The sequence below is a fragment of the Pseudomonas sivasensis genome (assembly GCF_052938085.1).
Window position 1 is genome coordinate 390,140 of the sequence record NZ_CP176442.1, and the last position, 460,078, is coordinate 850,217.

Sequence of the window (460,078 nt, forward strand, 5' to 3'; positions counted from 1 at the left end):
GCAACTTAATATCACCCCCGAGCAAGCCGTTGGTGGCACCGGCGCGATGTTGGGCCTGGCCAAGAACAAACTGAGCGGCAACGATTATTCGCAACTGGGCAACAGTGTGCCGGGCCTGGATCAGCTGTCGGGCAACAATGCATTGGGCAGCCTCGGGGCCTTGAGCGGGATGCTCGGCCAGACCGGTGGCAGCAAAACCAGCGGCCTGGACGGCTTGCTGGGTAACGTGAAGAACACCAACGACCTCAACACCGCGTTCAGCGCGTTGGGCATGGACAGCGGCATGATCGGCCAATTCGCTCCGGTGATCCTGCAATACCTCGGCGGCCAGGGCGCCAGCAGTTCGGTGCTGGGTAAACTGGCCCAGGCCTGGGGCACCGGCAGCTAAATACTCTGCGCGCGCAGTTGTTCGATGCGCGCGTCTTTCTCCTTCCAGAGCTGGTTGACCCAGTTCTGGACGGTCTGGCGAAATGCCGGATCGTTCTCGTAATCTCCCTGCCACAACGCCGGGTCCAGCTCACGGGTCTGGATGTCGATGATTACCTTCGGCACCGCGCCGCTGATCAAGTCCCAGAACCCCGGAATCTTCTGCTGCGGATAGACCACTGTGACGTCGAGGATTGCGTCCAGCTGTTCCCCCATCGCTGCCAGCACAAACGCCACACCGCCTGCCTTGGGTTTGAGCAACTGAGTGAGGGGTGAGTCCTGCTGTGTGCGTTTGGCCTCGCTGAACCGCGTGCCTTCCAGGTAATTGACCACCGTCACCGGCTGGCGCTTGAACAGCTCACAGGCTTGTTTGGTGATCTTCAAATCCTGGCCCGCCAGCTCGGGGTGCTTGGCCAGGAACGCCTTGGTGTAGCGTTTCATGAACGGGTAATCCAGCGCCCACCAGGCCAGGCCCAGGAAGGGCACCCAGATCAGTTCTTTTTTCAGGAAGAATTTAAAGAACGGCGTACGCCGGTTGAGCGCCTGGATCAGCGCCGGAATATCCACCCAGGACTGGTGGTTGCTGATGACCAGATAGGAGGTGTCCCTGCGCAAGTCGTCGCCGCCGCGAATGTCCCATTGCGTCGGGATGCAGCGGGCGAAGATCAGTTTGTCGATCTCGGCCCAGGTCTCGGCGATCCACATCACCGCCCATGACGCATAGTCACGGTAGCGCCCCGGTGCCACCAGCTTGAGCAGGGCGAACACCAGCAAGGGGCCGATCAGGATCAGCGTATTGAGTAACAGCAGCAGGGTGACCAAACAGCCGGTGAGCAGGCGGCGCATAAGCAACTCTTGGGATCTTGTGGGCGGATCATGATAAGCAAGCTGAGTCTAGAGGCCAAATCGCAAAGCGTCGGACGAATGTTTCACAATGTTCCGGGTATGTTGGGCTGACTAACTAACGGTCGCTTTTGCGGTCTAGAATCCGCCTACTTAATTCAAGGAAACCACCTACGTGAAATCTATCCTTGCCTTGCTTGCCCTCGTTGCGCTGCCTGTCATGGCAGCCGAACCGACCCTTTACGGTCGCTACGAATACATTCAACTGCCGGAGATCGGCGAAACCTTCAAGGCCAAGATGGACACCGGCGCGCTGACCGCCTCGCTGTCGGCCCGCGACATCGACACCTTCACCCGTGATGGCGATGATTGGGTGCGCTTCCGTCTCGGCGGCAAGGACGCCTCCGATAAGGTCTACGAACACAAAGTCTCGCGCATCAGCAAGATCAAGAGCCGCGCCGACGAAGACGACGACAAGGACGAAGCCAGCGTCGCCAAGCGCCCGGTGATTGACCTGGAAATGTGCCTGGGCAACGTCAAGCGGACCGTCGAGGTCAACCTGACCGACCGCAGCAGCTTCAATTATCCGTTGCTGATCGGCGCCAAGGCCTTGCGTGAATTTGGCGCAGCGGTAAACCCGGCTCGTCGGTACACTGCCGACAAACCGGACTGCTGATTTGAACCCATGCCCCACATCCTGATTGTCGAAGACGAAGCGGCGATAGCCGACACGCTGATATTCGCCCTGCAAGGCGAGGGCTTTACCACCACCTGGCTGAGCCTCGGCCAGGAGGCATTGGCCCATCAGCGGCAGACGCCCGCCGACTTGATCATCCTCGACATCGGGCTGCCCGACATCAGCGGTTTTGAAACCTGCAAGCAATTGCGCCGTTTCACCGAAGTGCCGGTGATGTTCCTCAGCGCGCGCGATGCTGAGATCGACCGGGTAGTGGGGCTGGAAATCGGCGCCGACGATTATGTGGTCAAGCCGTTCAGCCCACGGGAAGTGGCGGCGCGGGTCAGGGCGATTCTCAAGCGGGTCGGCCCCGGCGTTGCACCGGCGGTGTTCCAGGTGGACCTGGAACGCATGCAGATCACCTATCGGGGCCAGCCCCTGAGCCTCACGCGCCATGAATTCCGCCTGCTGCAGAGCCTGCTTGAACAACCCGAGCGGGTGTTCAGCCGCGAGCAATTGCTGGATGCCGTAGGCGTACCGGCGGATGCCGGCTACGAGCGCAATATCGACAGCCATATCAAAAGCCTGCGCAGCAAACTGCGTAGCGTGGCGGCGGACGCCGAACCGATCCAGACCCATCGCGGCCTGGGCTACAGCTACAGCCCGAGCAACAGCTGATGCGCCTGGGGCTGCGGATTTTCCTGGTGTACGCGCTGTTTATCGGCTTCACCGGTTACTTCGTGCTCAGCACGGTGATGAAGGAAATCCGCCCCGGCGTGCGCCAGTCTACCGAGGAAACCCTGGTGGACACCGCCAACCTGTTGGCCGAGATCTTGCGCGATGACGTCAAAAACCGCACCCTCGGCCAAAGCCACTGGCAGGAATTGCTCAAGGCCTACGGGAACCGTCAGCCGGGCGCGACCATCTGGGGCCTGCCGAAAAACCAGGTCAACCACCGCATCTATGTCACCGACGCCAAAGGCATCGTGTTGCTCGACTCCACAGGCGAAGCGGTGGGCCAGGACTACTCCAAATGGAACGATGTTTACCTGACGCTGCGCGGCGAATACGGCGCCCGCTCCACCCGCAGCCAACCGGATGACGCCACTTCATCAATGATGCACGTAGGTGCACCGATCCGCGACAACGGCCAGATCATCGGCGTGGTCACCGTGGCCAAGCCCAACAGTTCATTGCAGCCTTATGTGGATCGCACTGAGCGGCGCCTGCTGTGGTACGGCGCCGGATTAGTCATCCTGGGCCTGCTGTTGGGCGCGCTGTTGTCGTGGTGGTTGAGCGTCGCGCTACGACGGCTGACGGCCTATGCCGAGGCGGTCAGCGAAGGCCGGCGCGCCGAGTTGCCTCACTACCGTGGCGGCGAGTTGAAGCAGTTATCCACTGCCGTTGAGCACATGCGCACGCAACTGGAGGGCAAGGCCTACGTCGAGCATTACGTGCACACCCTGACCCATGAATTGAAAAGCCCATTGGCGGCGATTCGTGGCGCGGCAGAGCTGTTGCAGGGTGATATGACCCGCGAGCAGCAGCAGCGTTTTGTCGGCAATATCGACAGTGAAAGCGCACGCCTGCAGCAGTTGATCGAGCGCTTGCTGAACCTGGCGCAAGTGGAACAACGCCAAGGCCTGGAAGAGCAGGTGAGTATCCCGCTGGCAGCCTTGGTCGACGACGTGCTCAAGGCCCAATGTGCGCGGATCGAAGGCGCCGGCTTGCAAGTGGAGCAGACGATTGCGGCGGATGTGAAGGTGTTCGGCGAGCCCTTCCTCCTTCGCCAGGCACTGGGCAATCTGCTGGAGAACGCCTTGGATTTCACCCCCCCTGGCGGCCTGTTGGCATTCGCTGCACAGACGCACCACAACGATGTGCAGGTGAGCCTGTTCAACCAGGCCGCACCGATTCCCGACTACGCGTTGCCGCGCCTGAGCGAACGTTTTTATTCCCTGCCACGCCCTGCCAGCGGACGCAAAAGCACGGGGCTGGGCCTCAACTTTGTCGAGGAAGTGATGAAGCTTCACGGCGGCGCATTGCAGATCGGTAACGTCCCCGGCGGCGTGCGCGTAGAACTGCATCTCCACACAGTCTCCACATTGCCCACATAAATCCCCCACATGCGCGGCCCACTCTCTCTCCATCAAAACAGGGAGAGACCCATGAACCGCAGCCTGCTTTTCAAACTTGGCGCGATTGCGCTGCTGATCCTGCTGTTGCTGATTCCGTTGCTGATGATCAACGGCATCATCAGCGACCGCCAGCAACTGCGCGACGGCGTACTGATGGACATCGCACGCAGCTCCAGCTACGCCCAACGCCTCACCGGCCCGGTGATGGTGGTGCCGTATCGCAAGACCGTGCGTGAGTGGAAGCTCAATGAAAAGCTCAACAAGCGCTACGAAGAAACCCGTGAAGTGCGTGGTCGTTTGTATTTCCTTCCGGAGCGTTTTGAACTCGACGGCAAGGTGCAGACAGAACTGCGCGCACGGGGCATTTACCAAGCTCGGCTGTTCCACGCCGACAATCGCATCAGCGGGCGTTTTGTGCTGCCGGAGCAATGGGGCATCACCGAGAATTATGCCGATTACCGCTTTGAGCCGGCGTTTTTGGCGGTGGGCATCAGCGATATTCGCGGTATCGAAAACGCGCTGAAACTGGAGCTGGGCAGCCAGCGCCTGGAGTTCTCGCCGGGCAGTCAGGTCGGTTGGTTGGGTGAAGGTGTACACGTCGAACTGCCGGCGCAGGACAACAAGAAACCGGCCGCCATGGACTTCGCCTTTGACCTGCGCCTGCAGGGCACCGAGCAACTGCAAGTGGTGCCGGTGGGCAAGACCAGCCAGGTCTCACTCGCGTCCAACTGGCCACACCCGAGCTTTATCGGCAACTTCCTGCCGGCTCAGCGTGAGGTCACCGACCAGGGCTTCACCGCCAACTGGCAGACTTCGTTCTTCTCCACCAACCTCGAAGAAGCCCTGCGTGGCTGCTTGTCCGAAAACAGCTGTGAGGACTTCAACAGCCGCAGCTTCGGGGTGAACTTCATCGATCCGGTGGACCAGTACCTCAAGAGCGACCGTGCGATCAAATACGCGCTGCTGTTCATCGCCCTGACCTTTGCCGGCTTCTTCCTCTTCGAAGTGCTCAAGAGCCTGGCAGTGCACCCGATTCAATACGCCTTGGTGGGTGTGGCGCTGGCGTTCTTCTACCTGCTGCTGTTGTCGTTGTCCGAGCACTTGGGTTTTGCCCTGGCGTACCTGATCTCGGCGAGTGCCTGTGTGATGTTGATCGGCTTTTATGTGTGCCATGTGCTGCGCAGCATCGCCCACGGCCTGGGGTTTTCGGCGGGGTTGGCGGCGTTGTACGGCTTGTTGTACGGGCTGTTGAGCGCCGAGGATTACGCGCTGCTGATGGGCTCGCTGCTGTTGTTCGGCCTGCTGGGAACGGTGATGGTGCTGACGCGCAAACTGGATTGGTACGGCGTGGGCAAGCGCAAGGTGGTCGAGCCGTTGGCGTTTGATCTGGAGGCGGTGCAATGAGTGGGTTACGAGAGGATCGGCAAGAGCGGTCGCAGTTGGTGGAGAAAATTAACGCGCTGTTTTCCGCTGTTGTGGTGAGTGAGGTTTGCGTGGTGAGCGGGCGGGCTGTGGAGAGTGAGCGGTCTGTGGTGAGTGGACGGTCTGTGGAAAGTGGGCGGTCTGTGGTGAGTGGATTTTTGGGATGAAGGGGCTGTCTGTGGAGAGTGGATTTTTGGGATGAAGGGGCTGTCTGTGGTGAGTGGGTTTTTTGGGGTGAACGGGTTGTCTGTGGTGAGCGGGCTTGCCCCGCGCTGGGCTGCGAAGCAGCCCTAATCCAGACACCGCGTTTTTTCAGCAATACCCGATTGGCAGGTTTTGGGGCCGCTTCGCAGCCCAGCGCGGGGCAAGCCCGCTCACCACGGACAGCCCACTACCACAGACAGCCCGCTCACCACGGACAGCCCACTACCACAGACAGCCCGCTCACCACGGACAGCCCACTACCACAGACAGCCCGCTCACCACGGACAGCCCACTACCACAGACCGTCCACTCACCACAGGAAAGCTGAGCGGTTTGCTAGACCGGCGGCTGGGTCTCCAGCATCGAAGGTCGCTGGCTGACTTCGGCGTACCAGCCTGCAAGCTTAGGGTTGTCGACTCGCCACTGCATGTCCGGATGACGGAAGTCGAGGTAGCCCAGGGCGCAGGCCACGCTGATCGAAGCAATGTCGAAGTGGCTGGTCAGCTCGGCGATGGCATCCTGTTCCAGCTCGGCGAGGGCGCGGCGGATCTTGTTGCGCTGCTCGTCGAGCCAAGGCGCCCAATGTTTCTCCACCGGACGCAGGGTCGATTCATAACGCACCAGCACGGCGGCATCCATGATGCCGTCGGCCATCGAGGCCAGGGTCAGACGGCGCCAGCGGGCCGCGCCGTCGCGGGGGATAAGCGGGTTGCCAACATGCTGGTGGTCGAGGTAATCAAGGATCACCCGGCTGTCGTGCAACGCGCTGCCGTCCGCCAGGCGCAGGGCCGGGATCTTACCCACGGGGTTGCCTTGCACCACCTGCGCGTCCGGGCTGACCGGGGTCGGCATGCACTCTTGCAGGGCCACGCGATCCTGCTGGCCGGTTTCGATCAGCAGCACGCGGACCTTACGAACGAACGGTGACGCGGGGTTATGGAACAAGGTCATGCTGGGAGTGGACATGGGCAAACCTCAAAATTGACTGTGGCTAGCCTAGAGGGTTGCGCGGTGGCTGGCGAGGGGGCGTGCGGGTGTTTTTGAGGGCCTCATCGGGGCAAGTCGAATCGTCGCACCGCCCCTCCCACGGTTGACCGAGTTGTCATGACGACCACGGAACACCTGTGGGAGGGGCTTGCCCCCGATAGCGCCCTCAGCCACGCCGCTTGAACAACGCCCACATGCCAATGGCGGCCGGTATCCCCAACCCCACCCAACTCAACGAATCCCACAGCCCATCACCCAGCAACGCCGCAAACAACCCGGCGGCGCCGAGCAGGCCAATCCCCAGCGGGATGCCAAATACCTTCCAGAAACTCGACTGTCTTGGCTTCATGCCTTGCCCGCCTTGCGCCGGACGATCCACAGATAAATCCCGCTGATCAGCACAACGATGGTCAACACATCCAGCACCGCCCACAGGATTTTCATCGGCATGCCGCCGTAGTCACCGAAGTGCAGCGGCTGAGACATGCCCATGGCGTCCATGTACCACGGTCGTTCGGCAACGGCGGTGACGGCCAGGGTGCTCGCGTCGATCAGCACCGGCGTGAGCAGGTGCGAGGTCAGGTGGGTGCTGCCTTTCATGAACACCGCGTAATGATGCTCGCTGGAAAAGCGTGTACCAGGAAAGGCGATAAAATCCGGCTGCATACCAGGGGCGGCCTTGGCGGCGATGGTCAGCAGTTCCGTTGCTGGGGCACGCTGGGTCAGCGGCGGGGCATTCTTGTACGGTTCGATCATCGCGCTGAGGCTGTCCTGACGCCACGCGGCGATGATCAGGTCGGCGCAGGCGCTGATCACGCCGGTCACGCCCACCACCAGCGCCCAGGTCAGGGTGACCACGCCGATCAGGTTGTGCAGATCCAGCCAGCGCAGGCGGGTGGATTTGTCCTGGCGCACAGTGGCGAACTTCAATCGGCGCATAAACGGCAGGTACAACACTGTGCCGGAGATGATCGCCAGCACAAACAACACGCCCATGAACGCCAGCAGCAACTTGCCCGGCAGCCCGGCGAACATGTCCACATGCAGACGCAGCAGGAACAGCGTGAAACCGCCATTGGCCGAAGGCATCTCCACCGACTCGCCGGTGCGCGCGTCGAGCATAAAGGTGTGGGACGAATTGGGCTCAGTGCCCGCAGTAGCGGCCATGATCGCGATCACACCGTTCTTGTCGTCCTCGTCCCACGCCAGGTATTGCATGGCTTCACCGGGGCGATGGGCCTGCGCCTTGGCGACCAGTTGCTCAAGGTTGAGCTGCGGCGTATCGGCAGGCATCTGCGCCAGTGTGGGCTCGTTGCCCAGCAGATGGTCGATCTCATGGTGAAACACCAGGGGCAGGCCGGTGAGGGCGAGCAGCAGGAGGAATACGGTGCAGATCAGGCTGGTCCAAGTGTGGATGAAGGACCAGCGGCGGATGGTTTTGCTTTTCATTTTCTAACCTTCAGACACACCAAAGCCGCCCCAAGGAGGCGGCTTGGTTGTTAACTCAGCCGATTACCACTGGTAAGTGGCGCTGGCGACTACGCTGCGTTGGTCGCCGAAGTAGCAGTAGGAACCGTCACAGGTGGAAATGTAGTCCTTGTTGAACAGGTTGGTAGCGTTGAGTTTTACCGACGCGCCTTTGAGGCTGTTATCGATTCGGCCCAGGTCGTAGTGCACCGCGCCGTCGAATACGGTGTAGGCATTGGCTTTGCCGGTCCAGGTGTTGCCCTGGTCGCCATAGGTGTTGCCGGTGTAGCGCGCGCCGAAGCCGATACCGAAACCATCCAGTGGGCCGGTGTGCCAGGTGTAGTCGGTCCACAGCGAGGCTTGCTGATTGGGGATCAGTTGCAGGCGGTTGCCTTTATAGGTGCCGGTTTGCACCTCGGACTTGGACAGGGTGTAGGCGGCAATCACCTTGAGGTTCTCGGTCACGTCAGAGACGGCTTCCAGTTCCAGACCCTTGACCTTCACTTCGCCGGCCTGGTCGGTGATCGACTCGTTGCCCGCGCCGGTGCGGGTTACCAGTACGTTTTTCTGAGTCAGGTCGTAGACCGCCGCGCTCAGCAAGGTATTAGAGCCGGGCGGTTGGTACTTGATCCCCAGTTCCCACTGCTTGCCTTCGGTGGGTTTGTACGATTTGACCGGGTCGGTGCTGGCGTTGCTCGCTGGCTGGAAGGATTCGGCATAGGACAGGTACGGTACAAAGCCAGAATCGAATACATAGCTGATCGCCGCGTTGCCACTGAAGTTCTTGCTGCGGTCGGTATTGGTCGCGTCTAGTTTGTTGAAGTACGTGGTGCCCTGGTGTACCCAATCTTCACGGCCACCCAGCGTCAGGCGCCACTTGTCGAGGGCCATCTGGTCTTGCACATAGAGGCCGGTCTGCACGGTTTTCTGGTTGTAGTCGTAGTAAGGCGTCACGCCGACCGGACGCACGGTCGGCGCGGTGTTGACCGGATCAAAGATGTTGATGTTCGATGCGGTGCCGTAGATGGTCCGGAACGAGGTATCGGTGCGCTGATGATCCAGGCCCAGCAGCACGGTGTGGATAATATCGCCAGTGGCTAAGTCAGCCTGGAAGTTGTTGTCCACTGCGAACTGACCGATGTTCTCGTCAACGTTCGTCGAAGAACGGGCGATATTGCCCGCCGCGTCAGCTGGTTGGTAGATATAAGAACCGACGGTCAATTGCTGGAACGACAGCTCAGACTTGGTATAGCGCAGGTTTTGTTTGAACTGCCACGTATCGTTGAAGCGATGTTCAAACGCGTAGCCCAGCGCGTAGTAGGTACGGTCGTAGAACTCGTAGTCAGGATCGCCCAGATTCTTGTGGTGGGATACTTCGCCCAAAGACGATTTTATTTTGGTGCCCTGGATCGGCAGGAACTGGCTGGTGGTGCCGGTATCGTCGCGGGTGAACTGCGAGAGCAAGGTAAATTTGGTATCGGGGTCGATGTTCCAGGTCAGGCTCGGCGCAATGTTGTAGCGCTTGTTATCGATATGGTCGACCTGGGTGCCTGCATCACGCACCACACCGCTGACGCCGTAAAGGAACTGGCCTTCATCGTCGATCTTGCCGGTGCTGGCGAAGTTGATCTGGCGGTAGTTGTCGCTGCCGTATTGCACCTGGATCGCATTGCTCTGTTCAGCGCTGGGGCGGCGGCTGACCATATCCAGCAGGCCGCCGGGCGGTGTCTGGCCATACACCGAGGAGGCGGGACCGCGCAGCAGGGCGAGACGGTCGAGGTTCCAAGTTTCGGCTTTCGGGTTGGCGTAAACGCCGCGTGGCAGTGGCAGGCCGTCGAGGAATTGGGTCGGTTCGAAGCCGCGCACGCGCATCCAGTCGTAACGGGTATCGCTGCCATAGCTGGCGGAGACGATGCCGGGCATGTACTTCACCGCGTCATCCAGGTTCTGGACGTTGCGGTCCTGCATCTGCTCGCGGGTGGCGACGGAAATCGAACGCGGTGCCTCGACCAGTGCCGTGTCAGTCTTGGTACCGGCGGCAGTGCGGTTGGCCAGGTAGCCCTCGACCGGACCCCAGGCACTTTCGGTATCGCCCTGACCAATGATGCTGGTCTCTGGCAACGCCACAACCCCCTCAGGAATCGCCACCAAGGTAAACGTCCCCACACCACCCTGTTCCAATTGCAACCCAGTCCCACGCAACGCCTCGCGCAGTGCACCTTGTGCATCGAACTGGCCCTGGACCGGCGCCGAGGTCTTGCCGGCGGCCAGCGACGGGTTGAGGGTCAGCGCGAGGCCGGCCTGGCTGGCGATTTGGTTCAGGGTGGTGGCCAGCGGTGCAGCCGGCAGGTTGTAGGCGCGCACGCTGGACGCTTGTTCGGCGGCAAACAGTGAAGGGCTGGCCAGCGGGGCGCTGAGGGCTATGGCCACGGCTAACAGGCTGGGGCGCAACAAGGTGTCTAGCGTGCGGGACATGGGGCGGCTCCTGAATGGAAGTAATTCGCAATTGCCTATGTGCCGAACGAGAATCGAGAAGTGATAGGGCAGGATCAAAATATTTTTGCGGTGGGTGTGAGGGCCTCATCGGGGGCAAGTCGAATCGTCGATAGCGATAGCCCAGCCACCCCAGAACCTAAGGCTTACCCGTGACCGTTACCCACCACGGCGTGTGCTGCTCGATCCGCACCGGCAGGGTCGGCAGCAGAGCGTTGAGCGCAAGGGTGGTGTCGTGCAGCGGGAAGCTGCCAGTGATGCGCAGGTCAGCCACGTTTTTATCCACACCCAAGTAGCCGGTGCGGTAGCGGCTGAGCTCATCCACCACATCGCCCAGGCGGGCGTTGTCGACCACCAGCATGCCGCGGGTCCAGGCGTCGGTGGCAGGGGTGACGGCCAGCGCTGGGCCGAGGCCGTCGCCACGCATCAGCACTTGCTGGCCTTCCTTGAAAATCTGTTCTTGATGCAATGCTTGCGGCTGCGCCGCGACTGCCGATTGCAAGACGCTCAACCGCGTGGCGTCGTCTTCGCGCCTGACGATAAACCGCGTGCCCAGCGCCCGCAGGCTGCCGTCGCGGGTTTGCACGTAGAACGGGCGCGCGTCGTTGTGGCCGGTCTCGACGAGGATTTCGCCTTCCTGCAACACGATCAGCCGGCGTTTTTCATCAAAGCGTACGTCGATGGCGCTGTGGGTATTGAGGTTGATCTGCGTGCCGTCCGCCAGTTTCAGCGTGCGCTGTTCGCCGGTGGCGGTGCGTTGGTCGGCCAGCCAATAGTGGATCGGCACATAACGCTCGCCGGCAAACAACGCCAAACCGCACACCAGCGCGATACTCGCCAGGCCAGTACCGAGCTTGCGCACCCGTTGGCGAATACCTTCACGCGATTGCAACAACGCCGCCCGCGCCGGGCCCGAGGCCACGCCAAAGCGCTGGTCGAGCATCCCCAACTGGCGCCAGGCGCGAGCGTGTTCTTCATTGCTGGCCAACCATTTGCTGAACTCTTCACGTTCCACCGCGCTGCCGTCGCCGGAATCCAGGGACAGCTGCCAGGCAATCGCCGCATCCAGCACACGGGCCGAGACCGGTTTTGAGCTGATCGCACTCACAACGGTTCGCCATACAACGCGATGTAGCACTGGCGAATGCCCTGGGCCAGGTACTGGCGCACACGGGGTACTGACACGCCGAGGCGCTGGGCGATTTCCGCGTGGCCCAGGCCGTCGAGGCGGTTATAGAGGAACGCGGCGCGGGCCTTGCTCGACAGCTTGCCGAGCAGGCGGTCGATGGCCTTGAGGTCTTCCAGGATAAGTTGCTGTTCTTCCGCAGAAGGGTGTTCGCTTTCCGGGACTAGCATTAATTCGGCGAGATAGGCCTGTTCCAAGGCGGCGCGACGGAAGTAGTCGAACAGCAAGCCTTTGGCGATCGCCACCAGAAATGCCCGTGGCTCGCGGGGTGCGCGCAGCTCGTCACGGCCCAGCAGGCGCATGAAGGTGTCCTGACTCAGGTCTTCGGCGCGACTCGGGCAGGCCACGTTGCGCCGCAGCCAGGCCAACAGCCAGCCACGATGGTCGCGATACAACGCGCCAACAAGCTCACTGTGTGGGTTCTGGACCGACGACAAGGCATCACCGAATAAACAAGGATTTAAACTAACGAGAATTATTCGCGATTGTGTCAGAGGCGTGGGATGGGCGCAATTGGCGTCCGTCGGGTTGAAGGCTTAATGACATCTCATTGGTAGATGAGCGTTGCCTGGTGAGACGGGCTCTTTGTGGTGTGGGCTTTCTGTGGTGAGCAGGTTTTCTGTTGTGAGGGGGCTTTCTGTGGTGACTAGATTTTCTGTGGTGAGCGGGCTTGCCCCGCGCTGGGCTGCGAAGCGGCCCCAACACCTGCCAATGGGTTATGACTGAAGAAACGCGGTGCCTGGATTGGGGCTGCTCCGCAGCCCAGCGCGGGGCAAGCCCGCTCACCACAATGAAAGCTCATTCACCTAAAGGTCATTTATTTAAGTGGTTAGAAAGAGTGGGCTTGTTTGCGCCGCTTCCATTGGCTCAAGCATGGTGAAGGGGCTTTCTTTGGTGAGCAGGCTTTCTATGGTGACTGGGCTTTCTGTGGTGAGCAGGCTTTCTGTGGTGACTAGATTTTCCGTGGTGAGCGGGCTTGCCCCGCGCTGGGCTGCGAAGCGGCCCCAACACCTGCCAATGGGTTATGACTGAAGAAACGCGGTGCCTGGATTGGGGCTGCTCCGCAGCCCAGCGCGGGGCAAGCCCGCTCACCACAATGAAAGCTCATTCACCTAAAGGTCATTTATTTAAGTGGTTAGAAAGAGGCGCTTGCTTGCGCCGTTTCCATTGGCTCAAGCGTGGTGAGGGGGCTTTCTATGGTGACTGGGCTTTCTTTGGTGAGCAGGCTTTCTGTGGTGACTAGATTTTCCGTGGTGAGCGGGCTTGCCCCGCGCTGGGCTGCGAAGCGGCCCCAACACCTGCCAATGGGTTATGACTGAAGAAACGCGGTGCCTGATTGGGGCTGCTCCGCAGCCCAGCGCGGGGCAAGCCCGCTCACCACAACGAAAGCCCTTTGACCTAAAGGTCATTTATTAAGTGGTTAGAAAGAGGGCGCTTGCTTGCGCCGTTTCCATTGGCTCAAGCGCTCCTGAAGCGCCTTCGGGGAGTCGATCTGCTGTTGTCGCGCACGACTGAATAAGATAAGCATCAGCTCCGCCGTGGCCAGGGCGTCGGCGCTGGCGTGATGGCGTTCGCCCACGTGCAGTTTGAAATGGTTTATCCAGTCGTCCAGTCCGGCTTCGCGGATAGGCGCCTCGGGGCACAGCAGTGGGGCGATGTCGGCCACATCCAGAAACGGATGCGCCAGGCGATAACCCAGGCTGTCCTTGAGTGCGCGACCGAGCATGTGCTGGTCGAACGGTGCATGGAAGGCCAGCATTGGGCTGTCGCCGACAAATGCCATGAAGTCCAGCAGCGCTTCCACCGGATCACTGCCAGCGGCGATGGCGCTGGGCCCTAGACCATGGATCAACACGCTGGGACTGAGCTTTGTTTCGGCGCGCTGCAGGGTGCGTTCGAACAGCTGTGAAAAGTCCACCGCGCCGTCTTCGATCACCACCGCGCCGATGGACAGCACTTGGTCACGGTTGAGATTCAGGCCGCTGGTTTCCAGATCCACCACCACCCAGCGTTGGGTACGCAATGGGTTATCGCCCAATGCCGCGGGCTTGGACAGTTGCACCAGGCGCCGTTGTTGCGCGGCATCAAGGCCAGGTTTTTTCGCACGTAACCAGTCGAATAAACTCACAGTTGATACCGCAACGTCAGGCTGCTTTGCAGGCGTTGGGCCTGGCGCAGGGATTCGCGCAGAATGCGGCGGTCCAGGTGGTTGAGGCTATCGGGGTCGACGCGGTTGGAATACGGCTGGTTCTCGCGGGTCTGTAACTGGTGCTGCTGCATGCGGGTTTGCTGGATAAAGTGGTACGCCTCTTCATACGCGGCGCCGTCCAGCGGCTCGATGACTTCCTTGGCCACCAACTGGCGCAGACGCTCCAGGGTGTTGTTGGCGTGGATGCCATTGGCCAGCGCCAGCAGGCGCGCGCCGTCGACAAACGGTGTGAGGCCCTGCACCTTGAGGTCGAGCGTGGCTTTTTCACCGCTTTTACGTGTCAGCACGAATTCGCGGAAACGTCCTACAGGTGGCCGTTGGCGCAAGGCGTTCTCGGCAAGCATGCGTTGAAACAGCCGGTTATCTGCGACCTGATCCAGGACGTTTTGGCGCAAAAAATCGCCCCCCTGTTCATCGCCCCACACCACCCGCAGATCAAAATAGATGCTCGAACCCAATAGGTTCTCCGGCGTTGCTTCACGAATAAACGCCGCAAACCGCCGCGCCCATTCCGCCCGCGACAGGCACAGCTCGGGGTTGCCAGCCATGATATTGCCCTTGCACAGGCTGAACCCGCACAGCGCCAGGCTCTGGTTGATCTGCTGCGCCAGGGGCAGCAACCGACCGCGAATCTCGGCGGCCTCCACCGCGTCCTTGGCCTCGAACAGAATGCCGTTGTCCTGGTCGGTGTACAGCGTCTGCTCGCGGCGCCCTTCGCTGCCGAAACACAACCAACTGAACGGCACGCCGGGGTCGCCTTTTTCGGCGAGGGTCAACTCGATTACTCGACACACCGTGTGATCGTTGAGCAGGGTAATGATGTGAGTGATCTGGGTGGATGACGCGCCATGGGCGAGCATCCGCTCGACCAACTGGCCAATCTCGCCGCGAATCGCCACCAGGTTCTCCACCCGGGGCGCATTGCGGATGGTGCGGGCCAGGTGCACCAGATCGACCCGTTGCAGGGAAAACAGATCGCGTTCGGATACCACGCCACACAGGCGCTGGTCCTTGACCAGGCACACATGGGCGATATGCCGTTCGGTCATGGCGATGGCGGCGTCGAATGCGCTGTGGTCCGGGGTCAGGAAAAACGGCGCCTGGGTCATGTGACTGTCGATCGCCTGGCTGAAATCGCTGGTGCCGTCGGCGACCACTTGGCGCAGGTCGCGCAGGGTAAAAATCCCCAGGGGCGACTGATGGACGTCGACGATCACAATGCTGCCCACCTGTTGCTCGTGCATCAGCGTCACCGCTTCGCGCAGCGGCGTGTCCGGGCTGCACATTACCGGGTGGCGCATGGCCAATTCGCCCAGACGGGTATTGAGCGAATACTGCGTGCCTAGGGTTTCCACGGCTTTTTGCTGCACTTGCTGGTTGACCTGATCCAGCAGGCTGCTGACGCCGCGCAGGGCAAAGTCGCGAAACGGGCTGGAGAGGGCAAACAGTTTGATAAAGGCGGGCTTGTTCAGTTGCAGGCAGAAGGTGTCTTCGGCGGCTTTATGCTCGGTGCGCGTGGCTCTTTCACCTAAAAGCGCAGCAAGGGGGAAGCACTCGCCAGTGGTGATTTCGAAGGTGGTTTCTGCCGAGTCCGGTCGTTCGCCCACGACGCGGCCTTGTTTGACGATGTAAAAGTGCTCCACCGGCCCGCCCGACGGCTTGAGAATGCTCTCGCCAGGGCCGAAGAAACGTAATTGACACTGTTCAACCAGAAATGCCAGGTGCGCATTTTCCATTTGATTGAATGGCGGGAAACGTTGCAGGAATTGCAAAGTGCCGTGGATGTTCTGCAACACGGCGGTTTTACCCGCCTGCGTGAAAGCATCAGCTTTACTCATAACAGTGACCGCAGTTTTTTTGTCGTTATCGTCCTGCATGGTCGACTCCTACGCGATAGGTGCCCATTGGACGTAAGTCTAGGTCGATGAAAACAGCGTAGAGCTAGGGAAAAACCTTACATGAATATCGTCCAAACCCCGTGGAACACCCACTAGTCAAACTTTCCGACGAAGTGCACATTGATCGCCCTTCCGCAGATGTCTGACGAGTGTGCTGGGAGATTGATGAAAATTGTTGAGAACCGTATGTCCGACCACGATATTTTGAGTGATGCCGAGCGCGAGGCCCTGAGCGCCGTGATGCTGGAGCCTGATTTACCGCCGCAACGCGTGCTGATTGTCGATGACGACAAGGATGCGCGAGAACTGCTGGCGGAGATCCTCGCTCTGGACGGTATTCGCTGCATGACTGCCGAGAGTGGTGAGGCAGCGTGGAATTTGTTGAAATCCAGCAGCTCCATCGGTTTGCTGATCACCGACTTGCGCATGGCACCGAGCAATGGCCTGGAGTTGATCCGCCAAGTGCGCGAATCCACCCGCGCGGCGCTGCCGATCATCATCATGTCGGGGGACGCCGAAGCGCCGGATGTGATCGATGCGATGCATTTGAGTGTGGTGGACTTTTTGCTCAAGCCGATCGACAGCGTGAAGTTAGCGAAACTGGTCAAGCGCGAGTTGGGGATGGCTTCCTGATTTTTGCGGTATCTGCACGGGCTTCATCGGGAGCAAGCCCCGTCCCACAGTTGACCGCGTACATCCACAACACAGCCCCAAAGAAAAAGCCCTGATCTCTCGATCAGGGCTTTTTCATTTACAGGCCGTTTTTAGCCTTGAACTCCCGACGCCGACGGTGCAACACCGGCTCGGTGTAACCGTTGGGTTGCTTGGTCCCTTCAATCACCAACTCCACCGCTGCCTGGAACGCGATGTTGCTGTCGAAGTCCGGGGCCAGTGGGCGATACAGCGCGTCCCCTGCGTTCTGACGGTCCACCACTGGCGCCATGCGCTTGAGGCTTTCCATCACCTGGGCTTCGTTGACGATGCCGTGGCGCAACCAGTTGGCGATGTGCTGGCTGGAAATACGCAGGGTGGCGCGGTCTTCCATCAGGCCCACATCGTTGATGTCCGGCACTTTGGAGCAGCCGACGCCCTGGTCGATCCAGCGGACCACGTAGCCGAGGATGCCCTGGGCGTTGTTGTCCAGCTCGTTGCGGATTTCTTCCTCGGACCAATCGGTGTTGCTGGCAAGGGGGATGGTCAGGATGTCGTCCACCGAGGCGCGCTCGCGCGTGGCCAGTTCGGCTTGGCGGGCGAATACGTCAACCTTGTGATAGTGCAGGGCGTGCAGCGCAGCCGCCGTAGGCGACGGTACCCAGGCGGTGTTGGCACCGGCCAATGGGTGAGCGATTTTCTGTTCGAGCATCGCGGCCATCAGGTCGGGCATCGCCCACATGCCTTTACCGATCTGTGCGCGGCCTTGCAGGCCTGTGCTCAAGCCGATATCGACGTTCCAGTTCTCGTAGGCGCCGATCCATTTTTCGGCCTTCATGGCGGCCTTGCGCACCATCGCGCCCGCTTCCATGGAGGTGTGGATTTCGTCGCCGGTACGGTCCAGGAAGCCGGTGTTAATAAACACCACGCGCTCGCTGGCCGCCTTGATGCAGGCCTTGAGGTTGACCGTGGTGCGGCGCTCCTCGTCCATGATCCCGACCTTGAGGGTGTTGCGCGGCAGGTTCAGCACGTCTTCGATGCGACCGAACAGCTCGTTGGTAAACGCGGCTTCTTCCGGACCGTGCATTTTCGGCTTCACGATGTACACCGAGCCGGTGCGGCTGTTCTTGCGGGTGTTGTTGCCGTTGAGGCTGTGGACCGCCGCCAGGCTGGTGACCAGGCCGTCGAGGATGCCTTCCGGCACTTCATCGCCGTTTTTGTCGAGGATCGCGTCGATGGTCATCAAGTGACCAACGTTGCGCACGAACAACAGCGAACGGCCATGCAACGTCACGTCCTGACCGTCGATGCCGGTGTAGACACGGTCAGGGTTCATGGTACGGGTGAAGGTCTTGCCGGCCTTGGCCACTTCTTCGGCCAAGTCGCCCTTCATCAGGCCGAGCCAGTTGCGGTAGATCACCACTTTGTCGTCGGCGTCCACGGCGGCGACGGAGTCTTCGCAGTCCATAATGGTGGTGAGCGCAGCTTCCATCAGTACGTCTTTCACGCCGGCGGCGTCGGTCTGGCCGACCGGGGTGCTGGCGTCGATCTGGATTTCGAAGTGCAGGCCGTTGTGTTTGAGCAGGATCGCAATCGGCTCGGCCGCCGGGCCCTGGAAGCCGATCAGTTGCGCATCGTCACGCAGGCCGCTGTTGCTGCCGCCTTTGAGGCTGACGATCAACGTGCCGTCGACGATCTTGTAACCGGTGGAATCGACGTGGCTGCCGGCGCTGAGCGGCGCGGCTTCGTCGAGGAAGGCACGGGCGAAGGCAATCACTTTGTCGCCACGCACTTTGTTGTAGCCCTTGCCCTTCTCGGCGCCGTCGGCTTCGCTGATGGCGTCGGTGCCATACAGCGCGTCGTACAGCGAACCCCAGCGCGCATTAGAGGCGTTGAGGGCGAAACGGGCATTCATCACCGGCACCACCAGCTGTGGGCCGGCCATACGGGCGATTTCGTCATCGACGTTTTGGGTCGAAGCCTGGAAGTCTGCGGCTTCTGGCAGCAGGTATCCGATGTCTTGCAGGAAGGCTTTGTAGGCCACCGGGTCGTGAGCCTGGCCGGCATGGGTCTGGTGCCAGGTATCGATGCGCGCCTGGAAATCGTCGCGTTTGGCGAGTAGGGCTTTGTTCTTCGGTGCCAGGTCATGGATGACCTTGTCGGCGCCGGCCCAGAACTGGTCGGCAGTGATGCCGGTACCGGGAATGGCTTCGTTGTTCACGAAGTCGAACAGGACTTTGGCGACCTGCAGGCCACCGACTTGAACGTGTTCAGTCATTGCTTGCCTCACTCTGCGGAGCTTATGCGCTTTTTCAGATTTTCATTATGTAGTGCACGGTTGGGCATACTACATGATGACTTGCGGTTGTGAAAATTAGACTAAATACGTCGTTTAGCGACCCACTTTGGTCGTACGGTCACAGCGGAGAACAGGATGTTCTCAAAAAACTATTAGATTGTTCCAGATAAATATAAAAATGGTACACGATTTGTTTTCATGGGCCCCTGGGTCCACCTTGTAGATTGAATTCAGAGGGCTTCGCCATGGACCATCTTGTACTCACAATTATCGCCGCCGACAAACCCGGCCTGGTCGAGCGCATCGCGCAGAACATTGCCGCCCACGGTGGCAACTGGCTGGAAAGCCGCATGGCCCATATGGCCGGGCAGTTTGCTGGGATCCTGCGGGTCAGCGTACCTACGGAAAGCCGTCAGGCGTTATTGGGGGCGCTGGAGGACTTATCCACACACGGCATTCGCGTGCTGGTGGGTGAGGGCAGCACTGGGCAGGCCTCGGCGTCCAAACCAATTGTGATGACGTTGGTGGGCAATGACCGTTCGGGCATCGTGCGTGAGATCACGGCGTTATTGAGTCAGCAGGGCGTGAACCTGGAGCGCTTGAGCACGGATGTGCGCCCGGCCCCTATGAGTGGCGACCCGCTGTTCACGGCTGAAGCGTTGTTGCAGGTGCCACCATCGTTGTCCTTGGAGAGCTTGCAGCAATCCCTGGAAACCTTGGCCGATGACTTGATGGTGGAGCTGCGTAACGAGGAATAATTTGTCCACAAGGTTATGCATGGAAATCTTGCATGGGCCTGTGGATAACCTTGGGGTGAATGCCTGCAAGCCATGCCGGCTGTGGCTTGCAGGATGCTGTACGTTATTTGATCAGCGTTTGCGCACGGTCAGCCAGGCGTCCACGCTGTAGACCACCAACCCAGCCCAGATAAAGGCGAAGGCAATCAGCGTGCTTGGCGCCAGGTGTTCGCCGAACAGCAGTACGGCTTCGAGCAACACCAGGGTCGGCGCGACGTACTGCAAGAAACCCAGCGCGGTGTACGGCAAATGCCGTGCGGCGGCGTTGAAGCACACCAGCGGGATGAGCGTTACCGGACCCGCGGCCACCAGCCACCAGGCTTCGGACGTACTCCAGAACGCCAGTTGCGCACTGTGGGCGGAGGGGTTGAACAGCAGCCACGCGACGGCAATTGGCACCAGCATCCAGGTTTCCACCACCAGCCCTGGTAGCGCCTTGACCGGTGCCTGTTTGCGGATCAGGCCGTAGAAGCCAAAGGTCAGCGCCAGCACCAACGACACCCACGGCAAACTGCCTACTTGCCACACCTGTTGCGCCACGCCCACTGCGGCCAGGCCCACGGCAGCCCATTGCAGGCGACGCAAGCGTTCGCCGAGAAGCAACATGCCCAGCAGTACATTCACCAACGGGTTGATGTAGTAACCCAGGCTGGCTTCCAGCATGCGGCCACTGTTCACCGACCACACATACGTCAGCCAGTTACCGGCAATCAACGAACCGCTGAGGGCAAGGATCGCCAGGCGCTGGGGGTTGTCGCGCAGCTCGCGGAACCAACCGGGATGCTTCCACACCATCAACAGCAAGCCGCCGAACAACGCCGACCACAGCACACGGTGAACGATGATCTCGGCGGCGGGTACGCTGGCGATGGCTTTGAAGTAGAGCGGGAACAAGCCCCAGATGACATAGGCGCTCAGGCCCAGGATGTACCCCTTGCGGGGGTTGGCGGCGTGCATTGCAGAATCCTTGCTTAGGCAGCTAACAAAGCGCGATTGTAAGGATATTTGTCAGGCAATGGGACTGGCTTGGTAATGCGGTCTGCTTTGTGTAGGAGGGTGCAAGCCCCCTCCCACGTTCACAAGCAATCAGAAGAGTTTGAGCGGCTCTTCATTGAGCGCCGAAAGCTGCTCGCGCAGTGCCAGCACCTGATCACCCCAATACCGCTCGCTGCCGAACCACGGGAAGCTGTGGGGGAAGGCGGGATCGTCCCAACGCCGCGCGAGCCAAGCGCTGTAGTGCATCAGGCGCAGGGCGCGCAGCGGTTCGATGAGTGCCAATTCCCGCGGGTCGAAATCGTGAAACTCCTGATAGCCGTCCATCAACTCGGACAGTTGGCCCAGGCATTCCTGACGGTCGCCAGCGAGCATCATCCACAGGTCCTGCACCGCCGGCCCCATACGGCAGTCATCCAGGTCGACGATATGGAACATCTCGTCGCGGCACATCATGTTGCCGGGGTGGCAATCGCCGTGCATGCGGATGTTCTTGTGCGGTGTGGCCTTGTAGACCTCTTCCACACGCTTGAGCAGGTCGCGGGCAACGGACTCGTAGGCCGGCAGCAGGCTTTTGGGAATGAAATTGCCTTCGAGCAGCGTGTTGAGTGAATCGTGACCGAAGTTCTTCACGCCCAGGGCTTCACGGTGTTCGAACGCGCGGGTCGAACCCACCGCGTGCAAACGGCCGAGCAGTTGCCCGAGTCGATACAGTTGATCAAGGTTGCCGGGCTCTGGCGCACGGCCGCCACGGCGAGGGAACAAGGTGAAGCGGAAACCGGCGTGTTCGAACAGGCTCTCTCCGTTGTGGATCAATGGCGCGACTACTGGCACTTCGCAGTCGGCCAGCTCGAAGGTGAAGCGGTGTTCTTCAAGGATCGCGTCGTTGGTCCAGCGTTGAGGGCGATAGAACTTGGCGATCAGCGGTTCACCGTCTTCGATACCCACCTGATACACGCGGTTTTCGTAGCTGTTGAGCGCCAGAACACGAGCATCGCTGAGAAAACCGATGCTTTCGACGGCGTCGAGCACGAGGTCAGGGGTGAGGGTTTCAAACGGATGGGCCATGGGAACTCCTGCGGGCAGCAGGGCGCCGCTTCCGGCCGGGTATGGTAACGCACCAAGCCTGAGATAGGGGGCGCCTGTGCCATTGTCATCGGGGGCAAGTGCCCTCCCACAGGTGACCGCGTTTATCCTGTAGGAATGCGGTCTGATGTGGGAGGACGCTTGCCCTCGATAGCGGCCTATCAGGCGCCGACAATCCCCCCATCATCTCGCCGAATCGCTATCACCGACGAACGCGGCTTGCCATTCGGCAGATGCTCCGGCCAAGTCGAGCCGCCGGTTTCCCCCGGATGCTGAATCCCCACAAACAACGTTTTCTGATCTGGTGAGAAGCTGATACCCGTCACTTCACACGCCACCGGCCCGACCATGAAGCGGCGGATTTCTCCGGTGACCGGGTCGGCGCAGAGCATCTGGTTGTTGCCCATCCCGGCAAAGTCGCCCGCGTTGCTGTAATCGCCATCGGTGAGGATCCACAGGCGTCCGGCCTTGTCGAAGCCCAGGCCGTCGGGGCTGTTGAACATGTTCTGCGGGTTGATGTTGGACGATCCGCCCTTGGGCTTGCCCGCGTGTACGCCGGGGTTGCCGGCGACCACAAACAAATCCCAGCTGAAATCGGCCGCACCGTGGTCATCGGCATTGGCTTTCCAGCGCAGGATCTGGCCGTAGACGTTCTTTTCCCGTGGGTTGGGGCCGCCTACCGGTTGGCCGTCTTCGCCGCGCTTGGCGTTGTTGGTCAGGGTGCAGTAAACCTGGCCATCGGTGGGGCTGACCACGATCCATTCCGGGCGGTCCATGCGCGTGGCTTTGACCACACTGGCGGCCAGGCGCGCGTGGATCAGCACTTCTGCCTGGTTGGCGAAACCGCTGCTGGCGTCGATGCCGTTTTTTCCATGGGTCAACTCGACCCACTGGCCTTTGCCCTTGGGATGATCGGCATCGCCGTTGCCCGCGTCGAAGATCGCCACGTACAAGGTGCCGTGGTCGAGCAAGTCCTTGTTGGCCTTGGGGTTCTTGTGGTTGATCTTGTCGCGGCTGACGAACTTGTAGATGAACTCACCGCGCTCGTCGTCGCCCATGTACACCACCGCGCGGCCGTCGCGGGTTTCAGCGAGGGCGGCGTTTTCGTGTTTGAAGCGGCCCAGCGCCGTGCGTTTGGCCGGGGTGGATTGCGGGTCGAATGGGTCGATTTCCACCACCCAGCCATGACGATTGAGTTCGTTGGGGTTCTTGGCCAAGTCGAAGCGTGGGTCGTGCTGGTGCCAGTTGATGTCTTTACTGGCGGCCACCACGCCGTAGCGTTTCTGTCCGGCGTCGAAAGTTTGTTGTGGGTTGCTGCTGCCGAAGCAGTCGGTGAAGTTCTCTTCACACGTCAGATAGGTGCCCCACGGTGTCTTGCCGTTAGCGCAGTTCTGGAAGGTACCGAGGGCTTTCTTGCCGGATTTGTCGGCGCTGGTTTTCAGCCAGTCGTGGCCAGCAGCGGGGCCGCTCAGGCGGATTGGCGAGTTGCCGTGGATACGGCGGTTGTAACGCGAGTCCTGGACGAACTGCCAGGTGTCACCCTTGCGCCGGACTTCAATTACCGACACGCCTTCGCTGGCCTGGGCCTTGTGCACATCTTCCGCCGATTGCGGCGCGCCGCCGTGGGCGTAGAGATAGCGGTAATTGGTGTATTCGTTGTTGATCGCCATCAGCGCGCGGTTGTCGTCGCCGGGGAAGGCGAACAGGCTCATGCCATCGTTGTTGTCGCCGAATTGTTGTTCCTGGGCCTTGGCCGTGCCGTTGCCGGAAGGGTCGAAGGCCGGCGCGCTTTTGTGCAGCGGCTGCCCCCAACTGATCAGCACCGAGGCGCTGTAGCCCGGCGGCAAGGTGATGGTGTCGCTGGTGGCGGCAGCGATGCTGGCAAACCCCAGCAGCGGGCTGGCGGACGCGGCGTTCACGGCCAGTGCGCTGCGGCTCAGCAGGTTGCCGCCCAGGAACATTGCGGCACCGCACAGGGCGCCGGCGCCGATGAAGCGGCGGCGGGTGAGGCCAACCATCTGTTCAAGGTCGGTGGCTTGGTTTTCTTCTAATAGGCTCATCTCAGGCTCCCTGCGGTTTTTGCAGACACCATAAGGAGCGGGTGTGACGAAGTTGTTGCAGTTTGAAGAACTCTGCGGCTCAGACTGGTGTGCCGAGCAGCACATGACTGGGGGCAAATTGCACTTGGATCGCCTGGCCTTCGGCGGCGTCCAGAGCGATGAGTACGTCGGGCTGCGCCAGGGCGCATAAAACCTGGCCATTGGGCAGGGCGATACGCACTTCGCTGGGACCGTCCTCGGCGTGGAGAATGGCGTCTAGCGTCCCGCTCATACAATTGTGTCCGAGTGTTACGGCGCCATCCGGTGCCAGCAATTCCAGCCAGCCAGCCTTGATCAGCGCGACGACTTCCACGCCGATCTCCAGCTCCAGCCGTTGTGTGCTGTCGTGGGTGATTTGCGCCGCGAGGGTCAATCCACCCGCGAGTTGCAAATGAATCAGGTCGTTGCGGCCATGGCTTTCAATTCTGATGACCAGGCCATGCAACTGATTGCGCGCGCTGGTTCGCAGCATCAAACGGCCCAGCAGATTGAAGTCACTGGCGGCTTGGTCCGAGCCCAACACCTCTGCCTGCAAGGCTTGCAGGCGTTGATAGAGGCGCAATACCCGTTCCCCTTCAGCCGTGAGCCTGGCGCCGCCGCCGCCTTTGCCGCCGACGCTGCGTTCTACCAGCGGTTTTTGCGCGAGGTTGTTCAGTTCATCAATGGCATCCCAAGCGGCCTTGTAACTCAAGCCAGCACTCTTGGCGGCGCGGGTGATGGAGCCCTGTTCGGCGATATGCCCAAGCAGGGCGATGCGTTGGGGGCGGCGGACGATGTGTTGGCTCAGTAAAGTCGGAAGAGACATGGGCATATGCTGTGTTGGGATGAGCGGACGTTGCGGCTGTGAGGCATGAGAGTCAAGTGCCGGGCTTGGGTGTGCGGGCCAGGCAGTACACGTCCACCTGTCGCGCGCCGGCGTTGATCAACAGCCGCGCCAGGCTGTGGGCGGTGGCGCCGGTGGTGAGCACGTCGTCCACCAGTGCCAGGTGGCGGCCTTTTACAAGGGCATCAGGGGGCAGGGCGAAGGCGTTGAGCAGGTTGCGTTTGCGCGCCTTGGCGTCGAGGGTCTGTTGCGCCATGGTTTCATGGGGGCGTAATAACAGGTGTTCATCGTAGGGGATATTCAGGTCGGTACTGAGCCAGCGCGCCAGCATCAGCGCCTGGTTATAACCACGCTCGCGCAGGCGCTGGCGGGCCATGGGTACCGGCAGCAGAACGTCTGGGCGGGTGAGTTCGTTGTTGTCGAAGCGATCCCGCAGGTGTTGCCCCAGCAAATGCCCCAGCAGATGCCCGAGGGGCCAGCGCGCCTGGTGCTTGAAGCGACTGATCAAGGTGTCCACGGGAAAGCTGTAGGTCCAGGGGGCGATTACTTGTTTAAAGGCGGGGGGGTGTTTCACGCATTGGCCGCAGATCAAACCGTCCATCGCCAAGGGTAACGCGCAGGTCTGGCAGTGATCCATCAGCCAGGGCAGCTCGGTTTCGCAGACGTTGCACACACAATCGTCTGTTTCTGTGGCCTCATCGCAGATTAAACAGGTTCGTATGTTTTTTGACCAGATGTAAACTTCGTGTTTGTATCTTGGTTGACAGTGCATGAATCTTCCTTAAATATGCCGAGCATCCGTGTCGCGCCTGTGGGTATTGCCCTTCCCGCAGCGTTTGCCAAAGCATAATCAAGGAATCGCCCATGAGCGCCAGCATCACCGCCACCTTGCGTCACGATTGGTCCCTGGCTGAAGTCAAAGCACTGTTTGTGCAGCCGTTCAATGACCTGTTGTTCCAGGCGCAGACCGTACACCGTGCGCATTTCGACGCGAACCGTGTGCAGGTGTCGACGCTGCTGTCGATCAAAACCGGCGCCTGTCCGGAAGATTGCAAATATTGTCCGCAGTCGGGCCACTACAACACTGGCCTGGAAAAAGAAAAGCTGATGGAAGTGCAGAAGGTCCTCGAAGAGGCCGCCCGCGCCAAGGCCATCGGTTCGACGCGCTTCTGCATGGGCGCCGCCTGGAAACACCCGTCGGCCAAAGACATGCCGTACGTGCTGCAGATGGTCAAAGGCGTCAAGGCCATGGGCCTGGAAACCTGCATGACCCTCGGCCGTCTTGACCAGGACCAGACCGAAGCCCTGGCCCAGGCCGGCCTCGACTACTACAACCACAACCTGGACACCTCGCCGGAGTTCTACGGCAGCATCATCACCACCCGCACCTACAGCGAGCGCCTGCAAACCCTGGCTTATGTACGTGATTCGGGGATGAAGATCTGTTCCGGCGGCATCCTCGGCATGGGCGAGTCCCTCGACGACCGTGCCAACCTGCTGATCCAGTTGGCCAACCTGCCGGAGCATCCGGAGTCGGTGCCGATCAACATGCTGGTGAAAGTGGCCGGTACGCCGCTGGAAAACGCCGAAGACATCGACCCGTTCGACTTCATCCGGATGCTCGCCGTGGCGCGCATCCTGATGCCTCAGTCCCATGTGCGGCTGTCCGCCGGCCGTGAAGCCATGAACGAGCAGATGCAGGCCCTGGCGTTTTTCGCCGGCGCCAACTCGATTTTCTACGGCGACAAACTGCTGACCACCGCCAACCCGCAGGCCGACAAGGACATGCAACTGTTCTCGCGCCTGGGCATCCTGCCGGAAGCCCGTGAAGAGCACGCCGATGAAGTGCATCAAGCGGCGATTGAGCAGGCGTTGGTCGAGCAGAAGAGCAGCGAGCAGTTCTACAACGCTGTCGTCTGATTGAAATGAAAGGCCCATGTGGGAGGGGGCTTGCCCCCGATGAGGGAGTGTCAGTCGATAAATAGAGTGACTGGCCCACTGCTATCGGGGGCAAGCCACCTCCCACAATTTGATCGAGTTAATCCTGCTAGTCCGAGGCCTGCATGTCTTTTGATCTATCCGCGCGCCTCGCTGCCCGCCGTGCCGAACACCTTTACCGTCAGCGGCCACTGCTGCAGAGCCCCCAAGGTCCTGACGTGGTGGTCGACGGCCAACCGTTGCTCGCCTTCTGCAATAACGACTACCTGGGCCTGGCCAATCATCCTCAAGTGATCGAAGCCTGGCGTGCCGGTGCGTCCCGTTGGGGCGTGGGCGGTGGCGCATCGCATTTGGTGGTCGGGCACGCCACGCCGCACCATGAACTGGAAGAGGCCCTGGCTGACCTGACCGGTCGCCCCCGTGCGCTGCTGTTTACCACGGGCTACATGGCCAATATGGGCGCAGTCACGGCGCTGGTGGGGCAGGGCGATACGGTGCTGCAAGACCGTCTCAATCACGCGTCCTTGCTGGATGCGGGCTTGCTGTCCGGTGCGCGGTTCAATCGCTACCTGCATAACGACGCCGCCAGCTTGGCCAAGCGCCTGGAGAAAGCCACCGGTAATACGTTGGTGGTCACCGATGGCGTGTTCAGCATGGACGGCGATTTGGCCGACTTGCCCGCGCTGGCCCGTGAAGCCAAGGCCAAAGGCGCCTGGCTGATGGTGGACGACGCCCATGGTTTCGGCCCGTTGGGGGCCAACGGCGCAGGGATCGTCGAGCATTTCGGCTTGAGTCAGGAAGACGTGCCGGTACTGGTCGGCACCCTGGGCAAAGCCTTCGGCACCGCCGGCGCGTTTGTGGCGGGCAGTGAAGAATTGATCGAAAGCCTGATCCAGTTCGCCCGGCCGTATATCTACACCACCAGCCAACCACCCGCGTTGGCCTGCGCCACGTTGAAAAGCCTGGAGCTGCTGCGCACCGAACATTGGCGGCGTGAACACCTTAATGGCCTGATCCGCCAGTTCCGGCAGGGCGCCGAGCAGCTCGGCCTGGACTTGATGGACAGCTTTACGCCGATCCAACCGATCCTGATTGGCGACAGCGCCAGAGCCGTGCGTTTGTCCCAGATGCTGCGCGAGCGCGGCTTGATGGTCACTGCGATCCGACCACCGACGGTGCCCGTCGGCAGCGCCCGTTTGCGCGTGACATTGACGGCGGCCCACAGCGAGGCGCAGGTGCAGCTATTGTTAAACGCATTGGAAGAGTGTTTCCGCTTGCTAGGCGCCCTGGAGCCCGACCATGCGTGATCGACTGATATTGCTGCCCGGCTGGGGCCTCGGCGTATCGCCGCTGGAACCTTTGGCCGCCGCATTGCAAGGGCTGGACGAACACCTGCACGTACAGATCGAGCCGTTGCCGGTGCTGGACTCCAGCGATCTCGGCGAATGGCTGGATGAACTCGACGCCACATTGCCGGATAACGCCTGGCTCGGCGGCTGGTCCCTGGGCGGCATGCTGGCTTCGGAATTGGCGGCGCGACGTGGCGAACGCTGCTGCGGGTTGCTGACCCTGGCGAGCAATCCATGTTTTGTCGCCCACGAGGGTTGGCCGAGTGCGATGCCTGCGCAGACGTTCGATTCCTTCCTCGCCGGCTGCCACGCCGATTCCCAGGTCACCCTCAAGCGCTTCGGACTGTTGTGCGCCAAAGGTGCTGAAGACCCTCGCGGGCTGGCGCGTTTGTTGGTCAGCGGCGCGCCGCAGACGCCGTCCGGCGCGTTGATGACCGGTCTTGAACTGCTTGCGAAATTGGACACCCGCGAAGCCTTGCTGGCCTATCGCGGCCCGCAGTTGCATCTGTTTGCCGGTATGGACGGGTTGGTGCCTGCCGAAGCCGCCAGCGACCTGCTGACGCTGCTCCCCGATGTTGAAATCGGTCTGATTGAACAGGCCGGTCACGCTTTTCTTCTGGAGGATCCCCACGGAGTAGCGGGGGCCATCCAGGCTTTTTTGCATGAGTGCGTTGATGACTGATTTATCCCACCCCCCTCTGCCGGGTGCCTTGCCGGACAAGCGCCAAGTAGCGGCGTCGTTTTCCCGTGCGGCGGCCAGTTACGACAGCGTCGCCGAGCTGCAGCGAGCGGTGGGGCATGAACTGCTGTCGCGCCTGCCGTCAGCGTGCGCGCCACGACGTTGGCTGGATATGGGATGCGGCACTGGGTATTTCAGTCGCGTGCTGGGTGAGTTATTGCCGGCCAGCGAGGGCGTGGCGCTGGATATCGCTGAGGGCATGCTCAACCATGCGCGGCCTTTAGGCGGCGCGGCGCATTTCATCGCGGGAGATGCCGAGCGTTTGCCCGTGCACGATGCAAGCTGCGGGCTGATCTTCTCCAGCCTTGCGGTGCAATGGTGTGCCAACTTCGATGCAGTGCTCAGCGAGGCACATCGCGTGCTGCAACCGGGCGGGGTATTGGCCTTTGCCAGTTTGTGTGTGGGTACATTGGATGAGCTGCGCGAAAGCTGGCGCGCCGCCGATGGCCTGGTGCACGTCAATCGCTTCCGCACCTTTGAGGCTTACCAGCAACTGTGTGCGGCCAGCGGCCTGCGTGTGGTCAGCCTGGAGCGCCAGCCCCATGTGCTGCATTACCCGGATGTGCGCAGTCTGACCCATGAATTGAAGGCTCTTGGTGCACACAATCTCAACCCCGGACGCCCCGGAGGGCTGACGGGCCGTGCGCGGATTGTTGCACTGGTCGAGGCTTATGAGCGATTCCGCCAGTCCCAAGGCCTGCCGGCGACTTATCAAGTGGTGTACGCCGTACTGGAGAAACCTCTATGAACGCCGCTTATTTCATTACGGGCACCGACACCGACGTCGGTAAGACCACCATCGCCGCCGGCCTCCTGCATGCAGCCGGCCAAGCCGGCAAAAGCACCGCCGCTGGTAAACCTGTCGCCTCCGGTTGCGCAGTAACCCCCGAGGGCCTGCGCAATGCCGATGCATTGGCGCTGCTGGCCGAATGTTCATTGCCGTTGAGTTATGCCGAGGTCAATCCGGTGGCTTTCGAGCCCGCCATCGCCCCGCACTTGGCAGCAAGGGAGGCAGGGGTTTCGCTGACGGTGCAATCGCTGCTCAAGCCCATGCAGCAGATTCTGGCGCGGCAAGCGGATTTCACCTTGATCGAGGGCGCAGGTGGCTGGCGCGTGCCGTTGGCTGACCAGGCCAATCTGTCGGACCTGGCCATCGGGCTCAAACTGCCGGTGATCTTGGTGGTAGGCGTGCGCCTGGGCTGTATCAGCCATGCTTTGCTCACCGCCGAAGCCATCGCAAGGGATGGTCTGTCGCTGGCGGGCTGGGTGGCGAACATCATCGATCCCAAGACCTCCCGTCTGGAAGAAAACCTCGCCACCCTGGCCGAACGGCTACCTGCTCCGTGCCTGGGTCGAGTGCCGAAACTCAAGCACGCCAGCGCCGAAGCCGTGGCGCAATACTTACAGTTGGACTTGCTTGACTGATTTTGGCTATCGCTAAGGCATTATGCCATTAGTGTTTTTGACGGGCGTTTTGCCAGGTTCTCTGCTTCAATCAGCATTCACGATTCTCTCAAGGCAGGCTTAAGCCATGGAAATCTCTGGAAGCAGCGCGTTTTATTCGGGCCTGAACACTATTCAGTCCGGGCAGAGCCGTGTCGACCAGGCCGCTGGCAAGATCGCCAGCGCAGCCACCAGCCAACCTTCCGATGCCCAGAATGATCGCTTGCAGGCGATCAACCGTGGCCAGCCGACCGATTCCGCCAGCAATATGGTGGAACTGGCAGAAGGCAAGTTTCAGGTGGAGCTGGGCGTCAAAGTCGCCAAGGCTTCCGACGAAATGCTCGGCACCTTGATCGACACCTACGCCTGATCTGCTGGCGCTCGAAATGTGAGAGGGGCTCGTCCCCCTCCCACATTTGTCCTGTTTTATTCTGATCCCTCTCTACACTCTCCCCGATGTGGCATCTCGCCTCAGGCCTTGTTGCGCCTGGGTTGACGTGCGTCATGACAGACGGCATCTGCCCGACGCTTGACATCCCCAGGTCGTAAACGTATGTTTCAAACACCTGTTTGACCGCCACAACAAATCCACGCGGTTGTTCATTCCAGCTACATCAGCAGAGGTTTATCGCTATGCCTGACTACAAGGCCCCCTTGCGTGATATTCGCTTCGTTCGTGACGAACTGCTCGGTTATGAAGCGCACTATCAGAGTCTGCCGGCTTGCCAGGACGCTACTCCGGACATGGTTGACGCCATCCTTGAAGAAGGCGCCAAGTTCTGTGAACAAGTGCTGGCACCGTTGAACCGCGTGGGCGACATCGAAGGGTGCACCTGGAGTGAGTCAGGCGTTAAGACGCCGACGGGTTTCAAAGAAGCCTACAAACAATTCGTCGAAGGCGGCTGGCCTAGCCTGGCCCACGACGTGGAGCACGGCGGCCAAGGCCTGCCGGAATCCCTGGGTCTGGCCGTGAGCGAAATGGTCGGCGAAGCCAACTGGTCGTGGGGCATGTACCCAGGCCTGTCCCATGGTGCGATGAACACCATCTCCGAGCACGGCACCCCCGAGCAGCAAGAGGCCTACCTGACCAAGCTGGTATCGGGCGAATGGACCGGCACCATGTGCCTGACCGAGCCACACTGCGGCACCGACCTGGGCATGCTGCGCACCAAGGCCGAGCCTCAGGCCGACGGCTCCTACAAAGTCTCCGGTACCAAGATCTTCATCTCGGCCGGTGAACACGACATGGCCGACAACATCGTCCACATTGTATTGGCCCGCCTGCCGGACGCACCGGCCGGCACTAAAGGCATCTCGCTGTTTATCGTGCCCAAGTTCATGCCTAACGCCGACGGTTCGGTGGGTGAGCGCAACGCGGTGACCTGTGGTTCCCTGGAACACAAGATGGGTATCCACGGCAACGCCACCTGCGTGATGAACTTCGACGCGGCCACCGGTTTCCTGATCGGCCCGGCGAACAAAGGCCTGAACTGCATGTTCACCTTTATGAACACCGCTCGCCTGGGCACTGCGCTGCAAGGCCTGGCTCATGCCGAGATCGGCTTCCAGGGCGGCCTGAAATACGCCCGCGATCGCCTGCAAATGCGCTCCCTCACCGGCCCGAAAGCACCGGACAAGGCCGCTGACCCGATCATCGTGCACCCAGACGTGCGCCGCATGTTGCTGACCATGAAAGCCTTCGCCGAAGGCAATCGCGCAATGGTGTACTTCACGGCCAAGCAAGTGGATATCGTCAAGTACGGCACCGATGACGAAGCCAAGAAACAGGCCGATGGCCTGCTGGCTTTCATGACGCCAATCGCCAAGGCATTCATGACCGAAGTTGGTTTTGAATCGGCCAACCATGGCGTGCAGATCTACGGCGGTCACGGCTTCATCGCCGAGTGGGGCATGGAGCAGAACGTGCGCGACAGCCGCATTTCGATGCTGTACGAAGGCACCACCGGTATCCAGGCGCTGGACCTGCTCGGCCGTAAAGTGCTGATGACCCAAGGCGAGGCGCTCAAGGGCTTCACCAAGATCGTGCACAAGTTCTGCCAGGCCAATGAAGGTAACGCGGCCGTTCAGGAGTTCGTTATACCGCTGGCTGCACTGAACAAAGAGTGGGGCGAGTTGACCATGAAGGTCGGCATGGCCGCGATGAAAGACCGTGAGGAAGTCGGTGCCGCTTCGGTGGATTACCTGATGTATTCCGGTTACGCCTGCCTGGCTTACTTCTGGGCCGACATGGCACGCCTGGCGGCCGAAAAACTGGCTGCCGGCACGACCGAAGAGTCGTTCTACACCGCCAAGTTGCAGACTGCGCGCTTCTACTTCCAACGCATTCTGCCGCGTACTTTGGCGCACAAAGCCACCATGCTGTCGGGCGCCAACAACCTGATGGACATGAAAGAGGAAGACTTCGGCCTGGCTTACTAAGCCTCACCGGGTTTCCCTGAACCGCCGCTTCCCTTGGAAGCGGCGGTTTTTTATGGGCGATAAAAAACACAGCGCAGCGCTCAGGGATTGTCGCCGCCTGCCGTTACAGTGATGGCAATGTGATACGTGACAGGCAGGGTGTGCTTAACTGTCCGCGCTAAGGCACATAGCCATCATTTTTGCGGGTCGGAGTTCTACCCTTGTCACGCGTGTCCGCTGTTCGTTTCAGTCATTTCCTCCCTTCGTTGCTGCTCTTGCTGGCCGGGCTCTCTGCTGCGTACGTCAAGGACCTCAACGTCTTCTTCACGTCACTGTTCAATGTGTTGCCAACCTTGGTGCTGTTGCTCGGCGGTTCGTACTGCGCTGTGTATCGGCGCCAGCGTGAGCTGTTTTTGATGATCACGGTGTACATCGCCTACTTCCTGCTCGATACCCAGACTGATTTCTATCGCGACAACGGCCGCGTGCGCGAAGACGCTGCCGTGGTGTTTCATCTGTGTTGCCTGTTGTTGCCGCTGCTGTTCAGCATCTACGCGCTGTGGCAGGAGAAAACCCACCTGTTCCGCGACTTCGTGGCCCGTTGCGCTGTGGTACTGGCGATAGGCAGCGTGGCGCTGGCCCTGGAGCAAAGTTATCCCCAAGCGGTGCTGAACTGGCTGGCGGAGATCCGCTGGCCGGCGCTGCACGGGACCTGGATGAGCCTGATCCAGTTGTCGTATCCGATGTTCCTGGTCGGTTTTCTCACCCTCGCCGCCCAATACTGGTACCAGCCGCGCCCGCTGCATGCGGCGCAATTGGTGGGGTTGCTGGGGCTGTTCTGGATGCTGCCGAAAACCTTCATCCTGCCGTTCACCCTGAACATCATGTGCAGCCAGGTGATGTTGATGATCGCGGCCGGCGTGGCCCATGAGGCCTATCAAATGGCGTTCCGCGATGAGCTGACCGGCCTGCCGGGACGCCGCGCCCTCAACGAGCGCATGCAGCGGCTGGGGCGCAACTATGTGTTGGCGATGACCGACGTCGACCACTTCAAACGTTTCAATGACACCCATGGTCACGATGTGGGTGACCAAGTGCTGCGCCTGGTGGCGAGCAAGTTGTCCAAGGTCAATGGCGGTGGACGCGCCTACCGCTACGGCGGTGAAGAGTTCGCCGTGGTGTTTGCCGGCAAAACCCTGGATGAGTGCATGCCGCACCTAGAGGAAATCCGCGAAATTATCGCCAACTATGACATTAAGCTGCGCAACGCGGACCGTCCCCAGGATGATCAACAAGGCCGTCAGCGCCGGGCGGGCAGCGGCGCGACGAGTGTGTCGGTGACGGTCAGTATCGGCGTGGCCGAACGCCAGGCCGAGCAGCGCAGCTCCGAAGAAGTCCTCAAGTCCGCCGACCAGGCGCTGTATGCGGCCAAGGGCGCCGGGCGTAACTGCGTGATCGCCGCCGGGCAGACGCGCCGTGGCGCGGTGCGTATGGACAGCGCTGCCGGTTAAGTAATGGCGGTGTATTCAGCGGTTCTACAGTGATTGTTTGCGACGCTGGCCAGCAGTAGGTTGAGACCATCTGCTGCCGGAGACATGACCATGCCTGAGTACAAAGCTCCCCTGCGCGACATGCGCTTTCTGATCGACAACGTATTTGATTTCCACGGTCACTACGCCACGCTGGGCGCAACCGACGCCAGCCCGGACATGGTCAGCGCTATCCTCGAAGAGGGCGCCAAATTCTGCGAGAACGTGCTCTCGCCACTCAACCGCAGCGGTGATGAAGAGGGCTGCCATTTCGACAATGGCGTCGTGACCACGCCCAAGGGCTTCAAGGAAGCCTTCGCCCAATACGTCGAAGGCGGTTGGCACGGTGTGGCGTCGGATCCGGCCTACGGCGGCCAGGGCTTGCCGCAATCGTTGGGCCTGGTGCTCAGCGAGATGATCGGCTCCAGCAACACCTCATGGGGCATGTATCCGGGCCTGACTCACGGCGCGATGTCGGCGATCCACGCCCACGGGACGGAAGAGCAGAAGGCCACGTTCCTGGGCAAACTCACCGCAGGCGAATGGACCGGCACCATGTGCCTCACCGAAGCCCATTGCGGCACCGACCTGGGCCTGATCAAGACCCGCGCCGTGCCCCAGGCCGATGGCAGCTATGCGATCACCGGCAGCAAGATCTTCATCTCGGCCGGTGAGCACGACATGAGCGCCAACATCATCCACCTGGTGTTGGCCAAACTGCCGGATGCACCCGCGGGCACCAAAGGTATCTCGCTGTTTATCGTGCCCAAGTTCCACGCTGACTCCGGCGAACGCAACGCGGTGCACTGCGGCTCCATCGAGCACAAGATGGGCATCAAGGCCTCGGCCACCTGCGTGCTGAACTTCGACGGCGCCAAGGGCTTTTTGATTGGAGAGGCCAATAAAGGCCTCAATTGCATGTTCACCATGATGAACCACGCGCGGCTGGGTACCGGCATGCAGGGCCTGTGCAACGGCGAGGCGAGCTTTCAGGGCGCGATCAAATACGCCAACGACCGCCTGCAAATGCGCTCCCTGACTGGCGCCAAGGCGCCGAACAAAGCCGCCGACCCGATCATCGTGCACCCCGATGTGCGTCGTATGCTGCTGACCATGAAAGCCTTCAACGAAGGCAATCGCGCGCTGACCTACTTCACCGCGCAATTACTCGACACTGCACACCTGAGCAGCGACGCCGCTCAACGCCAGGAAGCCGAAGACCTGCTGGCGTTCCTCACGCCGATCTGCAAAGCCTTTATGACCGACACCGGGCTGGAAGTGACCAACCACGGCATGCAGGTATTTGGCGGCCATGGCTATATCCGCGAATGGGGCATGGAGCAGTTGGCTCGCGATGCGCGAATTGCGCCGATCTATGAAGGCACCAACGGCATTCAGGCACTCGACCTGCTGGGGCGCAAGGTGCTGGGCAGCCAGGGCAAGTTGCTGCGCGGGTTTACCAAGATTGTGCATAAGTTCTGCGTCGCGAATGCCGAACATCCGCAGTTCAAGGTCTATGTGACGCAGCTCAATCAGTTGAACCAGGAGTGGGGCGAGTTGACCACCCAGGTCGGCATGGCCGCGATGAAAAGTCCCGACGAAGTGGGCGCCGCTGCCGTGGATTACTTGATGTACAGCGGTTACATCGTCCTTGCCTACCTGTGGCTGCGCATGGCGATCGCGGCGCAGGCCCATGACGATGTCGAGTTTGCCAAGGCCAAGCTGGCCACGTGCGAGTTCTACTTCAAGCGTCTGCTGCCGCGTACCACAACCCACCGCGCCGCTGTGCAAGCGGGCAGCGAATGCCTGATGAGTCTGCCAGCGGAGGCATTTGCACTGTAGTGACTTAAAAATACCAATCAGTCACAAGTGGACCCTATGTGTCTGAAAAGTTGTTCGGGTACACTCGGAGCCTGTAAAACCGATCCTATCGAATCACTTTTCCCGTTCTCACGAGGTTTGCCATGGCTGATTACAAAGCGCCGCTGCGTGATATGCGCTTCGTCCTCAACGAAGTTTTTGAGGTCGCCAATACATGGGCCCAATTGCCGGCATTGGCAGACAGCGTTGACGCCGAAACTGTCGAGGCGATCCTCGAGGAAGCCGGCAAAGTCACCGCCAAATCCATCGCCCCGCTGAGTCGCGGTGGCGATGAGCAAGGCTGCCGCTGGGATAACACCGCGGTGTTTACCCCAGACGGTTATCCACAGGCCTACAAAACCTACGCTGAAGGCGGCTGGGTCGGTGTCGGCGGCGATCCGGTGTTTGGCGGTATGGGCATGCCCAAGGCGGTGTCGGCCCAGGTTGAAGAGATGATCAACTCGTCGAGCCTGGCGTTTGGCCTGTATCCGATGTTGACGTCTGGCGCGTGCGTATCGATCAACACCCACGCCAGCGAAGAGCTCAAGGCTGCCTACCTGCCGAAGATGTATTCCGGTGAATGGGCCGGTTCCATGTGCCTGACCGAGGCCCATGCCGGCACAGACTTGGGGATTATCCGGACCAAGGCCGAGCCTCAGACGGACGGCTCCTACAAAATCAGCGGGACCAAGATCTTTATCACCGGTGGCGAGCACGACCTCACCGAAAACATTATCCATCTGGTCTTGGCCAAGCTACCGGATGCGCCGGCCGGGCCTAAGGGGATCTCGCTGTTCCTGGTGCCCAAGTTCATGGTCAATGCCGACGGCAGCCTCGGCGCGCGCAACCTGGTGAGCTGTGGTTCCATTGAACACAAGATGGGTATCCAGGCGTCCGCTACTTGCGTGATGAACTTCGACGAAGCCGTGGGTTACCTGGTGGGCGAGCCTAACCGTGGGCTGGCGGCGATGTTCACCATGATGAACTACGAGCGTCTGGGTGTGGGTATTCAGGGCCTGGCGTCCGGCGAGCGTTCCTATCAAAACGCAATTGAATATGCGCGTGATCGTCTGCAAAGCCGCTCACCGACAGGCGCTCAGGCGAAAGACAAAGCCGCTGACCCGATCATCGTCCATCCGGACGTGCGCCGCATGCTGCTGACCATGAAAGCTGCGAACGAAGGCGGCCGCGCGTTCTCCACCTACGTGGCAACGCAGCTGGATATCGCAAAGTTCAGCGAAGACGCCGCAGCCCGTGAGCGTGCGGATAACCTGGTGGCATTGCTGACGCCGGTGGCCAAAGCGTTCCTCAGCGACCTGGGCCTGGAAACCACGGTGCTCGGCCAGCAGGTATTTGGTGGCCACGGGTACATCCGCGAGTGGGGCCAAGAGCAATTAGTGCGTGATGTGCGCATCACCCAGATCTACGAAGGCACCAACGGCATTCAGGCCCTGGACTTGATGGGGCGCAAGATCGTGGGCAGCGGCGGGGCGTTCTACACCTTGTTTGCCGACGAGATCCGCCAGTTCATTGCTCACTCGAACGCCGACCTGGCTGAGTTCACCAAACCGCTGAGTGCGGCGGTGGACAACCTCGATGAGTTGACGGCCTGGGTGCTGGATCGCGCCAAGACCAACCCGAACGAAATCGGTGCGGCCTCAGTGGAGTATTTGCATGCGTTTGGATACATGGCCTACGCCTACATGTGGGCGCGTATGGCCAAGGCCGCGTTGGGCAATGAGGCTGAAGAAGACTTCTACGCCAGCAAGCTGGGGACCGCGCGCTTCTACTTTGCGCGCCTGCTGCCGCGTATTCACTCGCTGAGTGCGTCGGTAAAGGCCGGTAGCGAATCACTGTTTTTGATGGATGAGGCACTGTTTTAAGGGGGGCGAGGGCGTGTAAGCATTCTCTTACATGACGTGCTGCTATTCGTCCTCTATCGCCAAATTGGATCCACGGATAATCTACTTCACATGGACGTCGCGCAGGAAGCGCAAAGAAACAACACGGACACGTAGGATTCTGCCAGGACGGCGGAGTGAAATGGATGTCAGGGAAACAGTCTGCAAAGCCCCGCTTCGGCGGGGTTTTCTTTTGCCCGCGAAAAAGTCAGGCCGGCGCCTGCGGGGCATTCATCACGTCTTCAAGCAAGGTGCGCAGCAGTGCCACTGTTGCTTGCTGGCGCTGCACGTCACGGCACACCAAGCCTACTTTCAGCGGCACCCTCGGTTCACTCAAGGGTTTCCACAGCAGCATCTGGCTGTTGTGTTCGTCCTGGGAGCGCCCCGGCAGCACCGTTGCCAGTTTGGTATGGGGCAGGCTGTCGAGAATCCCCACCATGGTGTTGAGCTCAGCCTGGACTTGTGGCCGTCGCCCAAGGTTGGCGAGTTGGCCCTGCCAGATCTGCCTGATTTGAAACTCTTCCCCCAGCAACAACATCGGCAACTCGGCCGCCTGTTTCAGCGAGACTTTCTTGAATTCGCGCAGGGGATGATCGTCCGGAATGACCACTTTCAACTCATCTTCATACAGCAGCACGCCATGTAATCCCGGCTGACGGGGTGGCAGGTAACTGATGCCGATGTCCAGCGAACCATTGAGCAGCCGCCGTTCAATCTCAAGCCCGGTCAATTCGTAAATCTGCACCACCAGATGCGGCTGGGCCTTGCGTACGCGCTCAAGCATCTGCGGCACCAGGCTGGTGTGCACGGTTTGCAGCACGCCGATAGCCAAGGTGCGCAGGGCCTGACCCTTGAAGTTGCGCAGCGCTTCGACGGCTTGCTGCATGCCATCTATCAACGGCAACGCGTGGTTGTACAGCGTGTGAGCGGCCAGGGTTGGCAGTAGACGTTTGCTGCTGCGCTCGAACAGGCTCACATCCAGGTTCTGCTCCAGTTGGCGAATCTGTTGCGACAAAGCTGGTTGGGAAATCGACAGACGTTCGGCGGCACGGCCTACATGGCCCTCTTCATACACCGCGACGAAATAACGCAGTTGCTTGAAATCCATAAGTCTTTCTTATCGAAAAAGCTGAAAAATCGAAATGGCTGTTAACCCTTTAGGCGCCTAGTCTAGCGCCTATTCGCAGGGCTTACAGGGCCAGATCAGGCAATGAACAGTGTTTGTGTTGATAGCGTTTACATAGGCAACTCAAAAAATTCACAGGCAGTCTTCGCGGCTTGCTCGGTTGCTATCGGGGGGGATCTGTGAATTTGTTCTCTATTCGCCGCCCCGCGCCTAGCCTGGACGATTTGGTCTTGGATACGCAGCACGATGATCCGTCCAGCGAATCCTTGATGCCCACGGTGGCGAGGCCGCCGCAAGTCTTCGTGCGTGGCCAAGGTTCCTGGTTGTGGGACAGCGACGACCGCGCTTACCTGGACTTCAGCCAAGGCAATGGCGCCAATAGCCTCGGCCATAGCCCCCAGGTGTTGATCAAAGCGCTGAGTGACCAGACCCAAGCGTTGATCAACCCCGGCGTGGGTCTGCATAACCGTGCCCAACTCAACCTCGTCGACCGTTTGTGTCACCGTACCGGCAGCGACCAGGCTTATCTGCTCAACAGTGGCGCGGAAGCCTGTGAAGCGGCGATCAAGCTGGCGCGTAAATGGGGTCAGCTGCATCGTGGTGGCGCGTACCGCATCATCAGTGCCAGCAACGGTTGCCATGGCCGCAGTTTCGCGGCGCTGGCTGCATCGGCCGGTACTTTGGAAAACCGTTTCGAACCGCAATTGCCTGGTTTCAGCCATGTGCCTTTCAACGACCTGCCGGCGCTGCACGCTGCTGTCGATGCTCAAACCGTAGCCATCATGCTCGAACCGATCCAGGGTGCCGGCGTAACCCCTGCGACGGAGCGCTACCTTAAGGGCGTTGAGCGCTTGTGCCGTGAACTGGGGATCCTGCTGATCCTGGACGAAGTGCAGACAGGCCTCGGTCGTTACGGAACGTTGCTGGCCGAACAACAGTACGGTGTACGCGCCGACATCATCACCCTTGGCAAAGGTCTGGGCGGCGGCGTGCCCCTGGCGGCGCTGCTGGCACGTGGCAAGGCGTGTTGTTTCGAAGTAGGCGAATTGGAAGGCACGCATCACGGCAATGCGTTGATGGCGTCAGCCGGCGCGGCGGTACTCGATACCGTGCTGGAGCATGGCTTTCTTGAGCATGTGCGCGAGTCCGGCCTTTATCTTGGCGAAGGCCTCACTCGTCTGGCCTATCGCTACGACCACGGCCAACTGCGTGGCCAGGGCCTGATGTGGGGGCTGACGTTGTCGGATGATTCTGCCGATGCTGTAGTAAGCGCCGCACTGCAAGAAGGCCTGATCCTCAACGCCCCGCAACCTGACTGCCTACGCTTCACGCCAGCGCTGACGGTGAGCAAAAGCAACATTGACGAAATGCTCCTGCGCCTTGCTCGCGCGTTCTCCCGCGTGCGTACCGCACAGCTGCAATGCCGCAAGGGCATCGCTGTTTAACCCCATTTTTCTGAACCGTCTCGCGGTATACGCGGCGCCTCCAGCCTGATTCTTTTGGCTGGGGGCGTTTTTTTGCCTGCTCGTTACAGGATGGCTCAATGCCAGAATTCACTGAACCCTCACGAATGGCAAAGGTCGATTAGCTACACGGCTCGCACGAGCCGATTTTTTGGAGCTGACCCATGGACATCATTCGTATCATCATCGCCATTCTGCTGCCGCCACTGGGTGTGTTTCTGCAAGTAGGCTTCGGCGGCGCGTTCTGGCTGAATATTCTGCTGACGTTGTGCGGTTACTTCCCTGGGATCATCCACGCGGTGTACATCATCGCCAAGCGCTGAGGCTGTTAGCCTTTTGCGATGAGCCGTGAGTTGCGCTCATTGCGAAAGGCCAGTTGCTCGATGGTCTGGGTGGCGTGTTCGGCCTCTTCCCGCGCTTGCAGGATGATGCCGTGCTGCTCGGACTTGCTGCACACTGGGTCGGCATTGCTCGCATCCCCCGTGAGCATGAAGGCCTGGCAACGGCAGCCGCCGAAGTCCTTTTCCTTCTCGTCGCATGAGCGGCATGGCTCTGGCATCCAGTCGTAGCCGCGAAAGCGGTTGAAGCCAAACGAGTCGTACCAGATGTGTTGCATGCTGTGGTCGCGCACATTCGGAAACTGCACCGGCATCTGTCGGGCGCCGTGGCAGGGCAGGGCGGTGCCGTCTGGCGTGACTGTAAGGAAGATACTGCCCCAACCGTTCATACAGGCTTTTGGGCGTTCCTCGTAGTAATCCGGCGTTACGAAGATCAGCTTGCACGGATGGCCTTCGGCTTCGAGTTTGGCGCGGTATTCGTTGGTGATGCGCTCGGCGCGCACCAACTGCTCCTTGGTTGGCAACAGCCCAACACGATTGAGCTGCGCCCAGCCGTAGAACTGGCACGTCGCGAGCTCAACAAAGTCCGCTTCCAGCGCGATGCACAGCTCGATGATGCGGTCGATCTTGTCGATATTGTGCCGATGGGTGACGAAGTTCAGCACCATCGGATAGCCGTGGGCTTTCACCGCACGAGCCATTTCCAATTTTTGCGCGAAGGCTTTTTTCGAGCCGGCCAGCAGGTTATTTACCTGTTCGTCGCTGGCCTGGAAGCTGATCTGGATATGGTCCAGGCCGGCCTTCTTGAAGTCGCTGATCTTCTGCTCGGTGAGGCCGATGCCGGAAGTGATCAGGTTGGTGTAGAACCCCAGTTTGCGAGCCTCGGCGATCAACTCGGCCAAGTCCTGACGCACCAGCGGTTCACCGCCGGAAAACCCCAGCTGCGCGGCGCCCATTTCCCGGGCTTCGCGAAATACCTTGATCCACTGCTCGGTGCTCAGTTCCTTGCCCTGCTCGGCAAAGTCCAGCGGGTTGGAGCAATACGGGCACTGCAGCGGGCAGCGGTAAGTCAGCTCGGCCAGCAGCCACAGCGGCAGGCCAATGGCCGGCTTTTCAGGCAAGGGTGATCCAGTGCTCAGCACGGGCGACCTCCATGAATTGCTCGATGTCATCACCGAGCTCAGGCACACCTGGGAATTGTTTATCCAACTCGGCGATGATTGCGGCCACGTCGCGCTCGCCGTCGATCAAACCACCGATCAACGCGGCGCTGTCATTGAGCTTGATCATGCCCTCAGGGTAGAGCAGCACATGGCCCTTTTGCGCAGGCTCGTACTGGTAGCGATAACCCTGGCGCCAGGTCGGTGTTCTGCTGCGATCAAAGCTCATAGGGTGATCCCTTTATGCCAGACCCGCTGCTCGGTCACGCTGTGATACGGCGGGCGTTTGAGTTCGTAGGCCATGCTCATGGCGTCCAGCATGCTCCACAGGATGTCCAGTTTGAACTGGAGAATTTCCAGCATGCGCTCCTGGCCTTCGCGGGTGGTGTAGTGCTGCAGCGTGATCGCCAGGCCGTGCTCCACATCGCGACGGGCCTGACCCAAGCGAGTGCGGAAATATTCGTAGCCGGTTGGGTCGATCCACGGGTAATGCTGCGGCCAACTGTCGAGGCGCGACTGGTGGATCTGCGGCGCGAACAGTTCGGTCAACGAGCTGCTGGCGGCCTCCTGCCAACTGGCGCGACGGGCGAAGTTGACGTAGGCGTCCACCGCAAACCGTACGCCGGGCAGCACCAATTCCTGGGAGCGCAGTTGGTCCGGGTCGAGGCCGACTGCCTCGCCCAGGCGAAGCCAGGCTTCGATACCGCCGTCCTCACCGGGAGCGCCATCGTGGTCGAGCAAGCGCTGGATCCACTCGCGACGGATCTCGCGGTCCGGGCAGTTGGCCAGAATCGCGGCGTCCTTCAGGGGAATGTTCACTTGATAGTAGAAGCGGTTGGCGACCCAGCCCTGGATTTGTTCGCGGCTGGCACGGCCTTCGTACATCGCCACATGGTAAGGGTGATGGATATGGTAGAAGGCGCCCTTGGCGCGCAAGGCGGCTTCGAATTCGGCGGTAGTCAACGGTGTGTCAGTCATGTCGTCTGCTCCTACAATTCAATGCTCATGCCGTCGTAAGCCACTTCGACATTGCGCCGCACCAGCTCCGCCCGCTCGGGAGAATCTTCATCGAGGATCGGGTTGGTGTTGTTGATGTGGATAAGCACCTTGCGCTGCTCCGGCAGTTGCTCCAGCACTTCCAGCATGCCGCCGGGGCCGTTTTGCGCCAGGTGGCCCATCTCGCGACCAGTGCGGGTACCGACGCCACGGCGCTGCATTTCATCGTCGTCCCACATCGTGCCGTCTACCAGCAGGCAGTCGCTGCCGGCCATGATCTCCAACAGTGGCGCGTCGACTTTGCCCAGGCCCGGGGCGTAGAACAGTTTGCCGCCGGTGCGCAGGTCTTCAACGATCAGGCCAATGTTATCGCCGGGATGCGGGTCGAAACGGTGCGGCGAGTAAGGCGGCGCAGCGCTGCGCAGTGGCAATGGAGTGAAGCGCAGATTCGGGCAGGCCGGGATGGTGAAGCTGGCGTCCAGTTCGATGCGGTTCCAGGCCAGACCGCCGTTCCAGTGGGTGAGCATGGTGAACAGCGGGAAGCCGGTGCTTAGGTCTTCATGGACCATGTCAGTGCACCACACCTGGTGCGGGCAGCCTTCGCGCAGGCTCAAGAGGCCCGTGGTGTGGTCGATTTGGCTGTCCATCAGGATGATCGCACTGATGCCGGTGTCGCGCAGGGCACGGCCCGGTTGCATCGGAGCAAAGCCTTGCAGCTGTGCGCGAATATCCGGGGAGGCATTGCACAGCACCCAATTCACACCATCGTCGGAGATCGCGATGGACGACTGGGTACGTGCCTGGGCCCGCAGGCTGCCATCACGAAAACCTGCGCAGTTCACGCAGTTGCAGTTCCACTGCGGGAAACCACCGCCGGCGGCGGAACCTAGAATCTGGACGAACATGGTTACTCCATCACGCAAAGCTCAAAACAAAAACGCCCCGGGCGAACCGAGGCGTTGTATTACCCAGCGGATTAACGGCTGGCGAAGTACATGGTGACTTCGAAACCGATGCGCAGATCAGTGTAAGCAGGTTTGGACCAAGTCATATTCTTACTCCTACGAAGTGATGGGACGTTTACTACCAAGTAATACATATAGTCCACCTCCAGTCGGAGATGTTCAGATGTGTGCGTAGGAATGTTACTCAATTCTTGTCAGGTTAGCGCTGTCTTGGTGGAAAAAGCCTGTTGCAGGGTTGGCAATGATCAGCCTGCTGGCTTTCAGGCGCTCAACGTCTCCGGGCCATTGGCTACATAGCGCCAGCCACCTCGGGCGTCATTCAATTGCTGGGCGGCCCGCAGCAGGTCTTCACGGCTAACGCTGTGGATCAGTTGCTGAATGTGCGTGAGATAACCCGACGGATGGCCGGCCAAGTGTGCGTGCCACAGCAGCTCGGCAGCTTGGCCGACCGGCAACGCCTGAGGTGAAAATTGTTGAGCCAGGGCAAGGTTGCCCAGATCTTCGAAACTGCCGACCAACGCCGGCAGTTGGGCCAGGAAGGTTTCCAGGTGCTCAACGATGCCTTCCAGGGACACGCTGGGAGACTGCACGCCAAACAACAGGCCGGTTTGCCCGTTTATCTGTCGGACTGCGCTGAATACTGCGTAGCCCAACTGCAACTCAACCCGCAGGCGTTGGTAGAAAGGAGCTTGGAGCAGGTGTCCAAGCAGTCGCCACGACGCTTCATCGGCCAGGGATTGGCTCGGGGTCGGGCAAAACAGCAGCAAGGCGGCTTCGGTGGAGCTGGTTTTTATCTCATGCCACACGCGTTGACCACTGAGGTTTTGCAGTGTTTGTTCGATGTGGGCAGGTTGCCCAGGCAGACGGGCGGCGGCCGCTTTGATCAACGCTTGAGTTGCGATGGGTAAACCCAGGCCCAGGCCATGCCAGCGTGCGGTCGCCCAGGATGCAGGCTGCTCGTGGGGGTCGACATTACCAGCGGCGCAGCAGGAGGGCAGCGCCTTGAGCAACGCTCGGATTGGGATCATGGGAGGTGGCGCGATGACAGCTTCTTGCGGCTGATTCAGGCTTTGCGCCAAGACCTCCAGCACGGCCGGCATGGGTTCGTGCAGACCGGTCATCTTCACCAGCCAGTCACTACCGGTGGCTTCAAAGGACACTTCAACACCCGCCTGACGTGCACTTTCAAGCAAGGGCTGCAAGCTGCTTTCCACCCCGGCGGCAACTGGCGAGCCAAACCGCCATTGCAGGTACAGCGCGCCTTCGTCGCTGTCATCCGCCAAGGCCTGGCTGAATGTTAGCGCCGCTACCTCCCGGCGACCCCGCGAGCGATCCTGGGCAAAGGTTCGCAGCCCTCGGTGGGCGCTGGTTTGGCCGCGGATCAGGCCTGCGCGCTCTTGCTTGACCGGTGGGCGCAGGAACGGATTGTTCGATGGGAGTTGCCAGCGATGTTCGGCGGGCGGTAGTTGCAGTGATTCAAGCAGGGCCTTGAGCGCGGCGATGCCTTGTTCACCCAGATCGTCGCTGTCGTTTCGGGCCAATGCCAGGGCGCCCTGGATCTGTTGTTGTCGCACGTTCAGCAGCGCGAACTCTTCGCGCAGCGGAGTCCAGTCGCTGTGTGAGAAAAAGCTCAGCCAGTCGAGCAACAGTGCCTCAATGTGTGTCGCCGGTTTGTCTGCGGTACCGAGCGTAAAGTCGATATCCAGCACTGCTTGTCCGGCGGCGTGGTACAGCACTGACGCCCGCAGTGCGCTGACCAATTGCCGTGCTTTCAACTCAGCGAGCAGCCCGCCCGGTGCAGAGGCGTTTAGCCAAGTGCAGAGGAAATCCAGTGCTTCGCGGGGTACGTCACAGGTGATGACGTGGTGCAGGTGTCCGCCTTCGGTGTGCTGATACCGCCGAGCCTGGCCTTGCATCAGGGCCGGTGGCGACGCCTGCGGATGTTGCGGGCCAGAGACCAGTTGCACACTGAACTGCTGCGCCAGGGCTTCCAGCTCTTGCAGCGACTGCGGACCGGCAAGGCTCAAAGTCATCTGCCCGCTCTGATAGAAATGTGTGTGGAATTCCCGCAAGGCTTGTTGAAACGCCTCGCGCTCCACCGGCAGGCTGTCGCGGTTGCCGGCATGAAAACCACGCAACGGATGATCCGCCGCCAAGCCTTCGAACAGCGCCACCTGTTGCTGAGCCTTGGCATCTTGAGACCAGGCGACAAACTCTGCGTGCAGCACTTCGCGCTCGCGCAGTTGATCCTCCAGCGTCAGGCGCGGATGGGTCAGCATGTCGGCCAGCCGTTCAAGTCCCTCTGCAAAGGTCGGAACGGGCAGTTCAAAGAAGAAGTCTGTGGTGCGTTCGCGGGTGCTGGCATTCACTTGGCCACCGTGACGTTGTACGTAGGCCATCAACCCTTCACCGCTGGGAAACCGCTCGGTGCCGAGAAACAACAAATGCTCAAGAAAATGCGCCAGACCCGGCCAAGCCAACGGTACGTCATGGCTGCCGGCAGCCACCCTTAACGCTGCGGCGCAACGCTTCAAACGTGGCGCATGGCGCAGGCAAACCCGCAGGCCGTTGGCCAGGGTCAAATGAACGGGATAAGGGTGGGCCGGGACAGGCATGGGCACTTCCAGAACGGGGCAAGTGCCTATGCTAACAAACCCATCGGATCAGGGCTTGTGCAGCGGGCCGTAAAGCTCGGGGCGACGGTCTTGCAGGTAGTGATTGGCGGCGCGGGCGTCGAGGATCGATTGGTGATCCAACGTGCCGACAATCAAGGCTTCATCCAGACCGGCCTGGGCGATGCGCTGGCCATCCGGTGCGGCGATGCTGCTTTGGCCACAGTACTGAATCTCGCCTTCGTGCCCGCAATAGTTGGCATAGGCCACGTAGCACTGGTTTTCAAAGGCCCGCGCCCGCACGGTGACGTCGGCAACGAAATCGAACGGCACCATGTTGGCGGTGGGCACCAGTATTAATTCGGCCCCGGCCAAGGCCAGGCGTCGGGTGTTTTCCGGGAACTCCAGGTCGTAGCAAATCAGGAATCCCAGCTTCCAACCGTTGAGCTCCACCAGTGGGAAGTCATCGTCGCCGGCACTGAACATCGAATGGTCCAGATCCCCGAACAGATGGGTCTTGCGATAGTTGCAGAGGCGCTGGCCGTTGGCGTCTATCAGCTGCACGGCGTTGTAGATCTGCCCATCGTCGGCCCGCTCAGGATAACCATACAAAATGGCCAGTCCGGCGCTTTGCGCGATGTCGGCAATGCTCTGGGCAGACTCGCCATCCCGCGCTTCGGCCAATGCCCCGACGGCTTCTGCGCCGATGTTGTAACCGGTCAGGAACATCTCCGGCAGCACTAGCACATCGGCGCCGGTCGCTTCGTGTGCGAGCTGGCGCAGGCGCTTGAGGTTGCCCGCCACTTCCAGTGGCAGCGGCGGGCATTGGTACAGGGCGACACGCATGGCGTAACTCCTTATTCGGCCAGGGCGATTGGTCCGATGTCATCGAACACGTCGCCCGGCCCTGGGTTCTCGGCGTGAGTACTGCCACCGAAGTGGGTCATGATGCCCCACACCGCGTTCAGCGAGGTTTGTACTGCGCCTTCCACCCAGGCAGGTGTCCAGGAAACGTCGTCGCCGGCGATAAAAATCCCACGCTGTTCGGCCGGCATGTCCTTCTGCATAAAGTGCGCATACATACGCTGGTTGTAACGATAGTGGCCAGGCAGCGCGCCTTTGAAGGCCCCGAGGAAATGCGGGTCGGCCTCCCAGGACACGGTGATCGGATCACCAATGATGCGCGCCTTGATATCGACTTTCGGGTAGATCTTGTTCAAGGCATCCAGGGCCAGCTTTACCCGCTTTTCGATAGGCTGCGGAAGCATTTTCAGCGCGTCGCTCATCCACGAGTACGACAAGCAGACCACCCCTGGTTTGTCGTCGCCGTTGTCGAACAGGTAAGTGCCGCGGGTGAGGCGGTCGGTGAGGGTCATGCTCATGAGGTCGCGGCCGGTTTCCGGATCTTTGTCTTTCCAGAAGGGGCGGTCGACCATCACGAAGGTTTTCGAGGATTGCATGTAGCGGGTGCGGTCCAGGGCCATCCACATCTTTTGCGAGAACAGGGTTTCATCGCATTCGATTTGGGTGGTCAGCAGCCAGCTTTGGCAGGTGGTGAGGACGGCGGCATATTCGCGGGTGTCGCCGTAGTTGTCGGTCACCGCGAAGCGGCCATCGGCTGCATGTGCAATGCGCTTGACCCCGGCTCTCGGCGCGCCGCTGTGCAACGAGCTGAGGCTGGTGCCGGCCGGCCAGTGGGCGCAGCGTTCCGGTACATGGCGCCAGATACCCATTGGCACTTGGGCCACGCCACCGACCACCAGGTGTTGGTGGTCGTCGCAGTTGGTCATCACTACGCGGAAGATTTCCAGCATCGAGTTGGGAAAGTCCGAGTCCCAGCCGCCGGTGCCGAAACCGACTTGCCCAAACACTTCACGGTGATGAAACGACAACTTGGCGAACGCCTTGGACGTGGCGACGAAATCGTAGAAGGTGCGGTCGTCCCACAGGGGCACCAGCTTATTCCACAGCGCTTTGAGGCGCGGTACGTCGCGGTCGCGAATGGCTTGCTGGATATCACCGAACTGCGAGCCGGCTTCCAGGGCGTCGGCCCAAGCGTCAGCCACTTCCTGGAACAGTGCAGGCAAGTCGGACAGCTTTTGTGCGTAGTGGGTTTGGCCTTCGAGGTCGATCACGGTGCTGCCGGAGGCCGGCGTCAGTGGGTTGGGGAACGGTTTGGTTTCCAGTCCCAGCTTGTCCACATAGTGATAGAAGGCGGTGGACGACACCGGGAAGCGCATGCCGCCCAGCTCGGCGATGATGCCTTCGGCACCTTCGAAAGCCTGGGAGCGCAAACGGCCACCCATTTTCGAGGCTTCGTACACCACGGGTTTGAGGCCCAGCTTCATCAGCTCATAGGCGGCAACCAGCCCGGCGATACCTGCGCCGATGATGGCTACTTCTGCACCATGGTTGGCGGCGGGGATGCTGCCCAAGCCTGCGGGGTGCTCGATCCAGTCATCAAAGGCAAATGGAAAATCCGGGCCGAAGATGGTGATGGGCTTTTTACCGTCTGCAGGGTGGCGACTGTTTTTGTTCGACGTATTCATGGCTGACCTGGCTGGATACCCGGCGGGGCACGACCCGCTGAGTATAGGAAAAGATGGCAGCCAGTTTAGGGAGCGTTGCGCTCGTTAATAAGACGCAATGTGTCGTCGGAATGAATTGTTTTCAGTCGAAGTGACGAGATTGCTGGTCAGATTGGTTGCCCGCGATCCAATTTGTTACTGAGGATGATCGAGGTGGTGGTTTTCTCTACACCATCGACACTGCCGATCTGGTCCAGTAACTGATCCAGTTGCTCCGGCGAATCCGTCCGTAGCCAAGCCACGTAATCAAATTCGCCGCTCACCGCGCACAACTGTTGCACCTGAGCCATGGCACTCAGCCTGCGCAACACTTCTTTGCCTGAGCGAGGTTGCACAGTGATGCCCACGTAGGCCTGCAAACCACCGTCCGCTACCCGTTGGCCCAAGCGCACGCCATAACCGGTGATCACTTGGGTTTTCTCCAGGCGCGCCAGGCGGGAGGTCACCGTGGTGCGCGCGATGCCCAACTGCCGGGCAAGCATGGCTACGCTTTCGCGGGCGTTGATCTGCAAGGCGGCGATCAGTTGGCGATCGATTTCATCGAGGACAGGCAAGGGAGGCTCCGTGACGGGCTGCAATGGGGACGCATGTTACAGGCTTGAATCGTCCAGCAGGCAGCGGGCAAACAGTTGTGGCACTGGTAAGTGCCGTTGGCTATAGCGACTCAGTAGGATGACCTCTCGGTAAAACGTCAGGTTGCCCAACGGGATTATTCTTACTTGGGGCGAGCGCTCCAGCCACAGTCAGAGTTTCTTCGGCCACCCATTGGTCGTCCCCGAACATCCGAAAACCGCCTTCCAGGACGCGGCCGACACCAATGCCGTCGACGTCCACGATGTCCCCGTGCCGTATTTCGGCGTGGTATTGGGCTGTGAAGATTGGCACGTACTGGCGTAACGCTTGCAGGCGCGAGGTACGACGTTTGCGCTGGAGTCGCATATTCGGTTCAAGGGCCAAGTAGGAGGGCAGGCGACATTGTTCCTGTTTGACCCGTGCGTTAATGCGCTTGAGTTCAAAGCAACCAGGGATATTGGGCCGTTGTTTGCGAAGTGGGGCGGCGGACGTTGTGTGGACAGTCCGGACACTGAGAGTGGGTCTTCAGACACACAAAAGCCGCGCAATGCGCGGCTTTGGAGTTGGTGGGCCCACACGGACTTGAACCGTGGACCAAAGGATTATGAGTTGCTGGGCGAGCTGATATGCCTAGAGAAATCGTTCGTAGGTGAACGTAGGTTGGAATAGCTGGAGGCCCCGTAGTACGTGGTGTTAAGCGTAATTTTGAAAAGGTTGCTCAAGCTGAGTACTGTACCGTGGTTGTACTGATTTTGCGCCCTTTGAGTTTCGCAATTTGCCCCGCAGTGAATTCTTCGCCCACGATCTTCTGTAGTGCCCCCGGGCTAATTCTCTCGCATCTCAAAACCACGTTCCATTCACAGATCGAGAAGCAAAGCGCGACTTGGCCTAAGGCATGCGTATAGTCTGACTTTAAAGGATGGCGATTGCGGTGACCTTTCATGTGCGCTAGATCCGTGCTTTCTAGGATCAGAATTAGGCCGCGCCCGCAGAGTTGGCGAGGCTGGTCAATGTGGCATTACACATTTCCGACTGCACCTGGTCTGCGTTACAGCCGCCACCCATCATTTAGCAGTGATTTTGGCGGCATCTAACCTACGTTAGGAGTTACCAGTATGTTCAAAGTAACCCCCCAATCCGCCTGCAAGGTCCAACGCTAAGATTATCGATCAACGCGCTGTTGATCGACTGTTGTCCCATATGATTTTGGGTCAGAGACGGCACCGAGAAATCGTGCCAGGGCTTCAGTCCCCCTCCGTGAACCGCCGCCGCGTCAGGAAAAGCACCACGCCCAGCGGCACGGCCAGCAGTGCTAGCAGCTCCAGGTCAAAGCCCAGCACCTGCTGCTCACCAACCTTGAAGATGCTGACCAAGCCCGTTGCCAGCAGCGCCAAACCCAGCCACTTGCGCAGCGGGTATGGTTTCAGAAACTGAACGAGTATCGCGCCCATCACCAGAAGGACGACAGTTTGCATGATGTAGGGCATGTGCAGTTCCTCAGACCTTGATGACCAGCGTCACGACAGAGCGCTGTGGGCCAATCCCGCCATGTACCTCTCCCTCGATGCTGACCAGCACGTCACCTGCATGAAGGTTCGGTAGGGCCCCTTTGAGGTACCAGTTGACACCTGTCGTCACAACTGCACCTGAAGCCCAACCAATGAGCGGCCCGCCCAACGCACCTACCTTCCCGGCAACGCCACCTGAGGCCGCAGCAATTCCCTTGGCGACGTTGCCGCGCATAGTAGTGATAGCGTCGGCCTGCTGCCGGGTCAGGGGATTGGAAATGCAGACTGTCAGCAGGCATGGCAGGTTTCGAGCCTGCATTCGGTCGTACATATCGACGACGATGCTGTTGACTTGGTAATGGGCGCGTTTCGCTTCGCCAAAGTGCAGCTCGCGCAGGCGACCTCGGTCGCTTTCCATGAGGGTGATTTGAGACAGATTGAAGACGATCCCTTCCTCGGACCTGTACTGCGTGGTCTTCTCGAACTTCATGCGCGTATCCATTCGTGCAAAAAGACGATGATTTTCTACAAGCGGTGACTAAGATGCAAACGGTCTGTGATGTGAGGCCCCGGGGAATTTGACGTCTGCACGGGTCTCATCGCCAGCAAGCCAACTCCCCGGTAACAACACATCGAGCGCGTCGGTTTTGGAGACGTTAGGCCGAGGCGCCTCCGCACGAGGCACTGGCCGGGGTATGTTGTGACCGTGTAAAGCTCCGTCGACAACTTCTGCATTGCGCTGAGGGTTAAGGGCGTGCAATCAAACTGCAATCGCGGAATCCCGCCGCACCTCTCTCACGAGCCTGAAGGCGGCGGGTGATAATCGGGATGCCCCTCGGTGCGCTCACCACGTGCAGAAGCCCAGAAGTATTTCGCGTGATGCTTGTAGACGTCGGTGACTTCCGATAGGTCTAAGCCCAGACCTTGAACCAAACTCTGCTGTCGCTGATGCCCAATTGACCCGGCTACCGAAATTTGGCTGACCCAAGCCTTGGCGTTGTAAGTATTAGCAGGTCTGACTTTGAGCTGATCACTGATGGAGTAGCTTTAAGTCGGCATCTGGGATAATTCTGCATCAGCGATAACAAATGGTGGGTTTCTTGGTGGGGGTTATGCCGCTCAGATAGCGCTTGAGTGCAGCCTCTAGCGTCATTTTCTCCGAGCCGCTACGTCGGATGTACACGCCACGCACCATTTCTTCTTCGGTACGCCTCGACCAGTCCTCCGCATCACGCTTTGTGCGGAAGGTTTTGGCGACTGTGGGCCAGCCATTTTTACGAATGAGCGCCTTCAGGTGCCGGAAGGAGTTTTGACGAGAGTAGCCATGAAAGGGTGCTCCTAGGCGGCTGGCGAACCAGCACTGTACCTAAATTGTACCCTTGGACCATAGGACTGTATCTGTGGTGGACCAGCCAGAAACGCGAAAGCCGCGCAATGCGCGGCTTTGGAGTTGGTGGGCCCACACGGACTTGAACCGTGGACCAAAGGATTATGAGTCCTCTGCTCTGACCAACTGAGCTATAGGCCCTTAACAGGTCGCGGATTATAGCGATGGTTTCTTCTGTGTGCTATCCGAAAAATCCTCAATGCTCATACGAAGGAAGGTAGCGACAAAAAGCTCCGGCGGCAGTGGCAAGCTGACGATGTAGCCTTGCATCTGTTCGCAGCCCTCAGCTGCCAGGAAGGCTTGCTGCGCGGGGTTCTCCACGCCTTCGGCGATGATGGTGAATTGCATACTGTGGCCCAGGGCGATGATAGCGCGCACGATGGCGGCGTCGTGGGGGTCGTCCGGCAGGCCGCGGACGAAGGATTGGTCGATCTTCAGGAAATCCAGCGGTAGCCGTTTGAGGTAGCTGAGGGACGAGTAGCCAGTGCCGAAGTCATCAATTGCCAGCTGTACGCCCAGTTGTTTGAGTTGGTGTAGCACCTCAAGTGCTTCTTCGGCCTGGCTCATGATGAAGTTTTCAGTGATCTCCAGTTGCAGGTGACCTGGGTCGAGGTGGTAGTCGCGCAACAGTTGTTCTATTCGACTCAGCAAGCCGGGATGGCGTAGCTGCGCACCGGCGAGGTTGACCGACAGCGGGCCGAAATCTTCGTAGGTGCCCTGCCACGCGTGCAGTTGTCGGCAGGCCTGTTCCAAGACCCAATCGCCAATTTGCAGGATCGTGCCGTTCTCTTCGGCCAGGGCAATAAAGTGTTCTGGCGGTACGTCGCCAAAGGTGGGGTGATGCCAGCGGATCAGGGCTTCGGCACCGATCAGTTCTTGTGTTACCAGGCTCAGTTTCGGCTGGTAATACAGGCTCAGCTCTTTACGTTCGATGGCTCGCCGCAGTTCATGCTCCAGTGCCACACGCTCGTTGGCCTGAGCCGTCAGGTCGCGGGTGTAGCTTTCGACCCGGTTACGTCCCTTGGCTTTGGATCGATACATCGCAGCGTCGGCATTCTTGACCAAGGTGGCGACATCCGTACCGTCCTGCGGGTAAAGGCTGGTGCCGATGCTGGCGCTGATGAAGAACTCGTGCTCGCCAGCCTGGAATGGCGGGGTGAAGCAGGTCAGTAACTTATTGGCCAATTGCTCGGCGTCATTGGCGTGTTGCAGGCCGGGTAGCAGGATGATGAATTCATCGCCGCCCAGGCGCGCTACGGTATCGATGTCTCGCAGTTGGTCCTTGAGGCGCACGGCAATGTCTTTGAGCAGCAGATCGCCGATCGGGTGGCCGAGGCTGTCGTTGATGTGTTTGAAGCGGTCCAGATCGAGGAACAACACCGCGCCCTGTTTGCCAGTCTCTTGATGGCCGTTTAGGGCTGCCTGCAACCGGTTTTCAAATAGAGTGCGGTTGGGCAGCCCGGTCAGTGGATCGTGGTGCGCCTGATAATCGAGGCGCGCCTGGGCCAGTTTGAGGCTGGAGATGTCTGCAAACACCGCCACAAAGTGAGTGATCAATTGATCCCGGTTGCGCACGGCGCTGATGGTCAGCCAACTGGGGTACAGTTCGCCGTTCTTTCGACGGTTGGAAATCTCGCCCTGCCAATGACCTTGGGCCGTCAATTGGTGCCACATCGCGGCGTAAAACGCGCTGTCATGCAGGCCAGAGGCGAGGAGGCGGGGTGTTTGGCCGAGGGCTTCGGCTTCGCTGTAGCCAGTGATTTCGCTGAAGGCGCGGTTGACGGCGCTGATGTTCTGCCGGGTGTCGGTGATCAACACGCCTTCGGCGGTACTCTCGAATACCGTCGCGGCCTGTTGCAGTTTTTCCTGCATCAATTGACGTTCGGTGATGTCGCGGGCGATGGTCAGCATGCAGTCTTCCCCGGCGATCGGCAGCGGGCGACTGGACACTTCACACATCCGAATTTCACCGTCGCTACGTCGTATGTGGCAGATGAAATCACGCACAAAGCCATCTCGCTGCATCAGTTCCAGCATGTGTTTGCGTTCGTTGAGATCGACCCAGATGCCCAGTTCCAGGGTTGATTGGTCGAGAGAGGTGGCGCTGGTGTAACCGGTCAGGCGGCTGAAACCTTCGTTGACTTCAATCAGCAGGCCGTCGCGTTGGCGGCTCAGCAGCAAGCCGTCGGGCGAAGCATGGAAGGCTTTGGCGAACTTCTCTTCGGAGGTTTGCAGCAGTTGCTGGGTTTCCTTGAGTTGGGTGATATCGCGCACCACCACCACGATGGCTTCAATCGCGTCGAGCTGGAAGGGCTCCGCGGAGATAAGCCCGGTGAAGGCTTGGCCGTTGCTGCGCAAAAACGGCATTTCAAGGTTGCGAATACTGGTTGTCTGGACGCGTTGCAACAACTCCGGACCGATGCCCGGGATGCCCCATATCTCCAGTTCCGTGCCGGTTCTGCCGATCACTTCCTCGGCGGTCAGGCCGATTTGATCTTCGAACGCTTTATTGACCTCCAGCAGACAGCCATCGGAAAGCCGCGCGATCACCAGGATGTCCGGGCATTGCTGGAAGACCGAGGCAAACTTCTGCTCGGACAGCTGCAGCGCCTCCTCGGTGCGCTTGGCCTCGCTGATATCAATCATCAAGCCGCGCAGCACCGGCTCATGGCCGTGTTCGATCAGGCTGACGATATCGCGTACCCACAAACAGCGGCCGTCGGCGGTGATCACTCGGTAATCAATGCTGTGGTCGCGGTTGGCGCGGGTTTCGCGATAGCAATAGGCTTCGGTGCGGATCAGGTCGGCGGGGTGAATGATGTTGCGCCAGAAGCCCGGAATCAGCCAATGGGCTCTTGGGTAACCGAGCAGGTCCTCGGCGTGGGGCGACACGTAACTGTAGGTGAAATCGGTGATGCTGGCTTCCCAGGCAATAGCGGACAAGCTTTCTACCAGGCCGCGATAGTGGTACTCGCTGCTGCGCAATTCTTGTTCAAGCGCGACGCGACGGGAAATTTCCGAACTCAGCCGGCGATTGATCCGAATCACGACGGCCAATACGGCGATTAGCAGCAGCACGGCGGGCAGGCCGTACATCAGCAGGTCGCGCCAGAACGTGCGGTTATCCGTAAAGTTGCCTACCCAGTGCTGTTGGATGGCATTGGTTTCATCGGGGCTGAGGTCGGCCAGGACTTTATCCAGGATGCCCACCAGTATTTTGTCGTCCCGTGGCACTCCCATCGCCAATTGATAGCGGTAAGGGGTATCGCCGCTGACGTATAGACCATCGAGTTTTAGTTCGCGCAGGCTCCAGACGCTGGACGCCAGGTCGCTGACCACGGTATCGACTTCGCCGGTCGCCAAGGCCTGCAGCGTGGAACTGACGTTGGGCATCGCGACCAGGTTGAGGTCAGGATGGTGGGTGCGCAGCAACTCGTGAGGGGCGTAGTTTTCCACCACGGCAACCTTCAATCCGTAAAGGTCCTTGAGATTACGCGGCCGTGCCCCGCCTTCGTGGGCAAGAATCACCATCGGAAAATCGATGTAAGGCCGGGTGAAGGCCAGATAATTCTGGCGCTCCGGTGTCGACATGATGCTGGGGATAAGGTCGAGCTGATTGCTTCGAGCCATCTCCAATACGGCACCCCAGCTCGGCGGCTCGATTATCTTGACCCTGACGCCCAGGCGATCCTGGATCAGGTGCACGTAATCCGCCGCTAAGCCTTGGTATCGACCATTTTCATCACGGTATTCGAAGGGTGGCCACGAGGGGTCCACTCCCAGTCTCAGCTCCTGATGGTCCGCCAGCCAGCCACGCTCATCATCAGTAAGAGTCAACGCGCCAGCCGTTGCGGTCCAGTTCAGCAGCGACAGCAGTATCACGGTCGGCAATCTGGGCATAACGGTCTCGTTATGGCACGGGGGAATGTGTCGAGTGTAGACGGGCATTGCGGGGGGAGTGGGGCAGTACGGGATTTTATCTATGCAAAACAAAACCCCCGGCATGGGCCGGGGGTTCTGGTATCACTCGTCGAGGAAGGAGCGCAGATGCTCGCTTCGCGTCGGGTGGCGCAACTTGCGCAGCGCCTTGGCTTCGATCTGACGGATCCGTTCACGGGTCACGTCAAACTGCTTACCGACTTCCTCAAGGGTGTGGTCGGTATTCATGTCGATGCCGAAACGCATGCGCAGTACCTTGGCTTCACGGGCAGTGAGGCCGGACAGTACGTCGCGAGTCGCTTCTTTCAAGCTCTCAACAGTGGCGACATCGATTGGCGACTGCATAGTCGAGTCTTCGATGAAGTCACCCAGGTGGGAGTCTTCGTCATCACCGATCGGGGTTTCCATGGAGATCGGCTCTTTAGCGATCTTCAATACCTTGCGGATTTTATCCTCAGGCATTTCCATGCGTTCGCCCAGCTCTTCCGGGGTCGGTTCGCGACCCATTTCCTGCAACATCTGCCGGGAAATACGGTTGAGCTTGTTGATCGTCTCGATCATGTGCACCGGAATACGAATGGTGCGGGCCTGGTCGGCGATCGAGCGAGTGATCGCTTGACGGATCCACCAGGTGGCATAAGTCGAGAACTTGTAGCCGCGACGGTATTCGAACTTGTCCACAGCCTTCATCAAGCCGATGTTGCCTTCCTGGATCAGATCGAGGAATTGCAGGCCACGGTTGGTGTACTTCTTGGCGATGGAGATCACCAGACGCAAGTTCGCTTCTACCATCTCTTTCTTCGCGCGGCGGGCTTTAGCCTCACCGATCGACATGCGACGGTTGATGTCCTTGATCTCGGCAATCGTCAGACCGGTTTCGGTCTCAAGTGCAGTCAGCTTCTGCTGGCAGCGGATGATATCCGGCTGCAGGCGACCAATGGCTTCAGCATACTTCGCCTTGCCTTTGGCCAGAGCGTCGCTCCAGCTTTCGTCAACTTCGTTGCCCGGGAACTGGCGCAGGAAGTCAGTACGCGGCATGCGAGCATCACGAACACAGAGCTGCATAATCGCACGCTCTTGTGCGCGCAGACGCTCAAGGGCGCTGCGAACGCGTTCAACCAGGCCTTCGAATTGCTTCGGAACCAGCTTGATTGGCATGAACAGCTCAGCCAGCGCCAGCAGCTCGGCAATTGCCAGCTTGTTGGAGCGACCGTGCTTTTTCAGGGCCTTGCGGGTGACTTCCATTTGATCGGAAACCGCACCGAAACGCTGGGCAGCGATGATCGGGTCTGGACCGCTTTCGACTTCTTCTTCGTCGTCGGTGCTGGCTTCAGCCTCGTCGTCATCGGAGTCGTCGTCCGCTTTTGCGGCTTTCGCATCGACAGGCGGCGGTACTTCGGCAGCAGGCGGCGCAATACCGTCGTCCGGGTCGATATAACCGCTCAGGACGTCGGACAGGCGGCCACCTTCGGTGGTGACGCGAGTGTACTCGGAGAGAATGTGGTCAACCGTGCCAGGGAAGTGCGCGATTGCGCCCATCACTTCACGGATGCCCTCTTCGATACGCTTGGCGATTTCGATCTCGCCTTCGCGTGTCAGCAACTCGACGGTACCCATTTCACGCATATACATGCGCACAGGGTCAGTCGTGCGACCGATGTCGGTCTCCACCGCGGCCAACGCAGCAGCGGCTTCTTCAGCGGCTGCCTCGTCGGTATCGGCGTCGGCCAACATAAGGGCGTCCGCATCCGGAGCACTCTCGTGTACGGGGATCCCCATGTCATTAATCATGCGGATGATGTCTTCCACCTGCTCAGGATCTGAAATATCCTCAGGCAGGTGGTCGTTGACCTCTGCGTAAGTCAGATACTTCTGCTCACGACCAAGGGTGATCAACTCTTTGATACGAGACTGCTGTTGCGCTTTTCCGGACATAACACCCTATCCACTGAAGGTCTTGGCGGGCAAAAAACAAGCCGAGGATTATACCCGAGCTATGACCTCACACGCCAGCTGAGGTCGGGTTTGATGCGGAAACATTCTGTTTTAAGAGGTCGCGCATCTGTTTTGCTATCTGAATTTGCTCTTCAGCCGATAATCCTGGCTGTCTTGCTCTCTTGATGAGTTCATCGAGGGTTTGCGTATGCTGACCCGCAGATAACCTAGTAATGGTGTCTAAAAACTGTTGTTCAAGGTTATCGCCGTCAATTAGCCACTCCTTTTCCGCAAGTGCTTTCAACAAGCGCCCTTGTTCTGTGCCGTGCCAGCGTGCCATCAGCTGAATTGAGTTTAGCTTAGGATTTTTCTGCACGGCTTCGATCAGCGCGATCAGCACCTGAGCGTAGGTATTGCTCGCATTGGCAAAATGGTCGGCACTTTCGACCTTGCCCGCCAGTTGCGGGTGGTGAATGAGCGTGCGCAGGGCGATCAGCGTGGGCGCTTCTACGGCAACTGGCGTGCGTGGGGCGTAGGCCTCATCGCGATCGCCACGCTTGCCGTTCTTGCTCCACGGTTTCTTGTCCCATTTCTTGCCGCCGGCACCGGGCTTCTTCGGCGTCCATTCCTGCTGGGGCGCGTAGGCCTCCTGCGGCTGGAAGTCGGCATAGTCCGGCATGGCGTCGTAATCCATGCCCGGGTCGTAGGCGGGCGGAGCATCCTGCGGTGCGCTGTGCACCAGCTGACTGACGGCTTCGCCGCTTAGCCCGGTAATTTCCAGCAGGCGTTGGCGCATCAGGGTGCGCAGGTTGGCGCCAGGCACCTTGTCGATCAGCGGCGCTGCGAGGGTGGCCATATGGGCCTTGCCTTCAAGGGAGCGCGGATCGGCTTCCTCAGTCAGTTGCTGGAAGAAATAATCGGCCAGCGGCTGCGCATGTTGGTTGATGCGTGCACGGAATGCGTCAGTGCCTTCGGAGCGCACCAGGGTGTCCGGGTCCTCTCCCTCGGGCAAGAACAGGAAGCGCGCGCGGCGCCCATCCTGCAGGCTCGACAGCGTGGCTTCGAGTGCGCGCCAAGCGGCGTTGCGGCCAGCCTGGTCGCCGTCGAAGCAGAACAGCACGCTGGGCACGACGCGAAACAGGCGCTTCAGATGTTCTTCGCTGGTGGCGGTGCCAAGGGTGGCCACGGCGTTGCGCAAGCCTTGCTGAGCGAGGGCGATCACGTCCATATAGCCTTCAACCACGATGATTTCATCGAGGTTGCGATTGTTCTTGCGCGCTTCGAACAGGCCGTAGAGTTCCTGGCCTTTGTGGAACACCGGGGTTTCCGGGGAGTTCAGGTACTTGGGCTTGTCGTCGCCCAGTACGCGGCCACCGAAGGCGATGATACGGCCGCGACTGTCACGGATAGGGAACATCACGCGGTCGCGGAAGCGGTCGTAGCGCTTGCCGGTCTCGGCGTTTTCCACCAGGAGCCCTGCGTCGATCATGGCTTTTTGCTGCAGAGTGTCGCTGCTCAAATGTTTGTACAGGTTGTCCCAGCCGGGTGGCGCGAAGCCGAGACCGAAGTCGCGAGCGATTTCACCGGTAAGGCCGCGGCCCTTGAGGTAATCGACTGCCGCCTTGCGCTGAGGATGGCTCTTCAGTGCCTGCCGGTAAAAGTCGGCGGCGGCAGTGAGCAGCGGGTACAGCGGCGAATCGGTGGGTTGCCGTGGTTTGTGCGGGCGGCCACTTTCTTCGCGGGGGACTTCCATGCCGGCGGCTTTCGCTAGGTCCTCGATCGCCTGGGGGAAGTCCAGGTTGTCGTGGTCCATCAAGAAGCCGAGGGCGTTACCGCCTGCGCCGCAGCCAAAGCAGTAATAGAACTGCTTGTCTGGGCTGACGCTGAACGACGGGGTTTTTTCTTTGTGGAACGGGCAGCAGGCGGTGTAATTCTTGCCGGCTTTCTTCAATTGCACGCGCGAGCTGACAACATCGACGATGTCGGTGCGGTTCAGAAGGTCGTCAATAAAGCTCTGGGGAATTAGCCCGGCCATGGCGTTCTCGTCATCACTGCGTGTAAATGAGGGCCCGTGAAGTGCTCAAGCGCTTGGGTCGAGTGGCTCGACCATCAATCGTCTGCTTGGGCTGTATGGAAGTGTATCTGCCGAGCATTCACTGACGTTAATTTCTATCAGTCTTCGGCGAAGAAATGTTGCCCCTGGCTCCGGTCTTGGCCGCTGGCGGCCTCGGAAGCTCATCGATGGGCACAGCCGACCGTTGATCGCCTGTTTACAGAATAAGTGTGCTCGTCAGTAGCCTTGTTAGGCTCGTCAGAAGAGACGTGCACCGCTGGCAAAAGAGCCAGTCCTGACGTGTGAAGCAGTTGTCTCAGTCGCATGTGCGGCTTCGACGATGAAGCATCAAGCGATATCTGCAAATGCCAATAGCCCGGCTGAAGGGCCGGGCTTGGCAGAAGCTTGCTACGAACGTCTGTGTATTAGTACAGACGAACGGCGCGGCGCTGCTCGCGCTGAACTTTCTTGGCGTGACGCTTAACAGCGGCTGCTGCTTTACGCTTACGCTCAGAAGTTGGCTTCTCGTAAAATTCGCGGCTACGAACTTCGGCCAGTACACCGGCTTTTTCGCAGGAGCGCTTGAAACGACGCAGAGCTACGTCGAAGGGTTCGTTCTCTTTAACTTTGACGGCTGGCATCCAGAGCTACCTTCTTTCATTACCGGGATCAACGTTCTCGTCGCAAAAAATTCGCGGCTGAGGTCGTCGGTTTTTAAGGGTTGCGGATGTTAACCCCTCATTGACCGGAATGCAAAGCCTCTGATCGAAAACCGCTAGTCGGGAGGGGGAGTGGCGACTATTATGCGCGCCTTCGAATTTAGCCTCTACAAGGCGCAAACCCATGCTAGTACTGGGACTTGAAACCTCCTGCGACGAAACCGGTGTCGCACTTTACGACAGTGAACGCGGGCTTTTGGCCGATGCACTGTTCAGTCAGATCGACCTGCACCGCGCTTATGGCGGCGTGGTGCCGGAGCTGGCCAGCCGTGATCACGTCAAGCGCATGCTGCCCTTGATTCGCCAGGTGCTGGACGAGGCCGGTTGTGTGCCGACCGAGATCGACGCGATTGCCTACACGGCGGGCCCTGGATTGGTCGGAGCCCTTCTGGTTGGGGCCTCTTGCGCACAGGCGCTGGCTTTCGCCTGGGGTATTCCAGCCCTGGGTGTGCACCATATGGAAGGCCATTTACTGGCGCCGATGCTGGAAGAAAACCCGCCGCAGTTCCCGTTCGTCGCTTTGTTGGTTTCGGGGGGGCATACGCAGCTGGTTCAGGTCGACGGAATCGGTCAATACACGCTTTTGGGCGAGTCGCTGGACGACGCCGCCGGCGAAGCTTTCGACAAGACTGCGAAGATGATGGGCCTCAATTACCCCGGCGGGCCGGAAATCGCCCGTCTCGCCGAAAAGGGCGTTGCTGGTCGCTACACATTCCCGCGTCCGATGTGCGATCGCCCCGGTTTGATGTTCAGCTTCAGCGGGTTGAAAACCTCCGCACTGAATACCTGGCAGCACAGCGTCAGCGCCGGGGACGACAGTGATCAAGCCCGTTGCGACATCGCTCTGGCGTTCCAGCAGGCCGTGGTGGAGACTTTGACCATCAAGTGCAAGCGTGCCCTGAAACAGGCTGGCATGAAGCGTCTGGTGATTGCTGGCGGCGTCAGCGCAAACAAGGCGCTGCGCAGTTCATTGGAAAAAATGCTCGGTGATATGAAGGGGGATGTGTTCTACGCCCGCCCTGAGTTTTGCACCGACAATGGCGCCATGATCGCCTATGCCGGTTGCCAGCGTCTGCTGGCGGGGCAGCACGAAAGCCTGGCGATCAGCGTGCAGGCACGTTGGCCGATGGAGCAGCTGCCGCCGTTGTAGGCCGTTATTTGGGCGCGACGTGAGCCAGGCTCATCTGGGGGGATTTAAAAATGCCGTTCGCGCCCGGCAAACAGGTCGCGTAAATTGCCCCGATGGCGCCAGACGATCAGCAATGTCAGCACGCTCATCGGCAGCAGCGCCGCCGGTTCCTGCCAGGCCAGCAATGGCAGGGTGAGCGGCGTGGCGATCAGTGCCGCCAGTGAGCTGGTTCGGGTCAGGTAGAACGTCAGCAGCCAGGCAAGCACGGCCAGTAGTGCCGCCGGTGGGTAGATCCCCAGCAGCATACCGGCCGCCGTGGCGACACCTTTGCCGCCGCGAAATCGGAAGTACAGTGGAAACAGATGGCCCAGGACGGCGCACACGCCCACCCAGGCCTGCTGTTGCAGGGTAAGGCCGGCGGTGCTGGCGATCAGCACGGGCAACAAGCCCTTGCACAGATCGCCCAGCAGCGTCAGCACGGCGAGCTTCTTGCCGGCCAGGCGCAACATGTTGGTGGCGCCAGCATTGCCGGAACCACTCATTCGCGGGTCGGGGTTTCCCGTCAGGCGGCTGAGCAAAATGGCGAAGGACAGCGAGCCGAGCAGGTAGGCGAGAATCGCCAGTGACCAAAACATGCTAACTATTCCGGGCGAGGACGCCCTGATTCTAACGGGGCATCGCGCCCTTGTCGTGCTGCGGAGAAGAGCTTGGACAGAGTGTTTATCGAAGGCCTGGAAGTCGACACCGTGATCGGGGCCTACGACTGGGAGCGCGGGATCCGCCAATGCCTGCGTCTGGACCTGAGCTTCGCGTGGGATAACCGCCCGGCCGCCGCAGGTGACGACCTGACCTTGGCGCTGGATTACGCCAGCGTTTCGGCGCGTATCCAGGCGTTTGCCGAACAGTCCCAGTACCAACTGGTGGAAACCTTTGCTGAGCGCTTGGCCCAAGTGTTGATGAGTGAGTTCCAGATTCCCTGGCTGCACCTCAAACTAACCAAGCCCGGCGCAGTACCGGCCGCCAAAGGTGTGGGCGTGGAGATTGAGCGCGGATGTCGCTAACTCAGGTTTACCTTGGCCTCGGTAGCAATATCGAGCGCGAGCTCCATCTGTGCGCCGGGCTCGACGCGTTAGCGAGCTTTCTGACGGATATGCGCTGCTCGGCGGTGTTCGAAAGCCAGCCGGTGGGCATCAAAAGCGGGCCGTTCTTCAATCTGGTGGTGTCGGCCTATACCGACCTGTCGTTGACAGAATTGGACCGCCGTCTTAAGACCATCGAAGCTGAAAACGGCCGCTACGCGCCGGACCGCAAAGGCCTGCCATTGGACATCGATGTGCTGCTGTACGGCGAGTTGGTGGGGGATTTCGACGGTTTGATTCTGCCCCGTGCAGAAATCCTGAAAAACGCCTTTGTTTTGTGGCCGCTGTCGTTGATGGCGCCGGACCGCGTGCATCCTGAGGTGGGTAAAACGATGGCTGATCTGTGGCGGGATGCGCAGATCGATCAGTTGCTGGCGCCTGTCGCCTTTGAGTGGCAGGGCCAGCACCTGACGCCGAATGCGCTTCTAATTCGATAGGGCGCGTTGTTCCTTGTAGGCCTGCAACGCCTTGAGCCGTTCGCGCTTCAAGGCTTCGCCCAGCTCAGGGCCTTTGAAACCCTTCTCCACCAATGGCGCCACCGCCACCTCGCGTGCTGTCTGCGCCGCACCGCGCAAATAATCTGCCTGTGGATAACTGCGTTGCTCGAAGCCCTTGCGGCCCCGGGCATCCATTTCACAGGCGACCACAAACTCCTCAAAGCGCTGCGGTCGGCGATATACGTCAAAACTTTGCAGTAACTCCAGCAGCGTCGAGGCTTTTAGCTCCAGCGCTCGATGGCCATGGGTGTGATATTGACCCACCAGCAGCGCCAACTCCTGGCAATCCCTTGGCACTTTGAAACGTTCATTGACTGCCTTGATCAACTTCAAGCCCCGATGCTCATGGGCGATATGCTGCGGCAACTTATCCACAGGTGTTAGACCTTTGCCCAGGTCATGCAGCAGGCAGGCCCAGCGCACGGTCAGTGGCTGTTTGTGCAAGGCGGCCTGATCCAGCACGCTCAAGGTATGCACGCCAGTGTCTATCTCGGGGTGGTGGGCCTCGGGTTGGGGGACGCCGAAGAGTGCATTCACTTCCGGCATCAAGGTTTTCAGTGCGTCGCAGTCGCGCAGGACCTGAATAAACACCTGAGGCTGATCTTCCATCAGCGCTCGGGAGATTTCCTTCCAGCTGCGCTCCGGCGTCAGGGCTTCCAATTCGCCTGACTCGCTGAGTTGACGCATCAGTTCCAGAGTCTGCGGTGCCACTGTAAAACCAAGATGTGCATAGCGAGCGGCAAAACGTGCGACGCGCAGAACTCGCAGGGGATCTTCGGCGAAAGCGGGGGAAACATGGCGTAGAACGCGGGCTTCTAGGTCACGCTGGCCGTTGTAGGGGTCGGTCAGGTTGCCGTCATCGTCTTCAGCCATTGCGTTGATGGTCAGGTCGCGACGGATCAGGTCTTCTTCCAGTGTGACCTCGGGGCTGGCGTGAAAGACAAAACCGCCATAGCCCCGGCCGCTCTTGCGCTCAGTGCGGGCCAAAGCATATTCGTCGCCGTTCTTCGGGTCCAGGAACACCGGGAAGTCAGCGCCTACCGGCTTGAAGCCCTTCGCAAGCATCTCCTCGGTGGTCGCACCGACAACGACGCGGTCGATATCAGTGACCTTGATGCCCAGCAGGCGGTCACGCACGGCGCCGCCGACTTTGTAGATTTTCATGAAAAAGCCTCCATTAGCGGCACAGGATACCGCCTGTGCCTGACCAATGGAGGCTTTGCTGTTTCAGAGGTGAACGACGGCCATGTCCAGGCGACCATAGTCGTTATCGTTGTGATCACTGCGCGGTGGAACATGGTGAGTTTTCATCACCTGATCGCCTTGCAGTGTTTCCAGATGGATGTCGAAGCCCCACAACCGGTGTAAGTGCTTGAGTACTTCCTCGGTGGATTCGCCCAGGGGTTTGCGGTCATGTTGCTGGTGACGCAAGGTCAGCGAGCGGTCGCCGCGGACGTCGATGCTGTAGATCTGTACGTTGGGCTCCCGGTTGCCCAGGTTGTACTGCGCGGCTAAGGTTTCACGGATGATGCGGTAGCCGGGCTCATCGTGGATGGCAGGCACCACCAAATCGTCCTTGAGGTCGTCATCGAGGATGCTGAACAGTTTGAGATCGCGGATCACCTGGGGTGACAGGTACTGCAGGATAAAGCTCTCGTCCTTGAAGCTGCTCATGGCGAACTTGATGGTGGACAGCCAGTCGCTGCCGGCGATTTCCGGAAACCAGCGGCGGTCCTCTTCGGTCGGGTGTTCGCACATGCGCCGGATGTCGCGGTACATGGCAAAACCCAGAGCGTAAGGGTTGATGCCGCTGTAATACGGGCTGTCAAAGCCAGGCTGAAATACCACACTGGTGTGGGAGGTGAGGAACTCCATCATAAAGCCGTCGGTGACCAAGCCCTCGTCGTACAGGTCGTTCATGAGCGTGTAGTGCCAGAACGTCGCCCAGCCTTCGTTCATCACTTGGGTTTGGCGCTGTGGATAAAAGTACTGGGCGATCTTGCGCACGATGCGCACGATTTCCCGTTGCCATGGTTCCAGCAGTGGGGCGTGTTTTTCCAGGAAATATAGGATGTTTTCCTGAGGTTCGGCGGGAAAGCGCGCATTGTCCTTGTCGCTGTTTTTGTCGGCGCGTTTAGGAATAGTGCGCCACAGGTCGTTGATTTGCTTCTGCAGGTGCTCTTCACGCTCCTTCTGACGCAGGCGTTCTTCCTCGGCGGAAATCGGGTACGGGCGCTTGTAGCGGTCGACCCCGTAGTTCATCAGGGCATGACAAGAGTCGAGCAAGTCCTCCACTGCGTCGATCCCGTGGCGCTCCTCACACTGCATGATGTACTGCTTGGCGAACACCAGGTAATCGATGATCGAACTCGCATCGGTCCAGGTGCGGAACAGGTAGTTGCCTTTGAAAAAGCTGTTATGCCCATAGCAAGCGTGGGCCACCACCAATGCCTGCATGCAGATGGTGTTTTCTTCCATCAAGTAGGCGATGCATGGGTCGGAGTTAATCACGATCTCGTAGGCCAGCCCCATCTGGCCGCGGGTGTAGGACTTCTCGGTGCTGAGGAAGTGTTTACCGTAGGACCAATGGTGATAACCCAGCGGCATACCAACAGACGCGTAGGCATCCATCATCTGCTCAGCGGTGATCACTTCGATCTGGTTGGGGTATGTGTCCAGGGCATAACCCGCCGCGATCCGACTGATTTCCTTGTCATAGGCCTGGATCAGCTCAAAGGTCCACTCGGAACCGGTGGAAATGGGTTGGCGCTTAGTCTCTTTTTTGGCGGTCATGTCACTAACCTGCGCTGGAAGAGTTCACGGAAGACCGGATAGATATCGCCGGCCGAGACCAGTTGCTGCTGGGCGAACGTGTCGGCAAAAGCTTCGCCGATGCGCTCATATTCGAACCACAGGGCCTGGTGCTCACGGGGGGTAATTTCAACGTAAGTGTAGTACTGCACGAACGGCATGATCTGGTTGATCAGAATGTCGCGGCAGATGGGCGAATCATCATTCCAGTTGTCGCCGTCAGAGGCTTGAGCGGCGTAGATATTCCATTCGTTGGCCGGGTAGCGCTCGGCCATGATCTCCTGCATCAGCTTCAGGGCGCTGGACACGATGGTGCCGCCGGTTTCCCGCGAGTAGAAGAACTCTTCTTCGTCTACTTCCCGGGCGCTGGTGTGATGGCGGATGAACACTACGTCTATCTTGTCGTAGTTTCGCTTCAGGAACAGGTAGAGCAGGATGAAGAACCGTTTGGCGATGTCCTTGGTGGCCTGGGTCATGGAGCCGGAAACGTCCATCAGGCAAAACATCACCGCCTTGGAACTGGGGTTCGGTTGTTTGACGAGCAGGTTGTATTTCAAGTCGAAGGTGTCGAGGAACGGCACACGATGGATGCGCGCACTGAGTTTCTCGATTTCCGCCTCGATTTCCTGGATATCGCCGAAGTTATCCGGTTCTTCGCGCTTCAAGCGCGCCAACTCTTCCTTGGCCTCTTTCAATTTGGCGCGGCTGCTGCCCGACAGGGCGATACGCCGTGCATGGGCCGAGCGCAGGGTACGGATGATATTGATCCGTGACGGGTTGCCCTCGTTACTGATACCTGCCCGCACGGTCTTGAAGGTGTCGGTACCGGTCAGGTTTCGTTTGACGAGGTTGGGCAATTCCAAGTCCTCGAACATGAACTCGAGGAATTCCTCCTGGGTAATCTGGAACACAAACTCGTCCATGCCTTCGCCAGAATTGCCGGCTTTGCCTGGACCTTTGCCGCCACCACCGCCTTGAGGTCGCTGGATATGTTCGCCGGTGGTGAACTCCTTGTTACCAGGGTGCACGACGGTCTGTTTGCCGCCGCGGCCATGGTGCAGGACCGGTTCGTCGATATCCCGTCCGGGAATGCTGATTTGCTCACCATGCTCCATGTCGGTGATGGAGCGGCGGCTGACGGCCTCTTCAACGGCCTTTTTGATGTGGTCACGGTAACGCCGCAGGAAACGCTGGCGGTTTACCGTGCTCTTGTTCTTGCCATTGAGGCGTCGGTCGATCACATAGCTCATGAGGAGCCCTCCGGGCAGCTTCACGTTACAAGCTTCAAGCGGCGAGCTGGAAGCTTAGAGACAAGCGGTCAACTGCCAGGCCCATGACCTGGCAGTGCACGCCTATCGCTGCCTTACTGCGATTTGCGAACCCGCAGATACCACTCGGAGAGCAGTCGTACCTGTTTGTCGGTGTAGCCACGCTCGACCATTCGTGTGACGAAGTCGTTGTGTTTTTGCTGGTCCTCCTTGCTGGCCTTGGCATTGAAGCTGATGACCGGTAGCAGATCCTCGGTGTTGGAGAACATTTTCTTCTCGATGACCACCCGCAGCTTCTCGTAGCTGAGCCAGGTAGGGTTCTTGCCGTTGTTGTTGGCACGGGCACGCAGTACGAAGTTGACGATCTCGTTGCGGAAATCCTTCGGATTGCTGATGCCAGCGGGTTTCTCGATCTTTTCCAACTCCTCGTTGAGGGCTACGCGGTTGAGGATCTCGCCGGTTTCCGGGTCGCGGTATTCCTGGTCCTGGATCCAGAAGTCCGCATACAGCACATAGCGGTCGAAAATGTTCTGGCCGTACTCGCTGTAGGACTCCAGGTAAGCGGTCTGGATTTCCTTGCCAATAAACTCGATGTAGCGTGGCGCGAGGTACTCCTTGAGGAAGCGCAGGTAGCGTTCACGGGTTTCCGCCTGGAACTGTTCCTGTTCGATCTGCTGCTCCAGCACATAGAGCAGGTGCACCGGGTTGGCGGCGATCTCGTGCGGGTCGAAGTTGAAGACTTTGGACAGGATCTTGAACGCAAAGCGCGTCGATAGGCCGTTCATGCCTTCATCCACGCCTGCCGTGTCGCGGTATTCCTGGATTGACTTGGCTTTAGGGTCGGTGTCCTTGAGGTTTTCACCGTCGTACACGCGCATCTTCGAGTAGATGTTCGAGTTCTCCGGCTCCTTGAGGCGCGACAGCACGGTGAACTGGGCGAGCATCTTCAGGGTGTCGGGTGCGCAATGGGCCTTCGCCAGGGAGCTGTTGAACAGTAGCTTGTCGTAGATCTTGATCTCATCGCTGACTCGCAGGCAGTAAGGCACCTTGACGATGTAGATCCGGTCGATGAAGGCTTCGTTGTTCTTGTTGTTACGGAAGGTGTGCCATTCCGATTCGTTGGAGTGGGCCAGCAGGATCCCGGTGAACGGAATCGCGCCCAAGCCTTCGGTGCTGTTGTAGTTACCTTCCTGGGTCGCGGTAAGCAGTGGGTGCAGCACTTTGATCGGTGCCTTGAACATTTCCACGAATTCCATCAGGCCTTGGTTGGCCCGGCACAGTGCGCCCGAGTAGCTGTAGGCGTCGGCATCGTTTTGCGGGAATTCTTCGAGTTTGCGGATATCGACCTTGCCCACCAGCGCCGAAATATCCTGGTTGTTCTCATCGCCCGGCTCGGTCTTGGCAACGCCGATCTGGTTGAGGATCGAGGGGTAGAGTTTCACCACGCGGAACTGGCTGATGTCACCGCCAAACTCGGCCAGGCGCTTGGTGGCCCAGGGCGACATGATGGTGTTGAGGTAGCGGCGTGGGATGCCGAAGTCTTCTTCGAGGATCGCGCCATCTTCCGTGGCGTTGAACAGGCCCAGTGGCGACTCGAAGACCGGCGAGCCCTTGATCGCGTAGAAGGGCACTTTCTCGATCAGCTGTTTGAGCTTTTCGGCCAGGGACGATTTACCGCCGCCGACAGGGCCGAGCAGGTAGAGGATCTGTTTCTTCTCTTCCAGGCCTTGGGCGGCATGGCGGAAGTAGGAGACGATCTGATCAATGCATTCTTCCATTCCGTGGAAGTCTTCAAAGGCCGGGTAGCGGCGGATCACCTTGTTGGAGAATATTCGCGACAGGCGCGAATTATTGGCGGTTTCCACCAGCTCCGGCTCACCAATCGCCAATAGCAGGCGCTCGGCGGCAGATGCGTAGGTGCTGCGGTCCTGCTTGCACAGCTCAAGATACTCTTGCAGCGTGAGTTCTTCCTGCTGTGTGGACGCGAAGCGTTGTTGGAAGTGGCTAAAGATACTCATGACGTCGTCACCTCGCTCGATACGTGGAGCCGACGCCGGATCTATCAGTCGATGCTGGCAGTCATTGACGATCGCCAATGGCCGTTTTCCCCCCAGAACACCCTAAACGCTACCGATGACCCGCACGCCGGTGTACCGGCTCTCCCCTGATTCGGATGGCCTGCGCTTAAGGATAGTTCGGAATCTGGGAGGTCAAGGCGTGATACGCAATTAGTTTGCCTGCGCCGTTCGTCAGAAACGGCGCGAGCCCAAGCGTCACGCGGGGTAGCGGGGTTTGAAAATATTTATTGCGAATCGCCCGAAGAAATTTCTGCAGGATAGGTCGTACGCCACAGCTCAAAACCACCGTCCAGGCTGTAGACGTCGGAGAAGCCTTGGCTGATCAGGTAGGCGGCGGCGCTTTGGCTGGAGTTGCCGTGGTAGCAGGCCACGATCAGTGGCGCGTCGAGGTCGGCGGCGCGGATGAAGTCGGCGATGTTAACGTTATCCAGATGCTGGGCGCCGGTGATATGGGCTGCCGAGTAAGTAGGCTGGTCGCGGATATCAACCACCACCGCGCCTTGCTCGCGCAGGGCTTGGGCTTGTTCGGGAGGGATACGTTTGAATTCGCTCATGGCGGGCTCCTTGTCTTGGCGGCGCTTAGCGTCTAGCGCTTGGCGGCAGCCGGCAGTGTAATGGGAAGGGGAGATTCACACTGGCAGCTGTGGCGCTCGCCAGTGTCGATGTTCATCAGGGTCATGGCGCCGCCCCACACGCAACCGGTGTCGAGGGCGAATACGCCGGGTTCGTTGCACTTGCCTTCCAGGGCGGCCCAGTGGCCGAAGATGATCTTCGTATCACGGGTCTTGCGTTCCTTATGGGCAAACCACGGCTTGTAGCCGGGCAGGGCGGTGTCGGCACCTTCTTTGCTCTTGAGGTCCAGCTTGCCCTCGGCGGTACAGAAGCGCATGCGTGTGAAGTAGTTGGTGATCACCCGCAGGCGGGCGACGCCCGTCAGGTCGTTATCCCACTTCACCGGTTCGTTGCCGTACATGCCGTCCAAGTAGGTGGTGTACAGGCTGTCATCGGCCAAGGCACTTTCGACTTCGGCTGCGCACTTAAGGGCTTTCTTCAGCGTCCATTGCGGCGGGATACCCGCATGCACGAGGGCCATGTTGCGGCCTTCGTCGTAATGCACGATCTTTTGCCGGCGCAGCCAGTCGAGCAGCTCGGCTCGGTCGGGCGCTTCGAGAATTTCCCGCAGGGTGTCGCCCTTTTTCAGGCGCTCGATATTATTGCCGGCCGCCAACAGGTGCAGGTCATGGTTGCCCAACACACACACCAGGGAATCACGCAGGCTATATAAGTAGCGCAGGGTTTCCAGGGACTCGGGGCCGCGATTGACCAGATCACCGACCAACCAAAGCCGATCATTGGCCGGGTCGAAGGCAACGCGCTTAAGCAGGCACTTGAGCGGCTCCAGGCAGCCTTGCAGGTCGCCGACTGCGTAGGTCGCCATCAGTGCAGGGCTCCCGGTACGGCAAGGCGAAATGGCTTGATGATGGCGTCGAACAGTTGGCCATCGGTGGCTTTCATCTGATACGAGCCTTGCATGGTGCCGACCTTGGAGGTCATCACCGTGCCGCTGCTGTAGGTGTGGCTGGCGCCAATGTCGATCAGCGGTTGCTGGCCAACCACGCCTGCGCCGCGCACTTCTTCCACTTGGCCGTCACCGTCGGTGATTACCCAATGGCGTGATAGCAACTTGGCCGGCACCTGCCCGTTGTTCTTCACCGTGATGGTGTAGGCAAAGGCAAAGCGGTTCTGTTCAGGTTGCGATTGGTCCGCCAGGAAGCGGGTCACGACGCTGACGTCGATCTGGTAGCGAGGATCGGACATGCAAGAGGCCTTAAAAGCAAAAGCGGAGGACAGCAGATGCGGATCAGTCTAGGCCAAGAGGTGGGCACTAGGCCAGACATGTGTCTGGCCATGGCTGGGTGCTTCAGTCGACTGCTGGAGCAGGCTGGATGGCAAGCTGGTCTGCCAGGCGCACGAACGCGGCCAGGTCCAGTTGCTCGGGACGCAGGCTACCGTCGACGCCGGCGGCTTCGATTTCAGCTTGGCTCAATAGGGCCTTGAGCGTGTTGCGAAGGGTCTTGCGGCGTTGGTTGAACGCTTCGCGCACGACACGTTCCAGCAACTTGTGGTCCTTGGCCGGGTGGGGCAGAACAGCATGCGGTACCAGGCGAACAATGGCCGAGTCGACCTTTGGCGGCGGGTTGAATGCACCCGGACCCACGTTGAACAGGTGTTCAACGCGGCAGTGGTACTGAACCATGATCGACAGACGGCCCCAATCACCACCACCTGGGCCTGCGGCCAGGCGTTCCACCACTTCTTTCTGCAGCATGAAGTGCATGTCGCGGATGATCCCGGCGTTGTTCAGCAGGTGGAAAATCAGCGGTGTGGAGATGTTGTACGGCAGGTTACCGACCACGCGCAGGCTGTTAGGCGCGGCGTTGAGGGAGTTGAAGTCGAACTTCAGTGCATCGCCCTGATGCAGGTTGAAGTTGGATTTTCCGGCGAACTGCTGGTTGAGGATAGGGATCAGATCCTTGTCCAGTTCAACCACGTCCAGCTGGCCACCGCTGGTCAGCAGGCCTTGGGTCAATGCGCCCTGGCCTGGGCCGATTTCCAGCAGGCGGTCTTCGGGCTTGGCATGGATGGAGCGCAGGATGCGGTCGATCACGCCAGCGTCGTGCAGGAAGTTTTGCCCGAAGCGCTTGCGCGCCCGGTGTTGGTAATGCTCAGTCATATACGGGTCTCGGCCATCTGATAGGCGGTTTCCAGGGCCACGTGCAGGCTGCCGGTATCGATCTTGCCGCTGCCCGCCAAGTCCAGGGCAGTGCCATGGTCGACGGAGGTGCGGATGATCGGCAGGCCCAGTGTCACGTTGACGGCGGCGCCGAAGCCTTTGTATTTCAGCACCGGCAGCCCCTGGTCATGGTACATCGCCAACACTGCGTCGCAGTGCTCCAGATATTTGGGGGTAAACAGAGTGTCCGCTGGCAGTGGGCCACGCAGGTCCATGCCTTCTTGGCGCAGACGCTCCAGGGTTGGTTCGATGATGTCGATTTCTTCATGGCCCAAGTGCCCGCCTTCACCTGCATGGGGGTTGAGCCCACAGACCAGGATACGCGGTTGAGCGATGCCGAATTTTTGCTGCAGGTCGGCGTGCAGGATGCGCGTGACGCGCTCCACGCGTTCGGCGGTGATGGCGTCTGCGACGTCACGCAGCGGCAGGTGCGTAGTCACCAGGGCGACACGCAGGCCGCGTGTGGCCAACATCATCACGACTTGTTCAGTGTGTGTCAGTTCGGCGAGGAATTCGGTGTGGCCGGAAAAGGCGATGCCGGATTCGTTGATCACACCCTTGTGGACCGGTGCGGTGATCATGCCGGCGAAGTCACCGTCGATGCAGCCTTGCCCCGCACGAGTCAGCGTTTCGAGCACAAACGCCGCATTGGCCTTGTCCAGTCGCCCTGCAACCACCTTGGCCTGCAGCGGGGTGTCCCACACATAGAGGCTGCCCGCGGGCGCCGGCAGGTCAGGCCAGTTGCCCGGCGCCACGTCCAGCAGGTTGATAGCCACACTCAGTTGCGCGGCCCGCTCAAGGAGCAGGTCGCGGCTGGTAATGGCAATCAGGGGGTATGGCTGAGGCTGCGAGGCGAGCAGCAGGCAAAGGTCTGGACCAATGCCGGCCGGCTCGCCGGGTGTTACCGCGAAACGCTGTGGTTTCACTGGGCTGCCTGGTCGGTGCCTGTTTGCTCGGCGCCTGGCAGCTTGTTTTCCACGTAGGCTTCGTCACGGATCTGACGCAGCCAGGTTTGCAGCTCTTCGTCGTACTTGCGGTTACGCAGTACGTTCAGCGCTTGTTGCTCGCGGGCCTGGCTGGTGTTGTCAGTGGCGCGGCGGCCAAGGACTTCCAGTACATGCCAGCCATATTGGGTCTTGAACGGCTTGGACAGTACGCCTTGCGGAGTATCGGCCATTACCTGTTGGAACTCGGGCACCAGCGCTTTCGGGTCGATCCAATTCAGGTCGCCGCCGTTGAGGGCTGAACCTGGGTCTTCCGAGAAGCTCTTGGCCAAGGTGGCGAAGTCTTCACCGCTTTCGATGCGGTCATAGATCTTCTGGGCCAGCTCCTTGGTTTGCGCCTCAGTACGGATTTCGCTTGGTTTGACCAGGATATGACGAACATGAACTTCGTCTTTCAGCGAGGTCTCGCCACCGCGACGTTCCAGCAACTTCAGGATAATGAAGCCACCTGGGGTGCGGGCTGGCTGGGTGATACCGCCCACTTCCATGGCACTCAGTTCACGGTCGAACGGAGGTGGCAGTTGAGCGGCTTTACGCCAGCCCATATCGCCGCCTTCAAGGGCGTTGTCGCTGCCGGACTGGGCAATGGCCATCTGAGCAAAGTCAGCACCGCCTTTCAGGCGATCATAGATAGCTTGGGTTTTCGCCGCCGCCGCATTCAGTTGCTCGGAGTTGGCACTGTCCGGGGTCGGGATCAGGATATTGGCCAGGTGCAGTTCTTCGGAAAGCTGCATCTTGCCCAGGTCGGAGGCCAGGAAGTTCTTCACTTCCTGCTCGGACACCTGCACTCGCTCGGCAACGCGACGCTGACGCACACGGCTGATGATCATCTCGCGGCGGATCTGGTCGCGGGCGTCTTCGTACGAAAGACCGTCGCGGGCCAGGGCTGAGCGGAACTGGTCGATGCTCATGTTATTGCGTTGAGCGATGGTGCCGACGGCCTGGTTCAGCTCTTCGTCCGAAATACGAATACCGGAACGATCACCGATCTGCAGTTGCAGGTTTTCGACGATCAAGCGTTCAAGTACCTGTTGGTCCAGGACGCTGGTAGGCGGTACACCACCGCCACGCTTGGCGATGGTTTGCTGAACTTCCTTGACCCGTTGGTCCAGTTGGCTCTGCATGATCACGTCGTTATCGACGATGGCCACTACCTTATCCAGCTGTTGAACCGCAGCGTGTGCCGATGCGGTCCCCAGGAACAGTGCGCCCAGCACTAGCGGGCGCAGACAATCAGAAAGCTTGGTCTTCACGTTCACGATAACCTTCAATGCCTTTGTCGAGGAAGCTCTCTACCTTGGCGCCGGTCAGGCCGCCGAGTCCTTTGAGGACGATCTGCAGGAAGAGCCCGTGGTCACCCTTTTCGTTCAGCGGGGCGATCTGGCTGTATTCGTCGTTGGAAACCCAGTAACGGTTGATGACGCGCAGTTTCCAGCAGCAGTTGTCGTACTCGAAACCACCAAAGGCTTCCAGGGTACGGTTGCGTGCGTAGTCATACTGCCAGCGGGTGATCAGGTTCCACTGGGGAATGATCGGCCACATCATCGAGAAGTCGTGTTGTTGGATTTTGTAGTAATCCTTCACGTAGTTCTGGTCGCCTGGCTGACCGTAGTCGCCACCGAACTGCCACTTACCGGTCAACTGGTTGTAGACAACCTGGTCGTTACGATAGCGGTAACCAACGTTGATGATCTTGTTCGGGTTGTCTTCCGGCTGGTAGTGAAGCATCGCGCTGCCGGAGCGAGGGCTGTGCTCTTCGGTGTCCCAGTTGTAGTCGGCCGTGGCGCGCCAGTCGCGGTTGAAGCGGAACTCGTAGTCCAGGGCAACCGGGGACACGTCGGACTGTGCATCGGCACGGTCGGCGGCCAGGATGCCTGGCAGTTGAACTTCACGATCCTTGAAGTACACCGCCTGGCCCACGGACACGCGTTGACGCTCGAAGCCGTTTTCTTCGATCCAGCGGCTGGTCAAGCCAAGGGACAGCTTGTTTTCGTCGCCGATACGGTCGGAGCCGCTGAAGCGGTTGTCGCGGAACAATGACGCGTAGCTGAACGAGTACTCGCTGGTGTCGAACACCGGAATATCGGCCTGGTCCTTGTTCGGCACGTACAGGTAGAACGCGCGCGGTTCAAGGGTCTGGCGATAGTCTTTGCCGAACCAGTTGGTATTGCGATCGAAGTACAGGCCGCTGTCGACGCTGGCTACAGGAATTGCGCGATCCTGAGAGCTTTTGAACGTGCCGCCGGCATATTGGGTGCCAGCTGTCGCGGCTGCAGCTTGTGCAGCGATGATGTCGTTCTTGCCTTTGTTGTCCAGGTCAAGATCGTACTTGGTGTAGACGTACTTGAGCTTCGGCGTCACAAAGCCGTAGGTCCAGTTCATCGGGTATGAAACGGCTGGCGCTACGTTCAGGCGAGTACCGTTTGCACGGGTCAGGCCGTTGACGTAAGTGTCCAGGCGACGCTCGGAATCACCGTTTTCATTGATAAAGTTGCCGCTTTCCAGGCTGCGTTCAAACCGAACTGCTTCGGTTTCGTAGCTGAAGTTCAAACCACCTGGGTGGTATGGCAACTGACCATTGAAGGTGATCTGTGGCAGTCGGTCATACGGTGTGATCTGGGAGATCGTAGCCAGCTGGTAAGCCTGGACATTCAAGCGCGCCTGGTAGGAGTCGCCGCGATAACTCACGGAGCCCTGCTGGTTGACGTAGTCCCGGCTCTCGACACCTTCCTGATAGGACTTGAGGTCCTGGAAGTAATAAGGGTCGCTGATTTTGGTGTAGTCGACCTGGGTCAGTACACGCGAATCCAACCCGCCTTTATGCTGCCAATTGAGCATGTAGCGGGTTTTTTCGTAATCGGTCTGCAGTTTGCGTTCGTCGTTGTCGTCGTTGAGGTACGCGCCGCCGAACTGGCCTTCGCTGGACTTGGTGAGGTAGCGGAATTCGCCTTCCATCATCATGCCGCGCTTGGTCATGTATTGCGGGTACAACGTGGCGTCGTAGTTCGGCGCCAGGTTGAAGTAGTACGGCGTAACCAGGGTGAAGCCGGTTTCGCTGCCGGTGCTGAAGCTCGGCGGCAGGAAGCCGGACTGACGGCGGTCGTCGATCGGGAAATAGATGTAAGGGGTGTACAGGATCGGGATGTTCTTGATCCGCAACGTCGCGTTGGTGGCCGTACCGAAACCGGTGGCTGGGTTCAACGTGATGTTGTTGCCTCGAAGCTGCCAGGCGTTGCTGTCCGGCTCGCAGGTGGTGTACGTACCGTCCTTGAGGCGGATGATCGCGTTTTCGGCGCGCTTGGCGTACAGCGCGTTACCGCGGATACGCGACTTGTGCAGCACGTATTCGGCGTTGTCGATCTGGGCCGCGCCGGTGTCCAACTGAACCTGGGCGTGGTCGCCGACGATCAGTGCACCGTTGTCACGCAGTCGTACGTTGCCGTTCAGCTCGCCGCGGCTTTCGGCCTGGTACAGGCTGGCTTCTTCGGCTTCAAGCTGCATGCTGCCCTGGCGCATGACGACGTCACCTGCCAGGGTCGCGACTTGTTGTTCCTGCTCGTAACGAGAGGCCTTGGCACCGATGAAGGTGGGCGCATCGCTCTTGTTCGTCTTGTCGTTCATGCCAGGACGAGTCGGCTCGATGTACGCACCGCCGCAATAAGGACCGGTTTCGGCCAACTGGGCTGCGGTCAACTTTTCGCGAGGTACCCAGTCCAAGTGGCTGTAGTCGGCGCTGCGTGAGCGCAGGCCACGGCCCTTGGATTCTGTGACCAGTGCGGTCTTGGGTTCGGCCGCGGCAGTGCCACCAGCTTCGGCCTGCGCCGTGCTGTTGGCCGAGCTGACGGCAGCGCCGTCATGCACCGGGCGCGGTGGCAATGGGGCTGCGGCGGTTTTCGGCGCGCAATCCCAGGCACCCGAAGCAGAGACTGAGCAGTCATACTGTTCCGCGGCGACCACGAATGAGGTGGCGAAGGGTTGCATGGCCAGCAGACTGCCGGTTACCAGCAACGGAAATTTTCTACGAAACGCGGGGGATTTCAATGCCATCTTATTAGTCCGGGCTTCCTGCGTGCCATCTGCCCGCGGTTTGGGCCGCACGCCTCTCGATGGTCTGAAAAAGATGCGTGATAATAAAGCATGACCCGCTTGACGGCTAGCGCCGTCGGAGACCCTTGTAATGCCTGAGCAAGATCTACGTTTACAACAGCTGGAAGTCTGGCTGGATGAGCAGTTGCCGATCCTTTTCAACGCTCAAGACTGGGGCTCCGTACCCCCGGCCACACTGACTGCGGCCAGCAGCGACGCGAGTTTCAGGCGTTACTTCCGTTGGGAGGGTGGCGGCCGGACTTTCGTGGTGATGGACGCTCCACCCCCCCAGGAAAACTGCAAGCCCTTCGTCGATATCGCCCATTTACTGGCGAAGTCGGGCATAAATGTTCCAAAAATTTATGCAGAAGATCTGTCGCGCGGCTTTCTTTTGCTCAATGACCTGGGCAGAAAAACCTACTTGGACGTGATTGACGAACAAAACGCCGATCAGCTGTTTGCCGACGCCATCGACGCCTTGCTGGCATTCCAGCAGTTGCCGATGGACGCACCACTGCCCAGTTATGACGTCGCCTTGTTGCGCCGCGAGCTGGAACTCTTTCCCGAGTGGTACGTACGGCGCCATTTGGGTGTCGAGTTGGATGCAGAACAACAAGCCCTCTGGCAGCGTGTCAGCGACCGGCTGATCGACAGCGCCTTGGCGCAGCCGAAAGTGCTGGTGCATCGCGACTATATGCCGCGCAACTTGATGATCAGCGAACCGAACCCCGGCGTGCTGGATTTCCAGGACGCGGTCTACGGCCCGGTCACTTATGACATTACCTGCCTGTTCAAGGACGCTTTCCTCAGTTGGCCCCAGGCGCGCGTACGCGATTGGCAGCGCGGTTATTGGGAGCGTGCGGGCCAAGCGGGCATCCCGGTGCAACCGGATTTTGATGACTTCCTGCGTGCCAGCGACCTGATGGGTGTGCAGCGCCACCTCAAGGTCATTGGCATCTTCGCGCGTATTTGCCATCGCGACGGCAAGCCGCGCTACTTGGCCGACGTGCCGCGCTTCTTTGCTTATATAGAAGCAGTGCTCGCCGATCGCCCGGAATTGAGCGAGTTGACTGAGCTGCTGACCAGCCTGCGCCAACCCGCTGAGGCCAGCGTATGAAGGCCATGATCCTGGCCGCCGGCAAAGGTGAGCGGATGCGTCCGCTTACCTTGCACACGCCCAAGCCGCTGGTGCAGGCCGGCGGCAAGCGTCTGATCGAATACCACCTGGAGGCGCTGGCCAAGGCCGGCTTCACCGATATCGTGATCAACCACGCCTGGCTCGGCCAGCAGATCGAGAGCTATTTGGGCGATGGTGCGCAGTTTGGCGTACGCATCCGTTACTCCCCGGAGGGCGAACCGCTGGAAACCGGCGGTGGGATTTTCCAGGCGTTGCCGTTGCTGGGGGACGAGCCTTTTCTGGTGGTCAATGGCGATATCTGGACTGACTACGACTTTACCCAACTCAAGCAACCGCTCAGCGGCCTGGCTCACCTAGTGATGGTCGACAACCCAGCGCATCATCCCTCGGGCGGTGATTTCTTCCTTGATGAGGGTCTGCTTCATGATGCGGCGCCCGGTGCCGATAACCTGACCTTCAGTGGCATTTCAGTGCTCGACCCCCAGTTGTTCGCGGGTTGCAGTGCCGGTGCCTTCAAGCTGGCGCCGCTGCTGCGTGCGGCGATGGCCAAGGGTCAGGTAACGGGGGAACACATGGCGGGACGCTGGATTGATGTCGGCACGCTGGAGCGCTTGGCGCAAGTCGAAACCCTGCTGACAGCGGGGCAGTAGCATGTTGTGGCCAGGGACGCTGATCGGCGCCGGGGCTGGCTTTGCCATTGCCAGTATTCCGGGGGCCTTGTTGGGTGCATTGTTGGGGCAGGCGTTGGACCGCCGAATGCAACTGCGCAGTTGGGCTCAGTTGCGCGAGCGCATGGGCGGCCGCCCGGTGCTGCGCAATGATGAGTTGTTGTTTGTATTGCTCGGGCGCCTGGCCAAAAGCAACGGGCGCGTGGTGGACGGTCATATCCAGCAGGCGCGTCAGGAGATGCGCTCGCTGGACATGACCGAGTCCGCCCAGCGCCGCGCGATTGCGGCGTTCAATCGCGGTAAATCGGGCTCCGACCGTATGCGCAGTTATCTGCGCGTGCTCAAGGCCCAGCCTCATGCGGCGGAGGGTGTGTTGCGCGCCTGTTGGCGGATGGTCTGGGCGGACGGCAAGGCGGATGATGCCGAGCGCGACTTGATCAACCTGTGGGGCAAGTGGTTGGGCTGGACGCCGCAGCAGCTTCAGGCCTTGGCGGCGGACTACACGCCTGAGCGCAAGCCGCTGGTCAATCGAGGCACGACCTATCAGGAAGCGTTGCGACTGCTCGGCGTCACCGCTACCACCGAGCCGTCGGTCATCAAACGTGCCTATCGCCGCCTGCTGAGCCGTCACCATCCGGACAAGGTGGCCGGTAGTGGCGCCAGTCTCGCGCAAGTGCGTGAGGCGACCGAGCGAACCCGTGAATTACACAATGCTTACTCGTTGATTCGCGAGCGCCGGGATTTTCGCTAGATGCCGCTCTTTCACGGATAACCACATTCCGATGTGGGAGAGGGGCAAGCCCCTCCCACATTGTTTTTGTGCTGTTCTTCAGTCGGCGCTGGCCTGCGGGCTCAACCACCCGCGAATCCTGCGATACAACTGCTCCTGCTCGGCTGCGCTATTGCCGGGCACGGTTTTCAATGACACCTGCTTATAGCCATCATTCTTCAATCGCTTGGCAGCCTGGGCACGGGCCTGAGCGTTTTTGCGTGCCTGCGCGTTGTCTTGATAGAAGACATCGGCAGTCGGCAGTTTCAGGCCGGGCGCCAGTTGCTGCACGTCCGGATGGCGTCCGTTAGGCGTCTGCGCCGCGACCATCACAAATTTCTGCACCTGGGACGGTTGTTTCTCGGTGAGATAACGCGCGGCCCACCAGGCGCCTGTGCCATGGCCCAGCAGCACCACACTGCGTGCGTTCTGGGTCTGGGCGAAGGCCACGGCAGCGTCGATGCGGTCGAAGATGCGCGAGGCGTCGGTCTTGTCCTGCTCGTCGGCGCCCGGCACCACTGACGGATCGGTGCCCTCGGCTTCGGCGCTGGCGGCTTGTTCGATCGGTTTGTCGGCGGTGCTCGCTTCTTTGCTGCTGGTGTCGACAGTGGCTTTGGGTGCTTCCATAACGCGCGGCGGCAGGGTATCTACGCTCACATCCGGCAATGACAGGCTGAGGCTGCCCCAATTGGCGTCGGGAAATTTGCGCCGCAACGGGCCGATTGCTTGCGGCCAGTCAGCACTTTCACCGCTGCCCGGTACGATAATCACCACACCTTCGGGTTCGGCGCTGTTGGCCGGTTTCCACAGGGCGAGGAATGAGTCGCTGCCAGCCTGCAATTGTTGCTGTTCCTGCTGAGGGATGGTGCGCTCCAGCGCGGTGGCGTCTTCCTGGCTGCGCTCAAGCAGAGGCTGGCGCTCGACGGGTTTTTCGTCGGCCGGCGCGGGGGCGTCGGCGGCCTGTACAGAAAAGGCACTGGTAAACAGCAGCGACAGGCACAATGCTGGCAGTGCCGAACGGTTTCGATAGGGCATCGTAGATTTCCGGCCAGAAGAGATTCCAGCAGCCTAATAGGTTGGTCAGTTTTTGTCAGTGATGTGAGACGTGGATCATGGGTTTTCGCTGTCTGCTGGTTATCGGCTGTTTGTGCGTCGCCTTGATGGCGAACGCCTCCCCTACGCCTGCCGCCCCGCAGGCGCAGCTCAATGCGCAGCAGCGCGAATGGCTGGCCCAGCACCCGGAATTGCGGGTGGGCGTAGTGCTGCAGTTGCCTTACGCGCAGTACGACCGTCGCTTGCAGCGCTTGTCCGGGGCCAATGTGGAGTTGATGCAGTGGCTGGCCAAGGCGCTGAATATCGAGCTGACCTGGCGCAATTTCCCCAACCAGGAGCAACTGGAAGCCGCCGTCCGCGACGACGAAGTGGACATTGCCCCCGGCCTGCAACAAACCCCAGCCGGCTTGCGCCTGTGGTTATTCAGCGACCCGTACATGCGTGTGCCCCAGCATATCGTCGGCATCCGCGAGGGCGGCGGCGCGGTTGAGCTGGAAAAACTGGACGATCAATCCCGCGTCGCCGTGCGCATGCCCAGTGCCGTGGCCGATTACCTGCGCAGCACTTATCCCAACCTCAACCTGCAAGGTGTGCCCATTGAGCGCCAGGCCTTGCAGTTGTTGGTCAGCCAGCAAGCGCGTTATGCCGTGGTAGATGAAGCGCAATTAAGCCGATTATCCGGCGAGGCCGAGTTCGCCGGTTTGGCGGTGGTGGGGGACATCGGTCTGCCGCAATTGTTGCGGGTGGCCACACGGCGCGATTGGCCCGAACTGGCGGGCATCATGGAAAGTGCCTTGGGCGCTATCCCCGCCCGAGACCTTGACCAACTGCATAGCCGCTGGCTGCAACCCAAATACCCACGGTTATCGGAGTCGCCTGGGTTGTGGCAGAACCTCAGCCTGTTACTGAGCCTGCTGCTGCTCGCCAGTTTGGCGACCGTGTTCTGGCAGCGCCGCCAGCAACGTGTGTTGGAGCATGGCCTGCTGGCCGCCCGTGAAGAAAGCGCCGCCCGCGCTGCCGGTGCCGAAGCGCTGCGGTTGACACAGTTTTCCATCGACCAAAGCACCGTCGGCATCCTGTGGGTCAACTGGGACAGCCATGTGCGCTACGCCAACCACGCCGCCGAAAGCATGCTCGGTTATGCTCCTGGCGCACTGATCGAGCGGCCGCTGGTTGACCTCGACCCGACCCTGGACATGGACCGCTGGCTCAATTTGTGGAAGCGCGCACGGGCCAGCGAAGAGGGACCACAGAACTTCGCCACCGATTGTTTGCGCGCCGACGGCAGCATCCTGCCGGCCAACGTGTCGTTGAGCTTTTTGCGGTTTGCCGAGGCTGAGTACTTGGTGGTTTACCTGAACGACGTCACCGAGTTGCGCCGCACGCTGGCCGCGTTGATGCAAAGCGAAGCGCAACTACGCGAACTGTCGGCCCACCTGGAAACCGTGCGCGAGGAAGAAAAAGCCCGCATCGCCCGGGAAGTGCATGACGAACTCGGTCAGATGCTCACCGTGCTCAAGTTGGAAACGTCCATGTGCGAGCTGGCTTATGCACAACTGGACCCTGGCCTGCACGAGCGCTTGAACAGCATGAAGCGCCTGATTGCTCAACTGTTCCAACTGGTGCGGGACGTCGCGACGGCGCTGCGCCCACCGATTCTCGATGCTGGCATTGCCTCCGCAGTTGAATGGCAAGCCCGTCGTTTTGAAGCGCGCACGCAGATTCCCTGTCTGGTTCAGGTGCCGGATAACCTGCCGACCCTGAGCGACGCCAAGGCCATCGGCCTGTTTCGTATCCTGCAGGAGGCGCTGACCAACGTGATGCGCCATGCCCAGGCGCATACTGTGGAGCTGACGCTGGCCATAGAAGGCTCGGATTTGCGGTTGACCATCAGCGACGACGGCGTGGGTTTCGTCCAGCCTGAAGGGCGTGCGGTATCGTTTGGCCTGGTCGGTATGCGCGAGCGGGTGCTGATCATGGGCGGGCAATTGAGCCTGCACAGCGAGTTGGGGGAGGGCACCACCCTGAGTGTGACGGTGCCGCTGGATGCATAACGCCAAGAGGAAGTCCCTGTGATCCGTGTACTGGTAGCCGAAGACCACACCATCGTTCGTGAAGGCATCAAACAACTGATCGGCCTGGCCAAAGACCTGCTGGTGGTGGGGGAGGCTAGCAATGGCGAGCAGTTGCTGGAGACGTTGCGCCACGTGCCGTGCGAGGTGGTGTTGCTGGACATCTCGATGCCCGGCGTCAACGGCCTGGAAGCGATTGCGCGCATCCGTGCGTTGAGCAACCCGCCGGCGATCCTGGTGCTGTCGATGCACGACGAAGCGCAAATGGCAGCCCGTGCCCTGAAGGTCGGTGCCGCCGGTTACGCCACCAAGGACAGCGACCCGGCGTTGTTGCTGACGGCGATCCGCAAAGTCGCGGCCGGCGGGCGTTATATAGACCCGGACCTGGCCGACCGTATGGTGTTTGAAGTCGGTCTGACCGACGCCCGGCCATTGCATTCGTTGCTGTCGGAACGGGAGTTCTCGGTGTTCGAACGCTTGGCGCAGGGCGCCAACGTCAATGACATCGCCCAGCAACTGGCGCTGAGCAGCAAGACCATCAGCACTCACAAGGCGCGATTGATGCAAAAGCTCAATATCACCTCCCTGGCTGAGCTGGTGAAGTACGCCATGGAACACAAGCTGTTGTGATGACATGCCTGTTTGCGACCTGCTTCAAACCCCGCTGACGCCATTCCCGGCGCTTCGCACTGCAGCACTGTTCCATCCCCGCCATCCGTGTAGGGCAATCCCTACCCCCAAGCTTCCATCCTGCTGATGCAATTCTCTCCTGGCCCCCGATTTCCGGGGCCTCGCGCCTGGACTACGCTTGTGCCACAGCAGTCCAAAACACAAAGGTGCGGGTATGAGCGAGGTGGATTCAAATGATGTGCTGGTCAGCTTTCGTGGCGTGCAGAAGAGCTACGACGGCGAGAACCTGATCGTCAAAGACCTCAACCTGGAAATTCGCAAGGGCGAGTTCCTCACCTTGCTCGGGCCTTCCGGTTCGGGCAAGACCACCAGCCTGATGATGCTCGCCGGGTTTGAGACGCCGACTGCCGGTGAAATCCAGCTGGCCGGGCGCTCCATCAACAACGTGCCGCCGCACAAGCGCGACATTGGCATGGTGTTCCAGAACTACGCGCTGTTCCCGCACATGACCGTGGCCGAGAACCTGGCGTTTCCCTTGTCCGTGCGCGGTTTGAGCAAGACAGATGTCAGTGAGCGGGTCAAGCGCGTGCTGAGCATGGTCCAGCTCGACGCGTTCGCCCAGCGCTACCCGGCGCAACTGTCCGGCGGCCAGCAACAGCGTGTGGCCCTGGCCCGCGCGTTGGTGTTCGAACCGCAACTGGTACTGATGGACGAACCGCTCGGCGCTCTCGACAAGCAATTGCGCGAACACATGCAGATGGAGATCAAGCACCTGCACCAACGTCTCGGCGTGACAGTGGTGTACGTGACCCATGACCAGGGTGAAGCCCTGACCATGTCCGACCGCGTGGCGGTGTTCCATCAGGGCGAGATCCAGCAGATCGCCCCGCCGCGCACGCTGTATGAAGAACCGAAGAACACCTTCGTCGCTAACTTTATTGGCGAGAACAACCGCCTCAACGGCCGCTTGCACAGCCACACCGGCGACCGCTGCGTGGTCGAGCTGGCGCGGGGCGAGAAGGTTGAAGCACTGGCGATCAATGTCGGCCAGATCGGTGGCCCTGTAACGCTATCGGTGCGTCCGGAACGGGTCAGCCTCAATGGCTCCAGCGAAAGCTGCATCAACCGCTTCTCCGGGCGGGTGGCCGAATTTATCTACCTGGGCGACCACGTGCGTGTGCGCCTGGAAGTCTGCGGCAAGACCGATTTTTTTGTGAAACAACCGATTGCCGAGCTGGACCCAGCACTGGCGGTCGGCGACGTGGTACCGATTGGCTGGCAAGTCGAGCACGTTCGCGCACTCGACCCACTTCTAGAGGCGAATTGATCGCCCCATGGCTTCACCAACCCTGCACGTGGAGAGAACAACAATGTTGAGATCCCTGAAGTATTCCGTCCTGGCCTTGAGCTTGATGGGCGCGACACAGGCCATGGCCGGCCCGGACCTGACCGTCGTGTCCTTTGGTGGCGCGAACAAGGCTGCACAGGTCAAGGCCTTCTATGCACCGTGGGAAAGCGCGGGCAACGGCAAGATCGTCGCCGGTGAGTACAACGGTGAGATGGCCAAGGTCAAAGCCATGGTCGACACCAAAAGCGTGTCCTGGGACCTGGTAGAAGTGGAATCGCCGGAACTGTCCCGCGGTTGTGACGAAGACATGTTCGAACCGCTGGACCCGAAACTGTTCGGCGACAGCGCCAACTACGTGAAGGGTGCGATCCAGCCATGCGGCGTGGGTTTCTTCGTATGGTCGACTGTGTTGGCGTACAACGCCGACAAACTGGCTTCCGCGCCAACCAGCTGGGCGGATTTCTGGGACACCAAGAAATTCCCGGGCAAGCGCGGCCTGCGCAAAGGTGCCAAGTACACCCTGGAATTCGCCTTGATGGCCGACGGCGTAGCGCCGAAGGACGTGTACAAAGTGCTGGCCGGCAAAGATGGCCAAGACCGCGCGTTCAAGAAACTCGACGAACTCAAGCCGTCGATTCAATGGTGGGAAGCTGGCGCACAACCGCCGCAGTACCTCGCATCGGGTGACGTGGTGATGAGCTCGGCTTACAACGGCCGAATCGCTGCCGTGCAGAAAGAAAGCAACCTGAAGGTGGTGTGGAACGGCGGCATCTACGACTTCGATGCATGGGCGATTCCAAAAGGCCTGGCCAAGGATCGCGCAGAAGCGGCGAAGAAATTCATCGCCTTCTCGGTCGCACCGCAGCAGCAGAAGACCTACTCGGAAAACATCGCCTACGGCCCGGCCAACACCCAAGCCGTACCGTTGCTGGCCAAGGACATCCTCAAGGACATGCCGACTACGCCAGAGAACATCGCCAACCAGGTGCAGATCGACGTGAGCTTCTGGGCGGACAACGGCGAGCAGCTTGAGCAGCGCTTCAATTCTTGGGCTGCCAAGTAACCCGCCTGCTGTGTTCAATGGGCTTTTGTGGTGAGCGGGCCTGCCCCGCGCTGGGCTGCGAAGCAGTCCCAAACCAGGCGCCGTGTTCTGTCTGAAAGAACGCGGTGACTGTCAGAGGGGCCGCTTCGCCGCCCAGCGCGTGGCATGCCCGCTCAACACAGCGTCTGAGCCCAGGCACAGGTTTGTCGTCACTTTCAGATTTTCGGAGTTAGCCATGGCCATCGCCGTTCCCTCGAACGAGGTCAACAGCCCCACCCTCAAGCAGCGCCTGGCGCGTGCCGAGCGGGTCAATCGCTGGAAGGCCCAGGCCTTGATTGCACCGCTGGTGCTGTTTTTGCTGCTGGTGTTTCTGGTGCCGATCGTCGCGCTTTTGTTCAAGAGCGTCGGTAATCCGGAAGTGGTGGGCGGCCTGCCGCGTACCGTGGTGGCGGTGACTGCCTGGGACGGCCGTGGTCTGCCGGGTGAACCGGTGTATCAGGCTCTCAGTGAAGACCTGGGTGAGGCGCGCAAAAACCAGACCCTGGGCGATCTGTCCAAACGCTTGAACATGGAGCTGGCCGGCTATCGCAGCCTGCTGACCAAAACCGCGCGGGCGCTGCCGTTCACCGAAGCGCCTGCCTCCTATAAAGAAGCGCTGGAAACCCTCGACGAACGCTGGGGCGACCCGGCGTACTGGCAAGCGATCCGGCGTAATACCAGCAGCCTGACACCGTTCTACCTGCTGGCGGCCGTCGATCACCGCATCGACGACCTCGGCGAAGTGGCCCCGGCCACCCCGGATCAGGCGATCTATCTGGATATCTTTGCCCGTACCTTCTGGATGGGCCTGGTGATCACCGTGATCTGCCTGTTGTTGGCCTATCCCCTGGCGTATCTGCTGGCCAATCTGCCGGCGCGTAAAAGCAACCTGCTGATGATTCTCGTGCTGCTGCCGTTCTGGACCTCGATCCTGGTGCGAGTGGCAGCGTGGATCGTGCTGTTGCAATCCGGCGGTCTGATCAACAGTGCGCTGATGGGCATGGGGCTGATCGATAAGCCCCTGGAGTTGGTGTTCAACCGCACCGGTGTCTACATCTCCATGGTGCACATCCTGCTGCCGTTCATGATTCTGCCGATCTACAGCGTGATGAAAGGCATCTCGCCGACCTATATGCGTGCGGCGATTTCCCTGGGCTGCCACCCGTTCGCCAGTTTTTGGCGCGTGTACTTCCCGCAGACCTACGCCGGCGTTGGCGCTGGTTGCCTGTTGGTGTTCATCCTGGCGATTGGTTACTACATCACCCCGGCACTGTTGGGCAGCCCGAACGACCAGATGGTCAGCTACTTCGTGGCCTTCTACACCAACACCAGCATCAACTGGGGCATGGCGACGGCGTTGGGCGGCTTACTGCTGCTGGCGACCGTGGTGCTGTACCTGATCTACAACCGTTTGGTCGGCGCCAGCCGCCTGCGCCTGAGCTGAGGAGACCTTGCGATGCTGAGCCCTTATATGTCGCCCGTTGAGCGGGTTTGGTTCTACAGCTTGCGGATCCTCTGCGGCTTGATTCTGCTGTTCCTGATCTTGCCCGTGCTGGTGATCATCCCGCTGTCGTTCAACAGCGGCAGTTTTCTGGTGTACCCGTTGCAGGGCTTCTCGCTGCACTGGTACCAGGACTTCTTCGCTTCGGCCGAATGGATGCGAGCGCTGAAGAACAGCATCATCGTCGCCCCGGCGGCCACCGTGCTGGCCATGGTGTTTGGTACGCTGGCGGCGATTGGCCTGACCCGTGGCAATTTCCCCGGCAAAGCACTGGTCATGGCGCTGGTGATTTCGCCGATGGTGGTACCGGTGGTGATCATCGGCGTGGCCAGCTACCTGTTTTTCGCGCCGCTGGGTTTGGGTAACAGCTTTTTCTCGCTGATCGTGGTGCACGCGGTGTTGGGTGTACCTTTTGTGATCATCACGGTGTCGGCGACGTTGCAGGGTTTTAACCACAATCTGGTGCGTGCAGCGGCCAGCCTGGGGGCTTCGCCACTGACTGCGTTTCGTCGGGTGACTTTGCCGTTGATTGCGCCGGGGGTGATCTCCGGGGCGCTGTTTGCGTTCGCGACCTCGTTCGACGAGGTGGTGGTGACGCTGTTTCTCGCCGGCCCCGAGCAAGCGACCCTGCCACGGCAGATGTTCAGCGGTATCCGCGAAAACCTCAGCCCCACTATTGCGGCGGCGGCGACGTTGCTGATTGCCTTCTCGGTGTTGCTGTTGCTGACCCTGGAATGGCTGCGCGGCCGTAGCGAGAAACTGCGTACTGCCCAAGTCTAAAGCCCAGCACAGAACCCGTGTGGGAGGGGGCAAGCCTCCTCCCACACGGGTTCTGTGACCATTCAGCTGCTGAATGAAAGACAACCTGTTTCGGTCAGCTACTCTTGTGCCAGCCCATCGACTAATAAGAGGCCGCGCACATGAGTACTTCCTCATTCAAGATCGCCCACAAATTGCTGACCGGCGCTGGCGCCATCGAACAACTGGCCTTTGAACTCACGCGCCTGGATGTGGATAACCCGCTGATCGTGACCGACGCCGTGCTGGTCAAATCCGGCACCGTGGCGCTGGCGCTTGAACACCTGGGTGAACGCCCCTACGAAATTTTTGATCGCGTGCTGCCCGACCCGGAAATCGCCATCGTCGAAGACTGCATGCAGGCTTATCGCGACGGCGGGCACGACGGCCTGATTGGGCTGGGCGGCGGCAGTGCCATCGACATCGCTAAAAGTGTGGCCGCCTACGCCGGTTACCATGGCGCCCTGGCCGACTTGTTTGGTGTCGACCAGGTACCGCGCAAGGGCCCGCCGCTGATCGCCATCCCGACTACGGCCGGCACCGGCTCGGAGGTGACCAATGTGGCGATCCTCTCCGACAAGGCCGCACAGCTGAAAAAAGGCATCGTCAGCGACTACCTTTTGCCGGATGTGGCGCTGATCAGCCCGCAAATGACCCTGACCTGCCCACGCAGTGTCACCGCCGCCAGTGGTGTCGATGCACTGGTGCATGCCATTGAGTCCTACCTGTCGCTGAATGCCTCTCCGATCACGGACGCCTTGGCCATCGGCGCAATCAAGCTGATCGCCAAGGCGCTGCCCAAAGCCTACGCCAACCCCGCCAACCTCCAGGCCCGCGACGACATGGCCACCGCCAGCCTGATGGCCGGCATGGCGTTCGGGAATGCCGGGGTGGGTGCGGTGCACGCGTTGGCTTATCCACTGGGCGGGCGTTTCAATATCGCCCATGGCGTGAGTAACGCGCTGTTACTGCCCTATGTGATGCACTGGAACAAGCTGGCGTGTGTCGAGCGGATGCAGGACATTGCCCAGGCCATGGGCGTGAATATCACGGGGTTAAGTGCCAATGACGCGGCCGACCAGGCGGTCGAGGCGATGACGCGACTCTGCGCCGCAGTGGAGATCCCGGAAGGGCTTCACAGTTTCGGGATTCCCGAAGGCGCAATTCCCACCATGGCCGCCGAAGCGGCAGGTATCGAACGGTTGATGCGTAACAACCCGCGCAAGCTCAGCGTGGCGGATATCGAGAAAATCTACCGGGCCGCTTACTAGCCATTGAGCCAGGTCACGGTGCGCGCAGCAAAGCATGAGGTATACAATGCGCGCCATCGTGATTTAGCTCAAAAAAGGTGCGTCATGCAGCCCTTCGTCATTGCTCCATCGATTCTCTCCGCCGATTTTGCCCGCCTGGGTGAGGAAGTGGACAACGTGTTGGCCGCCGGTGCCGACTTCGTGCACTTCGATGTCATGGACAACCACTACGTGCCCAACCTGACCATCGGTCCGTTGGTCTGCGCAGCGTTGCGCAAATACGGCGTTACCGCGCCGATCGATGCACACCTGATGGTGAGCCCGGTAGACCGCATCATCGGCGACTTCATCGAAGCCGGTGCAACCTACATCACCTTCCACCCGGAAGCCTCGCTGCACGTCGACCGTACCTTGCAACTGATCCGCGAAGGCGGCTGCAAGGCTGGCCTGGTGTTCAACCCGGCTACCCCGCTGGACGTGCTCAAGTACGTGATGGACAAGGTCGACATGGTGTTGCTGATGAGCGTCAACCCAGGTTTCGGCGGGCAGAAGTTCATCCCCGGCACCCTCGACAAGCTGCGCGAAGCCCGCGCGCTGATCGATGCGTCCGGTCGTGATATCCGCCTGGAAATCGACGGTGGGGTCAACGTCAACAATATCCGTGAAATCGCAGCGGCCGGCGCCGATACGTTCGTGGCCGGTTCGGCGATCTTCAACGCGCCGAACTACCAGGAAGTCATCGACAAGATGCGTGCCGAACTGGCGCTGGCACGTCCATGAGCGGCTTTGAGCAGCTGTTTCCCGGCAAACTGCCACGGTTGGTGATGTTCGATCTGGACGGTACGCTGATCGACTCGGTGCCAGACCTGGCGGCGGCGGTGGACCAAATGCTGCTCAAGCTGGGACGCAAGCCGGCGGGGATCGAGTCTGTACGCGAATGGGTTGGCAATGGCGTGCAGATGCTGGTGCGCCGGGCCCTGGCTAACCATATCGACGCTGAAGGCGTCGATGACGTGGAAGCCGAGCACGCGCTGGAGTTATTCAATGCTGCTTATGAGGACGGCCACGAACTGACCGTGGTTTACCCCGGCGTGCGCGACACCCTCAAATGGCTGCACAAACAGGGCGTGGAAATGGCCCTGATCACCAACAAGCCGGAGCGCTTCGTAGCGCCGCTGTTGGACCAGATGAAAATCGGCCGGTATTTCCGCTGGATCATCGGTGGCGATACCTTGCCACAGAAGAAACCCGACCCGGCGGCGCTGTTTTTCGTGATGAAAATGGCCAATATCCCGGCGTCCCAGTCGCTGTTTGTCGGCGACTCGCGCAGTGATGTGCAGGCGGCAAAAGCCGCGGGTGTTCAGTGTGTAGCCCTAAGCTACGGTTATAACCATGGCCGGCCGATTGCCGAAGAGTCGCCGGCGCTGGTCATTGATGACCTGCGACTGCTAATCCCCGGTTGCTTGGGAGCGGGCGCTGAGATAACGTTGCCCGACATCGATAAGTCCCCTTCTGGAAATTCCATCGTGGTGGTCACTCGCAAACTCTGGATGAAAGTCATCAAGGCCCTGGCCCGCTGGCGTTGGCGCGCCTGACTGATCCTGGCCGCGCCCTGCGGCACGTTTGCATACCTGACTGTTAGACCCTCACGCCACGAGGCACATCATGATCCGCGAAGAATTCCTGCGTTTGGCCGCTGCCGGCTATAACCGTATCCCCCTGGCCTGCGAAACCCTGGCCGACTTCGACACGCCACTGTCGATCTACCTGAAACTGGCCGACGAGCCCAACTCCTATCTGCTGGAGTCGGTACAGGGCGGCGAGAAGTGGGGCCGTTACTCGATCATCGGTCTGCCATGCCGCACGGTGCTGCGGGTACACGACCATCATGTGAGCATTACCCATGATGGCGTCGAGATCGAAAGCCATGACGTTGAAGACCCGCTTGCCTTCGTCGAAGCCTTCAAGGCGCGCTACAACGTGCCGACCATTGCGGGTCTGCCGCGTTTTAACGGCGGGCTGGTGGGTTACTTCGGATACGACTGCGTGCGTTACGTGGAAAAACGCCTGGGCAAATGCCCGAACCCGGACCCGCTGGGCGTGCCGGATATTCTGCTGATGGTGTCTGACGCGGTGGTGGTTTTCGACAACCTCGCCGGCAAGATGCACGCGATTGTGCTCGCTGACCCATCCCAAGCTGACGCCTTCGAGCAGGGCCTGGCCAGCCTGGAAGCCCTTCTGGAAAAACTGCGCCAGCCGATCACCCCGCGTCGCGGCCTGGACCTCAGCCGTCCGCCGGCGGCTGATCCGGTGTTCCGCTCCAGCTTTACCCAGGATGACTACGAGCGCGCCGTCGATACCATCAAGGAATACATCCTCGCCGGTGACTGCATGCAGGTGGTGCCGTCGCAACGTATGTCCATCGACTTCAAGGCCGCGCCTATCGACCTGTACCGGGCGCTGCGCTGCTTCAACCCGACGCCGTACATGTACTTCTTCAACTTTGGTGACTTCCACGTAGTGGGTAGCTCGCCGGAAGTGCTGGTGCGTGTCGAGGATAACCTGATCACCGTGCGCCCGATCGCCGGCACTCGTCCGCGTGGCGCGACTGAAGAAGCGGATCTGGCGCTGGAAGAAGACCTGCTCAGCGACGATAAGGAAATCGCCGAGCACTTGATGCTGATCGACCTGGGCCGTAACGACACCGGGCGCGTTTCGGAAATTGGCTCGGTGAAGCTGACCGAGAAGATGGTCATCGAGCGTTATTCCAACGTGATGCACATCGTGTCCAACGTCACCGGTGAACTGAAAGCCGGGTTGACGGCGATGGACGCACTGCGGGCGATTCTGCCGGCGGGCACGTTGTCGGGCGCGCCGAAGATTCGCGCGATGGAAATCATCGACGAGTTGGAGCCGGTCAAGCGTGGTGTCTACGGCGGCGCCGTGGGGTATTTCGCCTGGAACGGCAACATGGACACCGCTATTGCGATCCGCACGGCAGTGATCAAGGACGGGGAGCTGCATGTGCAGGCCGGTGGCGGGATCGTCGCCGACTCGGTACCGGCCCTCGAATGGGAAGAAACCCTGAACAAGCGCCGCGCGATGTTCCGCGCTGTTGCGCTGGCTGAACAGACCCCCAATTCCTGAGGTTTCCCCATGTTGCTGATGATTGATAACTACGATTCCTTTACCTACAACGTTGTGCAGTACCTGGGCGAACTCGGTGCCGAGGTCAAGGTGGTGCGCAACGACGAGCTGACCGTGGCCGAGATCGCCGCGCTGAGTCCCGAGCGCATCGTGGTTTCGCCGGGCCCGTGCACGCCTACCGAGGCGGGTATTTCTCTCGAAGCCATCAAGTACTTCGCCGGCAAGCTGCCAATCCTGGGTGTATGCCTGGGCCACCAATCCATTGGCCAGGCCTTTGGTGGTGACGTGGTGCGTGCGCGCCAAGTGATGCACGGCAAGACCAGTCCGGTGTTCCATAAGGACCTGGGCGTATTCCAGGCACTCAACAACCCGGTGACTGTGACTCGCTACCACTCGCTGGTGGTCAAGCGCGAAACCCTGCCGGAATGTCTGGAGCTGACTGCCTGGACACAGCTGGAAGACGGCTCGGTCGACGAGATCATGGGCCTGCGTCACAAGACACTGAACATCGAAGGGGTGCAATTTCACCCCGAGTCGATCCTGACCGAGCAGGGCTACGAGCTGTTCGCCAACTTTCTCAAGCAGAGCGGCGGCACGCGCTAAGGACTTTCCATGGATATCAAGACTGCCCTGAGCCGTATCGTCGGCCATCTGGACCTGAGCACCGCTGAAATGAGCGATGTGATGCGCGAGATCATGACCGGCCAATGCACTGACGCGCAGATCGGCGCGTTTATGATGGCAATGCGCATGAAGAGCGAGAGCATCGACGAGATCGTCGGCGCGGTTTCGGTGATGCGTGAGTTGGCCGACAAGGTCGAGCTTAAAACCCTCGACGGTGTGGTCGATGTGGTTGGCACCGGCGGCGACGGTGCGAATATTTTCAACGTGTCGACGGCTTCATCCTTTGTGGTCGCGGCGGCGGGCTGCACCGTGGCCAAGCACGGTAACCGTGCGGTGTCCGGTAAGAGCGGCAGTGCCGACCTGCTGGAAGCGGCCGGTATCTACTTGAACCTGACACCGGTACAAGTGGCGCGCTGCATCGACAACGTCGGCATCGGCTTTATGTTTGCCCAGTCCCATCATGGTGCAATGAAGCACGCCGCCGGTCCGCGCAAAGACCTTGGCCTGCGTACGCTGTTCAACATGCTCGGCCCGCTTACGAATCCGGCCGGTGTAAAGCACCAGGTGGTGGGCGTATTCAGTCAGGCGTTGTGCAAACCGTTGGCTGAAGTGCTGCAACGCCTGGGCAGCAAGCATGTGCTGGTGGTGCATTCCAAAGATGGCCTGGATGAATTCAGCCTGGCCGCGCCGACCTTTGTGGCGGAGCTGAAGAATGACCAGATCACCGAGTACTGGGTCGAGCCAGAAGACCTGGGCATGAAGAGCCAGAGCCTGCATGGCTTGGCGGTAGAAAGCCCGGCGGCGTCCCTGGAGTTGATTCGCGATGCCCTGGGGCGGCGTAAGACTGAGAACGGTCAAAAAGCTGCGGAAATGATTGTTCTGAATGCTGGCGCGGCACTTTACGCTGCCGACCATGCCTATAGTCTTAAGGAAGGTGTCGAATTGGCCCACGATGCGCTGCACACCGGTCTGGCTCGTGAAAAGCTCGAAGAGCTGGGAGCATTCACCGCTGTATTCAAGATGGAGAATGAAGGATGAGTGTTCCGACCGTTCTGGAAAAGATCCTGGCCCGCAAGGCTGAAGAAGTCGCCGAACGCCGTGCCCGTGTGAGCCTGGCCGAGCTGGAAGCCCAAGCGAAAGCCGCTGACGCACCGCGTGGATTTGCCAATGCACTGATCGCCCAGGCCAAGCTCAAGCATCCGGCGGTGATCGCGGAGATCAAGAAGGCTTCGCCGAGCAAGGGTGTTATCCGCGAGCACTTTGTGCCAGCGGAAATCGCGGTCAGCTACGAAAAGGGCGGGGCGACATGCCTGTCCGTATTGACTGATATCGATTATTTTCAGGGTTCCGACCTGTTCCTGCAGCAGGCCCGTGCGGCGTGCAAGTTACCGGTGATCCGCAAGGATTTCATGGTCGACCCGTACCAGATCGTCGAAGCCCGTGCCTTGGGCGCCGACTGCGTTCTGCTGATCGTCTCCGCTCTGGATGACGTGAAGATGGCCGAGTTGGCGGCCGTGGCCAAAAGCGTCGGCCTGGACGTGCTGGTGGAAGTGCACGACGGCGATGAGCTGGAGCGCGCACTCAAAACCCTCGACACACCGCTGGTGGGGGTCAACAACCGTAACCTGCACACCTTTGAAGTCAGCTTGGAAAACACTCTCGACCTGCTGCCGCGTATTCCACGCGACCGCCTGGTGATCACTGAGAGCGGCATTGTTAACCGCGCCGACGTGGAGCTGATGGAAATCAGCAATGTGTACTCGTTCCTGGTGGGCGAGACCTTCATGCGCGCCGAGAACCCGGGGGCGGAACTGCAGCGTCTGTTCTTCCCGGAGCGTGGCGTGGCGGTCAGCGGTTCAACTCTCGATTGATTTGACCCACGGTCAATATTTGAAATGCAGTCAAATGTGGGAGGGGGCTTGCTCCCGATAGCGGAGTGTCAGTTGACTTGTTCATCAACTGACAGAATGCCATCGGGAGCAAGCCCCCTCCCACATTGGGTCCTGTGGTTATGCCGATAGGTAGGTGTTAGATGACTCAGCCAGTAAAGATGACCGTCGAAGCAGGCCTTGCCGCCGAGCAAGCCTTGTTGGCTGCCGTTTGTGCTGGTGACCAGGAGTTCGGCCTGCTGTACTGGCAACCCAGTGATCAAGCCTTGGTGATGCCGCGTCGTCTGAGTCGGTTGCCGGCATTCGAAGCCGCCAGCCAAGTCTCGGCCGATTACGGTTGGCCGGTGTTGCTGCGTGAGACCGGTGGCGAACCGGTGCCGCAGTCCAGCGCTACGGTCAATATCGCCCTGGTCTACGCTCCGCCGCGCAGTGAAGGCGATCAAGGCCGCATCGAAACCGGTTACCAGCGCCTATGCCAGCCGATCTGCGATTTACTCATCGAGTTGGGCGGCGATGCCTCCGTCGGGGAAATCGAAGGTGCATTCTGCGACGGTCGTTACAACGTCAACCTGAACGGGCGCAAAATGGTCGGCACAGCTCAGCGCTGGCGGCAAAGCGGTGGCCGCCCGGTAGGGTTGGTGCACGGTGCGTTGTTGCTGGATAACGATCGCGAAGAACTGATCGCGGCGGTCAATCGCTTCAACGAAGCCTGCGGTCTGGAGCAACGGGTTCGTGCCGACAGCCATATCGCCTTGCACGAAGCTTTCCCCGCGCCGGATGCCATCAGCCGATTGGATACCTTGTACCGTCAGATGCTGGCCAGCTTCCTGCCGGGTTAGCGAGTACCGAACACTACCATTGTCTTGCCTTTGACGTGGACCAGGTTGCGCTCTTCCAGGTCCTTGAGCACGCGGCCGACCATCTCTCGTGAACAGCCGACAATTCGCCCGATTTCCTGACGGGTGATCTTGATTTGCATGCCGTCGGGATGAGTCATTGCATCGGGCTGTTTGCACAGCTCCAGCAGGCAACGGGCCACGCGACCGGTAACGTCGAAGAATGCCAAGTCGCCGACCTTTCGCGTGGTGTCACGCAGGCGCTGGGCGATCTGACCGCTGAGTGCGTAGAGAATGTCGGGATCGTGTTGAGCCAGCTCGCGAAATTTGGTGTAACTGATCTCGGCCACTTCGCACTCGACCTTGGCCCGCACCCAGGCGCTACGCTCCTGTTCCTTGCCGGCTTGCTCAAACAGCCCCAGTTCCCCGAAGAAATCCCCCGTGTTCAGGTAGGCGATGATCATCTCGCGGCCGTCTTCATCCTCGATCAGAATGGTGACTGAGCCCTTGATAATGAAGAACAACGTTTCGGAGCGCTCGCCGGCGCAGATGATGTTGTGCTTGGCCGGGTAACGTCGGCGCTGGCAATGCATCAGCAGCTTGTCGAGATTCTTAATCTTGGGTATGGGCGTCAGAGCAACCATGGTTGTATCCCGAAAGGCAGCGCGAGGTGGTTGGAATTGTTGTACTCGGCGGTATCGGCATTGATACACGCTTTATAAAGGGTGGCAATGCGCCACTCATTTGGCGTCAGCTTAACAGACACATTCTGACTCGATTAGCCAATTTACCGAGCAAGCCCCGTTATTGATCACATAGATGGGAAACGCTGTCGCGCTTAGGCCCTGTGCTAAGCTGGCGACCCTTTTTTAGCAGTGGAGTCTGGGCGATGAAGGCACGCATCCAATGGGCGGGCGAAGCCATGTTCCTCGGTGAGTCGGGCAGTGGCCATGTAGTGGTCATGGATGGCCCGCCTGAAGCCGGTGGCCGCAACCTGGGCGTACGTCCGATGGAAATGCTCCTGCTGGGCGTGGGCGGTTGCAGCAATTTCGACGTGGTCAGCATCCTGAAAAAATCCCGACAGGCCGTGGAAAGCTGTGAAGCCTTCCTGGAAGCCGAGCGCGCCACTGAAGATCCCAAGGTGTTCACCAAGATCCATATGCACTTCGTGGTGAAGGGTCGAGGGCTGAAGGAGGCTCAGGTCAAGCGCGCCATCGAGCTGTCGGCAGAGAAGTACTGCTCGGCGTCGATCATGCTCGGTGCGGCCGGCGTGGCCATTACCCATGACTACGAGATTATCGAGTTGGGTTAATCGCCGATTGGCAAAAGAAAAGGGCGCTTTGAAAGCGCCCTTTTTTTCGGCTGCAGGTTTGCTCAGACGCGGTAGGTGCTTTTGGTCATGACCTTGGCAAGTAGGCTCATGCCGAAACGCACTGGCGCCGGGAAGCGGAAACCGCCTGCATCCAGTGCGCTTTCAGCGTGGTGTTCTTCATCGATACGCATCTGCTCAAGAATGGCCCGGGATTTTTCGTCTTCGGCCGGCAATTGTTCCAGGTGTTCATCCAAGTGCTTGCACACTTGATGTTCAGTTGCGGCGACAAAACCGAGGCTGACCTTGTCACTGATCAAGCCGGCAGCAGCGCCGATGCCGAACGACAAACCGTAAAACAGTGGATTCAGCACGCTGGGATGGCTACCCAGTTGACGGATGCGTTGCTCGCACCAGGCCAGGTGGTCGATTTCTTCCTCGGCCGCGTGCTCCATGGCCGCGCGTACCTGCGGCAGCTTGGCAGTCAGTGCCTGGCCTTGGTAAAGCGCCTGGGCACAGACTTCGCCGGTATGGTTGATGCGCATCAGGCCGGCGACATGACGAGTGTCGGTCTCGCTCATCTGCGCGTCAGGTTGCACGATGGCGGGCGACGGACGGTACGGTTGGCCACTGAAGGGCAGGAGTGTGCGCATGGCCGTGTCGGCTTGCAGCAATAGGCGATCAATCGGCGAGTAGTGACGTTGGGTAGTCATGCTGACCTCCGGGAAGAATCTCGGCGGCCAGTTTACCGCAAGAGATGGGCAAGCGTTTGCCCTGAGTCAATTTGCCTTTGTGGCGAGGGAGCTTGCTACCGTCCGGCTGCGTCGCAGTCGCAAACTCCCCAATAATCCTCAGCCCGGTGGCCAGTTCATCTGGCGCTGACCCAGCACGTGCATATGGATGTGATAGACAGTCTGTCCGCCATCCTCATTGCAGTTCATTACTACGCGAAACCCTTTCTCGCAGCCTTGTTCCACGGCGAGGCGCTGGGCGGTAAACAGAATGTGCCCGGCCAGGGATTTGTCATCTTCCGTGAGGTCATTGAGGGTGCGGATAGGCTTCTTCGGGATCACCAGAAAATGCACTGGTGCCTGCGGGGCAATATCGTGAAAAGCGAGGACTTGATCATCTTCGTAGATGATCTTCGCGGGTATTTCTCTGTTGATGATCTTGGTGAACAGAGTATCCACAGCTGTTTCTCCATTATGAGCGTGCAGGGGTGAGTGTACCCACGCGGTCAGCGTGGGCAATAGGCCTTGTTGATGGCACCGGCTATTTTGCGCGTCAGCCAGCGCGGGCTTAGACGTGGGCTGAAGGCCAGCCAGCGATTACGGCGGCCGGGGATGATGATGGCTTTGTTCTTTTCCAATGCGCGTACGGTGTAGAGCGCGACCTCTTCCGGGCTCATCAGTTGTTCGCTGCGATCAAGCTTGGCGGTGTCCATTTGCGCGGTACCGAAGAACGCAGTGCGTGTCGGGCCAGGGCAAAGGACCGATACCTTGATGCCGCAGGTCTTCAGTTCTTCGCGCAAACCCTCGGAGAAATGCAACACATAGGCCTTGCTGGCGTAGTAACTGCTCATCCACGGACCGGGTTGAAACGCGGCAATCGACGCAACGTTAAGAATTTGTCCGCCGCCCTGCAGCGCCATGGTATTGCCCAGGGCGTGACACATGCGGGTGAGGGCGAGGATGTTGACTTCAATAAGGTCTTGCTCGGTCATCCAGTCCTGGGCCAGGAATGGTCCGCTTGTGCCGATGCCGGCGCAGTTGACCAGCAAATCAATCTGCCGCTCGCCTTCTTCAAGCTCCAACAGGAATCCGGACAAGCGCAGCGGCTCGCCCAGGTCGCAGGCACGAAACAGCACCTCGACGCCGAAGCGCTGAGTCAATTCGATTGCAATGCTTTCCAACTGATCACGCTGGCGGGCCACCAGAATCAAGCTGCGGCCGCGACGGGCCAGGGCTTCTGCCAAGGCGAGGCCAATGCCGCTGGAGGCACCGGTGATCAGAGCGTAACGGGTCATGCCTTTCTCCATCGCAACGCCCCCATCAATGATGGAGGCATCACGGATGGGGGCGTTTCTTTACTGTTCTTCTGCAGAGTCTACAGGTTCGGCCGCTTCGTCAGCACTTTGGGCGTCTTCTTCATCAACGATGACGCTTTGATCGGCGTCTTCATCGGAGGTGATGGAGCTGCTTTCGTAGCTGCTGTCGACGTTGGATTCGAGTTGGTCCAGGTAGCCGTTCATGCCCAGCGACACGACGAGGATGAGCATCAGAGGAATGAATGCCAGCCACAGAGAGGCCAGAACCTTTACCGCAGTGGAGTTACGCGGTGGCGGTGCGCCGTATTGGTTGGCACCCGAGTTACCTGGCACTACCAGCAGCAACAGCGGGAAAATGCTGTTTACCAGCGGCACGAGGTTCAGCAGGTACAGCCAGCCAGACCAGCCCAGGTCGTGCAAGCGCTGGACCCCGATTTGCACACTCACGACTACAACCGCAACGAACAGCGCTAAACCGAGCAGCGAGCCAACAATGATGGCTATCGTCGGTGACGCGGTCGCGATGGCGAAGCCTACAGTACTAAGGATGCCTGCTGCGACGAGCATTGCGACGGTCAGTACCAGCGTCCATGCCAAATACCGCAGACGGCCAATACGGCCATTGATCGTGAAGATCTTGAGATCGGCGTATTCAGGGTGGCTGTCACCCACGGCAGCACGCGGAGGCGCGTACGGTGAAGCGGCTGGGCGAGAGAAGTCTGTTGCACCAGAGCTCGTCTCGTGTGTTTCGGCAAGGCTGAAGGCTACGGGCTGTTCGGCCTCGATGCGCGCGTCGACGCCAGCGTTCTTCAGAGCGGTGAGGTAGGTTTCGGCGTCGGGGCGTGACAGGTCGCGTTTTAGTGCAACCGGGCGACCGGTGAAGAGTTTCTCGATGTCCTCGACGGTGCTTTTGAACAGCTCAGCCAGGTTCAGCTTGGCCGTGGTGCTTTCGACACCCGGGAGCAAGGCTCCATCAAAAACAATCTTGAAGCGGTTGTCGCTCATGCGGGCTTCCTTGTCACTTATTCAGGTGGGGGTGCGGGCCTGCTCAATTGGCAGGCCTGTCGGTTGGGTCAGCGTGGCCAGCGCAATTGTGCGGCCTGCTCGCGCGCCTTGCGGTATTCGGCATCGAGGCGGGCAACGAGTTCATCGACGCTGGGCAAATCATTAATCTCACCGACGCCTTGGCCGGCGGACCATACGGTCTTCCATGCTTTGGCTTCGTCGCTCAGCGGTTTGAGCTTGGAACCGAAGTTGACTTCGCCTTTGCCTTGCAGGGCAGCGAGGTCGAACCCGGCATTTTCCAGGCTTTGGCGCATAAAGCTAGCGGGAACGCCGGAGACTGCGGGAGTGTGCACGATGTCGGCGGCGCGCGATGTGAGCAGCATCTCTTTATAGGCATCTGGGGCGTGGCTTTCGGTGGTACCGATGAAGCGCGTGCCGAAATATGCCAGGTCTGCGCCCAGTAACTGGGCGGCGAGGATTTCGTGTCCATGATTGAGGCACCCGGCCAGCAGCAGGGTTTTGTCGAAGAACTGTCGAATCTCGGCAATCAGCGAGAACGGGCTCCAGGTGCCGGCATGGCCACCGGCACCGGCAGCCACAGCAATCAGGCCATCTACACCGGCTTCAGCGGCTTTTTCGGCATGGCGCCGGGTGGTGACATCGTGGAACACCAGCCCGCCGTAGCTGTGCACGGCATCTACCAACTCTTTCACCGCGCCCAAACTGGTGATCACGATCGGCACCTTGTGCTCAACGCAGATCGCCAGATCCGCCTCCAGGCGAGGGTTACTGTTGTGCACGATAAGGTTGACGGCGTACGGCGCTGGATTGTCCAACTGCGCATGGCCCGCTTCGATTTCCTCCAGCCAGGCTTTGAAGCCACTGCTCTCGCGCTGGTTGAGCGCAGGAAAGCTCCCGACCACGCCATTGCGGCAGCAGGCCAGGACCAGTTGTGGATTGGAAATCAGGAACATCGGCGCAGCCACCACGGGCAGGCGCAGACGTTGTTCAAGCAGAGCGGGCAGCGACATTGGAGGTACCCCGAGTAATTGAAGTTAGAACGGTTTGACTACGACCAAAATTACGATAGCCAGCAATATCAGAACCGGGACTTCATTGAACCAGCGATAAAAGACATGGCTGCGGGTGTTTTCGCCACGGGCGAAACGTTTTACCTGTGCGCCACACATGTGGTGATAGCCGATCAACAGTACAACGAGGGTCAGCTTGGCGTGGATCCAGCCGCCGGACTGAAAGATGCCGGGGTTGAGGGCAATCAGCCAGATGCCGAATGCCAGGGAGGCAATCATCGCCGGGCCCATGATGCCGCGGTACAACTTGCGCTCCATGATGCTGAAGCGCTCCTTGCTGACGGTGTCCTCGCTTTGGGCGTGGTAGACGAACAGGCGCGGCAGGTAGAACAGCCCGGCAAACCAGCAGACGATGCTGATGATGTGGAAGGCTTTGACCCATAGATAAAGCATTTTTAGTTATTCCCAGGTTCACGGTAGCGAAGATAGTAGTGGCTCATGCGCCCATACGTCACGTTGACGGTTGTCGCAGGGCGATACGGCCCCTATTATCGACGGCTTTCCAGTGGTTCGTTGAGGGCAGGTTTATGGTCAAGGTCGGTATCGTCGGCGGCACGGGTTACACCGGTGTCGAATTGCTGCGTCTGTTGGCTCAGCATCCGCAAGCTGAGGTGGTGGTCATCACCTCTCGATCCGAGGCAGGCCTGGCCGTGGCCGATATGTATCCGAACCTGCGAGGCCACTACGACGGCTTGGCGTTCAGTGTTCCGGACATCAAGACCCTTGGCGCCTGCGACGTGGTCTTCTTCGCCACGCCACATGGTGTTGCCCATGCGCTGGCCGGTGAGTTGCTGGCAGCTGGCACCAAGGTCATTGACCTGTCGGCGGACTTCCGTCTGCAGGACGCCGATGAATGGGCCAAGTGGTACGGTCAGCCACACGGCGCGCCGGAGTTGTTGGAAGAGGCGGTGTATGGCCTGCCTGAAGTCAATCGTGAGCAAATCAAGCAGGCGCGCCTGATCGCGGTGCCGGGTTGCTACCCAACCGCTACGCAGTTGGGCTTTCTGCCGTTGCTTGAAGCTGGGCTGGCGGATGCTTCGCGCCTGATTGCAGACTGCAAGTCGGGCGTCAGCGGTGCAGGCCGTGGTGCTGCGGTAGGGTCGCTGTACTCCGAGACTTCGGAAAGCATGAAGGCCTATGCGGTAAAAGGGCATCGCCACCTGCCGGAAATCCGCCAGGGCCTGCGCCGTGCTGCCGGTAAGGAGGTGGGCTTGACCTTTGTGCCGCACCTGACGCCAATGATCCGTGGTATCCACTCAACGCTATACGCAACCGTGGTCGATCGTTCGGTAGACCTGCAGGCGTTGTTTGAAAAGCGCTACGCGAATGAGCCGTTCGTCGACGTAATGCCGGCGGGCAGCCACCCGGAAACCCGTAGCGTGCGTGGCGCCAACGTGTGCCGGATTGCTGTGCACCGTCCGCAGGACGGCGACCTGGTGGTCGTGCTGTCGGTGATCGATAACCTGGTAAAGGGCGCGTCGGGCCAGGCTGTGCAGAACATGAACATCCTATTCGGCTTGGATGAGAAGTTGGGCTTGTCCCATGCCGGCATGCTGCCTTAAGGCGGTTTGTTGATTGCGCAAAAGGCCCGTTGATCGGGCCTTTTGTGTTTCTAATGGCGGCGATGCAGATTGATATACCGTAACAATAGTTGACCGATTTTCTAGGAGAAGCGGATAATGCCCGCCATTACGCATATGGCGGCTCTACGCCGGGAGATTATCAGCATGAGCGTTGAATCCTTCACCCCCACGGCTTTGCAATTCACTCACGGTGCTGCGCACAAGGTGAAGAGCCTGGTCGATGAAGAGGGTAATGATCGCTTGAAGCTGCGCGTATTCGTTACGGGCGGCGGTTGTTCAGGGTTTCAGTACGGCTTTACCTTCGATGAAGATGTGGCTGACGATGACACTATCGTTGAGCGCGAGGGCGTGAGCCTGGTTGTAGACCCGATGAGTTTCCAGTACTTGGCGGGCGCCGAGGTGGATTATCAGGAAGGTCTGGAGGGGTCGCGTTTCGTGATCAAGAACCCTAATGCCACCACTACATGTGGTTGCGGGTCTTCGTTCTCGATCTGATCGAGAGTGGATACAAAAACGCCGCTTGGCTTTCATGGGCCAAGCGGCGTTTTGCTGTCTGCGGATTAGTCAGGCGGGGTAGATTGCGCCCAGTAACCGCAGTCCGCGCGCGCCAGTGACGTTGGGACGGTTGGCGGCAATGCCTTCCAGGCAGCAATGGGCCAGCCAGGCGAAGGCCATGGCTTCGACCCAGTCGGGGTCTACGCCGTGAGTGGCTGTGCTGCTGACCTGGGTGGATGGCAGCAGGGCGGCCAGTCGCTTCATCATTGCGGTGTTATGGGCGCCGCCGCCACAGATCAAGAGCGTTTCTGTCTGCGATTGTGCGGTTTGCAGGGACTCAACGATGGTCAGGGCGGTCAGTTCCAGCAAGCTGGCCTGCACGTTCTGGGGTTCGAAGGCTGGCAGGCGGCTAAGGTGCTGTTGCAACCATCCCAGGTTGAACACTTCTCGGCCGGTGCTTTTTGGGCCTTTTGTCAGGAAAAACGGGTCGCCGAGCAGAGCGTTGAGCAACTGAGGTTCTACTTTGCCGCTGGCTGCCCACTGGCCGTCGCGATCAAAGTGTTCGCCGCGTTGTAGATGAATCCAGGCATCCAACAGGACATTGCCCGGGCCGCAGTCGAAGCCGGCTACAGGTTTGCCGGTCTCAATCAGGCTGAGGTTGCTGAAACCGCCTATATTCAACACCGCACGGTTGCCGGTGCTTTCGCCAAACAATGCTTCATGAAACGCAGGGACGAGCGGTGCACCCTGGCCGCCGGCGGCTACATCGCGGCTGCGAAAGTCGCTGACCACGGTGATGCCCGTCAGCTCAGTGAGCAAGGCCGGGTTTCCGATCTGCACCGTAAAACCTCGGGCGGGTTCGTGGCGGATAGTCTGACCATGGCTGCCGATCGCGCGGATGTCTTGAGGCTTGAGGTTTTGCTGGTCGAGCAGTGTGTGAATGCCTTGAGCGGCGAGGGTAACCCAATGCTGCTGGGCGATCGCTGAACGGGCAATCTCATCCGGGCCGCTAGCGCACAGGCTTAGCAGCTCTGCGCGCAGGGTGTCCGGCATCGGAGTGTAGTGGGTGGCGATCAGATTGACCGCTGCACCTTGTTCGATCAGGGCGATATCCAGGCCGTCGAGGCTGGTTCCGGACATCACACCTATATAGAGCGGCATGACTTAACGCTTCGCCGAAGCCAGAAGGGTGGAACGCTCCTGGTCCATACGTGCCATCAGGGGCTGGCTTTGTTGCATGAAGCGCGCGCGCTCTGCTTTGGCGATTGGGTCGGCCATCGGCAGTTTCTGGCCCAGTGGATCAACGTGTACGCCATTGACCTGGAACTCGTAGTGCAAATGCGGTCCGGTGGAGAGGCCGGTAGTGCCGATATAGCCGATCACCTGACCCTGCTTCACATTACCGCCCGTCTTCACGCCCTTTGCGAAGCCTTGCATGTGGCCATACAAGGTTCGGTAGGTGTTGCCGTGCTGAATGATCACCGTGTTGCCGTAACCGCCGCGACGGCCGGCCAGCAGGACCTTGCCGTCTCCCGCTGCCTTGATAGGCGTACCACGAGGAGCTGCGTAGTCGACGCCCTTGTGTGCGCGGATTTTGTTCAGGATTGGATGCTTGCGCCCCATGGAGAAACGCGAGCTGATGCGAGCGAAGTCCACTGGGGTACGGATGAAGGCTTTGCGCATGCTATTGCCATCAGCCGTGTAGTAGCTGCTATTGCCTTGCTTGTTGGTGTAGCGCACAGCGGTGTAGGTCTTGCCGCGGTTGGTAAAGCGTGCAGAGAGAATATTGCCAGTGCCGACCACTTTGCCGTTGGCGACTTTCTGCTCGTAGATCACGTCGAATTCGTCACCTTGGCGGATGTCTTGGGCGAAGTCGATGTCGTAGCCAAATACGCTGGCCATGTCCATGGTCATGCTATGCGACAACCCCGCGCGCGCAGCGGATTGCGACAGCGAGCTGTTGATCACACCGTGAACGTAGGCGGAGCGCATCACTGGTTTGGTGGTGATGCGATTGAACGCGAAACCTTTAGCGCCCTTAGTCAGGGAGATGCTTTCGAGGTCGCTGACGTTGCTGTGCAGGTTGTTCAATTGGCCGTCAGGCGTCAATTCGAACTCAAGCTTCTGGCCGTGTTTCAGTTGGGTGAACTGCTTGGCTTGTTTGTCGCTGGCCAGCACGTCGTTAACGGTGGCGGCAGGAAGGCCAACCTTCTCGAAAAGGGTCGAAAGCGTATCGCCTTTTGCGACGATCACTTCGCGGTGCTGAGGATTCTTAGCTGCGTCTGCGACTGGCTTTTGCAGTTCCTTTGCCGCTTGCTGGGTATCTTCGGGCGTGTTTTCTATCTGGGCAAACGGCGATTCAGATGAGGCATTTGTGGCTTGTTGAGCGTCGGAAGCGTCTTGATCTTGTGTCAGTTGTTCAACTGGACTCTCCAAGTCGAGGCTCAGGGATGTTCGTTTGGCTTCTACGTCACTGGAAGGGAATACCAGGAGTGCCAGGCTAAGAAGGGCGGCGATACCACTTGCGGCGAGCAGGTGGGTCTTCGGGTAAAGCGGCGGCGCTTTAGACGGTTCAGTGGTCATAGGTAATTTGACTTTGAAGATGAAATGGAAAAGATGAATGACATGATGAAGATGAAATAACTGTATAAAATATAACCAAATCATCTGTGGCGCAAGCTCGCGAATGCTGGGCTTGCTGAACGGTGTCCGTGCGCAGGGCAAAACTTGTAATTAGTCCCTGATCTTGTATGGTTGGTTCCCTTTTGAATCTGAGCCTTGCGGGTCTGTTATGAAGTCGGTTGAAGAGCAGCTAGCGCTGATAAAACGTGGTGCGGAAGAACTGTTGGTTGAGGCCGAGCTGATCGAAAAGCTCAAGCGTGGCCAACCCCTGCGTATTAAGGCTGGTTTCGATCCGACAGCGCCGGACCTGCACCTGGGTCACACCGTGCTTATTAATAAGCTACGCCAGTTCCAGGAGCTGGGGCATCAGGTCATCTTCCTTATAGGTGACTTCACTGGGATGATCGGCGACCCGAGTGGCAAAAGCGCTACGCGCCCGCCGCTAACCCGCGAGCAGGTTCTCGACAACGCCGAGACCTACAAGACCCAAGTATTCAAGATTCTTGATCCGGCTAAGACCGAGGTGGCGTTCAACTCCACCTGGATGGATCAGATGGGGCCGGCCGACTTTATTCGTCTGACATCTCAGTACACCGTTGCGCGAATGCTTGAGCGCGACGACTTCGATAAGCGCTACTCCACCAATCAGCCGATCGCTATTCATGAGTTCCTGTATCCGCTAGTCCAGGGTTATGACTCGGTGGCGCTGCGTGCCGATGTGGAGCTGGGTGGTACCGACCAGAAGTTCAACCTGCTGATGGGGCGTGAGCTCCAGCGTGCGTATGGGCAAGAGGCTCAGTGCATTCTGACTATGCCATTGCTGGAAGGGTTGGATGGCGTCAAGAAGATGTCCAAGTCTCTGGGTAACTATGTAGGTATCCAAGAGGCGCCAGGCGTGATGTACGGCAAGCTGGTTTCCATTCCTGATGCGCTGATGTGGCGTTACTTTGAGCTGTTGAGCTTCCGCTCGATGGACGAGATCAATGCGTTGCGCGCTGACGTCGAGGCGGGTGCCAACCCGCGTGATGTGAAAATCAAGCTGGCAGAAGAGATTGTTGCTCGGTTCCATGGGGAAGAGGCTGCGGCCAGTGCTCACCGCGCTGCGGGCAACCGCATGAAGGATGGCGAGTTGCCGGATGATCTTCCTGAGGTTGAGCTGACTGCTGCTGAGGCGATGCCGATTGCGGCCGTTCTTAATAAGGCGGGCTTGGTAAAAAACTCTGCCGTGGCTCGTGACCTTCTGGGTTCGGGTGGTGTGCGTATAGATGGTGAGGTGGTAGATCGCACCTTTATATATGAGCTCGGAGCGACCCACATTTGTCAGGCGGGGAAGAAGGCCTTTGCACGTATTACGCTCAAATCTGAATAAGGCTGAAATTAAGTGTTGACGGCGAATTATATCTGTCTATAATTCGCCCCACTTCCGGTGCAGTCGAAACGGAAAACTCCTTGGTAAACAATGAGTTACGCAGTTTTCGGCAGTAAGTTGCTTCAGTTCATCGAAGCCAAAAGGAAGTTGAAAAAGAGGTGTTGACAGCAGCGTGTAACGCTGTAGAATTCGCCTCCCGCTGATGAGAGATCAGAAGCGCAAGTGGTTGAAGTTGTTGAAGAAATCTTCGAAAGCTTCTGAAAATAATCACTTGACAGCAAATGAGGCTGCTGTAGAATGCGCGCCTCGGTTGAGACGAAAGATCTTAACCAACCGCTCTTTAACAACTGAATCAAGCAATTCGTGTGGGTGCTTGTGGAGTCAGACTGATAGTCAACAAGATTATCAGCATCACAAGTTACTCCGCGAGAAATCAAAGATGTAACCAACGATTGCTGAGCCAAGTTTAGGGTTTCTTAAAAACCCAAAGATGTTTGAACTGAAGAGTTTGATCATGGCTCAGATTGAACGCTGGCGGCAGGCCTAACACATGCAAGTCGAGCGGTAGAGAGAAGCTTGCTTCTCTTGAGAGCGGCGGACGGGTGAGTAATGCCTAGGAATCTGCCTGGTAGTGGGGGATAACGTTCGGAAACGGACGCTAATACCGCATACGTCCTACGGGAGAAAGCAGGGGACCTTCGGGCCTTGCGCTATCAGATGAGCCTAGGTCGGATTAGCTAGTTGGTGAGGTAATGGCTCACCAAGGCGACGATCCGTAACTGGTCTGAGAGGATGATCAGTCACACTGGAACTGAGACACGGTCCAGACTCCTACGGGAGGCAGCAGTGGGGAATATTGGACAATGGGCGAAAGCCTGATCCAGCCATGCCGCGTGTGTGAAGAAGGTCTTCGGATTGTAAAGCACTTTAAGTTGGGAGGAAGGGCAGTTACCTAATACGTGATTGTTTTGACGTTACCGACAGAATAAGCACCGGCTAACTCTGTGCCAGCAGCCGCGGTAATACAGAGGGTGCAAGCGTTAATCGGAATTACTGGGCGTAAAGCGCGCGTAGGTGGTTTGTTAAGTTGGATGTGAAATCCCCGGGCTCAACCTGGGAACTGCATTCAAAACTGACTGACTAGAGTATGGTAGAGGGTGGTGGAATTTCCTGTGTAGCGGTGAAATGCGTAGATATAGGAAGGAACACCAGTGGCGAAGGCGACCACCTGGACTGATACTGACACTGAGGTGCGAAAGCGTGGGGAGCAAACAGGATTAGATACCCTGGTAGTCCACGCCGTAAACGATGTCAACTAGCCGTTGGGAGCCTTGAGCTCTTAGTGGCGCAGCTAACGCATTAAGTTGACCGCCTGGGGAGTACGGCCGCAAGGTTAAAACTCAAATGAATTGACGGGGGCCCGCACAAGCGGTGGAGCATGTGGTTTAATTCGAAGCAACGCGAAGAACCTTACCAGGCCTTGACATCCAATGAACTTTCTAGAGATAGATTGGTGCCTTCGGGAACATTGAGACAGGTGCTGCATGGCTGTCGTCAGCTCGTGTCGTGAGATGTTGGGTTAAGTCCCGTAACGAGCGCAACCCTTGTCCTTAGTTACCAGCACGTAGTGGTGGGCACTCTAAGGAGACTGCCGGTGACAAACCGGAGGAAGGTGGGGATGACGTCAAGTCATCATGGCCCTTACGGCCTGGGCTACACACGTGCTACAATGGTCGGTACAGAGGGTTGCCAAGCCGCGAGGTGGAGCTAATCCCATAAAACCGATCGTAGTCCGGATCGCAGTCTGCAACTCGACTGCGTGAAGTCGGAATCGCTAGTAATCGCGAATCAGAATGTCGCGGTGAATACGTTCCCGGGCCTTGTACACACCGCCCGTCACACCATGGGAGTGGGTTGCACCAGAAGTAGCTAGTCTAACCTTCGGGAGGACGGTTACCACGGTGTGATTCATGACTGGGGTGAAGTCGTAACAAGGTAGCCGTAGGGGAACCTGCGGCTGGATCACCTCCTTAATCGACGACATCAGCTGCTCCATAAGTTCCCACACGAATTGCTTGATTCATTGAAGAAGACGATAAAGAAGCAGCCCGAAATTGGGTCTGTAGCTCAGTTGGTTAGAGCGCACCCCTGATAAGGGTGAGGTCGGCAGTTCGAATCTGCCCAGACCCACCAATTTTGTGTGGGAAACGCCTGTAGAAATACGGGGCCATAGCTCAGCTGGGAGAGCGCCTGCCTTGCACGCAGGAGGTCAACGGTTCGATCCCGTTTGGCTCCACCACTACTGCTTCTGTTTGTTGAAAGCTTAGAAATGAGCATTCCATTGTTATGATGGTGAATGTTGATTTCTAGTCTTTGATTAGATCGTTCTTTAAAAATTTGGGTATGTGATAGAAAGATAGACTGAACGTTACTTTCACTGGTAACGGATCAGGCTAAGGTAAAATTTGTGAGTGGCTCGAAAGAGCCAAATCGAATTTTCGGCGAATGTTGTCTTCACAGTATAACCAGATTGCTTGGGGTTATATGGTCAAGTGAAGAAGCGCATACGGTGGATGCCTTGGCAGTCAGAGGCGATGAAAGACGTGGTAGCCTGCGAAAAGCTTCGGGGAGTCGGCAAACAGACTTTGATCCGGAGATGTCTGAATGGGGGAACCCAGCCATCATAAGATGGTTATCTTACGCTGAATACATAGGCGTAAGAGGCGAACCAGGGGAACTGAAACATCTAAGTACCCTGAGGAAAAGAAATCAACCGAGATTCCCTTAGTAGTGGCGAGCGAACGGGGACTAGCCCTTAAGTGGCTTTGAGATTAGCGGAACGCTCTGGAAAGTGCGGCCATAGTGGGTGATAGCCCTGTACGCGAAAATCTCTTAGTCATGAAATCGAGTAGGACGGAGCACGAGAAACTTTGTCTGAATATGGGGGGACCATCCTCCAAGGCTAAATACTACTGACTGACCGATAGTGAACTAGTACCGTGAGGGAAAGGCGAAAAGAACCCCGGAGAGGGGAGTGAAATAGATCCTGAAACCGTATGCGTACAAGCAGTGGGAGCCCACTTTGTTGGGTGACTGCGTACCTTTTGTATAATGGGTCAGCGACTTATTTTCAGTGGCGAGCTTAACCGAATAGGGGAGGCGTAGCGAAAGCGAGTCTTAATAGGGCGTCTAGTCGCTGGGAATAGACCCGAAACCGGGCGATCTATCCATGGGCAGGTTGAAGGTTGGGTAACACTAACTGGAGGACCGAACCGACTACCGTTGAAAAGTTAGCGGATGACCTGTGGATCGGAGTGAAAGGCTAATCAAGCTCGGAGATAGCTGGTTCTCCTCGAAAGCTATTTAGGTAGCGCCTCATGTATCACTGTAGGGGGTAGAGCACTGTTTCGGCTAGGGGGTCATCCCGACTTACCAAACCGATGCAAACTCCGAATACCTACAAGTGCCGAGCATGGGAGACACACGGCGGGTGCTAACGTCCGTCGTGAAAAGGGAAACAACCCAGACCGTCAGCTAAGGTCCCAAAGTTATGGTTAAGTGGGAAACGATGTGGGAAGGCTTAGACAGCTAGGAGGTTGGCTTAGAAGCAGCCACCCTTTAAAGAAAGCGTAATAGCTCACTAGTCGAGTCGGCCTGCGCGGAAGATGTAACGGGGCTCAAACCATACACCGAAGCTACGGGTATCACGTAAGTGATGCGGTAGAGGAGCGTTCTGTAAGCCTGTGAAGGTGAGTTGAGAAGCTTGCTGGAGGTATCAGAAGTGCGAATGCTGACATGAGTAACGACAATGGGTGTGAAAAACACCCACGCCGAAAGACCAAGGTTTCCTGCGCAACGTTAATCGACGCAGGGTTAGTCGGTCCCTAAGGCGAGGCTGAAAAGCGTAGTCGATGGAAAACAGGTTAATATTCCTGTACTTCTGGTTATTGCGATGGAGGGACGGAGAAGGCTAGGCCAGCTTGGCGTTGGTTGTCCAAGTTTAAGGTGGTAGGCTGAGATCTTAGGTAAATCCGGGATCTTAAGGCCGAGAGCTGATGACGAGTTAACTTTTAGTTAACGAAGTGGTTGATGCCATGCTTCCAAGAAAAGCTTCTAAGCTTCAGGTAACCAGGAACCGTACCCCAAACCGACACAGGTGGTTGGGTAGAGAATACCAAGGCGCTTGAGAGAACTCGGGTGAAGGAACTAGGCAAAATGGCACCGTAACTTCGGGAGAAGGTGCGCCGGTGAGGGTGAAGGACTTGCTCCGTAAGCTCATGCCGGTCGAAGATACCAGGCCGCTGCGACTGTTTATTAAAAACACAGCACTCTGCAAACACGAAAGTGGACGTATAGGGTGTGACGCCTGCCCGGTGCCGGAAGGTTAATTGATGGGGTTAGCTAACGCGAAGCTCTTGATCGAAGCCCCGGTAAACGGCGGCCGTAACTATAACGGTCCTAAGGTAGCGAAATTCCTTGTCGGGTAAGTTCCGACCTGCACGAATGGCGTAACGATGGCGGCGCTGTCTCCACCCGAGACTCAGTGAAATTGAAATCGCTGTGAAGATGCAGTGTATCCGCGGCTAGACGGAAAGACCCCGTGAACCTTTACTATAGCTTTGCACTGGACTTTGAATTTGCTTGTGTAGGATAGGTGGGAGGCTTTGAAGCGTGGACGCCAGTCTGCGTGGAGCCAACCTTGAAATACCACCCTGGCAACTTTGAGGTTCTAACTCAGGTCCGTTATCCGGATCGAGGACAGTGTATGGTGGGTAGTTTGACTGGGGCGGTCTCCTCCTAAAGAGTAACGGAGGAGTACGAAGGTGCGCTCAGACCGGTCGGAAATCGGTCGTAGAGTATAAAGGCAAAAGCGCGCTTGACTGCGAGACAGACACGTCGAGCAGGTACGAAAGTAGGTCTTAGTGATCCGGTGGTTCTGTATGGAAGGGCCATCGCTCAACGGATAAAAGGTACTCCGGGGATAACAGGCTGATACCGCCCAAGAGTTCATATCGACGGCGGTGTTTGGCACCTCGATGTCGGCTCATCACATCCTGGGGCTGAAGCCGGTCCCAAGGGTATGGCTGTTCGCCATTTAAAGTGGTACGCGAGCTGGGTTTAGAACGTCGTGAGACAGTTCGGTCCCTATCTGCCGTGGACGTTTGAGATTTGAGAGGGGCTGCTCCTAGTACGAGAGGACCGGAGTGGACGAACCTCTGGTGTTCCGGTTGTCACGCCAGTGGCATTGCCGGGTAGCTATGTTCGGAATAGATAACCGCTGAAAGCATCTAAGCGGGAAACTAGCCTCAAGATGAGATCTCACTGGAACCTTGAGTTCCCTAAAGGGCCGTCGAAGACTACGACGTTGATAGGTTGGGTGTGTAAGCGCTGTGAGGCGTTGAGCTAACCAATACTAATTGCCCGTGAGGCTTGACCATATAACACCCAAGCAATTTGCTTGCTTCGAGCTGAAAAGCGAAAGAGCACCAGATTGCGGTGTGTGAAGACGAAATGAACCGAAAGTTCGACTCTTGCAAGCACCGAAAGCTATCACATACCCAATTTGCTGAAGCGAGGCCAGCTGGTCACGACTCAGTACCCGAATTTCTTGACGACCATAGAGCATTGGAACCACCTGATCCCATCCCGAACTCAGTAGTGAAACGATGCATCGCCGATGGTAGTGTGGGGTTTCCCCATGTGAGAGTAGGTCATCGTCAAGATTAAATTCCGAAACCCCATTTGCGAAAGCAGATGGGGTTTTGTTTTGGACGGGCGGAAAGTGCCGGCAGGTTTTCTCATGGCCGCCTTCAGGGCTAAACGCCTGCCTTTCTATGCAATGGTCTTTCGCATGGCTATCATGCGTTCCTCATTGTGAGGCGATACTTGCATGCTGACGTTGTTAGAACTTCTGAAAGATGGCCGATTTCATTCCGGAGAAGCACTTGGCGCCGCCCTGGGCGTCAGTCGCAGTGCTGTCTGGAAGCAACTCCAGCACCTTGAGGCCGAATTGAATCTGCCTGTTCATAAGGTTCGTGGAAAGGGGTATCAATTAGCATCCCCATTGGTTTTCTTGAGTGCTGCGGAAATTGAGCAGCATGCGCCTGATTTAGCATGGCCTATCCATATCTACGATTCCATTGACTCAACAAATGCCGAAGCTTTGCGTCTTGCTGGGGTTGAGTGCGCGACGCCCTTTCTGGTGCTTGCGGAGCAGCAAACGGCGGGAAGAGGCAGGCGTGGTCGAAAGTGGGTCAGTCCATTTGCCCAGAATGTCTATTACAGCCTTGTATTGCGTATTGAGGATGGTCTTCGGCAGTTGGAAGGCTTAAGTCTTGTGGTTGGATTGGCGGTCATGCAAGCCCTGCGTGAGTCTGGAGTTCAGACTGCGACTTTAAAATGGCCAAACGACGTTCTCGTAGGGCAAAAGAAAATTGCCGGGATTTTGCTGGAGCTCGTAGGGGATCCTGCTGATATCTGTCACGTTGTCCTTGGAATAGGCATCAACGTCAATATGCAGAAGGCTGACGAGGTTGATCAGCAATGGACATCAGTGCAGTTAGAGACGGGTTTTCCTGTTGATCGAAACGCCCTGATTGCCCGGCTGGGTTTGCAGTTGCAAGGCTACTTGGGTCGACACCGGGTGCTAGGTTTTGCCGAGCTTCAGAATGAGTGGGAGAAAAATCACGCTTGGCAGGGGAGGGCTGTGTCGCTTATAGCCGGTGTCAACCAGGTCGATGGAGTGGTGCTGGGTGTTGATCGTCAAGGTGCTTTGCGTTTGAGTGTTGATGGTGTTGAGAAAATATACAGTGGTGGTGAGCTAAGCCTGAGGTTGCGTGATGATTCTTGAGCTCGACTGTGGGAATAGCTTTATCAAATGGCGTGTGCTTGATTCGAGCGGGGTGAACGCCTCGGCTGAAGGTGTTGCAGGTTCGGATGCTGCCTTGATTGATAGCCTGCTGGCGCTGCCTGAGTTGTTGCTGACGCGTTGCAGGTTGGTGAGCGTCCGTGCGCAGGAAGAGACGGAAAAACTGGTTGAAGCGCTTGTGGAGACATTTGGTGTTGCTGTTACCAGTGCTGCTTCAGCTCGTGAAGTGGCTGGGGTACGTAACGGCTACGAAGATTTTGAGCGCCTTGGTCTGGATCGCTGGTTGGCAATGCTCGGTGGATTTAAATTGGCCTCGGGTGCCTGCTTGGTGCTCGATTTTGGCACTGCGGCGACTGCAGATTTTATAGCTGAGGATGGCGAGCACCTGGGAGGCTTTATTTGTCCGGGCATGTCTCTCATGAGGAATCAGCTGCGTACACATACACGAAAGATAAGGTATGGCGATGCCGCTGCTGAAAGGGCTTTGGAGTGCCTCTCACCAGGTCGTACAACAGTCGAGGCAGTAGAGCGAGGCTGTGCGTTGATGCTTCGAGGATTTGTTCTGACCCAGGTAGAGCTCGCGCGCAGCTACTGGGGCGATGACTTCAGTATATTCCTGACTGGCGGAGATGCTGATTTGGTATTGGGCTCTGTGCCGCAGGCTCGACTCGTTCCTGATTTGGTTTTCGTTGGTCTGGCGATGGCGTGCCCGTTATCTTGAGGTGTTTATGCGTTGGCTGTTTTTGCTTTTACTGATCCTCAACGCCTTTTACTACATATGGCACCAGCAAGAGGCCCCGCTGCGCGCTAAAGACGTTACTCCTCTGAGTCTCTATCGAGGTGCTCAGCAGGATATTCGTCTGCTGAGTGAATCTTCGGATGCAGTGATCCGCAGGGAGCGGGCAAAGGTATCTGATTCGCAAAATACCTGTTTGTACATTGGTGGATTTACAGACCAGCGCCAAGCGCAATCTGTCGAGCAGCGTCTCACTAGCTTGGATATAAAGGTCAAGGTTCAACTGCTGAGTACGCCAGATGCTCAAGGTTACTGGCTCCGGGTGGCCCCGGAAAGCCGGCGCCTGGCTGAAGATCTGCCCTTTGAAAACCTTGTTAAGGAATTCAATGAGTTAAAACATAAAATAATGCTGTGCGAAGGCATTGCAACTGTCGAATAGTTTGCATAGAATGGCGCCCGCTTCGCAGTGAAGACCTTTAGGGGGATTTAATGAGATGCGGCGTCAATGCAGCTAACCTCATAATTTAAATGAGAAAATGCTTGACAGAAGGTCGGCGTAATGTAAAATGCCGGCTCGCTTAGGAGGGGTTCCCGAGCGGCCAAAGGGATCAGACTGTAAATCTGACGTCTACGACTTCGAAGGTTCGAATCCTTCCCCCTCCACCATTTTTAGCGTGAGCTGCAAGCTCCGCGGGTATAGTTTAGTGGTAGAACCTCAGCCTTCCAAGCTGATGATGCGGGTTCGATTCCCGCTACCCGCTCCAAGTTTGTAGGTTGTGCATGTGTTTTGCTCTTGTAGCTCAGTTGGTAGAGCACACCCTTGGTAAGGGTGAGGTCAGCGGTTCAAATCCGCTCAAGAGCTCCATATAACAAGGCAGATATGAAAATATCTGCCTTTGTTTTAACAGCTGCCTCGGCTTGAGTGTTTTGTATCTGGTGGTTTTGCCAGGTTGTCTCAAGTCTGTTGGGGTTGGTTGTTGTAAAGTCTTTTTCAGGCCTGCATAATGGTCGGCCTGATTTTGTTTTAGGTCAGTAGCTCAATTGGCAGAGCGACGGTCTCCAAAACCGTAGGTTGGGGGTTCGATTCCCTCCTGACCTGCCAGATTCACGTGGTGTGTCTGGCTTTCTTTTCACAGGATCTTCATAGATGACTCCTAAGGCTGAAGCTCAAAGCTCTCGTTTCGATCTCGTCAAGTGGCTAGTTGTTGTAGCGTTGGTGGTCGTAGGCGTAGTTGGCAATCAGTACTATTCTGCTTCGCCGATCCTGTACCGTGTGCTCGCTTTGCTTGTTATTGCTGCTGTGGCTGCCTTTGTGGGCTTGCAGACTGCTAAAGGCAAGTCTTTTGCGGTACTGGTAAAGGAAGCTCGCACCGAAATCCGTAAAGTCGTTTGGCCGACTCGCCAAGAAACCACGCAGACCACGTTGATTGTTGTGGCTGTTGTTCTGGTTATGGCGTTGCTGTTGTGGGGGCTTGATTCCCTGCTCGGTTGGCTTGTTTCCTTGATTGTTGGCTAAGGGTGTCCCGTGGCTAAGCGTTGGTACGTTGTTCATGCTTACTCAGGTTACGAGAAGCATGTTATGCGCTCTTTGCTAGAGCGCGTGAAGCTGGCAGGCATGGAAGATGGCTTCGGCGAAATTCTGGTTCCCACTGAAGAAGTGGTTGAAATGCGGAATGGTCAGAAGCGTAAAAGTGAGCGTAAGTTCTTCCCTGGCTATGTTTTGGTTCAGATGGACATGAATGAAGGTACTTGGCATTTGGTCAAGGATACGCCTCGTGTCATGGGTTTCATTGGCGGTACCGCTGATAAGCCTGCTCCGATCACTGATAAAGAGGCAGAAGCAATTCTGCGTCGCGTTGCTGATGGTAGTGACAAGCCTAAGCCGAAGACTTTGTTCGAGCCGGGTGAGGTTGTTCGTGTTACAGATGGTCCGTTTGCTGATTTTAACGGCACTGTCGAAGAGGTTAACTACGAGAAGAGCCGGATCCAAGTGGCAGTGCTCATTTTCGGTCGCTCTACTCCTGTAGAGTTGGAGTTCAGCCAGGTCGAGAAGGTCTAGCTGGCTAAGCATCCCAACCCCGCAGCCTTAGGCTGTGGGGTTTTGTCGTCACTGGGATAAACGCGCAAGTAACCGGGGAGCCTTTCGAGGCGTTTGAACCCGTAATTGGAGTGCCTCATGGCCAAGAAAATTACCGCTTACATCAAGCTGCAAGTGAAGGCCGCTCAGGCCAACCCAAGCCCACCTGTTGGTCCAGCTCTGGGTCAGCATGGCGTGAACATCATGGAATTCTGCAAGGCCTTCAACGCCCGTACTCAGGGTCTTGAACCAGGTCTGCCGACTCCAGTGATCATCACTGTATACAGCGACCGTAGCTTCACTTTCGAAACTAAGTCGACCCCGGCTTCGGTTCTGCTGAAGAAGGCTGCTGGTCTGACTAGCGGTTCCGCTCGTCCTAACACCGTTAAAGTCGGCACTGTAACTCGTGCTCAGCTGGAAGAAATCGCGAAAACCAAAAACGCGGATCTGACTGCAGCTGATATGGATGCAGCCGTGCGTACCATCGCCGGTTCTGCTCGTAGCATGGGCCTTAACGTGGAGGGTGTGTAATGGCTAAGCTGACCAAGCGCCAAAAGGCTATCGCCGGCAAAATCGAAGCAGGCAAGGCCTACAGCTTTGTAGACGCTGCAGCCCTGTTGACCGAGCTGTCGACTGTCAAATTCAGCGAGTCCGTTGACGTTGCTGTAAACCTGGGTGTGGACCCGCGTAAGTCCGACCAAGTCGTTCGTAGCGCTACTGTGCTGCCACACGGTACTGGCAAGACTGTACGTGTAGCCGTCTTCACCCAAGGCCCGGCAGCTGAAGCTGCTCTGGCCGCTGGCGCTGATCGCGTTGGCATGGACGACCTGGCTGCCGAAATGAAAGGCGGCGACCTGAACTACGACGTAGTTATTGCCTCCCCGGATGCAATGCGTGTTGTAGGTCAGTTGGGTCAGATCCTTGGTCCACGTGGCCTGATGCCTAACCCTAAAGTCGGCACTGTAACGCCAGACGTAGCTACCGCGGTTAAAAACGCCAAGGCTGGTCAGGTTCGTTATCGCACCGACAAAAACGGCATCATTCACACCTCCGTTGGCAAGGTCGGTTTCGACGCCGTCAAGCTGAAGGAAAACGTTGAAGCCCTGATCGCTGATCTTAAGCGTATCAAGCCAGCTTCTTCTAAAGGTATCTACGTCAAGCGCGTTACCCTGAGCACCACTATGGGCCCAGGTCTGGTCATCGACCAAGGCTCGCTGGACGTATAAGACACAGATTGACGCAAGCGATTGCGTCAATTGAAAAAATTGGGGTCCCTGCCTGGCGGGGGCTATCCAAGACCGTAGGCGACGCAAGTCTTAAACCAAAAGCCTACGCAGATGGTGCTCCCGGTTCCTTACCGAATCAGACACCAAAACGACATCCGGCCTAGGCCAGATGAAACGGTAACAAGCAGGAGTTAAACCCGTGGCAATTAATCTCGAAGACAAGAAGGCCATCGTCGCTGAAGTCAACGAGGCTGCCAAAGCTGCCCTGTCCGCTGTCGTGGCTGATGCCCGTGGTGTGACAGTAGGCGCTATGACCGGACTCCGTAAAGAGGCTCGTGAAGCTGGCGTATACGTACGTGTTGTACGTAACACCCTGCTCAAGCGCGCTGTTGCTGACACTGAATACAGTGTTCTCAATGACGTGTTCACCGGCCCGACTCTGATCGCGTTCTCCAAAGATCATCCAGGCGCTGCTGCCCGTTTGTTCAAGGAATTTGCCAAGAGTCAGGATAAGTTCGAGATCAAGGCAGCTGCGTTCGAGGGCAAGTTCCTCGCAGCTAACCAAATCGACGTACTGGCAACATTGCCGACCCGCGACGAAGCCATTTCGCAGCTGATGAGCGTGATTCAAGGCGCTACCAGCAAGCTGGCTCGTACTCTGGCTGCAGTTCGCGAGCAAAAAGAAGCTGCCGCAGCCTAAGGCTGAGCGACTTCTCTCGCGTATTTTTGTTTATTTCGATGGCCGCGTAGGCCGTCCCCCAATTCAGGAAATACAGCAATGTCTATCTCCCAAGACGATATCCTCAACGCCGTAGCTGAAATGTCGGTTCTGCAGGTTGTTGAGCTGATCAAAGCTTTCGAAGAAAAATTCGGCGTTTCCGCTGCCGCTGCTTCCGCTGGCCCAGCAGTTGCTGCTGTTGCTGCTGAAGAGCAAACCGAATTCAACGTCATGCTGCTGGAAGCTGGCGAGAAGAAAGTAAACGTGATCAAGGCAGTACGTGAACTGACCGGTCTGGGCCTGAAAGAAGCCAAGGCTGTAGTTGACGGCGCTCCTGCCCAGGTTCTGGAAGCAGTGTCGAAAGACGCAGCTGACAAAGCCAAAGCTACTCTGGAAGAAGCAGGCGCTAAAGTCGAGCTGAAGTAAGCATCGACTTTGCGTCTCCAGCCCAAGCGTTAAGCTGAAGGCTGATGGCTGGTGGCTCTTGCCACCGGCCTTTTTCCGTTATTGGCTGTCGACTCGGTCGCCGCCATTAACGCGCTGTAGCCACCCGAAGCGGTGGTGCAAACCATGGGGTTTGCAAGATTTTCTGGCTGCTCCCGTCGGAGGGGCCAAACAAGCAGGTGACCAAGCTGGGGAACGCTGATGGCTTACTCATATACTGAGAAAAAACGTATCCGCAAGGACTTTAGCAAGTTGCCGGACGTCATGGATGTCCCGTACCTTCTGGCTATCCAGCTGGATTCGTATCGTGAATTCTTGCAGGCGGGAGCGACCAAAGATCAGTTCCGCGACGTGGGCCTGCATGCGGCCTTCAAATCCGTTTTCCCGATCATCAGCTACTCCGGCAATGCTGCGCTGGAGTACGTCGGTTATCGCCTGGGCGAACCGGCATTTGATGTCAAAGAATGCGTGTTGCGCGGTGTTACGTACGCCGTACCTTTGCGGGTAAAAGTCCGTCTGATCATTTTCGACAAAGAGTCGTCGAATAAAGCGATCAAGGACATCAAAGAGCAAGAAGTCTACATGGGTGAAATCCCACTGATGACTGAAAACGGTACCTTCGTTATCAACGGTACCGAGCGTGTTATCGTTTCTCAGCTGCATCGTTCACCGGGTGTGTTCTTCGACCACGACCGCGGCAAGACGCACAGCTCCGGCAAACTCCTGTACTCCGCGCGGATCATTCCGTACCGCGGTTCGTGGTTGGACTTCGAGTTCGATCCTAAAGACTGCGTGTTCGTGCGTATCGACCGTCGCCGCAAGCTGCCAGCTTCTGTGCTGCTGCGCGCGCTCGGCTATACCACCGAGCAGGTGCTGGACGCTTTCTACACCACCAACGTATTCAGCCTGAAGGATGAAACCCTCAGCCTGGAGCTCATCGCATCGCGTCTGCGTGGTGAAATTGCTGTCCTGGATATCCAGGATGAGAATGGCAAGGTAATCGTTGAGGCTGGCCGTCGTATTACTGCGCGCCACATCAACCAGATCGAAAAGGCCGGTATCAAGTCGCTGGAAGTGCCTCTGGACTACGTCCTGGGCCGCACTACCGCCAAGGTCATCGTTCACCCGGCTACAGGCGAAATCCTGGCTGAGTGCAATACCGAGCTGAACACTGAGATCCTGGCCAAAATCGCCAAGGCTCAGGTTGTTCGCATCGAGACCCTGTACACCAACGATATCGACTGCGGTCCGTTCGTCTCTGACACGTTGAAGATTGACTCCACCAGCAACCAACTGGAAGCGCTGGTCGAGATCTATCGCATGATGCGTCCTGGCGAGCCACCAACCAAAGACGCTGCCGAGACCCTGTTCAACAACCTGTTCTTCAGCCCTGAGCGTTACGACCTGTCTGCGGTCGGTCGGATGAAGTTCAACCGTCGTATCGGTCGTACCGAGATCGAAGGTTCGGGCGTGTTGTGCAAAGAAGACATCGTTGCGGTACTGAAGACTCTAGTCGACATCCGTAACGGTAAAGGCATCGTCGATGACATCGACCACCTGGGTAATCGTCGTGTTCGCTGCGTAGGCGAAATGGCCGAGAACCAGTTCCGCGTTGGTCTGGTGCGTGTTGAGCGTGCGGTCAAAGAGCGTCTGTCGATGGCTGAAAGCGAAGGCCTGATGCCGCAAGACCTGATCAACGCCAAGCCAGTGGCTGCGGCGGTGAAAGAGTTCTTCGGTTCCAGCCAGCTCTCGCAGTTCATGGACCAGAACAACCCTCTCTCCGAGATCACCCACAAGCGCCGTGTTTCCGCACTGGGCCCGGGCGGTCTGACCCGTGAGCGTGCTGGCTTTGAAGTTCGTGACGTACACCCGACGCACTACGGTCGCGTTTGCCCGATCGAAACACCGGAAGGTCCGAACATCGGTCTGATCAACTCCTTGGCGGCCTACGCGCGCACTAACCAATACGGTTTCCTCGAGAGCCCGTACCGTGTGGTGAAAGACGCTCTGGTCACTGACGAGATCGTGTTCCTGTCCGCCATCGAAGAAGCTGATCACGTGATCGCTCAGGCTTCGGCCACGATGAACGACAAGAAAGTCCTGATTGACGAGCTGGTAGCTGTTCGTCACCTGAATGAGTTCACCGTCAAGGCGCCGGAAGACGTCACTTTGATGGACGTTTCGCCGAAGCAGGTAGTTTCGGTTGCAGCGTCGCTGATCCCGTTCCTGGAGCACGATGACGCCAACCGTGCGTTGATGGGTTCCAACATGCAGCGTCAAGCTGTACCGACCCTGCGCGCTGACAAGCCGCTGGTAGGTACCGGCATGGAGCGTAACGTAGCGCGTGACTCCGGCGTTTGCGTCGTGGCTCGTCGTGGCGGCGTGATCGACTCTGTTGATGCCAGCCGTATCGTGGTTCGTGTTGCTGATGATGAAGTTGAAACTGGCGAAGCCGGTGTCGACATCTACAACCTGACCAAATACACCCGCTCGAACCAGAACACCTGCATCAATCAGCGTCCGCTGGTGAGCAAGGGTGATCGCGTCCAGCGTAGCGACATCATGGCCGACGGCCCGTCCACCGACATGGGTGAACTGGCACTGGGTCAGAACATGCGCATCGCGTTCATGGCGTGGAACGGCTTCAACTTCGAAGACTCCATCTGCCTGTCCGAGCGTGTTGTTCAAGAAGACCGCTTCACCACGATCCACATTCAGGAACTGACCTGTGTGGCACGTGACACCAAGCTTGGGCCGGAGGAGATCACTGCGGACATCCCGAACGTGGGTGAAGCTGCACTGAACAAGCTGGACGAAGCCGGTATCGTTTATGTAGGTGCTGAAGTTGGCGCAGGCGACATCCTGGTGGGTAAGGTCACTCCGAAAGGCGAGACCCAACTGACTCCAGAAGAGAAGCTGTTGCGTGCCATCTTCGGTGAAAAAGCCAGCGACGTTAAAGACACCTCCCTGCGTGTACCTACTGGTACCAAGGGCACTGTCATCGACGTACAGGTCTTCACCCGTGATGGCGTTGAGCGTGATGCTCGTGCGCTGTCCATCGAGAAGACTCAGCTCGACGAGATCCGCAAGGACCTGAACGAAGAGTTCCGTATCGTTGAAGGCGCGACCTTCGAACGTCTGCGTTCCGCTTTGGTAGGCCACAAGGCTGAAGGCGGCGCAGGTCTTAAGAAAGGTCAGGACATCACCGACGAAATCCTCGACGGTCTTGAGCGCGGCCAGTGGTTCAAACTGCGCATGGCTGAAGATGCTCTGAACGAGCAGCTCGAGAAGGCCCAGGCGTACATCGTTGATCGCCGCCGTCTGCTGGACGACAAGTTCGAAGATAAGAAGCGCAAACTGCAGCAGGGCGATGACCTGGCTCCAGGCGTGCTGAAAATCGTCAAGGTTTACCTGGCAATCCGTCGTCGCATCCAGCCGGGCGACAAGATGGCCGGTCGTCACGGTAACAAAGGTGTGGTCTCCGTGATCATGCCCGTTGAAGACATGCCGCACGATGCCAATGGCACTCCGGTCGACGTGGTCCTCAACCCGCTGGGCGTACCTTCGCGTATGAACGTTGGTCAGATCCTTGAAACCCACCTGGGCCTCGCGGCCAAAGGTCTGGGCGAGAAGATCAACCGTATGATCGAAGAGCAGCGCAAGGTCGCAGACCTGCGTAAGTTCCTGCACGAGATCTACAACGAGATCGGCGGTCGCAACGAAGAGTTGGACACCTTCTCCGACCAGGAAATCCTGGATCTGGCGAAGAACCTGCGCGGTGGCGTTCCGATGGCTACCCCGGTGTTCGACGGTGCCAAGGAAAGCGAAATCAAGGCCATGCTGAAACTGGCAGACCTGCCAGAAAGCGGCCAGATGCAGCTGTTCGACGGCCGTACCGGCAACAAGTTTGAGCGCCCGGTTACTGTTGGCTACATGTACATGCTGAAGCTGAACCACTTGGTAGACGATAAGATGCACGCTCGTTCTACCGGTTCGTACAGCCTGGTTACCCAGCAGCCGCTGGGTGGTAAGGCTCAGTTCGGTGGTCAGCGTTTCGGGGAGATGGAGGTCTGGGCACTGGAAGCATACGGTGCTGCTTACACTCTGCAAGAAATGCTCACAGTGAAGTCGGACGATGTGAACGGTCGGACCAAGATGTACAAAAACATCGTGGACGGCGATCACCGTATGGAGCCGGGCATGCCCGAGTCTTTCAACGTGTTGATCAAAGAAATTCGTTCCCTCGGCATCGATATCGATCTGGAAACCGAATAACACGTGACGCGAATCGAGAGCGGGGCTGTTTAGCCCGCTCTCTGCTCCGCCAGGAGGAAAGGCCTTGAAAGACCTACTGAATTTGCTGAAAAACCAGGGTCAAGTCGAAGAGTTCGACGCCATCCGTATTGGGTTGGCATCGCCTGAGATGATCCGTTCGTGGTCGTTCGGTGAAGTTAAAAAGCCGGAAACCATCAACTACCGTACGTTCAAACCTGAACGTGACGGCCTGTTCTGCGCCAAGATTTTTGGCCCGGTAAAGGATTACGAGTGCCTGTGCGGTAAGTACAAGCGCTTGAAACACCGTGGTGTGATCTGCGAGAAGTGTGGCGTTGAAGTTGCACTGGCCAAGGTTCGTCGTGAGCGCATGGCGCACATCGAACTGGCTTCGCCGGTTGCTCACATCTGGTTCCTGAAATCGCTGCCGTCCCGTATCGGTTTGCTGATGGACATGACCCTGCGTGATATCGAGCGCGTTCTCTACTTCGAGAGCTATGTCGTTATCGACCCAGGCATGACCACCCTTGAAAAGGGTCAGTTGCTGAACGACGAGCAGTACTTCGAAGCGCTGGAAGAGTTCGGCGACGATTTCGATGCCCGTATGGGTGCCGAAGCGGTCCGCGAACTGTTGCACGCTATCGACCTGGAACACGAGATTGGCCGTCTGCGTGAAGAGATTCCGCAAACCAACTCCGAAACCAAGATCAAGAAGCTGTCCAAGCGTCTGAAGTTGATGGAAGCCTTCCAGGGTTCCGGCAACTTGCCAGAGTGGATGGTGCTGACCGTTCTGCCGGTTCTGCCGCCAGACCTGCGTCCGCTGGTACCGTTGGACGGCGGTCGTTTTGCGACCTCCGACCTCAACGACCTATACCGTCGCGTGATCAACCGTAACAACCGCTTGAAGCGCCTGCTTGATCTGTCCGCTCCGGACATCATCGTGCGCAACGAAAAGCGTATGTTGCAAGAAGCGGTTGATGCCCTGCTCGACAACGGTCGTCGTGGTCGCGCTATCACGGGTTCCAACAAGCGTCCTCTGAAATCCCTGGCCGACATGATCAAGGGTAAGCAAGGTCGTTTCCGTCAGAACTTGCTCGGTAAGCGTGTTGACTACTCCGGTCGTTCGGTAATTACCGTAGGCCCGACCCTGCGCCTGCATCAGTGCGGTCTGCCTAAGAAGATGGCTCTCGAGCTGTTCAAGCCGTTCATCTTCGGCAAGCTGGAAATGCGCGGTCTCGCGACCACCATCAAAGCGGCCAAGAAAATGGTCGAGCGCGAACTGCCAGAGGTTTGGGACGTTCTTGCTGAAGTGATTCGCGAACACCCGGTCCTCCTCAACCGTGCACCGACCCTTCACCGTCTGGGTATCCAGGCGTTTGAACCGGTATTGATCGAAGGTAAGGCTATTCAGCTGCACCCTCTGGTCTGTGCTGCGTACAACGCCGACTTCGACGGCGACCAAATGGCCGTGCACGTACCGCTGACGCTGGAAGCCCAGCTGGAAGCGCGTGCGTTGATGATGTCGACCAACAACATTCTGTCGCCAGCCAACGGTGAGCCAATCATCGTTCCGTCGCAGGACGTTGTATTGGGTCTGTACTACATGACGCGTGAAGCGATCAACGCCAAAGGCGAAGGTCGTGTATTTGCGGACTTGCAGGAAGTTGACCGTGTGTTCCGTGCCGGCGAAGCCGCATTGCACGCCAAGGTCAAGGTGCGGATCCACGAAACCGTCAACGATCGTGATGGCGGAAGCGTGAGCAACGTTCGTATCGTCGACACTACTGTCGGCCGTGCACTGTTGTATCAAGTTGTGCCAAAAGGTCTGTCGTACGATGTCGTCAACCTGCCGATGAAGAAAAAGGCGATCTCCAAGTTGATCAACCAGTGCTACCGCGTGGTTGGTTTGAAAGAGACTGTTATCTTCGCTGACCAGTTGATGTACACCGGTTTTGCTTATTCGACCATTTCCGGCGTTTCCATCGGTGTTAACGACTTTGTTATCCCGGATGAAAAAGCCCGCATCATCAGTGCTGCTACTGACGAAGTGAAAGAGATCGAAAGCCAGTACGCCTCGGGCCTGGTAACACAGGGCGAGAAGTACAACAAAGTGATCGACCTTTGGTCCAAGGCGAACGATGAAGTTTCCAAGGCGATGATGGCCAACCTCTCGAAAGAGAAAGTCATCGACCGTCATGGCGTCGAAGTCGACCAGGAGTCCTTCAACTCGATGTACATGATGGCCGACTCGGGCGCACGGGGTTCTGCTGCGCAGATCCGTCAGCTCGCCGGTATGCGTGGCCTGATGGCCAAGCCGGACGGTTCCATCATCGAAACGCCGATTACTGCGAACTTCCGTGAAGGTTTGAGCGTACTTCAGTACTTCATCTCCACTCACGGCGCTCGTAAAGGTCTGGCGGATACCGCGTTGAAAACCGCTAACTCCGGTTACCTGACACGTCGTCTGGTAGACGTTGCACAAGATCTGGTTGTAACCGAGATCGATTGCGGCACCGAGCACGGCCTGCTCATGACTCCGCACATTGAAGGCGGTGACGTTGTAGAGCCGCTGGGTGAGCGCGTATTGGGTCGTGTTATTGCGCGTGACGTGTTCAAGCCAGGTACTGAGGAAATCATCGTTCCTGCCGGCACTCTGGTTGATGAGAAGTGGGTCGAGTTCATCGAACTCAACAGCATCGACGAAGTGATTGTTCGCTCGCCGATTAGCTGCGAAACCCGCTACGGTATTTGCGCCAAGTGCTATGGCCGTGACTTGGCTCGTGGTCACCAGGTGAATATCGGTGAAGCGGTCGGCGTTATCGCTGCCCAATCCATCGGTGAGCCGGGTACCCAGCTGACCATGCGTACGTTCCACATCGGTGGTGCGGCAAGCCGGACCTCCGCAGCTGATAGCGTTCAGGTGAAGAATGGCGGTACTGTCCGTCTGCACAACCTGAAGCACGTTGAGCGAGTGGATGGTTGTCTGGTTGCGGTATCCCGTTCCGGTGAGCTGGCAATCGCTGACGACTACGGTCGTGAGCGTGAGCGTTACAAGCTGCCGTATGGTGCTGTGATTTCGGTTAAAGAAGGTGACAAGGTCGACGCTGGCGCAATCGTGGCCAAGTGGGATCCGCACACTCACCCAATCGTTACCGAAATGAAAGGTACCGTGACCTACGTGGGCATGGAAGAAGGCATCACGATCAAGCGTCAGACTGACGAATTGACCGGTATGACCAACATTGAAGTACTCGACGCGAAAGATCGTCCCGCTGCCGGTAAAGACATCCGTCCTGCCGTTAAGATGGTCGATGACAACGGCAAGGATTTGTTGCTGCCAGGCACTGACGTAATCGCTCAGTACTTCCTGCCAGCTAACGCCCTGGTCGGTGTAGCGGATGGTGCGAAGATTGCGATCGGTGATGTTATCGCTCGTATCCCGCAAGAAACTTCGAAGACCCGTGACATCACCGGTGGTCTGCCGCGTGTTGCCGACTTGTTCGAAGCTCGTCGTCCGAAAGAAGCATCGATTCTGGCTGAAGTCAGCGGCACCATCGCGTTCGGTAAAGAGACTAAAGGCAAGCGCCGTCTGGTTATTACCCCGAACGACGGTAGCGATCCGTACGAAGAGCTGATTCCGAAGTGGCGTCACCTGAACGTCTTCGAAGGCGAACAGGTAAACCGCGGCGAAGTTATCTCCGACGGCCCGAGCGATCCACACGACATCCTGCGTCTGTTGGGTGTGAGTGCGCTGGCCAAGTACATCGTTAACGAGATCCAGGATGTTTATCGTCTGCAAGGCGTGAAGATCAACGATAAGCACATTGAGACCATCCTGCGTCAGATGCTGCGTAAAGTTGAAATCGCTGAATCCGGCGATTCCAGTTTCATCAAGGGCGACCAGATGGAACTGACTCACGTACTGGTAGAGAACGAGCGTCTGGCTGGCGACGAGAAATTCGTATCCAAGTTCACTCGTGTTCTGCTGGGTATCACCAAGGCGTCGTTGTCTACTGAGTCGTTCATCTCGGCGGCCTCCTTCCAGGAGACCACTCGCGTACTGACCGAAGCAGCGGTAACCGGTAAGCGCGATTACTTGCGCGGCCTGAAAGAAAACGTGGTCGTGGGTCGTCTGATCCCGGCTGGTACCGGTTTGGCTTACCACAGCGAGCGTAAGCGCCGCCGTGATGCTGACAAGCCGCTGCGCGTAAGCGCCAGTGAAGTGGAAGCTGCACTGACCGAAGCGCTGAACTCAAGCGGTAACTGAGTTCTGCAATAAATAAGTCTGGGCCCTGGCAGTCCCATTCGTCGGATCGAGGCAATTTTGCCCCGGTTCGACGAGAGGGGAGGTCGGGGCCTTGCCTTGACTGGGGGCAAGATCCTCTTTAGACTCTTGTACCCCTAAATTTGGCGGGAGCTCGTTCCTGCCATTTTTGCTTTTCTTGCAAGACAATAGCGTCGCAAGACAACAGTGGAGCTAGTAGATGGCAACTATCAACCAGCTGGTACGTCAGCCGCGTAAGCGTATCGTCGAGAAATCCGACGTGCCTGCGCTGCAGAACTGCCCGCAACGTCGTGGCGTATGCACTCGCGTGTATACCACTACGCCGAAAAAACCTAACTCGGCACTGCGTAAAGTGTGCCGTGTGCGTCTGACCAACGGTTTCGAGGTTTCCTCGTACATCGGCGGTGAAGGCCACAACCTGCAAGAGCACAGCGTGGTGCTGATTCGTGGCGGTCGTGTAAAAGACTTGCCAGGTGTTCGTTATCACACCGTACGCGGCTCCTTGGATACTTCCGGCGTTAAAGGTCGTAACCAGGGTCGTTCGAAGTACGGTACCAAGAAGCCTAAGTAGTAGCGGCTTTTTGTAAAACTGAACCATCTTATTTTCTGAGTCGATAAGAGTAAGGTCGGAGGCGTCCCGAAAGGGCACTGATTCCGAGCGAACCTGAAGACCGTTTGAGGGCTTATCCATGCCAAGAAGACGCGTAGCAGCCAAGCGCGAAGTGCTTGACGATCCAAAATACGGAAGCCAAATTCTGGCCAAGTTCATGAACCACGTGATGGAAAGCGGCAAGAAAGCCGTTGCCGAGCGTATCGTTTATGGCGCGCTGGAAAAGGTTAAAGAACGCAAGAACAGCGACCCCCTGGAAATCTTCGAGAAAGCTCTCGACGCCATCGCTCCGCTGGTCGAAGTGAAGTCGCGCCGTGTAGGCGGCGCTACTTATCAGGTTCCGGTTGAAGTTCGTCCGTCCCGTCGTAACGCCTTGGCAATGCGCTGGTTGGTAGACTTCGCCCGTAAGCGTGGCGAGAAGTCTATGGCTCTGCGTTTGGCTGGCGAACTGTTGGACGCTGCTGAAGGTAAAGGTGCTGCTGTTAAGAAGCGTGAAGACGTGCACCGTATGGCTGAAGCTAACAAAGCTTTCTCGCACTACCGCTTCTAATCTTAGCTTCACTAATTTTGCGAGGGCTTTATGGCTCGTACTACTCCGATTAGCCGCTACCGTAACATCGGTATCGTTGCTCACGTGGATGCTGGTAAAACCACCACCACCGAGCGCGTACTGTTTTACACCGGCAAAAGTCACAAAATGGGCGAGGTGCATGATGGCGCCGCGACCACAGACTGGATGGTTCAGGAGCAGGAGCGTGGTATTACCATTACTTCTGCTGCTATTACCGCCTTCTGGAAAGGTTCTGAGAAGCAGTACAAAGACGAGCATCGCTTCAACGTAATCGATACCCCGGGCCACGTAGACTTTACCATTGAAGTTGAACGTTCCCTGCGCGTACTCGATGGCGCTGTCGTTGTGTTCTGTGGTACTTCGGGTGTTGAGCCTCAGTCGGAAACCGTATGGCGTCAAGCCAACAAATACGGCGTTCCACGTCTTGTTTACGTAAACAAGATGGACCGTGCTGGTGCCAACTTCCTGCGCGTGATCGGTCAGATCAAGCAGCGTCTGGGTCACACTCCGGTGCCAATCCAACTGGCTATCGGTTCCGAGGACAACTTCCAGGGTCAGATCGATCTGATCAACATGGAGGCGGTCTACTGGAATGATTCCGACAAAGGTATGGTTCCTGTTCGTAAGCCTATCCCTGCTGAACTGCAGGAACTGGCTGACGAGTGGCGCAACAACATGGTTGAGGCTGCTGCCGAAGCCAGCGAAGAGCTGATGAACAAGTACCTCGAAGGTGAAGAACTCACCAGCGTGGAAATCAAGGCCGCTCTGCGTCAGCGTACTATCGCTGGTGAGATCGTCTTGGCTGTTTGCGGTTCCTCGTTCAAGAACAAGGGTGTTCCCCTGGTTCTCGATGCTGTGATCGACTACCTGCCTGCTCCAACCGACATTCCTGCTATCAAGGGCACCAACCCTGATAACGAGGAAGAGGAAATGGAGCGTCATGCAGACGACAGCGAGCCGTTCTCGGCCCTGGCGTTCAAGATCGCTACCGACCCATTCGTGGGTACCTTGACTTTCGTCCGCGTTTACTCGGGCGTGTTGGCGTCCGGCGACGGTGTGATCAACTCGGTTAAAGGTAAGAAAGAGCGCGTGGGTCGTATGGTGCAAATGCATGCAAACGCCCGTGAAGAGATCAAGGAAGTGCGCGCTGGTGACATCGCGGCCCTGATCGGCATGAAGGATGTCACCACTGGTGAGACTTTGTGCGACGCTGCTAAGCCAATCATCCTGGTTCGCATGGACTTCCCGGAGCCGGTTATTTCGGTTGCCGTAGAGCCTAAGACCAAGGATGACCAGGAAAAAATGGGTATCGCTTTGGGCAAGCTTGCTCAGGAAGATCCATCTTTCCGCGTTAAGACTGATGAAGAGACTGGTCAAACGATCATCTCTGGCATGGGCGAGCTGCACCTGGACATCCTGGTTGACCGGATGCGCCGTGAGTTTAACGTCGAAGCCAACATCGGTAAGCCTCAGGTTTCCTATCGTGAGCGCATCACGAAAAACTGTGAAATCGAAGGCAAGTTCGTTCGTCAGTCCGGCGGTCGTGGTCAGTTCGGTCACTGCTGGATCCGTTTTGCTCCTGCTGACGAAGGTCAGGAAGGTCTGCAATTCGTGAACGAAGTAGTGGGTGGTGTTGTTCCTAAGGAATACATCCCTGCTATCCAGAAGGGTATCGAAGAGCAGATGAAGAACGGTGTTGTTGCCGGCTATCCGCTGATCGGCCTGAAAGCAACCGTTTTTGACGGTTCTTACCACGACGTCGACTCCAACGAGATGGCGTTTAAGGTGGCTGCTTCCATGGCAACCAAGCAACTGGCCCAAAAGGGCGGTGGTGAGTTGCTTGAGCCAATCATGGCGGTAGAAGTTGTTACACCTGAAGACTATATGGGTGATGTCATGGGCGACCTTAACCGTCGTCGCGGCATGATCTTGGGTATGGAAGACACGGTTTCCGGCAAAGTGATTCGCGCCGAGGTTCCGTTGGGTGAGATGTTCGGTTATGCGACCGACGTTCGCTCCATGTCCCAGGGTCGCGCAAGCTACTCTATGGAATTCAAAAAATACAACACAGCTCCGGCGCACATCGCTGAAACTGTATCCAAAAAACAAGGCTGATTCAGTCCTTTAGGCAAGGAGTTAATTGTCGTGGCTAAAGAAAAATTTGATCGTTCCCTACCGCACGTCAACGTTGGCACCATCGGTCACGTTGACCATGGTAAAACCACTCTGACTGCTGCTCTGACTCGCGTTTGCTCCGAAGTGTTCGGTTCCGCAATCGTTGATTTCGATAAAATCGACAGCGCGCCAGAAGAAAAAGCTCGTGGTATCACCATCAACACTGCGCACGTTGAATACAACTCGCTGATCCGTCACTACGCTCACGTTGACTGCCCAGGTCACGCCGACTATGTGAAGAACATGATCACCGGTGCTGCCCAGATGGACGGCGCGATCCTGGTTTGCTCGGCCGCTGATGGTCCGATGCCACAAACCCGTGAGCACATCCTGCTGTCCCGCCAGGTTGGCGTTCCGTACATCGTGGTTTACCTGAACAAGGCTGACCTGGTAGACGACGCTGAGCTGCTGGAACTGGTTGAGATGGAAGTGCGCGATCTGCTGAGCACTTACGACTTCCCAGGTGACGACACTCCGATCATCATCGGTTCTGCTCGTATGGCTCTGGAAGGCAAAGACGACAACGAAATGGGCACCACGTCCGTTCGTAAACTGGTTGAGACTCTGGACAGCTACATCCCAGATCCAGTTCGTGTTATCGACAAGCCGTTCCTGATGCCAATCGAAGACGTATTCTCGATCTCCGGTCGTGGTACTGTTGTGACTGGTCGTATCGAGCGCGGTATCGTTAAGGTTCAAGATCCACTGGAAATCGTTGGTCTGCGTGACACTACCGTCACCACCTGCACCGGTGTTGAAATGTTCCGTAAGCTGCTCGACGAAGGTCGTGCGGGCGAGAACTGCGGCGTTCTGCTGCGTGGTACCAAGCGTGACGACGTTGAGCGTGGCCAGGTTCTGGTTAAGCCGGGTTCGGTTAAGCCGCACACCAAGTTCGAAGCTGAAGTGTACGTGCTGAGCAAAGAAGAAGGCGGTCGTCACACTCCGTTCTTCAAAGGCTACCGTCCACAGTTCTACTTCCGTACTACCGACGTTACTGGTAACTGCGAACTGCCGGAAGGCGTAGAAATGGTAATGCCAGGCGACAACATCAAAATGGTTGTCACCCTGATCAAAACCATCGCTATGGAAGACGGTCTGCGCTTCGCAATCCGTGAAGGCGGCCGTACCGTTGGTGCTGGCGTTGTAGCTAAAATCATCGAGTAATTATCTCTTCTGAGATAGCTCTGATGTTTTGAGGAGGCCCCCGCTTAGCGGGGGCCTTTTTTATTGGGTTGACACCCATCTGGGCCGTCTATAGAATTGCGCCTCCTTTTAACGGGCGTATTGCGCTCGGTGGGAATAGCAGCCGGAGTCTGAAATCCAATGCAAAATCAGCAAATCCGTATCAGGTTGAAGGCTTTTGATCATCGCCTGATCGACCAATCCACCCAGGAAATCGTGGAAACCGCGAAACGTACTGGTGCTCAAGTGCGTGGTCCAATTCCACTGCCTACCCGTAAAGAGCGGTTCACCGTTCTGGTCTCCCCGCACGTCAACAAAGACGCGCGTGACCAGTACGAGATCCGTACTCATAAGCGCGTACTGGACATCGTCCAGCCAACGGATAAAACCGTTGATGCACTTATGAAGCTTGATCTGGCGGCCGGTGTGGAAGTTCAGATCAGCCTCGGCTAAGACTTGGGTCTTAGTCGTGTAACGCTCTGAAATGGGCGGCCATAGCGGGTGAAAGCCCCGTACACTCATGAGGTTTACAACATGACTATTGGTGTAGTCGGTCGTAAATGCGGTATGACCCGTATTTTCACCGAAGAAGGTGTCTCCATTCCGGTTACGGTCATTGAGATCGAACCGAATCGCGTCACCCAGTTCAAAACTGAAGAGACCGATGGCTATCGTGCAGTGCAAGTCACTGTCGGCGAGCGTCGTGCTTCGCGCGTGACTGCTGCTCAAGCAGGTCACTTCGCTAAAGCAAACGTTGCAGCTGGTCGCACTGTTATGGAGTTCCGTCTTGAAGATGGCGACTACCAGGCTGGCGATCTGATCAACGCTGAAATCTTTGCCGCTGGTCAACTGGTTGATGTAACCGGTCAGTCCAAAGGTAAAGGCTTCCAGGGTACGATCAAGCGTTGGAATTTCCGTGGTCAAGATAACACTCACGGTAACTCCGTCTCCCACCGCGTCCCGGGCTCTATTGGCCAGTGCCAGACTCCTGGTCGTGTATTCAAGGGCAAAAAAATGTCCGGTCATATGGGCGCTGAGCGCGTGACCGTGCAGTCCCTCGAAGTAGTGCGCGTCGACGCTGAACGCAATCTGTTGTTGGTCAAGGGTGCTGTTCCTGGCGCTACTGGCGGCAACCTGGTTGTACGTCCAGCGGCCAAGGCTCGCGGTTAAGGGGAAGCTGACATGCAATTAAATGTAAATGACGCTCAAGCGATCGAAGTTTCCGAACTGACATTTGGCGGCGAATTCAACGAGACGCTCGTTCACCAAGCAGTCGTGGCCTATATGGCCGGCGGCCGTCAAGGTAGCAAGCAGCAAAAGACCCGTTCCGACGTTCGTGGTGGCGGTAAGCGCCCATGGCGTCAGAAAGGCACTGGCCGTGCTCGTGCCGGTACTATCCGTAGCCCAATCTGGCGTGGCGGCGGTACCACTTTCGCAGCTCGTCCACAGGATCACACTCAGAAGCTCAACAAGAAGATGTACCGCGCAGCTCTGCGCTCCATCCTTGCTGAACTCGTGCGTACTGATCGTCTGGTCGTGGTTCAGGACTTCGCTGTTGAAAGTCCAAAAACCAAAGATCTGCTGGGCAAACTGAACAACATGAGCCTGACCGATGTTTTGATCGTGTCTGAAGCTGTTGATCAGAACCTGTACCTGGCTGCTCGCAACCTGCCACACGTTGATGTACGTGACGTGCAAGGTTCCGATCCAGTTAGTCTGATCGCATACGACAAGGTGTTGATCACCGTGTCGGCCGTGAAGAAATTCGAGGAGCTGCTGGGATGAACCAGGAACGCGTATTTAAAGTTCTGCTTGGCCCGCACGTTTCCGAAAAGGCTACGGTTCTGGCTGACAAGAAAGGCCAGTTCGTTTTCAAGGTTGCAACTGACGCAACCAAGCTGGAAATCAAGAAGGCCGTCGAAAGCCTGTTCAGCGTGAAAGTAGAGCGTGTTACTACCCTGAATGTTCTGGGTAAGAGCAAGCGCACTGCTCGCGGTCTGGGCAAGCGTAATGACTGGAAGAAGGCAGTTATCTCCCTTCAGCCAGGCCAAGATCTCGATTTCAGCAGCAGTGCTGAGTAAGGAAGGGGTGCATCATGGCAATCGTTAAATGCAAACCGACTTCCCCTGGCCGCCGTTTTGTGGTCAAGGTGGTCAACCAGGAGCTGCATAAAGGCGCTCCTCACGCACCGCTGCTCGAGAAAAAATCGAAGACTGGTGGTCGTAACAACAATGGTCGTATTACCACTCGTCACATCGGTGGTGGCCATAAGCAGCATTATCGTTTGGTCGACTTCCGTCGCAACGACAAAGATGGCATCACTGCCACTGTTGAGCGTATCGAATACGATCCAAACCGTACTGCTCACATCGCTCTGCTGCTGTACGCAGATGGCGAGCGTCGCTACATCATCGCACCTAAAGGTGTGAGTGCTGGCGACCAGCTGATCGCAGGTGCCTTGGCGCCGATCAAGCCGGGCAACGCTCTGCAGCTGCGTAACATTCCAGTTGGTAGCACCGTACACGGCATCGAATTGAAGCCAGGTAAAGGCGCGCAAATCGCTCGTTCCGCTGGTGCTTCGGCTCAGCTGATCGCTCGTGAAGGTGTCTACGTGACCCTGCGTCTGCGTTCTGGTGAGATGCGTAAAGTTCTGGCTGAATGCCGCGCGACCCTAGGTGAAGTCTCGAACTCCGAGCACAGCCTGCGTTCGCTGGGTAAAGCTGGTGCCAAGCGCTGGCGTGGCGTTCGCCCAACCGTTCGTGGTGTTGCCATGAACCCGGTTGACCACCCACACGGTGGTGGTGAAGGTCGTACCTCTGGTGGTCGTCATCCGGTATCGCCATGGGGCTTCCCGACTAAGGGCGCGAAGACTCGTGGTAATAAGCGTACCGACAAAATGATCGTCCGTCGTCGCAAGTAAATAGAGGGATACGACAGTGCCACGTTCTCTGAAAAAAGGTCCTTTTATTGATCTTCACCTACTGAAGAAGATCGAAGTGGCGGCGGAAAAGAACGATCGCAAGCCGGTGAAAACCTGGTCGCGTCGTTCGATGATCCTGCCACAAATGGTCGGTCTGACCATCGCTGTACACAACGGTCGCTTGCACGTCCCAGTTCTCGTGAACGAAGACATGGTCGGCCACAAACTAGGCGAGTTTGCCGGTACCCGCACTTATCGTGGGCACGTGGCAGACAAGAAAGCCAAGCGTTAAGGGGTTAGGAAATGGAAGTAGCCGCTAAGTTGTCGGGCGCTCGAATCTCCGCCCAGAAAGCCCGCTTGGTCGCCGACCAGATCCGCGGGAAGAAGGTGGGCGAAGCGCTCAACCTGTTGGCTTTCAGCAGTAAGAAAGCCGCCGAGATCATGAAGAAAGTGCTGGAGTCGGCCGTAGCCAACGCCGAGCATAACGAAGGCGCAGACGTTGATGACCTGAAGGTCAGCACCGTTTTCGTCAACGAAGGGCGTTCGCTGAAGCGCATCATGCCACGTGCCAAAGGCCGTGCTGATCGCATCGTCAAGCGGTCTTGCCATATCACTGTCAAGGTTGCTGACAAGTAACGGAGTCGAAGAGATGGGTCAGAAAGTACATCCCATTGGCATTCGCCTGGGAATCGTCAAGGAGCACACCTCCGTCTGGTACGCAGACGGTCGGACTTATGCGGACTATTTGTTCGCTGATCTGAAGGTGCGTGAGTATCTCCAAGACAAACTAAAAAGCGCGTCCGTAAGCCGTATCGATATCCATCGTCCGGCACAAACTGCACGTATCACCATCCACACCGCTCGTCCAGGTATCGTTATCGGGAAGAAAGGTGAAGATGTTGAGAAACTGCGTCAGGACCTGACCAAGCAAATGGGTGTGCCTGTGCACATCAATATCGAAGAGATCCGTAAGCCGGAGCTCGACGGTATGCTGGTTGCGCAGAGCGTAGCTCAGCAGCTGGAGCGTCGCGTAATGTTCCGTCGCGCTATGAAGCGCGCCGTACAGAACGCCATGCGCATTGGTGCCAAAGGCATCAAAATCCAAGTGAGCGGTCGTCTCGGCGGTGCTGAAATCGCACGTACTGAATGGTATCGCGAAGGTCGTGTGCCACTGCACACCCTGCGTGCCGACATCGACTATGCCAACTACGAAGCTCACACCACTTATGGTGTGATCGGTGTAAAGGTTTGGATCTTCAAAGGCGAAGTAATTGGTGGTCGCCAAGAAGAACTGAAACCACAAGCACCAGCGCCTCGTAAAAAAGCTGCTAAGTAAGGGGTACGCCAAATGTTGCAACCAAAGCGTACGAAGTTCCGCAAGCAGATGACAGGCCACAACCGTGGTCTGGCTCAGCGCGGTAGCAAAGTCAGCTTCGGCGAGTTCGCGCTGAAGTCTGTAGCTCGTGGTCGTCTCACCGCTCGTCAGATCGAGTCAGCGCGTCGTGCACTGACCCGTCACGTTAAACGTGGCGGCAAGATCTGGATCCGTGTGTTCCCGGACAAGCCGATCTCCAAAAAGCCCCTCGAAGTTCGGATGGGTAAAGGTAAGGGTAACGTGGAATACTGGGTAGCCCAGATTCAGCCAGGCAAAGTCCTGTATGAAATCGAGGGTGTAACTGAAGAGCTGGCGCGTGAGGCTTTTGCCCTGGCTGCTGCAAAGCTGCCGCTCGCCACCGCCTTTGTTAAACGGACGGTGATGTGATGAAAGCGAATGAACTTCGTGAAAAATCCGCACAGCAGCTGAACGAGCAACTGCTCGGCCTGCTGCGCGACCAGTTCAATCTGCGTATGCAGAAAGCAACTGGCCAGTTGGGGCAGTCTCATCTGCTCTCGCAAGTTAAGCGTGACATTGCTCGCGTGAAGACTGTGCTCAACCAGCAGGCAGGTAAGTGATCATGGCTGAAGCCGAAAAGACTGTCCGTACGCTGACTGGCCGTGTTGTCAGCGACAAGATGGACAAAACCATCACCGTTTTGATCGAGCGTCGCGTTAAGCACCCGATCTACGGTAAATATGTTAAGCGTTCGACTAAGCTGCACGCGCACGACGAAACCAATCAGTGCCACATCGGCGACAAGGTCACTATTCGTGAAACTCGTCCGCTGGCCAAGACCAAGTCTTGGGCGCTGGTTGATGTTCTCGAACGCGCTGTGGAAGTCTAAGGACTAGGGGTCGGAGAAATTATATGATTCAGACTCAATCCATGCTCGATGTGGCCGATAACAGCGGCGCTCGCCGTGTTATGTGCATCAAGGTGCTGGGTGGCTCCCATCGTCGTTACGCTGGTATCGGTGACATCATCAAAGTTACCGTGAAGGAAGCAATTCCTCGCGGTAAGGTGAAAAAAGGCCAAGTGATGACTGCTGTTGTAGTCCGCACTCGTCACGGTGTGCGCCGTGCAGACGGCTCTATTATCCGCTTTGATGGCAACGCTGCTGTTCTTTTGAACAACAAGCAAGAGCCGATCGGCACCCGTATCTTTGGGCCAGTGACGCGTGAACTTCGTACTGAGAAGTTCATGAAGATCGTCTCGCTCGCCCCAGAAGTGCTGTAAGGAGATCCGACATGCAAAAGATTCGTCGTGACGACGAGATCATCGTGATCGCCGGCAAAGACAAAGGTAAGCGCGGTAAGGTTCTTAAGGTTCTCGCTAATAACCGTCTGGTTATTGGTGGTCTGAACCTGGTTAAGCGCCATACCAAGCCTAACCCTATGTCGGGCGTGCAGGGCGGTATCGTCGAAAAAGAAGCTCCTCTGGACGCTTCTAACGTCGCCATTTTCAACGGCGAAACCAACAAGGCTGACCGCGTTGGTTTTAAAGTAGAAGATGGCAAGAAAATTCGTGTCTTCAAGTCGACCCAAAAAGCGGTTGATGCTTGAACACTGCTAGGTAGAAGACCATGGCACGACTAAAAGAGATTTACTGGAAAGAAATCGCACCGAAGCTTAAGGAAGAACTTAAGCTCTCGAACGTGATGGAAGTTCCACGCGTTACCAAAATCACCCTGAACATGGGTTTGGGCGAAGCAGTCGGTGACAAAAAAGTCATCGAGCACGCTGTTGCTGACCTGGAAAAGATCACCGGTCAAAAAGTCGTTGTGACTTACGCTCGGAAATCCATCGCTGGCTTTAAAGTCCGTGAAGGTTGGCCGATCGGCGTCAAAGTGACTCTGCGCCGTGAGCGTATGTACGAATTCCTGGATCGTCTGCTGTCGATCTCCCTGCCTCGGGTTCGCGACTTCCGCGGCCTGAATGCCAAGTCCTTCGATGGTCGTGGTAACTACAGCATGGGCGTGAAAGAGCAGATCATCTTCCCGGAAATCGACTACGACAAGATCGATGCTCTCCGCGGTCTGGACATCACCCTGACCACCACTGCCAAGAACGATGATGAAGGTCGCGCTCTGTTGCGTGCTTTCAAATTCCCGTTCCGCAACTGATTGGAGTAGGACCATGGCCAAGATGAGCATGAAAAACCGCGAGCTGAAGCGTCAGCTCACGGTTGCCAAGTACGCCAAGAAGCGTGCAGCACTGAAAGCAATCATCGTTGATCTGAACGCAAGTCCAGAAGCGCGTTGGGAAGCTACAGTTGCTTTGCAGAAGCAGCCACGTGACGCAAGCGCTTCGCGCATGCGTAACCGCTGCCGCCTGACCGGTCGTCCACACGGCGTATACCGCAAGTTCGGCCTCGGCCGTAACAAACTGCGTGAAGCGGCAATGCGTGGTGACGTACCAGGTCTGGTTAAAGCTAGCTGGTAAGTACTTTCAGCGTCTAGGGGGTCTGCATCGCAAGATACTGACCGCCGGTGACCTTGAATCTGGAACAAGCCCCTTTTGGGGCTTGTTTCATTTCCGGAGTGTGTCTAAAATACGCGGCTCGCCTGAGCCCGTGTTTTTTACGCTCGGAGATTCTCGGCGACATATGTAGCCGCAAGGCTAATTTTTTTGTATTAGGAGCGTCTAGCCCATGAGTATGCAGGACCCGTTAGCGGACATGCTAACTCGTATCCGTAATGCCCAGATGGCTGAAAAGTCCGTCGTAAGCATGCCATCTTCCAAGTTGAAGGTAGCTGTTGCCAAAGTCCTGAAAGACGAAGGCTACATTGCGGGTTATCAGATCAGCAGCGAAACCAAGCCACTGCTGTCCATCGAGCTGAAGTACTTCGAAGGCCGTTCGGTCATCGAGGAAGTGAAGCGCGTTAGCCGTCCAGGCCTGCGTCAGTACAAGTCCGCTGAAGATCTGCCGAAAGTTCGTGGCGGTCTTGGCGTGTCTATCGTCTCCACCAACAAAGGTGTGATGACGGATCGTGCTGCGCGCGCTGCCGGTGTCGGCGGCGAAGTTCTTTGCACTGTGTTCTAAGGGGGGATAAGCATGTCTCGCGTCGCTAAGAACCCCGTTAAGCTGCCAGCCGGTGTCGAAGTCAAATTCGCAGGCCAACAGCTTTCGGTGAAGGGTGCCAAGGGCACTCTTGAACTGAACATCCATTCGTCCGTTGAGATCGTTGAAGAAGCTGGTGAGCTGCGTTTCGCTGCTCGCAATGGCGATCAACAAACTCGCGCAATGGCCGGTACCACGCGTGCGTTGGTAAACAACATGGTCCAAGGCGTAAGCCAAGGCTTCGAGCGCAAGCTCCAGCTGGTCGGTGTTGGTTACAAAGCGCAAGCAAAAGGCACGGTTTTGAACCTTGCCCTTGGCTTCTCGCACCCAGTGGATTACGAACTGCCGGAAGGCATCACCGCTGAGACCCCTAGCCAAACCGATATCCTGATCAAGGGTATTGATAAGCAGCTGGTAGGTCAGGTGGCCGCTGAGATCCGCGACTTCCGTCCACCAGAGCCTTACAAAGGCAAAGGTGTGCGCTACGCGGACGAAGTCGTCCGTCGTAAAGAAGCCAAGAAGAAGTAGGGCATAGCAAATGACCGACAAAAAAGTTACTCGACTGCGTCGCGCTCGCAAAGCACGCCTGAAAATGCACGAACTCGAAGTCGTGCGTCTCTGCGTGTACCGCTCGTCGCAGCACATCTACGCCCAGGTCATCTCGGCCGACGGCAACCAAGTCCTGGCAAGCGCCTCGACTTTGGATAAAGAACTGCGTGATGGTGCCACTGGCAACATCGACGCGGCCACTAAGGTTGGCCAGCTGGTCGCTACGCGTGCTAAGGCCGCGGGCGTCTCGCAAGTGGCTTTCGACCGCTCTGGCTTCAAGTACCACGGCCGCGTGAAAGCGCTGGCTGATGCTGCTCGTGAAGCTGGGCTGGAGTTCTAAGTTATGTCAAATAACGACCAAAAGCGCGACGAAGGCTACATTGAGAAGCTGGTTCAAGTTAACCGCGTAGCTAAAACCGTTAAAGGCGGCCGTATCTTCACTTTCACTGCGTTGACCGTGGTAGGTGATGGTAAAGGGCGCGTTGGCTTCGGCCGTGGCAAGTCACGTGAAGTGCCTGCTGCGATCCAGAAGGCAATGGAAGCTGCTCGTCGCAACATGATCCAAGTTGATTTGAACGGTACCACTCTGCAGTACGCAATGAAGTCCGCCCATGGCGCTTCGAAGGTGTACATGCAGCCTGCCTCTGAAGGTACCGGTATCATCGCTGGCGGCGCTATGCGTGCTGTCCTCGAAGTTGCTGGTGTTCAGAACGTTCTGGCCAAGTGCTACGGCTCGACTAACCCTGTAAACGTGGTTCACGCCACTTTTAAAGGTTTGAAAGCCATGCAATCTCCTGAGTCCATCGCTGCTAAGCGTGGTCTGACTGTCAAGGAGATCTTCTGATCATGGCTACCGTTAAAGTAACGCTGATCAAAAGCATGACCGGCCGCATTCCTAACCACAAACTGTGTGTTAAAGGTTTGGGTCTGCGTCGCATCGGTCACACTGTAGAAGTCCAGGATACTCCCGAGAATCGCGGGATGATCAATAAGGCTTACTACATGCTGCGTGTAGAGGGTTAATCGATGAAACTCAATGATCTGAGTCCAGCGCCGGGTTCCCGTCGCGAAAAGCATCGTCCGGGCCGTGGTATCGGTAGCGGTTTGGGTAAGACTGGTGGCCGTGGTCACAAAGGTCAAACCTCCCGCTCCGGTGGCACCATTGCTCCAGGCTTTGAAGGCGGTCAACAGCCGCTGCATCGTCGCCTGCCTAAGTTCGGTTTCGTATCCCTGAAAGCTATGGATCGCGCAGAAGTGCGTCTGTCCGAGCTGGCTAAAGTGGAAGGCGACATCGTTACTGTGCAGACCCTGAAAGATGCCAACGTGATCAACGTCAACGTACAGCGTGTGAAAATCATGCTGTCCGGTGAAGTGACTCGCGCTGTCACTATCGGCAAGGGAATCGGCGCCACCAAAGGTGCGCGTTCGGCTATCGAAGCAGCTGGCGGCAAGTTCGAGGAATAAATGGCTAAGCAAGGTGCTCTCTCAGCGCTCGGCAAAGGCGGTATGTCTGAACTTTGGGCTCGTCTGCGTTTTCTGTTCCTGGCGATTATCGTCTACCGAATAGGCGCACACATCCCGGTTCCAGGTATCAACCCGGACCGACTCGCAGACCTGTTTCGACAGAATGAGGGGACCATTCTTAGCTTGTTCAATATGTTTTCCGGCGGCGCGCTGGAACGGATGAGCATCTTTGCACTGGGGATCATGCCGTATATCTCGGCATCGATCATCATGCAGTTGATGACTGCCGTCAGCCCGCAGCTGGAGCAGTTGAAGAAGGAAGGTGAAGCTGGCCGTCGCAAGATTAGCCAGTACACCCGCTACGGCACTGTTGCCCTCGCTCTGGTTCAGGCTATCGGCATGTCCGTTGGCCTTGCTGGGCAGGGCGTTGCGTTCACTGGTGACTTTGGCTTCCATTTCGTCGCGGTATCCACTTTTGTGGCTGGTGCGATGTTCATGATGTGGCTGGGTGAGCAGATTACTGAGCGCGGTGTTGGTAACGGTATCTCGATGTTGATTTTCGCAGGTATCGTCGCCGGTCTTCCGAGAGCGATTGGGCAGTCTTTCGAGTCTGCACGTCAGGGTGATATCAATATCTTCGCCCTAGTTGCTATCGGTTTGCTGGCAGTAGCGATTATCGGTTTTGTGGTGTTCATTGAGCGTGGCCAGCGTCGTATTGCTGTTCACTACGCCAAGCGTCAGCAGGGCCGTAAGGTCTTTGCTGCGCAGACTAGCCACTTGCCGCTGAAAGTGAATATGGCCGGTGTTATTCCGGCAATTTTCGCGAGCAGCATTTTGCTGTTTCCGGCTTCGTTGGGTACCTGGTTTGGCCAGTCTGAAAATATGGGCTGGCTGCAGGACCTCTCTCAGTCGATCGCTCCTGGTCAGCCGTTGAATATTCTGCTGTTTAGTGCAGGGATTATTTTCTTCTGCTTCTTCTATACGGCGTTGATGTTCAATCCGAAAGACGTAGCGGAAAACCTGAAGAAGTCCGGTGCCTTTATTCCGGGTATCCGTCCAGGTGAGCAGTCTGCGCGCTACATTGATGGCGTTCTGACTCGTTTGACCCTGTTCGGTGCTCTATATATGACGGCCGTCTGCCTGTTGCCCCAGTTCCTTGTGGTTGCAGCAAACGTTCCGTTCTACCTTGGCGGGACCTCGTTGCTGATCGTGGTCGTGGTTGTGATGGACTTCATGTCCCAAGTACAATCGCACCTCGTTTCGCACCAGTACGAATCCCTGATGAAGAAAGCCAACCTGAAGGGTTACGGCAGCGGCATGTTGCGCTGAGTACCCATAAGGTTCGAGGAGTTGGTGATGAAAGTTCGTGCATCGGTGAAAAAGCTGTGCCGTAACTGCAAGATTATTCGCCGCGAAGGTGTTGTTCGAGTAATTTGCAGCGCGGAACCGCGTCACAAACAGCGCCAAGGCTGAGTGTGATCCGCTTGAAGCCCGGCAGCTAGTGCGCTGCCGGGTTGATTATTTGTTATTACAGCGATATTATCTCGCGCCCTATTTCTTGGCTTCCGGGGCGTAGGTAGCTGTCAATTGGAGTCCCACTGAATGGCCCGTATTGCAGGCGTTAACATTCCAGATAACAAGCACACTGTTATCTCGCTGACCTACATCTATGGTGTTGGTCGCACTACTGCGCAGAAAATTTGCGCAGACACTGGGGTAAACCCAGCCGCTAAGATCAAGGATCTGAGCGACGAGCAGATTGAGCTGTTGCGTGGCGAAGTGGCGAAGTTCACCACTGAAGGTGACCTGCGTCGCGAAATCAACATGAAAATCAAGCGTTTGATGGACCTCGGTTGCTACCGTGGTCTGCGTCATCGTCGTGGTCTTCCAGTACGCGGTCAGCGTACCAAGACTAACGCGCGTACCCGTAAAGGTCCGCGTAAGCCGATCCGCAAGTAATCGCCCACGCGAATCGACAGGAAATTAATCATGGCAAAACCTGCTGCTCGTCCTCGTAAAAAAGTTAAAAAGACAGTGGTTGATGGCATCGCCCACATCCATGCATCTTTTAACAACACAATCGTGACCATCACCGACCGTCAAGGTAACGCGCTTTCTTGGGCTACCTCCGGTGGTTCGGGTTTCCGCGGTTCCCGCAAGTCCACCCCGTTTGCTGCTCAAGTAGCTGCTGAACGTGCTGGTCAAGCTGCGCTGGAATATGGCCTGAAAAACCTCGACGTTAACGTCAAAGGTCCAGGTCCAGGTCGTGAGTCTGCTGTCCGTGCTTTGAACGGCTGTGGCTATAAGATCGCCAGCATCACCGACGTGACGCCAATCCCGCACAACGGGTGCCGTCCGCCGAAGAAGCGCCGCGTGTAATCCAGGAGATTGTAAAGAATGGCTCGTTACATTGGTCCAAAATGCAAACTCGCTCGTCGCGAAGGCACCGATCTCTTCCTGAAGAGCGGCGTGCGCGCGATCGAATCGAAGTGCAACATTGAAGCAGCACCTGGTATCCACGGCCAACGCCGCGGTCGCCAGTCCGATTACGGCACCCAACTGCGTGAAAAGCAGAAGGTTCGTCGTATCTACGGCGTTCTCGAGCGTCAGTTCAGCGGCTACTACAAAGAAGCTGCTGGCAAGAAAGGTGCAACTGGTGAAAACCTGCTGCAACTGCTCGAATGCCGTCTGGACAACGTTGTATACCGTATGGGCTTTGGTTCGACTCGTGCCGAATCCCGTCAGCTGGTATCGCACAAGTCGATCAGCGTTAACGGTCAGACCGTAAACGTTCCGTCTTATCAGGTTCGTGCTGGTGACGTGGTCGCAGTTCGCGAGAAAGCAAAAAACCAACTTCGCATTGTCCAAGCTCTCGATCTGTGTGCCCAACGTGGCCGCGTAGAATGGGTAGAAGTAGACACTGAGAAGAAGTCGGGCGTTTTCAAGAACGTTCCTGCTCGCAGTGATCTGTCCGCCGACATCAACGAAAGCCTGATTGTCGAGCTCTACTCCAAGTAAGGGCTAGAAAATAGGTGCATCCATGCAGATTTCGGTAAATGAGTTCCTGACACCCCGCCACATTGATGTGCAGGTTGTCAGTCCAACCCGCGCCAAGATCACACTCGAGCCTCTCGAGCGTGGTTTTGGCCACACCCTGGGCAACGCGCTGCGCCGCATCCTGTTGTCCTCAATGCCCGGCTGTGCAGTAGTCGAGGCCGAGATTGACGGTGTGCTCCACGAGTACAGCGCCATCGAAGGTGTACAGGAAGACGTAATTGAAATCCTGTTGAACCTTAAAGGTCTGGCTATCAAGCTGCACGGCCGTGACGAAGTTACGCTGACCTTGTCGAAGAAGGGTTCGGGGGTGGTTACCGCTGCCGATATTCAGCTGGATCATGATGTCGAGATCGTTAATCCCGATCACGTAATCGCTAACCTGGCGTCTAACGGCGCCCTGAACATGAAGCTCACTGTAGCTCGTGGTCGTGGTTATGAACCGGCCGACTCGCGTCAGAGCGATGAAGACGAAAGCCGCAGCATTGGTCGCTTGCAGCTCGACTCTTCGTTCAGCCCGGTTCGCCGTATCGCATACGTGGTGGAAAACGCCCGTGTCGAACAGCGTACTAACCTGGACAAGCTGGTTATTGATCTGGAAACCAACGGTACTCTGGATCCTGAAGAGGCTATCCGCCGCGCTGCAACCATTCTGCAACAGCAGTTGGCTGCGTTCGTCGACCTCAAAGGTGACAGTGAACCAGTGGTAATCGAGCAGGAAGACGAGATCGATCCGATCCTGCTTCGCCCGGTTGACGATCTGGAACTGACTGTACGTTCGGCTAACTGCCTTAAGGCGGAAAACATTTACTACATCGGCGACCTGATTCAGCGTACCGAAGTAGAACTGTTGAAGACTCCGAACCTGGGCAAGAAATCCTTGACTGAAATCAAGGACGTTCTGGCCTCCCGCGGTCTGTCCCTCGGCATGCGCCTCGACAACTGGCCGCCTGCAAGTCTTAAGAAGGACGACAAGGCGACTGCCTGATCGTCGTAATCACCGAACGTGAGTTTGGTAAGGAATGAACCATGCGTCATCGTAAAAGTGGTCGTCACCTGAGCCGTACCAGCTCGCACCGCAAGGCCATGTTTCAAAACATGGCGGTGTCGCTGTTCGAGCACGAGCTGATCAAAACTACACTGCCGAAAGCTAAAGAACTGCGTCGCGTTGCTGAGCCGCTGATTACTTTGGCTAAGACAGACAGCCTGGCTAACCGCCGTCTGGCTTTCGACCGTACTCGTTCGAAAGCTATCGTTGGTAAGCTCTTCAACGACCTGGGCAAGCGTTACGCTACCCGTGAGGGTGGCTACCTGCGCATCCTCAAGTGCGGTTTCCGCGCTGGTGACAACGCCCCTATGGCGTACGTTGAGTTGGTTGATCGTGCTACTGCCGGCGAAGCTGTAAGCGCCGAGTAAGACGACAAGCTGTAACAAAGAACCGGGCCTAGTGCCCGGTTTTTTGTGCGCGTAACAAAAGCGCGATTTGTACAAGTTTTCGGGGTAGGGGCTTGGCACTATGCGGTTGAGGTTGTTGGTAGTAATTTTCTATTGATGTGTGAAATTTAATGAATTTGTACCTGTCATGTTGCTGATCAATAATCCTCCCAAGCCGATTAGCCGGCAGTTCTAAGTCCGACCTGAGGAAAATTGAGCATGAGCCAGAATAAAATCCTTACTACCGCCAGCGGTGCTCCCGTTGCAGATAACCAGAATTCCCGTTCTGCTGGCCCGCGTGGCCCGCTGTTGCTCGACGATTTCCATCTGATCGAGAAGCTCGCTCACTTCAACCGTGAAAACATTCCTGAGCGCCGCGTACATGCCAAAGGGTCGGGTGCCTACGGAACGTTTACAGTCACCCAAGACATCACTCAGTACACAAGCGCCAAGCTGTTTGAATCTGTGGGTAAGCAGACCCCGACCTTCCTGCGCTTCTCAACTGTGGGCGGTGAGCGTGGTTCTGCTGATACCGAGCGCGACCCACGTGGTTTTGCCTTGAAGTTCTACACTGAGGAAGGCAACTGGGACATCGTGGGGAACAACACTCCGGTGTTCTTCATTCGCGACCCGCTGAAATTCCCTGACTTCATTCACACTCAGAAGCGTCTGCCGCAAAGCAATCTCAAAAGCGCACAGATGATGTGGGACTTTTGGTCGCACTCCCCTGAGGCGCTGCACCAAGTGACCATCTTGTTTTCGGACCGTGGCATTCCAGACGGCTACCGTCACATGCACGGCTTTGGCAGCCACACTTACAGCCTGATCAATGCTAATGGTGAGCGTCACTGGGTGAAATGGCACTACAAAACCAAGCAGGGGATCAAGAATCTGACTCCAGCCGATGCTGCACGCTTGGCCGGTACCGACCCCGATTACGCCCAGCGTGATCTGTTCGGTGCGATCGAGCGCGGTGATTTCCCGAAATGGCGCGTCTGCATCCAGATCATGACTGAAGCCCAAGCTAACGCTCACTACGAGAATCCTTTCGACGTGACCAAAACCTGGTCGCAGAAGGAATTTCCGTTGATCGAAGTTGGTGAGCTTGAGCTCAATCGCAACCCGCAAAACTACTTTGCTGAAGTTGAGCAGGCAGCATTCGGCCCGAGCAATATGGTCCCAGGTGTTGGCCTGTCCCCAGACCGCATGCTGCAAGGTCGGGTTTTTGCCTACGCTGATGCCCACCGCTACCGTGTTGGCACCAATCACCAGCAGTTGCCGGTAAATGCGCCGCGCAACCCGGTAAATAGCTACCAGCGTGACGGGTCGATGGCTTTCGGCAACAACGGTGGTGCCGCCCCTAACTACGAGCCAAACAGCTACGCCGATGCACCTAAGCAAGCTCCGCAGTACGCCGAGCCAGCCTTGGCCCTGAGCGGTGCCGCTGATCGTTACGATCATCGGGAAGACACTGACTACTACAGCCACGCCGGGGCGCTGTTCCGCCTGATGAACGATGATCAGAAAGCCCTGCTCACCAATAACATCGCGGGTGCAATGGCTGGGGTTTCCAATGATGTGGTTCAGCGTCAATTGGCGCACTTCTACAAAGCGGACCCTGCATATGGAGAAGCAATCGCAAAGGCATTGGGTGTATCGCTTAACTGACTCTAAACGATAAGCAGAACCGCCCTCACTTGGGCGGTTTTTGCGTTATTTCCGCTACTTTTCTCCGGAAATCTTCACTTTTATGCCGTTAGTCCCGTGACCTCCGAGTCATCATGGTTCAAACTACAGACTTTCAAGCAGGGAGATGTAGGGCGATGCAAGGTCACCCCGACGTAATCGATTACCTCAACACGTTGCTGACGGGCGAACTGGCAGCTCGTGACCAATATTTCATCCACTCGCGTATGTACGAAGACTGGGGTTTTACCGAACTCTATGAGCGTATCAACCACGAGATGGAAGAAGAGGCACAGCACGCTGACGCGCTGATGCGTCGTATCCTGATGCTCGAAGGCACGCCGCGCATGCGTCCCGATGATCTGGACGTGGGCACCAGCGTACCTGACATGCTCGCAGCCGATCTTCGCCTTGAGTACAAGGTGCGTGCTGCGCTCTGCAAGGGCATCGAGCTCTGCGAGCAGCACAGTGACTTCGTCACGCGGGAAATCCTGCGTGTGCAGTTAAACGACACCGAAGAAGATCACACCTACTGGCTGGAAAAGCAGTTGGGCCTGATCAAGTTGGTAGGGCTGGAGAATTATCTGCAATCGCAGTTCTGATTTCCGGCTACTAAAAAGCCCCTGTCACCGCAAAGTGACAGGGGCTTTTTTATGGGGCATACATCAGGCCCGATCACGCTCCAACAGCGGCTTCAAGTAGTAACCGGTGTGGGACTGCGGCATTTCGGAGACTTGCTCCGGTGTACCTACCGCGATGATCTGGCCACCCTTGGAACCGCCTTCCGGCCCCAGATCCACCAACCAGTCAGCAGTCTTGATCACATCAAGGTTGTGCTCAATCACGACCACAGTGTTGCCGTGGTCGCGCAATCGGTGAAGCACGTCCAGCAGTTGCTGGATATCTGCGAAGTGAAGGCCCGTGGTCGGTTCATCGAGGATATACAGAGTCTTGCCCGTATCGCGCTTGGACAGCTCGCGAGACAGCTTCACCCGCTGCGCCTCACCCCCGGACAGCGTGGTCGCCGACTGTCCCAGCTTGATATACGACAGGCCTACATCCATCAGTGTTTGCAGCTTGCGCGCCAATGCTGGAACCGCGTCGAAGAACACGCGAGCTTCCTCGATGGTCATCTCCAGGGTTTCGTGGATGTTCTTGCCCTTGTACTTGATCTCTAAGGTTTCGCGGTTATAGCGCTTGCTCTTGCATACGTCGCACGGCACATAAATATCCGGCAGGAAGTGCATCTCCACCTTAATCAGACCATCGCCTTGGCACGCCTCACAGCGCCCGCCCTTGACGTTGAACGAGAACCGGCCAGGACCGTAGCCACGCGAGCGTGACTCCGGAACACCGGCGAACAGCTCGCGAATCGGTGTAAACAGCCCAGTGTAGGTCGCTGGGTTAGAACGCGGCGTGCGGCCAATCGGGCTTTGGTCGATGTCGACGACCTTGTCTAAATGCTCCAGGCCTTTGATGCTGTCATGTGCCGCCGCTTCCAGGGTGGTTGCACCGTTCAGGGCGGTTGCGCTCAGTGGGAACAGCGTGTTGTTGATCAGTGTCGACTTGCCCGATCCGGAAACACCAGTCACACAGGTCAGCAAGCCCAGCGGAATCTCCAGGTCGACATTACGCAGGTTGTTCCCGCGTGCACCTTTGAGGTGTAGCGCCATCTTCTTGTTGCGCGGCGTGCGTTTAGCCGGTACTTCAATCTTCACGCGGCCAGACAAGTACTTGCCGGTCAACGAGTCCGGGTGAGCCATGACTTCGGCCGGCGTACCCTCGGCAACAATATGCCCACCATGTACGCCGGCACCTGGGCCAATATCGACCACATAATCCGCCAGGCGAATCGCGTCTTCGTCGTGCTCGACTACGATTACCGTGTTGCCGATATCCCGCAGGTGTTTCAGCGTACCCAGCAGTCGGTCGTTATCTCGTTGGTGCAAACCAATGGACGGCTCATCAAGGATGTACAAAACGCCTACCAGCCCGGCACCAATCTGGCTGGCCAGGCGAATACGCTGCGCTTCACCGCCCGACAGAGTATCGGCACTGCGATCCAGCGAAAGATAATCCAGGCCCACGTTAACCAGGAACTGCAACCGCTCACGGATTTCCTTGAGGATTTTGTCGGCAATCTCCCCACGGCGTCCTGTCAGCTTGAGGACACCGAAGTATTCACAGGCATCGCCAATCGGCAGATTGGTCACTGCCGGCAGCGTCTTCTCACCCACCCATACATGCCGCGCCTCACGACGCAGGCGAGTGCCACGGCAATCCGGGCAAGGTTGAGTGCTGAGGAATTTCGCCAACTCTTCGCGCACGCTCGCCGATTCGGTCTCGCGGTAGCGCCGCTCCAAGTTCGGCACGATGCCTTCGAACGGGTGGGAGCGCTTGACGATGTCGCCACGGTCGTTCAGGTATTTAAAGTCGACGTTCTGCGAGCCACTTCCATTAAGGATGACCTTCTGCTGATCTGCCGGCAGTTGGTTGAATGGCACTTCAAGGCTGAATTTATAGTGAGACGCCAGTGAACCCAGCATCTGGAAGTAGTAGACATTACGCCTGTCCCAGCCGCGTATTGCCCCCTCCGCCAACGTCAGCTCGCCGTTGACCAGGCGTTTGATGTCGAAGAATTGCTTTACCCCAAGACCATCGCAGGTCGGGCAAGCGCCGGCCGGGTTGTTGAAGGAAAAAAGCTTGGGTTCCAGCTCGCTGATGGCATGGCCACAGATCGGGCAGGCAAAGCGGGCGGAGAAGATGATCTCTTCACCCGGCTCGTCATCCATCGGCGCCACCAGGGCAATACCGTCCGCCAGTTTCAGCGCGGTTTCGAATGACTCGGCCAGACGCTGCTGCAGGTCGGCGCGCACTTTGAAACGGTCGACCACTACATCGATCGAATGCTTCTTCTGCTTGTCGAGCTTTGGCGCTTCATCCAGCTCATACAGCTTGCCGTTGATGCGTGCGCGTACAAAACCCTGGGCACGCAGCTCTTCGAAAACAGAAAGGTGCTCGCCCTTACGCTCGCGAATCACCGGGGCCAGCAGCATCAGCTTGGCGCCTTCCGGCTGGGCCAGTACCAAGTCGACCATCTGGCTGACGGTCTGGGCTTCCAGCGGAATGTCGTGGTCCGGGCAGCGGGGAATACCTACCCGCGCGTACAGAAGGCGCAGGTAGTCGTAGATTTCGGTGATGGTGCCCACGGTGGAGCGTGGGTTGTGGGAGGTCGATTTCTGTTCGATGGAAATCGCCGGCGACAGACCTTCGATGGTGTCGACGTCAGGCTTTTCCATCATCGACAGGAACTGCCGGGCATAGGCCGACAGCGATTCCACATAGCGGCGCTGACCTTCGGCATACAGCGTGTCGAACGCCAGGGACGATTTGCCCGAGCCGGACAAGCCGGTGATGACAATCAGTTTGTCCCGGGGCAGGGTCAGGTCGATGTTCTTCAGGTTGTGGGTTCTAGCCCCACGAATCAGGATCTTGTCCAAGATGGCCTCGCACGGCGGGCGTAAATAATGCCGGAGTATACGGCTAAAGACTGGATGAATATACACTGTCAAAGTGCCGGGTGCAGCCTTACATGAAAGCTGCGCGGCAAAGCGCCGCATATACCCTCTCAATCGATGGGACTGGTAGAATCGCCGCCGGTTCACACGAGGTTTTTCCATGCACGATCCCCACAGCGAACGCATGAGTAGCGGCGAGACCCGAGCAGCAAGCGGTCTGGCCCTGGTGTTCGCGTTCCGTATGCTTGGCATGTTCATGGTGTTGCCGGTACTGGCGACCTATGGAATGGATCTGGCAGGCGCGACCCCCGCACTGATCGGCCTGGCGATTGGCGCCTATGGCCTGACCCAGGCGATTTTTCAGATCCCCTTTGGGATCATTTCCGACCGCATTGGCCGTCGTCCGGTGATTTACCTCGGGCTGATCGTCTTCGCCCTCGGCAGTGTGCTCGCGGCGCAGTCCGATTCCATCTGGGGTGTGATCGCCGGGCGTATCCTGCAAGGTGCTGGGGCGATCTCCGCTGCGGTGATGGCGCTCCTCTCTGACCTGACCCGCGAACAACACCGCACCAAGGCCATGGCCATGATCGGCATGACCATTGGCCTGTCGTTTGCGGTGGCCATGGTGGTCGGTCCCTTGCTGACTCGTGCTTTCGGCCTGCACGGCTTATTCCTGGCCACCGGCGGCATGGCGTTGTTCGGGATCGTGATCGTGGCCTTTATGGTGCCGCGCTCCACCGGCACGTTGCAGCACCGGGAGTCGGGTGTCGCACGCAAGACGTTGTTGCCGACGCTCAAGCACCCAGACCTGCTGCGCCTGGATTTAGGTATCTTCGTATTACACGCAATGCTGATGTGCAGCTTCGTCGCCTTGCCCCTGGCCCTGGTGGAAAAAGCCGGGCTGCCCAAGGAGCAGCACTGGTGGGTCTACCTCACTGCTCTGCTGATTTCGTTCTTCGCCATGATTCCGTTCATCATCTACGGCGAGAAGAAACGCAAAATGAAACGAGTTCTCCTGGGTGCCGTCGCGACATTGATGCTCACTGAACTATTCTTCTGGCAGTTCGGCGACAGCCTTCGGGCGCTTGTGATCGGGACGGTGGTGTTTTTTACCGCGTTCAACCTGCTGGAGGCTTCATTGCCTTCGCTGATCAGTAAAGTTTCACCGGCGGGTGGCAAAGGCACGGCCATGGGGGTGTATTCCACCAGCCAGTTCCTTGGCTCGGCGTTGGGCGGCATCATGGGCGGCTGGATGTTCCAGCATGGCGGTTTGTCGGTTGTGTTCCTCGGATGCGCCGGGCTTGCTGCACTTTGGCTGGTCTTTGCTGTTACCATGCGCGAACCTCCCTACGTCACAAGTCTGCGTTTGCCGCTATCGCCTGAGGCGATCCGTGAAAGCGGTCTGGTAGAGCGCCTGAAGGCAGTCGTAGGGGTAACAGATGCAGTCGTGGTCGCTGAAGAGGCGGCCATTTACATCAAATTGGACACCGAATTATTGGATCGCGCGACGCTTGAGCAACTGGTCAATCCAGTGCCGACAGCGCGCCCAGCTTAGGAGAACGTTATGGCCCGTGGGGTTAACAAAGTCATATTGGTCGGTACATGCGGCCAGGATCCCGAAGTTCGCTACTTGCCTAACGGTAACGCCGTGACCAACCTGAGTCTGGCGACCAGCGAACAGTGGACCGACAAGCAAACCGGCCAGAAGGTCGAGAAAACCGAGTGGCACCGTGTGTCGATGTTTGGCAAGGTTGCAGAGATCGCCGGCGAATACCTGCGCAAAGGTTCGCAGGTCTACATCGAAGGCAAACTGCAGACCCGCGAGTGGGAAAAAGACGGCATCAAGCGTTACACCACTGAAATCGTGGTCGACATGCAAGGCACCATGCAACTGCTGGGCGGTCGTCCACAAGGCGATCAACAGGGCCAGGGCGGCATGTCCAACTCGGCACCGCGTCCACAGCAGTCGCGTCCACAGCCAAGCCAGCAGCCACAGCGTGAGTCGCGTCCGGCGCCACAACAGGTCGCTCCGCAACCGGCTCCGGATTTCGATAGCTTTGATGACGATATTCCTTTCTAGGATATCGCTCGGAGCAATCCGTAAAGCTTTCCCGAAAAGCCCCATGAGCCCTGCTCTTGGGGCTTTTTTGTTTGTAGGTTCGCATTGAGAACCGCCGACCCACACAGTCATGGATGAACATCGTGTCGAACACACTGCTGCGCTACGTATTGGCCGTCGTTTTGGCGGCCGGCTGCACCGCGTTACACGCAGAGCCAAAGGCTTCTAAAAACCTGATTGTCGGCCTCTGGGCCATGCAGGCATTGAACGAAGGTCAAACGACCGTGGCTGAGTTCAGGTCCGATGGCCAATTGTTGATGCACGCTTTCGACTGCGTGAAATCAACTCGGGAACCGACGAACGTGGTCGCTTATTCCGTGGCTGACAATGGGGAGGTAATCAACATGATATTACCGACCAAAACCATTGAGCTGAAGGTGCTGACCTTTTCTTCCGAGGCCATGCAGTTCACTTCCCGAACGGATGGCATGGAAATCAGGTACGACCTTGAAAAAGTCGACAGCATCGATTCTGTGTGCGAACGCTACCCTCAGCTCAAGGCCGAGCAGGCCCGGAGTACGCCCTACACTGACAGTGATTTCGTCGCTGCCCCAGCCATTCCCGACCATCCGGGTATGGACCGCTACGTCGGCAAATGGAGCTCCAGTAATTTTGTGATGTATGAAATTACCCGAGATGTGAACGGGGTTTTTTACCTGAGTACGCCCAGTGACAAAAACTGGCATTACCTCTACAACGACGTCCACTGGATAGGCAATGCACTGCATTTCCAACGGTATACCTACTCGGACCATGAACAGGCGTTTCGTCTCCCAAAGCACAAATTACTCACCCCTACCAGTCTTGAACCCATGCTTGACGGCCGGATGCGCGAAGACTTCATCCTCAATGGCGATCCGTACATGAGTTTTCTGAAGCGGATGAAATGACGGCATAGAAGATCTCCGGCCCTGGCATTTGTCCTCATGGGTCACACGATTTAGGCTGTAGCCCCTTCCAAAGAACAAGGAAAGCCGCGATGACCTGGTCTGCCAAGCAGTACACGATGTTCGAGCAACAACGCACCCGTCCGGTCCGTGACTTGGTTGCAGCCATTCCAAATAGTGACGTGAAAACCGCCGTTGACCTGGGTTGCGGCCCTGGCAACTCCACTGAAGTGCTGGCCGAGCGCTTCCCTCAAGCACATGTCATCGGCATGGACAGCTCCGACGATATGTTGATCGACGCCCGCAAACGCCTGCCGGAATTGAGCTTTGAACTGGCCGATATCGGCGCCTGGAGTCCCGCGCAAAAATTCGACGTGATCCTGGCCAACGCTTCGCTGCAATGGGTGCCCAACCACAGCACGCTTTACCCTCATCTGGTCAACCAACTGACGACCGGCGGCACGCTGGCAGTGCAAACCCCGGACAACCTCGATGAGCCTGCACACCGGCTTGCGCGTGAAGTCGCGGCTGAGGGCCCGTGGTCTGCAAAGCTTGGTACGGTCAAACACAATGAGCGGTACGCGGCGAGCTACTACTACGAGTTGCTGAGCAAGCACTGCGCTGCCGTTGACGTATGGCGCACGACCTACCTGCACCCGTTGGCGGATCACGGGGCTGTGGTGGAGTGGTTCAAGGGCACGGGATTGCGTCCATTCCTTGCACCGTTGACCGATGGTGAAAAAGCCGCCTTTCTACAGGAATATCAGGCGCGGATTGCCCAGGCGTATCCAGCCCTGGCCGATGGCACCGTGTTACTGCCGTTCCCGCGTCTCTTTATTATCGCGACCCGCTAAAACACCCAGGCAAGCAGCGTTTACGCCGCCGCTGCTTGCGTCTTCAAATACTCCTCCGCCGACACCACGCCCGCATACCCAAACGCCAACGAGGCCATGTACGCGCCATGCACCTGCGCGGCCGGAATCACCTGCCCGTTGAACTCCTGATCGCGGGTGGCGCAGGCATCATGAATCACCGTGACCTTGTAGCCCAGATCCGCTGCGGCCCGCACCACGGCATCGACGCACATATGGCTCATGCTGCCGACCACCACCAGTTCGGTGATGCTGCGTTGTTCCAGCAAGGCGCGCAGATTGGTTTCACGAAACGAGTTCACGAAATGTTTAAGCACCACAGGCTCATTGCTTTCGTTCAGTACCTTTGGATGCAACTGCGCGCCTTGTGACCCAGGCGTGAAGAACGGTGCATCTTCGGACGTGAATTCATGGCGCACATGAATCACCGCATCACCTGCCTGGCGGAACGCCTTGAGCACCTGCGCAGCCTTGTCCGCCGCAGCTTCCACACCATCAAGCGGCCACTTGCCCTGGGGGAAGTAGTCGTTCTGGATATCGATTAGGATGAGCGCTTGCTTGGCCATGGGTTATTGCCTCGTGATGGGTTGATGGGCCCAGTATCTTAGCTGGCGCCGGCGCCGGGGATTGGCTGCACCGACAATAACAGGGGGAAAACTGACAATGGCTGTTGTTGAGCTGGGCGTGTTGATCTACGAAGGGGCGCAATTGGCCGCCGTGCATGGCCTGACCGACCTGTTCGGCGTGGCCAACCGGATTGCGGCCGAGCATCAGTCTGCACAACTGCCGCTGCTGCGTATCAGTCATTGGCAGGTAAGTGCCGATGGCTCGCCGAAAAGGGTATTCGACAGCCACCCAGGCCCCGACCAGCCGATGATGGCCGTGCTGGTGCCCCCGTCGATCGGTGAGTTCACCGAAGAACAAGCGCCGCCTGCGCTGCTGGAGTGGCTTCGTCAGCAGCACGCGACGGGGACCGTACTCGGTGGCGTCTGTATCGGCTCGATCATGCTGGCGCGCAGTGGCTTGCTGGATGGGCGCAGCGCTACTACCCATTGGTCTTCCGCCAAGTCTTTTGCCGCACGCTACCCCTCCGTGCGCCTGGAGGCGGACAAACCTATTGTCGATGACGGCGACCTGATTACTACGGCCGGGCTGATGGCGTGGTCCGAACTGGGCCTGCGTCTGGTTGACCGTCTCATGGGGCCGAGCATCGCTGCCGACACCGCGCGGTTCTTGGTCATCGAACACAGCGACAGCGCCAGCCAGTGCGGTAGTAACTTTGCGCCGATCCTTGGTCATTGCGACGCGGCCATTCTCAAGGTTCAACATTGGTTGCAAGCCAGCGGGGCGGTAGATGTGTCCGTCGCGACCATGGCGCAAGAGGCGGGGTTGGAAGAACGTACTTTCCTGCGGCGCTTTCGCGGCGCCACTGGCTTGAAACCCACCGAATACTGCCAGCACTTGCGTGTGGGCAAGGCGCGGCAGATGTTGGAGTTCACCAACGGCACCATCGACCATATCGCCTGGACCGTGGGCTATCAGGATCCCAGCGCCTTTCGCGCCATTTTCAAGAAAATCACAGGTCTGGCGCCCAGTGATTATCGCAGCCGTTTTGGCGTGTGAATCGTGCAGAACGCCGCGCACTTGACGCCTCGTCGTGCAGAATAAAACAGGCCAAATGCCATCGGTTTTTCAGTAACTGATTGATTTCAAACCGGTCCCGCCCCTCCGTGTTTTGGCCTGATCCCTGCAGCCTTCTTGATACACACATGGCCGGACGGCCAAGGGGGACGCATGACCCCGACACAACGCAAAAAATGGGTGGTCGCTTACTCCACACGAGAGGGCGCACCTCAGCATGAAGTCCACACAAACCTCGCCCTGGCCCGCTGGCTGGCGCAAATTCTGGGGCTTAAATTCGGCGGCAGCTACGATCCGCAAAAACATGCTGGCCGTGAGCTGTATTTACTGCCCACGCAAACCCTTGTTGGCCCGGCGCAGGCCCGCGCCCTTAACGTCAAAGGCCCCGAAGATCTGTGGGGCGGCTATGTCGATCACGACTTCATCTGCACCAAAGCCATCAGCCATGGTTTGTTAAGCCCTGAGGCCAAGGCGCCAGAGGGATGGTCGCCGTTGTTCTGCGAGCGGGTAAAAAAAGTCGTGTTGGAAGGCCTCAGTGTATTCGCGCTCGAAGACGCACTGCCCGCTGCCACCCGTTTGCTTAACGACGGGCCCATTCGCCTGAAACCAGTGCACGCCTGCGCTGGACGCGGCCAGGAAGTTATCCACAGCCTCGATGCCTTCAAAGCCGTGCTGGCCAGGCCTGAGGCTGTGCAATTGTTCGACGAAGGCGTGGTGTTGGAGCAGGACCTGCATGATGTGGTCACCCATAGCGTGGGCCAGAGTTTTATAGGCGATCACGTGTTCAGTTACTGCGGCGAGCAATACCTGACCGAAGACGGGGAGGGCGAAGGTGTCTATGGCGGATCCGACCTGCTGGTCGTACCCGGTTATTACGAAGACTTGCTTAAGCTCGATCTGCCCGAGGACGTACGCCTGGCCATCGAGCAAGCGCAGGTCTTCGACACGGCAGCTGATGAAGCCTACCCCGGCTTCTATGCCTCACGGCGCAACTACGACATCGCTCAAGGCTTGGATAGCCACGGCCAGCGTCGCAGTGGCGTGCTCGAACAATCCTGGCGCATGGGCGGCGCCAGCAGCGCGGAAGTCGCGGCGCTGCAGAGCTTCATCAACCACCCGGGCCTTAAAGCCATTCATGTGTCCTCGGTAGAAACCTACGTGGACCAAGCGCTGCCGGCGGATGCCATTGAGGTGTACCGCGGCCCCGCGGAAAACAGCGACTTTCTTCTCAAGTACGTGACGGTTAAATCTTATGACGGCTAGAAGTGAAACCATTTCCATCGATATCGACGACGAACAAATGAGCGGTACGTTTCTGAGCCCTAAATCCAAAGTGCCGGGCGTGTTGTTTGTGCACGGCTGGGGCGGTAGCCAAGAGCGGGATCTGGAGCGGGCCAAAGGCATCGCCGGCCTGGGGTGTGTGTGCCTGACCTTCGACCTGCGCGGCCATGCTGGCAACGGTATTCCATTGAACCGCGTCACCCGTGAAGACAACCTGCGGGACCTGCTGGCGGCGTATGACCGGCTGCTCGCCCATCCTGCCATCGACACCTCGGCGGTGGCGGTCGTGGGCACCAGTTATGGTGGCTACCTGGCTGCAATCCTCACCTCGCTGCGCCCGGTACGCTGGCTGGCGCTGCGTGTGCCGGCGTTGTACCGCGATCAGGAATGGCTCAAGCCCAAGCGCGATCTGGATAAGGTCGATTTGATGGATTACCGCAGCACCCTGGTGCATGCCGAGACCAACCGCGCCTTACATGCTTGTGCGGCGTTTACCGGTGATGTGCTGATTGTCGAATCGGAAACCGATGACCATGTGCCCCACGCCACCATCATGAGTTACCGCGCCGCGTGCCAGCAGACCCATTCCCTGACTCACCGCATCATCGATGGCGCTGACCACTCCCTCAGCGATCCGGTGTCCCAACAGGCCTACACCTCGATCCTGGTGGACTGGATCACCGAGATGGTGGTCGGCGAGCGGTTGAGCATCATCCAATCCCAGTAGTGCGTTCAGGCGGGTGTTTTCTTCACCCGCAACGCCTTGGCCTTGGCTTCCACGCCCAAGTACATCACCAGTGCAATCAGCAGCGGGCAGATGAAGTAGATCGCCCGATACGCAATCAACCCCGCCAGCAAACTGCCCCGCGACGCCTCATGCTGTAACAGCCCGATAAACACCGCTTCCAGCACCCCAAGCCCGGCTGGGATATGGGTGACTACGCCGGCAATCGCGCTGATCAACAGCACACCCAGTACCAGCGGATAGTCCAACTTGGCGGGCAGCAGGGTAAAAATCACCGCCGCCATCAGCGACCAGTTCAACGCGCCCAACGCCAGTTGCAAGCAGGCCATGCGCAGCGATGGGAGGTTGATCTCGATGCCTCGGATCGACCACGCGCGTTTTTTCGAAAATTGGCAGGCCGCCAGGTAGCCCAGGCTGGCCAGCACCAGCAATACACCCACCCCTTGCAGCGCGCCGCTGCTCAGCTTCCAGCCCGGCGGCATGGTCACCAGCCCGCTGCTGAAAACCGCGCCGGCCAGCGCCATGTAGCCAAACCAATTGGTGGCCAGGCTCAGGCCCAGAATCTTGGCGATATTGCCGGTGCTCACGCCCAACCTTGAATACAGCCGATAGCGCATGGCGATGCCGCCGACCCACGCGCTGAGGTTGAGGTTGAACGCGTAGCTGATGATGCCCACCGGCAGAATCTGCTTCCAGCGCAATGGCTGGCGGATGTAGGTGCGGCCGATCAGGTCGAAGCAGGCGTAGACGATAAAGCTGCACAGGGTCAACGCGCCTGCTATCAGCAAGGTACGCAGTTTGAAATCACCCAGCGTCTGGACCACCTCGCTCCAGTCGATCCTGCGGGCGAGCAGGGTGAACAGCACGATCAGCAGCAGGAAGAAGGCGATGGTCAGGGGCTTCTTCCAACGCTTGAAACGCTCAGCTTTCATGGCGCTGTTCCTCATGCACGAAGGGTTTCAAGCGCGGTTTGTGCGCAGGCAGCCAACCGGTCAGCGCGGGGAAATGGCGCATCACATGGAACACCAGGAAGCCGACGGTCAATCGCCACAACCACAGGCGTGGCTTGCGGTTTTCCGGCATGGTCTGGCAGTGATTTTTACTGAGCACTTCGAGGCGCTCGTACAGTTGCTGATTAAACGCGCGGTCGCGAATCAACACGTTGGCTTCCAGGTTCAGTGCCAGGCTCAAGGGGTCCAAGTTGCTCGAACCTACAGTGCTCCACTCGTCATCCACCAATGCGACTTTGCCGTGCAGCGGGCGCTGGCAGTATTCGTGAATCACTACACCGTCTTTGAGCAGGTAGTCGTAGAGCATGCGTGCTGCCAGTTTGGCCAGCAGCACGTCGGGTTGGCCCTGCATGATCAACTGCACATGCACACCGCGGCGCGCGGCGTTGCGGATTTCCCGCAGCAGGCGGTAGCCGGGGAAGAAATACGCGTTGGCGATCACCGCTCGGTGTTGGGCCTTGCTCAGGGCATGGATATACGCTTCTTCGATATCGTCGCGGTGTTGCAGGTTGTCACGGTAAATCAACCGTACCAGGCCGTCGCCGTGCTCGCTCGACCACGCTGAAGGCCGCTGCTGGCGCCGTCGCCACCCGCGCCGCGTGCGCACCTGGCGACCACTTTGTGCCAAGGCAAAGTGATGCAAGTCTGCCACCGCCGGGCCAATTACCTGCACCGCGTAATCCTGTTTGGCCTCGGGGCCGAAATCCCCCAAGTGATCAGCAGAGAAGTTGATCCCGCCGATAAACCCCACGGTGGCGTCCACCACCACAATCTTGCGGTGCAGGCGGCGGAACCAGTTTGTGCGAATCCCCAGCGTCTTGGACGCCGGATCGAACATCTGCACCGTCACGCCGGCTTCGGCCAGCTCACCGAGAAACCCCGCGCTCAGCTCGCCGCAGCCAAAGCCATCCAGGCTGACCACGACCTTGACCCCACGCTGCGCCGCCTCGATCAGGATACGTTGCAGCTCATGGCCAACCTTGTCTTCGAAAAGGATAAAGGTCTCCAGCAGGACCTCGCGCCGGGCTTGGCGCAGCGCCTCGAATACCTTGGGAAAGTACGCTTCGCCGTTCTCCAGCAACTCGACCTGATTACCGCTTTGCCAGCCGTAATCCAGGTCGCGTGCCTTGGTTTCGTCCGGCGGCTGGTCGGTAGAGATGTGCTCGACCGCAATGTTCATAGCTCAATCTCCACCGACAGCGGCACATGGTCTGAAAGATGGGACCACGGCCGTGTGGTCAGCACCTGTGGGTTGTGAACCTTCACGTTGCGCACATAAATGCGGTCCAGCGGCAGCAACGGCAGGCGTGCCGGGAAGGTGCGCGCCGGTTTGCCAAGGGTGTGCACGAACACCTCGGTGAGGCCGCTTTGGCTCAAATCGGCCCGCTGGCGCCAGTCGTTGAAATCGCCGGCGACCACCAACGGCGCATCGGCGGGAATCTCGCGGATGCGCTGCTCCAGCAAACGCAATTGCTGCTGGCGATGCACCTCGCGCAAGCCCAGGTGGATACAGATTGCGTGCACTTCCTGCCCGCTGCCCGGCAAGCGCAACACGCAATGCAGCAGGCCACGGTTTTCATGGCCGCTTTGGGAGATGTCGAGGTTGTCGTAGCTCACGATCTGGAATTTCGACAGCAGCGCATTGCCGTGGTCGCCATGGGGATAAACCGCGTTACGCCCGTAAGCGAACTGCGGCCAGATACTGTCGGCCAGAAACTCGTACTGCGGCATGTTCGGCCAGTCGCTGTAGCGCTGCGGATGGCGCTCGTGGGTGCCATGGATTTCCTGCAGGAACACCATGTCTGCGCCCACGCTGCGCACCGCTTCTCGCAGCTCGGGCAGGATGAAGCGTCGGTTCAGGGCGGTGAAGCCCTTGTGGATATTGACCGTCAGCACTGTAAAGCGCGTGATGGCGACGCTGGGGGTAACGGGCACCCAGTCGGGGATCGCAGTCATGTGTATTCCTGTGAAGAGTGGGGCTTGGCTTCATGTAATGGCTGACTGCTGGCGGCTGGAGAAAGTTTCGAACGTCCTACGGACGGTTCTGAAGGACGCATGGAGTTACAAATGCTGTTGAATTGCCATCACTGACGTGATCCAATCCCGCGCTATTTACCCCATTCAACGATTGTGCAGGGCCTGTTCATGGATGATGCAGTTGGCGCGTATTCGGCGTTGGCAGTGGGTCGGCGGCTCTTTTCATGAAGGCCGGAACCCATCAAGTGAATACCTCCTTTACCCGAAAAATCAGCCTGCTTGCTGGCGCCGTGGCGCTCAGCGGCTGTGCGACGCTTAACGACGCCGGCAAAAACTACGGCACGGCCATCGGTTGCGCCGGTGGTGCATTGCTCGGTGCAGGCCTGACGTATGCGATCACGGGCGATGCCAAAAAGGCGATCGTCGGCGGTGGTGTGGGCGCGGCGGCCGGTTGTGTGGCGGGTAACTTGTGGCAGAACCGTTTGCAGGAACTGGAGCGGATCGCCAAGGAAGAGAACCTGAATATCCAGGTGCAAACTCTGCAGAGCCAGGAGGTCGCCAGCGGCAACGCCCGCGCGCCGGCACCGACTGAAGCGGGCATCGTTGCCCAAGTGCAGGATGAAGGCATGTTCGCCACCGGCAGCGCGCAGTTGAGCGCCAATGGTCAGCGCCAGGTCCGCAAGTTGGCCGCCGCGTTCGCGCCCAAGCAGGGCCAGAACAGCCAGGCGGCTATTCTGGTCGTCGGCCATACCGACGCTACCGGCAGCGCCGCCACCAACCAGCGGTTGTCCGAGCAACGTGCCCGCGCCGTGGCGTCGATCCTGGCCGAGCAAGGCATCGCCCCGCAGCGTATGTTTTTCCAGGGGGCGGGGGCTTCGCGGCCAATCGCCGACAACAGCGATGTGCAGCAACGCGGCAAGAACCGTCGGGTTGAGATCGTTGAAGTGACCGACCGCAACATGCTGGTCAAGCGGGTCAACGCCGAACAGAACAACTCCAAATACCTGGCGCACGGTACCTCGACCGAGCCTGCGCGCACCGTCGCCCGCGCGCCGAAAAACAAGCCTGCTGCCACCACCAAACCGGCTGCTGAGAGCAAGCCCGCCGATGCCGGTACCGCCCTGGTCGACTTTGGCGGCCAGCCGGCCAGCGACACGCGTTGGACCCTGGCCCAAGGCATCGCGCCGAAAAAGGCCGGGTTCGCTCTGGTCAGCAGCGCGCAAGCCAACGATCTGCCCAACAGCAGTTGCGAAGCCGACCGCCCGCGAGAAACCGGCAAGGTGTTCAACCTCGCCAGCGGCAAGGCGCTCGACACCCAAGTCACCACCGAGTACCTGCCGGGCTACAACAATCGCGTGTGGGCGAATGTGGTCAATGGCCACCTGGTGACGCTGTCGCCGGTTTCGATCCTGCGTGACGGCGCCAGCGTCGACCGCCAACCCTTCATCGAAGTGGTCCAGGGCTACAAGGACGGCAACCGCAAGTCGATCAAAAGCAAAGCCGTGGCCAACACCTACGAAGGTGAGGACCTGGTGCTCTATCGCGTTTTTATCCAAGACCCCAAGGCACCGGTGTCGTGTATCGACGTGGTGTTCAGCAAGAAAAACTCCGAAGCCACGGACGGTGCGTTGTTCTACCCGCGCAGCCGTGAAGCTTTCACTACCCGTTTCGTGCCGATTCGCGCGTAAGACTCAAGGACATACACCATGGAAGACTTCAGCTTTAATGCGCTGACGGCCCTGCTCTGGGCAAACAAGCTAATCACCGGCCTGGTGATTTCCACGCTGCTGGCGGCGATCCTGATTCAAGCGTATTGGGAAAAAGTGGGTTATTTCGTCATGCGTGTTTGGCACGGCGTGCCCGTGATCGGCAAGGTAGCGCGCCTGTCCAAGCAGAGCCTGATGCTCGACGCTTATGGCTGGCCGAAATCCGAGAGCGAGCTGTGCGACGCGTACTACTCGCGCTATGAAAAAATCGGCGCGGAAGACGTCGACTTCTTTAATAAAAGCGAATCCTACCTGCGCACCATCGGCGAGCGTGGCCGCCGGGAGCGACCGTTCTGGGTGTTTGCCCTGATTTTTATGCTGATCATGTTCGAGGCCGTGGGTTTCGCCTACGTACTGGTGCCATTCATCAACCAGAACCTGTCGGCCAATGACCAAAGCTGGATGGGCTGGTTGTTCGCCTTCCTGCTGGCGGTCGCCTCGGCGATCCTGGCCGAAGTCACCGGCCGTGCTGCGCACAAGAACGCGCTGATCAGCAAGGCTCGCCACTGGTGGGAAAACGACAGCGACAGCGACCGCCCGAATCAGCTCAAGGAGTTGCCGGGCATCGGGATCAAAGACACCGAAAGCGATAAAGACGGCAAGGACTACAACCGCATCCTGGCGCGCATCAACACTAACCACACCGTGACACCAAGCCGTGGCTGGATGATCACCACCGGTATCTGGATCGCGATTATCGCGATTGCGGCGTTCGGTATCCGCACCATGCAGCTCAAAAGCATCGAGACCGAAATGGTCGGCAGCCCGCATGCCTTTGCCCAGCAGAATTACGACTCGGCCAGCCCGTTCGAACTGCCGGCCGATTCGGCGGCGATCAACGATCAGGCAGACAAGCAAACCCTGACCGACAAGATGGACGCGATCCGCAAAGCCTCGCTGATCACCTTCATCGTGCTGTCGGTGATCTACATCGCGATTCAGATCACCAGTATCTGGTTGGCGTCGATCTTCGGTTTCGCCGGGGTTGAGTCCAAGACTGCCTGGGAGCACACCCACAAGTTCTCCAGCGGCGAAGCCCTGGAAAACTGGATGCAGAGCCAACGCGTGGAAATTGCCTCCCATGCCGATCACAAATTGAGCAAATTGCAGCTCAAGCTCGCCGGGCGCACCACCACCAACGCCCAGCAGCAGGCGGCGTTGACCACTGCACACAATCGCAGTTTCGAGACCTTCGTGGCGCGCAAACAGGCGTTGCCAGGGAATCCGCAACCAGCGGCCAAACCCGTCAATGTTCCGGTTGCACCTGCCGCACCTGCCGCACCGGCGGTAGCGGAAGTCGCTGCACCAGCACCAGCACCAGCCCCGGTGCAGGCGCCAGTGGCGGTGGCTGCCTCGGAAGGTCTCGACGCCCTGCGCGGCAAAGACCTGACGGCCTACACCGAAGAGCAATTGGCAACGATCAGCCGTGCCAAAGGCCACGCCCTGGAAGATGTGCTGGCGCTGCGTGCCGAACAGCAGTTGGTTAAAGACTTTGACGCAACAGGTGCCTGAATGATGATCCCGCGCTTTTTCTGTGCCCTGTTGCTGGCGCCATTGATGGCGGTGGCCGGCGAGCGCAACGACATTCCGGATTGCTATCCGTACGCCAAGGTCGCTGAGTTTCGGCCCGTGTCTGCGGGGCGCGAGTTGACGGTGATCATTGATCAAACGATCCCGATGCCTGAGGTCATTCAGAAGGCCACTTGGGCCCAGGTGCAGCGCTTTGTACAGCCGGGCGATAAGGTCCGACTGTACAGCTTCTCGGCGTTTCTGCCGGGGCAGTTCATGCAATTGCGCTTTGCCGGTGAACTCAACCAGGGCATAGACGAGAAAGTCCGTGAGCGCGTGGGCATGCAATCGCTGCGCACCTTTGATACGTGCCTGGCCGAGCAGCGCAGCTTTTTCAACAAGACCTTTGGCAAGGTGTTTGTGACCACGCTGCGTGAAGCGTCCGAAGATATTGCGCGCAGTGAGATCTTCCAGTCGTTGCGTGATATCGGCAAAGACCTGGGCCAGCAACCGGCTCAGGAACGTGTGGTGTTGTTGATTTCCGACATGCTGGAAAACAGCGACTTCGGCAGCTTCTACGCCAACAACCGGATTCGTGATCTGCAACCCGACGCCGAGCTGAAGCGGGTGGCCGACAAAGGCCTGTTCGCCGATCTGCAGGGCGCGCGTGTCTATGTGGCCGGTGCGGCGTTGGTGACCAAGGACGTCAAGCAGGCTTATCGCTCCGGCAAGACCATCCAAGCGTTGGAAGGCTTCTGGAAAGGCTATTTCGCCGGCTCTAACGCGCAGTTGGTAGCGTTTGGCGCGCCAAGCCTGAATGTCGACCTGAAGTGAACCATCCCTGCTGAAACCCGTCAGTTCCTTACAGACCCTTCTGAAGGAACTCGGTGTTTTGCTGAATCTCAAGACTGCATTACTGCTCGGTGCGCTGCTGTTTTGCGGCAGTGGCGCACTGCACGCCGCGGCGGTTGCGCCCGAACCCGAGACGCCGGCCAAGCCAGAGTTGCTGGTGGAAGGCGGACTGCTCGGTGCCATCAGTTCCAGCATCGACGACGTGCAAGACAAGCTCGACCTCAATCAGAGCCTGATCGACGCCTGGCGCCTGCGTGCGGACAGGGCGGCGGATGAGGTAGGGCGGTTGGTCGACCAAACGTCAGAACGTTCGCCGTGGAGTGTGGCCGGGAATTTTCTGCTGCTGTCAGGTGTGTGGGTCGGCGCATTTACCGTGCTGACGTTGTTGGGGCGGTTTATCGTGCAGCGCTTGGGCCGACGGTCATTCGTCGCACAGCGCAAACGCCTGCATGCGGTGCTCGGGTATGTGGTGCCCTACACGATCCCGGCGCTGATCTGCCTGCCGCTGACCCTTTATGTCAGTCACTTCCTGCCCACTTCGGTGGGGCGCGCGTTGGCACTGTGTTTTGCCTATGCCACCAGCAGCGGGATCTTTTCCACCTCGATGCTGTTGTGCGTGATTGTCATGTTCAACTTCGGCCACAAGCGGCCGGCGGTGCAGATTATTCGCGATTACTGCCCCAAGCCGCTGTTCCTGATTGGCTTCCTCGCCGCCCTCAGCGATGCCCTGACCAGCCCGCAAATCGCCCGCCAGCTTGGCGGCAACATCACCAGCAGTATTGCGGTATTTACCGGCCTGTTCGCGGCGGTGATTTTCGGCGTGCTGGTGGTGCGCTTGCGTCGGCCGGTCGCCCATCTGATCCGCAATCGGCCACTGGCCCAGCGCCTTAAACATCCGGCGTTGCAGCAGTCTTTGCGGGTGTTTTCCGGCCTTTGGTACTGGCCGATTCTATTGATGGTGCTGGTCTCGGCAATCAACCTCATCGGCGCCGGTGACGATAACCAGAAAGCCCTGCGTTGCGCGCTGTTCACCACGATTCTGCTGATTGGCACCGTGTTCTTGAGCACCGTGCTGCAACACCTGTTCAAGTCCCGCAGCCAGGTAGCGATCCAGCGCAGCAGCGCCTATAAAGATCGTTTCTTGAGCCTGTTGCACGCGATCCTGCGCATTGTCATGGCGATCGCCTTTATCGAAATCCTTGGGCGGATCTGGGGCGTGTCCCTGTTCGAGTTTGCCCAGCGCAACTCGGTAGGGCGGGCGATCAGCGACTCTTTGAGCAGCATCGGTTTGATTCTACTGATGACATGGTTGTTCTGGGTGGTGCTCGACACGGCGATCCAGGAAGCGCTGAAACCGCCGGTAAACAAACGCTCCAGTCGCCAGCCGAGCACGCGGGTGAAAACCATACTGCCGCTGTTGCGTAATGCGGTGAAGATCATCCTGGTGGTCATCTGCGCGATCACCACCATGGCCAACCTTGGCATCAATGTCGCGCCGCTACTGGCGGGTGCTGGTGTGGTCGGCCTTGCCATTGGTTTTGGTTCTCAGCAACTGGTGCAGGATGTGATCACCGGGCTGTTCATCATCATTGAAGACACGCTGTCCATCGGCGACTGGGTGGTGCTCGACTCCGGCCACGCCGGCACCGTCGAGGGCCTGACTATCCGCACCCTGCGTCTGCGTGACGGCAAGGGCTTTGTGCATTCGGTGCCGTTCGGGCAGATCAAGGCGGTCACCAACCAGTCGCGGCAATTTGCCTATGCGTTCTTCTCGGTGCAGTTCACCTACGACACCGATGTGGACAAGGCCGTGGAGTTGATTCGTGAAGCCGGTCAGTCGATCCGCGACGATGTCTTCCTCAAGTACAACCTGCAAGGGCCGCTGGAAGTGTTTGGTGTCGACAAGATGGACCTCAATGGCGTGGTGCTCACAGCGCAGTTCCGCACGGTATCGGGTGGGCAATATGCTGTCAGTCGCGCGTTTAACCAGCGTCTGAAAAAGCTTGTGGATAACTGCCCCGAGGTGCACTTCGCGCAGACTTATCCACAGCAGGTCATGGTGCCCCAGCGTGCGGCGTTGGAGCATGAGCCCGCAGAGCCAGGCGTCAAGACACTTAATCCGTGACGGTTGCGCTACAAACCCGCAAAATGCAACGATTCTGGCAAATGCCAGCGGCAAGGCCCACGGGCCTGCCGACCATAGCCAACGTTCCAAACAGACCGGGCCTGCTCAATCTATGCGAATGCGCCTTATGTTATTGGGCGGCGGGAATGCCCTCGGGCAGGCGCTGATTCGCCTCGGTGCAGAGGAAGACATCGGTTTCCTCGCACCCAAACCGCCCCAAGACGGCTGGGATGCCGCGAGCCTCACCCAATTGCTCGACGACACCCGTCCCGATGCCTTGATCAATCTCGCCTACTACTTCGACTGGTTCCAGGCCGAAGCCGTCAGCGAAACCCGTTTGGCTTCGCAGGAGTTCGCTATCGAGCGCCTGGCCGAACTGTGCCAACACCACAACATCACCTTGCTGCAACCGTCCAGCTACCGCGTATTCGATGGCTCCCGTGCCACCGCCTACAGCGAAAAGGACGAGCCGGTGCCCCTGGGCCTGCGTGGCCAGGCGTTGTGGCGTATCGAACAGAGTGTGCGCGCCACGTGCCCGCAGCATGTGTTGCTGCGCTTTGGCTGGCTGCTGGATGACAGTGTGGATGGCACCCTCGGGCGCTTCCTGGCTCGGGCCGAGAAACCGGATGAATTGCTGATGGCGGATGACCGCCGTGGCAACCCGACGCCTGTGGATGATGCGGCGCGGGTGATCATTTCGGTGCTCAAGCAACTTGATTGCGCGGCGCCGCTGTGGGGCACTTACCATTACGCCGGCCAGGAGGCGACTACGCCGCTGGCGCTGGGTCAGGCGATCCTCACCGAAGCGCGCACTTTCCATCCGTTGGCCATCGAATCGCCCACCGCCCAAGCCCACGCGGCCCGGCCGGATGCGACGGACGAGCCGCAGCACGCGGTGTTAGCCTGCAAGAAAATCCTGCATACCTTTGGCATCAAGCCGCGGGCCTGGCGGGCGGGGCTTCCGGCGCTATTGGATCGGTTTTACCGCCACAGCTGAACCCAACGCACAACCAAATGTGGGAGGGGGCTTGCTCCCGATAGCGGTGTACCAGTCACTGGTTTGTTGACTGATCCACCGTCATCGGGAGCAAGCCCCCTCCCACAGTTGTTTATGCAGTTTTGCTTAGAACTTGTAGCCGATACCCACCATGTAAACCATTGGGTCCACGTCCACATTGACCTTGGCACGGGTGCCCGGCGCCACGGCGTTGTTTTCCACGGTAGCCTTGGTGCTGATGTCGATGTAACGCGCCTGGGCGTTGATCATCCACTTGTCGTTGATCATGTAGTCCGCGCCGATCTGCGCAGCCCAACCCCATGAGTTCTCGGCTTTGAAGTTGCTGAAGCCTGCGCCCTGGGCACGGCTGCCGACGTGTTCGTCGTAGATCCAGGTGTAGTTGATACCGGCGCCTACGTACGGTTGGAACGGGGACTTGTTGTCCAGCGGGTAGTACACGACGCTCAGGGTTGGCGGCAGGTGTTTCAGCGTACCCAGCTTGCCGTTGGCGCCGCCGAGGGCGGTGCCCTTGATCTTCACGTCATGCTCGAACGGCGTGGCGGCCAGCAGTTCGATACCCACGTGGTTGGTCAGCATGTAGGCGAAGTTGAGGCCCAGTTGGGTGTCGCTGCTCATGGTCGCCTTGCCGCCCAGGTTGGTACCGGCCAGCGGGCCCTGGTCAACCTTGACGGTGCTGCTGTCGGCCTTCGGGTTCACGGTGATAGCACCGGCGCGAACCAGAATGTCGCCCGCTTCGTGAGCATGGGCAATGGGGGCGACGAGGGCGAGCGCGAAGAGGGACGCGCCGAGCAGAGACTTGTTCATGGGAGCTCCAAAGGACGTTTAAAAGTTGTACGTCCAATGGTAAAGATCGTTCCGTTCGGTCTGTTGACTCAGCTCAATGAAAGGACGATCAGCGTTATTCCTGCAGTTCGTACATGTAAATCTTCTCGGCATCCATCTGGTAACCGGCGTCCGCCAGTTCGCTGGTAGACGGCTTGACCTGCATCGCGCCTTCGATCCAATACGGCTGGTAGAGCTCATCGAGCTTCACGCCGACTTCACTTTTCACATGCACGATCTGGTTCGACGGCGGCGGCGGTACGTGGATGCACGCGCCGAAATACGGCACCAGCAGGAACTCGGTGGTACGGCCTTCTTCGCTGACTTCCAGCGGCACGATATAACCCGGCAGGCGGATGTGCTGGCCATTGAGGCTCTGCACCACCGGCGCGTTGGGCAGGTCCTGCTTGGCCGCCGGCGCGGCTTCGACGGACAAGGCATCGGCCATGTTCGACAGGTCGTGCAGCGGTTTCATATTGGGGACTTCTGGCGGCGCGTCCGGTGGGATCATCTCCTGCCAGGACAAATCCTTGGGCTGCTCATCGGCCCAGGCGGGTACCGCCACCAGCAACAACAGTGCAAACAGGGCACGACGCATCGAGTCCTTCCTCATAAACGTATGGACAGGCCATCGGCCAAGGATTGTCGGTAGGCGCGCCAGGCCGGCACGCTGCCCATCAACAGCGCAGCAGCCAGGATACCGGCGAGCAAGGTCCATTCATATTCGCTCGGCCAGGACATCGGCAGGTCCAGCCCGTAATTGGCTTGCAAATACCCACGCGACGCGGCAATGCACACATACAGCAAACCCACGCCTGCGATCACGCCGGACAGGGCCAGGGCGAAGGCTTCGAAGATCAGCAACGTTGCGATATGCCACGGCCGTGCCCCCACCGAACGCAGGATCGCCATTTCGCGGCGGCGTTCGTTGAGGCTGGTAAGGATGGCGGTGAGCATGCCGATCAAGCCGGTCAGCACCACAAACAGCGAGATCACGAACAGCGCTTTTTCGGCGGTGCCCATCATGCTCCACAGCTCTTGCAGCGCCACGCCGGGCAGGATCGCCAGCATCGGCTCGCCGCGGAATTCATTGATCTCGCGCTGCAGGGCGAAGGTGGAAATCTTGTTGTTCAGGCCGAGCATGAAGGCGGTAATGGCCTGCGGGGTCAGGTCCATATTGCGAGCCTGATCGGCGCTGATGCGGCCTTTGCCCTGGGCCGGCACACCGTTGTGCCAGTCGATATGGATAGCTTCCATGCCGCCCAGGCTGATGTGCAACGTGCGATCCACCGGCGTGCCGGTGCGCTTGAGGATACCGACCACGGTGAACGGCTTGTCATCGTGCTTGACCAGGCTGACCACCGCCACGCCGTGGGCCAGTACCAGCTTGTCGCCGAGCTTGTAGTGCAGGGCATCAGCGACCTCGGCACCGAGCACCACTTCGAACGGGTCGGTGGCAAAGGCACGGCCGCTGGCCAGTTCGAGGTTTTGCTTGCGGCCGTACTGGTAATGCTCGAAGTACGACTCGTTGGTACCCATCACCCGGTAGCCGCGATGGGAGTCGCCGAGGGAAATCGGGATCGCCCATTTCACCTGGGGGCTGGCGGCGAAGTGCTCGTAGCTGTCCCAGCGGATGTTGTTGGTGGCGTTGCCGATGCGAAATACCGAATACAGCAGCAGGTTGACCGAACCGGAGCGGGCGCCGACGATCAGGTCGGTGCCGCTGATGGTACTGGCGAAACTGTTGCGCGCCTCAACGCGAACCCGTTCCACTGCGAGCAACAAGCAGACTGAAAGCGCGATGGCAAACGCGGTGAGGATCGCGGTAAAGCGACGGTTAGCCAGGCTGGCCATGGCTAGACGAAACAAATACATCTCAAACCTCTGCGGGCGTGGCGGCGCGATTGAGTTCGGCCAGCGACAGGTTGCGGTCGAACAGCGGCGCCAGGCTCTGATCATGGCTGACAAACAACAGGCTGGCGCCGGCGTCGCGGCATTCAGCGAACAGCAGCTGAAGGAAAGCTTCGCGGGCGTCGTAGTCCAGGGCTGAGGTGGGTTCGTCGGCGATCACCAATTCCGGTTGGCCGATCAGCGCGCGTGCGGCAGCCACCCGTTGTTGCTGGCCGATGGACAGCGAATCGGCGCGGCGCTCCAGCAGGTCTTTATCCTTCAAGCCCAAATGCGCGAGCAATGTAGCGGCGGCCTGGTCGACACTGCCGTGGCGCTGCTTTGCCCGCTGTGCACGCAGTTTGGAAAAGTGGCAAGGCAACTCAACGTTTTCGCGCACCGACAGGAACGGCAGCAGGTTGAACTGCTGGAAGACGTAGCCCGTATGGTCGACGCGGAAACGATCACGGGCGCCGGCCGAGAGTTCGGTCAGCTCCTGGCCGAGCAAGCGAATGCTACCTCGGCTGGGTTTCTGCACGCCGCCCAACAGACCAAGCAGCGTAGTTTTTCCGCTGCCGCTCGGGCCCTTGAGAAACAGGGTTTCACCCGCTTCCAGGCGGAAGGCGGGGATGTCCAGCAACTGTGGGTGACCGGGCCAGTTGAAGCCCAGGTCAGACAGTTCGATCAGTGCTTGGGTCATGTGAACTCAGAACTTCAGGGTGGCTGCTGTGGCGGTGGCATCAACACCTTGCTGGCCGCTCGGGCCGATCAGTTGTACCTGAATTTTCTGAGTGGCGGGGAAGGTCTTGAATACCTGGGTCAGGTCCAGATTGCTCAACGCAGTCGGCGTGGCGCAGGTGAATTGGTAGTGGGCGTGGATTTCGCTGTGGTCGTGATGATGTTCGTGGGCGCCGTCTTTGGCGTCGTGATCGTGGTCATCGTCGTGGTCGGCTTCCGGCTTGTCACCGAACAGCGGGCTGTTGAGCTCCTGGGAGCTGATCACGCAACCGGCGGCCTTGGGCAGGTTGAACAGGGTCGATGGGTTTTCCAGCTGTTTGCGTGCAGCGGCGACTTTGGCCTTATCTGCAGCAGTGGTGGCGACGTGCTCGAACCCCACCAGATTCATTGCCGGGCTGTCCAGCTCAAGCTCCAGGGTCTGGCCGTCGAGTACGGCGTTGAGACGTCCGACGCCGTGCTCGTGCGCGCCGAGGCTGCCGTGTTCGTGGTCGTGATCATGGTCTTCAGCCGCATGGGCGATGGCCAGTGGCAGCAGGGCAAACGGCAAAGCGAGCAGCAGACGGCGCATGAGAGGGCTCCAGAACATGAAAGTTATGTTATGTGATCTTATAACAATAAGGCCGAGAGTTTGACCGTCTGCTTGGCGTTGCGCAAGCCGCATGGGAGCATGCCCGTCAGAAAAACTGCAGGAGTCAGGACGATGTTGCGAATTCGTGGAACCATCGGCGACCTGCCGGTGGACTTAACCCTGGAACTGGACGACGGCGATTGGGCAAAGTTGGGCGCGCAATTGCAGGCGACGCCGGCAGCCAGCGCCGCCGCCGCGCCGGTAGCGCCGGTCAAACACAATGATGACCTGTGGCAGAACGCCCAGGACCTGTTGCGCAACGCCGGACAACTCAGCGGCCTGGAGTTGCTTGATCGATTGGAAGGTTTGGCGGGGGATGCTGCGGCGGGCAAGCGACTATTGGTGCGCCTGCGCCACAGCGCTAAGGTCAAGGTGAGCAGCGGCGGGGATACGCCGCTGTACAGTTGGATCGGTGATTAGTACAGCGCGGCAAACAACTTGCGGCGGTACACGGTGACCAGCGGGTGGTCATTGCCCAGCAGTTCGAACACTTGCAACAGGGTCTTGTGCGGCAGGCCTTCGCTGTAGCCGCGGTTGCGGATAAACAACTTGAGCAAGCCTTCCAGCGCGGCGTCGTACTGCTGGCGCGCCAGTTGCTGGATGCTCAACTGATACGCTGCTTCATCGTCCTGCGGGTTTTGCGCCAGACGGCTTTTCAAGTCGGCGGCGTCCGGCAGGTCGGCGGCTTGGCGCAGGAAAGTGATTTGCGCCTTGGCCCCGGCGAGCGCGGCTTTGTGGTCGTCGCTTTTCACTGCGTCGAGCACGGTTTGGGCTTCACCCAGCTCACCGCGTTCGGCCAGGCAGCGTGCGTACAGAATCAGCGCGGCGGCGTTGGTGTTGTCCTCGCCCAGCAGCGCGACGAGTACGGCTTCGGCGTCGCTGATGCGCCCTTCGGCAAACAACGTTTGTGCCTGTACCAATGGATCCGCCGCCTTCGGCGCGGGCATCTGCACATGCGGCGCCAACAGCGCTCGCACAGCCGACTCCGGCTGGGCTCCGGCGAACCCGTCTACCGGCTGGCCATCCTTGAATAGCACCACCGTCGGCAGGCTTTGAATACCAAAGCGCGCAACGATGTCTTGCTCGGCTTCGCAATCGACCTTCGCCAACAGCAACTCGCCCTGATAACTCTCGGCAATCTGCGCCAGCATCGGCATCAAGGCCTTGCAGGGCGCGCACCACTCGGCCCAGAAATCCACCAATACGGGTTTTTCGAAGGAGTTCTGAATCACGGCCTGGTCGAAGTTGGCGGCGGTGACGTCGAAGATGTACGGCGTGGGCTCACTCATGGGGCGTCTCGAATAAAGCGGGAATGGGGCAACTATAAGGGCTGGCGCCGCGAATGGTACAGGCTCACCTTGCGAAACTCCCAAGGCTCGGCCAAGTCCGGCAACGTCAGCGCATCGAGGATTTCCAGGCGCTGATAAGCCGGGTGTTGGAAGTCGCGCACCCGTGAGTCCGCCACCAGTGCTTCGCGGCCGCGGCTGAGGAAATGATCCAGCAGTGGCAGGTTGGCGCGATCGTAAAGCACATCGGCTACCAGGATCAGGTCGAAGCGATCGGCTTCGGCGAAGAAGTCCGGCGAATAGGTTAATTCCACGTTATTGAGCTCGGCATTGGCGCGGCAAGATGCCAACGCCAGCGGATCCAGGTCGCAGGCAACTACTTCCACCGCACCCGCCTTAACCGCCGCAATCGCGGCCACGCCGGAACCGGCGCCGAAGTCCAGCACGCGCTTGCCCGCGACCCACTCGGGGTTCGCCGCCAAATACCGCGCCAATGCCAGGCCGCTGGCCCAGCAAAAACTCCAGTAGGGCGGCTCATGCAGGATGCGCCGGGTTTCTTCCGGGCTGAAGGCGCGGTCCATGTTGTCCGCATCCAACAGCCACAACGAGAGCTCGGTGCCCGGCAGCGGGCAGGGCACCAGTTGAGCGTCGCCGATCAGCTCGCTCAGGGCGCGCTGCAAGTCCAACGGGGGCGTCATGGTGCCTTGACGAGTTCCAGGGGGCCGGTGGTCTGGGTGATTGCCTGGGTGATGCGTACGGCGGGCAGGTGCAGGATCAACTGACCGGACTGGCTGGCGCGGCCACGCAGCTCAACCCGTGCACCGGCCGGGAAAGCCTCTGGGTTAAAACGCAGGCGGAAGGCCACGGGCTTGCCGTTGCCGGTCAGTACGCTGCTGGCGAGCAGTTGTTGCGGGCGCGAACGGTCGTCGATCACCAGCAGGGCCATCTCGACTTCGGCACCGGCGGGGACGTTGGTCAGGCTGCCGTTGATTTCACGTTGGTAGGCGGGTAGGGGGCCCAGGTCTTCAATGCCAGGGACTTTTTTCTCCTGCGCAGGCACCGGTTGGGGCGCAGACGGCTTGGGGGCTTCGCTGCTGCAGGCGACCAGGACACTGAACAGGGTGAGCAAAACAAGTGGTCGTAACTGCATGTACGGCTCCAGAAAGGACAAAATCCGTGGCTTGAAATGTAAGAAACATAATAGCCCGCCTGTATACCGTAAAGGCTATGGCTTGTCTTGCCACAGGGATGCGCTACCATGGCCCTCCCTTTTTTTGTTGCCTGCCACCATGCACTGTCCCTTCTGCGGTGCCAACGACACCAAGGTCATTGACTCGCGTCTGGTCGCCGAGGGCGATCAAGTACGTCGCCGGCGCGAATGCCTGGCCTCTGGCTGCGGTGAACGTTTCACCACCTTCGAAACCGCCGAACTGGTATTGCCACGTCTGATCAAGTCCGACGGCAGCCGCCAGCCTTTCGACGAAGAAAAACTGCGCGCCGGTATGCAACGCGCGCTGGAAAAACGCCCGGTGAGTGTCGAGCGGCTGGAGGCGGCGCTGGCGCATATCAAGCACAAGCTGCGAGCGACTGGCGAGCGCGAGGTCAAGAGCCTGGTGGTGGGAGAGTTGGTGATGGGCGAGCTGCAAAAGCTCGACGAAGTCGCCTATATCCGTTTCGCTTCGGTGTATCGACGCTTCCAGGACCTCAATGAGTTCCGCGAAGAGATCGACCGCCTGGCCCGTGAGCCGGTCAAACCATGATTCCTCCTTCTGCTGAACAAACTGTCCTCGACGCCCATTACATGGCCCGCGCCCTTGAACTGGCGCGCAACGGCCTGTACACCACCCACCCTAACCCGCGTGTTGGCTGCGTGATTGTGCGCGATGGGCAGGTTGTCGGCGAAGGCTGGCATGTGCGCACGGGCGAGCCCCATGCGGAAGTGCATGCCTTGCGGGCTGCCGGCGATAAGGCCCGAGGCGCCACGGCATACGTCACCCTCGAACCGTGCAGCCACTATGGTCACACCCCGCCGTGCGCCGATGCGCTGGTGAGCGCCGGGCTGGCGCGGGTGGTCGCGGCGATGCAGGACCCTAACCCGGAAGTTGCCGGGCGCGGCATGCAGCGCTTGGCCCAGGCCGGGATCGAGGTGCGCAGTGGCGTACTGGAAGGTGAGGCGCGGGCGCTCAACAAAGGCTTTCTCAAACGGATGGAACACGGGTTGCCGTTCGTGCGGATCAAAATGGCGATGAGTCTGGACGGTCGTACCGCGATGGCCAGCGGCGAAAGCCAATGGATCACCGGCCCCGCCGCCCGCGCCGCCGTGCAGCGCCTGCGCGCCGAGGCCAGCGTGGTGCTGACTGGCGCCGACACGGTGTTGGCTGACGGTGCGCGGCTTACCGTCCGTGCTGCCGAGCTGGGGCTGGATGAAGAAACTACCGCCCTGGCCATGTCGCGCCCGCCGTTGCGTGTGTTGATCGACGGCCGCCTGCGGGTGCCGCTCAACGCACCCTTCTTTAAGGCGGGCCCGGCATTGGTCATCACCTGTGTCACCCCGGAAAACCAGTTCCCCCGAGGCCCCGAGTGTCTGGTGGTGCCAGGCGTAGAAGGCCAGGTCGACCTGCGCTCGGCGCTGGTGGCGCTGGCCGCCCGTGGCGTCAACGAAGTCTTGGTGGAAGCTGGCCCAAGCCTGGCAGGGGCGTTTGCCCAGCAAGGTCTGGTGGACGAATACGTGATTTTCGTCGCCGGCAAGTTCCTCGGCTCCGCTGCCCGGCCTTTGCTGGACTGGCCGCTTGAGAAACTGGCCGACGCCCCCCAACTCAAGATCACTGAAATGCGCGCTGTAGGCGACGACTGGCGAGTCACTGCCATCCCTGTGCCAGCAGCGAGCGTATAATTCTGACCGGGCGCTCAAGTGCCCGCCCCGTTTTCCAGGAGAAGGCCATGTTCACCGGCATTATCGAATCCATCGGCAGCATTCGCGCCATGACCCCCAAGGGCGGCGACGTGCGCCTGCTGGTTGAAACCGGCAAGCTCGACCTCGGCGACGTCAAGCTGGGCGACAGCATCGCCGTCAGCGGCGTGTGCCTGACTGTCATCGAACTGCCGGGCAATGGCTTTGCCGCCGACGTCAGCCGGGAAACCCTGGACTGCACCGCGATGAATGACCTCAAGGCCGGCAGCCCGGTCAACCTCGAAAAAGCCCTGACGCCCACCACCCGTCTCGGTGGTCACCTGGTCAGCGGCCACGTCGACGGTGTCGGCGAAGTCGTTGCCCGCAGCGAAAATGCCCGCGCCGTGGAATTCCGCATCCGCGCGCCCAAAGAGCTGGCCAAATACATTGCCCATAAAGGTTCGATCACTGTCGACGGTACCAGCCTGACCGTGAACGCCGTGAATGGCGCCGAATTTGAACTGACCATCATTCCCCACACCCTGAGCGAAACCATCATGGCGTCGTACCAGCCTGGTCGCCGGGTGAACCTGGAAGTCGACTTGCTTGCCCGTTACCTGGAGCGCCTGCTGATGGGCGATAAGGCCGCAGAGCCTGCAACTGGGAACATCACTGAGAGTTTTTTGGCCGCTAACGGCTACCTGAAATCCTGACCAAGGGGGTGCCGCGTGGCGCTCAATAACATCGAAGAACTGGTTGAAGACATCCGCCAAGGCAAGATGGTCATCCTGATGGATGACGAAGACCGTGAAAACGAAGGCGACATCATCATGGCCGCCGAGGCCTGCAAGCCTGAGCACATCAACTTCATGGCCAAGCACGCTCGCGGGCTGATCTGCATGCCCATGAGCCGCGAGCGCTGCGAGCTGCTCAAGCTGCCGTTGATGGCGCCGCGTAACGGCTCGGGTTTTGGTACCAAGTTCACCGTGTCGATTGAAGCGACCACAGGCGTGACCACCGGCATTTCCGCCGCTGACCGCGCCCGTACCGTTCAAGCCGCTGCCGCCAAAGACGCCAAGGCCGAAGACATCGTCAGCCCAGGCCACATCTTCCCGCTGATGGCCCAACCGGGTGGCACTCTGGCCCGTGCCGGCCACACAGAAGCAGCCTGCGACCTGGCGCGCATGGCCGGTTTCGAGCCGAGCGGTGTGATCTGCGAAGTGATGAACGACGACGGCACCATGGCTCGTCGCGCCGAACTCGAAGCATTTGCCGCCGAGCACAACATCAAGATAGGCACCATTGCCGACTTGATTCACTACCGGATGATCCACGAACGTACCGTTCAGCGGATTGCCGAGCAGCCACTGGACAGCGAATTGGGCCAATTCAATTTGGTGACCTACCGTGATTCAGTGGAGGGCGATGTGCACATGGCCCTGACCCTGGGCACCATCAGCGCAGACGAACCGACCCTGGTGCGTGTGCACAACATGGACCCGCTGCGCGACCTGTTGATGGTCAAGCAACCGGGCCGTTGGAGCCTGCGCGCCGCGATGGCTGCGGTGTCCGAGGCGGGCAGCGGTGTGGTGCTGCTGCTGGGTAACCCGGTGGACGGCGATGTATTGCTTGCCCATATCCGCGAGACCGCCGAGCAGACTCAGGTGAAAACACCGACCACCTACAGCATCGTCGGTGCCGGTTCGCAGATCCTGCGTGACCTCGGTGTGCGCAAAATGCGCCTCATGAGCGCACCGATGAAATTTAATGCGATATCCGGATTCGATCTGGAAGTTGTAGAATACGTGCCCTCCGAATAAAGGCTGGCGTCTATTGCCCCTTGTTCGCGGTTAAATCATCACTGAGGGACGCACTTTTCGCGTCCCGGCTCTTTAAGAGATTTGTCGAATGACCCTGAAGACCATCGAAGGTACCTTCATCGCCCCCAAAGGCCGCTATGCCCTGGTGGTTGGCCGCTTCAACAGCTTCGTGGTTGAAAGCCTGGTAAGCGGTGCCGTGGATGCCCTGGTTCGCCACGGTGTGAGCGAAAGCGATATCACGATTATCCGTGCCCCTGGCGCCTTCGAAATTCCACTGGTTGCGCAAAAAGTTGCTCAGCAGGGTGAATACGCAGCAATCATCGCCCTGGGCGCTGTGATTCGTGGCGGTACCCCGCACTTCGAATACGTGGCCGGCGAATGCACCAAGGGCCTGGCCCAGGTGTCCATGGAGTTCGGCGTGCCAGTCGCTTTCGGCGTACTGACCGTTGATTCCATCGAGCAAGCCATCGAGCGCTCCGGCACCAAGGCCGGCAACAAAGGCGCTGAAGCTGCTCTGTCCGCCCTGGAAATGGTCAGCCTGCTGTCGCAGTTGGAGGCCAAGTGATTTCCGACGAGAGCGATCGTTTCAACCCGCGCGACGAGCGTCCAGCGGACGCCGGCAAACCTTCGAAGAGCGAAAAGCGCCGTGCTGCCCGTCAGCTCGCCACCCAGGCGTTGTACCAGCGCCATATGGCCGGTACTTCGCTGAACGAAATCGAAGCGCAATTTCGCGTCGACAACGACTTCACCTTTGCCGACCAGAGCTACTTCCACGACATCCTGCACGGCGTCCCGGCCAACCTGACCGAGATCGACGCTGCATTGACGCCGTGCCTGGACCTGACCCTTGAAGAGCTGGACCCGGTTGAACTGGCCGTACTGCGCCTGTCCACCTGGGAACTGCTCAAGCGCGTCGACGTGCCGTACCGCGTGGTGATCAACGAAGGTATCGAGCTGGCGAAAGTCTACGGTTCGACCGACGGTCACAAGTTCGTCAACGGCGTGCTCGACAAGCTGGCTCCGCGCCTGCGTGAAGCCGAAGTGAAGGAACACAAGCGCTAAGTTGCGCTTGAGTTCTCGATGGGCGAGTTTGAGCTGATCCACAAGTACTTTGCCGCCGCGCCCTGTGCGCAGGGCGGCGAGGGCATTGTCTTGGGGATCGGCGACGACTGTGCCCTGCTGGCGCTTCCTGCCGGGGAGCAACTGGCAATTTCCACCGATACCTTAGTGGCCGGCGTGCACTTTGCCGACCCTTGCGATCCGTTCCTGCTCGGCCAGCGTTCGCTGGCGGTGGCGGTGAGCGATCTGGCTGCCATGGGCGCCAACCCCCTCGCGTTTACCCTTGCACTCACTACGCCCACCGTCGATGCCGACTGGTTGCAACGCTATGCCCAGGGTTTGAACGCCATGGCGCTAAGCTGCGGCGTGGGCTTGGTGGGCGGCGACACCACGCGGGGGCCGCTCAGTTTGACCCTGACGGTGTTCGGCCGTGTGCCAGCGGGCCAAGCGTTGACGCGCAGCGGTGCGCAGCCGGGGGACCTGCTGTGCGTGGGCGGTGAGTTGGGCAATGCCGCTGGCGCCTTGCCACTCGTGCTGGGCCAGCGCAACGCCGATGCGGCCATCGCTGATCCTCTGCTGGCCCATTACTGGTCACCGCAGCCGCAGTTGGCTTTAGGGCTGGCGCTGCGGGGCAAGGCGACGGCTGCGATGGATATCTCCGACGGGCTGTTGGCCGATTGCGGGCATATCGCCAAGGCGTCGGCCGTCAGCCTGTTGATCGAGCGTCAGAAGCTTCCGCTGTCCAGCGCCTTGCTGGCGTTTGTCGGTGATGACCAGGCGCGGGTGGCTGCATTGAGCGGTGGCGACGACTACGTGCTGGCCTTCACCTTGCCGTCCGTCGAGTTGGCACCGCTGCTGGCCGCGGGTTGGCCGGTGCACGTTATTGGCCGTGTCCAGGCGGGGCAGGGTGTGACGCTCCTCGACGCCAACGGGCAGGACATCACTCCGGCCATCCGGGGTTATCAGCACTTTCGCGAGACGCCCTGAGTCGGCGTGCTGCGCTACCCTCTACTACGTCATTACGCAAGCAAGGCATTGCAGGAGGTCGTACCCATGGATGTGCGCCACTGGCTGCTGACACTGCTGTGTGTCATTCCGGCGTGGGTCCTGGCGCAGGATGAGTCTGTTGTACCAGGCAAGATCATGCTCGCCAGTGAGGCTTGGGACGACTACACCAATGCGGACGGCAGCGGTCTGGCCTGGGATGTGCTGCGGCAGGTCTTCGAGCCGGTCGGGATCACTCTGCACACCCGCATCGAGCCCTATACCCGCTCGGTGGGCCTGGCCCAGCGCGGTGAGGTAGATGGTTGGGTCGGCTCTTACCGTGACGAGGTCACGGGCGTCCTTTACCCGCACTGGAAGTTGGACTCCGACGCTATCTACGCCCTTGGGCTGGCAACCTCCCCGATCCCGAGCGTCGCAACGCTGGGTGAATACCGCCTGGCCTGGGTACGCGGCTATCGGTACGAGGCGTACTTGCCCAATGTGCGACGTTTCAACCAGATCCAGCGGCGCGATGGGATTTTACCGATGCTCCAGCATGGTCGGGCCGATTTCTACATCGATGCCCTCAGCGAAACGCAATACGTCCTCAAACAGGCGCGAGACCCTTCCACGTTCAGGCTTACCCACATCATCGACCTGCCGCTATACGTTGGCTTTGCCGATACCGAGCGCGGCCGTTCGTTACGCACCGTGTACGATCAGCGCATGGCCGTGCTGGTCAAAAGCGGCGTGCTGAAGCCGATCTTCCAGCGCTGGAACCTGCCGTATCCCTTCTAACTGCATAGAACCGAGATGAAGGCCAATCGAACCGATTGATCTTTATCAGCGATCATTCAGCTTAAGCGTGTGCAGGAACCTGCTGTTACAATGCCCGCCTCTGTAAAATCTGAAATCAGGAGCACACGGTGCCCGTCGTTTTCGTCGCCGCTTCCAAGCTGCCTACCCCTTTTGCCACGTTCACCATGAACGGCTTTCTCGAAGAAGCCACCGGGCGTGAGCACGTTGTGCTCAGCCTCGGCGATATCGCGGATGGCGCGCCAGTACTGGGTCGTGTGCATTCCGAGTGCCTGACCGGCGATGCGTTGTTCAGCCAGCGCTGTGACTGCGGCTCGCAACTGGAGGCGGCCATGCGCGCCATCGCCCGTGAAGGCCGTGGCGTGCTGCTGTATCTGCGCCAGGAAGGCCGCGGTATTGGCCTGCTGAACAAAATCCGCGCCTACGAGCTGCAAGACGGCGGCGCTGATACCGTTGAGGCCAACGAGCGCCTGGGTTTCGCTGCAGACCAGCGTGACTACGCGATCTGCCTGCCAATGCTTGAGCACCTGGGCGTGAAATCCCTGCGTCTGATGACCAACAACCCGCGCAAGGTCAAAGCCTTGACCGAGATGGGCATCACCGTGGCCGAGCGTGTGCCGCTGCATACCGGGCAAAACCCCCACAACAAGCTCTATCTGGCGACCAAAGCCAGCAAGCTCGACCATATGATGGGCAACGAGCATCAGGGCGAGGTCGACCGCGCGTGACCCGTGGCCAGGTAAAGCGGCGACTGTCCTTCAACTGGTGGCAGTACCTGGCCCTGGCGCTGCTTCCGTTGTTCGTGCTCAACCTGGTGTTTGGCCAGGTAGCGCTGCTGCCCGTTCTGGCGATGCCGTTCTTCATCGCTGGCGTGGCCTCGATGTTCCTAAGCCTGCGTTACTTCCACGGCTATAAACACGCGCTGATCGCCACCTCAAAAGCTCTCGATACTCCCGAAGAACCGGCTGCCTGGATCACCCTCGCGGCCCGCCGGCGCACGGCTTTGCTGGTGGCGGCGATTCCCGCGTGGGTGGGCGCGCTGGCGGTGTTCGTTGGCCTGGAAGCGGTGCCGCTGTTCCTGCTGGCGCTGTCGACGATGGTGCTGTTTTACCTCTACCGCATTCCCCGTCAACTCGGATGATGCACCGCTGGCTGGCGCTTCTGCTGCTGACACTGAGTGCACAGGCCTTGGCCGCCGAGCGGGTGGTGAGCCTGGCGCCATCCCTATCTGAAATCGTGGTCGAACTGGGTGCTGCCGATCTGCTGGTAGGCGTGCTTGATGGCGGCGAACGGCCGGCCGAGTTGGTGAAGGTGCCATCGGTGGGGCATTACGGCCAGTTAGACATGGAGCGCCTGCTCAGCCTCAATCCCGACCTGATTCTGCTGTGGCCCGGCAGTGTCGGCCCGGCCCCGCGCGAGCCGCTGCAACGCCTGAATATTCCGGTGTACGTCGCCGAACCTCATAGCCTCGAACAGTTGACCACCCAAGTCCAGGCCATAGCCGAGCAATTAGGCCGTGCCGACGCCGGCCGGCAATTGGCCGCGCAACTGCGCGAGCGCCTGGCCGGGTTGCGCCAGCGTTATCAACGTGTCGAACCGTTGCGGGTGTTCTATCAGGTGTGGAACCAGCCGCTGTACACCGTGGGCGGTGGCCAGATCATCAGCGACGCGCTGAGCGTGTGCGGTGCGCGCAACGTGTTTGACGACCTGAAGCTACCCGCACCGCAGGTCAGCATCGAGTCGGTGTTGCAACGTAATCCCGAAATGATTCTGGTGGGCGATCAGGCTCAGAAGGACGCCTGGAAGGACTGGCCAAGCATGGCGGCGCGGGTACAGTTGGTTCCGGACAAAGGCCTGGAACGGCCCAGCGGGCAGATGCTGGAAGCGCTGGCGCGGCTGTGTCAGGTAATTGCCCCGAGCCGATGAAGCCAGTACTAGGCGACAATCAGATTTCAGGTGTCCAGGTCACACCAAACATCCACGCCCGGCCCTCTTCACGGTAATCCTGATTGTTCAGAAATGCCGGATCGTTGTAGCTATAACGTGCCCGCGAATAGGATTTATCCAGCACGTTATCAACCTTCAGCGACAGCGCTACTTCTCGGCTAACCGCCCAACTGCTGCGCAACCCGAGCAATCCGTAGCCGCCCAGGCGCTGCGTGTTGTCTTCATTGTCGTAGCTATTGCTGATGGCCTGCCAACTGGCGCCCACGCCTACCTGATCGAATTGCCGATCCATATCCAGGCTCAATGTGCGGCGTGCACGACGGGCCAAGGTGTGGCCGCTGTCGCGGTCGCGCGGGTCGATGATCGAAACACCCAGGTTGCCCTGCCAGCCGAACAGTTCCTGTTTCAGCGCCGCTTCAAAGCCATCGATGCGCGCCGATGCCACATTCTGCGGTTTGTCGGTACGGTCGAGGATGATCGCATTGCTCAGGTCGGTGCGGTACACCGAGGCTTCCAGGCGCGTGCTGTCACTCAGTTGGCTGCGCCATTGCAGTTCGTAGCTTTTCGAGGTTTCGGGCTGCAGGTTGGGGTTGCTGTATTGCGTTTGCGGGTAATACAGGTCGTTGAAGCTCGGCGCACGGAATCCTTCGCTGTAACTCAGTAACAGGTCATTGTCGGGATTGACCGGCACGGTGAGCGTACCGCTCCAGCTGTTCTGGCCGCCGAACTGCTGGTTCTCGTCGTGGCGCAGACCCAGCTCTGTGGAGAACCGTTCGCCGCGGAAGCGGTGCTGCACAAAGGCGGCGCGGTTCCAGCGGCTGTTTTCGGTGAAAGTGGTGGAACCGTGGAAGCGGTCTTCGTACCAGTCACCGCCCAAGATCAGGCTGTTCTGTTCATCCAGGGTCAGGTCGTTCTGCCAGTTGACGGAGTCGCGGTAGGTGTTGAATGCGCTGAAATAATCACTGAGGGTGTCGCGTTTGGTGTCACGGTTCTCGCTGTGGCCCAGTTCCACGCGCGATTGCCAGCGCTCACTGAACGTGGCGTCGATATAACCGCTGGCGCTGCTCACGGCGTAGTCGGTGTAGGGTTTTTGCCCAACAGTCTGCTTGGTGACGATGTCGTAGCGGCCGAAGCTGTTGTCGTACTCCGACTTGCCACGGTTATCCAGCAGGTTGAAACCCACCTCCAGCGCATCGCTGAACGAATGGCTGAGGTTCAGGCTCACCGATTGGTTGCGATAGGCATCATGGTCGCCGTCGCTGGGGAAGGATTCGTGGGTCGAATTGATCCCGGCAGTTTCATCCAGGCTCGCCCCGAGGTTGAAGCGCGTGTGTTCATCGCCACCCGAGAGACCGAGGCTGCGCTCCCAAGTGTTATGACTACCAAAACCCAGTTTCACGCGCGGTTGCAGGCCTTGCTCGGCGTTGCGCCGGGTAAACACTTGGATCACACCGCCGATGGCATCGCTGCCGTAGATCACCGAGCGCGAGCCGCGCAGGACTTCCACGCGCTCAATCTGGTCGATATTCAGGTATTGCAGGCCGCTGTCGCCGGACGTGGCGTTAGCGATGCGCTGGCCGTCCACCAGCACCAGGCTCTGGGCGGATTTAGTGCCGCGTAGGTAGATCCCCGGCAAACTGCCGCGTCCGCCGGTTCGCGCGACTTGCGCGCCGGGCACTCGGCTGAGCAGGTCAGTGAGGCTGGTGGGTTGCAGGCGGTCGATGTCGTCGCGGGTGAAGACGGAGTTGGCGGCGCTGCTGTCGTTGCGCGCCTGCACCTGACGGTTTGCGCTGATAACCACTTCGGGGAGCTTCAGGGCCTCGTCGCGGGTTTCGGCGAGCAATTCAGGGGAGGGCAGAAGCAGCAGGGCAAGGTACAGGCGATTCATAGACTGTTCACAGCTTTTGAAGGTGACACAAATCAAATGTGGGAGGGCGCTTGACCCCCGATGGCGGCCTGTCAGTCAGCATAGTTGTTGACTGAACTGCCGCTATCGGGGGCAAGCCCCCTCCCACATGTTGATCCGGTTTCTAGAGGTCCAGCAGCACCATTCGTGCGCGCACCGAAGCCTCGATCCCTGCTTCGTCCAAGCCGCACTCCGCCAGCATCTGCGCTGGCTTGGCGTGTTCGACGTACACATCCGGCAAGCCCAGGTGCAGCACCGACTTGAGGATATTCTCCCGTGCCAGGAACTCACTGACTGCCGCGCCGGCGCCGCCCATGATGGCGTTCTCTTCAACGGTCACCAGCAACTCATGGCTACCGGCGATCTCGCGTACCAAGGCTTCATCCAGCGGTTTGACGAAGCGCATATCGACCACGGTCGCGTCGATCTTTTCGGCGACTTTCAGTGCTTCGGCCAATTGCACGCCGAACACCAGGAACGCGACCTGGCTGCCCTGGCGACGCACGATGCCTTTGCCGATCTCGATCGGCTCCAGATCTTTTTCGATCACTGCATTCGGGCCATTACCACGCGGGTAACGCACGGCGGCCGGGCCGTTATACAGGTGGCCAGTGCTGAGCATCTTGCGCAGTTCGTTCTCGTCGCTCGGCGTCATTACCAGCATGCCGGGGATGCAACGCAGGTACGATAGGTCGAAGCTGCCGGCGTGAGTTGGGCCGTCTTCGCCTACAAGACCCGCGCGGTCGATGGCGAACAGCACGTCAAGGTTCTGCACCGCCACATCGTGAATGAGCTGGTCATAACCGCGTTGCAGGAAAGTGGAGTAAATCGCTACTACTGGCTTGGCGCCTTCACAGGCCATACCGGCGGCGAAAGTCACCGCGTGCTGCTCGGCAATCGCCACGTCGAAATAGCGCAGCGGGAAACGCTCGCTGAACGCCACCAGGTCGGAGCCTTCCTTCATCGCCGGGGTAATGCCCACCAGGCGCGAGTCGGCAGCGGCCATGTCGCACAGCCATTCGCCAAACACACCGGAATACTTCGGCCCGCTGGCCTTTTTCGGCGCAGCGGCTGGGGCGTCCACAGGTTCCAGCTTGGTGATCGCGTGGTAACCAATCGGGTCGACTTCCGCCGGGGCGAAGCCTTTACCTTTCTTGGTGACGATATGCAGGAACTGCGGGCCTTTGAGGTCGCGCATGTTACGCAGCGTGGCGATCAGAGTGGGCAGGTCGTGGCCGTCGATAGGGCCGATGTAGTTCCAGCCCAGCTCTTCGAACAGGGTACCGGGGACAAGCATGCCCTTGGCATATTCTTCGGTGCGTCGGGCAATTTCCCACGCGCCGGGCAGACGCGAGAGCACCTTCTTGCTGCCTTCGCGCATGCTGGCGTAGGTACGGCTGGAGAGGATTTTTGCCAGGTAGTTGGACAGGCCACCGACATTGCGAGAGATCGACATGTCGTTGTCATTGAGGATCACCAACATGTTGGCGTTCACTTCAGGCGCATGGTTCAGCGCTTCGAAGGCCATGCCGGCGGTCAACGCGCCATCACCGATCACGGCAATCGCCTTGCGATCACTGTTTTGCAGGCGGGCGGCAATCGCCATGCCCAGCGCTGCACTGATAGAGGTGCTGGAGTGACCGACGCCAAAGGTGTCGTACTCGCTCTCGGCGCGACGCGGGAAGGCGGCAACACCGTCCTTTTGGCGCAGGGTACTCATGCGCTCGCGTCGGCCGGTGAGGATTTTATGCGGATACGCCTGATGGCCCACGTCCCACACCAGCCGGTCGTCCGGGGTATCGAACACGTAATGCAACGCGATGGTCAGCTCGATGACGCCCAGGCCTGCACCAAAATGCCCACCGGTCTGACCGACCGTGTAGAGCAATTCCAGGCGCAGTTCATCGGCCAGGGTTTCCAGCTCGGCTTCACCCAGACGACGCAGGCCGTCCGGCGTGACAGCACGGTCGAGCAGGGGCGTGGACGGGCGCTTGCGGGGAATCTCTTGAAACGTCGTGGGCATCAGGCGAATCGTTATAGGTATAAGAAGAGGCGGCAGTTTACCTCAAGCATCGCAAACTGCCCACGCAGAGCGCCGAACTTGGCCGATATGCGGCTGCAATGGCCGCTGTTATCAGTGGCGGCGTTCGACGATATACCGCGCCAGGTCACGCAGTGGCGCGGCTGCCGCGTCGAAAGGTCGCAGGGCGTCCAGGGCCTGGTCGCGCAGTTCCAGGGCATATGCCTTGGCAGCGTCGAGACCAAGTAGCGCAGGATAAGTCGGTTTGTCCCGTGCGATATCGGCACCTTGGCGCTTGCCCAAGGTGGCCGTGTCACTTTCCACGTCGAGAATGTCGTCCTGCACTTGGAAAGCCAGGCCGATGGCCCGGGAATACGTCTGCAAGGCCGCCAACTGTGCAGCTTCGGCACGGCCACTGGCCAGGGCACCGAGGTGCACGGCAGCCTCTATGAGCGCGCCGGTCTTGTGGCGATGCATATGTTCCAGAGCTTTTTGATCCAGCTTGAGACTGACCGAACCCATGTCGATCGCCTGCCCACCGACCATACCGGCCGGGCCGGCAGCGTGGGCGAGGGCGGTGACCATGCGCAGGCGAGTCTCGGCGTTGACGCTGCTCAAGCCCGGGTCCAGCAATGCGCTGAACGCCAGGCTTTGAAGGCCGTCACCGGCCAGAATCGCATAGGCTTCATCAAAGGCTTTATGAGTGGTTGGCTGGCCGCGACGCAGATCGTCGTCGTCCATTGCCGGCAAATCGTCGTGTACCAGGGAATAAGCGTGGATCAGCTCCACCGCACACGCCGCGCCGTTGGCCTGCTCGGCAGGCGCACCGAGGGCTTCACACGCCGCATACGCCAGCAACGGGCGCACACGCTTGCCGCCATTCATCACGCTATAGCGCATGGCTGCATAGAGACGGTTCATTTCTGGGCTGGGCGCAACAAACAAGGGCTCCAGCGCCGCATTCACCCGGGCTTGGCTACTGGCCTGATACGCGTCGATCATTCCGGCTGTTCCGCATCGAAAGGTTCTTCGGCCAACTCCCCGTCACGCTCCAGCAACACCTGCACCTTCTGCTCCGCCTGCGCCAGCGCGCTCTGGCAGTCGCGAGTCAGGCCGATGCCTTGCTCAAACGCCGTCAGCGAGTCCTCCAGCGACAACTCGCCATTCTCCAGACGCTCGACCAGGGTTTGCAGGTCGGCGAGGGATTGTTCGAAATCGAGTGCAACTTTTTTGCGGGCCATGGCGGCTATTCCGGTAGACGGTAAACCGGCGGGACACTAGCAGACATGGGGGAGTGGGGCAAATGAGTGGTGGGAATTACGAGGTGGTAAATCGCACCGTCGATTGAACACAGGTGGTCCCGCAACACGCGGGATGGGGACGTTGCCGGCAGTTGCAAAACAGTTGCCAAGCCCCGAGCAAGTTGAGCGTGAACGGACGGGTTACGCTCAGGTGAACACCGAAAGCCTGCTTTTCAAGGCAGGCTTATCGGGAATTTCGGCTGACTTATTTCTGATGGGCTGTCAGCGCCGCATAACCATTCATCAAGTTGCGATAGTTGGGAATACGCTGGGACAACAGATTGCCCAGGCCTTCGATATCGTTGCGCCAGTCGCGGTGCAGCTCACACGCCACCGAGAACCAGTTCATCAACTGTGCACCGGCTTGCGTCATCCGGTTCCATGCCGCTTGTTGCACGGTGGTATTGAACGTGCCGGATGCATCGGTCACCACAAACACCTCAAACCCTTCTGCCAACGCCGACAAGGTCGGGAACGCTACGCACACATCCGTTACTACGCCGGCAATGATGATCTGCTTACGGCCGGTAGCCTTGATCGCCTTGACGAAGTCTTCGTTGTCCCACGCATTGATCTGGCCAGGACGAGCGATGTACGGCGCGTCCGGGAACATCTCCTTCAACTCAGGCACCAGAGGGCCGTTGGGGCCTTGCTCAAAGCTGGTGGTGAGGATGGTCGGCAGGTTGAAGAATTTGGCCAGGTCGGCCAGTGCCAGCACGTTGTTCTTGAACTCGTTGGGCGAGAAGTCTTGCACCAAGGAAATCAAGCCGGTCTGGTGGTCGACCAGCAGGACTACGGCGTCGTCTTTGTTCAAGCGGTTGTAGGTCGGAGTGCTCATGGTTGAATCCTTTTTTGTTTAAGTGGGTTTGGCGTTGCGTTCAACATGGGCACAGATTAATGGGTCGTGATTGGAGGATAAATCGGGCCAGGGGAGTCTTACTGTCAACTAAAAAGGGACAAAGGATGGAGGCTGGGCATGGCGTTGGGAGCGAGCGGAGGCCAAGAGGATGGGTGCACGTTGGCTTGATTTGCAGGGGGGAGATTATTAGAGGCATTAAAAAGCCGGCTTGTGGCCGGCTTCTCGGGGACTGCCTCAGCTTGTTTTTGACAAACCTCACCAGCCTTCAAATCGCTCAGCCCACATTGCGTCGGGCTGAATAGTAGGGGCATCCGCGGGAACTCCTCCGCTTCGCCGAGCAGGGTGGTTAGCCTTAAGCCACCCCCTGCCAAATGTGCGGCGCATGATACCCACATTCACCTTAAATGCCCACCTCCGGTTCCGATTTAGAGCCTTCCCAGCCTAATAGGTGCTCATCCAGCGGCACGGGCGGGCGGCGGTTGTTGAGGGTGGACCACCAGAATATCCAGCCGACGATTTTGAAGTTCTGCTCGAAGCGTTCTTCATGGTTGAGGTATTCGTCCGGGTGTTCGCTGGCGTTGTGGCTTCGCATGCGCAACCCTCCCCCTGGACGGTTGTAGAGATATTTGATGCGCAGCATGCCGTCGTGTTCGACGGCGTAGATTTCGCCATCAATGATTTGGGTGCGGCCTCTGTCGATGGCGAGGGTGGCGCCCTGTTGGATGATGTCGATCATGCTGTGGTCGACCATGTAGGCGCCTACCGCGCGGTCAGGGTTGACGGTAAGGGTTTCGAGAGTATGCAGGGAGACGCGGATGCGCTCGGTTGAGGTGAATGTGGGGTGGGGGGGAATCTCCACGTCGAGTGGTTCCGGAGGGCAGGTTGGGCCTGTGAGGTACTTTCCGCCTCCTTCTCGGGTGCTGGGCAGTCCTTTCCGGGCGTCTGGGCCTTCCAGCAGGAAGTTGGCCGGTGGGTGTTTGGGGCCTTCGCCGGTGCGCAGCCAACGGCTGGAGACGCAGAGAAGTTCTGCAAACTCGTTGAGTCGGCCCATGGGTACACCGCGTTTGAACCAGTTGTTCACGTGTTGAGGCGTGACACCACGGTTTTTGGCGAAGTCGGATGCGGAAAGATGAACTTCCTGCAATAGCACTTTTAAACGATCACCTGATGTATTCATAAACGCAGAGTTTACTGGCCAAGAAAACCAATCAAATAAACCATGCGTTGAATTGCGCCTGTAGGTTTTTGCTTAGTTGTGGCTTGATCTTTCAGTTGTATCGCTTAGTTGAACGGCGTGTATTAATTTTTGAACTTGTTGTTTAGTTTTCCTACAAAAAAGCCCCGAATAATCGGGGCTTTTTAATTGCCGGGGCAATGAAGAGCGGGTATCAGCCTTTGTAGGCTGCAACCGACTTCATGATCTCGGCGCGGGCGGCGTCTGCGTTGCCCCAACCGTCGATCTTCACCCACTTGCCTTTTTCGAGGTCTTTGTAGTTCTCGAAGAAGTGCTTGATCTGTTCCAGCAGCAGTGGTGGCAGGTCGGTGTATTCCTTCACGTCCACATACAGCTGGGACAGCTTGTCGTGTGGGACTGCGATAACTTTGGCATCGCCGCCGCCGTCGTCGGTCATGTTCAGGATGCCGACTGGACGTGCGCGGATGACCGAACCAGGGGTGACCGGGTAAGGCGTTACGACCAGCACGTCGAGGGGATCACCGTCGTCAGCCAGGGTGTTCGGGATGAAACCGTAGTTGGCCGGATAGAACATTGGGGTGGCCATGAAACGGTCAACGAACAGGCAGTCGCTGTCTTTGTCGATTTCGTATTTGATCGGCGCGTGGTTGGCCGGAATCTCGATGGCGACGTAGATGTCGTTCGGCAGGTCTTTGCCAGCCGGAATCTTGCTGTAGCTCATTGGGCGTTGCCCCCGTAGTTGGCCATATGACATGGCCGGATTGGCCTAAAAGTGGCGGCGATTATAGGCATATTCTGACGGCGATGCCATGCGCCAGACGTCGTACGGTCATTCGTCTTGTGGCTGATAACGCGGGTCGTGGGCTTGCAGATGGGTCAGGCGGGCCAAGGGGTCTTGGCGATAAAAGCGACTGAGTTGGGCATACACCTGTGGATAAGTGCGGACCAGTAAATCCGGGGCGCTGAAAAAATATTCGCTGGTGACTGCGAAGAATTCCGCCGGGTTTTCTGCGGCGTAGGGGTCGATCTCGGTGTCGGCGTCCGGGTTGGCGTCCAACTGGCGATTGAGATCGTCATAAGCGCTTTGCATCACGCTGGCCCATTCCTGCACGCGCATGTCGTGGTGCAGCGGCGGTAGGCCGTTGGCGTCGCCGTTGAGCATGTCGAGTTTGTGGGCCAGTTCGTGGATCACTAGGTTGTAGCCCTCCCACTGGCCGCTGGCAAGTACGCCCGGCCAGGCGAGGATCACCGGGCCTTGCTGCCAGGCTTCACCGCTGTGTTCGCCGTCCCACTCGTGTTCGATACCGCTGCTGTCTCGATGGCGCTGGGGGCTCAGGAAGTCGTCGGGGTACAACACGATTTCGTGGAAGCCCTGATACCAGTCGAGGTCGCCGAGGTTCATCAGTGGCAATTGCGCCTGAGCGGCGAGCAGCAGGCGTTGTTCCTGGTGCAGCTCGACGCCCGGCAGGGCGGTGAGGTGTTTTTCGGCGAGAAACACCACGCAGGCTTCGCGCAACCACTGGTCCTGCTCGGCGCTGATACCGTCGAGGAAGGTCAGGTGGTGGCGCACCCGTTGCCAGGTTTCATCGGCAATCGGGTGCTTGGCCAGCAGGCGCCGGCGACGCCAGGCGCTGAGGGACCACATCGCAGGTTACTGCGGCTTGGCTTCGGAGGAAGTGCGGCCAAAACGGCTGCGGAACACACCAATGATCATCGGCACCAGGGACAGCAGGATGATGAACACCACCAGCAGCGACAGGTTTTTCTTGATAAAGGGCACGTTGCCGAAGAAGTAGCCCAGGGTCACCAGGCCGCCGACCCAGAGGATAGTGCCCAGCACGCTGAATCCGAAGAACCGTGGGTAGGGCATTCTCGCGATGCCGGCCACGAACGGCGCAAAGGTGCGCAGAATCGGCAGGAAGCGCGCCAGGGTCACGGTTTTGCCGCCGTGCTTGTCGTAGAAATCGTGGGTTTTTTGCAGATAGTCGCGGCGGAAAATCTTCGAGTTCGGGTTACTGAACAGGCGTTCTCCGGCTGTTCGTCCGATTACGTAGTTGGTGCTGTCGCCGAGGATTGCCGCCAACATCAACAGGCCGCCCAGCAATACCGGGTCCATGCCGCCACCTGCGGCGATGGCTCCGGCGATAAATAGCAAGGAGTCGCCTGGCAGGAACGGCATGACCACCAGACCGGTTTCGCAAAAGATGACCAGAAACAGAATGGCGTAGATCCACGGACCGTAATTGGTTACCAGCAGGTCGAGGTAGACGTCGAGATGCAGGATAAGGTCGAGCGGGTTGAAATCCATGGATGGCACCTGTGTGAACGGCCCGGCTCAGCAGGCCTGTGCGGAAGCTCGGGTAATAAGGCTACAAGTGTATGCCGCATTTCTTACAACCCTGAAAGGTCCGCATTATACGGATTGAGAGGTGAAAAGCGTGTTGGTTTTGTAGCGGGGGATGTCGTGGCGTGAGGTCTGAAGATCGCCAGAAATCAATGTGGGAGCGGGCTTGCTCGCGAAAGCGGTGGGTCAGTTATAAATAGTCTGACTGACAAACCGCTATCGGGGGCAAGCCCCCTCCCACAAGGTGTCCACGGTGTCCGGGAGTCAGTCTTCGCTGATCGGCAAGGTGTAGTTCTTGAACTCGGTGTCTTCACGAAACCCGATTGACTCGTACGTCTTCTGCGCCACTTGGTTATCACTGCTGGTCGATACCCGCAGCCGCACCGCGTGAGTCTCCTTGGCCATCTTCTTCGCTGTGCGCATCAAGTTATCCGCCACCAGTTGCCGGCGCGCGTCTTCGGCCACATAGATGTCGTTGAGGATCCACACCCGCTTGAGCGAAAGCGACGAAAAGCTCGGATACAACTGACAAAAACCAAGCAACTTCTTGTCGTCATCATCGGCCAAGGCCAGGTAAATCACCGACTCCTTGCGGCGCAGGCGCTTTTCCAAAAAAGCCCGCGATGAGTCCGGGAACGGCAGGGCCCCATAAAACTCGCGGTATTTGACGAACAGCGGGGTCAACAGGTCCAGGTGTTCCAGGGTCGCTTGAGTAATCCGCATGCCAGGCCTCAACTTCCAGATGGGTATGACCACACGTGCGGCCGTGAATTGATGCTGCCTAAAGACGCCAAAAAGCGCAATCGTGCCGGGATCAGTCCTGCGGTGGGCTGAGCAGGAAATTACCTTTCATCAGGTTCGGATCGTCGGACTCGATGGTCTGCAGCTGTGCCTCATCCTTGAGGTTTACCCCCGAGAGCTGCCGGCGACACGCCTCTTTCATCAAATACAGCAAACGATGGGCCGCCATCCCGTAACTCAAGCCTTCCAAGCGCACGTTGGAGATGCAATTGCGATAGGCATCGGTGAGTCCGATCTTAGGGTTGTATGTGAAATACAGCCCCAGACTGTCCGGCGAACTGAGCCCCGGCCGTTCGCCGATGAGGATCACCACCATTTTGGCGCCGAGCAGTTGCCCGATTTCGTCGGCCACCGCCACGCGCCCCTGTTCCACCAGGATCACCGGCGACAAGGACCACCCTTCGGCGTGGGTTTGTTCTTCCATGCGCGTAAGAAACGGCAACGTATGTTTATGCACTGCCAGCGCCGACAGACCATCAGCCACCACGACCGCCAGGTCCACGCCGCCGGGATGCGCTGCCGCGTAATCCCGCAGGCTCTGTGCCGATTCGTCGCTCAAGCGCCGCCCCAAATCCGGACGTTGCAAGTAGCTATGCCGGTCGGTTGCGGCGCTGTGCAGCAACAGGCTGTCACGCCCACGTTCGGCCAGTTGACTGCTAAGGCCAGCATGGTCGAAAGGCAGATGCACCGCGTCCCGCGCCTGGGCGTGGGCAAATTGGAAATCAAGCTGGGCGTTGGTAGGAATGCTGGTACCGGTACGGCCCAAGGCAATACGCGCCGGGGTCAGGCGCCGCAGTTCCAACCACGGGTTTTCAGGCAGGTCGAGTTGCACAGGCGGCTCCTTCATCCCAATTGCGCCAGGGCGTGGCGAAACGCCGGTGGCAGGCTGTTGCCGAAGCGCACCTTGCCGTCGGCTTGCGTAAAAATGCCCATTTTTGCCAGCCACTGTTCAAACTCCGGTGCCGGCTTTAAACCCAACGTCTGGCGAGCGTACAAGGCGTCGTGGAACGAGGTGGTCTGGTAGTTGAGCATGATGTCGTCGGAGCCGGGGATACCCATGATGAAGTTGATCCCGGCCACGCCCAGCAGGGTCAGCAGGGTGTCCATGTCGTCCTGGTCGGCTTCGGCGTGGTTGGTGTAACAGATGTCGCAACCCATCGGTACACCCAGCAATTTGCCGCAGAAGTGGTCTTCCAGGCCGGCACGGATGATCTGCTTGCCGTTGTACAGATACTCGGGGCCGATAAACCCGACCACCGTGTTTACCAGAAACGGTTTGAAATGCCGTGCCACGGCATAGGCGCGGGTTTCGCAGGTTTGCTGGTCGACGCCAAAATGCGCGTTGGCCGACAAGGCGCTGCCCTGGCCGGTTTCGAAATACATCAGGTTTTGGCCCAGAGTGCCCCGGTTCAAGCTCAAGCCCGCGTCGTAGCCTTCCTGCAGCACATTCAGGTTGATGCCGAAACTGGCATTGGCCGCCTCGGTGCCGGCAATCGACTGGAACACCAGATCCAGCGGCACGCCGCGGTTGATGGCTTCGATGGAGGTGGTGACGTGGGTCAGCACACAGGCCTGGGTGGGGATTTCGTAGCGCTGGATAATGGCGTCGAGCATCTCCAGCATCGCGCAGATCGAGGCGATGCTGTCGGTGGCCGGGTTGATGCCGATCATGGCGTCGCCGTTACCGTACAACAGGCCGTCGAGAATGCTCGCAGCGATGCCCGCCGGCTCGTCGGTCGGGTGGTTAGGTTGCAGGCGGGTCGACAGGCGACCGCGCAGGCCCATGGTGCCGCGAAACTGGGTGACGACGCGGATCTTCTGCGCCACGAGTACCAAGTCCTGCACGCGCATGATCTTGGACACCGCAGCAGCCATTTCCGGTGTCAGACCCGGCGCCAAGGCGCGTAGGGAATGCTCATCGGCAGCGTCGCTGAGCAGCCAGTCGCGCAGGCCACCGACGGTCAGGTGACTGACAACGGCGAAAGCCTGCTTGTCGTGGGTGTCGATGATCAGTCGGGTGACTTCATCGCTTTCATAGGGGATCAGCGCTTCTTCGAGGAAGTGTTTCAACGGGATATTTGCCAGCGCCATTTGCGCCGCCACCCGCTCACCGTCGTTCTGCGCGGCGACGCCGGCGAGAAAGTCTCCGGAGCGCGCGGGACTGGCCTTGGCCATCACGTCCTTGAGGCTGTCGAAGCGGTAGGTTTGTGCACCCACCGCGTGGGAAAAGCTTGCCATACAGTGTCTCCTTGACGACGCGGGCAGCAGCCCGCGTCGAGGTTTACGGCAGTTAGTGCAAGGCGGCCTCTGCGGCCTGGATCGCCGCGAATTCCTCTTCGGGCGTGCCTGCTACCAAGTGATGCCGGCTGTAGAAAGCAAAGTAAGCAATTAATACTCCATAGATGATCGCGGCGCCAATCACCACCCGTGGATCCACCAGAAAGCCCGCAACGACGGCCACGCAGGCGAGTACCAAGGCAACCCCTGAAGTGAAAATGCCACCCGGCGTGCGGTAAGGACGGTCCATTTTGGGGCGACGGATGCGTAGGGTTATGTGCGCGGCCATCATCAGTACGTAGGAAATGGTCGCGCCAAACACCGCCACCAGGATCAGCAAATCCCCCTGGCCTGTCAGCGACAGGCCGAAACCGATAATGCCGGGGATCACCAGCGCCAGTACCGGTGCCTTGCTCTTGTTGGTCTCAGACAGCTTGCGCGGCAGGTAGCCGGCACGGGACAAGGCGAAGATCTGCCGCGAATAGGCATAGATAATCGAGAAAAAGCTGGCGATCAGTCCGGCCAAGCCAACCAGGTTGACGAAGCTGCCCATCCAGGTCGAACGGCCGTAGGACAACGCCAGCGCTTCCACCAGCGGGTTCCCGGATTTGATCAACGCGTAAGTGCCCGCGCCGCCCGGTGCAATCACCAGGATCAACAAGGCAAAGCTGGTCAGCACCACAATGGCGCCGATCAGGCCACGAGGCAGGTCGCGCTTGGGGTTCTTGGTTTCTTCGGCGGCCAGCGGCACGCCTTCTACGGCCAGGAAAAACCAGATCGCGTAGGGAATTGCCGCCCACACGCCGACGTAGCCAAACGGCAGGAAGGTGCTGGCGCCCTTGGCCTCGGTCACCGGAATATCCAGCAAGTTGGCGACGTTGAAGTGCGGCACCATCGACACCAGGAACACGCCCAGTGCAACCGCGGCGATGGCAGTGATGACAAACATCAGCTTCAAGGCTTCGCCAACGCCAAAGATGTGGATACCGATAAAGATGATGTAGAACGCCAAGTAGATCATCCAACCGCCAATGCCGAACAGCGACTCGCAGTAAGCGCCGATAAACACCGCGATGGCGGCGGGGGCTATGGCGTATTCGATCAGAATGGCCGTGCCCGTGAGAAAACCGCCCCAAGGCCCGAAGGCACTGCGGGCAAAGCCGTAGCCACCGCCAGCGGTAGGGATCATCGAAGACAGTTCGGCCAGGGAGAAACACATGCACAGGTACATGGTGGCCATCAGCAATGTGGCGAGGAACATACCGCCCCAGCCACCCTGGGCGAGGCCAAAGTTCCAGCCGGCATAGTCGCCGGAAATAACGTAGGCAACGCCGAGCCCAACTAACAGCACCCAGCCGGCGGCGCCTTTTTTAAGTTCGCGTTGTTGGAAGTATTGGGAGTCAACTTTTTCGAAGTCGACAGAAGATCCAGTCGGTTCGCTAGGCATGAAGAAGTACCTTTCGTTGTTATTGTTTTTAACTCGGCCTCTGTGTGCCGAATGCTATTCGCAAGTACTTGTGACGATCTAAGTGTGGGAGGGGAAAACCCCCTCCCATCAATGACCTTGTTTCAAAAGTGGGAGGGGATGTTAGTTAGAAGAAGCCCAGTGGATTAATGTCGTAACTCACCAGCAAGTTCTTGGTCTGCTGGTAGTGGTCCAACATCATCTTGTGTGTCTCGCGGCCCACACCGGACTTCTTGTAGCCACCGAACGCGGCATGCGCCGGGTACAGGTGGTAGCAGTTGGTCCACACTCGGCCCGCCTTGATCGCCCGGCCCATGCGGTAGGCGCGGTTGATGTCGCGGGTCCACACGCCGGCGCCCAGGCCGAACTCGGTGTCGTTGGCAATGGCCAGGGCTTCGGCTTCGTCCTTAAAGGTGGTGATGCTCACCACTGGGCCGAAGATTTCCTCCTGGAACACACGCATTTCGTTGGTGCCCTTGAGCAGCGTCGGCTGGATGTAATAACCGCCGGCCATGTCGCCGGTGAGCTGCTCCACCTTGCCGCCGGTGAGCAACTGCGCGCCTTCGCCCTTGGCGATTTCCAGGTAGGACAGGATCTTGTCGAACTGCTGCTCGGACGCCTGGGCGCCGACCATGGTGTCGGTGTCCAGCGGGTCACCGCGTTTGATCTGCTCGATTTTCTTCATCACCACTTTCATGAAGTCGTCGTAGATCGACTCTTCCACCAGCGCACGGGATGGGCAGGTGCACACCTCGCCCTGGTTGAAGAACGCCAGCACCAGGCCTTCGGCGGCTTTCTCGATGAAGGACGGTTCGGCTTTCATGATGTCGGCGAAGAAGATGTTCGGCGACTTGCCGCCCAGCTCAACGGTGGACGGAATAATGTTCTCCGCCGCCGCATGCATGATGTGCGAACCCACCGGGGTGGAGCCGGTGAAGGCGATCTTGGCGATGCGTTTGCTGGTGGCCAGAGCTTCGCCGGCTTCTTTGCCGAAACCGTGGACTACGTTCAGCACGCCCGGTGGCAGCAGGTCGCCGATGACTTCCATCAGCACGTTGATGCCCAGCGGGGTTTGTTCGGCGGGCTTGAGCACCACGCAGTTACCGGCCGCCAGGGCCGGGGCGAGTTTCCAGGCGGCCATCAGCAGCGGGAAGTTCCACGGGATGATCTGACCAACCACGCCCAGAGGCTCGTGGAAGTGATAGGACGCGGTGTGTTCGTTGATCTCGGCGCTGGTGCCTTCTTGGGCGCGGATGCAGCCGGCAAAGTAGCGGAAGTGGTCGGCGGCCAGCGGGATATCGGCGTTGAGGGTTTCACGCACGGCTTTGCCGTTGTCCCAGGTTTCGGTAATGGCCAGCAGTTCGAGGTTCTGTTCGATGCGGTCGGCGATTTTCAGCAGCACCAGCGAGCGGTCCTGGGCCGAGGTCTTGCCCCAGGCGTCAGCGGCGGCGTGGGCGGCGTCGAGGGCCTTGTCGATGTCTTTGGCAGTGGAGCGCGGGAATTCGGCGATGGGTTTGCCGTTGACCGGCGAGGTGTTGGTGAAATAGTTGCCGTCGACCGGCGCAACGAATTCGCCACCAATGTAGTTGCCGTACTTGGCCTTGAACGAAACGATCGCGCCTTCAGTACCGGGGTGTGCGTAACGCATGGTGGGTATCTCCTGGCTTTTATGTTTATTGGAGTGCAGCGCTCAAGCGCTTGGTAAAGCGTAGAGCAAAGGTCGGGCCACTGCCTTGAGGGCCAGGTAAATCAAGGGGTTGAGGTTTGTTGAAAGGCATTGCTGTCACACGCCTGGCACAGCCTGGGTGACACTTTGTGCCATAAACGGTACAGCCTGTGACCGGTGGGTCTGCACGGGATTGCATCTCTTGCAGGGCTGGGGGATGCTGGACGCTCTCACGCAGGGAGAATAATAAGAACATGCACAACGATCATTTCAGTCGCCATGCCCAGCAAGTCCTCACCGTGGCACGTGGCCGTGACCCCTCCAGCGATCCGTCCATCGCCCGTTCCTGGCTGCGGTGCCTGGAGGATTACCACCTGGATCCCGCGCAGACCATCGCACCCACCGTGCTTGAACACGGGCGCCTGTTGGAAAGCCGCGAGCGTCTGCAGCAAGTGCTCCACATCGCCGGCAGTGAGATGAATAGCCTGCACCAGCAGCTCTCCGGTGCCGGCCACGCGGTACTGCTGACCGATGCGCGCGGAGTGATCCTCAACTGTGTCACTGCGCCGTCCGAGCGCAAGATTTTCGAGCGCGCCGGTCTGTGGCTCGGTGCCGATTGGAGTGAAGCCTGCGAAGGGACCAATGGCATCGGCACCTGCCTGGTGGAGCGTCAGTCCCTGACCATTCATCGCGATGAACACTTCCGTGGCCGCCACACCGGGCTGACCTGCTCGGCGAGCCCGGTGTTCGACCCCCATGGTGAATTGCTGGCGGTGCTGGACGTGTCGTCAGCCCGGGAAGCGGTATCGCGCCAGAGTCAGTTTCACACCATGGCGCTGGTGAACCTGTCAGCGAAGATGATCGAGAGCTGCTACTTCCTGCGCCATTTCGAGCACCACTGGCTGTTGCGCTTTCATCTGCAGGCCGAGTCCGTGGGCCTGTTCAGCGAAGGGTTGCTGGCGTTCGATGGTGAAGGGCGCATTTGCGCGATGAACCAGAGCGCGCTGAATCTGCTAGGGCAGGTTCGAGGCAACCTGCTGGGTCAGCCGGTGGAGGCGTTCTTCGACTGTTCTCTGGATCAATTACTCGGTCGCGCCAGTGCCAATGCGACCGCCAGTTGGCCACTGCGCACCCGCGATGGGCGGCGCTTGTTTGCCGCACTGCGTGGTCAGCCACGCAGTGTGTCTTTACCCATCGCGAAGGCTGAGCCCGCCCGCCTGGCTGGCATCTGCCTGGGTGATCCGGCGTTGCAAAATGATTTTCGCAAGGCGCTGCGGGTATTCGAGCGAGATGTGCCGCTACTGATTAATGGGGAAACCGGCAGCGGTAAAGAAGCCTTCGCTAAGGCCGTGCACCATGCCAGCCAGCGTGCCGACAAAGCCTTCGTCGCCCTCAACTGTGCCGCCATCCCGGAAAGCCTGATCGAAAGCGAGCTGTTCGGCTATCGCGGTGGCAGTTTCACTGGCGCGCGGAAGGAGGGCATGCAGGGTAAGTTGCAACAGGCTGACGGCGGCACTCTGTTCCTCGATGAAATCGGTGATATGCCTCTGGCTCTGCAAACCCGCTTATTAAGGGTTCTGGAGGACCGCATGGTGGTGCCTATCGGCGGTGAGCCCCAGGCGGTTAACGTCAGAATTATCAGCGCGACGCACCGCAACTTGCTGGGGCGTGTCCAGGACGGCAGTTTCCGTGAGGACTTGTATTACCGGCTCAACGGGCTGGAAGTTGGGTTGCCACCGCTGCGTGAGCGCAGCGATAAATCTCAGTTGCTGGATTTTCTGCTGGCTGAAGAGGCGGGCGGGCAGACTGTACAACTCGACCCGGCGGCGCGTTCGGCGCTGTTGACCTTTGCCTGGCCCGGTAACGTCCGACAACTGCGCACGGTGCTGCGTACGTTGGCGGCGCTGTGTGACGACGGGCGCGTGGGCCTTGAAGATTTGCCCGCGTCGATCCGCCAGGCCCGGCCGCAACCGGTGGTTGAGGCTAAGCCCGCCGAGTCGCCCCTGGAAGACGCCGAGCGACTTGCCTTGCTAACGGCCTTGGAACAACAGCGCTGGCACATGTCCCATACGGCGGAGCAACTGGGTGTCAGCCGCAATACGTTGTATAGAAAGCTGCGCCGGCACGGCATCGCACGTGCGTCTCTGCCCGGGTGATCGTGGTTTGGTCCTACAGCTAAAGAGTGCGATTTTCGCCCCCCTGCGCTAACCTGCCTCGATGTTTACGAGGTCGACTATGCACATTCATATTCTTGGTATCTGCGGCACCTTCATGGGTTCGATGGCGGTTCTGGCTAAAGAACTGGGCCATCACGTGACAGGCTCCGATGCCAATGTTTACCCGCCCATGAGCACGCAACTTGAAGCGCAGGGCATTGAACTGACCCAGGGTTACGATCCGGCGCAATTCGACCCGGTGCCGGATCTGGTGGTGATCGGCAATGCCATGTCCCGTGGCAACCCGGCCGTCGAGTACGTGCTCAACAAAGGTTTACCGTACGTCTCCGGCCCGCAATGGCTGGCCGATCATGTGCTGCAAGGCCGCTGGGTACTGGCCGTTGCCGGTACCCACGGCAAGACCACTACCAGCAGCATGCTGGCCTGGGTGCTGGAGCATGCAGGCATGAGTCCTGGCTTCCTGATCGGCGGCGTGCCACAAAACTTCTCGGTCTCCGCGCGCCTGGGCGACACGCCGTTCTTTGTGATCGAAGCTGACGAATACGACAGCGCCTTCTTCGACAAGCGCTCCAAGTTTGTCCACTACCGTCCACGCACGGCGATCCTCAATAACCTTGAGTTTGATCATGCGGACATCTTCCCCGATCTGCCCGCTATCGAGCGGCAGTTCCACCATTTGGTGCGTACCATCCCAAGCGAAGGCCTGGTCATCTACCCGACTACCGAGCCGGCTTTGCAGCGCGTGATCGAGATGGGCTGTTGGACACCGGTGCAAACCACCGGTGCGGGTGGGCAATGGCAGGTCAAGTTGCTCAGTGAAGACGGTTCCAGGTTTGAAGTGCTGTTTGAGGGTGAGGCCCAAGGCATCGTCGAGTGGGACATGACTGGTCAGCACAACGTTGCCAATGCCTTGGTCACTCTGGCTGCCGCACGGCATGTGGGCGTGGTGCCTTCCATGGGCATTGCTGCGCTGAGCGCATTCAAAAGCGTAAAACGCCGCATGGAAAAAGTCGCCGACGTGAATGGGATTACCATCTACGACGACTTTGCCCACCACCCAACCGCCATTGCCACCACCCTTGACGGACTGCGCAAGCGCGTTGGCGATGCCCCGATCATTGCTATTGTCGAGCCGCGCTCAAACTCCATGAAGCTCGGTGCACACCGCGACGGCCTGCCGGAAAGCGTCAACGATGCCGACCAGGTGGTGTGGTACGCCCCGACCAATCTTGGCTGGGACTTGCCGGCGATTGCGGCCCAGTGCACGGTGCCGTCGAAAGTCTGTGATTCCATCGAGGGCATCATTGAGTTCGTCAAGCAGCAGGCCAAGCCTGGCACCCATGTGGTGGTCATGAGCAACGGCGGCTTCGGCGGCTTGCACGGCAAACTGGCCGAGGCGCTGAAATGAGCGGGCCGGAACGCGTCACCCTGGCGATGACCGGTGCCTCGGGCGCGCCCTACGGCCTGCGTCTGCTTGACTGCCTGGTGCGTGAAGATCGCGAGGTGCACTTCCTGATCTCCAAGGCCGCGCAGTTGGTGATGGCGACCGAGACCGACGTGGCACTGCCTCCCAAGGTGCAGATGATGCAGGCCTTCCTCACCGAGTACACCGGTGCGGCGCCGGGGCAGATCAAGGTTTATGGCAAAGAAGATTGGATGTCGCCAGTGGCCTCGGGCTCCGGTGCACCGGCGGCAATGGTTGTTGTGCCGTGCTCCACCGGCACCTTGTCGGCGATTGCCACCGGGGCCTGCAATAACCTGATCGAGCGCGCGGCAGACGTGACATTGAAGGAGCGCCGCCAGTTGATCCTGGTGCCGCGCGAGGCGCCGTATTCGAGCATTCATCTGGAACACATGCTCAAGTTGTCGAGCATGGGCGTGACCATCTTGCCTGCGTCGCCGGGCTTTTATCATCAGCCGCAGACCATCGATGACCTGGTGGATTTTGTGGTGGCGCGGATTCTCAACCTGCTGAATATTCCACAGGACATGCTGCCGCGTTGGGGCGAACACCATTTGAGCAGCGATGAATAAGGCACTGTTGGTGATACTGGCGTTGCAATTGGGCGGCTGCGCCACCGCGCGTACGCTGGACGCTGCGCAGCCCGGCGCGCCGGTGGTGTATGCCGGCACGCGGTTGGACTTGTACGCAATGAATGGAGGTTGCTGCGCCAAGGACCGGTTTGGTGCTGAGGCGCCGAGCTATCCCGGTGTCGACCTGCCGGCCAGTGCGTTGCTCGACACTTTGCTGTTGCCGCTGTCGGTGTTGACGGTGCTCGGAGTGGGATTTAACGCCACAGGCGGGCTCTAGCGCTGACCCGAAGGCAATACAAAACCAATGTGGGAGGGGGCTTGCTCCCGATAGCGGTGTATCAGTCACCCAATATGTTGACCGACCCTCCGCCATCGGGGGCAAGCCCCCTCCCACATTTTGCTTTGTGTTCGGCTTTATTTACCGAGCTTGCGCAGTTCGTCCGACTCTACGATCCGCACCCCATTCTGCTCTTCCAGCGCCAGGCGCCACATGGCCCGGGCCAGTTCACACACTTCGATGCCTCGGTACTTGCCGGGAATCAGCCGTGACAGCGGCCCTGCCAGTTGTTCGGCCAAACGGGGTTCCAGCCGCTCCCCCAACAACAGCGACGGTCGCACGATGGTCAGTTGCGGCCAGTCTTGGGCCTTGAGTGCCTGCTCCATTTCCCCTTTGACTCGGTTGTAGAAAATCGAAGATTTCGGATCGGCGCCAATCGCGCTGATCACAATCAGGTGCCGTGCGCCCATTTCCCGTGCGCGCTTGGCGAAGGCGACGACCATATCCAGGTCAACCGCACGGAAAGCCTCTTCCGAGCCCGCTTTTTTGATTGTGGTGCCCAGGCAGCAGAAGGCGATATCTACCCGGCCGCTCAGTTGCGGCAGGAACACCGCTGGGTCGCCCACCGGGTTTTCCAGGTGTGGATGTTCGGCCAATGGCTTGCGGCTCGGCGCGAGCACGCGGGTCACGGTGGGTTCGTTGAGCAGGCGGTCGAGCAGGTGTTCGCCAGTGAGGCCGGAGGCCCCTGCGAGCAAGATATGCTGAGGTGTCAGGTACATAGTGTTTCCCCCTTGTTACACGTTGCAGCTTAGTTGCCTTTGGCTTCCTTGCTATTCATTGAGACGCTTTCGAGCGCCTTTCGTGCCTGCTGTTTACGTAAAAGTTGCCAGTGGGCAATCACGCCTTTGGGGGCCCATATCTGCGGTTCGGACGCTTCGAAATTGTCGGCCTGTTCGCGCTCGCTCACATGCAGCTGTGCCAGCTTGAAGGCTTGCTGCAAATCGTCGGTCTGGTTGAAGGCTTGGGCGAAGAGGGCGTCGCCGAAGTAGGTGAAGTCGGCTTCTTCGGAGCAACCGAAGGACACGCGGTCGGCGCGGGACGCGGTCATGATCAGCGTACGGTCGTCTTTGAGTGCCGGGATAAAGCCGCCGGAATAGCAGGCGGAAATTACGATGATCTTGTCGCGATTTTTCAGCGGTGTCAGCACGGCGGCCAGCTCATCGGCGGGTAAATCGGCCAGCTCCATGCGCGGCTGATCCAGCACCAGTTCGTGTTCGTGGGTGCCGTGGCTGGTCATGTAGATAAACACCAGGTCTTCCGGGCCTGTGCGCTCGGCCAGGGTTTGCACGGCACGGCGCAAGCTTTCGCGGGTGGCCAGGGGGCGGTCGGCGATATGGTCGCGGTGGTTGACCAAACGGATCTGCCCACGTGCGCCGAAGCGGGTGGCAAGCATGTTGCTGACGTAATCGGCTTCGCGCAGGAACACGCTTTGTTTGCCGTCGCCGGCCACCGCCAGGGTGTACAACTCCACGGCAGGGGTGGAGGCGGGCACGGCGGCAAAGGCAGCATCGAGCAAATGCCCTTGGGCCAGCACGCCGATCTCCAGTGGGTCAGGCAACAATGTGCCGTCCGCGTCACGCACGCGCATGCCGTTGACCCAGGTACCGGCCTGCACCGTGCCGTCGGTGAGGACCAGCGTGCCGCGGCCCTGATAGTTGTCGCTGTCGAAGCCGCCGATGTAGAAGCTGCCGTCGGTCAGGTTCAGGCGGCCTTCTCCGGTAAAGCGCCAATCGCTGAAATAGCCGACGTAGTGGCTGCCATCCACGCCGATCAGTTCGCCCTTGCCGCTGAGCGCGCCTTCCTTGAACTGGCCGATCCACACGTCGCCGTCAGCGTTTTCATAGCGGCCCTTGCCGTTGAGTTGGTTCTGCTTGAACTGACCGACATAGATGTCGCCGTCGGCGCTGTTGAAGGTGCCGTTGCCCTCCAACTGGCCATCGACGAAGCGACCACTGAACTGATTGCCGCTGTCGTCGTTGCGCTGGCCTTCGCCGTTCGGCTTGCCGTGGGCGAACTGGCCCTGGTATTGGCTGCCGTCGGCCAACTCCAGGCGGCCGAGACCGGAATACTGATCGTCTTTGAATTCGCCGCGATAGGTCATTTGCCCCTCTTTGAGGGTGCCTTCGCCGTTGCGCCGACCGTTGCGGAACCCGCCGACATACTGGCTGGCTGCGGTGGTCAGGCTGCCCTGTCCATCGAACAGACCTTGCTGGAACTGGCCTTTATAGACTTCGCCGTTGCTGCCATGCCACTCGCCCTGGCCGTGCCACTGGCCTTTGTCGAACGCGCCGGCGTACCAACTGCCGTTGGGGTAGTCCACACGGCCCTGGCCTTGCAGCAGGCCGTTGACCACATCGCCCCGATAGCGGCCGCCGTCGGGCAGGCGCGCATCGGGCGGCAACAGCGATTCGCCGTCTCCGCAAGCGGTGAGCAACAGGGCAAGGGCAAGGGGGGCGAGTGGGCGCATAGCGGGATCCGGATATTTGAGCGCCGAGTATGCCGCAGCTGCGAGTTTCATACATAAATTTACATACCCCGTGGTGAGTTTCAGCCTCTCACCACAGGGATGGCCTTACACGAAACAGAGTGAAAGCGACTCGGCAATGTAGGCCGGTTTTTCCTGGCCTTCGATCTCCAGTGTGGCAGTGGCCTTTAACAGCCACTGGCCGGGCTTTTTCTCGGTGACGTCAGTGAGGATCACGTTCAAGCGAACCTTGGAGTTGACCTTGACCGGCTGGATAAAGCGCACGGTGTCCAAGCCATAGTTGACCGCCATCTTCAGGCCTTCGGGCATGATCAGGATGTCTTCCATCAGCTTGGGTATCAGCGACAGCGACAGGAAACCGTGGGCAATGGTGCTGCCGAACGGCGTTTGCGCAGCCTTGACCGGGTCGACGTGGATGAACTGATGGTCGCCAGTGGCTTCTGCGAACAGGTTGATACGTGCCTGGTCGATGGTGAGCCATTCGGAACGTCCCAGTTCCTTGCCGACATAATCTTTGAGCTGCGCTACAGGTACATAGGGCATTGCGTCTCTCCTTGGTTCATCGATGCTGTTTTTATGGATTACAGAGAACCAATGTAGATCATCACGGGCAACCAGCCCGGTCAACCCACCATGCTTTTGGCGAATGCCGATGCATAGGGCCGGCATGCTTATAATGCGGGCGAGTTCAGAGGGGGGGAAAGCGGATGCTGTTACGTGGTCTGACATGGCTGGTGTTGTTTCAGTTGATCGGCACGGCGATCAATCATTTGCTGTTGCCGGTTCTGCCGGGGCCAATCATTGGCCTGCTGCTGATGCTGGGTTTCCTGATCTGGCGTGGCGAGGTGGGCGAGCCGTTGAGCCTGGCCGCTGGCAGCCTGTTGCGGTATCTGCCACTGCTGCTGGTGCCGCCGGCAGTCGGCGTGATGGTGTACGCCAAGGACATCGCGGCTGACTTTTGGGCCATCGTCGGCGCGCTGGTGTTGTCACTGGTGATCGCCATGGCATTCGTTGGCGTACTGATGCAGCAGATGGTCAAGCGCAAGGAGAAGGATCAATGATCTTCGACTGGCATGGCGCGTGGACGTCCGTGATTCATCACCCGCTGTTCGGTATCGGTATTACCCTGGGCGCCTATCAACTGGTGCTGGCGGGGTTCGAGAAAACCCGCTGGATCTTCCTGCAACCGGTGCTGGTCTCCATGCTGCTGGTGATCGGCGTGTTGCTCACCTGCGGCCTGAGCTATGCCGAGTACCGCAAAAGCACCGAGATCATGGGCATTCTGCTGGGGCCTGCCACGGTGGCGCTGGCGGTGCCGCTTTATCTGAATCTGCGGCGCATTCGCCAATTATTTTGGCCAATTTTTACTACGCTGGTGATAGGCGGTGTATTGGCTACCGGCCTGTGTGTGCTGCTCGGCTGGTGGTTCGGCGCTGAACACATGATGCTGATGACCATGGCGCCCAAGTCGGTGACCTCGCCGATCGCCATGCTGGTGGCCGAGCAGATCGGCGGCGTGGCGGCACTGGCCGCGGTGTTTGTGCTGATCACTGGGGTGGTGGGGGCGATGGTGGGGCCGGCGTTACTTTCGCGCCTGGGTGTGCACAGTCCCGAGGCGCGTGGCATGGCGTTGGGCATGACCGCCCACGCGGTCGGCACCTCGGTGGCCCTGCAGGAGAGCGAGGAGTGTGGCGCCTTTGCGGCGCTGGCCATGAGTCTGATGGGCGTGGCCACGGCGGTGTTCCTGCCGTTGGCTGTGTCAGTGATTGTTTAAACCAGGTTTAAGGAAACCTTTATGAGTCTGGCGCTGTTCCCGCTCAATACCGTGCTGTTCCCTGGCTGCACCCTCGATCTGCAACTGTTCGAGGCGCGCTACCTGGACATGATCAGCCGTTGCATGAAAAAGGGCGAAAGCTTCGGCGTGGTGTGCATCCTTGACGGCAAGGAAGTAGGCATGGCTCCTGACGGCTACGCGCTGATCGGCTGTGAAGCGCTGATTCGCGACTTCAAGCAGCAGGACAATGGCCTGCTGGGGATTCGTGTTGAAGGCGGGCGGCGCTTTCGCGTGCTCGATACGGGCGTGCAAAAAGACCAGCTGCTGGTGGCCGAGGTGCAATGGCTGGATGAGCAGCCGGACCAGCCGTTAGACGAAGAGGACGCTGATCTGTTGGCATTGCTCCAGGCCCTGGCCGAGCATCCGATGGTCTCTTCGCTGGACATGGACGCTCACGCCGAGGGCCAGCAAGCCTTGGGCAATCAGCTTGCTTATCTCTTGCCCTTTACCGAGGCCGACAAGATCGACCTGCTGCAACTCGACGACCCGCAGCAGCGCCTAGATGCGATCCAGATGCTGCTTGATGAGCTACAGGAAGAGCTTTTCACTCAGTAGGCGTAGCGCAGCAGTGCGTGGGATGTGCCGGTGAGTGCAATAAAGCTCAAGACTGCCACTATGGCAGGCAGCAGCAGCCACCATGTTTTTTTGCGCAAGGGTGGCAGTGGGCTGCGGTGCTGGATGGCTGTCAGGCTGAACGCACACACCGTCATCGCCAGGAGCGTGCCGGCCAGGATGTCCGAGGGCCAGTGGGCGCCCAGGTAAACCCGGGACAAGGCGATAAAGGCGGCGGGAATGCAGCCCAGCAGTATCCACGTCAGGCGCAGCCGTGTCGGTTGGCCACAACCTGCCAGCACCGCCAGCGCCAGGAAAAACGCGAAGGCGCCGGAGGCATGGCCGCTGGGCATGCTGAAACTGGTCAGGGGGTCGGTAAGGATTTCCGGGCGGCCGCGGGCGAAAAACAATTTGCTCCCGGTGTTGATTACCGCCGATCCGGCCAGTGTGGCGCCCACAAAGATGGCGTGGCGCCACTGTCGAGCCAGTAGCAAAAGCCCGGTGAAGACGGCGCTGGCGACAAACATCTTCTTGAACTCACCCAATTGGGTGACCATCACCATGGCTTCATCCAGCCAGGCGCTGCGATGCTCCTGCACCAGTGCGCTCAGACCCTGATCGAAATCATTCAGGTGTGGATAACCGATAAACAGTGCGATCAACAACGTCAGGCTGGCGCAACCTATCCACAAGGTGGTGCGCCGGTGGTCGCGCAGGCTGCTGTTCAAACCCAGCCCCAGCAGGACCGCCAGGCACGCCGTGACAACGCCGGCCTCAGACCAGAAGCCTTCCGGTAATGGCAGGCGGAACGCGGCGCCGGTGGCCCAGCCCGGCAGCAAGTAGGCCACCGACCAGCCGGCTGCGGCGAGGACGCTCACTGCCGCAAAGCGTGGGAACGGCATATCGCACATGCCGGCCACCATCGGCAGCATCGGGCGCAAGGGGCCGATGAAGCGTCCGACCAGCAGGCTGGCGATGCCGTACTTGTGGAAGTAGGTCTCTGCACCGTTCATCCATTCGGGGTGGTGGCGCAGACCGGGCAGGCGGCGGATGTTCTGGTGGAAATGTCTGCCCAGGAAGTAGGAAACCCCATCGCCCAGCAAACCGCCGAGAAAGCCCAGCAACAGCGTCTCACTCAACGACAGCGCGCCGCTGCCGGCCAATGCGGCAATGGCAAACAGCAATACCGTGCCCGGTACGATTAAACCGGCAATCGCCAGGCATTCCACGCACGCGACGATAAACACCGCCACCGCCAGCCATTGTGGGTTCAGGGTCAGCCAGCCGGTAATGCTATCGAGCCATTGGCCCATAAACGTCACTCCATCACCACAAAATTCAAATCAGAAAATAGTCGCGGCCTTCGACCTGGCCTCGGCGCAGCGGGTTCCGTGTGCAGTACGGTGCATAGCCTGCATCGACAAAACGGTACATCAGGTGTTCATCGCGGCCACTGGGGATGCCCAGGCGGGTCGTCTGGATGATTTGCGTCGGTACCTGGCCGACATCTTCCACATACAGCCTTTCCTGGTCGAAGCGCTTGGCGTCCCACATCGGCACTTTGAGCCCCAGCGCTTTGCACAACAACGTTTGGCCGGCGCACAGCTTCTGCGAGGTGCGCGGGCTGCCATCGGCATTCGGGTTGTTCAACTGCATCTGCGCGAGGCTCGCCTGGCCGGAAAGGTCATCGACCCACGGATAGGCCGATTTGATCAATACGGCATTGCCCGGTCCATGTGCGCTGAAGTTCAGGGAGTCGCCGCCACGGGCGTAGTACATGTAGATATGGCCGCCATCCAGAAACAAAGCCTTACGCTTTTCTGTGTAGCCGAGTGAAGCGTGGCTACCTTTTTCGGCCACGTAATAGGCTTCCGTTTCAATAATTCGAGCCGAAAGCCAGATTTCGCCGACGCGATGGCGTACAACTTTGCCGAGCAGTTCCCGCGCAAGAATTTGCGCGTCACGGTCGAAGAAGCCGTCGGGCAGGGCGCTGGCGGGGCGTTGGGGCGATGAGCTGGGCATGGCGGTCAGGGGAAATGCGGCTAAATGTGACGGAATCATAACAACTCCCACCTTAATTACCGCTGAACCCCAGGTTTTTACAGTTCATTTCGACCATCCGCCCCTGACCGCTGTCAGTCGGGCGGCGTCACAGCTATAATCTGCCGCTTTCCTCTTTGCCAAGACTCCCTGACCATGACTGAGTCCGTTCTTGACTACATGACCCGCCTGGGTCGCGCTGCCCGTCAGGCCTCGCGGTTGATCGCCCGTGCGAGCACCGCGCAGAAGAACCGTGCCTTGCTGGCCGCCGCTGATGCTCTGGATGCTTCGCGCTCCGAACTCGCCGCGGCCAACGAACTGGACCTGGCCAACGGCCGCGCCAATGGCCTGGAACCGGCCCTGCTGGACCGTCTGGCGCTGACCCCGGCACGTATCGACGACATGATCGAAGGCCTGCGTCAGGTGGCCAAGCTGCCTGACCCCATCGGTGAAATCCGCGATATGCGTTACCTGCCGTCCGGTATTCAGGTCGGCAAGATGCGCGTGCCCCTGGGCGTGATCGGCATCATCTATGAGTCGCGACCTAACGTGACCATTGACGCCGCGAGCCTGTGCCTCAAGTCTGGCAATGCCACCATCCTGCGTGGCGGTTCCGAGGCGATCAATTCCAACCGCGCAATTGCCGCCTGCATCCAGCAAGGCCTGGCCGTGGCCGAATTGCCGGCCGAAGTGGTGCAAGTGGTGGAAACCACCGATCGCGCGGCCGTTGGCGCGCTGATCACCATGCCGGAATTCGTCGACGTGATCGTACCGCGCGGTGGCAAGAGCCTGATCGAACGCGTCAGCCGTGATGCCAAGGTGCCGGTCATCAAGCACCTGGACGGCGTATGCCATGTGTTCATCGACATCGCCGCCGATATCGACAAGGCCATCCGCATCGCCGACAACGCCAAGACCCATCGCTACGCCCCGTGCAACACCATGGAGACTCTGCTGGTGCACGTCGGCATTGCCGATCGCGTGCTGCCGCCGCTGGCTGCCATCTATCGCGACAAGGGCGTGGAACTGCGCGGCTGCGAACGCACCCGCGCGCTGCTGGGCGCGGACGTGATCGAAGCGACTGAACAGGACTGGTACACCGAATACACGGCGCCGATCCTGTCAATCCGCATCGTTGATGACCTGGATCAGGCCATCGAACACATCAACACATACGGCTCCAAGCACACCGACGCGATTGTCTCCGAGCACTTCAGCGATGCGCGTCGTTTCCTCAACGAAGTGGATTCCGCTTCGGTGATGGTCAACGCCTCGACGCGCTTTGCCGACGGCTTTGAATACGGGCTGGGCGCCGAGATCGGCATCTCCACCGACAAGCTTCACGCACGCGGCCCGGTTGGCCTGGAAGGTCTGACCAGCGAGAAGTACGTGGTGTTCGGCGACGGTCATGTGCGCACTTGATGGCTAAACGCATCGGGCTGCTCGGCGGTACTTTCGACCCCGTGCACATCGGCCATTTGCGCAGCGCTCTCGAAGTCGCAGATGCCCTTGCACTGGACGAGTTGCGCGTGATGCCCAACGCGCGGCCGCCTCATCGCGATACGCCGCAGGTGTCACCGCAACAACGTCTGGAAATGGTGCGCCTTGCCGTAGAAGGCATACCGCCGCTGGTGGTGGACGACCGCGAACTCAAACGCGATAAACCGTCCTACACTGTCGACACCCTGGAGCTGATACGCGCCGAGTTGGCCGTAGATGACCAGTTGTTTCTGCTTTTGGGCTGGGACGCATTTTGCGGCCTGCCCTCTTGGCATCGCTGGGAGGAACTCCTCCAGCATTGCCACATCCTGGTTTTGCAACGCCCGGATGCCGACAGCGAACCGCCGGATGCCTTGCGCAACCTGCTGGCCGCGCGGTCGGTAAGTGACCCCTTGGCCCTGACCGGGCCGAACGGGAATATTGCATTCGTCTGGCAGACCCCGCTTGCGGTGTCTGCCACCCAGATCCGTCAACTGCTGGCCAGCGGGAAGTCGGTACGTTTCCTGGTGCCTGACGCGGTCCTGGCCTACATCGATGCGCACGGGCTTTACCGTGCGTCGAACTGAAAAGGCGCGCTTGAACGCACGAACAGTCGTGCAGCGAGCGCCCGAACATATGAGCAAAACGAGTTTTTTATGACGAACAAAGACGTAAGCAAAGTAAAACGCAAAGGCACGTTCAAAAGCGCCCCGCTGCCGGTTGAAGCCCACGTTGGTCCGGAACTGGCTGGCGAAGAGCTGGTAAAAGTCGCCGTTGCCGCCCTGGAAGACGTGAAGGCCCAGGACATTCAGGTTCTGGACGTACGCGACAAGCAGAGCATCACCGACTTCATGATCATCGCCACTGGTACTTCCAACCGCCAGATCGGCGCGATGCTGGACAAGGTCCGCGAAGCCGTCAAAGCCCAAGGCGTCAAGCCACTGGGTGAAGAAGGTAAGGGCGACAGCGACTGGGTGCTGCTGGACATGGACGACGTGATCGTTCACATGATGACCTCCAACGCCCGTCAGTTCTACGACCTGGAGCGTCTGTGGAAAGGCGCCGAGCAGAGCCGTGCCGCTGATGGCAAGCACCACAGCCCGGAAGTGGGCCACGCGCACTTCGACAAGCTCAACAAAGACCAGGAATAAGGAACGGCTGTGCGCCTGCGTCTGATCGCTGTCGGTTCACGCATGCCCAAGTGGGTGGAAGAAGGCTGGCACGAGTATGCCAAGCGTCTGCCCGCTGAGCTGTCGCTGGAACTGGTGGAAATACCGCTCAACACCCGGGGCAAGAATGCCGACGTAGCGCGCTTTATCCGTCAGGAAGGCGAAGCCATGTTGGCCAAGGTCGGCCCCAACGAGCGCATCGTCACCCTCGAAGTGCACGGCAAACCATGGAGCACCGAGCAACTGGCGGTGGAACTGGATCGCTGGCGCCTGGACTCGCGCACCGTCAACTTCATGGTCGGTGGCCCGGAAGGGCTGGCGCCTGAAGTCTGCGCGCGAGCCGACCAGCGTTGGTCGCTGTCGGCACTGACGTTGCCGCACCCGTTGGTAAGGATTCTGATCGGTGAACAGCTGTATCGCGCCTGGACAGTTCTGTCCGGGCACCCTTACCACAAATAGTCTGCGCCCCTCCCGATGACCCAGCCGATCCGCATCAAGGACCACGAGAAAGACGCACGTCTTGTACGCGCTCGCGTCGTGTTTGGTGCGATTCTGGTCGTCGGGCTGATGTGTGTGCTGATCGCCCGCCTGTATTTCCTGCAGGTGATCCAGTACGAGTACCACTCCACGCTGTCGGAAAACAACCGGGTGCATGTGCAGCCGATTCCGCCGACCCGTGGGCTTATTTTCGACCGCAACGGTGTGGTGGTCGCGGATAACCGGCCCAGCTTCAGCCTGAGCATGACCCGCGAGCGTTCCGGCGATTGGCAGCAAGTCCTCGATGTTATCGTCGAGGTGCTGCAACTCACGCCGGAAGACCGAGTGATTTTCGAAAAGCGCATGAAGCAGGGGCGTCGGCCCTTTGAGCCGGTGCCGATCCTGTTTGAGTTGACCGAAGAGCAGATCGCCCGCATCGCGGTAAACCAGTTCCGGTTGCCGGGTGTGGAAGTGGTGGCACAGTTGGTACGTCATTACCCGCAGGGCGCGCATTTTGCGCACTCGGTCGGCTACATGGGGCGGATCAACGAAAAAGAGCTCAAGAGCCTCGACCCGGTCAATTACAGCGGTACCCACCATATCGGCAAGACCGGCATCGAGCGTTTCTACGAGCCGGAACTGCACGGCCAGGTGGGTTATGAAGAAGTAGAGACCAATGCCCGTGGCCGCGTATTGCGCGTGCTCAAGCGCACCGACCCGATTCCCGGCAAGGACATTGTGCTGAGCCTGGACATCAAGCTGCAGGAAGCGGCGGAGATGGCCTTGGGTGGGCGGCGTGGCGCGGTGGTGGCACTGGACCCGAAAACGGGCGAAGTCCTGGCCATGGTCAGCCAGCCAAGTTTCGACCCTAACCTGTTTGTTACCGGGATCAGCTTCAAGGCCTACGCCGAGTTGCGCGATTCCATCGACCGACCGCTGTTCAACCGCGTGCTGCGCGGCCTGTATCCGCCCGGTTCGACCATCAAGCCCGCGGTGGCGATTGCTGGCCTGGATGCAGGTGTGGTCACTGCTTCCAGTCGCGTGTACGACCCGGGCTACTACATGCTGCCCAACTACGATCACAAATACCGTAACTGGAACCGCACCGGTGACGGCTACGTCGACTTGGACACCGCGATCATGCGGTCCAACGACACCTATTTCTATGACCTGGCCCATAAGCTGGGGATCGACCGGCTGTCTGCCTACATGGGCAAGTTCGGCCTCGGTCAGAAAGTTTCCCTGGATATGTTCGAAGAATCTCCTGGCCTGATGCCGTCCCGGGAGTGGAAGCGTGCGACCCGTCGTCAGGCGTGGTTCCCGGGTGAAACCCTGATCCTCGGCATCGGCCAGGGCTATATGCAGGCCACCCCGTTGCAGCTGGCCCAGGCTACCGCGCTGGTGGCCAACAAAGGTATCTGGAATCGCCCGCACCTGGCCAAGACCATCGAGGGCGAGAAACCGGTGGATGACAACCCGATCCCGGACATCGTGCTGCGCGACTCGTCCGACTGGACCAAGGTCAACCATGGTATGCAGCAAGTGATGCACGGCGCCCGTGGCACCGCGCGAAAAGCCGCAATCGGTGCGCAGTACCGCATTGCCGGCAAGAGCGGTACGGCCCAGGTGGTCGCGATCAAGCAGGGCGAGAAATACGACCGCACCAAGGTCCAGGAGCGCCACCGCGACCACGCCTTGTTCGTCGGTTTTGCTCCGGCAGACGACCCGAAAATCGTCGTGGCCGTCATGGTGGAGAACGGCGAGTCCGGCTCCGGTGTTGCCGCTCCCGTGGTGCGCCAGGTGATGGATGCCTGGTTGTTGGCCGACGACGGCAGGCTCAAGCCCGAATATGGCGGCCCCCCTTCAAACCCCGAGGTTACGGCCAGTGAAGAGTAATTTTGACCGCATCCTCTCCAGCGAGGATGTGATGCGTCGCCGCGCGACGTTGCTGCAGCGCATGCACATTGATGGCCCGTTACTGATCCTGCTGCTGACCCTGGCCGCCGGGAGCCTGTTTGTGCTGTATTCGGCCAGCGGCAAGAACTGGGACCTGCTGATCAAGCAAGCGTCGTCTTTTGGCCTGGGCCTGCTGTCCATGGTGGTGATTGCCCAGTTGGAGCCGCGTTTCATGGCGCGGTGGGTGCCGCTTGGCTACGTCGCCGGTGTATTGCTGCTGGTGGTGGTGGACGTGATGGGCCACAACGCCATGGGCGCAACCCGCTGGATCAACATTCCGGGGGTGATTCGCTTCCAGCCGTCGGAATTCATGAAGATCCTGATGCCGGCCACCATTGCCTGGTACCTGTCCAAGCGCACCTTGCCGCCGCAGCTTAAACACGTAGGCATCAGCCTGATTCTGATTGGCGTACCGTTCATCCTGATCGTTCGTCAGCCGGACCTCGGCACCTCGCTGCTGATCCTCGCCGGTGGTGCGTTCGTGCTGTTCATGGGTGGCTTGCGCTGGCGCTGGATCCTCAGTGTGCTGGCTGCGGCCGTACCGGTGGCCGTGGCCATGTGGTTCTTCTTTATGCACGACTACCAGAAGCAACGGATCCTCACGTTTCTCGATCCGGAAAGCGACCCGCTCGGCACCGGCTGGAACATCATCCAGTCCAAGGCAGCCATCGGTTCCGGCGGCGTGTTTGGCAAGGGTTGGCTGCTGGGCACCCAGTCGCACCTGGACTTTTTGCCAGAGAGCCACACCGACTTCATTATCGCGGTGATGGGCGAAGAGTTCGGCTTGGTAGGCATCTGCGCACTGTTGCTGATCTATTTGCTGCTGATCGGGCGCGGCCTGGTAATTACCGCACAGGCACAGACGCTGTTCGGCAAATTGCTCGCAGGCAGCCTGACCATGACTTTTTTTGTTTACGTTTTCGTCAACATCGGTATGGTCAGTGGCCTGTTGCCGGTGGTTGGGGTGCCGTTGCCGTTCATTAGCTACGGCGGAACTTCGCTGGTGACATTGCTGTCAGCGTTTGGGGTTTTGATGTCGATTCATACGCATCGCAAGTGGATCGCACAGGTTTGAATAAGGTGAAGATGTCAATGCAAGTAATGCGCGGCTGGGCCACTCGGCATGCGTCCTGGATGGGCCTGATTGGGCTACTGGGCGCAACGCAAGAGGCGCAGGCCGGTGACTACGATGGTTCACCCCAGGTCGCCGAATTTGTCGGTGAGATGACCCGCGACTACGGTTTCGCAGGTGAACAGCTGATGGGCGTGTTCCGCGAAGCCCAGAAAAAGCAGGCGATCCTCGACGCCATCTCCCGCCCCGCCGAACGCGTGAAGCAGTGGAAGGAATATCGCCCGATGTTTCTCACCGACGCCCGCGTGGCGCGCGGTGTGGACTTCTGGCGCCAGCATGAAGCCGTGCTGGCCCGCGCCGAGCAGGAATACGGCGTGCCGGCCCAGGTAATTGTTGCGATCATCGGCATTGAAACCTTTTACGGACGCAATACCGGCAGCTATCGGGTGATCGACGCCTTGTCGACCCTGGGCTTCGATTACCCGCCTCGCGCCGACTTCTTCCGCAAGGAGCTGCGCGAATTCCTGCTGTTGGCCCGCGAAGAGCAGGTCGACCCGCTGACCCTCAAAGGCTCCTACGCCGGGGCGATGGGCTTACCGCAATTCATGCCGAGCAGCTTTCGCGCCTATGCCGTGGATTTTGACGGTGACGGCCACATCAACATCTGGAGTAATCCCGACGACGCCATTGGCAGCGTGGCCAGCTACTTCAAGCGCCATGGCTGGGTGGGCGGCGAGCCCGTAGTGATTCGCGCCGACATCAGCGGGGAACGTGCCGATGAAGGCCTGACCCAGGGCATCGAGCCGGCCAAGACGGTCGGGGAGTTGCGGGCGCTGGGCTGGTCGAGTCAGAATGCGCCACGCGATGATATGCCGGTCACGGCGTTCCGCCTGGAAGGCGAAAATGGCCCTGAATATTGGATGGGCCTGAAGAATTTCTACGCAATCACGCGTTATAACCGCAGTGTGATGTACGCCATGGCCGTGCATCAGCTGTCAGACATGCTGGTCCAAGCACGGGGCAACAAGTAATGCGGGCATCGCCGTTCAATCAACCGCTCAAGCTGGTGGCGTTCGCCGCGTTGTCCCTGCTGGTCGTCAGTTGTTCCACAAGCCGTGGCCCGGCACCACAGAAGTCCGGCGGTACCGCCGTACGTTCCCAGCCAGGCCTGGACATCAACCGCGCGCACAAAGACGGCGCGCCGTGGTGGGATGTCGACGTGTCGAAAATCCCGGATGCCACGCCCACCTTGCACACCGGCCCTTACAAGGCCAACCCCTATACCGTGCTGGGTAAATCCTACTTTCCGTTGCAGGAATCCAAGACCTACGTGCAATCGGGCACGGCGTCCTGGTACGGCACCAAGTTCCATGGTCAGAACACTGCCAACGGCGAGGTCTATGACCTGTATGGCATGAGCGCAGCGCATAAAACCTTGCCGCTGCCCAGCTATGTGCGGGTGACCAACCTGGACAATAACCGCACGGTGATCCTGCGGGTCAACGACCGTGGGCCGTTCTATTCGGACCGGATCATCGATTTGTCCTACGCCGCCGCGAAGAAGCTCGGCTATGCCGAAACCGGTACGGCACGGGTCAAGGTCGAAGGTATCGACCCGGCGCAGTACTGGGCCCAGCGTGGCAAGCCCGCCCCGCTGATGCTCACTGAACCGCAGAGTGCGCAGCCGCAAGTGACGGCATCCACCGGCAAGATCGAACAGTGGACACCGCCACCGCAGCAACACGCACCGGACACGGTGGTCGTACCCCACGCAGCGCCGGGTGCTTCGGTCGCTGGCGGGCAATACCTGCAAGTGGGCGCTTTCGCCAACCCGGATGCGGCAGAACTGTTAAGGTCCAAGCTCAGCGGCATGGTCAACGCGCCGGTCTTTATCAGCTCCATCGTGCGTAACCAGCAAACCCTGCACCGCGTGCGCATGGGCCCGATCGGCTCGCCGAGCGAAGTGGCGCAAGTACAGAACAGCGTGCGCATGGCCAACCTGGGACAACCCAGCGTGGTCACCGCCGAATAACAAAGAATTGATGGTTCAGGCCCGTGCGCGGGTTTGAGCTGTGGTTGTTGGCTCGTTGAACAATAAAAACCCAGGGGCAAGGGGTGAGCGGGCAACCGAACACGTGACAGTCTGGTAGCGGGCTGTCTGAATAAGTTTTGCCCGCGAGGGCAAGTTTCCATAAGCAATTTCGAGAGACGGATGAACATCACCACCTTAGCCAAACGCACGTGCCTGCTTATCTCGCTGATCATCACCCCGGCCGCCTGGGCGGTTGAAATGGTGCCGGCTTCACCGCAACTGGCCGCTAAGGCGTGGGTCCTGATGGACGCCGCCAGCGGCAACGTGCTGGTAGAGAGCAACGGTGACCAACGCCTGCCGCCAGCCAGCCTGACCAAGCTGATGACCGCCTACATCGCGACCCTGGAAATCCGTCGCGGGCAGATCGGCGAGAACGACCCGGTGACCGTCAGCGAAAACGCCTGGCGTACCGGCGGTTCGCGCATGTTCATCAAGGTGGGCTCGCAAGTCACCGTAAGTGACCTGCTGCACGGCATCATCATCCAGTCCGGTAACGACGCCAGCGTCGCGCTGGCCGAGCACATCGCCGGCAGCGAAGATGCATTCGCCGACATGATGAACAAAACCGTGGCCGACCTGGGCATGACCAACAGCCACTTCATGAATCCGACTGGTTTGCCAAACCCTGAGCACTACTCGTCGGCTCACGACATGGCGATCCTGGCCCGCGCGATCATTCGTGTTGACCCGGTGCACTACGCGATTTACTCCCAGAAGGAGTTCTTCTGGAACAACATCAAGCAGCCTAACCGCAACCTGTTGTTGTGGCGCGACAAGACCGTTGATGGTCTGAAAACCGGCCATACCGAAGAGGCTGGCTATTGCATGGTGTCGTCCGCTGTTCGTGACGGCCAGCGCCTGATTGCAGTGGTATTCGGCACAAACAGCGAGCAGGCCCGTGCGGCCGAAACGCAAAAGCTGCTGACCTATGGTTTCCGCTTCTTCGAAACCCAGACCTTCTATCAGAAGGGTGCTGAACTGGCGACCGCGCCGGTATGGAAGGGCGCAACCTCTCAAGTCAAGGCCGGCCTGGCTGAAGACCTGACCCTGACCATGCCTAAAGGCCAGCTGAAAAAGCTCGCTGCCAGCATGACCATGAACCCGCAATTGGTTGCTCCAATCGCCAAGGGTGACGTGATCGGTAAAGTCGAAGTGAAACTGGACGACAAGGTGGTGCACAGCGCTGACCTGATCGCGCTGGACGCTGTCGACGAAGGTGGTATCTTCCGCCGCGTGTGGGATAGCATCCGTCTATTCTTCTACGGCTTGTTCAACTGATAGTGTGCACCTGCAAAGCCCCGCGTTGATCCGACGCGGGGCTTTGCCGTCGCCACGGCTTACCGCTTACGAGGCCGTTACGCCATGACCGATACCGAAGTAAAGGCACCCAAGATCGAATTCCCGGTGGTCGATTACCCGATCAAGGTGATCAGCGACACGGGTGTTGGCCGCAAGGACACGATTCTTGAGATCGTGCGTAAACACGCGACGATCAACGATAACCGAGTGGATGAGCGATCCAGCACCACCGGTAAATACACGACTATCCAGTTGCACATCGTTGCGACCGGCCAGGACCAGCTCTACGACATCAACAGCGAACTGCGGGCCACCGGCTTCGTGCACATGGTGCTGTGATGCCAGAGGTCCTGGGCTTTCGCGAGCTCGGCCAGATGGCCTACGAGCCTGTCTGGCACGCCATGCAACGGTTCACCAACGAGCGTGGCACCTCGGCCCCCGATGAGATCTGGCTGGTGGAACACCCGCCAGTGTTCACCCAGGGCCAGGCTGGCAAGGCTGAGCATTTGCTGCTGCCGGGGGATATTCCGGTGGTGCAGGTCGACCGAGGTGGCCAAGTGACTTACCATGGCCCCGGCCAGTTGGTCGCTTATCTGTTGCTGGACGTGCGCAAGCTGGGATTTGGCGTGCGCGATCTGGTCAGCCGGATAGAGGCTTGCCTGGTCGAGTTGCTGGCCAGTTATGGCGTGACCGCCGCGGCCAAGCCTGATGCTCCCGGTGTGTATGTGGATGGCGCGAAAATCGCCTCCCTGGGGCTTCGGATTCGTCACGGATGTTCCTTTCATGGCCTGGCCCTGAACGTGGACATGGACTTGGCCCCGTTTCGGCGGATCAACCCGTGCGGCTATGCCGGGTTGGCGATGACCCAACTGAGCGAACACGCTACACCGATTAAATTTGCCGAGGTAAGTGCCCGGCTGCGCGCGCAGCTCGTCAAACACCTCGACTATGCTGAGCAGACGACCCTAACGGGCGGAATCGACTGATTATGACTACTGATGCAGTGCAAACCATGATCCCGACGCTGGACGTTACCGAGCGTCCGGCCCCGGCCCCGCGTGCCAAGGTGGAAGCCGGCGTCAAGCTGCGCGGCGCCGAGAAGGTTGCACGCATCCCGGTGAAGATCATTCCGACCACCGAACTTCCGAAGAAACCCGACTGGATTCGCGTACGTATCCCGGTTTCGCCGGAAGTCGACCGTATCAAGGCCCTGCTGCGCAAACACAAGCTGCACAGCGTATGCGAAGAGGCCTCTTGCCCGAACCTGGGCGAATGCTTCTCCGGCGGCACCGCCACGTTCATGATCATGGGTGACATCTGCACCCGTCGTTGCCCGTTCTGCGACGTTGGCCATGGCCGGCCGAAGCCACTGGACGTGAACGAGCCGGAAAGCCTGGCCATCGCCATCGCCGACCTGAAACTCAAATATGTAGTGATCACCTCGGTGGACCGCGACGACTTGCGTGACGGCGGTGCACAGCACTTTGCCGACTGCATCCGCGAAATCCGCAAACTGTCGCCGAACGTGATGCTCGAAACCCTGGTCCCGGACTACCGTGGCCGTATGGACGTGGCGCTGGAAATCACCGCCGCCGAGCCACCGGATGTGTTCAACCACAACCTGGAAACCGTGCCACGCCTGTACAAGGCTGCGCGTCCGGGTTCGGACTACCAGTGGTCGCTGACCCTGCTGCAGAAATTCAAGCAGATGATGCCGCACATTCCGACCAAATCCGGCCTGATGCTGGGCCTGGGCGAAACCGACGAAGAAGTCATCGAAGTCATGAAACGCATGCGCGAACACGACATCGACATGCTGACCCTGGGCCAGTACCTGCAACCGTCGCGCAGTCACTTGCCAGTGCAGCGTTTCGTGCACCCGGACACCTTCGCCTGGTTCGCCGAGGAAGGCTACAAGATGGGCTTCAAGAACGTCGCCTCGGGCCCGTTGGTACGCTCTTCGTACCACGCTGACGAACAAGCCAAGTTGGTCAAGGCAAGCCTGGTTTCCTGATAGGGGTTTAGATCCAGTGTGGGAGGGGGCTTGCCCTCGATTGCGGTATGTCAGTCGCTACATGTGCTGGCTGATCCACCGCAATCGGGGGCACGCCCCCTCCCACATTTCGTTCCGCGCTAGTTAGGGAGAGTTGTGTATGACAGCAGCCGTTCCAGCCCTTCGTTCTGAAGGCACCATCGCCCTGATCGCACCTGCCGGCCCCGCCGTGCTGGACGTTGAAAGGGCTGGCCAATGTATGCGCACGCGCGGCTACGATCTGCGGATTTTCCCCGGTGTCTATGAGCGCGACGGCTACCTCGCCGGCAGCGATGCAGTGCGCCTGCGTGACCTGCACGCCGCCTTCGCCGATCCGGATATCGACGCTATCTTTTGCCTGCGCGGCGGCTATGGAACACCGCGTCTGCTCGATAGCCTGGATTTCGAACTGCTACGCGCCAACCCCAAGCCATTCGTGGGCTACAGCGACATCACCGCCCTGCACTTGGCGATCAGCCGCTACGCCGGCTTCGTGACCTTCCACGGGCCGATGCTCAATGCCGATCTGCTGGGCGACAAGCAGCAGCCTACCGAATCGTCATTGTTCAGCCTTCTGCGCGGCCAGCTGGGCGCCGGCAGTGTGCTGTCGCACCCGGTGGCGTACCCGCTGACCACGATCGAGCCTGGCATTGCCTGTGGGCGCTTGCTGGGAGGTAACCTGTCGATGATTGCGGCGGTCATGGGGACGCCTTACGAAATCGACGCTGAAGGCATCATCCTGTTTATCGAAGACGTCAACGAGCCGATCTACCGCATTGACCGGTTGCTGACGCACTTGCGCCTGGCCGGTAAATTGGCCCAGGTTGCGGGTGTGCTGGTGGGGGATGTGGCGGGGGTGGATAACGCTGCGCTGGAGCGCCTGCTGAAGCAGACGTTCGAGCCTTTGTGCATACCGGTGTTGGCCGGCTGGCGCAGTGGGCATTGCGATCCGAACCTGACGCTGCCAATGGGCGCGTTGGTGCGTTTGGATGCAGGGGAGAAGCGGGTGGTGTTGGAGCAGGATGTGGTGTTCAAACCCTGAATCTGTTGGTGCCTGCCAAACCGCCATCGGGGGCAAGCCCCCTCCCACACTTGAATGTATTCACAAATCAAAATGTGGGAGGGGGCTTGCCCCCGATAGCGATAGTCGCCATAAGCAGATCTAACGGTTTTGCAGCGACTCCAGCAATTTCACCGTCGGATACCCATCCGCCGGCCAGCCCAGCGCCTGCTGCGCCGCACGAATCGCCTTACGGGTGTTGGCGCCGATAATCCCATCCGGGTTGCCCGCGTCATAGCCATTGGCACTCAACGCCGTCTGCAAATCCATGCGCTGGGATCGGCTCAGTGGCAGCTCATCTTTCGGCCACTCGCCACGAATCACGCCACCGCCACCAAACCGCTCCGACAACAGGCCAACCGCCAGCGCGTAGGACGATGAGTTGTTGTACTTGAGGATGGCGCGGAAGTTATCCAGCACCAGGAACGCCGGGCCGCGATAGCCCGCAGGCAGCAGCAGGGCGGCGGAGAGTTGGTCGACATTGCTTGGCATGCTGGCGCCCGGCGGCAGCTGCACGCCCAGTTTCAGCCACTCAGCGACGGTTTTGCGGGTGCCGCCATCGGCCAGGGCGTAATCGAAGTTCGCTGGCAGTTGTTTCACCTCGAACCCCCAAGGCTGGCCTTTCTGCCAGCCGGAGCTTTGCAGGTAGTGCGCAGTGGAGGCGAGGGCGTCGGCCGGGCTATTCCAGATATCGCGGCGACCGTCGCCGTCGAAGTCCACTGCGTGGGTGTTGTAGGTGGTCGGGATAAATTGGGTCTGGCCCATAGCGCCTGCCCAGGAGCCTTTCATCTGGTCGGCCTGGATATCGCCGTGTTGGATGATCTGCAGTGCCGCCAGCAATTGCGCCTGTGCAAAGGCTGGGCGTCGGCCTTCATAGGCCAGGGTCGCCAGGGAGCGGATTACCGAATTGTTGCCCTGGAACTGGCCGAAGTTACTCTCCATGCCCCACACCGACACCAACGCTTGGCGGTCGACGCCATAACGTTGCTCGATGCTTTGCAGGATGTCGGCATATTTGATTAGCAGTGCCTGGCCATTACGCACACGCAACGGCGATAGGGCGCCGTCGAGGTATTCCCACACCGGGCGGGAAAACTCCGGCTGGCTGCGGTCGGCGCGGATCACCGCCATGTCGGGGGTGACATTGGCGAAGGCATTGTCGAACACGGCGGCGGTAATGCCGGCCTGCAGGGCTTGCGCGCGGAAACCCGCCTGCCATTCGGCGAAGGTTTGGGTCGGTTGGATATCGAGATTGTCCACGGCCAGCGGGGCCACGACGGCGGGCGCTACAACGGGTGCGGTTTGGAGCTTTGGCAACGGTTGGGCGTCGGCGGCGGTAGGTTTTTCCGCACAGGCGACAAGCAGAATGAGGCTGGAGGCAGCGATCAGTTGGCGAAGGTGCCAATGACGGGAAAGACGAGAGGGCATGCACAGGTCCAGGGATTACAAATCAGACGCTGACCTTATCATGCCAGAGGGGCGCTTGCCTTCAGGCAGCCAGAAAGTAAGAAGCCTCCCAGCTATTAGACTGGAAGGCTTCGCGGCGGTAGCTGCCCTTGCCCTTGCCGGCGCGTTCCTGACGGTTGCGGAACAGTGGCTGGGCGATGATGGATTTGGCCTTGTTGGGGCCATGCTTGGATGGCTTTTTGCTCATGGTCGATGCTCTCCTCAGATGTGATGCAGCGGTGCAAATCATCTGCCGAAGTTGGACAGCTGTAAAGCCCGGCGGCAGGTAGGAGATTTCATTGCTTATGCGATAGGAGATGTGGGAGGGGGCTTGCCCCCGATGGTGGTGTTTCAGTCAATACATGTGTCGACTTCAGCGCCGCCATCGGGAGCAAGCCCCCTCCCACATTGGTTCTGTGGTGTTTGGAAACTAGGATTATTCGGCTGGAAGTGTCAGGCGCTGACCGGCCATCAACAACGACAAACGGCTGAGGCTCATCCACGGTGAACCCGCCGCCTGGCCCTTGATCTGCGCATCAATGCGCTGCGCCTCCAGCAACAGTTGTGCCCAGCGTTGCGCCGAGTGCCGTTGAAGGGCTTTGCTCATCAGGGGTTTGCGCTTGTCCCACACCGGTGGCCGAGCCTGGCTGAAGCACTTGTCCAGCGGCGTGCCTTGGCTGTACTGCAGGGCAATATTGGCCAATACCCGAAGCTCTCGGGCCAGGGCCCAGAGAATCACTGGTGGCTCGACCCCTTCGCCACGCAGGCCTTCGAGCATGCGCAGGGCGTGGGCGGGTTCGCCGTTGAGGATTGCATCCACCAGCCCGAATACGTCAAAACGTGCACTGTCCGCCACGGCGCCTTGTACCGTTTCGACGGTAATCTGCCCGTCTTCGGCCATCAGCTTGAGCTTTTCGATCTCCTGAGCGGCGGCAAGCAAGTTGCCCTCGACCCGGGCGGCGATCAGTTCAACGGCGTCTTGCGTTGCGGCCAGCCCCGATTGTGACAGGCGCTGGCGAATCCACTGCGGCAGCTGATTGCTGTCCACCGGCCATATCTGGATGAACTGGGTCTGCGCCCCTTCCACCAGGGCCTTGCCCCACTTGGTCTTCTGCGCGCTGCCGTCGAGTTTGGGCAGGCTGATCAGCAACACCGTATCTTCAGCGGGACGTGAGCAGTATTCCATCAGTGCCGCCGCGCCTTTATCTCCAGGCTTGCCCGATGGCAGACGCAGCTCAAGCAGGCGTTTTTCGGCGAATAGCGACATGCTCGCGCCGGCTTGCAGCAGCGTGCCCCAGTCGAAACTGGCGTCGGCGCTGAATACCTGGCGTTCATCGAAGCCCTGCTGGCGTGCGGCGGTACGGATGGCGTCGGCAGCTTCCTGGCACAGCAGCGGGTCATCACCGCTGACGATGTAGACAGGCGCGAGGCCACCTTGCAGGTGTTTGGCGAGTTGGGCGGGGGCGAGTTTCATAGGCAGGTAGAGCGGGGCGCCTGGGGCGCCCCGTCTGGCTTACTCGACAGGTACTTCAACAGGCGATTGTTTCGGCGTGTTGTCTTCGTACTCTTTCGCAGCTTTCAGCGCATCGGCGTCAGCCTTGGCCTTGTTGTCAGCGGCTTGCTGCAAGGTTTCCAGCTTCTCCGGGGTCAGCATCGACAGGCGCAAGACTACGCGTTGCACCAGATCACGACGCATTTCCTTGCGGACCTGGATGATTTCGGCATCCGAGCCCACCAGGTTGTTGCCATCGTGGCTGACGATTTTCTGCACCTGGATGTTGTCACCCATCAATGGCAGGTGGTCGCGGCCCTGGATTTCAAAGCTGAGCACAGTGCTCAGTTCGATATCCGAGGCGCGCCCTGCGCTGGCGTAGCTCAGGTTGCGCTGGGTTTCTTTTTCGTTCGCCAGGAACAGCTTGTAGGTTGCGCCGGTGTAGACGTGTACCCCGTTGTTTTCCAGGACCTGGCGCAACTGGGTCACGGTTTCGCTGTAGGCGTCGCGCGCGCTGACATCCAGTTCCTTGATCGTCAGGTCATTGGTGCCGGTGCCACGCAGCTGGAAGCCGCAAGCGCTCAGTAGCACGGCAAGGCCCATAACCAGCAGATTGCGTTTGATCATTTTGTTGCTCCCCTTGAAACCATGTGGGCCTTATCGAGGCCTTGAAGGCTTTGTTCGGCGCAGGGCTCAAGCCCTGCGCCCGATGCGATTAGCTAGCGACGATATTGACCAATTTGCCAGGCACCACGATCACTTTGCGGATCGTCAGGCCTTCGGTAAAGCGCAGCACGTTCTCGTTGACGCGTGCGGCCGCTTCGACTTCTTCACGGCTGGCACTGGCCGGCATGTCGATCTGGCCACGCAGCTTACCGTTGACCTGGATCACCAGTTGCAGCGTGTCCTGTACCAGGGCGCTGTCATCCTGCACCGGCCAGCGCGCATCGATGACTGCGTCGCTATGGCCCAGACGGCTCCACAGGTCGTGGCTGATGTGCGGCGTAATCGGTGCCAGCAGCAGGGTGACCGTTTCCAGGCCTTCCTGTACCAGTGCGCGGTCCTGTTCGGTCGCTTGCGGGGCTTTTTCCAGCACGTTCATCAATGTCATCACCTGGGCGATGGCGGTGTTGAACTTGTGGTTTTGGCCTACATCCTGGCTGGCTTGCTTGATGGCCAGGTGGGTGCTGCGGCGAATAAGTTTCTGCTCGTCGCTCAGGGACGCCACGTCCAGCTTGGCCGGCAGGCCCTGGCTGACATGGGCGTGAGCCAGGCGCCAGACGCGCTTGAGGAAGCGGTGCGAGCCTTCGACGCCGGAGTCGGACCATTCGGCGCTCATGTCAGGTGGTGAGGCGAACATCATGAACAGACGGCAGGTGTCGGCACCGAACTGGTCGATCATCGACTGTGGGTCGACGCCATTGTTCTTCGACTTGGCCATTTTCTCGGTACCGCCGATCTCCACCGGCAGGCCGTCGGCGATCAGCTTGGCGCTGATGACCTTGGCTTTGCTGTCGCGCTCAAGTTCGACGTCCGCCGGGTTGAACCAGGTGTAGGCGCCATTGGCTTCGCGGCGATAGTAGGTCTCGGCGATCACCATGCCTTGGGTCAGCAGGTTCTTGAACGGCTCGTTGGAACTCACCAGGCCTTCGTCGCGCATCAGCTTATGGAAGAAACGCGCGTACAGCAGGTGAAGAATGGCGTGTTCGATGCCACCAATGTACTGATCCACCGGCAACCAATGGTCAGCCGCGGATTTTTCCACCAGGCCACCCTCGTAGTGAGGCGAGGCGTAGCGGGCGTAGTACCACGAGGACTCCACGAAGGTGTCCATGGTGTCGGTTTCACGCTTGGCAGGCTGGCCGCATTTAGGGCAACTGCACTCGTAGAACTCAGGCATGCGTGCCAATGGCGAACCGGCGCCGTCCGGCACCACGTCTTCCGGCAGCACGACTGGCAACTGGTCTTCCGGCACCGGCACGTCACCGCAGGTATCGCAGTGGATGATTGGGATCGGGCAGCCCCAGTAACGCTGGCGGCTGATGCCCCAGTCGCGAAGGCGGAACTGGGTGCGCGAGGCGCCGAGGTTCTTCTTGATCAGTGCGACTTCGATGGCGTCGAAAGCACCGGTGAAGTCCAGGCCGTCGAACTCTCCGGAATTGATCAGGGTGCCGTGCTCGCCGTAGGCGTCTTGCCATGGGGCCGGGTTGGTGTCGCCCGAACTGGTGCGCACCACCGACTTGATTGGCAGGTTGTATTTGGTGGCGAATTCGAAATCACGCTCGTCGTGGGCCGGCACAGCCATTACTGCGCCATCGCCGTAGTGCATCAACACGTAATTGGCGACCCAAACCGGCAACTTCTCGCCGGTCAGTGGGTGCTCGACGAACAGGCCGGTCGGCAGGCCTTTTTTCTCTTGGGTGGCGACGTCGGCTTCAGCCACGCTGCCGCCTTTGCATTCGGCGATGAACGCCTGCAGCTCGGGGTTGTTCTGTGCGGCCTGGGTGGCGAGCGGGTGCTCTGCGGCCACGGCGACGTAGGTCGCGCCCATCAGGGTGTCGGGACGGGTGGTGAAGACTTTGAGTGCGCCCGCTTCGCCGATGGAGTCGACGTTGTACGGGAACTGCACTTCCATGCCCTTGGACTTGCCGATCCAGTTGCGCTGCATGGTCTTGACCTGTTCAGGCCAGCCCGGCAAATCGTCGAGGCTCGACAAGAGTTCATCCGCGTAGGCGGTGATCTTGAAGTAGTACATCGGGATTTCGCGCTTTTCGATCAGCGCGCCGGAACGCCAGCCGCGCCCGTCGATCACCTGCTCGTTGGCCAGCACGGTCTGGTCGATCGGGTCCCAGTTCACGGTGCCGCTTTTTTTGTAGATCACGCCTTTTTCGAACAGGCGAGTGAACAGCCATTGTTCCCAGCGGTAGTAATCCGGCTTGCAGGTGGTCACTTCGCGGGACCAGTCCACCGCCAGGCCCAGGCTGCGCAGCTGGGTCTTCATGTAGGCGATGTTTTCGTAGGTCCACTTGGCGGGAGCCACGTTGTTTTTCATCGCAGCGTTTTCCGCCGGCATGCCGAAGGCGTCCCAACCCATGGGTTGCAGGACGTTCTTGCCTTGCATGCGCTGGTAGCGGGAAATCACGTCGCCGATGGTGTAGTTACGCACGTGCCCCATGTGTAGCTTGCCGCTGGGGTAAGGGAACATCGATAGGCAATAGAAAGTCTCCTTGCCTGGCTGTTCACTGACTTCAAAGGACTTTTGCTCGTCCCAGAAGGTTTGGGCGGCATTTTCTATTTCACGGGGCTGATATTGTTCGTGCATGGCTACTTTTGAACTGGATAGGGGTGGCCTAATCCTCTTCGGTGCAACGTTCAGGTTGTTCGACACCAAAAAGCGGCGCGTCCGTGCCCAAACCCTGCGGGAAGTGGAGTTACAGGAAGCGCCGTAGCATACATGACCCCACTCTATCGAGGGAAACCCTGATTGCGTAGCCGAGGCCGTCTGTCGCGGCGCCGGGCAGGCGCAGCAACGAGGGCTACGCTGTTCAGTGGGGAGCAAGTCTTTCTTCAATGAGGTGAGGGGATGGTTGAATCGCAGCGAATCGCAACTAAACCGGACGTCTACGAGGGACTGATCGACCGATTGGGTCGTGCATTGGATGCAGCGAGGACAGCGGGCCGATTGCGTGATGAACGGCCTGTCGAGTTGGAACTGCGTGGATTGAGTCGCGCGGAGTTGGAACTGATCAAGGCTTACCTGGAACGCAACAAACGCAGTGCGCCCCCTTGGGTGGCAACCCCGCCAGTCCAAGAGCCTACGCACTCTGCCAAGGTGGTGTGGCTCAAGGACTTGCCGGCCGGTCGTGGCCCGGAAACATTCCGGTCCGCCCGCTACAAGTAGTTAACCCCCGCTGAACAACACCATTGCGCTATTTCACTGTAGAGATTGTCGCTAAACCCCGTTACACCTTAGGCTTCGGGCATCTTTGGAGATGCCCGATGCCTATTCGTTATTTCATTAAACAACTGCTCCTGCCGCCCGGCATTCTCTTGCTGCTGCTGGCCCTTGCCTGGTGGTTTAGACGCAGTCGCCCACGTTTGGCCGGTTGCTGCTTTGCCCTGGGGTTTGGCGGCATGTGGTTGATCAGCTTGCCGGTGGCCGTGGAGTGGGGCGCGCGGGCCCTGGAGACCGAGCCTCCGTTGGCGCGTGAAGACTGGTCGACCCTGGCCCAGCGCGCCGACGCCATTGTGGTGCTGGGCTCGGGACGTGAGCGCGGCGACCCGGCATGGGGTTCTGATCAGCCTACCGGTATTGGCCTGGAGCGCCAGCGGTATGCCGCCCGACTGGCCAAGGCGTCCGGCCTGCCGGTGCTTACCACCGGGGGATTGCACTACGGCACGCCGCCCAGCGAAGCTGAGCTGATGGCGGTGTCGATGCAGGACGATTTCGGCGTTACGGTGCGCTGGAAGGAAGAGCGCAGCCGTACCACCTGGGAAAACGCACAGATGAGTGCCGAGATTCTATTGCCCGAGGGCATCAAGCGTGTGGTGGTCGTGACCCAGGCCTGGCACATGCCGCGTTCGGTGTGGAGTTTTGAAAAGGCCGGCTTCACCGTGGTGCCGGCGCCGGTGGGGTTTCTGGGCGTGGACAATGCCCGGCCGCTGGGTGGATGGATGCCCGAGTTCAAGTCGGTGTGGCAGAGCGGGCAGTTGATCAACGAGGCGGTAGGGCAGGTGGGGTATCGGTTGTTCTATCGATAACCCTGCTGATTAAAATGCAGATCAAGATGTAGGAGGGGGCAAGTCCTCTCCCACATTTTGATTCGCGTTGGCTGTTAGACGGTTTTTGACATCCGGCCTGCCAGCAGCGCCCAACCAAACAACCCCAGGCACACGATGATCAGCGGCCACGAGCGCCATTGCAGGTATGGCGTCAGGTTATGCATCGGCACCACTTCGCCATAGAGGATTCCGCGCTCGAATTGCGGGATCTGCGCAGTGATCTGGCCAAACGGGTTGATCAACCCAGTCACGCCATTATTGGTCGCACGGATCATCCAGCGCCCAGCCTCCAACGCACGCATCTGCGCCATTTGCAGGTGCTGCAGCGGGCCGATGGAGCGGCCGAACCAGGTGTCATTGCTGATGGTCAGCAGCAGGTCGCTCTGGGCCGACAGTCCGGCGGCGAATTCCGGGTAGACCACTTCGTAGCAAATGAAAGGCGCGATCTGATAGCCCTTCGCCTGCAACATCGCCTGGTCGGCAGGCCCGCGGGCGAAGTCCGACATCGGCAGGTCGAAGAAGGCAATCAGTCCGCGCAGCATGTCCTGCAGCGGCACGTATTCGCCAAACGGCACGAGCTTCTGCTTTAGGTAAGTGCCGTCGCCTTCGCCTACCACGGTGATGCCATTGAAGTAGCGCTTCTGGTGGTGCACTTCCTGGCGTATTGGCACGCCGGTGATCAGCGCGGTGTGTCGGTCGGCGGCAAACTTGCCCATCATCCCCAGGTAGCCCTCGACGGACTCCTTGAGCACCGGCACCGCCGTTTCCGGCCACACCAACAGGTCGACAGGCTTGGAGCTGAAACTCATGTCGCGGTACAGCGCGAGCTGCGCATTGAGCTGCTCGGGGTCCCACTTCATGCTTTGTTCGACGTTGCCCTGGATGGCCGCTACGGTCAGCGGAGCGCCGGACGGGGACGTCCAAGCGTGATGCTTGAGCGCCAGGCCGATGGCCCAGGGTGCGACCAGCAACACCAGACCTGCGCCGATAAACCCATTGCGTTTACTGGCCAGCAGGCGCGGCAGGTTGCACAGCAGGGCCGCCGTCAGTGCCAGGGCAAAGGAAATCAGCCACATGCCACCCACTGGCGCCAGGCCGGTGAGGGGGCCGTCGAGCTGGCTGTAACCGGAGTACAGCCACGGGAATCCGGTGAGGAACCAGCCGCGAAAGGCTTCCTGGCCGACCCACAATGCGGCAAACGTCAGCGCATCTGCCAACGGTGCTTCATTGCGACGCAACCAGCGCGCCCACAGCCAAGCGGGCAGGGCGAAGAACCAGGCAATGGCGGCGGTGAACAACAGCATCAGGAACCCCGCCAGCAGCACCGAAGCGCCGCCGAAGTGGTGGATGCTGTAGTAAATCCAGCTGGTGCCAGCACCAAACAGGCCGAAACCGAAACACCAACCACGGCCCAGGGCCTGACGCGGTGTCAGCTCTCGCAGGCCGACATAGAACACTCCGACCGCGATCAGTGCAAACGGCCACAGATCGAACGGCGCCAGCGCCAGGGTAGTGATGGCGCCGGCCACCACGGCCAGCAAGTTACCGGGCCAGCCGGGTGCGATCATGCGGCGCATTTCAGTCCTTAACGGGCAATAGGGGTCAAGCGGATCAAGTGGATACGACGGCTATCGGCATTCAGGATGCGGAAGCGATACGCGCCGATCTCGGTGGTTTCGTTACGCTTGGGCAGATGCCCGAACGCACTCATTACCAGGCCGCCAACGGTGTCGAACTCGTCGTCGGAGAATTCGCTGTCGAAAAACTCGTTGAAGTTCTCGATCGGCGTCAGCGCCTTGACCAGGAAGTCACCGCTCGGCAGCGGCTTGATGTAGCTGTCTTCTTCGACGTCGTGCTCATCTTCGATGTCGCCGACGATCTGTTCCAGCACGTCTTCGATGGTCACGAGGCCGGCCACGCCGCCGTATTCGTCGATCACAATGGCCATGTGATTGTGGTTGGCGCGGAATTCGCGCAGCAGCACATTCAGGCGCTTGGATTCGGGTACGAAGGTGGCGGGACGCAGCAGGTCCTTGATGTTGAAGCTGTCGCCGTTCTCCTTGAGGATCAGCGGCAGCAGGTCCTTGGCCAGCAGGACGCCCATGACGTCGTCATGGCTTTCACCGATCACCGGGTAGCGCGAGTGCGCGGAGTCGATCACGGCCGGGAGGAATTCCCGCGGGGTCTGGGTCGCCTTGATGCTGATCATCTGCGAGCGCGGGACCATGATGTCCCGTACTTGCAGGTCAGCGACCTGGATGGCGCCTTCGACGATGGCCAGCGCTTCGCTGTCCAGCAACTTGTTCTGGTGGGCCTCGCGCAGCAGCTCCAGCAGCTCCTGGCGGTTTTTCGGCTCGTGGGCAAAAGCCTGGGTCAGTTTACCCAGCCATGACTTTTGCCCGTTGCTCGATCGGTCTTCGCTCATAGCGATTACTCTAAATCCTTTGTTGTGTCAGTTATGTTTCGTCGTCTGCATACGGATCAGGGTGACCCAGTTCGGCAAGCAACGTTTGTTCCAGTGTTTCCATTTCCTCGGCTTCTTCATCGTCTATATGGTCGTAACCCAAGAGATGCAAGCAGCCGTGGATGACTAGATGAGCCCAATGGGCTTCCAGCGTCTTGCCTTGTTCCTTCGCCTCGCGCTCCACCACTTCGACGCAGATCACCAGATCGCCCAGCAACGGGATATCCAGCAGCTCGTCGGGTACGTCGGCGGGGAACGACAGCACGTTGGTCGCGTAGTCTTTCTGGCGCCAGGTGTGGTTCAGCTCGCGGCCTTCGGGCTCGTCCACCAGACGGATGGTCAATTCCGAGTCGGCAGTGCGCTGGCGCAGTGCCAGTGCGCACCATTGGCGGAATTGTTCTTCGCTGGGGGCGGGCGCCTCGGTGGCCAGTTGCAGGTCAAGCTCAAGCATCGCGGCGAACGTCCTTTGACAGTCCGTCGTCGCGGTGTTCGAAGCGCTCGTAGGCTTCGACGATGCGTTGCACCAGCGGGTGGCGCACTACGTCCTTGGGTGAGAAATGCGTGAAACTGATACCCGGCACGTCCTTGAGCACTTCAATCACATGGCTCAAGCCCGACTTGGTGCCCTTGGGCAGGTCAACCTGGGTAATGTCGCCGGTGATGATGGCCGTCGAGCCGAACCCGATGCGGGTCAGGAACATCTTCATCTGCTCGACGGTAGTGTTCTGGCTTTCGTCGAGGATGATGAAACTGTTGCTCAAGGTGCGGCCGCGCATGTAGGCCAGCGGGGCGATTTCAATCACCTGGCGTTCGATCAGCTTGGCCACGTATTCAAAGCCAAGCATCTCGTAGAGCGCGTCGTAGAGTGGACGCAGGTACGGGTCGATCTTCTGTGCGAGGTCGCCGGGCAGGAAACCGAGCTTTTCGCCCGCTTCGACCGCCGGGCGCACCAGCAGGATGCGGCGCACTTGCTCGCGCTCAAGGGCATCCACTGCACAGGCCACGGCGAGGTAGGTCTTGCCGGTACCGGCGGGGCCGATGCCGAAATTGATATCGTTGCCGAGGATTGCCTTGACGTACTTCTGCTGATTCAAGCCCTTTGGGCGAATCATGCCTTTCTTGGTACGCAATGCCACGCTGGCTTCAGCGACGGGGTTGTTAGCCAAGTCTTCCACAGCCGACTCCTGCAAATACAGGTGCACGGTTTCTGGCGACAGCTCGCTACCCTTGGTTTCGCGGTAGAGACGGCGCAGCAGATTTTCTGCAGATTTAGTGGGCTGGGCTTCACCAATAAGCTCGAACTGATTGCCGCGATTGCGGATCTCGATGCCCAGGCGTTGTTCGATCAGGCGCAGGTGCTCGTCGAACTGTCCGCACAGATTGGCGAAACGGCGAGCCTCAAAGGGCTCAAGGATAAAACGATGGGGTTCTACTGTGGGTGCGTTCAAGGTCGCTTTTAGCCGCCCTTTGGCTGTTTAGGTGAAAGAGAGGATAACGCCAGTGACGCGGGTACGAAAGCACTTACGTCATTGGAATGTTGCACGGCTCCTATGTGGGAGGGGGCAAGCCCCCTCCCAAATTTATTGCACCAGAGAGCCGCGCAGCGAGTGTGGTTGCGCCGCATCGATGTGCACATCGGCAAATTGGCCGATCAGGGTTGGATTGTCGCAACGGAAGTTGACGATCCGATTGTTCTCGGTGCGGCCCTGCAATTCGCCGGGATCTTTCTTCGAGTAGTCGGTGACCAGGATGCGCTGGACTGAACCGACCATTTGTCGGCTGATCTCGAAGCCCTGCTGGTTAAGTCGGTGTTGTAGCGCGTTCAAGCGCTCTTTTTTCAGCGCTTCCGGGGTTTCGTCCACCAGATCGGCGGCGGGTGTGCCGGGGCGTTGGCTGTAGACGAACGAATAGGAGAAGTCGAAACCGACGTCTTCAATCAGCTTCATGGTCTGCTGGAAGTCTTTTTCGGTCTCGCCTGGGAAGCCGACGATAAAGTCTGAACTGATGCAGATTCCCGGCACTGCTACACGCAATTTGCGCAATTTGGATTTGTATTCCAGGGCGGTGTGATTGCGCTTCATTGCCGACAGGATGCGATCCGAACCCGACTGCACCGGCAAATGCAGGTGCTTAACCAGCTCAGGCACGTCGGCGTGGGCCTGGATCAGGCTGTCGGAAAACTCCAGAGGGTGCGAAGTGGTGTAACGGATGCGCTCGATACCGTCCACTGCTGCCACTACGCGGATCAACTCTGCCAAGTCCGCCAGGCGCCCGTCCTCGGTCAAGCCGCGATAGCCGTTGACGTTCTGGCCCAACAGGGTCACTTCGCGCACGCCGTTTTCGGCCAGGTGGATGATCTCTGCCAGCACGTCGTCAAAGGGCCGGCTGACCTCTTCGCCACGGGTGTAGGGCACCACGCAGAAGGTGCAGTACTTGCTGCAGCCTTCCATCACCGATACATAGGCGCTTGGCCCGTCGATACGCGGCTCAGGCAAATGGTCGAATTTTTCGATTTCCGGGAACGAGACGTCTACCTGAGGCAGCTTGGTGATACGGGCCGCGTCGATCATTTCCGGCAAGCGGTGCAGGGTTTGCGGGCCGAAGACCACGTCGACATAGGGGGCGCGGTCGCGGATCGCGGCGCCTTCCTGGCTGGCCACGCAACCGCCGACGGCGATCACCATCTCTGGATTGGCCAGTTTCAATTCACGCCAGCGGCCCAACTGCGAGTACACACGGTCCTGGGCACGCTCGCGGATCGAGCAGGTATTGAGCAGGATCACGTCGGCATCTTCGGCGCGGGCGGTGACTTCCAGGGCCTGGTGTTCGCCCAGCAGATCGACCATGCGCGAGCTGTCGTACTCGTTCATCTGGCAACCGTGGGTTTCGATATAAAGCTTCTTGGCCATGGGAATCGTCAACTGGTGATAAAGAACCGCGCATTATAGGGGGCATGCCCATTGGTTCCTAGCGTTGTGCATCGGGTGCCATGCTATAGTTCGCGCCCTCTTTTATATCCCCGATGTGTTATCCGCCCACCATGACCAAACGCGAAGCTCCAATCTACAAGGTGATTTTCCTCAACCAGGGCCAGGTGTTCGAAATGTACGCCAAGCAGATCTATCAAAGTGATTTGTGGGGCTTCCTGGAAGTGGAAGAGTTCGTCTTTGGCGAGCGCACCCAATTGGTCGTCGACCCGGGCGAAGAAAAGCTCAAGGCGCAGTTCGAAGGCGTGGTGCGCAGTTTTGTGCCGATGCATTCAATTGTGCGTATCGATGAAGTCGAGCGGCTGGGCACGCCGAAGATCAGCGAGGCACGGGGCGTGAGTAATGTCATGCCGTTTCCGATGCCAATGCCTGAGAAGTAAGACGGCTGTCAGGGCAGGGGTGAGAAGGGCGAACGCCCATCGGCACTCTGCAGTTCCTGCAGGTAGTTGCGGAAAATCTGGCCCAAGACCTGGGTGGCCACTTCCAGTTCATCGCGCTGCATGTGCTCGGCGACTTCGTCGGCCGTGTCCAGCGCGTCTTCGGCGCCGTTGACGGCGGCCATTTTCAGCACGATATACGCCTGAACGTTATTGGCCGGCACGCCTTCGCCTTTGAAGAACATGGTGCCTAGCTGGAATTGTGCCTGCGCGTGACCCTGCAACGAGGCTTTCTCGAAGTAGCTCAGGGCTTTGTTGAGGTCGAGGGCGGGATTTTTGCTGTCGTGGTAGTACTCGCCCAACTCATATTGCGCCTGCGCATCACCTTCGTCGGCCTGTTTCTGGCACGCGCTCAGGGATTCGGCCTGGCTGTCTGGCTGGGTATTGAGGGTGCAACGACCCATCGCTGGGATTAACAACGAGTTGCCGCCTGCTTGGGCATTTGCCAGCAGCGGCTGAAGGAGCAACAGGCAGCCCAGTACCAGGGTGCGGCCGGTGCGTTTCATGGGAATCGACTTACCTCTGACGGGGCGCGCGGACCCTCACGGGATCCAATAAGCGCGCATTATGAAATAAGCAGGCCTCTGCTTACAAAGTCTTTACTCGTTTTTCTGCTGCTTGGGCAAGTTATCTGCCGGATTGCAGGTGAATTCTCGAAAAAATAAGGAAATCTCTGTAAGCAAAGTAGCAAATCTGGCGCCACCCACAGCGACGCCAGATGTTGCGACCGTTTATTTCAGGGCTGCGAATGCGCGTTCGGCGGCGTCCAGGGTCAGTTGCAACTCGGTTTCGCCATGGGCAATCGATGTGAAGCCCGCTTCAAAGGCACTCGGCGCCAGGTACACGCCGCCTTCCAGCATCAGGTGGAAGAAGCGTTTGAACAGGTCGGCGTCGCTGCTCATCACGTCATCAAAGGTGACGATATCGTCCGCACCGCTGAAGTACAGGCCGAACATACCCCCCGCCTGCGTGGTGACAAACGGGATGCCGGCCGCATCGGCGCGCTGTTGCAGGCCGTCCAGCAGGCGAGTGGTGTAGTCGGTCAGTTCAGCGTGAAAGCCCGGGCGGCTGATCAAACGCAGCGTGGTCAGGCCGGCAGCCATAGCCAGCGGGTTACCCGACAGCGTGCCTGCCTGGTAGACCGGACCCAGTGGCGCGATGTGCTGCATGATTTCGCGTTTGCCGCCGAAGCAGCCTACCGGCATGCCGCCGCCGATGATCTTGCCGAAGGTGCTCAGGTCAGGCGTGACGCCATAGTGCGCCTGGGCACCACCAAGGGCGACGCGGAAGCCGGTCATCACTTCATCGAAAATCAATACCACGCCATGCTTGTCGCACTGCTCGCGCAGGCCTTCGAGGAAACCCGGTGCAGGTGGTACGCAGTTCATGTTGCCGGCCACCGGCTCAACAATGATGCACGCCACGTCTTGGCCGACTTCGTTGAGCATCTGCTCGACGGCGGCTATGTCGTTGAACGGCAGCGTCAGAGTGTGCTTGGCAAATGCCGCTGGCACACCGGCCGAGCTGGGCACGCCTTGGGTCAAAAGGCCGGAGCCGGCTTTTACCAGCAGGCTGTCGGAGTGGCCGTGGTAGCAGCCTTCGAACTTGATGATGCTGTCGCGGCCGGTGAAACCACGGGCCAGACGAATCGCGCTCATGGTGGCTTCGGTGCCGGAGCTGACCATGCGCACCATTTCCATTGACGGCACGATTGAGCACACCAGGTCAGCCATCTCGGTTTCCATGGCGGTAGGGGCGCCGTAGGACAAGCCGTGCTCCAGCTGTTTACGCACTGCATCCAGCACGTCCGGGTGGCTGTGGCCCAGGATCATCGGGCCCCAAGAACCGACGTAATCTACATAGCGTTTATCATCTTCGTCGGTGACGTAGGCACCTTCGGCATGCTTGAAGAACAACGGCGTGCCGCCCACGCTCTTGAACGCACGCACGGGGGAGTTCACACCGCCGGGGATGTGTTTCTGGGCATTGGCAAACAGGGTTTCGGAACGAGACATGGTGGGGGCTCTCTGAATTCAGGATTTGATTAAGGCGTTGAAAGCGCGGGCGCGGCGCGTGACTTCCTGGGTGCTGTCGGCACCGAACAGACCGTGGACCACGGCCAGTAAGTCGGCACCGTGGGCCACCAAGGGCTCGGCGTTTTCCAGGGTGACGCCCCCGATCACGCAGATCGGCAGGTGCAGGCGCTTGCGGGCCTCAGCCAGCATTTCAAGGGTGGCGGCAGGTGCGCCAGGCTTGGTATTGGAATTGAAGAAGCGACCGAAGGCGACGTAACTGGCGCCTTCGCGCGCGGCCTGTTCGGCCAGTTCAATCTGGCTGTGGCAGGTGGCGCCGATGATGGCCTTGGAGCCCAGCAGCGCACGGGCCGGTGTCAGCGGGCCGTCGGTCTGGCCCAGGTGCACGCCGACGCCGAGGCGCGCGGCCAACTCAGCGTCATCGTTGATGATCAGTTGGGTCTTGTAGCGCGAGCACAGTTCACGCAGCTTTTCGGCTTCACGCAGGCGCCGGGCTTCGTCGCTGCTTTTGTCGCGGTACTGCAACAGGGTCACGCCACCGTCCAACGCCGCTTCCACATAGGCGAGGAATTTGCCGGCCAACAGTTGGCTGTCGGTGATGGCGTAAAGGCCACGTAGTTTCATCGGGCAGGCCTCTTGATGTTCGAGCAGAAAGTTACGAGCAGAAATCCAGCGGCAGCCGGCGCGGTACAAACTGGCCCTGGCCGAGCTGTTCAGCGTCACGCAGGGTGCGCCAGGTGTAGTTGAGCGCCGATTGCACCGCGCTCACCAGACCTTCGCCCTGAGCGATCCGCCCGGCCAGTGCGCTGGCCAGGGTGCAGCCCGAACCGTGATAGCTGCCGGGCAGGCGCTGGCAGGTAAAGGTCTGGTGCGTGCCGTCGCGGCTGTAGAGGCGGTTGTGCACTTCATGCTCGTCGCCATGTCCGCCGGTGATCAACAGATGCTTTATAAATGGCAGCAGTTTTTCGGCGCATTCGTCCGCGGTGCCTTCGGGCAGTTCGGCGAGAATGCGCGCTTCGGGCAGGTTCGGTGTGGCAATCAGCGACAACGGCAGCAGCCGCTCGCGCATGGCGTAGCCCACTTCGTCCTTGCCCAGGCTCCCGCCGCCGCCGGCACGCAGCACCGGGTCGCACACCACCGGCAGGTGCGGATGCGCCTGCAGCAGTTCGACCACGGTGTCGACCATTGCGGTGGAGCCGAGCATGCCCAACTTGACCGCCGCTACTTCGGAATCGCCGAGCACGGCATTGGCCTGGGCCATTACCCACTCGCGGTCGAGCACGCGAAAATCGCTGACATTGACGGTGTTCTGCACGGTCAGGGCAGTAACGGCCGGAGCCGCGTGGCACCCTTGGGCGAGCAGGGCTTCGATATCTGCCTGCAAGCCGGCGCCACCACTGGGATCATGGCCGGAGAGACAGAGGACAACAGGGCGAGAGCTGTAGATATTCATGGTGCGCGAGCTTACCACCAAACGCTTTTGGCGTGGCCGTCGCCCGATGGTTGAATTTTGTCCAGGAGGCGACGCTTTTTTGGCACTTTTCTTCTCGCAAAAGTGTGCTGAAAGCCTTGTCCTAGAGCCTTCAGGAAAATTATTTCAATGGTGTCCAATGGCCTTTAGCGGCTATGCTAAAGTGGATCCAAACAACTTAACTGTATCGCCGGTGTACGTCTTCTCAAAAGGAATGGGGGCTTTTGACATAACCGGACAGGCCACGCTGGGGCTCTATGCGCTATTTGCTGATCTTATTGTTGTGCGGGCTGCCGATGCTCGCCAACGCCATCGAGTTCAACCAGGACACCCGCAGCCTGGCACTGGGCCGAGCCATGCAAGTGCTCGAAGACCCGACCGATGCCCTCACGATTGCCGATGTCAGCGCGCCTTCCGCCGCCCGACAATTCAAACCCCACGATAAAGACACCCTCAATGCCGGCTATTCACGCTCGGTGTTCTGGCTCAAGGTCAACCTGCATTACCTGCCCCACAGCCCCGAGGCCCAACGCACTTGGTTGCTGGAGTTGGCCTACCCGCCGCTGGACCACCTTGACCTGTACCTGCCCGATAGCACCGGCAACTATCGCCTGGCCGGGCGCACCGGGGATGCGTTGCCGTTTTCCGCCCGTGAGATTCGCCAGAACAACTACCTGTTCAAGATCGATTTCACCCCCGGCGAGGCGAAAACCGTGTACCTGCGCCTGCAAAGCGAAGGCTCGATCCAGGCCCCGCTGACCCTTTGGTCCAGCACCGCCTACCTGGAACAGCAGCCGCTGCGCTTGTATGTATTGGGCCTGATCTACGGCGTGTTGTTGGGGATGCTGGTGTACAACCTGTTTATTTACCTCAGCGTGCGCGACACCAGCTACCTCTATTACATCTTCTATATCGCCTCGTTCGGCATGTACCAGTTGTCGGTCAACGGCGCGGCAGTGGAGTATTTCTGGCCGAACAACCCCTGGTGGGCGAATGCCGCGACGCCGTTCCTGATCGGTGCGGCCGCGTTGTTTGGCAGCTTGTTCGCGCGCAGCTTCCTGCATACGGCGCAGCACAGTCGCTGGATCAACCGCTTACTGCTGGCGTTGGTGGCCTGCGGTGCCGTGGTGATGTTGTTATCGCTGATGACCAGCTACGCCCTGGCGCTGCGCCTGGCTACCGGCTTGGCGTTGGTGTTTACCGTGACTATCTTTGTCGCCGCCATCAAGGCCTGGTACTGCGGGCAGCGCGTGGCGCGCTATTTCATCATTGCTTGGTCGGCCTTCCTGCTGGGCGGAGTGGTGAATACGCTGATGGTGCTGGGCTACCTGCCCAATGTGTTCCTTACGATGTACGCCAGCCAGATCGGCTCGGCGATTGAAGTGGCGCTGTTGTCCTTGGCGTTGGCTGATCGCATCAATGCCATGCGTGAGCAACAGGCGCAGATTCTGCTCGACGCCAGCCAGAAGCTCGAAGTGCTCAACCAGCAACTCGCCCGCAGCAACCGGCTCAAGGATGAGTTCCTCGCCACCCTGACCCACGAACTGCGCACCCCTATGAACGGCGTGATCGGCTCCCTTGAGTTGATGCAAACCGTGCCACTGGACGACGACCTCGCGCAATACCAGCAAACCGCCGCCGGCTCGGCGCGGGACATGATGCGCATGGTCAATGGCATTCTGACCCTCACCGAACTGCAGGCCGGGCGCCTCAGTGCACAGCTTCAGGTGTTCAGCCTGCGCGGCGTGCTCGACACCTTGCGCCAGCAATTCAGCGCCAGCGCCCAAGCCAAAGGCTTGGCGTTTTCCATCGATGTGGCCGATGAACTGCCGGACCGCGTGGTGGGCGACGCAGATAAACTTATCCAGTGCCTGGATTGCCTGCTGGACAACGCATTCAAATTCACCCACGAAGGCGCCGTGCGCCTGCGGGTGGTGGGCGTGCCCCACAGCGACGGTGGCTTGCGCCTGAGCTTTATTGTGACCGACACCGGTATTGGCTTCGCCTTCCTCGACGAGGCAACCCTGTACCAGCGGTTTTTCCAGCTCGATGGCTCCATGACTCGTGAATACGGCGGCATGGGTATCGGCCTGGCTATCTGCCGGCAATTGATCGAGCTGTTGGGCGGGCGCCTCACGCACCATTCCGAGCCAAGCAAGGGCAGTCGTTTTCAACTGGAAGTGGAAGTCAGCCCGGTGGCGCCTGAAGCAAAACCGGCGGCGGATCGGCAGCGCGCGCCTCAGGATTGCGCGGTGCTGCTGGTGGATGACAACAGCATCGGCCAACTGGTGGTGCGCGGCATGTTGCTCAAGCTCGGTTACCGAGTGAAAAACGTGGACAGCGGCCCGAGCGCATTAGCGGCCTTGCAGAGGGGCAATTTCGACGCGGTGGTGTTGGATATACCTGAGGGCGGCTTCTCATTGTGCTGTCAGATCCGTGCACTGCCGGGCTGTGCAGAGTTGCCGGTGATTGCCTTGAGCACGTCGCTGAATGTGTCTGAGCGCGAGCACTGTCATGGCATCGGTGTGTCCGACCGCCTCGCCAAGCCTGTGCGCTTTGAGGCCTTGCGGGCCGTGTTGGAGCGCCGGGTGCTGTGTCCGCAAGAGGGTGAAAGCGCCGGGCATTCGGCGGGTATGTCACTTTTTTAAGGCGGGTGACGGTGCTTAACTGAAATTCAGGCCTCAACTCAACGGGGCTTTTTCCATGAGGCCCCGTCATGAACCTGCACCCGTTCGCCGAAACCCACGACGTCACTAACCAGCCCCCATCCCTGGATGGCACCAACCTTTTCCGCATCGATCTGCCGTTGCAAGAGTGGTCGCGCCGCTTTGGTGCCGGCTGGGCGCAAGCGCGCCTCGATGCCTATGGCGCGCTGGCCGGTGGGCCGTTGATGGCGGCCGGTTTCCTGGCGAACCAGAACAAGCCCGTGTTCAACAGCCATGACCGTTATGGTCATCGCATCGACCTGGTGGAATTTCATCCTGCTTACCACGAACTGATGCGTATTGCCGTCGAACACGGCCTGCCGTCGTTGCCGTGGGCACACCCGCAGTCCGGCGCTCATGTAGCGCGGGCCGCGATGACTTATCTCCACAGTCAGGCCGAAGCCGGCACTGGCTGCCCGCTGACCATGACCTTCGCCTGCGTCCCTGCCCTGCGCCTGCAATCGGACCTGGCGAAGACGTGGTTGCCGAAAATCCTCAGCACCGAATATGACCCGCGCAATGTCGGTATCGCCCATAAGACCGGCGCCACCATCGGCATGGCCATGACCGAAAAACAGGGCGGCACCGATGTGCGGGCCAATACCACTCGCGCGTATCCGGTAGGGGCCGGCGGTCCAGGGGAAGCTTATGAGCTGGTGGGGCATAAGTGGTTCTGCTCGGCGCCGATGTGCGATGCGTTCCTGACGCTGGCTCAGACTGACAAGGGCCTGACCTGTTTCCTACTGCCTCGGCACCGCCCGGATGACACGCGCAACGAGTTCTATATCCAGCGCCTTAAAAACAAGCTCGGTAACTGCTCCAACGCCTCCAGCGAAGTGGAGTTTCGCGGTGCCCTGGCCTGGATGATCGGCGAAGAAGGCCGTGGCGTGCCGACCATCATCGAGATGGTCGCCATGACCCGCTTTGACTGCATGGTCGGCTCCAGCGCCTTGATGCGCCAGGCGTTGACCCAGGCCAGTCATCATTGCGCCCATCGCTTGGTAGGTGGCTGTGTACTCAGTGAGCAACCGCTGATGCAAAACGTGCTGGCCGACCTGGCCCTGGAAAGCGAAGCCTCGCTGGCCTTGAGCATGCGCATGGGCTGCGCCCTGGATAATCTGGGTGATGAGCGGGAGGCCAAATTCGCCCGGCTGGTGACAGCGGTGGGCAAATATTGGATCTGCAAGCGCGCCCCGGCGATGATCAACGAAGCCGCCGAGTGCATGGGCGGCGCGGGGTATGTCGAGGACAGCATCCTGCCGCGCTTGTACCGTGAGGCACCGGTAAATTCGACGTGGGAAGGTTCCGGCAATGTGCAGTGCCTGGACGTGCTGCGCGCTCTGTCCAAAGAGCCCGGCGTGCTGGAAGCGCTGTTTGTCGAACTCGGTGACGGGCATGGTGATAAGCAGCTGGCGCGGCACATCGAACAACTGAAGTCGGCGTTCATGGACACCCAGGACATTCAGTATCGCGCGCGGCAGTTGACTGAGGACATCGCCGTGGCACTGCAGGCCAAGTTATTGTTGGAGGCCGGTCATGGGGCGGTCAGCGATGGGTTTATCGCCAGCCGTTTGGGCCAGTCGTCTGGCCGCGTCTACGGCACCTTGCCGCGTGGCGTTGATGTCGGGGCCATCGTCGCTCGCTCAAGCCCCAATGTCTCTGAATAGACACGGTCCAAATGGGGGAGGGGGCTTGCTCCCGATGGCTGAGTGTCCGTCAGCCTATCTATAAACTGATCCACCGCTATCGGGAGCAAGCCCCCTCCCACAGGGATTGCAGCCATCTTGGGAGGGCACTCCAATTCAAGGTTTGCGTCTGACAGGGATACAGGCAAGATAAAGGCCTGCAAGTCAGAACACAGGATGCTTACCGTGACCGAAGCTTTTGTTGTCGTTCAAACCGCCGAAGAGGCCGTGGATCGGCTGGCGGCCCTGCATGAGCGGGCTACCGGCGCGCTCAATCAAGCCCTCAAGCAATACCTCAAGGACCGCGTCGAACCCGACGCCGCACAACGCGCGTTGTTTCGTTATCCAGAATTGCGCCTGACCTACCATTGCCACGGCGAAGTCCCACAGACTACCCGGGCGTATGCCAAGGTCCAGCTACCAGGGACCTACAGCGTCACCGTCACCCATCCGGCGGCGTTTCGTAAGTATTTGCTGGAACAATTGGTGCCGCTGATGCACGACTTCACCGTGACGGTGGAAGTGGGCGTCAGCCAGCAGAACATTCCGTACCCGTACGTGGTAGAGCAGGGCGACGAACTGGCCGGCTCCGGCGTAACCGCGGCCACCCTGGCCCGTGTGTTCCCCAGCACCGATCTGTCGGCCGCCACCGATGGCATCGCCGACGGCCTCTACGACTGGGAAAACACCGACCCGCTGCCCCTGGCACTGTTCGATGCAGCGCGTGTGGATTTCTCCCTGCGCCGCCTGGTGCATTACACCGGCAGCGACTGGCGCCATGTGCAGCCATGGATCCTGCTCACCAACTACCACCGTTATGTCGACCAGTTCATCCTGCATGGCCTGGAGCAACTGCGCAGCGACCCGCGCTTTATCCGCATGGTGCTGCCGGGCAACGTGGTGATCGATAAGAGCATGGACCACGGCGAAGCATCGGCCATTGCCGCGGGCGTGGTCTGGCATCGCTATCAGATGCCGGCCTATCACCTGCAGGCCAGCGATGGTCACGGCGTAACGCTGGTGAACATCGGCGTCGGCCCGTCCAACGCCAAGAACATCACTGACCACCTGGCCGTGCTGCGTCCGCATTGCTGGCTGATGATTGGCCACTGCGGCGGCCTGCGCCAATCCCAGACCATTGGCGACTACGTACTGGCCCACGCCTATATGCGCCGCGACGGGATTCTCGACCGCGTGGTGCCGCCGAACATTCCGATCCCGGCCCTGGCCGAAGTGCAGATGGCCTTGCAGCAAGCCGCCGCCAACGTCACCGGCGAAAAAGGCGAAGAGCTGAAAAAGCGCCTGCGCACCGGCACCGTGCTGACCTACGACGATCGCAACTGGGAACTGCGCTGGGCCCAGGAACGGCCATTGATCAACTTGTCCCGCGCCGTGGCGGTGGACATGGAAAGCGGCACCATCGCCGCCCAGGGCTACCGCTTGCGCGTACCGTACGGCACGTTGTTGTGTGTGTCGGACAAGCCGCTGCACAGTGAGATCAAATTGCCGGGTTCGGCCAACGCGTTCTATGAACGTGCGGTCAGCCAGCACTTGAAGATTGGCATCGAGGCGGTGGACCTGTTGCGCACCGAACTCAACTCGCTGCACTCGCGCAAGCTGCGCAGCTTCGACGAGCCGCCGTTCCGCTAAGCGGTTGGGATGGTCATTTAGCGGTCAGGCCACTAGCATTGTCGGTCCTGACCGTTAGATGTTCCTTTTGCCATGTCCCGTCCTACTCGCCCCGATTCGCGCCGCCCTGGCGTGAAACCTCCGTATTCTGCTGCGCGCCGTGTTGCCAAGGCGCCGCCTGCCGAGCCGAAGTTGGTCCTGTTCAATAAACCCTTCGATGTGCTGACCCAGTTCAGCGACGAAGGCGGGCGCGCGACGCTCAAGGACTTTATCGACATCCCCGGCATTTACCCGGCAGGCCGCCTGGACCGTGACAGCGAGGGCCTCTTGCTGCTGACCAACGATGGCCAGTTGCAGGCGCGTATTGCCGATCCCAAGCACAAACTGGCGAAAACGTACTGGGTGCAGGTGGAAGGCGAACCCACCGAAGCATTACTGCAACGCCTGCGCGACGGAGTAGAACTCAACGACGGCAAAACCTTGCCCGCCGAGGCCCGGCGTTTGGATGAGCCTGAGTTATGGCCGCGTAACCCGCCGGTGCGCTTTCGCAAAAACCTACCGACTTACTGGCTTGAACTGGTGATTCGAGAGGGGCGTAACCGCCAGGTGCGACGCATGACCGCCGCCGTGGGCCTGCCGACCTTGCGTCTGGTACGGGTGCGTATTGGCGATTGGACAATCGACGGCCTGGACCAAGGCCAATGGAAGGAAGTACCCGCGCGTTTATAAAGCGCCGGACTCGATGAGGCCGATCACCACGCTCTTGATGATGAACGCGGCCACGCCCAGGCCCAGCACGAAAAACAGGATGAACGAACCAAAGCGCCCGGCCTTGGATTTCTTCGCCAGGTCCCAGACGATAAAGCCCATGAAAATGATCAGGACGGTGACCAGGCCGGTCATCATCCATTCTTCGAAGAGTGCGGGGTCGATGTTATTCATGGGGGCTTCCGACGGGGCAGGCGGCAAGTATACGGCAGCGTCACAGGTGCAACATTGACTTGGATCGAAGTGCGTTCCAAATGTGGGAGGGGGCTTGCTCCCGATGGCGGTGTGTCAGTCAGCTAATCTGTGGCTGACACACCGTCATCGGGAGCAAGCCCCCTCCCACAGTTGACCTCACCGATCTTAAGTACGCAGGTGGGTCAGCGGCAATTCGGTGCTGTTGAGCACCTGGTTCAGCACAAAGCTCGACCGGACGCTGGTCACGCCTTCAATGCGAGTGAGGTGGCCCAGCAGCAGCTTCTGGTAGTGATCCATGTCCGGCACCACCACTTTCAACTGATAGTCAGCATCCATCCCCGTCACCAAACTGCACTCCAGCACCTGGGGCAAGGTGCGGATGGCTGCTTCGAAATTCTCGAAGCGCTCCGGTGTATGCCGGTCCATACCGATCAGTACATAGGCGGTGAGGCTCAGGCCGAGCATCTTGCGGTCGAGCAGGGCGACCTGGCGGGAGATGTAGCCGTCGTCCTCCAACTGCTTGACCCGGCGCGAGCACGGCGACGGCGACAAGCCGATGCGCTCGGCCAGCTCCTGGTTGGAGATCCTCGCGTCGCGCTGCAATTCCGCCAAAATACTCAGGTCGTATCGGTCAAGCTTGCTCATTGGGTTGGCCTTTGTCGTAACTATTGCGGCGAATTATCCATGAAGGGTTAAAAATTGCGCAAGCACTGTTTATTGACGCAATCTTCGCAATCATCTGTCGGGCGCTGGCGGGTATCTTTATCAACAGAATCACCGCCTGGACAACAGTCCACAGCAGCTCGCCCAATCAGGCCTGCTGCGGCCGCCACCCCAGCAGGGTTGAGCCGGCCTCCAGGCTGCACACTGTCCACAAGACGGCGTGAGGTGAGCCAACGTCAAAAGCGTTGAGCATGGACGAAGTTCTCAAGGGGTGGCCGACGGGTCACCCCTTTTCTTTTGCCTTAAGAAAATTGTTCTCGTGACTGATAACCTGTCTCAGAACCGGGCGAGGCTTTTCCAGTCTCATGTTCAAGCCCTAATCCGCAGTGAGGAATAGCATGAAGCGCATCTGGCGTATGGCAGGTGTTGGTTTGCTGGTGGTCACCGTCGGCACGCAAGTGATGGCTGAAGAGCAACGCCCTGAAGCGGGCGGCCAGCATGAAAGAGGGGCGGAGCGTGGTCGGCAGGGTAACGAACAGCCGCGCCCGCAAAATAACCAGCCGCGCCCGCAGCCTCAGAACAATCAACCACGGCCCGAAAACAATCAGCCGCGTCCACAGAACCCGCATTTTGATCGCGCCGAGCAACAACAGCACGGTGGCGGACAGGGACAAGGTCGCCCGCAAGGTGCCGAACAGCCTCGGCCAGCACCGCAGCCTGCGAATAACCTGCCGATCCAGAGCCGCCCCGATACCGTGCGCCAGACCCAGGAGCCACGCCAGGGTTACTACCGTGACATCCCGCGTCGTAACGACGGCAACCAGCATTGGGAGGCCGGTGGTCCCGGTTCACGTCCAGGCAACAACGGCGGCGGTTACAACAACGGCCATCCCGGCGATAACCGTTGGCCAGGCCGTCCCGATGGGCATGGCAACGGCTGGGGCCCTGGCCCGCAATATCGTCCCGGTTATATCGTCGACCGCTTCCCCGACCGCAATTACCGCGTGCCGTACCGTGGCCAGGATTACTTCTTCTCCGGCGGCTACTGGTACCGCCCTCAAGGCCCGCGCTATGTAGTCGTGGCGCCGCCGTATGGCATTCGGGTGCATTACTTGCCGGACTATGCGCGCGAAGTCTGGGTCGGTGGCTCGCTGTTGTTCCTCGCCGCTGGCGCTTACTACGCCTACGAACAAAGCACCCAGCAATACGTGGTGGTGCAACCGCCGGCGCAAGTGCCAGCGCCACAGCCAGCACCGCAAGGCAATGGCTATGACGTGGTGGCCTATCCCGCCAACGGGCAGTCACCGGCGCAAGTCCAGCAGGACGGTTACGACTGTTATCGCTGGGCGGTGCAACAAAGCGGCTTCGACCCGCAGGCGGCCACCTACGCCCCTGACCCAGCGGTGGTGCAAACCTACCGCCAGGCCCAGGGCAACTGCCTGAGCAGTCGCGGGTATCAGGTGCAGTACTAGGCCTTGGCGCCCGTAACCACTTCTCGTGGGTCGGCGTGCACCAGCACTTCGGCACGCGGGTAGGCGGCGTGAATGGCATCGGCGGCCTGGTCGCTGATGCCGTGGGCCACTGACAGCGTCAACTCCCCTGGCAGCTCCAGGTGCAACTGCACAAACCAATGGTTGCCGGAGATGCGCGTGCGCAAGTCATGGGCACCCAGCACCCCCGGCACGCCGCGCGCCAGTTCCAGCATGTGCTGGCTGACGTCCGGCGGCAGTTCCTCGTCCATCAACACCGCAAAGCTTTCCTTGGCGATCTGGATCGCGCTCCACAAAATGTAGGCGGCGATGCCCAGGCCGAACCAGGCGTCGAACTGATGAAAACCCATGCCCGCCAGCACCAGCGCCACGAGGATGCTGCCGTTGAGCAGCAAGTCCGAGCGATAGTGCAACGAGTCCGCCCGCACGGCATTGGAGCCGGTTTCGCGCACAACTCGGTGTTGCAGCATCAGCAGTGCCACGGTCAGTGCCAAGGAAAACACGATCACCCCAATGCTCAGCCACGGCGCGCCGACCGGTTCCGGATGCTGCAAACGCTCGTAGGCCTGCAAGGCGATCAGCACCGCACTGCCACCGATAAACAACGCCTGGGCCATGCCCGCCAGCGACTCCGCCTTGCCGTGGCCGTAACGGTGATCGTCATCGGCTGGGCGCAGGGCGTAATGGACCGCCAGCAGGTTCAGCAGCGAGGTCACGCCATCGAGCAGTGAGTCAGTCAACCCGGCGAGCATGCTCACCGAGCCGCTGAGCCACCAGGCGATGGCCTTTGTGACGATCAGCGCACAGGCCACGCCCACCGAGGCGCGGGTGGCCAGGCGTAACAGCCGGGCGTGTTCGGGACTGCTGGTCATAAACGTTCCTTAGGCGGCGGGTTGCAGGCCCAGGGACGCAAGTTGTTGCACGCTGCCCTTGAACTGGATCATGCGTGGGTCGTCGAGCGGCAGGGTGCGGCCGGTTTCTTTCTGGATGATGCTTTGCAGCTTGGCGTTGTCGACCTTGCCGTCGGCGCCGATAGCTTCCTGGAGTTTTTCCGGGGCGACCTGGGCCGTCTTGCCGGGTTCGAAATAGATCGCGCCCGTGGCGAAGTCGACGCCGAACGCGATCAAGCCAGGGATCACGTAGAACAACAGGCCTACGGCATCGAGTACGGCAATGGCCGGGTCGATCTTGCCGTCGATCTGGCCACGACGGTCCGGGTAGAAAATCGAACCGCAGGCCGTCAGTTGGCTCAGCAGGGTGACGGCGAGGACACCGCCGATGACACGGGAAGCGATACGCATGAAGACTCTCCTGAACACGGTTGATAGGGGACTATATAGCACTGCCATTGAGACCATCGTCGGCATCCGGCAGTTCGCCGTTATACTCGCCGCTCTGCTTTGGAGCCAGTATGAATTCGTTGCCGATCGATGATGTTTTACCCGCCCTGCGTGACGCCTTGGCGAATCGCCATGAAGCCGTGCTGGAAGCGCCACCCGGCGCCGGTAAAACCACCCGTGTGCCCTTGGCCCTATTGAATGAACCCTGGCTGGCCGGGCAGACCATCCTGATGCTCGAACCCCGGCGTTTGGCCGCTCGCGCCGCCGCCGAACGTCTGGCCAGCGAGCTAGGCGAAAAGGTCGGTGAAACCGTCGGCTACCGCATCCGCCTCGACAGCAAAGTCGGCCCCAACACCCGCATCGAAGTCGTCACCGAAGGCATCCTCACGCGCCGCCTGCAGGACGACCCGGCGCTGGACGGCGTGGGCTTGCTGATCTTTGACGAGTTTCACGAACGCAGCCTCGACGCCGACCTGGCGCTGGCCTTGAGCCTCAACGGCCGCGAGTTGTTTCGCGAAGAGCAACCACTGAAAATCCTGCTGATGTCTGCGACCCTTGAAGGCGAGCGCCTGGCCAGCCTGCTGGATGACGCGCCGATCCTGCGCAGTGAAGGGCTCATGTTCCCGGTGCAGATGCGCTGGGGCCGGCCGTACCAGGCCGGTGAATTTATCGAGCCGCGTGTGGTGCAGACTATCCTCGAAGCCGTGCATGACGAGACCGGCAGCGTGTTGGTGTTTCTGCCGGGGCAAGCCGAGATTCGGCGGGTCCACCAGCAACTGGCCGACGCGCTGGGTGATCGCCCTGATGTGCTGTTGTGCCCCCTGCATGGCGAGTTGGACCTGAATGCCCAACGCGCCGCCATCGACCCGGCACCCGCTGGTAAACGCAAAGTCGTACTGGCCACCAACATCGCCGAGACCAGCCTGACCATCAACGGCGTACGCGTGGTGATCGACGCCGGGTTGGCGCGCGTGCCGCGTTTCGACCCCGGCAGCGGCATGACCCGCCTCGACACCCAGCGTATCTCCCGCGCCAGCGCCACCCAGCGCGCCGGTCGGGCAGGGCGCTTGGAACCGGGGGTGTGTTATCGGTTGTGGTCCGAAGACCAGCATGAAGGGCTGGCCGCGTATGGCAGTGCGGAAATCCTTGCAGCCGACCTCGCCGGCCTCGCCTTGCAGTTGGCGCGCTGGGGCGTCACGCCCACGCAACTGGTGTGGCTGGATCTGCCGCCGACCGCCGCGTATGCCCAGGCCCAGGATTTGTTGCAACGCCTCGGTGCATTGAACGAAGACACACTCACCGCCCACGGCCAGAAAATGGCCGAGCTGCCGGCCCATCCGCGCATTGCCCACTTGCTGTTGCGCGGGCAGGACCTGGGGCTGGCGGCCACTGCCTGTGATGTCGCCGCCTTGCTGGGTGAGCGCGATATCTTGCGCGGTGGCGGCGCGGATTTGCACAGTCGTCTGGCCTTGCTGTCCGGCGAAGAGCGGGCGCGCGGAACCCAAGGCGGTGTGCAGCGGGCCAAGCAATTGGCGCGGCAATATCGCAGCTATTTAAGAGGCCAGGCGACCCAACCGGTGCCCGACCCCGATCACCCGCGCTGGCTCGGTGCGTTGCTGGCGCTGGCCTACCCGGATCGTGTCGCCCAGCAACGTCGCCCCGGCGGTGCCGAATACCGCCTGGCCAACGGCCGCGCGGCGCTGTTCGCCGAAGCCGACAGCCTGATGAAACAACCCTGGCTGGTCATCGCCGACCTTGGCAGCCGCCAGGGCCAGCGCGAAGAACGCATCTACTTGGCGGCGGATTTTGATCCGGCACTGTTCGACTCGGTACTCGCCGAGCAAGTGCGCAACGTCGACCAGCTGGATTGGGACGAACGCGAAGGCGTGCTGCGTGCCGAGCGCCAGCGCAAAGTCGGCGAACTGGTGCTCAGCCGCGAACCTCTCACCGGTCTCGACGAAAACGCACGCAGCCAGGCGCTGGTCAATCTGGTGCGGCGCAAAGGCCTGGAGTTGTTGCCGTGGACGCCTGAGCTGCGCCAATGGCAGTCCCGCGTCATGCTGCTGCGCCAACTGGACGTCGGCAAAACCAGCGACTGGCCCGACATCAGCGACAGCGCCTTGCTCGCCGACCTGGAGCACTGGCTGATGCCCTACTTGGGCAAGGTCTCGCGCCTGAGCCATTTCGCCAACCTGGATATCTCCAGCTACCTGCACAACCTCTTACCCTGGCCGCTGCCCCAGCGCCTGGACGAGCTGGCGCCGCAGCATGTGAAGGTGCCATCGGGGTCATCGGTGCGGTTGGATTACAGCGAACAACCGCCGATCCTGGCGGTGCGCTTGCAGGAATTGTTCGGGCTGGCGGATACGCCAAGGATTGCGGGCGGGCGTCAGGTGGTGAAGTTGCACCTATTGTCCCCGGCGCGGCGGCCGGTGCAGGTAACGCAGGATCTGGCGAACTTCTGGCGCAGTACGTACGCCGAGGTGAAGAAGGATTTGAAAGGCAGGTATCCCAAGCACTATTGGCCGGATGATCCGTTGATCGCAGAGCCGACCGCGCGGATCAAACCCCGAAAGTAAGCGTGATAGAGATCCAAATGTGGGAGGGGGCTTGCCCCCGATGACTGTGGGCCAGTTACAGATGAGTTGACTGACACACCGCTATCGGGGGCAAGCCCCCTCCCACATTAGTTTTGTGTGTCTGTTATTGCGCAGCGGGCAGCAGGAAGCGCGCAATCACCGGCAAATGGTTGGAAATACGCAACGTATCCTCCTGCCGCACCTTGGCCTCCACTCGCTTGATCCTCGGGCTGTAGAACAGGTAATCCAGGGTGCGATCCGGGCCATCGATGCTCGGGTCATTGGGAAAATGCGTCAGCCATTTCTCACGATCAATCCCGCTGGATTGGCTGTTGCTCGGGATCATCGGGTACTTATCCCACAACAGATGCAGCTCACTGTCCGGCGAATACTGCCCGCGCTTACCCGCATCCAAACGTAGGAATTGCCCCAGTGGCAGCAGGTTGAAATCACCGCCGATCAGCCAGGGCGTGCCACGGCCTTCGAATTTATCCAGTAACTTTACGGTGGCTTGCACTTGCTCCTGTACGGCACTGCGCCCCGGCGCGTCGCCGTCCAGGCGGGTGTTGAGGACGGCCAGTTGGCCGCCGTCGCTCAGTGGCAGGTAGGTCAACAGCAACGCTGGCTTGGGCTGGAATTGGCGACTGATGAAGTTGGCGTCCGGCACCGGCAATTGCAGGCGCTCGGCGTGTTCGATCTGGTAGCGGCTGAGGGTCGCGAGTTTTCGGCCGACGCTGCCGAAGATATGCAGGTCGGGCACAAAGTCGGCCTTCCAGTCGAAGGCCTGGGCGCTGCATGGATAGAGGTCGACCAGGCGCTCCTGCAACAAGGCAAGTTGGTCCTGGTAATGGGAGGGCTTGGCGTTTTCGTCGAGTTCCTGCAACAGCAGGATGTCAGGCTGTTCGTCGCGAATCACCCGCGCCACTTCATCCAGGCTCACAGCCATGTCTTCCACGGTGGGGCGGTCGTCCGGGCCGCTGCCGTCGGGGGTGTCGTACCAGAACACGTAGTTCTTGCCGGCCAGGTATTGCACGTTCCACGTCATAACCTTGAGCGCCTGCCCTGGCAGCAGCGTCGGCGCGCGGGGCGCAACGCAGCTCACCGGCAAGGTTTCCTTAGGCGCGGGGCGCCAGGTCAGGCTGTAGATCAGGGCGGTGAGCACGCCTGCGATGATCAGCAGGCCCAGCAAGGTGATGCGCAATAAACGGGTCATCGGCTCGGCTTATAGCGTTTCAGGAATGGCACGGAGCATATCACCGCGCGTCGGCATCGCCACCGATCAGCATGAATAAACGGAACAGCACCACGCTGGTGAACAACTGCAGGAAGCTGTGGGCACTGTCCATCAACAGCCCTAGCAGCGGCGCAGGGTTGGGATACGCCGCGAGGCTGGCGCCTTTAAGCAGCCACAGCGGGGTCATGACGCACAGCAGGCACACCAGGATCCGCCAGAAATGCCCACGGGTCAGACGGAAACTTTCCTTCATCGCCTCCAGCGCCGGCATGCCGCGCAGCACCAGCAGGTACTCGGCAAACGCCAGCACCACCATCAGCCACAGGCCAGGCAGGAAATACAGCGACAGGCCCAGCAGGATCAACAGGGTGCTCATGGCCGTCAGCAGGGCGAAGCGCGGCCATAGAGCCAGCGACATGGCCCAGACATCCTTGGTGCGCGGGGACTCACCACGGGTGCGCGCGTCGAGGAACAGAATCAAGGCGCCGGTGTACAGCGGGTACACCAATAAACCCACTACCACGCTGTAACCGGGAAACGCATCCGCGCCCAACGTGTGGTCCAGTATCTGTTGCAGCAAGGCTTCGAGAATCACCAGCGGCAGGCATAACTGGACGATCGCGCCCAGGTTGCTGCGGGTAAAACGGAGGGAGTCGCGCAATACGTCTAACGGATTCATCAGGTTCATCGCAGGCCTGGAAACAAGGGCGACACTTTAACCGATCACGGTCAGAGGGTCACAAACGTAAACCTTGAGTAAAGACCATTGAAACAACTCGTAACACCCCCATAACTGGAAGGCACCTGACCTGATCACAGGCGGGACCAGAATTTCTACCGGCAATCTAACGAGGTCGCCATGAACAGCGAAGAGCAAACCCTGATCGATGGACTGTTTTCACGGTTGCAGCAAGCCGAAACGGACTCAGCCCCCCGCGACGCCCAGGCCGAAGCGCGGATCAAGGAGCACATGACTCGCCAACCGGCCGCCGGGTACTACATGACGCAGTCGATCCTGGTGCAGGAACACGCGCTCAAGAGTCTCGACGCGCAGAACAAGCAACAGGCGCAGCAGATCCAGCAATTGCAGGATGAGTTGCAGCGGGCCAAGTCCGCGCAACCGGCCCCGGCGAGCAGCGGTGGTTTCCTGTCGAGCATCTTTGGCGGCGGCGGTTCCCGTGACGCGCAACCGGCGTCGAGCGCTCCGGGCAATTCGGGCGGTGGCTGGCGCGAGCCAGCGCGGCCTTCGTTCGGCGGCCAGTCCGCGCCGCCGCAAAACTATCAACAACCACAACAACCACCCGCCGCCGCGCCCATGGGCAGCGGCTTTCTTGGTGGCGCGATGAAAACCGCCGCTGGCGTTGCCGGTGGTGTGTTGCTGGCAGAAGGCATCAGCAGCCTGTTCAACCACAACTCGCAACAGCCGCAGGTCGTGGAAGAAATAATCCGTGAAGAGCCGGCGCCCGCCAGTGACAACGGCAACTGGGGCAATGACGACCAGAAGTTCGCCGGCAATGACAACTGGGGCGGCAATAACTCGGACAGCTTCGCCGACAGCGATTATTCCGACGATTCCTCCTCCTTTGGCGACGACGACTCCTTCGTCTGACACTCCCGGTCCGGGGCGCTGCGGCGTCCCGGTCTGATTTTTTCCGGAAACTTTCTCGCGGCTGGCATACTGGCACCCTTTCCGGGCCCAGGCGCCTGGCTGTCATGAGGAAGTGCGGTGAAGAAAATTGCAGTGTTCGCCGATGTACAAAACCTCTACTACACCGTCCGCCAGGCGTATGGCTGCCACTTCAACTACGCCGCCCTGTGGGCAGACATCAGCTCCCGCGGGCAGATCGTCGAGGCGTACGCCTATGCCATCGACCGTGGCGACAGCAAGCAGCAGCAATTCCAGCAGATCCTGCGCAACCTGGGGTTTACGGTAAAACTCAAACCGTACATCCAACGCAGTGACGGCTCGGCCAAGGGCGACTGGGACGTGGGCATCACCCTCGACATCATGGACGCCGCCGACCACGTCGACGAAGTGGTACTGGCCTCCGGTGACGGGGACTTCGACATGCTGCTCGAACGCATCATTCAAAAGCATGGGGTTGAAGCCGTGGCCTACGGCGTGCCCGGGCTGACGGCCAACTCACTGATACGCGCCGCCAGCCGCTACGTGCCGATCGAAGGCGCGCTGCTGCTCAAATAAGCGCTGCGGCTCAATCAATTGTTAGACGGAGTTGGAACAGGTTTGGAACGTATAGCGGTCATCGACTTTGAAACCACCGGCATCACCCCGAGCAGCCACTGCCGGGCCACGGAAATCGCGGTGGTTATCCTCGAACGTGGCCAGATCGTGGACCGCTACCAGAGCCTGATGAACACAGGTGTGCGCGTACCGGGCTTTATCGAGCAACTCACCGGCATCAGCAACGCCATGCTGCGCAGCGCCCCGCCGGCCGAGCGGGTGATGAATGAGGTCAACGAATTCGTCGGAACCACGCCCTTGATGGCGCATAACGCCGCGTTCGACCAGAAGTTCTGGGATTACGAGCTGGGGTTGATTCGCCGGACGCGTTTGCAGAAATTCGCCTGCTCGCTGTTGCTGGCACGTCGTCTGATGCCATCGGCACCAAACCACAAGCTCGGCACCCTCAACACCTACGCGAAACTGCCCCACACCGGCCAGGCTCACCGAGCGCTGGCGGATGCGGAAATGGCGGCCAACCTCACGGCGCACCTGGCCCAGGAACTGCGGCGTACCCACGGCTTGCGCGAACTGTCCCACGACCTGCTGTGCACTTTGCAGAAAGTGCCGGCGGCGAAGATCAATGAGCATTTGAAGAAGCATCGCGGGTTCTGACAGAACAACGCCGTTCAACATGTGGGAGGGGCGGTGCGACGGTTCGACTTGCTCCCGATTGCGGCGGGTCAGCCACACATAAGCTGACTGATCCACTGCTATCGGGAGCAAGTCGAACCGTCGCACCGCCCCTCCCACATTGGTTATCGGTCGTTCATCGAGGCTGCACACACTCCAACGCCCGATCCACCACCCCTTCGCCATCTCCACCAAATGCATCACCGCCCGCTGCTGCACATCCATCGCCTCACCCGACGAGTGCGCAGTGCCCACCGCGCAATGCAGCAAATCCGCCGCCTGGGCGAGGACATCTTCGAGGCTCAGGTTGTCGTTCAGGATGAAGGGCGAGGCATCTTGAGGGCGTTTATCTGCTTTCTGAATGGTCAGTAGGCTCAGCCCTAGTGTTTCGTCAGACCGTTCTGGATTTTCCTTCTCCCACCTATCGCTCTTCGCCGCAACCTAACATCCCGCCTGTCATTTACGTAAAAGGACTACGTTATGCAGGAAAGCGATCTTCACACAGCAATCATGCGAAGCCAGCTCGAACTCCAACGGGACGGCATCGATTTCGGCTCAACTTCCAGCATGGCGTTTCATTTGGGTAATGCGATGACAAGCTGCCCGGCAGTCATAGTGTTGCCTCATTCACCAGGCTGGACCCATGGCGCCAGGTACCAGTTACTCAAGCCCATTCAGGCTGACTCCTCAGTGCCGAGCACCCCGTTTGACGAGCTCTGGACACCTACACAGCAACACCACGGCTTGACCGATGCGACGATTCTGGCCGGTGCTGAGGGCATAGCTGTCAGCAAAATTGCCGTGGGCACCTGGGGCCGTGTCGGCGCCAGCAAAACGACTCCGCTGAGTCTCGCCGGGATGTGTTTTTTTCCTCGTATATTGATCAGGCAACCCCGCGCGGCCAGAGTGGCAAAGGCAAATTTTGGCACCGTCCGGGTGTTTGGCATTGTTGGACGGGGTATTCCTTTCGTCGCTGGGGGGGTGGCTGTCTTTAATCTGGTCAGTGCCGGTAAGTGCGCCTATGAAACAAGCAACGGAAGGTAGCGCGACCAGAACCGAGATCAGCGAAAAGGTGATTCAGCTCTTCGTCGACATCATCGGTTTCATCGACCGAAGCCAGGTCACGGAGCAAACGGACTTCATCCATGACTTCACGATTATTGATGATGATTTGACCTGCTTTTTCATGCAGAACAAGTGGCAATTCAACTTGCAAGCGACCCAGGAAGATTGGGATCACATCACTACCATCCAGCAGATAGTCGATTTGATTGTTGAACGCTCGAATTTGCAGTGCGGCCACTGACGCCATCGGGAGCAAGCCCCCTCCCACATTTTGAATGTATTCACAAATCAAACTGTGGGAGGGGGCTTGCTCCCGATGGCGGTAGATTAGCCACCATTTTTGCCATTGGTTTCCAACTGCCCCAACGGCACCCGCCGCTCTATCGCGCTCGACAAGATGATTGAGGTCTTGCTGAACCCGAACTTCGCCAGCCGATTGATCAAACGCTCCAACTCCGGCATCGACCCTACCGCCGCTTGCATGATCACGCACGGATCCCCTGTCACCCGATGGCATTCAGTCAGTTCGGGGATTTCGGCCAGTGCGTCATAAACCTTCTGGCTGCCATGGTTAGTCAGCCGCAGTTCGATCACGCACTGAATCGGCAAGCCCACCTTTGAAAAATCCACCTTGGCCTGGTATCCGGTGATCACCCCGCTGGCCTCCAGCTTGGCCACGCGCTCGGCTACGGCGGGGGCGGAAAGGTTTACCTTGCGGGCCAGTTGCGCGTAGGAGGCGCGGCCGTCTTCGAGCAGGGCGCTGAGGAGCATGCGGTCGTATTTGTCCATGATAAGGCTCCAATTGCAGGTGGCTTTCGAAAGCACGGGTTATAGCCTTCATAACCATGATTTGAAAAGTGTATGGGCGGTTTAAACAGGTTTTGTAACTTATGTTTAACGACCTGCTTTTTTAGAATAAGCCTCTCTTATATCTGCCTTCGAGCCGCCCAATGCCTGGCACACGTCGCTTTCCCTTACCGTTGATCGCCGCCTTTTTTGCTTTGTATGTGATTTGGGGGTCTACCTACTTGGTGATCCGCATCGGCGTGGACTACTGGCCGCCGTTGTTGCTGGCGGGGATTCGATTCTGCACGGCGGGTGCGCTGATGTATGGCTACCTCAGATGGCGCGGCGTGCCAGCGCCGACGTGGCCACAATGGAAGGCCGCCGGGATGATCGGCATTTTGCTGCTCACCTTCGGTAATGGCGGCGTCACGTTGGCCGAACATGCGGGCGTGTCGTCTGGCGTCGCTGCCCTGGCGGTAGCGACCGTGCCGCTGTTCACCTTGCTGTGCGGGTATTTCTGGGGCGCGCGCAATACGCGGCTGGAATGGGCCGGGGTGATCCTGGGAATTGTCGGCATCGCCATGCTCAACATGGGCAGTACGCTGCAATCGAGCCCGGTGGGCGCCGCCTTGTTGTTGTTCGCGGCGGCATCGTGGGCATTCGGGTCCGTGTGGAGTCGGCAGTTGTCGCTGCCCCAGGGCGCCATGGCCAGCGCTGCGGAGATGCTGGTGGCTGGCGTGGCATTGTTGATCGGCAGCGCGCTTTCCGGTGAGCACCTGCAGGCTATGCCGCCGCTGGAGGGTTGGCTGGCGTTGGCCTACCTGACGGTGTTCGGCTCAATCATCGCCTTCAACGCCTATATGTACCTGCTCAAGCACGTACGCCCGGCGGCGGCCACCAGCTATGCCTATGTGAACCCGGCGGTGGCGGTGTTGCTGGGGATTGTGTTCGTGGGTGAATCCATCGGCCTGGAAGAGGGCTTGGCCATGCTGGTGATTATCAGCGCCGTGCTGTTGATCAGTCTGCCCCAGTGGCGAAAGCCCAAGCCGGAAATAAGGTAAACTGCCGCGCAATTGCGACCTTGCGCTGAATTTTCCTACGGTAACTACATGACTTTCGCCACACTTGGCCTGATCGAACCCTTGCTGCGCGCCCTTGAGACGCTTGGCTACCAGACCCCGACGCCGGTGCAGGCGCAAGCCATTCCGGCGGTGCTGGCCGGTCGTGACCTCATGGCTGCGGCCCAGACTGGCACTGGCAAGACCGCAGGTTTTGCCTTGCCGTTGCTGCAACTGCTGACCATGGAAGGGCCGAAAGTCGCCGCCAACTCGGCGCGCGCGCTGATTCTGTGCCCGACCCGCGAACTGGCCGAGCAAGTTCATACCAGCGTTGCCGAATATGCCCAAAACCTGCCGCTGACCACCTACGCGGTCTATGGCGGCGTGAGCATCAACCCGCAGATGATGAAGCTGCGCAAGGGCGTCGACATCCTGGTTGCCACCCCTGGCCGCCTGATTGACCTGTTCCGCCAGAACGCGCTGAAGCTTAATCAGCTGCAGACCCTGGTGCTGGACGAAGCCGACCGCATGCTCGACTTGGGCTTCTCCGAGGAGCTGGCGAATATCTATCGCATGCTGCCGAAAAAGCGCCAGACCCTGCTGTTCTCCGCGACCTTCTCCGATGAGATTCGCACGCTGGCCGGGCAGATGCTCAACGACCCGCTGAGCATCGAAGTCAGTCCGCGCAACGTGGCCGCCAACACCGTTAAGCAATGGGTGGTGCCGGTGGACAAGAAGCGCAAGGCGGAGCTGTTTGTGCACCTGATGCGCAAAGGCCGCTGGAAGCAGGTGCTGGTGTTCGCCAAGACCCGTAACGGCGTGGACGCGCTGGTGGATAAGTTGCAGGGCCTGGGCATCAATGCCGACGGCATCCATGGCGACAAACCCCAGGCAACCCGCCAGCGTGCGCTGGATCGCTTCAAGAGCAGCGAAGTGCAGATCCTGGTGGCCACCGACGTAGCGGCCCGTGGCTTGGATATCGAAGACCTGCCGATGGTCGTCAACTTCGACCTGCCGATCGTGGCCGAAGATTACATTCACCGTATCGGCCGTACCGGGCGTGCGGGCAACACCGGTGAGGCGATTTCCCTGGTGTGCGCCGATGAAGTGAACATGCTGTCGGCCATCGAGATGCTGACCCGTCAGACCTTGACCCGCAAAATGGAGCAGGACTTCGAGCCGGAGCACCGCGTGCCGGATACCGATGCCAGTGGGCAAGTGGTGAAGAAGCCGAAAAAGCCGAAGAAGCCTAAGGCGTCCGGTGGTGGCGGTGGTAAGCGCAACCTGGGTAAGTGGGTGGACAGTGGTGAAGTGGCGCCGTCGGAACCGTCGATTAAGCCGGTGCGTAAGGTGCCGGTGTTTAACACTGGGCCGCGTAAGAAGAAGTGATTTTGCGCTGTGGCTGATGGCCTCATCGGGAGCAAGCCCCCTCCCACATTTGAAGGTGTTCACAATTCAAATGTGGGAGGGGGGCTTGCCCCCGACAGCGGACTTGAGCTCACCGCAATCTCAAGCGTTCAACCACTCCAACACCCCCCGCCCAGCCGCTCTGCCACTGGCAAAACACCCCGTCAGCAAATACCCGCCGGTCGGCGCTTCCCAGTCCAGCATCTCTCCCGCACAAAACACGCCAGGCAATTGCTTGAGCATCAAGCGCTCATCCAACGCTTCAAACGGCACGCCGCCTGCCGTACTGATCGCCTCGTCTATTGGCCGCGTCTTCACCAGCGTCAACGGCAGGGCCTTGATATCCACCGCCAGTTGCGCCGGATCATTGAAGTGATCGGCTGGCGCCAACTCACGCAACAACGCCGCCTTGACCCCGTCCAGGCCCAACTGACTGTGCAGATGCTTGCTCATCGAGCGTGAACCGCGCGGTTTGGCCAGCGCAGCTTGCACCTTGTCCAGCGGCTTGCTCGGCAGCAAGTCGATATGCACGGTGGCCGCGCCGTCGCGGTTGATCGCCTCACGAATCGGTGCCGACAGCGCATAGATCAGGCTGCCCTCGATACCGGTGGCGGTGACCACACATTCGCCAAGCCGAGGTTTGTCGTCACCCAAACCGATGGCGACATTTTTCAACGGAGCGCCGGCGAATTTGCTCACCATCAATTCGCTCCAGGCCGACACTTCGAAGCCGCAGTTGCTCGGTTGCAGTGCCACGTAAGGCACGCCTTTGTCCTCCAGCAGCTTGAGCCACGCACCATCTGAGCCCAGCCGTGACCAACTGCCGCCGCCCAGTGCCAGCAGCACGGCATCGCTGCGCACGGCTTTCTCGCCTTCAGGGCTGTGGATAAGTAAATCACCTTCGGCATTCCAGCCGGTCCAACGATGCCGGGTGTGGATAACCACGCCTTGGTCACGCAGGCGCTTGAGCCAGGCGCGCAGCAGCGGGGCGGCTTTCATGTCCGTAGGAAACACTCGGCCGGAGGTGCCGACAAAGGTCTCGATACCCAACCCATGTATCCATTCGCACAACGCTTCGGCACCAAACCCACGCAGCAGCGGCGCCATCTGCGGCGCGCGCTCGGCGTAGCGCGAGAGGAAGGCCGGGTAAGCCTCGGAGTGGGTGATGTTCATGCCGCCCACACCCGCCAGCAGGAATTTTCGCCCCACTGATGGCATGCCGTCATACAGATCTACGCGCACCCCGGCCTGGCTCAAGACTTCGGCGGCCATCAGCCCGGTAGGGCCGCCGCCGATAATAGTGACGTGGTGAGGTGCGGTCTGAGGCATGGGTAGGGCTACGGTGGCGTGAATAGGCCGAGCATTCTACCCGACGTCAGCCTGGCTGCCTGATCAAAAAACGTACACTTTCCTACAGGTCCTATGCCTGCTGGCTTTCAGCCGCTTACGCTCAAGTTATCCACAGGCCGTTCCACAGCCATTGTGGGTAAGCGCACAACTCAATGACAACCTGATGACGTCCACACCCGTTGCGCACTGTGGTGCAGGATGCCGTGGCGACGGGCCAAGGCTGGGCGGTCTTTGCTGTAGCCGCCGCCAATCACGCCCATCACCGGAATGTCGCGGCCCAGACAGTGGCGCATGACGCTCTCATCGCGGGCGGCCACGCCTTCGTCTGTCAGCTTGAGGTATCCGAGGGCGTCGTCTTTATGCACATCCACGCCTGCGTCGTACAGCACCAGGTCGGGTTGGTAGAGCGGCAGCAGGTAGTTGAGGGCGTCATCGACCACGCGCAGGTAATCGGCATCGCCCATGCCCATGGGCAGTGGGATGTCCCAATCGCTTTGGGCCTTGCGCGCCGGGAAGTTCTTTTCGCAGTGCAGCGACACGGTGATGGCATCCGGCGTGTCGTGGAGGATGCGCGCGGTGCCATCGCCCTGATGCACGTCGCAGTCGAAGATCATCACGCGGCTGACCCGGCCGCTGGCCAGCAGGTAATGGCTGATCACCGCCAGGTCATTGAAGATGCAAAAGCCCGCCGGGTAATCGTAATGCGCGTGATGCGTGCCGCCCGCCAGGTGACAGGCCAGACCGTGCTCAAGCGCTTGCTCCGCCGCCAGGATCGAGCCGCCGACCGCGCGCACGGTGCGCCGGGCCAGGGCTTCGCTCCAGGGCAGGCCAAGGCGGCGCTGGTCTTCGCGGGACAACTCGCCGCTCATGTAGCGTTCGATATACCCAGGCTCGTGGGCCAGGGCCAGGATGTCGGCAGGGCACAGCTGCGGGCGCAGCAGTTGGCTGTCTTCGGTCAGGCCGGTGGCCACCAAGTGGTCGCGCAACAGGCGGAACTTGTCCATGGGGAATCGGTGGTCCGCCGGGAACTCGGGGCTGTAGTCATCGTGGTAGATCAATGGCAAAGGCATGGGATTTTCTGACGGGAACCTGCGAAGGATCTTACCAGCGCTGTACACTCACGCACATGGCAAGGGGAGGGGACCCGTGGAGTCGATACTCGAATTGGAAAGTGCTCGCCTGGTGCTGCGCCAATGGCGCGACAGCGACCTGACGGCCTTCGCAAGCATGTGCGCCGACCCACACGTGATGCGTTATTTTCCGGCCAAGCTGAGCCATCTGGAAAGCGCCGCACTGATCGGGCGGATACGCGGCCACTTCGCCGAATATGGCTTTGGCCTCTGGGCGCTGCAGCGCAAGGACAGCGGTGAGTTCATCGGCCTGACCGGGTTGCAGCATGTCAGCTTTGACGCGGACTTTACCCCAGCAGTAGAAATTGGCTGGCGCCTGGCCCGCGAGCATTGGGGGCTGGGCTATGCCAGCGAGGCGGCGTGGACGGCACTGCGCTGTGGTTTCGACCGTTTGCAGCTGGATGAAATCGTTGCCTTCACCACCGAAGCCAATCTGCCATCACAAAAAGTCATGCAGGCCATAGGTATGCATTACGATCCCCTGGCAGATTTTGAACACCCCAAGGTCGCAGCCGATGACCCGCTGCGCCCACATGTTTTGTACCGCATCACCCGCGCCCAATGGTTGGACACGCTGCACGGATAGCAGCCCGGAATGCCCCATAGATTGTAGGAGTTGCTCTATGAGCCAAGTATTGGAAGATCTGGTGGACCTGCTGACCCTGGAGCCGATCGAGGAAAACCTCTTTCGCGGCCGCAGCCAGGACCTGGGTTTTCGCCAACTGTTCGGCGGTCAGGTGCTCGGCCAGTCGCTGTCGGCGGCCAGCCAGACCGTTGAAGAAGCGCGCCATGTGCATTCCCTGCACGGTTATTTCCTGCGCCCCGGCGATGCCGCGTTGCCGGTGGTTTATTCGGTTGACCGTGTTCGTGATGGCGGCAGTTTCAGCACGCGCCGCGTGACCGCGATTCAGAAGGGCCACCCGATCTTCACCTGCACCACGTCGTTCCAGTACGACGAAGAAGGCTTCGAGCACCAGACCACCATGCCCGTGGTGGTCGGCCCGGAAAACCTGCCGTCAGAGCTGGAATTGACCCAGCAGCGCGCGCACCTGATCCCCGAGCACATGCGTGACAAGCTGCTGTGCCCGAAGCCGATTGAAGTGCGACCGGTCACCGAAAAAGACCCGTTCAACCCGCAGCCGTCCGACCCGGTCAAGTACGTGTGGTTTCGTGCCGACGGCGCGTTGGCCGACACACCAGCGCTGCATAAATACCTGCTGGCCTACGCTTCGGACTTTGGCCTGCTGACCACCTCGTTGCTGCCCCACGGCAAGACCGTGTGGCAGAAAGACATGCAGGTCGCCAGCCTTGACCACGCGTTGTGGTTCCACGCGGATCTGCGTGCCGATGACTGGTTGCTCTACGCCATGGACAGTCCGTGGGCTGGCAATTCCCGTGGGTTCTCCCGTGGCAGCGTGTACAACCGCGCCGGGCAACTGGTGGCCTCGGTCACCCAGGAAGGTTTGATTCGCCATCGCAAGGATTGGGCATGAGCCTGAGGGAGGTTAAGCACTGGGTGTTCGACATGGACGGCACCCTCACGGTGGCCGTGCATGACTTCGCGGCGATTCGCGTGGCGTTGGACATTCCCCCCGAGGACGACATCCTCACTCACCTCAGCGCATTGCCGGCGGACATCGCGGCGGCCAAGCATGCCTGGTTGTTAGAGCATGAGCGCGAGTTGGCACTTGGTTCTGTCGCGGCTGAAGGCGCGGTGCAATTGGTACGCGAATTGGCCGGGCGCGGTTATCGCCTGGGCATCCTGACTCGCAATGCGCGGGAGCTGGCCCACGTGACGCTGGAAGCGATTGGCCTGGCTGACTGCTTTGCGGTCGAGGATGTGCTGGGCCGAGATGACGCGCCACCCAAGCCCGATCCGGGTGGGTTATTGAAATTGGCGGCGGCGTGGGATGTATCGCCGAGCGAGATGGTGATGGTCGGCGATTACCGTTTTGACCTGGACTGCGGCCGGGCGGCGGGGGCCAGGACGGTGTTGGTCAACCTGCCGGAGAATCCGTGGCCGGAGCTGGCGGATTGGCATGCTGAAGATTGCGCTGCATTGCGCCGGATGATTTAACCCAAGCAATAGAGATCAAATGTGGGAGGGGGCTTGCCCCCGATCGCGGTCTGTCAGTTAAAAAATTGCTGACTGACACACTGCTATCGGGGGCAAGCCCCCTCCCACATGTTGAGACTGTTTCTTCAGGTATTACTGAGTGAACAGCACCTTCTGCCCTTCGGGCGAAGTAAACATTTCATCCCCGTTATGCCCCACCCCTGGCACCTCAACCAGCGTCTGGCTCAACTGCGGATGCCGGTGTTTGAGGTAGTCAAAATAGTTATGCCCACGCATCAGCCGATAGGCGCCCTGTGTCTCTGCCTCACAGCTTTTATCCAACGCAGGATGGTTCGGATCAGTGTCTTGCTGGCCCAGCAGGTAGGTGATGTCCCGTGACACGTAGGCCTGCTCCAACTGCTCGGCGCTTTGCCCTTTGGCGTAGGCCGGCAGGTGTTGCAGGCCGTACTTCCAATCGTTGAAGCCTGGGCAACTGGCGGTATCGAACTGCACCGGTCGCTGTCGGCTGAAGTAGGCATAGGACGACGGGTTGGCCACCACATAGCGCAGGCGGATGCCTTCGTTTTTCAGGGTTGGGTGATCATGGCCGGTGAGGGCGAAGCGCTGCACTACCTGGCCACCGCCGGAATGGCCGGCGACGACGATTTCCTTTAAAGCTGGAAACAGCGTGCGGTTGCCCAGGTGCTTGATGATCTGGTCAAGGGCGCCGTAGGAGCTGATCTGGCCTGGGCCGGTGGAAGGCTCGCCGGCCATCCAGTCGTTGCCGTTCCAGCGCAGTACTTGGCCGTCCAGATGGTTGCGCTTGATGTCGGACGCATTCAGAAACTGCGGCGCGATGACTAGCGTATTCGCGCTAACGCCTGCGTGCTCGGCGGCATCGATACCGCTTTGCAGGTAGGTCTGCGCATTGCGTAGGCGACCATGCACAAGAATCAGGGCGCGGGTGACGTTAGGCAGCGGCTGGCGCCAGTCCTGGCTCACGCCGAGGCTGAGGTCGCCGGCGTCCAGATGAAAACGATCGGGGCTGACGACTTTGACGCCGTGTTCAGCCGCCAGGGTTGAACACGACACTAATAAAGTCAGCAGCAAGCCCCATCGCTTATTCATTTAAAGACTCTTGGCCGTGAAGGTGTCGCATTGGGTGATCTGGCCCTGGGCGAAACCGGTCTTGAACCAGCGAACCCGCTGTGCCGAGGTGCCGTGGGTAAACGAGTCCGGCACCACGCGCCCTTGACCCTGTTGCTGCAAGCGATCATCGCCGATGGCGTTGGCTGCGTTCAGGGCTTCTTCAATGTCGCCGGCTTCCAGCCAGTTCAGGCGTTTTTGCGCACGGTTGGCCCACACGCCGGCAAAACAGTCGGCTTGCAGCTCCTGGCGTACCAGTAGGCCGCCGTCGCCTTGCATCTGCCGACCCTGTTGGCGCGCATTCTGGATCTTCGAGGAAATACCGAGCAACGTCTGCACATGGTGCCCAACTTCGTGGGCGATCACGTAGGCCTGGGCGAAATCGCCGGAGGCCTGGAAGCGTTGGGACATTTCCCGGAAGAAATCCAGGTCCAGGTAGACCTGCTGGTCAGCCGGGCAATAGAACGGACCGCTGGCCGAGGTGGCGCCACCACAGGCGGAATTGACCCGGCCACGGAACAGGATCAGTTTCGGGTTCTTGTACGTCAGGCCGTTTTCCTGAAACACCTGAGCCCAGGTGTCTTCGGTATCGCCGAGCACTGCGCGGACGAAATCGGCGTGTTCATCATTGGCCGGCGGCGCTTGGCGCGACTGCGTGCTGACGGACGGCGCCTGTTCCATTTGGCCGGTCAATTGGCCGAGGATCTGCATCGGGTCCTGGCCGGTCAGCCAGCCAATACCGACGATCAGCACAATCGCGGTCAGGCTCAAACCCTTGCCACCGCCAAAACGCATGCCGCCACCGCCGCCTCCACTGTCCTCGCGGGCATCCACCACGTTGTCGCTGCGTCGGCCTTTTTTCCATAGCATGGGGGCAATCCTCTTGATGAACGGTCCTACAAAAATGTGGTTTGAGTATGGCCGGTATTAGCGGCAATACCCTTCTCCGGTGGCGACGATCAGGCAGTCTTTTTTATCGGCCAGCCATTTCAGCCCAGTGGCTTCGCCGTCGCCGGCACGCAGCAATTGCGGGCCATCCGGGCGGGTGAAGGCGATACCGTCTTCAGCTGCTTCGCCCTTGAAGGTGCCGGAATCGTCCGCATCAAGGCCGTATTGCATGGTGAGAACGTAGTGGCCACGGCCGATGGTGTCGTCCTTGGCGATAGTCAGGTTCAGGCCTTCGACGCCGGTCCACTTGCCGACCCATTTATCGGTGGGTGGGGTCTCGGGCACCAGGGTGGCCTGCACAGAGGCTGGCGCGGGTTTGGGCGTTTCCTTGGCCTCCTGGTTGCAGGCGCTGAGCAGGGCAAGGGTAGACAGAACAAAGAGGGTTTTTTTCATAGCAGCAGGCCTTGGTTAAAAAGTGTGCAGCACGGGGGCGAACGTGCAGGGTTGGACTCGGTTCCCGTGATTTAGTGCGCTGTTCGCCCGGTGTTTGGTTATGCTCTTTGGGCAGACTTCGGCCCGGCTGCTAGATTACCGGGTTGAGTGCTTCTTCGTTCAGCGCTCAGCGTTCCGCTCGCCACGCAAGAGAATTCAATGACCCTTAGTACCCCGTTGTCCGGCGTCAACCATCCCTTCAAAGGCATTTTGCTGATTGTGGCGGCGACGTTCCTGTTCTCCAGCCACGACGCCTTGTCCAAATACTTGGCCGGTTTTTACCCGATTGTGATGGTGGTATGGGCGCGCTACCTGGTGCACACCTTGTTGATGGCCGGTATTTTCCTGCCGCAATCCGGCTTGCGCGTGCTGCGCAGCAAACGGCCAGGCATGCAGGTGGTGCGGGCGTTGTGCCTGTTGGGCACCAGCCTGTTTTTTACCTCGGCCCTGCATTACATCCCGTTGGCGGAAGCCACGGCGGTGAACTTCCTGGCGCCGATCCTGGTGACCGCGCTGTCGGTGCCGCTGCTGGGTGAGCACGTCACGCGTGGCCAATGGCTGGCGGTGATCTGCGGGTTTGTCGGCGTGCTGGTGATCATCCATCCCGGCGGTGAACTCTTCACCCCGGCGGTGTTGCTGCCGCTGTGCTCGGCGCTGTTCTTCTGCTTCTACCAGTTGCTCACACGCATCCTCAGCCAGTACGACACGCCTACCACGAGCAATTTCTTCGCCGGGTTGTGCAATACCCTGGTGATGAGCGCGATGGTGCCGTTCTTCTGGCAGATCCCCACGCTGTGGCATGGGGTGATGATGCTGGCGCTGGGCACGTGCGGGATGACCGCGCACTTGATGCTGACCCAGGCGTTCCGCTTTGCGGCGCCGGCCTTGCTGGCGCCGTTCGGCTATTGCCAGATAGTGTTCGCGGGGTTGTTGGGTTGGCTGGTGTTCAGCCATACCCCCGATATGACCACGGTGGTGGGTATCGGGGTGATCTGCATGAGCGGGTTGGCCGCTGCCTGGCAGCAGCGGCGTCGGTAAATCAGGCGTCGACGGTAGGAATCTTGCGCGGCGCCATGAAGTACATCCACGTCAGCGCTATGAAGTACATCGCCGGGATCAGGGTGAACAACACGGTGTAGTTGTTGTTGGTCACGGTGAGGATATGGCCGACGATCTGGGTCATGAACATGCCGCCGATGGCTGCGCACATGCCGCCGAAGCCGAACACGGTGCTCATCATGTGCTTGGGCGTGTAGTCCATCACCAGGCTCCAGATGTTGGCGGTCCAGGCCTGATGCGCGCCGATGGCCAGGGAGATGGCAAATACCGCGACCCACAGTTGGCTGGAACCGGCCGCCATGATCACGCCGACGATGCAGCAGGCAAACAGCAGCATCGACAACAGCCGCGCCTTGATCGAGTTCATCCCACGGCCGATCAGGAATGACGACAGGATGCCCCCACCCACGCTGCCGAAGTCGGCGGTCAGGTAGATGATGATCAATGGGATGCCCATCTGGGTCACGTTGATGCCCAGGTTGTATTGCTGGTTCAGGAACGGCGGCAGCCAATACAGGTAAAACCAGAACACCGGCGCGGTCAGTGCGTAAGCAATCGCAAAGGCCCAAGTGCCGCGCATACGCAGGATTCGGCTGAACGGCACGCCAGGCTGTTCCGGCTCGACTTCCCGTTGCACGTAATCCAATTCTGATTGTTTAACGTTCGGATGATCTTCCGGGTTGTAGTACTTCAACCCCCAGAACACCAGCCAGATCGCGCCCAGCGATGCCATGCACAGGAAGGCAGCCTGCCAGCCCCACACATGCAGGATCAGCGGCAGCAGCATTGGCGTCATCATCGCGCCAACGTTGGTACCGGCGTTGAAAATCCCGGTTGCCACGGCGCGCTCACCGGCGGGGAACCACAGGCGCGTGGTCTTGACGCAGGCCGGGTAGTTGGCGGCTTCGGTCAGCCCAAGGATAAAGCGACAGACCATAAAGCCGACGGCCGAAGTGGCCAGGCCGTGGGCGCCGGTGGCCAGGCTCCACAGCAGCACCGCGCAGAAGAACACGCGTTTCACGCCGACCTTGTCGATCAATCGGCCTTGCAGCACAAAGCCAATCGCGTAGCCCACCTGGAACCAGAAGTTGATGTTGGCGTAGTCCATCGCCGTCCAGCTCATCTCTTTGGCGAGGATCGGTTGCATCACGCCCAAGGCAGCGCGGTCGATGTAGTTGAGGGTGGTGGCGAAGAACACCAGGGCCAACATGCCCCAGCGAGTTTTACCGACGGCCATGGCGCCGCGGATCTTGTCGCCGATGCCGGCGTGCGGGGTGCCGGGGCGCGAAGCCAGGGCGGAGTTTTGCGAAGGCATGTGGTTGTACCCGTTTTTTGAAATTTTTATGGTGTGTTCTGGGTCTTTTCTAAACGTTGGTGCGGGATCGATGGTGCGCAGCGGCTAAAAAATCGTCAATTCGCCAAAGAGGCTTAGTGTTCGATAATCGCACCAAAAACTAACCGGTTCGTACATTTTAATTGCTGTGAGTAGTTTAGCGGCCAATAATTTGCCGTAAATAAGACGAGCCTTAAATGCCGGGAGTCGCGCTATGCAACGTTCCATTGCCACTGTTTCCTTGAGCGGCACCCTGCCGGAAAAGCTTGAAGCCATCGCCGCCGCCGGGTTTGACGGGGTTGAGATCTTCGAGAACGACCTGTTGTATTACGACGGCAGCCCACGGGAAGTTAGGCAGATGTGCGCCGACCTCGGCATCGCCATTACCTTGTTCCAGCCATTTCGCGACTTTGAAGGCTGTCGACGCGACCGCCTGGCGCGCAACCTGGAACGGGCCGAGCGCAAATTCGACCTGATGCAGGAGCTGGGCACGGACCTGGTGCTGGTGTGCAGCAACGCCTCGGCCGATTGCGTCGGCGATGAACGTATTCTCCTCGATGACTTGAGCCTGCTGGCCGAACATGCCGGGCGCCGTGGCTTGCGCATCGGTTATGAAGCACTGGCCTGGGGCAAGCACGTGAACACCTGGCAACAGGTGTGGAATCTGGTGCGTCAGGTTGATCACCCAAGTCTCGGCGTGCTGCTCGACAGCTTCCATACCCTGTCGCTCAAGGGCGACCCAACTGCCATCGCCGAGATCCCAGGCGACAAGATCTTCTTTGTGCAAATGGCCGACGCGCCGATCCTGGCCATGGATGTGCTGGAGTGGAGCCGCCATTTCCGCTGCTTCCCCGGTCAGGGCGAATTCGATCTGGCGGGCTTTTTGGCGCCGATCATCAAGAGCGGCTACACCGGGCCGTTGTCCCTGGAAATTTTCAACGATGGTTTCCGTGCGGCGCCGACTCGGGCCAATGCCGCCGATGGTCTGCGTTCTCTGCTGTACCTGGAGGAGAAAACCCGCCAGCGTCTGGCCGAAGAGGCGCCTGCCACGCCGGTCGATATCCTGTTTGAAACCCCGGCGGCCAGCGAATACGACGGCATTGAATTCCTTGAGTTTGCGGTCGATGAAAACCTCGGTGCCAAGCTGACGAACTGGCTGGAACGCCTGGGTTTCGTCAAGGCCGGGCAGCACCGCTCCAAGAGCGTGAGCCTACTGCGCCAGGGCGATATCAACCTGATCCTCAACTGCGAACCCTATTCCTTCGCCCATAACTTTTTCGAAGCCCATGGACCGTCGTTGTGCGCCACGGCGATCCGGGTCAAGGACAGCGCCAAAGCTCTGGAGCGAGCGGTCGCCTATAAAGGCCAACCCTATCGCGGACTGGTCGGGCCTAACGAGCTGGAGTTGGCGGCCGTGCGTGCGCCGGACGGCAGCTTGATTTACCTGGTGGACCAGAGCGAGGGTGGTTTGTACGACACCGATTTCAATCTGCAATCCGCTGCGACCGACGCCGGTGGTTTGCTGCGTATCGACCACATGGCCATGGCCTTGCCGGCCGACAGCCTCGACAGTTGGGTGCTGTTCTATAAGAGCTTGCTGGACTTTGAAGCTGATGACGAAGTGGTGTTGCCCGACCCCTACGGCCTGGTGAAAAGCCGCGCATTGCGCAGCCGTTGCAGCTCGATTCGCCTGCCGCTGAACATCTCCGAAAACCGCAACACTGCCATTTCCCACGCGCTATCGAGCTATCGCGGTTCGGGCGTGCACCACATTGCCTTCGATTGCGCGGACATTTTCGCTGAGGTGCGCCGCGCGAAAGAGGCCGGCGTGCCGCTGTTGGATATCCCGCTCAACTATTACGACGACCTGGCTGCACGCTTTGATTTTGACGATGAGTTCCTCAGCGAGTTGGCGTACTACAACGTGTTGTACGACCGCGACGCCCAGGGCGGTGAGTTGTTTCATGTGTACACCGAACCGTTTGAAGGGCGGTTCTTCTTCGAGATCATCCAGCGCAAGAACGGTTACGCCGGCTACGGCGCGGCCAACGTGGCGGTGCGTCTGGCGGCGATGGCCAAATCCCGCAGCGGTGCAGTGCGTCAGGCACGGTTATAAGAGGGTGTCGGGTGCTTCCTTCGGGGAGCACCGGGCCCCATAATCGCGGCCTGCAAAATAAAAATGGCCGTGAGCGCACCATGACCTCAAGTCCCGAACTCCCCGAGGTGCCAGACGCACCGCGCAAGAGTCGTAAGAACAATCCGGAAAAGACCCGCGAGAACATCCTCCAGGAAGCCATTGTGGAGTTTGTCCAACAGGGCCTGTCCGGCGCTCGCGTGGACGCCATTGCCGAGCGCATCCACACCTCCAAACGCATGATCTATTACTACTTCGGCAGTAAAGAGCAGTTGTACGTTGAGGTTTTGGAAAAGCTCTACGGCGATATCCGCAACACCGAGGCACGCATGAACCTTACGGCGCTGGAGCCGCGTGAGGCGATTCGGCGGCTGGTGGAATTCACCTTTGATCACCACGATCAGAACGTGGATTTTGTGCGGATCGTCAGCATCGAAAATATCCACAATGCCGAGTACGTGAAACGCACCGACACGATCAAGGCGATGAACAGCAAGATCCTTGAAGGGCTGGGCGCGACATTGCGCCGGGGCGCCGAGATGGGGGTGTTCCGTGAAGGGCTGGAGCCGCTGGATGTGCACTTGCTGATCAACTCATTCAGCTTTTACCGCGTGTCCAACCGCCATACGTTCAGTGAGCTTTTTCAGATCGAGCTGTCGGATGAAGTGGTTAAACAGCGGCATCGCGAGATGATCTGCGAGTCGGTGTTGCGTTACCTGCAGGCCTGAATACAGCGCCTAACCCAATGTGGGAGGGGGCTTGCCCCCTCTACATTTCAGGCATTCATACTCTTGAAGTGCGCCAACATCCGCTGCGCATCCGCCACTTGACCACTGAACAACTCAAACGCCTTTACCGCCTGAAACACCGCCATATTGCCGCCATCCAGCGTGCGGCAACCCAAGGCGCGGGCGTTGCGCAGCAGTTCGGTTTCCAGCGGGAAATACACGATTTCCGCGACCCACAATTGCGCCCGCAACAGAGTCGCCGGCACCGGCATACCCGGCAGTTTGGCCATGCCCATTGGCGTGGTGTTGACCAGACCATCGGCCTCGGCCATCGCGTTGTCTAAATCAAGACCCACTTGCGCACGACCGCTGCCGAAGCGCTGGGCGAGGTTATCCACAAGGTCGCGGGCACGGCTGGCGTCCACGTCGAAAATGCTCAAGTGCTCCACACCCTCAGCCAACAGCGCATGGGCCACCGCCGCGCCCGCACCACCGGCGCCCATCTGCACCACGCGCTGACGTGGCACATCATTAAGGTTGCGCCGGAAACCTTCGGCGAATCCCAGGCAATCGGTGTTGTGGCCGATGCGTTTGCCGTCCTTGAACACCACCGTATTCACCGCGCCGATACCCCGTGCTTCATCGGACAGTTCATCGAGCAGCGGTAGGATGGCCTGTTTGCACGGGTAGGTAATGTTCAGTCCGGTGAAGTGCATCTGCTCGGCTGCACGCAGGAGGTCGGGCAGGGCGTTGGTGTCCAGGTGCAGCGGCTCCAGATCAATCAGGCGATACAGGTAACGCAAACCTTGGGCGTCGCCTTCCTGTTCATGCAGAGCGGGGGTACGGGAAGCCTGGATACCGGCGCCGACCAGGCCGGCGAGGATGCGCTGTTTCATTGAGCCGATCCCTTCAGCAATTGGCTGAAGTGTTCCAGGGCCAGGTGGTAGCCGTGGCTGCCAAAACCGGCGAGCACCGCTTTGGCGATGGGCGACACAAAGGAGTGATGACGAAATGCTTCGCGGGCATGCACGTTGGATAAATGCACTTCGATCACCGGCACTTCACTGGCCACCAGAGCGTCACGAATCGCCACCGAGGTGTGCGTCCAGGCCGCAGGATTGATCACGATACCGGCGCAACGGCCACGGGCGCCGTGGATCCAGTCCAGCAGTTCGCCTTCGTGATTGGTCTGGCGAAATTCGATTTTCAGCCCGAGCTTATCGGCACTGCGCCCGCATAGGGCGGCGACGTCGGCCAGGGTTTCATGGCCGTAGGTGGCGGGCTCGCGGGTGCCGAGCAGGTTGAGGTTGGGGCCGTTGAGCACCAGCACGATAGGCGGCATTGGGGGGTATCTCCACAGTTCTTGTTCGTTGTGCAGATAAAATGTACTGGTTAGTTAATTTGGTCAATTGATGGCGGCGGATGTGTTCGATTACCGAACTTTTAATCAGGTATGCCCCTAGCTGAATCGGATTAGATATCAATTGAAAATCATTCTCGACAACGCTTAAGATGCCCGCCTGTTTCCTTTTCATTCCAGGGAGTCGGTTTGTCGGACGTGGATCTCAAGGGCCTGTTTCTCAAGCACGCTGATACCCTGCGCGGGTATCTGGCTCGCAAGGTACGGGACCCGCAGTTGGCGGCCGACCTGGTTCAGGAGAGCTTCCTGCGCCTGGCGGAAAAACCACCCGGCGAGCGCATCGACAATTCCCAGGGCTATCTCTATCGAACGGCGAGCAATCTGCTGATCGACCATATCCGCCAGGAAGCACGGCGCAAGACCGATTCCGTGCCTAATGAGGCGCTGGCCGAGATTGAAGATGAAGTGGCCGGGTTGGAGGCTCAGGCAATGGCGCAGCAACAGCGGCAGGCATTGAAGCAGGCATTGGCGGAGTTGCCGGAACGAACCCAGCAGATCTTCCGTCTGAATCGGATAGAGGGCATGACTCATGCCCAGGTTGCGCGGCACTTGGATATATCAGACAGCTCCGTACAAAAGCACCTGGCCAAGGCGTTGGCGTATGTCATACAGCGCTTGCAGGACGGTCAGGTGGCGCCATCCGACGAGTGAGTTACGGAAAAACCTCCGCTCAGACGTCACAGCGTTACATAACGAAAAAATTCGAGATTCACACGTGAATAGCCAGGGTCCACAACAGCACAGCATTACCGAGGCGGCCGCCGATTGGGCGGTGCGCCTGCACGCCGGTGCCCTGACCGACCAGGAGCAGGCCGAGCTGCGCCAATGGATTGCCTGCGACAGCCGCCATGAAGCGGCGCTGCGCTTTGCCGAGCAGACCTGGGCAGCGTTGGGCGAGGTGCATAAGGACGAGCCAGTGCACCGTCAGCGTCCGGCGGCGGCGACGCTGCCGGTGCGCCGAACCCCGCGACGCAGGCCGTGGCAACGTGCGGCGGCGGTGGCGCTGGTGGTGGTGGTCGCCGGCGTGGGTTGGGTGCGCGGGCCGGAGGCCTGGCTGCGCATGCAGGCCGATTACGTGACCCAGAAGGGCGAAGTGCGCACCGTGCACTTGGCCGATGGCAGCACGGTAGAACTGGATTCCGCCAGTGCCATCCGGCTGGACTACGACGGCGTGCAGCGGCGCATCAGCCTGATCCAGGGCTCGGCGATTTTTGACGTGGCGCCGATGGTGGGTAAGGAAACCCGGCCATTCGTGGTGCAGAGCGCCGGCGGGCAGACGCGGGCGCTGGGCACGCGGTTTGTGGTGCAGCGTGAGGACGACCGCCAGGGCTGGGTCGGCGTGTTGCAGCACAGCGTCGAAGTTTCCCTGCACGCCACACCGAAAAAAGGCCCGAGCGACCACGTGCTCAAGGAAGGCCAGGCCGCCCGCTACAGCCCCGCGCAGGGCATCGAGCCCTTGGATCAGTTTGATGTAGAGCGTGCCACCAGTTGGCGGCGTGGCGTGTTGATTTTTGATCGTCAGCCCTTGGCCAAAGTGATTGAGCAGCTCAACCGCTATCGTCCCGGTCAGGTGGTGTTGACCCATTCCGACCTGGGTGAACGTGAAGTCAGCGGCGTGTTCCGCCTAGACATGCTCGACACGGCGCTCGGCACCCTGACTCAGGAGCTCCAGGTGCAACGCTTGGACCTGGCAGGCCTCAGCCTGATCTATTAATGACCTGGCGGGAGGTCTGCTCCCGCCCGCTTAAAACCCCCCGCACGAAAAACTTTTAAAAAGTCTTACTGACTTCCTGCGCCTCGTACGTCTTGCTAGGTGAGAAGCATTCGCATAAACAAAAATACGATCAGCGCAGGGAAAACCAGAAATGTCAGCACTCACCAAGGGGCGTATCACCGGTAGCCGGTTAGCCTTGGCCATTCACTTGGGCCTGTTCGCCGCAGCGGCTCCCGTGTACGCGGCGCAGCCTCAAGCGGGAACGGCCCAGCCCGTCGTGCTGACGTTCGATATCCCTGCGCAATCCTTGGGCAGTGCCGTGTTGGCGTTCGCCGACCAAGCCGGTTTGCAAGTGTTGTTTGACAGCCAGCGCCTGCAAGGCTTGAACAGCACCGCGCTCAAAGGCAGCTTCAGCGTGCAGGAAGGCCTGGGCCGTTTGCTCGGCGCTGCGCCGGTGGAGTATCGCTTCACCAGTGAACGCCAAGTGACCCTCAACCGCGTCAGCGATGATCACGCGGGCGCCATGACCGTAGGCACCACCACCATCACCGCCAACACCAATGGCCAGGCCAGTGATTGGGTGTACCAGACCCCAAAGTCGGTGGCGGTGATCAGCCGTGACATGATCGATAAACGCCCGCCCCGTCACGCCGCCGACATGCTCGAAGAAACCGCAGGCGTCTACACCGCCGTCAACCAGCGCGATCCTGGTTTGTCGGTGAACATTCGCGGGGTGCAAGACTACGGCCGCGTGAACATGAACATCGACGGCATGCGCCAGAACTTCAACGTCAACGGCCACCAGCAACGCAACGGCACCCTGCTGATCGACCCGGAGTTCATCTCCAGTATCGAGATCGACAAAGGCAGTCAGTCGGGGCAGGGCGGCGCAGCAGTGTTGGGCGGGATTGCCTCGTTCAAGACGTTGGATGCCAGTGAGTTCTTGAAAGACGGCAAGGAATACGGCGGACGCATCCGCGCTGGCCACGGCATTGGTGAGCTGGGCAATGGCACCAATTTTAATGGCAGCGGTGTGTTTGCCTTTGGTGATGAGCGCGGCGATGTGTTGGTGGGGTACAGCGAACGGCATTTCGGCGATTACCGCTCGGGTAACCACAACGACCAGAAATTGGGCACCAACCTGCGCGCCCGCAAGGCCATGCCGGGTGCGTTCGATGATTGGTTGAACAGCGAAGTCGGTGACATGGGCAGCGTGACCCGATCACAGATCGTCAAGCTGGGCCTTAACTTGCCCAATGACCAGCGCGTGCAACTGAGCTACCTAGAAAGTGACAGCGACAGCAACGATGCCTGGGCTTACACCAGCGACGATAACCAGAGTGTGTTTTACCAACGAGTCAGCAAAAACAACCTCAACGCCAAGAATTTTGCGTTGGACTACAGCTATACCCCGGACAACCCACTGATCGATCTGAAGGCCAAGGCTTACTACGTCACCACCCAGCTTGATCGCACCAATGCGCCGAACGGCGCGACGGTAGGCACCGGAAACTACGTGGGGACCTACACTGACCACTTCCAGACTGACACCTGGGGACTACAAGGCGACAACACCTCGCGTTTTGATTTCGGTCAGTTGGGCCATGTGAGCTGGAACTACGGTGGGGAGCTGTACCAGGACGAGTTCAAACCACGCACCAACAAGGTCGAAGCCACCAACGACCTCGCCTTGCTGCCCTACGCCGAGGGTGGAACGCCGGGCGGCAAACGCACCATCGCGAGCCTGTTTAATAACCTGCAATACGAGTATGGCGATTGGCTGACGCTGGATGGCGGTTTGCGTTACGACCGTTATCGGCTCGAAGGCGAAACGGGCATGACGCTGTACCGCCGTGATCGCTTCTACAGCAGCCTGGTGGGGGCCAAGCGAGTCGTGGAAGTCTACGATGTCGATCGCGAGGAGGGGCAGTTCTCCCCCACCTTCGGCATCGCCGTCAAACCTGGCCTGGACTGGCTGCAGCTTTATACGCGCTGGGGCAAAGGCTGGCGCCCGCCGGCAGTGACCGAAACCTTCATGACCGGCCGCCCCCATGGCGGCGGCTCGGGTGAGCGCGTGTTCCCCAACCCCTATCTCAAGCCCGAGGAGTCGAAGGATTGGGAGGTGGGCGTGAACGTGTTCAAGGAAGGGCTGTTGTTCGGTGATGATCGCTTGGGCATCAAGGTGGCCTACTTTGATACCAAGATCGAAAACTTCTCCTTTCTCAACACCAGCGTCAGCCTTCCGGAAACCACATCGGGTGGTTTTCTCGGGACCATGGCCTACGTCAACAACACCAACCCCACGCGTTTCCGTGGGCTTGAGTACCAGCTCAACTACGACATGGGCCGCGTCTACGCCAACCTGAGCTTCACCCACATGATCGGCAGTAACGAGTTCTGTTCGAAGAACTATTACATGGGCGGCGCGAAGAAAAACGGCCCAAGCACAACGCGTATCGAGCGCTATGTGGATGCAAACGGCGTTTCACGAATCCGCCTCGTGACCCGCTATGAAGTGCTCGACGATGACGTCGCCAACAATCGGGAAAGCTGTGGCCGGATCATGGGCAACGCCACCTACATGCCCGCCGACCGTGGCTCCTTGACCCTTGGTGCGCGCTTCCTGGACAAGCGCCTGGATACCGGTGTGCGTGTGCGCTACAGCGCGGGCAATGGGGAAAACCTCAATCAGCAGGGTTACGACCTGATCGACCAGGCGCTCTGGCCTCAATACACCCTGTATGACTTGTACGGCAGTTACTGGATGACTGACCACCTGAACATTTCGCTGGCATTGGAAAACGCCACCAATGAAGCCTATTTCGTCGCCATGGGCGACGCCAACAACTTGAGCCTGGCGCGCGGTCGGACGTTGAGCGGGATGTTGGAATACAAGTTCTGATCTACGTGCAGCGGTACGTGATCAATGGTTTTACCCTACAGTGGGTAAAAAAGTGCGCCGCTTGTGCGTACTCATCAATAGCGTTGTTTAACGAGGTTTAGTGATGACTATTTCTGTTAGCTACGATTCGATCCTGAGTGATGTAACCGTCTCGGAATACCTGAGCGCTTGGGCCCTGGGCTTCAACACAGCCGGTCACGGCAACAGCAACACCGGTGGCTTCAGCAACGGCTCACTCGCCGGTGACCAGTACGCTACCCACGGCGCCAACAGCTCCGACTACGCCTTCATTGCCGACAGCGACACCAGCAATGGCCTGCACTATGTATTCAATCCACTGCTGCCAGCGAGCAGCAACCAAAACCACTTCCTGTGGGGTGAGCTGGATAACGTTCAACTGGGCACTGGTCTGGGCGGCGGCAGCGGCAGCGACTTCAGCCTGACCGACTTCAAGGTCGCCTTCAACGGCCTCGACCTGAGCGCAGCGTCGGATGCCGGTCGCGTCGGTAACGAGGTCCAGAGCGTGATCTACGGCCTGATGCAGGGCAACACGTCCGCGTTGGAAACCGTTCTCGCTGACCTGCTGGGCGCAATCGGCGAAGACCTCAACAGCACCTTCGACGAGATCAGCGCCGCTGTCGCCAGCCATGCCGCATCCTCGGCCACCACCGACGTTGCGCTGGTGGGTGTGCAAGACGTGGCACAGGACTGGGCACTCGCCGCCTAACGCCTTCGCTGCATGAAAAAAGCGAATGGAAGATCGCTCTCCCATTCGCCGCATGACACACCGCCGTCGCCCAAGCCTTCTAACTCTTCCGGCGACGGCGGTGCCAAATTCTGCGCAGCGTCGTATCGCCTGTCAACGCGGCGACGTTGCACGCTTAACCCCACGAGAACCTCCAGATGCGCCACGCCGGCAACGAAACCCTGGCCGCCCTCACGGCCTATAAAAGTGGCTTCTTCAACATCGGCCTGTTCTCGGCGGTGATCAACCTGCTGATGCTGGCCCCGGCGCTTTACATGTTGCAGGTGTACGACCGAGTGCTTGCTTCGGGCAATCAGATGACCCTGTTGATGCTGACGCTGATGATCCTCGGCCTGTTCGGCCTGATGGGCGCATTGGAGTGGGTGCGCAGCCAAGTGGTGATCCGCCTCGGCACGCAGATGGACATGCGCCTGAACCAGCGGGTGTACGACGCCGCGTTCGAGGCGCAACTGAAGGGCGGCACCCAGGCGGCGGGGCAGGCACTGAATGACCTGACGACGCTGCGCCAGTTCGCTACCGGACAGGCGTTGTTCGCGTTCTTTGATGCGCCGTGGTTTCCGGTGTACCTACTGGTGATCTTCCTCTTCCATCCCTGGCTCGGAATGCTGGCGCTGGGCGGCGCGGTGATTTTGATCGCGCTGGCGTGGATCAACCATCATGTGAGCCAGGCGCCGATAGCCCAGGCCAGCCAACTGTCTATCAGCGCGAGCCAGCAAGCCACCGCCAACCTGCGCAATGCCGACACCATCGAAGCCATGGGCATGCTTGCTACGTTGCGCGGGCGTTGGTTCAACCAGCACCAGGCGTTTCTCGCGCAGCAGAACCTGGCGAGTGAAAAGACCGCCGCTGTCAGTGCCTGGTCCAAGGGCGTGCGCCTGGCGTTGCAGTCGCTGGTGCTGGGCCTGGGCGCGTTGCTGGCGGTGCAGGGCGACATCACGCCGGGGATGATGATTGCCGGTTCCATTCTGATGGGCCGGGTGCTCACCCCCATCGACCAACTGATCGGCGTGTGGAAGCAATGGGGGTCGGCGCGCCTGGCCTTTGATCGGCTATCGAAGATGTTGGCGGACAACCCCGCGCGCCCGGCGCGCATGAGCCTGCCGGCGCCCAAGGGGCAATTGAGCGTCGAGCAACTCAGCGCCTGCGCCCCCGGCAGCCGTCGGCCGGCGTTGGCTAATCTGGGCTTCAACCTGCCAGCGGGTGACGTGCTGGGGGTGATCGGGCCGTCAGGCTGCGGCAAGTCAACCCTGGCGCGGGTGCTGGTGGGCGCCTGGGCTCCACTGGCCGGCAAGGTGCGCCTGGACGGCGCCGACCTGACCCAATGGGACAAGCAGCAACTCGGCCCGCACATCGGCTATCTGCCCCAGGACATCCAACTGTTTGCCGGCAGCATCGCCGACAACATCGCGAGGTTTACCGAGCTGGATGCCGACAAGGTCCTCGCCGCCGCGCAGATGGCCGGCGTACACGACCTGATCCTGCAACTGCCCCAAGGCTATGACACGCAGTTGGGTGAGGGCGGCGCCGGCTTGTCCGGCGGCCAGAAACAACGGGTGGCCCTGGCGCGTGCGCTGTACGGTTTACCCGCGCTGATCGTGCTGGATGAACCCAACGCCAACCTCGATGAAGTGGGCGAGCAGGCCCTGCTCCAGGCCATCGCCCAGCTCAAGCAGCAGCGTCGCACCGTGATCCTGATTACCCACAAAGCCAATGTGCTGAGCCTCACTGACCAATTGCTGATCCTCAAGGACGGCCAGTTGCAGGCCTTCGGTCCAACGGCGCGGGTGTTGGAGGCGCGGCAGAAACCGGCAGTCAGCAAACCGGTGTCGACCATGAGCATGAGTTACCGCCTCGGCGAAGGAAAACAGGCATGAGCATGAGCAAACCGATGCTGATCAGCGACGCATCCCATAACGTGCTGGCGCTGGATGACAAAAAATATTCGCGCCTGGGCTGGCTGCTGGTGCTCGGCGGATTTGTCGGGTTTATCGGCTGGGCTGCGCTGGCCCCCCTGGACAAGGGCGTCGCGGTGTCGGGCAAGGTGATGGTTTCGGGCCATCGAAAAACCGTTCAGCACCCTACCGGCGGCATCGTCGAGCGTATCGAAGTGCGCGACGGTGAGGTGGTCAACGCCGGCCAAGTGTTACTGCGCTTGAAAGAAACCCCGTTGCGCGGGCAGATGCAGTCGCTGCGCAGCCAGTACCTGGCGTCCTTGGCCACCGAGGCGCGGTTGAATGCCGAAAGCGAAGGGTTGCCTGCGATCACCTTCGGCCATGAACTGCTGAATGAGCCGCAGGCGACCAACACCCTGAATCTGCAACGGCAACTGTTCAACAGCCGCGCCCAGTCGCTGGCCACCGAGCAACAAGGCCTGCGCGAAACCATCGCCGGGGCCGAAGCGCAGTTGCGCGGCACGCGGGATTCCCAAGCGAGCAAACTGCAGCAACGGGCGGCGCTCAATGAGCAACTGCAAGGCCTGCGCGAACTGGCGCGGGACGGTTATATCCCGCGCAATCGCCTGCTCGACAGCGAGCGCCTTTACTCGCAGATCGACAGCACCATCGCCGAGGACTATGGCCGCATCGGCCAGTTGCAGCGTCAGGTTTTAGAGCTGCGCCTGCGTATCCGCCAGCTCGGCGAAGACTTCCAGAAAGACCTGCGCAGCCAGTTGGCCGAAACCCGCACCCGCAGCGACGACCTGCGTAATCGCCTGGCGTCGGCCGAGTTCGAACTGGCCAACAGCCTGGTCCGCGCCCCGGCGTCCGGCGTGGTGGTGGGGTTGGACGTGTACACCGAAGGCGGCGTGATCAAGCCCGGTCAGGCGCTGATGGACATCGTGCCCCAGGGCGAGCCGCTGTTGGTGGAAGCGCGGGTGCCGGTGCAGATGGTCGACAAAGTGCACCCCGGTTTACCGGTGGAACTGCTGTTCTCGGCCTTCAACCAGGCCACCACGCCGCGGGTGGCGGGTGAGGTGACATTGGTATCCGCCGACCGCCAGGTCGATGAACGCACCGACGAGCCTTATTACACGCTGCGTGCCCAAGTCAGCACGGCGGGTATGCAGCAACTCGCCGGCGCACAGATCCGCCCCGGCATGCCGGTGGAAACGTTCATAAAGACCGGTGAGCGGTCGATGCTCAACTACCTGTTCAAACCTTTGCTGGACCGCACCCATATGGCCTTGGTGGAAGAATGAAGGCGCTGCTGTTTACCTTGTGCGTGAGCTTTACACCGGCTGCGCAGGCCCTGGGGTTGTTGGATGCGTACGACCTGGCGCTGCGCAATGACCCGACCTTTCAGGCCGCCATCCAGGCGCGTGAGGCCGGTGAAGAGAATCGCGTGATAGGTCGGGCGGCGTTGCTGCCGAATCTGTCGTGGAGCTACAACAATTCGCGCAACGAGTCGCAGGTGACCGCAGGTGATGTCACCAGCGACCGCGACTACCGCAGCTATGCCTCGACCCTGACCTTGCAGCAACCACTGCTGGACTACGAAGCCTACGCGCGGTTTCGCCAAGGCACGGCCCAGGCGCTGATGGCCGATGAGCGCTTTCGCGGCAAAAGCCAGGAACTTGCGGTGCGGGTACTCAGCGCTTATAGCCAGGCGTTGCTGGCCCAGGAACGCATCGAGTTGAGCCGCGCGCAGAAACGCGCATTTGCCGAACGCCTGCAACTCAACGATCGCCTGCTCAAAGGTGGCGAGGGGACACGTACCGATGTGCTGGAAACCCAAGCGCGCCTAAGCCTGGCCCAGGCTGAAGAAATCGAATCCCTGGATGCCCAGGACAGCGCCCTGCGAGAGTTGGAAGCCATCGTCGGCCAACCGCTGCAGATCGAAGAACTGGCGCCGCTGACCCGTCAATTCGATATCCCGCCCCTGGAGCCGAACCGTTTCGAGACCTGGCGGGAAATGGCAATGGCCAACAATCCGGAGCTTAAATCCCAGCATCACGCGTTGGACGTGGCGTCTTACGAAGTGGAGCGCAAACGCGCCGGGCACATGCCCAAGGTCAGCCTGTACGCCAGCAGCCGCCAGACCCGTTCCGATTCGGAAAGCAGCTACAACCAGCAGTACGACACCAACAGCGTCGGCATTCAGGTCAGCTTGCCGTTGTTTGCCGGCGGTTCGGTGTCGGCTTCTACTCGTCAGGCGGGCAATCAATTGAGCCAGGCCCAGTACGAACTGGACGCGCAAACCTCGGCCACGCTGGTGGAGTTGCGCAAGCAGTTCAACCTCAATACCAGCGGCGCGGCAAAAGTGCGGGCTTATGAAATGGCCGTCAGCTCCGCCACGGCACTGGTCACCGCGACGAAGAAAAGCGTCAGCGGAGGCGAGCGCGTTAACCTCGACGTGCTCGACGCCGAACAGCAACTGTTCACCGCCCGCCGCGACCTGGCGAACGCTCGACATGCGTATTTGCTGGCCAGGATTCAGTTGAAGTATTACGCGGGACTGCTCAGCGAGCAGGACTTGCGGGCGTTGGCGGGGTATTTCCAACCTTCGGCCTGACAACGCTATTTGCCAATACACCAAGCCAATGTGGGAGGGGGCTTGCCCCCGATAGCAGTGCGTCAATCAGCAAACCTTCAACTGACCCACCGCCATCGGGAGCAAGCCCCCTCTCACATGTTGAACTGCTACCAGCCTTGGAATTACCGACGAGTCAGCAACACCCCGGATTCCATATGGTGCGTCCACGGGAACTGGTCAAACATCGCGCATTGCGTAATGCGGTGCGTGTCATGCAACTGCGCAATGTTCGCCGCCAACGTCTCCGGGTTGCAGGAGATGTAGAGAATGTTGTCGAAGCGACGGGTCAATTCGCAAGTGTCCGGGTCCATGCCGGCCCGGGGCGGGTCGACGAAGACGCTGCCGAATTCGTAGCTCTTCAGATCGATGCCCTGTAGGCGACGGAACGGGCGCACTTCATTCAGCGCTTGGGTGAGTTCTTCGGCAGAGAGTCGCACCAGCGTGACGTTATCCACCGCGTTTTCATCGAGGTTGCTCAGGGCCGCACTCACCGAGGTCTTGCTGATTTCGGTGGCCAGCACTTTGCGTACGCGGGTGGCGAGCGGCAGGGTGAAGTTGCCGTTGCCGCAGTACAACTCCAGCAAGTCATCCGGGCGATCGCCCAAGGCATCGTATGCCCAGTTGAGCATCTTCTGGTTCACCGTGCCGTTGGGCTGGGTGAACGCGCCTTCGGGTTGGCGGTAGCTGAAGGTGCGCCCGCCCACGTCGAGTTTTTCCACCACGTAGTCGTGGCCGATCACATCGCGCTTGCCCTTGGAGCGGCCGATGATGCTGACATTCAAATCAGCTGCCAGCTTGTTCGCCGCCGTGTGCCAATGCTCGTCCAGCGGGCGGTGATAACACAGGGTAATCATCGCATCGCCGGCCAGGGTGGTGAGGAACTCCACCTGAAACAGCTTGTGGCTCAGGGCGGCGCTGGCTTGCCAGGCGGCCTTGAGTTGCGGCATCAACTGATTGATGCGTTGGCTGGCAATCGGGAATTCTTCGATCAGGATCGGCGTGCGCTTGTCGTCCTGGGAGAACATGGCGTAGTGGCGATCTCCGCCTTCGCGCCACAGGCGGAACTCCGCCCGCAGGCGGAAGTTCTGCAGCGGTGAGTCGAATACCTGTGGCTCGGGCGCGTCGAACGGCGCCAGCAGGTCACGCAAGCGCGTGACCTTGTCTTGCAGTTGAACGGTGTAGCTTGTGGCGTCAAAAGTCATGCGTTGAACCAGCCCAGCTTGATCACGAACAGAATCGACAGAATCACCAGCGCTGGGTTCAGCTCACGGTAGCGGCCCGAAAGCAGCTTGATGGCGGTCCAGGCGATGAAACCGAAGGCGATGCCGTTGGCAATGGAGTATGTGAAGGGCATCGCCAGGGCGGTGACCACCACCGGCGCTGCAACAGTAATGTCATCCCAGTCGATTTCTGCCAGGCCCTGGGTCATCAGCACCGCCACGAACAGCAGTGCCGGCGCCGTGGCAAACGCCGGTACGCTGGCGGCCAGTGGCGAGAAGAACAGCGCCAACAGGAACAGGATCGCCACCACGATGGCGGTCAAACCGGTACGGCCACCGGCGCTCACGCCCGCGGCGGATTCGATGTAGCTGGTGGTGGTCGAAGTGCCCAGCAGCGAACCGGCCATGGCGGCGGTGCTGTCGGCGATCAGGGCGCGGCCCATTTTCGGCATGTGGCCGTCCTTGCTCATCAGGCCGGCGCGCTTGGCGACGCCGATCAGGGTGCCGGAGTTGTCGAACAGGTCAACGAACAGGAACGCGAAGATCACGCTGACCAGGCCGATGTCCAGTGCGCCTTTGATATCCAGCTGCAGGAAGGTTGGGGCCAGCGAAGGGGGCATCGAGGTCACGCCGCCAAACGGGGTCACGCCCAGGACGATGGACGCGATAGTGACCGCAAGAATGCCGATCAGCACCGCGCCGCGTACGGCCAGGGCTTCCAGTGCGACGATCAGCACAAAACCGAGGGTGGCGAGGATCGGGGCCGCTTTTGTCAGGTCGCCCAGGCCTACCATGGTGGCCGGGTTGCTCACCACGATTCCGGCGTTGTGCAGGGCGATCAACGCCAGGAACAGGCCGATACCGGCGGCAATCGCCGAACGCAGAGGAAGCGGGATGGCGTTGATGATCCACTCACGGATGCGGAAGATCGACAGCAGGAAGAACAGCACCGCCGAAATAAACACCGCACCCAGCGCCACTTGCCAGGTGTGGCCCATGTGCAGCACCACGGTATAGGTAAAGAAGGCGTTGAGGCCCATGCCCGGCGCGAGTGCGATCGGGTAGTTGGCGATCAGGCCCATCACGGTCGAGCCGATGGCCGCCGCCAGGCAGGTCGCGACAAATACCGCGCCCTTATCCATGCCGGTTTCGCCGAGGATGCTCGGGTTCACGAACAGGATGTAGGCCATGGCCAGGAATGTCGTGATGCCCGCGAGAATCTCGGTGCGCACGTTCGTGTTGTGTGCCTTGAGTTGAAACAGCTTTTCCAGCATGCCTGCTCCCTGTGACGCTATCTTGCGTCGTGATTTGTTGACCTCTAAGTCAAAGCACAAACTGCGCCAAACGCCTGTGGTTTCAGAGAGGATCGGAAAAAGCGGCGCATCATACCAGCAGCCGAGGCTGTATGGCGCATGGCCTTGAGGCATACTGCGCCGACGTTCAATACCGGGTCATCGACAGCATGAAAAAAGCCAACGCGTGGAGTCTAGCCCTGATCCCTTGTCTCGGCCTGTGGCTGGGTGCGGCACCGGTCTGGGGCGCGACTGCACCGGCCTTGAGCGAAGTGCGCGTGTTCAAGGTCGAATCGGCCAAGTGCACCGAAACCATTCCAGAGCGCACCAGCACCACGCAGATGTGCACGCACCGAGGGCCGACCAAGGTGTCGGTGATGGAAGTGGGCCTGGGTAACAACCCGGTCGGCCTCTTCAACGGCGCGGAGCTCAACGGTCAGCGCACGCCGGTGTGTCAGGTCGGCAACGTCAGCCAGGCCTGCGCTGGCGGGGGCACCTTGATGGGCTACATCTATGTGTTTGACCTGAATGTGGAAGCCCAAGGCTGGTTCGAATACAGCAACTCATCGATCAATCCCCCGCGAAACACCTTGAAGACCCTGCTCAATATCCGCTGATCAATCATCTTGAACGCTCAAAACCCCGGGAAGTCGTACCCCTGAGACGGCGACTTTCCTGAACGCCGCGGATGTACACCAACCCGTGAGGTGTTTATGAGCGCGACCCCCAATGGCGCGGCGGCCCAACCGTTCGTCGCCCACTCCATACGCTTGACCCTCAATGGCCAGGATCGTCAGTTGGACGTATTGCCCTGGACCACGTTGTTGGACTTGCTACGGGAACAACTCGACCTGGTCGGCAGTAAAAAAGGCTGCGACCACGGCCAATGTGGTGCCTGCACCGTCCTGCGCGATGGCAAGCGCATAAACGCCTGCCTGACCCTGGCCGTGATGTGCGATGGCGCCGAGCTGACCACCATCGAAGGCTTGGCCAGCGGCGATCAGTTGCACCCGATGCAGCAAGCCTTTATCAAACACGACGCCTTCCAGTGCGGCTACTGCACGCCGGGCCAGATCTGCTCCGCCGTCGGCCTGGCCAATGAAGGCCGTGCCCACGACACTGCACAAATCCAGGAATTGATGAGCGGCAACCTGTGCCGCTGCGGTGCCTATACCAATATCCGCGATGCCATCAAAGACGGCCTGGGAGGTGAGCAATGAATCCCTTCCACTACAGCAAACCTGTCGACGTACAGGAGGCCGTGCACCTGACCAGCGGCGCATCGCGTTTTATTGCCGGTGGTACGAACCTGTTGGACCTGATGAAAGAAAACATCAGCCGTCCCGAACACCTGATCGATATCACCGGCCTGCCACTGCATGGAATTGAAGAAACCGCCGATGGCGGCCTGCGGATCGGCGCGCTGGTGAGCAACGCCGATCTGGCCTGGCACCCGCTGATTGAAGAGCGTTACCCGCTGCTGTCCCAAGCCATCCTCGCAGGTGCTTCGCCGCAACTGCGCAACATGGCCAGTACCGGCGGTAACTTGCTGCAGCGCACCCGTTGCTACTACTTCTACGACGCCACGGTGCCGTGCAATAAACGCGAACCCGGCAGTGGTTGCCCGGCCCGCAGCGGGTTGAACCGTATCCATGCGATTCTTGGCGCCAGCGCGCAGTGCGTGGCCACTCATCCGTCGGACATGTGCGTCGCCTTGGCTGCGTTGGAGGCGCGGGTGCATGTGGAGGGACGTGGCGGCGCACGGGTCATCGAGTTCGCCGACTTCCATCGTCTTCCTGGCGATACGCCGCAGCGCGACAACCTGCTGGCCGACGATGAGCTGATCACTGCAATTGAATTGCCCGCCGACCATCTGGCACGTCACAGCCACTATTTGAAGATTCGCGATCGCGCGTCTTACGCGTTTGCCTTGGTGTCAGTCGCCGCCGCCCTTGAACTGGACGGCGACACTATCGTTGACGCTCGCCTGGCCCTCGGCGGCGTGGCCCACAAACCTTGGCGTGACCGCGCGGTAGAAGCCGCGCTGATCGGTCAGACCGTCAGCCGCGAAACCTTCAGCAACGCCGCCGACGTGCTGCTGCAAGACGCCGAGCCGCTGGAACATAACGGCTTCAAGATCAAGCTCGCGCGCCGCGCAATTATCCGCGCGCTGAGCGACGCCGCCGTTGCAGGAGAACAGCCATGACCGCTATCGGTAAACCCTTGAACCGTGTCGACGGTTTGCTCAAGGTCACAGGCCAGGCACGGTACGCCGGTGAGTTTCCTGAGGCTGGCCTGCTTCATGGCAGCGTGGTGTCCAGCACCATCGCCAAAGGCCGTGTTATCAACATCGACGCGTCCAAAGCGTTAGCGCTACCGGGTGTGGTGGATGTTATCCATCATCTCAACCGCCCGAAAATCGCCAGCTATGACGACGCCTTTGCCGATGACGATGCGGCGGATGGCTCGCCGTTTCGCCCGCTGTACAACGACCGCGTGCTCTACAGCGGCCAGCCCCTGGCATTGGTCATCGCCGATAACCTGGAGTTGGCGCGACACGCCGGCTCGCTGGTGCATATCGACTATGAGTGCGAGGACTTCGAGACCGATCTGCTCGCCCAGCAGGAACTGGCCTATCCCTCGCCGCAAACCCCGCCCAAGCCGCGCGGTAACTTCCAGGCTGAATGGTCCGGCGCGGCCATCAGCCTCGATCTGCACTACAGCACACCCATCGAACACCACAATCCCATGGAACCCCACGCCAGCACCGTGCTGTATCAGCCGGATGGCACCCTGCACATCCATGACAAGACTCAGGGCCCGCAGAACTGCCAGGCCTATGTGCAAAAAGTCTTCGGCCTGGATAAAAGTCAGGTGCGCATCTTTGCTGCGTTCGTCGGGGGCGCCTTCGGCTCTGGTCTGCGCCCGCAGTACCAATTGCCTTTGGCGGTGATGGCGTCTCTGGCGCTCAAGCGTTCGGTGCGGGTCACCCTGACGCGCCAGCAGATGTTCACCTTTGGCTACCGCCCGCGCACCCTGCAGCGTTTGCAGATGGGCGCCGCCGCCAACGGCCGTTTGCTGGCGCTGGGGCATACCGCGATTGGCCAGACCTCGCGCTTCGAGGACTTCAGTGAACACGTGGTGGAATGGAGCGGCATGCTCTATCACTGCGACAACGTGCAGCTTACTTATAAGTTGGTGCCGCTGGATGTCTTCACGCCCCTGGACATGCGCGCGCCAGGCGCCGCGTTGGGCGTGATTGGCCTGGAATGCGCCATGGACGAACTGGCCTGCGCCCTGGGCATGGACCCGGTGCAACTGCGGCTGATCAACTACGCCGAACGCAACCAGAACGAAGATAAACCCTGGTCGAGCAAAGCCCTGCGCGAGTGTTACCGCGAAGGCGCCGAGCGTTTCGGCTGGAAGCAGCGCAACCCGGAGCCGCGCAGCATGCGCGACGGCCGCCAGTTGATCGGTTGGGGCATGGCCGGCGGGGTGTGGGAGGCCATGCAAATGAAGGCCAGCGCCAAGGCGCGTATCGATTCGCTGGGCAAATTGACGGTCAGTAGCGCCACCACCGACATCGGCACCGGTACGTACACGGTGATGACTCAGATCGCGGCCCAGGCCAGTGGCGTGGCTGTCGACGATGTCAATTTTCTACTCGGTGACTCGTCTTTACCCACCGCGCCGTTGCAGGGTGGATCGTTTACCGTGTCCTCAGTGGGCACTGCCGTGCAGCAAGCCTGCGAAGCGTTGACGGCCAAACTGCTGAGCATTGCCCGCCAGACTTACCCGGTGTTCAAGGACGCCGAGTCCGTTCGCTTTGAAGACGGCCAACTGCACACCGGTGACGTGAGTTTGTCGCTGGCGCAGTTGGTCAAGGACAGTGGCGAAGACGCATTGGAAGTGCAGGTCGACAGCGAGCCGGACAAAAAACGCGAGGGTTACGCCACCGCCACCCACTCGGCGGTGTTCGTCGAGGTCCAGGTGGACGAAGACCTGGGAACAATCAAAGTGCGGCGTGTGGTCAGCGCGATTGCGGCCGGGCGTGTGGTCAATCCGAAGATGGCCCGCAGCCAGATTCTCGGCGGGGTGGTGTGGGGAATCGGCATGGCATTGCATGAAGAAACCCAGATCGACCATCAACTGGGGCGCTACATGAACCACAGCCTGGCCGAGTACCACATCCCGGTGAATGCCGATATCGGCGAGATTGACGTGGTATTTGTCGAAGAGCACGACGAGATCGTCAATGCACTAGGTTCCAAGGGTGTTGGCGAGATCGGCATTGTCGGGGTAGCGGCGGCGGTAGCCAACGCGATTTACCATGCCACCGGCAAGCGGGTGCGGGAGTTTCCGATCACCCTGGATAAGGTGCTCTGACGCGGTCCAGCAAACATTGAAGATCCAAACGTGGGAGGGGGCTTGCTCCCGATGGCGGAGTTTCAGTCCAAGCATAAGTTGGCTGATCCACCGCTATCGGGAGCAAGCCCCCTCCCACATTGACCTTATTGCCACATTGAATCACGCAGCGGGCTTGATGCTTTCCTCCACCGGCACATGCATACGATCCCGATTCGCCAGTGTCGGGAACAGTTTTATCCACACTTCGGTTACCACCAGCGTACCGATTCCGCCCATGACCACGGCGGGCACGGTGCCGAACCAGTGCGCAGTGATACCGGACTCGAACTCGCCTAACCACCGGCAAGCGGGTGCGGGAGTTTCCGATCACCCTGGATAAGGTGCTCTGACGCGGTCCAGCAAGCATTGAAGATCCAAACGTGGGAGGGGGCTTGCTCCCGATGGCGGAGTTTCAGTCCAAGCATAAGTTGGCTGATCCACCGCTATCGGGAGCAAGCCCCCTCCCACATTGACCTTATTGCCACATTGAATCACGCAGCGGGCTTGATGCTTTCCTCCACCGGCACATGCATACGATCCCGATTCGCCAGTGTCGGGAACAGTTTTATCCACACTCCGGTTACCACCAGCGTACCGATTCCGCCCATGACCACGGCGGGCACGGTGCCGAACCAGTGCGCGGTGATACCGGACTCGAACTCGCCTAACCACCGGCAAGCGGGGGCGGGAGTTTCCGATCACCCTGGATAAGGTGCTCTGACGCGGTCCAGCAAGCATTGAAGATCCAAACGTGGGAGGGGGCTTGCTCCCGATGGCGGAGTTTCAGTCCAAGCATAAGTTGGCTGATCCACCGCTATCGGGAGCAAGCCCCCTCCCACATTGACCTTATTGCCACATTGAATCATGCAGCGGGCTTGATGCTTTCCTCCACCGGCACATGCATACGATCCCGATTCGCCAGTGTCGGGAACAGTTTTATCCACACTCCGGTTACCACCAGCGTACCGATTCCGCCCATGACCACGGCGGGCACGGTGCCGAACCAGTGCGCAGTGATACCGGACTCGAACTCGCCTAACTGGTTGGACGCGCCGATAAACAGCCCGTTGACCGCACTGACCCGGCCGCGCATTTCATCCGGCGTCTCCAACTGCACGAAGGAGGCGCGAATGACCATGCTGATCATGTCCGCCGCGCCCAGCACCACCAGCACCGCCAGGGAAAACCAGAACGAGGTGGACAGGCCGAAAGCAATGGTCGCCACGCCGAACACGCCGACAGCGGTGAACATTACCCTGCCAACTTTGCGGTCCACCGAAAAGCGCGCCAGCCACAACGACATCAACAGTGCGCCCACCGCCGGTGCCGAACGCAACAGGCCCAGGCCCCAGGCGCCGGTCAGCAGGATGTCCTTGGCGAACACCGGCAGCAACGCGGTGGCGCCGCCCAGCAGCACGGCGAACAGGTCCAGGGAAATAGCGCCGAGGATGTCCGGGCGGCTGCGGATAAAACGGATGCCGGCCAGCAGCGAATCCAGGGTGGCCTTGCCTTTGTTCAGCGGGGTCTGGCGGGCGGGCAGGTTGAGGGTCAGCACGCAGGCGATGATGTACAGCACCACCGTGGGGCCATACACCCAGACGCTGCCGAACGCATAAAGCAAACCGCCGAGCGCCGGGGCGACGATGGTGGCCAGTTGCTGGGCCGACTGTGAAGACGCCACCGCACGCGGGAACAGCGCACTGGGCACGATGCTCGGCAGCAGCGCCTGGGTGGTGGGCAATTCAAACGAGCGCGCGGCACCGAGCAGGAAGGCGAGGATAAAAATCATCTCGCGGGTCACGTTGCCGGTCAGGCCGCCGATGGCCAGGGACAGGGCAATCAGCGCCTGTACGGTCTGGCAGATGGCTGCGACTTTGCGCCGCTCGTAGCGGTCGGCCACGTGTCCGGTGTGCAGCATGAACAGCACCCGTGGCACGAACTCCACCAACCCGACCAGACCCAAGTCCAGCACATTGCCGGTCAGTTGGTACAGGTTCCAGCCTATGGCCACGGTGAGCATCTGGAAGCCGCTGGCGGTGAAAATCCGTGCCAGCCAGAACGCGATGAAAGGGCGGTGATGACGCAACAGCAACACGGGTTCACTAGGCATCGGGAATTCGGGTCGAGGCGAGAGGGAGCCGCGAGATTAGCATTAAGTTGTAACAGATAGTTGCTAGAGCTGGGCTGAGGCAGTCTGTCACGCGGCAAAAGACCACATAACTGGACACAGAAAATGGGACTACTCTTTCAGTAATGCTTGATCCAGATCAAAACCTCCGTGGGGATTGATCTGGCGGCCGCAAGGCCAGAATCCCTACGTGGCTGGTAAAAAAAGAAACGAATTGAAATTCGCCACACTCCATATCCGTGGGGGCAGTGGGTGCAGGCTTCCGCCAGCAGCCGGTATTACCTGACAGAGGAAGACTTATGTTCGGTTTGGAGGCGCTAGATCTCGCCCGAATTCAATTCGCGTTCACCATCTCGTTCCACATCCTGTTCCCGGCGATCACCATCGGCCTGGCCAGTTACCTCGCGGTGCTGGAAGGCTTGTGGCTCAAGACCCACAACGACACCTACCGCGACCTCTACCATTTCTGGTCGAAGATCTTTGCGGTCAACTTCGGTATGGGCGTGGTCTCGGGCCTGGTCATGGCGTATCAGTTCGGCACCAACTGGAGTCGCTTCTCGGACTTTGCCGGCGCCGTCACCGGGCCGCTTCTTACCTACGAAGTGCTCACCGCCTTCTTCCTTGAGGCCGGTTTCCTTGGGGTGATGTTGTTCGGCTGGAACAAGGTCGGGCGCAAGCTGCACTTCTTCTCCACCGTGATGGTGGCCGTGGGCACGTTGATCTCAACCTTCTGGATTCTGTCGTCCAACAGCTGGATGCAGACGCCACAAGGCTTTGAAATCATCGATGGCCGGGTGATTCCAACCGACTGGTTCGCCGTTGTCTTCAACCCATCGTTCCCTTACCGCTTGGCGCACATGGCCACAGCGGCCTTTGTTGCCACGGCCTTCTTTGTCGGCTCCTCGGCGGCGTGGCACCTGCTGCGCGGCAAGGACAACCCGGCGATCCGCACAATGCTCTCGATGGCGATGTGGATGGCGCTGATCGTGGCGCCTATCCAGGCGGTGATCGGTGACTTCCATGGCCTCAACACCCTGAAGCACCAGCCGGCAAAAATCGCGGCGATTGAGGGCCACTGGGAAAACAAAGGCAATGAGCCGACCCCGCTGATTCTGTTTGGCTGGCCCGACATGAAGGCCGAAAAAACCAAATACGCGGTGGAAATTCCTTACCTGGGCAGCCTGATCCTGACCCACTCCCTGGACAAACAAGTGCCAGCGCTCAAGGAGTTTCCGCCTGAGGACCGTCCCAATTCGACCATCGTGTTCTGGTCGTTCCGGGTCATGGTCGGCCTGGGTTTCCTGATGATCTTCACCGGTCTGTTCAGCCTGTGGCTGCGTCGCGGCGACAAGATGTACACGTCCAAGCCGTTCCTGTACCTGGCGCTGTGGATGGGCCCGTCCGGCCTGATCGCGATTCTTGCCGGTTGGTTCACCACCGAAATCGGCCGCCAGCCTTGGGTGGTCTACGGGTTGATGCGCACGGCGGATGCTTCATCCGGGCATAGCCTGGCGCAGATGACGATTACCCTGGTGTTGTTCGTGGTGGTGTACTTCGCGCTGTTCGGCGCCGGGTTGGGCTACATGATGCGCCTGGTACGCAAAGGCCCTGTGACCCACGAAAGTACTGAACCGACCCACGGTGGCCCTGGCCAGAAACGCACACCGGCCCGTCCGTTGTCGGCTGCCGATGACGGCAACGATGACGACCACGTCGACATCCAGCACAAGGGGCATTGAGATGGGTATTGATCTTCCGCTGATCTGGGCCGTGATCATCATCTTCGGCATCATGATGTACGTCGTGATGGACGGCTTCGACCTCGGCATTGGCATCCTCTTCCCGTTTATTCCGGGCAAAGTCGACCGCGACGTGATGATGAACACCGTCGCCCCGGTTTGGGACGGTAACGAAACCTGGCTGGTACTCGGTGGCGCAGCGTTGTTTGGCGCCTTCCCGCTGGCCTATTCGGTGGTGTTGTCGGCGCTGTACCTGCCGCTGATCCTGATGCTGATCGGGCTGATCTTCCGTGGCGTGGCCTTCGAGTTCCGTTTCAAGGCTAAGGACCACAAGCGCCACCTGTGGGACAAGGCGTTTATTGGCGGTTCGCTGACGGCCACGTTCTTCCAGGGTGTAGCGCTGGGGGCGTTTATCGACGGGATTCCGGTGGTGGACCGCCAGTTTGCCGGTGGCTCACTGGACTGGCTCACACCGTTCACGATGTTCTGCGGCGTGGCGTTGATCGTGGCCTATGCCTTGCTCGGCTGCACCTGGTTGATCATGAAAACCGAAGGCCCGTTGCAGGAGAAGATGCACAACCTGGCGCGGCCCTTGGCATTCGTTGTGTTGGCGGTGATTGGCATCGTCAGTATCTGGACGCCGCTGGCGCACCCGGAAATCGCGACGCGCTGGTTCACCCTGCCGAACCTGTTCTGGTTCCTGCCGGTGCCGATCCTGGTGCTGGTGACCATGTACGGGTTGATCCGCGCGGTGGCGCGTAATGCCCACTACACGCCGTTCCTGTTGACGCTGGTGTTGATTTTCCTCGGCTACAGCGGCCTTGGGATCAGCCTGTGGCCGAACATCATTCCGCCCTCTGTGTCGATCTGGGACGCGGCCGCACCGCCGCAAAGCCAGGGTTTCATGCTGGTGGGTACGCTGTTCATCATCCCGTTCATCCTGGGCTACACCTTCTGGAGCTACTACGTGTTCCGCGGCAAGGTCACCCACGAAGACGGCTATCACTAGGAGGGTTGTGGCATGTCCGGCAAACCTACGTTGCACGAAATTGAAGAGGGCGAGAAACAGCCGTTGTGGCGGCGTCTGGGGTGGCTGGCGATGATCTGGACCGGCAGTGTGCTGGCACTGTTCGTCGTGGCCAGCCTGATGCGCATGTTCATGAATGCGGCCGGCCTGACCACCCACTGACATCCCGATCCGGGCTTTGCGGCCCGGTTTTCAAGCCCTGCTTTTTCCTTTGGAAAAGGCAGGGCTTTTTTTATTTGCGCGCTTTGAGGATGACGAATTTCGGCGTGGCGGCCACTTGCTCGACACCGCGGAACAGTCGCGCCAATTTGCTGTGATAACCCAGGTGGCGGTTGCCGACTATATAAAGCGCGCCGCCCACCACCAGCGCTTCCCGCGCTTGCTGGAACATGCGCCAGGCGAGGAAGTCGCCGACCACTTGTTGTTGGTGGAACGGTGGGTTGCACAGCACCACATCCAGAGAGTCCGAGGCCTGGCCGGCCAGGCCATCGGCAGCACGCACGGTCACCTCCCGTTCGCCGAGGGCGGCTTGCCAGTTCTCAAGGGCTGATTGCACGGCCATGTACGACTCGTCGAGCAAGGTGTAATGGGCGTCCGGGTTTTGCAGCGCGCTGGCAATCGCCAGCACGCCGTTGCCGCAGCCCAGGTCCGCGACGCGCGCACTGCCCAGGCCTTTGGGCAGGTGCGGCAGGAAGGCGCGGGTGCCGATGTCCAGGCCTTCACGGCAGAACACGTTGGCGTGGTTGAGCAGTTCGATAGCGGGAGTTTCAAGCTGATAGCGCGTTGGGTAGGGCGAGACTGCCGCGGGGCGATCTTCCAGAGTGGCAATCAGCAACCGTGCCTTCTTTACCGCAAGGGAGGCGTGCATCGGCCCGATGTAACGCTCCAGCAACTCACCGGCCGCACGGGGCAGGTGCTTGACCATCGCCCCCGCGATGACCTCTGCGCCCGGTGCCAGTTGGCCTTGCAGGCGGATCAGCTGTTCTTCCAGCAGTGCCAGGGTTTTGGGTACGCGGATCAGAACTCGGTCAAAGGGGCCGGTCGGCACTTGGTGGGCAGGCACGAAAGTCACGCCATCAAACGCCTTGCCATTGCGTACCAGGTTTTTCTCCAGGCCCTGGGCGGCGAGAAACGAGTCGCCGCTGGAGGTGACCTGCATCTGGCCTTCAAGACTGGCCGCCAAGGCACCGAAACTATCATTGAGTACCAGCACGCGTGTCGCTGCACTCGGCTGTTGTCCGGCCAGGTGGCTGAGCAGGTATTCGTCGGCCGCATCGAAGGCTTGCAGCGGATCGTTATGTTGCTCTGGCTGGCGGATCAGATCGAGCTGGGCGAAGGGGCTGTCGAGCAGGGGCATGGCGGGGGAGGCTCTGGGTAATCGATGGGCGGCGGCAATGACCTGCGCAACCGTCTGAGTGAACTACAGGCGGGCCCCAAGGGGCCCTGCACTCAGAATTGGGCGTAAATGTTACTTTTTTTCTACGGGGATTACATGCGGTGTTTCAAGGGCGGTTAAAACAGCCCTGCTTTCGAGGCACAGAGCACAGCGGCGATCTTGTTGTTGACCCCCAGCTTTTTGAAGCAACTGCAGATGTGAAAGCCCACGGTACGTTCGGAAAGGCACAGGATGGTGGCAATGTCTGCGGCAGTTTTGCCCATGGCTGACCATTTGAGGATTTCGGTCTCGCGCGAGGTCAATTTTTTCGCAGGGTTGATACTGGGGCTGGCCGCGTAAGTCTGCGCCACGGCCGCATGCATCGCATGGCAAAGCCACAGGACCTGGCCAGCTTTTTCGTAGAGCTCTTCCGGAGTCACGGCACCTTTACTGCGACCCAGGGTAAGCATGCTGAACACACCCTGGAAATCATGCACTGCTTGGGTCCAACCCAAATGCACACCAAACGACTGAGCCAAAGACCATAAGTTGGGTGAGTCTTTAAACGTTTTTTCCTCCCAGACGATGGGTAATACAGAGCGTTTGCAATGTGTTACCACAGGATCCACTTCAAAGAAGTGCGCTTGGTTGTAAAGATTGTTCCACTCATCTGGATAGTTATTGAAGCGAACGGGCTTCGTTCGATTGTTGGGTAGGTGTGAACTCATCGTAAAGGAACAGTATTGGAAGCCGAGTGCGAAGGTGTGGTTGAGGGCTATCTCGAAAAGAGTGGTGGCCTCGCTTTCACCTTCCAGTTTGGGAAGACGTGTATTACGCCAGTTAACCATTGGTAACTCTCCATGTGGGGTCTACAAGACATGGGATACCTCCTGAACTCCCAAATGCACGGAAAGGAGTGTAGGACATTACTTACGGTGCAAGAGGAAAATTTCGCTCTTGAACGCAGGGGGTTTAAGAAGATTTTTTAAGGACGGCAAAAGGGGTGTAACGGCGCTTAGTTGGTTTTTTTCGATTTTTTAGTGAGTTGAATGATCAACTTAGAGTGGGCTTGTAGCTAGGGCAGAGGGACTAATAGCCAATGGGTTGGGCTGCCACTAAATTGCCACTACTTAAGGGCTGCGCGATGCCACTACAAACCACCGGTGTTTCCGTGCGCGACTTTGAGGGACACTAGGGCACCTGTAGAACGGAGCCCCCCATGACGGCCAGTGCTGAGAAATTTACCCGCCAGACCTTGCTCGATGTGCAATCGCTGACCCCCAGCCTGTTTACGCTGCGAACCACTCGCGACCCTGGGTTCCGTTTTACTGCGGGTCAGTTCGTGCGTCTGGGCGTGACCAAGGCGGACGGCACTACGGTGTGGCGCGCTTACTCGATAGTTTCCTCGCCGTTTGATGAGCACTTGGACTTCTTCTCGATTGTGGTCCCAGGAGGCGAGTTCACCAGCGAGCTGAGCCGCCTGCGCGTGGGCGATACCTTGATGGTGGAACGCCAGGCTACGGGGTTCCTGACCTTGAACCGGTTCGTCGATGGCCGTGACTTGTGGATGTTGGCGACAGGGACCGGAGTCGCGCCGTTTTTGTCGATCCTGCAGGACTTCGAAGTCTGGGAGAAATTCGAGCGGATCGTGCTGGTGTACAGCGCGCGGGAAGCCAAGGAACTGGCCTATCAGTCGCTGATCAAGGAACTGGGTGAGCGTGAGTACCTTGCCGAGTACGCGCACAAACTGACTTACATTCCACTCGTTACCCGCGAGCACCATCCAGGCGCATTGAGCGGGCGCATTACTACCTCGATTGAAAACGGTGAGCTGGAGCGCGCAGCGGGTGTAGAGCTGAGCCCGGAGCATTCCCGCGTGCTGATTTGCGGCAACCCGCAGATGGTTGATGACACCCGCCAGTTGCTCAAGCAGCGTGATATGCAACTGAGCCTGAGCCGCAGGCCTGGGCAGGTGGCGGTGGAAAACTACTGGTAATAAAAAAGGCGCCTCAAGCAGGCGCCTTTTTTTAAGCCGATCCGGGTTAAAGCGGCTTGTCGTTCTGTGCCTTGAGCAGATCGCGGATCTCCCCCAGCAGCAGTTCTTCTTTGGTCGGCGTCGGCGGCAGGCTAGGTGCTACGGCCTCTTCGCGCTTGAGGCGGTTGATGGCCTTCACGCCCATGAAGATCGCAAAGGCGACGATGACAAAATCGATCACGCTCTGGATGAACTTGCCGTAGGCCAGCACGACGGCGGGAACATCGCCTTGGGCCGCCTTGAGGGTGACCGCCAGGTCACCAAAGTCCACACCACCGATCAACAGACCAATGGGCGGCATCACCACGTCGCCGACAAACGAGGAAACAATTTTGCCGAAGGCTGCGCCGATGATGATACCGACGGCCATGTCGACCACATTACCTTTGACCGCGAAGGCCTTGAACTCACTGATCACGCTCATAGGTTATTCCTTGTTACAGATGAGAAGGGTGAAGCACAGTGTAAGTCAGTCGTATAGGGCTTGTGCGACACAACTGTTAATACTGTTAATTTTAATCGACACATTAAAACGCAAATAGTTTGCAAAGTGCCACCAATCGCGCGCGAAATACTCGCTGTTTCAGTGGGTTACCACATTAATTTCTTAATCGGCCTGGTGGGGTTTTTCTATTTATCTTCTGACTCCCAGGTCACTAGCCTCTGGCAAGCACAACTGAATGTGCACTAAAAAAACCAGAGGAAACCTCGATGAACAACCCAATGAGCCGCAGTCCAGTGCTGGCGCGACATGCGCTGTTGCTGGCGACTGCCAGTCTGCTTTCTCTTTCGGTGCAAGCCGCTAACCTGACGCGAGATAACGGCGCGGCCGTCGGCGACAACCAGAATTCGCAAACCGCCGGCGCCAATGGCCCGGTGCTGCTGCAAGACGTGCAGCTCATTCAGAAGTTGCAGCGCTTCGACCGCGAACGCATTCCCGAGCGCGTGGTGCACGCCCGGGGCACCGGCGCCCACGGCACGTTTACGGTGACTGATAACCTCAGCGACCTGACCAAGGCCAAAGTTTTCGCCGCTGGCGAAGCCACCCCGGTATTTGTGCGATTCTCGGCCGTCGTTCACGGCAACCACTCCCCGGAAACCCTGCGTGACCCGCGCGGTTTCGCCACCAAGTTCTACACCGCTGACGGTAACTGGGACTTGGTCGGCAATAACTTCCCAACTTTCTTTATTCGTGACGCCATCAAGTTCCCGGACATGGTGCATGCGTTCAAGCCGGATCCGCGCACGAACTTGGATGATGACTCCCGTCGCTTTGACTTCTTCTCTCATGTACCCGAGGCCACGCGCACGCTGACCGAGTTGTATTCGGACTCTGGCACGCCCGCCAGTTATCGGGAAATGGACGGTAATGGCGTACATGCCTACAAATTGATTAATACCAAAGGCGAAGTGCATTACGTCAAGTTCCACTGGAAGAGCCTGCAAGGCATTAAGAACCTTGATCCAAAGCAAGTCACCGAAGTGCAAGGTCGTGATTACAGCCATATGACTAACGACTTGGTCACCCATATCAACAAGGGCGACTTCCCCAAGTGGGACTTGTATGTGCAAGTGCTCAAGCCCGAAGACTTGGCCAAGTTTGAGTTCGACCCGTTGGACGCCACCAAGATCTGGCCAAACGTGCCTGAGCGCAAAGTTGGGCAGATGGTGCTGAACCGCAATCCGGCGAACGTGTTCCAGGAAACCGAGCAAGTCGCCATGGCCCCGGCCAACCTTGTGCCCGGCATCGAACCGTCGGAAGACCGCCTGCTGCAAGGCCGGGTGTTTTCCTACGCCGACACCCAAATGTACCGCCTGGGTGCCAATGCACTGCAACTGCCGATCAATGCCCCACGGGTCACCGTCAACAACGGTAACCAGGACGGCGCGATGAACTTCGGCAAGACCACCAGCGGCGTGAACTACCAGCCAAGCCGCCTGGAAAACCGCGAAGAGCCGCAAACCGCGCGCTACAGCCAGACGGCACTGTCTGGTAGCACCCAGCAGGCGAAGATTCAGCGCGAGCAGAACTTCAAGCAGGCCGGTGATCTGTATCGCTCATACACCAAAAAAGAGCAGCAGGACTTGATCGACAACTTCGGCGGCTCACTGGCCACCACGGATGACGAGAGCAAGCACATCATCCTCTCGTTCCTCTACAAAGCGGACCCGGCATACGGCACCGGCGTGGCCAAGGTCGCGAAGGGTGACCTGGCCCGCGTCAAGGCGCTGGCTGAAAAATTGACTGACTGACATTGGTGACGGTCGACGCGCCGGTTGGGGCGTCGACCCATGGCAGGAGAAACCCATGCGTATTTCTATCGGTTTGCTGATGGCCATGCTGGCCTTTGTCGCCCATGCCGAATCCCCCGAACCGGCAGCACTCAAGGCACAGTTGCAGGATTATTACTTCGACGCCGCCCGCCGTGGCGACCTCGATATGCTCAACACCTTTATTGAGTCTGGCTACAGCCTCAACACCCAGGACGAAAAGGGCTACACCGCGTTGATACTCGCCGCCTATCACGGTCAGGGCCGGTTTGTGGAGCGTTTGCTCAGTGCCGGTGCCGACGCCTGTGTACAGGACAAACGTGGCAACACCGCGCTGATGGGCGAGATCTTCAAAGGCGAGCTGAACATTGCCCAGCGCCTGCTGGCCACCGATTGCAACCCCGACCAACGCAACGGTGCCGGGCAGACGGCCGCGATGTATGCAGGCCTGTTCAAGCGCGTCGAATTGCTTGATGAATTGAAAGCCAAAGGCGCTGACCTCAACGCCGAAGACCCGATCGGCAACAGTGCTTCGCGATTGGCCAGCGGTGAAATCCGGACCCCGGCGCCGCGCTGAGCTATCATCGCGGTTTTTCGGTTGGAGGTTCTCAAATGGCAAAGGCCAAGCGCATGTACGGCTGCACGGAGTGCGGCGCGACCTTTCCCAAGTGGGCCGGCCAGTGCGGCGAATGCGGTGCGTGGAACACCCTGACCGAAACCATGATCGAAAGCGGCGGCGCTGCGGCGCCCACGGGCCGCGCCGGCTGGACTGGGCAGCAGGCGCAGATCAAGACCCTGGCCGAAGTCAGCGTCGAAGAAATCCCGCGTTTCTCCACCGCCTCAGGTGAACTGGACCGTGTGCTGGGCGGCGGCCTGGTGGACGGCTCGGTGGTGCTGATCGGCGGCGACCCTGGCATCGGTAAATCGACCATCCTCCTGCAAACCCTGTGCAGCATTGCCAGCCGCATGCCGGCGTTATATGTGACCGGTGAAGAATCCCAGCAACAAGTGGCCATGCGCGCACGCCGTCTTGGCTTGCCTCAGGATCAGTTGCGGGTCATGACCGAGACTTGCATCGAAAGCATCATCGCCACGGCCCGTATCGAAAAGCCAAAGGTGATGGTGATCGACTCGATCCAGACGATTTTCACCGAGCAGTTGCAATCGGCGCCGGGTGGTGTGTCCCAGGTGCGCGAAAGTGCAGCGCTACTGGTGCGGTATGCCAAGCAGAGCGGCACGGCGATCTTCCTGGTCGGCCACGTGACCAAAGAAGGCGCGCTGGCCGGGCCGCGAGTGTTGGAGCATATGGTCGACACCGTGCTGTATTTCGAAGGCGAGTCCGATGGTCGACTGCGCTTGCTGCGGGCGGTGAAAAACCGTTTCGGCGCAGTGAACGAACTGGGTGTATTCGCCATGACTGACCGGGGACTGAAAGAAGTCTCCAACCCTTCGGCGATTTTTCTGACCCGTGCCCAGGAAGAAGTCCCAGGCAGTGTGGTGATGGCGACGTGGGAAGGCACCCGACCGATGTTGGTGGAAGTCCAGGCATTGGTGGATGACAGCCATCTGGCGAACCCGCGCCGGGTCACGCTGGGGCTGGATCAGAACCGCCTGGCGATGTTGCTGGCGGTGTTACACCGTCATGGCGGCATTCCGACCCACGATCAGGATGTGTTCCTCAACGTGGTGGGTGGGGTCAAGGTGCTGGAGACCGCATCCGACCTGGCCTTGATGGCGGCGGTGATGTCCAGCTTGCGTAACCGGCCTCTGCCGCACGACCTCTTGGTATTTGGGGAGGTCGGCCTGTCCGGCGAAGTGCGTCCGGTGCCGAGCGGTCAGGAGCGCTTGAAGGAAGCGGCCAAGCATGGCTTCAAACGCGCGATTGTGCCCAAGGGCAACGCGCCGAAGGAAATGCCGCCAGGATTGCAGGTGATTGGGGTCACGCGCCTGGAACAGGCACTGGATGCACTTTTCGAATAATTCAGGGATGGACGCGATGCAACGATCGAATCACTGGGGTGTAGTCGCCCTGTTTATCGCCTTGGCCAGCTTGCCCGCCATGGCCTGGGCGGAGCTGCCAACGGGCTATCGCCTGGCGCAAACGCTGGTGACGCCAGAGGGCAGTGTGCTGCAGGTGCTCGAAGACCAGCGCATCAGCCCCCAACTGCACAAGGACAGTTGGGGCAGTGGGCTGGATGAAGACTCGTTCGACGAGCCCGGCGATTTGGTCGACAACCCGCTGCTCGAAGCCCAGGTGCGGTGGGTATCGGCCTCTGGCGAGGTAATAGCTCACGAAGACCTCGGCTACCCCTTGGCCGAGGTCAAGAAAGCCCCGCTCAAAGGGCTGCCCGAGCCTGTGTATTTTTTGACCATCGATCAGACCGCCCCCATGGGCAGCTACAGCGGGCCTGCCACGCAGTTACTGCTGCCCGGCAAGCAGCAACTCAAGCCGTTGAGTTACCAGGGCGCCGACGGCAAAGTCCAGGCGCTGACCCTGGCTCATACCGGCAAGGCTTCGTGGATGATCGCAACGCCAGCCAACGGCGGCGCGGATGAACTGCTGCAGGTGTCATCATTTATGGACGGCGACGGTGAGGATGACTTTGCCACCCGTTATCAGACCTATCGGTTTGTCGACGGGCAGTGGCACGGCGCCTCAAGTCAGAAGAAGGGTTACTGGGACATGGAAAGTGATTTTCCCGCACGTAGTGCGTTCCCCTGAGCCATCACACTTCCAGCAGCGCGCCCAGCTCTCGCTCCAGTTCCTCCTGATCGCCTAGGTTCAACTCGATCAGCCGCCGCAAGTGGCTGATCGAGTCCAGGTCGATGTCTGTGCACACAAACCCCAGTTGACCCACTGCTTCGTGGGTTAGCCGTACTTGCATCTTTATATGCGCCTTGGGATCCAGGCGTATGTCGACCGCGAACGGCAGCGCCTTATTTCCCTTCCACTCTTCAGGCCGTTGCACCAACAGGCCCTTAAGCGATAAATCCACCAATTGCACTGGCCATTCGTTGCCGTTTTGCCGAAGTTCGGTCTTGGCATCAAAGGCAATCCGGCGAAAACGGCGACGATCAGACGCTTGCTCGGTCATGGTGAAACCCTCTGTGGATAAAAGGATTGTAGCCCTGCGCCATCATTGGGCCGTTTTTTCTGGTTTTTTCTTCGTTGCAAGGCTCTAGACCAACGTAGGGGGGTGGCCTTTAAGGCCAACAGCGCTAAACTCCGAACGGCTGTCCTTTCTGTCCACCCTGGCTGGAATATAAAAATGAAAAATAATAATAGCCTGCTACGCCATCTACCCTGGCTGGTGCTGGCAATCGTAGGAGCGTGCGCCCTGGGCGTAGTGGCCTTGCGCCGAGGCGAGGCGATCAACGCCTTGTGGATTGTGGTCGCTGCTGTGGCCATTTACCTGGTTGCTTATCGCTACTACAGCCTGTTCATCGCTAACAACGTGATGCAACTCGATCCACGGCGGGCTACCCCCGCAGTGATCAACAACGACGGTCTGGACTATGTGCCGACCAACAAACACATCCTTTTCGGTCACCACTTTGCGGCCATTGCCGGTGCGGGCCCGTTGGTCGGTCCGGTACTGGCGGCGCAAATGGGCTACTTGCCCGGCACGCTCTGGCTGATTGCCGGCGTGGTGCTGGCCGGCGCGGTCCAGGACTTCATGGTTCTGTTCCTGTCGACCCGTCGCAACGGCCGTTCCCTGGGGGACATGGTTCGTGAAGAGATGGGCCGTATCCCGGGGACCATCGCGCTGTTCGGCTGCTTCCTGATCATGATCATCATCCTTGCGGTGCTGGCGCTGATCGTGGTCAAGGCGCTGGCCGAGAGCCCATGGGGCATCTTCACGGTGATGGCGACCATCCCGATCGCGATGTTCATGGGCATCTACATGCGCTACATCCGCCCGGGCCGCATTGGTGAAATTTCGATCATTGGCGTGTTGTTGCTGCTCGGCTCGATCTGGCTGGGCGGGCAAATTGCCGCTGATCCGGTCTGGGCCAAGGCCTTCACGTTCACTGGGATCCAGATCACCTGGATGCTGATCGGTTACGGTTTTGTCGCGGCGGTACTGCCGGTGTGGCTGATCCTGGCGCCGCGTGACTACCTCTCAACCTTCCTGAAAATCGGCACCATCATCGCCTTGGCAATCGGCATCCTGGTCACCATGCCAGACCTGAAAATGCCGGCCCTGACCCAGTTCATCGACGGCACCGGCCCGGTGTGGAAGGGCGGCCTGTTCCCGTTCCTGTTCATCACCATCGCCTGTGGCGCGGTCTCGGGTTTCCATGCGCTCATCTCCTCGGGCACCACGCCCAAGTTGCTGGCCAATGAAAGCCACGCCCGCTACATCGGTTACGGCGGCATGTTGATGGAGTCGTTCGTCGCCATCATGGCCATGGTTGCCGCTTCGGTGATCGAGCCTGGCGTCTACTTCGCTATGAACAGCCCAGCCGCCGTAGTCGGCAGCGATGTGGTTACCGTGGCACAAACCGTCAGCAGCTGGGGTTTTGCAATTACCCCTGAGGCACTGTCGGCCGTGGCCCATGACATCGGTGAAACCACCATCCTGGCACGCGCCGGCGGTGCACCGACGTTGGCGGTGGGTATCGCGCAGATCCTGCACAGCGTACTGCCGGGTGAAAACACCATGGCGTTCTGGTACCACTTTGCGATCCTGTTCGAAGCGCTGTTCATTCTGACGGCTGTTGACGCAGGTACCCGAGCTGGTCGCTTCATGCTGCAAGACTTGCTTGGCTCCTTCGTGCCGGCGCTCAAACGCACCGAATCCTGGACCGCCAACCTGATCGCGACCGCCGGTTGCGTGGCGATGTGGGGTTATCTGCTGTACCAAGGCGTGATCGACCCACTGGGCGGTATCAACACCTTGTGGCCGCTGTTCGGTATCTCCAACCAGATGCTGGCCGGTATCGCGCTGATGCTCGCCACCGTCGTGCTGATTAAAATGAAACGCCAGCGCTACATCTGGGTGACCATGCTGCCGGCTGTCTGGCTGCTGATTTGCACCACCACCGCAGGCTTCATCAAGCTGTTCGACGCCAACCCGGCGATTGGCTTCCTGTCGCTGGCCAAGAAGTACAGTGACGCGCTGGCTAACGGTCAGATCCTGGCCCCGGCCAAGAGCATCGACCAGATGCAGCACGTGATCTGGAACGCCTACACCAACGCAACGCTGACGGCGCTGTTCCTGTTCGTGGTGTTCAGCATCCTGTTCTATGCGCTCAAGGTTGGCGTCGCCGCCTGGGGCAACAAAGAGCGTACGGATAAAGAAGCCCCGTTCCAGGCAGTACCCGACGCATAACCGAGGATTGCAAACATGTTCAATGACATCAGTCGCCTCGGTAAATACCTCGGTCAGGCCGCGCGCTTGATGGTCGGCATGCCCGACTACGACACGTACGTCGAGCATATGCAAACCAAGCACCCAGACAAGCCGATGATGGACTACAAGGCGTTCTTCCGGGAACGTCAGGAGGCCCGATACGGCGGCAAGGGTGGGCCCAAGTGCTGCTGACCCGTTAGTTCGGGCTGGTGGTGATCTACTGTGGGAGGGGGCTTGCTCCCGATAGCGGTGTGTCAGTGACAGATAAGTGCCTGACACACTGCTATCGGGGGCAAGCCCCCTCCCACATTTGTTTCAGTGTTCCTTCAAGGAGAATTTTTTGTCCTCTCCCATTCCAGTGACCGTACTCAGCGGCTTTCTCGGCGCCGGCAAGACCACCTTGCTGCGCCATCTGCTCAAGGCCGAACACGGCTTGAAAATCGCCGTGATCGAAAACGAATTCAGCGATGCCGGTATCGACACCCAGTTGTTGGGCGAAGAACCGGTGCAAGTCATGACCCTGTCCAACGGCTGCGTGTGCTGCACCATCCACACCGACCTCACCAAGGCTCTCTATCTGCTGCTTGAGCGCCTGGACACCGGCGAGATCGCCTTCGATCGCTTGGTGATCGAGTGCACCGGCCTGGCCGATCCGGCGCCGGTGGCCCAAACCTTTTTCATCGATGAAGAACTGCGCGAGCGCTACATCCTCGACGGCATCATCACCCTGGTGGACGCGGCCCACGCCGAGCACCACCTGACCCAGACCATCGCCCAGGCCCAGATCGGTTTTGCCGATCGCCTGCTGGTGAGCAAGCGTGATTTGGTGGACGACGCCACCTTCGAGGCGCTCAGTGATCGCCTCACCCGCATCAACCGCCGCGCGCCGATTCGTGTGGTCGAGCACGGCAAGATTGATTTGGCAGAACTGCTCGATGTCCGCGGCTTCAACCTAAACGCCGGCATGAGCCTGCGCCCGGTGAGCAAGGCCCCGTCCATCGACCGTATTTCCAGCCTGGTGCTGCGCACCGACCAGCCGCTGGATATCGACCGCCTCAGCGAGTTTATGAATGAGCTGTTGGAAGACCACGGCAAGCAACTGCTGCGCTACAAGGGCGTGCTGAACATTGCCGGCGAAGACCGCCGTATGGTGTTTCAGGGCGTGCTGAAGCTCTACGGGTTCGATTGGGACACCGAATGGGCCGAGGGTGAAGCGCGGGAGAGTGTGATCGTGTTTATTGCCGATGAATTGCCGGAAGACAAAATCCGCGAAGGCTTTGCCAAAGTCTACCAACCCTGATGTGTAATGCAGTCAACTGTGGGAGGGGGCTTGCTCCCGATGGCGGTGGGTCAGTAAACCTATATGTGACTGACACACTGCTATCGGGGGCAAGCCCCCTCCCACACTTGGGCGCATTTCAAACTGGACAATTGGTATAAAAAAGCCCGGCTTAAGAGCCGGGCTTTTTATTCAAGCAACTGCAATCAAGCGCCGTATACCGGCAGTTTTTTGCAGATGGCTTTGACCTTCTCACGGACCGCGTCGATCACGGCTTCGTTGTTCAGGTCTGCCAGGATGTCGCAGATCCAGCCGGCCAGTTCCTTGCACTCTGCTTCTTTAAAGCCACGAGTGGTCACAGCCGGGGTGCCGAAGCGCAGGCCCGAGGTGACGAACGGAGAACGTGGGTCGTTCGGTACCGAGTTCTTGTTCACGGTGATGAAGGCTTTGCCCAGGGCAGCGTCAGCATCTTTGCCGGAAATGTCCTGCTTGATCAGCGACAGCAGGAACAGGTGGTTTTCAGTACCGCCGGACACTACGTCAAAGCCGCGCTCGATAAACACGCTGGCCATGGTCTGGGCGTTCTTGACCACTTGTTGCTGGTAGGTCTTGAACTCAGGCTGCAGTGCTTCCTTGAAGCAGATCGCTTTGGCGGCGATCACGTGCTCCAGCGGGCCACCCTGGGCGCCTGGGAATACAGCGGAGTTCAGCTTCTTCTCGATCTCGGCGTTGGCGCGAGCCAGGATCAGGCCGCCACGTGGACCGCGCAGGGTCTTGTGGGTGGTGGTGGTTACCACATCAGCGAATGGAACCGGGTTCGGGTAGACGCCCGCGGCGACCAGACCGGCCACGTGAGCCATGTCCACGAACAGGTAGGCGCCAACCTTGTCGGCGATTTCACGGAAGCGTGGGAAGTCCAGGATCTGCGAGTAGGCAGAGAAACCGGCCACGATCATTTTTGGCTTGTGTTCAACCGCCAGGCGCTCAACTTCGTCGTAGTCGATCAGGCCGTTGGCATCGATACCGTATTGAACGGCGTTGTACAGCTTGCCGGAGGAGGAAACGCTGGCGCCGTGGGTCAGGTGACCGCCGTGTGCCAGGCTCATGCCCAGAATGGTGTCGCCGCCTTGCAGCAGGGCCAGGTACACGGCGCTGTTGGCTTGGGAGCCGGCGTGTGGCTGGACGTTGGCGTAATCGGCGCCGAACAGTTCTTTTGCACGGTCGATGGCCAGTTGCTCAACCACGTCGACGTACTCGCAACCGCCGTAGTAGCGCTTGCCTGGGTAGCCTTCGGCGTACTTGTTGGTCAGAACCGAACCTTGAGCCTCCATGACCGCAGGGCTGGTGTAGTTTTCCGAAGCGATCAGCTCGATGTGCTCTTCCTGGCGCACGGCTTCTTGCTCCATGGCGGCGAAGAGATCGGCGTCGTACTTGGCAATGGTCAAATCACGGCTGAACATGGCGGTCCTCAAGGATCGGGGGCAGAAAAGGAGGGCATTCTAACCCAATGGGTTTTAGATGGCATATGAAAGGACATCAAGTCGCGGACAAGTGGGATTCACTTAGGGATGAGCGGTGTCATTGCCGGACTCATCGGGGGTAAGTCCCCCCACATTTGAAACGCATTCCCCCTGTGGGAGGGGGCTTGCCCCCGATGAGGCCAGTGGCTTCACCACAAACCGTCAGTCGAACATGAAGAGGGCATCATTGCTGAACTGCGCCTCGAACCGATTCGCCGGCATCGGTCGTCCGAACAGATAACCCTGCACCTCATCGCAGCCATGCTCGCGCAGGAAATCCAACTGCTCATGGGTTTCCACGCCCTCGGCGATTACCGCCAGGTTGAGGCTGTGGGCCATGGCAATAATCGCCCGGGCGATCTGCGCGTCCTGTTCGCCGGACGGCAGGCCATCGACGAAGGTGCGGTCGATTTTCAACACATCGATGGGGAACTGCTTGAGGTAGTTGAGCGATGAATAGCCCGTGCCAAAATCGTCCACCGCAATGCTCAGGCCCAGGTTTTTCAGGCTGTCGAGGATGTGCAGGGCTTCGTTGACTTCGCGCATCAGGATACTTTCGGTCAGCTCCAGCTCCAGGCACGCCGGCGGCAGGCCTGTGTCTTTGAGGATGGTGGCAATGCGGGTGCCCAGTTGGCCGTCGGAGAACTGCCGCGCCGAGATGTTCACCGAGACTTTCGGCACGCGCACCTTGTTTTGATGCCAGGTCTTGAGCTGGCGGCAGGCTTCGCTGATCACCCAGTCGCCCACGTCCACCACCAGGCCCAACTCTTCCAGCACCGGAATAAAGTCCCCCGGCGGCACCAGCCCGCGACGCGGATGGCGCCAGCGCAGCAGGGCTTCGGCGCCGGTCAGGCGTTTGCCATCACCGCTGAACTGCGGCTGGTAATAAAGCACGAATTCGTTCTGCTCCAGGGCGTGGCGCAGGTCGCTTTCCAGCTCCAGGCGTTCCAGGGCGCTGGCGTTCATGTCGGCCTGGTAGAACTGGAAGTTGTTCTTGCCGCGTTCCTTGGCGTGATACATGGCGGTGTCGGCGTTTTTCATCAGTTGGCTCAGCTCGTTGCCGTCCTGAGGGCTGAGGGCGATGCCGATACTGGCGGTCACAAAGAACTCGCGGCCTTCCAGCACAAAGGGTTTCACCAGGCTGGCGAGGATCTGTTCGGCCACGTGAATCGCGCGGTTCAGCGCCATTTCACGGCTGACCCGTGGTTGCAGGAGCAAGGTGAATTCGTCACCGCCCATGCGCGCGACGGTGTCGTCTTCGGCCACGCAGCCGAGCAGGCGAGTGGCCATTTCCTTGAGCATGCGGTCGCCGGCGGCGTGTCCAAGGGAGTCGTTGATCGGCTTGAAGCGGTCAAGGTCGAGGAACATCAGCACCACCCACGACTTCTGCCGCTCGGCAGACTGCAACGCGGTGTGCAGGCGGTCTTGGAACAGTGTGCGGTTGGGCAGGTGGGTCAGGGCGTCGTAATACGCCAGGCGGTGAATACGCTGCTCGCTGGCCTTGCGCTCGCTGATATCACTGAAGAAGCATACGTAACTGGCGAGGTCGCCTTCGTCGTCGAACACGGCGGTAATGCCGACCCACGCCGGGTAGTGCTCGCCGTTGCGGCGCTTGAGCCACACTTCGCCTTCCCAGGTGCTGTGCTGGTGCAATTGCTTGAGTACGTAGCGCAGGTGGGCTTCCTGCTGTTCATCCACGGTCAGCATGTTCGGCAACTGGTCGAGTACGTCCGCCACTTCGTAGCCGCTGACTCGGCTGAATGCCTCGTTGGCCTGCACGATATAGCCCGCCGGGTCAGTGATCAGGATCGCCGAGGTGGAATGCTCAAATACCGTGGCCGCCATGCGCAGGTCTTTCTCGGCGCGGCGTTGTTGGCTGATATCGCGGCCTACGCCCAGAATGCCCTCGAAGGCGCCATGCTCGTCCCACACCAGTACCAGGCGCAGTTCGATCGGCACTTTACGCCCGTCGGCGCGCAGGCAGTCAAACAGGAACAGCTGGGTCTGCACTTCATCGCGCAGCTTATTGAGCGCATCGGTGTCGCCCAGCGCACGGCTGACCTGTTCCATCAGGCTGTAAATACCCGCCAATTGCGCTGGGTTGGCGATAATCGACTGCCAGCCATTCTTGAACACCCAGTCCACTTCATAACCCAGCACCGCACTGACCGACGGGCTGATGTAGTTGAGGGCCAGTTTGCTGTCGGTGGAGCAGATCACGTCACTGATGCTTTCGGCGAGCATGCGATAGCGCTGTTCGCTGTCGCGCAGGGATTCGCTGGCTTCGATCTGGTCGGTGATGTCTTTGGCGACGCCAATGATGCGGGTGACTTGGCTCGTTTTATCACGGGCCAGGGCCTGCTCACGAATATCAAAGCGTCGCCATTGGTTATTGCGATGGCGGAAGCGCAACTGGCAGTGCAACTGCGTCGCGTAGCCAGCCTGGCGCTGTCGCTGGCGCAAATCGTGGTAATACTCGGCGTCTTCAGGGTGAAGCAGGATTTCCCAGAAGTACTCGCCCATTTGCTGCAGTTCGGCCTTTACGTAGCCGAGGGTTTGCCCCAAATGGTGGTTGCTGAAAATCATGCGCTGGCTGACCACGTCCTGCACATACAGGTGATCAGGCACGGTGCGCACCACGTCCGACCAGAAACTCTCACGCTCCACCAGCGACAGTTCGATCAGCTTGCGGCTGGTGATGTCGCTGATGCTGAGGATCACCGCCTTGAAATCGTCCTGCTGCTCCGGCAGGCGCATCACCAGCCACAGGTATTGCTCGTTGCCGACCACATCATTGAGCTGGATCTCCAGTTCAAGCTGGCTCTGCTGGGTCAGGACCGCTTCGAGTATTTGATGGCCGATGGACGTGCTGTTGCGTGGGCAATCATCGATCAGCCGCTCCCAAGCCTTCTCGCACGAGTCCACGTTGAGCAGGCGCACCGCCACTTGGTTGATCTCGGTGATGCGCAGCTCGGCGAGCAGTTGCCTGCATTCTTCAGGTTTGTTTTGCAGCCAGGCGTGAAGGTGTTCGCGGGTCTGCAAGTGCGTCTTGGCAAAAAACGCATTCAGGCCTGACAGGTCCAGGACGCACAGGGCGACGCCGGTACCTTCGAAAATATCCTGATAACGCCGCCGGCCTTCATGCACCTGGCGCTGGCGGCGACGCATATTCAGCAGCACGATTACGGGGATCAGCGAGAAGGCCAGGCCCAACAGGCATTTGCCGATAAACGCCGGCAGCAGTTGTTCCAGCACGGCTGCGCGGTCAAACATCCCGCGCAACTGCCAGTCGCTTTTGCTCAGGGGGGTGACCAGCACGCTTTTATTCAAGTCATCCGGGGTCAGGGCACTGGACCATTGCGCCGGCATGCCACTGTCACGGCTGACGACGCGGTGGTTCAGGCTGTTCTCGATGGCCCACATGGGGCGCTGGCCCTGACTGTCCTGGCGGGTCAGGTTGACCAAGTAGTTAGGTGCCAGGCGCAGCGCCCAGTACATTCTTGAGCCGCCGCTGGGCTGGTGCAGCAGCAGATAGATGATGGTGCCGTCTTCGTTATTGCTCAGGTAATACGGTTGGCCGTGGCTGCGCTGCACCAGTTCTTCCAGCCAGGCGCTGTCCTGGCTGTCGTTGGCGCTGTCACTGATCATCGCGCCGCTGGGCGCGAGCAGGGCGATACTGCGCAGCTCCGGCAGCGAGCGCTGCAGCGTGCGCGTCAGGGCCTGTTGCTGTTCAATGTCGCGCGGCGGCTCGACCATCGGTAGCAGGTTCAAGGCGATTTTTGCGCTCAGGGCCATGTTCAGGCTGATCTGCTCAGCCAGGTCGGCGCTGTAGTCGATGGTGTATTGCTGCTGGTTTTTCTGGTTTTGCTGCAGTTGGTCCAGCAGTTGCCAGAACAATAAGGCGAGCAGCATGAGGACGAGCGTCGCCAATGCGCCTTTGAGGGTGCCGTGCAGGGGCGCTCCCGGCGCTATATGAGCGGCGCGCAAGGGAGTTGGCGGCGTGACTTTGGACAAGCTGTGATCCTGCGGTTTGGCTGGACTGGCGCGCGACGTGCACTATAAGCCGGACGCCCGGAGGGCGGCTAGCATGCCTTGACTTGTGGCAAAGTGCCAGCCCTGCTTGGCTGGACTGACCAAGCGCATTGAGGTAGCTTTGCCGGTTACGCGGGGGCGTTCCAGCCCCAGATACTCAGGCTTTTTTCGCTCGCTGGCATTGATGATAGTCAACGGCCCGCGCGGCGCATGGCTTGGCACGGGCTTCGCCCGCTTAATTCATCAGTCACTGACGCTAGGTTCACCATGGCTCAATACGTCTTCACCATGCATCGGCTGGGAAAAGTTGTTCCGCCGAAGCGGGAAATCCTGAAAAATATTTCGCTGTCCTTCTTCCCCGGCGCCAAAATCGGCGTGCTCGGCCTCAACGGTTCGGGTAAGTCCACGTTGCTGAAAATCATGGCCGGCGTCGACACCGAGTTCGAAGGCGAAGCCCGCCCGATGCCGGAACTGAACATCGGCTACCTGCCGCAGGAACCAATCCTGGACCCAACCAAGACCGTGCGTGAAGTGGTTGAGGAAGCGGTCAGCGTGATCAAAAACGCCCAGGCGCGCCTGGACGAAGTCTACGCCGCCTACGCCGAGCCGGATGCCGACTTCGACAAGCTGGCCGCCGAACAGGCCAAGCTCGAAGCCATTCTGCAGGCCAGTGACGGTCATAACTTGGAACGCCAACTGGAAGTCGCCGCCGATGCGCTGCGCTTGCCGGCTTGGGACGCCAAGGTCGAATTCCTGTCCGGTGGTGAAAAGCGTCGTGTGGCCCTGTGCCGCCTGCTGCTGTCGGCCCCCGACATGCTGCTGCTCGACGAACCAACCAACCACTTGGACGCCGACTCCGTCGCCTGGCTGGAACATTTCCTTCACGATTTCCCGGGCACCGTGGTTGCGATCACGCACGACCGGTACTTCCTGGACAACGTGGCCGGCTGGATTCTTGAGCTCGACCGTGGCGCCGGTATCCCGTACGAGGGCAACTACTCCGGTTGGCTGGAAGCCAAGTCCGATCGTCTGGCCGCCGAATCCAAGCAGCAATCGGCCCATGAAAAAGCCATGAAGGAAGAACTGGAGTGGGTGCGCAAAGGCGCCAAGGCCCGCCAGTCCAAATCCAAGGCACGTCTGCAACGCTTCGAAGAAATGCAGTCCCAGGAATTCCAAAAGCGCAGCGAAACCAACGAGATCTATATCCCGGCCGGTCCGCGCCTGGGTGACAAGGTCATCGAATTCAAGAACGTTTCCAAAGGCTATGGCGACCGCGTGTTGATCGACAACCTGTCGTTCTCCATGCCAAAAGGCGCGATCGTCGGCGTTATCGGCGGTAACGGTGCGGGTAAATCCACCCTTTTCCGCATGCTGATGGGCAAGGAAACCCCGGATTCGGGCAGCATCGAGATTGGCGAAACCGTGCAACTGGCCTGTGTGGACCAGAGCCGTGATGACCTCGACGGCAGCAAGACCGTGTTCCAGCAAATCTCCGACGGCTCTGACCAGATCCGCATCGGCAACTATGAAATTCCGTCGCGCACCTATGTTGGCCGCTTCAACTTCAAGGGCGGCGATCAGCAGAAGTTCGTCAAGGACTTGTCCGGCGGTGAGCGCGGTCGCTTGCACCTGGCCCTGACCTTGAAAGAGGGCGGCAACGTGCTGCTGCTCGACGAACCGTCCAACGACCTCGACGTTGAAACCCTGCGTTCCCTGGAAGAAGCCCTGCTGGACTTCCCTGGCGCCGCCATTGTGATCTCTCACGATCGGTGGTTCCTTGACCGCGTCGCGACCCACATCCTGGCGTACGAAGACGACTCCCAAGCGGTGTTCTTCGAAGGTAACTACACCGAGTACGAAGCGGACCGTAAAAAGCGTTTGGGCGAAGCTGCTGCCCAGCCGCACCGTGTACGGCACAAAAAACTGGCCTGATCCGGCTGGTTGAAAAAAGCGGGGCCCTCGGGCTCCGCTTTTTTTTGCGCTGGGGTTTTGCAGTGTTTTTGATGGCCCTATCGGGAGCAAGCCCCCGATAGCTATTTCCCGACTGGTGCGTAACCCGCCTTGGCAATCCCCTTTTAGGTGCGAAAAACCCCTGTTTCCTGTGTTTATTTATATCCAATGCACCATTTAAATTCACAAAAGCGACATTTTGCCCTGTCGCGGTGCGACATGAATTGATAAAGTCCGGCTCAATCTCCCTTAAAAACAATCAATTTGCCGAGACTTTTCATGATCGAATCCGTCGAATCCTTCCTTGCCCGCCTCAAAAAACGCGACCCAGACCAGCCAGAATTCCACCAGGCTGTAGAAGAAGTCCTACGCAGTCTGTGGCCGTTTCTTGAAGCCAATCCCCATTACCTGACCTCGGGTATTTTGGAGCGCATCTGCGAGCCGGAACGAGCGATAACGTTCCGGGTTTCGTGGGTCGATGATCACGGCAAGGTCCAGGTCAATCGCGGTTTCCGTATCCAGATGAACAGCGCCATCGGTCCCTACAAAGGTGGCCTGCGTTTCCACCCGTCGGTGAACCTGGGCGTGCTGAAATTCCTCGCCTTCGAACAGACCTTCAAGAACTCCCTGACTTCGTTGCCAATGGGCGGCGGCAAAGGCGGCTCGGACTTTGATCCAAAAGGTAAGAGCGACGCCGAAGTCATGCGTTTTTGCCAGGCATTCATGAGCGAGCTGTACCGCCATATCGGTGCGGATGTGGATGTGCCGGCTGGCGATATCGGCGTGGGTGCACGTGAGATCGGCTTCCTGTTTGGCCAGTACAAGCGCCTGAGCAACCAGTTCACCTCCGTGTTGACCGGCAAAGGCATGACCTACGGCGGCAGTCTGATCCGTCCGGAAGCGACCGGTTTTGGTTGCGTGTACTTCGCCGAAGAGATGCTCAAGCGCGACGGTAAACGGGTCGAGGGCAAGCGTGTGGCGGTCTCCGGCTCAGGCAACGTCGCCCAATACGCGGCGCGCAAGGTGATGGACCTGGGCGGCAAGGTGATTTCCTTGTCTGACTCCGAAGGCACCCTGTACGCCGAAAGTGGTTTGACCGAAGAACAGTGGTCGGCGCTGCTGGAGCTTAAAAACGTTCAGCGTGGGCGCATCAGCGAACTGGCCGAGCGTTTCGGCCTGGAGTTCCGCAAGGGGCAAACGCCGTGGGACCTGGCCTGCGATATCGCCCTGCCATGCGCCACCCAGAATGAACTCGGCGCCGACGCCGCCCGCACCTTGCTGCGCAACGGCTGTATTTGCGTGGCCGAAGGCGCCAACATGCCTACAACGCTTGAGGCTGTGGATATCTTTATCGAGGCGGGCATTCTGTTCGCACCGGGCAAGGCATCCAATGCCGGCGGCGTGGCGGTGAGTGGCCTGGAAATGTCGCAGAACGCCATGCGCTTGCTGTGGACCGCTGGTGAAGTGGACAGCAAGCTGCACAACATCATGCAGTCGATCCACCACGCTTGCGTGCACTACGGCGAAGAAAACGGCCGCATCAACTACGTGAAGGGCGCGAACATCGCAGGCTTCGTGAAAGTCGCCGACGCGATGCTGGCCCAAGGCATCGTCTAGGTCTCGGCTTCGATACGCAGCACCTCGATCAGTTGATCGCCAACGGGGCGCTTCCACAGCACCTCATCACCCACCTGGGCGCCCAGCAACGCGCGGCCCAGGGGTGAACCCCAGTTGATCAGGCCTGTGCTGGCGTCGGCCTGGTCTTCACCGACTAACTGGATGCGCTGTTGCTCGTCATGCTCATTGGCGAAGGTCACCCAGCTGCCGATCTGCACCTTGTCGGTGCCGGTGGCCAGCGCCACGACCTGGGCGCTCTGGACGCGTTGGTTGAAGTAGCGTAAATCCCGCTCAAGATCGGCCTGGCGCTGCTTATCGGCCTGCTCACCCTTGGCAGATTCGGCACTGTGCTCAGCCTTCAACTGCGCAACCTTGGCCTGTAACTGCGCCAGCCCTTGCGCGGTCAAGTGATTGGGTTGCTCACTGACCTGACGCTCCACTGGCTGATCAGCCTGGGCGGCGGCGTTATCCTCATTTACAAAAGCTCGGCTCATGACGTTCTCCCTCTATGGAGCTTGGGCCATGTTCGCTGCGCTTTAGTTTCGATGGATGTCTGAAAGCGACCTATTGCGAGCGATAGGCCCGAGCGGCATCGCGATCCTTCTCGTGCTGCCAGGCGCGCTCACGGTCGTCCCAGTGATTGTCCTTGTAGTCGCGCAGTTCTTCGTTTTCACGCATGGCCTTGCACTGGCGAAAGCCGTCCTCCCAGCCTTCGGCGTATGTCCGGTCTTTCAGGTAGCGCGGGACATTTTTGCGAAACTCCCCGGAAATCACCCCGGCGGCCTGGCGACCGCTGCTGCAGCCATCGTCAAATCCATCGGCGAAGGCCGGTGGATAACCTCTGGCCAGCAATTCCTGATGAGTCGATTGACAACCCGCCAGCCACACCATCGCACACAGTATTACTGCATACCGCCACATTGCTTGCTCCCTGGCCGTTTAACGGCTGATAGGGGAAGTCTAGATAGGGATTTGTCGGGGAGGTGTGAAAGGGGTGTGAGAAAGGTGTGGAGCACGATGAGATCGGTCGGTGAGTGCCGAACCGGTGATGAGGAAGCTGGGCTCCCTCACCACAAAAGACTATGTGGCCTGGCTGTTCGCCAAAGCCCTGTGTTCCGCCAATTCCTGCTCAATGAATGCCGCAATCATTGCGCGATAGACCTGCTCGGTTACCTCGGGGTTTGCGCCCACGGTCTCCGATAATTCCCGCACCTTGGCGATCACCTGCTCAACCCGCTGTGGGGCCTTGACGCCATCGGTGTCTTTTTTGAAGCGTGCTGCCTGTGATACGTAGCGGCCTCGTTCGGCCAGCAGGGTGACGATTTGCTGGTCGAGGCGGTCGATGTTGTTTCGAACGTCTTCAAGGGTGGTGCAGGTAACGGCCATGTCGAGTGAACTCCTGATTGTGTGGGCGATGCTAACAAAATATGGGAGGTGGCTTGCTACCCATAGCAGAGTGTCAGTCAATCAATACTTAACTGAAACACCGCCATCGGGGCAAGCCCGCTCCCACATTTTTGATTTTCGCCAGGCTTTGGTCAGTAGTGATACCACTTCACTTCAAGCATCACTTCATTCACTGGCGTCGACAGGTGGCTGTACTCGCGCTGTGCGCTCAGGCGCAGGCCCAGGTTACGGGACAGTTCCCACTGTTGGTTGAGGCTGATGCTGCGCCGCACTTCACCATTGGTGAAGAAATCGCCCTTGGCTTCCAGGCTCAAGTTGCCCAGCGGGTTTTTCCACAGCACGCCGGTGTTGAAGCCGGCTGCGGGGGAGATGGCTTCGTTGAAGTCGTTGTTGTGTTCCACGCGCACGGTGCCGAGGGCGAAGCCGAGCATGTCGTCGCGTAGTTGCCAGGTGCCGCCAGCGCCGCCGTTGACGTGGGCGACCAGGGTTTCGTCGTCGTGTTTGCCCGGCACGCGTTCCAGGCCGCCCGTGACTTGCCAGGACCAGGGTTGCAGCAGGGCGTTGCGTGGGGTCAGGGAGCGGATGGTAGCCAGGTCCAGTTGCTGCAATTGCCAGTGGTTACCTTCGTACTGGCGCAGTTTCATTTGCAGGATTTCAATCTGGGCGCCGAGGGGGAAGCCTTCGGCGTTGTCGTTGAGGTCGTGGTAGGCCATGCGCAGGCCGTATTCACCGAAGGCTTTGTCGCCCCGGGTGCCGATGCCAGCTTGCCAGGTACGCGACTCATGGCCGTTTTCCGGCAGGCCGGGAGGCGTGATCTTTAGATCGGGCGCGGGGTTCTGGTTGATCGCGCGCAGAAGTTCGAAGCTGCGTTGGGAGCGTGCGGTGTCCCGTTCAAGGCCATTGGCACGGTAGCGGCCCAGGCGATAGGCGGCGTCGATGATCAGGGCCTGACGCTCGCGGGGTAATGCTTTAAAAGCAGGCTCTTGTAGTTGCTGCTGGTCATCGCTGACCTTGAGTACCCATTGCTGCTCGTCGCTGTCCAGCGGCTTTGCGCGCTCCAGCAACTCGCGCTCGCGGGACGGTCGGTAGTCGATCTTCTCGACCAGGCCCGCGTCCTTCACTGCCTTGACGGTGTCGGTAGGAATGGCGGTCAGCGGGAATTGCTCGGTCAGGCGCAGGCCGGGGCGGGCCACTTGCAGCAGTTCCAGCAGGCGATAGGAGCAGTTTTCGTCGAAGAAGAAATAGTCGAACTGGATCTGCTTGAGCTCCCACACGTGCTCGACCATGCGCTCGGTCTCGACCTGGGTGAGGTTAAGGCGATATTCCCATAGGTCGCGGTTTTCGAGGCTGCGGTACTCGGAGAGTTTTTCCTGGTAAGGCACCAGCGCGAACAGACCGGGGTAGCCGCCCATCAGGCCTTTCCAGGCGTAGAGAATGCTGTTGTCCGAGCCTTCTATATAGGCGCCGAAGTTGATCGCGTAGCTGAGCAGCGCGGTCTTGTTGCTTTGCACGTCGGCCTGGTCGATACGCAGCAGGGTGTGGCCGAACATCGAGGACGGGCTGTTGAGGTAGGCCGCCGGGAAAATCATCACCGCGCTATGGGGCGAGACGTCCTTGAACCATTGCTTGAATTCGGTGCAGTCCACGGCGGGCAGGTCAGTCAGGTGCAACTGATCCTTTAACCAGCGGGTACGTGCGGGGTAGACGCATTGGGCGTGTTTTTCACCCAGGCTGGCCGGAGCATAGAGTGCTTCAACGGTGGCCTTGAGTTCGGCATCCGGGTGATGGGCACCGTCGGGGGCGAGGAAAAATTTCTGCTCGCTGACATAACTGCGCCAGCCACTGATTTTGCCGGCTTCGTAATGGCCCAGCGAAAGCCAGAACGGATCGTTGGCCAATTGCTGCAAACGTTGATCATCAAGGTGCGGTGCTGCGTACAGCGGGGCGCAGGCGAAGAGTGCCATCCAGGCAAAGCGTTTGAGCATAGGGGCAACTTAAGTCGGAAATTAGAGAGACCCAAAGGGGAAGCGGGTCCAAAAATAAAACCCGCGCCTGGGGAGGCGCGGGCAGGTCGAGCTTAAGCCTGGGTAGCGTATTTCGCCAGACGGGCATCGCCTTTCAGTACAGCCAGAGTGTTGTTGTGCACGTCTTCAGCGGTCACATCGGCCTTGCTGAAGATTTGCTGGAAGTGTTCGTGAGCCACTGCAGCGAAGTGTTCGCGATCTTCCGGAGCAACGCCCAGTACCACCGCGTAAGTGGTCAGTGCTTCGCCATTACCCTTGGCCATGTCTTCGGACAGCTCGTTCATCATGCCATTCATGGCAATCCAGGACTTGCCGCCGTAGGTCAGCGCGCTGTTGGTGCTGCAACCGTTGGTGCCCGAGGTCATGCCGAAGGTGGCGTTACCCGAAGTACCGTTGGTGGTGGAAGCCAGGAAGTGAGCCGGAGTGCCGCGCTGGCCTTCGAACAACATGTTGCCCCAACCGCAGTTCGGGCCACCTGGTGCTTCAGCCATTGCATTGAGGGAGACGACGGTGAAGAGAGTACCGAGAAGGATCCGTTTCATAGCTTTGTTCTCTTTGTGTGCAAACCAATGGACAAGGGTTCAGGCACTTCATAGCGCCCTAGGGATCGGTTATTAGTCCAACCCGCGCAGTTTGGAGTTTAGGCACGTTCCAAGGGTTCCGTGTGTTTTTATAAAACAATCAGAGATGTCGCGATTTTTTTGTAGGACTCATTCGGTGTCTACGCTTTCACAAAGGCTCGCCTTGCCAGAGCGCGCAACGGGGAGCCAGAATGCCGTCATCTGCCCCGCCTGATGTAAGGAAGCCCGATGCCTGATCCTGTTGCTGCCAGCCTGCGTCTAGCGCCCGAAGCGCTGACTCGTCCTTTTTCCGCTGAACAGTTCAGCTTCTCGACCACCAATGATTTGGAGCCCTTTCGCGGTGTGCTTGGCCAGGAACGCGCAGTTGAAGCGTTGCAGTTCGGTGTGGCCATGCCACGCCCCGGTTACAACGTGTTTGTCATGGGCGAGCCGGGCACCGGTCGCTTCTCGTTCGTCAAACGCTACCTGAAGGCCGAAGGCAAGCGCCTGCAGACCCCGGCGGACTGGGTCTATGTGAATAATTTCGATGAACCCCGCGAACCACGCGCCCTGGAGTTGCCAGGCGGTGCAGCGGCGGCGTTCATTGCCGATATCAACGGCTTGGTCGACAACCTGGTGGCCACCTTCCCGGCGGTCTTTGAGCACCCGACTTATCAACAGCGCAAAAGCGCCATCGACCGCGCGTTCAACCAGCGTTACGACAAGGCCCTCGATGTGATCGAACGCCTGGCTTTGGAAAAGGACGTGGCGCTGTACCGCGACAGTTCCAACATCGCGTTCACGCCGATGCTCGACGGTAAGGCGCTGGACGAAGCCGAGTTTTCGCAACTGCCGGAAGTAGATCGCGAGCGTTTCCACACAGATATTTCCGAGCTGGAAGAGCGCCTCAACGAGGAGTTGGCCAGCCTGCCGCAGTGGAAGCGTGAGTCCAACAACCAACTGCGCCAGTTCAACGAAGAAACCATCACCTTGGCCCTGCAACCTTTGCTTGCGCCACTGTCGGAAAAATACGCCGAGAACGCAGCTGTCTGCGGTTACTTGCAGGCGATGCAGGTGTACCTGCTGAAAACTGTGGTCGAGCAATTGGTCGACGACGCCAAGACCGACGCCCAGGCCCGCAAGCTGCTTGAAGAGCAATACTGCCCGAGCCTGGTGGTTGGGCACCCGGTCAACGGCGGCGCCCCAGTGGTGTTTGAACCGCACCCGACGTACGACAACCTGTTTGGCCGTATCGAGTACAGCACCGACCAGGGCGCGCTCTACACCACCTATCGCCAACTGCGACCGGGTGCCTTGCACCGTGCCAATGGCGGGTTCCTGATCCTCGAAGCCGAAAAAATGCTCAGCGAGCCGTTCGTGTGGGACGCCCTCAAGCGCTCCCTGCAATCGCGCAAGTTGAAGATGGAATCGCCTCTGGGCGAGCTGGGCCGTCTGGCTACCGTGACCCTCAACCCGCAAATGATTCCGTTGCAGGTCAAGGTGATCATTATCGGTTCGCGCCAGCTTTACTACGCGCTGCAGGACGCCGATCCGGACTTCCAGGAGATGTTCCGGGTGCTGGTGGATTTCGACGAAGACATCCCGATGGTCGACGAAAGCCTGGAGCAGTTCGCTCAGTTGCTCAAAACCCGGACCTCGGAAGAGGGCATGGCGCCGTTGACCTCGGACGCGGTGGCGCGGCTGGCGACTTACAGCGCGCGGCTGGCGGAGCATCAGGGCCGTTTGTCGGCGCGTATTGGTGACTTGTTTCAACTGGTGAGCGAGGCGGACTTTATCCGCCACCTGGCCGGCGATGAAATGACCGATGCCGGCCATATCGAGCGCGCCCTCAAAGCCAAGGCCACCCGTACCGGCCGCGTGTCGGCACGGATCCTGGATGACATGCTCGCCGGGGTGATCCTGATCGACACCGCCGGTGCGGCCGTGGGCAAGTGCAACGGGCTGACGGTGCTGGAAGTCGGAGACTCGGCATTCGGCGTACCGGCGCGGATTTCCGCCACGGTGTACCCGGGCGGCAGCGGCATTGTCGACATCGAACGTGAGGTTAACCTCGGTCAGCCGATTCACTCCAAGGGCGTGATGATCCTCACGGGTTACCTGGGCAGCCGTTATGCCCAGGAATTCCCGCTGGCGATCTCGGCGAGCATCGCGCTGGAGCAATCCTACGGTTATGTGGACGGCGACAGTGCGTCCCTGGGCGAGGCGTGCACCTTGATCTCGGCCCTGTCGAAAACCCCGCTCAAGCAATGTTTTGCCATCACCGGTTCGATCAACCAGTTTGGTGAAGTGCAGGCGGTAGGTGGGGTCAACGAGAAGATCGAGGGCTTCTTCCGTCTCTGTGAAGCGCGCGGTTTGACCGGTGAGCAAGGGGCGATCATTCCTCAGGCCAACGTGGCCACGTTGATGCTTGATGAGAAGGTCTTGCAGGCCGTCCGTGCCGGGCAGTTCCATATCTACGCGGTGCGCCAGGCCGATGAGGCGTTGAGCCTGTTGGTGGGTGAAGACGCGGGTGAGCCGGACGCCGAGGGGCAGTTCCCGGAAGGGACCGTCAATGCGCGAGTGGTCGAGCGTTTGCGTGCGATTGCCGAGATGATCAGCGAGGAAGACTTGAAAGAGGCGGAGAAGGAGTTGGCGCAGCAGGCGCTGGCCGAAGCCAAGCCCACCTGAGTTCTGAGGCCAGGCCGGGTCAAACATGTGGGAGGGGGCTTGCTCCCGATTGCTATAGGTCAGTCATGTAAATGTCGACTGACACACTGCATCGGGAGCAAGCCCCCTTTCACATTTGGAACTGGTTGCGTCACTAAATTGACTTCCTTCTGAGGGACTAATGTCCGTTGGTCCCTACGGCCTTGGTTTGTCGGGTTTTTCTTCTATTCTCTGCTTTAGGGATATTCACAGGAGTCGCTGGATAGAAACAGCCTTGCCCCAGGCCGGGCTGAACACCGATCTGCCGAGGGTCGCCGCCATGCCGCGCAACCTTTGTCTTACCCGCCAGTGCTTTGGCCTGGTCACCCGTATCGAATGCTCCATTCGCCCTCTCGCGGGGGATAAAGGGATGTGGACCTTGTTATTTGCCGCCGGAATGTCCGGTGAACAGCCGTCCACCATCAAGTCCCAAGGCCCGTTTCATGGGCCTTTTGCGGCGCAAACCATCCTGGAATCGATTGTGGATAGCCTGACCATGCACGGCTATGAAGTGGCGGGCGACCCACAGATTTGGTGCCTGCATATGCAAGCCCATCTGCGGCAGCTCAATGGCAACCATGAGCCGCTTGCGCTGTAGTGGCGGTCACTTGCTGTCGGGCTTGTCCAGCTTGACCTCGAAGCCGTACTGCACGGTGTTCAGGTCGGTGCGCTGGTAGCTTTCCAGTGCGGTCGGTCGGCCGTAGAAATAATGCACGTCAAACATCGCCGTGCCGTATTCCTCGGCGCGGTGGCTCACCCCAAGGATTTCCTTGAGGTACTGGCCACTGGCGTCCTTGGCATAGAAGCGCCAGCTGTCGGCCGGGAATTCTTTCTGATCGACGATCAGCGCATTGTCCTTGAGCGACAAGCCCTTGGGCAGCTTGGCCACGTCTAACTCACCTTTCTCGATAGTCGCCAAAAACAGCGGGATTGAGCCCACCACAAACGCCGGGTTTTCCGGGAACAGGGTGAGGTCGTAGGTGAGAGTTCCACGGGCCGGATTCAGCTCGAACGCTTCGGTCGGCAGCTCGATGGGGTCGCCGCGCTCACCTTTTTCGTCCGCCGTAAAAAAGGTAATCGGCGATTCGCTGCTGTTGCGCTCTGCACCGACCAGGTCGTCATTAAAGGTGAAAGGGTGGTCGAACTCGATATGCGCGGCACTGGCGTCTTCGACAGACTGGCTGATGCTGACGCTGTTTTTCAGTTGTTCTTCGGTCATTGCCGAGTCTTTGAGCCAGCTGGCAGCGCTGTCGTCGTAGACGGTGACCGGCATCGGCAAGGCTTGTACGGTCTTTTCCAGGCTGTTCTTGTCGAAGCGCAACACCGGCAAGTCAAGGTCCTTGCGGGTAACGGACGCCGTGGAAAAGTCCATCACGTTGACCTGCAGGGTATCGATCAAGCCGTTGAAATACACCTTGGCGTAATGACTGCCCTGCTTATGCTCGAAAGCTTTCTGTTCATCCGTCAGTTGTTTTTCGAACCCCTCCGACCAGGCCTTCTGCTTTTGCATCTCGGCCAACTGTTTCTCGTAGAACGCCACTTGCGCGGCACTTTCGTTGATCGAACCTGAGCGTGTGAGGAATTGCCCGGTAGTGTCGCGCGCCTGCACCAGCAGAGGGTTTGGCGACTCGTCGCCGACTTGCGGCGCCAGTGGCTCGCTGTTGGTCAGCTCGATTTCGGCGTAGTTCTTCTCCAGCAGCAGCAAATTGAGGGTGATATTGCCCTCAGTGCGTTTGTGACCCACGTCCTTTTTCGACAGGTCGAACGTCAGCACCTTGCCCGGCGCGATGACTTCGACCGCGCCTTTTAGGGTGACAGGCTGGGGTTGGCTCTTGTTTTCCGTCTCGATGCCGTCGATGAAGGGGTAGGTCACCGTCAGGTCATCGGGGTTGGTCAGGTTGGAGCTGCTGGGGCTTAACTGAATGCCGGGGTCTGTCTCCGACCATTCCGGCTGGAAAGGGATGACTTTGTTGTTGCTCAAGGTGACCGACTGCCATTCCAGGCCATGGGGGAAGGGGAATTGGTCGGGCATGTTGAAACTGAACGGGAAGACCGGCTGCAAATCCGTCAGGTAGTCGGAGTGTGAAGTCTTGCGCAGTACGAACAGGCCATTGATATAGGTATCCACCAGCGCCTGGGGCGTGGGGTAGTGCTTGAGCAGGGCCAGGTTGTCTTCGCCGTACTCGGCCTCGATGGGCTTGGTGGCCAGTTTGACCCGCGCCCGTTCCAGCAATAGCAGCGAACCGCCGAGGTCGGCGACGGCGTCACGCAGTTTGGGGTCTTGGATGCTGTCGAGGGACTGTTCGAATTTGGCGGTTTTCTCTTCGAGGGTCGTCTGCTTCTGCTCGTCGCTGGGGGAGCAGCCGCTGGCCAGCAGCAATGCCGCGCACAGGCCAATGCTGGCCAAAGGGGATCGCACATCCATCATCTGAGTTTTTCCTGTCCGACGTCATCGAGCCGAGTTGAGATGGGCTCGACACTAGCAGAAAAATTCTCTTACAGATGCCGCCTGGGTCAGTTTTCTCGCGCTTACAGGTGTGTTGTAGCGGCTGGTATACTCGCCGCCATTTTTAGCCAAGCTGTGTGAGATCCCATGGAACGCTTTATCGAAAACACTATGTACGCTTCACGCTGGCTGCTGGCGCCGATCTACCTGGGGTTATCCCTGGGTTTATTGATCCTGGCGCTGAAATTCTTCCAGGAAATCATTCACGTGATTCCCAACATTTTCACCATGCTGGAAGCGGAAGTGATCCTGCTGCTGCTGTCGTTGATCGACATGGCGCTGGTGGGTGGCTTGCTGGTGATGGTGATGATTTCCGGCTACGAGAACTTCGTGTCGCAGCTGGATATCGATGAAAACAAGGAAAAGCTCAACTGGCTGGGCACCATGGACTCTTCGTCGCTGAAGATGAAAGTGGCGGCGTCCATCGTGGCGATTTCCTCGATCCACCTGCTGCGCATCTTCATGGACGCCAAGAACGTCGATCCCCAGCACCTGATGTGGTACGTGATCATCCACATGACCTTCGTGGTCTCGGCCTTTGCCATGGGCTACTTGGACAAACTCACCAAGCACTGATGCCCTGGGTGCGCTGGCCTTACTGCTCGATGAAGTAGTAAGGCTGGCGACCGATCTTCATCTCCTTGATTACGGTGATCTTCCCGCTCAGTTGGCGGGTGTTGTCCAGCAATGCAACGTTGCCGGGCTTGGCCGTGAGAAAACTGTGTAATTCAGCTTCGGTCTGCAGGATCGGCAAGTAGGCCTGCAGATAGAACACGCTCGCCCCGGCGATGCGCTCATTGGGCTGGAACATCACAACGTTCTTACCTTCAGTTTGAAACGCCCTGGCCTGACTGATCACGGGTACGAAAGACTCGCGCTTGTCTGCTTTGGGTGCGAACCAGAACGCGGCCGTCAGGTAGCTGGCCATTGCCAGGCTGAACACGCCGATGATCACCCCCCGGTGGTAGCGGTACAGCGCCGGCTTGCGCACCTTGAGCCATTCCAACAGCACACCTGCATATTCTGCTGCGAGCACGGCGGCGGCTGGCGTGAGTGCCATCAGGTAAACGGTGCGCTTGCTGGACGCCAGAGTCAGCAGAGTGAACTGCGCCACCAGCCAGACACTGAAAAACAGGCGGTAGCGATCGCGCACCAGGCTTTTTCGAAAGTGCCACAGGCCCAGGTACACGAGGATATTCCAGGGCAGGAACGCTTGCGGCAGCTTCGCGAAGTAGTAGTAAAACGGCTCGTAATGCCCAGCCTCGACGAACGACCCGCTGAACCGCCCGACGCTGTTGGTCCACAGTACTTCGCCCACGGCCTGCATCCCGCCGCGCTGGAACAGGAAGCCCAGCCAGATCATCAACGGCACCAACGCCAGCACGGTGAACACGCCCGGCTTGAGCCACTCGCCGATACGCAGGCGCTTGTCCATCAGGCTGATGCTGGTCAGGTACACAAAGATCACGATGCCCGGCAACGCGAGGCCCAGCACGCCTTTGCTCAGGGTGGCGATCACCATGCCGGCGGTAAACAGCATCCATGCCCACGCGCTGGAACCTTCACGCCCGGGGCGTACGGCTTGGTAGAACGCCAGCAGCGCGGTGGTCACCCCTAGGCTGAGCAGTGAATCTTCACCCACGCCGCGCACATTGCCCCAGTAACTGGCCATGGTCGCGAGTATCAGCGCTGCGCAAAACGCCAGTGTCTTTGGGCGTCCGAACCTGCGCAGCATTCCGTAGAGCAGCATCACGCTGAACAGACCGGCAAATGCCGAAGCCAGCCGTACCGCCCCAGGTGTGCCGCCAAACAGGCGAATTGCTCCGGCGTCCAGCCACAGGCTCAGGGGCGGCTTTTCCAGGAAGGGCTCACGAAACAGTTGCGGTACGACCCAGTCATTGTCCAAGTGCATGGCCATGGCAATGCCCGAGACACGGGCCTCGGTGGAGCCTTGCAGTTCATGGTTACCCAGGGCCAAGAAGAACAGCAGACCTGCAAGCAGGAGCAGCAGAGGAGCGGGACGCGTCATGGAGTCTGGCTACCGAGAGAAGGGGGATCGTTTGAGGGAACGGCTCACAATCGATGAGTATAGGGAGGTGATTCTTAATATTTCATGAATGGGCGTGGGTTATGTCGCTGGGCCAGGAGGTTGACGACCCCCTGGCTTCGCGTGAGGCATTACGAGGCTTTGACTTTGAAGCGGCTCAGGCCCTGTTGCATGGAGTTGGCCCGTTCCGACAGGTTCTTGGCTGCCACTGCACATTGCTGGGAGTTTGCCTGGTTCTGCTGGGTGACTTCGTCGATCTGCTCCAGGCCGATGCTCGCCTGTTGCAGGCCGGAAGCCTGTTCGCTGGAGGCTTGGTAGATCAACGACACCAGGCTGGAAACCGTGCTGGTGCCAGTGACGATATTTCTCAACGAGTCGGCGGTGCGGCCGGCGATGATCATGCCGCGTTGCGTTTTGGTCGAGGAGTCGGCAATCAGCGCGGCGGTTTGCTGGGCGGCTTCGGCGCTGCGGGCGGCGAGGCTTCTGACTTCGTCGGCGACTACCGCAAAACCACGCCCCAGTTCGCCGGCACGTGCGGCCTCGATAGCTGCGTTCAACGCCAGCAGGTTGGTTTGAGCGGCGATGTTGTCGATGGTGGTGATAATCGCGGTGATGTCTTTGCCCGAATTGTCGATTTCCGCCATGGCCGCGATCAATTCACTCATCAACTTGTCACTTTCCCCGGCGTCGGCGCGCGAGGCTTGGGATTGCTCGTCTGCCTTCTTCGCATTGGCGGCGTTGTCGGTAGTCTGCGCTGCCATCTGGGTCATCACGGCACTGATTTCGGTGATGGACGATGCAGAATTAGATGCGCCGTCGGACAGCGACTGGCTCAACTCGGTGACCTGTGCGGAACTGCCGGTGATTTGCGTGGCGCTGGCCTGGACTTGGGAAATGAGGGTGTTCAGGTTACCGACCATTTTTTCCAACGATTTGCCGAGGGTGTCGTTGGGGGAGGACAGGCGTACTTCCAAATCCAGGTCCCCTTCGGAAATACGCTCGGCCACACGCACCTGGCGTTGCAGGCTTTCCGACATATCGTTCAAGGCAAAGGACAATTGGCCGACTTCGTCATCAGATTTCTGCACCAGCCGGCGAGAGAAATCACCCAGGCTGATATTCGCGGCCAGAGCGGCAGCTTCACGAATCGGGCCGACGATTTTCGCTGTGGCAAACCACAGCGCCAGCAATGCCAGCAAGGAGACACCTACGCCGACCGAGACCTGCCAGATGCTGCTCTTGACGCCGCGTGACTGCAGTTCCTGCTCCAGGGCCAAGGCCTGGCTCATGACCACCGCCTTGGGCAGATGGATCAAAATCGCCCACGGCTTGCCGGTGCGCCCCAGATTGATCGGCATCTGTACTTCGATTTCCTGGGAGTCCTGATTGAGCCGGCTGTCTCCCTGGCCTTTTTGCACATTCGCCAACACCTTTTCCCAAGTGCCTGGCAACAAGCCTTTCAGTGACTGGCCAATGAATTCCGGGCGTTTACTGTCAGCCACCACGAGCCCTTGATTGCTCAGGATCGACACGGAGCCTTTGCCGCCATACAGATCTGCGGACATTTGCTCGCTGAGTTTCTGGATAAATGAGATATCGAAGTCAGCCCCGACCACGCCGTAGAACTTGCCATTGGCAGTGATAGGTACCGATAGCGTGGTCAGCCACACATTTTTGCCTTGCACCACGTAGGGAAGTGGGTCCAGCACGCTTTCTTTCTGGGTGTCCCGTGGGCCTGAGTACCAGCCGCCCTTCAACACGCCATTGGGGTGGCGGGCATCGGAGTCGTACTCAACCAGCGGTTGCACGGCGATATGGCCATCTGAACTGCGTGTCCAGTAGGGGGTGAAGCGACCGGTCAACGGGTTGTTACCGCCCTCATTGATACGAAAGGCTTGGTCCTGGCCGTCCAGCGCATCCGGTTCCCAGCATGAATACGTGCCGTTGAAGTCGGGGTTGTCCTTGAGCACGCTGAGCAGCATCGTATTGATCTGCTCACGGCTGAGGGTCAGTGGGCTCTGCGCACTTTTACTCGCTCCCAGCGTATTGGCCATTGTGCGTGCCGAATCCAAGGCGTTCTGCAGTTTTGCCTGGATGGCATTGGCACGCGACTCAGCCAGGTTTTGCACTTCGCGGATAGTGGCGCTTTCAATCAGGGTTGAAACTTCAGTGCCGACATACGCTTGATTGGCGCTTGAAGAATAAAGGCCATATGAGACCAGGCTCGCACACGATATAAACAGGCAGAGTCCGGCGGTGAAGCAAATTCGAGTCTGCAATGAGTTGAATTTCATGATATTTCCTGCCCATGCTAATAGTCGTCAACATCATCGAATGTCGACATTTCGGTACTTCTTTTGCACAAGGCACGGTGTTTTATCATTGGCTGCTTAGGCATGGACATGCTGTACAGCGCTTGGAGTTACTTAATGCTCTTTGGGCATCTCTTCGTCGAGCCATAAGCGTTCGGTGTTTTTGAAGCCGTAACGCTGGGGCGGTACCCTCGCGACAATTCGGTCGGGTTGTTCGGGATCACTCAGGTCTATTATTTTCGGCGTTACATAAATATTTAGAACGGGCAGAAAGAACACTTTGATTTTTGGTGTCAGTAACGACTCGGGATGTTGTTCTATCACTACACCGATACTGCCACTTTTCAATTGAACGATAGAACCGACCGGGTAAATACCCACGGACTTTAAAAACGCGCGGAATACCTCGTCATCAAAATGCCCTTCCCATGTGGACATTTGCTGGATGGCGACGGCTGGGTCCCAGCCTTGGTTGTAGGAGCGGTCCGAGGTGATTGCGTCGTAGACATCGCACACCGCAGCCATCCGAGCCACCAGACTGATCTGGTCCCCTACCAACTGATGGGGGTAGCCGGTGCCGTCGACTTTTTCGTGGTGATGCAGGCACACATCCACGACCATTTCGCACATCTGCGAGGTCGCTTGCAGGGTTTTTTCCCCTTCCAGTGGATGGGTACGCACCAACTGCAATTCGTCAGTGCTCAACCGGCCAGGCTTGTTGAGAATGGCGCCCGGTATGGCCATTTTGCCGATGTCATGCAACAGCCCGGCCATGCCGACGCGACGAATCAGTGCGGTAGAGAGGCCCAATTGATTGCCGAGGGCAATCATCAACGCACACACGGCGACTGAATGCATGTAGGTGTAGTTGTCGATACTTTTCAGGCGTGCCAGGCTGATAAAGGCATTAGGGTGGCGGGCGATAGAGCTCGAAATGTCGTCCACCAATGCACTGATGTGCTCAAGCTCCAGGGCCCGGCCCATGCGGGCATGGCCGAACATCTCGACAACGGCGGTTTTAGCGCGACTACAGATTTCCTGTGCGGCGACTAATTCGTTTTGCATGGATGTGGGGATGGCTGGGACGCCTGGCGCAGCCGCTGGGGCCGTAGCGGCCGGTTGAGCGCCGCAGCCCAAGGCGCACGGCACCTGCGACGGCTCACCGCCCCGCCAGAATGGCTTTGCCTCGCCATCAGGCGCCTGAAGATCGAGTTCATTGCACTTCAACATGGTATGCCCTCTGTTGATGGTCTTTTTATACGTTGTTCATCAGCCTCCTTGGCTTGAGCAGTGTCGTTTTGCCTTTCAGGTAGGACTCACGGCCTTGATTCGTGCGACTACGCGACCTGCCAGGTCATCCGGGCGAAACTTCGCGAGGAAGTCATCGGCCCCGACTTTCTTGACCATGGCCTGGTTGAAACCGCCCGATAGGGACGTGTGCAGCACGATATGCAACTTGGCCATGCGTGGGTCGCTGCGGATTTCGGCGGTCAGCGTATAACCGTCCATTTCCGGCATTTCGATATCTGAAATCATCATCAGAAACTCCTCATCCGGGTTGCGCCCCTCGTCAAGCATGGCCCGAAGGTAATCCAGCGCCTGGCGACCATCGTTCAAGGCGACGACCTCGACACCCACTGTCTCCAGGCAGCGGGTCACCTGTTTACGCGCAACCATCGAGTCATCCACGGTCAGCACTCGCAGGTGTCGAGCCTGTTGATTGACCGCGTCATCCACCACACCAATCGAAATTTCCTCGGACGAGGGCGAGATTTCCGTCAGCACCTTTTCTACATCGATGATTTCAACCAGACGATCATCGGTACGGGTAACGGCCGTCAGGTAATTGTTGTCACCGCTGCCCTTGGGAGGCGGATGAATGTCTTCCCAGTTCAAGTTAACGATGTGTTCAACTGCATACACCAAGAAACCTTGAACTCGGTTGTTGTACTCCGTAAGTATGATAAAGGCGCTTTCTTTATCTGTGATGCCGGGCAGCCCGGTAGCCATTGCAAGGTCTAGAATGGGGATGCAAGCACCACGGATATTCGCAACGCCACAAATGTTGTTATTAGACTTTGGTAGTAGAGATAGCTTGGGGCAGCGAATAACTTCTCTGACTTTAAAGACGTTAATGCCATACAGCTGTTGGTCGTTAAAGCGGAATAGCAATAATTCCAGTCTGTTCTGACCGACCAGTTGTGTACGGCTGTTAACGGATGCCATTACACCTGCCATACACACCCCTTTGATTCTGGTTGGAACAGCGTTGATGTCGTAATGACATTATCATATGTAGGGGAATGTAAAATATATGTGAAAGCGAAATACTTTTTAGGTTAATCGTTAAAGCGATAGCCAAGCGGATGATGAGCTATTCAAGTGGATGTTTGAAATTAGTTAGTTGGCTAACTTGCTAGTTTAAGTGTTGAGAATGATTAAGATTGGAAGCGGGGATGCGGCAAAGTTACGGCGCCTTATGTGTTCCACGTCCAGCTTTCGGCTAGCGGCGTGTGGCGGTGAGTATCGTCGAGTTCGAAGGGCCGGCTGGTGGTCATGGTGTTTAGTGAGGGGAGGGGGGGAATGGGAGTGAGACGATAAATTATTTTAGAAAACCCGCCAGTCAAATGGCTAGGCGGGCTGATCCATTTCTTGTCGGCTACGCCAGTGTAGGTTGCTATTGATCCGCTTTTTGGTGGTTGGGTGAATGTAATTAAAATTCCAGAGCTTTGAGCCATTAGCCCTCACTCTCATCTGGAGGCCGTCGCCATCAGTGAGGATGTAGTCTTTTTCCTTTGGTTTTGCTGCTTTGACTTTGACGTCTGAAAGCCGAGTGGCTTGGGCACCCATGAGAATCTCCGATACTGCGTGTATTCCAAAAAATATCAGTCGTGGGCTTGGAATATTACGTGGAATACACGAGTTGTAGGATGTGCTCAGATACCATCGGACCCAGTTGGACTTGAAATCCCGGTGTTTGCTGGATTTCAGGCACAAAAAAAGACGTCCGTGGACGTCTTTAGATGATGAAGTGGTGGGCCGGGGTAATCTGAACCCGATATTTAACTATCTGATATAAATAGTATTTTTTGGTTCGAAAATCTGATTGGAATACCGTTTGGAATACAAACGTTTGATGCTGTTGTTACAAGAAGGTGTCGTGTGGTGTGAGTGCATCGCCTATTAACGAGAAGCATGCTAGTAATCAAGGTGTATCCCTGCTTCAAACTCACCGGCTATGAGCCGCTCTATAACTTGCGGTCGCTTCAGTTTGTGCTTTGCAGCCAATTCATCTAGCTGGGCGATCACCGCTATCGGGATCATTACGTTGAGCTGTTTCTTGTCAGGATTGCGCACGTCGAGCTGCTTGCGATTCCATCTCTTTTTTATCTCATTGATGATGGCCTTTTGCTCGTTACGCCCGAGCCTTGCTCCATCGAAGAATATGAGCAGCTCTTTGTAATTGGTAATAGGAGTGTCTCGTCTGGACAAAAGACGATTGTCTTTCTCCAACCACTCCCAAGCGCATACACAGCGTTTGGCGCCTTCCTTCTTGTCTCCGAACCACTCGAATGCGCTGTCCTTTGCTTTGTGCCTAAGCCATTCCTTGCGAAGCGATTCGACTTCGTACGCCTTCTCCTCCAGGTCGGCATTCCAAATATCAATGATGGTAATCAGGTGCTCTCTACCTTTGAGGTGCACAACCCCTCTGGGCAGCCTCGCATCAGTGATTTTCGTGAGCCTGCTGAGTAGCCATTGATACTGCCTTTCGTCCTCCTCGATCCAAGTCAGTGACTCTTCTGGAATCAGGCTTCGGTCTTTCTCCCGAGCAATGCGATACAGGGCGTATTTTTTGCGCTTAAGGAAATCGGCGATCTCGTCTCGCATCGTCAAGCCGCGGCAGGTGCGTGGGTCAAACGGAGCGTTCTGAGTCATGTAGAGGTGTAGCCATAGCCAGATGTCGTGGCGAGCATTGCGCCCTGGATCGCTGAGTAGCTCGCTAAGCGCATCTGCCCCGATCAGGATGCCGGGATTTGACATAGTTAAATCCTATTATAGGTTTATTTATAATGCATTAAAGCTATTTTTAAGTTTAATTATAGCTTTGTTCTATTTGGATTCAATGAGAATCCTAAGAGAAAACTAGTGCTGATATATTTTAATTTTAAGGCTTTAATATGGCTATTTTATAAATATTCTATGTTTATTTTTTTAATTATTGTCACGTATTTTATAGGCTGTAGCCATGGATATATGAATTTATGAGTCTATATTTTGGCTTTCTTGATGTTCTGGTTTTGTCTGACTGATTTTTTTAGCTTTTCTGAGGCGCTGACCGGCTCAAGATATTCCTGCCACGACTCAATCTACGACCATGGATTGGGCGCCCGTCGTCATCAACGAGGGCTACCTGTTCTCGCAACAATTGGGCGATTGGTCATCAGGCGGGGTTAGCACTGCTACATCATCGAGGCGAGGAGCCACGAGGTCTAAGTGCGGTTACAAGGGGTTGAGATGGGCGTGGTTGCGTAGTGAAAGGTGGTTCAGTTGTGGATCGGGGGGGGGGCGACCGCTTGGTGTCGCCAAGCGCTATCAGGAACGACTTCTTGATGGATGCCCGGGCAACAAAGACCAGCCTCTCGCAGCGAGCGTTAGGTGCCTGGTCTATGGATCGACGGTAATCAGGTGATTTTTTACAAACCTGGGTAATCCTCTGAGCCATACAGAGGAGCCTGCTCATGCGAATCATCCGTCTGAAAGAAGTTATCGACTCAACTGGCCTAGCACGGTCGACCATCTACAAGTACATCGGCGAAGGCAGGTTTCCGTCGCCAGTCTCATTGGGTGGCAGGTCGATCGGATTTATCGAAAACGAGGTGCATGATTGGATTCTTGCAAAAATCGAAGAACGTAATCTCGCTGCTGAGGATTCAACCCGACGCGGCCGCTTGGGGTTAGTCAGCTAGAAACCACCATCTGTGCCATGACCGCCTGTGGCTGGTCATGGCGTTTATGCCGGTCGGACAGCCGGCGTATGGGAGATGTGTAAGTTTTCCTAATAAGCCGAGCAATACTGCTCCTCATTGCGCGGCTTATCAGGGCCTGAGGTCACCAAGTTTGTGACCGTCCCAGGGCGTGCGGAGATGGTTTTCTTCCGGAGTAATGCATTGGCAGAAATTGCCAGCCTGGCTGGAGAATTGAGGCTCCGTTTCCCGAGCTAGCCGGGAGAGCCATTCTCGGTAAAAGTAATATGCTTTAAGCAGTCCTTACCACCTGAAAGGTTTCAGGGTAACTCGCGAAGCTAGGCAGTAACTTGTATGGGCATACTGCAGCTGGGTTCGCATGGCGCTGTTCCAGAGTGGAATATCACCTGATGGGCTATGTATAGGGGGGGGTGAATCTAGGCCAATGTAACGATCATCAACCGTATCCAGGTAGGTTGAGCTACAGAGCTAACGGTTAAAAAATACTCAATGGGCACAGGTTATGAACCTAACTCAGGAGTAGTATCCATGCACCTTGATGCCCTCAAGACAAAACGCCCTCTGCTTCGTCATTCCGCTAACACCAATCTTCACCTGCACGACTTGCCTACCTATGATGGCCTGCCCGTAATGCTTGCCGCAGGGCCCTTCATCCGCGAATACCTTTTCCGTCTGAAGCAGACCATTGACCTAGCGCTAGATCAGCACTCAAGGGTGCTGGCATTCCGATTGGATCTACGCCTACCCATGGGTATCGATCTGCCTGACTACGCTTATACCAACGAAGTTATCAGCCGTTTCATCGACTCATTCAAAGCCAAGATTGAGCACAACCGCGCCAAGGCACGTGAGCGGAATCCGTACGCTCATAACAGCAAGGTGCGTTACGTCTGGGCTAGAGAAATCGGAGAGATGGGACGCCCGCATTACCATCTGCTGATCTTGCTCAACCAGGAGGCTTACTACACGGTGGGGTGGCTCAAATCTAAAGCCAGCAATATCAATAACCGCATGAAAGAAGCCTGGGCAAGCGCTCTGGGACTGTCAGTTGGTGACGTGAGAGGACTGGTGAATATTCCGCCAAACGCTGAATACCGAATAGAACGAGATGTGCGCCCTGGTTACGTGGATGAACTGTCTGCTCTGTTCTACAGGGCTAGCTATCTCTGTAAGAGCTCTACGAAGTCCTACGGGGATAATCATCATGGGTTCGGAAATAGTCGGGGCTAATGCCTACCTGCTGCGCAATAGCGCCATGCCCATGGGATACTGACTCGCCGATGGTTTAGGCTTTGGATAGGAGTCTAAGGCTGAGGTGAGCGCTGTGCGATGACGGAGAAAGTAGAGCGCTGCCGACTGCATTACCAGTCGTGATACGAACGGAATCAGCCAACACCCAGTAAGGGCCGTGCTCTTGATGAATGCTTGCATCATTTCCTTTATCAACACCCTGCAGGCAAAAAACAATACAAGTTGGTGATCCAATACGTTGAGCTCGCGGCAAAAAATGATGATCGTCGAAGGTTCAAGAAGGGCATTGAAGGGGCGCAGTACCTGGGCATCAAGGTGCGCTGGCTGCGTGATGATGAACCGACCGAAAAGAAACTTGATTACGTCTAGTTCATGCTGAAACTGGCGCGGTATGACCACCAAATCTAACGAGGTTCGGTGCACGGTGCATCCCCTTCTTCATAGTCACTCTGTGCGTGTGACGTGCACTCGAAAGCGCTTCCAGCGACATTGCTGGCGTGGAGTGCGCCAAGAATCAGCGCGTTGCTCATGAGGAGTCGTCAGCGGCTGTTTTTATGTACAGTTCTCGTCGGTGTTTAGATCCAGCAAGGCGCATGCGTCGGCGCAGGTCGGCGTACGTTCTAAATGTTTACATACCAAAAGTTTACATATCGCTTCCGAGGTCAATGATGCCTATGGTTGGGTAATCGATACCCGAGGAGATCCGCCGTTATCATGCTGAGTTCGCTGACTGAGTATCTTCTGCGGATAGCTGCTTTGACTCTGATGCTGGGTTTGGCTCATGTTGCCTATGGTGGTCAGCCGGACTGATATTCCGCCATGCCATTACGTCGCGTCTTTTCTAAAACGACGTAACCATGCACCTATCTTTGCTGTGTTTATGCCCAGGCTCTGGCTCACAAGGCGGCATGCTTATTCGCCATGACTGCTGTGCCGCTTTTGAAAACTGTAGGGGGCACTTATGAGTGTTGATATGTATCGTCGTCAAGTTGCCAGCGTTCGTGAAGCCCTAGCAAAGCTATCGAGTCTGAAGGCCAGAGAGTCGCAAAAGGCGGCTGATGCGGGGAGAAAATCTCTTGCTGCTGGATCTGCCGCGAGCAAAACCAAGCAGTTGTCTACAGCTACCTCCAAGCTTAAAGAAGCCAACCGTTATGCTGATTTGCAGGCGAGGCATTTGGTTGAAGTTGCCAAGCTAGAGAAGAAGATTGCCGCAGAGCAGAAAAAGCTGGCGACAGCTGAGTCGCGTGTGGAAAGCGAAGAAGCGAAGGTGCTGAAGAAAAGAAATATGGAGCAGCAAAAAATGCAGGAGGCACAGAAACGGCAATTCCGCGAGGTAGAGTCCAGCCTGAGAATGCATGATTCTCTGCACCGGGAGGCTGCTGCCCGCATTGATAAATTGGCCGCGCTGCCCGAAGAAATTAAGGTTGCGTTCTTTGCGACTGATCCAGCGACAGCCTCTGATCGCAGGCTATTGCTGGACGAGGAAGTCCGAGAGATTCATCAAAAAATTCGACTCTCGGATCATCGTGATGCGGTTAAGCTTGAGTCGAGGTGGGCGCTACGTTCAGGAGATATCTTGCAGTACATGAACGAGCTCAACCCCACGATTGTGCATTTTAGTGGACACGGCAGCGATCAGGATGAGCTCGTTCTGTTGGACCGAAATGGTGACGCAGCCTTTGTCCCGATGGCGAGTATTATCGCCACCTTCGAACTTTACGACTCAGTTCGGTTGGTCTTCTTTAATACGTGCCACTCATTTAACCAGGCGGCCGCATGTACGCAATATGTGGATGCCGCAATTGGCATGAATCAGTCAATTGGTGACGAAGCGGCCCGCGTATTTTCAGCGCAATTTTATTCGGCTATTGGATTCGGTTGTTCAATTCCGGCTGCTTTCAAGCAAGCCAAGACTGCGTTGATGCTGGAAGGCATTTCAGAAGAGTCCACGCCAGAGCTATACCTTCGTGATGGTGTAGATGAAAGCGATCTCATATTGGTTAAGCCTAGGGCTCAGTGATAAAGCCACTCCTGCAGCTCATCCAAATTCACTACTACAATCTGTTGCGCTGTGGCCTTGGTATGCACCTTGGTCGTATCGATCTGATAGCGCTGCAGCACGTACTGCACCAGCGCGCCTCGGGTCTCGATCACCAGGCGACCATCCTGCATGGCGTAGTCTGTTTCGATGATGGATTTTTGCTCGGGTTTGAGGCGTGAGTCAGGTTCGATAATGACCTGTACCTTAGTGCTCCAGCCAGGGTCTAGCTCGCGCGTGTATCCGGTTTCATCATCCATCAGCTCGGGTACGCCGCGAAAGCGGCTCAGCACAAAATCCCGGTAATCGCGGTTTTTCTCGCAATAGGCGCGCAGGTGCCAGCGCATGCCAGTGTAGATAAGTGTGTGTGGTGCGATCAGCCGGGTTTCCACCACCGGCGTATTGAATGACACATACTCACATTCCAGACGCAGTCCGGCCCTGCATGCTTTCAATAGCGGGCGCAGCACTTCAGGGCGCACCGAGCGATCCGGCACTTGCAGCACTTCGGTGTGGGCGTAGGCTAGAGCTAACCCTTCCACATGCGGGGCGCGGTCGTGGCTTTGGCTGACCAAGTGTAGATAAGCGCTGGCGCTGTCGACTATAAACAGCGGGCTGAACTGCTTGCTAGGTACATACCCCTTCAAATGCTTGTCATATTCGAGGTTCTTAGGCGCGTAGTCGTTGATATAGGTATTGATGTCTTTCGACGCCTGCTGGCGGCTGATGCCGAAGCTCTGCATCAGATGACTCGTGGTCAAGCGACCTTCCCACCATGCTACTGTTTCGATCAGGCGGTAGCGTAAGGCCAAATCCCAGCGGACGGATTCAATCGACTGTTTTCGTTTCATTGGCTCTCCACCTGCTCGAAAACTTTACCTGTACAGGTAAACACTCTAGATGAGTCGCTTAAGCTTACATATCGTGAGCGCTGTGCTCAATGAGAGATCTGAACGGTTCTCTCTTAACCCACTTAATCCATAGGTTTTTCATTCGGTTGAATCGCTTTCTCCTAGGGAGCACCGCGAGGGTCCTAATTGAGTGATTCATTTATCGAAATACCTGAGGGCCAACAACCTTCACAAGGAAGTCGATTTTGTCGTCAGTGATTTATAGCTATCTGGCCAAAGTTCAATCACGGCAGCCCATCAACTTTGATGCGCTGATCGCAAAGCTTGTGGCTGCAGGCGTAGCGCGAGAAGACATCAGTCGCATTTTTTTGGCCAAGAAGCTTAAAAAAAGTAGCTATCACGTCGAAGTGCTTCTTTCGGCTGCCTTCGATGAGCTCTTGATGAGGTTCAGGCCGTCTGGTGTTGGAGGTCGAGTCGGAGCAGCCATAGACGGCAATAGCCATCGAGTTAGTGTCTCCGAATCGTTACTGATATTTCGCTCTGCTCAGCATCGGCATCCGACTGTGGCGGTAACTGAGGCTGGCGCATGGGTGCTACCGAGGGTGCTGGGCAGGGTGGGGGTTATTGTTGAGAACCTGGAGAATTTCCTTCGAGTCGATGAAACGCTGCCTTTCATTGCTGGGATTTTGGCTGTTACAGCCAGTGATATTGAGCTGATCTCTGGTTCGGGAAACCAGGTGACTAACAGGCTGAATGCAAGCGTACTGAATCATTTCGATGAGCTGTATTGCTTGTTCGATGTAGACATGGGAGGCCTACGGATGTTCGCTTCTTTGACAGCCCTGCTGCGTGAAAAGCCCCCCGTATTCCTTGCCCCGCCTGACGTGAAAGAGCGTTTAGCTCAATCCAAGTACGCGTTGACGGATCAGCAGCGGCAGGAGGTCATTAAGTATCAGGGGTTGTCACCTGAAACAGATCAAGTGATCCAGTTTATGCGTGACAGCAGCAGGGTGCTTGAGCAAGAAACCTACTTGGTACCTGTAGTACTTGAGGAGCGTCCATGAGCATCGAATCTATGTTCCACGAAGACTTCAAGATGAAGCAGATCGTGCTGATCAATAGTGGGGCTTACTGCTATACGAAGGTTCGTATCGACCAACACACGGCCTTGCTCGGCGATAACAATAAGGGCAAGACCTCGATGCTCAACGCATTGAAGTTCTTTCTCCTGCCCGAAGAAAATCTCCACGATTGTGAGCGGAAATTCGGTTTCAAGAGCACAAAAGGCCACTACGGCCGAGATGCGACTTTTGGCTTCTATTTTCCCGAGAGAAACTCCTTCATGGTTCTTGAAGCGGAGAATCCGCATGGGGCGTTCTGCATCATCCTTAACATGGGCACCAAGCAATACAGCTATGAGCGTACTGCTGTGCCGGTGCCATATTCGGAAATCGAGCACCTGTTCTGGAATCATGAATCAAGCCTCAATGGAGGCATGGGAGCACCGATTGAAGGGTTGTCGACTTCACAAATTGAGCCGACCCTGAAAAGGCTGGGTGCTGTAGTGATCAAGGATGTAGTGAATATTAAGGAACGAATCTACAAGCACCAGCCTACACGCCCCGATGCTGGTCGCTTTTGTCTGCTGCCGCTCAAGAGCGGTGGTAACCAAACTCGTGAGATTGATGCCTGGAAACGCCTGATTCACCTGGCTTTCGACATTGCAGCCAAAGATAAACGTACTCTTCCGGACACCATCGCTACGATCATTGAGGGCAGAAAGGATCGTACTGAAGCCGAACTGAACGTCAATCTCATCGAAATCTTGTCGAGGTACGAAACCCTCAGCACGGTAAAGAACCGACTCCAGGTGATTCGCAACGGACAGACGTACTGGGACCGTTTCACCCAGAATTTCACCGACCTTCACGCTCAAAGCTCGGATCTCATGAACCTGTTATGTGACGTTGAGCAGGGCATCAACGAGCAGGGCTCGGTCTACCTCGACGCTCGCATGCAGTGCTTTGCGAACTACAGTGCGGTCAAAGAAACTGCTGACCACCAGCGTGGACAGGCGGCTAGTAAAAACACCCAGCTTAAGGAGCTGAAAGGCGCTATTGGTGAGATCACGAAGAACTACGAGCGGATCAAAAAGGATTCAATTGACCTCTCAACGGCGATGCATGGCTACGCGTCTATGACCCCGGAAGAGATAGCTGCCGCACTGGCTGAACAGGTTGAGGAGGATCGAGCCGACATCAAGGCTCTCAAGGACGACGGTGAGTTTCGTCTTGAGTTCGAGCAGCTAACACGTGAAGTCAACAACGGCAGCCAGAAAGTCAAGGATCTTGAAGTGCTCATTGAAGGGGCGAAACCGTCACTCCTAGATCTGGACCAGATCCCCAACCGCGCAGCGGACACTCTCTACTCGCTTAACCAGGAGGTCTTCACCGGCGAGTGCCCTCCATTGTTCGAAGATAACATTGAGACGATTCGACGTTTCGCCGCGCTGTTTAACGAGGAGGGAGGCTCTCTCACGTTCCTGAGCAGTCCGACTCCAGTCCCGGTTAAACACTACGATGCCGGAAAGCTGCTACAGAGTCGCAAGGACGAATTGGCATCTGTCCAGAAACGCCTTATTCAGCAAAAACGCCGCGCTAGTGATCTTGCCAATAAGACGAAGATGTCAGTCGAGCAGATCGAAAGCACCATTGCTGCCAAACAGGCTCAGATCGAGAAGGATGAACGCAACATTGCCCTGCTGAAACGTCATGAATTCGTTGAGCAGGAGTTCGTGCGATTAGAGCGAGAACATGGCGAGGCTACTGAGCGATTCGGGCTTCTTGAGGCCCGCTGCCATGAGCTCAACCTGCAACTCGAAGAAGCCAACCGTCTGGTTGAGCAGGCTAGAACAGCATTGGAAGCCGCTAAGGAGCGTGAACAATCCGTGCTCCGCTGGAGCAGGACGGTCAACGACATCTTGCATTCGCGTCTGGAGTACCTGAAAACCGGCTACCAACGTGCGGAGCGCCAGGAGGTCGTGGTTACTCAGGAATTAATGGATGCCATCGAAACCCGCAGTCAAGGTATCAGCCGTAGTTTCAACCAGATCAAGTCGCTGGTGTCCGATCTGTTAGTTGCGGTTGCTCTAGACGACGATGCCGAGCATGCCCACCGTAGCGCAGTAAGCCTGGAAACGTTGACCAATTTGCATGAGAAATACAGGGTTCTCTATGGTCGTCTCGATATGGAAGAGAACAACCATTTCAACCAAGTGGTTCAGCATAACGATGACACCATGATCCAAGTTCAGTCGATCAGGCATGCGCGCACCCTTATTAGTACTTTTATCAAAGAGATCGAGAATCACCTTTCGTCAATCAAGGTCTCTAACCTAACGGCTGTGGCAATTGACTGCACGCTACATCCCCAATTCGACGAGTTGCTGAAGACTGTCGACACTGTGAATCTGACCGGAGGCGAGCTACCGCCACAAGTCCTCTACGACCGCCTTGGTAAATTCTGCACTCAGTTCGTCGAGTCTGATCAGCGTCGGGATGCAACCCTGAACATGGCTCGCCTGATCGTCAGCGTCGATTACCGTGTCAAGCTGCAAGGCAGCGATGAGTTCACTGTCGAAGCTCAATCAACGGGCACCTCAGTGATGATCAACTGCCGTCTGCTGGCCTTCCTGCTCAAAGAGTTGCTGCAAGCCGACACCAAGGTAAGCTTGCCTTTGTTTATCGATGAACTGTCCAACCTCGACGACAAGAATCTGCGTTCGGCCCGCGACATTGCCGACGCGGATGGCTTCTGTGTGTTCGGGGCCACGCCTGGTCTGACCTCCGGAATCAGCAAAGTGCTAGGCAATTACATGAATCTCGACTACTTCAACGCAACTGACCAGTCCTACAGCCCGAATCGGACGATTCTCTATACCGGAGTCAGTGAGTCCTTGATCGCCCTGGAGTGCCGTGAGGCAGTCGAGCCGGTTCTTGCTGCCGAAATAGAGGCGTAGAGTAGCTGATGGTCGTTAAAACGGACGTAGCACTAATCAACATGATCCAGAACAAGGGTGTTTTCCTTGATCTGATTGATCACATGGATAAAGTCGGTGAGTGTGAGGAAGTACGCATTGTCATGTACCAGCAGAAGTTACGCGCCCTGTTGGATTCTGTAGCACCGCTGCCGAGCACGCGGGTTGTGCGCGAGTTACCGGCCGAGCGGCGCAAATTGGAAAGCGCTCTTTGCATTGAAAACCTTGAGCGTGTTGGCCTAGTCATTCAGGTAGACAGCGCTCGTGGAGTGATGGTTTTCGCCCCCTTCGTCATCGAGATGTTCCGGCACTTCGATGGGGCGCGACTGCGTCATTTGAACAGTGCTGATTATGAGTTGATACGGGCCTCGTTCAACCGGCTCTACGAGGTTTTTATCACTCTGCCATCTCTGATCCGCGAAGACATTGGGTTTCAGGAGCAGGTAAGTGTGCTTCGTAAGGAGATACGCGCTGCAACCGCCAAGATGAAGGAGTGCGTGGATGCGCTACAGGGCCGGCTCCAGCGACTCGGTGAGATCGTCGATCAGATGCGTTATGACGTCATCGATGAGGTGGCTAAGGCTCAGGAGGCCCTAGGCGAGATCAATAGCATCTACCTGCGCAACATCCTGCCAGCCTTGCAGTTTCTGGGCGAACATACTGACCTGAAGGGGACTAAGCCTGCCCTTACGGCACTGACCTGCATCGGCGACCAACTGGCTCACTATGGGCACGATAAGCTGGCCAGCTCGGTCTATTACTCCGTCGAGTCGATTCGCTCATACCGGCACGACATTTCGATCATCAGTGGCTCGTTAATGCGCTATGTCCAGCAGAGTGAGGCGCACCGTCGAGCCTATGACAAGGTCGAGCAGGCCTGGAATCGTCTCTATGAGGGCGTGCGTGAGCTGCATGATGGGAGCTTGAAGGACAATATCCTGCCCAGCACACACCCTTTATTCGCCCGTCTGAACACCTACTCCGGGCTGAAAATGCGAGTGTTCGAAGCAAAAGTTGAGTGGCAAGACGCTAACCAGCGCTTGGCGCTGGCAGAACATCTGCGCACGACACTGCCCAACATCAAGATCAGCAGCGGGAGTATCCACCGGCTCAGTGGGCAGACCAACGAGTCGGGTGAGCTCAAGCGTCGGCGTGATGCTCGCTTGTTGGCCATCGGCAATCTGGTCGAGGAATGGGAGCCGCGGCTTACCGATGACGCCCACGTCGCAATGCATGAACACTTGAAAGACCGCCTTAAAGGGTATGAGTTGACCGATCTCCTAATGTCGGTGGGCTGGTTGCGCAAGCGAGAAGGAATTTGCCTCATCCCGCACTACCAAATCGGAAATCTTGCAACTGACTGCGAGAGCCTGAGGTACTACAAACTGCAGGTGGAGACTGAACATGCTTGACCAAGAACCTTCGCTGCCGTTCGCGCAGGCCAAAGTGATGAATCGAAAGCTGTCGATAGAGCTCTATGGGCAGCTCATGTACGGAAAGATGATCAACCGCACCGTCTCTATTGATGGGGGCTTGAAGTCAAATCCGTACTTCGAGGAAGTACTGAATAATTTCGATCACTACCGCAATCTCTACGATCTGATTGGGTATGAATTGGTCATGCGTGATGGCTTCGCTTTCATCCGCACTACCGACGGCACTGATGCCAAGGATGACCTGGCACGGAACATCCAAGGCCTGCTACTGGTTCTGTTTAGGGGGACATTGGAGCTGGGCTTCACAATGGATGTGCTGTTGAAAGACTCGGCAGGTCTGTCAAACATCCATATCGAGGAAATCGGTAAGGGGGAGGATAAGGTCGAGGTGCTGATAGCTTGTGGGATGAAAAGCGGTGTGTTGATGGAACACGTCAAGAAGCTTGAAACACGAGCCATTGCATACCGCAATGGTAAGGGGAATTTAGTTTTATCCGAGTCGGGCGCTGCATTTTTCAATGATCTCCTTGGTGAGGGTGACCTCGACCTTTAGCAAGGGCTTGCCTCAGAAGGACGGTTACGTGGCCCTTCGTTAGGGTGGCACATAAGGTAGTTGGCGGCGCACCCGTTTTGATTTCTTTGTGTCGCTATTGATATCAAGGCGCAGTACATTTGCAGCACAAAAACTGCAGGACTGAGTCATGAAGCGCCCCAAGGACGAAACCCTGTCCATTCGTACCTCTAGAGACATCAAGCAGCTGCTGCGAATTGCAGCGGAAAGAGAGCGGCGCTCCATTGCCTCGATGATTGAGGTGCTAATCCTGAAATATGCTCAGGAGCAGGGTCTGCAGGCAGAAGCACCGTTAGAGGAAGAGACGAAAAAAGGTAAGGGAAACGATGGAGCTCATTGACAATATTACAAGGCTGCTGGGTGATGACCTCAAAGCGACGTTAAAGCCCGGTTCCCGCCTGAATATCGCAGCGTCTTGTTTTTCGATGTACGCATTCGAAGCTTTGAAAGCAGAGCTGGAAAAGATCGACGAGCTGAACTTCATCTTCACCTCGCCGACGTTCGTTGCCAATGAGGTTGCCGACAAGATCCGTAAAGAGCGAAAGGAATTTCACATCCCGAAGCTGGATCGTGAGCGCAGCCTGTACGGTAGCGAGTTCGAGATTCAGTTGCGCAACAAGCTCACGCAGCGAGCGATTGCTAAAGAATGCGCAGAATGGATGCGGCGCAAGGCGACCTTCAAGTCCAACCGCAGCAAGGCCCCGATGCAGCAGTTCGCCTGCGTGCAATCTGCTGAAGCGGACATCTCTTACATGCCATTACATGGCTTTACGGCCGTCGATCTCGGTTACCAGCAAGGCAATGCTGTTTCCAACCTCGTCAACAAAATGGATGAGCCAACCTTCACGGCAACTTACCTAAGCCTGTTCAATCAGATCTGGAGCGACCCGGAAAAACTGGAAGACGTCACCATGCAGATCTGCGATCACATTGCGGCTGTCTACCAGGAGAACTCGCCCGAGAGCGTCTATTTCCTGATGCTTTACAACATCTTCAACGAGTTCCTGGACGATATCGATGAGGACGTTTTACCCAACGACCGTACCGGCTACCAGGACACGCTCATCTGGAAGAAGCTCTTCAACTACCAGAAGGATGCGGCCACTGGGATCATCAACAAGCTAGAAACCTATAGCGGCTGCATCCTGGCGGACAGCGTTGGCTTGGGGAAAACCTTCACAGCGCTAGCGGTCGTTAAGTATTACGAACTGCGCAACAAGTCGGTGCTGGTGCTCTGCCCCAAAAAGCTGGCGGACAACTGGCTCAACTACAACCGTAACCTCAAGACCAACATCTTTGCGCGTGACCGATTCAGCTACGACGTGCTGTGTCATACCGATCTCACTCGCACCAGTGGCGAGTCGTTTGGCACTCCGCTCAACCGCATCAACTGGGGTAACTACGACCTCGTCGTCATCGATGAATCGCACAACTTCCGTAACAACGATGCCTTCAAGGATAAGGAGACCCGATACCAAAAGCTGATGAACAAAGTCATCAAGGAGGGGGTGAAAACCAAGGTGCTGATGCTTTCAGCTACCCCAGTGAACAATCGTTTCAATGACCTGCGTAACCAGCTCGCCCTAGCCTACGAAGGTGACTCCGAAAACCTAAGCAAGAAACTGCGTACTGGCAAAACTGTCGAGGAAATTTTCCGTGGTGCGCAGGCCAGTTTTAACGCTTGGTCAAAACTTCCGCCCGAGGAACGCACGGCGCGTGCCATCTTGGACTCGCTCGACTTCGATTTCTTCGAGTTGCTCGACAGCGTCACGATCGCACGCTCGCGCAAACACATTCAGACCTTCTACGACACCACGGATATCGGGCAATTCCCTGAGCGACGCAAGCCTTTGTCGTTTCGTAGCCCACTGGTTGTAGATGCTGAGCAACGAACGGATGTAATGAACTTCAACGAGATTTTCGAGCAGCTGTCTTTGCTCAAGCTCGCCGTATATGCCCCTATCAGTTACATCTTGCCTAGCCGATTGGCGAAGTATGAAGAGATGTACGACACACAGGTTGAAGGCGGTCGAGGCAAGCTGCGTCAGGTAGACCGGGAAAAAAGCCTGGTTGCACTGATGACAACGAATTTGCTGAAGCGCCTTGAAAGCTCTGTTTATGCATTCCGCAGCACACTTAATGCTTTGAAAGAAAACCACCAGCGCGTTCTCGGGCTGATTAAGGAGTTCGAGAGTCGGGGCGGAGTTACAGAAGTCGCCAGCCTTACGGACGCCATGGACTCAATTGACGCTGAAGAAGACGGCATCCCTTCGTTTCATGACTTGGAAATCGGCAACACTATTCGGATAAAGCTGGCAGATATGGATCTGCCTTCTTGGGAGCATGAACTCCAGGTTGACTTGGAAATCATCGCCGCTTTACTGGCCTCGATGAGCAAAATCACGCCAGCCGAAGACGCCAAGTTGCAGCACCTGAAATCGCTAGTGCTCGACAAGATTGCCAATCCCATTAATCCAGGCAATAAAAAAGTACTGATTTTCACGGCTTTTGCTGATACGGCCAATTACCTCTATGACAATCTGGCTACTGAGCTGCTCGCCAATCAGAACCTGCATACAGCGAAGGTCACTGGTAGTAGCGCGCCTCAGTCGACGCTAAAAAACACAGCTCAAAAGAAAAGCTACGACTTCCAAGAGCTGCTTACCCTCTTCTCGCCACGATCCAAAGAAAAGGCCATCGTGCTGCCCAACGAACAGGCAGAGATTGACTTGCTGATCGGCACCGACTGCATCTCCGAGGGCCAGAACCTGCAGGACTGCGATTACCTCATCAACTACGACATCCACTGGAACCCCGTACGCATCATCCAGCGCTTCGGCCGAGTGGATCGGATTGGATCGCCCAACAGCAGCATCCAACTGGTCAATTACTGGCCCGACATCTCGCTCGACGAGTACATCAACCTCAAGGAGCGTGTCGAGAGCCGGATGATGATTGCCGACGTCACTGCCACGGGTGACGACAATGTGCTCAGCGCCCAAGCCAACGACGTGTCCTACCGCAAGGAGCAGTTGCGCCGCTTACAGGACGAAGTCATCGAACTGGAAGACCTAAAAACGGGCGTTTCGATCACAGATCTCGGGCTCAATGACTTCCGCATGGACTTGCTCAACTACGTCAAATCCAATGGAGAGTTGAGCAACGTACCGAGCGGCATGCACGCCGCTGTGTCAGCCAAACCTGAGCTTGGTCTGCGTCCAGGCGTGATCTTTACACTGCGGAACCGCAACTCGAGCGTCAGCGTTAGCCAACATAACCGTCTGCACCCGTATTACCTCGTCTACATCAGTCGTGAGGGTGAGGTCATTCATGATCACACCGAGGTCAAACGCCTGCTCGATCTGGTGCGCAGTTGCTGCAAGGGCCAAGCGCAGCCCATTCCGGAGGCTTGCAGTCTGTTTAACAAGGAAACTGCTGACGGGCGGCAGATGCAGGTGTATTCCGATCTGCTTGGCAAGACCATTCGTTCGATGATCGAGGTGAAGGAAGAGAAGGATCTGGACAGCTTGTTCAGCGGCGGCAAAACCACTGCGCTGGTCAACACTATTGCCGGACTGGATGACTTCGAACTCATCACCTTCTTGATAATTCAGGAGGCCGGATGAGTCATGTCTCTTCATGGGCGTCGAACGCCGCGTTCATCAGCTACCCAAAGCAGGCCGCTTTTGGCCGTAACCTGCCAAAGAACAAGATCTACGAACACAGTGGAGCCAACACACGGCTGAAAGACTTGTTCGTTGAGCAAGTGGAACAGGTCGTTTGGCAATACAAACTGGCTCCGGAAACGATCAACCTGCCCGCTAGACCCAATGTGCCGGAGCTTCAGATCTTCGCCCTCCAGCTCAAGACGTCGGAGCTGAGTTTGGATGTGTTGCGCTGCATAGATGGTGCGGTGCAGTTCCCCATTATCTTCGAGCTGAGCTTTGACAGCCGAACGCAAGTAGTCGCCGCATTCAAGCGCCCGAACGAATCAGACGCGAGCCGTTGGGTGTTGAGCGACTACTTTGCGACGGCGTGGTTATCGAGCGATGTGGAGCGCGCCGTCATGCCATTGGCGCTCGACTTGGGTGGCTTGTACGAACAGTTGCTTCACCGCCTGATTCCAACACCTGCGCGCCGGCAAGAAGGCCTTGGTGACTTGGTCGCTCGTGTCGAACAGGTTGCGACGAAGCAGCGTGAGGTCGAGAAGGTCGCAAGCAAGCTTGCCAAAGAAAAGCAATTCAACCGCAAGGTAGAGATCAACGCGCTCTTGCGACATCTAAGAAACGAACTTGAACAGTTGACCTGTAGGGATAGCGTATGACGCAGAGCCTGAATGACGAATCGAAGAGACACATCGAGCAGGTCGCGGGCGAGGCGTTAGCGCAACTCGAAAGCATTGCCGAAGCCTCCAAGAGCAAGCTTCTTGATGGACGAACACTGGGGTCCGATACCCTGGCAAGCATCAATACGATGACGTCCAGTTCGGCTATCCAAAGACTGGATCAGATCAGCCAGGCGAACCGTGAAAGCTATCGGGTATTGGTGGCAGAGCCCGCCATTGCTCGCGTTGTGGTGGTTGATGAAGAGGGCGAAGAGAAAACCTACTACATCTGCCGCACTACGCCGGTATCGGGCATTCCTAACTTGGCCAGCTACCGGGCTCCTGTTGGACGATTGGCCTCATTGGCGATTGGTGCAGAGTTCACGCTTCCCAATGGAACCGTTGTTGAGGTTCTTGAGCGAGCTCAACTACGGCCAAGTGCACTCGCTGATGGGTGGGACTCTCGTGACACCGTGGTTGAAGCCGAGCATTTCGGGCCTCTCACCATCGAGTCGCTGCGAGCTCTGCTGACTGAGGTTGCCGGGGAAGAGATCACAGAAGATATCCTGGGTCAATTGCTGGCTGAGGAGACCGTCAAGGCCAACATCATCGACGGCGTTCGCCGCAGCGTTATCACCAAGATGGGGTTGCGGGATCAGCCCGTACTCGATCAATACCAGGACGAGATTTTCCGTCTTCCTCTCGATAAGCGCCTGCTGATCTTGGGTCCACCCGGTACCGGAAAAACGACGACCCTGATCCGGCGCCTCGGTCAAAAGCTCGACACCGCTTTTCTGGAAGAAGGCGAGCAACGCCTGGTTGAGACAGTTGCTGCAGTGCAAGGCGTTGCGCATTCCAACAGCTGGCTGATGTTCACGCCTACCGAACTGCTCAAGCAGTACCTCAAAGAGGCTTTTGCCCGAGAAGGCGTTCCTGCCTCAGATCTGCGCATTAGAACTTGGCAGGACTATCGGCGCGAGTTGGCCAGAAACGCTTTTGGCGTTCTTAGGACTGCTTCTGGCGGCGGCACCTTCGTTCTGAAAGAGAGCTTGCCTAGCCTTAGCGAAGCTGCGCTCGACCGGCCTATCCAATGGTTTGACGATTTCGATGCATGGCAACGCAGCGTCTACGTCCAGGAGCTGCATGAAGCAGCGGCTCTACTCCATGATGCCAAGACCCCTGACGTCAAAAGCTTGGGCGCACGCTTGCAAGACATCTTAGCGCGTGCCGGTGATGGCACTCTGGCCACCACATTCGGATCATTGGCCGCAGAGCTCCCCAAGGTGCAGGCGCTTGTCACCAGCCTGAAGGACTCCTCCGACGGCAAGATCAAAGCTGCGCTCAACCTGCAGCTCAACCGCAACCGAGAATTTTTGGATGAGTTAGCTCGTGTCATCGACAGTTTGCAGCAGGCGCAGGCAACTGAGGCCGACGAGCAAGACGATTTCGATGCCGACGAAGAAGAAGACACCACAACATCGCGCACGGGCCGCGCGGCTGCTCTCAATGCCTACATGCAAGCCGTGCGTGCCCAGGCTCGGTCAGCAGCCTCGAAGCGTATGCTGAGCAAGACCTCTCGCAACGGCAAAATCATTGAGTGGCTGGCCGATCGTGGCCTGGCAGAGACCGACCGTGCAGATGTGGGAGCGAGCCTTCTGGTGCAGACTAATGCCCGGCGCTTCGTGAGCCCGGTCAAACGCTACCTCGACGGCATTCCAAAACACTACCGTGCGTTCCGGCGTGAACGCCAACATACCGGGAACTGGTATCGCAGCGAGGGCTTCGAGGCCCGCGACATCCATCCGCTCGAACTCGACATTGTACTGCTGGCCATCTTGCGCGCCGCAGGCGACCTGATCAGCCGGCCCAGCGTCCTGCGCGATATTGACAGCCCCGCTTGGTCATCGCTTCAGCCCATTCTGGGGCATTACCGCAACCAAGTATTGGTGGACGAGGCGACTGATTTTTCGCCGGTTCAGCTGGCCTGCATGGCAGCACTGGCTCACCCTCAACTGCGCTCGTTCTTTGCGTGCGGCGACTTCAACCAGCGTCTGACTACTTGGGGCGCGCGTTCCGCTGACGACTTAAAGTGGGTTTTTGCCGACTTCGAAATCAAGGAGATCACAGTCTCTTACCGTCAGAGCAAGCAGCTGAACGACTTGGCCCGTGCCATGATCCGCGCCGTCGCTGGTACCGAGCAAAACGTCAGCTTACCCGCGAATATGAATAGCTCTGGCGTGACGCCTGCCTTGTTGGAGCATGCCGGCGAGACAGCGGTCGTTGTCAGCTGGCTCGCAGATCGCATTCGTGAGATTGAGCGCTTTGTAGGCCAATTGCCGTCCACGGCTATCTTTGTGAATACCGAAAACGATGTGGCCCCGGTGGCGGATGCACTGAATGCCGCCCTGTCCGAGCACAACATTCAGGTCATTGCTTGCCGCGAGGGTCAGGCTGTCGGGCAAGAAAGCAATGTGCGTGTGTTCGATATCCAGCACATCAAGGGCCTGGAATTTGAGGCTGTTTTCTTTATTGGCATCGACCAGCTTGCCGAGCTACATCCTGCGCTCTTCGACAAATACTTGTACGTGGGCACCACTCGTGCGGCCACTTATCTGGGCGTGACCTGTGAGGGCACCTTGCCATCGGCTATCGAGAGTCTGCGGGTGCACTTTTGCCAGGACTGGCAATAGACGACTGAATTTATCAAAACGAACTTGAACAATTGAGCCGCTGAGCTTCTTTTACGGAAGCACGGCTGCTAGAGGAAAAGAACATGGAAAAACTGAAAATGCACTCACCCAATATCACACAGGACAACATCGCCCGCATTCGGGATCTGTTTCCGGGCTGCGTCACTGAGGCCAGGGGTGAAGACGGCAGTGCGAAGCTGGCGGTCGATTTTGACCAACTGCGGCAGGAGCTCGCTGATTCGATTGTCGAAGGGCCACAGGAGCGTTATCACTTGAACTGGCCAGGAAAGCGCGAGGCCTTGCTGACTGCTAACGCACCGATTGCTAAGACGCTGCGGCCTTTACGCGAAGAAAGTGTGGACTTCAATACTTCGAAGAACCTGTTCATCGAAGGTGACAACCTCGATGCGCTCAAGTTGCTGCAGGAAACCTACCTCGGCAAGGTCAAGCTAATCTACATTGACCCGCCGTATAACACTGGGAGTGACTTTATTTATGAAGACGACTTCTCCGAAAGCGCTGAGGAATTCCTGAAGAAGTCAAATCAGAAAGATGAAGAGGGCATTCGGCTAGTTGCAAACACTGAAACCAACGGGAGGTTTCACTCTGACTGGATATCGATGATTTACCCGCGTTTGAAACTGGCAAGGAATCTGCTTCGTGATGACGGTGCAATATTTATCTCGATTGGAGACGACGAGTTATGTTCTCTAAAGGCGGTTTGCGATGAAACCTTTGGAGAAAGCAACTATAGAGGTCTGGTTTCTCGTGCAACTGGAACACGAATGGGCAGCGGAAATCAGAAAATATCCAGTGAGTTCGATTACATCCTAATCTATTCAAAGTCAGATCGGTTTGAGTTCAATCCGCTCCCTATGGGTGAGGATGATTTAAGAATATATGACCAAGAAGATGTACGTGGCCGATATTTACTTAGATCCTTGCGCAGAACAGGGGGCGAAAATAGAAGAGAAGACCGGCCTACCATGTTTTTTCCTGTGTACGCCCCCGATGGAACAGCTGTCTACCCGCTTGCTCCGGAAGGTTGGGAAAGCCGTTGGGTATGTGGCCAAGCCAAATACGAAGAAATGTCTCGCGACGACCTCATTGAATGGAAAAAGGTTGCCAAGGGGGGAGTGGAGCGCTGGCAGGTTTACCAAAAACACTACATTGGTGAGGCGCTTAAGTACTCTTCAAATAGTTGGAGTGATATAGATGGCAACAAGAAAGCCACACGTGAGCTAAACGAAATATTCGGTGGGAGAAAGGTGTTTGATCACCCTAAGCCTGTGAGTTTGCTCGAAAGGATAGTTCAGATAGCTACCAGTAAGTATGGTTGCGATATTGTCATGGATTTCTTTGCCGGGTCAGCCACAACTGCTCATGCTGTGCTGAATATAAATCGACAAGATGATGGAGATAGACGTTTTGTATTAGTTCAGCTCCCTGAGTCACTCTATGAGGACAACAAGGCGCAGGCTGTCGCTCTCAAATTTTGCAGAGAGCATGGACTTCCTGAAAATGTGGCGTCCCTTTCTAAGGAACGAATTCGTAGAGTGCTTAAACGGCTATTCGATGAGGAGAAGAATGAGGCGGCTACGTTGAACGGTTTCCGCGTTCTTAAGGTCGACACATCTAACATGGCCGATGTCTATTACGCACCAGATTCGCTGGACGGAGCTAATTTCGATCTGTTCGTCGACAACATCAAGCCCGATCGCACGCCCGAGGATCTGCTGTTCCAAGTAATGCTGGATTGGGGCGTTGATTTGGCCCTGCCCATTACCAAGCAGTCCATTCAAGGCAAAGACGTTCTCTTTGTCGATGGCAATGCGCTTGCCACGTGTTTCGATACCAGCGGCAGCATCGACGAAGCGTTCGTGAAGGAACTGGCCAAGCAGCAGCCGCTTCGTGTGGTCTTCCGCGATGCAGGTTACAAAGATAGCGCCGTCAAAATCAACGTCGAGCAGATATTCAAGCTCTTGTCGCCCTCCACCGAAGTCAAATGCATCTGAGGCGCGCGCGATGAAGCTCAAATTCAAGACGCAGACCTATCAGACAGCAGCGGTGCAAGCTGTAGTCGACTGCTTCAAGGGGCAGCCACCTGCTTCAGCGAAGGCTATCGGCTATCGCATTGATCCGGGCAAGATCAAGAAGGGGCGGATTATTGGCAGTACCGCGGAAGTCGGTTCAGGATTTAAGAACGCTGACTTGCAGCTGACTGACGTCGCCGTGCAGGAGAACATTCAGCATGTGCAGCGAGGGCAGAATTTGCCTATGTCGAGCTCGCTTTATGATTTTTTCACAGTCAACGGGAATAAGGAACGTGTTCCCGCTGCGAAACAATACAAGGACATTGCCAAGGCAGTCTCTAACATCCATCTCGACATCGAAATGGAAACAGGAACTGGCAAGACCTATTGCTACATCAAGACGATCTTTGAGTTAAACAAACAGTACGGGTGGAGCAAGTTCATCATCATTGTGCCCAGCATTGCCATCCGCGAGGGTGTGGCCAAGTCGCTGGAAATCACGGCCGAGCACTTTCTGGAGACGTACCACAAGAAGGCGCGCTTCTTCATCTATAACTCCAAGCAGTTGCACCATCTGGAGAGCTTTTCGTCGGATGCGGGGATAAACGTGATGGTGATCAACGTGCAGGCGTTTGCTGCCCGTGGCGCTGACAACCGGCGCATCTATGACGAGCTCGATGATTTTCAGTCGCGCCGCCCGATTGATGTGATCAGCGCCAATCGGCCGATTCTGATTCTGGACGAGCCACAAAAAATGGAGGGTGCGGCAACCCTGAAGTCCTTGGAGGAATTCAAGGCGCTGATGGTGTTGCGCTACTCGGCCACTCACAAGACCACGCACAACAAGATCCATCGGCTGGACGCGTTGGACGCCTACAACCAGAAGCTGGTGAAGAAAATCGCAGTACGCGGCATATCAGTGAAGGGGCTGGCGGGCTCCAATGCCTATCTGTACCTGCAGTCCATCGAGATTTCGAGCAAGGCACCTGTGGCCCGTGTTGAGTTCGAGCAGAAGCTGAAAAGCGGCGAGATCAAGCGTGTAGTGCGCAAGCTCTCCAAGGGCGACAACCTCTTCTCTGGTGGCTTTTCAAACGAGCTGGATCAGTACCGTGGCTATGTGGTCGCGGACATCAATGCCAACACGGATACCCTGAGTTTCACGAACGGCGTGGAGCTCTTTGTTGGCGAGGCCACCGGGGATGTCAACGAAGAAGCGCTGCGCCGCATCCAGATTCGGGAAGCCATCAAGGCACACTTCGATAAAGAGCTGGCCCTATTCCAACAAGGTATCAAGGTGTTGACCTTGTTCTTCATCGATGAAGTGGCCAAGTACCGCGATTACTCGGCAGCGGACGAGAAAGGCGACTACGCACGTATCTTTGAAGAGGAGTACCGCCAGTACCTGAACGAGGTGCTGGACCTGGATGAAACGCCGTATATCAAGTACCTGAAGGGTATTGATGCAGGCAGGACGCACAGCGGCTACTTCTCCATCGACAGGAAGACTAAGCGGCTGGCCGATCCCGATGTGGAGAAACGCGGAGAAAATGCAGGGCTGTCCAATGATGTGGATGCCTACGATCTGATCCTGAAGGACAAGGAGCGCTTGCTGTCATTCGACGAGCCAGTACGTTTTATCTTTTCGCACTCCGCTTTGCGTGAAGGCTGGGACAATCCTAACGTGTTCGTCATTTGTGCGCTCAAGCACAGCGACAACACCATCTCGCGGCGGCAGGAGGTAGGTCGTGGTTTACGCTTGTCCGTTAACCAGAGCGGTGACCGAATGGATCATCCCGCCATCGTCCATGACGTAAACGTGCTAACCGTAGTGGCAAGCGAGAGCTATAAGGACTTCGTATCTGCGCTGCAGAAAGACATCAGCGAGTCTTTATCAGCGCGTCCTAAGGTCGCTGACGAAGCCTATTTCACTGGTAAGGTACTCAAGACCCCAACTGGCGATATTGAAGTCACGCCGCAATTGGCCAAGCAGATCTACAAATACCTGCTCAAGAACGACTACAGCGACGATGCTGACCGCATTACAGGCGCGTACCACGACGCCAAGAAGGAAGGCACCCTGGCTCCGCTGCCCCCGGAGCTGCAGCCTCATGCCGAGCAGGTGTACCAGCTAATCGATAGCGTCTTCAGCTACAGTCAGATGTTTGAAATCAGCGACGACCGTCGGCCAAAGAAGAATCCGCTCAACAGTAACTTCGACAAACAGGAATTCAAGGAACTGTGGAATCGGATCAATCGCAAGGCCGCCTACAGTGTTGACTTTGATTCGGCGGAACTGGTCAAGAAAGCAGTCGAGGAGCTGGACAAGAGCCTACGAGTGACGCCCTTGCAGTACACAATCCAGAAAGGTGAGCAGATCGATCAGGTAACTGCCGATGCGCTGAAGAGCGGTGATGGTTTCAAGGTTTCTGAAACGACTGTTGAGTACGACAAGCAGTCAATTCATTCAACGGTGAAGTACGACCTCATTGGTAAGGTCGCCGAGGGTACGCAACTGACGCGACGCGCTACGGCGGACATCCTTAAGGGCATCAGTGTGGCGATATTTGCGCAGTTTCGTACCAATCCTGAAAGCTTCATCGCCGAAGCAATTCGACTGATCAATGAGCAGAAGGCGACGATGATCATTGAACACTTGGCCTACGACCCTGTTGAGGACAAGTTTGATTTGGACATCTTCACCTGTGGCCAGACCAAGCAGGACTTCAGTAAGGCCGGTGACAAGCTCAACCGTCACATCTACGACTACGTAATCACCGACTCCGGCATCGAACGCGACTTTGTGAAAGAGCTGGATACCTGTACTGACGTGGTCGTGTACGCCAAGTTACCACGCGGCTTCCTGATCCCCACGCCGGTTGGCGATTACAACCCCGACTGGGCAATTTCGTTCAAGGAAGGAGCGATCAAGCATGTGTACTTTGTGGCTGAAACCAAGGGCTCAATGTCATCAATGGATCTGCGCCCGATTGAGGCTACAAAAATCGAATGTGCACGGAAGTTCTTCGACGAGATCAATAGGAAGTATGCCCCCGAGAACGTCAAGTACGATGTGGTGAACAGCTTCGGGAAGCTGATGGAGCTGGTTAAGTAAGCAGAATTAACGCCCAGACAGATAAAATTAAAAAATGATCTGTTGCTTATCAAGGACGATGAAAAAAAGAAAAGTCCTGTATTGAGCCGCTAAAGCGTTACTCAGGCAGGGCTTTTTTATTCAATATGTTTTCGATAATATCCTCAGTTCAAGTGGAGAACTCGGAGCAAGTTCGCGATTGCGGGTATATTTCACACCGACGCGTCTGTTGGCGCGGCGGGTGGATGATTTTGTGCGGTAGCCTAAATGTAAGTTGCAATGGGTGCTTTGTACGTAAGGAAAAATATCTTTCTCTCTTGAATAGAGATTCACGGCGAGCTAAATAGCTAACGGTCTGTTGTTTCGGTTGTGTTATGTTTTTTAGTAACGAAGTTCCTCATATAAAAATAAGGCATGGGGGAAGTTCCCATGCCTATATGTATCAATGAATTCCTACCGGTTTATCATTTTTGTCATAGCAAATTGGATACTCACAGTGCCCGCCAGAATTGAGCACTTCTAGTTCATATACCGCCGGCAGGTATTGCTTGAGCTCCGCCTTGGGTACTTTCTTGTTATTGATGGTGCATTCATCATCTGCACGCGGATTGCACCAGGCTTCTTTTACTTCGATGGCTTTTGTGGGTTTTGTCATGGGTGTCTTTTCGACCTGTGGCGCATCATCGACTGACGAGTCACTCGTTGCATTCGCGTCCAACGAGTAGGCAGCAATAGCGTCTTTTGCGCTCGTTTTGCTGATGCCGTGATCAAGCAAGAAGTCCTGAAGTATTTTTCGGGATTGAGCGTAGGTAACCTCTTTCCCCTTTTTATTTGGCCCACCATCCATGCGATAGGCAATCGGATAACCATCCTCACTTTCGTAGATGTAATAGTAAATTGAAAGACTAAAGCTGAGGTCTTGGCCGTACATGCCATAGATGCCTGAACCATTGGATGCACGGCAAGTGCCTCGCACACATTTACCGCTTATGTGGTTGCTGAATGTAACATTGCGCTGCTGTTCTGCATTCCACTGACTAATATTTCTTGGAATGCTGTACCAGGTGCAACGGTAAAATTTTGTTCCGTACTGATTTTTAGCCTCTGCGCACGGAATGGCATACGGTAAGTCGTTCATGGTTTGTTCATTCGGCAACATGGGCGGATACATGTACCCGTAGTCAACTTCGGCTTGTGCGTTCAATGAAAGTGCAAGCGTCAAGCAGCCTGCTGCTTTGAGTGCAATTGATTTTATATTCACTGTCTTAAACTCAGGGTGGGAGGAAGGAAGCGGTTGGATTCTTTTGTAAGTTCTTTGTGAATGGCTTTTGGTGTTAAATCGGTGATGGGTGTTTAGGGATGTCGTCAGCATTTAACGTGCCGACAATCTGTATTTCATATTTGCTTGTTGTTTTTGAAAATAGGAGGCTCCCGTATTCGGGGATCCATGAATGCCTGTGTCCGCTGGATCTTATTAAATCTTTCATGCATGTGTTGTGGGTCATCACTATAAGATTTCTGCCGGAGTGTTTGTGTTCGAGTAGCTTATCCACGATGTCGTTTCCGCAAATGGCCTCTCTATCGGATAGCAGGCTCGCTTTGCCTAGCATGAAGTCGGATGTTTGAACTGTTCTAGTCATTGGGCTGGTGAAAATAACTGCATCGTCAAATTCAAAGTGTGCTTTTAAACGAATGCCTGTTTCTTTTGCTCTCTCGCTTCCAAAGGCTGTGATTCCTTCGTCTGGGCCTAAGCAGGGGGTGTTTGAGCGATCACAGCGCTCTTCGTGCCTTATTAACAAAATAACGTTCCCATTTTTCCAGTGTTCAGAAAGTCCAGCGTCGATTAGTTTTTTATGTGAGTCTAAATTTTCTACGGTGTTTCTTGTGAAAGCCTCGTAAGCAAAAAATGTTGCGCTTATAAAACCAATGCTTAGTATTATTTTTGGTAGGCTGATATTTGCCATTTGGAATGTCCAATATTTTAATTTTTATTGGTTACGGTCGGTATTCATAGGCTTTTTGAGCGTGAGTGCGAGCGCGGGCTAACTGTGTTGATTGCTATTTTTTGTAGATGACTTTCAGTTTTTTATTAACGTAGTCTTTTATGATTTCGTAGTCGGGGTTGTAGGTGGCTAGAGTATGGCCAGTACTGGCGACGGTAGCAGCAGCGGCTAAGACGACCCCAACAGGCAGAGATGCAGCTCCAATTACAGCTCCTAATATACCGCCTTGAGCGATAGCGCCTTTCACGTCGCTTTTGATTCGACACTTCAGTCCCTGGCTTTCAATCTTGGTTTCTACAAGTTTGATACCTGGCATGAAGTTGCCTCTGAGGCCATGGACCTCGAAGGACGTTTTGCTTCTCACGAGATCTTCAATTTGCGATTCGTTCAGGCCTTTTATGACATTCATGGTTTTTCTGAGCTCCTTGCAAGAGGTGGTAGTTAAAAGATGAGTCGAATATCAACCTTTCGAGGTGAGTTTCGGCCTGTAAGGTCCTTCATGTCAACGGGTTGATGATCAACCATCCAGGTTGGACTGGAGGGTGGCATGTCAAAAACCAAATCGAAGCAGCTGGCAGAACTCGTTGGGCAGGCGATTGCCCGCCAGCGCGTTCGTTGCAAACTGAACCAGGAGCAGGTTGCGGAAAAGCTTGGAGTTGGAAGCGAGGCTGTATCCCGTATCGAGCGCGGAATCGTCATGCCTAACATCGAGCGCTTGGTTGAGTTGGCGGCAGTTTTTGGTTGTGAAACCGCTGATTTGCTGACCGAAGGGAGTTCTCGCCCAGAGGACCAGGCGCGCAGGCTTTGTGGTTTACTCTCCAGACTTGGGGCGCATGACCGCGACTTTGTCCTGGATATGGTGGAGCGTCTTGTCACCAGACTTGATCGCGGCTGATTGGCTCCATCATGAGGGTCCCAGAGCTTTTGCCTCGCCGATGTCCTCAGCACAGGCAGGTGTGACTTAGTTGGCCTGCGAAGCGAGAGATTCCAACTTGTCCGCAAGGGAGTTGGTCGTTGGTAGCGACTCACCTTGGCTTTTGGTGCTAGCAGCCTCCATGTTTCCAAAGAGCTCCTCGATTACGACGTGACTATCCTCCTCACTGTCTTCGAAGGCGCCATTGCCGAAACCCCGGCGAGCGGCGTCATCCAGAGCCGTCTGGTCGAAACCAACTGCTATGCGCTGTGTATCAAGTTCGCTCGCCTTCTGTAGTGCTTCGGTCATGTCCATGCCACTACGTACCGTGAGGTCGACGTAGAAAATCGGAGTACCGTGGCTCTGGCGAGTGGACTTGCCGCGTAGACGCAGCTCCAGCGGTATGCAGGCCAGTCGACCGCCTGAGATTGCTTGGAAGTAATGTAGACGAGCGGCGAGGGTGCGAATGCTATTGAAACCGGTGGTGCGGAACACAAAGCTACCCAGCGAATCCTCATCACCAATGATCACATTCAGTCGGCCATAAGGCTTACAGGCACCTCCCTTGGCCAGTAGGCAAGCATCCGGCGAAGGGCAGGGCAGCGACTGCATGCCGTCCTGGGTCATGCGTTTGCAGATTTCGCCGTTGCCGACACATCGCGGGCGTCCGGATTGCCGGTCGAACAGGGTGTAGTCTGCCCGGAAGTTTAGCTCCGGTTCGTTGAACAATAGACGTACTGGAATGCTACGCAGTTTGTCCTCCTTACCCTGGCGCAGTTCTTCGTTAAGTGGGTGCAGCAACCAGCCGTCCCTGCTTTGCACCTGTGAGGTGATCGTGAATTGATCGTCTTTCTCCGGTAAGCGCTTACCGTTTTTCTCGACGATTTTGCCAATGGAAATACGTCCGAGCACGGGCGGTGTAATGACCAGGCCTTTGAGCATGGTGCTTCTCCTTGGAAGTGAAAATGGCCACCCGAAAGCTGAATCTCGTAAGGATGGCCAGAGAGGAAAAAGATCAGTTGATAAGGAAGCGGCGGCTGCCTTCCTTGCGCTTGCTGAAGCGGACTTGCAGATAGGGCTTCTCCTTCAGCAGGCGCTCGACATCGAGCACGGTGCTGTCTTTGGAGCGTCTCCAACTGATAAAGCCATTGCTGAACTGCGCACGTGTGGCTTCGCCCATGGCTTGCAGCAGGATCTGTTTCAGTTGAGATTCGCGGCTTTCTTTTGCCGTAATGGACTGTCGAATAGCTTTGAGCTCCAAGTAGGTCGCGGCCAATCCAGCATTGGCGGTGAAGTCCACGGTTTGGCCGTTGTCCTGAGGGTAGAGGCAACGCAGGGCCGCTTCAGATGAGGCACTCCCATCGACCGGTGGCGGGGTGTCGGTTTGTACGTAATGCCAGAACTTGCGTTCCAGTTCGATTAGGCGAGCAATCATCTGCTCGTCCCGTTCGATGCGGTAGATCTCTAGATGCTGGCCGCCCAGTAGAACTGCAACATCAGCCGCCTGCTTGCCGGTGACGGCCAGCTGGTGCATGACCTGTAATTGCACATACTCGGGCACGCCTTCTTTCCAGAGGCGTGCTCCGTTTATGCCGGCAGTCTTGCATTCAAGGATTTGTACATCGTCGGCACCGTTCACTTCACGGTCGATATTGGCGAGCATCCAGGGCAGTTCTGGATCAGGGTGCTGTAGCACCGCGTTAATTCGTCGCACCTTCTTACCGGTGCGTTTGCTGTAGTGCCAGGCCACGATGGGCTCCAGCACATTGCCCCAGTAGGCAGGGCTTTCCTCATCATGAGGATCTATTTTCGGTAACGTGGCATCCCGTCCCGTCTTTTCAAGCCACAACTCCAACTGCGATTTATATGGGTTCAGGCCAACCGCTGCGCCTGCGTCTGAGCTGCCGATGCCTTGTTTGCGCACGGCGAGCCAGTCTTCACGGGGAAGCTCCTTGGTGCCGATTAAACGAAGGGCCGGACGGCTCTTGTAAGCATTTTCATTTCTAGAAATCGCTTTCATAAGGGATACCTTGCGGACATCAAAACGCCCGTTGAGCTGGATGCTGAACGGGCATTATGGTTGAAGGGGAGAGGGCATTTCAGGCCGCGAGTTGCAGGGCCGCCTCCAATGCCCGTTGCTTGATTTGCGCCCCCTGGCCGAACCAGGCGGAGTCCATGCGGTACTCGTTACTACGCGCTCTGCGCTCGTGGTCGACATACTCGGTCACGGCGTTGAGCAGACCCCAGGCAGTGCCTTGCGCCGACTCAAGCGTTGCGCCCCGTCCGCGTCCTTCGTACAGGCTTTGTACTTTGCGCAGGGCACGTTCGTTGGGGAGGACTTCAGGTAGTTTGCTATTGGGCGTTACTTCACACAGCACGGACATGAAGAATCCCATAGCCTCGTGCCACTGGACTTTACGCTCGGCCAGCACGCGCATGCGATACATGAATTCGTCCCATTGCGAGACTGCTACACCCAACTGCTTTTTGACGACCCGAGCATCGAAGCGGGTGCTGTGCGGCACCTTGATGGCGCGTGTGGTGCCATCCAGGGCGATGGTCAAAGTGTTGTTGCAGACCACGCGAACGGTGGTCGGCGTGGCCGTGGTGGCGAGCGTGCCGTCGCAGGAGGTCGCCAGCAACAAATAGCCGTTTACCTGATCATTGCCCTTCAGTGCGGTGCTTTGCCCGGTTCGGGCTAGCGCCCAGAACTTACGACCGCCTTTGAGCACTCCAGCGGTTTCCAGCTCATAGCCGGATACTTCAGTCAGGTCTCGATAGAACTCCATCACCTCACGTGGCTGAACAATTTGATAGCGGTTGGAGACCACCGACAACGGTGCTTTGGTGTCGGAACGGTACAGCACCTTTTGCTCCGGAAATGAGTGAATAGTGCCCATATGGCCGATAGCGTCGGCCTTGAAGTGAACTGGGCTTTCCTGGATCTGCCAGTCCATACCGGCTTCACGCTGCCAGATTTCGATAGGTTGTTTTTGAGTCAGTTGACTGCCGAGGCCGTGCCACGGGGTTGTGCCTACGTAAGCCATTTGTTCGATGTGATGAGCCATGATTAAGGTTCCTTGCAGTGCAGGTCGGCATAAACGCCACGCATCGCGTGGCACTGTCCGGAGGTAATAGAAAGAAAGGAGTAGAGGACGGATTAAGCTGGGAGGTTGAAGCGATGCCCGCAGATCAGACAGAGGTTGTGAGCGAGTACATGGCGGTCAAGCTTGTCGCCGAGTTGAGCGCCTAATGCACAGCCACCAGCGCCGCCAACAAGTCCTCCTAGGATGGCGCCGGAGACGGCTCCGAGAGTGACGCCGAACGGGCCGACGACTGCGCCGACGGTGGCACCCGCCTGACCGCCAGCCAGTGCTGCACTGACGCCGCGTGCTGCGCCGCCGACCGTACCGAGGGCAGCTGCAATTTTCATGGCTTGGTGGAAGGAAGCGATTTTGGGTGAGTTACAGCGAGGGCACTGCAATGACATGGTTTGAAGCTCCATGGTGGGATGTCAAAGCAGTGATGTAGAGTTGAGTTTTTTTCGAATCGAATATCCGTTTTTGATGAATGATTTGATCGGTACGGTTGTAGACGGCTCAGCGCAGTCTTCAGCCGAATCAATGCGCATCGGGGGCGTGGCCCACAGCCGACTTGACATGCCAGGCGTATCCAAGAGGCAGAGAGGTGAGCCCGCTTGCACTTGCGCAGGAGGCAAGCTGGGCGAAACCAAAACCGAGCGGGCACTACAGTCAGGCAACCCTGCGCGCGGCTCGACTGGTTTGTCCTTATGTCTAAGTGGTTAAGGTCATGCAAGCAATAGGTGGCGTGCTACCATATCGCCACCCTCTCCCAAAAGTTTTTTCTGCCTCTAGGTTATCGCCATGGACGATGTAGTCATAACGCATTTGGATGTGTACCAGAGCTGGCAAAACCATCTCTTCAATTTCCGTCTCGACGATCCCAAGACGAACGCACCAGGGCTGCGCAAGCCGCAACTGGCTGCGCTTTATGCCACCTTGGGGCATCTGGTGGTTGATCCCTCTTCGACCGCCACAGTGGTCATGCCGACCGGTACGGGGAAGACCGACACCATGCTCGCGCTTATCATCGCTGCGAGGATGGCCAGAACCTTGATCCTGGTTCCCTCGGACGCCCTCAGGACGCAGTTGGTGGGTAAGTGCACGGAGATGAAGACGCTTCGCACCGTGGGGGCGGTATCGGAAAAGGCGCGCAATCCCATTGTTGCAGCCATCGATTCGAAGCTGTCTGAGGCGCAGGTTGCAGAATTAGCTACTGCCAACATCATTGTGGCCACTCCCCAGGCCTTGCTGCAATTCGAAGATGCTGCTTTGGGGGCGCTGGTGAACATATGCTGCCACCTGATGATCGATGAGGCTCACCATGTCGTGGCAGCGAGTTGGAACCGAATCAAAACCGCCTTCAGAGGCAAACCTTGTATTCAGTTCACAGCGACGCCATTCCGGGAGGATGGTCTGGCTCTGGCCGGCAAGATCATCTACAACTATCCGCTCCGAGATGCGCAGCTTGATGGCTATTTCAAAGGTATTGAGTTCCATCCGGTGCGAGAATACAACCTCAAGCTTTCTGATCAGGCCATCGCGGACAAGGCTGTTGAGCTGCTTAGGGCTGACCTCAAGGCTGGGTACAACCACTTGATGATGGTGCGGGCCAAGTCGCACAAGCGGGCGATAGACCTGTTTGAGATTTACAAGCAGCACCCCGACCTCACGCCAGTCCTGATTCACAGTAAGGTGCCGAACCAAGCCGGGGTGATGGCTGAGATCGTCAAAAAGAAGCACCGGATCATCGTCTGCGTCGACATGCTTGGCGAAGGCTTCGATCTGCCCGAGCTCAAAATCGCCGCTATTCATGATCAACACCAAAGCCCGGCAGTGACGCTCCAATTCATTGGCCGGTTGACGAGGGTTGATGCCGCTCTTGGTGATGCCAAGTTCGTGGCGAACATCGCCAACCAGAAGACCGACCACCAGATGGCCGACCTCTATAAAGAGAGTGCTGACTGGGGTGCAGTCATTCGCAACGTGAGCGAGCAAAAGATCGACCGGGAGATTGAGAAAGCGGACTTCAACGAGCAGTTTGCTGACGGTGACGATGCTCAGGTGATTTTTGGGCTGAACCCGAACCCCAAAATCAGCGCCGTGGCGTACCACGTCTCTCCCAAAGACTGGACACCGCAGCGAGCGCAGGGTCTGGATGGGCGCAGAGAGACACTTCAGTACATCTCGATCAATGATCAGGCGGATACCGTTATTGTCGTGACTCGGCGAGAGACGCTGGTTGGTTGGGCTCAGACCGAAGAAATCGTCGATACCAACTGGAATCTATACATCGCTTTCTATAATAAGGCGCAGAAAACCCTGTTCATTCACACCTCTGGTGACGACACTCAGGCAGCTCGCTTTCTTAACCTGGTAACCAAAGACTCTCGTCGCATCAATGGTGAGCCGACCTTCCGTACGCTCCACGACATTAAGCTGATGAAGCTGCAGAACGTTGGCCTTTCCCGCGCCCGGAAAGACCTGCGGTTTACGATGCACGTGGGACGCGATATCAACCAGGTAATTAGCGACATTGAGAAGGGCAATGCGACAAAATCCAACATCTTCGCCACCGGTTTTGAGGATGGTGAGCGAACCACGGTTGGCTGCTCGCACAAAGGCAAGATCTGGGAGATGAACTCCTCTCCGATCAATTACTGGGTCGAGTGGTGCAAGCGTATGTCGGTCAAACTCAACGACAACACCATCGACCCTGGTGACGTACTCAAAAATGTCATGCGTGCTGACCAAATCAAGGACAGATGGCCAGAAGGCCTGTTCTACGCAGACTGGCCTGTGTCGATCGCGATTGAAAACGAGCAAAGGATATCGCTGTATTTTCAGGGAGAGACTTTCAACCTTCTCGACGTTGAGCTTGGTAAGCCTGAGTACCGTAGTGCACGGACGCTGGAGATCCCGGTTTTGGTCGAGGGTAACGATGGCGAGGAGCGTCGCCTCACTACCATAGCAATCAAGTTGTTGGAGGACGGATACAAGACCTCCTGTCCAGGTGTGAAGATACTTTACCCCCACGAGATGCCACTGGACTCGTACCTGGATGCAGAGCCGCTTGTATTGCTCAAGGTCGACGGCTCCATGGTGCAAGGTAACTACCGTCAGTACTCGCTCAACAGCATGGATGTAAAACTGCCTACCGGTTTGCTCGAAACCTGGGATTGGGGAACAACGAAAATCCATCAAGAGTCCATGCGTGCAGAGCGACGTAATGACTCAGTACAAGGCTTTACCTTTGACAGGATCACTGATGACTACTCCATTGTCTTCAACGATGATGGCAAAGGCGAAATCGCTGATCTGGTGGCAATTAGGGAAAACAAGGGCGCCATCTACGTCGACCTTTACCATTGCAAATTCTGCCCTATGACGAATGGCGTGGCCGCGCCCGGGGCGCGCGTCGCCGACGTCTATGAGGTATGCGGTCAGGCGTCGAGATCAGTGAAATGGCTGTACACGGGCGATAAGTTCTTCAACCGACTGATGGATCGTTACCAGCAATCACTGCTGAAGGACTTTGATAGAATCCTGAAAGGCACGCCTCAGCAGTTGGAAATATTGCGCAACAAATGCCACGACCATGAGCTGATCTTCAAATTTGTGATCGTCCAACCTGCGATATCGGCGAAGAAGGTGTCGAAGGAGCAGTTGATCGTCTTGGGGACGAGCTACTCATACATCAAGAGCATCTCGGGCTCGGACGTCAAGGTCATTGTCAGCCCTTAATTGATTTGCACCTGCGGAATTGCAGCTGACATACGCTGATGTCATGCTGTGATCCGCACATCCGCACATCCGCACATCCGCTACCGACTTCGCGTTTGCCATCACAAGCTTGTGGCACCCTGAAGCGTCCAAAATCCCAAGGTACTCGATGACCGCTACTGGCCAGTTAGCGACGTCCTGACTTCGACCGTCGCCATGCAAGGTCAGACCTCAGTTTGTTCCGCCATCTCCAGGGCGTCATCGACCTCAATCCCCAGATATCGAACCTTCGTATGGCCGAGCAGCAGCTGAACCGCCCGCAGGTTCTTCGTCCTGCGATACACGCGAAGCTTGGTTAAATCGCAGGCTCGAAGCTTGCTGTCGATGGCCAGATCGAAGAGAGCTAGATCCCGGGTTCTTTCTGCAATTTGAAGCATTACTCCAATGGCCCGGATATCTCTCAGTCGTAGTGGAGTTTTCTGCGCGACCAATTTTCCTTTGTTCCAGAGCTGACGGCTGCAGGTTGCGATGTTGTTCATGACAACTCCTTCACGTCTTGAAGGACAAGGATGGCTAACCAGAGAAAAGGTCGCTAGCCGAACACGCCGCAGGCTGGAGTCACTTCACCAGATCCGCTGACACCTGGGCATTAGCACTGACTTGAATACTCATTTGCAATCGACCTAACCAGCCAATTGCAAAGGATTTGTCCCCCTAGCTCCCATAACCGGCAGTGAACGGCAAAAAAATAGCCTGTCGAAATTGCAGACCATCTGACGGCTTCAAGCTAGTCGCCAACGTTTATTGAATCGACCTGGCCACCTTCATAAATTAACCCAAGACTTGTCATTCGCAGTCGGATCGTACTCCGTACAACTAATGCAGTGATCGCAATTAAGTATTGTGCTGCCGTACAAAAAGGCCTCAGAATTTGGATCTCCGCTGATGCTCTTAGCTATATGCTGCTTTGAGAACGGTATCTTCGTTACTCTTGAGGTTGCAAAATCAGGTTCTTTAACGACATCGAATGTAATTATCTCCATGTCGTAAACGATTTTTACTGTTTCCACGTCATCATATATCTCGCCCAAATGGTGATCGCATGATGAGTTTTCATCACGGCATATATTGCAGCGCTCACCAAATTTTTTACATTCAATACCACTATATCTTCGTCCACTCCTATGGTCGCAGTCTACGGGGTCCATATCGCATATAGAGCATTTATATTTCTCAAACCCTCGCATGCTAAATCCAAAATCACGATGCAAAAGAATATTGGGGCATTTTGTGAAATAAAACCCCTTTTCGAACTCTAATGCGCATCCGTAATTTTCATGCAAGACTTTCCCTATAGAGTGCATCTGCTTTGAAATGGGAATACGTAAATCTTTATGTATCCAAAAAACATTCAAAAGCATTTCTAATGCATGTCTAAGCTCAGTCTCAGAAGTTGTCAATTCGTCTGCGTTATAAGCCGTAATGATCTTTTGCGCTTCATTGAAGCTATTTTCCGCCATCTTGGAAAAATTGATTTCCCCAAACGCCATCAGCCTAGCCTCATAGGCCAGCTCATTATCTTCCTCCTCTCTCATTAATGATCCCTTAGGCTGTTTATGATTGATTCAACATCTACTCCCGAACCTTCTATAATTATTTCCTTATAATTCTCCCCGTCCTTTTTTATAAATTTTACAGAAACTGTTTTATCTTTTGCTATGTTTTGTCGTAGCCAATCTGTTAGGAAGTTAGCAAGCACCGCAAAAGGAATTCCGAAAATCAAAGGCAAAATTATGTCGGCACTTCTTAATGCTTGGTAAGTATGTGCCTCTCCCTTAACCACAATCGCCTTAACACCAAACTCTGTTAGATCTTTTCTTAAGTCGGGCGAATGTTCATTCAGGATGTCAACGCCGTCAGCGCTGCCTTCCGGCATGATAAAAGCTACATTTTCTTCGTAGCTTATTTTTCTATCGGATATTGCCTTGATATAGGATTCAATATCGATATCATTTTCTTTTAGCATTTTCCCAGCCTCATATTGCGATAAAAGGAATTGGAGGATATTGCCGCTTAAGAGCGCCAATATCATCATCCACGAAGCATGCACAAGACTATTGCGAAAGCCAACGTTAACAGCGCTTCGTTAATATTCAAGCAGTTTTCACCGCGCATTCAAAGCGGTGTTTAACCATTGGGTGATCGGTACCATTTGGCTTCCATTACCTTGCATCGATATATCAACCGTGCCGATTGGATTATTTCCGATACTAGCGTCAAGGAGGGAGACGGAATGCACCCGCGCCCCGTCGAAATTAGCTCCATTCAAGATAGCTTTTTCGAACGATGCACCACGTAGGTCGGCAAGCTTGAAATTCGCGTTAGTACAATCGGCCTCGTCGAAAACTGCTAGGTTTGCCTTAGTTTCCCGAAACTGTGTTCCATTAAGCTTGGACTTGCGAAACGAGGCCCCCTCTAGATCTGCGGCGTAGAAATCGACATTGCTGAAATCGCAGCGAGACCAGTAAGCAACTTTTGCATTCGCTCCTGAAAGATCAACACTCTGAACATTGGTCAAAGTGTCCGAAGGATTATCTTTGTAAAGTACTAGGTTGATCGTCAGTGTTTTTAGCACCTTGTTATCCTTCTCTATCGACAAGGCTGCCGCTAGAACCTGCTTCGTGAGCTGCATGAGCTGCGCTTTGCGCGCGTCGCTGACATTCCATTCCGACGGGAAAGACTTCAATATGGAGCCAAGTTTTACTGCGGCAGCCGCCCGTAGAATAGGAGACTGGTCTGCCAGTTCCTGAATGATTGACTGATAAACTTCGTCAACATTCTTCCTGTCTTCGAAGCTGATCCGTGCTTGGGTTGTGCGGCTCAGTCCAATCAAATAGCCGCCAACAGCGCCGCCTACTGTAACGAAAAGTGCGATGACTTTGAGAGCGAAAAGACTGCCGCTGGTATCGCTACGAATTTGACGGATTTCTGCGTCGATCTTACTGATCTCATAAATATCTTTTGCAGTGGCTCCCTTATTTTCGGTGCTGATGCGGTCTAACTCGATGAGGTATTGAGCCCCCAATGTTATCGTTAAGGCCAAACAAAGAATCAGCAAAAGTAGAAGGATGATGTGTTTGTTCGACAAACCCTTCTTGGGATCAAAATCCATTTTATAAGCACCTTATTATTTGACTAATCGTTGTGTCTTTTTGGATTGCACATGAGCTACCATGGCCGTCATAGAGGCTTAGTGTCTTATTTGCAGTGTTGACATGAATTAAAGCTTTACCCATTTTTTGACATAGAGAAACTGCCTCCCAGGTACCGCCGATGGAGCCGGAGCGTCTACCGTCCCAAGCTGCTATCACCACGGTTGAGCTAAATACTACCCATTCCATGCTTTTCTTGTATGCCCTTTCGTTGCGCTTAGAGAAGTTAAGCCGATGTTCGCTGGCAGCATTGCTGCGCAGTGAGCGGTAGCGAGCGTTGGCTTCTGGTTGCACAAAGTCCGCATCAAAATTAGCGAACGGAATGACTGACTGAAGAGGGATTGAGAGGCTCTTCGCACACTGCGCGAAGATTGTGTCTGCGCCTGCCGCAAGAGCGGAGACAGCCCTGAGCCCAGGGCGTCTGGACATCAATTCGGTCAACAGGCGATGGAAGCAAATCTGTACGTACGGAATCTCCTCGAGCGCTTCCAAATCACGGTGGCCGATACCTCCTACAATCGTCGTCCGGAGGTTCAAGGGATTTACAACTCTACGATTCATAGCTCTAGCACTTGAGTTAAGCCGCATAGAGACGCGGCTTTTCTTGATCGCATTGTGGCTTTATTTAGCATTTTTTTGTAGGGGGTCAATAACAGCTCCGGCCGGTGCTGTGTAAAAACGGTTTCAAGCAGGTTTGTCGATCTGAGTCGGAACAAGAATCGCACCGTTACGTAAAAATCTGTTCTGCGAATTAACCAAACATTGGCAGACTTTAAGTAGCCGCGCAGATTTCAAAACGGACGTCGCGTTTTTACACATTCTCGGCCTATAGCTGCCTTGGGTTCAGCGTGTCGAAACGACTTTTGAATCTCGTTTTTCTTTGATAGCTGACACAGAAAGGTTGCCGGTAGCGGCTTCCTGAATGTGGTCGCTCCACCAGGCCATCATTGGGCGTCTGCGCTCGATGTAGTCCGCTCGGTTATAGGCGCTTCGAACCTCGTCTTTATCGACGTGGGCAAGTGCGACTTCTATCAATTCCGGATCCCAGCCCTGCTCGTTGAGGATGGTGCTCGCCATTGAACGCATGCCATGACTTACCAAGCGCCCTTCGAAGCCCATCCGCTTCAGCGCCATATTGGCTGTCTGGCTGTTGCAGTGAGTGCGTGGGTCTCTGTCAGCAGGGAATACAAACTCTCGATGGCCGCTATAGGGTTTGATGGTCTCCAGCAGAGCAAGTGCGTGCTCGGTCAGCGGTATGGCGTGTGGGCGTCGCTTTTTCATGCGTTCGGCAGGGATTGTCCAGATCCTCCTTTCGAGGTCGATGTCAGCCCAGCAAGTTGTAGCGGCTTCCGCAGGGCGCGTCATGGTGTGAAGCTGCCATTCGATTAAGCAGCGGGTTGTCCTTTTGATGCTCGCGTTGGCGATTGCAATCATCAGTTCTGGCAGTTCTTCTGGTCGAAGAGCCGCCATGTTCTGCTTTTTCGGTTTCTTGAAAACGCCCCGGATGCCGCTGAGAGGATTGGCGAAGATCACCCCCGAGTTCACGCCATAGATCATGATTTCATTGAGCCTTTGAGTCAGTCGCTTCACTGTCTCCAAGCTGCCTTTCGCTTCCAAGGGGCGGAGCAATTCGATGACCATTGGCGCAGTGATTCGCGAGAGAGGTGTAGTTCCGAGCTTTGGAAATACGTGCAGGATGAGAGAGCGCCATATGTCTTCGGCATAGGCCGGTGTAACGACATCCTGCTTTAGCTCAAACCAAGTAGCAGCTACGTTCTCGAACGTGTGCTCAGTTGCTGCTTTTTTTGTTTGCGTCAACGCATTGCGTTGCTCTTTCGGGTCGATGGCTTGTGCAAGCAGTTCTCTGGCTTCGACCGTTTTCTTTCTTGCTTGCGCGAGAGAGAGCTCTGGGTAGGTGCCGAGTCCCATGTTGATACGATTCTTCGTTACCGGATGACGGTAGTTGAAGTTCCATAGTGTAGAGCCATTGATTCTCACTCGCAATTGAAGGCCGTCGCCATCGCTGAGGACGTAATCTTTATCTTTCGGCTTGATAGCTTTGAGCTGACGATCAGAGAGGCGGGTGGCTTGGGCGCACATGAGGTATTCCACGACATCGTTCGGTATTCCAAAAATTACCACTGAAGGGCTTGGAATACCATGTGGAATACCAATGGTTGTAGATTCTATCGGACGTCTTTGGACGCTGGCGGCCCTGAAAGCCCCGTATTTGCTGGATTTTAGGCACAAAAAAAGACGTCCGTGGACGTCTTTAGATGTTGAAGTGGTGGAGCCGGGGGGATTTGAACCCCCGTCCGCCAGTACTCCGCTGTCGGTACTACATGCTTAGCCGTGTCTATTAAGTTAACCCTCAGCGACCCGACTGGCAGGGTGCTTTGGGCGAGTTGTGTAAGTTTTAGCCGCTTCGTCCACAACGTACTGCACGGCGATTCTGTTCTATATGACAATCACTTTGGGTTTACAGACATCCCCTGGTGATTGCTGGACCCGAAGGTACCAGAAGCTCAGGTCTAAGGCTGCTTACGCAGCGATAGCGAATTCCTGGCCGTAGTTTTCGTCATTGGCAACTATAAGTAGTTGCAACAGTGGATTTACGAGTTCTGTTACCAACTCGGCATGCACCTAAAGTTTCGCGACCGGCGTCGAATCCTAAACGGCCCCGTGCTTGTAACTCGTTGTTTCATAGTGAGTGACAAGCCTGTGCAGTGTACGCCATACGGTCACCGAAGGCCAACCCGAAGGTTGGCCTTACTGCTTACTTGCCGCCTTTGTTGCTGTTTTGCAGGTCTTGCAGGGTTTTGTTGGTGACTTCGATGCACTGCTTATCATCGCCAGACGCGTGAAATGCCTTGGCTTGGGAGACAACCGTGTCGATTTCCCCACTCTTGCCGGTGGTGTCGGTGGCGAGTGTCGCTTTGGCGTTGTTAATTTTGTCTATATTGATTTGGCACAGGTCTTTTTCACTGTCGGCCGCGAAGACCGGGGACGCCAGCATCGCAGCGGTAACGAACAAGCCAGCAAGAGCGGAACGCTTCATAGGGTATCTCCTTGCGCAAAGGGCTCGACGCTGCTGGCCTTCAAGCGCTGCCAGCGACATCACTGATTGGCCTCGTTCGTCGAGGCCTATTCAAGTGACTACGCTGGCGTGCAGGGGTTCTGTTTTTTTTGCAGGATTATTGGGCGCGGGCCTCGGTTACTCGGTCCACGAGGTACACCAGCCCGTGATAATCAATGCCGCCATGCTGGCTCAAGCCGATTTCGCAGGTGCGGCTGGTGGAAATGCCTTCGCTGCAATATTGCACGGCATCCTTGAGGGTGCGCAGTGAGTGGGCATTGAGTTCTGGCGTGGTGAAGCCTTTGTCGCCGGCAAACCCGCAGCAGTGGATGCCTTCTGGAATCACGACGGTTTTGGCGCAGCGACGCGCTAGGTCGATCAGCGCCTGGCTTTCTCCCAGGTGTTGGGTACTGCAGGTGACGTGTACGGCGATCGGTGCTTCCTGCGGCATGAAATCAAGGCGGTCCATCAGGTGCGTGCGGATAAAGCGTACTGGGTCGTAGAGGTCCAGGCGGGTTTCGCCCAGGTCTTGCACCAGACGTAGGGTGCACGGGCTGGTGTCGCAATAGATCGGATCGAGGCCGCCGCGGCTGGCATGGAGCAGGGCGCCGATCAACTCCTGGCGCTTGTGCTCTGCCTGTTCGGCATAGCCTTTGGAAGCGAACGGCTGGCCGCAGCACATGCTGTCTTGGTTGTCGGGAAAGACGACTTGGTAGCCAGCCTTTTCCAGCAGGCCCCGGGTTTTGTCGTACAGCGACATCTGCTCTTTATCGCCGAACGCCGGGCCCATGGCGCGTGAGACGCACGCCGCCAGGTAGACCACTCGAGGCCGCTCATCCGTCACAGCCGGGCTGAAACGAATCGCCTTTTCCGGCTGTGGCATAGCGCTGCTCCACTGCGGAATTTGTCCCTTGGACAGCTTGGTCACGGTGGCAGACAGCTTCGCCAGGCGAGGAGCGCCGAGCAGCATGCGAGCACCATTGGCGACATGCAGGGTAAAGCGCGCACCTTGCAGTGCGGTGGCGAAATGGGTGGCGAGCCATTCGGCTGTTTTCGTACGGTCGGCGTCACGACTGCGCAGCTTTTTCACCAAGTCGCCGGTATTGATTCCCACAGGGCAGCGCTGGGCGCATAGCCCGGTGGCTGCGCAGGTGTCGATGCCTTGGTAGTGGTAGGCGGCTTCCAGTTCGGTGGTGTCGACGCCGGCGCGTTTCTTCGCCTGAATGTCGCGCCAGATCACGATGCGCTGGCGTGGGCTCAACGTCAGGCCTTTTGAGGGGCACACAGGCTCGCAGAAGCCGCACTCGATGCACTTATCCACAAGCTCGTCGGCTGCAGGCAGTGGTTTGAGGTGCTTGAGGTGAATCTGCGGGTCGTTGCTGAGCACTACGTCGGGGTTGAGAATGCCGTTGGGGTCGAGCAGGCGCTTGAGCTGCCACATCAGTTGGTAAGCATCGCTGCCCCATTCCAACTCGACGAATGGCGCCATATTGCGTCCGGTACCATGCTCGGCTTTCAGTGAGCCGCCGAACTCGACGGCCACCAGTTGCGCCACGTCATCCATGAACGCTTGGTAGCGTGTGACTTCTTCGGCGCTGTTGAAGCCTTGGGTGAACACAAAGTGCAGATTGCCTTCCAGGGCGTGTCCGAAAAGGATGGCTTCGTCGTAGTGATGTTTGTCGAACAGTTCGATCAGACGGTTTACGCCGATGGCGAGTTGCTCGACGGGAAAGGTTACGTCTTCGATGATCACCGTGGTGCCGGTTTTGCGCACAGCGCCGACGGCAGGAAAGGTGTCCTTTCGGATCGCCCAGAGTCGGGCGTTTTCTACAGGGTCTTCGGTGAAATCGACCTGTTTCTCGACGGGGAAAACGGCCAGGGACGCCATGATCAGCGCCATTTGCTCATGCAGCAAAGAAGGTGATGCCGCGCGGGATTCGATGAGCAGCGCGCAGGCATTTTCCGACAGGTGTTGTACGAAGGCGGGCATGCCGGGTTTGTTCTGGACCGAACGCATGCTGCGTCGATCCAGCAGCTCTACGGCTGAGACCGGCTGGGTTTTCAACACGGTTACTGCGTTGCAGCACGTCTCCACATTGGGGAACACAATCAATGCCGAGGCTTTGTTGGGATGATCGATCACGGTGTCGTAGGTCACTGCGCTTATAAAGCCCAGCGTCCCCTCGGAGCCGACCAGCAGATGGCTAAGAATATCCAGTGGTTCATCGAAATCCACCAGGGCATTGAGTGACAGTCCTGTGGTGTTTTTCAGACGATATTTGTGGCGGATTTTCGCGGCGAGTTCGGCGTTTGCCCGCGTCTCGCGACCCAGTGTCGCCAGGCGTTCAAGCAGCGCGCCGTGCCGCTCACGAAAGGCGCTGACGCTGGCCGCATCTTCGGTGTCCAGGCAACTGCCGTCGGCCAGCACCAGACGAATGCCAGCCAAGGTGTGATAGGTATTTTGCGCGGTGCCGCAGCACATGCCGCTGGCATTGTTGGCGACGATTCCGCCGATCTTGCAGGCATTGATCGATGCGGGATCCGGGCCGATCTTGCGCCCGAACGGCGCCAGCCAGGCGTTGGCCTGGGCACCGATTACGCCGGGTTGCAGGCGGATCTGAGTCCCGTGCCCGCGAATCTCGCGGCCGTTCCAATTGTCTCCCAGCACGATCAGTACGGAGTCGCTGATCGCTTGACCGGACAAACTGGTGCCGGCCGCGCGGAAGGTCACTGGCACGCGCTCACGCTGGGCCAGTTGCAGCAGAGCTACCACTTCACCTTCCGACTCCACGCGGATCACTAGTTGTGGGACCAATCTGTAAAAACTGGCGTCGGTGCCGAATGCGAGGGTGGAAAGTGGATCGTCGAAACGCCGATCTTTTGGGATCAGCTGTGCGACGTCAGCTAAGAAAGCGGCAGGCAGACTCATGGGGCCTCCAGGATCAGCACCCCCAGGGCGCCGTATTGACACGAATGCGCAATGCCGACGCCGAGGTTACCGCCCGGCGTCGGCTATTACCCTATTGCTTGTGGCTTTAGTGCACCAGCATGCCGGTAAACCAGTAGGCCTGAGCCAGCGTGATCAGCCCGACGATTGTGGCGAAGAAGAGGCTGTGCTTGAGGGTGAAGCGGAACAGATCGGATTCCTTGCCCACCAGGCCGGTTGCGGCGCAGGCCACTGCGATCGATTGCGGCGAGATCATTTTGCCGGTGACGCCGCCGCTGGTGTTCGCGGCTACCAATAGGGTGTCGTTGACGCCGATCTGGTGCGCTGTAGTGGCTTGCAGCGAGCTGAACAGGGCGTTGGACGAAGTGTCGGAGCCCGTCAGGAAAACGCCCAGCCAGCCAAGGAACGGCGAGAAGAACGGGAAGGCTGCACCGGTACCAGCCAATACCAGCGCCATGGTCGACGACATGCCGGAGTAGTTGGTGACGAAGGCAAAGGCCAGCACCATGCCGATCGACAAGATTGGCCAGCGCAGTTCGTAGAACGTCTCTTTTAAAGTGGTAAGACCAATCTTGATGTTGATCTTCAGTACTAGCATCGAAATCAGTGCGGAGAAGAAAATCGCTGTACCAGTGGCTGAAATTGGGTCCAGCTTGAATACCGCTGGAATGGCAGTCGGGTTGGTCACGATGGGTGCGACCTTGACCACCAGTTGGTCCAGGTGTGGGATCGCGAAGTTGAATACCCAGCTGTACATAGAGCCGCCGGCGGCGAACATCGCCTTGAACGGTTTGAGCGTCCAGATAGTGACCAGCACGGTGAGGATCAGGAATGGCGACCAAGCCTTGAAGATCTGCCCCAGGCTATAAGGCGAGGCGACGGTGCTGCGTGGCAAGCCGAAGCCGCCAACACTGGCGGTAATGGCTACGCCGGAGGTTGCGCCCGCAATCTGCGCGCCTGCGGTGCGCTTGGGTTGCCAGACTTTCAGGAACAGGGTCAGGGAAATCAGGCTGGCCAAAGCCGAGGTGATGTCCGGCAGTTCCGGGCCGATGAAGTTGGACGTGAAGTATTGAGTGATGGCAAAGCTCAAGCCAGCGACCAGCGCAGCCGGCCAGGTTTCGCGCACACCGCGCAGGCCATCCATCATAAATACCAGCCAAAACGGCACGAACAGCGACAACAAGGGCAACTGGCGTCCGGTCATGGCGCCGATCTTGAAGGCATCGATACCGGTCACTTGCCCGGCAACGATGATCGGAATCCCCAGGGCGCCAAAGGCAACGGGCGCGGTGTTGGCAATCAGGCACAAGCCGGCTGCGTACAGCGGGTTGAACCCCAGGCCTACCAGCAATGCGGCGGTAATTGCCACGGGGGCACCGAAACCGGCAGCGCCCTCCAGGAAGGCGCCAAAGCAGAAACCGATCAGCAGCACCTGTAAGCGTTGGTCATCGGTGATCGACAGCACCGAGCTGCGGATGATCTCGAACTGGCCACTCTTGACCGTTAGTTTGTAGAGAAACACCGCCGCGACAATGATCCAGGCAATAGGCCAAAGACCGTAGGCGAAGCCGTAGCCAGCAGCGGCCAGCGCCATATCTACTGGCATCTGGAAGGCAAAGATTGCCACCAGTATCGACAGCGCCAACGTGATGCTGCCGGCCACGTGGCCTTTGAGGCGAAACACGGCCAGGGCCAGGAAGAAAAATACGATCGGAATAACGGCGGCCAATGCGGACAGGCCGAGGCTGCCGAGCGGGCTGTAAAGCTGTTGCCAGGTTTGCATATGGGGTGGCCCCTAATTGTTGTTGGTCAGGCACTTTTTAGTCGATCTGGATAATTGGTATTACCAATTTACAATCGCTGGAGGGTAGGTTAAAAGCCTTCAGGAGATGTGTCAATTTGCCGCTCGCGAAACTTTGGTCGTAGGTCATTGGGTAAGACCATCTGATCGGTTGAATCGAAGCTGTTCTGATAGGTGCTGGAAGGGCGGCGATAGGCCAGAATAGAGGGCCCGGCGAGTGGTCGGGATGGTGGAGAGTGAGTTATGGGGTTTGATCAGGTGCGTCAGCGCCGTTTGTCTGACGATATTGTCGAGCAGCTTGAGGGGATGATCCTTGAGGGCACGCTGAAGTCGGGTGAGCGCTTGCCGGCTGAGCGCGCTTTGGCTGAGCGGTTTGGCGTGTCGCGTCCGTCGCTGCGGGAGGCCATTCAGAAACTGGCGGCCAAGGGGTTGTTGGTGAGTCGGCAGGGCGGAGGCAATTATGTTGCCGAGTCACTGGGCTCGACGTTCAGTGATCCGTTGCTACACCTGTTGGAAAACAACCCCGAGGCGCAGCGTGACCTGCTGGAGTTCCGCCAGACCCTCGAAGCATCCTGTGCTTATTACGCTGCGTTGCGTGCCACCGAGGTCGATCGCGAGCGGCTGACCGCTGCATTCGAGGCGCTGCAGGATTGCTATGGCCGCGTTGATGAAGTGAGTCGGGTCGAGGAGGGTGCTGCGGATGCAAGATTTCATCTGGCCATTGCGGAGGCCAGTCATAACGCCGTGTTGCTGCACACCATTCGCGGCCTGTTCGACCTGCTCAAGCGTAACGTGGTGACCAATATTGGCGGCATGTATCAGCAGCGTACGGAAACTCGCGACATGCTGATCAGTCAGCATCGGGAGTTGTACCTGGCAATTATTGAGGGGCGGGCAGAGCAGGCGCGAGAAGTCTCAACGCGTCATTTGGAATACGTGCAGGAAGTGTTGGCGGAAGTGCGTCAGGAGGTTCAGCGCGTGGCGCGAGCGGAGCGTCGTAAAGGGATGTAGCCGGGGGATTTATTCCGAGGCTACATCGTCACAAGGGTTACTCTTCCTTGCCCTTGTTGCGCACAGCGCGATGCAGTTCCCGGTTGGAATCGCGTTCGCGCTCGGTATCACGCTTGTCGTATTCCTTCTTGCCCTTGCCCAGTGCGATCTCGCACTTGACCAGATGCTTGCTCCAGTACCAGGACAGGCAGATGCAGGCGTAGCCTTTCTGCTGCACGGCAGCGGCGAGCTTTTCCAGTTCGCGTGCGTTGAGCAATAGTTTGCGCGTGCGCACCGGGTCGGCAATTACGTGGGTGCTCGCAGTGGTCAGCGGGGTGATATGACTGCCCAGCAGCCATGCCTCGCCATCCTTGAGCAATACGTAGCTGTCGACCAGTTGCAGCTTGCTGGCACGCAGACTTTTTACTTCCCAGCCGGCCAGGACCAGACCAGCCTCGAACCGATGTTCGATGAAGTAATCGTGTCGCGCCTTTTTATTTTGCGCGATGGTCCCTGTGGGGTGTTTCTTTTGTTTAGCCATAGGGGCGGCATTATAGGGAGTTGCGAGCGTGTCGGCTACGGTCAACCTACGTGCTTGAGCGTGTTGGTCGAATCCCGGACAATGCTGGCAGTTCTTTGCTTTTTTTCTCTCGCGGAACGAGCTGTTCTTTCGCGATGTTTGCCGCTCAGCTGTGGAAATAACGCGCACATGACGACGCATATTCAACGTTCGGCCCTGCTGCCCTATCCGGCGCAGGCGCTCTATGACCTGGTCAACGACGTGGCGCGTTACCCGGAATTCCTGCCTTGGTGTTCCACGGCTGAGGTGCTTGAAAGCACTGATGAGCACATGGTCGCCAGTGTCGGTGTGGCGAAAGGTGGGCTGGGCCAGCACTTTGTCACGCGCAATGTGTTGGTGCCGGGCAAGTCCATTGAAATGAATCTGCAGGAAGGCCCTTTTACCCAGTTACACGGTATCTGGGTATTCAAGGCGCTGACCGACAAGGCCTGCAAGATCAGCTTGGACCTGTCGTTTGATTACGCTGGCCCGCTTGTGCGGGCGACATTGGGGCCATTGTTCAATCAGGCGGCCAATACGCTGGTAGATGCGTTCTGTCAGCGGGCCAAGCAACTGCATGGTTGAGATTGAGGTGGTATACGCTGCTGTAGATCAGCAGGTCTTGCTGGCGTTAACGGTGGCTTCGGGTACCAGTCTGCGAGGGGCGGTGCAGGCGTCAGGAATTGCAGTGCGGTTTCCCGAGTTGGATCTGGCTGATTGTCCTTTGGGGATATTCGGTAAGGTTGTCGCGGACGCTGAAGCGCGCGTTGTGCAATCGGGGGATCGCATTGAGATCTATCGCCCTTTGCTCGTCGACCCTAAAGAGGTGCGAAGGCTGCGTGCCGCCAAGGCGGCGTTGATCAAGCAGCAGAACTCATAAGATTGCTAATCATCAGGCAACAAAAAGCCCGGCATGCCGGGCTTTTTTGTAGGTGCCGCAATGTTACTGCGGGCTGGTGTCCAGTGGCTGAGGCGTCGGTACCGGAACGGTTTCCACTCCGTCGACGTCCTTCTGGATCTTGTCGAGCAACGAGCCTGGCTTCGCTGGTACTTCGGATTTCGGCTTCTCGCTTTCCTGCGCAGGTGCAGTCACGTTGGTGCCGTTGTCTTTACCTAGCAGGGCTTCATCTCGGCTTACGCCAGGCATGAAGTCACCCGACAGGCTGACAAGCTGGTCATTGCCATTGAAAATGACGCTGACACGTTCCTGTTGGCGTTCACCGCCACCAGGCTGCAGGCTGTAGAGATAATCCCAGCGATCGGCGTGGAAAGTGTCAGTCAGCAGGGGGTTGCCCATAATAAACCGTACTTGCCGTCGGGTCATTCCCGGGCGTAACTGGTCTATCATGTCCTGCGTGACGACATTGCCCTGCTGGATGTCGATTTTGTAAACCCCGGGGAATGAACAACCGGCGAGTGCGAGCAGTCCCACAAAGGTGAAACTGGTTAGCAAGAGCTTGGTGTTTTGCATCGGTGGGCGACTTCCACTATCTTGGCTGGGACAACGTAAACGCCGATCATACCCGTATTAAGAGAAGCTGCGAAGCAGCATCCGCGAGAAAGCTAACCATGGTTGAAAATAGCGAACTACGCAAAGCCGGTCTTAAAGTGACTCTGCCACGAGTCAAGATTCTACAAATGCTCGATTCTGCTGAGCAGCGCCACATGAGTGCCGAGGATGTTTACAAGGCGCTGATGGAGTCTAATGAGGACGTTGGCCTGGCCACGGTTTACCGTGTACTGACCCAGTTTGAAGCCGCAGGGCTGGTGGTTCGTCATAATTTCGACGGCGGTCATGCAGTGTTCGAATTGGCCGACGGTGGTCATCATGACCATATGGTTGACCTGGATACCAATGAGGTTATCGAGTTCACTAGCCCAGAGATCGAAGCGCTGCAGCATAAGATTGCTGAGGAGCATGGATTCGATTTGGTTGACCACAATCTCGTGTTGTACATCCGTAAGAAAAAGTAAAAATCGATGCAGATTCGCTCTGCAAAACGATTGAAGGCGACCCTAGGGTCGCCTTCGTGCTTTCTATATAAGGAAAAGTTTGGGTCAGGCCTTGGTGGTTACGACCATCTTCTTAGCGTGTGCTAAAGACTCTTTAGTCAGGTCGATACCCCCGAGCATTCGGGCCACTTCTTCAACGCGTTCCGACTTGCTCAGCTTAGATACTGCCGTGTGCGTCGCATCGCTTCCTCTTACCTTGTGCACAAATAAGTGTTGATGCCCCTGGGCTGCCACTTGTGGCAAGTGAGTGACCGTCAGTACCTGCCCTCGATCTCCCAGGCGACGCAGCAACTGGCCAACAATCTCCGCGGTCGGGCCGCCGATGCCTACGTCGACTTCATCGAACACCAGCGTCGGCACCCGGGATGTTTGCGCAGTAATCACTTGGATCGCCAGGCTGATACGCGACAGCTCGCCACCGGACGCGACCTTTGCAAGTGCCTTGAGCGGTTGTCCTGGGTTGGCGCTGACCAATAGCTCAACCTGCTCCAGGCCGTGTGGCTGCAACTCAGTAGTGGTGTTGGCGCGCAATTCAATAGTGAAGCGCCCGCCCGGCATGCCCAGGCGCTGGATTTCCTGCTCAACGGCATCTGCCAGACTGCTGGCGGCCTGTTGGCGCAGCTCGCTCAGTTCGCGGGCCTTTTCCTGGTAATGGCGGGCAAAAGAGCCGAGCTCTTCGCCTAGTCGCTCGATGGATTCGTCATTCGCGTTCAGCGTCTCGATTTCATCCAGCAGCTTTTGCTGCATGGTTGCCACTTCAGTGGGTTGGATTCGATGTTTGCGCGCCAGGGTGTAGATGGTGTCAAGACGCTCTTCTATTTCCTGCAGGCGCGCCGGGTCGGCGTCGAAATGATCCAGGAAGCGGTTGAGCTCGCCTACTGCTTCTTCTACTTGGATTTGCGCACTGGTCAGTAAGGTTGTGGCTTCACTCAATGAGCCCGAAGCGCTGTTAACGCTGGACAGTCGATTGAGGCTCGCCGTGAGCGCATTGAGCACGTTGCCGGAGTCGCTCTCGCTGCACTGCTCAACCACTTGGCGGCAGATACCCAGCAGAGTTTCGGCGTTGGTGAGGTTCTTGTGTTCCTGCTCCAGTTGTTCCAGCTCAGTTTCTCCAAGACCCAGGCTTTCCAGTTCTTCAAGTTGATAGCTGAGCAGTTGGTGGCGAGCGCGCTGCTCGTCGCCGGAGTTCGACAGTCGCTCCAGCTCCTGGCGAGTCTGGCGCCAGCGCTGGGCAGCCAGTTGTACTTGCCGGGCAAGGTCGGTTGCGCCGGCGTATTCGTCGAGCAGGCGGCGGTGGGTATCGGTTTTGAGCAGGGACTGGTGCTCATGCTGGCTATGAATGTCTATCAGCAGTTCACCCAGGGCTTTCAAGTCGCCGAGGGGGCAGGGCGTTCCATTGATATAGCCGCGCGAGCGTCCTTCGGCAGTGATGACGCGGCGCAGGATACATGGGCCGTCATTATTGAGGTCGCGCTCGGCTAGCCAGACTTCGGCTTCGGGGATATCGGCGAGGTCGAAGGTGGCCAGGATGTCGGCCTTGTCAGCCCCTGGGCGCACTACGCCACTATCGGCTCGGTCGCCCAGGGTCAGGCCCAATGCGTCGAGCATGATCGACTTGCCGGCGCCGGTTTCGCCTGTGATTACGCTCATCCCCCGATCCAGTTCGAGATCCAGATGTTCAACGATGGCGTAGTTATGTACGGACAGGTGCACGAGCATGAAGGCCGCTCCCAGGCTTTAGGTCTGGTTATTTATACAGTGTTTTGTTTGGGGCTGACAATCCTGATGCTTAGCTCGATTTGCTCGGTCGAGCAGGTTTTTTAGCGCAAAGAAGAATGGTGGTGCGGGAATTGATCTGTGGCAGGCGAAAGACTTTTGGTAACGCCTGCGCCCTTGAACCTGGAAATTGTGGCCCCATATACCGGAACAGAAGCGCGAGTTGAGTTCGCGCATGATTTTGAAAGGAGAAATCTATGGCTGACGAACAGACGCAGGATACGCAAACTCCAGACGCCAATTCGGCTGCCGGTGATGAACTGGCAACTCGTGTGCAAGTGCTCGAAGAGCAGTTGGCCGCTGCGCAGGATCAGTCGTTGCGTGTTGCCGCCGATCTGCAGAACGTCCGCCGCCGTGCCGAGCAGGATGTAGAAAAGGCTCACAAGTTCGCGTTGGAAAAATTCGCCAATGACTTGCTGCCGATCATCGACAGCCTGGAGCGTGGTCTTGAATTGTCTAATCCGGATGACGAAAACATCCGCCCGATGCGCGAAGGTATTGAGCTGACCTTGAAAATGTTTCAGGACACTCTGAAGCGTTATCAGCTCGAAGCCATCGATCCGCAAGGCGGCGAACCGTTCAATGCTGAGCATCACCAGGCTATGGCCATGCAGGAAAGCCATGATCTGGAACCTAATAGTGTGTTGAAAGTGTTCCAGAAGGGTTATCAGCTCAACGGCCGTCTGCTGCGTCCGGCAATGGTAGTGGTGAGCAAGGCTCCTGCACCGGTTGCACCTTCTATTGATGAGCAGGCTTGAAATCCGCCGCAAGGCCCCCATCTATAAGTCAAGCGTTTAAGTGCTACCGCAGTTAGCCACCACTGCTGCGGCAACCAAATTCAAGTTTCGGGAGAGTAAATCATGGGCAAAATTATCGGTATTGACCTGGGGACCACCAACTCCTGCGTCTCCGTGCTGGAAAACGGCGTAGCAAAAGTAATCGAAAACGCCGAAGGCGCGCGTACCACGCCGTCGATCATTGCTTACGCCAACGACGGTGAAATCCTGGTTGGTCAGTCGGCCAAGCGTCAGGCAGTGACTAACCCGCATAACACGCTGTACGCGGTAAAGCGTCTGATCGGTCGTAAGTTCGACGAAGAAGTCGTACAGAAAGACATCAAGATGGTTCCGTACAAAATCGCCAAGGCTGACAACGGTGACGCTTGGGTTGAAGTAAACGGCCAGAAAATGTCGCCGCCACAGATCTCGGCTGAAATCTTGAAAAAGATGAAGAAGACTGCCGAAGACTACCTGGGTGAGACAGTGACTGAAGCGGTGATCACCGTTCCGGCCTACTTCAACGACAGCCAGCGCCAGGCGACCAAAGACGCCGGCCGCATCGCGGGTCTGGACGTAAAACGTATCATCAACGAACCAACCGCAGCTGCTCTGGCTTACGGTATGGACAAGGCCAAAGGCGACCACACTGTGATCGTTTATGACCTGGGTGGCGGTACCTTTGACGTCTCCGTAATCGAAATTGCTGAAGTGGATGGCGAACACCAGTTCGAAGTGTTGGCTACTAACGGCGACACCTTCCTGGGTGGTGAGGACTTTGACATTCGTCTGATCGACTACCTCGTTGACGAATTCAAGAAAGAAAGTGGCATGAACCTCAAAGGTGACCCGCTGGCGATGCAGCGCCTGAAAGAGGCCGCTGAAAAAGCCAAGATTGAGCTGTCTTCCGCTCAGTCGACCGACGTTAACCTGCCGTACATCACGGCAGACGCTACCGGTCCTAAGCACTTGAACGTGAAGATCTCTCGCGCCAAGTTGGAAGCGCTGGTTGAAGATCTGGTTCAGCGCACTATCGAGCCTTGCCGCATCGCGCTGAAGGACTCCGGTATCGACGTTGGTGCTATCAACGATGTAATCCTGGTGGGCGGTCAGACCCGTATGCCACTGGTTCAGAAGTTGGTTACCGAGTTCTTCGGCAAAGAAGCACGTAAAGACGTAAACCCGGACGAAGCGGTTGCCATGGGTGCTGCCATCCAGGGCGCGGTATTGGCCGGTGACGTGAAAGACGTGTTGCTGCTGGACGTAAGTCCGCTGACCCTCGGTATCGAAACCATGGGTGGCGTGATGACTGCGCTGATCGAGAAAAACACTACGATTCCTACCAAGAAATCCCAAGTGTTCTCGACTGCCGATGACAACCAGGGTGCTGTGACCATTCACGTGCTGCAGGGTGAGCGTAAACAGGCTGCTCAGAACAAGTCCTTGGGCAAGTTTGATCTGGCTGAGATTCCACCAGCACCACGTGGCGTGCCACAAATTGAAGTGACCTTCGACATCGACGCCAACGGCATCCTGCACGTCGGCGCGAAAGACAAGGCTACCGGTAAAGAGCAGAAGATCACCATCAAGGCCAACTCCGGTCTGTCTGATGAAGAAATTCAACAGATGATTCGTGATGCTGAAGCCAATGCTGATGCGGATGCCAAGTTCGCAGAACTGGCTGGTGCCCGTAACCAGGGTGACGCACTGGTTCACTCGACGCGCAAAATGATCGCTGATGCTGGCGAGAAAGTGACCGTTGAAGAGAAGGCCGCAATTGAAGCCGCTGTAGTTGCGCTGGAAGCCGCTGTAAAAGGTGACGACAAGGCGGCTATCGATGCCAAGGTTGAGGAGCTGTCGAAAGTCTCCGCGCCAGTTGCTCAGAAGATGTACGCCGAACAAGGTCAGCCTGCTGACGCTGCTGCGCAACAGGCAGAGCCTGAAGCCAAGCACGACGACGTTGTCGATGCTGAGTTCGAAGAAGTTAAAGAGACCAAGTAAGTTGGTCGCCCGGTTGACCGCTATCAAGCGGTGACTGGTAGGATGTCGCCGCGCGGGAGCTTGCTCCCGCGTTGGCGTGTCTGGGGTATGTGAATTTTTACAGCATGCGACAACGCTCGAATGCTGGCGGTGTGATCGGGGATGCTCCTGCTTTCCGATCAATAAATACCGCGTTTTTGGCCGGGTCCCTGGCTAAAAAGTAGTAATGACCAGGATCGTTGAATTGACGTGAGTTGGGTCCGGGCCTGTATTGGGGCTCAACGAGTTTAGTCGGGCTCAGGAGGGTCTGGCTGAACGTCCTTAAGAGTGCAAAGACTTATGGCAAAGCGTGACTATTACGAAGTATTGGGTGTGGAGCGCGGCTCCAGCGAGGCGGACCTGAAAAAGGCTTACCGTCGCTTGGCGATGAAGCACCACCCGGACCGTAATCCGGATAGCAAAGAATCCGAAGAAATGTTCAAAGAGGCCAATGAGGCCTACGAATGTCTGTCTGATCCCAACAAGCGTGCAGCCTACGACCAGTATGGTCATGCGGGTGTCGACCCAAGTATGGGTGGTGGCGGTGCTGGTTTTGGTGGTCAGAACTTCTCCGATATTTTCGGTGACGTATTCAGTGACTTCTTTGGCGGTGGCCGGGGTGGTCAGCGTGGTGGCGCCCAGCGTGGTAGCGACTTGCGTTACACCCTGGAACTGAACCTGGAAGAGGCCGTGCGCGGCACCAGCGTCAATATTCGCGTACCGACGTTGGTTAACTGCAAGCCGTGCGATGGTTCGGGGGCTAAGAAAGGCTCTTCGCCGATTACCTGCCCAACCTGCGGCGGTATCGGCCAGGTTCGTATGCAGCAGGGCTTCTTCTCGGTGCAGCAGACCTGCCCGCGCTGCCATGGCCAAGGCAAGATCATTTCCGATCCGTGTGATTCGTGCCACGGTGAGGGGCGCGTCGAAGAGTACAAGACCCTCTCGGTGAAAGTGCCGGCTGGTGTTGATACTGGTGATCGTATTCGCCTTTCTGGCGAGGGGGAGGCCGGGACGCAGGGTGGACCAACGGGTGACTTGTACGTGGTGATCAATGTGCGCGAGCACTCGATCTTCCAGCGCGATGGTAAGCACCTGTTCTGCGAAGTGCCGATCAGCTTTGTCGATGCAGCCTTGGGTGGCGAGTTGGAGATTCCGACCCTCGATGGTCGAGTCAAGCTCAAGATTCCTGAGGGGACGCAGACCGGTAAACAGTTCCGCATCCGTGGCAAGGGCGTAGCGCCGGTGCGCGGTGGCGGTGCTGGCGACCTGATGTGTCGTGTTGCGGTGGAAACTCCCGTCAATCTGGGGCGCCGTCAGCGTGAACTGCTTGAAGAGTTCCGCAGTTCGTTGGAGGGCGATGACACCCATTCGCCGAAAACCACTGGCTTCTTCGAAGGCGTGAAGCGCTTCTTCGGCGACCTGTAAGGAAGTGAGTATGCGACGTATAGCCGTAATGGGCGCTGCCGGGCGCATGGGCAAGACGCTGGTCGAAGCAGTGCAGCAGCGTTCGCCGGCCTCTGGGCTGACGGCGGCGATTGTTCGCCCTGGCAGCACGTTGATTGGTGCGGATGCGGGTGAGTTGGCTTCGCTGGGGCGTATCGGTGTGTCGTTGTCCGGCAACCTGGAGCAGGTGGCTGACGAATTCGACGTGCTGATCGATTTCACGCTGCCGGAAGTGATGCTGAAAAATCTCGCATTCTGCCGTAAGGCGGGCAAGGCGATGGTGATCGGTACCACGGGTTTGACTGCCGAGCAGAAGCAGTTGTTGGTGGAGGCGGGCAAGGATATTCCTGTCGTCTTCGCTGCCAACTTCAGTGTTGGCGTGAACCTGTCGCTCAAGTTGCTGGATATGGCGGCGCGCGTGTTGGGTGATGAGGCGGATATCGAGATTATCGAAACGCATCACCGTCACAAGATCGATGCGCCGTCGGGTACAGCGCTACGCATGGGCGAAGCTATTGCTGATGCGCTGGGGCGTGACCTGTCTAAAGTGGCCGTTTACGGTCGTGAAGGCCATACCGGTGCGCGAGCGCGTGACACCATTGGCTTTGCGACCGTTCGCGGTGGTGATGTTGTGGGTGACCACACCGTGCTGTTCGCCACCGAGGGCGAGCGCCTGGAAATCACACACAAGGCTTCCAGTCGCATGACATTCGCCAAGGGGGCGGTGCGTGCTGCGCTCTGGTTGGAAGGTCGTGAGGCCGGTCTGTACGACATGCGCGATGTACTGGATCTGCACTAATCAGTAGCTAAAACGGGGTCTCAGGATTATCCTAAGGCCCCGTTTTTACCCGCTAAGCGACGTCCTGTCGCATTCTCCTGCCTTTAAGGCTCATTAGCGGTGGACCAAAAAAGCCTTTTTCTGTAAGCTACAGCTTTAGTGTGTCCACTAAAAGCGCGCAGAATAATTCAGTGAAGAAGCGGGGTGACGTGTCCATACGTCACTCCGCTTTTTTACAACCTGCGATCGCCCTTTCAGGCTTTATTTACGGGAGGTCTTCTTGACTAAGCCAGCCATACTCGCCCTTGCTGATGGCAGCATTTTTCGCGGCGAAGCCATTGGAGCCGACGGTCAAACCGTTGGAGAGGTGGTGTTTAACACCGCCATGACCGGCTATCAGGAAATCCTTACCGATCCTTCCTACGCCCAGCAAATCGTTACCCTGACCTATCCGCACATCGGCAATACCGGTACCACACCGGAAGACGTCGAGTCTGATCGTGTATGGTCGGCCGGCCTGGTCATTCGTGACCTGCCACTGGTTGCGAGCAACTGGCGTAACACGATGTCGCTGTCGGATTACCTGAAAGCCAATAACGTTGTGGCGATCGCCGGTATCGATACGCGTCGCCTCACACGCATCCTGCGTGAAAAAGGCTCGCAGAATGGCTGCATCATGGTCGGTGACAATATTTCCGAAGAAGCGGCGATTGCCGCGGCGCAAGGCTTCCCAGGCCTGAAAGGCATGGACCTGGCGAAAGTCGTCAGCACCAAGGAGCAGTACGAGTGGCGCTCTACGGTCTGGGACTTGAAGACCGATAGCCACGAGACCATCGACGCGGCTGACCTGCCTTATCACGTGGTCGCTTACGACTACGGCGTTAAATACAACATCCTGCGCATGCTGGTTGAGCGCGGTTGCCGCGTGACCGTTGTTCCTGCGCAAACCCCGGCCAGCGATGTTCTGGCCCTGCAACCGGACGGTGTGTTCTTGTCAAACGGCCCGGGTGACCCGGAGCCTTGCGACTATGCCATCCAGGCCATCAAGGAAGTGCTGGAAACAGAGATTCCGGTATTCGGTATCTGCCTAGGCCACCAGCTGTTGGCGTTGGCCTCCGGTGCCAAGACTCTGAAAATGGGTCATGGCCATCACGGTGCCAACCACCCTGTGCAGGACTTGGATACAGGCGTTGTGATGATCACCAGTCAGAACCACGGGTTTGCGGTGGATGAAGCGACCTTGCCGGGCAACGTCCGGGCAATTCACAAGTCGCTGTTCGACGGTTCCCTTCAAGGCATCGAACGTACCGACAAAAGCGCGTTCAGCTTCCAGGGCCACCCTGAAGCCAGCCCGGGCCCGAACGACGTAGCGCCGCTGTTCGACCGTTTCATTAATGAGATGGCCAAGCGACGCTGACTGAGCGGCCTGCGGGCGGCCCCGAAACCCGGTGGCCCCCGCAGGTTCTTCAAAGATTGTTCAAGACGGCTTGCCGATTGACCTGCGGATTTGAGTGACAAACCCATGCCAAAACGTACAGACATAAAAAGCATCCTGATTCTCGGCGCTGGCCCGATCGTAATCGGCCAGGCTTGCGAATTCGACTACTCCGGCGCCCAGGCTTGCAAGGCCCTGCGCGAAGAGGGCTACCGCGTCATCCTGGTGAACTCCAACCCGGCCACGATCATGACCGACCCGGACATGGCTGACGCTACCTACATCGAGCCGATCAAATGGCAAACTGTTGCCAAGATCATCGAGAAGGAGCGTCCGGACGCCCTGTTGCCAACCATGGGTGGCCAGACCGCTCTGAACTGTGCTCTGGACCTGGAGCGCGAAGGCGTCCTGGAAAAATTCGGCGTAGAGATGATCGGCGCCAATGCGGACACCATCGACAAGGCCGAAGACCGTTCGCGTTTCGACAAGGCCATGAAATCCATCGGCCTGGCGTGCCCCCGTTCCGGCATCGCCCACAGTATGGAAGAGGCCTATGCGGTCCTGGAAACCCTCGGTTTCCCGTGCATCATTCGTCCGTCCTTTACCATGGGCGGCACCGGTGGCGGCATCGCCTACAACCGTGAAGAGTTCGAAGAAATCTGCGCTCGTGGTCTGGACCTGTCTCCGACCAAAGAGCTGCTGATCGACGAATCCCTGATCGGCTGGAAAGAATATGAGATGGAGGTTGTCCGCGATAAGAAGGACAACTGCATCATCGTCTGCTCCATCGAAAACTTCGATCCGATGGGCGTGCACACCGGTGACTCGATCACTGTTGCTCCTGCACAAACCCTGACGGACAAGGAATATCAGATCCTGCGTAATGCCTCCCTGGCGGTATTGCGTGAGATCGGTGTGGAAACCGGCGGTTCCAACGTCCAGTTCGGCATCTGCCCGGACACCGGTCGTATGGTCGTGATCGAGATGAACCCGCGTGTTTCCCGTTCGTCGGCCCTTGCCTCTAAAGCTACCGGCTTCCCGATTGCGAAGGTCGCGGCCAAGCTGGCTGTGGGTTACACCCTGGACGAGTTGTCGAACGACATCACCGGCGGCAAGACCCCTGCGTCCTTCGAGCCGTCCATCGACTACGTAGTGACCAAGCTTCCACGTTTTGCCTTTGAGAAATTCGCCAAGGCTGACGCGCGTCTGACCACTCAGATGAAGTCGGTCGGCGAAGTTATGGCCATCGGCCGTACGTTCCAGGAGTCCTTGCAGAAAGCTCTGCGTGGTCTGGAAGTGGGGGTTTGCGGCCTCGACGAGAAGCTCGACCTGAGCAACCCGGAAAGCATGAGCGTGCTCAAGCGTGAGCTGACTGTGCCGGGCGCCGAGCGTATCTGGTACGTCGCTGACGCCTTCCGTGCCGGTATGACTGTCGAAGACATCTTCGGCATGAACATGATCGACCCATGGTTCTTGGTACAGATCGAAGATCTGATCAAGGAAGAAGAGAAGGTCAAGACCCTGGGGCTGGCTAGCATCGACCGCGACATGATGTTCCGCCTCAAGCGCAAAGGCTTCTCCGATCAACGCCTGGCCAAACTGCTGGGTGTGACCGAGAAGAACCTGCGCACGCATCGCCATAAGTTGGACATCTTCCCTGTCTACAAGCGCGTTGATACCTGTGCGGCCGAGTTCTCCACCGATACCGCGTACCTTTACTCCACCTACGAGGAAGAGTGCGAGGCTGCGCCGTCGGGTCGTGACAAGATCATGATCCTGGGCGGCGGTCCTAACCGTATCGGCCAAGGCATCGAGTTCGACTACTGCTGTGTGCACGCTGCGCTCGCTCTGCGCGCCGACGGGTACGAGACCATCATGGTCAACTGCAACCCGGAAACTGTTTCCACCGACTACGACACCTCTGATCGCCTGTACTTCGAGCCAGTGACACTGGAAGACGTGCTGGAAATCGTGCGCGTTGAGAAGCCGAAAGGCGTGATCGTGCAGTATGGCGGCCAAACCCCGCTTAAACTGGCGCGTGCGCTTGAGGCTGCTGGAGTGCCGATTATCGGTACCAGCCCGGACGCTATCGATCGCGCTGAAGACCGTGAACGCTTCCAGCAAATGGTTGAGCGCCTTAACCTGCGTCAGCCGCCAAACGCTACCGTGCGCAGCGAAGATGAAGCCATCCGTGCAGCCAGCAAGATCGGCTATCCGCTGGTGGTGCGTCCTTCCTATGTGTTGGGCGGTCGGGCGATGGAAATCGTCTACGAAGAGGACGAGCTCAAGCGTTACTTGCGTGATGCGGTGAAAGTGTCCAATGACAGCCCGGTGCTGCTGGACCACTTCCTCAACTGCGCCATCGAAATGGACGTGGATGCGGTTTGTGACGGCACCGACGTGGTGATCGGCGCGATCATGCAGCACATCGAGCAGGCAGGCGTTCACTCCGGTGACTCCGCATGCTCGCTGCCGCCATATTCGTTGCCGCTGCACATCCAAGATGAGATGCGCGAGCAGGTCAAGAAAATGGCCCTTGAGTTGGGTGTTGTCGGCCTGATGAACGTTCAGTTGGCGCTGCAAGGCGAAGACATCTACGTCATTGAGGTTAACCCACGTGCTTCGCGTACCGTACCGTTTGTATCCAAGTGCATCGGTGTGTCCCTGGCCATGATCGCTGCCCGTGTGATGGCCGGTAAGACCCTGAAGGAAATCGGCTTCACCAAGGAAATCATTCCGAACTTCTATAGCGTGAAAGAGGCGGTGTTCCCATTCGCCAAATTCCCTGGTGTGGACCCAATCCTGGGCCCAGAGATGAAGTCCACCGGTGAAGTGATGGGCGTGGGCGATACCTTCGGTGAAGCATTTGCCAAAGCTCAGATGGGCGCCAGTGAAGTGCTACCGACCGGCGGAACTGCGTTTATCAGTGTGCGTGATGACGACAAACCACTGGTTGCGGGCGTTGCCCGTGATCTGATCAGCTTGGGCTTTGAAGTAGTTGCCACAGCAGGTACCGCCAAGCTGATCGAAGCGGCAGGCCTGAAGGTGAGACGCGTAAACAAGGTGACGGAAGGCCGTCCGCACGTGGTCGACATGATCAAGAATGACGAAGTTACTCTGATCATCAACACCACCGAAGGTCGTCAGTCGATCGCGGATTCCTACTCTATTCGCCGTAATGCCTTGCAGCACAAGATCTACTGCACCACCACCATTGCTGCTGGCGAAGCTATCTGTGAAGCGCTCAAGTTCGGTCCGGAAAAGACCGTGCGCCGCTTGCAGGATCTACACGCAGGATTGAAGGCATGATCAAATACCCAATGACCGTCCAGGGCGCAAAGGCCCTGGAAGAGGAGCACGCCCATCTGACCAAGGTCGTACGTCCTAAGTTGAGCCAGGACATCGGTACGGCCCGCGAGCTGGGTGACTTGAAGGAAAACGCTGAATACCACGCTGCTCGCGAGCAGCAAGGTATGGTCGAGGCGCGGATCCGTGACATCGAAGGGCGCATGCAGAATGCGGTCATCATCGATGTCACGACCATTCCGAAAACCGGCAAGGTGATTTTCGGCACGACCGTGGAAATCGCTAACGTCGAGACGGACGAAAGCGTGGTCTATCACATCGTTGGCGAAGACGAAGCTGATTTCAAACTCGGCAAGATCTCTGTCGGTTCGCCGCTGGCCCGCGCCTTGATTGCCAAGGAAGAGGGTGATGTGGTCGCTGTAAAAACACCTGGTGGCGTGATCGAGTACGAGATTGTTGAAGTTCGTCACGTCTGAAAGGCGGCGCCCGCTTCGTGCGGGCGCCATGCTTTGGCAGCTCTCCCAGATGCTTTGGGTGGGTGGCCTGTGGTTGCTGCACATTGGTGTACTCCCGGTGCTGGGCCTTATTGGCCTGGCTCCGCTGTTGATCGATGAGATCGATGGATTACTGAGTGCGTTGCTGGTGGGTTTTGCAGCGGCGTGCGTGACCCTTCAGGCATTGGTGCTGGTCAAGGCTGAGGGTTTTGTGAGTTTGTGGCGGGATATTCGCGGCCAACTGCTGTTGATGGCGCTGTATGCGTGTGCAATGTATTGCATCGTGCATGTTTGGCTGCCGGAAGCGTTGCGCTGGCAGCTATTCAGCTATCTTGTGCTAGGGTTCTCCGGCTTGGTGTTGGTAGTACAGCCCGCGCCAGGATGGAGTGGCAGGGCGCGCAAAGCACGCCCGTGACCCTTGTGTCATTTGAAGCGATGAACGTTCGACAGTTGCTTGTTGACGCTGAAGTTCTTGCGATACAGCAGCGCCATCTTGCCGATGACCTGAACCAGGTCCGCTTTGCCAACCTTGCACAGTTCTGCAATGGCGGCCAGGCGCGCTTCGCGGTCAAGGATGTTGACCTTGATCTTGATCAGTTCGTGATCGCCCAATGCGCGTTCAAGTTCGGCTAACACACCCTCAGTCAAACCGTTGTCTGCCACAATCAGAACTGGTTTCAGATGGTGGCCAATGGATTTGTACTGTTTCTTCTGCTCTTGAGTGAGCGGCATAATCTGACCCCTGCGTCTGATCTTGTAAAAAGCGGCGGCCAGTTTACCCGAGCGAGTCCGGGACCGCCCAGTTAATCACGACCCGTTTTATTTTCGAGGTGGCCCGTGGCCCGTTCCAAAACTAGCCTTAAGTGGCTGCAAGAGCATTTCAACGATCCTTACGTCAAAAAGGCGCAGAAGGACGGCTACCGTTCGCGGGCCAGTTACAAGCTCCTGGAGATCCAGGACAAGGACAAATTGATTCGTCCGGGCATGAGCGTGATTGATCTTGGCGCGGCGCCGGGTGGCTGGTCTCAAGTGACCAGTCGTCTGATTGGTGGCCAGGGAAGATTGATCGCGTCCGACATCCTTGAGATGGATAGCATCCCGGATGTGACCTTTGTGCACGGCGACTTCACCCAGGACTCGGTATTGGCCGAGATTCTGGAGGCCGTGGGAAATTCGCAGGTAGACCTTGTGATTTCCGACATGGCCCCCAATATGAGTGGATTACCGGCCGTCGATATGCCGCGGGCCATGTTCCTCTGTGAATTGGCACTGGATTTGGCGGGCCGGGTGTTGCGTCCGGGCGGTGATTTCCTTGTGAAAGTCTTCCAGGGCGAAGGTTTTGACGAGTATCACAAGAACATTCGCAAGCTGTTCGACAAGGTGCAGACGCGAAAGCCGGACTCTTCCCGGGACCGGTCTCGCGAGCAATATCTGCTGTGCCGCGGGTTCCGCGGGGTTGAAGGTGCGGCGAGCGAAGAGCGTTTTTGATTTATTCGAGGAGGGCGATAGGTTTTTTTATGTCGCTTTCGTCACGAAGCTTTACGAATATTATGTAGTCAAAGTTTCACAAAGGGTTACAGACGGCGCCTGCCAGAGTTGTAGGTAATGTAGTAAGTTAGGCCGGTGAATATCATGCGAAGCGCGCGCCAGTAGCGGAGCTTGCTTCAGAGGGTAGTTAATTGAACGATATGGCAAAGAATCTGATCCTGTGGTTGATCATCGCGGCTGTCCTCGTGACGGTGATGAACAACTTCTCCAGTCCTAACGAGCCGCAGACCCTCAACTATTCCGACTTCATCCAGCAAGTTAAGGATGGCAAGGTCGAGCGCGTAGCGGTTGATGGCTACGTGATCACCGGCAAACGCAACGATGGCGATAGCTTCAAGACCATTCGTCCGGCAATCCAGGACAACGGTCTGATCGGTGACCTGGTGGATAACCACGTGGTTGTCGAAGGCAAGCAGCCTGAGCAGCAGAGCATTTGGACTCAACTCCTGGTGGCAAGCTTCCCGATCCTGGTGATCATTGCCGTGTTCATGTTCTTCATGCGCCAGATGCAGGGCGGTGCGGGGGGCAAGGGCGGGCCGATGAGCTTCGGCAAGAGCAAGGCGCGCCTGCTCTCTGAGGATCAGGTGAAGACCACCCTGGCTGACGTAGCAGGTTGCGATGAGGCGAAGGAAGAAGTCGGCGAGTTGGTGGAGTTCTTGCGCGATCCAGGCAAATTTCAGCGCCTGGGTGGTCGTATTCCTCGCGGCGTGCTGATGGTCGGCCCTCCAGGTACCGGTAAAACCTTGCTGGCCAAGGCTATTGCTGGCGAAGCCAAGGTGCCGTTCTTCACGATTTCCGGTTCTGACTTCGTTGAAATGTTCGTTGGTGTCGGCGCCAGCCGCGTTCGCGATATGTTTGAACAGGCCAAGAAGCACGCGCCATGCATCATCTTTATCGATGAAATCGACGCCGTTGGTCGCCATCGTGGGGCCGGCATGGGTGGTGGCCACGATGAGCGTGAGCAGACTCTCAACCAGCTGCTGGTCGAGATGGATGGTTTTGAGATGAATGACGGCATCATCGTGATAGCCGCAACCAACCGTCCAGACGTGCTTGACCCTGCACTGCTTCGTCCGGGTCGCTTCGACCGTCAGGTTGTTGTTGGTCTGCCGGACATTCGTGGTCGTGAACAGATTCTGAAAGTGCACATGCGCAAAGTCCCAATGGGTGACGACGTAGCTCCGGCTGTGATTGCCCGTGGTACTCCAGGCTTCTCCGGTGCTGACTTGGCCAACCTGGTGAACGAGGCTTCGCTGTTTGCGGCCCGTACCGGCAAGCGCATTGTTGAAATGAAAGAGTTCGAACTGGCGAAAGATAAGATCATGATGGGCGCTGAGCGCAAATCCATGGTCATGTCCGAAAAAGAGAAGCAGAACACTGCTTATCACGAAGCGGGTCACGCCATTGTGGGGCGTGTCGTGCCTGAGCATGATCCAGTCTACAAAGTGTCGATCATTCCTCGTGGTCGCGCCTTGGGTGTCACCATGTTCCTGCCGGAGGAGGATCGTTACAGTCTCTCCAAGCGTGCGCTGATCAGTCAGATCTGCTCGCTGTACGGCGGTCGAATCGCTGAAGAGATGACATTGGGCTTCGACGGTGTGACCACTGGGGCTTCCAACGACATCATGCGCGCCAGTCAGATTGCGCGAAACATGGTGACCAAGTGGGGTTTGTCGGAAAAGCTCGGTCCATTGATGTACGCCGAGGAAGAAGGTGAAGTATTCCTGGGGCGTGGCGGCGGTGGTCAAAACGCCAGTTTCTCGGGTGAGACAGCCAAGCTGATTGACTCTGAGGTGCGCAGTATCATTGACCAGTGCTATGGCACGGCCAAACAAATCCTGACCGATAATCGCGACAAGCTCGATGCAATGGCTGATGCATTGATGAAGTACGAGACCATCGATGCAGACCAGATCGACGACATTATGGCCGGTCGTGCACCTCGTGAGCCTCGTGATTGGGAAGGTGGTTCGGGTACTTCGGGCACCCCGCCTGTGGTTCAGAACGAGCGCCCTGAAACCCCAATCGGTGGCCCGGCAGCTGACCACTAAGGTTTGAAATGACTTTTGCTTCGTCCTCCCCCCGGTTGCCTTGCGGCAACCGGGTTCTTGATTTGGCCCATACACATGTTATGGGCATTCTTAATGTAACCCCTGACTCCTTTTCCGATGGTGGCCGCTTCAGCCAACTTGATGCTGCACTGCGTCACGCAGAGGCCATGGTGGCGGCCGGCGCGACCTTGATTGATGTTGGTGGTGAATCGACTCGGCCTGGTGCTCGCGTTGTTTCTCCTCTGGAGGAGTTGGAGCGCGTGGCGCCGATTGTCGAGCGCATCGCTCGAGAGTTGGATGTGATTATTTCGGTTGATACTTCCACCCCAGCCGTGATGCGTGAGACTGCGCGATTAGGTGCCGGCTTGATCAACGATGTGCGGTCCCTGCAGCGCGACGGCGCTCTGGATGCAGCTGCGGCTACCGGTTTGCCGGTGTGTTTGATGCATATGCTGGGTGAGCCCGGCAATATGCAGGACAGTCCGCACTATGATGACCTGGTTGGTGAGGTGAGTGGTTTTCTCTCAGAACGCGTTGCCCAATGCGCTGCGGTAGGTATTGCGCCGGAAAGGATCATCCTTGATCCGGGGTTTGGTTTCGCCAAGACCCTGCAACACAATTTAAGTTTGTTCAAACACATGGAGTCCTTGCATGCCCTTGGTCGGCCCCTGTTGGTCGGTGTATCGCGCAAGAGCATGATAGGGCTGGCATTGAGCCGTCCGGTGGGTGAGCGGTTGTATGGTGGCCTCGCACTGGCGGCACTTGCAGTGACCAAAGGCGCACGCATCTTGCGTGTGCATGACGTTGCAGAAACCGTGGATGTGGTGCGCATGATTGCCGCTGTAGAATCTGCCGAATAAGAATGATGGAGCACTTATGACAAAAAAATACTTTGGCACCGACGGGATCCGTGGTCGGGTCGGCGAGTTTCCGATTACTCCAGATTTCATGCTCAAGCTGGGTTGGGCGGCAGGCATGGCGTTCCGCAGCATGGGCGCATGCCGCATCCTGGTGGGCAAGGACACCCGGATTTCCGGGTACATGTTTGAGTCTGCGCTAGAGGCTGGCTTGTCCGCCGCAGGTGCTGATGTGATGTTGCTGGGCCCGATGCCGACTCCGGCGATCGCTTACCTGACGCGTACGTTTCACGCTGAAGCAGGTATTGTGATCAGCGCCTCGCACAACCCTCATGACGACAATGGCATCAAGTTTTTCTCGGGGCAGGGCACCAAATTGCCGGACGAGATTGAGTTGATGATCGAAGAGCTGTTGGATGCGCCGATGACCGTGGTCGAGTCCAGCAAGCTGGGCAAGGTGTCGCGCATCAATGACGCATCCGGTCGTTATATCGAGTTCTGCAAGAGCAGTGTGCCAACCAGTACCAACTTTGCCGGCCTGAAGGTTGTCGTCGACTGCGCCCATGGTGCGACCTACAAAGTCGCGCCAAGCGTATTTAAGGAGCTGGGCGCAGACGTGACTGTGCTGTCGGCTCAGCCCAACGGACTGAACATCAACGAGAACTGCGGCTCGACCCATATGGAGCAGCTGCAAGCTGCTGTCCTGGCCGAGCATGCCGACCTCGGTATTGCCTTCGACGGTGACGGCGACCGCGTGCTGATGGTTGACCACACGGGTGCCGTGGTCGATGGCGATGATCTGTTGTTTATCATTGCCCGCGACCTGCATGAGCGCAACAAGCTGCAAGGCGGTGTCGTCGGTACGCTGATGAGCAATCTTGGGCTTGAGCTTGCGTTGGCAGACCTGGGTATTCCTTTTGTTCGCGCCAATGTCGGTGACCGATATGTGATCGCCGAGCTGCTGGAGCGTAACTGGCAGGTAGGTGGTGAGAACTCCGGGCACGTGGTGTGCTTCCAGCACACCACCACCGGTGACGCGATTATTGCTGCGTTGCAGGTGCTATTGGCTTTGCGTCGCCGCGAAGAGAGCCTGGCTCAGGCTCGTCAGGCTTTGCGCAAATGCCCGCAAGTATTGCTTAACGTGCGTTTCGCAGGTGGAGAAAACCCGATCGACCACCCTGCTGTCAAAGAGGCTTGCGAGCGCGCGACCCTGGCAATGGCTGGTCGTGGACGGGTATTGCTACGCAAGTCCGGCACAGAGCCTTTGGTGCGCGTTATGGTCGAAGGTGACGATGAAATACAGGTTCGCGGCCACGCCGAAGACCTGGCAAAACTGGTAACTGAAGTTTGCGCCTGAATTCGGCTTGCCAGTGATGATGTGGTTGGGTAACATCTGCGCCCACTTTGACCGACGAGGTACAGCATGCGTCGCACTATGGTAGCTGGTAACTGGAAGATGCACGGTACCCGCGCCAGTGTCGCTGAGCTGATAAATGGCCTTCGTCACTTGGCCTTGCCTAGCGGTGTTGACATCGCGGTGTTCCCGCCTTGCTTGCATATCACCCAAGTGGTTGATGGCTTGAAAGGTAAGTCGATTCAGGTCGGCTCGCAGAATTCTGCGGTGGAAGCCATGCAAGGTGCGTTGACCGGTGAGATTGCACCGAGTCAGCTGGTTGATGCGGGTTGTTCCTATGTGCTTGTTGGGCACTCCGAGCGCCGTCAGATGATGGGCGAGCGTGATGGAACACTCAATCGCAAGTTTGCAGCTGCACAGGCTTGTGGCTTGATTCCGGTGCTGTGTATTGGGGAGACCCTTGAGCAGCGTGAATCTGGCAAGACTCTTGAGGTTGTCTCGCGTCAGCTTGGCAGCATCATCGAGGAGCTGGGTGTTGGTGCGTTCGCAAAGGCGGTAATTTCTTACGAGCCGGTCTGGGCCATTGGCACCGGGCTGACTGCTACACCGCAACAGGCGCAGGATGTGCACGCAGCCATCCGTGCGCAGTTAGCGGCAGAGAATTCTGAAATCGCACAAGGTGTGCGGCTTCTATACGGCGGCAGCGTGAAGGCGGCCAATGCGGTCGAACTGTTCGGCATGCCGGATATCGATGGGGGGCTCATTGGTGGAGCTTCCCTGAATGCAGATGAGTTCGGTGCGATTTGTCGCGCCGCGGGAAACTGAAAAAATGCTGGAAACAGTCGTAGTCGTTTTTCATCTGTTGGCAGCCCTGGGCGTAGTTGCCCTGGTTTTGTTGCAGCAGGGTAAAGGTGCGGATGCTGGTGCGTCTTTTGGTGCAGGTGCTTCAAATACTGTATTCGGAAGCCAAGGTTCCTCTACCTTTCTTAGTAAGTTTACTGCTATACTTGCCGCCGGTTTCTTCATAACCAGCTTAGGGTTAGGTTACTTTGCTAAAGAGAAAGCTCATGTGCTGACTCAAGTAGGTTTGCCAAACCCAGCAGTGTTGGAAGTACCAAAAGCAAAACCGGCTTCTGATGATGTCCCGGTGCTTCAAGAGCAAAAGTCGGCTACTCCAGCGACTGACGTACCTCCAGCTCAAGAGCAGAAGTAAGAAGGGTTGTAAGCGCTGTATTGCCGAGGTGGTGGAATTGGTAGACACGCAACCTTGAGGTGGTTGTGCCCATAGGGTGTAGGGGTTCGAGTCCCCTTCTCGGTACCAATTATCAGGAGAGCCCGCTGTTGCGGGCTTTCTTGTAGGTGGAAGGTTACATTGACCCTGTAAGGGATCGGTCGTATACTTCCGCCCCAGCTTTGTCGCGGGGTGGAGCAGTCTGGTAGCTCGTCGGGCTCATAACCCGAAGGTCGTCGGTTCAAATCCGGCCCCCGCAACCAGTTTTAGCGGAGCCCCTTTTAAGGGGCTTTTTGTTAGCTGGACACTTTCAACGCCGCTGTTCGACGGCGTTTCAAGGATGGGCGTTTCGCCCATTTTTTTATTTTGCACAGCATGCACATACATGCACGAGGGGGTTCAGGTGTCGAGCAAGCTAGAAGAGTTGCAGGCCTTGTTGGCCCCGGTGGTCGTGGCCCTAGGCTATGAATGCTGGGGTGTTGAGTTTTCGGCTCAAGGTCGCCACTCAATGTTGCGCGTTTATATCGATAAAGAGGGCGGTGTGCTGGTGGACGATTGTGCCATTGTCAGCCGTCAGATCAGCGGTGTGCTGGATGTTGAAGATCCAATTTCCGTTGAATACACCCTCGAAGTTTCCTCGCCAGGCATGGAACGCCCACTGTTCACTATTGATCAGTTTGCAAAATTTGCCGGTGAACAAGTGAAGATCAAGCTGCGATCTCCTTTTGAAGGACGACGCAACTTTCAGGGCCTTCTGCGCGGTGTAGAAGAACAGGATGTCGTGGTGCAGGTAGAAGACCATGAGTTCCTGTTGCCGATCGATATGATCGACAAGGCCAACATTATTCCCAGTTTTGACTGAGACGCGGATCCCGCGGATCCAATGGCTTGCGAAAGGCGAGGCGTACGATGAGCAAAGAAGTACTGCTGGTTGTTGAGTCGGTATCCAATGAAAAGGGCGTACCGGCAAACGTGATTTTTGAAGCGCTGGAGTTGGCTCTGGCCACTGCTACCAAAAAGCGTTTTGAAGACGAAGTTGATCTGCGTGTGGAAATTAACCGCCACACCGGTGCCTATGAGACTTTCCGTCGCTGGACGGTCGTCGAAGAAGCCGACCTTGATGATCCGGCCATCGAAACCTGGCCAAGCAAGGTTGCCGAAACGCACCCAGGCGCCCAGGTTGGTGATGTCGTCGAAGAAAAGATCGAGTCCATCGAGTTCGGCCGCATTGCTGCACAGACCGCCAAGCAGGTCATCGTGCAGAAGGTTCGTGAAGCCGAGCGCGCTCAAGTCGTTGACGCCTATCGCGAGCGGCTGGGAGAAATTATCTCCGGCACCGTGAAAAAAGTTACCCGCGACAATGTGATCGTCGATCTGGGCAACAACGCCGAAGCGTTGCTGGCCCGCGAAGACATCATCTCTCGCGAAACCTTCCGTGTCGGCGTGCGTTTGCGTGCGCTGCTCAAGGAAATCCGCACCGAGAACCGTGGCCCTCAGTTGATCCTGTCGCGTACCGCGCCGGAAATGCTGATCGAGCTGTTCCGTATCGAAGTGCCGGAAATCGCCGAAGGCCTGATCGAAGTCATGGCTGCGTCCCGCGACCCGGGTTCGCGCGCCAAGATCGCGGTCCGTTCCAAGGACAAACGCATCGACCCGCAAGGCGCTTGCATCGGTATGCGCGGTTCGCGCGTCCAGGCAGTGTCGGGCGAATTGGGCGGTGAGCGTGTGGACATCGTCCTGTGGGACGATAACCCGGCGCAGTTCGTGATCAACGCCATGTCGCCTGCTGAAGTGGCGGCAATTATCGTTGACGAAGATGCCCATGCAATGGACATCGCCGTTGGCGCAGACAATCTGGCTCAGGCCATTGGTCGTGGTGGTCAGAACGTGCGTCTGGCCAGCCAATTGACCGGCTGGACCCTGAACGTGATGACCGAATCGGACATCCAGGCTAAGCAGCAAGCTGAAACCGGTGACATCCTGCGCAACTTCATTGACGAGTTGGAAGTCGACGAAGACCTGGCACAGGTGCTGGTAGATGAAGGCTTCACCAGCCTGGAAGAGATTGCCTACGTACCGTTGGAAGAAATGCTCAACATCGACGGCTTTGACGAAGACACCGTCAACGAGCTTCGCGCTCGGGCCAAGGATCGTTTGTTGACTAAAGCCATCGCTACTGAGGAAAAGCTGGCAGACGCCCATCCGGCCGAAGACCTACTCTCGCTTGAGGGTATGGACAAGGATTTGGCGATGGAACTGGCGGTGCGCGGCGTAATTACCCGCGAAGACCTGGCCGAGCAGTCTATTGACGATCTGCTCGACATCGACGGCATTGACGATGATCGTGCCGGCAAGTTGATCATGGCCGCCCGAGCCCATTGGTTCGAGTAATTAGGCGCGGCCTGAGGAGAGAAGTGCATGACGCAAGTCACGGTGAAACAACTGGCCGATGAGGTCAAAACACCGGTAGAGCGCCTGTTGCAGCAGATGCGTGAGGCAGGTCTGCCGCACACCGCCGCCGATGAAGGTGTGAGCGATAGTGAGAAGCAGTCTTTGCTGACTCACTTGAAGAGCAGCCACAAGGCGAAAGTGGAAGAACCGCGCAAGATTACATTGCAGCGCAAAACCACCAGCACCCTGCGTGTTGCTGGTAGCAAGAGCATCAGCGTTGAAGTACGCAAGAAGAAAGTCTTCGTACAGCGCAGCCCGGAAGAAATTGAAGCCGAGCGCAAGCGTGAACTGGATGAACGTCGCGCAGTAGATAATGCTGCTCGTCAGAAGGCTGAAGAAGAATCCAAGCGTCGCGCCGAAGAAGAAGCGCGTCGCCAGCCTGCTGCTGCGCAAACTGCTTCGGCTGATGCGGTCGCCGCGCCTAGCGCTCCTGTGGAAGCTGTGCGCGAGGCCGCTCCGGTTGCCGCTGCACCAGCACCTGCTGCTGATGCCCGTAAGCGTGAGGAACCTCGTCGTCCGGACAAACCACGTGCCGACGATAACAATCGTCGCGGTGGTGGTGGCGATGGCGAGCGCAAAAACGCTCCGCATCGTGCTTCGGTCAAAGAGAAAGCGCCTGCTCCACGCGTTGCTCCACGTACTACCGACGAAGAGAGCGATGGCTTCCGTCGCGGTGGTCGCGGCAAGGCCAAGCTGAAGAAGCGCAACGCCCACGGTTTCCAGAGCCCAACCGGTCCTGTCGTGCGTGATGTGCAGATTGGCGAGACCATCACTGTTGGCGATCTTGCCAATCAGATGTCGGTCAAGGCTGCTGAAATCATCAAGTTCATGTTCAAACTGGGTACTCCAGCGACCATCAACCAGGTGCTTGATCAGGAAACTGCTCAACTGGTAGCCGAAGAACTGGGCCACAAAGTGACCCTGGTCAGCGACACCGCCCTGGAAGATTCCCTGGCAGAGTCCCTGAAGTTTGAAGGTGAGACGTTCTCCCGTGCGCCAGTTGTGACCGTAATGGGTCACGTTGACCATGGTAAGACTTCGCTACTCGACTACATTCGTCGTGCCAAGGTAGCTGCTGGCGAAGCCGGTGGTATCACTCAGCACATCGGTGCGTACCACGTTGAAACCGAGCGCGGCATGGTCACCTTCCTCGACACCCCAGGTCACGCCGCGTTTACCGCAATGCGTGCCCGTGGTGCCAAGGCGACTGATATCGTGATCCTGGTAGTTGCAGCGGACGACGGCGTGATGCCGCAGACCATTGAAGCTGTCCAGCACGCCAAGGCCGCTGGTGTTCCACTGGTTGTTGCTGTGAACAAGATCGATAAGCCGGGCGCCGATCTCGATCGCATCCGCAGCGAACTGTCGGTTCACGGTGTGACCTCTGAAGAGTGGGGCGGTGATACGCCATTCGTTTCGGTTTCGGCGAAAGTCGGTACTGGCGTGGACGAACTGCTCGAAGCGGTCCTGCTGCAAGCTGAAGTACTCGAACTGAAAGCAACTCCATCGGCCCCAGGTCGTGGCGTTGTGGTTGAATCGCGTCTCGACAAAGGTCGTGGCCCGGTTGCGACCGTGCTGGTTCAAGACGGTACCCTGCGCCAAGGCGATATGGTGCTGGTCGGTTCGAACTATGGCCGTGTACGTGCCATGCTCGACGAGAACGGCAAGCCAATCAAAGAAGCGGGTCCTTCCATCCCTGTCGAGATCCTCGGCCTGGATGGTACCCCGGACGCTGGCGACGAGATGAGCGTGCTGTCCGACGAGAAGAAAGCCCGTGAAGTGGCTCTGTTCCGTCAAGGCAAGTTCCGTGAAGTCAAACTGGCTCGCGCTCACGCTGGCAAGCTGGAAAACATCTTCGAGAACATGGGCCAGGCAGAGAAGAAGACGCTTAATATCGTCCTTAAATCTGACGTTCGTGGTTCTCTCGAAGCGTTGAACGGCGCCTTGAATGGCCTGGGTAACGATGAAGTGCAAGTGCGTGTTGTCGGTGGCGGTGTCGGTGGTATCACCGAATCCGACGCCAACCTGGCACTGGCTTCCAACGCTGTACTGTTCGGTTTCAACGTGCGTGCTGATGCTGGCGCACGGAAGATCGTCGAGCAGGAAGGCCTGGACATGCGTTACTACAACGTCATCTACGACATCATCGAAGACGTCAAGAAAGCCCTTACCGGGATGCTTGGCAGTGACGTTCGGGAGAATATCCTGGGTATCGCCGAGGTACGTGACGTGTTCCGTTCGCCGAAATTCGGCGCGATCGCCGGTTGCATGGTTGTCGAAGGCACTGTGTACCGTAACCGTCCAATCCGTGTACTGCGTGAAGACATCGTTATCTTCGAAGGCGAGCTGGAATCCCTGCGCCGCTTCAAGGATGACGCTTCTGAAGTACGTGCCGGCATGGAATGCGGTATTGGCGTCAAGAGCTACAACGACGTCAAGGCTGGCGACAAGATCGAAGTCTACGAGAAGGTTCAGGTTGCTCGCAGCCTCTAACTCGCGCACTTCCGGAGCCACGCCGCGTGTGGGCATGCAAATGCCTCGCGCAGCGTACGGACTCTAAACGCAACGCCCGGTCTGGCTTTTGTCAGGCCGGGCGTTTGCCGCTTTCAGACCCCATGGGTTTCACCGTGTGGCAGTAACAGGTAACAAGACATGGCAAAAGAATACAGCCGTACCCAACGTATCGGCGATCAAATGCAGCGCGAGCTGGCCCAACTGATCCGTCGCGAAGTCAAAGACCCACGCGTTGGCCTGGTCACCATCACCGCTGTTGAAGTGAGCCGTGACGTGGGTCACGCCAAGATTTTCATCACCGTGATGGGCCAGGACAACAGCGAAGAAATCGCACAAAGCATCAAAGTGCTCAACTCGGCTGCCGGCTTCCTGCGCATGCAGTTGGCCCGCGAAATGAAGCTGCGCAGTGTTCCGCAGTTGCACTTCCACTACGACGAAAGCGTCGTGCGTGGCGCGCACTTGTCGGCATTGATCGAGCGCGCCGTGGCTGAAGACAGCCAGCATCCGTCCACACCTGAAGACGCCAAGGAGTAAGCGGTGGCTCAGGTCAAACGTATCCGTCGCAACGTCAGCGGCATCATTCTGCTTGATAAGCCCATTGGCTTTACGTCCAATGCGGCGTTGCAGAAGGTCCGCTGGCTGCTCAATGCCGAGAAGGCCGGGCATACCGGTAGCCTCGACCCACTGGCCACTGGCGTACTGCCGCTGTGCTTTGGCGAAGCGACCAAGTTCTCGCAATACCTGCTTGATTCCGATAAGGGTTACGAAACCCTGATGCAACTGGGCAAGACCACCACCACGGCGGATGCTGAAGGTGATGTTTTACAGGTTCGCGACGTGACCGTTGGTCGTGCTGATATCGAAGCCGCTTTGCCCGCTTTTCGTGGGCAAATCAGTCAGATACCGCCGATGTACTCGGCTCTCAAGCGTGACGGGCAGCCACTTTACAAGCTGGCACGTGCCGGCGAAGTAGTGGAGCGTGAACCGCGTTCTGTTACTATTGCGCGCTTGGAATTGCTCGCTTGTGAAGGTGAAACCGCACGACTGGCCGTGGACTGCAGCAAAGGCACCTATATCCGTACCCTGGTGGAAGATATTGGTGAACAGCTCGGTTGCGGCGCGTACGTCGCAGAACTGCGACGCACTCAGGCCGGACCTTTCAGCCTGGCCCAGACGGTTACGCTGGAAGAGTTGGAAGCGGTACACGCCGAAGGCGGCAATGAAGCGGTTGATCGCTTCCTGATGCCATCGGACAGTGGTTTGCTGGATTGGCCATTGCTGCACTTCTCGGAGCACAGCGCGTTCTACTGGCTTAACGGCCAGCCGGTACGTGCCCCGGATGCCCCTAAGTTCGGCATGGTGCGAGTACAGGATCATAACGGTCGCTTTATCGGTATCGGTGAAGTGAGCGAAGACGGGCGCATCGCGCCACGTAGACTGATTCGGTCAGAATGACCGAACGAGTGTGGCTGTTAACAGGCACGGTCAACACTCATTTTTAGATACAGGGATTTGTCCCTGGCCTGTTGAGACTGCCCTTTGGGTGGTTTCCTGAAAAAAGGATTGCCTCATGGCTCTCGACGTTCAAGAAAAAGCACAAATCGTTGCTGACTATCAGCAAGCTGTTGGTGACACTGGTTCGCCAGAAGTGCAAGTTGCACTGCTGACCCACAACATCAACAAGCTGCAAGGTCACTTCAAGGCCAACGGTAAAGATCACCACTCCCGTCGTGGTCTGATCCGCATGGTAAACCAGCGTCGTAAGCTGCTGGATTACCTGAAAGGCAAGGATCTGGGTCGTTATCAGACTCTGATCGGTCGCCTGGGTCTGCGTCGCTAATAAGCGATTGCGCTAGAGGTTGGTTGTCTGCCGTGTGTCAGTGGGATTCCCGCTGGCCCATGGTAGGCTCCCAGCCTCAAGTTTTATCTGGATACACGTTTTACCCCCTGGACAAGGGTTGGGCCGATTCCCGACATTGCCCAAGAATTTCGTAAGAAAACAAGTTCCCCAAGAGCCACAAAGAAGGTAGGACACCGTGAACCCGGTTATCAAAAAATTCCAGTTCGGTCAGTCGACCGTTACCCTTGAGACAGGCCGTATCGCCCGTCAAGCCTCCGGCGCAGTGCTGGTTACCGTTGATGACGACGTCACCGTATTGGTGACCGTTGTTGGCGCCAAGACCGCTGACCCGAGCAAAGGCTTCTTCCCTCTTTCTGTTCACTACCAGGAAAAGACTTACGCTGCCGGTAAGATCCCTGGCGGTTTCTTCAAGCGTGAAGGCCGTCCTTCCGAGAAAGAAACCCTGACTTCCCGACTGATCGACCGTCCGATCCGTCCGCTGTTCCCAGAAGGCTTCATGAACGAAGTGCAGGTTGTCTGCACCGTCGTTTCCACCAGCAAGAAAACCGATCCGGACGTCGCTGCGATGATCGGTACTTCGGCTGCCCTGGCTATCTCCGGCATTCCTTTCGATGGCCCTATCGGCGCTGCCCGCGTTGCTTTCCACGAGAGCACCGGCTACCTGCTCAACCCAACTTACGAGCAACTGAAAGCATCGAGCCTGGACATGGTCGTTGCCGGTACTTCGGAAGCCGTATTGATGGTTGAATCGGAAGCTAAAGAGCTGACCGAAGACCAGATGCTGGGTGCTGTACTGTTTGCTCACGACGAATTCCAGGTTGTGATCAACGCCGTTAAAGAACTGGCTGCTGAAGCCGCCAAGCCTACTTGGGCCTGGGCTCCGCAAGCCGAAGCCACCGAACTGCTGGGCGCTATCCGCTCCGAGTTCGGCGCCGCCATTTCCGACGCCTACACCATCACCGTCAAGGCCGACCGTTACGCTCGCCTGGGCGAGCTGAAGGACCAGGTTGTTGCCAAGCTTTCGGGCGAAGAAGGTCAGCCATCTTCCAGCGAAGTCAAAGCTGCATTCGGTGAAATCGAATACCGCACCGTTCGCGAGAACATCGTTAACGGCAAGCCACGTATCGACGGTCGCGACACTCGCACTGTGCGCCCGCTGAATATCGAAGTTGGTGTTCTGCCGAAAACTCACGGTTCGGCACTGTTCACCCGTGGCGAAACTCAGGCTCTGGTAGTCGCGACCCTGGGTACTGCCCGTGACGCACAACTGCTGGACACCCTGGAAGGCGAGAAAAAAGACCCGTTCATGCTGCACTACAACTTCCCTCCGTTCTCGGTGGGCGAGTGTGGTCGTATGGGCGGCGCTGGTCGTCGCGAAATCGGTCACGGCCGTTTGGCGCGTCGTTCGGTTCAGGCCATGCTGCCTGCTGCTGACGTGTTCCCTTACACCATCCGTGTTGTGTCGGAAATCACCGAGTCCAACGGTTCCAGCTCCATGGCTTCCGTTTGTGGTGCTTCCCTGGCACTGATGGACGCTGGTGTGCCGATGAAGGCACCGGTTGCCGGTATCGCCATGGGTCTGGTTAAAGAAGGCGAGAAGTTCGCCATCCTGACCGACATCCTGGGTGACGAAGACCACTTGGGCGACATGGACTTCAAAGTAGCCGGTACCGCTAAAGGTGTTACCGCGCTGCAGATGGACATCAAGATCAAAGGCATCACCGAAGAAATCATGGAGATCGCTCTGGGCCAAGCCCTGGAAGCGCGCCTGAACATCCTCGGCCAGATGAACCAGATCATTGGTCAGTCTCGCACCGAGCTGTCGGAAAATGCTCCGACCATGATCGCGATGAAAATCGACACCGACAAAATCCGTGATGTTATCGGTAAAGGTGGCGCGACCATCCGTGCGATCTGCGAAGAAACCAAGGCTTCGATCGATATCGAAGACGACGGTTCGATCAAGATCTTCGGCGAAACCAAGGAAGCGGCTGAGGCAGCACGTCAGCGCGTTCTGGGTATCACGGCTGAGGCCGAGATCGGCAAGATCTACGTCGGTAAGGTTGAGCGCATCGTCGACTTCGGCGCATTCGTCAACATCCTGCCGGGCAAAGACGGTCTGGTTCACATCTCCATGTTGAGCGACGCTCGTGTTGAGAAAGTGACCGACATTCTGAAAGAAGGTCAGGAAGTGGAAGTGCTGGTGCTGGACGTGGACAACCGCGGCCGCATCAAGCTGTCCATCAAGGACGTAGCAGCAGCCAAGGCTTCGGGCGTTTAAACACCCCTGGCTTATGCTGAAAGAAAGGACCCTTCGGGGTCTTTTTTTATGGGCGAGGGAAAGTGAAGTGAAATCAGCCGTTTAGCCCACTGCAAAAGCCGCAACTTGCATGCAGGCATGATGGGCTTCATGCAAGTTGCACGATTCCGGAAATTAGCATTATTGTTAAGTTTTTGTTTTATAAGGATTTAATTTATGGCTTCGACTTGGCACACTGCCTGCAATATCCCTGTTAACGCTGCAGCATCAAGGTTTACGTACTGCAGACTTTTAATAAAACAGGAGTTACTCGTATGAAGAAGTTCGCTCTCGCTACTGCTACCGCTCTGACTCTGGCCATGGGTGCTAACGTAGCCTTTGCTCAGACTTCCCAAGCCCCTATGACGTTGGCGGCTGGCGAAGCTACCAAGGCTAAGGAAAGCGTTTCGGATACTTGGATCACCACCAAAGTTAAATCCGACCTGCTGACCGAGAAGGGCATTCCTGGTTCGGACATCAAGGTTGAAACCAACAAAGGCGTGGTTTCCCTGTCCTCGACAGTCGCTATCTCTGACGCACAGAAAGCTACTGCTGTCTCGATCACCAAAAAGATCAAAGGCGTGACCGCTGTTTCCGCTGATGGCCTGATGGCTGGCGGTGCTACCAAAGCAGACGGTATCGATAAAACCAAAGGCGCCGCTCATGACGCCAAAGAAACCACCAGCGACACTTGGATCACCACCAAGGTAAAAGCTGACCTGGTTACCGAGAAAGGTATTCCTGGCACCGACATCAAAGTCGAAACCAACAAAGGCGTTGTTTCCCTGTCGTCGACTGTAGCTGTTACCGACGCACAGAAAGCCACCGCCGTAGCAATCACCAAGAAAATCAAAGGCGTTAAAGCTGTATCGGCCGATGGCCTGAAAGCAGAGTAACGCTCGACAGTTCGTTTGAATTAAGCGGCGGCCACGAGTGAGTTAGATATCCACTCAAATGCACCTCTAAGGTTCATGCGACTGACCATATGGATGTGGTCATTACAGGCCCCGGCACTTGTGTCGGGGCCTGTTCTATTTCTGGTGCCGTTGGTTATTCAGCATCCAGATGCATAGGCGTTACAACGCGACCATCTTTCTCCGCCTGTCCCAGGTGGGCATCAATGAAGTACACGCGGTCGTCTTCCAACTGGCCCTTATCCACCAAGTAGTCCTTGATGGTGCTTGCGCGGTCCTGACCGAGTTGGCGCAGTAGCACGTCACTGTTGCTCCAGAACTTGATCACGCCGTCACGCAGCTTGGCCGTGCGGTCATCGCGGCTCAGGTCTTTCCACTCCGCCGGTGGCTGTTGTTTCACGCGGATGCGGTAGATGCCTTCGAGCAATGGCGCTTTTTCGCTTTCCGGGACTTCCAGCAAGGACGCCTGGGCAGGAACCTTGTCGCCACGGCGCTGCAGGATTTTGTAATAGTTGTACTGGTATTCACGTTCCAGACGTTGCGCTGCGAGGAAGGGGCCATCGCTGCTGGCAGCGGCCGTGCCTTCAATTTCCAGGCGTAGGGCAGGGCGTTCCTTCAGCGCTTTAGCCAGGGTGTTTAGCGCGCTTTCGGCGTCTTTGTTCAACTCACTTGAGCCGGCAGCGAAGGACACGTTGCTCAGATCTTCCGCTCCGCCGCCGGTGACCAGCCCGCCGATGAACTTGAACGGTGCGGTCGCTGCACGCACCACCAGGTTACGCAGGGTCTGCCACACAATCGGCATCACGCTGAATTGCGGGTTATTCAGGTCACCGGTCACCGGCAGTTCGATGGAGATCTTGCCGTCAGTGTCTTTAAGCAGGGCGATTGCCAAGCGAATCGGCAAGTCCACGGCATCGGCGCTGTCGACCTTCTCACCCAGTTGCAGTTGCTCGACCACCACTTTGTTCTCGGCCTTCAGTTGCCCCTTGGTAATCACATAGTGCAGGTCGAGGTTGAGGCGTCCCTTGCGGATACGGAAACCCGCGAACTTGCCTGAGTAGGGCGTCAGGGTCGTCAGCTCGACACGCTTGAAGCTGGTGGCGATATCCAGCGCCGCCATCGGATCGAACGGGTTCACGCTGCCTTTGATTGTCACTGGCGCGTAACGGTCCACCTTGCCCTTGATGTCGACGCTGGCTGGTTTGGCCTGACGGCTGTCAATCGTGCCGATCTGCCCGTTGAGCTGTTGGATGGCTGTGGCGAAGTTGGGTGTCAGGCTGAAGTCGGCAAAGTTGGCCGAGCCATCGTTGATTGCAATCTGCCCGATACGAATGCCCAGGGGTTTATCTTTGCTCGCCGCAGGCTTGGGGGCCGACTTGGCGCCACTGTCGGCCGGCTGCGGGATCAGCAGGTCATCGACGTTGGTGGTGCGGTCATCGTTGATCATGAACCGCGCATATGGCTGCAGCAGGTTGACCTTGTCGATCGACAGGCTGTCGCCGTGCTGGTAGTTCAGGCCCTCGACGACCAGACGCTGCCATTTCAGGAAGTCACGTGTCTTAAGGGTGTCCAGGGTATGCAACTGGTCGACCTGCGCTCGGCCGGTAATCTGCAGCGCCAGGGGCTCGGTGCTCTTCAGGTTCACGTCGAGGTCACTGCCGAGCATGCCGCTACGCAGCTCCAAACGGATAAATGGGCTGATATAGGACTGGGCAACCCGTAGGTCAATATCTTTGGTGGTGACCTTCAGCTTGGCGCTGACTGGGTTGAGGTTGACCACGCCCGTTGCCTGAATCTTGCCTTGCTTGCCCAAGCCGCTGTCGACCTTGAGGTTAAAGGGGCTCTGGTTGAGGCTGTCGAAATTCTGTACATCCACATTCAACGGGCCCAGCTCCAGCGCTACCGCAGGTTTGGCCTGACGGTCGGCCAGATGTACTTGATAGTTGCGCAGTTGCACGTCTTTGAGCAGCACTTGCCAAGGCTTGCTTGGCGCAGTCGGGGCAGGCTTTGGAGAGTCGGCTGTAGCTGGCGCAGTGGCAGGCTCCGGCGCCTTGGCTGGTTTGCTCGGTTGGCTGGCGAACAGTTTCTGCCAGTCCAATTGCCCATCGGCCTCACGAGCAGCCCAGGTCTCCAGCTTATTACTGCGGATCTTGCCGACCACCACTTGCTGCTTGGCGAGGTCCACCGTGGTCTCGCTGACGTCCAGGCGCTCAAGGCGCACCAGCGGGCGGCCATCCGGTGCCTTTAGGGCGAACGGCGCGATGCTGGCGGCGGTGTTGGTCAAGTTCAGTTCGGTTTCTTTGGCCAGGCTGAATTTGTAGTCGGTGCTGAAGTTGAGCACACCGTCTTCGAGTACCAGGGGGAGCGCGTCACGCACATATGGCCACCAGGCTTTCATCTTGCCGTCAGTGACCTTTAGCGTACCTTCGGACGTGATCGGTACCAGGCTGAAGTTGCCTTTCCAATCAATTTGACCACCTTCAGGGCCTGCCGCGACCAGAGTCATATCGGCGTTGTCTTCAGGCAAGGTGCTGAGGTTTTTCAGCTCGAAGTCGAGTTTGTTGTAGAGAAATTCGATAGGTTCGCTGGGGCGCAGATCTTGAAAGTGCACATAGCCGCCTGCCAGCTTGATGCTGTCGATACGCAGTGGGAACGGCTTGGCATTGGGGTCGGCAGGGGAGGGTTCGCTTGCAGGGAGCTTGAACAACTGCGCCAGGTTCAATTGGCCAGACTTGTCGAACAGCAGCTCCGTCTTGGGCTGGTCCATTTGCACATCGGCCAAATGCAGTGCCCGGGTCCACAGGCTGTCAATCTGCAGATTGGCGTAAAGGCGCTCGAAACCCACCTGTTCCTTGCCGGGTTCGCCAATCTTCAAGCCCCATGCGGTGACTTCCAGGCTGAAGGGATTGAGTTCAATGCGCTCAAGCCGCGCCGGCACCGTGGCGTAATGGGCCAATTGTTGGTTGGCAACGCGAAGGGCGATGCCCGGCAGAATCAAAAAGCCCAGCAAACTGTACAGGGCAAGGGCGGTCAACAAGGCGCCAGTGGCGCGAATCAATCCTTTGGGCATGGGGCGGCGCCATCTATATCGAACAGGAGTGCCTTGGAGTATGGCACGGGTTTTCGGTTCCGAAGAGCCGGGGCGTTGGGACGCTTCCTACAGCTGGAGTATCAGCGTTTTCAAGGGGGGCTGCTGATCCTGTGAGGGAAAATCCGCACCCGGCGTCATGATTTGCCAGTCGCGCACTGGGCGACCGGCTTTCTCCGCGCATCGCAGGACCTGCTCGCGCCAATCCTCCATGCTGACCTTTGCCAAGTTGTTACAGCAGATCAGCACACCGTTGTCGGCAGTCGCGAGAAGTGCGGGCTTGAGCAGGCTCTGGTAGTCGCGCAACAGGTCGACGGTGCCGAACGCGCTCTTGGCCCAGGCCGGAGGATCGAGCAGCACCAAGTCATATTGGCGCTGTTCAAGACGCGGGTAGCTCGGCAGTTTCTGCCCGCGCCGCTGGGTGATCGGCAGGCCGGCCAGTTGGCGAATCGCCGGAAAGTAGTCCGACTGCACGAACTCCATGCTCGGCAACTGTGGGTTGAGCTGGCCGTTTTCACGCCCGACCGCCAGGTTGCCTTCAGCGAAGTCCAAATTGCACACCTCACGCGCGCCGCCAGCGGCGGCGCTCAGGCCCACGCCGCAGGTGTAGGCAAACAGGTTCAGTACGCTTTTACCGGCGCTGTGATCTTTGACCCAGCCGCGGGTATTGCGCAGATCGAGGAACAGCAACGGATCCTGCCCGGCATGGCGCCCGCGAACACGGTAATTGAGGCCCCATTCGTGCCCGACCATGTCTTCCAGTGCTGCGGGTTCGGCTCGGTATACCGTGTCTTCGCGGTCGATCCGCGAATTGCCGCGGGAGCGGTCGTTGTACACGAGCAGCAACTCCAGGCCCAGGTACTGGTTGATCAGTTGATGCAGGTCCAGCAGGTCTGTGGTTTCCAGCGACTGGTGGAAGCTTTGCACCAGCAACTGTGGGCCATAACGGTCAATGGTCAGGCCGCCGGCGCCCTCCTGGCTGCCGTGGAACAGGCGATAGCAATCGGTGCCCTGGGCATGCAGCTCGTTGATCAGGTCTTGGCGATGATCGAGGGCGGCGCGCAGCGCCTGATTCAAGGGAGACATGGAGCGCGCCTGGCTGTAAATGAGGGCGCGAAGTTTAACAGCTATGGTGCCTTGCCTACACCAACCCCATCCGCCTGTGTGCCCGTTGCACCGAGCCATTGCGCATCGCCCAGCGCAATAACGGCGCGCTACGCTTGACCCCTGCACGGATCATCTGGCGTTGCAGCGGGTTCTGATGCTGATCGAGCATGGTGCTGGCCCAGTCTGGCAGCAGATCGATCCCGGCCTGCATCATCAAGACGCCAAACGGCTTGGCTAAAGTACTGGGCGAGGGGGCGTTCAGCAGCAGGCGCAGTACTTCGCGGCTGCGTTCGTCACACAGCAATTGCGGACGGATACGCTCCAGATAATCGGAAATTTCCTGCCGCGAGCGCGGTACATGCCGCGCCCCCAAGCGCTCCGCCACCAGGGCGATTTCGCTGTAGTAACGATCTTGATCGCGGCTCGACAGAGTCGGGTTGCGATAGCGCAAGTGAGCGGCCATAAAGTTGCTCACCTCGGCTACATGCACCCAAGTCAGTAGTTCGGGGTCGCTCGCCGAATAAGGCCGTCCATCCGGCGCATGCCCGACCACCTGCAGGTGGATCGTGCGCACTTTTTCGATCAGCCAGTCGGCGTCTTTGCGCGAACCAAAGGTAGTACCTGAAATGAACTGCGAGGTACGCCGCAGGCGCCCGAGCATGTCCTGGCGAAAGTTCGAATGGTCCCAAACGCCGGCCAGGGCCAGTGGGTGCAAGGCTTGCAGCATCAATGCGCTGATGCCGCCGATCAGCATGCTGCTGAAGTCACCATGGACTTGCCAACTGACCGAGTCTGGCCCGAACAGGCCGGGATCGCCCTTGGGGTTTTCCAGGTCCAGTTGCCCCAGTGACAAGCCGGTGAGGCTCATCAGCTGGGTTTCGATACGGCTGCGGATAAATTCCATGGCGGCTCAGGTTTTCCTAGCGGTTCAGGCGTTTGTCGATCAGGCCGTCCACGACGCTGGGGTCGGCCAGGGTCGAGGTATCACCAAGACTGTCGAGTTCGTTGCAGGCGATCTTGCGCAAGATCCGGCGCATGATCTTGCCTGAGCGGGTTTTCGGCAGCGCCGGTGCCCATTGGATCAGTTCCGGCTTGGCAAAGCTGCCGATTTCCTTGCTGACCAGCTCAAGCAGGTGTTGTTTCAGCGCATCGCTGGGTTCCACACCGTTCATGGGCGTGACGAAGGCGTAGATGCCCTGGCCCTTGACGTCGTGGGGGTAGCCCACCACAGCGGCCTCGGCCACTTGGTCATGCAACACCAGCGCACTTTCCACCTCGGCGGTACCGATACGGTGGCCGGACACGTTGATCACATCGTCGATACGCCCGGTGATCCAGTAGTCGCCGTCTTCATCGCGGCGCGCGCCATCTCCGGTGAAGTAATAACCGGGGTAGGGTTTGAAATAGGTGTCAATCATGCGCTGCGGGTCGCCGTACACGCTGCGGATCTGTCCCGGCCAGCTTGATTTAATGGCGAGTACGCCGCTGCCAGCACCGGTGATGACCTTGCCTTGCTCATCCAGCAACACCGGTTGCACACCAAACATCGGTTGGGTCGCGCAGCCCGGCTTGATCCGCTGGGCGCTGACTAACGGGCTGAGCATGATGCCGCCGGTCTCGGTCTGCCACCAGGTATCCACAATCGGGCAGCGTTGTTCGCCCACGGCGTTGAAGTACCAGTCCCAGGCTTCCGGGTTGATCGGCTCGCCCACGCTGCCCAATAAACGCAGGCTGGCGCGGGAGGTGCTTTCCAGTGGTACGTGGCCCTCACGCATCAACGCGCGCAAGGCTGTCGGCGCGGTGTAGAAAATATTCACCTGGTGTTTATCGATCACCTGCCAGAACCGCGAGCTGTCCGGGTAGCTCGGCACACCCTCGAACATCAGCGAGGTCGCGCCATTGGCCAGCGGGCCATACACGATATAGCTATGGCCGGTGACCCAGCCTACATCGGCGGTGCACCAGAACACCTCGCCGTCACGGTAGTCGAGTATGTACTTGAAGGTCATCGCTGCCTGCAGCAGATAACCGCCGGTGGTGTGCAACACGCCCTTGGGTTTACCGGTGCTACCGGAGGTGTAGAGGATGAACAGCGGGTCTTCGGCGTCCATCGGCTCTGGCGGGCAATCGTCGCTCGCAGCGTCAACGGCCTGCTGGTATTTGAGGTCGCGGCCTTCGCTCCAGTTCACGTCGGCACCGGTGCGTTGCACCACCAAGACGGTGCTGACATTCGGGCAACTGGCCAGGGCCTTGTCGACATTCTGTTTCAAAGCCACCGGCTTGCCGCCGCGCACGCCCTCATCGGCGGTGATCACGGTACGGCAGTCGGCGTCGAGAATGCGGTCGCGCATGGCGTCCGGCGAAAAACCACCAAACACGACCGAGTGCACCGCGCCAATCCGCGTGCAGGCCAGCATGGCGTAGGCCGCTTCCGGGATCATCGGCATGTAGATGCACACCCGGTCACCTTTCTTCACGCCACGGCTTTTCAGCACGTTGGCCAGGCGGCAGACGTTTTGATGGAGTTGGCGGTAAGTGATGTTGGAAGACTTTGTCGGATCATCGCCCTCCCAGATGAAGGCCGGCTGATCGGCGCGTTGCACCAGGTGACGATCAATGCAGTTGTAGCTGACGTTCAGTTGGCCACCGGCAAACCATTGGGCGGCGCCAGTGTTGATGTCCGAGTGTTGAACGGTGTGCCATGGGGTCATCCAGTCGAGAAAGCTCTTGGCCTGTTCAGCCCAGAAGGTGTCCGGCTGTTCGATGGATTGGCGATAGAGGCGGTGATAGTCCTCTTGACTGAGTTGCGCAGCCCGGCGGACGGCATCGGCGATGGGAAACGTGCTGATATCGAACATGAGCGATCCTTATTCTTGTTTTTGCGACAAGTCATAAAGATGCACCCTGTGTGGAGAGGGTTCAAGGCCAACGTCCAAAAGGACGTTGGCCTTGCTATACCTGCATCAGCCGCGGTGACGGCCGCGGAAGTAGTTGATCAGACCCTGGGTCGAAGCGTCCTCAGCCAAGGTTTCTTCGGCACCGGTCAGACGGTTGTAGACGCCTTTGCCGAGCTCTTTACCCAGTTCAACGCCCCATTGGTCGAACGCGTTGATGCCCCAGATCACGCTTTGTACGAACACTTTGTGCTCATACATGGCAACCAGCGCGCCGAGGCGACGCGGGCTGATGCGCTCCACCACCAGGGTGTTGCTCGGACGGTTGCCCGGGATCACCTTGTGCGGGGCCAGCTTCTGCACTTCGTCTTCCGGGATGCCCTTGTCGCGCAGCTCGGATTCAGCTTCGCTGCGGGTCTTGCCGAGCATCAGTGCCTGGCTTTGGGACAGGCAGTTGGCGTACAGCCACTGATGGTGGTCGGACACCGGGTTGAAGCTGACGATCGGCACGATGAAGTCGGCCGGGATCAGTTGGGTGCCTTGGTGCAGCAACTGGTGGTAAGCATGCTGACCGTTGCAACCGACGCCACCCCAGATCACTGGGCCGGTGTCGGTGGACACCGGTTTGCCGTCCTGGCGCACGCTCTTGCCGTTGGATTCCATGTCCAGCTGTTGCAAGTGCTTGGTGATGTTACGCAGATAGTGGTCGTACGGCAGGATCGCATGGCTCTGCGCACCCCAGAAGTTGCCGTACCACACGCCCAGCAGGCCAAGCAGCACTGGCATGTTTTGTTCGAATGGCGCGTTCTGGAAATGCTGGTCCATGGTGTAGGCACCGGACAGCAGTTCCTTGAAGTTGGACATGCCGATGGCCAGTGCGATTGGCAAGCCGATGGCAGACCACAACGAGTAACGGCCGCCGACCCAGTCCCACATCGGGAAGATGTTTTCTTCGCGAATACCGAAGGCCACGGCTGCCGCGTTGTTGCTCGACACGGCGATGAAGTGGCGATACAGCTCAGCTTCCGAGCCACCTTGGGCCAAGTACCAGGCACGAGCGGCCTGGGCGTTTTTCAGGGTTTCGAGGGTGTTGAAGGACTTCGACGAAACGATGAATAGCGTGGTTTCGGCGCGCAGCTTCATGGTCAGCTCGTGGAACTCGCTGCCATCGATGTTCGCCAGGTAATGGCAGCGCACGCCTTTGTGGGCGTAGGACAACAGCGCTTCGGAGACCAGCTCCGGGCCGAGGAACGAGCCACCGATGCCGATGTTCACCACGTCGGTGATCGGCTTTTCGGTGTAGCCGCGCCACAGGCCGTCGTGGATGCGGCCGACCAGGTCGGTGATCTGGTTCAGCACCTTGTGCACGTCCGGCATGATGTTCACGCCATTGACCGACAGCTTGTCACCCACTGGGCGGCGCAAGGCGGTGTGCAGGGCCGGGCGGCCTTCTGACGAGTTGACCGGTTCGCCAGCGTAGAGCGAGTTGATCGCGTCCTTGAGGCCGACTTCCTCCGCCAGCCCTACCAGCAGGTCGCGGGTTTCGCTGGTGATCAGGTTTTTCGAGTAATCGAGGAAAAGTCCGCAGCTGCTCAAGGTGAATTGGGAAAAACGCTGAGGATCGGCATTGAACGCTTCACGCATGCTGAAATCCTGCATGGCTTGGCGATGTTGATTGAGCGCTTGCCAGGCGGGCAGAGCGGTAACGTCATGAGGGGTGCGGTAGTACGCCATCGCTGCGGGTTTCCTTTTATTACGGGGACTGCCTTTAGGACACTTCATAGCCCGGAACATCCAGTCTTATCTCAAGCATTGGGTTCCAGACAGCGCTAACTATAGCGCCGGGCGATTACATTAAACCTAGCGTGTCGATATGTCTTGGCTTTGTCTGCGCTGTGGCCGGTACTTTTTTATACCGGCACAGCGAGCAGGGCAACAGGCGGGGTGTTCAGCGAGGTTTAATTGAGGCTCAGATGCAGGTTGTCGATCAACCGAGTCGTGCCCAGGAAGGCTGCCACCAGGATCACGATGTCCTTGTCCTCAGGGGTTGCCGGGCGCAGATGCACGCCCTGGCGCACTTCGAGGTAATCCACGCGCAGCCCGGCAGCTTCGATCTGCTTGACCTGTTCGGCGCGCAGCGTGGCGAAGTCGTGGTCACCGTCCTTGATGGCTGCGGCAATCTGGCTGAGGCTGCGATACAGCACCGGCGCGATCCCGCGTTCCTCTTCGCTGAGAAAACCGTTGCGCGACGACAGCGCCAGGCCATCTTCGGCGCGTACGGTGGGCTCACCGATGATCTGAATCGGCATGTTCAGGTCATGGACCATGGCGCGAATCACGGCCAGTTGCTGGTAATCCTTTTGACCGAACACGGCCATGTCCGGCTGGACCATGTTGAACAGCTTGCTGACCACGGTCGCCACGCCTTCGAAATGCCCGGGACGGCTGGCGCCGCACAAGCCTTCGGACAGTTGCGGGACGCTGACGCGGGTCTGGCCGGTCATGCCGCCGGGGTACATTTCCTCGACGGTCGGTGCGAACAGCAGGTTGCAGCCGGCTTGCAGTAGCTTTTCCTGGTCGGCGGCGAGGGTGCGGGGATACTTGTCCAGGTCTTCACCCGCGCCAAATTGCAGCGGGTTGACGAAGATACTCGCGACGACAAAGTCCGCTTGCTGAACAGCCTTCGTCACCAGGGTTGCATGGCCGCTGTGCAGGTTGCCCATGGTAGGTACGAAGCCAATGCGTTTACCCGCCTTGCGGGCGTGGGCGACGGCGGCGCGTAGTTCGCGTACGGTTCTTACGGTGTTCATGCAGAGAATCCGTGTTCGGCGCCTGGGAAGGTCACGCCTTTGACTTCGGTAACGTACGCGCTCAATGCCGCGTGGATGCTGTCCTGGCCGGTCATGAAATTCTTCACGAACTTCGGCACGCGACCCGTGATCGACAGGCCGAGCATGTCGTGCAGCACCAGCACCTGGCCATCAGTGGCCGAGCCCGCGCCAATGCCGATCACCGGCACTTTTACGGCTTGGGTGATTTCTGCGGCGAGTTCGCTGGGCACGCACTCAAGCAGGATCATTGCAACGCCGGCCTGTTCCAGGGCGATGGCATCGGCACGCATCTGGCGTGCCTGGGCTTCGTTGCGACCTTGTACCTTGTAGCCGCCGAGAAGGTTTACCGACTGTGGCGTCAGGCCCATATGTGCGCACACCGGCACGCCGCGTTCAGCCAGCAAGCGAATCGACTCGGCGAGCCACAGTGCGCCCTCCACTTTGACCATGTGTGCGCCGGCGCGCATCAGTTTGCCTGCGTTGAGGAAGGTCTGCTCAGTGGTGGCGTAATCCATGAACGGCAGGTCGGCGATGATGAAGGCGCCGTCGTTACCGCGCTTGACGCTGGCAGTGTGGTAAGCCAATTCATCGGTGGTAACGGGCAGAGTGCTGTCATTCCCTTGAAGAACCATGCCCAGGGAGTCGCCTACCAGTAACACTTCAACCCCGGCTTGGCAGCTGGCGTGGGCGAAGGTGGCGTCATAGCAGGTCAGCATGGTGATTTTTTCACCTTTGAGCTTGAGGCTCTGCAAGGTGGTCAGGGTAATGTCTGGCATGAAAAGGGTCCTCGTTCAGGCGCTTGGAAACAGCGAGTTACGCGCGTGAGTCTTCGTTTATACAGGCGCACTGTCTTGAGAGCAGTGCTTATAAGGCCTGGATTGCGCCCTTTAGCGCCGGGTTGGCGGCAGCGGGACGCCTATAGTCGTGAGGAGGACGCGGGAAGTCAATTGGATGTGTTACCGCATTGTTACGCGTGGGGTGTTACCGCTGTTACTGACGCGTTTCAGCTGTGTGAGCTGGCTTAAACAATGCGTTCCAGGCCGACGAATGGGCAGGCTTCGAGCAAATCGCGCAGTGCCCTGCCATCGGGTAGCTGCAGGGCCTCAGGTGCCAATTCGGACAAGGGGTAGAGCACAAATGCGCGCAGGTGCATCTGGTAGTGCGGCACCTTCAAACGCGGCTCGTCGATCAGGCGATCGCCAAACAGCAAGATGTCCAGGTCAAGCGTGCGCGGGCCCCACCGTTCAAGGCGTTCGCGGCCCTGGTCATTCTCGATGGCTTGCAGCGCATCCAGCAGGTCCAGGGGCGCCAGGCTGCTGTCCAGGGCGGCGACCGCATTGGTGTAGCGCGGTTGGCCCGGGAGCAGGGAGTCACTTTGATAGAAGGCAGAGACGCCGAAGACGGTGGTGTCTGGCAAACGCGCGAGCGCTTCGACAGCGCTGCGCAATTGTTGCTCCGGGGCAGCGAGGTTACTGCCCATGCCTATGTAGATACGTTCCACGTTTATTCGCCAGCGGCGCCCGAGGCATCGGCGCTGCGTTTGCGCTTGCTGCCGCTGCGACGACGCTTTTTGGGCCCTTCGCTGGCTCCATCACCTTTGCTGCCGAGGTCGCGGATCATGTCGCGGCGCTGGCTGTCGTTGGCGTCCTGGTAGTCGGTCCACCATTCGCCCAGGCCGTCAGTCTGCTCGCCGGCACTCTCGCGCAGCAGCAGGAAGTCATAGCCTGCACGGAAACGCGGGTTGTCCAGCAGCAGGTCGGCGCGTTTGCCGCTGCGGCGGGGCAGGCGTTCCTGCATGTCCCAGATTTCGCGGATCGGCATGGTGAAGCGCTTCGGAATAGCGATGCGCTGGCACTGTTCGGTGATCAGTTCGTGCGCGGCTTCCTGCATTGCCGGAATCGGCGGCATGCCACGGTCCTGCAGGCGCAGTACGCGTTTTGGCAGGGCTGGCCACAACAGGGCGGCAAACAGGAACGCCGGGGTGACCGGTTTGTTCTGCTTGATGCGCAGGTCGGTGTTGATCAACGCTTCGCTGATCAGCGTGTGCGTATAGGTAGGGTTGTACTCCAGTGCTTCGGCGCTGGCCGGGAACAGTGGGTCGAACAACTCCAAGTCCACGAGCATCTCGAAGGTGTCGGCGGCGTAGCCCGAGAGGAACAGCTTGAGCACTTCTTCGAACAGACGTGCCGAAGGGATTTCCCGCAGCATTGGTGCCAGTTCCCGAATCGGCGCGGCGGTGTGTTTTTCGATGCCGAAGTTGAGCTTGGCGGCAAAACGCACGGCCCGCAGCATGCGCACCGGGTCTTCCTGATAGCGCTGTGTTGGGTCGCCGATGAGGCGAATCAGGTTGTTGCGGATGTCGTGTACGCCATTGGCGTAATCGAGGATGCGCTCGCTGACCGGGTCGTAATACAGGGCATTGATGGTGAAGTCGCGGCGTTGCGCGTCTTCTTCAAGAGTGCCATAGACGTTGTCGCGCAGAATGCGCCCGCTCTCGTTGCGGGAAGACTGATTGGTATCTTCCTCTTCATCGTTTTGCGGATGACCGGCGCGGAATGTCGCGACTTCAATGATTTCGCGACCAAAGTGGATGTGCACCAACTTGAAACGCCGACCGATGATGCGCGCATTGCGAAACTCGGCGCGGACCTGCTCGGGCGTGGCGCTGGTGGCGACGTCGAAGTCCTTGGGCGTGATATTGAGCAGCATGTCGCGTACGCACCCACCCACCAGATAAGCCTGGTAGCCGGCGTTCTGCAAACGTTCGACGATGTTCACCGCATAACGGCTGAACTGAGCGCGCTGCAATGAATGCTGATTGCTGTTAAGCACTTCAGGCGTGCTGCGAATGTGTTGCGTACGACGCAAGGGAGAACGGAATGACTGGAACAACTTCTTCAGCATGGGATGCACTGTTTGAAGGAATGTTCGGCCATAACGAAGAATGACCGCATGATGGGTCGGGATTCTAGCATTTAGTCAGGGGATGGTGTAGGAACAAGCTACAGGCATTGCGCCACAAGCCTTTGAGCACCAAATTCCAGAAACTACAAGGGGAGCCGAAGCTCCCCCAGAAGTAGTTGCGTGCTCTATTTTTATTATTGGTTGCGGGCTTCTTGTTTTTGTTGATCGCCCTCGCCACGAAGCTTCACCTTCATGACACTCCCAATCGGGAGTCAAGAGCAAACGGATTGCTTTGGTCGCTGTGTTGCTGATCTATGATCCAACCAGTTCAGGCTCTGCCTTAGGGCAGTTTTTGTTGTTCTCGGCCTGGTTGCGGGGCAAGCCCCAAATGCAACGCCTCTCCAAAAGAATCAGTTAGCTGCGCCTCCGCCGTGTTGTTTTTATTATGCGTGAGTCGATTCGTCTTATTTTTATTGTCTTGTACAAAGCTTGTTATTGTTTTTGTACTAAGCATATAGCAGGGTGCGTGCCAACTTTTGCAGTGCCTAGTAAAACCGGGGGGTTGAGGGGGTTTCGGGTTTTTGACGGACCAAAAAAAGCCGGGGCTTCGTTACCGTAAGCCCCGGCTTTTGTTACGCAAAAAATCAGCGGTAACAGTTTTTTCACATCATTGGGTGTTACCTAAGGGGGCGCACCCTCAGCTTTCGCTGGCCACACCGGTCTTGCGTCGTGGAATACCCAGGCGCTGGCGCCGTTCCCACAGGCATTTACGGCTCACGCCCAGTTTGCGTGCCAGTTCGGTCTCGGTCATGTGGTCCTGATGCTCAAGGACGAAATGCTGGAAGTAGTCTTCCAGTGACAAATCTTCCGTCGGCTCATGGCTGGTATTGCTACCGCCGCCCGGTGTCGGGGCGAGGCCGATGAAGTCGTCATCCTCCAAGTCACTGAGTTCAATATCGATACCCAGCAGCTCGGCGGAAATTTCTGGGCTCTCCGACAGGATCACCGCGCGCTCCACCGCATTCTCCAGTTCCCGCACGTTACCCGGCCACGAGTAATGCCGAATCGCTTGCTCGGCGTCCGGCGCGAACTTGAGGTCGGTACGGTTGATGCGCGCACTCTGGCGCAGCAGGAACGCACTGGCTATCTCATTGACGTCGGCGCCACGCTCACGCAGGGCCGGCAATTTGAGCGCGATCACATGCAGGCGGTAGTACAAGTCTTCACGAAACTGACCGATCTTGGCCAGGCTCTTCAGGTCTCGGTGCGTGGCTGCGATCAGGCGCACATCGACCTTCTGCGATTGCACCGAACCTACCCGGCGAATCTCGCCTTCCTGCAACACGCGCAGTAATCGCGCTTGTGCTTCCAGCGGCAGTTCGCCGATCTCATCGAGGAACAGCGTGCCACCGTCCGCCGCTTCCACCAGGCCCGCGCGTCCGGCGCTGGCGCCTGTGAACGCGCCTTTTTCGTGGCCGAACAGTTCGGATTCGATCAGGGATTCGGGGATCGCCGCACAGTTCACCGAGATCATCGGTGCTTTGGCGCGCTTGGAGAGGTTGTGCAGGGCGCGGGCCACCAGCTCCTTACCGGTGCCTGACTCGCCCTGGATCAATACATTGGAGTCTGTAGGTGCCACTTTGCGAATCTTGCTGTACAGGTCCTGCATCGGTGGGCAGGAGCCGATGATGCCGATTTCCCCATTGCTGTTGTCGACACCCGGTTTGTCGGCGGCTTTGCTGGCGGGGCGCTGCTCGGCCGGCGCGCTGCTGGCCGACTGACGGTCACGCAGGATGCGCGCGACGGCCTGGAGCATTTCATCGTGGTCGAAGGGTTTGGCGATGTAGTCCACCGCGCCCATCTTCATGGAGTCCACCGCAGAGCGCAGGCTCGCGTAGCTGGTCATGATCAGCACTGGGGTGCCCTGGCCAAGTTTGATCAGCTCGGTGCCCGGTGCGCCAGGCAGGCGCAGGTCACTGACAATCAGGTCGAACGTGGGAATGCTGAAACGCTCTTGTGCTTCCTGCACCGAGCCGGCTTCGCTGACTTGGTACTGGTTACGTTCAAGCAGGCGACGCAAGGCAGAGCGGATAATGGTTTCGTCTTCGACGATCAAAATGTGCGGCATTGATTCAATTCTCTCGACGGTCTCAGTTCACAGCGGACGTCGCTTCGACATGACGCGGCAAGGTCACCCGAATACGGGTGCCGCGTTGGCTTTCGGTGTCAGCCGGGCTGTCGATGGTGATTTGTCCATAATGCTCTTCAACGATGGAATAGACCAGTGCAAGGCCCAGACCTGTACCTTCACCTGGATCCTTGGTGGTGAAGAAGGGTTCGAACAATCTATCCATGATGTTCTGTGGAATACCGCTACCTTCATCTTCGACGATCAGATCGACCGTATGTTCGAAAGCCTCGGTCTTGACGCGTACCGCACCACCGGCCGGCGTCGCGTCGCGGGAGTTGGACAGCAGGTTGATCAGTACTTGGGCCAGGCGTTGTGAGTCACCATCGACCCAGTGGTCGGGGTCGCACAGATTGAAAAACTGCACCTCGAAATTGCGCCGGTTCAAGGCGAGCAACCCAATGGCGTCCTGCGCCACTTCGGCCAGGCAGACCGCTTCGTCCTGATTCTGATGGGCGCCCGCATGGGCAAAGCTCATCAACGACTGCACGATGCGCGATACGCGTTTGGTCTGTTCGAGAATTTGCCCGCTGATCTCGGTAATTTCCCCGTCCTCTTCACGCTCTTCCCGCAGGTTCTGCGCAAGACAGGCGATACCGGTGATAGGGTTGCCAATTTCGTGGGCCACCCCCGCCGCTAGACGCCCGATACTGGCCAGGCGCTCGGAGTGCACCAGCTTGTCTTCGAGCATCTGGGTTTCGGTCAGGTCTTCCACCAACAGCACCAAGCCGCTGTTACCGGGGGCCAGTGGCTCATCGATGGCCGCTTTGTGCAGGTTGAGCCAACGGGTCTGACCGTCGAGGGCCAAGTGCTGCTTGTGCAAGTGTTCGTCGGGCAGGTTGATAAAGCCCTGCAGCAATTCTTTCCACGGATCGCCGAGTGTATTGAGGCGCGAACCCACCACGCGTTGCGCGGCGATACCGGTGAGTTCTTCCATGGCCTTGTTCCACATCAGGATCTCCTGATCCTTGGCCAGGGAGCACACGCCCATGGGCAACTCTTGCAGCGTCTGGCGATGGTAGCGGCGCAGGGCATCAAGCTCGGCGGCAAGGCCGGTGAGGCGGGAGTGGTAATCCTCCAGCCGGCTCTCGATGAAATGGATGTCTTCGGTGACGTAGTTTTCGCCACCGGCTTTATAGGGCAAAAACGTCTCTACCATGTCCTGGGACACGCTGGGGCCCATCAGGCCAGACAGGTTCGCCTCAATGCGGTCACGCAGACGGCGTAGCGCATACGGTCGGCGCTCGTCGAACGGCAAGTAGAGGTCGCGCAGCGCCTGCTCGACTTCCTTTTGCGCGGCCTTGGCACCCAGGGGCTTGGCCAGTTGGGTGGCGAACTCCTGGGGCGAGGCCGCGTGCAGTTCGCGGCGTTGCGGGCGACGTACGTTATCGACCGCGCAAGCCTCGGCGGCGCTGGTTTCTTCTGGGCTGACATTGGTGAACAGTGAGATCAGGGTGAACATCAGGACGTTGGCGGCCAAAGAAGCAATCGCGGCCATGTGCCAACTGGTGTCGTCCAGCACGTAAATCATGTTTAGCAGCGGGATGTAGAAGCCCTGCAGGTTGCCGACCAGCGGTAACAGCATGGTGACGATCCACACCAGGATCCCGGCGAGCAGACCCGCGATAAAACCTCGGCGATTGGCCGTCGGCCAGTACAGCACCGACAGTACCCCCGGCAGGAACTGCAAGGTGGCGACAAACGCGACGATACCCAGGTTGGCCAGGTCTTGCCCGGCGCCGAGCAGCAGGTAGAAACAGTAACCGGCCATGATGATTGCGACGATCAGCGCGCGGCGGGTCCACTTCAGCCAGCGGTAGATATTGCCTTCGGCCGGTGGCTGGTACAGCGGCAGCACCAGGTGATTGAGGGCCATGCCCGATAGAGCCAGCGTCGTGACGATAATCAGCCCGCTGGCAGCAGACAAACCGCCGACGTAAGCCAGCAGCGCCAACGCCGGGCTATTGGCGGCGATACCGATACCCAGGGTGAAATACTCCGGGTTGGTGGTGGCCCCCAGTTTCAGGCCGGCCCACAGGATCAGCGGCACCGCGAGGCTCATCAACAGCAGGAACAGCGGCAAGCCCCAGCTGGCGCTTACCAGCGAGCGCGGGTTGATGTTCTCGGTAAAGGTCATGTGGTACATGTGCGGCATCACAATCGCCGAGGCGAAAAACACCAGTAGCAGCGTTCGCCATGGACCTTCCTGCAACGGAGTGTGCAGGGCGGCGAGGGCGGTCTGGTTTTGAAGCAACCACAGTTCCAGCTGTTGCGGACCGTCGAACACACCATACAGCGCATAGAGGCCGACGCCGCCGATGGCGATCAACTTGATCACCGACTCGAAAGCAATCGCAAACACCAAGCCTTCGTGTTTCTCGCGGGTGGCGATATGGCGTGAGCCGAAAAAGATGGTGAACAGGGAGATCAGTGCACAGAACGCCAGAGCCACCCGATGCTGTACCGGCTCACGGGTGAGGATACTGATGGAGTCGGCCACCGCCTGGATTTGCAGAGCCAGCAGGGGCAGCACGCCGATCAACATGAATACCGTGGTCAATGCCCCGGCCCATGTGCTGCGGAAGCGGAAGGCGAACAGGTCGGCCAGGGACGACAGCTGATAGGTGCGAGTGATTTTGAGGATCGGGTACAGCAATACCGGCGCCAGCAGAAACGCGCCGGATACTCCCAGATAACTGGAGAGAAAGCCGTAACCGTACTGATAGGCCAGGCCCACGGTGCCATAGAACGCCCAGGCGCTGGCGTATACGCCCAGAGACAAGGTGTAGGTCAACGGATGGCGAATGATCGCCCGCGGAATCATTCCGCGCTCACTGATCCAGGCAACCCCGAACAGCGCGGCCAGGTAGGCGGCGCTGATCAGCAGCATCTGAGTGAGGCTAAAGCTCATCGGCATCTTTTTGGCTCTGCAGGATGAAGGTCACGACGATCAGGATCAGCCACAGCAGATAAGGGCGATACCAAGCGCCCGTGGCATCGATCCACCAATCCATGATGGCGGGAGAAAACAGGTAGATCCCGACGACCAACAGCAGGACCAATCGATAGATGTACATGTTGGCCTCTGATTAGAAAACTGCGGCGATGGTAACGGATGCTTGGCAAGCTGCAAGCGCCGTCAGTTCAATTGCGCTTCGGCCAGGGTGAGTGTGCGTGGGATCTGTGTGGCATCCCAGTGCCGAATGCCCCAATCCAGCAGTTCCCTAGGGCTGGCGTGAAGCAATTCGCTGCCGGGTTGTTGGCCAAGGGCGCGTAGTGCTCTCAATAGCAAAGGTGTGGCCTGGTCGGGCGTCAACGGCGGCGAACGGTAAGACTTACCCAGTTTGTTACCGTCCGGCTGGATGATCAGGGGCACGTGCAGGTAGCGCGGTTGGCGTAGGCCCAGCAGTTCTTGCAGATACAGTTGGCGCGGGGTGGAGTCGAGCAAATCGGCACCCCGCACGATATCGGTAACACCTTGCCAGGCGTCATCCAGGACCACGGCCAGTTGATAGGCATAAAGGCCGTCGCGGCGTCGGATGACGAAATCGCCTGCTTCGCGCCCCAGGTGTTGTCGGAACTCACCCTGCACACGGTCAGTAAAGTGGTACGAAAGCTCAGGTACACGTAAGCGGATGGCTGCATCTTGCTGCTCGTGACCGGCGTTGCGGCACAAGCCTGGGTAAATCCCATTGTAGGGTTCCAGTTGCTTGCGTGAGCAGGTGCAGGCGTAGGCCAGGCCGTGGTTGAACATGTCGTTCAGCACTTTGGCGTAGGCCTCGTGCCGCTCGCTTTGTCGGACCAGTTCGCCGTCCCACTCAAAGCCATAGCTTTCCAGGGCATGCAGGATCGCCGCCTGTGCACCGGGCTCTTCGCGGGGTGGGTCGAGGTCTTCCATGCGCATCAGCCAGCGGCCGTGGTTGGCGCGGGCATCAAGGTAGGAGGCGAGGGCGGCGACCAGGGAGCCGAAGTGCAAATGGCCGCTGGGCGTGGGGGCGAATCGCCCGATATAGGTAGAGGCTGTCATGGGCCGGATACTACTGGAAAATCGGTAAACGCCAGAAACAAAAATGGAGCGTTTACACGCTCCATTCGTTCAGCTCGACAGGGTTACTTGCCGACCTGTTTTTCCTTGATTTCAGCCAAGGTCTTGCAGTCTACGCACAGGTCCGCGGTTGGGCGGGCTTCCAGGCGGCGAATACCGATCTCGACCCCGCAGTTTTCGCACCAGCCGTACTCTTCGTCTTTGATCAGTTGCAGTGTCTTGTCGATCTTCTTGATCAACTTGCGCTCGCGATCACGGGCGCGCAGTTCAAGGGCGAACTCTTCTTCCTGGCTGGCACGGTCGGCCGGGTCAGGGAAGTTGGCTGCTTCGTCCTTCATATGGTCAACGGTACGGTCGACCTCCTGCATCAAGTCCTGTTTCCACTTGCTCAGGATCTTGGTGAAGTGCTCGCGCATGGGCTCGCCCATGTACTCCTCACCTTTCTTCTCTACGTAAGGTTCGAAGCCATTGAGGCCTTGAGTCTGCTGTTGCTTTGCTTGGGTGGACATGAATAGACCGCCTCTCACTCTTCTAATCCATTGCGCAGGATTGCAACGTCACCGACACCTGCCGGCCCTGCGGCTGCAAGCGGGCGAACTTACCAGATAGATTCGGGGTGCGCCACTCCCGGTTGTCGAGCCTGTCGCGTCGGGGTTGCAAACTGCAGAGGCCCGTCGTGGCTGGGTATGTTTCGGCTCGAATGTTGATTTTAGTCGTTTTGCGCGCGCTTGCCCGCACCGCACAGGTGGCCGGGCAGGCAATAGAACATGTTTTACCGCGCGGGTTCGGTAGAATCCCGATTTTATCCTCACCGTTAAGGAAGGCTAATGGCTCAGCCCTACAGTGCGCGCAGTCGCGCCATCGAACCTTTTCATGTCATGGCGTTGCTGGCGCGGGCCAATGAGCTGCAGGCCGCCGGCAATGACGTGATTCACCTGGAAATTGGCGAGCCCGATTTCACAACGGCGGAGCCGATCATCCAGGCCGGTCAGGCGGCGCTCGCCAATGGCAAGACTCGCTATACCGCAGCCCGAGGCCTGCCAGAATTGCGTGAAGCCATCAGCGGTTTCTACCAGCAGCGCTACGGGTTGAATGTAGATCCCGAGCGTATTCTGATCACTCCAGGAGGTTCTGGCGCGTTGTTGCTGGCCAGCAGCCTGCTGGTGGACCCAGGCAAGCATTGGCTGCTGGCAGACCCGGGTTATCCCTGTAACCGACACTTCCTGCGCTTGGTGGAAGGCGCCGCGCAACTGGTGCCGGTAGGCCCTGAAGTGCGTTATCAACTGACCGCTGACCTAGTGGCCAGATACTGGGATCAAGACAGCGTGGGCGCGTTGGTTGCCTCCCCTGCAAATCCCACCGGCACGATCCTCTCGCGCGATGAATTAGCCGGGCTTTCCGAAGCAATCAAGGCGCGTAACGGCCATTTGGTGGTGGATGAGATCTATCACGGCCTAACCTACGGCACTGATGCCGCCAGCGTGCTGGAGGTCGATGATGACGCCTTCGTTCTGAATAGTTTTTCGAAGTATTTCGGCATGACCGGCTGGCGGCTGGGTTGGCTCGTGGCGCCGCCGGCTGCAGTGAGTGAATTGGAGAAGCTGGCGCAAAACCTTTATATCAGTGCGCCGAGCATGGCCCAATATGCGGCGCTCGCCTGTTTTACCCCGCAAACACTGAGCATTCTGGAGGAGCGTCGTGCCGAGTTTGGCCGTCGTCGCGACTTCCTGCTGCCCGCCTTACGCGAATTGGGCTTTGGCATTGCCGTCGAGCCGGAAGGGGCGTTCTATTTGTACGCCGATATCAGCGCATTCGGCGGTGATGCCTTCGCGTTTTGCCGGCACTTTCTCGAAACCGAGCATGTTGCGGTTACGCCCGGCTTGGATTTTGGTCGCTATCAAGCGGGCCATCATGTGCGTTTTGCCTACACGCAAAACCTCGATCGGTTACAGGAAGCGGTGGAACGCATCGCCCGTGGCTTGCGGAGCTGGCAAGGCTGATGCGCTTTTATCCTCCCCTCGAAGAAGGTCGACTGATTCGCCGATACAAGCGTTTTCTCACCGATATCGAAACTGTTACCGGCGAGTTGTTGACTATTCACTGCCCAAACACCGGTTCCATGCTCAATTGCATGGTGGAAGGCGGGCAAGTTTGGTTCAGTCGCTCCAACGACCCCAAGCGTAAGCTGCCCGGCACCTGGGAAATTGCCGAAACGCCTCAGGGCCGTTTGGCGTGCGTGAACACGGCGCGCGCCAATCAGTTGGTCGAAGAGGCGTTACTGGCTGGTGTGATCACGGAGCTCAATGGCTTTACCGCACTGAAGCGCGAAGTGCCTTACGGTCAGGAGAAAAGCCGTATCGACTTTCGGCTGGAGTATCCAGAGGGTGCGGCCTATGTCGAAGTCAAAAGCGTCACCCTAGGCTTTGATAACACCCGGGTTGCCGCCTTCCCCGACGCAGTGACCCAGCGTGGCGCCAAGCATCTGCGGGAGCTGGCCCACTTGGCACGCGAAGGTGTGCGAGCGGTGCAGTTGTACTGCGTCAACCTCTCCGGGATTGACGCCGTGCGCCCAGCTTTGGAAATCGATGCCGTCTATGGCGCTGCCTTGCGTGAGGCTAAAGCTGCTGGAGTGGAAGTATTGGCATACGGCGTGCGCGTGACGTCCGAGGAAATTTGCGTGGATCGCCGGTTGGACGTGCTGCTCGACTAGAGCTCTACCCACAGGCCCTGTTCGTCTTCGCGGCCGCGCAGGGCTTGGAGGCTTTTACCGGAGCACGGCCCGGCAATGCACTCACCGCTTTCGATCAGGAACAGAGCGCCGTGGGTGGCGCATTGGATCAGGCTGGCGCTCTCGTCGAGGAACTTATCGGGTTGCCATTCAAGCGGTATGCCGCGATGAGGGCAGCGGTTGATATAGAAGTAGGCAATGCCGTCCCGGCGTACCGCGAATAATTTGCAACCATCGATTTCAAAACCGAGGCTGCTGTCTGGCGCGAGGCTAGAGGAGGGGCAGAGAAACTTCATTTCAATCCTTAAGTGCCTTGACGTTCAAATGCAAACAATTATCAAATGCCGGTTCGCCCGTTAGCTGACTGGGTGCTCAGTTCGATGCATGGCAGGGGGTAACTGTCACATCAATGAGTGCCCTAAAGGCCCCGCCTTAGGAAGGAAACCCTGTTATGCGCCTGAGTGCCAGCGCTATTGCGCTTGTTGTCGGATTGCTGGTCAACCCTGGGGCGCACGCCTCTGAACTGCCACAGCGTTGGGTGAGTGCCGGTGGGGCGCTGTCGGAGTGGGTGGCGGCTCTGGGCGGTGAGCCGAAGTTGGTCGGCGTGGATACCACGAGCCAGCATCCAGAGTCTCTAAAAGCGTTGCCAAGTATTGGCTATCAGCGGCAATTGTCGTCCGAAGGCATTCTCAGCCTGCGCCCGCAGGTGCTGGTAGGCACTGAAGAGATGGGCCCGCCGCCGGTACTGGCGCAGATTCGCAGCGCGGGGGTTCGGGTTGAAATGTTCTCGGCGCAGCCGGATTTACCGACCTTGAAAGGCAATCTTCAGCACTTGGGCAAGTTGCTGGGTGATGAGGCTAAAGCCGACGAATTGTTTACCCGGTACGAGAATGCCCTCAGTCAGCAGAAAAGTTGGGTCGCGAAGGCCCAGGCCTCCCAAAAGACCCCTGGTGTCTTGCTACTGATCGGTCACGCCGGCGGCAAGCCGCTGATCGCAGGCAAGGACACGGCCGGAGATTGGATGGTGCAGCAGGCGGGCGGTAAGAACCTGGCCACGCACACCGGTTACAAGCCGTTTTCGGTGGAGTCGTTGGCAGGGTTGAGCCCGGATGTACTGGTATTCGCTGACCGTGCTCTCACAGGTGATGCGGCCCGTGCGGCGCTGTTCAAAGAGAATCCTATCCTGGCGTCGACGCCAGCCGCCAAGAGTGGACGTGTATTTGAGCTGGACCCGACATTGTTGGTGGGAGGGCTCGGGCCGCGCCTGCCGCAAAGCCTGGTGAAGTTGTCCGCCGGGTTATATCCGGCCCAGGCTAAACCAGCCCTATGACCACGCTGGTTAAGCCAAAAACGCTGTTTATCGGGCTGACGCTGTTGTGTGTGTTGGCGATCTGGCTTTCGTTGGCGTTGGGGCCGGTGAGCCTGCCGTTACTCGACACGCTTAAGGCGGCCTTGCGTTTGGTCGGCGTGCCAATTGAAGCGCAGGGCTTGGAGCAGGCCGAGCTTATCCTTGGGCAGATTCGTTTGCCGCGTACCTTGCTGGGCCTGGCGGTGGGCGGCGTATTGGCATTGTCGGGCGTCGCCATGCAAGGGCTGTTTCGCAACCCGTTGGCCGATCCGGGACTGGTGGGGGTGTCGAGTGGTGCGGCGCTAGGGGCCGCCGTCGCCATCGTCGGTGGTGCGTTTTTTGGTGGTTTGCCGGATGCATTCGGGCCGTATCTCCTGTCGCTGTGCGCATTTCTTGGCGGGTTGGGCGTGACCGCGCTGGTCTATCGACTGGGGCGGCGTAATGGTCAGACCAATGTGGCGACGATGCTGCTCGCCGGTATTGCCCTCACTGCGCTGGCGGGTTCGGCGGTGGGCCTTTTTACTTATTTGGCTGACGACGCCACCCTGCGCACCCTGGCGTTCTGGAACCTGGGCAGTCTCAACGGCGCGAGCTATTCCCGGCTGTGGCCGTTGTTGATGGTCAGCGCGGGTGTGGCGCTGTGGTTACCGCGCCGGGCGAAGGCACTGAATGCGCTGCTGCTCGGTGAGTCCGAGGCCAGTCACCTGGGTATTGATGTCGAAGCACTCAAGCGCGAGTTGGTGTTCTGCACCGCATTAGGTGTCGGCGCGGCGGTCGCGGCAGCCGGAATGATTGGTTTTGTGGGGCTGGTGGTGCCGCATCTGGTCAGATTGCTCGCTGGGCCTGATCACCGCGTGTTACTTCCGGCTTCAATTTTGGCGGGCGCGAGTCTGCTGCTGTTAGCTGACTTGGTCGCACGGCTGGCTTTGGCGCCCGCGGAGTTGCCGATTGGGATTGTGACGGCGTTCATTGGTGCGCCGTTTTTTCTTTACCTGTTGTTACGGGGGCGTGCCTGATGCTGCGTGTTGAAAACCTGCAGATCAGCCGCGGTCGAAAAACCGTGTTGGCGGATGTCACTTTGGACTTGCTGCCAGGCGAAGTGCTCGGCGTGCTGGGCCCCAATGGCGCCGGCAAAAGCACGTTGCTGGGGGCGTTGTGCGGTGAGTTGCATCCCGATCACGGCAAGGTCTGGCTGGGGCAGCAGGCGCTGAGAGACTGGAGCGGATCGCAGCGCGCCCAGCGACTGGCGGTGTTGCCACAAACCTCGACCCTGGACTTTGCATTCCGCGTAGAGGAGGTCGTCGGGATGGGGCGTCTGCCCTATCAGACCGGACGCATGCGGGATGACGAAATCATCGATGCAGCCTTGCAAGCAGCAGATGTTGCGCACTTGAGCGGTCGCAGCTACCTGGCGTTATCCGGTGGCGAGCGCCAGCGCGTGCACTTGGCGCGGGTGCTGGCGCAGCTATGGCCGGGGGAGGAGGGGCAGACGTTGCTGCTGGATGAGCCTACGTCAATGTTGGATCCCCTGCACCAGCACACGACTTTGCAAACTATTCGGACTTTCGCAGATCGGGGCGCGGCGGTGCTGGTGATCCTCCATGATCTGAATCTGGCGGCGCGCTACTGTGATCGTATTCTGCTGCTTGACGGGGGGCGCCCCCATGCTCTGGACACGCCCGTGCGGGTGCTGCGTCCAGAACCGCTTAAAGCCGTGTTTGGTTTGGATGTGCTGGTACAGCCACACCCGGAGCGCGGGCATCCGCTGATCATTGCGCGTTAAAGTCTGCTTTCTTACAGACAAAAAAAGACCCGGCAAGAGCCGGGTCAAATAACCGTGATTAGCCTGATGAGGAGATAATCTGAGAGTCCGAACCAATGGTCTTTCAGTTATCGGCTGATCTCGCGACCAGTTGTGATAATCATAACGATTCTCATTTGAGAGTCAACAATTGTTTTTACGTGACCATCCGCTTTCCTTAAACAGATGTTCGAAACCTACGTAAATATTGAGTGTTTTGGTCGATCTAATTCTTCTGGCGCGTTGAGATTGCATCCAGTTGCCGGTTCAACGCTTCCTTACGCTCAACGGGGATGTCGTTCCAGTGCACATCCATCAGCGCCCCTTCGATGGCATACAGCAAAACTTTCGATGCGCGGAAGCCGCGAGTCCTTACAGCTCGATACGCATCGACCGCGCCCAAGCGCCGCAAGTCGGACGCGCTGTGGATGCCCACCGCATGCAGCCACTGCGCTGACGTCTTGCCAAGGTTTTTCAGGTGTTGCAGCTCATCGTTCATCAAGCCTCCTTGCGACGGCCGAATGGTGCGGTGGGTATTCGTGACCAGGCAAGCCTGAACAGGAGTGTAGCGTTCAGTAGGAAAAGCGTGGTTCTTTGGTCCGAAACGGCCAAAAAGCTTATAAGAATGGCGCGGGGATTTTGACGGTGAGCAGGCGTGAGCCGCCCGCTACACGTTGCGCGTAGCGGGCTTGAGGCGTGTGTTACTTGGTACGGTAGCGCAGACGCGTGCCGAAATTGACCGACATGAGAATTTCGTCGGCGGTCAACTCAGGCGGAAAGTAAGTGCCCGAAATCTGCGCATGGGCCAGGCTGGCGCCCTCCAGCGAGCAGTCGCGCAAATCCAACCCGCGCAAGTCGGTGGAGCGGAAATACGCGTCGGTAAAATCTACGCCGGTGACATTCAACTCGCGTAAGTCAAGCCCACGGAAGTCGCCTCCGCGCATGTCGATAGCGCCGTCTTTCGGACGCTCCTGGTTGAAACCGCGAACATCATCTTTATGCAGGAGCGAGTAGAGCGGGGTATCAAGAAGCTTGGGCTGACTCATGACAACGAACTCCTGTTGGATTTATGGCGCCATTATAGTGCCACTATTGCTCGGCCGTGCGCCCAAGTAGACGACACGACCAAGAAATTTTTCTTACAGGCCTGGCAAGCGCTGGCGAATTTGCGCGACCACCGCGTCGAGAGTCCCGCTTTGATTGGTCTCGACGCGTTTGCTCAGCAACAGTTCTTCAGCTGTGAGGGGGTCACGGTTGGCCTGCTGTGCTTCGATAACGGACAGAGTAGCGTCGGACGGATCGTTTTTGTCTGCCTGACGTTGTGCCAGCCAACTGCTGATAACGGCCTGTGGTGCGTTGCAGTCCAGAATAAGGAAGGGCGCACCGGTGGCTTCGGCAACCTTGGCGGCGGCTTCACGTTGTTCGCGTTTCAGGAAGGTGGCATCCAGTACCACCGGGAAGCCGGCGCGCAGCACGGTATCTGCGAGGTCGTTCAAACGAGCGTAGGTTGCTGTGCTGGCGTCTGCTGCATAGATACCGGCCTGCAGCGTGTTTTCCACTTGCTGCTCGCCGAACAGGCGTTTGCGTTCCACGTCCGACCGCAGGCGCACGGCACCGAGCGCTTCCACGAGGCGCATGGATACGTGGCTTTTGCCCACAGCCGAGACGCCGTGGGTAATCGCCAGGAACCGTGAGGGAATAGTGCTGTAGCTTTCTGCCAGGTTCGCGTAGTTGCGGTACTGGCGCAGAGTGGTGGCGCGTTGTACCGGGCTTGCTTCGCTTGGCATGCTGAACAACGACACCTTGGCGCGTACCAGGGCGCGGTAGGCTTTATAGAAGTTCAGCACTTCAAGGCCCTGATAGTCGCCGGTCAGTTCCAGGTATTGGCTGATGAAGCGGCGGGCCAGGGACTTGAGTCCGCGGTCTTCCAGGTCCATTGCCAGGAAGCCGGTGTCGGCATACACGTCGGTGAAGCGAAACGGTTCGTTAAACTCGATGCAGTCGAAAATCACCACTTGGCCGTCAATCAAGGTGGCGTTACCGAGGTGGATATCACCGTGGCATTCGCGGGTGAAACCGTCGAGCTTGCGCTGTGCCAGCAGTGGCTTGAGGCGTTCGAAGCTGCTTTCGGCCCAGGCTTGCAAGGCTTCGAGTTGAACCAGGTCTGCCTTATCGCTTAGGAACGGACGGATCTGGTCGAAGTTCTGCCGTACAGGTGCCATCACTTCGTCAGGAGTGCCAGCCGGATGCGTTTGCGGGACTTTCGGTGCCGTGAGATGGAAGTGTGCAATTTGCTTGGCCATTTCATCAATGTGCGCTGCAGTCAGTTCGCCATTGGCTTGCAGGGTACTGAGCAGTTGGCTTTGCGGGAACTGGCGCATCTTGAGTGCGTATTCGATCACCGGGCCGTCGCCGCCCAATTGAGGCGCTTCGGCAGTGCCGGTAATCGGCAACACGTCCAGATACAAATCGTTCGTCAGACGCTGATTCAGACGCAGTTCTTCGTTGCAGAAGTGTTTGCGCTTTTCCAGGTCGGTGAAGTCCAGAAACCCGAAATTCATCGGCTTTTTCAGTTTATAGGCGTAAGGGCCGGTCAATACGACCCATGAAATATGGGTCTCGATGACTTGGAACGCTTCAACCGGATGAGGGTACAAAGCCGGGTTTTGCAGGGCGGCGATCAGTGACTGGCTCACGGGCGATCCTTCAGAGTCTGGGGGAAATCATGGCGCGCATTATGGCTGCTACGGACGGTCGTGCAAACCGCTGTCCGGCTCATGTTGATCATCAATAAAGTGCGTATAATCCGCCGCCATGACTCGAACCCGATCTCCCCGTTCCCGTAAAAAACCTCCTTCCCGCGGCCTGCGCCCTTGGCTTGGCTGGGCGCTCAAGCTCGGCCTCGTAGGCCTTGTGGTACTCGCCGGCTTCGCCGTGTACCTCGACGCTGTGGTCCAGGAGAAGTTCTCCGGCAAGCGCTGGACCATTCCTGCAAAGGTGTACGCGCGCCCGCTGGAATTGTTCAGCGGCCAGAAGCTGAGCAAGGATGACTTCCTTACCGAGCTCGATGCCCTCGGCTACCGCCGCGAACCCGTGAGCAACGGCCCGGGTGCGGCCGCTGTCAGCGGAAACACTGTCGACCTGAATACCCGTGGCTTCCAGTTCTATGAAGGCCTGGAAAAAGCCCAGCCGGTCCGCGTGCGCTTTTCCGGTGATTACGTCGCCGAGTTGTCCTCCCTCAACGGCTCGAAATTGCCGGTGGTACGTCTTGAACCGTTGATGATCGGCGGGATTTACCCGAAAAACCTTGAAGATCGCATCCTGATCAAGCTTGATCAGGTGCCTCCGTACCTTCTGGAAACTCTGGTTGCGGTAGAGGATCGCGATTTTTATAGCCACTGGGGTGTTTCGCCGAAGTCGATTGCCCGTGCGGTTTGGGTGAACACGTCCGGCGGCAAGATGACCCAGGGCGGCAGTACGCTGACTCAGCAGCTGGTGAAGAACTTCTACCTCACCAACGAGCGCAGTCTGACCCGAAAGCTCACCGAAGCGATGATGGCTATGCTGCTTGAGCTTCACTACAGCAAGCAGGAAATCCTTGAGGCATACCTCAACGAGGTCTTCGTCGGGCAGGATGGCCAGCGCGCGGTACATGGCTTCGGTCTGGCCAGCCAGTTCTTCTTCGGTCAGCCGCTGTCTGAGTTGAAGCTGCATCAAGTGGCCTTGTTGGTGGGGATGGTCAAGGGGCCTTCCTACTACAACCCGCGTCGCAATCCTGAGCGTGCGCTTGAGCGCCGTAACTTGGTGCTGGATGTGCTTGAGCAGCAAGGCGTGGCCACGGCTGAACAGGTGGCCGCAGCGAAGAAAATGCCGCTGGGTGTGACAACTCGCGGCAAGTTGGCGGACAGTTCATTCCCAGGCTTTATCGATCTGGTTAAACGTCAACTGCGTGAAGACTACCGCGACGAGGACTTGACCGAAGAAGGTTTGCGAATTTTCACCAGTTTTGACCCGATTTTGCAGATGAAGGCTGAAGCGTCAGTCAGCGATACCTTCAAGCGTCTGACGGGTCGTAAGGGCTCCGACGAAGTAGAAGCCGCAATGGTGGTCACCAATCCGGAAACCGGTGAAGTCCAAGCCATGATCGGCAGTCGCCAGGCGAGTTTTGCCGGATTCAATCGTGCTTTGGATGCGGTGCGGCCGATTGGTTCGCTGGTCAAGCCTGCGGTCTACCTCACTGCGTTGGAAAAACCGAGCAAGTACACCCTGACGAGCTGGCTGTCGGATGATCCGCTGTCGGTCAAAGGCGGGGACGGCCAGGTGTGGACCCCACAGAACTTCGATCGCCGTTCCCACGGCACGGTGTTCCTGTATCAAGGCTTGGCGCACTCCTACAACATCTCTACATCTCGGCTTGGCCTGGAAGTCGGCGTGCCGAATGTCCTCAAGACGCTGGCTCGACTGGGCATCACCCGCGAATTCCCGTCGTTCCCATCGATCCTGTTGGGCGCCGGCGCCATGACGCCGATGGAAGTCGCGACCATGTACCAGACCCTCGCCAACGGTGGCTTCAACACTCCGATGCGCGGGATCCGCAGTGTACTGACGGCTGAGGGTGAGCCGCTCAAGCGCTACCCGTTCCAGATCCAGCAGCGCTTTGACGCTGGCTCTATCTACCTGATACAGAACGCCATGCAGCGCGTGATGCGTGAAGGTACCGGTAGCTCGGTCTATAAGGTGCTTCCGTCCAACCTGACGCTGGCGGGCAAGACCGGTACCAGTAACGATTCGCGCGATAGCTGGTTTGCAGGTTTCGGTCAGGATGTACTGGCCGTGGTGTGGCTCGGTCGAGACGACAACGGTAAGACGCCTTTTACCGGTGCTACCGGTGCGTTGCAGGTCTGGACCAGTTTTATGCGCAAGGCCGACCCGTTGCCATTGAATATGCCGCAGCCGGATAACATCGTGCAGGCCTGGATTGATCCGCATACCGGCCAGGGTTCCGACGCTAACTGTCCGGGCGCAGTACAGATGCCGTATATTCGCGGCAGCGAGCCACCACCCGGTGCTGCGTGCGGCGGCGGTGCCCCTGCGGACGCGGAATCGGTGATGGATTGGGTCAAGGGCTGGATGAATTAAGCAAAGAGGGTTTCAAGTGAACAAGTGGTGTATTCCAGCGATTACAGCTCTGGCTTTGCTCAGCGGTTGCTCCAGCGTGCAGCGCGGCTCCATTCCCGTGGTGGATTCGAGCACTGCCGTCTCCAATAGCGACCGGATCTCGGCCAATGGCGGTTTCCGCCAGACCGTGACCAACCGTCCGGCGCAGGCCAAGCCTCAGGCCGTGCCGCAAGATTCGGGTGTGGTGGTGATGGTGCCGGGCGGCGGCGCCGCTACGTCCGCACCGATCAGTGCCGAGCCATGGACTCCAGGGCCAAGCACCTCCGGACCGATTGAGTCCGCGCCGATTCAGACCGCGCCGATCAATCAGGGCACTTACAACATGCCGTCGACGCCGAGTGGCATTCCATCTTCCTCCAGTGGCGGCGGCCTTTCGGCTGACGAGCAACTGGACGGTCCGGTGCTGGCCTTGCTGACTACGGCGCAGCAACAACAGGCCGGTGGCGACCTGAACGGCGCTTCATCGAGCCTTGAGCGGGCGCAGCGAGTTGCACCTCGTGAACCGCAAGTACTGTATCGCCTGGCACAGGTACGCATGGCCCAAGGCGATGCGCCTCAGGCCGAACAGTTCGCCCGTCGTGGCCTCACGCTGGCCAACGGTCGTCCCGATCTGCAGGCCAGTCTTTGGGCGTTAATCGGAGATGCGCGCGCCGCACAAGGTGATGCCGCTGGCGCTGCTCAGGCCCGGCAGAAAGCCAAGGTCAGCCTCTGATGGATGTACGGTTTCCCGCGATTGCCGAACAGTTATTGCTGATTGAGCGCGAACTGCGCATACAAGGCTGGTGGGATGAGGTGTCCCCCAGCATCGAGGCGCTCAGCAGTGTTGAGCCGTTTTCGGTGGATACCCTGGACTTTCACCAGTGGCTGCAATGGATTTTCCTGACGCGCATGAAGCAGATCCTCGAACAGGACCTGCCACTGCCCAATGCGTCAGGGATTCTGGAGATGGCCGAGATGGTGTACGCCGATCGGCCGCGCGAGAGCCTCGGTTTACGCAATGCGCTGAAAAAGTTCGATCAATTGATCGTCGACGCTCGTTAATTGCCTGACTGCCGGTTTTTTCGGCAGTCTTGCGCATATTTCTACCGCTTGACGACATTCAGGCGAGTTTTATCCCTCCTCAAAGCCCTTTCTTCTACGTTCTCATGCGCTTAGTTGGAAAAAAGCGCAATTATTGCTTGACTTGAACGGCCTGAAACAGAAGAATCCAAAGTCCGCTGTATCGGGACTGCCAGAAGCAGGCCCGCTCAGCAGATCATGAGGCGCACATCCGCGCCGACCTGTTACACCCGCAACGCGTTACCTCGCGCTGGGTGGGAAAAGCCCGCAACACTTGGGACGATCCCAATACTTGCTCAGTCAGTGCTGACGTAGTCGGCGACCACCGTCGCTCATGCTCTGTTGAGAAGTAAACCTATTAAGACCCGTCGGTTTTCAACGGACGGTATTCTGGCGTTTTAGAGGTGAACAACGTGGAGCTTTTATCTGGCGGTGAGATGCTCGTCCGCTTTTTGCGTGACGAAGGCGTCGACTATATCTACGGGTACCCAGGTGGTGCTCTGTTGCATGTTTACGACGCACTGTTCAAGGAGCCGGCTGTTACCCACATCCTGGTTCGCCACGAACAAGCCGCGACCCATATGGCTGACGGTTACGCCCGTGCCACCGGTAAAGCCGGCGTGGTGCTGGTAACGTCCGGCCCAGGCGCAACGAATGCCATTACCGGCATTGCGACTGCTTATATGGACTCCATCCCGATGGTGATCATTTCTGGCCAGGTGCCAAGCACCATGGTCGGTACCGATGCATTCCAGGAAACCGACATGATCGGTATCTCCCGGCCGATCGTGAAACACAGCTTCATGATCAAGCATGCGTCGGAAATCCCGGAAGTCATGAAAAAGGCGTTCTACCTCGCGCAGTCCGGTCGCCCGGGCCCTGTCGTGGTCGATATCCCGAAAGACATGACCAACCCCGCTGAGAAATTCGAATACGTCTTCCCGAAGAAAGCCAAGCTGCGCTCCTACAGTCCGGCCGTTCGTGGGCACTCGGGGCAAATTCGCAAGGCGGCAGAAATGCTCCTGGCAGCCAAGCGCCCTGTGTTGTATTCGGGTGGCGGTGTGATCCTCGGCGGGGGCTCCGCCCCATTGACCGAGTTGGCCAAGTTGCTCAACCTGCCGGTCACCAACACCCTGATGGGCCTCGGCGCCTTTCCGGGTACGGACCGTCAGTTCGTCGGCATGCTCGGCATGCACGGCAGCTACACCGCCAACCTGACCATGCACCACGCCGACGTGATCCTGGCTGTGGGTGCGCGTTTTGATGATCGTGTGATCAACGGCGCGAGCAAATTCTGCCCGAACGCGAAGATCATCCACATCGATATCGATCCAGCGTCCATCTCCAAGACCATCAAGGCCGACGTGCCAATTGTAGGTCCTGTGGAAAGTGTGCTGACCGAAATGGTCGCTGCGCTTAAGGACATCGGTGAGACGCCGAACAAGGAATCCGTCGCCAGCTGGTGGAAGCAGATCGACGAATGGCGCGGTGACCGCGGCCTGTTCCCTTACGACAAGGGCGACGGCAGCATCATCAAGCCTCAAACCGTGATCGAGACCCTGTGCGAAGTGACCAAGGGCGACGCCTTTGTGACCTCCGACGTGGGTCAGCACCAGATGTTCGCCGCGCAATACTACAAGTTCGACAAGCCTAACCGCTGGATCAACTCCGGTGGTCTGGGCACGATGGGCTTTGGTTTTCCTGCGGCCATGGGTGTGAAGCTGAGCTTCCCGGACAGCGACGTCGCGTGCGTTACCGGTGAAGGCAGCATCCAGATGAACATTCAGGAACTGTCGACGTGCCTGCAGTACGGTCTTCCGGTGAAGATCGTCTGCCTGAACAACGGCGTGCTGGGTATGGTTCGTCAATGGCAGGACATGAGCTACGGCAGCCGTCACTCTCATTCCTATATGGAATCGCTTCCGGATTTCATCAAGTTGGTTGAGGCCTATGGCCACGTCGGCATTCGCATCACCGATCTGAAAGATCTGAAGCCGAAGATGGAAGAGGCGTTCGCCATGAAGGACCGCCTGGTGTTCCTCGATATTCAAGTGGATACCAGCGAGCACGTTTATCCGATGCAGATCAAAGACGGCTCTATGCGCGACATGTGGCTGAACAAGACGGAGCGTACTTAATCATGCGGCACATTATCTCCCTGCTTCTGGAGAACGAACCCGGCGCTCTGTCTCGTGTTGTCGGCCTGTTTTCGCAACGCAACTACAACATCGAAAGCCTGACCGTGGCTCCGACCGAAGACCCGACTCTGTCGCGCCTGACGTTGACCACCGTGGGCCACGATGAGGTGATCGAGCAGATCACCAAGAACCTCAACAAGCTGATCGAAGTGGTCAAGCTGGTCGACCTGTCGGAAAGTGCCCACATCGAGCGCGAGCTGATGCTGGTAAAGGTCAAGGCTACGGGTGCCCAACGTGCCGAAATCAAGCGGACTACCGACATCTATCGCGGGCAGATCGTCGATGTGAGCGCCAGCGTTTATACCGTGCAACTGACCGGTACAAGCGACAAGTTGGACAGCTTCATCCAGTCGATCGGGACGGCCTCGATTCTGGAAACGGTACGCAGTGGTGTCACCGGGATTGCCCGTGGCGACAAAGTACTCAGCATCTAACCCAAATTAGTGAATGGCCTTACGGCCTGGATATATAGAGGAACCTCATGAAAGTTTATTACGATAAAGATTGTGACCTGTCGATCATCCAGGGCAAGAAAGTCGCCATCATCGGCTACGGCTCCCAGGGTCACGCGCAAGCTTGCAACCTGAAAGACTCCGGCGTTGACGTGACTGTTGGTCTGCGTAAAGGCTCGGCCACCGTTGCCAAGGCGGAAGCTCATGGCCTGAAAGTGACTGACGTTGCTTCCGCTGTTGCTGCTGCTGACCTGGTCATGATCCTGACCCCGGACGAGTTCCAGTCCTCGTTGTACAAAAACGAAATCGAGCCGAACATCAAGAAAGGCGCCACCCTGGCCTTCTCCCACGGCTTTGCGATTCACTACAACCAGGTTGTGCCACGCGCAGACCTGGACGTGATCATGATCGCGCCAAAAGCGCCAGGTCACACCGTACGCTCCGAGTTCGTCAAAGGCGGTGGTATCCCTGACCTGATCGCGATCTATCAGGACGCATCCGGCAATGCCAAAAACGTTGCACTGTCCTACGCTGCTGGCGTCGGTGGTGGTCGTACCGGCATCATCGAAACCACCTTCAAGGACGAGACCGAAACCGACCTGTTCGGCGAGCAAGCCGTTCTGTGCGGCGGTACCGTTGAGCTGGTAAAAGCCGGTTTCGAAACCCTGGTTGAAGCTGGCTACGCGCCGGAAATGGCCTACTTCGAATGCCTGCACGAACTGAAGCTGATCGTTGACCTCATGTATGAAGGCGGTATCGCCAACATGAACTACTCGATCTCCAACAACGCCGAATACGGCGAGTACGTGACTGGCCCAGAAGTGATCAACGCCGAGTCCCGCCAAGCTATGCGCAACGCCCTGAAACGTATTCAGGACGGCGAATACGCCAAAATGTTCATCAGTGAAGGCGCTACCGGCTACCCTTCGATGACCGCCAAGCGTCGTAACAACGCTGCTCACGGTATCGAAGTCATCGGCGAGCAACTGCGTTCCATGATGCCGTGGATCGGTGCCAACAAGATCGTCGACAAAGCTAAAAACTAAGTCGTACGCATCAAGAGAAAACGCGGCTTAGGCCGCGTTTTTTCGTTTGGGGGCGGGTTCTGGTATAAAGCTGCATCGTTTGCGAGCGAACACTCGCCGCAAGTATTGGTCGAATTTTTTCACACCGTTGCAAGGTAAAGTCCATGAGCGAACGTCCCGAAGAGCCTAACCAGGCTCCTGACGCCGAAAGCCTGCTACCGATCGATGAGCATGTCGAAGAAGGGCATGACGCTGAAGGCCGCAAGGTCCGGCATCGTGGCATCTATTTGCTGCCCAATCTGTTCACTACGGCAAACTTGTTTGCCGGTTTCTATTCCATTATCAACTCCATGAGTGCCCAAAGTGCGCTGGCGGCGGGTGATGCGGCGAGTGCCAGCAAGTACTTCGGTTTTGCGGCCATTGCCATTTTCGTGGCCATGGTACTCGACGGTTTGGATGGTCGTGTTGCACGTATGACCAATACCCAAAGTGCTTTCGGTGCCGAGTACGATTCGCTGTCTGACATGGTTGCATTTGGGGTCGCGCCGGCGCTGTTGGCATTTGCTTGGGCGTTGGGTGACATGGGGAAGGTTGGCTGGATGGTTGCCTTCATCTATGTCGCGGGCGCCGCTTTGCGTCTGGCGCGCTTCAACACTCAGGTGGGTACTGCTGATAAACGTTACTTCATCGGGTTGGCCAGTCCGGCAGCGGCGGGTGTCGTGGCGGGTATCGTCTGGGCATTCAGTGATTACGGCATCCAGGGCTCGAAAATGTCTTTCCTGGTGGCGTTAATGGTTGCCGCTGCCGGAATGCTGATGGTCAGCAACATCAAGTACAACAGCTTCAAGGAGCTTGATCTCAAAGGGCGAGTACCTTTCGTGGCAATCCTGGCAGTGGTGCTGGTGTTTGCGGTGGTCTTCAGTGATCCGCCTCGGATTTTGCTATTGGCCTTCTTGGTCTACGCCGCTTCTGGGCCAGTTCAGTACTTGCTACATATGCGCCGGGACAAAACGTTGCCTTAATGTAATTTCCCCCATACTCCGCAGTCTATTGGTGCATCAGTCCTCCAATGCTGCGGAGTTGCCATGTTAATCAAATTGCCTAAAGCGTCCGATTGCCATGAATCGGATGTCACTCCTGAATCCTTCTATTTTTCTCGCCGTAGCTTGATCGGTGGTGCGCTTGCGGGCATTGCTGCCAGCGGCCTGCCGCGTTGGGCCAGTGCAGATGACGCTGCGCGATATGCCGATGTTGAGCCGGGGAAGGCGCCGGGCTGGTTTGCTGGCAAGCTGCCTGCTACTAAATGGCAGGCTGTGACGGTTGAAGGTGAGGCTATCACCCCGTTCAAGGACGCAACCCACTACAACAACTTCTATGAATTCGGCACTGACAAAGGGGATCCGGCGAACAACGCGGGTTCACTCAAGACCGAACCTTGGAGTGTCGTGATTGATGGTGAGGTTGCCAAGCCGGGGCGTTATGCCTTGGAGGACTTCATGAAGCCCTATCAGTTGGAAGAGCGGATCTACCGGTTGCGCTGCGTCGAGGCTTGGTCGATGGTCATTCCATGGATGGGCTTTCCGATCTCCGCGTTGCTCCAGCAGGTTGGGCCAACCTCCAAGGCCAAATACATCCGCTTTGAAACACTCCAGGATTCCAAGAGCATGCCGGGGCAGCGTTCGAGTTTTGGCTTGATCGATTGGCCTTATGTTGAAGGTTTGCGCCTAGATGAGGCGATGAATCCTTTAGCGATTCTTGCCGTTGGGATGTATGGGCGCGAGTTGCCCAATCAGAACGGCGCGCCGTTACGTCTCGTCGTGCCTTGGAAGTACGGTTTCAAGAGTGTGAAGTCGATCGTGCGGATCAGCCTTGTGAGTGAGCAGCCGAAAACCACGTGGCAGAGTATTGCGGCGGATGAGTATGGGTTCTATGCCAATGTGAACCCTACAGTGGACCATCCGCGTTGGACTCAGGCGCGTGAGCGTCGTCTGCCAAGTGGTTTGTTCAGTCCGAATGTACGTGAAACGCAGATGTTCAATGGTTACTCGGATGAGGTTGCTTCTTTATATGCCGGTCTCGACCTGCGGAAGAACTACTAATGCGCTACCCCATCTGGCGCATCGGCGTTTTTATAGTCGCGGCAGTGTGGCCTTTGTTATGGCTATATGAGGCGTGGAGTTTTGTTCTTGGACCAGATCCAGGAAAGGTGCTGGTTGATCGACTGGGGTTGGGCACTTTGATCCTGCTGTTGATCACGCTGGGGATGACCCCGCTGCAAAAGTTGAGCGGCTGGGCGGGGTGGATAGCGGTGCGCCGACAGCTAGGGTTGTGGTGCTTTGCTTATGTGGTACTGCATCTGGCGGCCTATTGTGTGTTTGTTCTGGGTCTGGATTGGTCTCAGCTTGGGGTCGAGCTACGTAAGCGGCCTTATATTATTGTGGGTACGTTAGGGTTCTTGTCGTTGCTGGTGTTGGCGGTGACGTCTAATCGCTATAGCCAACGTCGACTGGGCAGTCGTTGGAAGAAGCTGCATCGCCTGGTATATGTGATTCTTGGGCTCGGACTGCTGCATATGTTGTGGATCGTGCGAGCTGATCTAAAGGAGTGGGTAATCTATGCATCTGTAGGTGCGCTGCTGCTGGTGTTGCGTTTACCACCGGTGATGCGCCGAATCCCACGGCTTATTGCGAAAAAAGCACCTTCTGCAACAAAAGCGTAATTAACGCTTGACCGCAGATTCTGGGAGCCTATAATTCGCCCCACTTCCGGCGCAGTCGAAACGGAAAACTCCTTGGTAAACAATGAGTTACGAAGTTTTCGGCAGTAGGTTGCTTCGGTTCATCGAAGCCAAAAGGAAGTTGAAAAAGAGGTGTTGACAGCAGCGTGTAACGCTGTAGAATTCGCCTCCCGCTGATGAGAGATCAGAAGCGCAAGTGGTTGAAGTTGTTGAAGAAATCTTCGAAAGCTTCTGAAAATAATCACTTGACAGCAAATGAGGCTGCTGTAGAATGCGCGCCTCGGTTGAGACGAAAGATCTTAACCAACCGCTCTTTAACAACTGAATCAAGCAATTCGTGTGGGTGCTTGTGGAGTCAGACTGATAGTCAACAAGATTATCAGCATCACAAGTTACTCCGCGAGAAATCAAAGATGTAACCAACGATTGCTGAGCCAAGTTTAGGGTTTCTTAAAAACCCAAAGATGTTTGAACTGAAGAGTTTGATCATGGCTCAGATTGAACGCTGGCGGCAGGCCTAACACATGCAAGTCGAGCGGTAGAGAGAAGCTTGCTTCTCTTGAGAGCGGCGGACGGGTGAGTAATGCCTAGGAATCTGCCTGGTAGTGGGGGATAACGTTCGGAAACGGACGCTAATACCGCATACGTCCTACGGGAGAAAGCAGGGGACCTTCGGGCCTTGCGCTATCAGATGAGCCTAGGTCGGATTAGCTAGTTGGTGAGGTAATGGCTCACCAAGGCGACGATCCGTAACTGGTCTGAGAGGATGATCAGTCACACTGGAACTGAGACACGGTCCAGACTCCTACGGGAGGCAGCAGTGGGGAATATTGGACAATGGGCGAAAGCCTGATCCAGCCATGCCGCGTGTGTGAAGAAGGTCTTCGGATTGTAAAGCACTTTAAGTTGGGAGGAAGGGCAGTTACCTAATACGTGATTGTTTTGACGTTACCGACAGAATAAGCACCGGCTAACTCTGTGCCAGCAGCCGCGGTAATACAGAGGGTGCAAGCGTTAATCGGAATTACTGGGCGTAAAGCGCGCGTAGGTGGTTTGTTAAGTTGGATGTGAAATCCCCGGGCTCAACCTGGGAACTGCATTCAAAACTGACTGACTAGAGTATGGTAGAGGGTGGTGGAATTTCCTGTGTAGCGGTGAAATGCGTAGATATAGGAAGGAACACCAGTGGCGAAGGCGACCACCTGGACTGATACTGACACTGAGGTGCGAAAGCGTGGGGAGCAAACAGGATTAGATACCCTGGTAGTCCACGCCGTAAACGATGTCAACTAGCCGTTGGGAGCCTTGAGCTCTTAGTGGCGCAGCTAACGCATTAAGTTGACCGCCTGGGGAGTACGGCCGCAAGGTTAAAACTCAAATGAATTGACGGGGGCCCGCACAAGCGGTGGAGCATGTGGTTTAATTCGAAGCAACGCGAAGAACCTTACCAGGCCTTGACATCCAATGAACTTTCTAGAGATAGATTGGTGCCTTCGGGAACATTGAGACAGGTGCTGCATGGCTGTCGTCAGCTCGTGTCGTGAGATGTTGGGTTAAGTCCCGTAACGAGCGCAACCCTTGTCCTTAGTTACCAGCACGTAGTGGTGGGCACTCTAAGGAGACTGCCGGTGACAAACCGGAGGAAGGTGGGGATGACGTCAAGTCATCATGGCCCTTACGGCCTGGGCTACACACGTGCTACAATGGTCGGTACAGAGGGTTGCCAAGCCGCGAGGTGGAGCTAATCCCATAAAACCGATCGTAGTCCGGATCGCAGTCTGCAACTCGACTGCGTGAAGTCGGAATCGCTAGTAATCGCGAATCAGAATGTCGCGGTGAATACGTTCCCGGGCCTTGTACACACCGCCCGTCACACCATGGGAGTGGGTTGCACCAGAAGTAGCTAGTCTAACCTTCGGGAGGACGGTTACCACGGTGTGATTCATGACTGGGGTGAAGTCGTAACAAGGTAGCCGTAGGGGAACCTGCGGCTGGATCACCTCCTTAATCGACGACATCAGCTGCTCCATAAGTTCCCACACGAATTGCTTGATTCATTGAAGAAGACGATAAAGAAGCAGCCCGAAATTGGGTCTGTAGCTCAGTTGGTTAGAGCGCACCCCTGATAAGGGTGAGGTCGGCAGTTCGAATCTGCCCAGACCCACCAATTTTGTGTGGGAAACGCCTGTAGAAATACGGGGCCATAGCTCAGCTGGGAGAGCGCCTGCCTTGCACGCAGGAGGTCAACGGTTCGATCCCGTTTGGCTCCACCACTACTGCTTCTGTTTGTTGAAAGCTTAGAAATGAGCATTCCATTGTTATGATGGTGAATGTTGATTTCTAGTCTTTGATTAGATCGTTCTTTAAAAATTTGGGTATGTGATAGAAAGATAGACTGAACGTTACTTTCACTGGTAACGGATCAGGCTAAGGTAAAATTTGTGAGTGGCTCGAAAGAGCCAAATCGAATTTTCGGCGAATGTTGTCTTCACAGTATAACCAGATTGCTTGGGGTTATATGGTCAAGTGAAGAAGCGCATACGGTGGATGCCTTGGCAGTCAGAGGCGATGAAAGACGTGGTAGCCTGCGAAAAGCTTCGGGGAGTCGGCAAACAGACTTTGATCCGGAGATGTCTGAATGGGGGAACCCAGCCATCATAAGATGGTTATCTTACGCTGAATACATAGGCGTAAGAGGCGAACCAGGGGAACTGAAACATCTAAGTACCCTGAGGAAAAGAAATCAACCGAGATTCCCTTAGTAGTGGCGAGCGAACGGGGACTAGCCCTTAAGTGGCTTTGAGATTAGCGGAACGCTCTGGAAAGTGCGGCCATAGTGGGTGATAGCCCTGTACGCGAAAATCTCTTAGTCATGAAATCGAGTAGGACGGAGCACGAGAAACTTTGTCTGAATATGGGGGGACCATCCTCCAAGGCTAAATACTACTGACTGACCGATAGTGAACTAGTACCGTGAGGGAAAGGCGAAAAGAACCCCGGAGAGGGGAGTGAAATAGATCCTGAAACCGTATGCGTACAAGCAGTGGGAGCCCACTTTGTTGGGTGACTGCGTACCTTTTGTATAATGGGTCAGCGACTTATTTTCAGTGGCGAGCTTAACCGAATAGGGGAGGCGTAGCGAAAGCGAGTCTTAATAGGGCGTCTAGTCGCTGGGAATAGACCCGAAACCGGGCGATCTATCCATGGGCAGGTTGAAGGTTGGGTAACACTAACTGGAGGACCGAACCGACTACCGTTGAAAAGTTAGCGGATGACCTGTGGATCGGAGTGAAAGGCTAATCAAGCTCGGAGATAGCTGGTTCTCCTCGAAAGCTATTTAGGTAGCGCCTCATGTATCACTGTAGGGGGTAGAGCACTGTTTCGGCTAGGGGGTCATCCCGACTTACCAAACCGATGCAAACTCCGAATACCTACAAGTGCCGAGCATGGGAGACACACGGCGGGTGCTAACGTCCGTCGTGAAAAGGGAAACAACCCAGACCGTCAGCTAAGGTCCCAAAGTTATGGTTAAGTGGGAAACGATGTGGGAAGGCTTAGACAGCTAGGAGGTTGGCTTAGAAGCAGCCACCCTTTAAAGAAAGCGTAATAGCTCACTAGTCGAGTCGGCCTGCGCGGAAGATGTAACGGGGCTCAAACCATACACCGAAGCTACGGGTATCACGTAAGTGATGCGGTAGAGGAGCGTTCTGTAAGCCTGTGAAGGTGAGTTGAGAAGCTTGCTGGAGGTATCAGAAGTGCGAATGCTGACATGAGTAACGACAATGGGTGTGAAAAACACCCACGCCGAAAGACCAAGGTTTCCTGCGCAACGTTAATCGACGCAGGGTTAGTCGGTCCCTAAGGCGAGGCTGAAAAGCGTAGTCGATGGAAAACAGGTTAATATTCCTGTACTTCTGGTTATTGCGATGGAGGGACGGAGAAGGCTAGGCCAGCTTGGCGTTGGTTGTCCAAGTTTAAGGTGGTAGGCTGAGATCTTAGGTAAATCCGGGATCTTAAGGCCGAGAGCTGATGACGAGTTAACTTTTAGTTAACGAAGTGGTTGATGCCATGCTTCCAAGAAAAGCTTCTAAGCTTCAGGTAACCAGGAACCGTACCCCAAACCGACACAGGTGGTTGGGTAGAGAATACCAAGGCGCTTGAGAGAACTCGGGTGAAGGAACTAGGCAAAATGGCACCGTAACTTCGGGAGAAGGTGCGCCGGTGAGGGTGAAGGACTTGCTCCGTAAGCTCATGCCGGTCGAAGATACCAGGCCGCTGCGACTGTTTATTAAAAACACAGCACTCTGCAAACACGAAAGTGGACGTATAGGGTGTGACGCCTGCCCGGTGCCGGAAGGTTAATTGATGGGGTTAGCTAACGCGAAGCTCTTGATCGAAGCCCCGGTAAACGGCGGCCGTAACTATAACGGTCCTAAGGTAGCGAAATTCCTTGTCGGGTAAGTTCCGACCTGCACGAATGGCGTAACGATGGCGGCGCTGTCTCCACCCGAGACTCAGTGAAATTGAAATCGCTGTGAAGATGCAGTGTATCCGCGGCTAGACGGAAAGACCCCGTGAACCTTTACTATAGCTTTGCACTGGACTTTGAATTTGCTTGTGTAGGATAGGTGGGAGGCTTTGAAGCGTGGACGCCAGTCTGCGTGGAGCCAACCTTGAAATACCACCCTGGCAACTTTGAGGTTCTAACTCAGGTCCGTTATCCGGATCGAGGACAGTGTATGGTGGGTAGTTTGACTGGGGCGGTCTCCTCCTAAAGAGTAACGGAGGAGTACGAAGGTGCGCTCAGACCGGTCGGAAATCGGTCGTAGAGTATAAAGGCAAAAGCGCGCTTGACTGCGAGACAGACACGTCGAGCAGGTACGAAAGTAGGTCTTAGTGATCCGGTGGTTCTGTATGGAAGGGCCATCGCTCAACGGATAAAAGGTACTCCGGGGATAACAGGCTGATACCGCCCAAGAGTTCATATCGACGGCGGTGTTTGGCACCTCGATGTCGGCTCATCACATCCTGGGGCTGAAGCCGGTCCCAAGGGTATGGCTGTTCGCCATTTAAAGTGGTACGCGAGCTGGGTTTAGAACGTCGTGAGACAGTTCGGTCCCTATCTGCCGTGGACGTTTGAGATTTGAGAGGGGCTGCTCCTAGTACGAGAGGACCGGAGTGGACGAACCTCTGGTGTTCCGGTTGTCACGCCAGTGGCATTGCCGGGTAGCTATGTTCGGAATAGATAACCGCTGAAAGCATCTAAGCGGGAAACTAGCCTCAAGATGAGATCTCACTGGAACCTTGAGTTCCCTGAAGGGCCGTCGAAGACTACGACGTTGATAGGTTGGGTGTGTAAGCGCTGTGAGGCGTTGAGCTAACCAATACTAATTGCCCGTGAGGCTTGACCATATAACACCCAAGCAATTTGCTTGCTTCGAGCTGAAAAGCGAAAGAGCACCAGATTGCGGTGTGTGAAGACGAAATGAACCGAAAGTTCGACTCTTGCAAACACCGAAAGCTATCACATACCCAATTTGCTGAAGCGAGGCCAACTGGTCACGACTCAGTACCCGAATTTCTTGACGACCATAGAGCATTGGAACCACCTGATCCCATCCCGAACTCAGTAGTGAAACGATGCATCGCCGATGGTAGTGTGGGGTTTCCCCATGTGAGAGTAGGTCATCGTCAAGATTAAATTCCAAAACCCCATTTGCGAAAGCAGATGGGGTTTTGTTTTGGGCGAGCGGAAAGTGCGAAGACGCTCATCCGAGCAATCTTCAGTGCTAAAGTCCATGCCTCGATTTTGCTTTTCCCAAGGAAGCCGTTATGCCGGATGCGACGTCCCCCAGCGCTGGATTTATGGTGGTTCATGGCAATCGCCTGGACGAACTACGCAGCCTGGTGGTGAGCTGGATGCGCCGTTACCCACTGGCTCCCCTGGAAAACGAAATTGCCCTGGTACAGAGCAACGGCATTGCCCAGTGGCTCAAACTGGCCCTGGCGGAAGACCCAGAAGACGGCGACATGGGCGGCTGCGGAATCGCTGCCGCGATCGATGTTCAGCTCCCCGGCAGCTTCATGTGGCAGCTCTATCGCATGGTCTTGGGTCGTGACGAAATCCCCCCCACGTCCCTGCTCGATAAAGCCCCACTCACTTGGCGCCTGATGCGCTTGCTTCCTGAGCTCATTGATCAGCCGCACTTCGAGCCATTGCAGCGCTTTCTGACGAACGACGCGGACTTGCGTAAACGCTACCAGCTCGCGGAACGCCTGGCTGACTTGTTCGACCAATACCAGGTCTATCGTGCCGACTGGCTGGAGGACTGGGCCGCCGGCCGCCACCAATTGCGCAACGGTCGAGGGGAATCCAAGCCTCTTAACCCCGCCAATTGCTGGCAAGCCGAGTTATGGCGCGCACTGCTGTTGGACGTCGGGGAAGAGGGGATGGCCGAAAGTCGCGCCGGCGTCCACCAACGCTTTATCGAACGTATCAATGCTCTTGAGGAAGCGCCGAAGGGCTTGCCTTCTCGGGTGATTGTTTTCGGGATTTCTTCCTTGCCTGCCCAAGCGCTCGAAGCGTTGGCTGGCCTTGCCCGTTTCAGCCAAGTCTTGCTGTGCGTGCACAATCCTTGTCGCCACCACTGGTCCGACATCGTCGCCGACAAAGATCTACTGCGTAACGAATACAAGCGTCAATCACGCAAAGCCGGTATGCCGGTCACCATCGACCCACAAACCTTGCACCAGCACGCCCATCCGCTGCTGGCCGCCTGGGGTAAACAAGGCCGCGACTACATCAGCCTGCTGGACAGTTACGACGACCCGAACAGCTACCGTGCAGCCTTTCGTGATGGCCGCATCGACCTGTTCAGTGACAGCGAACCCACGACACTGCTTAACCAACTCCAGGACGATATCCTCGAACTGCGCCCACTCAACGAAACCCGCGACCTATGGCCCGCAGTCGATCTGGAGCGTGACACCTCAGTTCGCTTCCACATTGCCCACAGCGCCCAGCGCGAAGTGGAAATCCTTCACGATCAACTGCTCCAACGCTTCAGCGCCGACCCCACGCTTCGTCCAAGGGACATCATTGTCATGGTCCCCGACGTCGACAGCTACGCACCGCATATTCGTGCGGTCTTCGGCCAGTTGGAAAGAAGTGATTCACGCTTCATCCCCTTTACCCTGACCGACCAAGGTCAACGTGGCCGCGACCCTCTGCTGATCGCCGTCGAACACCTGCTCAAACTCCCCGACAGTCGCTTTCCCGTCAGCGAGATTCTTGATCTGCTGGACGTCCCGGCCTTGCGTGAACGCTTTGCCATCAAGGAGCGCGACCTGCCCACATTGCACCGCTGGATCGAAGGTGCCGGTATCCGTTGGGGGCTCAACGCGGAACAACGGGCCGGCCTCGGTCTGCCAAGTGAGCTGGAACAAAACAGCTGGAGTTTCGGCCTTCGCCGTATGCTGCTGGGTTACGCCGTCGGCACCGGTGCTGCCTGTA

General features: G+C 58.3%; 410 protein-coding genes, 11 tRNA genes, 6 rRNA genes, 1 other RNA gene and 8 pseudogenes (2 of these 436 cut by a window edge). 255 read left to right on the forward strand and 181 right to left on the reverse strand.

Going from position 1 to position 460,078, the window contains the following annotated elements; all coding sequences use genetic code 11:
• Positions 1-388, forward strand: the 3' portion of a protein-coding gene (locus ACKZ62_RS01875) for a DUF2780 domain-containing protein (RefSeq protein ID WP_032883963.1). 185 nt of this gene lie to the left of the window's left edge; the window shows 388 of its 573 coding nt (coding positions 186-573); its start codon lies off the left edge, out of view; its stop codon occupies positions 386-388.
• On the opposite strand, the gene ACKZ62_RS01880 is transcribed toward ACKZ62_RS01875, so the two are convergent.
• Complete coding sequence (locus ACKZ62_RS01880; RefSeq protein WP_447096265.1) at positions 385-1,272, reverse strand: 1-acylglycerol-3-phosphate O-acyltransferase, YihG family; 888 nt, start codon at positions 1,270-1,272, stop codon at positions 385-387. The two genes, ACKZ62_RS01875 and ACKZ62_RS01880, sit on opposite strands and share 4 nt — an antisense overlap.
• 172 nt (positions 1,273-1,444) lie before the next feature.
• Here ACKZ62_RS01880 and rloA2 point away from each other — a divergent pair, with 172 nt between their 5' ends.
• Genes rloA2 through creD form a run of 4 tightly spaced genes read left to right on the forward strand, consistent with a single transcriptional unit; the run spans position 1,445 to position 5,487 of the window.
• Entirely contained in the window at positions 1,445-1,945 is a 501-nt protein-coding gene (gene rloA2 / locus ACKZ62_RS01885) for a retropepsin-like aspartic peptidase RloA2 (RefSeq protein WP_032883961.1), read from the forward strand.
• Positions 1,946-1,954: 9 nt separating this feature from the next.
• Entirely contained in the window at positions 1,955-2,623 is a 669-nt protein-coding gene (creB, locus tag ACKZ62_RS01890) for a two-component system response regulator CreB (RefSeq protein ID WP_032883959.1), read from the forward strand.
• Complete coding sequence (gene creC, locus ACKZ62_RS01895) at positions 2,623-4,062, forward strand: two-component system sensor histidine kinase CreC (protein ID WP_447096266.1); 1,440 nt, start codon at positions 2,623-2,625, stop codon at positions 4,060-4,062. Before creB ends, creC begins: the two co-directional genes overlap by 1 nt.
• A 51-nt stretch (positions 4,063-4,113) precedes the next feature.
• Complete coding sequence (gene creD, locus ACKZ62_RS01900; RefSeq protein WP_122763587.1) at positions 4,114-5,487, forward strand: cell envelope integrity protein CreD; 1,374 nt, start codon at positions 4,114-4,116, stop codon at positions 5,485-5,487.
• A gap of 558 nt (positions 5,488-6,045) precedes the next feature.
• On the opposite strand, the gene ACKZ62_RS01905 is transcribed toward creD, so the two are convergent.
• The 8 genes from ACKZ62_RS01905 to ACKZ62_RS01940 all read right to left on the reverse strand — a co-directional run bounded on the left by ACKZ62_RS01905 (position 6,046) and on the right by ACKZ62_RS01940 (position 15,889).
• A complete protein-coding gene (locus ACKZ62_RS01905) occupies positions 6,046-6,675 on the reverse strand; it encodes a glutathione S-transferase (RefSeq protein WP_032883949.1) in 630 nt (209 codons plus the stop codon).
• A 187-nt stretch (positions 6,676-6,862) separates the two neighbouring features.
• On the reverse strand, positions 6,863-7,045 hold the full coding sequence (locus tag ACKZ62_RS01910) for a hypothetical protein (protein ID WP_032883948.1): 183 nt from the start codon (positions 7,043-7,045) through the stop codon (positions 6,863-6,865).
• Positions 7,042-8,145 carry a PepSY-associated TM helix domain-containing protein gene (locus ACKZ62_RS01915; RefSeq protein ID WP_032883945.1) on the reverse strand — a complete coding sequence of 368 codons (1,104 nt, stop codon included), beginning with the start codon at positions 8,143-8,145 and terminating at the stop codon, positions 7,042-7,044. The genes ACKZ62_RS01910 and ACKZ62_RS01915 overlap by 4 nt, the downstream gene beginning before the upstream one ends.
• A 63-nt stretch (positions 8,146-8,208) precedes the next feature.
• Positions 8,209-10,638 carry a TonB-dependent siderophore receptor gene (locus ACKZ62_RS01920; protein WP_447096267.1) on the reverse strand — a complete coding sequence of 810 codons (2,430 nt, stop codon included), beginning with the start codon at positions 10,636-10,638 and terminating at the stop codon, positions 8,209-8,211.
• Positions 10,639-10,795: 157 nt separating this feature from the next.
• Complete coding sequence (locus tag ACKZ62_RS01925; protein ID WP_099601649.1) at positions 10,796-11,764, reverse strand: FecR domain-containing protein; 969 nt, start codon at positions 11,762-11,764, stop codon at positions 10,796-10,798.
• Positions 11,761-12,279 (reverse strand): RNA polymerase sigma factor, encoded by a 519-nt coding sequence (locus ACKZ62_RS01930; protein WP_032883939.1) that lies wholly within the window; start codon positions 12,277-12,279, stop codon positions 11,761-11,763. The genes ACKZ62_RS01925 and ACKZ62_RS01930 overlap by 4 nt, the downstream gene beginning before the upstream one ends.
• Positions 12,280-13,262: 983 nt before the next feature.
• Positions 13,263-13,970 carry a 3'-5' exonuclease gene (locus ACKZ62_RS01935; RefSeq protein WP_122754280.1) on the reverse strand — a complete coding sequence of 236 codons (708 nt, stop codon included), beginning with the start codon at positions 13,968-13,970 and terminating at the stop codon, positions 13,263-13,265.
• Positions 13,967-15,889: a putative nucleotidyltransferase substrate binding domain-containing protein gene (locus ACKZ62_RS01940; RefSeq protein WP_032884511.1), complete on the reverse strand. Its 1,923-nt coding sequence runs from the start codon at positions 15,887-15,889 to the stop codon at positions 13,967-13,969. Before ACKZ62_RS01940 ends, ACKZ62_RS01935 begins: the two co-directional genes overlap by 4 nt.
• A gap of 246 nt (positions 15,890-16,135) precedes the next feature.
• Between ACKZ62_RS01940 and ACKZ62_RS01945 the strand changes: the two genes are divergently transcribed.
• Positions 16,136-16,582: a response regulator gene (locus ACKZ62_RS01945; protein WP_032884510.1), complete on the forward strand. Its 447-nt coding sequence runs from the start codon at positions 16,136-16,138 to the stop codon at positions 16,580-16,582.
• Positions 16,583-16,700: 118 nt separating this feature from the next.
• Here ACKZ62_RS01945 and ACKZ62_RS01950 read toward each other — a convergent pair whose 3' ends face one another.
• The gene (locus ACKZ62_RS01950; RefSeq protein ID WP_447096268.1) at positions 16,701-18,878 is read right to left on the reverse strand and encodes a malate synthase G; all 2,178 of its coding nucleotides are present in this window, start codon (positions 18,876-18,878) and stop codon (positions 16,701-16,703) included.
• A gap of 266 nt (positions 18,879-19,144) precedes the next feature.
• On the opposite strand from ACKZ62_RS01950, the gene ACKZ62_RS01955 reads away from it, so the two are divergent.
• The gene (locus ACKZ62_RS01955) at positions 19,145-19,657 is read left to right on the forward strand and encodes a glycine cleavage system transcriptional repressor (RefSeq protein ID WP_032883932.1); all 513 of its coding nucleotides are present in this window, start codon (positions 19,145-19,147) and stop codon (positions 19,655-19,657) included.
• Between the two features lie 111 nt (positions 19,658-19,768).
• Here ACKZ62_RS01955 and rarD read toward each other — a convergent pair whose 3' ends face one another.
• From rarD to ACKZ62_RS01980, 5 genes are all read right to left on the reverse strand, one after another.
• Positions 19,769-20,653: an EamA family transporter RarD gene (gene rarD, locus ACKZ62_RS01960; protein ID WP_032883928.1), complete on the reverse strand. Its 885-nt coding sequence runs from the start codon at positions 20,651-20,653 to the stop codon at positions 19,769-19,771.
• 129 nt (positions 20,654-20,782) lie between these two features.
• On the reverse strand, positions 20,783-21,757 hold the full coding sequence (locus tag ACKZ62_RS01965) for a serine/threonine protein kinase (protein WP_447096269.1): 975 nt from the start codon (positions 21,755-21,757) through the stop codon (positions 20,783-20,785).
• Positions 21,758-21,936: 179 nt separating this feature from the next.
• On the reverse strand, positions 21,937-23,835 hold the full coding sequence (locus ACKZ62_RS01970) for a PhoX family protein (protein WP_032883925.1): 1,899 nt from the start codon (positions 23,833-23,835) through the stop codon (positions 21,937-21,939).
• A 79-nt stretch (positions 23,836-23,914) separates the two neighbouring features.
• On the reverse strand, positions 23,915-24,679 hold the full coding sequence (locus tag ACKZ62_RS01975) for a TOBE domain-containing protein (protein ID WP_122763583.1): 765 nt from the start codon (positions 24,677-24,679) through the stop codon (positions 23,915-23,917).
• Between the two features lie 52 nt (positions 24,680-24,731).
• Entirely contained in the window at positions 24,732-25,469 is a 738-nt protein-coding gene (locus ACKZ62_RS01980) for a ComFC family protein (protein WP_447096270.1), read from the reverse strand.
• A gap of 92 nt (positions 25,470-25,561) precedes the next feature.
• Between ACKZ62_RS01980 and bioB the strand changes: the two genes are divergently transcribed.
• From bioB to ACKZ62_RS02030, 10 genes are all read left to right on the forward strand, one after another.
• Positions 25,562-26,617 carry a biotin synthase BioB gene (gene bioB / locus ACKZ62_RS01985; protein WP_032883922.1) on the forward strand — a complete coding sequence of 352 codons (1,056 nt, stop codon included), beginning with the start codon at positions 25,562-25,564 and terminating at the stop codon, positions 26,615-26,617.
• A 143-nt stretch (positions 26,618-26,760) separates the two neighbouring features.
• The gene (gene bioF, locus ACKZ62_RS01990) at positions 26,761-27,942 is read left to right on the forward strand and encodes an 8-amino-7-oxononanoate synthase (RefSeq protein ID WP_122763581.1); all 1,182 of its coding nucleotides are present in this window, start codon (positions 26,761-26,763) and stop codon (positions 27,940-27,942) included.
• On the forward strand, positions 27,935-28,666 hold the full coding sequence (locus ACKZ62_RS01995) for an alpha/beta fold hydrolase (protein WP_122763580.1): 732 nt from the start codon (positions 27,935-27,937) through the stop codon (positions 28,664-28,666). The genes bioF and ACKZ62_RS01995 overlap by 8 nt, the downstream gene beginning before the upstream one ends.
• Positions 28,659-29,471: a malonyl-ACP O-methyltransferase BioC gene (gene bioC, locus ACKZ62_RS02000; RefSeq protein WP_099601642.1), complete on the forward strand. Its 813-nt coding sequence runs from the start codon at positions 28,659-28,661 to the stop codon at positions 29,469-29,471. The genes ACKZ62_RS01995 and bioC overlap by 8 nt, the downstream gene beginning before the upstream one ends.
• Positions 29,468-30,148, forward strand: coding sequence for a dethiobiotin synthase (bioD, locus tag ACKZ62_RS02005; protein WP_032883918.1), 681 nt, complete (start codon positions 29,468-29,470; stop codon positions 30,146-30,148). The genes bioC and bioD overlap by 4 nt, the downstream gene beginning before the upstream one ends.
• A gap of 106 nt (positions 30,149-30,254) precedes the next feature.
• A complete protein-coding gene (locus ACKZ62_RS02010; protein ID WP_032883917.1) occupies positions 30,255-30,536 on the forward strand; it encodes a hypothetical protein in 282 nt (93 codons plus the stop codon).
• Positions 30,537-30,799: 263 nt separating this feature from the next.
• Positions 30,800-32,605 (forward strand): phenylacyl-CoA dehydrogenase, encoded by a 1,806-nt coding sequence (locus tag ACKZ62_RS02015; protein ID WP_447096271.1) that lies wholly within the window; start codon positions 30,800-30,802, stop codon positions 32,603-32,605.
• Positions 32,606-32,805: 200 nt separating this feature from the next.
• On the forward strand, positions 32,806-34,095 hold the full coding sequence (locus ACKZ62_RS02020; protein ID WP_095185058.1) for a GGDEF domain-containing protein: 1,290 nt from the start codon (positions 32,806-32,808) through the stop codon (positions 34,093-34,095).
• Positions 34,096-34,185: 90 nt separating this feature from the next.
• Complete coding sequence (locus ACKZ62_RS02025) at positions 34,186-35,955, forward strand: acyl-CoA dehydrogenase C-terminal domain-containing protein (protein ID WP_447096272.1); 1,770 nt, start codon at positions 34,186-34,188, stop codon at positions 35,953-35,955.
• A gap of 122 nt (positions 35,956-36,077) precedes the next feature.
• Entirely contained in the window at positions 36,078-37,856 is a 1,779-nt protein-coding gene (locus ACKZ62_RS02030) for an acyl-CoA dehydrogenase C-terminal domain-containing protein (RefSeq protein WP_447096273.1), read from the forward strand.
• A 226-nt stretch (positions 37,857-38,082) separates the two neighbouring features.
• Here ACKZ62_RS02030 and ACKZ62_RS02035 read toward each other — a convergent pair whose 3' ends face one another.
• Positions 38,083-38,982: a LysR family transcriptional regulator gene (locus tag ACKZ62_RS02035; RefSeq protein WP_032883909.1), complete on the reverse strand. Its 900-nt coding sequence runs from the start codon at positions 38,980-38,982 to the stop codon at positions 38,083-38,085.
• A 197-nt stretch (positions 38,983-39,179) separates the two neighbouring features.
• Here ACKZ62_RS02035 and ACKZ62_RS02040 point away from each other — a divergent pair, with 197 nt between their 5' ends.
• Together ACKZ62_RS02040 and ACKZ62_RS02045 are read left to right on the forward strand one after the other, a co-directional pair.
• A complete protein-coding gene (locus ACKZ62_RS02040; protein WP_032883908.1) occupies positions 39,180-40,445 on the forward strand; it encodes an aspartate aminotransferase family protein in 1,266 nt (421 codons plus the stop codon).
• A 182-nt stretch (positions 40,446-40,627) separates the two neighbouring features.
• Complete coding sequence (locus ACKZ62_RS02045) at positions 40,628-40,786, forward strand: YqaE/Pmp3 family membrane protein (protein ID WP_003194776.1); 159 nt, start codon at positions 40,628-40,630, stop codon at positions 40,784-40,786.
• A 5-nt stretch (positions 40,787-40,791) separates the two neighbouring features.
• Here the strand turns inward: ACKZ62_RS02045 and pqqE are convergent, their stop codons facing one another.
• The 10 genes and pseudogenes from pqqE to ACKZ62_RS02095 all read right to left on the reverse strand — a co-directional run.
• A complete protein-coding gene (gene pqqE / locus ACKZ62_RS02050; RefSeq protein WP_095185055.1) occupies positions 40,792-41,922 on the reverse strand; it encodes a pyrroloquinoline quinone biosynthesis protein PqqE in 1,131 nt (376 codons plus the stop codon).
• Positions 41,915-42,190, reverse strand: a complete 276-nt coding sequence (pqqD, locus tag ACKZ62_RS02055; protein WP_095185054.1) for a pyrroloquinoline quinone biosynthesis peptide chaperone PqqD — start codon at positions 42,188-42,190, stop codon at positions 41,915-41,917. The genes pqqE and pqqD overlap by 8 nt, the downstream gene beginning before the upstream one ends.
• The gene (gene pqqC, locus ACKZ62_RS02060; protein WP_099601639.1) at positions 42,187-42,939 is read right to left on the reverse strand and encodes a pyrroloquinoline-quinone synthase PqqC; all 753 of its coding nucleotides are present in this window, start codon (positions 42,937-42,939) and stop codon (positions 42,187-42,189) included. The genes pqqD and pqqC overlap by 4 nt, the downstream gene beginning before the upstream one ends.
• A gap of 11 nt (positions 42,940-42,950) precedes the next feature.
• Positions 42,951-43,862 (reverse strand): pyrroloquinoline quinone biosynthesis protein PqqB, encoded by a 912-nt coding sequence (gene pqqB / locus ACKZ62_RS02065; protein WP_032883902.1) that lies wholly within the window; start codon positions 43,860-43,862, stop codon positions 42,951-42,953.
• A 71-nt stretch (positions 43,863-43,933) separates the two neighbouring features.
• A complete protein-coding gene (pqqA, locus tag ACKZ62_RS02070; protein WP_003194766.1) occupies positions 43,934-44,008 on the reverse strand; it encodes a pyrroloquinoline quinone precursor peptide PqqA in 75 nt (24 codons plus the stop codon).
• Between the two features lie 174 nt (positions 44,009-44,182).
• A complete protein-coding gene (gene pqqF, locus ACKZ62_RS02075; RefSeq protein WP_447096274.1) occupies positions 44,183-46,537 on the reverse strand; it encodes a pyrroloquinoline quinone biosynthesis protein PqqF in 2,355 nt (784 codons plus the stop codon).
• A gap of 48 nt (positions 46,538-46,585) precedes the next feature.
• Positions 46,586-47,380, reverse strand: coding sequence for a carbon-nitrogen hydrolase family protein (locus ACKZ62_RS02080; RefSeq protein WP_032883898.1), 795 nt, complete (start codon positions 47,378-47,380; stop codon positions 46,586-46,588).
• Between the two features lie 11 nt (positions 47,381-47,391).
• A complete protein-coding gene (locus ACKZ62_RS02085; protein ID WP_447096275.1) occupies positions 47,392-49,083 on the reverse strand; it encodes a flavin monoamine oxidase family protein in 1,692 nt (563 codons plus the stop codon).
• Between the two features lie 146 nt (positions 49,084-49,229).
• The gene (locus ACKZ62_RS02090) at positions 49,230-49,676 is read right to left on the reverse strand and encodes an Lrp/AsnC family transcriptional regulator (protein ID WP_032883895.1); all 447 of its coding nucleotides are present in this window, start codon (positions 49,674-49,676) and stop codon (positions 49,230-49,232) included.
• Between the two features lie 36 nt (positions 49,677-49,712).
• Positions 49,713-49,865: pseudogene (locus ACKZ62_RS02095) on the reverse strand (LysR family transcriptional regulator); the annotation flags it as partial.
• A gap of 4 nt (positions 49,866-49,869) precedes the next feature.
• On the opposite strand from ACKZ62_RS02095, the pseudogene ACKZ62_RS02100 reads away from it, so the two are divergent.
• Positions 49,870-50,172 (forward strand): annotated as a pseudogene (locus tag ACKZ62_RS02100) (VOC family protein); the annotation flags it as partial.
• Between the two features lie 767 nt (positions 50,173-50,939).
• Here the strand turns inward: ACKZ62_RS02100 and ACKZ62_RS02105 are convergent.
• The 8 genes and pseudogenes from ACKZ62_RS02105 to rpsU all read right to left on the reverse strand — a co-directional run bounded on the left by ACKZ62_RS02105 (position 50,940) and on the right by rpsU (position 61,158).
• Positions 50,940-51,182 (reverse strand): hypothetical protein, encoded by a 243-nt coding sequence (locus ACKZ62_RS02105; RefSeq protein ID WP_122754289.1) that lies wholly within the window; start codon positions 51,180-51,182, stop codon positions 50,940-50,942.
• Positions 51,183-51,192: 10 nt separating this feature from the next.
• On the reverse strand, positions 51,193-51,693 hold the full coding sequence (locus ACKZ62_RS02110; protein ID WP_177434271.1) for a hypothetical protein: 501 nt from the start codon (positions 51,691-51,693) through the stop codon (positions 51,193-51,195).
• Positions 51,694-52,293: 600 nt separating this feature from the next.
• Positions 52,294-52,529, reverse strand: a pseudogene (locus ACKZ62_RS02115) (site-specific integrase); the annotation flags it as partial.
• 125 nt (positions 52,530-52,654) lie between these two features.
• A tRNA-Ile gene (locus ACKZ62_RS02120) sits at positions 52,655-52,731 on the reverse strand.
• Positions 52,732-52,746: 15 nt separating this feature from the next.
• Positions 52,747-56,490, reverse strand: coding sequence for a bifunctional diguanylate cyclase/phosphodiesterase (locus tag ACKZ62_RS02125; RefSeq protein WP_447096276.1), 3,744 nt, complete (start codon positions 56,488-56,490; stop codon positions 52,747-52,749).
• Positions 56,491-56,613: 123 nt separating this feature from the next.
• Positions 56,614-58,464 (reverse strand): RNA polymerase sigma factor RpoD, encoded by a 1,851-nt coding sequence (rpoD, locus tag ACKZ62_RS02130; RefSeq protein ID WP_032883873.1) that lies wholly within the window; start codon positions 58,462-58,464, stop codon positions 56,614-56,616.
• Between the two features lie 67 nt (positions 58,465-58,531).
• Positions 58,532-60,499, reverse strand: coding sequence for a DNA primase (gene dnaG / locus ACKZ62_RS02135; protein WP_032883872.1), 1,968 nt, complete (start codon positions 60,497-60,499; stop codon positions 58,532-58,534).
• A gap of 443 nt (positions 60,500-60,942) precedes the next feature.
• Complete coding sequence (rpsU, locus tag ACKZ62_RS02140; protein WP_002551877.1) at positions 60,943-61,158, reverse strand: 30S ribosomal protein S21; 216 nt, start codon at positions 61,156-61,158, stop codon at positions 60,943-60,945.
• Between the two features lie 202 nt (positions 61,159-61,360).
• Between rpsU and tsaD the strand changes: the two genes are divergently transcribed.
• A complete protein-coding gene (tsaD, locus tag ACKZ62_RS02145; protein WP_095185046.1) occupies positions 61,361-62,386 on the forward strand; it encodes a tRNA (adenosine(37)-N6)-threonylcarbamoyltransferase complex transferase subunit TsaD in 1,026 nt (341 codons plus the stop codon).
• Positions 62,387-62,430: 44 nt separating this feature from the next.
• Here tsaD and plsY read toward each other — a convergent pair whose 3' ends face one another.
• Positions 62,431-63,000, reverse strand: a complete 570-nt coding sequence (plsY, locus tag ACKZ62_RS02150; protein WP_032883869.1) for a glycerol-3-phosphate 1-O-acyltransferase PlsY — start codon at positions 62,998-63,000, stop codon at positions 62,431-62,433.
• A 72-nt stretch (positions 63,001-63,072) separates the two neighbouring features.
• On the opposite strand from plsY, the gene folB reads away from it, so the two are divergent.
• Together folB and folK (ACKZ62_RS02160) are read left to right on the forward strand one after the other, a co-directional pair.
• Positions 63,073-63,426 carry a dihydroneopterin aldolase gene (folB, locus tag ACKZ62_RS02155; protein WP_032883867.1) on the forward strand — a complete coding sequence of 118 codons (354 nt, stop codon included), beginning with the start codon at positions 63,073-63,075 and terminating at the stop codon, positions 63,424-63,426.
• Positions 63,417-63,941 carry a 2-amino-4-hydroxy-6-hydroxymethyldihydropteridine diphosphokinase gene (folK, locus tag ACKZ62_RS02160; protein ID WP_095185045.1) on the forward strand — a complete coding sequence of 175 codons (525 nt, stop codon included), beginning with the start codon at positions 63,417-63,419 and terminating at the stop codon, positions 63,939-63,941. Before folB ends, folK (ACKZ62_RS02160) begins: the two co-directional genes overlap by 10 nt.
• On the opposite strand, the gene ACKZ62_RS02165 is transcribed toward folK (ACKZ62_RS02160), so the two are convergent.
• From ACKZ62_RS02165 to ACKZ62_RS02215, 11 genes are all read right to left on the reverse strand, one after another.
• Positions 63,930-65,165 (reverse strand): multifunctional CCA addition/repair protein, encoded by a 1,236-nt coding sequence (locus tag ACKZ62_RS02165; RefSeq protein ID WP_447096277.1) that lies wholly within the window; start codon positions 65,163-65,165, stop codon positions 63,930-63,932. The two genes, folK (ACKZ62_RS02160) and ACKZ62_RS02165, sit on opposite strands and share 12 nt — an antisense overlap.
• Before the next feature lie 63 nt (positions 65,166-65,228).
• Entirely contained in the window at positions 65,229-66,794 is a 1,566-nt protein-coding gene (locus ACKZ62_RS02170) for a SpoVR family protein (RefSeq protein WP_032883861.1), read from the reverse strand.
• Positions 66,791-68,062, reverse strand: coding sequence for a YeaH/YhbH family protein (locus ACKZ62_RS02175; protein WP_016977872.1), 1,272 nt, complete (start codon positions 68,060-68,062; stop codon positions 66,791-66,793). The genes ACKZ62_RS02170 and ACKZ62_RS02175 overlap by 4 nt, the downstream gene beginning before the upstream one ends.
• Before the next feature lie 113 nt (positions 68,063-68,175).
• Positions 68,176-70,098 carry a PrkA family serine protein kinase gene (locus ACKZ62_RS02180; RefSeq protein WP_003194732.1) on the reverse strand — a complete coding sequence of 641 codons (1,923 nt, stop codon included), beginning with the start codon at positions 70,096-70,098 and terminating at the stop codon, positions 68,176-68,178.
• Between the two features lie 284 nt (positions 70,099-70,382).
• The gene (glpE, locus tag ACKZ62_RS02185) at positions 70,383-70,712 is read right to left on the reverse strand and encodes a thiosulfate sulfurtransferase GlpE (protein WP_032883859.1); all 330 of its coding nucleotides are present in this window, start codon (positions 70,710-70,712) and stop codon (positions 70,383-70,385) included.
• A 32-nt stretch (positions 70,713-70,744) separates the two neighbouring features.
• Positions 70,745-71,596: a symmetrical bis(5'-nucleosyl)-tetraphosphatase gene (locus tag ACKZ62_RS02190; protein WP_447096278.1), complete on the reverse strand. Its 852-nt coding sequence runs from the start codon at positions 71,594-71,596 to the stop codon at positions 70,745-70,747.
• Complete coding sequence (gene apaG / locus ACKZ62_RS02195; protein ID WP_032883857.1) at positions 71,596-71,976, reverse strand: Co2+/Mg2+ efflux facilitator ApaG/CorD; 381 nt, start codon at positions 71,974-71,976, stop codon at positions 71,596-71,598. Before apaG ends, ACKZ62_RS02190 begins: the two co-directional genes overlap by 1 nt.
• 103 nt (positions 71,977-72,079) lie before the next feature.
• On the reverse strand, positions 72,080-72,892 hold the full coding sequence (rsmA, locus tag ACKZ62_RS02200) for a 16S rRNA (adenine(1518)-N(6)/adenine(1519)-N(6))-dimethyltransferase RsmA (RefSeq protein ID WP_447096279.1): 813 nt from the start codon (positions 72,890-72,892) through the stop codon (positions 72,080-72,082).
• On the reverse strand, positions 72,889-73,878 hold the full coding sequence (gene pdxA / locus ACKZ62_RS02205) for a 4-hydroxythreonine-4-phosphate dehydrogenase PdxA (protein WP_122763575.1): 990 nt from the start codon (positions 73,876-73,878) through the stop codon (positions 72,889-72,891). Before pdxA ends, rsmA begins: the two co-directional genes overlap by 4 nt.
• Entirely contained in the window at positions 73,875-75,215 is a 1,341-nt protein-coding gene (locus ACKZ62_RS02210) for a peptidylprolyl isomerase (RefSeq protein ID WP_032883854.1), read from the reverse strand. The genes pdxA and ACKZ62_RS02210 overlap by 4 nt, the downstream gene beginning before the upstream one ends.
• Positions 75,190-78,003, reverse strand: a complete 2,814-nt coding sequence (locus ACKZ62_RS02215; protein ID WP_095185039.1) for an LPS-assembly protein LptD — start codon at positions 78,001-78,003, stop codon at positions 75,190-75,192. Before ACKZ62_RS02215 ends, ACKZ62_RS02210 begins: the two co-directional genes overlap by 26 nt.
• Before the next feature lie 130 nt (positions 78,004-78,133).
• Here ACKZ62_RS02215 and ACKZ62_RS02220 point away from each other — a divergent pair, with 130 nt between their 5' ends.
• From ACKZ62_RS02220 to ACKZ62_RS02230, 3 genes are read left to right on the forward strand one after another with little or no spacing between them, the layout of a single operon-like run.
• On the forward strand, positions 78,134-79,159 hold the full coding sequence (locus tag ACKZ62_RS02220; protein ID WP_181640528.1) for an aminoglycoside phosphotransferase family protein: 1,026 nt from the start codon (positions 78,134-78,136) through the stop codon (positions 79,157-79,159).
• Entirely contained in the window at positions 79,156-79,830 is a 675-nt protein-coding gene (gene murU / locus ACKZ62_RS02225) for an N-acetylmuramate alpha-1-phosphate uridylyltransferase MurU (protein WP_122681324.1), read from the forward strand. The genes ACKZ62_RS02220 and murU overlap by 4 nt, the downstream gene beginning before the upstream one ends.
• A 1-nt stretch (position 79,831) precedes the next feature.
• The gene (locus tag ACKZ62_RS02230; protein WP_032883850.1) at positions 79,832-80,599 is read left to right on the forward strand and encodes a TerB family tellurite resistance protein; all 768 of its coding nucleotides are present in this window, start codon (positions 79,832-79,834) and stop codon (positions 80,597-80,599) included.
• Positions 80,600-80,677: 78 nt separating this feature from the next.
• Here the strand turns inward: ACKZ62_RS02230 and ACKZ62_RS02235 are convergent, their stop codons facing one another.
• Positions 80,678-81,652 (reverse strand): alpha/beta hydrolase family protein, encoded by a 975-nt coding sequence (locus tag ACKZ62_RS02235; protein WP_122756338.1) that lies wholly within the window; start codon positions 81,650-81,652, stop codon positions 80,678-80,680.
• Between the two features lie 77 nt (positions 81,653-81,729).
• Between ACKZ62_RS02235 and ACKZ62_RS02240 the strand changes: the two genes are divergently transcribed.
• The 14 genes from ACKZ62_RS02240 to ACKZ62_RS02305 all read left to right on the forward strand — a co-directional run bounded on the left by ACKZ62_RS02240 (position 81,730) and on the right by ACKZ62_RS02305 (position 96,849).
• The gene (locus ACKZ62_RS02240) at positions 81,730-83,724 is read left to right on the forward strand and encodes a PAS domain-containing sensor histidine kinase (RefSeq protein WP_032883848.1); all 1,995 of its coding nucleotides are present in this window, start codon (positions 81,730-81,732) and stop codon (positions 83,722-83,724) included.
• Between the two features lie 18 nt (positions 83,725-83,742).
• Entirely contained in the window at positions 83,743-84,372 is a 630-nt protein-coding gene (locus tag ACKZ62_RS02245) for a response regulator (protein WP_032883847.1), read from the forward strand.
• Between the two features lie 214 nt (positions 84,373-84,586).
• The gene (locus tag ACKZ62_RS02250) at positions 84,587-85,699 is read left to right on the forward strand and encodes an ABC transporter ATP-binding protein (protein ID WP_032883846.1); all 1,113 of its coding nucleotides are present in this window, start codon (positions 84,587-84,589) and stop codon (positions 85,697-85,699) included.
• A gap of 43 nt (positions 85,700-85,742) precedes the next feature.
• Positions 85,743-86,783: an ABC transporter substrate-binding protein gene (locus ACKZ62_RS02255; protein ID WP_032883845.1), complete on the forward strand. Its 1,041-nt coding sequence runs from the start codon at positions 85,743-85,745 to the stop codon at positions 86,781-86,783.
• Positions 86,784-86,997: 214 nt separating this feature from the next.
• Positions 86,998-88,245 carry an ABC transporter permease gene (locus ACKZ62_RS02260; RefSeq protein ID WP_032883844.1) on the forward strand — a complete coding sequence of 416 codons (1,248 nt, stop codon included), beginning with the start codon at positions 86,998-87,000 and terminating at the stop codon, positions 88,243-88,245.
• Between the two features lie 12 nt (positions 88,246-88,257).
• Positions 88,258-89,082 carry an ABC transporter permease gene (locus ACKZ62_RS02265; RefSeq protein WP_017739612.1) on the forward strand — a complete coding sequence of 275 codons (825 nt, stop codon included), beginning with the start codon at positions 88,258-88,260 and terminating at the stop codon, positions 89,080-89,082.
• Between the two features lie 140 nt (positions 89,083-89,222).
• On the forward strand, positions 89,223-90,371 hold the full coding sequence (locus ACKZ62_RS02270) for an iron-containing alcohol dehydrogenase (protein WP_032883843.1): 1,149 nt from the start codon (positions 89,223-89,225) through the stop codon (positions 90,369-90,371).
• 84 nt (positions 90,372-90,455) lie between these two features.
• Entirely contained in the window at positions 90,456-91,130 is a 675-nt protein-coding gene (gene rpe / locus ACKZ62_RS02275) for a ribulose-phosphate 3-epimerase (protein ID WP_447096280.1), read from the forward strand.
• The gene (locus ACKZ62_RS02280; protein WP_099601621.1) at positions 91,127-91,945 is read left to right on the forward strand and encodes a phosphoglycolate phosphatase; all 819 of its coding nucleotides are present in this window, start codon (positions 91,127-91,129) and stop codon (positions 91,943-91,945) included. Before rpe ends, ACKZ62_RS02280 begins: the two co-directional genes overlap by 4 nt.
• A gap of 70 nt (positions 91,946-92,015) precedes the next feature.
• On the forward strand, positions 92,016-93,497 hold the full coding sequence (gene trpE, locus ACKZ62_RS02285; RefSeq protein ID WP_179179817.1) for an anthranilate synthase component I: 1,482 nt from the start codon (positions 92,016-92,018) through the stop codon (positions 93,495-93,497).
• A 9-nt stretch (positions 93,498-93,506) separates the two neighbouring features.
• Entirely contained in the window at positions 93,507-94,100 is a 594-nt protein-coding gene (locus tag ACKZ62_RS02290) for an aminodeoxychorismate/anthranilate synthase component II (RefSeq protein WP_447096281.1), read from the forward strand.
• A 9-nt stretch (positions 94,101-94,109) separates the two neighbouring features.
• Positions 94,110-95,159 carry an anthranilate phosphoribosyltransferase gene (gene trpD, locus ACKZ62_RS02295; protein ID WP_032883837.1) on the forward strand — a complete coding sequence of 350 codons (1,050 nt, stop codon included), beginning with the start codon at positions 94,110-94,112 and terminating at the stop codon, positions 95,157-95,159.
• Positions 95,156-95,992, forward strand: a complete 837-nt coding sequence (trpC, locus tag ACKZ62_RS02300; protein WP_095185035.1) for an indole-3-glycerol phosphate synthase TrpC — start codon at positions 95,156-95,158, stop codon at positions 95,990-95,992. Before trpD ends, trpC begins: the two co-directional genes overlap by 4 nt.
• A 161-nt stretch (positions 95,993-96,153) precedes the next feature.
• Entirely contained in the window at positions 96,154-96,849 is a 696-nt protein-coding gene (locus ACKZ62_RS02305) for a lipoate--protein ligase family protein (protein ID WP_447096282.1), read from the forward strand.
• On the opposite strand, the gene crp is transcribed toward ACKZ62_RS02305, so the two are convergent.
• Entirely contained in the window at positions 96,846-97,490 is a 645-nt protein-coding gene (crp, locus tag ACKZ62_RS02310; protein ID WP_032883832.1) for a cAMP-activated global transcriptional regulator CRP, read from the reverse strand. The genes ACKZ62_RS02305 and crp overlap by 4 nt on opposite strands.
• 245 nt (positions 97,491-97,735) lie before the next feature.
• Between crp and ACKZ62_RS02315 the strand changes: the two genes are divergently transcribed.
• Positions 97,736-98,158, forward strand: a complete 423-nt coding sequence (locus ACKZ62_RS02315; RefSeq protein WP_003176451.1) for an OsmC family protein — start codon at positions 97,736-97,738, stop codon at positions 98,156-98,158.
• A gap of 62 nt (positions 98,159-98,220) precedes the next feature.
• On the opposite strand, the gene coq7 is transcribed toward ACKZ62_RS02315, so the two are convergent.
• The 6 genes from coq7 to hemJ all read right to left on the reverse strand — a co-directional run bounded on the left by coq7 (position 98,221) and on the right by hemJ (position 102,691).
• The gene (coq7, locus tag ACKZ62_RS02320; protein WP_032883831.1) at positions 98,221-98,868 is read right to left on the reverse strand and encodes a 2-polyprenyl-3-methyl-6-methoxy-1,4-benzoquinone monooxygenase; all 648 of its coding nucleotides are present in this window, start codon (positions 98,866-98,868) and stop codon (positions 98,221-98,223) included.
• Positions 98,869-99,006: 138 nt separating this feature from the next.
• The gene (locus ACKZ62_RS02325) at positions 99,007-99,345 is read right to left on the reverse strand and encodes a histidine triad nucleotide-binding protein (RefSeq protein ID WP_032883829.1); all 339 of its coding nucleotides are present in this window, start codon (positions 99,343-99,345) and stop codon (positions 99,007-99,009) included.
• Positions 99,346-99,392: 47 nt separating this feature from the next.
• Positions 99,393-100,181 (reverse strand): SDR family NAD(P)-dependent oxidoreductase, encoded by a 789-nt coding sequence (locus tag ACKZ62_RS02330; protein ID WP_032883828.1) that lies wholly within the window; start codon positions 100,179-100,181, stop codon positions 99,393-99,395.
• Positions 100,182-100,241: 60 nt separating this feature from the next.
• A complete protein-coding gene (locus ACKZ62_RS02335; protein WP_032883827.1) occupies positions 100,242-101,207 on the reverse strand; it encodes a DUF805 domain-containing protein in 966 nt (321 codons plus the stop codon).
• A gap of 68 nt (positions 101,208-101,275) precedes the next feature.
• Positions 101,276-102,238: an NAD(P)H-dependent flavin oxidoreductase gene (locus ACKZ62_RS02340; RefSeq protein ID WP_447096283.1), complete on the reverse strand. Its 963-nt coding sequence runs from the start codon at positions 102,236-102,238 to the stop codon at positions 101,276-101,278.
• A 24-nt stretch (positions 102,239-102,262) separates the two neighbouring features.
• The gene (gene hemJ, locus ACKZ62_RS02345) at positions 102,263-102,691 is read right to left on the reverse strand and encodes a protoporphyrinogen oxidase HemJ (protein ID WP_032883825.1); all 429 of its coding nucleotides are present in this window, start codon (positions 102,689-102,691) and stop codon (positions 102,263-102,265) included.
• Positions 102,692-102,825: 134 nt separating this feature from the next.
• Here hemJ and argC point away from each other — a divergent pair, with 134 nt between their 5' ends.
• Together argC and erpA are read left to right on the forward strand one after the other, a co-directional pair.
• Positions 102,826-103,860, forward strand: coding sequence for an N-acetyl-gamma-glutamyl-phosphate reductase (argC, locus tag ACKZ62_RS02350; protein ID WP_024077689.1), 1,035 nt, complete (start codon positions 102,826-102,828; stop codon positions 103,858-103,860).
• Positions 103,861-104,025: 165 nt separating this feature from the next.
• A complete protein-coding gene (gene erpA, locus ACKZ62_RS02355) occupies positions 104,026-104,376 on the forward strand; it encodes an iron-sulfur cluster insertion protein ErpA (RefSeq protein ID WP_003176443.1) in 351 nt (116 codons plus the stop codon).
• Positions 104,377-104,445: 69 nt separating this feature from the next.
• Here erpA and ACKZ62_RS02360 read toward each other — a convergent pair whose 3' ends face one another.
• Both ACKZ62_RS02360 and ACKZ62_RS02365 read right to left on the reverse strand, forming a co-directional pair.
• Positions 104,446-105,537: an anhydro-N-acetylmuramic acid kinase gene (locus ACKZ62_RS02360; RefSeq protein WP_447096284.1), complete on the reverse strand. Its 1,092-nt coding sequence runs from the start codon at positions 105,535-105,537 to the stop codon at positions 104,446-104,448.
• Between the two features lie 3 nt (positions 105,538-105,540).
• Positions 105,541-106,959, reverse strand: a complete 1,419-nt coding sequence (locus tag ACKZ62_RS02365; protein WP_447096285.1) for a peptidoglycan DD-metalloendopeptidase family protein — start codon at positions 106,957-106,959, stop codon at positions 105,541-105,543.
• 208 nt (positions 106,960-107,167) lie between these two features.
• Here ACKZ62_RS02365 and tyrS point away from each other — a divergent pair, with 208 nt between their 5' ends.
• The 55 genes from tyrS (at position 107,168) to bfr (ending at position 149,678) form a co-directional block, all read left to right on the forward strand.
• Positions 107,168-108,367, forward strand: coding sequence for a tyrosine--tRNA ligase (gene tyrS / locus ACKZ62_RS02370; RefSeq protein ID WP_122754302.1), 1,200 nt, complete (start codon positions 107,168-107,170; stop codon positions 108,365-108,367).
• A 496-nt stretch (positions 108,368-108,863) separates the two neighbouring features.
• Positions 108,864-110,400 (forward strand): 16S ribosomal RNA (locus ACKZ62_RS02375).
• A gap of 83 nt (positions 110,401-110,483) precedes the next feature.
• Positions 110,484-110,560: transfer RNA gene (locus ACKZ62_RS02380), tRNA-Ile, on the forward strand.
• A 30-nt stretch (positions 110,561-110,590) separates the two neighbouring features.
• A tRNA-Ala gene (locus tag ACKZ62_RS02385) sits at positions 110,591-110,666 on the forward strand.
• 247 nt (positions 110,667-110,913) lie between these two features.
• Positions 110,914-113,805, forward strand: a 23S ribosomal RNA gene (locus ACKZ62_RS02390).
• Positions 113,806-113,974: 169 nt separating this feature from the next.
• Positions 113,975-114,090 (forward strand): 5S ribosomal RNA (rrf, locus tag ACKZ62_RS02395).
• The 16S, 23S and 5S rRNA genes sit together here with 2 tRNA genes alongside, the layout of an rRNA operon.
• Before the next feature lie 167 nt (positions 114,091-114,257).
• Positions 114,258-115,217 (forward strand): bifunctional biotin--[acetyl-CoA-carboxylase] ligase/biotin operon repressor BirA, encoded by a 960-nt coding sequence (gene birA, locus ACKZ62_RS02400; RefSeq protein WP_095186172.1) that lies wholly within the window; start codon positions 114,258-114,260, stop codon positions 115,215-115,217.
• A complete protein-coding gene (locus tag ACKZ62_RS02405; RefSeq protein ID WP_122681799.1) occupies positions 115,207-115,956 on the forward strand; it encodes a pantothenate kinase in 750 nt (249 codons plus the stop codon). Before birA ends, ACKZ62_RS02405 begins: the two co-directional genes overlap by 11 nt.
• A 7-nt stretch (positions 115,957-115,963) precedes the next feature.
• Positions 115,964-116,410, forward strand: coding sequence for a hypothetical protein (locus ACKZ62_RS02410; protein WP_095186174.1), 447 nt, complete (start codon positions 115,964-115,966; stop codon positions 116,408-116,410).
• A gap of 142 nt (positions 116,411-116,552) precedes the next feature.
• Positions 116,553-116,637 (forward strand) — tRNA-Tyr (locus tag ACKZ62_RS02415).
• Between the two features lie 24 nt (positions 116,638-116,661).
• Positions 116,662-116,735: transfer RNA gene (locus ACKZ62_RS02420), tRNA-Gly, on the forward strand.
• A 25-nt stretch (positions 116,736-116,760) separates the two neighbouring features.
• Positions 116,761-116,836 (forward strand) — tRNA-Thr (locus ACKZ62_RS02425).
• A gap of 161 nt (positions 116,837-116,997) precedes the next feature.
• Positions 116,998-117,073 (forward strand) — tRNA-Trp (locus ACKZ62_RS02430).
• 45 nt (positions 117,074-117,118) lie between these two features.
• A complete protein-coding gene (secE, locus tag ACKZ62_RS02435; RefSeq protein ID WP_032884531.1) occupies positions 117,119-117,487 on the forward strand; it encodes a preprotein translocase subunit SecE in 369 nt (122 codons plus the stop codon).
• A gap of 9 nt (positions 117,488-117,496) precedes the next feature.
• Positions 117,497-118,030 carry a transcription termination/antitermination protein NusG gene (gene nusG / locus ACKZ62_RS02440; RefSeq protein WP_003176436.1) on the forward strand — a complete coding sequence of 178 codons (534 nt, stop codon included), beginning with the start codon at positions 117,497-117,499 and terminating at the stop codon, positions 118,028-118,030.
• 117 nt (positions 118,031-118,147) lie between these two features.
• Entirely contained in the window at positions 118,148-118,579 is a 432-nt protein-coding gene (gene rplK, locus ACKZ62_RS02445; RefSeq protein ID WP_003176435.1) for a 50S ribosomal protein L11, read from the forward strand.
• Complete coding sequence (gene rplA, locus ACKZ62_RS02450) at positions 118,579-119,274, forward strand: 50S ribosomal protein L1 (protein ID WP_032884532.1); 696 nt, start codon at positions 118,579-118,581, stop codon at positions 119,272-119,274. The genes rplK and rplA overlap by 1 nt, the downstream gene beginning before the upstream one ends.
• Before the next feature lie 199 nt (positions 119,275-119,473).
• The gene (gene rplJ, locus ACKZ62_RS02455; protein ID WP_003232405.1) at positions 119,474-119,974 is read left to right on the forward strand and encodes a 50S ribosomal protein L10; all 501 of its coding nucleotides are present in this window, start codon (positions 119,474-119,476) and stop codon (positions 119,972-119,974) included.
• 78 nt (positions 119,975-120,052) lie between these two features.
• Positions 120,053-120,418 carry a 50S ribosomal protein L7/L12 gene (gene rplL / locus ACKZ62_RS02460; protein WP_003176432.1) on the forward strand — a complete coding sequence of 122 codons (366 nt, stop codon included), beginning with the start codon at positions 120,053-120,055 and terminating at the stop codon, positions 120,416-120,418.
• A gap of 219 nt (positions 120,419-120,637) precedes the next feature.
• On the forward strand, positions 120,638-124,711 hold the full coding sequence (rpoB, locus tag ACKZ62_RS02465; protein WP_447096286.1) for a DNA-directed RNA polymerase subunit beta: 4,074 nt from the start codon (positions 120,638-120,640) through the stop codon (positions 124,709-124,711).
• Positions 124,712-124,775: 64 nt separating this feature from the next.
• Complete coding sequence (rpoC, locus tag ACKZ62_RS02470; protein WP_032884534.1) at positions 124,776-128,975, forward strand: DNA-directed RNA polymerase subunit beta'; 4,200 nt, start codon at positions 124,776-124,778, stop codon at positions 128,973-128,975.
• Positions 128,976-129,192: 217 nt separating this feature from the next.
• Positions 129,193-129,564 carry a 30S ribosomal protein S12 gene (gene rpsL, locus ACKZ62_RS02475; protein ID WP_002555494.1) on the forward strand — a complete coding sequence of 124 codons (372 nt, stop codon included), beginning with the start codon at positions 129,193-129,195 and terminating at the stop codon, positions 129,562-129,564.
• Between the two features lie 118 nt (positions 129,565-129,682).
• Complete coding sequence (gene rpsG, locus ACKZ62_RS02480) at positions 129,683-130,153, forward strand: 30S ribosomal protein S7 (RefSeq protein WP_002555493.1); 471 nt, start codon at positions 129,683-129,685, stop codon at positions 130,151-130,153.
• Positions 130,154-130,183: 30 nt separating this feature from the next.
• A complete protein-coding gene (gene fusA / locus ACKZ62_RS02485; protein ID WP_447096287.1) occupies positions 130,184-132,289 on the forward strand; it encodes an elongation factor G in 2,106 nt (701 codons plus the stop codon).
• A 30-nt stretch (positions 132,290-132,319) separates the two neighbouring features.
• Positions 132,320-133,513 (forward strand): elongation factor Tu, encoded by a 1,194-nt coding sequence (gene tuf, locus ACKZ62_RS02490; protein ID WP_003176426.1) that lies wholly within the window; start codon positions 132,320-132,322, stop codon positions 133,511-133,513.
• A gap of 159 nt (positions 133,514-133,672) precedes the next feature.
• Entirely contained in the window at positions 133,673-133,984 is a 312-nt protein-coding gene (gene rpsJ, locus ACKZ62_RS02495) for a 30S ribosomal protein S10 (RefSeq protein WP_003186070.1), read from the forward strand.
• An 81-nt stretch (positions 133,985-134,065) separates the two neighbouring features.
• A complete protein-coding gene (rplC, locus tag ACKZ62_RS02500) occupies positions 134,066-134,701 on the forward strand; it encodes a 50S ribosomal protein L3 (protein WP_003194649.1) in 636 nt (211 codons plus the stop codon).
• A gap of 12 nt (positions 134,702-134,713) precedes the next feature.
• Positions 134,714-135,316, forward strand: coding sequence for a 50S ribosomal protein L4 (rplD, locus tag ACKZ62_RS02505; protein WP_017135963.1), 603 nt, complete (start codon positions 134,714-134,716; stop codon positions 135,314-135,316).
• The gene (gene rplW / locus ACKZ62_RS02510) at positions 135,313-135,612 is read left to right on the forward strand and encodes a 50S ribosomal protein L23 (protein ID WP_002555488.1); all 300 of its coding nucleotides are present in this window, start codon (positions 135,313-135,315) and stop codon (positions 135,610-135,612) included. Before rplD ends, rplW begins: the two co-directional genes overlap by 4 nt.
• A 14-nt stretch (positions 135,613-135,626) precedes the next feature.
• On the forward strand, positions 135,627-136,451 hold the full coding sequence (gene rplB, locus ACKZ62_RS02515; RefSeq protein WP_032884535.1) for a 50S ribosomal protein L2: 825 nt from the start codon (positions 135,627-135,629) through the stop codon (positions 136,449-136,451).
• Positions 136,452-136,467: 16 nt separating this feature from the next.
• A complete protein-coding gene (rpsS, locus tag ACKZ62_RS02520) occupies positions 136,468-136,743 on the forward strand; it encodes a 30S ribosomal protein S19 (protein WP_003232420.1) in 276 nt (91 codons plus the stop codon).
• A gap of 11 nt (positions 136,744-136,754) precedes the next feature.
• Positions 136,755-137,087: a 50S ribosomal protein L22 gene (rplV, locus tag ACKZ62_RS02525; RefSeq protein ID WP_003103908.1), complete on the forward strand. Its 333-nt coding sequence runs from the start codon at positions 136,755-136,757 to the stop codon at positions 137,085-137,087.
• Between the two features lie 13 nt (positions 137,088-137,100).
• On the forward strand, positions 137,101-137,787 hold the full coding sequence (rpsC, locus tag ACKZ62_RS02530) for a 30S ribosomal protein S3 (RefSeq protein ID WP_003176422.1): 687 nt from the start codon (positions 137,101-137,103) through the stop codon (positions 137,785-137,787).
• A 12-nt stretch (positions 137,788-137,799) separates the two neighbouring features.
• Positions 137,800-138,213, forward strand: a complete 414-nt coding sequence (gene rplP / locus ACKZ62_RS02535) for a 50S ribosomal protein L16 (protein ID WP_003232424.1) — start codon at positions 137,800-137,802, stop codon at positions 138,211-138,213.
• Positions 138,213-138,404 carry a 50S ribosomal protein L29 gene (gene rpmC, locus ACKZ62_RS02540; protein ID WP_002555481.1) on the forward strand — a complete coding sequence of 64 codons (192 nt, stop codon included), beginning with the start codon at positions 138,213-138,215 and terminating at the stop codon, positions 138,402-138,404. Before rplP ends, rpmC begins: the two co-directional genes overlap by 1 nt.
• A gap of 2 nt (positions 138,405-138,406) precedes the next feature.
• Entirely contained in the window at positions 138,407-138,673 is a 267-nt protein-coding gene (gene rpsQ, locus ACKZ62_RS02545; RefSeq protein ID WP_003176419.1) for a 30S ribosomal protein S17, read from the forward strand.
• Between the two features lie 23 nt (positions 138,674-138,696).
• Positions 138,697-139,065 carry a 50S ribosomal protein L14 gene (rplN, locus tag ACKZ62_RS02550; protein ID WP_002555479.1) on the forward strand — a complete coding sequence of 123 codons (369 nt, stop codon included), beginning with the start codon at positions 138,697-138,699 and terminating at the stop codon, positions 139,063-139,065.
• 11 nt (positions 139,066-139,076) lie between these two features.
• Positions 139,077-139,391, forward strand: coding sequence for a 50S ribosomal protein L24 (gene rplX / locus ACKZ62_RS02555; protein WP_003176416.1), 315 nt, complete (start codon positions 139,077-139,079; stop codon positions 139,389-139,391).
• 20 nt (positions 139,392-139,411) lie between these two features.
• Entirely contained in the window at positions 139,412-139,951 is a 540-nt protein-coding gene (gene rplE / locus ACKZ62_RS02560; RefSeq protein ID WP_003176415.1) for a 50S ribosomal protein L5, read from the forward strand.
• A gap of 13 nt (positions 139,952-139,964) precedes the next feature.
• Complete coding sequence (gene rpsN / locus ACKZ62_RS02565) at positions 139,965-140,270, forward strand: 30S ribosomal protein S14 (protein WP_003176414.1); 306 nt, start codon at positions 139,965-139,967, stop codon at positions 140,268-140,270.
• A gap of 208 nt (positions 140,271-140,478) precedes the next feature.
• Positions 140,479-140,871 carry a 30S ribosomal protein S8 gene (rpsH, locus tag ACKZ62_RS02570; protein ID WP_010566853.1) on the forward strand — a complete coding sequence of 131 codons (393 nt, stop codon included), beginning with the start codon at positions 140,479-140,481 and terminating at the stop codon, positions 140,869-140,871.
• A gap of 12 nt (positions 140,872-140,883) precedes the next feature.
• Positions 140,884-141,417 (forward strand): 50S ribosomal protein L6, encoded by a 534-nt coding sequence (rplF, locus tag ACKZ62_RS02575; RefSeq protein ID WP_003176412.1) that lies wholly within the window; start codon positions 140,884-140,886, stop codon positions 141,415-141,417.
• A gap of 10 nt (positions 141,418-141,427) precedes the next feature.
• Positions 141,428-141,778 (forward strand): 50S ribosomal protein L18, encoded by a 351-nt coding sequence (gene rplR, locus ACKZ62_RS02580; RefSeq protein WP_003176410.1) that lies wholly within the window; start codon positions 141,428-141,430, stop codon positions 141,776-141,778.
• Positions 141,779-141,781: 3 nt separating this feature from the next.
• Complete coding sequence (gene rpsE / locus ACKZ62_RS02585; RefSeq protein ID WP_003176409.1) at positions 141,782-142,282, forward strand: 30S ribosomal protein S5; 501 nt, start codon at positions 141,782-141,784, stop codon at positions 142,280-142,282.
• Between the two features lie 2 nt (positions 142,283-142,284).
• Positions 142,285-142,461, forward strand: a complete 177-nt coding sequence (gene rpmD, locus ACKZ62_RS02590) for a 50S ribosomal protein L30 (protein WP_003176408.1) — start codon at positions 142,285-142,287, stop codon at positions 142,459-142,461.
• Positions 142,462-142,464: 3 nt separating this feature from the next.
• Positions 142,465-142,902 (forward strand): 50S ribosomal protein L15, encoded by a 438-nt coding sequence (gene rplO / locus ACKZ62_RS02595; RefSeq protein WP_003176407.1) that lies wholly within the window; start codon positions 142,465-142,467, stop codon positions 142,900-142,902.
• Entirely contained in the window at positions 142,903-144,231 is a 1,329-nt protein-coding gene (secY, locus tag ACKZ62_RS02600; protein WP_017736663.1) for a preprotein translocase subunit SecY, read from the forward strand.
• 27 nt (positions 144,232-144,258) lie between these two features.
• On the forward strand, positions 144,259-144,375 hold the full coding sequence (gene rpmJ, locus ACKZ62_RS02605; protein ID WP_002555468.1) for a 50S ribosomal protein L36: 117 nt from the start codon (positions 144,259-144,261) through the stop codon (positions 144,373-144,375).
• Positions 144,376-144,504: 129 nt separating this feature from the next.
• Positions 144,505-144,861 (forward strand): 30S ribosomal protein S13, encoded by a 357-nt coding sequence (gene rpsM / locus ACKZ62_RS02610; RefSeq protein ID WP_003210063.1) that lies wholly within the window; start codon positions 144,505-144,507, stop codon positions 144,859-144,861.
• 30 nt (positions 144,862-144,891) lie between these two features.
• Positions 144,892-145,281, forward strand: a complete 390-nt coding sequence (gene rpsK / locus ACKZ62_RS02615) for a 30S ribosomal protein S11 (protein WP_002555466.1) — start codon at positions 144,892-144,894, stop codon at positions 145,279-145,281.
• Between the two features lie 18 nt (positions 145,282-145,299).
• Positions 145,300-145,920 (forward strand): 30S ribosomal protein S4, encoded by a 621-nt coding sequence (rpsD, locus tag ACKZ62_RS02620; protein ID WP_003176404.1) that lies wholly within the window; start codon positions 145,300-145,302, stop codon positions 145,918-145,920.
• Positions 145,921-145,942: 22 nt separating this feature from the next.
• On the forward strand, positions 145,943-146,944 hold the full coding sequence (locus tag ACKZ62_RS02625; RefSeq protein ID WP_003176403.1) for a DNA-directed RNA polymerase subunit alpha: 1,002 nt from the start codon (positions 145,943-145,945) through the stop codon (positions 146,942-146,944).
• Between the two features lie 41 nt (positions 146,945-146,985).
• A complete protein-coding gene (gene rplQ / locus ACKZ62_RS02630) occupies positions 146,986-147,372 on the forward strand; it encodes a 50S ribosomal protein L17 (RefSeq protein ID WP_003176402.1) in 387 nt (128 codons plus the stop codon).
• A 237-nt stretch (positions 147,373-147,609) separates the two neighbouring features.
• On the forward strand, positions 147,610-149,058 hold the full coding sequence (locus ACKZ62_RS02635) for a catalase (protein WP_260368004.1): 1,449 nt from the start codon (positions 147,610-147,612) through the stop codon (positions 149,056-149,058).
• A 155-nt stretch (positions 149,059-149,213) separates the two neighbouring features.
• Positions 149,214-149,678 carry a bacterioferritin gene (bfr, locus tag ACKZ62_RS02640; RefSeq protein WP_032884537.1) on the forward strand — a complete coding sequence of 155 codons (465 nt, stop codon included), beginning with the start codon at positions 149,214-149,216 and terminating at the stop codon, positions 149,676-149,678.
• A 63-nt stretch (positions 149,679-149,741) separates the two neighbouring features.
• Here the strand turns inward: bfr and uvrA are convergent, their stop codons facing one another.
• Complete coding sequence (gene uvrA, locus ACKZ62_RS02645; RefSeq protein WP_032884538.1) at positions 149,742-152,576, reverse strand: excinuclease ABC subunit UvrA; 2,835 nt, start codon at positions 152,574-152,576, stop codon at positions 149,742-149,744.
• Positions 152,577-152,754: 178 nt separating this feature from the next.
• On the opposite strand from uvrA, the gene ACKZ62_RS02650 reads away from it, so the two are divergent.
• The 4 genes from ACKZ62_RS02650 (at position 152,755) to tam (ending at position 156,454) form a co-directional block, all read left to right on the forward strand.
• A complete protein-coding gene (locus ACKZ62_RS02650; RefSeq protein WP_447096288.1) occupies positions 152,755-154,149 on the forward strand; it encodes an MFS transporter in 1,395 nt (464 codons plus the stop codon).
• Between the two features lie 9 nt (positions 154,150-154,158).
• Positions 154,159-154,674 carry a single-stranded DNA-binding protein gene (locus ACKZ62_RS02655; protein WP_447096289.1) on the forward strand — a complete coding sequence of 172 codons (516 nt, stop codon included), beginning with the start codon at positions 154,159-154,161 and terminating at the stop codon, positions 154,672-154,674.
• Between the two features lie 122 nt (positions 154,675-154,796).
• Positions 154,797-155,603, forward strand: coding sequence for a hypothetical protein (locus tag ACKZ62_RS02660; RefSeq protein WP_447096290.1), 807 nt, complete (start codon positions 154,797-154,799; stop codon positions 155,601-155,603).
• An 89-nt stretch (positions 155,604-155,692) separates the two neighbouring features.
• Positions 155,693-156,454 carry a trans-aconitate 2-methyltransferase gene (tam, locus tag ACKZ62_RS02665; RefSeq protein ID WP_447096291.1) on the forward strand — a complete coding sequence of 254 codons (762 nt, stop codon included), beginning with the start codon at positions 155,693-155,695 and terminating at the stop codon, positions 156,452-156,454.
• Positions 156,455-156,474: 20 nt separating this feature from the next.
• On the opposite strand, the gene ACKZ62_RS02670 is transcribed toward tam, so the two are convergent.
• Positions 156,475-157,038: a cysteine hydrolase family protein gene (locus ACKZ62_RS02670; RefSeq protein ID WP_447096292.1), complete on the reverse strand. Its 564-nt coding sequence runs from the start codon at positions 157,036-157,038 to the stop codon at positions 156,475-156,477.
• A 97-nt stretch (positions 157,039-157,135) separates the two neighbouring features.
• Here ACKZ62_RS02670 and ACKZ62_RS02675 point away from each other — a divergent pair, with 97 nt between their 5' ends.
• The 3 genes from ACKZ62_RS02675 to ACKZ62_RS02685 all read left to right on the forward strand — a co-directional run bounded on the left by ACKZ62_RS02675 (position 157,136) and on the right by ACKZ62_RS02685 (position 160,121).
• A complete protein-coding gene (locus ACKZ62_RS02675; RefSeq protein WP_447096293.1) occupies positions 157,136-158,095 on the forward strand; it encodes a GlxA family transcriptional regulator in 960 nt (319 codons plus the stop codon).
• Between the two features lie 171 nt (positions 158,096-158,266).
• Complete coding sequence (locus tag ACKZ62_RS02680; protein ID WP_447096294.1) at positions 158,267-159,376, forward strand: DUF3182 family protein; 1,110 nt, start codon at positions 158,267-158,269, stop codon at positions 159,374-159,376.
• Positions 159,366-160,121, forward strand: a complete 756-nt coding sequence (locus tag ACKZ62_RS02685; protein WP_032884545.1) for an alpha/beta hydrolase family protein — start codon at positions 159,366-159,368, stop codon at positions 160,119-160,121. Before ACKZ62_RS02680 ends, ACKZ62_RS02685 begins: the two co-directional genes overlap by 11 nt.
• A gap of 5 nt (positions 160,122-160,126) precedes the next feature.
• Here the strand turns inward: ACKZ62_RS02685 and ACKZ62_RS02690 are convergent, their stop codons facing one another.
• From ACKZ62_RS02690 to ACKZ62_RS02700, 3 genes are read right to left on the reverse strand one after another with little or no spacing between them, the layout of a single operon-like run.
• Positions 160,127-161,071 (reverse strand): lysylphosphatidylglycerol synthase domain-containing protein, encoded by a 945-nt coding sequence (locus ACKZ62_RS02690; protein ID WP_099603296.1) that lies wholly within the window; start codon positions 161,069-161,071, stop codon positions 160,127-160,129.
• Positions 161,061-162,329 (reverse strand): cardiolipin synthase ClsB, encoded by a 1,269-nt coding sequence (clsB, locus tag ACKZ62_RS02695; RefSeq protein WP_447096295.1) that lies wholly within the window; start codon positions 162,327-162,329, stop codon positions 161,061-161,063. Before clsB ends, ACKZ62_RS02690 begins: the two co-directional genes overlap by 11 nt.
• Positions 162,326-163,105: an endonuclease/exonuclease/phosphatase family protein gene (locus ACKZ62_RS02700; RefSeq protein ID WP_032884548.1), complete on the reverse strand. Its 780-nt coding sequence runs from the start codon at positions 163,103-163,105 to the stop codon at positions 162,326-162,328. The genes clsB and ACKZ62_RS02700 overlap by 4 nt, the downstream gene beginning before the upstream one ends.
• Positions 163,106-163,371: 266 nt before the next feature.
• Here ACKZ62_RS02700 and ACKZ62_RS02705 point away from each other — a divergent pair, with 266 nt between their 5' ends.
• The 5 genes from ACKZ62_RS02705 to ACKZ62_RS02725 all read left to right on the forward strand — a co-directional run bounded on the left by ACKZ62_RS02705 (position 163,372) and on the right by ACKZ62_RS02725 (position 170,375).
• Entirely contained in the window at positions 163,372-164,814 is a 1,443-nt protein-coding gene (locus tag ACKZ62_RS02705) for an OmpA family protein (protein ID WP_032884764.1), read from the forward strand.
• An 18-nt stretch (positions 164,815-164,832) separates the two neighbouring features.
• The gene (locus tag ACKZ62_RS02710) at positions 164,833-166,404 is read left to right on the forward strand and encodes a hypothetical protein (protein ID WP_032884549.1); all 1,572 of its coding nucleotides are present in this window, start codon (positions 164,833-164,835) and stop codon (positions 166,402-166,404) included.
• Positions 166,405-167,235, forward strand: a complete 831-nt coding sequence (locus ACKZ62_RS02715) for a hypothetical protein (protein ID WP_447096296.1) — start codon at positions 166,405-166,407, stop codon at positions 167,233-167,235.
• A gap of 58 nt (positions 167,236-167,293) precedes the next feature.
• The gene (locus ACKZ62_RS02720) at positions 167,294-169,378 is read left to right on the forward strand and encodes a mechanosensitive ion channel family protein (protein WP_122756015.1); all 2,085 of its coding nucleotides are present in this window, start codon (positions 167,294-167,296) and stop codon (positions 169,376-169,378) included.
• Positions 169,379-169,490: 112 nt separating this feature from the next.
• On the forward strand, positions 169,491-170,375 hold the full coding sequence (locus tag ACKZ62_RS02725; protein WP_032884551.1) for a sugar nucleotide-binding protein: 885 nt from the start codon (positions 169,491-169,493) through the stop codon (positions 170,373-170,375).
• Between the two features lie 126 nt (positions 170,376-170,501).
• On the opposite strand, the gene ACKZ62_RS02730 is transcribed toward ACKZ62_RS02725, so the two are convergent.
• The 5 genes from ACKZ62_RS02730 to ACKZ62_RS02750 all read right to left on the reverse strand — a co-directional run bounded on the left by ACKZ62_RS02730 (position 170,502) and on the right by ACKZ62_RS02750 (position 174,411).
• Positions 170,502-171,200, reverse strand: coding sequence for an OmpW/AlkL family protein (locus tag ACKZ62_RS02730; RefSeq protein WP_095186186.1), 699 nt, complete (start codon positions 171,198-171,200; stop codon positions 170,502-170,504).
• Between the two features lie 94 nt (positions 171,201-171,294).
• A complete protein-coding gene (locus tag ACKZ62_RS02735; protein ID WP_032884553.1) occupies positions 171,295-171,816 on the reverse strand; it encodes a DUF3299 domain-containing protein in 522 nt (173 codons plus the stop codon).
• Between the two features lie 11 nt (positions 171,817-171,827).
• Positions 171,828-173,093: an ABC transporter permease gene (locus ACKZ62_RS02740; protein WP_027605183.1), complete on the reverse strand. Its 1,266-nt coding sequence runs from the start codon at positions 173,091-173,093 to the stop codon at positions 171,828-171,830.
• 1 nt (position 173,094) lies between these two features.
• Positions 173,095-173,805 carry an ABC transporter ATP-binding protein gene (locus ACKZ62_RS02745; protein ID WP_122681791.1) on the reverse strand — a complete coding sequence of 237 codons (711 nt, stop codon included), beginning with the start codon at positions 173,803-173,805 and terminating at the stop codon, positions 173,095-173,097.
• 6 nt (positions 173,806-173,811) lie between these two features.
• Positions 173,812-174,411, reverse strand: coding sequence for a DUF2796 domain-containing protein (locus tag ACKZ62_RS02750; RefSeq protein ID WP_447096297.1), 600 nt, complete (start codon positions 174,409-174,411; stop codon positions 173,812-173,814).
• Between the two features lie 132 nt (positions 174,412-174,543).
• Here ACKZ62_RS02750 and ACKZ62_RS02755 point away from each other — a divergent pair, with 132 nt between their 5' ends.
• Positions 174,544-174,891 (forward strand): hypothetical protein, encoded by a 348-nt coding sequence (locus ACKZ62_RS02755; RefSeq protein ID WP_099603289.1) that lies wholly within the window; start codon positions 174,544-174,546, stop codon positions 174,889-174,891.
• On the opposite strand, the gene trxA is transcribed toward ACKZ62_RS02755, so the two are convergent.
• Genes trxA through ACKZ62_RS02770 form a run of 3 tightly spaced genes read right to left on the reverse strand, consistent with a single transcriptional unit; the run spans position 174,888 to position 176,907 of the window.
• Positions 174,888-175,760: a thioredoxin gene (gene trxA / locus ACKZ62_RS02760; protein WP_032884557.1), complete on the reverse strand. Its 873-nt coding sequence runs from the start codon at positions 175,758-175,760 to the stop codon at positions 174,888-174,890. The genes ACKZ62_RS02755 and trxA overlap by 4 nt on opposite strands.
• 32 nt (positions 175,761-175,792) lie before the next feature.
• Positions 175,793-176,455 carry a class I SAM-dependent methyltransferase gene (locus ACKZ62_RS02765; protein ID WP_032884558.1) on the reverse strand — a complete coding sequence of 221 codons (663 nt, stop codon included), beginning with the start codon at positions 176,453-176,455 and terminating at the stop codon, positions 175,793-175,795.
• The gene (locus ACKZ62_RS02770) at positions 176,452-176,907 is read right to left on the reverse strand and encodes a YbaY family lipoprotein (RefSeq protein WP_032884559.1); all 456 of its coding nucleotides are present in this window, start codon (positions 176,905-176,907) and stop codon (positions 176,452-176,454) included. Before ACKZ62_RS02770 ends, ACKZ62_RS02765 begins: the two co-directional genes overlap by 4 nt.
• 139 nt (positions 176,908-177,046) lie before the next feature.
• Here ACKZ62_RS02770 and nrdR point away from each other — a divergent pair, with 139 nt between their 5' ends.
• The 11 genes from nrdR to ACKZ62_RS02825 all read left to right on the forward strand — a co-directional run bounded on the left by nrdR (position 177,047) and on the right by ACKZ62_RS02825 (position 185,252).
• Entirely contained in the window at positions 177,047-177,517 is a 471-nt protein-coding gene (nrdR, locus tag ACKZ62_RS02775) for a transcriptional regulator NrdR (RefSeq protein WP_163033267.1), read from the forward strand.
• On the forward strand, positions 177,514-178,650 hold the full coding sequence (ribD, locus tag ACKZ62_RS02780; RefSeq protein WP_032884561.1) for a bifunctional diaminohydroxyphosphoribosylaminopyrimidine deaminase/5-amino-6-(5-phosphoribosylamino)uracil reductase RibD: 1,137 nt from the start codon (positions 177,514-177,516) through the stop codon (positions 178,648-178,650). The genes nrdR and ribD overlap by 4 nt, the downstream gene beginning before the upstream one ends.
• 47 nt (positions 178,651-178,697) lie before the next feature.
• Positions 178,698-179,360: a riboflavin synthase gene (locus ACKZ62_RS02785; protein ID WP_032884562.1), complete on the forward strand. Its 663-nt coding sequence runs from the start codon at positions 178,698-178,700 to the stop codon at positions 179,358-179,360.
• A gap of 15 nt (positions 179,361-179,375) precedes the next feature.
• Complete coding sequence (ribBA, locus tag ACKZ62_RS02790) at positions 179,376-180,467, forward strand: bifunctional 3,4-dihydroxy-2-butanone-4-phosphate synthase/GTP cyclohydrolase II (protein ID WP_032884563.1); 1,092 nt, start codon at positions 179,376-179,378, stop codon at positions 180,465-180,467.
• 88 nt (positions 180,468-180,555) lie between these two features.
• On the forward strand, positions 180,556-181,032 hold the full coding sequence (gene ribH / locus ACKZ62_RS02795) for a 6,7-dimethyl-8-ribityllumazine synthase (RefSeq protein WP_003176356.1): 477 nt from the start codon (positions 180,556-180,558) through the stop codon (positions 181,030-181,032).
• The gene (nusB, locus tag ACKZ62_RS02800; protein ID WP_032884564.1) at positions 181,029-181,529 is read left to right on the forward strand and encodes a transcription antitermination factor NusB; all 501 of its coding nucleotides are present in this window, start codon (positions 181,029-181,031) and stop codon (positions 181,527-181,529) included. The genes ribH and nusB overlap by 4 nt, the downstream gene beginning before the upstream one ends.
• A gap of 18 nt (positions 181,530-181,547) precedes the next feature.
• Positions 181,548-182,513, forward strand: a complete 966-nt coding sequence (gene thiL / locus ACKZ62_RS02805; protein WP_447096298.1) for a thiamine-phosphate kinase — start codon at positions 181,548-181,550, stop codon at positions 182,511-182,513.
• A 66-nt stretch (positions 182,514-182,579) separates the two neighbouring features.
• The gene (locus ACKZ62_RS02810) at positions 182,580-183,308 is read left to right on the forward strand and encodes a substrate-binding periplasmic protein (RefSeq protein ID WP_447096299.1); all 729 of its coding nucleotides are present in this window, start codon (positions 182,580-182,582) and stop codon (positions 183,306-183,308) included.
• 128 nt (positions 183,309-183,436) lie between these two features.
• Entirely contained in the window at positions 183,437-184,054 is a 618-nt protein-coding gene (gene ribA, locus ACKZ62_RS02815) for a GTP cyclohydrolase II (RefSeq protein ID WP_032884567.1), read from the forward strand.
• A complete protein-coding gene (locus ACKZ62_RS02820; protein WP_095186193.1) occupies positions 184,051-184,467 on the forward strand; it encodes a nuclear FMR1 interacting 1 family protein in 417 nt (138 codons plus the stop codon). Before ribA ends, ACKZ62_RS02820 begins: the two co-directional genes overlap by 4 nt.
• Positions 184,464-185,252 carry a cobalamin-binding protein gene (locus ACKZ62_RS02825; RefSeq protein ID WP_447096300.1) on the forward strand — a complete coding sequence of 263 codons (789 nt, stop codon included), beginning with the start codon at positions 184,464-184,466 and terminating at the stop codon, positions 185,250-185,252. Before ACKZ62_RS02820 ends, ACKZ62_RS02825 begins: the two co-directional genes overlap by 4 nt.
• Positions 185,253-185,271: 19 nt before the next feature.
• On the opposite strand, the gene ACKZ62_RS02830 is transcribed toward ACKZ62_RS02825, so the two are convergent.
• The 14 genes from ACKZ62_RS02830 to exaC all read right to left on the reverse strand — a co-directional run bounded on the left by ACKZ62_RS02830 (position 185,272) and on the right by exaC (position 201,089).
• A complete protein-coding gene (locus ACKZ62_RS02830) occupies positions 185,272-187,161 on the reverse strand; it encodes a TonB-dependent receptor domain-containing protein (RefSeq protein ID WP_447096301.1) in 1,890 nt (629 codons plus the stop codon).
• 142 nt (positions 187,162-187,303) lie between these two features.
• Entirely contained in the window at positions 187,304-189,202 is a 1,899-nt protein-coding gene (gene dxs / locus ACKZ62_RS02835; protein ID WP_447096302.1) for a 1-deoxy-D-xylulose-5-phosphate synthase, read from the reverse strand.
• Positions 189,203-189,313: 111 nt separating this feature from the next.
• Positions 189,314-190,201 carry a (2E,6E)-farnesyl diphosphate synthase gene (ispA, locus tag ACKZ62_RS02840; protein ID WP_032884572.1) on the reverse strand — a complete coding sequence of 296 codons (888 nt, stop codon included), beginning with the start codon at positions 190,199-190,201 and terminating at the stop codon, positions 189,314-189,316.
• Entirely contained in the window at positions 190,198-190,440 is a 243-nt protein-coding gene (locus tag ACKZ62_RS02845; RefSeq protein ID WP_003176346.1) for an exodeoxyribonuclease VII small subunit, read from the reverse strand. Before ACKZ62_RS02845 ends, ispA begins: the two co-directional genes overlap by 4 nt.
• Positions 190,441-190,705: 265 nt before the next feature.
• Complete coding sequence (gene ycaC / locus ACKZ62_RS02850; protein WP_122752994.1) at positions 190,706-191,338, reverse strand: isochorismate family cysteine hydrolase YcaC; 633 nt, start codon at positions 191,336-191,338, stop codon at positions 190,706-190,708.
• A 421-nt stretch (positions 191,339-191,759) separates the two neighbouring features.
• The gene (locus ACKZ62_RS02855; RefSeq protein WP_447096303.1) at positions 191,760-192,536 is read right to left on the reverse strand and encodes a LexA family transcriptional regulator; all 777 of its coding nucleotides are present in this window, start codon (positions 192,534-192,536) and stop codon (positions 191,760-191,762) included.
• A gap of 211 nt (positions 192,537-192,747) precedes the next feature.
• Positions 192,748-193,275: an inorganic diphosphatase gene (gene ppa, locus ACKZ62_RS02860; protein ID WP_003176323.1), complete on the reverse strand. Its 528-nt coding sequence runs from the start codon at positions 193,273-193,275 to the stop codon at positions 192,748-192,750.
• A 108-nt stretch (positions 193,276-193,383) separates the two neighbouring features.
• Positions 193,384-194,199 carry a M90 family metallopeptidase gene (locus ACKZ62_RS02865; protein WP_032884574.1) on the reverse strand — a complete coding sequence of 272 codons (816 nt, stop codon included), beginning with the start codon at positions 194,197-194,199 and terminating at the stop codon, positions 193,384-193,386.
• A 6-nt stretch (positions 194,200-194,205) separates the two neighbouring features.
• Positions 194,206-194,862: a DedA family protein gene (locus ACKZ62_RS02870; RefSeq protein ID WP_122752993.1), complete on the reverse strand. Its 657-nt coding sequence runs from the start codon at positions 194,860-194,862 to the stop codon at positions 194,206-194,208.
• A gap of 300 nt (positions 194,863-195,162) precedes the next feature.
• Positions 195,163-195,621 (reverse strand): GNAT family N-acetyltransferase, encoded by a 459-nt coding sequence (locus ACKZ62_RS02875; RefSeq protein WP_032884576.1) that lies wholly within the window; start codon positions 195,619-195,621, stop codon positions 195,163-195,165.
• A gap of 91 nt (positions 195,622-195,712) precedes the next feature.
• Entirely contained in the window at positions 195,713-196,546 is an 834-nt protein-coding gene (gene eutC / locus ACKZ62_RS02880; protein ID WP_032884577.1) for an ethanolamine ammonia-lyase subunit EutC, read from the reverse strand.
• Positions 196,543-197,937, reverse strand: a complete 1,395-nt coding sequence (locus ACKZ62_RS02885; protein ID WP_099603283.1) for an ethanolamine ammonia-lyase subunit EutB — start codon at positions 197,935-197,937, stop codon at positions 196,543-196,545. Before ACKZ62_RS02885 ends, eutC begins: the two co-directional genes overlap by 4 nt.
• A gap of 52 nt (positions 197,938-197,989) precedes the next feature.
• On the reverse strand, positions 197,990-199,423 hold the full coding sequence (eat, locus tag ACKZ62_RS02890) for an ethanolamine permease (protein ID WP_447096304.1): 1,434 nt from the start codon (positions 199,421-199,423) through the stop codon (positions 197,990-197,992).
• Between the two features lie 145 nt (positions 199,424-199,568).
• Positions 199,569-201,089, reverse strand: a complete 1,521-nt coding sequence (gene exaC / locus ACKZ62_RS02895; RefSeq protein WP_032884580.1) for an acetaldehyde dehydrogenase ExaC — start codon at positions 201,087-201,089, stop codon at positions 199,569-199,571.
• Between the two features lie 272 nt (positions 201,090-201,361).
• On the opposite strand from exaC, the gene ACKZ62_RS02900 reads away from it, so the two are divergent.
• The 4 genes from ACKZ62_RS02900 to ACKZ62_RS02915 all read left to right on the forward strand — a co-directional run bounded on the left by ACKZ62_RS02900 (position 201,362) and on the right by ACKZ62_RS02915 (position 205,595).
• A complete protein-coding gene (locus ACKZ62_RS02900; RefSeq protein ID WP_181640284.1) occupies positions 201,362-203,263 on the forward strand; it encodes a sigma-54-dependent Fis family transcriptional regulator in 1,902 nt (633 codons plus the stop codon).
• Between the two features lie 79 nt (positions 203,264-203,342).
• Positions 203,343-204,692 (forward strand): UDP-N-acetylmuramate:L-alanyl-gamma-D-glutamyl-meso-diaminopimelate ligase, encoded by a 1,350-nt coding sequence (mpl, locus tag ACKZ62_RS02905; protein WP_032884582.1) that lies wholly within the window; start codon positions 203,343-203,345, stop codon positions 204,690-204,692.
• Positions 204,689-205,318 carry a flavin prenyltransferase UbiX gene (ubiX, locus tag ACKZ62_RS02910; RefSeq protein WP_447096305.1) on the forward strand — a complete coding sequence of 210 codons (630 nt, stop codon included), beginning with the start codon at positions 204,689-204,691 and terminating at the stop codon, positions 205,316-205,318. The genes mpl and ubiX overlap by 4 nt, the downstream gene beginning before the upstream one ends.
• A complete protein-coding gene (locus tag ACKZ62_RS02915) occupies positions 205,311-205,595 on the forward strand; it encodes a YceK/YidQ family lipoprotein (protein WP_032884584.1) in 285 nt (94 codons plus the stop codon). The genes ubiX and ACKZ62_RS02915 overlap by 8 nt, the downstream gene beginning before the upstream one ends.
• Before the next feature lie 137 nt (positions 205,596-205,732).
• Here ACKZ62_RS02915 and ACKZ62_RS02920 read toward each other — a convergent pair whose 3' ends face one another.
• From ACKZ62_RS02920 to ACKZ62_RS02930, 3 genes are all read right to left on the reverse strand, one after another.
• Positions 205,733-206,374: an oxidoreductase gene (locus ACKZ62_RS02920; RefSeq protein ID WP_032884585.1), complete on the reverse strand. Its 642-nt coding sequence runs from the start codon at positions 206,372-206,374 to the stop codon at positions 205,733-205,735.
• Positions 206,375-206,403: 29 nt separating this feature from the next.
• Positions 206,404-208,122: a C13 family peptidase gene (locus tag ACKZ62_RS02925; RefSeq protein ID WP_032884586.1), complete on the reverse strand. Its 1,719-nt coding sequence runs from the start codon at positions 208,120-208,122 to the stop codon at positions 206,404-206,406.
• Positions 208,123-208,227: 105 nt separating this feature from the next.
• Complete coding sequence (locus tag ACKZ62_RS02930) at positions 208,228-208,683, reverse strand: MaoC family dehydratase (protein WP_032884587.1); 456 nt, start codon at positions 208,681-208,683, stop codon at positions 208,228-208,230.
• Between the two features lie 164 nt (positions 208,684-208,847).
• Here ACKZ62_RS02930 and ACKZ62_RS02935 point away from each other — a divergent pair, with 164 nt between their 5' ends.
• The 3 genes from ACKZ62_RS02935 to ACKZ62_RS02945 are packed head-to-tail and all read left to right on the forward strand — an operon-like array spanning position 208,848 to position 210,529.
• The gene (locus ACKZ62_RS02935; protein WP_032884588.1) at positions 208,848-209,201 is read left to right on the forward strand and encodes a CidA/LrgA family protein; all 354 of its coding nucleotides are present in this window, start codon (positions 208,848-208,850) and stop codon (positions 209,199-209,201) included.
• The gene (locus tag ACKZ62_RS02940; protein WP_032884589.1) at positions 209,198-209,914 is read left to right on the forward strand and encodes an LrgB family protein; all 717 of its coding nucleotides are present in this window, start codon (positions 209,198-209,200) and stop codon (positions 209,912-209,914) included. Before ACKZ62_RS02935 ends, ACKZ62_RS02940 begins: the two co-directional genes overlap by 4 nt.
• A gap of 21 nt (positions 209,915-209,935) precedes the next feature.
• Positions 209,936-210,529, forward strand: coding sequence for an LON peptidase substrate-binding domain-containing protein (locus tag ACKZ62_RS02945; RefSeq protein ID WP_095186203.1), 594 nt, complete (start codon positions 209,936-209,938; stop codon positions 210,527-210,529).
• Here ACKZ62_RS02945 and ACKZ62_RS02950 read toward each other — a convergent pair.
• Together ACKZ62_RS02950 and ACKZ62_RS02955 are read right to left on the reverse strand one after the other, a co-directional pair.
• Positions 210,523-211,839: a bifunctional DedA family/phosphatase PAP2 family protein gene (locus tag ACKZ62_RS02950; protein WP_447096306.1), complete on the reverse strand. Its 1,317-nt coding sequence runs from the start codon at positions 211,837-211,839 to the stop codon at positions 210,523-210,525. The genes ACKZ62_RS02945 and ACKZ62_RS02950 overlap by 7 nt on opposite strands.
• Positions 211,840-211,864: 25 nt before the next feature.
• Positions 211,865-212,548, reverse strand: a complete 684-nt coding sequence (locus ACKZ62_RS02955; RefSeq protein ID WP_095186266.1) for a DNA-3-methyladenine glycosylase — start codon at positions 212,546-212,548, stop codon at positions 211,865-211,867.
• A 174-nt stretch (positions 212,549-212,722) separates the two neighbouring features.
• Between ACKZ62_RS02955 and ACKZ62_RS02960 the strand changes: the two genes are divergently transcribed.
• The 13 genes from ACKZ62_RS02960 (at position 212,723) to ACKZ62_RS03020 (ending at position 225,184) form a co-directional block, all read left to right on the forward strand.
• Positions 212,723-213,988 (forward strand): glutamate-5-semialdehyde dehydrogenase, encoded by a 1,266-nt coding sequence (locus ACKZ62_RS02960; RefSeq protein WP_032884592.1) that lies wholly within the window; start codon positions 212,723-212,725, stop codon positions 213,986-213,988.
• The gene (nadD, locus tag ACKZ62_RS02965) at positions 213,988-214,632 is read left to right on the forward strand and encodes a nicotinate-nucleotide adenylyltransferase (RefSeq protein ID WP_095186205.1); all 645 of its coding nucleotides are present in this window, start codon (positions 213,988-213,990) and stop codon (positions 214,630-214,632) included. Before ACKZ62_RS02960 ends, nadD begins: the two co-directional genes overlap by 1 nt.
• A gap of 69 nt (positions 214,633-214,701) precedes the next feature.
• Entirely contained in the window at positions 214,702-215,196 is a 495-nt protein-coding gene (rsfS, locus tag ACKZ62_RS02970) for a ribosome silencing factor (RefSeq protein WP_003176298.1), read from the forward strand.
• Between the two features lie 9 nt (positions 215,197-215,205).
• Positions 215,206-215,673 (forward strand): 23S rRNA (pseudouridine(1915)-N(3))-methyltransferase RlmH, encoded by a 468-nt coding sequence (gene rlmH / locus ACKZ62_RS02975; protein WP_003176297.1) that lies wholly within the window; start codon positions 215,206-215,208, stop codon positions 215,671-215,673.
• Between the two features lie 15 nt (positions 215,674-215,688).
• On the forward strand, positions 215,689-217,587 hold the full coding sequence (gene mrdA, locus ACKZ62_RS02980) for a penicillin-binding protein 2 (RefSeq protein WP_032884594.1): 1,899 nt from the start codon (positions 215,689-215,691) through the stop codon (positions 217,585-217,587).
• Positions 217,588-217,618: 31 nt separating this feature from the next.
• Entirely contained in the window at positions 217,619-218,722 is a 1,104-nt protein-coding gene (gene rodA, locus ACKZ62_RS02985; RefSeq protein ID WP_050442794.1) for a rod shape-determining protein RodA, read from the forward strand.
• Positions 218,723-218,739: 17 nt separating this feature from the next.
• Positions 218,740-219,750 carry a lytic murein transglycosylase B gene (gene mltB / locus ACKZ62_RS02990; RefSeq protein WP_179179834.1) on the forward strand — a complete coding sequence of 337 codons (1,011 nt, stop codon included), beginning with the start codon at positions 218,740-218,742 and terminating at the stop codon, positions 219,748-219,750.
• Positions 219,750-220,751, forward strand: a complete 1,002-nt coding sequence (locus ACKZ62_RS02995) for a septal ring lytic transglycosylase RlpA family protein (RefSeq protein WP_447096307.1) — start codon at positions 219,750-219,752, stop codon at positions 220,749-220,751. The genes mltB and ACKZ62_RS02995 overlap by 1 nt, the downstream gene beginning before the upstream one ends.
• A gap of 180 nt (positions 220,752-220,931) precedes the next feature.
• Positions 220,932-222,089, forward strand: coding sequence for a D-alanyl-D-alanine carboxypeptidase family protein (locus ACKZ62_RS03000; protein ID WP_032884597.1), 1,158 nt, complete (start codon positions 220,932-220,934; stop codon positions 222,087-222,089).
• A gap of 84 nt (positions 222,090-222,173) precedes the next feature.
• Complete coding sequence (locus ACKZ62_RS03005; protein ID WP_032884598.1) at positions 222,174-222,449, forward strand: DUF493 domain-containing protein; 276 nt, start codon at positions 222,174-222,176, stop codon at positions 222,447-222,449.
• Positions 222,449-223,096, forward strand: a complete 648-nt coding sequence (gene lipB, locus ACKZ62_RS03010) for a lipoyl(octanoyl) transferase LipB (RefSeq protein WP_032884599.1) — start codon at positions 222,449-222,451, stop codon at positions 223,094-223,096. The genes ACKZ62_RS03005 and lipB overlap by 1 nt, the downstream gene beginning before the upstream one ends.
• Positions 223,097-223,122: 26 nt before the next feature.
• Positions 223,123-224,124 (forward strand): lipoyl synthase, encoded by a 1,002-nt coding sequence (lipA, locus tag ACKZ62_RS03015; protein WP_162163623.1) that lies wholly within the window; start codon positions 223,123-223,125, stop codon positions 224,122-224,124.
• Between the two features lie 139 nt (positions 224,125-224,263).
• Complete coding sequence (locus tag ACKZ62_RS03020; protein WP_447096308.1) at positions 224,264-225,184, forward strand: S66 peptidase family protein; 921 nt, start codon at positions 224,264-224,266, stop codon at positions 225,182-225,184.
• Between the two features lie 120 nt (positions 225,185-225,304).
• Here ACKZ62_RS03020 and ACKZ62_RS03025 read toward each other — a convergent pair whose 3' ends face one another.
• From ACKZ62_RS03025 to leuS, 5 genes are all read right to left on the reverse strand, one after another.
• Positions 225,305-226,630: a lytic murein transglycosylase gene (locus tag ACKZ62_RS03025; RefSeq protein ID WP_032884601.1), complete on the reverse strand. Its 1,326-nt coding sequence runs from the start codon at positions 226,628-226,630 to the stop codon at positions 225,305-225,307.
• A 61-nt stretch (positions 226,631-226,691) separates the two neighbouring features.
• Positions 226,692-226,856 carry an alternative ribosome rescue factor ArfA gene (arfA, locus tag ACKZ62_RS03030; RefSeq protein ID WP_419708411.1) on the reverse strand — a complete coding sequence of 55 codons (165 nt, stop codon included), beginning with the start codon at positions 226,854-226,856 and terminating at the stop codon, positions 226,692-226,694.
• Positions 226,857-227,084: 228 nt separating this feature from the next.
• On the reverse strand, positions 227,085-228,122 hold the full coding sequence (holA, locus tag ACKZ62_RS03035) for a DNA polymerase III subunit delta (protein ID WP_005791737.1): 1,038 nt from the start codon (positions 228,120-228,122) through the stop codon (positions 227,085-227,087).
• Between the two features lie 39 nt (positions 228,123-228,161).
• Complete coding sequence (locus ACKZ62_RS03040; protein WP_032884603.1) at positions 228,162-228,767, reverse strand: LPS-assembly lipoprotein LptE; 606 nt, start codon at positions 228,765-228,767, stop codon at positions 228,162-228,164.
• Positions 228,768-228,855: 88 nt separating this feature from the next.
• The gene (gene leuS, locus ACKZ62_RS03045) at positions 228,856-231,462 is read right to left on the reverse strand and encodes a leucine--tRNA ligase (RefSeq protein WP_260367995.1); all 2,607 of its coding nucleotides are present in this window, start codon (positions 231,460-231,462) and stop codon (positions 228,856-228,858) included.
• 261 nt (positions 231,463-231,723) lie between these two features.
• Between leuS and ACKZ62_RS03050 the strand changes: the two genes are divergently transcribed.
• Complete coding sequence (locus ACKZ62_RS03050) at positions 231,724-232,041, forward strand: hypothetical protein (protein ID WP_032884605.1); 318 nt, start codon at positions 231,724-231,726, stop codon at positions 232,039-232,041.
• A gap of 98 nt (positions 232,042-232,139) precedes the next feature.
• Positions 232,140-232,901: a YdcF family protein gene (locus tag ACKZ62_RS03055; RefSeq protein ID WP_181640287.1), complete on the forward strand. Its 762-nt coding sequence runs from the start codon at positions 232,140-232,142 to the stop codon at positions 232,899-232,901.
• Positions 232,902-232,975: 74 nt separating this feature from the next.
• Here the strand turns inward: ACKZ62_RS03055 and lnt are convergent, their stop codons facing one another.
• The 5 genes from lnt to miaB all read right to left on the reverse strand — a co-directional run bounded on the left by lnt (position 232,976) and on the right by miaB (position 238,295).
• A complete protein-coding gene (gene lnt / locus ACKZ62_RS03060; protein WP_032884607.1) occupies positions 232,976-234,499 on the reverse strand; it encodes an apolipoprotein N-acyltransferase in 1,524 nt (507 codons plus the stop codon).
• A gap of 8 nt (positions 234,500-234,507) precedes the next feature.
• Positions 234,508-235,347 (reverse strand): CorC family transporter, encoded by an 840-nt coding sequence (locus ACKZ62_RS03065; protein WP_005791724.1) that lies wholly within the window; start codon positions 235,345-235,347, stop codon positions 234,508-234,510.
• Between the two features lie 31 nt (positions 235,348-235,378).
• The gene (gene ybeY / locus ACKZ62_RS03070) at positions 235,379-235,837 is read right to left on the reverse strand and encodes an rRNA maturation RNase YbeY (protein ID WP_447096309.1); all 459 of its coding nucleotides are present in this window, start codon (positions 235,835-235,837) and stop codon (positions 235,379-235,381) included.
• Positions 235,830-236,834 carry a PhoH family protein gene (locus tag ACKZ62_RS03075; RefSeq protein ID WP_032884609.1) on the reverse strand — a complete coding sequence of 335 codons (1,005 nt, stop codon included), beginning with the start codon at positions 236,832-236,834 and terminating at the stop codon, positions 235,830-235,832. The genes ybeY and ACKZ62_RS03075 overlap by 8 nt, the downstream gene beginning before the upstream one ends.
• Positions 236,835-236,966: 132 nt before the next feature.
• Entirely contained in the window at positions 236,967-238,295 is a 1,329-nt protein-coding gene (gene miaB, locus ACKZ62_RS03080; protein ID WP_447096310.1) for a tRNA (N6-isopentenyl adenosine(37)-C2)-methylthiotransferase MiaB, read from the reverse strand.
• Between the two features lie 131 nt (positions 238,296-238,426).
• Between miaB and ACKZ62_RS03085 the strand changes: the two genes are divergently transcribed.
• Positions 238,427-238,753, forward strand: coding sequence for a DUF1820 family protein (locus tag ACKZ62_RS03085; RefSeq protein ID WP_003236992.1), 327 nt, complete (start codon positions 238,427-238,429; stop codon positions 238,751-238,753).
• Positions 238,754-238,761: 8 nt separating this feature from the next.
• Here the strand turns inward: ACKZ62_RS03085 and ACKZ62_RS03090 are convergent, their stop codons facing one another.
• The 4 genes from ACKZ62_RS03090 to ACKZ62_RS03105 all read right to left on the reverse strand — a co-directional run bounded on the left by ACKZ62_RS03090 (position 238,762) and on the right by ACKZ62_RS03105 (position 242,296).
• Positions 238,762-239,316: a tetratricopeptide repeat protein gene (locus tag ACKZ62_RS03090; RefSeq protein ID WP_032884611.1), complete on the reverse strand. Its 555-nt coding sequence runs from the start codon at positions 239,314-239,316 to the stop codon at positions 238,762-238,764.
• A 225-nt stretch (positions 239,317-239,541) separates the two neighbouring features.
• On the reverse strand, positions 239,542-240,825 hold the full coding sequence (gene hemL, locus ACKZ62_RS03095; RefSeq protein ID WP_095186212.1) for a glutamate-1-semialdehyde 2,1-aminomutase: 1,284 nt from the start codon (positions 240,823-240,825) through the stop codon (positions 239,542-239,544).
• Positions 240,826-240,843: 18 nt separating this feature from the next.
• Entirely contained in the window at positions 240,844-241,467 is a 624-nt protein-coding gene (gene thiE / locus ACKZ62_RS03100; protein WP_032884613.1) for a thiamine phosphate synthase, read from the reverse strand.
• A 31-nt stretch (positions 241,468-241,498) separates the two neighbouring features.
• The gene (locus tag ACKZ62_RS03105; protein ID WP_122756000.1) at positions 241,499-242,296 is read right to left on the reverse strand and encodes a hydroxymethylpyrimidine/phosphomethylpyrimidine kinase; all 798 of its coding nucleotides are present in this window, start codon (positions 242,294-242,296) and stop codon (positions 241,499-241,501) included.
• Between the two features lie 275 nt (positions 242,297-242,571).
• On the opposite strand from ACKZ62_RS03105, the gene ACKZ62_RS03110 reads away from it, so the two are divergent.
• The 4 genes from ACKZ62_RS03110 to ACKZ62_RS03125 all read left to right on the forward strand — a co-directional run bounded on the left by ACKZ62_RS03110 (position 242,572) and on the right by ACKZ62_RS03125 (position 249,062).
• Positions 242,572-244,962, forward strand: coding sequence for a hybrid sensor histidine kinase/response regulator (locus tag ACKZ62_RS03110; protein ID WP_095186214.1), 2,391 nt, complete (start codon positions 242,572-242,574; stop codon positions 244,960-244,962).
• A gap of 68 nt (positions 244,963-245,030) precedes the next feature.
• Positions 245,031-246,686 carry an acyl-CoA dehydrogenase family protein gene (locus ACKZ62_RS03115; protein ID WP_447096311.1) on the forward strand — a complete coding sequence of 552 codons (1,656 nt, stop codon included), beginning with the start codon at positions 245,031-245,033 and terminating at the stop codon, positions 246,684-246,686.
• Positions 246,687-246,881: 195 nt separating this feature from the next.
• Entirely contained in the window at positions 246,882-248,354 is a 1,473-nt protein-coding gene (gene amn / locus ACKZ62_RS03120) for an AMP nucleosidase (protein ID WP_163033266.1), read from the forward strand.
• Between the two features lie 72 nt (positions 248,355-248,426).
• Complete coding sequence (locus ACKZ62_RS03125; protein WP_095186216.1) at positions 248,427-249,062, forward strand: pseudouridine synthase; 636 nt, start codon at positions 248,427-248,429, stop codon at positions 249,060-249,062.
• Here ACKZ62_RS03125 and ACKZ62_RS03130 read toward each other — a convergent pair.
• Together ACKZ62_RS03130 and ACKZ62_RS03135 are read right to left on the reverse strand one after the other, a co-directional pair.
• Complete coding sequence (locus tag ACKZ62_RS03130; RefSeq protein WP_032884769.1) at positions 249,057-249,266, reverse strand: DUF2788 domain-containing protein; 210 nt, start codon at positions 249,264-249,266, stop codon at positions 249,057-249,059. The genes ACKZ62_RS03125 and ACKZ62_RS03130 overlap by 6 nt on opposite strands.
• Positions 249,267-249,461: 195 nt before the next feature.
• Entirely contained in the window at positions 249,462-249,941 is a 480-nt protein-coding gene (locus tag ACKZ62_RS03135; protein WP_003176264.1) for an Lrp/AsnC family transcriptional regulator, read from the reverse strand.
• Positions 249,942-250,357: 416 nt separating this feature from the next.
• On the opposite strand from ACKZ62_RS03135, the gene ACKZ62_RS03140 reads away from it, so the two are divergent.
• Positions 250,358-251,431, forward strand: coding sequence for a DUF6515 family protein (locus ACKZ62_RS03140; protein ID WP_095186217.1), 1,074 nt, complete (start codon positions 250,358-250,360; stop codon positions 251,429-251,431).
• On the opposite strand, the gene ACKZ62_RS03145 is transcribed toward ACKZ62_RS03140, so the two are convergent.
• Positions 251,428-252,321 carry a cation diffusion facilitator family transporter gene (locus ACKZ62_RS03145; protein WP_032884620.1) on the reverse strand — a complete coding sequence of 298 codons (894 nt, stop codon included), beginning with the start codon at positions 252,319-252,321 and terminating at the stop codon, positions 251,428-251,430. The genes ACKZ62_RS03140 and ACKZ62_RS03145 overlap by 4 nt on opposite strands.
• Positions 252,322-252,330: 9 nt before the next feature.
• Positions 252,331-252,750 (reverse strand): periplasmic Zn2+ metallochaperone PmcY, encoded by a 420-nt coding sequence (locus tag ACKZ62_RS03150; protein ID WP_032884621.1) that lies wholly within the window; start codon positions 252,748-252,750, stop codon positions 252,331-252,333.
• Between the two features lie 110 nt (positions 252,751-252,860).
• Between ACKZ62_RS03150 and hrpB the strand changes: the two genes are divergently transcribed.
• Positions 252,861-255,368, forward strand: coding sequence for an ATP-dependent helicase HrpB (gene hrpB, locus ACKZ62_RS03155; protein WP_447096312.1), 2,508 nt, complete (start codon positions 252,861-252,863; stop codon positions 255,366-255,368).
• Positions 255,369-255,492: 124 nt separating this feature from the next.
• On the opposite strand, the gene ACKZ62_RS03160 is transcribed toward hrpB, so the two are convergent.
• Together ACKZ62_RS03160 and ACKZ62_RS03165 are read right to left on the reverse strand one after the other, a co-directional pair.
• Positions 255,493-256,581: an endonuclease/exonuclease/phosphatase family protein gene (locus ACKZ62_RS03160; protein ID WP_032884623.1), complete on the reverse strand. Its 1,089-nt coding sequence runs from the start codon at positions 256,579-256,581 to the stop codon at positions 255,493-255,495.
• A 40-nt stretch (positions 256,582-256,621) separates the two neighbouring features.
• Positions 256,622-257,281: a DUF7847 domain-containing protein gene (locus ACKZ62_RS03165; RefSeq protein ID WP_032884770.1), complete on the reverse strand. Its 660-nt coding sequence runs from the start codon at positions 257,279-257,281 to the stop codon at positions 256,622-256,624.
• Positions 257,282-257,461: 180 nt separating this feature from the next.
• On the opposite strand from ACKZ62_RS03165, the gene ACKZ62_RS03170 reads away from it, so the two are divergent.
• The 3 genes from ACKZ62_RS03170 (at position 257,462) to ACKZ62_RS03180 (ending at position 259,459) form a co-directional block, all read left to right on the forward strand.
• Positions 257,462-258,211, forward strand: coding sequence for a DUF2076 domain-containing protein (locus tag ACKZ62_RS03170; RefSeq protein ID WP_095186220.1), 750 nt, complete (start codon positions 257,462-257,464; stop codon positions 258,209-258,211).
• A gap of 117 nt (positions 258,212-258,328) precedes the next feature.
• Positions 258,329-258,805 (forward strand): LabA-like NYN domain-containing protein, encoded by a 477-nt coding sequence (locus tag ACKZ62_RS03175; protein WP_032884625.1) that lies wholly within the window; start codon positions 258,329-258,331, stop codon positions 258,803-258,805.
• Between the two features lie 42 nt (positions 258,806-258,847).
• Positions 258,848-259,459, forward strand: coding sequence for a 3'-5' exonuclease (locus ACKZ62_RS03180; protein ID WP_447096313.1), 612 nt, complete (start codon positions 258,848-258,850; stop codon positions 259,457-259,459).
• Positions 259,460-259,613: 154 nt separating this feature from the next.
• Here ACKZ62_RS03180 and ACKZ62_RS03185 read toward each other — a convergent pair.
• Positions 259,614-259,855: pseudogene (locus ACKZ62_RS03185) on the reverse strand (DUF6124 family protein).
• Positions 259,856-259,957: 102 nt separating this feature from the next.
• Between ACKZ62_RS03185 and ACKZ62_RS03190 the strand changes: the two are divergent.
• Together ACKZ62_RS03190 and ACKZ62_RS03195 are read left to right on the forward strand one after the other, a co-directional pair.
• On the forward strand, positions 259,958-260,521 hold the full coding sequence (locus tag ACKZ62_RS03190; RefSeq protein WP_447096314.1) for a hypothetical protein: 564 nt from the start codon (positions 259,958-259,960) through the stop codon (positions 260,519-260,521).
• Complete coding sequence (locus tag ACKZ62_RS03195; protein ID WP_032884628.1) at positions 260,499-260,783, forward strand: acyl carrier protein; 285 nt, start codon at positions 260,499-260,501, stop codon at positions 260,781-260,783. The genes ACKZ62_RS03190 and ACKZ62_RS03195 overlap by 23 nt, the downstream gene beginning before the upstream one ends.
• 86 nt (positions 260,784-260,869) lie before the next feature.
• On the opposite strand, the gene ACKZ62_RS03200 is transcribed toward ACKZ62_RS03195, so the two are convergent.
• Positions 260,870-261,331: an Lrp/AsnC family transcriptional regulator gene (locus tag ACKZ62_RS03200; RefSeq protein WP_095186224.1), complete on the reverse strand. Its 462-nt coding sequence runs from the start codon at positions 261,329-261,331 to the stop codon at positions 260,870-260,872.
• A 161-nt stretch (positions 261,332-261,492) separates the two neighbouring features.
• Between ACKZ62_RS03200 and yedA the strand changes: the two genes are divergently transcribed.
• A complete protein-coding gene (yedA, locus tag ACKZ62_RS03205) occupies positions 261,493-262,389 on the forward strand; it encodes a drug/metabolite exporter YedA (protein WP_032884630.1) in 897 nt (298 codons plus the stop codon).
• A 48-nt stretch (positions 262,390-262,437) separates the two neighbouring features.
• Positions 262,438-263,775 (forward strand): RNA helicase RhlE1, encoded by a 1,338-nt coding sequence (locus tag ACKZ62_RS03210; RefSeq protein ID WP_032884631.1) that lies wholly within the window; start codon positions 262,438-262,440, stop codon positions 263,773-263,775.
• 120 nt (positions 263,776-263,895) lie between these two features.
• Here the strand turns inward: ACKZ62_RS03210 and ACKZ62_RS03215 are convergent, their stop codons facing one another.
• Together ACKZ62_RS03215 and ACKZ62_RS03220 are read right to left on the reverse strand one after the other, a co-directional pair.
• Complete coding sequence (locus ACKZ62_RS03215; RefSeq protein WP_032884632.1) at positions 263,896-265,122, reverse strand: TIGR03862 family flavoprotein; 1,227 nt, start codon at positions 265,120-265,122, stop codon at positions 263,896-263,898.
• 170 nt (positions 265,123-265,292) lie between these two features.
• Positions 265,293-266,213 carry a histone deacetylase family protein gene (locus ACKZ62_RS03220; protein WP_447096315.1) on the reverse strand — a complete coding sequence of 307 codons (921 nt, stop codon included), beginning with the start codon at positions 266,211-266,213 and terminating at the stop codon, positions 265,293-265,295.
• A 76-nt stretch (positions 266,214-266,289) separates the two neighbouring features.
• Between ACKZ62_RS03220 and ACKZ62_RS03225 the strand changes: the two genes are divergently transcribed.
• The 3 genes from ACKZ62_RS03225 to ACKZ62_RS03235 are packed head-to-tail and all read left to right on the forward strand — an operon-like array spanning position 266,290 to position 268,350.
• Complete coding sequence (locus ACKZ62_RS03225) at positions 266,290-266,859, forward strand: GNAT family N-acetyltransferase (protein WP_032884634.1); 570 nt, start codon at positions 266,290-266,292, stop codon at positions 266,857-266,859.
• Positions 266,860-266,896: 37 nt separating this feature from the next.
• Complete coding sequence (gene tesB / locus ACKZ62_RS03230; protein ID WP_032884635.1) at positions 266,897-267,766, forward strand: acyl-CoA thioesterase II; 870 nt, start codon at positions 266,897-266,899, stop codon at positions 267,764-267,766.
• On the forward strand, positions 267,763-268,350 hold the full coding sequence (locus ACKZ62_RS03235) for an HAD family hydrolase (RefSeq protein WP_099603258.1): 588 nt from the start codon (positions 267,763-267,765) through the stop codon (positions 268,348-268,350). Before tesB ends, ACKZ62_RS03235 begins: the two co-directional genes overlap by 4 nt.
• A gap of 132 nt (positions 268,351-268,482) precedes the next feature.
• Here ACKZ62_RS03235 and ACKZ62_RS03240 read toward each other — a convergent pair whose 3' ends face one another.
• From ACKZ62_RS03240 to ACKZ62_RS03250, 3 genes are read right to left on the reverse strand one after another with little or no spacing between them, the layout of a single operon-like run.
• On the reverse strand, positions 268,483-269,457 hold the full coding sequence (locus ACKZ62_RS03240) for an alpha/beta hydrolase (RefSeq protein ID WP_122755991.1): 975 nt from the start codon (positions 269,455-269,457) through the stop codon (positions 268,483-268,485).
• A complete protein-coding gene (gene ypfJ, locus ACKZ62_RS03245; RefSeq protein ID WP_032884638.1) occupies positions 269,458-270,345 on the reverse strand; it encodes a KPN_02809 family neutral zinc metallopeptidase in 888 nt (295 codons plus the stop codon).
• 57 nt (positions 270,346-270,402) lie between these two features.
• Complete coding sequence (locus ACKZ62_RS03250) at positions 270,403-270,816, reverse strand: membrane lipoprotein lipid attachment site-containing protein (RefSeq protein WP_032884639.1); 414 nt, start codon at positions 270,814-270,816, stop codon at positions 270,403-270,405.
• 198 nt (positions 270,817-271,014) lie between these two features.
• Here ACKZ62_RS03250 and ACKZ62_RS03255 point away from each other — a divergent pair, with 198 nt between their 5' ends.
• Complete coding sequence (locus ACKZ62_RS03255; protein ID WP_099603256.1) at positions 271,015-271,893, forward strand: DMT family transporter; 879 nt, start codon at positions 271,015-271,017, stop codon at positions 271,891-271,893.
• A gap of 1 nt (position 271,894) precedes the next feature.
• On the opposite strand, the gene ACKZ62_RS03260 is transcribed toward ACKZ62_RS03255, so the two are convergent.
• The gene (locus ACKZ62_RS03260; protein WP_032884641.1) at positions 271,895-273,229 is read right to left on the reverse strand and encodes an MFS transporter; all 1,335 of its coding nucleotides are present in this window, start codon (positions 273,227-273,229) and stop codon (positions 271,895-271,897) included.
• A gap of 232 nt (positions 273,230-273,461) precedes the next feature.
• On the opposite strand from ACKZ62_RS03260, the gene quiC reads away from it, so the two are divergent.
• A complete protein-coding gene (quiC, locus tag ACKZ62_RS03265; protein WP_099603255.1) occupies positions 273,462-275,363 on the forward strand; it encodes a 3-dehydroshikimate dehydratase QuiC in 1,902 nt (633 codons plus the stop codon).
• An 80-nt stretch (positions 275,364-275,443) separates the two neighbouring features.
• Positions 275,444-276,109, forward strand: a complete 666-nt coding sequence (locus ACKZ62_RS03270) for a TetR/AcrR family transcriptional regulator (RefSeq protein WP_032884643.1) — start codon at positions 275,444-275,446, stop codon at positions 276,107-276,109.
• Positions 276,110-276,156: 47 nt separating this feature from the next.
• On the opposite strand, the gene ACKZ62_RS03275 is transcribed toward ACKZ62_RS03270, so the two are convergent.
• Both ACKZ62_RS03275 and aroQ read right to left on the reverse strand, forming a co-directional pair.
• On the reverse strand, positions 276,157-277,005 hold the full coding sequence (locus tag ACKZ62_RS03275) for a shikimate dehydrogenase (RefSeq protein WP_447096316.1): 849 nt from the start codon (positions 277,003-277,005) through the stop codon (positions 276,157-276,159).
• The gene (gene aroQ, locus ACKZ62_RS03280; RefSeq protein WP_099603253.1) at positions 277,002-277,451 is read right to left on the reverse strand and encodes a type II 3-dehydroquinate dehydratase; all 450 of its coding nucleotides are present in this window, start codon (positions 277,449-277,451) and stop codon (positions 277,002-277,004) included. Before aroQ ends, ACKZ62_RS03275 begins: the two co-directional genes overlap by 4 nt.
• Before the next feature lie 207 nt (positions 277,452-277,658).
• On the opposite strand from aroQ, the gene ACKZ62_RS03285 reads away from it, so the two are divergent.
• The 7 genes from ACKZ62_RS03285 to ACKZ62_RS03315 all read left to right on the forward strand — a co-directional run bounded on the left by ACKZ62_RS03285 (position 277,659) and on the right by ACKZ62_RS03315 (position 287,420).
• Positions 277,659-278,180 (forward strand): RNA polymerase sigma factor, encoded by a 522-nt coding sequence (locus tag ACKZ62_RS03285; protein ID WP_447096317.1) that lies wholly within the window; start codon positions 277,659-277,661, stop codon positions 278,178-278,180.
• Between the two features lie 64 nt (positions 278,181-278,244).
• Positions 278,245-279,243 (forward strand): FecR family protein, encoded by a 999-nt coding sequence (locus ACKZ62_RS03290; RefSeq protein ID WP_122681735.1) that lies wholly within the window; start codon positions 278,245-278,247, stop codon positions 279,241-279,243.
• A 151-nt stretch (positions 279,244-279,394) separates the two neighbouring features.
• Positions 279,395-282,145: a TonB-dependent receptor gene (locus ACKZ62_RS03295; RefSeq protein ID WP_181643714.1), complete on the forward strand. Its 2,751-nt coding sequence runs from the start codon at positions 279,395-279,397 to the stop codon at positions 282,143-282,145.
• A 103-nt stretch (positions 282,146-282,248) separates the two neighbouring features.
• Positions 282,249-282,872 carry a heme acquisition protein HasA gene (locus ACKZ62_RS03300; RefSeq protein ID WP_032884649.1) on the forward strand — a complete coding sequence of 208 codons (624 nt, stop codon included), beginning with the start codon at positions 282,249-282,251 and terminating at the stop codon, positions 282,870-282,872.
• A gap of 176 nt (positions 282,873-283,048) precedes the next feature.
• Complete coding sequence (locus ACKZ62_RS03305) at positions 283,049-284,785, forward strand: type I secretion system permease/ATPase (RefSeq protein ID WP_447096318.1); 1,737 nt, start codon at positions 283,049-283,051, stop codon at positions 284,783-284,785.
• 2 nt (positions 284,786-284,787) lie between these two features.
• On the forward strand, positions 284,788-286,107 hold the full coding sequence (locus ACKZ62_RS03310; RefSeq protein WP_447096937.1) for an HlyD family type I secretion periplasmic adaptor subunit: 1,320 nt from the start codon (positions 284,788-284,790) through the stop codon (positions 286,105-286,107).
• Complete coding sequence (locus ACKZ62_RS03315; protein WP_032884652.1) at positions 286,104-287,420, forward strand: TolC family outer membrane protein; 1,317 nt, start codon at positions 286,104-286,106, stop codon at positions 287,418-287,420. The genes ACKZ62_RS03310 and ACKZ62_RS03315 overlap by 4 nt, the downstream gene beginning before the upstream one ends.
• Before the next feature lie 143 nt (positions 287,421-287,563).
• Here the strand turns inward: ACKZ62_RS03315 and trmA are convergent, their stop codons facing one another.
• Both trmA and ACKZ62_RS03325 read right to left on the reverse strand, forming a co-directional pair.
• A complete protein-coding gene (trmA, locus tag ACKZ62_RS03320) occupies positions 287,564-288,643 on the reverse strand; it encodes a tRNA (uridine(54)-C5)-methyltransferase TrmA (protein ID WP_447096319.1) in 1,080 nt (359 codons plus the stop codon).
• The gene (locus ACKZ62_RS03325; RefSeq protein ID WP_032884654.1) at positions 288,640-289,935 is read right to left on the reverse strand and encodes an NCS2 family permease; all 1,296 of its coding nucleotides are present in this window, start codon (positions 289,933-289,935) and stop codon (positions 288,640-288,642) included. Before ACKZ62_RS03325 ends, trmA begins: the two co-directional genes overlap by 4 nt.
• 188 nt (positions 289,936-290,123) lie before the next feature.
• Here ACKZ62_RS03325 and ACKZ62_RS03330 point away from each other — a divergent pair, with 188 nt between their 5' ends.
• From ACKZ62_RS03330 to ACKZ62_RS03345, 4 genes are all read left to right on the forward strand, one after another.
• Complete coding sequence (locus ACKZ62_RS03330) at positions 290,124-290,570, forward strand: DUF4879 domain-containing protein (RefSeq protein ID WP_447096938.1); 447 nt, start codon at positions 290,124-290,126, stop codon at positions 290,568-290,570.
• 96 nt (positions 290,571-290,666) lie between these two features.
• On the forward strand, positions 290,667-291,173 hold the full coding sequence (locus ACKZ62_RS03335; protein ID WP_095186235.1) for a (2Fe-2S)-binding protein: 507 nt from the start codon (positions 290,667-290,669) through the stop codon (positions 291,171-291,173).
• Positions 291,170-292,159 (forward strand): FAD binding domain-containing protein, encoded by a 990-nt coding sequence (locus ACKZ62_RS03340; protein ID WP_032884656.1) that lies wholly within the window; start codon positions 291,170-291,172, stop codon positions 292,157-292,159. The genes ACKZ62_RS03335 and ACKZ62_RS03340 overlap by 4 nt, the downstream gene beginning before the upstream one ends.
• Complete coding sequence (locus ACKZ62_RS03345; protein WP_447096320.1) at positions 292,156-294,339, forward strand: xanthine dehydrogenase family protein molybdopterin-binding subunit; 2,184 nt, start codon at positions 292,156-292,158, stop codon at positions 294,337-294,339. The genes ACKZ62_RS03340 and ACKZ62_RS03345 overlap by 4 nt, the downstream gene beginning before the upstream one ends.
• Positions 294,340-294,480: 141 nt before the next feature.
• Here the strand turns inward: ACKZ62_RS03345 and ACKZ62_RS03350 are convergent.
• From ACKZ62_RS03350 to ACKZ62_RS03360, 3 genes and pseudogenes are all read right to left on the reverse strand, one after another.
• Positions 294,481-294,669 (reverse strand): annotated as a pseudogene (locus ACKZ62_RS03350) (MFS transporter); the annotation flags it as partial.
• Between the two features lie 182 nt (positions 294,670-294,851).
• A pseudogene (locus ACKZ62_RS03355) lies at positions 294,852-295,040 on the reverse strand (MFS transporter); the annotation flags it as partial.
• A 182-nt stretch (positions 295,041-295,222) separates the two neighbouring features.
• The gene (locus tag ACKZ62_RS03360) at positions 295,223-296,470 is read right to left on the reverse strand and encodes an MFS transporter (RefSeq protein ID WP_032884658.1); all 1,248 of its coding nucleotides are present in this window, start codon (positions 296,468-296,470) and stop codon (positions 295,223-295,225) included.
• 317 nt (positions 296,471-296,787) lie between these two features.
• Here ACKZ62_RS03360 and ACKZ62_RS03365 point away from each other — a divergent pair, with 317 nt between their 5' ends.
• Genes ACKZ62_RS03365 through ACKZ62_RS03375 form a run of 3 tightly spaced genes read left to right on the forward strand, consistent with a single transcriptional unit; the run spans position 296,788 to position 299,416 of the window.
• Complete coding sequence (locus ACKZ62_RS03365; protein ID WP_032884659.1) at positions 296,788-298,227, forward strand: cytochrome ubiquinol oxidase subunit I; 1,440 nt, start codon at positions 296,788-296,790, stop codon at positions 298,225-298,227.
• Position 298,228: 1 nt separating this feature from the next.
• On the forward strand, positions 298,229-299,236 hold the full coding sequence (gene cydB / locus ACKZ62_RS03370) for a cytochrome d ubiquinol oxidase subunit II (RefSeq protein ID WP_032884660.1): 1,008 nt from the start codon (positions 298,229-298,231) through the stop codon (positions 299,234-299,236).
• 12 nt (positions 299,237-299,248) lie between these two features.
• Positions 299,249-299,416, forward strand: a complete 168-nt coding sequence (locus ACKZ62_RS03375) for a DUF2474 domain-containing protein (RefSeq protein WP_081797589.1) — start codon at positions 299,249-299,251, stop codon at positions 299,414-299,416.
• 70 nt (positions 299,417-299,486) lie between these two features.
• Here the strand turns inward: ACKZ62_RS03375 and ACKZ62_RS03380 are convergent, their stop codons facing one another.
• A complete protein-coding gene (locus ACKZ62_RS03380; protein WP_032884661.1) occupies positions 299,487-300,611 on the reverse strand; it encodes a methyltransferase in 1,125 nt (374 codons plus the stop codon).
• A 155-nt stretch (positions 300,612-300,766) separates the two neighbouring features.
• Entirely contained in the window at positions 300,767-301,477 is a 711-nt protein-coding gene (locus ACKZ62_RS03385) for a helix-turn-helix transcriptional regulator (RefSeq protein WP_095186239.1), read from the reverse strand.
• Between the two features lie 371 nt (positions 301,478-301,848).
• On the opposite strand from ACKZ62_RS03385, the gene ACKZ62_RS03390 reads away from it, so the two are divergent.
• Positions 301,849-302,625, forward strand: a complete 777-nt coding sequence (locus ACKZ62_RS03390; RefSeq protein ID WP_095186240.1) for a ferredoxin--NADP reductase — start codon at positions 301,849-301,851, stop codon at positions 302,623-302,625.
• A gap of 46 nt (positions 302,626-302,671) precedes the next feature.
• Here the strand turns inward: ACKZ62_RS03390 and mscL are convergent, their stop codons facing one another.
• Positions 302,672-303,088, reverse strand: a complete 417-nt coding sequence (gene mscL, locus ACKZ62_RS03395; protein WP_032884664.1) for a large-conductance mechanosensitive channel protein MscL — start codon at positions 303,086-303,088, stop codon at positions 302,672-302,674.
• A 287-nt stretch (positions 303,089-303,375) separates the two neighbouring features.
• Here mscL and katB point away from each other — a divergent pair, with 287 nt between their 5' ends.
• The 4 genes from katB to ACKZ62_RS03415 are packed head-to-tail and all read left to right on the forward strand — an operon-like array spanning position 303,376 to position 307,657.
• The gene (gene katB / locus ACKZ62_RS03400) at positions 303,376-304,917 is read left to right on the forward strand and encodes a catalase KatB (RefSeq protein WP_032884665.1); all 1,542 of its coding nucleotides are present in this window, start codon (positions 303,376-303,378) and stop codon (positions 304,915-304,917) included.
• 55 nt (positions 304,918-304,972) lie between these two features.
• The gene (locus ACKZ62_RS03405; protein ID WP_447096321.1) at positions 304,973-305,512 is read left to right on the forward strand and encodes an ankyrin repeat domain-containing protein; all 540 of its coding nucleotides are present in this window, start codon (positions 304,973-304,975) and stop codon (positions 305,510-305,512) included.
• Between the two features lie 35 nt (positions 305,513-305,547).
• Entirely contained in the window at positions 305,548-306,915 is a 1,368-nt protein-coding gene (gene radA / locus ACKZ62_RS03410; RefSeq protein ID WP_032884669.1) for a DNA repair protein RadA, read from the forward strand.
• A 16-nt stretch (positions 306,916-306,931) separates the two neighbouring features.
• Positions 306,932-307,657, forward strand: coding sequence for a hypothetical protein (locus ACKZ62_RS03415; protein WP_339483860.1), 726 nt, complete (start codon positions 306,932-306,934; stop codon positions 307,655-307,657).
• 4 nt (positions 307,658-307,661) lie between these two features.
• On the opposite strand, the gene ACKZ62_RS03420 is transcribed toward ACKZ62_RS03415, so the two are convergent.
• Positions 307,662-308,030 carry a PilZ domain-containing protein gene (locus ACKZ62_RS03420; RefSeq protein WP_032884671.1) on the reverse strand — a complete coding sequence of 123 codons (369 nt, stop codon included), beginning with the start codon at positions 308,028-308,030 and terminating at the stop codon, positions 307,662-307,664.
• A 174-nt stretch (positions 308,031-308,204) separates the two neighbouring features.
• Here ACKZ62_RS03420 and ACKZ62_RS03425 point away from each other — a divergent pair, with 174 nt between their 5' ends.
• The 3 genes from ACKZ62_RS03425 (at position 308,205) to yjiA (ending at position 311,592) form a co-directional block, all read left to right on the forward strand.
• The gene (locus ACKZ62_RS03425; protein ID WP_032884672.1) at positions 308,205-310,271 is read left to right on the forward strand and encodes a carbon starvation CstA family protein; all 2,067 of its coding nucleotides are present in this window, start codon (positions 308,205-308,207) and stop codon (positions 310,269-310,271) included.
• Positions 310,272-310,286: 15 nt separating this feature from the next.
• Entirely contained in the window at positions 310,287-310,484 is a 198-nt protein-coding gene (locus ACKZ62_RS03430; RefSeq protein ID WP_003176208.1) for a YbdD/YjiX family protein, read from the forward strand.
• Between the two features lie 148 nt (positions 310,485-310,632).
• Positions 310,633-311,592: a GTPase gene (gene yjiA, locus ACKZ62_RS03435; RefSeq protein WP_447096322.1), complete on the forward strand. Its 960-nt coding sequence runs from the start codon at positions 310,633-310,635 to the stop codon at positions 311,590-311,592.
• 185 nt (positions 311,593-311,777) lie between these two features.
• Here yjiA and glyA read toward each other — a convergent pair whose 3' ends face one another.
• Both glyA and ACKZ62_RS03445 read right to left on the reverse strand, forming a co-directional pair.
• Complete coding sequence (glyA, locus tag ACKZ62_RS03440) at positions 311,778-313,031, reverse strand: serine hydroxymethyltransferase (RefSeq protein WP_032884674.1); 1,254 nt, start codon at positions 313,029-313,031, stop codon at positions 311,778-311,780.
• Positions 313,032-313,253: 222 nt separating this feature from the next.
• Complete coding sequence (locus ACKZ62_RS03445; RefSeq protein WP_447096323.1) at positions 313,254-317,105, reverse strand: sensor domain-containing protein; 3,852 nt, start codon at positions 317,103-317,105, stop codon at positions 313,254-313,256.
• Positions 317,106-317,390: 285 nt separating this feature from the next.
• On the opposite strand from ACKZ62_RS03445, the gene ettA reads away from it, so the two are divergent.
• Positions 317,391-319,055, forward strand: coding sequence for an energy-dependent translational throttle protein EttA (gene ettA / locus ACKZ62_RS03450; protein ID WP_032884676.1), 1,665 nt, complete (start codon positions 317,391-317,393; stop codon positions 319,053-319,055).
• A gap of 297 nt (positions 319,056-319,352) precedes the next feature.
• The gene (gene gdhA / locus ACKZ62_RS03455) at positions 319,353-320,690 is read left to right on the forward strand and encodes an NADP-specific glutamate dehydrogenase (protein WP_032884677.1); all 1,338 of its coding nucleotides are present in this window, start codon (positions 319,353-319,355) and stop codon (positions 320,688-320,690) included.
• On the opposite strand, the gene ACKZ62_RS03460 is transcribed toward gdhA, so the two are convergent.
• The 5 genes from ACKZ62_RS03460 to ACKZ62_RS03480 all read right to left on the reverse strand — a co-directional run bounded on the left by ACKZ62_RS03460 (position 320,687) and on the right by ACKZ62_RS03480 (position 324,663).
• A complete protein-coding gene (locus ACKZ62_RS03460; protein WP_032884678.1) occupies positions 320,687-321,184 on the reverse strand; it encodes a GreA/GreB family elongation factor in 498 nt (165 codons plus the stop codon). The two genes, gdhA and ACKZ62_RS03460, sit on opposite strands and share 4 nt — an antisense overlap.
• A gap of 70 nt (positions 321,185-321,254) precedes the next feature.
• A complete protein-coding gene (locus ACKZ62_RS03465) occupies positions 321,255-321,611 on the reverse strand; it encodes a hypothetical protein (protein WP_032884679.1) in 357 nt (118 codons plus the stop codon).
• A 159-nt stretch (positions 321,612-321,770) separates the two neighbouring features.
• Positions 321,771-322,076, reverse strand: coding sequence for a chorismate mutase (locus tag ACKZ62_RS03470; protein ID WP_401383336.1), 306 nt, complete (start codon positions 322,074-322,076; stop codon positions 321,771-321,773).
• A gap of 152 nt (positions 322,077-322,228) precedes the next feature.
• A complete protein-coding gene (locus ACKZ62_RS03475) occupies positions 322,229-324,082 on the reverse strand; it encodes an Lnb N-terminal periplasmic domain-containing protein (protein WP_032884682.1) in 1,854 nt (617 codons plus the stop codon).
• A gap of 92 nt (positions 324,083-324,174) precedes the next feature.
• On the reverse strand, positions 324,175-324,663 hold the full coding sequence (locus tag ACKZ62_RS03480; RefSeq protein ID WP_027605327.1) for a DUF3015 domain-containing protein: 489 nt from the start codon (positions 324,661-324,663) through the stop codon (positions 324,175-324,177).
• A gap of 267 nt (positions 324,664-324,930) precedes the next feature.
• On the opposite strand from ACKZ62_RS03480, the gene ACKZ62_RS03485 reads away from it, so the two are divergent.
• The gene (locus ACKZ62_RS03485; protein ID WP_032884683.1) at positions 324,931-327,369 is read left to right on the forward strand and encodes a Lon protease family protein; all 2,439 of its coding nucleotides are present in this window, start codon (positions 324,931-324,933) and stop codon (positions 327,367-327,369) included.
• 298 nt (positions 327,370-327,667) lie between these two features.
• Positions 327,668-327,985 carry a PA4575 family protein gene (locus ACKZ62_RS03490; protein ID WP_447096324.1) on the forward strand — a complete coding sequence of 106 codons (318 nt, stop codon included), beginning with the start codon at positions 327,668-327,670 and terminating at the stop codon, positions 327,983-327,985.
• Positions 327,986-327,991: 6 nt separating this feature from the next.
• On the opposite strand, the gene ACKZ62_RS03495 is transcribed toward ACKZ62_RS03490, so the two are convergent.
• Positions 327,992-329,815 carry a hypothetical protein gene (locus ACKZ62_RS03495; protein WP_099603243.1) on the reverse strand — a complete coding sequence of 608 codons (1,824 nt, stop codon included), beginning with the start codon at positions 329,813-329,815 and terminating at the stop codon, positions 327,992-327,994.
• Positions 329,816-329,980: 165 nt separating this feature from the next.
• On the opposite strand from ACKZ62_RS03495, the gene ACKZ62_RS03500 reads away from it, so the two are divergent.
• Positions 329,981-330,469: a TIGR00645 family protein gene (locus ACKZ62_RS03500; RefSeq protein WP_005791582.1), complete on the forward strand. Its 489-nt coding sequence runs from the start codon at positions 329,981-329,983 to the stop codon at positions 330,467-330,469.
• Between the two features lie 19 nt (positions 330,470-330,488).
• Here ACKZ62_RS03500 and ACKZ62_RS03505 read toward each other — a convergent pair whose 3' ends face one another.
• The 7 genes and pseudogenes from ACKZ62_RS03505 to ACKZ62_RS03535 form a co-directional block, all read right to left on the reverse strand.
• Complete coding sequence (locus ACKZ62_RS03505; protein ID WP_122752962.1) at positions 330,489-331,922, reverse strand: ArnT family glycosyltransferase; 1,434 nt, start codon at positions 331,920-331,922, stop codon at positions 330,489-330,491.
• 149 nt (positions 331,923-332,071) lie between these two features.
• Entirely contained in the window at positions 332,072-332,977 is a 906-nt protein-coding gene (locus ACKZ62_RS03510; RefSeq protein WP_371260674.1) for a methyl-accepting chemotaxis protein, read from the reverse strand.
• A pseudogene (locus ACKZ62_RS03515) lies at positions 332,972-334,234 on the reverse strand (PDC sensor domain-containing protein); the annotation flags it as partial. The gene ACKZ62_RS03510 and the pseudogene ACKZ62_RS03515, both read right to left, overlap by 6 nt.
• A 132-nt stretch (positions 334,235-334,366) precedes the next feature.
• Positions 334,367-335,482: an HD-GYP domain-containing protein gene (locus tag ACKZ62_RS03520; protein ID WP_447096325.1), complete on the reverse strand. Its 1,116-nt coding sequence runs from the start codon at positions 335,480-335,482 to the stop codon at positions 334,367-334,369.
• 75 nt (positions 335,483-335,557) lie between these two features.
• Complete coding sequence (locus tag ACKZ62_RS03525) at positions 335,558-336,490, reverse strand: chemotaxis protein CheV (protein ID WP_032884688.1); 933 nt, start codon at positions 336,488-336,490, stop codon at positions 335,558-335,560.
• A 432-nt stretch (positions 336,491-336,922) separates the two neighbouring features.
• A pseudogene (locus ACKZ62_RS03530) lies at positions 336,923-337,102 on the reverse strand (integrase arm-type DNA-binding domain-containing protein); the annotation flags it as partial.
• Positions 337,103-337,450: 348 nt separating this feature from the next.
• Positions 337,451-338,293: a hypothetical protein gene (locus tag ACKZ62_RS03535; RefSeq protein WP_406999453.1), complete on the reverse strand. Its 843-nt coding sequence runs from the start codon at positions 338,291-338,293 to the stop codon at positions 337,451-337,453.
• 698 nt (positions 338,294-338,991) lie between these two features.
• Between ACKZ62_RS03535 and ACKZ62_RS03540 the strand changes: the two genes are divergently transcribed.
• The 4 genes from ACKZ62_RS03540 (at position 338,992) to ACKZ62_RS03555 (ending at position 342,508) form a co-directional block, all read left to right on the forward strand.
• Positions 338,992-339,219, forward strand: a complete 228-nt coding sequence (locus tag ACKZ62_RS03540; RefSeq protein ID WP_078803859.1) for a helix-turn-helix transcriptional regulator — start codon at positions 338,992-338,994, stop codon at positions 339,217-339,219.
• Between the two features lie 546 nt (positions 339,220-339,765).
• Positions 339,766-340,467 (forward strand): inovirus Gp2 family protein, encoded by a 702-nt coding sequence (locus tag ACKZ62_RS03545; protein WP_078822352.1) that lies wholly within the window; start codon positions 339,766-339,768, stop codon positions 340,465-340,467.
• Positions 340,468-340,662: 195 nt separating this feature from the next.
• Positions 340,663-340,857, forward strand: a complete 195-nt coding sequence (locus ACKZ62_RS03550; RefSeq protein ID WP_078803857.1) for a hypothetical protein — start codon at positions 340,663-340,665, stop codon at positions 340,855-340,857.
• A 592-nt stretch (positions 340,858-341,449) separates the two neighbouring features.
• The gene (locus ACKZ62_RS03555) at positions 341,450-342,508 is read left to right on the forward strand and encodes a CHAT domain-containing protein (RefSeq protein ID WP_447096326.1); all 1,059 of its coding nucleotides are present in this window, start codon (positions 341,450-341,452) and stop codon (positions 342,506-342,508) included.
• Here ACKZ62_RS03555 and ACKZ62_RS03560 read toward each other — a convergent pair.
• Positions 342,502-343,377 (reverse strand): helix-turn-helix transcriptional regulator, encoded by an 876-nt coding sequence (locus ACKZ62_RS03560; protein ID WP_078803855.1) that lies wholly within the window; start codon positions 343,375-343,377, stop codon positions 342,502-342,504. The genes ACKZ62_RS03555 and ACKZ62_RS03560 overlap by 7 nt on opposite strands.
• A gap of 245 nt (positions 343,378-343,622) precedes the next feature.
• Here ACKZ62_RS03560 and ACKZ62_RS03565 point away from each other — a divergent pair, with 245 nt between their 5' ends.
• From ACKZ62_RS03565 to ACKZ62_RS03610, 10 genes are all read left to right on the forward strand, one after another.
• Positions 343,623-344,441, forward strand: coding sequence for a hypothetical protein (locus tag ACKZ62_RS03565; RefSeq protein WP_078822349.1), 819 nt, complete (start codon positions 343,623-343,625; stop codon positions 344,439-344,441).
• Positions 344,438-347,395, forward strand: coding sequence for a hypothetical protein (locus tag ACKZ62_RS03570; RefSeq protein ID WP_447096327.1), 2,958 nt, complete (start codon positions 344,438-344,440; stop codon positions 347,393-347,395). The genes ACKZ62_RS03565 and ACKZ62_RS03570 overlap by 4 nt, the downstream gene beginning before the upstream one ends.
• A gap of 8 nt (positions 347,396-347,403) precedes the next feature.
• Positions 347,404-348,825 carry a hypothetical protein gene (locus tag ACKZ62_RS03575; RefSeq protein ID WP_447096328.1) on the forward strand — a complete coding sequence of 474 codons (1,422 nt, stop codon included), beginning with the start codon at positions 347,404-347,406 and terminating at the stop codon, positions 348,823-348,825.
• Entirely contained in the window at positions 348,818-349,402 is a 585-nt protein-coding gene (locus ACKZ62_RS03580; protein WP_078803851.1) for a condensin complex protein MksE, read from the forward strand. The genes ACKZ62_RS03575 and ACKZ62_RS03580 overlap by 8 nt, the downstream gene beginning before the upstream one ends.
• A 148-nt stretch (positions 349,403-349,550) precedes the next feature.
• A complete protein-coding gene (locus ACKZ62_RS03585) occupies positions 349,551-349,760 on the forward strand; it encodes a hypothetical protein (protein WP_078822347.1) in 210 nt (69 codons plus the stop codon).
• Positions 349,747-353,046: a helicase-related protein gene (locus tag ACKZ62_RS03590; RefSeq protein ID WP_447096329.1), complete on the forward strand. Its 3,300-nt coding sequence runs from the start codon at positions 349,747-349,749 to the stop codon at positions 353,044-353,046. Before ACKZ62_RS03585 ends, ACKZ62_RS03590 begins: the two co-directional genes overlap by 14 nt.
• On the forward strand, positions 353,043-353,744 hold the full coding sequence (locus tag ACKZ62_RS03595; RefSeq protein WP_447096330.1) for a DUF4391 domain-containing protein: 702 nt from the start codon (positions 353,043-353,045) through the stop codon (positions 353,742-353,744). Before ACKZ62_RS03590 ends, ACKZ62_RS03595 begins: the two co-directional genes overlap by 4 nt.
• Complete coding sequence (locus ACKZ62_RS03600; RefSeq protein WP_447096331.1) at positions 353,741-356,434, forward strand: ATP-binding domain-containing protein; 2,694 nt, start codon at positions 353,741-353,743, stop codon at positions 356,432-356,434. The genes ACKZ62_RS03595 and ACKZ62_RS03600 overlap by 4 nt, the downstream gene beginning before the upstream one ends.
• A gap of 83 nt (positions 356,435-356,517) precedes the next feature.
• The gene (locus ACKZ62_RS03605) at positions 356,518-358,449 is read left to right on the forward strand and encodes a site-specific DNA-methyltransferase (RefSeq protein WP_447096332.1); all 1,932 of its coding nucleotides are present in this window, start codon (positions 356,518-356,520) and stop codon (positions 358,447-358,449) included.
• 10 nt (positions 358,450-358,459) lie between these two features.
• Entirely contained in the window at positions 358,460-361,579 is a 3,120-nt protein-coding gene (locus ACKZ62_RS03610; protein WP_447096333.1) for a type III restriction-modification system endonuclease, read from the forward strand.
• Between the two features lie 421 nt (positions 361,580-362,000).
• Here ACKZ62_RS03610 and ACKZ62_RS03615 read toward each other — a convergent pair whose 3' ends face one another.
• From ACKZ62_RS03615 to ACKZ62_RS03625, 3 genes are all read right to left on the reverse strand, one after another.
• Positions 362,001-362,696 carry a hypothetical protein gene (locus ACKZ62_RS03615; RefSeq protein WP_447096334.1) on the reverse strand — a complete coding sequence of 232 codons (696 nt, stop codon included), beginning with the start codon at positions 362,694-362,696 and terminating at the stop codon, positions 362,001-362,003.
• A gap of 196 nt (positions 362,697-362,892) precedes the next feature.
• A complete protein-coding gene (locus ACKZ62_RS03620) occupies positions 362,893-363,522 on the reverse strand; it encodes a histidine phosphatase family protein (RefSeq protein ID WP_447096335.1) in 630 nt (209 codons plus the stop codon).
• Between the two features lie 94 nt (positions 363,523-363,616).
• The gene (locus tag ACKZ62_RS03625; protein ID WP_401335797.1) at positions 363,617-363,970 is read right to left on the reverse strand and encodes a hypothetical protein; all 354 of its coding nucleotides are present in this window, start codon (positions 363,968-363,970) and stop codon (positions 363,617-363,619) included.
• Positions 363,971-364,108: 138 nt separating this feature from the next.
• On the opposite strand from ACKZ62_RS03625, the gene ACKZ62_RS03630 reads away from it, so the two are divergent.
• Positions 364,109-364,456, forward strand: coding sequence for a helix-turn-helix domain-containing protein (locus tag ACKZ62_RS03630; protein WP_447096336.1), 348 nt, complete (start codon positions 364,109-364,111; stop codon positions 364,454-364,456).
• A gap of 66 nt (positions 364,457-364,522) precedes the next feature.
• Here ACKZ62_RS03630 and ACKZ62_RS03635 read toward each other — a convergent pair whose 3' ends face one another.
• From ACKZ62_RS03635 to ACKZ62_RS03650, 4 genes are all read right to left on the reverse strand, one after another.
• Entirely contained in the window at positions 364,523-365,416 is an 894-nt protein-coding gene (locus ACKZ62_RS03635; RefSeq protein WP_447096337.1) for a recombination directionality factor, read from the reverse strand.
• A gap of 73 nt (positions 365,417-365,489) precedes the next feature.
• Entirely contained in the window at positions 365,490-366,494 is a 1,005-nt protein-coding gene (locus ACKZ62_RS03640) for a YqaJ viral recombinase family nuclease (protein ID WP_447096338.1), read from the reverse strand.
• Between the two features lie 79 nt (positions 366,495-366,573).
• Positions 366,574-367,542: a DUF932 domain-containing protein gene (locus ACKZ62_RS03645; RefSeq protein WP_447096339.1), complete on the reverse strand. Its 969-nt coding sequence runs from the start codon at positions 367,540-367,542 to the stop codon at positions 366,574-366,576.
• 92 nt (positions 367,543-367,634) lie between these two features.
• Entirely contained in the window at positions 367,635-367,907 is a 273-nt protein-coding gene (locus tag ACKZ62_RS03650; protein WP_447096340.1) for a hypothetical protein, read from the reverse strand.
• Positions 367,908-368,358: 451 nt separating this feature from the next.
• Here ACKZ62_RS03650 and ACKZ62_RS03655 point away from each other — a divergent pair, with 451 nt between their 5' ends.
• Entirely contained in the window at positions 368,359-371,298 is a 2,940-nt protein-coding gene (locus ACKZ62_RS03655; protein ID WP_447096341.1) for a DEAD/DEAH box helicase, read from the forward strand.
• A gap of 203 nt (positions 371,299-371,501) precedes the next feature.
• Here the strand turns inward: ACKZ62_RS03655 and ACKZ62_RS03660 are convergent, their stop codons facing one another.
• The 9 genes from ACKZ62_RS03660 to ACKZ62_RS03700 all read right to left on the reverse strand — a co-directional run bounded on the left by ACKZ62_RS03660 (position 371,502) and on the right by ACKZ62_RS03700 (position 382,295).
• Positions 371,502-371,816, reverse strand: coding sequence for a site-specific integrase (locus tag ACKZ62_RS03660; RefSeq protein WP_187515810.1), 315 nt, complete (start codon positions 371,814-371,816; stop codon positions 371,502-371,504).
• 285 nt (positions 371,817-372,101) lie between these two features.
• Positions 372,102-372,872 carry a hypothetical protein gene (locus tag ACKZ62_RS03665; RefSeq protein WP_447096342.1) on the reverse strand — a complete coding sequence of 257 codons (771 nt, stop codon included), beginning with the start codon at positions 372,870-372,872 and terminating at the stop codon, positions 372,102-372,104.
• A complete protein-coding gene (locus ACKZ62_RS03670) occupies positions 372,872-373,303 on the reverse strand; it encodes a hypothetical protein (protein WP_447096343.1) in 432 nt (143 codons plus the stop codon). The genes ACKZ62_RS03665 and ACKZ62_RS03670 overlap by 1 nt, the downstream gene beginning before the upstream one ends.
• Positions 373,304-373,441: 138 nt before the next feature.
• On the reverse strand, positions 373,442-374,449 hold the full coding sequence (locus tag ACKZ62_RS03675; protein WP_447096344.1) for a pentapeptide repeat-containing protein: 1,008 nt from the start codon (positions 374,447-374,449) through the stop codon (positions 373,442-373,444).
• An 883-nt stretch (positions 374,450-375,332) separates the two neighbouring features.
• A complete protein-coding gene (locus ACKZ62_RS03680) occupies positions 375,333-376,589 on the reverse strand; it encodes an integrase domain-containing protein (protein WP_447096345.1) in 1,257 nt (418 codons plus the stop codon).
• Between the two features lie 185 nt (positions 376,590-376,774).
• Positions 376,775-377,171, reverse strand: a transfer-messenger RNA (tmRNA) gene (ssrA, locus tag ACKZ62_RS03685).
• 94 nt (positions 377,172-377,265) lie between these two features.
• Positions 377,266-377,547 carry a PA2433 domain-containing protein gene (locus ACKZ62_RS03690; RefSeq protein WP_032884699.1) on the reverse strand — a complete coding sequence of 94 codons (282 nt, stop codon included), beginning with the start codon at positions 377,545-377,547 and terminating at the stop codon, positions 377,266-377,268.
• Between the two features lie 136 nt (positions 377,548-377,683).
• Positions 377,684-380,494, reverse strand: coding sequence for an FAD-binding and (Fe-S)-binding domain-containing protein (locus ACKZ62_RS03695; protein ID WP_447096346.1), 2,811 nt, complete (start codon positions 380,492-380,494; stop codon positions 377,684-377,686).
• Positions 380,495-380,600: 106 nt separating this feature from the next.
• Entirely contained in the window at positions 380,601-382,295 is a 1,695-nt protein-coding gene (locus ACKZ62_RS03700) for a lactate permease LctP family transporter (RefSeq protein WP_032884701.1), read from the reverse strand.
• A 261-nt stretch (positions 382,296-382,556) separates the two neighbouring features.
• On the opposite strand from ACKZ62_RS03700, the gene ACKZ62_RS03705 reads away from it, so the two are divergent.
• Positions 382,557-383,324, forward strand: a complete 768-nt coding sequence (locus ACKZ62_RS03705; RefSeq protein WP_032884703.1) for an FCD domain-containing protein — start codon at positions 382,557-382,559, stop codon at positions 383,322-383,324.
• Between the two features lie 37 nt (positions 383,325-383,361).
• Here the strand turns inward: ACKZ62_RS03705 and smpB are convergent, their stop codons facing one another.
• The gene (smpB, locus tag ACKZ62_RS03710) at positions 383,362-383,844 is read right to left on the reverse strand and encodes an SsrA-binding protein SmpB (RefSeq protein WP_003176160.1); all 483 of its coding nucleotides are present in this window, start codon (positions 383,842-383,844) and stop codon (positions 383,362-383,364) included.
• A gap of 168 nt (positions 383,845-384,012) precedes the next feature.
• Between smpB and ACKZ62_RS03715 the strand changes: the two genes are divergently transcribed.
• Positions 384,013-384,447 carry a type II toxin-antitoxin system RatA family toxin gene (locus tag ACKZ62_RS03715; RefSeq protein WP_032884705.1) on the forward strand — a complete coding sequence of 145 codons (435 nt, stop codon included), beginning with the start codon at positions 384,013-384,015 and terminating at the stop codon, positions 384,445-384,447.
• Positions 384,440-384,742: an RnfH family protein gene (locus ACKZ62_RS03720; protein WP_181640507.1), complete on the forward strand. Its 303-nt coding sequence runs from the start codon at positions 384,440-384,442 to the stop codon at positions 384,740-384,742. The genes ACKZ62_RS03715 and ACKZ62_RS03720 overlap by 8 nt, the downstream gene beginning before the upstream one ends.
• A gap of 63 nt (positions 384,743-384,805) precedes the next feature.
• Here the strand turns inward: ACKZ62_RS03720 and ACKZ62_RS03725 are convergent, their stop codons facing one another.
• Positions 384,806-385,333 (reverse strand): outer membrane protein assembly factor BamE, encoded by a 528-nt coding sequence (locus ACKZ62_RS03725; RefSeq protein ID WP_017528805.1) that lies wholly within the window; start codon positions 385,331-385,333, stop codon positions 384,806-384,808.
• 98 nt (positions 385,334-385,431) lie between these two features.
• On the opposite strand from ACKZ62_RS03725, the gene fur reads away from it, so the two are divergent.
• Positions 385,432-385,836 carry a ferric iron uptake transcriptional regulator gene (gene fur / locus ACKZ62_RS03730; protein ID WP_003194220.1) on the forward strand — a complete coding sequence of 135 codons (405 nt, stop codon included), beginning with the start codon at positions 385,432-385,434 and terminating at the stop codon, positions 385,834-385,836.
• An 84-nt stretch (positions 385,837-385,920) separates the two neighbouring features.
• Here fur and recN read toward each other — a convergent pair whose 3' ends face one another.
• A complete protein-coding gene (gene recN / locus ACKZ62_RS03735) occupies positions 385,921-387,594 on the reverse strand; it encodes a DNA repair protein RecN (protein ID WP_032884707.1) in 1,674 nt (557 codons plus the stop codon).
• A 254-nt stretch (positions 387,595-387,848) separates the two neighbouring features.
• Between recN and grpE the strand changes: the two genes are divergently transcribed.
• The 8 genes from grpE to ACKZ62_RS03775 all read left to right on the forward strand — a co-directional run bounded on the left by grpE (position 387,849) and on the right by ACKZ62_RS03775 (position 398,317).
• Positions 387,849-388,409 carry a nucleotide exchange factor GrpE gene (grpE, locus tag ACKZ62_RS03740; RefSeq protein ID WP_017139264.1) on the forward strand — a complete coding sequence of 187 codons (561 nt, stop codon included), beginning with the start codon at positions 387,849-387,851 and terminating at the stop codon, positions 388,407-388,409.
• Positions 388,410-388,511: 102 nt separating this feature from the next.
• Positions 388,512-390,428 carry a molecular chaperone DnaK gene (gene dnaK, locus ACKZ62_RS03745; RefSeq protein ID WP_447096347.1) on the forward strand — a complete coding sequence of 639 codons (1,917 nt, stop codon included), beginning with the start codon at positions 388,512-388,514 and terminating at the stop codon, positions 390,426-390,428.
• Positions 390,429-390,746: 318 nt separating this feature from the next.
• Positions 390,747-391,871, forward strand: coding sequence for a molecular chaperone DnaJ (gene dnaJ, locus ACKZ62_RS03750; RefSeq protein ID WP_032884710.1), 1,125 nt, complete (start codon positions 390,747-390,749; stop codon positions 391,869-391,871).
• Positions 391,872-391,881: 10 nt separating this feature from the next.
• A complete protein-coding gene (gene dapB, locus ACKZ62_RS03755) occupies positions 391,882-392,688 on the forward strand; it encodes a 4-hydroxy-tetrahydrodipicolinate reductase (RefSeq protein WP_032884711.1) in 807 nt (268 codons plus the stop codon).
• Between the two features lie 259 nt (positions 392,689-392,947).
• Complete coding sequence (gene carA / locus ACKZ62_RS03760) at positions 392,948-394,084, forward strand: glutamine-hydrolyzing carbamoyl-phosphate synthase small subunit (RefSeq protein WP_032884712.1); 1,137 nt, start codon at positions 392,948-392,950, stop codon at positions 394,082-394,084.
• 105 nt (positions 394,085-394,189) lie between these two features.
• The gene (carB, locus tag ACKZ62_RS03765) at positions 394,190-397,411 is read left to right on the forward strand and encodes a carbamoyl-phosphate synthase large subunit (protein ID WP_032884713.1); all 3,222 of its coding nucleotides are present in this window, start codon (positions 394,190-394,192) and stop codon (positions 397,409-397,411) included.
• The gene (gene greA / locus ACKZ62_RS03770) at positions 397,408-397,884 is read left to right on the forward strand and encodes a transcription elongation factor GreA (RefSeq protein WP_032884714.1); all 477 of its coding nucleotides are present in this window, start codon (positions 397,408-397,410) and stop codon (positions 397,882-397,884) included. The genes carB and greA overlap by 4 nt, the downstream gene beginning before the upstream one ends.
• 28 nt (positions 397,885-397,912) lie before the next feature.
• The gene (locus ACKZ62_RS03775) at positions 397,913-398,317 is read left to right on the forward strand and encodes a hypothetical protein (RefSeq protein ID WP_032884715.1); all 405 of its coding nucleotides are present in this window, start codon (positions 397,913-397,915) and stop codon (positions 398,315-398,317) included.
• 8 nt (positions 398,318-398,325) lie between these two features.
• On the opposite strand, the gene ACKZ62_RS03780 is transcribed toward ACKZ62_RS03775, so the two are convergent.
• A complete protein-coding gene (locus tag ACKZ62_RS03780) occupies positions 398,326-398,634 on the reverse strand; it encodes a YhbY family RNA-binding protein (RefSeq protein WP_017139256.1) in 309 nt (102 codons plus the stop codon).
• A 105-nt stretch (positions 398,635-398,739) separates the two neighbouring features.
• On the opposite strand from ACKZ62_RS03780, the gene rlmE reads away from it, so the two are divergent.
• The 16 genes from rlmE to ACKZ62_RS03860 all read left to right on the forward strand — a co-directional run bounded on the left by rlmE (position 398,740) and on the right by ACKZ62_RS03860 (position 414,964).
• The gene (rlmE, locus tag ACKZ62_RS03785; protein WP_003235041.1) at positions 398,740-399,390 is read left to right on the forward strand and encodes a 23S rRNA (uridine(2552)-2'-O)-methyltransferase RlmE; all 651 of its coding nucleotides are present in this window, start codon (positions 398,740-398,742) and stop codon (positions 399,388-399,390) included.
• Between the two features lie 200 nt (positions 399,391-399,590).
• Positions 399,591-401,501 (forward strand): ATP-dependent zinc metalloprotease FtsH, encoded by a 1,911-nt coding sequence (gene ftsH, locus ACKZ62_RS03790; protein ID WP_027605365.1) that lies wholly within the window; start codon positions 399,591-399,593, stop codon positions 401,499-401,501.
• A gap of 8 nt (positions 401,502-401,509) precedes the next feature.
• A complete protein-coding gene (gene folP, locus ACKZ62_RS03795; protein ID WP_032884716.1) occupies positions 401,510-402,361 on the forward strand; it encodes a dihydropteroate synthase in 852 nt (283 codons plus the stop codon).
• A gap of 16 nt (positions 402,362-402,377) precedes the next feature.
• Positions 402,378-403,715: a phosphoglucosamine mutase gene (gene glmM, locus ACKZ62_RS03800; RefSeq protein WP_032884717.1), complete on the forward strand. Its 1,338-nt coding sequence runs from the start codon at positions 402,378-402,380 to the stop codon at positions 403,713-403,715.
• A gap of 66 nt (positions 403,716-403,781) precedes the next feature.
• Positions 403,782-404,537 (forward strand): triose-phosphate isomerase, encoded by a 756-nt coding sequence (gene tpiA, locus ACKZ62_RS03805; protein WP_447096348.1) that lies wholly within the window; start codon positions 403,782-403,784, stop codon positions 404,535-404,537.
• A gap of 4 nt (positions 404,538-404,541) precedes the next feature.
• The gene (secG, locus tag ACKZ62_RS03810; RefSeq protein ID WP_010206600.1) at positions 404,542-404,925 is read left to right on the forward strand and encodes a preprotein translocase subunit SecG; all 384 of its coding nucleotides are present in this window, start codon (positions 404,542-404,544) and stop codon (positions 404,923-404,925) included.
• Between the two features lie 22 nt (positions 404,926-404,947).
• Positions 404,948-405,033, forward strand: a tRNA-Leu gene (locus tag ACKZ62_RS03815).
• Positions 405,034-405,129: 96 nt separating this feature from the next.
• Positions 405,130-405,206, forward strand: a tRNA-Met gene (locus tag ACKZ62_RS03820).
• Between the two features lie 140 nt (positions 405,207-405,346).
• Positions 405,347-405,805 (forward strand): ribosome maturation factor RimP, encoded by a 459-nt coding sequence (gene rimP, locus ACKZ62_RS03825; RefSeq protein WP_032884784.1) that lies wholly within the window; start codon positions 405,347-405,349, stop codon positions 405,803-405,805.
• 47 nt (positions 405,806-405,852) lie between these two features.
• Positions 405,853-407,334: a transcription termination factor NusA gene (gene nusA / locus ACKZ62_RS03830; protein ID WP_003212187.1), complete on the forward strand. Its 1,482-nt coding sequence runs from the start codon at positions 405,853-405,855 to the stop codon at positions 407,332-407,334.
• Positions 407,335-407,361: 27 nt separating this feature from the next.
• Positions 407,362-409,887: a translation initiation factor IF-2 gene (gene infB / locus ACKZ62_RS03835; protein WP_032884720.1), complete on the forward strand. Its 2,526-nt coding sequence runs from the start codon at positions 407,362-407,364 to the stop codon at positions 409,885-409,887.
• A 159-nt stretch (positions 409,888-410,046) separates the two neighbouring features.
• A complete protein-coding gene (gene rbfA, locus ACKZ62_RS03840) occupies positions 410,047-410,442 on the forward strand; it encodes a 30S ribosome-binding factor RbfA (protein ID WP_003176137.1) in 396 nt (131 codons plus the stop codon).
• A 3-nt stretch (positions 410,443-410,445) separates the two neighbouring features.
• Positions 410,446-411,363, forward strand: coding sequence for a tRNA pseudouridine(55) synthase TruB (gene truB, locus ACKZ62_RS03845; RefSeq protein ID WP_032884721.1), 918 nt, complete (start codon positions 410,446-410,448; stop codon positions 411,361-411,363).
• Positions 411,364-411,478: 115 nt separating this feature from the next.
• Positions 411,479-411,748: a 30S ribosomal protein S15 gene (rpsO, locus tag ACKZ62_RS03850; RefSeq protein WP_003177875.1), complete on the forward strand. Its 270-nt coding sequence runs from the start codon at positions 411,479-411,481 to the stop codon at positions 411,746-411,748.
• Between the two features lie 196 nt (positions 411,749-411,944).
• Positions 411,945-414,050 (forward strand): polyribonucleotide nucleotidyltransferase, encoded by a 2,106-nt coding sequence (pnp, locus tag ACKZ62_RS03855; RefSeq protein WP_032884722.1) that lies wholly within the window; start codon positions 411,945-411,947, stop codon positions 414,048-414,050.
• Positions 414,051-414,343: 293 nt separating this feature from the next.
• On the forward strand, positions 414,344-414,964 hold the full coding sequence (locus ACKZ62_RS03860) for a BON domain-containing protein (protein ID WP_032884723.1): 621 nt from the start codon (positions 414,344-414,346) through the stop codon (positions 414,962-414,964).
• 154 nt (positions 414,965-415,118) lie between these two features.
• Here ACKZ62_RS03860 and ACKZ62_RS03865 read toward each other — a convergent pair whose 3' ends face one another.
• The 14 genes from ACKZ62_RS03865 to dksA all read right to left on the reverse strand — a co-directional run bounded on the left by ACKZ62_RS03865 (position 415,119) and on the right by dksA (position 434,548).
• Positions 415,119-418,052 carry a DUF748 domain-containing protein gene (locus ACKZ62_RS03865; RefSeq protein WP_095186252.1) on the reverse strand — a complete coding sequence of 978 codons (2,934 nt, stop codon included), beginning with the start codon at positions 418,050-418,052 and terminating at the stop codon, positions 415,119-415,121.
• An 87-nt stretch (positions 418,053-418,139) separates the two neighbouring features.
• Complete coding sequence (locus tag ACKZ62_RS03870; RefSeq protein WP_032884726.1) at positions 418,140-419,156, reverse strand: class I SAM-dependent rRNA methyltransferase; 1,017 nt, start codon at positions 419,154-419,156, stop codon at positions 418,140-418,142.
• A 55-nt stretch (positions 419,157-419,211) separates the two neighbouring features.
• Positions 419,212-420,081 (reverse strand): oxygenase MpaB family protein, encoded by an 870-nt coding sequence (locus ACKZ62_RS03875; protein ID WP_032884728.1) that lies wholly within the window; start codon positions 420,079-420,081, stop codon positions 419,212-419,214.
• A gap of 16 nt (positions 420,082-420,097) precedes the next feature.
• On the reverse strand, positions 420,098-422,035 hold the full coding sequence (acs, locus tag ACKZ62_RS03880; protein ID WP_447096349.1) for an acetate--CoA ligase: 1,938 nt from the start codon (positions 422,033-422,035) through the stop codon (positions 420,098-420,100).
• Between the two features lie 105 nt (positions 422,036-422,140).
• Entirely contained in the window at positions 422,141-423,805 is a 1,665-nt protein-coding gene (gene pgi, locus ACKZ62_RS03885) for a glucose-6-phosphate isomerase (protein WP_095186254.1), read from the reverse strand.
• Between the two features lie 224 nt (positions 423,806-424,029).
• The gene (panC, locus tag ACKZ62_RS03890) at positions 424,030-424,881 is read right to left on the reverse strand and encodes a pantoate--beta-alanine ligase (RefSeq protein WP_032884733.1); all 852 of its coding nucleotides are present in this window, start codon (positions 424,879-424,881) and stop codon (positions 424,030-424,032) included.
• Positions 424,878-425,678 (reverse strand): 3-methyl-2-oxobutanoate hydroxymethyltransferase, encoded by an 801-nt coding sequence (panB, locus tag ACKZ62_RS03895; protein WP_122755953.1) that lies wholly within the window; start codon positions 425,676-425,678, stop codon positions 424,878-424,880. Before panB ends, panC begins: the two co-directional genes overlap by 4 nt.
• A gap of 245 nt (positions 425,679-425,923) precedes the next feature.
• On the reverse strand, positions 425,924-426,403 hold the full coding sequence (gene folK / locus ACKZ62_RS03900; protein ID WP_099603199.1) for a 2-amino-4-hydroxy-6-hydroxymethyldihydropteridine diphosphokinase: 480 nt from the start codon (positions 426,401-426,403) through the stop codon (positions 425,924-425,926).
• A 2-nt stretch (positions 426,404-426,405) separates the two neighbouring features.
• The gene (locus ACKZ62_RS03905) at positions 426,406-427,806 is read right to left on the reverse strand and encodes a polynucleotide adenylyltransferase PcnB (RefSeq protein ID WP_032884738.1); all 1,401 of its coding nucleotides are present in this window, start codon (positions 427,804-427,806) and stop codon (positions 426,406-426,408) included.
• A 697-nt stretch (positions 427,807-428,503) separates the two neighbouring features.
• Complete coding sequence (locus ACKZ62_RS03910; protein WP_032884739.1) at positions 428,504-429,934, reverse strand: sigma-54-dependent transcriptional regulator; 1,431 nt, start codon at positions 429,932-429,934, stop codon at positions 428,504-428,506.
• A gap of 22 nt (positions 429,935-429,956) precedes the next feature.
• On the reverse strand, positions 429,957-432,911 hold the full coding sequence (locus ACKZ62_RS03915) for a sensor histidine kinase (RefSeq protein ID WP_447096350.1): 2,955 nt from the start codon (positions 432,909-432,911) through the stop codon (positions 429,957-429,959).
• Positions 432,895-433,071: a hypothetical protein gene (locus ACKZ62_RS03920; protein ID WP_003176118.1), complete on the reverse strand. Its 177-nt coding sequence runs from the start codon at positions 433,069-433,071 to the stop codon at positions 432,895-432,897. Before ACKZ62_RS03920 ends, ACKZ62_RS03915 begins: the two co-directional genes overlap by 17 nt.
• Positions 433,072-433,133: 62 nt before the next feature.
• Positions 433,134-434,021 (reverse strand): tRNA glutamyl-Q(34) synthetase GluQRS, encoded by an 888-nt coding sequence (gluQRS, locus tag ACKZ62_RS03925; RefSeq protein ID WP_032884742.1) that lies wholly within the window; start codon positions 434,019-434,021, stop codon positions 433,134-433,136.
• 83 nt (positions 434,022-434,104) lie between these two features.
• Positions 434,105-434,548 carry an RNA polymerase-binding protein DksA gene (gene dksA / locus ACKZ62_RS03930; RefSeq protein ID WP_032884743.1) on the reverse strand — a complete coding sequence of 148 codons (444 nt, stop codon included), beginning with the start codon at positions 434,546-434,548 and terminating at the stop codon, positions 434,105-434,107.
• 318 nt (positions 434,549-434,866) lie between these two features.
• Between dksA and ACKZ62_RS03935 the strand changes: the two genes are divergently transcribed.
• Together ACKZ62_RS03935 and sfsA are read left to right on the forward strand one after the other, a co-directional pair.
• Entirely contained in the window at positions 434,867-436,039 is a 1,173-nt protein-coding gene (locus tag ACKZ62_RS03935; RefSeq protein WP_447096351.1) for a pyridoxal phosphate-dependent aminotransferase, read from the forward strand.
• A complete protein-coding gene (sfsA, locus tag ACKZ62_RS03940) occupies positions 436,039-436,749 on the forward strand; it encodes a DNA/RNA nuclease SfsA (RefSeq protein WP_095186258.1) in 711 nt (236 codons plus the stop codon). The genes ACKZ62_RS03935 and sfsA overlap by 1 nt, the downstream gene beginning before the upstream one ends.
• Here sfsA and ACKZ62_RS03945 read toward each other — a convergent pair.
• On the reverse strand, positions 436,746-437,063 hold the full coding sequence (locus ACKZ62_RS03945; protein WP_032884749.1) for a Rieske (2Fe-2S) protein: 318 nt from the start codon (positions 437,061-437,063) through the stop codon (positions 436,746-436,748). The genes sfsA and ACKZ62_RS03945 overlap by 4 nt on opposite strands.
• A gap of 155 nt (positions 437,064-437,218) precedes the next feature.
• Here ACKZ62_RS03945 and ACKZ62_RS03950 point away from each other — a divergent pair, with 155 nt between their 5' ends.
• Genes ACKZ62_RS03950 through ACKZ62_RS03960 form a run of 3 tightly spaced genes read left to right on the forward strand, consistent with a single transcriptional unit; the run spans position 437,219 to position 439,898 of the window.
• Positions 437,219-438,097, forward strand: coding sequence for a heme/hemin ABC transporter substrate-binding protein (locus ACKZ62_RS03950; RefSeq protein ID WP_095186259.1), 879 nt, complete (start codon positions 437,219-437,221; stop codon positions 438,095-438,097).
• 50 nt (positions 438,098-438,147) lie between these two features.
• The gene (locus ACKZ62_RS03955; protein ID WP_163034915.1) at positions 438,148-439,131 is read left to right on the forward strand and encodes a FecCD family ABC transporter permease; all 984 of its coding nucleotides are present in this window, start codon (positions 438,148-438,150) and stop codon (positions 439,129-439,131) included.
• The gene (locus tag ACKZ62_RS03960; protein ID WP_447096352.1) at positions 439,131-439,898 is read left to right on the forward strand and encodes a heme ABC transporter ATP-binding protein; all 768 of its coding nucleotides are present in this window, start codon (positions 439,131-439,133) and stop codon (positions 439,896-439,898) included. Before ACKZ62_RS03955 ends, ACKZ62_RS03960 begins: the two co-directional genes overlap by 1 nt.
• 244 nt (positions 439,899-440,142) lie before the next feature.
• Here the strand turns inward: ACKZ62_RS03960 and ACKZ62_RS03965 are convergent, their stop codons facing one another.
• The 3 genes from ACKZ62_RS03965 to ACKZ62_RS03975 form a co-directional block, all read right to left on the reverse strand.
• The gene (locus ACKZ62_RS03965) at positions 440,143-440,415 is read right to left on the reverse strand and encodes a TfoX/Sxy family protein (RefSeq protein WP_032884753.1); all 273 of its coding nucleotides are present in this window, start codon (positions 440,413-440,415) and stop codon (positions 440,143-440,145) included.
• A 202-nt stretch (positions 440,416-440,617) separates the two neighbouring features.
• The gene (locus ACKZ62_RS03970; RefSeq protein ID WP_032884754.1) at positions 440,618-440,962 is read right to left on the reverse strand and encodes a pentapeptide repeat-containing protein; all 345 of its coding nucleotides are present in this window, start codon (positions 440,960-440,962) and stop codon (positions 440,618-440,620) included.
• A gap of 93 nt (positions 440,963-441,055) precedes the next feature.
• On the reverse strand, positions 441,056-442,612 hold the full coding sequence (locus ACKZ62_RS03975) for a bifunctional aminoglycoside phosphotransferase/ATP-binding protein (RefSeq protein WP_286819925.1): 1,557 nt from the start codon (positions 442,610-442,612) through the stop codon (positions 441,056-441,058).
• A gap of 118 nt (positions 442,613-442,730) precedes the next feature.
• Here ACKZ62_RS03975 and mrcB point away from each other — a divergent pair, with 118 nt between their 5' ends.
• The 15 genes from mrcB to recC form a co-directional block, all read left to right on the forward strand.
• Positions 442,731-445,055 carry a penicillin-binding protein 1B gene (gene mrcB, locus ACKZ62_RS03980; RefSeq protein WP_032884756.1) on the forward strand — a complete coding sequence of 775 codons (2,325 nt, stop codon included), beginning with the start codon at positions 442,731-442,733 and terminating at the stop codon, positions 445,053-445,055.
• Between the two features lie 16 nt (positions 445,056-445,071).
• The gene (locus tag ACKZ62_RS03985) at positions 445,072-445,806 is read left to right on the forward strand and encodes a tetratricopeptide repeat protein (RefSeq protein WP_122765320.1); all 735 of its coding nucleotides are present in this window, start codon (positions 445,072-445,074) and stop codon (positions 445,804-445,806) included.
• Positions 445,806-446,135, forward strand: a complete 330-nt coding sequence (locus ACKZ62_RS03990; RefSeq protein WP_032884758.1) for a YqcC family protein — start codon at positions 445,806-445,808, stop codon at positions 446,133-446,135. Before ACKZ62_RS03985 ends, ACKZ62_RS03990 begins: the two co-directional genes overlap by 1 nt.
• A gap of 431 nt (positions 446,136-446,566) precedes the next feature.
• Positions 446,567-448,291: an acetolactate synthase 3 large subunit gene (locus ACKZ62_RS03995; protein ID WP_095186270.1), complete on the forward strand. Its 1,725-nt coding sequence runs from the start codon at positions 446,567-446,569 to the stop codon at positions 448,289-448,291.
• Between the two features lie 2 nt (positions 448,292-448,293).
• Entirely contained in the window at positions 448,294-448,785 is a 492-nt protein-coding gene (gene ilvN, locus ACKZ62_RS04000; RefSeq protein WP_003176102.1) for an acetolactate synthase small subunit, read from the forward strand.
• Between the two features lie 47 nt (positions 448,786-448,832).
• Positions 448,833-449,849, forward strand: a complete 1,017-nt coding sequence (gene ilvC / locus ACKZ62_RS04005; RefSeq protein WP_003194132.1) for a ketol-acid reductoisomerase — start codon at positions 448,833-448,835, stop codon at positions 449,847-449,849.
• A 143-nt stretch (positions 449,850-449,992) separates the two neighbouring features.
• On the forward strand, positions 449,993-450,850 hold the full coding sequence (pssA, locus tag ACKZ62_RS04010; RefSeq protein ID WP_032884759.1) for a CDP-diacylglycerol--serine O-phosphatidyltransferase: 858 nt from the start codon (positions 449,993-449,995) through the stop codon (positions 450,848-450,850).
• A 63-nt stretch (positions 450,851-450,913) separates the two neighbouring features.
• Complete coding sequence (gene msrP, locus ACKZ62_RS04015) at positions 450,914-451,927, forward strand: protein-methionine-sulfoxide reductase catalytic subunit MsrP (protein ID WP_447096353.1); 1,014 nt, start codon at positions 450,914-450,916, stop codon at positions 451,925-451,927.
• The gene (gene msrQ, locus ACKZ62_RS04020) at positions 451,927-452,547 is read left to right on the forward strand and encodes a protein-methionine-sulfoxide reductase heme-binding subunit MsrQ (protein ID WP_032884763.1); all 621 of its coding nucleotides are present in this window, start codon (positions 451,927-451,929) and stop codon (positions 452,545-452,547) included. Before msrP ends, msrQ begins: the two co-directional genes overlap by 1 nt.
• A gap of 488 nt (positions 452,548-453,035) precedes the next feature.
• Positions 453,036-454,572: ribosomal RNA gene (locus ACKZ62_RS04025) — 16S ribosomal RNA — on the forward strand.
• 83 nt (positions 454,573-454,655) lie between these two features.
• Positions 454,656-454,732, forward strand: a tRNA-Ile gene (locus tag ACKZ62_RS04030).
• Between the two features lie 30 nt (positions 454,733-454,762).
• Positions 454,763-454,838, forward strand: a tRNA-Ala gene (locus tag ACKZ62_RS04035).
• A gap of 247 nt (positions 454,839-455,085) precedes the next feature.
• Positions 455,086-457,977: ribosomal RNA gene (locus ACKZ62_RS04040) — 23S ribosomal RNA — on the forward strand.
• A 169-nt stretch (positions 457,978-458,146) separates the two neighbouring features.
• A 5S ribosomal RNA gene (rrf, locus tag ACKZ62_RS04045) occupies positions 458,147-458,262 on the forward strand.
• A gap of 135 nt (positions 458,263-458,397) precedes the next feature.
• A protein-coding gene (gene recC / locus ACKZ62_RS04050) for an exodeoxyribonuclease V subunit gamma (protein ID WP_447096354.1) crosses the window boundary here: on the forward strand, positions 458,398-460,078 show its 5' end (the start). It continues 1,772 nt past the right edge of the window; only the first 1,681 of its 3,453 coding nucleotides appear in the window; the start codon lies at positions 458,398-458,400; its stop codon lies beyond the right edge, outside the window.

Coding starts and splice junctions, on each gene's coding strand:
- ACKZ62_RS01880 (WP_447096265.1), bottom strand. CDS start 1,272: ATGCGCCGCCTGCTCACCGGCTGTTTGGTCACCCTGCTGCTGTTACTC.
- creB (WP_032883959.1), top strand. CDS start 1,955: ATGCCCCACATCCTGATTGTCGAAGACGAAGCGGCGATAGCCGACACG.
- creC (WP_447096266.1), top strand. CDS start 2,623: ATGCGCCTGGGGCTGCGGATTTTCCTGGTGTACGCGCTGTTTATCGGC.
- creD (WP_122763587.1), top strand. CDS start 4,114: ATGAACCGCAGCCTGCTTTTCAAACTTGGCGCGATTGCGCTGCTGATC.
- ACKZ62_RS01905 (WP_032883949.1), bottom strand. CDS start 6,675: ATGTCCACTCCCAGCATGACCTTGTTCCATAACCCCGCGTCACCGTTC.
- ACKZ62_RS01910 (WP_032883948.1), bottom strand. CDS start 7,045: ATGAAGCCAAGACAGTCGAGTTTCTGGAAGGTATTTGGCATCCCGCTG.
- ACKZ62_RS01915 (WP_032883945.1), bottom strand. CDS start 8,145: ATGAAAAGCAAAACCATCCGCCGCTGGTCCTTCATCCACACTTGGACC.
- ACKZ62_RS01920 (WP_447096267.1), bottom strand. CDS start 10,638: ATGTCCCGCACGCTAGACACCTTGTTGCGCCCCAGCCTGTTAGCCGTG.
- ACKZ62_RS01940 (WP_032884511.1), bottom strand. CDS start 15,889: ATGAGTAAAGCTGATGCTTTCACGCAGGCGGGTAAAACCGCCGTGTTG.
- ACKZ62_RS01945 (WP_032884510.1), top strand. CDS start 16,136: ATGTCCGACCACGATATTTTGAGTGATGCCGAGCGCGAGGCCCTGAGC.
- ACKZ62_RS01950 (WP_447096268.1), bottom strand. CDS start 18,878: ATGACTGAACACGTTCAAGTCGGTGGCCTGCAGGTCGCCAAAGTCCTG.
- ACKZ62_RS01955 (WP_032883932.1), top strand. CDS start 19,145: ATGGACCATCTTGTACTCACAATTATCGCCGCCGACAAACCCGGCCTG.
- rarD (WP_032883928.1), bottom strand. CDS start 20,653: ATGCACGCCGCCAACCCCCGCAAGGGGTACATCCTGGGCCTGAGCGCC.
- ACKZ62_RS01965 (WP_447096269.1), bottom strand. CDS start 21,757: ATGGCCCATCCGTTTGAAACCCTCACCCCTGACCTCGTGCTCGACGCC.
- ACKZ62_RS01970 (WP_032883925.1), bottom strand. CDS start 23,835: ATGAGCCTATTAGAAGAAAACCAAGCCACCGACCTTGAACAGATGGTT.
- ACKZ62_RS01975 (WP_122763583.1), bottom strand. CDS start 24,679: ATGTCTCTTCCGACTTTACTGAGCCAACACATCGTCCGCCGCCCCCAA.
- ACKZ62_RS01980 (WP_447096270.1), bottom strand. CDS start 25,469: ATGCACTGTCAACCAAGATACAAACACGAAGTTTACATCTGGTCAAAA.
- bioB (WP_032883922.1), top strand. CDS start 25,562: ATGAGCGCCAGCATCACCGCCACCTTGCGTCACGATTGGTCCCTGGCT.
- bioF (WP_122763581.1), top strand. CDS start 26,761: ATGTCTTTTGATCTATCCGCGCGCCTCGCTGCCCGCCGTGCCGAACAC.
- ACKZ62_RS01995 (WP_122763580.1), top strand. CDS start 27,935: ATGCGTGATCGACTGATATTGCTGCCCGGCTGGGGCCTCGGCGTATCG.
- bioC (WP_099601642.1), top strand. CDS start 28,659: ATGACTGATTTATCCCACCCCCCTCTGCCGGGTGCCTTGCCGGACAAG.
- bioD (WP_032883918.1), top strand. CDS start 29,468: ATGAACGCCGCTTATTTCATTACGGGCACCGACACCGACGTCGGTAAG.
- ACKZ62_RS02010 (WP_032883917.1), top strand. CDS start 30,255: ATGGAAATCTCTGGAAGCAGCGCGTTTTATTCGGGCCTGAACACTATT.
- ACKZ62_RS02015 (WP_447096271.1), top strand. CDS start 30,800: ATGCCTGACTACAAGGCCCCCTTGCGTGATATTCGCTTCGTTCGTGAC.
- ACKZ62_RS02025 (WP_447096272.1), top strand. CDS start 34,186: ATGCCTGAGTACAAAGCTCCCCTGCGCGACATGCGCTTTCTGATCGAC.
- ACKZ62_RS02030 (WP_447096273.1), top strand. CDS start 36,078: ATGGCTGATTACAAAGCGCCGCTGCGTGATATGCGCTTCGTCCTCAAC.
- ACKZ62_RS02035 (WP_032883909.1), bottom strand. CDS start 38,982: ATGGATTTCAAGCAACTGCGTTATTTCGTCGCGGTGTATGAAGAGGGC.
- ACKZ62_RS02045 (WP_003194776.1), top strand. CDS start 40,628: ATGGACATCATTCGTATCATCATCGCCATTCTGCTGCCGCCACTGGGT.
- pqqD (WP_095185054.1), bottom strand. CDS start 42,190: ATGAGCTTTGATCGCAGCAGAACACCGACCTGGCGCCAGGGTTATCGC.
- pqqC (WP_099601639.1), bottom strand. CDS start 42,939: ATGACTGACACACCGTTGACTACCGCCGAATTCGAAGCCGCCTTGCGC.
- pqqB (WP_032883902.1), bottom strand. CDS start 43,862: ATGTTCGTCCAGATTCTAGGTTCCGCCGCCGGCGGTGGTTTCCCGCAG.
- pqqF (WP_447096274.1), bottom strand. CDS start 46,537: ATGCCTGTCCCGGCCCACCCTTATCCCGTTCATTTGACCCTGGCCAAC.
- ACKZ62_RS02080 (WP_032883898.1), bottom strand. CDS start 47,380: ATGCGTGTCGCCCTGTACCAATGCCCGCCGCTGCCACTGGAAGTGGCG.
- ACKZ62_RS02085 (WP_447096275.1), bottom strand. CDS start 49,083: ATGAATACGTCGAACAAAAACAGTCGCCACCCTGCAGACGGTAAAAAG.
- ACKZ62_RS02105 (WP_122754289.1), bottom strand. CDS start 51,182: ATGCCCTACATCATGCAAACTGTCGTCCTTCTGGTGATGGGCGCGATA.
- ACKZ62_RS02110 (WP_177434271.1), bottom strand. CDS start 51,693: ATGAAGTTCGAGAAGACCACGCAGTACAGGTCCGAGGAAGGGATCGTC.
- ACKZ62_RS02125 (WP_447096276.1), bottom strand. CDS start 56,490: ATGCCCAGATTGCCGACCGTGATACTGCTGTCGCTGCTGAACTGGACC.
- rpoD (WP_032883873.1), bottom strand. CDS start 58,464: ATGTCCGGAAAAGCGCAACAGCAGTCTCGTATCAAAGAGTTGATCACC.
- dnaG (WP_032883872.1), bottom strand. CDS start 60,499: ATGGCCGGGCTAATTCCCCAGAGCTTTATTGACGACCTTCTGAACCGC.
- rpsU (WP_002551877.1), bottom strand. CDS start 61,158: ATGCCAGCCGTCAAAGTTAAAGAGAACGAACCCTTCGACGTAGCTCTG.
- tsaD (WP_095185046.1), top strand. CDS start 61,361: ATGCTAGTACTGGGACTTGAAACCTCCTGCGACGAAACCGGTGTCGCA.
- plsY (WP_032883869.1), bottom strand. CDS start 63,000: ATGTTTTGGTCACTGGCGATTCTCGCCTACCTGCTCGGCTCGCTGTCC.
- folK (WP_095185045.1), top strand. CDS start 63,417: ATGTCGCTAACTCAGGTTTACCTTGGCCTCGGTAGCAATATCGAGCGC.
- ACKZ62_RS02165 (WP_447096277.1), bottom strand. CDS start 65,165: ATGAAAATCTACAAAGTCGGCGGCGCCGTGCGTGACCGCCTGCTGGGC.
- ACKZ62_RS02170 (WP_032883861.1), bottom strand. CDS start 66,794: ATGACCGCCAAAAAAGAGACTAAGCGCCAACCCATTTCCACCGGTTCC.
- ACKZ62_RS02175 (WP_016977872.1), bottom strand. CDS start 68,062: ATGAGCTATGTGATCGACCGACGCCTCAATGGCAAGAACAAGAGCACG.
- ACKZ62_RS02180 (WP_003194732.1), bottom strand. CDS start 70,098: ATGAGTATCTTTAGCCACTTCCAACAACGCTTCGCGTCCACACAGCAG.
- glpE (WP_032883859.1), bottom strand. CDS start 70,712: ATGAGCGAATTCAAACGTATCCCTCCCGAACAAGCCCAAGCCCTGCGC.
- ACKZ62_RS02190 (WP_447096278.1), bottom strand. CDS start 71,596: ATGGCGACCTACGCAGTCGGCGACCTGCAAGGCTGCCTGGAGCCGCTC.
- apaG (WP_032883857.1), bottom strand. CDS start 71,976: ATGTCCGATCCTCGCTACCAGATCGACGTCAGCGTCGTGACCCGCTTC.
- rsmA (WP_447096279.1), bottom strand. CDS start 72,892: ATGACTGAGCATTACCAACACCGGGCGCGCAAGCGCTTCGGGCAAAAC.
- ACKZ62_RS02215 (WP_095185039.1), bottom strand. CDS start 78,003: ATGGCATTGAAATCCCCCGCGTTTCGTAGAAAATTTCCGTTGCTGGTA.
- ACKZ62_RS02220 (WP_181640528.1), top strand. CDS start 78,134: ATGCCTGAGCAAGATCTACGTTTACAACAGCTGGAAGTCTGGCTGGAT.
- murU (WP_122681324.1), top strand. CDS start 79,156: ATGAAGGCCATGATCCTGGCCGCCGGCAAAGGTGAGCGGATGCGTCCG.
- ACKZ62_RS02230 (WP_032883850.1), top strand. CDS start 79,832: ATGTTGTGGCCAGGGACGCTGATCGGCGCCGGGGCTGGCTTTGCCATT.
- ACKZ62_RS02235 (WP_122756338.1), bottom strand. CDS start 81,652: ATGCCCTATCGAAACCGTTCGGCACTGCCAGCATTGTGCCTGTCGCTG.
- ACKZ62_RS02240 (WP_032883848.1), top strand. CDS start 81,730: ATGGGTTTTCGCTGTCTGCTGGTTATCGGCTGTTTGTGCGTCGCCTTG.
- ACKZ62_RS02250 (WP_032883846.1), top strand. CDS start 84,587: ATGAGCGAGGTGGATTCAAATGATGTGCTGGTCAGCTTTCGTGGCGTG.
- ACKZ62_RS02255 (WP_032883845.1), top strand. CDS start 85,743: ATGTTGAGATCCCTGAAGTATTCCGTCCTGGCCTTGAGCTTGATGGGC.
- ACKZ62_RS02260 (WP_032883844.1), top strand. CDS start 86,998: ATGGCCATCGCCGTTCCCTCGAACGAGGTCAACAGCCCCACCCTCAAG.
- ACKZ62_RS02265 (WP_017739612.1), top strand. CDS start 88,258: ATGCTGAGCCCTTATATGTCGCCCGTTGAGCGGGTTTGGTTCTACAGC.
- ACKZ62_RS02270 (WP_032883843.1), top strand. CDS start 89,223: ATGAGTACTTCCTCATTCAAGATCGCCCACAAATTGCTGACCGGCGCT.
- rpe (WP_447096280.1), top strand. CDS start 90,456: ATGCAGCCCTTCGTCATTGCTCCATCGATTCTCTCCGCCGATTTTGCC.
- ACKZ62_RS02280 (WP_099601621.1), top strand. CDS start 91,127: ATGAGCGGCTTTGAGCAGCTGTTTCCCGGCAAACTGCCACGGTTGGTG.
- trpE (WP_179179817.1), top strand. CDS start 92,016: ATGATCCGCGAAGAATTCCTGCGTTTGGCCGCTGCCGGCTATAACCGT.
- ACKZ62_RS02290 (WP_447096281.1), top strand. CDS start 93,507: ATGTTGCTGATGATTGATAACTACGATTCCTTTACCTACAACGTTGTG.
- trpD (WP_032883837.1), top strand. CDS start 94,110: ATGGATATCAAGACTGCCCTGAGCCGTATCGTCGGCCATCTGGACCTG.
- trpC (WP_095185035.1), top strand. CDS start 95,156: ATGAGTGTTCCGACCGTTCTGGAAAAGATCCTGGCCCGCAAGGCTGAA.
- ACKZ62_RS02305 (WP_447096282.1), top strand. CDS start 96,154: ATGACTCAGCCAGTAAAGATGACCGTCGAAGCAGGCCTTGCCGCCGAG.
- crp (WP_032883832.1), bottom strand. CDS start 97,490: ATGGTTGCTCTGACGCCCATACCCAAGATTAAGAATCTCGACAAGCTG.
- ACKZ62_RS02315 (WP_003176451.1), top strand. CDS start 97,736: ATGAAGGCACGCATCCAATGGGCGGGCGAAGCCATGTTCCTCGGTGAG.
- coq7 (WP_032883831.1), bottom strand. CDS start 98,868: ATGACTACCCAACGTCACTACTCGCCGATTGATCGCCTATTGCTGCAA.
- ACKZ62_RS02330 (WP_032883828.1), bottom strand. CDS start 100,181: ATGACCCGTTACGCTCTGATCACCGGTGCCTCCAGCGGCATTGGCCTC.
- ACKZ62_RS02335 (WP_032883827.1), bottom strand. CDS start 101,207: ATGAGCGACAACCGCTTCAAGATTGTTTTTGATGGAGCCTTGCTCCCG.
- ACKZ62_RS02340 (WP_447096283.1), bottom strand. CDS start 102,238: ATGTCGCTGCCCGCTCTGCTTGAACAACGTCTGCGCCTGCCCGTGGTG.
- hemJ (WP_032883825.1), bottom strand. CDS start 102,691: ATGCTTTATCTATGGGTCAAAGCCTTCCACATCATCAGCATCGTCTGC.
- argC (WP_024077689.1), top strand. CDS start 102,826: ATGGTCAAGGTCGGTATCGTCGGCGGCACGGGTTACACCGGTGTCGAA.
- erpA (WP_003176443.1), top strand. CDS start 104,026: ATGAGCGTTGAATCCTTCACCCCCACGGCTTTGCAATTCACTCACGGT.
- ACKZ62_RS02360 (WP_447096284.1), bottom strand. CDS start 105,537: ATGCCGCTCTATATAGGTGTGATGTCCGGAACCAGCCTCGACGGCCTG.
- ACKZ62_RS02365 (WP_447096285.1), bottom strand. CDS start 106,959: ATGACCACTGAACCGTCTAAAGCGCCGCCGCTTTACCCGAAGACCCAC.
- tyrS (WP_122754302.1), top strand. CDS start 107,168: ATGAAGTCGGTTGAAGAGCAGCTAGCGCTGATAAAACGTGGTGCGGAA.
- birA (WP_095186172.1), top strand. CDS start 114,258: ATGCTGACGTTGTTAGAACTTCTGAAAGATGGCCGATTTCATTCCGGA.
- ACKZ62_RS02405 (WP_122681799.1), top strand. CDS start 115,207: ATGATTCTTGAGCTCGACTGTGGGAATAGCTTTATCAAATGGCGTGTG.
- ACKZ62_RS02410 (WP_095186174.1), top strand. CDS start 115,964: ATGCGTTGGCTGTTTTTGCTTTTACTGATCCTCAACGCCTTTTACTAC.
- secE (WP_032884531.1), top strand. CDS start 117,119: ATGACTCCTAAGGCTGAAGCTCAAAGCTCTCGTTTCGATCTCGTCAAG.
- rplK (WP_003176435.1), top strand. CDS start 118,148: ATGGCCAAGAAAATTACCGCTTACATCAAGCTGCAAGTGAAGGCCGCT.
- rplA (WP_032884532.1), top strand. CDS start 118,579: ATGGCTAAGCTGACCAAGCGCCAAAAGGCTATCGCCGGCAAAATCGAA.
- rplL (WP_003176432.1), top strand. CDS start 120,053: ATGTCTATCTCCCAAGACGATATCCTCAACGCCGTAGCTGAAATGTCG.
- rpoB (WP_447096286.1), top strand. CDS start 120,638: ATGGCTTACTCATATACTGAGAAAAAACGTATCCGCAAGGACTTTAGC.
- rpsL (WP_002555494.1), top strand. CDS start 129,193: ATGGCAACTATCAACCAGCTGGTACGTCAGCCGCGTAAGCGTATCGTC.
- rpsG (WP_002555493.1), top strand. CDS start 129,683: ATGCCAAGAAGACGCGTAGCAGCCAAGCGCGAAGTGCTTGACGATCCA.
- fusA (WP_447096287.1), top strand. CDS start 130,184: ATGGCTCGTACTACTCCGATTAGCCGCTACCGTAACATCGGTATCGTT.
- rpsJ (WP_003186070.1), top strand. CDS start 133,673: ATGCAAAATCAGCAAATCCGTATCAGGTTGAAGGCTTTTGATCATCGC.
- rplC (WP_003194649.1), top strand. CDS start 134,066: ATGACTATTGGTGTAGTCGGTCGTAAATGCGGTATGACCCGTATTTTC.
- rplD (WP_017135963.1), top strand. CDS start 134,714: ATGCAATTAAATGTAAATGACGCTCAAGCGATCGAAGTTTCCGAACTG.
- rplW (WP_002555488.1), top strand. CDS start 135,313: ATGAACCAGGAACGCGTATTTAAAGTTCTGCTTGGCCCGCACGTTTCC.
- rplB (WP_032884535.1), top strand. CDS start 135,627: ATGGCAATCGTTAAATGCAAACCGACTTCCCCTGGCCGCCGTTTTGTG.
- rplV (WP_003103908.1), top strand. CDS start 136,755: ATGGAAGTAGCCGCTAAGTTGTCGGGCGCTCGAATCTCCGCCCAGAAA.
- rpsC (WP_003176422.1), top strand. CDS start 137,101: ATGGGTCAGAAAGTACATCCCATTGGCATTCGCCTGGGAATCGTCAAG.
- rplP (WP_003232424.1), top strand. CDS start 137,800: ATGTTGCAACCAAAGCGTACGAAGTTCCGCAAGCAGATGACAGGCCAC.
- rpmC (WP_002555481.1), top strand. CDS start 138,213: ATGAAAGCGAATGAACTTCGTGAAAAATCCGCACAGCAGCTGAACGAG.
- rpsQ (WP_003176419.1), top strand. CDS start 138,407: ATGGCTGAAGCCGAAAAGACTGTCCGTACGCTGACTGGCCGTGTTGTC.
- rplN (WP_002555479.1), top strand. CDS start 138,697: ATGATTCAGACTCAATCCATGCTCGATGTGGCCGATAACAGCGGCGCT.
- rplX (WP_003176416.1), top strand. CDS start 139,077: ATGCAAAAGATTCGTCGTGACGACGAGATCATCGTGATCGCCGGCAAA.
- rplE (WP_003176415.1), top strand. CDS start 139,412: ATGGCACGACTAAAAGAGATTTACTGGAAAGAAATCGCACCGAAGCTT.
- rpsN (WP_003176414.1), top strand. CDS start 139,965: ATGGCCAAGATGAGCATGAAAAACCGCGAGCTGAAGCGTCAGCTCACG.
- rpsH (WP_010566853.1), top strand. CDS start 140,479: ATGAGTATGCAGGACCCGTTAGCGGACATGCTAACTCGTATCCGTAAT.
- rplF (WP_003176412.1), top strand. CDS start 140,884: ATGTCTCGCGTCGCTAAGAACCCCGTTAAGCTGCCAGCCGGTGTCGAA.
- rplR (WP_003176410.1), top strand. CDS start 141,428: ATGACCGACAAAAAAGTTACTCGACTGCGTCGCGCTCGCAAAGCACGC.
- rpsE (WP_003176409.1), top strand. CDS start 141,782: ATGTCAAATAACGACCAAAAGCGCGACGAAGGCTACATTGAGAAGCTG.
- rpmD (WP_003176408.1), top strand. CDS start 142,285: ATGGCTACCGTTAAAGTAACGCTGATCAAAAGCATGACCGGCCGCATT.
- rplO (WP_003176407.1), top strand. CDS start 142,465: ATGAAACTCAATGATCTGAGTCCAGCGCCGGGTTCCCGTCGCGAAAAG.
- secY (WP_017736663.1), top strand. CDS start 142,903: ATGGCTAAGCAAGGTGCTCTCTCAGCGCTCGGCAAAGGCGGTATGTCT.
- rpmJ (WP_002555468.1), top strand. CDS start 144,259: ATGAAAGTTCGTGCATCGGTGAAAAAGCTGTGCCGTAACTGCAAGATT.
- rpsM (WP_003210063.1), top strand. CDS start 144,505: ATGGCCCGTATTGCAGGCGTTAACATTCCAGATAACAAGCACACTGTT.
- rpsK (WP_002555466.1), top strand. CDS start 144,892: ATGGCAAAACCTGCTGCTCGTCCTCGTAAAAAAGTTAAAAAGACAGTG.
- rpsD (WP_003176404.1), top strand. CDS start 145,300: ATGGCTCGTTACATTGGTCCAAAATGCAAACTCGCTCGTCGCGAAGGC.
- ACKZ62_RS02625 (WP_003176403.1), top strand. CDS start 145,943: ATGCAGATTTCGGTAAATGAGTTCCTGACACCCCGCCACATTGATGTG.
- rplQ (WP_003176402.1), top strand. CDS start 146,986: ATGCGTCATCGTAAAAGTGGTCGTCACCTGAGCCGTACCAGCTCGCAC.
- ACKZ62_RS02635 (WP_260368004.1), top strand. CDS start 147,610: ATGAGCCAGAATAAAATCCTTACTACCGCCAGCGGTGCTCCCGTTGCA.
- bfr (WP_032884537.1), top strand. CDS start 149,214: ATGCAAGGTCACCCCGACGTAATCGATTACCTCAACACGTTGCTGACG.
- ACKZ62_RS02650 (WP_447096288.1), top strand. CDS start 152,755: ATGCACGATCCCCACAGCGAACGCATGAGTAGCGGCGAGACCCGAGCA.
- ACKZ62_RS02655 (WP_447096289.1), top strand. CDS start 154,159: ATGGCCCGTGGGGTTAACAAAGTCATATTGGTCGGTACATGCGGCCAG.
- tam (WP_447096291.1), top strand. CDS start 155,693: ATGACCTGGTCTGCCAAGCAGTACACGATGTTCGAGCAACAACGCACC.
- ACKZ62_RS02670 (WP_447096292.1), bottom strand. CDS start 157,038: ATGGCCAAGCAAGCGCTCATCCTAATCGATATCCAGAACGACTACTTC.
- ACKZ62_RS02675 (WP_447096293.1), top strand. CDS start 157,136: ATGGCTGTTGTTGAGCTGGGCGTGTTGATCTACGAAGGGGCGCAATTG.
- ACKZ62_RS02680 (WP_447096294.1), top strand. CDS start 158,267: ATGACCCCGACACAACGCAAAAAATGGGTGGTCGCTTACTCCACACGA.
- ACKZ62_RS02685 (WP_032884545.1), top strand. CDS start 159,366: ATGACGGCTAGAAGTGAAACCATTTCCATCGATATCGACGACGAACAA.
- ACKZ62_RS02690 (WP_099603296.1), bottom strand. CDS start 161,071: ATGAAAGCTGAGCGTTTCAAGCGTTGGAAGAAGCCCCTGACCATCGCC.
- clsB (WP_447096295.1), bottom strand. CDS start 162,329: ATGAACATTGCGGTCGAGCACATCTCTACCGACCAGCCGCCGGACGAA.
- ACKZ62_RS02700 (WP_032884548.1), bottom strand. CDS start 163,105: ATGACTGCGATCCCCGACTGGGTGCCCGTTACCCCCAGCGTCGCCATC.
- ACKZ62_RS02710 (WP_032884549.1), top strand. CDS start 164,833: ATGGAAGACTTCAGCTTTAATGCGCTGACGGCCCTGCTCTGGGCAAAC.
- ACKZ62_RS02715 (WP_447096296.1), top strand. CDS start 166,405: ATGATGATCCCGCGCTTTTTCTGTGCCCTGTTGCTGGCGCCATTGATG.
- ACKZ62_RS02725 (WP_032884551.1), top strand. CDS start 169,491: ATGCGAATGCGCCTTATGTTATTGGGCGGCGGGAATGCCCTCGGGCAG.
- ACKZ62_RS02730 (WP_095186186.1), bottom strand. CDS start 171,200: ATGAACAAGTCTCTGCTCGGCGCGTCCCTCTTCGCGCTCGCCCTCGTC.
- ACKZ62_RS02735 (WP_032884553.1), bottom strand. CDS start 171,816: ATGCGTCGTGCCCTGTTTGCACTGTTGTTGCTGGTGGCGGTACCCGCC.
- ACKZ62_RS02740 (WP_027605183.1), bottom strand. CDS start 173,093: ATGTATTTGTTTCGTCTAGCCATGGCCAGCCTGGCTAACCGTCGCTTT.
- ACKZ62_RS02745 (WP_122681791.1), bottom strand. CDS start 173,805: ATGACCCAAGCACTGATCGAACTGTCTGACCTGGGCTTCAACTGGCCC.
- ACKZ62_RS02750 (WP_447096297.1), bottom strand. CDS start 174,411: ATGCGCCGTCTGCTGCTCGCTTTGCCGTTTGCCCTGCTGCCACTGGCC.
- ACKZ62_RS02755 (WP_099603289.1), top strand. CDS start 174,544: ATGTTGCGAATTCGTGGAACCATCGGCGACCTGCCGGTGGACTTAACC.
- trxA (WP_032884557.1), bottom strand. CDS start 175,760: ATGAGTGAGCCCACGCCGTACATCTTCGACGTCACCGCCGCCAACTTC.
- ACKZ62_RS02765 (WP_032884558.1), bottom strand. CDS start 176,455: ATGACGCCCCCGTTGGACTTGCAGCGCGCCCTGAGCGAGCTGATCGGC.
- ACKZ62_RS02770 (WP_032884559.1), bottom strand. CDS start 176,907: ATGCAGTTACGACCACTTGTTTTGCTCACCCTGTTCAGTGTCCTGGTC.
- nrdR (WP_163033267.1), top strand. CDS start 177,047: ATGCACTGTCCCTTCTGCGGTGCCAACGACACCAAGGTCATTGACTCG.
- ribD (WP_032884561.1), top strand. CDS start 177,514: ATGATTCCTCCTTCTGCTGAACAAACTGTCCTCGACGCCCATTACATG.
- ACKZ62_RS02785 (WP_032884562.1), top strand. CDS start 178,698: ATGTTCACCGGCATTATCGAATCCATCGGCAGCATTCGCGCCATGACC.
- ribH (WP_003176356.1), top strand. CDS start 180,556: ATGACCCTGAAGACCATCGAAGGTACCTTCATCGCCCCCAAAGGCCGC.
- thiL (WP_447096298.1), top strand. CDS start 181,548: ATGGGCGAGTTTGAGCTGATCCACAAGTACTTTGCCGCCGCGCCCTGT.
- ACKZ62_RS02810 (WP_447096299.1), top strand. CDS start 182,580: ATGGATGTGCGCCACTGGCTGCTGACACTGCTGTGTGTCATTCCGGCG.
- ACKZ62_RS02825 (WP_447096300.1), top strand. CDS start 184,464: ATGATGCACCGCTGGCTGGCGCTTCTGCTGCTGACACTGAGTGCACAG.
- ACKZ62_RS02830 (WP_447096301.1), bottom strand. CDS start 187,161: ATGAATCGCCTGTACCTTGCCCTGCTGCTTCTGCCCTCCCCTGAATTG.
- dxs (WP_447096302.1), bottom strand. CDS start 189,202: ATGCCCACGACGTTTCAAGAGATTCCCCGCAAGCGCCCGTCCACGCCC.
- ispA (WP_032884572.1), bottom strand. CDS start 190,201: ATGATCGACGCGTATCAGGCCAGTAGCCAAGCCCGGGTGAATGCGGCG.
- ACKZ62_RS02845 (WP_003176346.1), bottom strand. CDS start 190,440: ATGGCCCGCAAAAAAGTTGCACTCGATTTCGAACAATCCCTCGCCGAC.
- ycaC (WP_122752994.1), bottom strand. CDS start 191,338: ATGAGCACTCCGACCTACAACCGCTTGAACAAAGACGACGCCGTAGTC.
- ACKZ62_RS02855 (WP_447096303.1), bottom strand. CDS start 192,536: ATGAATACATCAGGTGATCGTTTAAAAGTGCTATTGCAGGAAGTTCAT.
- ppa (WP_003176323.1), bottom strand. CDS start 193,275: ATGAGCTACAGCAAGATTCCGGCTGGCAAAGACCTGCCGAACGACATC.
- ACKZ62_RS02865 (WP_032884574.1), bottom strand. CDS start 194,199: ATGTGGTCCCTCAGCGCCTGGCGTCGCCGGCGCCTGCTGGCCAAGCAC.
- ACKZ62_RS02870 (WP_122752993.1), bottom strand. CDS start 194,862: ATGGATTTCAACCCGCTCGACCTTATCCTGCATCTCGACGTCTACCTC.
- ACKZ62_RS02875 (WP_032884576.1), bottom strand. CDS start 195,621: ATGCGGATTACTCAAGCGACCCTGGAACACCTGGACCTGTTGACCCCG.
- eutC (WP_032884577.1), bottom strand. CDS start 196,546: ATGAAGGAGCCGCCTGTGCAACTCGACCTGCCTGAAAACCCGTGGTTG.
- ACKZ62_RS02885 (WP_099603283.1), bottom strand. CDS start 197,937: ATGGCAAGCTTTTCCCACGCGGTGGGTGCACAAACCTACCGCTTCGAC.
- eat (WP_447096304.1), bottom strand. CDS start 199,423: ATGCCTAGCGAACCGACTGGATCTTCTGTCGACTTCGAAAAAGTTGAC.
- exaC (WP_032884580.1), bottom strand. CDS start 201,089: ATGCGTTACGCACACCCCGGTACTGAAGGCGCGATCGTTTCGTTCAAG.
- ACKZ62_RS02900 (WP_181640284.1), top strand. CDS start 201,362: ATGCACAACGATCATTTCAGTCGCCATGCCCAGCAAGTCCTCACCGTG.
- mpl (WP_032884582.1), top strand. CDS start 203,343: ATGCACATTCATATTCTTGGTATCTGCGGCACCTTCATGGGTTCGATG.
- ubiX (WP_447096305.1), top strand. CDS start 204,689: ATGAGCGGGCCGGAACGCGTCACCCTGGCGATGACCGGTGCCTCGGGC.
- ACKZ62_RS02915 (WP_032884584.1), top strand. CDS start 205,311: ATGAATAAGGCACTGTTGGTGATACTGGCGTTGCAATTGGGCGGCTGC.
- ACKZ62_RS02920 (WP_032884585.1), bottom strand. CDS start 206,374: ATGTACCTGACACCTCAGCATATCTTGCTCGCAGGGGCCTCCGGCCTC.
- ACKZ62_RS02925 (WP_032884586.1), bottom strand. CDS start 208,122: ATGCGCCCACTCGCCCCCCTTGCCCTTGCCCTGTTGCTCACCGCTTGC.
- ACKZ62_RS02930 (WP_032884587.1), bottom strand. CDS start 208,683: ATGCCCTATGTACCTGTAGCGCAGCTCAAAGATTATGTCGGCAAGGAA.
- ACKZ62_RS02935 (WP_032884588.1), top strand. CDS start 208,848: ATGCTGTTACGTGGTCTGACATGGCTGGTGTTGTTTCAGTTGATCGGC.
- ACKZ62_RS02940 (WP_032884589.1), top strand. CDS start 209,198: ATGATCTTCGACTGGCATGGCGCGTGGACGTCCGTGATTCATCACCCG.
- ACKZ62_RS02945 (WP_095186203.1), top strand. CDS start 209,936: ATGAGTCTGGCGCTGTTCCCGCTCAATACCGTGCTGTTCCCTGGCTGC.
- ACKZ62_RS02950 (WP_447096306.1), bottom strand. CDS start 211,839: ATGGGCCAATGGCTCGATAGCATTACCGGCTGGCTGACCCTGAACCCA.
- ACKZ62_RS02955 (WP_095186266.1), bottom strand. CDS start 212,548: ATGCCCAGCTCATCGCCCCAACGCCCCGCCAGCGCCCTGCCCGACGGC.
- ACKZ62_RS02960 (WP_032884592.1), top strand. CDS start 212,723: ATGACTGAGTCCGTTCTTGACTACATGACCCGCCTGGGTCGCGCTGCC.
- nadD (WP_095186205.1), top strand. CDS start 213,988: ATGGCTAAACGCATCGGGCTGCTCGGCGGTACTTTCGACCCCGTGCAC.
- rsfS (WP_003176298.1), top strand. CDS start 214,702: ATGACGAACAAAGACGTAAGCAAAGTAAAACGCAAAGGCACGTTCAAA.
- mrdA (WP_032884594.1), top strand. CDS start 215,689: ATGACCCAGCCGATCCGCATCAAGGACCACGAGAAAGACGCACGTCTT.
- rodA (WP_050442794.1), top strand. CDS start 217,619: ATGCGTCGCCGCGCGACGTTGCTGCAGCGCATGCACATTGATGGCCCG.
- mltB (WP_179179834.1), top strand. CDS start 218,740: ATGCAAGTAATGCGCGGCTGGGCCACTCGGCATGCGTCCTGGATGGGC.
- ACKZ62_RS02995 (WP_447096307.1), top strand. CDS start 219,750: ATGCGGGCATCGCCGTTCAATCAACCGCTCAAGCTGGTGGCGTTCGCC.
- ACKZ62_RS03000 (WP_032884597.1), top strand. CDS start 220,932: ATGAACATCACCACCTTAGCCAAACGCACGTGCCTGCTTATCTCGCTG.
- ACKZ62_RS03005 (WP_032884598.1), top strand. CDS start 222,174: ATGACCGATACCGAAGTAAAGGCACCCAAGATCGAATTCCCGGTGGTC.
- lipB (WP_032884599.1), top strand. CDS start 222,449: ATGCCAGAGGTCCTGGGCTTTCGCGAGCTCGGCCAGATGGCCTACGAG.
- lipA (WP_162163623.1), top strand. CDS start 223,123: ATGATCCCGACGCTGGACGTTACCGAGCGTCCGGCCCCGGCCCCGCGT.
- ACKZ62_RS03020 (WP_447096308.1), top strand. CDS start 224,264: ATGACAGCAGCCGTTCCAGCCCTTCGTTCTGAAGGCACCATCGCCCTG.
- ACKZ62_RS03025 (WP_032884601.1), bottom strand. CDS start 226,630: ATGCCCTCTCGTCTTTCCCGTCATTGGCACCTTCGCCAACTGATCGCT.
- arfA (WP_419708411.1), bottom strand. CDS start 226,856: ATGAGCAAAAAGCCATCCAAGCATGGCCCCAACAAGGCCAAATCCATC.
- holA (WP_005791737.1), bottom strand. CDS start 228,122: ATGAAACTCGCCCCCGCCCAACTCGCCAAACACCTGCAAGGTGGCCTC.
- ACKZ62_RS03040 (WP_032884603.1), bottom strand. CDS start 228,767: ATGATCAAACGCAATCTGCTGGTTATGGGCCTTGCCGTGCTACTGAGC.
- leuS (WP_260367995.1), bottom strand. CDS start 231,462: ATGCACGAACAATATCAGCCCCGTGAAATAGAAAATGCCGCCCAAACC.
- ACKZ62_RS03050 (WP_032884605.1), top strand. CDS start 231,724: ATGGTTGAATCGCAGCGAATCGCAACTAAACCGGACGTCTACGAGGGA.
- ACKZ62_RS03055 (WP_181640287.1), top strand. CDS start 232,140: ATGCCTATTCGTTATTTCATTAAACAACTGCTCCTGCCGCCCGGCATT.
- lnt (WP_032884607.1), bottom strand. CDS start 234,499: ATGCGCCGCATGATCGCACCCGGCTGGCCCGGTAACTTGCTGGCCGTG.
- ACKZ62_RS03065 (WP_005791724.1), bottom strand. CDS start 235,347: ATGAGCGAAGACCGATCGAGCAACGGGCAAAAGTCATGGCTGGGTAAA.
- ybeY (WP_447096309.1), bottom strand. CDS start 235,837: ATGCTTGAGCTTGACCTGCAACTGGCCACCGAGGCGCCCGCCCCCAGC.
- miaB (WP_447096310.1), bottom strand. CDS start 238,295: ATGGCCAAGAAGCTTTATATCGAAACCCACGGTTGCCAGATGAACGAG.
- ACKZ62_RS03085 (WP_003236992.1), top strand. CDS start 238,427: ATGACCAAACGCGAAGCTCCAATCTACAAGGTGATTTTCCTCAACCAG.
- ACKZ62_RS03090 (WP_032884611.1), bottom strand. CDS start 239,316: ATGAAACGCACCGGCCGCACCCTGGTACTGGGCTGCCTGTTGCTCCTT.
- hemL (WP_095186212.1), bottom strand. CDS start 240,825: ATGTCTCGTTCCGAAACCCTGTTTGCCAATGCCCAGAAACACATCCCC.
- thiE (WP_032884613.1), bottom strand. CDS start 241,467: ATGAAACTACGTGGCCTTTACGCCATCACCGACAGCCAACTGTTGGCC.
- ACKZ62_RS03105 (WP_122756000.1), bottom strand. CDS start 242,296: ATGAATATCTACAGCTCTCGCCCTGTTGTCCTCTGTCTCTCCGGCCAT.
- ACKZ62_RS03110 (WP_095186214.1), top strand. CDS start 242,572: ATGCGCTATTTGCTGATCTTATTGTTGTGCGGGCTGCCGATGCTCGCC.
- ACKZ62_RS03115 (WP_447096311.1), top strand. CDS start 245,031: ATGAACCTGCACCCGTTCGCCGAAACCCACGACGTCACTAACCAGCCC.
- amn (WP_163033266.1), top strand. CDS start 246,882: ATGCTTACCGTGACCGAAGCTTTTGTTGTCGTTCAAACCGCCGAAGAG.
- ACKZ62_RS03125 (WP_095186216.1), top strand. CDS start 248,427: ATGTCCCGTCCTACTCGCCCCGATTCGCGCCGCCCTGGCGTGAAACCT.
- ACKZ62_RS03135 (WP_003176264.1), bottom strand. CDS start 249,941: ATGAGCAAGCTTGACCGATACGACCTGAGTATTTTGGCGGAATTGCAG.
- ACKZ62_RS03140 (WP_095186217.1), top strand. CDS start 250,358: ATGAAGCGCATCTGGCGTATGGCAGGTGTTGGTTTGCTGGTGGTCACC.
- ACKZ62_RS03145 (WP_032884620.1), bottom strand. CDS start 252,321: ATGACCAGCAGTCCCGAACACGCCCGGCTGTTACGCCTGGCCACCCGC.
- ACKZ62_RS03150 (WP_032884621.1), bottom strand. CDS start 252,750: ATGCGTATCGCTTCCCGTGTCATCGGCGGTGTCCTCGCCGTCACCCTG.
- hrpB (WP_447096312.1), top strand. CDS start 252,861: ATGAATTCGTTGCCGATCGATGATGTTTTACCCGCCCTGCGTGACGCC.
- ACKZ62_RS03160 (WP_032884623.1), bottom strand. CDS start 256,581: ATGACCCGTTTATTGCGCATCACCTTGCTGGGCCTGCTGATCATCGCA.
- ACKZ62_RS03165 (WP_032884770.1), bottom strand. CDS start 257,281: ATGAATCCGTTAGACGTATTGCGCGACTCCCTCCGTTTTACCCGCAGC.
- ACKZ62_RS03170 (WP_095186220.1), top strand. CDS start 257,462: ATGAACAGCGAAGAGCAAACCCTGATCGATGGACTGTTTTCACGGTTG.
- ACKZ62_RS03190 (WP_447096314.1), top strand. CDS start 259,958: ATGCAGGAAAGCGATCTTCACACAGCAATCATGCGAAGCCAGCTCGAA.
- ACKZ62_RS03195 (WP_032884628.1), top strand. CDS start 260,499: ATGAAACAAGCAACGGAAGGTAGCGCGACCAGAACCGAGATCAGCGAA.
- ACKZ62_RS03200 (WP_095186224.1), bottom strand. CDS start 261,331: ATGGACAAATACGACCGCATGCTCCTCAGCGCCCTGCTCGAAGACGGC.
- yedA (WP_032884630.1), top strand. CDS start 261,493: ATGCCTGGCACACGTCGCTTTCCCTTACCGTTGATCGCCGCCTTTTTT.
- ACKZ62_RS03210 (WP_032884631.1), top strand. CDS start 262,438: ATGACTTTCGCCACACTTGGCCTGATCGAACCCTTGCTGCGCGCCCTT.
- ACKZ62_RS03215 (WP_032884632.1), bottom strand. CDS start 265,122: ATGCCTCAGACCGCACCTCACCACGTCACTATTATCGGCGGCGGCCCT.
- ACKZ62_RS03220 (WP_447096315.1), bottom strand. CDS start 266,213: ATGCCTTTGCCATTGATCTACCACGATGACTACAGCCCCGAGTTCCCG.
- tesB (WP_032884635.1), top strand. CDS start 266,897: ATGAGCCAAGTATTGGAAGATCTGGTGGACCTGCTGACCCTGGAGCCG.
- ACKZ62_RS03235 (WP_099603258.1), top strand. CDS start 267,763: ATGAGCCTGAGGGAGGTTAAGCACTGGGTGTTCGACATGGACGGCACC.
- ACKZ62_RS03240 (WP_122755991.1), bottom strand. CDS start 269,457: ATGAATAAGCGATGGGGCTTGCTGCTGACTTTATTAGTGTCGTGTTCA.
- ypfJ (WP_032884638.1), bottom strand. CDS start 270,345: ATGCTATGGAAAAAAGGCCGACGCAGCGACAACGTGGTGGATGCCCGC.
- ACKZ62_RS03250 (WP_032884639.1), bottom strand. CDS start 270,816: ATGAAAAAAACCCTCTTTGTTCTGTCTACCCTTGCCCTGCTCAGCGCC.
- ACKZ62_RS03255 (WP_099603256.1), top strand. CDS start 271,015: ATGACCCTTAGTACCCCGTTGTCCGGCGTCAACCATCCCTTCAAAGGC.
- ACKZ62_RS03260 (WP_032884641.1), bottom strand. CDS start 273,229: ATGCCTTCGCAAAACTCCGCCCTGGCTTCGCGCCCCGGCACCCCGCAC.
- quiC (WP_099603255.1), top strand. CDS start 273,462: ATGCAACGTTCCATTGCCACTGTTTCCTTGAGCGGCACCCTGCCGGAA.
- ACKZ62_RS03270 (WP_032884643.1), top strand. CDS start 275,444: ATGACCTCAAGTCCCGAACTCCCCGAGGTGCCAGACGCACCGCGCAAG.
- ACKZ62_RS03275 (WP_447096316.1), bottom strand. CDS start 277,005: ATGAAACAGCGCATCCTCGCCGGCCTGGTCGGCGCCGGTATCCAGGCT.
- aroQ (WP_099603253.1), bottom strand. CDS start 277,451: ATGCCGCCTATCGTGCTGGTGCTCAACGGCCCCAACCTCAACCTGCTC.
- ACKZ62_RS03295 (WP_181643714.1), top strand. CDS start 279,395: ATGTCAGCACTCACCAAGGGGCGTATCACCGGTAGCCGGTTAGCCTTG.
- ACKZ62_RS03300 (WP_032884649.1), top strand. CDS start 282,249: ATGACTATTTCTGTTAGCTACGATTCGATCCTGAGTGATGTAACCGTC.
- ACKZ62_RS03305 (WP_447096318.1), top strand. CDS start 283,049: ATGCGCCACGCCGGCAACGAAACCCTGGCCGCCCTCACGGCCTATAAA.
- ACKZ62_RS03310 (WP_447096937.1), top strand. CDS start 284,788: ATGAGCAAACCGATGCTGATCAGCGACGCATCCCATAACGTGCTGGCG.
- ACKZ62_RS03315 (WP_032884652.1), top strand. CDS start 286,104: ATGAAGGCGCTGCTGTTTACCTTGTGCGTGAGCTTTACACCGGCTGCG.
- trmA (WP_447096319.1), bottom strand. CDS start 288,643: ATGACTTTTGACGCCACAAGCTACACCGTTCAACTGCAAGACAAGGTC.
- ACKZ62_RS03325 (WP_032884654.1), bottom strand. CDS start 289,935: ATGCTGGAAAAGCTGTTTCAACTCAAGGCACACAACACGAACGTGCGC.
- ACKZ62_RS03330 (WP_447096938.1), top strand. CDS start 290,124: ATGAAAAAAGCCAACGCGTGGAGTCTAGCCCTGATCCCTTGTCTCGGC.
- ACKZ62_RS03335 (WP_095186235.1), top strand. CDS start 290,667: ATGAGCGCGACCCCCAATGGCGCGGCGGCCCAACCGTTCGTCGCCCAC.
- ACKZ62_RS03340 (WP_032884656.1), top strand. CDS start 291,170: ATGAATCCCTTCCACTACAGCAAACCTGTCGACGTACAGGAGGCCGTG.
- ACKZ62_RS03345 (WP_447096320.1), top strand. CDS start 292,156: ATGACCGCTATCGGTAAACCCTTGAACCGTGTCGACGGTTTGCTCAAG.
- ACKZ62_RS03360 (WP_032884658.1), bottom strand. CDS start 296,470: ATGCCTAGTGAACCCGTGTTGCTGTTGCGTCATCACCGCCCTTTCATC.
- ACKZ62_RS03365 (WP_032884659.1), top strand. CDS start 296,788: ATGTTCGGTTTGGAGGCGCTAGATCTCGCCCGAATTCAATTCGCGTTC.
- cydB (WP_032884660.1), top strand. CDS start 298,229: ATGGGTATTGATCTTCCGCTGATCTGGGCCGTGATCATCATCTTCGGC.
- ACKZ62_RS03375 (WP_081797589.1), top strand. CDS start 299,249: ATGTCCGGCAAACCTACGTTGCACGAAATTGAAGAGGGCGAGAAACAG.
- ACKZ62_RS03380 (WP_032884661.1), bottom strand. CDS start 300,611: ATGCCCCTGCTCGACAGCCCCTTCGCCCAGCTCGATCTGATCCGCCAG.
- ACKZ62_RS03385 (WP_095186239.1), bottom strand. CDS start 301,477: ATGGTTAACTGGCGTAATACACGTCTTCCCAAACTGGAAGGTGAAAGC.
- ACKZ62_RS03390 (WP_095186240.1), top strand. CDS start 301,849: ATGACGGCCAGTGCTGAGAAATTTACCCGCCAGACCTTGCTCGATGTG.
- mscL (WP_032884664.1), bottom strand. CDS start 303,088: ATGAGCGTGATCAGTGAGTTCAAGGCCTTCGCGGTCAAAGGTAATGTG.
- katB (WP_032884665.1), top strand. CDS start 303,376: ATGAACAACCCAATGAGCCGCAGTCCAGTGCTGGCGCGACATGCGCTG.
- ACKZ62_RS03405 (WP_447096321.1), top strand. CDS start 304,973: ATGCGTATTTCTATCGGTTTGCTGATGGCCATGCTGGCCTTTGTCGCC.
- radA (WP_032884669.1), top strand. CDS start 305,548: ATGGCAAAGGCCAAGCGCATGTACGGCTGCACGGAGTGCGGCGCGACC.
- ACKZ62_RS03415 (WP_339483860.1), top strand. CDS start 306,932: ATGCAACGATCGAATCACTGGGGTGTAGTCGCCCTGTTTATCGCCTTG.
- ACKZ62_RS03420 (WP_032884671.1), bottom strand. CDS start 308,030: ATGACCGAGCAAGCGTCTGATCGTCGCCGTTTTCGCCGGATTGCCTTT.
- ACKZ62_RS03425 (WP_032884672.1), top strand. CDS start 308,205: ATGAAAAATAATAATAGCCTGCTACGCCATCTACCCTGGCTGGTGCTG.
- ACKZ62_RS03430 (WP_003176208.1), top strand. CDS start 310,287: ATGTTCAATGACATCAGTCGCCTCGGTAAATACCTCGGTCAGGCCGCG.
- glyA (WP_032884674.1), bottom strand. CDS start 313,031: ATGTTCAGCCGTGATTTGACCATTGCCAAGTACGACGCCGATCTCTTC.
- ettA (WP_032884676.1), top strand. CDS start 317,391: ATGGCTCAATACGTCTTCACCATGCATCGGCTGGGAAAAGTTGTTCCG.
- gdhA (WP_032884677.1), top strand. CDS start 319,353: ATGATCGAATCCGTCGAATCCTTCCTTGCCCGCCTCAAAAAACGCGAC.
- ACKZ62_RS03460 (WP_032884678.1), bottom strand. CDS start 321,184: ATGAGCCGAGCTTTTGTAAATGAGGATAACGCCGCCGCCCAGGCTGAT.
- ACKZ62_RS03465 (WP_032884679.1), bottom strand. CDS start 321,611: ATGTGGCGGTATGCAGTAATACTGTGTGCGATGGTGTGGCTGGCGGGT.
- ACKZ62_RS03470 (WP_401383336.1), bottom strand. CDS start 322,076: ATGGCCGTTACCTGCACCACCCTTGAAGACGTTCGAAACAACATCGAC.
- ACKZ62_RS03475 (WP_032884682.1), bottom strand. CDS start 324,082: ATGCTCAAACGCTTTGCCTGGATGGCACTCTTCGCCTGCGCCCCGCTG.
- ACKZ62_RS03480 (WP_027605327.1), bottom strand. CDS start 324,663: ATGAAACGGATCCTTCTCGGTACTCTCTTCACCGTCGTCTCCCTCAAT.
- ACKZ62_RS03485 (WP_032884683.1), top strand. CDS start 324,931: ATGCCTGATCCTGTTGCTGCCAGCCTGCGTCTAGCGCCCGAAGCGCTG.
- ACKZ62_RS03490 (WP_447096324.1), top strand. CDS start 327,668: ATGCCGCGCAACCTTTGTCTTACCCGCCAGTGCTTTGGCCTGGTCACC.
- ACKZ62_RS03495 (WP_099603243.1), bottom strand. CDS start 329,815: ATGATGGATGTGCGATCCCCTTTGGCCAGCATTGGCCTGTGCGCGGCA.
- ACKZ62_RS03500 (WP_005791582.1), top strand. CDS start 329,981: ATGGAACGCTTTATCGAAAACACTATGTACGCTTCACGCTGGCTGCTG.
- ACKZ62_RS03505 (WP_122752962.1), bottom strand. CDS start 331,922: ATGACGCGTCCCGCTCCTCTGCTGCTCCTGCTTGCAGGTCTGCTGTTC.
- ACKZ62_RS03510 (WP_371260674.1), bottom strand. CDS start 332,977: ATGTCGGAAAGCCTGCAACGCCAGGTGCGTGTGGCCGAGCGTATTTCC.
- ACKZ62_RS03520 (WP_447096325.1), bottom strand. CDS start 335,482: ATGTTGAAGTGCAATGAACTCGATCTTCAGGCGCCTGATGGCGAGGCA.
- ACKZ62_RS03525 (WP_032884688.1), bottom strand. CDS start 336,490: ATGGCAGGTGTAATGGCATCCGTTAACAGCCGTACACAACTGGTCGGT.
- ACKZ62_RS03535 (WP_406999453.1), bottom strand. CDS start 338,293: ATGTCAAATCCCGGCATCCTGATCGGGGCAGATGCGCTTAGCGAGCTA.
- ACKZ62_RS03540 (WP_078803859.1), top strand. CDS start 338,992: ATGCGAATCATCCGTCTGAAAGAAGTTATCGACTCAACTGGCCTAGCA.
- ACKZ62_RS03545 (WP_078822352.1), top strand. CDS start 339,766: ATGCACCTTGATGCCCTCAAGACAAAACGCCCTCTGCTTCGTCATTCC.
- ACKZ62_RS03555 (WP_447096326.1), top strand. CDS start 341,450: ATGAGTGTTGATATGTATCGTCGTCAAGTTGCCAGCGTTCGTGAAGCC.
- ACKZ62_RS03560 (WP_078803855.1), bottom strand. CDS start 343,377: ATGAAACGAAAACAGTCGATTGAATCCGTCCGCTGGGATTTGGCCTTA.
- ACKZ62_RS03570 (WP_447096327.1), top strand. CDS start 344,438: ATGAGCATCGAATCTATGTTCCACGAAGACTTCAAGATGAAGCAGATC.
- ACKZ62_RS03575 (WP_447096328.1), top strand. CDS start 347,404: ATGGTCGTTAAAACGGACGTAGCACTAATCAACATGATCCAGAACAAG.
- ACKZ62_RS03580 (WP_078803851.1), top strand. CDS start 348,818: ATGCTTGACCAAGAACCTTCGCTGCCGTTCGCGCAGGCCAAAGTGATG.
- ACKZ62_RS03585 (WP_078822347.1), top strand. CDS start 349,551: ATGAAGCGCCCCAAGGACGAAACCCTGTCCATTCGTACCTCTAGAGAC.
- ACKZ62_RS03590 (WP_447096329.1), top strand. CDS start 349,747: ATGGAGCTCATTGACAATATTACAAGGCTGCTGGGTGATGACCTCAAA.
- ACKZ62_RS03595 (WP_447096330.1), top strand. CDS start 353,043: ATGAGTCATGTCTCTTCATGGGCGTCGAACGCCGCGTTCATCAGCTAC.
- ACKZ62_RS03600 (WP_447096331.1), top strand. CDS start 353,741: ATGACGCAGAGCCTGAATGACGAATCGAAGAGACACATCGAGCAGGTC.
- ACKZ62_RS03605 (WP_447096332.1), top strand. CDS start 356,518: ATGGAAAAACTGAAAATGCACTCACCCAATATCACACAGGACAACATC.
- ACKZ62_RS03610 (WP_447096333.1), top strand. CDS start 358,460: ATGAAGCTCAAATTCAAGACGCAGACCTATCAGACAGCAGCGGTGCAA.
- ACKZ62_RS03615 (WP_447096334.1), bottom strand. CDS start 362,696: ATGAACGACTTACCGTATGCCATTCCGTGCGCAGAGGCTAAAAATCAG.
- ACKZ62_RS03620 (WP_447096335.1), bottom strand. CDS start 363,522: ATGGCAAATATCAGCCTACCAAAAATAATACTAAGCATTGGTTTTATA.
- ACKZ62_RS03625 (WP_401335797.1), bottom strand. CDS start 363,970: ATGAATGTCATAAAAGGCCTGAACGAATCGCAAATTGAAGATCTCGTG.
- ACKZ62_RS03630 (WP_447096336.1), top strand. CDS start 364,109: ATGTCAAAAACCAAATCGAAGCAGCTGGCAGAACTCGTTGGGCAGGCG.
- ACKZ62_RS03635 (WP_447096337.1), bottom strand. CDS start 365,416: ATGCTCAAAGGCCTGGTCATTACACCGCCCGTGCTCGGACGTATTTCC.
- ACKZ62_RS03640 (WP_447096338.1), bottom strand. CDS start 366,494: ATGAAAGCGATTTCTAGAAATGAAAATGCTTACAAGAGCCGTCCGGCC.
- ACKZ62_RS03645 (WP_447096339.1), bottom strand. CDS start 367,542: ATGGCTCATCACATCGAACAAATGGCTTACGTAGGCACAACCCCGTGG.
- ACKZ62_RS03650 (WP_447096340.1), bottom strand. CDS start 367,907: ATGAAAATTGCAGCTGCCCTCGGTACGGTCGGCGGCGCAGCACGCGGC.
- ACKZ62_RS03655 (WP_447096341.1), top strand. CDS start 368,359: ATGGACGATGTAGTCATAACGCATTTGGATGTGTACCAGAGCTGGCAA.
- ACKZ62_RS03660 (WP_187515810.1), bottom strand. CDS start 371,816: ATGAACAACATCGCAACCTGCAGCCGTCAGCTCTGGAACAAAGGAAAA.
- ACKZ62_RS03665 (WP_447096342.1), bottom strand. CDS start 372,872: ATGAGAGAGGAGGAAGATAATGAGCTGGCCTATGAGGCTAGGCTGATG.
- ACKZ62_RS03670 (WP_447096343.1), bottom strand. CDS start 373,303: ATGCTAAAAGAAAATGATATCGATATTGAATCCTATATCAAGGCAATA.
- ACKZ62_RS03675 (WP_447096344.1), bottom strand. CDS start 374,449: ATGGATTTTGATCCCAAGAAGGGTTTGTCGAACAAACACATCATCCTT.
- ACKZ62_RS03680 (WP_447096345.1), bottom strand. CDS start 376,589: ATGTGCGCCCAAGCCACCCGCCTCTCTGATCGTCAGCTCAAAGCTATC.
- ACKZ62_RS03690 (WP_032884699.1), bottom strand. CDS start 377,547: ATGAAGCGTTCCGCTCTTGCTGGCTTGTTCGTTACCGCTGCGATGCTG.
- ACKZ62_RS03695 (WP_447096346.1), bottom strand. CDS start 380,494: ATGAGTCTGCCTGCCGCTTTCTTAGCTGACGTCGCACAGCTGATCCCA.
- ACKZ62_RS03700 (WP_032884701.1), bottom strand. CDS start 382,295: ATGCAAACCTGGCAACAGCTTTACAGCCCGCTCGGCAGCCTCGGCCTG.
- ACKZ62_RS03705 (WP_032884703.1), top strand. CDS start 382,557: ATGGGGTTTGATCAGGTGCGTCAGCGCCGTTTGTCTGACGATATTGTC.
- smpB (WP_003176160.1), bottom strand. CDS start 383,844: ATGGCTAAACAAAAGAAACACCCCACAGGGACCATCGCGCAAAATAAA.
- ACKZ62_RS03715 (WP_032884705.1), top strand. CDS start 384,013: ATGACGACGCATATTCAACGTTCGGCCCTGCTGCCCTATCCGGCGCAG.
- ACKZ62_RS03720 (WP_181640507.1), top strand. CDS start 384,440: ATGGTTGAGATTGAGGTGGTATACGCTGCTGTAGATCAGCAGGTCTTG.
- ACKZ62_RS03725 (WP_017528805.1), bottom strand. CDS start 385,333: ATGCAAAACACCAAGCTCTTGCTAACCAGTTTCACCTTTGTGGGACTG.
- fur (WP_003194220.1), top strand. CDS start 385,432: ATGGTTGAAAATAGCGAACTACGCAAAGCCGGTCTTAAAGTGACTCTG.
- recN (WP_032884707.1), bottom strand. CDS start 387,594: ATGCTCGTGCACCTGTCCGTACATAACTACGCCATCGTTGAACATCTG.
- grpE (WP_017139264.1), top strand. CDS start 387,849: ATGGCTGACGAACAGACGCAGGATACGCAAACTCCAGACGCCAATTCG.
- dnaK (WP_447096347.1), top strand. CDS start 388,512: ATGGGCAAAATTATCGGTATTGACCTGGGGACCACCAACTCCTGCGTC.
- dnaJ (WP_032884710.1), top strand. CDS start 390,747: ATGGCAAAGCGTGACTATTACGAAGTATTGGGTGTGGAGCGCGGCTCC.
- dapB (WP_032884711.1), top strand. CDS start 391,882: ATGCGACGTATAGCCGTAATGGGCGCTGCCGGGCGCATGGGCAAGACG.
- carB (WP_032884713.1), top strand. CDS start 394,190: ATGCCAAAACGTACAGACATAAAAAGCATCCTGATTCTCGGCGCTGGC.
- greA (WP_032884714.1), top strand. CDS start 397,408: ATGATCAAATACCCAATGACCGTCCAGGGCGCAAAGGCCCTGGAAGAG.
- ACKZ62_RS03775 (WP_032884715.1), top strand. CDS start 397,913: ATGCTTTGGCAGCTCTCCCAGATGCTTTGGGTGGGTGGCCTGTGGTTG.
- ACKZ62_RS03780 (WP_017139256.1), bottom strand. CDS start 398,634: ATGCCGCTCACTCAAGAGCAGAAGAAACAGTACAAATCCATTGGCCAC.
- ftsH (WP_027605365.1), top strand. CDS start 399,591: ATGGCAAAGAATCTGATCCTGTGGTTGATCATCGCGGCTGTCCTCGTG.
- folP (WP_032884716.1), top strand. CDS start 401,510: ATGACTTTTGCTTCGTCCTCCCCCCGGTTGCCTTGCGGCAACCGGGTT.
- glmM (WP_032884717.1), top strand. CDS start 402,378: ATGACAAAAAAATACTTTGGCACCGACGGGATCCGTGGTCGGGTCGGC.
- tpiA (WP_447096348.1), top strand. CDS start 403,782: ATGCGTCGCACTATGGTAGCTGGTAACTGGAAGATGCACGGTACCCGC.
- secG (WP_010206600.1), top strand. CDS start 404,542: ATGCTGGAAACAGTCGTAGTCGTTTTTCATCTGTTGGCAGCCCTGGGC.
- nusA (WP_003212187.1), top strand. CDS start 405,853: ATGAGCAAAGAAGTACTGCTGGTTGTTGAGTCGGTATCCAATGAAAAG.
- infB (WP_032884720.1), top strand. CDS start 407,362: ATGACGCAAGTCACGGTGAAACAACTGGCCGATGAGGTCAAAACACCG.
- rbfA (WP_003176137.1), top strand. CDS start 410,047: ATGGCAAAAGAATACAGCCGTACCCAACGTATCGGCGATCAAATGCAG.
- rpsO (WP_003177875.1), top strand. CDS start 411,479: ATGGCTCTCGACGTTCAAGAAAAAGCACAAATCGTTGCTGACTATCAG.
- ACKZ62_RS03860 (WP_032884723.1), top strand. CDS start 414,344: ATGAAGAAGTTCGCTCTCGCTACTGCTACCGCTCTGACTCTGGCCATG.
- ACKZ62_RS03865 (WP_095186252.1), bottom strand. CDS start 418,052: ATGCCCAAAGGATTGATTCGCGCCACTGGCGCCTTGTTGACCGCCCTT.
- ACKZ62_RS03870 (WP_032884726.1), bottom strand. CDS start 419,156: ATGTCTCCCTTGAATCAGGCGCTGCGCGCCGCCCTCGATCATCGCCAA.
- ACKZ62_RS03875 (WP_032884728.1), bottom strand. CDS start 420,081: ATGGAATTTATCCGCAGCCGTATCGAAACCCAGCTGATGAGCCTCACC.
- acs (WP_447096349.1), bottom strand. CDS start 422,035: ATGTTCGATATCAGCACGTTTCCCATCGCCGATGCCGTCCGCCGGGCT.
- pgi (WP_095186254.1), bottom strand. CDS start 423,805: ATGGCGTACTACCGCACCCCTCATGACGTTACCGCTCTGCCCGCCTGG.
- panC (WP_032884733.1), bottom strand. CDS start 424,881: ATGAACACCGTAAGAACCGTACGCGAACTACGCGCCGCCGTCGCCCAC.
- panB (WP_122755953.1), bottom strand. CDS start 425,678: ATGCCAGACATTACCCTGACCACCTTGCAGAGCCTCAAGCTCAAAGGT.
- ACKZ62_RS03905 (WP_032884738.1), bottom strand. CDS start 427,806: ATGCTGAAGAAGTTGTTCCAGTCATTCCGTTCTCCCTTGCGTCGTACG.
- ACKZ62_RS03910 (WP_032884739.1), bottom strand. CDS start 429,934: ATGCCGCACATTTTGATCGTCGAAGACGAAACCATTATCCGCTCTGCC.
- ACKZ62_RS03915 (WP_447096350.1), bottom strand. CDS start 432,911: ATGCCGATGAGCTTTAGCCTCACTCAGATGCTGCTGATCAGCGCCGCC.
- ACKZ62_RS03920 (WP_003176118.1), bottom strand. CDS start 433,071: ATGTACATCTATCGATTGGTCCTGCTGTTGGTCGTCGGGATCTACCTG.
- gluQRS (WP_032884742.1), bottom strand. CDS start 434,021: ATGACAGCCTCTACCTATATCGGGCGATTCGCCCCCACGCCCAGCGGC.
- dksA (WP_032884743.1), bottom strand. CDS start 434,548: ATGTCCACCCAAGCAAAGCAACAGCAGACTCAAGGCCTCAATGGCTTC.
- ACKZ62_RS03935 (WP_447096351.1), top strand. CDS start 434,867: ATGGCTCAGCCCTACAGTGCGCGCAGTCGCGCCATCGAACCTTTTCAT.
- sfsA (WP_095186258.1), top strand. CDS start 436,039: ATGCGCTTTTATCCTCCCCTCGAAGAAGGTCGACTGATTCGCCGATAC.
- ACKZ62_RS03945 (WP_032884749.1), bottom strand. CDS start 437,063: ATGAAGTTTCTCTGCCCCTCCTCTAGCCTCGCGCCAGACAGCAGCCTC.
- ACKZ62_RS03950 (WP_095186259.1), top strand. CDS start 437,219: ATGCGCCTGAGTGCCAGCGCTATTGCGCTTGTTGTCGGATTGCTGGTC.
- ACKZ62_RS03960 (WP_447096352.1), top strand. CDS start 439,131: ATGCTGCGTGTTGAAAACCTGCAGATCAGCCGCGGTCGAAAAACCGTG.
- ACKZ62_RS03965 (WP_032884753.1), bottom strand. CDS start 440,415: ATGAACGATGAGCTGCAACACCTGAAAAACCTTGGCAAGACGTCAGCG.
- ACKZ62_RS03970 (WP_032884754.1), bottom strand. CDS start 440,962: ATGAGTCAGCCCAAGCTTCTTGATACCCCGCTCTACTCGCTCCTGCAT.
- mrcB (WP_032884756.1), top strand. CDS start 442,731: ATGACTCGAACCCGATCTCCCCGTTCCCGTAAAAAACCTCCTTCCCGC.
- ACKZ62_RS03990 (WP_032884758.1), top strand. CDS start 445,806: ATGGATGTACGGTTTCCCGCGATTGCCGAACAGTTATTGCTGATTGAG.
- ilvN (WP_003176102.1), top strand. CDS start 448,294: ATGCGGCACATTATCTCCCTGCTTCTGGAGAACGAACCCGGCGCTCTG.
- ilvC (WP_003194132.1), top strand. CDS start 448,833: ATGAAAGTTTATTACGATAAAGATTGTGACCTGTCGATCATCCAGGGC.
- pssA (WP_032884759.1), top strand. CDS start 449,993: ATGAGCGAACGTCCCGAAGAGCCTAACCAGGCTCCTGACGCCGAAAGC.
- msrP (WP_447096353.1), top strand. CDS start 450,914: ATGTTAATCAAATTGCCTAAAGCGTCCGATTGCCATGAATCGGATGTC.
- msrQ (WP_032884763.1), top strand. CDS start 451,927: ATGCGCTACCCCATCTGGCGCATCGGCGTTTTTATAGTCGCGGCAGTG.